Raw genomic sequence first — 461,373 nt, 5'->3', positions numbered from 1 at the left:
TCATCAAAGCGTAGAACCACTTTTTTGGAATATTCCCGCATTTCCCGGCCAAAATCGGTTAAATAGATAAGGACGCTGCGACCATCTTTTGGGTTTTTTTTACGCAGAATTAATCCTTTATCTTCCATAGTTTTAAGGATTCGGGATAAGCTGGTCGCCTCCATTCCCATTTTAGGGCCAAGCGAGGTAGAAGGAGTTCCGTTTTCGGGGTCTATGCTTAAAAGTGCAAAACCGGTAGACATTGTGCTGCCGGCCTTACCGGCTTCTTCATTATACATTTTTGATACCGCCATCCAGGTGGCACGTAAAACATAATCTATGGTCTTTTCCTTCATTTTTGAATGTTGATTCTCAAAGTTAAGAAAAATATATTATGCACGCATAATAAAATAGAATAAATAATCAGGACATTCTATTATTTGAGCAAGTTTATGAGAAATGCATAAAAAAACCCTTCGAAAAGAAGGGTTTTAACTTAAGTTATAAATAATTGGTAATTATGAAGTTCTATATATCTTCTCGTATAATTTCATATAACGGTCTTTAATATTTCTACGTTTTAATTTCATGGTAGGAGTAAGGTGGCCTTCTTCAATTCCCCAAACTTCCGGGGTAAGTTCAACAACTTTTACGCGTTCCCATTTCCCAAATTTCTCGTTATAAAAATCTACTTCTTCCTGGATACGGTTTTTAACCTGATCGTTTTCAGCAATAGCCTTTTCAGAGCCATCTCCAATATCAATATTTTTACGTTTGGCCCATTCCTCAACAAACTCGAAATTTGGCTGAATAAGTGCTGCCGGCATTTTTTCGCCATCACCAATCACCATTATTTGTTCGATAAAACGAGATTGTTTCATCGTGTTTTCAATAATTTGTGGCGCTACATATTTTCCTCCAGATGTTTTAAACATTTCTTTTTTACGATCGGTAATTTTTAGGAAACCATCTTTATCCAGCTCTCCAATATCACCGGTATGGAAAAAGTTATCGCCATTTAATACTTCTTTTGTTTTTTCTGGCTCTTTATAATAACCAAGCATCACGTTTGGTCCTTTCGCAAGAATTTCACCGTCTTCGGCAATTTTCACCGTTACATTATCTATAGGTTTTCCTACCGTTCCAATTCTGAAACCTTTATTTCTTTGATCGTTTACTGCAATTACCGGGGAAGTTTCGGTTAATCCATAACCTTCCATCACCGGAATATCGGCGGCGGCAAAAACACGGGCCAGGCGTGGTTGAAGCGCTGCAGATCCAGAAACTATCAATTCAATATTTCCGCCTAAACCTTCTTTCCATTTAGAGAAAATTAGTTTTCTGGCCAGTTTAAGGCGGGTTTCATACCACCATCCGTTTTGTCCGTATGGCTCATATTCTAAACCAAGCTCAACAGCCCAGAAAAATAATTTTTGCTTAACACCACCAACAGTAGAACCTTTGGCAATAATTTTATCGTAGACTTTTTCTAAAAGTCTCGGAACCGCCGTTATTACGTGTGGTTTTACTTCCTTGAGGTTATCGCTAATTTTTTCTATAGATTCTGCAAAATGAATTGATACTGAATAATATTGATATAAATAAAGTATCATTCTTTCAAAAACGTGGCAAACCGGTAAGAAACTAAGCGCAACATAAGTTCCTCTTTCAAAAGGAACACGCTTAGAGCTATCCATTACATTACTCACCAGGTTATTGTGGGAAAGCATAACTCCTTTTGGCCTCCCGGTAGTTCCAGATGTATATATTAAAGTTGCAAGATCATCTGGCTTAACCGCGTTCTTTAATTGTTCAACCTCGTCCTGGTTGCTTTTATCGTCTCCCAGCTCTAATACTTCAGTCCAGTTTTTAGAACCTTCTATTTCATCAAAAGTATAAACCTCTTTAAGTTTGGTATCGTGTTTAATGGAATTTAGTTTATCCAGTACTTCTTTATCTGATACAAAGCAAAAAACGGCCTCACTGTGATCTAATACATATTGATAATCATCTTCAGAAATTGTAGGATAAATAGGTACAGTTTGCGCGCCTGTTTGCAAAACCCCAATATCCATTACATTCCATTCTGTACGGTTACTCGTAGAAATTATAGCAATTTTATCGTTTGGTTTTATACCCAATCGCAATAATCCACGGCTTATTGCATTTGCCTTATCAATATATTCCTGGGTGGAAAGTGCTTTCCATTCTCCATTATATTTTGTGACTAACGACTTATCTAAAGCGTGTTTTTCCAGTTGAAAATAAGGAAAGTCAAAAAGTCTTGTTGGTTTATCCATTTGGGTGTAGCATTATTATATACTTTGCAAAATAGCAAATTTGTAGCCTATTTCAAATTGAAATATTAAAATAAACAGAGATATATTACTAAGAATATAAATTCTTTAAAGAATATAGCTATTCTATTTATAACAGATTAATACCTAAAGGGCTATTTATTAAATTGATAATCATTGAATTAAAATAGAAACGCCCAACAATAAAAATATCATTGGGCGTTTAAATAATGCTGAAGAAAATTTATTTTTTATCTAACCATTTTCTGGCATTCACAAAGGCTTCAAGCCACGGGCTTACTTTATCGTCTTTCCTGTCTTTTGGGTAATAGGCCCAATTCCAGGGAAAGGTAGAGCGTTCTAAGTGCGGCATCATAACTAAATGTCTTCCGGTATCGTCGGTAAGTATAGCTGTATTGTGGTTAGAACCATTTGGATTGGCTGGATATTTATCATAACCATAATCTCCTACAATGTTATAATGTTCCTTTTTATAGGGAAAGCTGAATTTACCTTCCCCGTGAGCAGCCCAAATACCGAGTTTACTTCCGGAAAGTGTGGATAGCATCACCGATTTGTTTTCCATAATTTCTACGGAAGTAAAATTACATTCAAATTTATGCGATGCATTATGAAGCATTTTTGGTTTCTTTTCGTGGTCTGGATTTATTAATCCTAACTCAATAAAAAGCTGGCAACCGTTACATACTCCAAGCGATAAGGTATCTTCTCTTTTAAAGAAATTATCTAAAGCATTTTTAGCTTTTTCGTTATATAAGAAAGCCCCTGCCCAGCCTTTTGCACTTCCCAAAACATCTGAATTTGAGAATCCTCCTACGGCTGCTATAAATTGAATATCTTCCAGGGTTTCCCTGCCCGAGATTAAATCGGTCATATGTACATCTTTAACCTCAAAACCGGCAAGATGCATTGCGCGGGCCATTTCACGTTCAGAATTAGAACCTTTTTCACGAATAATCGCAGCTTTAATAGCTTTGGTAGGCTTCTCCAATAAATCAGATTGAAATGGAAGCTCACCGGTAAAACCATAAGGAAATTTAAATTCTAATGGTTGATTCTTATAATTATTGAAACGCTCTGTAGCCTTATCTACACCGCTTTGTTTCTGGTCTAAAAGGAAAGAAGTTTTATACCAAACATCCCGCATCTCAGGAATATTAAAACTCAGGTTTTCTGCACCGTTTTTAATTTTTAACTCGTTTCCTTCCGTTACTTTTCCAATTTTAAAGAATTCAACATTATTATCAGTAAGTACTTGTTCAGCGGTTTCATCTTTTGCCTGGAAAACTATTCCGCAGTTTTCATTAAATAATAATTTTACGCTGTCTTTTTCATTCAAGCCGGTAAGGTCTAAATCTGCGCCAAGATTAGTATCGGCAAAACACATTTCAAGAAGCGTAGTGATTAATCCCCCAGAAGCAACATCGTGCCCGGCCAGGATTAAATCCTGCTTAATTAATGCCTGAATATTATAAAAAGCATCAGCGAATCTTATATGATCTTTTATAGTTGGAACTTCTGTCCCGACTTTATTTAGAATTTGCGCAAAAGAAGATCCGCCAAGCTTAAAATTATCCTGCGATAAATTAATGTAATAAATATCACCTCCCCCGAGGCTTCGTGGCTGCAAAACCGGCTCAACTACTTTAGTAATATCGTCACAATGCCCGGCAGCTGAAATGATAACAGTTCCCGGCGAAAGTACTTCACCGTCTTTATAGCGCTGCTTCATAGAAAGTGAATCTTTTCCAGTAGGAACATTTATTCCCAGGGAAATCGCAAAATCTGAAACGGCACGCACTGCTTCATAGAGCCTGGCATCTTCGCCTTCGTTATTACAGGGCCACATCCAGTTTGCCGAAAGCGAAACCGATTTTAAACCTTTCTCTAGCGGAGCCCAAATAATATTTGAAAGCGCTTCCCCAATAGAGTTTTTAGAACCCGCCACGGGATCTACCAAAGCCGAAACAGGCGAGTGACCAATAGAAGTGGCCACGCCTTCTTTCCCATTATAATCCAGCGCCATTACCCCGCAATTGTTTAGCGGAAGTTGCAATGGCCCGGCAGTTTGCTGTTTTGCAACGCGGCCGGTTACACAACGGTCTACCTTGTTGGTTAACCAGTCTTTACAAGCAACAGCTTCTAATTGAAGTACCTGGCTTAAATAATCTTTTATATCTGCTGAAGAATATTCTAAATCCTCGTAAATACGTTTTACCGAAGTATCGGTCATTATGGTTTTTGGAGAGCTGCCAAACATATCTGAAAGTGCCAGGTCCATAGGCTTTTTACCCGATTTTGAACCTTCAAAAGTAAATCTATGATCGCCGGTAACATCACCAACCTGGTAAATAGGAGAGCGCTCACGTTCTGAAACCCTGCGAAGAATTTCATAATTTTTACCGCCAATAACCAGTCCCATTCGCTCCTGCGATTCGTTTCCTATAATTTCTTTAGCTGAAAGAGTTGGGTCGCCAACCGGTAATTTATCTAAATCTATTTTTCCACCGGTTTCTTCTACCAGTTCGCTAAGGCAGTTTAAATGTCCTCCTGCACCGTGATCGTGAATGGAAACTATAGGGTTTTCTTCGCTTTCTACCATTCCGCGCACTGCGTTAGAAGCTCGTTTTTGCATTTCGGGATTGGCTCTTTGTATAGCGTTTAATTCTATTCCGCTACCTAATTCCCCGGTATCGGCAGATGAAACGGCGGCACCGCCCATTCCAATTCGGTAATTTTCACCACCAAGAATTACTATTTTATCTCCTTTTTTAGGAATATCTTTTTGTGCCTGGCTGGCTTTCCCGTAACCAATTCCGCCAGCAAGCATAATTACTTTATCGTAGCCTAATTTTCTATTGTGCTCAGTATGTTCAAAAGTAAGTACCGATCCTGAAATTAAAGGTTGTCCAAATTTATTTCCAAAATCTGAAGCTCCGTTAGATGCTTTTATTAAAATATCCATTGGAGTTTGGTACAACCAATCGCGTTCTTTCATTCCATTTTCCCATTTCCGGTCTTTATCCAGCCTGGAATAGGAAGTCATATAAACCGCGGTTCCGGCTAAAGGCAAAGAACCTTTTCCGCCCGCAAGCCTGTCACGAATTTCGCCACCGCTTCCGGTTGCCGCACCATTAAATGGTTCTACCGTGGTGGGGAAATTATGAGTTTCGGCTTTTATGGAAATTACCGAATCAAAATCTTTATTTTCATAATATTCTGGAACATCAGGACGTTTTGGTGCAAACTGCTGTACTCGCGGACCGTTTATAAAAGCAACATTATCTTTATAAGCCGAAACAATTTCGTTAGGATTTTCTTCAGAAGTTTTTCTAATCATTTTAAACAGCGAGCTTGGCTTTTCCTCTCCATCTATCACAAAAGTACCATTGAAAATTTTGTGGCGACAATGCTCAGAATTCACCTGGGAGAATCCAAAAACTTCAGAATCTGTGAGTTTTCGGCCTAATTTATCGGCTAAGCCCTGTAAATAAGCAACCTCTTCTACATTAAGTGCGAGACCTTCCTGCTGGTTATAAGCTGCAATATCATCAATTTCAATAATAGGTTCAGGATTAATATGAATATCAAAAATATCCTGGTCTAAACCTTCGTATTTTTGAGAGAGCATGGGATCAAAATCGTGAAAATTCTTATCTATTCGCAAGAATTCTTCAATTCTAATAATGCCATTTATTCCCATATTTTGGGTGATCTCTACCGCGTTGGTACTCCAGGGTGTGATCATTGCGGCACGGGGACCAACAAAAAAATCTGCCAGAGCAGATTTATTAATTTGTTGTGTATTCCCAAAAAGCCAGTTTAATTTAGTAATGTCTTGCGCCGTAAGATTAGTATGCGTTTCTACCGCAAAAACCTTGGTGGATTGGTCTCCAAAGAAAAGGATCATTCTATGTTGTTTTGTGTTGTTCGCGAAAAGACAAATTTAGGTTTTTTAAAGGAAATATTTTAGGAACTTAGTGCAGAAAATATTGTGGAGGTTTTGCCACGAATTCACGAACCGATTTTTAGTTTTAAGGATTACTCTTTTAAAAGTACTGGCATTGTGAAGGAGTCTTTTTAGACGACTGCGGCAATCTGTACTTTTTCAAATAAGTTCCTTTTAAAATAGGCGGGTTACTAAACTAAAAGATTGCCCGCTCGTCCTGCGTTCGCAATAGCATAACTCCTTTCGTAGTTTAATAACTACCCAAATCTTCAACATTATCCATTTCCAGAAATTCCCAGTCATTGGGATTGTATTCAAGAGAAGGTTCTCTTATGGATTTTTTTCTTCTTAAAGTTTGATCTTTGGCAAAATCTTCATCGCTATCAAGATTTCCAATAACATCTATTAACTCCCCGTTTTTGAAAAGCCCTACAGGATCGTTACCGTTAAAATCTAAAGGTGCGCCGGCTTTTAATTGATTGGATCCTGAAATAATTTTAGAAATAGGAGCCGATTCATTTCCTATTACAAAAGTTTTTTCGTGTGCTAAGTTACCTGCAAGTAAAACTTCACCCATCCAATCGCCGGTTCCATTAGACTGTTTTTTAATGGAATAAATTTTAGTTTCCAGGTTAATATTTTCTCCGGTAAGATTTACAATTTCCAGCGCTTTATTATAAGAAGTACCTTCTACATATTCTGAAAAGAAGATTTCAGTAGAAAAATTATTTTCTTCCGGTTTTTTTTCAGGAATTGAGGTATCGTCTTCTGAACAGGAATAAAAAAGTATAAGAAGAAATAAAAAGTAGTAATTTTTCATCAAAAAAATCAATTTCAGGAAAAATAGCGGGATTTTACCTGAAATTGATTCATTCTAAAAATTTGGGGAGAAACCCTTAAGCCTTTTTTTCTAAAAGTGCCATGTAGAATCCGTCAAAACCGGTTTCAGAAGAAAGCAGGGTTTGATCTCTAAGCAATCTGAATTTTTTTCCTTCTTCAGTATTTTTTAGAAAATTTTCTACTTGCTTTTCATTTTCAGAAGGTAAAACCGAACAGGTTGCGTAAACCATTTTTCCTCCCGGTTTTACTATACGGGAATAGGTTTCAATTATTTCGGCCTGGGTTTTTATAAGATTGTCTATAAATTCAGGTTGCAATTTCCATTTAGCATCCGGATTTCGGCTTAACACTCCGAGGCCGCTACATGGGGAATCTATAAGCACACGATCTGCAGTTCCGTAAAGTTTCTTGATCACTTTTGTGCTGTCTATGGCACGTGGATCTATATTATGGGCACCTGCACGCTTGGCGCGGCGTTTAAGTTCTTTGAGTTTATTTCCGTAGATATCGGTAGCAATAATTTGGCCTTTGTTCTCCATTAAAGCAGCGAGGTGAAGTGTTTTACCACCGGCACCAGCGCAAGTATCTACCACGCGCATCCCGGGTTCTACCTCCAGAAATTCGGCTACTACTTGCGAAGAAGCATCCTGAACTTCAAAAAAGCCATCTTTAAAAGCCTGGGTTCTAAAAACGTTACCGCGTTCTTCCAGTTTTAAAGCGTCTTTATATCCTTTTATAGGTTCGGAAATAATTTCTTCGTTTTTAAGAACGCTGCGTAAATTATCTTTACTTGTTTTTAAGGTATTAGCTCGAAGAATAACGGGCGCCTGTTGATTTAGCGCTGCGATTTCTTTATCCCACACCTTTTCACCAAGTTCTTTTACTCCAAGCTCATCCATCCAATCTGGAATAGATTCGCGGTATTTTCTAATTTTACTTAAGCTATCAAATTTTCCTTTAATTCTTCGGGTAGGTGTGCCGGCAAATTGAGGCCAGTCTGGGAGCGCAATTCCGCGCAAGGTAGCCCACACGGTAAATAATCTAAATAAATTTTCACGATCATACGGCTCTTTAACTTCAGCAATTTCAGCATAAAGTCTTTTCCACCGAACAATATCGTAAACGGTTTCAGCAATAAAACTACGATCGCGAGATCCCCAGCGCTTATCGCGTTTCAGGGTTTGCTCTATAACCTTATCGGCATATTTATTATTGTTGAATATTTCATTTAAGGCGTCTATGGTGGCAAAAACCAAATTCCTGTGTAACCGCATAACTAAATTTTGAATTTGCAAAGGTAATTTTTTTAGTCGACAATTGTGGTTTAATTGCTTCAAGGCCTGGCTACATATTAAATAATAAGTTTTAGGGCGCTTTATAAGCTCACAATAGGCTGTTTTGCTGCAGAAAAAAATTATATTTGATTTGATAATTGAGATGAATTAGTATAAGTACTGTCTCGAGATCACCATATATTTTTGAGGAGAGCTTTTTAGGTTTGTGCCGAAGTAATTTTTTTAACCAGAACATTTAAATTCAACTTATGAACAGAATTCTATTGTTATGTCTTTTTATAATTTTTAGTGCCTGTAAAAATGAGAAACAAGCGGAAAAAGAAAACCGGGTACAACCTGAAATAGAATATACTTCAGTAACTATAGAACCTATTCTGGAAAATAATTCCTTGAGTATTAGAGCGATTGAGATAATTGGGAATAACCTGGCTTTCGCAGCAAATAATGCCACTTTTGGGATGTATAATTTTAATAATAAAAGCTGGCGAACCAATACTCAAAAATACGATACACTGGTGCCCGAATTTAGAGCAGTAGCTTCTACAAATAACGATTTTTTTATGTTGAGCGTTGGAAGTCCCGCTTTACTTTATAAAACCGGAGATTCTGGAGCGATGGAATTAGTTTATAAAGAAGAGCACGAAAAAGCTTTTTATGATGCCATGGCTTTTTGGAATAATGAGGAAGGAATTGCAATGGGTGACCCAACTGATAATTGTATTTCAATAATTATAACCCGCGACGGTGGTAAAACCTGGGAAAAGTTAAACTGCGATGTTTTGCCTGAAGTTATAGCAGGAGAAGCTGCTTTTGCAGCGAGTAATTCTAATATAGCTATTGAAGGAGATAATACCTGGATTTTAACCGGGGGAATGAAATCCCGAATTTATTTCTCGCCAGACAAAGGGAAAACCTGGGAAGTTTATAATACTCCTTTAATAGATGGGGAAGCCACAACCGGCGGATATAGTATGGATTTTTATGATGAAAACTTCGGAATTATTATCGGTGGAGATTATACCAAACCCAATGGAAATACCGGGAATAAAGCTATTACCAAAAATGGTGGCAAAACCTGGGAATTAATTGCAGAAGGGCAGGAGCCAGGCTACAAAAGTAGTGTGAGGTTTGTACCTAATGGTGGAGGAGAAAAAATAATAGCCACTGGATTTAGCGGAATTTCATATTCTAAAGACTCTGGTAAAACCTGGGAAGAAATTTCTAAAGAAGGTTTTTATACCTTAAGATTTAGAAACGACTCAGTGGCGTATGCTGCAGGAAAAGGTAGGATTGCGAAGCTCAATTTTACTCAATAATCGAGATTTAAATATTCTGGGCTCACCTCTAGGGGAAGAATAATCAATACTATATCCTGTAAACTTACCTTTCGAGGAGTTTGAATTAAAAAGAATCCCGGGAGGCAAAACCTACCGGGATGCTAACTAACTACTAACTAACCAAAAAACTAACTTTTAAGACTCACCAGGTGAGATTTTTATTGCCCAACCAGGATTTTGCTTTATTATTCCTGATTTTCGCGATCTTTTCTAGATCGGTATTCTTTAATCAATTTTTTATGAAATTCGTCTTCCAATTTATGAAGTTTAATAATTTCCTGAGAAGACATTATTTCTTTCAAATCCTTGAAAAGTTTCTCTTTAAGAACATAATCCTGCCTTTCTATAATGACGTATTCTTTTAGCATTTCCTCGGCCTCATCTTCAGAAATACATTCTAAATTAGGCAAATCTCTATGCTCTCGTTTTCTCAATTCGTGCAATTCAGACTCATATTCATTATAAATTGGCCAAAATTTTTGAGCTTTTTGTTTATCCAGGTTTAACTCCTGGGTAAAAAAAGCAGTTTTTAATTCCTTTATTTTCTCTCTATGAGATTCACTTCTGTTTTGGGACTGCATTTCCCACAATCCAGAAAACATTAATAATATTATAAGTAGGTTTTTCATATTAATCTTCATCTAAAATATAAAGCGGATCTTCTAAATTTTCATCAAGATAATTCTTCATCGCATCAGAATTTACAGTATTTAGATCTGCATCATCAATAATATATCCTTGCTGAAAAATATAATTTGAAATCTCACTTGTAGAAAATTCTATGTTATTATTGTCTATATAATTTTCCATCACTGAAAGTTCTACATTGTCCCAGCTTGTTTGAGTTTCAGGGTTAATGTAAAAAGTACTGGCAAAAGCAATTACAATTGCGGCGATACTGGCAGCATAAAGAAATGCTTCTTTGGTAAATAAATTTCTAACCCTGGTTTCTGGTTTAGTCGCTTTTTTAAGAATTTCGTCTTCCAGGCCATCAAAATATCCAATTGGTGCAGTGAAACCAGCAGATTTTTTTTCTCCCAGAGTTTCTGAAAGTTTCACCATATCTAACAAATCCTCTTCTAGACCCTCAAAATAGTTTGCTGGGGTCTTAAAGCCTGATTTTTGATTATATGATATTTTTTCTTTCTTCATTTGCTTATTTGACTATGAAAAGTACAAAAGGTTTAATTGGTTTTTAAGTATTCCTCAATTTTTTTAGCCGCGTGGTGGTATGATGCCTTTAGCGCTCCCTCACTGGTTTCAAGTATTTCTGCCATTTCCCGGTATTTTAATTCTTCAAAATATTTCATATTAAAAACCTGTTGTTGTTTAGCTGGCAGACTGGCAATTGCTTTTTGCAACTTTAATTGAATTTCATCTCCTTCAAAATAAACATCGCTTTCTAAATTGGAAATTAGTTGTTGCTGTAAATCTTCTGAAGTGATGTGATTGCATTTAGCGCGTTTATTTAAAAAACTTATAGATTCGTTGGTGGCTATGCGATACATCCAGGAAAATAATTTACTTTCTCCTTTAAAATTATTGATATTTCTAAAAATTTTGATAAAAGTATTCTGAAGCACATCATGCGCATCCTCATGGTCTTTCACCATGTTACGAATGTGCCAGTATAAACGCTCCTTATATAAAGATACCAATTCCTTAAAAGCTTCAGAAGAAGTCTTTTTATCCTGTAAGCGTTTAATAAGTAGATCTTCGGACGTTTTCAAAGGGATACTTGTCTTAATTTTCATGTGGAATCCCGTGTAGCGGAAGCCAAAGGTAATTAAAACTTTATTCTTCTTAAAGTCAGCGAGTAAAAGAATTCGATCCTAATTTTCGCGTAAGCCAAATCTTTATATAATCGACAAAATGCATAAAAATCAGTTAAAATGCACTTTTTGTTTGGTGATTTGATTTCTCTAATCTATATTTACAGTATCAAAAATGATTTAATCTTTTTTGCCCCAATTGAAAACGAATTAAATCTATTATTCTTAGTTGCCCCACAATGAGAATAATTTTTAAAAAAGGATGAAGTTTACTTCGTCCTTTTTTTATACCTATAAATGAACATGTGAAAGTTATGCTAAAAGTGCTTAATAATTGTATTATGGCAAAAAAATATGTATATTTTTGCTAAATAAAAACAATTACTATGAGAAATTTACTTATAATTCCGATTATGCTATTATTTGCTTTTCAAGTAGAGGCACAAAACCAAACTGAACCGGTAACGGTAGGAGATGTATTAGTGATTAATCAAACTGAAAATCAGAATTTTAAATCTTTAGATTTACCTAAAGCTAATTTCATAATTAAAAAAGGTGGAATTGCAAACTATAAGAGCCTGAATGGGAATAGAGTAGAAGTAACTGCAGTAGAAACAAATGATGCAGGTGAAACTACTGTTAAATTGAAAAGAGAAGATGGAAGAAAATTCTTTAGAACCCATACTACGATTAGCGCTAATATAGATGAAGCTCTGGAAAATGGAGAGTTGATTTTATAAAAAAAATATCTAAAACTTTAAAAAGCTGTCTGAGACTTTCTTAGACAGCTTTTTTTTGTGCCTTAATCAAAAGATTGCATTTCTACTAACTTTTGATAGGTACCTTTTTGGGCGAGTAATTCCAGGTGTTTGCCCTGCTCTACAATTTCGCCCCGGTGTAGTACAATAATCTTATCTGCGTTTTGTATGGTGGAAAGTCTATGGGCGATAACTATAGAAGTTCTGTTTTTCATCATATTTTCCAGGGCTTTTTGCACCAGCTTTTCGCTTTCGGTATCCAGGGCAGAGGTAGCTTCATCAAGAATCATAATTGGTGGATTTTTTAGTACAGCCCGGGCAATTGAAAGCCTTTGTTTTTGACCGCCACTTAATTTATTGCCACTATCGCCAATATTTGTTTCCAGGCCTTTGGGAAGATCCTTTACAAACTCCCAGGCATTGGCAACTTTTAAGGCTTCAATAATTTCCTCTTCGGTAGCATTGTCTTTCCCTAATCCAATATTATTTTTAACCGTATCATTAAAGAGTATAGAATCCTGGGTAACAAGTCCCATTAAGTTTCTCAGCGATTTTTTGGTAATTCCTTTAATGTTATGCCCATCTAGTTTAATATCACCTTCGTTAACGTCGTAAAAACGGGTTATTAAGTTTGCGATGGTGGATTTCCCACTACCAGATTGACCTACCAGAGCAACCATTTTCCCTTTTTCCACCTGCATAGAAAAATTCTTAAGTACGTTTTCTTTTTCGTACCTAAAATTGATATTATCTACTTTAATGCTGTTTTCAAAACTCTCTTTCTTTATGGCATTTTTATCATCCTTTATTGTTGATTCGGTTTCCAGGATTTCTAAAATTCGTTCGGCACTGGCATTTCCTTTTTGAATAGAGTAAGTAGCTTTTGAAATTGCTTTTGCGGGCGTTAGAATATTATACGTTAATACCAGAAATCCTATAAAAGTTGAGGCGTCCATAGTATTATCAATCAACACCATTCTTCCCCCAAACCATAAAATTATCGTGATTACCACCACACCCAGAAACTCACTCATAGGTGAGGCGAGGTTCTGGCGGTGTAAAAGCGTATTTAAAATTCGGTTTAATCGGCCGGTGCTGTCATAAAATTTCTTTTTAAATTTATCTTCAGCATTAAAACCTTTAATGATTTTTAAGCTTGAAAGTGACTCCTCTACAATGGTTAGAAAGTTTGCATTTTCCTGTTGTGCCTGTGTAGATTGAGATTTTAATTTCTTTCCAATAGAAGAAATCAATAAACCTGAAAGTGGTAAAAATACCAACACAAAGAGCGTCAATTTCGGGCTAAGCGCGATCATTGCTACCAGGGTAAAAATCAAAGTAAGCGGTTCTTTAACAAAAAGCTCCAGCATACTTAAGAATGAAGTCTGAATTTCCTGAACATCACTGGTAATCCTGGAAATAAAATCTCCTTTTCGTTTTTCAGAAAAGAAGGAAACCGGTAATTCTACAATTTTATCGTATATACGGTTCCTTATATCTTTAAGCATCCCGTTTCTAAGGTTGGCAATAAAATATAAAGCCAGGTAATTAAAAAAGTTCTTTAAAAAGAAAAGCACAATTACTGTAATACAAATACTTACCAAAGCAGCAATTTGGCCGTGAGCTTCTACCTGTTGATTCAGGAAAAAATTAGAATAATCGTTAGCAAAATCTTTTAGGCCACTAAACTCGCCATTCCATACCGGCCTGCTGCTAATTGGCTCTTCTTCCTGAAAAAGCACCCGCAACATGGGAATAAAAGAAATAAACGCCAGGGTGCTAAAAAGTGCGTAAAAAATATTACTTATAATGTTAAGTATCGCAAAACGCTTGTAGGGTCTTGCAAACTGAAGAATCTTCTTTAAATAGGTCATAGAGTAGAGCGCTTAGCCCAGTTGTAATTCGTTTTTAATGCGCTTTATCTTTTCGGCCAGCCTGGCATTTTCAGCATCAAAATTTTCTACTTTATTCAAATCTGAATTCACACTGAAGTAAAACTTGATTTTTGGCTCGGTACCACTTGGCCTTGCTGCTATTTTTGTCCCGTTTTCGGTATAGTAAATTAATACATTAGATTTTGGGATTCTAATCTCTTCTTCAATTTTATCCTGTAGGTTATTGGCTTTAGAGGTGTGATAGTCTTCAATAAGAACAACTTTTTCACCATCAATTTCCTGCCAAGGGTTTTCCCTTAAATCAATTAGCATCTGCTTGATTTCTGCTTCCCCTTCAATCCCTTTTTTCACTAAAGAAATTAGTTCTTCACGGTAAAGACCGTATTCAGTATAAAGTTTTAAAAGTTGTTCATAGAAAGAGCTGCCTTCGGCTTTCATTTGTGCTGCGATCTCGCAGGCGAGTAGAGTAGAAGTAGCCGCATCTTTATCACGCACAAAATCGCCTACCATAAAACCAAAACTTTCTTCACCCCCGCCAACATAATCAAGGTCTGGATTGTCTTTAATCAATTTGGCGATCCACTTAAACCCAGTTAAAACTTCGTGATACTGAGCGCCAAAATCTTCTGTAATGTTTTTAAGCATAGGGGTAGAAACAATGGTAGAAGCCACAAAAGAATTAGCCGATAATTTACCCTGTTTCTTATGTTGTTCCAGCAAAAACCAGGTCATAACCAACATGGTTTGGTTACCGTTAAGCAGAATCATTTTTCCATTCAAATCACGAACTGCTACGCCAAGACGGTCGCCGTCTGGATCGGTGCCAATTACAATATCGGCATTTTTTTCTTCCGCCAGGTCTAACGCCATTTTTAAGGCTTCCGGTTCTTCAGGATTTGGCGATTTTACCGTTGGGAAATTTCCGTTAGGTTCTTTTTGTTCTTTAACAAGAAAAACATTTTTATAACCAGCTTTTTCTAAAATCTGCGGATTCGTCTTACAGGCCGTTCCGTGCAAGGAGGTGAAAACAATGTTTAAATTATCTTTCGCCGAGGCGGAAGTATTAAAACTTCCATTTTCAACTGAAGCTTTTTGAAATGCTTCATCTACTTCGGTATCTATTTTATGAATAAATTCCGGTTTGGCTTTAAAATTAACTTCTTCGTATTCTAAATTATTGATTATGTCTACAAGCTTGGTGTCTTGTGGCGGTACCAACTGGCCACCGTCCTGCCAATACACTTTATAACCGTTATATTCTGGCGGATTATGGCTTGCGGTAAGTACAATTCCCGCGTGGCAATCAAGATATTTCACCGCGAAAGAAAGCTCTGGGGTTGGCCTTAATTCTGAAAACAAATAAACCTCAATCTCGTTAGCCGAAAATACTTCAGCTACCATTTGCGCCAGTTCTTTAGAATTATTTCTACAATCGTACGCGATCGCTACTTTTAATTTTTCACCTTTAAATTCGGTTTTCAATAAATTAGAAAGTCCCTGGGTATTTTTTCCGAGGGTATATTTATTGATACGGTTGGTGCCTACACCCATAATTCCACGCATACCACCGGTTCCAAAAGCGGCATTCTTATAAAAAGATTCTTCCAGTTCAGCCGGATCGTTTTCAATTAGATGGTTAATTTCTTTGTGCGTGTCTACGTCAAATATATCAGTCAGCCAGGTTTTAGCCTTAGCCAGGATTTCTGGTTTATTTTTAGCCATAATTATAAGTTTAGAGAAACAAAAATAAGGATTAATGCCTTAATGGCATTATAAATTTGGCGTGGTTTTATTGATAAGGTAGCGTTCTTTTTCGCGTTTAGAGCGTAAAATAAGCTCACCCAGGAAACCTGCAAGAAACAATTGCGAACCAATTATCATTACCGCAAGAGCGATATAAAACCAGGGGTTTGAGGTTACCAAAACGTTAGGCAGGCCGTGATAAAGTTTGTAAAGTTTGGAAATACCAATCCAACCGGCCGAAAGAAAACCGAAAATAAACATTAAAACCCCTAAAGCCCCAAAAAGGTGCATAGGCCTGCGACCAAATTTCGAAAGAAACCAAATACTTATAAGATCCAGGAAGCCATTAATAAATCTTTCGGCGCCAAATTTTGTTTTTCCGTATTTACGAGCCTGGTGCTGAACTTCCTTTTCGGTAATTTTAGTAAAACCCGAATTTTTTGCAAGAACCGGGATATACCGGTGCATTTCGCCATAAACATCAATATTCTTTACAACCGCCTGTTTGTAAGCTTTAAGGCCGCAATTAAAATCATGCAGTTTTACGCCGGAAGTTTTTCTCGCTGCAGCGTTGAAAACTTTTGAAGGGATATTTTTGGTGACTACAGAATCGTAGCGCTTCTTTTTCCAGCCCGAAACCAGGTCGTAACCTTTTTCGGTAATCATTTTATAAAGTTCGGGGATTTCTTCTGGATTGTCTTGAAGATCGGCATCCATAGTGATAATAACATCTCCCTTAGCTCGTAGAAACCCCGCGTGAAGTGCCTGGGATTTCCCGTAGTTTCTATTGAATTTTATTCCCTTAACCGCCTGGTCATTTTCTGCCAGGGCTTCAATGGTTTTCCAGGAATTATCTGTACTGCCGTCGTCTATAAAAATGATCTCGTGTGAAAAGGAATTGGATCGCATTACTTTTGCGATCCAATTATATAATTCAGTTAAAGATTGTTCTTCGTTTAAAAGCGGAATAACGACGGAAATCTGCATTATTTTATTTCTATTGATGTGCAGGATTTTCTCTCTTTAGAATTAACCCTGTAATTAATGATATTATAAAGCCGAAAAATAAACTTCCTACTAGCGCCATAGTTGCAAAAAACCAGGGACTAGTAAACATTTTGGTCATTTCCAAAGCTTGATTTTGTTGAGATTCTGGCATATTTTGTTCTGCCATTTGTAAAACTGCCTGATCGTACATCATTTCTGAATACTCAGGATATACAAAGCTATAATGAATATAGGAATAAATTGCAGTAATTACTCCGCTTATTACGGCTACAGCTAATCCTACTTTTAAAGCTTCCTTTAGACTTAGAAAACCATTGTTATTTTGCTTGAATTTTTTAATAGCTAAAACAAAAATAGCAATTGAAACAAGAGTATTTATTACCCCGACCACCCAGTTATCCTGAGCTACATTAAAAACATAAATAAGAACCAGGGCTAAAATAGAGTAAATAGCAAGAACAAACCCGTAAGGATAGGCAACCGATTTAATTGAAGTAGAATTTTCCATAATTTAAGATTGTTTAGTTACAACCGGTTAGTAAGCAAATATAACAAAACGTTACATTGCAGAAGAATTAAAAATATTTTTGTCTATCCCTTGTTTTTATAATTGAATTACTTAAATTTGCACCTCGAAAATTAAAAGAACTAAAGCGATGAAGCAGGGAATCCATCCGGAAAATTATAGATTAGTAGCATTTAAAGATATGTCTAACGAAGATGTATTCATTACTAAATCTACCGCGAACACTAAAGAAACTATTGAAGTAGAAGGTACAGAGTATCCACTTATTAAGTTGGAAATCTCAAGAACTTCTCACCCATACTACACCGGGCAAACCAAATTGGTTGATAGCGCCGGGCGTATTGACAAGTTTAAAAACAAGTACAAGAAATTCAAGAAATAATTTTTTGTTATATATAATTTCAGAAAGTCGTCTTTTTTAAGGCGACTTTTTTTGTGCTTTACTTTTTATAATATATAAAGGTTTCAGGAAGAAGGAAATTATTTTTCACTTCATTTTTCAAGTTAAAAGCCCGTAGACTTGCGTCAAGTGAGTTTATTTGTATTTTTGAAACCTAAATTTGTGCGGATGAATTATATATTATTTGACGGTTCTGCCAGGAACCGCTTACTCCCTTTTACCTTTACGCGGCCTGTAGCCGATATTAGAGTTGGTATTCTTACAATTCGGGAAAAATGGGAGTTCCTTTTAAAATCTACCACTTCTACAGTTACCGAAGATTATTTAGCCGAAAAATGGCCAATGGTAGAATTGGAAGAAAACATAATGATAAATGCTTCTTTTCTTCCTAATCCTGGATTTTTGCAACAAATAAAAAGCCTAAAACCAAACCAGGCAATCTTTCATCAGGAAGATATTGTTGCTTTTCACGCTTACGAAGATCAGGAAGTAGCTTTAGAGGACTATGAGCAAATAGAGTTGGCCGATGGGGTAATTCAAATAAATAATTCCTGGGATATTTTTTCAAAAAACGGGGAAGCTATAGAAGCCGATTTTGAAATTATAACCAAAGGCAGAAAATCTCAGCCCATCCACGAATCGAATTACGTAAAAAATCCCGAAAAGATTTTTATAGAGGAAGGAGCCGAAGTGGAGAATTGTTCATTAAACGCTTCCACCGGGTCCATTTATATAGGGAAAGATGCAAAAGTACTGGAAGGCAGCCTTATAAAAGGAGCTCTCGCAGTTTGCGAAGGTGCTTTGGTGAAAATGGGTGCTAAAATTTATGGTCCAACAACGTTGGGGCCTGGATGTCGTGGTGGCGGAGAAATAAATAATGCAGTGCTTTTTGCGAATTCCAATAAAGGTCACGACGGATATTTAGGAAATTCGGTTTTAGGGGAATGGTGTAATTTGGGTGCCGATACCAATAATTCCAACCTGAAAAATAATTATGCTGAAGTGCGTATTTGGGATTATAAAACTGAAGGTTTTGCTAAAACCGGATTGCAATTTTGCGGATTAATGATGGGCGACCATAGTAAATGCGGAATAAACACAATGTTCAATACCGGTACGGTTGTGGGTGTAAGTTCAAACATCTTTGGAGCCGGGTTTCCACGAAATTTTGTACCCAGCTTCAGTTGGGGTGGCAACGCCGGGCTGACGGTTTACAAAACCGAGAAAGCCTTTGAAGTTGCTGAAATTGTTATGAACCGCCGGAACGTGGAATTTTCAGAAGAAGATAAAAAGATCCTTGAACACGTTTTTGAGGAAACCAGTAAGTGGAGGAGAGGGTAGTTGATTAAAACATCACTTTCCAAAATATTATCGTAAAGATTACCATAATAACAGCGGAGAATATAATTATTTTCCGCTGTTTTTTTTTATTTTCTATTCTGATCTTCTTTCTTATTTCAAGAAGCTGAGCCCTGTTTGTTTTTTCAGGCATAATTCCTTCAATTCCGGAACCAGTAGATTTTTGGAATTTTTCAGTCTTCGATTTCTTTTGCCGCCGATTGTTTTTGAATATTACATTGGCGCCACTTGAACTTCCTCCAAATCCCATATTTTAAATTATTAATTTCTTGAAATTACGAATTCTTCCTAAAAAACGTTGCTTCATAAGTATTACTATTACCCACATTATCGGTTACAATAATTTTTAATTGGTTTTCCGTATCGGTTACAATACCATCACTAAAATCGTGGGTTAGCGTATTGTTTTTATACTCATATTCCATAAGGATAAATTTCCCGTTTACCGTAGCTCGATAGCTTTTAATTCCAGATAAATCATCGCTAATTTTCACCTGTAAAGTATTGTTGCTGGAGATCCACTGGCCATCATTAAAATTGGCAGGCCATATTTTTGGAGGAGTAACATCTGATGCCAGGGTATATTCTCCAAAAGTTCTTGTGCCGGTGGTGAATCGGTTTGCTTTTTTGTAGGTAGAAGAATAATTAGGGCGGTTTCCATAACCTAATCTTGCGATAAAAAGCTTTTCTTTTTCTTCAGCTGAATATTCACTTACATCAAAACCTATAGTGATATTTTTATGAAGCGGAGTGTGGTCTTGATGAACTTTCACTTTGTCTTCTCCAAATTCAATATCTAAATAGGTGTCGCTATAAAGACTTCCTTTGGGGATAAAGATATCCATTCCATTAGCTTCGGCAGCGAAAGGCTGATTTGCCTGTGCAAAATAATCGGTTTTATCTTCTTTTTTAGGTGGAATATCGTTTCGTTGAACTCCCTGGATAGGAATTCTTATCACGCGCTGGTTTCCGGCAAAGTCGCTCACTTTTATGGTGTAATTATAATTAAGGCTATCCTGAATATGTAACTCTCCCTTATTTACTACATCTTCGTAAAGACTTAGCGGATTTCCGTTTTCAACAAAAAGTTTCTGAATTCGTTTTCGGTTTTTGCTATAATATTCATAATCGATTAACTGGTTAAGGTGACGGGTTTCAGCAAAAGAAAAACGCTTAAAGGGTAAGGTTAATATACGATCCCCATTTAGCTCAGCTTCAATTTGATAGACTCCGTTTCGGTTAGGAGCCCCATCTTGCTGATCTACAGATGAAATACCAAAGCCAATATTTCCACAGGCATCAATTTCGCTTGCAATATAACTCCCATCTTCAAGTGGTGTAAGGTTTATTTTTTGTCGCTCCCGGGAATTATTTATGTGTGCTTCTTCGTCTAAAGGATAAGCATACAATCCGTCAATTATGGGTGCTCTATTATCTTCAATATTTATCCCAAAAAGTTTAGGATTCATAGGTCGTTGGCTGCCATCACGAATTTCAAAATGAAGGTGAGGGCCACCGCTGCCACCGGTATTTCCACTAAAGGCAATAAGTTCATTGGCTTCTACCGGTAATTCTCCAGCTTTAGGAAAGAGCTCTATTTCGTATGTTTCGTTTGCGTATTGGCGCTTTTTTACATAGGCTTCAATTTCGGGCGAAAATTTTTTTAAGTGGGCGTAAACAGTGGTGTATCCGTTAGGATGTTGCACATAAAGCGCTTTGCCGTAGCCATAATGTTGAATATTTATTCGGCTAACATATCCTTTAGCCGAAGCAATTACATTTAAACCCTGTCTTTGCTGGGTTTTAATGTCCAGTCCGCTGTGAAAATGGTTAGATCGCAGTTCTCCAAAAGTACCTGAAAGCACTAGTGGAACATCAAGCGGTTTTTGAAAATAATCTTTCGGAAGCTGCGCCTGGGCAAAGATTGCAGTGCTAAAGAATAATAGAATTACAGCTAAAATAGATTTCATATTAATTATTTATTTGGGGTATAACAGGGCCGTAAAGTTAATTAAAGTTTAATCAAAAATTAAAGGCTTAGTGCTTAGAAACTTAGCAAATGTCATGCCTAATTTTAAAAATAGACGAAAAAACAATTGGCATATTAGAGCGCGAATGTTAACTTTGTGGGGATAAGCATTACATTTGGCTTTTATGAGTGAATTGACAGAAATCGTTGATAGCCTTGAAAATAGGATTAGTAAACTGCTTCATAAGTATGAAAATTTAAAGCAGAATCACCGTTCTTTAGAGGAAGAAATGACCGCTGTTAAAGAAGAAAACCAAAGATTAGCCCAAAAAATTGAAGGTTCTAATCAGGAAGTTCAAAATCTTAAAGCCGCCAATGCAATGCTGGGCAGTACCGAATTCAAAACAGAAACCAAGCTTAAATTAAATAGCTTAATAAGGGAGATTGATCAATGCATTGTTCAATTATCTGAATAATAAATATGGCCGATAAATTAAAAATAAAACTTTCTATTGCAGACCGTGTGTACCCTTTAACCATTAATCCCCAACAGGAAGAAGGTTTACGTAAGGCAGCGAAGAAAATTGAGGCTATGATTAAGCAATTTGAGCAAAGTTATGCCGTGAGGGATAAGCAGGATGTATTAGCGATGTGTGCTTTACAATTTGCCGCCCAAACCGAGCAAAAAGATATAGATAGATCTACCGATACGCTTAAAGCAGAAGATAAACTCAAATCACTTAACGATTTGCTGCAGAAGCACCTGGTATAATAAACGTTCTTTAAATAAATAAAGGTTACTGCCTGTATTAGTGATATTTTGATAAACTCAACAGAGATTCTTTAAAGAGGGTGAGTCTAAGTTGTAAAAGCGCGCCGCCTTAGAGCGGATTCTTGATCAGCTTGTTAGCCCTAAACTTGTTTTTAAGGAGTTTAATCCAAAAACCTATCTAATACAGGCTTTTTTTATACATAAATTTTAAATATGGAGATATTACTAAATATAGTTATTGGGGTTGTGGGTATAGCGATAGGGTTTGCTATTGCTAAACAGTTGGAGCGAAAAAGAGCTTCACAAACCATTAAGAACGCCAAGAAGACTGCAGCCAACATTCTTAAGGAAGCAAAATCTGAAGGAGAAAGTATCAAAAAAGATAAGATACTACAGGCTAAAGAGAAATTCATCGAGTTAAAATCGGAGCACGAGAAGGTAATTCTTAACCGGGATAAAAAGATGAACGATGCCGAAAAACGCATTAGGGATAAAGAATCGCAGGTTTCGGGAGAACTTTCTAAGAATAAAAAGCTCAATAAAGAGTTTGAAGAAAAATTAACCGATTATAATCAGCGCGTAGAATATCTTGAAAAGAAACAGGAAGAAATAGATAAACTTCGCAACAGCCAGATACAGCAGTTAGAAGTGATCTCCGGCCTTTCTGCCGATGAAGCCAAGGCACAACTTTCTGAAGCGCTTAAAGACAGCGCCCGGACAGATGCTATGGCGTTAATTCAGGATACTATAGAAGAAGCAAAATTAACCGCACAACAAGAAGCCAAGAAAATTATTATAAACACCATTCAGCGAATTGGAACTGAAGAGGCTATTGAGAATTGTGTTTCAGTCTTCAACCTTGAGAGCGATGATGTAAAAGGTAGAATTATAGGCCGTGAAGGAAGAAATATTAGGGCATTAGAAGCCGCAACCGGGGTAGAAATTATTGTAGACGATACTCCTGAAGCTATTATTCTTTCTTGCTTTGATTCGGTTAGAAGGGAAGTTGCTCGTTTATCACTCCATAAATTGGTAACCGATGGTAGGATTCACCCGGCCAGAATTGAAGAAGTGGTTAAGAAAACCCGCAAGCAAATTGACGAGGAAATTATTGATATTGGTAAGCGTACCGTAATTGATTTAGGAATTCACGGCTTAAACCCAGAATTGATCAAACTGGTAGGACGAATGAAATATCGTTCTTCTTACGGCCAAAACTTATTACAACACTCCAGGGAAGTTGCAAAACTTTGTGGCGTAATGGCTTCAGAACTTGGTATTAACCCAAAACTGGCTAAACGTGCGGGATTATTACACGATATTGGTAAAGTGCCGGAAACCGAAACAGAAGTGCCTCACGCGATCCTTGGAATGCAATGGGCAGAGAAACACGGCGAAAAACCTGAAGTTTGTAATGCTATTGGTGCTCACCACGACGAGATAGAGATGAATTCTTTACTTTCTCCTATTGTTCAGGTTTGTGATGCAATTAGCGGTGCAAGACCGGGAGCCAGAAGGCAGGTGCTGGATTCTTATATTCAGCGTTTAAAGGATCTTGAAGAGATTGCCTTTGGATTTGGAGGAGTGAAAAAAGCTTACGCCATCCAGGCAGGACGTGAATTACGTGTAATTGTTGAAAGTGAAAAAGTGAATGATGAAAAAGCTTCAAACCTTTCTTTTGAAATTTCACAAAAGATCCAGACTGATATGACTTATCCTGGACAGGTTAAAGTAACGGTAATTCGCGAAACAAGAGCGGTAAATATTGCTAAGTAGAGATAGATAATATTTTAAAAATTTCATATTTAGAAGGGTGTTTGACGTAGTAACTATTTCAAACACCCTTTTTAATTACGATTAACTAAGCTTTATAATCGTCATCGTCATAAATGTTCTGGTAAGAATTTCCTTTGGTGACAAAAAACTCGCCGGTTACATACCGGTAATGCTCGTCTAAAGCAGCAATTTCTTCTAAATCTTCTTCATTTAGATTAAGTCCGGCGCTGGCAAGGTTTTCTATAATTCTTTCCTCATTGGTAGACTTTGGGATCACCGCGGTTCCACGCATTTCATTCCATTTTATCAATACCTGGCCGGCACTTGCACCGTGCTTTTTAGCAATTTTCTTAATTACAGGATTTTCCAGTAAAGAAGGTTCGTCTTTGGCTTTCATTCTATCGGGACGGTCGCCACTGCCAAGAGGAGAAAATGCCGTAACATGAATGTTATGCTTACTGCAAAATTCCAGCAACTCATTTTGTTGTAAATAAGGATGTAATTCTACCTGGTTCATTTCTGGATATTCTGAAGTTTCTTCCATTAATTCTTCAAGTTTCATTGTGCTAAAATTAGAAACACCCACGTGTTTTACCAAACCTTGGTTTTTGGCTTCAAGCATCATTTTCCAGGTTTCTATTAGCGGCACTTCTTCTAATGATAAATATTCATCATCATTTTGAGGAAAATCCACCTCGGATTTGAATGCTACCGGCCAGTGAATTAGATAAAGGTCTAAATAATCTAATTGAAGGTCTTTCAGCGTTTTTTTCAATGCAGGAATCACATCTTCTTTTTTATGAGCGTTATTCCATAGTTTTGAAGTAATCCATACTTCTTCGCGTTTTATCTTCCCTTCAGAAAAAACTTCAGCGAAAGCTTCACCAACAGCGTCTTCATTGCCATAAGTAGCGGCGCAATCAATATGGCGATAACCGTTATTTAATGCAGTTTTTACCGCATTTTTCACTTCATCTTTTCCAGATTTCCAGGTGCCTAATCCTATGGCCGGCATTTCATCACCGTTCTTAAACTTTAATGTTTTCATTTTTTGAATTGGTTTAAATTTTTTCTTCGCAATTTTTAAAAATCAATTGGCCTTAAAATACTAATAAATACAGGCTTTTTGAAGTTTCGAAACCTGTTTAACCGAACTTTAATATAAGTTATCGTCTTGGATGATATTGCTCCATAATTTCCCGAAGATGTTTGCGGTCTACGTGCATATACACTTCAGTAGTGGTAATACTCTCGTGTCCTAACATCTGTTGGATAGCACGTAAATCGGCTCCGTTTTCCAGTAAATGGGTGGCAAATGAATGTCTAAATGTGTGCGGACTTATCTTTTTCTGAATTCCGGCTTTTTCGGCTAAACGTTTAATTATAGTGAAGATCATTGCGCGGGTGAGCTGGTTTCCCCTTCGATTTAGAAATAAAGTATCAGAAAATTCTTTGTTGATCTTTTGATGAATTCTAATTTCATCTTTATAGATATTAATAAACTTCTGTGTATAGGTTGAAACAGGTACAAAACGCTGTTTATTTCCTTTTCCGGTTACTTTAATAAAACCTTCTTTAAAGAACAGGTCTGAAATTTTTAGCTCGGTAAGTTCACTAACCCGCAAGCCACAACCATATAAAGTTTCCAGGATGGCACGATTGCGTTCGCCTTCAGCTTTGCTTAGATCGATTGTTGCGATAAGTAGGTCTATTTCTTCAGTTGATATGGTATCAGGAAGTTTACGGCCTATTTTAGGTGATTCTATAAGATTTAAAGGATTGTCTTTGCGGTAATCTTCAAAAACGAGGTAATTAAAAAATCCGCGTAAGCCAGAAATTATACGCGATTGGGAACGCGCATTAACATTGCGAGCAATTTCGTAATTAAATTGTTGTAAGATTTCTTCTGAAATTTGAAGCGGAGAGACTTCAATTTTTTTAACGCTCAAAAAGTTGATAAGTTTTACCACGTCCATCCTGTAATTAGTAATAGAATTGTTTGAAAGTCCGCGTTCTATACGAAGGTAGTTGCAATAATCCTGTAGTGCTGAAGCCCATTTCATACGTTAAAGATATAAACAATTTGCCTTAATCTTAGTAATACTTTAGGCTTACATAACATTTTATTAAGAAGCCTGTTCCTACATTTGCCCTTGTAACACTAACAAAAATGAAAGTAATGAAAAAGTCAATTTTAATTGCAGTAATTGCCGTATTTGGTTTTACTACCGCGGCTAGCGCACAGGAATTCGTGTATTTTGGAGCTAAAGGTGGGGTTAATTTCACCAATATGACTTCAGACGGATTTGAGGATGAAAAAAGCCGAACAGGGTTTCACTTAGGTTTGCTTTCTGAAATTCCATTAAGCGAACGTTTTTCTTTACAGCCAGAGGTGCTTTATGCAACTCAGGGAGTGGAAGCAAATAGAAATTTCGCTGGACAGAATGTAAATGGAGAATACCAACTTGATTATATTCAAGTGCCTGTTCTAGCTAAGATCTACCTAATAGATGGATTATCCATTGAAGCAGGACCTTCTTTTAACTTTTTAGTAGAAGAAGAATATGATTTTGAAAGTAGTATTGGTGAAGCAGAGTTTGATACTGAAGCCGGAAGTACTTTTGAATTTGGAGGTGCTATTGGTGCTTCTTACAAGTTCAACAACGGGTTCTTCTTATCTGCGAGGTATACTCAAGGATTTACAGATGTATTTGATAGCGACAACTGGGATGACGATGCTATTAAAAATAACGGGATCCAGGCAGGTATTGGACTAATGTTTTAATACAGCATTTTAACACCTATGAATAGAAAGCGGGAACTTAATGGTTCCCGCTTTTTTTATACCTGAAATCCTGTAATTCACTACTATAGGTTCTACTAATTGTTAATTACAATACCTTTAGGTAAGTAACCAAAAATGTATAATTATGAAACGTCTGGTACTTATTATTTGTTTTGCTTTATTGGGAACCACTGCTATGCAGGCACAAAGCGGATTAAGAATAGGAGCAAATGTTGGCTTACCTGTTGGAGATATTGAAAAAGTCAGTAATTTTCAAGCCGGGGTAGATTTAGCTTATATGTTAGACGTCGCTGATATGTTGTATCTAGGTCCTAAAATAGGATATACCCAATTTTTTATGGACGAAGATAATTTTGGCGGCTTTGAAGTAGATGATCCTGCTTTTCTACCTATTGCGGCATCAGGAAGAATTTCTCTTGCAAGAGGTTTCTTTTTTGGAGCCGATTTGGGCTACGCAGTAGGCTTAAATGAAGGCAACGACGGTGGTTTTTATTATAGGCCGCAAGTAGGCTATAATTTTGGAATTATTGGTTTGGTAGGATCTTATACCGGAATTAGTGTAGATGGCGGTAGCTTTGGGGCCATAAACCTGGGACTTGAATTTGGATTGTAACTGTAAGTAACCAACCAGAAATTACCCTTCTTAAAAATTGAATTTCCCTAAAAGGATCTTCTTTTTTTCTGAAGGGTTTTTTATAGATCAACTATATCTTATTTTTTACCTTTACGAGTATAACCAGCTAACCGGTAAAAAATGAAAATAATGATTATAAACGGTCCCAACCTTAACCTTTTGGGAACCCGTGAGCCTGATACCTACGGAAATAAAAGTTTTGAAACCTACTTTTCTGAACTCCAGTTTAAATTTCAAAAAACCGAACTTTCCTATTTTCAAAGTAATATAGAAGGGGAGCTCATCAACAAACTTCATGAAGCCGATAAGGAGTTTGACGGGATTGTTTTAAATGCAGCCGCTTACACACATACTTCGGTGGGATTGGGAGATGCAATTAAAGGCATACAAACTCCTGTTGTAGAAGTACATATTTCCAATACCCATTCGCGGGAAGAATTCAGGCATAAATCTTATATAGCTCCTAACGCTAAAGGGGTAATTCTTGGATTTGGACTTTTGGGATACGATTTGGCAATTCAAAGTTTTTTAAATGAAAAATGATGAAAAAAGCCTATCTAAATTGGAGTAGTGGTAAAGATGCCGCTTTGGCACTTTATAAGGTTAAGCAGGATGGAGAATATTCCTTGCAAAAATTAGTCACAACGGTAAATACAGAATTTAACCGAATTTCTATGCACGGCGTACGACTGGAATTACTGCAAAAACAGGCAGCATGTTTAGATTTACCACTTCAAAAAATAGAATTGAATGGTGAGGTTTCTATGGAAAATTATAATGAAATAATGACAATAGAAACCAACAAACTTTTAGATGAAGGATTTACCCATAGTATTTTTGGTGATATTTTTCTCGAAGACCTGAAGCGTTACCGCGAAAATCAATTAGAGGAAATAGGGGTACAGGCAGTATTTCCGCTTTGGAAACAGGATACAAGGGAGCTTTTAGAAGAATTTATTGCTACGGGATTTAAAGCAATTGTGGTTTGCGTAAATACCGCTAAACTCGACAAATCTTTCTGTGGAAGAATTCTAGACCAAAGCTTTTTAAAAGATCTACCAAAGGACGTAGATCCTTGTGGTGAAAACGGAGAATTTCACACTTTTGTTTTTGATGGTCCAATCTTTAAAGAACCAATTAAATTTAAAAAAGGGGAGATGGTAGAGAGATCGTATAAACCTGCTAAAGAATCAGATAATATTTGCTTTTCTAAAGATCAGAAATCCTGGGATACCAGTTTTGTATATTGTGATTTGTTGTTGGAATAGAAATCTAAACATTTTAACTTCTTCAAGCTGTCCCGAAGCTTTGGTATTTTTTCAGCTTTTAACATAATTTAATTTTAAACATATTAGATCCTGAAATAAATTCAGGATGACGTTAAAAACAAAAAATCCCCGAAACAATATTGCTTCGGGGATTTTAATTTTTAAAATTATATGCTTCTTAAATATGAATTACTTCATCGTAAGCAGCAGCAACAGCTTCCATCACCGCTTCACTCATTGTAGGGTGAGGGTGAACTGCTTTTAATACTTCGTGGCCTGTAGTTTCCAGTTTACGTCCCAGAACCGCTTCAGCGATCATATCGGTAACGCCGGCGCCAATCATATGGCAACCTAACCATTCGCCGTATTTAGCATCAAAAATTACTTTTACGAACCCTTCAGATTTTCCTGCAGCTTTTGCTTTTCCTGAAGCAGAGAAAGGGAATTTACCTACTTTAAGTTCGTAACCGGCTTCTTTGGCTTGCTTTTCAGTCATTCCAACCGATGCAATTTCAGGAGTGGCATATGTACATCCTGGAATGTTTCCGTAGTCTAATGGTTCTACATCCATTCCTTTTATCTTTTCCACACAAAGAATACCTTCTGCAGAAGCAACGTGAGCAAGAGCTGGCCCGTGAACTACATCACCAATAGCATAAATTCCGTCCACATTTGTTTTATAAAAATCGTCTACAACAATTTTATCTTTATCGGTCTTGATCTTAAGATCTTCAAGGCCTATGTTTTCAATATTGGTTTTAATTCCAACTGCAGAAAGTACGATATCAGCTTCCAGTGTTTCTTCGCCTTTTTTGGTTTTCACCTTAGCTTTTACTGTTTTGCCAGATGTATCTACACTTTCTACCGAAGAATTGGTCATAACCTTAATTCCTGCTTTTTTAAGACTACGCTCAAATTGTTTGGAGATTTCTTCATCTTCCAAAGGCACAACGTTTGGTAAAAATTCTACCACGGTAACCTCAGTTCCCATTGCATTGTAGAAATGAGCGAACTCAACTCCAATAGCGCCAGAACCAACAACAATCATAGATTTTGGTTGTTTTTCCAGGCTCATTGCTTCACGGTAACCAATTACTTTTTTACCGTCTTGTTTAAGGTTTGGCAATTCGCGAGAACGCGCACCAGTAGCCACAATAATATTATCGGCCTGGTATTCTTTGGTTTTATCGTCTTTATCTGTAACAGCGACTTTTTTACCGGATTTTAATTTTCCGAAGCCTTCAATTACGTCTATTTTATTTTTCTTCATTAGGAACTGAACTCCTTTGCTCATTCCTGCAGCCACATCGCGGCTACGTTTAATGACTTTTGAAAAATCCTTATCGGCTTTTTCAAGACTTAATCCGTAATCTTCGGCGTGTTTCAGGTAATCAAAAACCTCGGCACTCTTTAAAAGGGCTTTAGTTGGGATACACCCCCAGTTTAAACAAACACCTCCAAGGCTTTCTTTTTCTACAATTGCGGTTTTAAAACCTAGCTGTGAAGCTCTAATGGCGGTTACATAACCACCCGGGCCACTACCTAAAACAATGATATCGTATTTACTCATATTCGGAATTTTTTATTAGGCTTAATAAATCAAATCTCGCTTAGCGAGTGAAGTTGCGAATTTAAGGAATAATCGCTTAAACTGAAAAGTTTTCGTAAGGAGTATACCAGCTATATTAAAGGTAAAGATTTTGAATTCTATTTATGTTGTATTTTTTATGAATACAAAAAACCTCCCAGGTTTTGAAACCTGGGAGGTCTAATAAAAACTTAATATAAATGAAGGATTATTTAATCGCTTCAACTTTTTTTACATCACTTTCTTTTAAATCAAGTGCGTTCATAACAGCGTTATAGCTTGAAACATTAATACCTGTATCTTCTGCGAAAGTATCAGAAGGAAGAACTACAATACGAAAGGTTTGATTTTCGACAAAAAACGAGTCAAGATTGCTTAAATCAAAGTTACCGTCTATAAGAACTTCAACATCTCCAGCGGTATGGTTGTAGACGTATTGTATAGTGCCTTCATCAAGGAAGAAATTCTGAGGAATTAAACTCCAGGTATCTACATCGTTTCCATCATTATCCTCAACCACTTCAAGTCGATACACTAAAACTGCATCAGCCTGAGGGTTCACGGTTGCTACCTCATCTGGAATATTAATGAAATAGGAATAGGTATTAGTATCTGCAAAATAATCGAAATTAAAAGTCTGCTCATAAGTATATCCTAATCCGTCAATTCCGTCAAATCCATCTTCACCGGGAGGTCCCGGAGGTCCCTGCGGGCCCTGATCTCCTTCACAGGCAGCGAATAAAAATGTGGTCATAAATAAAATAGAAAATAATTTTTTCATAATAATAGGTGTTAAGTTGTTATTTATTAAAATTTATACTGGCCGAATTTACGCAATAGCGCTGGCCGGTATCGGTAGGACCATCATCAAAAACGTGGCCAAGATGCCCGCCGCAATTGGCACATAGAATTTCTGTTCTAATCATACCAAAGGTTTTATCCTGTACGTATTCTACTTTTCCTTCTATGGCTTTATCAAAACTGGGCCAACCGCAGCCGCTCTCAAACTTGGCTTCACTGTCAAAAAGTTTTTCGCCACAACCGGCGCAAAAATACTCACCATCTTCAAAATGCATATTGTATTTGCCGGTGTGCGGTGCTTCTGTTCCTTTTTCTCTCAATACCTGAAATTGCTCTTCAGAGAGTTGTTCTTTCCATTCGGTTTCGGGTTTTTCTATACTGTACTTTTTCATAATAAATTTTTTGTCCTTTCCGCGAAGGCGGAAATCTTATTTTTCTTCTGGTTCAAAATCCATTGCAATCCCGTTTATGCAATGTCTTTTACCAGTGGTTTCTTTTGGTCCATCCTCAAAAACATGGCCTAAATGCCCACCACAACGGGCGCAGTGTACTTCGTTTCTTTGATAACCTAATTTAGAATCAGTTCCATAAGCAACTCCGCCTTCAATGGGGCGATCAAAACTTGGCCAGCCCGTACCGCTCATAAATTTATGTTCGGTTTTGTAAAGTTCCTTTCCGCAGGCAGCGCAAACAAAAGTCCCGGCTTCTTTTATATCATTCAAAGGACTGGAGAATGCTGGCTCTGTAGCTGCTTTTCGTAAAACCTTATATTCTGCATCGGTTAGTTCAGCTTTCCATTCTTTATCAGTTTTGGAAACTTCAAACTCTTCCTGTGCTTTTTGATTTTTCTCCTGTTCTTTTTGGGCATTGCCCTGGCAGCTCATCACAAAGACGGCGAGTAAAATTGGTATTATCTTTTTCATTGTTTTTTAATTTAAATAGCTAATTATTTTATAAGGGAATAGCCATTCTAAAAACCCTGGATGGGTTTTTTCTTTTAAAAGTACAAAGATTATACCGCGATGAACGTTGTGATTTTGTTAATTACTTTAGAGTCGCCCAATATACGGCGGTGTCCTAAACCTTTTGTTAGAAAGAGTTCGCTGTTTTCTAAAGCCTCGTGAATATCGTAAGCCGAAGATATTTCTACATCTACATCATCTTCATCGTGAACAACAAGAGTAGGTATCTTTACCTCTTTAGCCGAAATTGCTCCGGAATAACTATCCATATCAATATCAAATTTTTTATCGAAATGAGCTTTCATTTTATCGGCAACCTTACGGTTCATTTTAAGGTTTCGCGCAAATTCACGGGTTATGTGGGTAATACTGTTGGCGGTGCCTATTATTACCAGTTTTTTTGTCTTCAATCCTTCTTTTACAGCTCTAAGCGTAGCCATACCCCCAAGCGAATGACCAATCACAGCTTCAAATGGACCATATTTTTCATTTAAAAGCTGAATGGAATCTATAAAATCCAGCATCATACTTTTCCTGCCGGGAGCTTTACCGTGGGCGGGAGCATCAAAGCTAATGGTACTAAAACCTTCAGCTTTTAAGGCTTCAGCTATTTTGGCTAATTGGGTTCCACGGCCACTCCACCCGTGCACCAATAAAATTTTCTTTTTGCTCTCCCCAAATTCATATACCACAACTTCACGGCCGGTTTTTGGAATTTCTGCCCGATATTGTTTAGAAAGTTTATCCATGTTTTTTTCACGCTCTGGCAGCTTATATTTAAACGGAGTTAAAAAAAGTTGCCCAGCAAACCTGCTGGCTACAAAGGGTGATAGTTTAGAGAGTACGTTGCCGGTATATCTAATATAATTAGGTACAAGTAATCTTTGTACCGGGATTTGGTCTTTTTGCTGTTTGTTCATTTTTAATTTTAGGTAATTAAGTCGCAATTTACATATTTCTTAAATGTCCCAACCCGGAAGAAACGGCTATCTACAGGATTATTCTCATTATGGTATTATTTTTGAAAACTGTTAAATGATGCTTAAAGCGATTAATAAGCATTCAAGGCTTTTGTAATTTTAACAAAACTAAACCAAAACATATGAAACTTAAAAAGACAATTAGTGTGATTGCTGTTTTACTACTCGTGGTAGCATGTAAAACCAATCCATTTACTGGAGAAAAGAATTTAAATTTTGTCTCTAACGATCAGTTATTTCCTGCTTCATTTCAGCAATACGATCAATTCTTGTCTGAAAATGAAGTTATAACTGGCACTGCCGAGTCACAAATGATTAAGCGAACAGGTAATAAAATTGAAACTGCAGCTGAGCGGTACCTAAATGCAAATGGATACCAGGGATTTTTAGAAGATTTTAAATGGGAATATAATCTTGTAAAAGATGATGCTGTAAATGCGTTTGCAATGCCTGGTGGAAAAATAGTTTTCTTTACCGGAATTTTACCGGTAGCTGAAACCGAAACCGGCATAGCCGTTGTTATGGCTCACGAGATTGCCCACGCCCTTGCCGATCATGGAGCCCAAAGAATGAGTGCAGCACAATTGCAACAATTAGGAGCAGTTGCAGGCTCAGTGGCTGTTAGCGGTAGAAGCCAGGAAACTCAGCAAATTTTTGCACAGGCTTACGGTTTGGGAACACAGTTAGGAGTAATGTTACCTTTTAGCCGTAGCCACGAGACCGAAGCCGATAGAATTGGTTTAACTTTAATGGCAATAGCTGGATATGATCCTTACGAGGCTGCCGATTTGTGGAGAAGAATGGCTGCACAAAGTGATGGGCAGGCTCCACCAGAGTTTTTAAGTACTCACCCTGCTAATGAAACCAGAATAAACAACCTGCAAAAATGGGCACCTGAAGCTGAAGCCGAAGCTAAGAAATACGGTGTTACAAGTTTCCAATAAAACATAATGTATAAATTATATGAAAAAGCTGTCTTTTAAGGCAGCTTTTTCTATTTTAGGGCTCCTTAAATATTCTGAATAAATGAATACACTCCCCAAAGGGCATAAAAAATTATTACATGCCTGGGCTTTTTATGACTGGGCAAACTCGGTTTACAGTCTTGTAATTTCTTCAGCGATTTTTCCTATTTTTTATGGAGCACTAACCATTGTAAAAGATGAAGATGGTAGTATCCTGGACGATACTGTAGATTTCTTCGGAATAAGTTTTAACAACGATTCTTTAATAAGTTACGTTACCGCAGCTGCTTTTCTGGTAGTCTCTATTTTAAGTCCGTTTTTATCTGGAATTGCCGATTATGTGGGTAATAAGAAGAATTTTTTAAAGTTTTTCTGCTATTTGGGAGCATTTAGCTGCATTGGTCTTTTTTGGTTTAGTCTGGAATTTCTTTGGTTTGGGTTATTGTGTTATTTTCTTGCACTTATCGGTTTTTGGGCAAGCCTGGTTTTTTATAATTCCTATTTACCAGATATTGCTTTTCCAAATCAGCAGGATAAAGTTAGCGCGAAAGGATTTTCTTTGGGTTATATTGGTAGTGTGATTTTATTAGTAGTCTGCTTACTAATGATTCTTAATTATGAAACTTTTGGTTTTGAAAGTGAAGCTTTACCTACCCGTTTATCTTTTGTATTAACCGGGGTATGGTGGATTGGTTTTAGCCAATACACTTATGCCTATTTACCTAAAGGAAATAAAAAAGCTGCATTTACTAAAAATGTGCTTTTCAATGGATTTAGAGAACTTCGCGGAATATGGCTCACCCTAAAACATAATACTCAACTAAAGCGATATTTAGCCGCATTCTTTGTTTACAGTATGGCTGTGCAAACCATAATGCTGGTAGCAACTTATTTTGGGATAGAAGAATTGGAGTGGGGGGAGCAAGATGCCACAACTGGCTTAATTATTAGTATCTTATTAATCCAATTGGTGGCTGTGATAGGCGCGACCTTAACTTCAAGGCTGGCTATAAAATATGGAAATATTAAAATCCTCATTTTTATAAATTTAATCTGGATTGCTATCTGCGGTTATGCTTTTTTTATAGTGATTCCGCAGCAATTTTATGTAGCGGCTGCTTCGGTAGGTTTGGTTATGGGAGGAATTCAGTCTTTATCCAGGTCTACTTATTCTAAGATGCTTCCAGAAAATGCTATAGATACTGCTAGTTATTTCAGTTTTTATGATGTTTCAGAAAAAATAGGAATTGTGATAGGAATGTTTCTTTACGGAATTGTGGCTCAAATTACCGGAAGCGTTAGAAATTCAATCTTGTTTTTAGTGATCTTTTTTATCGCCGGGGTAATATTGCTGCTACGGGTACCCATAAAAAATCCCGTCTCGAAAGACAGGATTTAATAATTTTTCTTTTTCAATTTATTTCTTCTGAATATTAATTTGAAGAAATTGAACCCGAACCTGAAGTTTTGAAATCCTGGTTTTCAGGGTTTCCTTTGTATTTAATATCTCCCGAGCCCATTACTTTAGCTTTCAATTTTTTATTGGCGGAAATTTGAATGTCTCCCGAACCCATTACTGTAGCTTCCACATTTTCAGCTTTAAGATCATAGGCTTTAAAATCTCCAGATCCGGTAACTTTACAATTAAAGTCCCTGGCTTTTCCAGATAAAAGTATATCCCCAGATCCGGTTACCGCACCTTCCAGGTTTTCAACCTCCAGATCTAATTTAATATCGCCAGAACCGGTAAGTTTGGTGCTAAAGTTTCTCGCAGTAATTGTTGAAGAATTCCAAAGATCTCCAGAGCTGGTTACTTCAACGGCAGCTAAGTCTTTAAAAGGAACAGTAACTTTAATGCCATTACTTCTGGAAGGTTTCAAATTATAACCTTTTTCTACTGAAATTTTTAGAGTACCGCCATTCACTTCGGTGGTGATATATTCTTGCAGGTTGCTTTCGGCCTCAACCGTTAAATTACCTTCGGTGCCAGAAACCAGTTCCACATCCATAGAGCCTACCAGAGAAATTTCGTCATAATCGCCGGTACTTCTTTTTTCTGAAGTCATTTCGCCGTTTCCTTTTACGGTTTCGCTGCTGCCCCACCATTGCGCCTGTACTGGAGATGATGCGATAAATAATACTGATAAAATTAAGATTAGTTTTTTCATGATTTAAGTGTAATGATTGATGAATTATTTTTAGTTTGTTTATTGTTTACTGAAAGTTACATTTCCATAACTAGTGTTTATAAAAATACTGTTACCTGAATTTTCTTCAAGATGATATCCTTCAAAAAGCTTGCCGGTATTCTCATCGTGGCGTTTCCTAATTTGCATCTCCTCAAGTCCTTTTGCACTTCCGTAAGATGATTTTACTGTAAAATTAAAGGGATGTTCTCTATCGTAACCTAGTTTTATACCGGCATAATCGGTGTTTATTTCTACTTTAGAAACTCCTTTTAAGATCTTTTCTATAGTTGCAGAACCATAATCGAGATTAAGGTCTAAAGATTCAAAAACACGACCAATTTTAGTACTTAAATAGTCTCCATTACCGACGATCCTTTTTGCTTTTTCAATATTTATACTTCCATAATCACAATTAAAATCGAGCTGGGCTACTTTTTTAATCCTTGAATCGGTATAATCGGCACTAATATTTAGTCTCTCGGCTTCTTCTATTTCATACCCGCTATAATCTGCATTTATCTCTGCATTTTTCACATAACCTATGTGGCTGTTTCGGGTGTAATCAAAATTAAGCAGGTTAGAATTTCCACGTAATTCGCCAATATCAATTTTTCCATAATCGCAGCTTATTTTTGCATTGCCTAAAAGTCGATCTATGTAAATTCCGCCGTAATCATTTTCTATATCTACGCTGTGTCTTTCAGGCGCTTTAATGGTGTAGTTAATTTCCATATTTACATTGCCAGAACTATTAAAAAGTGAACTCCACCAGGATCTGTCTTCTCTCGTAAAATGGGTTTTTGCACTCACTCCAGATGAAGATTGATTAAATTCTATATTGATCTCGTCCAGTTTCTTTTGTACTTTTTCCTCATCATCTCCATTGGTTTTTATATTCACTTCTATCACCACTTTGTTCTGACTCCAGGTAGAGATATCTACATTCCCGTAGCTGTTGTCTATCGTGAGTAAATCAGTAGCACTAACATTATAAGTTTTTGTGACCTTTTTCTCTTTGGTATGTCTCCCGTTAAGATCGCCGTGGCAGTAGCTTAAAGCCGGGGCCAGCATCGTTACCATTAATAATTTAAATATAGTTTTCATCGATTTGGTTTTTTAGAGTTTTAATATTTTCTATTTGCTCAAGTACTTCATTTAATAGGTTTATTCTTTGCTGAAAATTGGAGATCATCGCGTAGATAACCCGTTTATCTTTACCACTGTTTTGCAAGTCTTTTTTTAGTTTTTCGTACTCGGTTTCCAGTTTTTCAAGTTGTGTTAGCGCATCATTTACAATAGCTTCGGTTTCCGGCGTATTTTCAGCTTCCAGTGTTGCCAGTTCTGTTTTTATAAGCTGGGTGTAAAATTGCTGGGTTTCTTTCATTTCTGGAGAAACACTTGCCAATTCTCCTGAATTTCTGCGGGTGTTTTCATTAAAAAAACCTGCAAAAACCATAAAAGCTATCGCAAGTATTGCAGCCACCGATAGCATTGGAGCCCAAAGGCTTCTCTTGTGAGGCCTGCTACCCAAAGTTTTGGCTTGGTTATTCTGTTCTTCCAGCTTTTCCAGAAACCTGGTTCTATGGCCTGAAGCAGGTTCTTTATTTTCAAAGTCCAGCTCTTTAAAAAGCTCGTTTATATTATCTTTTTTCATAATTTTATAAATTGAAATAATCCAGTAAGTTTCTCGCAGACTAATTATTTTTACCTGGTTTTTTTCCAGCTTATGTGTCCGGCATCAGGCCGGTTTCATCTTTTAGCAATTTTTTTCTTAGGCTTTCTTTAGCTCTTGAGATTGTTGTTCGGGAATTGGCATAACTTAAATTTAGTATTTCACCAATCTCTTCGTAATCGTAACCTTCTATTAAGTGCAGCGTTAAAGCAACGCGGTAATTTTCTTTAAGTGAATTAAGTGTTTTTAAAATTTTATTTACTTTTTGGTTTTTTGAATCTTCTTCCAGGATAATTCCTTCACCTTCATCCATTTCGTTCTTGAGCTCATCATTATAGGCTACTTCGTTTAATTTTACCTTTTTATTGAAAGCATTAATACTTAGGTTTACCACAATGCTTTTTAACCAGGCACCAAAAGTTGAAGTCCCCTGGAAGCTATCTATTTTGGCAAAAGCTTTTAAAAATGCTTCCTGCATAATGTCTTCAGCCTCAGCTGTATCGTTCACAATACGCAGGGAAGTATTATACATGGCTTTGAAATAGCGCTCGTAAACTTCCATTTGTGCCCGCTGGTCATTTTTCCGGCAACGCGCAACAAGATCATTGATATGTGTGATGGTTGGTGTCAATTAAAACTATCTTGTTTCTATACTAAAGATAGCTTTGAATTTGATTTGTTACACTTTTCAGAAAAAAAATCTGGAAAAGATGGTGGCACAGGAATTGACTACTTCTAGTTGAAATTGCACGAAAAGTCGCTTAGTTTACTGAGCATAAGGCTTTGCAGAAAAAGAAAAGATTAAGAACCACAGGCTGTTAGTGACAGTTTGACTTAAAATAAATTATGGCTAAAACGAAATTGACGAGTTTTGACAGTTTGTCATTGCAAGATATAGATCAGGATGCAGATTTAATTCCCTTAATGACGCCAGAGGATGAGGAAGAAATAAACAGGGAAGAATTGCCCGATACTTTACCAATACTACCGTTAAGAAATACAGTGTTGTTTCCCGGGGTGGTAATTCCAATTACTGCCGGAAGAGATACTTCTATTAAATTGATTAATGAAGCAAATAACGATTCTAAAATTATTGGGGTTGTTGCTCAAAAAGACGAAGAAGTTGAAAATCCTTCTGCTAAGGATATTTACAATACCGGTGTTGTTGCACGTATTCTGCGTGTTTTAAAAATGCCCGATGGAAATACTACGGTAATTATCCAGGGTAAAAAACGTTTTGAAATTGATGAAATTGTAAAGGAGGAACCTTACCTAACTGCAAAAATTAAGGAAGTTCCCGAAGCAAGACCAGAACTGGATAACAAAGAATTTCCCGCGATTATAGATTCTATTAAAGAATTGGCACTTCAAATTATAAAAGGAAGTCCTAATATTCCAAGTGAAGCTTCTTTTGCTATTAAGAATATAGAAAGCTCTTCATTCTTAATCAATTTTGTTTCTTCCAATATGAATCTTGCGGTAGAAGACAAGCAAAAATTACTGGAAACAAACGATCTTAAAGATCGCGCCCTGGCTACTTTGCGACATATGAATATGGAGTTTCAGAAATTGGAACTTAAAAATGATATTCAGAGTAAGGTGCAGAGTGATATGAGCCAGCAGCAGCGTGAATATTTTCTTCACCAGCAAATGAAAACCATCCAGGAAGAACTGGGTGGAGTTTCCCATGAAGATGAAATTGAAGAAATGAAACTCCGCGCCAAAAAGAAAAAGTGGGGGGAAAAGGTTCAAAAACATTTTGATAAGGAAATTTCTAAAATGCAGCGGATGAATCCGCAGGTTGCAGAATATTCCATTCAGCGAAATTACCTGGATTTGTTCCTTGATCTTCCGTGGAATGAATTTAGTAAGGATAAATTCGATTTAAAAAGAGCGAAGAAAATTTTAGATCGTGACCACTATGGTTTAGATGATGTAAAACGCCGAATTATAGAATATCTGGCGGTATTGAAACTGCGTAACGATATGAAGTCTCCAATACTTTGTCTTTACGGACCTCCCGGAGTTGGTAAGACTTCGCTGGGTAAATCTATGGCCGAGGCATTGGGTAGAGAATACGTGAGAGTTTCTCTTGGTGGATTACGTGATGAAGCGGAAATACGCGGGCACAGAAAAACTTATATCGGCGCAATGCCCGGTAGAATAATCCAGTCGCTTAAAAAAGCAGGAACCAGTAACCCGGTTTTTGTTTTAGATGAAATTGACAAATTAAGTATGGGCCACGCCGGTGACCCTTCTTCCGCATTATTGGAAGTGTTGGATCCTGAGCAAAATAGCGAGTTCCACGATAACTTCCTGGAAATGGGCTTTGACCTTTCTAAAGTAATGTTTGTGGCCACCGCAAATACTTTAAGTACCATTCAACCGGCACTTAGAGACCGTATGGAAATTATAAATGTTACCGGTTATACCATTGAAGAAAAGGTAGAAATCGCCAAGCAACATTTGCTTCCGAAGCAATTAAAAGAACACGGATTAACCAAAGAGCATATAAAAATTGCTAAACCGCAATTAGAAAAAATTGTGGAAGGTTATACAAGAGAATCCGGAGTTCGTGGATTGGAAAAACAAATCGCTAAAATGGTTCGTCACGCAGCCAAGAATATTGCGATGGAGGAGGAGTACAATGTGAAAGTTACCAACGAAGATGTTATAGAAGTTCTTGGTAGTCCAAGGTTGGAACGCGATAAATATGAAAACAATGAAGTTGCCGGTGTGGTTACTGGATTAGCCTGGACTCAAGTTGGTGGCGATATCTTATTTATTGAATCTATTCTTTCTAAAGGAAAAGGAAATCTGAATATTACCGGAAACCTCGGAAAAGTGATGAAAGAATCGGCTACCATTGCGATGGAATATATGAAGTCTAATGCCGAAGAACTTGGTTTAGATCCTACTATATTTGAAAAATACAATGTTCATATTCACGTACCTGAAGGTGCTACGCCAAAAGATGGGCCGAGTGCCGGGATCACGATGCTTACTTCTTTGGTTTCCCTGTTTACTCAGCGAAAAGTGAAGAAAAGTATTGCAATGACTGGAGAGATTACCCTAAGAGGGAAAGTACTTCCGGTTGGAGGGATCAAGGAAAAAATCCTTGCTGCCAAACGTGCTCGTATTAAAGAGATTATTCTTTGTAAGGAAAACGAACGCGATATAAAAGAGATTAAAGAAGATTATTTAAAAGGACTTACTTTTCATTATGTAAATGAAATGAGTGAAGTTATAGATCTTGCGATTACCGATGAAAAGGTGAAAAACGCCAAGACACTTTAATACATATTAATACATAAGCTGTCTAAAGAGCCTTATTTTAAAACGTCATTCTGAATTTATTTCAGAATCTAACACGATGCAACTGTTTTCAAGTTAGGAGTTGCATCAAGTCTAGAATGGCGTCCAAAATACAGGGGTTTTTTAGACAGCTTTTTTAATTCTAATACTTAAAGTTTCAGAAGACTATCGCTTTGTTTAGTTTTGCTTTCCACTTTTAAATTAAATTATGAGTAAAAAAATAACGATTGCCATAGATGGTTATTCTTCCACCGGGAAAAGTACCGTTGCTAAACAGCTGGCGGCAGAACTTGGCTATGTCTATGTTGATACCGGTGCGATGTACCGCGCGGTGACTTTATATTTAATGCGCAAAATGATAGTCACCAACACCAATTTTGACGAAGAAGCCATTTTAAGGCAATTACCTTTTATTAATATCGGCTTTGTTTTTAATAAAGAAGTGGGGTATGGGGAAGTTCATTTAAATAATGAAAATGTTGAAAAGGAAATCAGGTTGATGGAAGTTTCCCAACAGGTGAGTAAAGTGGCAGCTGTGCCAGATGTTAGAAAGATGTTGGTTAAAATTCAGCAGGAAATTGGCAAAAATAAAGCGGTAGTGATGGATGGTCGTGATATTGGAACTGTTGTTTTTCCTGACGCTGATTTGAAGTTATTCATGACCGCTTCTACCGAAAAACGTGCAGAGCGCAGATATGACGAATTAAAGGGCCGTGGGGATGAGGTTAAATACGAAGATGTACTGGCTAATGTTAAAGAGCGGGATTACCTGGATACCACCCGCGAAGACTCTCCACTAGTGAAAGCTGAAGATGCTATTGAAATAGATAATTCAGATATGAATTTAGAAGAACAATTTGAAAAAGTACTCAAACTCGCTAAGGATAAAATTGAAGAATAAGCATGCTTTTTTTAGACTCATTAGGGTTTGAGAAAAGAAAAATAAGTTGTATTTTTGCAGCCCTTTTTGGCGAAGAATCGGAAAATCAAAAGGGGTTGGAAATCAAAATCATAACTACTTCTGTGTTTTATTTGCTTAATTTTTCCGAAGAATACAGGATACAAATTTTTTATCAGCAATGGCTGAAGACAACAAACAACAGGACGTTCAGGACGAAAATCTTGAAGTTCAACCGGTAGCCGGAATGGCTACTTCATCGCAACCTGCTCCTACCGAGCAGCAGGAAAACCCTGAGAAATTTCTTGAAGAATTTAACTGGCACAATTATGAAGAGGGAATTGACCCTATTGATGATGAGAAGCTAGAAGAATTTGAGAAATTAGTTGCAGAGAATTTCGTAGACACTTTAAATGACGAAGTTGTAACAGGAAAAGTAATTAATATTACAGATCGTGATGCAATTATAGACATTAACGCAAAAAGTGAAGGCGTTATTTCCCTTAACGAATTTCGTTACAATCCAGATCTTAAAGTTGGAGACGACGTTGAGGTTTTGATCGATGTTCGTGAAGATTCTACAGGACAATTAATCCTTTCTCACCGTAAAGCCCGTGTAATTCAGGCTTGGGATCGTGTGAACAAAGCTCACGACGAAAGTCTTATCGTAAACGGTTTTGTGAAATGCAGAACTAAAGGTGGTATGATCGTAGATGTATTTGGAATTGAGGCATTCTTGCCAGGTTCTCAAATAGACGTGAAGCCTATCCGTGATTACGATGCTTATGTTGGAAAAACAATGGAATTCAAAGTTGTAAAAATCAACCACGAATTCAAAAACGTTGTGGTTTCTCATAAAGCGCTTATTGAAGCCGATATCGAAGAGCAGAAGAAAGAAATTATCGGTCAGCTTGAAAAAGGTCAGGTACTTGAAGGTACTGTTAAAAACATCACTTCTTACGGAGTATTTGTTGACCTTGGAGGAGTTGACGGACTTGTTCACATTACCGACCTTAGCTGGTCTCGTATCAACCATCCAAATGAGATCGTTGAACTTGATCAAAAACTAAACGTGGTAATTCTTGACTTTGATGAAGCTAAAACAAGAATCCAACTTGGTCTTAAGCAATTAAGCAAACACCCATGGGAAGCGCTTGACGAAAACCTTAAGGTTGGAGACAAGGTAAAAGGTAAAGTAGTTGTAATCGCAGATTACGGTGCATTTATTGAAGTTGCCGATGGTGTTGAAGGTCTTATCCACGTTTCTGAAATGTCTTGGAGCACGCACTTGCGTTCAGCTCAGGATTTCGTAAATGTTGGCGATGAGGTTGAAGCTCAAATTTTAACTTTAGACCGTGAAGACCGTAAAATGTCTCTTGGAATTAAGCAATTAACTCCAGACCCATGGACTGATATTACTACTAAATATCCTGTTGGTTCTAAACACACCGGAATTGTACGTAACTTCACCAACTTTGGTGTATTCGTAGAATTGGAAGAAGGAATTGACGGACTTATCTATATCTCTGATCTATCCTGGACGAAGAAAATCAAGCACCCATCAGAATTTACTAATGTAGGTGATAAGCTTGAGGTTGTAGTTCTTGAATTAGACGTAGATGGTCGTAAGTTGAGCCTTGGTCACAAGCAGGTTGAAGACAATCCTTGGGATAAATACGAAACTGAATTCGCTGTGGGTACTAAACACACCGCAGAGATTGCAGAGATCGTAGATAAAGGTGCGACAATAGACTTTAATGAAGATATCACTGCATTTGTTCCAACCAGACATCTTGAAAAAGAAGACGGTAACAAATTGACGAAAGGTGAATCTGCAGAGTTCCAGATCATTGAATTCAATAAAGAATTCAAGAGAGTGGTAGCTTCACATATGGCTATTCACAAAGAAGAAGAACAGCAAATTGTTAAGCAAGCCGCTAAGAAAGCAGCTGCGCAAAACAACGACAAAACCACTATTGGTGATGTTAACGCCGATCTTCAGGCTTTAAAGGATAAAATGGAAGGGAAGTAATTTCCTGAATTTATCATAAATAAAAACCTCCTTAGTTTTGGCTAAGGAGGTTTTTTATTTTTAAAAGATTATGAATGCTTACTCGATTCTTTCATAAAATAAGCCAGGTCCATCACAAGCCCACCAATTGCTTAAAAGAAGCTCTTCATCATTGCTATAGTAAAGATATTCTACAGGAATATTATAACAATTTCCTATAATAGCCTGTTCCTCTTCATAAGTAAGCACTAAAGCTTTTTCTGGATTCCCCATTTCCTGCGATATAATAAATTCACCAGAAGCTTTAAGGGTTTCCCCATCTTCAGTAGTCCTACTTTTAGTAAAGGTTCCATCTTCAGAAAAACTGTAGGTTTCCTGCCAATACATTTCCTCTCCTGTAGTGTCAGAACCTTCAAAACTGCCGGTCATTTTTATTAATTTCCATTCCTGTGGAAGTTCTTTAAAAACCAAATCTAAACTTGAGATTTGGTTTTCATCATTTTCTTCTGTATCGCAGGAGAGAAGGCTTAATACAACGATAAGTGTAAAAAATTTTTTCATATTGTTTGTGTTAGTATATTTATAAGATGCAGCTTTTATAAAAAGGTTGCGTCTTTGTCTAAAATTTAACCATTCCAGTTTCCAAATACGCCATTTTGATAATCCTGAAAAGCCTGTTGGATTTCCTGTTGAGAGTTCATTACAAAAGGTCCCTGGGCTACAATAGGTTCTTTAAAAGGCGTGGCGTGGCCCAAAAGTAAAATGCTTTCTTCCAAAGCTTCAATTTCCAGTTTTTCGCCTTCATTTGTAAATTCAACTAGATTATGCATTTTGGCTTCTTCGCCGTTTATGCTTATTTTACCTTTTACCACATAGAAGAAAATATTCCGTTCTGAAGGAATTTCTAAGGAAAATTTACCGCCTTCAGCAAAATTTACGGTAGCCATCTGAATGTCGTTTAAAGGTTCAAAAGCACCATTTTTATTTTCCCAATTTCCGGAAACTGCGGCTAAATTTACTTTTCCATCGTCTAATGATAACTGTGGAATATCTTCTTTTTGAAGTCCTACATAATTAGGTTCGGTCATTTTATGTTTTGCGGGCAGGTTTACCCAAAGCTGAAGGATTTCCAATTCACCACCTTTTTTCTTGAATTCTTCTGAAGAAACTTCGGCGTGAATTAGGCCTTTACCGGCGGTCATCCATTGTACGCCGCCTGCTTTGATCACACTTTCAAATCCGCCACTGTCTTTGTGGGTTAAATCGCCTTTCAGGATAAAAGTTACTGTTTCAAACCCGCGATGTGGGTGCGGTCCGAACGGCAATCCATTATTATTTTCAGGATATTCCTGGTAACCGTGGTGGTTTAAAAACAGGAACGGGTCTATATGGTCTATAGAATTTGTGGGCAAGGCGCGATACGTAATAAGATCGGCAATGGGGGAGCTTACCGCTGTATGTATTTTTTTAATGCTTCTCATAAAAAGTAACTTAATTTAATTAAAAACAAATGTATTGGCCAGTTTCAGTTCGTCTTCTGAAATGGTATGCGACCTGTTTTTATAGATTTTCACTTCAACATTTGCATTCATTTCCCGAAGGATTTCAGCCGAACTTTCTACGCGTTCTACCGGTACGTGGGGATCGGGATCACCAGTTCCTATAAAAATTGGCGTCCCATTGAAATCTCCCGAGTAATTTTCGGTATAAATCTTATCTCCAATAAGTCCGCCGGTAAAAGCGGCCACACCCCCAAATCTCTGAGCATTTCGAGTTAAGAATTCAAGTGTTAGGCAGGCGCCTTGTGAAAATCCGGCGAAATAAATATTTTCTGCGGCAATACCCGTTTCTTTAATTTCTTCCAGCAATTCATTTAAAACCTCTAAAGCCGAGGAATATTCAGGTTCATTTTGAGAAACCGGTGCCAAAAACGAATTTGGATACCAGGTAAAATCTGTGGCCTGTGGGGCCAAAATCGCAAAATCTGGGGTGGTTAAACTATTTGCCAAAGAAAGGAATTCTTTCGCGCTGCCACCGCGGCCGTGTATTAAAACCAAAACTTTTTCGGCTTCCCGCAGTTCTTTTCCGGCGGTATATATCTCTTTTTTATGCATAGTTATAATTTTATTTTAAGATACTAAATACCAATAAAAAAGTCCCGAAAAACGGGACTTTTAAAACAATTTTAGCGTTCACTAATTATCGTCGTTATCAACTTTTACTTTCTTCTTAATTTCGCCGTCATCTTCTTTGATCTTGATTTTTTTATCATCGGTCTTCACTTTAACCTTATCGTCCTTGATTTTTACTTTGGCACCTTCTTCTTCGGCCAATTGTTCAATTTCCGACTTTTCCTCTTCTTCCCTGCACGACACTACACTTAGGCTTAGTGCTAATATTAATAAGATTGATTTTAATGCGATTTTCATAATTATAGTTTTAAGTTAGTAAGATTAAATGTAGGCTAAAAAACTTAATCTTTTTTAGCCAGTACTGCTTTTTCTGAAAACTCTATCAAATCTACTTTTGGATTTCCATAAAGTTCCATTTCGCTTCGGTTTTTAGCAGTAAGTGTAAGGTTTTCAAGAACTTCAAGTTCATTTTTAGATTTACCTTCAGCAATAACTATTGCGTTTCTTGCACTTAATCTTCTGCCGTCAAACTTAGTAGAATGTTCAGAGCGTAGTTGTAGATCGTCTACTTCACCTTCAATACGAGCGCTGGCTTTTTCATAGATATCCACTTTAAATCTGGGTGCATTTACCAAAGCTTTAATATCGCTAGACTCGTTAAGCTGAAAATAAGCATCTTCTGCAGTTAAATTTAATTCTACATCAGCTTTTCCTTCATTAAAAAGATCAAATTTGGTTGCGGTTACGGTTAGGTATACTTTAGCATCATCTGCCGTGGTTATTTTTAATCCTTCAGAATATAAATCTTCATCTGCTTCCAATTCTGTGTTGCCCGAAACTGTAATTTTTTCAAGATTTTGAGGGTAAGTCAGTGTTATTTCCTGCGATTTGCTTCGGCCTATCTTTTTTGTAGGCTTTAAGTATAAAACCTGGTCTACAACTTCGCCTCTTATTATTCGGTGTAAGTTATCATCGGCTTCAACTTCCATCATCGCGGTAGATCCTTGCTTGAGGGTAACTTCAAAATCACCGCCTATTTCTACACTATGGAAATCTGCTAAGCGTGTTTTTTCGGTGGTTACGTTTCTGCTTCCTTTTACTTTTTTTGCACCACAGCTAAATGCCATAAAAATGCTTAGTAAGAGTAGTATCTTTTTCATAAAAAATAAGGGTTTAACACAAATATACTAAAAAAGCCTCCGGATGGGAGGCTTTTAAGACTTGCTTAGCATTCATTGAAAGCTATGATGCAGTGTTCGGATAAGATTTCATTACTTTTTATGTAATCTTTAACCAGTAGATCATTTTCTTGTGCCGGTTCTCCCAGGTTGAAGAGTAGCATTAGTAATTGCAGAACTAATTGTATCATAATTCTTCATTTTCAGGATTTTCTTCTTCTTTTTTAACCGGTTTTTTATCTACCGTTACCCCTCTACTATTTATTTGAATGTTTACCTCTTCATCTCCAGAATTTATCCTGGCGTTAAAGTCGCCGTCTTCATCCCATTCATCTTCACTTTCGGTTTCCCATTCCTCTACCGGGCAATCTTCACAAATAGCGGCATCTTCTGTGATTTTTAAAACTTTTTCTTCGTCGCCGTTTATTAAAATATCTCCCCAGTAGTCTGTATTTCTATGAAATGAATTTGTATTATCGTCTGCCACCAGGCTAGCGCCTTCGGGTAAATATAAGGTAACTTGCACTTCCTGATCCCGATACTTATATTTTGCAGGCGAAGTAAAAAAGCTGTTCAGCAATAATTGGTTGTCATTAAAATTGGTGTTATACATTATATTTTGAGCGCGTTCTCTGGCTTCTTTGTAATCTTTACCTTCTGCCGACTTTACTACTTCCAGTTTGGCAAGGGAGTCTTTAGTTGGTTTTACAATTAGGCGAATATCTGAGCTGTACATTACCTTTTCATCATTCTCATCATATTTAATTTTGAAATCTGAACTTCTGTAAATACTGGATGAGTAATTTGAATTGGCCTGCATTCCCAGGTAAAGTGTATCGTTAGCCGATATTTGCAGTGTTTCTGTAATTACCTGTTCTCCATCAAAAGCACGATGGGTGGCTTGCTGTACCGCTATTACCGATGCTCCTATAAAAGCCAGTATCCATAATCCCAATAAGACTAATTTAGCAGGGGTACCAATAGACCTTAATCTGCCTACAAGAATCTTTAAGCCTAAAATGAACAGGAAGAAAAATGGAATTCCTGCCAGCAAAAAGCTAATTAGCCACAGTAACCAAAGCGGCGCTCCACTAACTGCCATTTCTACATAACTACTCCAGGGTGCGTCTATAAGACCAAAGGTACCAACGGTAAACAAGCCAATAAAAAGACTGATTAATGCCGCACCGGCTATTAATATTAGGATGATTCCAATTAGTTTTACAAATACCTTTAAAATAAAAGCGATTACATCACCTATAGCAGAGGCAGCAGAGTTAGCTCCGCTTTTAGCCTGGTTGCCATATTTTTGATAATCTACATCTTTTACCTTTCCGGTAACATTATCAAAACCCTCACGAATCTTTTTTTCTATATTGCTAATAGTGACCTCCTCTCCACGCATTGCAAGTTTATCGGCTGTAGATTTAGCTTCGGGAACAAAGATCCAAAGTGCAATATAAATTAGGATAAACGCACCACTGGAAAAAATAGTTAGCAAGATCCAAAGTAAGCGTACCCAAATAAAATCTATTCCTAAATAATGCCCCAGTCCAGAAGAAACACCGCCTACATAAGAATGTTCGGTATCTCTAAACAGTTGTTTTCCCGGAGATTTAGTGGTTTTTGTATAAACCGGTTCATCTTCAAAGATCTCTTCATCTACCATATAATCTTCGGGTTGCCCCATAATGGCGATTACTTCTTCTACTTCTTTAATTCCAATAACCTGGCGGTCGTCTTTTTTCTTCTCATTGAACAATTCAGCAATACGTGCTTCAATATCTGCTATAATCTCATCTTTTCCCTGGGTGTTGGTAAAAGAGCGTTTAATAGCGTCTAAATAATGTTGCAGCTTGGCATAGGCGTCCTCGTCTATATGAAAGAATATACCGGCAAGATTTATATTTACTGTTTTATTCATGATTCTTATTTTTTTGATTGGTTACAACGTTTACAGCGGTTTGGAGTTCGTCCCAGGTGCCGGTAAGCTCCTTTAGGAAGAGTTTCCCGGTATCGGTAAGTCCGTAATATTTTCGCGGTGGTCCGCTGCTGGATTCTTCCCAGCGATAACTGAGCAATCCTGCATTCTTTAACCGGGTTAAGAGCGGATAAATTGTGCCTTCAACCACCAGTAATTTCGCGTCTTTAAGGGTGTCCAGGATTTCGGCTACATACGCATCTTCATCTTTTAAGACTGAAAGAATACAGTACTCCAGTACACCTTTACGCATTTGAGCCTTGGTGTTTTCTATCTTCATAGCGTTTCGTTTTGAGGGTTGTTAAACTGTTCATTTTTTGATTGTTGATGGTTATTATGATGATTATTAGATTCTTTTCCTATAAAATTGATGCTTAACGGAAAAGAGTAATGTTCTCCATTACTGGCTTTAATACTTGCGCTTATCACTGCAAAGATTTCGATGAAAAACAAGAGCGAAAGCAAAATGGCAAATACACTAATCGTGCTGACTATAGAAATTGCCTGGCCCATTTCGTCTATATAAAAATGCTCGGGACCAATTGCAAAGGGTACATCACCACCCAGCCGAATAGCCTGAAAAAGAATAATTGAAATTCCTACGGCCAATATTAAAATGGTGTAGAGAAAGAGACTAATTTGAAAATTGATTGCCTTCCTGCCGTGATCGTCTATAAAGGGCTTTTCTTTTTTAGTGAGCCATAATATTAGTGGAAATATAAAATTCCCTAACGGAATAATAAATTTACTAAAGACCGATAAATGCAGGATTGTGGCCAGTGTTTTTTCTTCTTTTGCTATCTTTGAGTTCATAACCTATTAATTTACATTACAAATATATGGTCAAAAGAAGGTATTTTGCAAAACATAGTACTAAAAATTAACATATTTTTATGAAATTATTTCTGAAGTCATATTGATTAATTTGAATACATTTATTAAAAACAAACTATTTCTAATGACATTAAATAAGAATAAACTCAATAAATTTCTAATGCTGAAACTGCCAAGCGCCTGGCTTTGTGGGGTTCGGGTAAGTGAGATTGAAGAAGATACCTGTAAAGTAGGTGTGAAGTATAAATGGATAAATCAAAACCCATTTAATAGTATGTACTTCGCTGTGCAGGCAATGGCAGCAGAATTAAGCACCGGTGCGTTGGTAATGGGAAAAATTAAACAGTCTAATAGAAAAATTTCTATGCTGGTTGCGCAAAATAGGGCCACGTTTACCAAAAAAGCGACGGGCAAGATTAATTTCTACTGTTATGATGGTCATTTAATAGACGAAGCTATAGAGAAAACACTTGCCACGGGCGAAGGGCAAACCTTATGGATGAAATCTACGGGAATAAACGATACTGGTGAACAGGTGGCCGTATTTGAGTTTGAATGGACTATAAAAGCAAAGTAAAATGAATGCACACGAAATAGATTACCAAATTTTTGGGGAAGAAATGCAATATGTAGAATTAGAGCTGGATCCTCGTGAAGCTGTTATTGCCGAAGCCGGTAATTTTATGATGATGGACGATGGGATTAGAATGGATACTATTTTTGGCGATGGCTCTAAAGAAAACGAAGGTTTCCTGGGTAAAGTTTTAGGTGCGGGCAAACGTTTGCTTACCGGAGAAAGTTTATTCATGACGATTTTTAGTAATGAAATTCAGGGCAAAAAGCGTATTAGTTTTGCTTCGCCTTATCCCGGAAAAATTATTCCTATAGATCTTACCCGATATGGAAATAAATTTATTTGCCAGAAAGATGCATTTTTATGCGCTGCCAAAGGAGTTTCGGTAGGAATTGAATTCAGTAAAAAACTGGGGCGCGGTTTTTTTGGAGGTGAAGGTTTTATTATGCAAAAACTGGAAGGCGACGGGATGGCCTTTGTTCACGCCGGTGGCACGATGGCAAGAAAAGAATTATCTCCCGGTGAAAAATTAAAGATAGATACAGGCTGTATTATTGGCTTCACCCAGGATATAAATTATGATATTGAATTTGTAGGCGGAATTAAAAATACGTTTTTTGGCGGGGAAGGACTTTTCTTTGCAACCCTTACCGGCCCGGGTACAGTTTACGTGCAATCGCTTCCCTTTAGCCGCCTGGCTAACCGAATTTGGCAGGCTGCACCACAAGGAGGTGGGAAAGATAAAGGAGAAGGTAGTATTCTTGGCGGTATAGGTGATGTGATAGGTGGCGATCGGCGATTTTAAGAATTGTTAAACAGCGGTAAATTAAAAGATCTTTATAAATTTTTTATTATATTTAGGTGCTTTTAAAAAATCCGTTAGCCTATTAAAAGATTTCTACTTTTTTAAACCTAACTTCTAATTTAAATCTTTCAAATTATGGCGAGAGCGATGTTTGAATACACCAAAACTGTACTGGATAAAGTTAGTTTTGATCCCATCTTGTTTTGTAGAGAAGTGAAAAAAGCACTTCAACGACTTTTACCTCATGAAATAGAGGAACTTCGTATCTGGATTATAGCACTAACCCGCAAAAATCCTGAACTTAATCAATGTTTAACCTATTTAAATACATAAAAAAAGCGGCTTTTGGGCCGCTTTTTATTTTCAATAAAATTTCCTTTGTTTAAAATAAAACAGTAGGAATTATTTTATCCCTGGTATTCTTTTTTCTTATTCACAGGACTTATAATTTTCACATTGTGAAAAGCGATAGCACCTTTTACAACACCTGCAATGGTACTTTGTATAGCTTCAATAATCTGCATTTTTAATTCACTGCGGTTGTAGATAAGGCTTACTTCTCGTGCGGGTACCGGCTCTGCAAACATCCTTAAATTTTTCTTTTCAGAATCTTTAATATCAAGGGTATGCAAATAGGGGAGCAGTGTCATCCCTAAACCTTCGTTAGCCAGTTTTATTAAAGTTTCAAAACTTCCGCTTTCCAACTGAAAATGATCATCGTCGTAATTTCTGGAAGATTTACATAGGTTAAGAATACCATCTTTAAAACAATGCCCATCTTCAAGCAGCAACATATCGTCTATATCCAGGTCGTTGATTTCAATCTTTTCCTTTTTATGAAGCCTGTGACTGTTTGGTATATAACCTACAAATGGTTCATAATAAAGTACATTTTCTTTGATTCCCTGCAGTTCAAGTGGGGTTGCGGCAATTGCAGCATCTAAATGTCCTTCTCTTAAACGTTCAATAATTGCATCGGTATTTAGTTCCTCAATCTTAAGCTTTACTTTAGGATATTTCTTAATAAAATTATTGATGAACATAGGCAGTAGAGTAGGCATAACCGTGGGAATTACACCTAGTTTAAAAATACCACCTACAAATCCTTTTTGCTGATCTACTATATCTTTAATCCGGTCACTTTCATTCACAATATTTCGCGCCTGTTGCACAATTTTTTCCCCGGTTTCAGTAAGCTGAATAGGTTTTTTGGTTCTATCAAAAATCTGTACATCCAGTTCTTCTTCCAGCTTTTGAATTTGCATGCTTAAGGTAGGCTGGGTTACAAACACTTTTTGTGCCGCCTTGGTGAAATTCTTATGTTCGGCAACCGCCAATACATAATGCAGTTGTGTAATCGTCATAACTTGAAGCTTTATTATTACTGCAAATGTATTGGTTTTTTCTATTCCGAATTAAAATAAATATGATTTTATCTATACGCAAAGAAGAATATTAAACTTTTGAAACTAAAACCTGAGGTTTACTTCTTTCTTCTCGCCATCAAAATTGAATTTCGCATCTTCCCAGATTGGTGGCCCATATAAATTCATTTGATTGTTAGAGACTCCATAATCTTCAGTAGGCATACCATTTGATTCAAAATCCATTCTCTGGTTCCCATTTTTATCATGGTAGGCAGTTACAGCATAGGTTCCAGGTGGTATTTCACTAAAAGTGACCATTGCAACACCGTCCTTAATTTCACTTACTTCTCCCTTTACTGGTGCTTGTTTAAGAAAATTATCTTCATTAAAAAGGGCGAAATAAACTTTTCCTTCTTCCGATGCAATGTTATCTACACTCACACGAATGTTACCCGAATTTTCTGTTTGGGCTAAAGCAAGGTTGCAAAGAAAAAGACTAAATAAAATGGCAATTGTTTTCATAATTAGTTAATTTTTATTGGTTTATAGGCTCAAAACTAACTTGATTTATCCTTTAGATTTAATAAATAATACCGAGTTGTAATTTTTGAGTGCTGAATTGTAGATTCTTCAAAAGAAAAGAGCAAAAAGAGTAAAGAGGAAAGACTGAAAGAAAATTGGGATTGGTGTAAGACTGGAGTCAACTCTGCTAAATTCCAGTAAAAGATTACAATGCCGCTGCATTGCTCGTAATAGCGGGATTAAAGTATTCCCCTCGCTTTAATTTCAAGGTATTTATTGATGGCATTTATACTTAAATCTTCGGGGTTGGTGAGTAAAGTATTAATCCCGTGTTGCCTTAATTCGGCGGCCATTAGTTTTTTATCGTGGGCAAAACCTTCCGCAATTACCTGGTGAGCCATATCGGTAGTATTCTCAGGACTGCTACTTATCACTTTATCCAACTCGGTATTTTCAAAAAATATAACTACTAAAACGTGTTTCTTGTTAATGGCCTTTAAATAGGGAAGCTGTCTTTTTAAAGCCGAAATATGCTCAAAATTGGTGTATAACATCAGCAAACTGCGTTGTGTAACTCTTTGTCGCAAATTACTGTAAAGCATATTAAAATCTGAATCGGGAAATTGAGTATTGATATTATATAAACGCTCCATTATTTGTTGCAACTGGCTTAGTTTTGCATTGGCTTTTAAGATGTTTCCAATTCTTGATGAAAAAGAAATTAGCCCAACTTTATCCTTTTTCTTCAGCGCTATATTAGAAAAAGCCAGGCTACTATTAATTGCATAATCCAGCAAACTCAAACCATTAAAAGGCATTTTCATTACCCGGCCGGTATCTATAATTGAATAGATTGGTTGCGCTTTTTCATCCTGAAACTGGTTTACCATAAGGTCGCCCTGTTTGGCGGTAGCTTTCCAGTTTATGGTTCGCACATCGTCTCCGGGCACATATTCCTTAATTTGTTCAAATTCCATCGTGTGGCCAATCCTTCTAATTTTTTTTAATCCTGGTTGTGATAAACGATTATCTATAGCTAAAAAATCCAGTTTTTTCATCTGAATAAAAGATGGATAGACCTTCAGCATTTGCTTGTTTCCAAAAACCGAGCGTCTTTTCACCAAACCAATTTTGGTAAAAACGTAAATGTTTAGTTTTCCAAAGTAATATTCCCCACGAGCAACTGGCCGTAAATAATAGCTGAATTTTTCAGAATTACCGGCGCCAATCTTTAATTGTTTTAAAAAATCCCGCTTTTGAAACTGTATAGGGATTTCATCAATAATTTCAGTATAAATAGAAAAGCCATAGTTATTTTCGAGGATTATTTCCACTTCATTTTCATCTGAATTTGAGAATTTCTGCGGAAGAATTCTTTCGGCATTTATTCGGTTAGATTTATACAGGCTAACCAACTCGGCTAGAAAAAACAATAGCAGGATAAGGCTTAAAACCCAGGTGAATCCGTATAAAAAATCAAAGAAATAAGAAAATAGAAAGAGCAATGCGATAGCAAAGATCGCATAGAAAAAACGCTGATTTAAATATAAAGATTTTAAGAAGTTAAGCACTAGCGTGGAATTTCTACAGAATGCGAGATCATTTCTATTACTTCTTTGGCAGTAATTCCTTCCATTTCACGATCGGGACTAATAATTAATCTATGCGCTAAAACAGGATTTAGTGCTTTTTTAATATCCTCTGGAATTACAAAATCTCTTCCGTTTATTGCTGCAAATGCTTTAGAAGCGTTCATCACCGCGATAGATGCCCGGGGAGAAGCCCCAAGATAAATGTGAGAGTGATTACGGGTTTTACCTACAATACTGGCAATATAATGCATCAGTTTTTCTTCCATAATAATCTCCTGAATCTGGCCTTTTAACTCGTTTAGATTCTTAGCATTCAAAACAGCTTCAATCTGTGAAATAGGTAACGAGCCCTTGCGGTCGTGGTGGGTTTTTAGAATATTTATTTCGTCTTCAAGACTGGGGTAATCCACTTCAATTTTAAATAAAAAACGGTCTAATTGGGCTTCGGGCAGGGCGTAAGTTCCTTCCTGTTCTATAGGATTTTGTGTAGCCAGGACCATAAATGGCGCTTCCAAATCATGCTGCACCCCATCTATGGTAATTTGGCGCTCTTCCATCACCTCAAACAAAGCTGCCTGGGTTTTAGCAGGAGCGCGGTTAATTTCATCTATTAGAACGATATTCGAAAAAATGGGTCCGGGTTTAAATTCAAATTCACCTTTTTGCGCGTTTAAGACCGAAGTTCCTAAAACATCACTCGGCATCAAATCTGGTGTAAATTGAATTCGGCTAAAGTTTGTTTCCAGGCTTTTAGCAAATAATTTTGCGGTTAAGGTTTTGGCCACACCGGGCACACCTTCAATTAAAACGTGACCGTTAGAAAGCAGGCCTGCAATTAAGAGTTCTACAAAATCGTTTTGACCTACAATTACTTTGGCCAGTTGGTTTTTTAAACTTGAAACCGCTTGTTTAAGATCGTCCAGCGGGATGCGACTGCCAAAATCTAAAGATTCGTTTTCATTATTTATTTCGTTTTCCATTGGAATGTGATTTAAAATTATTTATTGCCTCAGAAAGTTCATAAAATTCACTTTTACCGGCACTTTTATTATTTGAGAGCTTTTCGATTTTCTCAAAAAGTTTCTTTCCTGAAGCTACGCTGTTTCCAGATTTTGCCGCCAGTAAGGTATAGAATTCTTCGTCTATGGTTTTTGTTGAAATTTTATATTGTAAACGAATATATTCAAGAAATAAATTGACTTTCTTAGAGATCAATTCTTCATATTCTTTTTCTTCTAAATAAAGATTTCCAACAGTTTTGGCATATTCGTAACTCTGATTTTTTAAAGGATCTACCACCGGAATAGACCGCTGTTTTCGTTTTCCTTCAAAAATAATGAACAAAACGCAGCCGGCCAGCAGAAAATAATAGGCCCATTTAAGGCGGGTATCACTTAGTAAAATATAAAGCGGGGAAGAATAATATGTTTTTCCGGCTTTATAATAATTATCCAAAAATACCTGGTTTCCCATTTCCATATAAGCCAGGATATTTTCGGCATATTCGTAATTCTTATTGCTTAGTAAAAAGTAATTCCCAAAAGCTTCAGGGGTATTATGCAGGTAAATTTTCCCTTTTCCAAAATCGGACCTTATAAAATTAGGTTGACTGTTTTTTTCATCTCCCTGGATATTAATTTTTCCCAGAACTTCGATTTGCGCACTGTCTTTTTGATGAAAGTAAAGTGACGAAAATTCATTTTTAAACTTAAAATCGTTTTCTTTTTTTAAAGCTGAGTTTTCAAAATTCAATTGTGGTTTTGAACTTAGATCGTTTTTAGGAATAAAAACCTTATTTTCTAAATGAAGTGTATCTAACAACTCGGGACTAATTCCCCTGGCCGATATAAAAAGATGATTTCCATTAGAAACCCAATCAAGCAATTTATTTAACTCATCCTGATCAAAATACACGGCATTATTGAGGAAAAAATAGGTGCCGTTTTCCAGGCTATCAGATAGTTTTTCGAATGGTGGAACGTCAATTTCTTCAAATTTCCAGTTTTCAGTATTTTTCCAGCTATCATAAAAAACAAAACTTCCCAGTGGGATTTTATCGTCACTCATATAACTGGGCGTCCAGTTTACCGGTTCAGGTTCTGTAGCTTCCAGGTAAGTGAGAAAAATTACCAAAAGCAGGAATGCAGCAAAGAAGAGTTTTGAAGTCTTACCCATTATTTCCGCTTTTTAGGTTATTTTCCATTTGGCTGAATTCCCGGTTTACTTTCTGAAAACGCGATTTAGAAAGGTCAAAATCCCCATACCAGATAAAATCGTAAAGTCGGGTGATTTTGGTGAACTGGCTTTTTATTTCAGTCTCCTTTATTTCGTTAATATAATCTTCATTTGTTTTTTGAAATCTATACGAAATATGCTCTTTTTGATCAAGCAAACGCAAGCTCTTTAAGTATAAATACCGAACAGCAAGGCGATAATTTTCTTCTCGAATCGCTTTTTCAATTAATGAAGAGATATCTGCCGATTTTACGATTTCTTCTTCTTTTTGAAGATTGACTCTTCCGGTAATAGGTGCAGCCATCACTGCATTCCCTGGATTTAATCTAATAAAAAGCCAGGTAATTAAACCAAGGACTAAGATTAGGAATATATAGGGTAAAGCTGAGAGAACTGCACTCCAAAAAGCGTTGGTTTGGTAATCGCCAAAAAGCCATTGCAAAAAAGCATTCCATTTAAGGTTAATCCAACGTTTTAAGCGGGTCCACCAGGAATCTTCTTCAATCTTTTCTAGATAATCAAATGCTTTATCAGATTTATAAGCTTCAATTTTTTCAGCATCAAAATTAGCTTTCTCCAGATTTTCTTCAGAGGAATTCTGAACCACTTCCGTAGAATCAGTCATCGCTTGCTCTTGCGGAATTAAGTTTCCGAAGAAAATAAAACTGAAAAGAAGAAAGACTTTAATCATTAATTGTTTTTACCAAGATTTTCAATGCTTTCGTAGGCGCCGGTAAAGTATTTTATTTCATTAAGGTTATAATAAACAAAAGTAACCCCAATTGGTGTAATGGCGTAAAGCAGGTATTGAATGGCAGACGCAATTATGGTTAAGGTGAGATAAACCCAATCAAATAACTCGGCAACATTTGTTGAAGAAGCCGAATTTTCTTCCATAATTGTGAACATTTTTACAAAAGTATAAATGAGCACCGGTAGTTGAAAAATAAGGCTGATGATATACACGACAAGCCAGATTAAGAAAAGGCTTATAAAACTCATCCACCAATTATCTTTTATCAGGTGAAAACCTTCAGAAATGCTACCGCCAATACTTTCGCTTTTAAAAACAAGTACCGCAGCCGCAATACTAAGCGGAACACTTAAATAAATTCCGGGCAGAATAAAAATTATAAGTCCGGCGAAAATCAAGATCCAGGTAACGGCGCCAAGTCCAAACATTTTTCCTAAATCTTTTTTCACGCCTTGTTTAACCTCCTGGTGACTGGCTTCTCCATTATTAGTAACGTAAGATTTTATAAAATGAAATGCCGCCACGTTCATTACTGAGAAATATAATAGTAGCCCAACCATTAATAAGCCAAAACCGATAAAAAACCCGCCATCCTGATTGAACATTAAAGAATTACCAACCGTGGTATACGAATAGTAAGATACGGCAGCGATTAAAAGCAGAAACGCCGGCCAGGAAATTTTTATAACACTTGTAAAATAGGCTTTATAATTTTCACGAATAAACTTAAACGTATAGCTTATAATATCGCCCAGCTCTCGCTGTTGCTTAAAATCAATGTAATCCTGCTTCATGAATTTGTTGTTTTTTATGTAGAAATATGGGGTAAAAAATATAGTAAAATAGAATTAGTGCCAGGGAGCTACCAATAATTAAAATCGCCAGCCAATCGGGCATTTGGGTTAATCGGGTTACGAAGCCTTCCAGAAATCCCGCCAGGATAAAAAATGGAATGGTACTAATCACGATTTTTAATCCGTTTTTAACGCCCTTTACAAAAGAGGTGAGACGAGTGTAAGTGCCGGGGAAAAGTATACTTTTTCCAACTACCAGTCCTGCGCAACCCGCAATAATAATTACTGAAATTTCAATAGTACCGTGAATCCAAATTGTTCTGGCAGATTCCCAAAGTAAGCCTTGGTCGTAAAAGAAATATTGAAAGGATCCGAGCATTACTGCGTTTTGCATTAAAATAAACACCGTGCCAATTCCTGCGAGGATTCCCATACTAAAAGCCATTAGCGAGACCCGAATATTATTGATCGTAATTCCCAGGAACATATCGGTTTCAGACATTTTTTTATAAACCGCCATAGGATCTCCTTCAGCAATATTCTGTAAAGTCATATTCACATAGGCATCGCCTAAAATACTTCTCACAAAAGTATGATCTGATGCTGCTGAAAATGCGCCCGCCGCAGAAAAAAGCGCGAAAATTAAAAAACTTAGCAATAATTGTTTTTGAAACTTATAGAAAAACAATGGGAATTCTTTTGTAAAAAAGGTGATAAACCGGTTTTGTGATTCTTTTTTATTTTTATAGATTTTTTGATGCGCTGAAGCGGCTAACTGATTTAAATAGTTAGTAGTATTGCTTTTAGGATAAAACGTTCTGGAATAGCTTAGATGGTCGCTAATTTCAATATAAATATTAGAGAGCTGCTCTGGTCTCAGTATATTTTTATTTTGAAGCTGGCTTTCAAATTTAAGCCATTTATCCTTATTTTGCTTCACAAATGCAGCTTCTCGCATGGTTTTTCTATTATGACTCAAAGAAACAGATTAAATGGATAATTTTCAAATTGAAACCGCTCAAAATATAAGTATTAATCAGAATGTTGCGAGCGTGGGCGATCGTATCCTTGCTTTTATCGTAGATGCTTTTATAATTGGGTTGTATATAGTAATAAGTTCTTTGGCTTTGGCCGGTACGGGGCTTGATGCCGCAGGGCAATGGGTTTACTACCTTGTAATGGGCTTGCCTTCGCTATTATATTATTTATTATGGGAGAGTTTATATAATGGGCAAACCCCGGGAAAGGCCGCTTTACAAATTAGGGTAGTAAAGATAGATGGCAGCCGGCCCGCTTTTGCTGAATATTTAATCAGGTGGTTGCTTCGGTTTATTGATATTTCTATTAGTAGTGGAGCTATTGCGGTGGTCACTATATTATTAAACGGAAAAGGGCAGCGGTTGGGCGATCTAGCTGCAAAAACCACGGTGATTTCTGAAAAACCAAGGACGAATTTAAATCGAAGCCTGGCAGTAGATGTTCCTGAAGGCTACCGACCAAAATATCCGCAGGTGAGTGTTTTAAAGGATGCAGATGTACAAAATATTAAAAACCTCTATCAAACTGCGAGAAGAAGTCATAACCACCGACTTATTCTATCACTTTCAGAAAAATTATCAGAATTACTGGAAACTCAACCGAAGGAGTCTCCTATGGAATTTATTCAGCAGGTAATTACAGATTATAATTATTATACCCAGCGGGCCTAATTAATTATTTCAATATCCATTTCCACGTTATTAATTGGCCATTCAGATTGGCCGGTCTCAACCTCTTCAATTTTTTCGGCAACCTCCATTCCTTTGGTTACACGCCCAAAAACAGTATGGTCGTTATTTAAATGTGGGGTTCCGTTTTCTTTCATAACAATAAAGAATTCAAAAGGCGAAGAAGCTTTACTCACATTTTGCTCACTATATTTTGCTGCTGAAAAAGCTCCGTAAGTATGTTTATGGCCGGTATCAAATTCACTGGGAATTAAATAATCTCCAATTTGTGAGCGCTGGCGGGGAGTAGTAACATTATCTGAATTCCCTCCCTGAATCACAAAGCCGGGAGCAACACGATGAAAAAAGGTACTGTTAAAATAACCTTCTTTTACCAGCATTATAAAATTGGCGCGGTGTAGGGGAGTATCTCTAAAAAGTTCTACTTCAATATTGCCAAAACTGGTAATGATTCTCACCCGGGTTTCCGGATTTTCTTTCCCGTACTGAGTTAGAAATGGAATTAATTCTTCCTGTGCAATGGGAAACTCTTTGTTGCTTTGAATAGAATCGCTTTGGTAAGAGGTTTCTTCAGCTTTACTATATTTTGCTCTCAGTGAATCTAATTTGGAAGTTTTTTGATTAACTTCTTCTTTATCTAAAGGCTTTTCCGAAGCATTTTTACTGGAAGATTCCTTATCTTCACAACTTGCAAAAAAAAGAATTAGAAAAAGATAAACGAAAGCAAGCGAGATTTTCATGGATTTTCAGGATTTTAAAGACAGGATACCAAATTTAAAAAAAATTGTCCTTCCGGGAGAAAAGGCGCATCATAAATTAGTGCCCGGCAACCGCATTGAAGAGATGAGAAATCTTGATATTAAAAGCCTTAAGCCTAATAAAGCTGGTGTTATGGCGGTTTTTTATCCCGATAATTTTGGAAAAACTCATCTGGTTCTAATTTTAAGAAAAACCTATAAAGGCGTTCATTCTAATCAAATTGGATTTCCCGGTGGCCGCGTTGAACCTGAAGATGATAACCTGCAACAAACTGCTTTACGTGAAACAGAAGAGGAAGTTGGAATTCCCAGGAATAATATTGAAGTAATAAGAGAGCTTACCCGTTTGTACATTCCGCCCAGTAATTTTTGGGTACAACCTTATTTAGGTTTGCTGGAAAAAACGCCGAATTTAATTCCGCAAGAAAGTGAAGTAGAACGCATCTTAGAGGTAGATTTAGATCATTTTTTAGATCATTCTAACTTTGTGAACCAGGAGTTGAGCACAAGTTACTCAAGTAAAATGGTTGTTCCTGCATTTAGATTAAATGAACAAATTGTTTGGGGAGCTACGGGGATGATGTTGAGTGAAATTCGGGAAATTTTTAGAAAAAGCTTTTAAAAACTAAGAATTACTATATTTGCCGGGCTTAATTTCTACTCGGTAATCGAGATTTAAAATAGTGCCCAGCTTGTTTCATAATTAAATTATATTTTTTCATTAGGTTTCCTAATTTAATCGAACTGGAATTATACAAAAAGTAAGAACTGAAAATTAAACTATGGGATTATTTAAAAGAAATCCATTTGGGCATTTTTTATTTCTGAAAAAGTGGCTTATCCGTATTTTCGGATTACTTAGCCACCGCCGTTATCGCGGTTATAATGAACTTAGCATTGAAGGCTCAGATATCATTAAAAACCTTCCCGATAACAATGTACTTTTTGTTTCTAATCATCAAACTTATTTTGCTGATGTAACCGCGATGTTCCACGTTTTTAATGCGAGTTTAAGCGGACGGGTAGATTCCATTAAAAATATAGGGTATATCTGGCAGCCAAAACTCAATATTTATTATGTAGCGGCTAAAGAAACGATGAATGCCGGTTTGATTTATAGAATTATGGCTTATGCCGGCGCTGTGAGTGTTGAAAGAACCTGGCGTGCAAAAGGCGAAGAAGTTGAGCGAAAAGTAAATCCAGACGATACAAAGAATATTGGTATGGCCCTGGAAGACGGGTGGGTAATAACTTTCCCACAGGGAACTACCAAACCATTTAAACCCATTAGAAAAGGAACTGCACACATTATAAAACAATATAAACCGGTGGTAATTCCTATTGTAATTGATGGTTTTAGGCGTTCTTTTGATAAAAAAGGAATCAGGATCAAAAAGCGCGGTATTTTGCAAACTATGCAAATTAAGGAACCGCTAGACATAGATTACGAAAATGATTCTGTTGAAGAAATTGTGAGCAAGCTTGAGTATGCCATAGAGCAGCACCCTTCTTTTCTTAAGGTTATTCCTTCTGATGCAATTAAAGAAATGGAAGAACTAAATAAGAAAAGGGCATATTAAAAAAAGTTATCCCAACCACGAAAACTCAACCATTGCAACCCAGGCGCTATTTTTACCTTATTAAAGTTCAGTATTTAGGCTATCGTTTACACGGTTGGCAAAAGCAGCCAGATGTAAAAACAGTAGAAGAGTTAATCACAAAAACTCTGCGTTATGTGATGCCTGAACAAAAGTTTAAAATTTTGGGCACCAGTAGAACCGATGCTATGGTTTCTGCCCAGGAGTCGGCATTTGAGTTGTTTTTAGATTACGAACCATTATCTAATCTGGATGAATTTTTAAAAGAATTCAATCAGAATTTACCACAGGATATTCGAGCACTTGCCATTACTGAAGTAGATGCGAAATTCAATATAATTCAGCATCCAAAACTTAAGGAATATGCTTATTTATTTAGTTTTGGAGAGAAAAACCATCCCTTTTGTGCGCCTTTAATGGCTAATTTTCAATTTGATCTGGATATTGAATTGATGAAAAAAGGTGCAAAGCTTTTTGAAGGAAAACATCAATTTAAAAATTACTGCGTGCGGGTTTCAGAAAATAGCACTTTTGAACGTGAGATCATAAAGTCTGAATTAGTAGAAAATACCGAAATTACCGCGAGTTTTTTTCCTGAAAAATCTTATATTTTTCATATTCACAGTGCCGGTTTCCTAAGGCACCAGGTTCGTTTAATGATGGGCGCTTTGCTGCAACTTGGTAGAGGTGAATTGACACTGGAAGATCTGGAAAACAGCTTAAAACCCGGAGTTGAAATGCAAATGGATTACATAGTACCGGCCTCGGGCTTGGTTTTAAATAAAATTGGGCTGCAAGATTTTTAAACCTCTGCTTCCTGTTTTTCTAAAATAGCTAAAGCTAACCTGATCGTTCCATAATCTATTGCTTCTTCAAAATGTTCAAAATATGGTTTTAAACCTTCTGGGTTCTCAAGTTCAGTTTTAGCTTTTTCAATAGCTTTAAAATCGGCTTTAGAAATATATTTCATAGGATCTACCCCTTCATTTTCCGCATACAATTTTGCCAAATGCGAATAAACAGTAGTAATTGCAAGCTCTCGTTTTTTCGCAATTTCTTCCAGGTTTAAACCTTCATTTAATAAATCTAAAGTTGCTTTGTAGGTATTTGCTTTTTTACGTTTTTTAGTGCTACGTTTTTTTTTACTGAAAGCGATGATTTCCTTTATGAATTTGTAACCGTAATCTTGCATTTTTTGTCTTCCCACACCATTAATTTGAAGAAACTCATCATCGGTCATAGGGCGGGATTTTTCCATTTCTTTTAAGGTCGCATCGTTAAAGATGAGGTAAGCAGGGATTTCTTCTTCACGAGCAATTTTTAACCTTAACTGTCTTAGTTTTTCAAAAAGGGAATTATCTGCAGTTTTTTCTGAAACTTCTGTTTCTTCCCTTCGTTTTAGTTTTTTACGGTCTGGAACTTCAGCAAGCTGTACTTTTTCACCTTCAAACAGGACATTTTTAGCCAATTCGGTAAGCTGCAAATTATTGCCACGGTGAAAAGCGATCTCTACATAACCAAGGTTAATTAGCTGAATAATATACTGCTGCCAGTGATGCCAGGAAATATCTTTTCCAATCCCAAAGGTTTTAATTTCCTGATAGTTTTTACTGAAAACCGACTCGTTTTGTGAACCGCGAAGCACATCTATAAGCACAGTAATCGGTTCGTTTTCTTTCAGTCTGAAAATACACGAAAGTGCTTTTTGAGCGATTACAGTTCCATCAAAAAACTGCGGCGGATTCTTACAAATATCACAATTGCCACAATCTTCTTGTTTTAATTCGCCAAAATAACTCAGCAATATTTTTCGGCGGCAACTTAATGCTTCTGAATATTGCTTCATTCGATCTAGCTTTGCAAGCTGCACTTCTTCATTTCCTGAATTGGAAGCAAATTTTTGCAACTGCACAACATCGGCATAACTATGAAAAAGCATAGTGTCTGAAGGCAGACCGTCACGCCCTGCACGACCAATTTCCTGGTAATAGCCTTCCAGGTTCTTGGGCATATTGTAATGAATTACCCACCGAATATTAGATTTATCGATGCCCATCCCAAAAGCGATGGTAGCACAAATAATCTTTGAATTATCATTGATAAAATTATCCTGAATTTCAATACGTTTTTCTGCTGGTAAACCGGCGTGGTAAGCTTCTGCTTCAAAACCTTTTCGCTGCAGCTTTTCAGCAATTTCCTCGGTGTTTTTCCTACTTAGGCAGTAGATAATTCCACTTTCCTTCTTTCGGTTTTTAACGAAATTGGTGATTTGCTCAAAACGTTTAATGCCGGGCCGCACATCAAGACTTAGATTTTTCCTATCGAATGAAGCGATGTGCTTTTCGGCGTTTGGAATATTTAATTGGCGGCAAATATCTTCTCGCGTAGCTTTATCGGCTGTGGCGGTTAGCGCGATCATTGGAGTAGTGGGAAAGCGATTTTTTAAATAGCCTAGTTGCGTATAAGCCGGTCTAAAATCGTGTCCCCAGCTGGAGATACAATGGGCCTCGTCTACTGCAATCAAACTTATTTTGCCGTCGCTCATAAACCGGTCTACAAACTGCAGACTTTCTGGGGCAACATAAAGCAGTTTTAATTCCTTGGAATCAATTTTTTTAAAGATCTCCTGTTGCTGGCTTTCGGTTTGGCTACTATTTAAAAATGCTGCGGGAACACCATTTGCAGTAAGTCCGTCTACCTGGTCTTTCATCAAGGCAATAAGTGGGGAAATTACCAGGGTAATTTCTGGCAGTAAAATGGCCGGAAGCTGGTAACAAATAGATTTTCCACCACCGGTGGGCATAATTACCAGGTTGTCTTTGCCTTCAAAAACCGAATCAATGATCTTTTTTTGAAGCGGTCTAAAACTATCGTAACCAAAATATTCTTTAAGCGTATGTAAAACCCGGGTATTTTCCATAGCCGCAAAGTTAGGGCAAAGTGACAATTCTCAAACCCTGTTGCGCTTAAATTATGGGAAAAAACCTATTTTTAAAATTAGGTTTCCCTAATTTCAAAATAATGTGAAGATCTATATTAAAGGTCGTAGGCTACATAAGCCTGGTTAATAACTCTAAAAGAAGCATCTGTATCGCCAACATTTTCAAAAGCCTGGTAATCTATCCAGACAAAACCATTGTCGCCCCAGGCTTCTCCCCAGGAATTCACCACCTTAAAAGCATTTACATCATCATCAAAACCAACCACCAACATCGCGTGGCAGGTTGCATCTTCATAATTTACCGCGTGTTCGCGATACGCACTCAAGCCAAAACTATCGGTTATCCCAAACTCTGGCGAAAGCACAGCGCCAATAACAATGGGTTGTTGTTGGGTAATTAAAGTTTTCATTTCAGCTAGCATATTTTCCCCGCTTAAACCTTTATAATCAGCTATTCTTGCTTCTTCGGCGGCTGCAATTACAGCTTCGTCGGGTTGGGTTTCGCATTCATTATCAGTATATGGGAAAAGTTCTAAAGCCGCGACTCCCTGTTCTTCTATTAAAGCAAGCGTTTCAGGAATTGAAGTTCCGCCGCATTCATCGGTGGTAATTTGATTATAAATATAAGACGGACTAAAAATATTTGCTTCAGAATAAGGTAATCCAGATTCAACTTTTTCCTGGAAAGATTTCAAATAATAACTCGTAGCCCAGGAAACGCAAGACCCCAGCGCGCCCTGATCGCCAACCGGGGGAAGGTTTTCAGAAAGATCAAAAGCTGCCGGTAAGCTATCGGGAATAACGAGGCTTTCCAGTAAATTTTCAGCATCTATATTGTAGTTACCATTTCCAGAGCATTCAAGGCCGGTGGAATAAACCTCGCCATCTTCAGAAATAAATTGATTTTCGGTTTCCTGTGGGATTTCGGGAACTGAAGGATTATTGGCATTGGGGTTTAAATCATCCCTGTCACTATAACAGCCTGCAAGGCTTAAGCTAATTGCGAGCAGTAAAATTTGAATTTTTTTCATAACAATTTGAGGTATTTTAAATCTTCATTATTCAGAAGAAAATCTGTTTATAGATGATTTTTAGAAAAATTCCTTCTGAGAATCTTCAACATATAACATCAATAAACATACTAATAATGTTCTTATTATGAAGAAAAAGATTTTTTATGCTGAATTGCTAATGCAAATAAAAAGAAATTAGTCGCTACACTAGAAAATATGTACATTTGCAGCCGCAAAAAATCATTACTATGAAAGCCGGAATTGTAGGATTACCAAACGTAGGAAAATCGACGTTATTTAATTGTCTCTCTAATGCAAAGGCACAGAGCGCGAATTTTCCTTTTTGTACCATAGAACCTAATGTTGGGGTAGTGAATGTTCCAGATCCCAGGATTCAACGATTGGAAAGTTTGGTTAAACCCGAAAAAGTACAGCCGGCCACAGTAGAAATTGTAGATATTGCCGGTTTGGTAAAAGGCGCTAGTAAAGGCGAAGGATTGGGGAACCAGTTTCTTGGAAATATTCGTGAAACCGATGCCATTCTACACGTTTTGCGTTGTTTTGAGAACGATAATATTGTACACGTAGATGGTTCTATAGATCCTATTAGAGACAAGGAAACCATAGATATGGAGCTTCAGCTTAAAGATCTTGAAACCGCAGAGAAGAAGTTGGAGAAAGTAAAGCGTGCTGCTCGTACCGGGAATAAAGAGGCCCAAAAAGAAGAAGCTGCACTTAGTAAAGTTAAAGGAGGTCTGGAAGCTGGGAAATCTGTTAGGGCTATAGATTTAACCGAAGAAGAAAGAAAAGATTTTATAAAACCGCTTCAGTTTATTACCGATAAGCCGGTGATGTACGTTTGTAATGTAGATGAAGATGCAGCGGTAGATGGTAACGCTCACGTAGATCGCGTAAGAGAAGCAGTAAAAGAGGAAAATGCTGAAGTTTTAGTACTTGCCGTAGGAACTGAAGCTGATATTACCGAGCTTGATGATTTTGAGGAAAGACAAATGTTTCTTCAGGATATTGGTCTCGAAGAACCTGGTTCTGCCAAATTAATTCGTGGAGCTTACGAATTATTAAACCTCCAAACCTATTTTACCGCCGGGGTAAAAGAAGTACGCGCCTGGACTATTCCTGTAGGAGCTACTGCGCCACAGGCAGCCGGAGTAATTCATACCGATTTTGAAAAAGGATTTATTCGTGCCGAGGTAATTTCTTATGCCGATTTTGACAGCCTTGGAAGCGAAGCTAAGGTAAAAGAAGCCGGTAAAATGCGAGTAGAAGGTAAAGAATATATTGTACAGGATGGCGATGTAATGCATTTTAGATTCAACGTGTAAATCGCAATTTTTTAAGATAATTTTGCCTTTTTTATACTTATTCATTCTAATTTAACTAAAATTAGAGTTTTATCTAAATTTTTAGAGATAGTTTATCATTCGTGCTAAGTTCAGCTTTTATTTATTTCCTAATTTTAAGTAAAACAACCAAAATAGGAAACTATGAAACTGAGAAAGAATTTTGAATCTAAACTTACAACACCGGCTTTTGTCAAAAAAACCGGACTTATAGTTATGGCTTCCGGGCTTCTATTTGCCTGTAACGATGGTAATAAAAAAGCCGATGATGCAGAGATAGAAATCGAACAGACCCTGGAGATTGAGGAAGATACTATGTCTAATTTTGCCTATCAAACCAACGCGGTAGCAGATTATCTTACCTATGTAGATGGAGATGATGAATATGAAGAAATGCAGGAAGAAATTGATCCTGAAACAGCTTTGCAAAAATTTGCAGCAGCAGTTTCAGAAAGAAGTAGAGATTTTGGAATGCAGGCCGATGAAAAGCTTGAAGTTATTGGCGATAGTCTAAGCCAACCGGCAGATGATTTGAACGCACAATTGCAAACTGCCATAGCTTCCCTCGAAAAACTCCAGGAAAATGCTTATGATGAACTTTCTGAAGAAGTAGATGACTTGAAAGCTGAACTTCAGAATATTGATATGCAAGCTGATAATGCGAAAGAAAAGTTGCGTAATTTCTTTCATAAGGCTGCAGATGTAATGGAAGATATGGACGCACCAACAGATGATGGTACAATGAAGGTAAATCCTGGCGCAGTAGATGAATCAGATTACAGTCAGGAACCTGATACCCTTGATGTAAATCAATAGAAAAATTTAGATTATAATATTTATAAGAACCGTCTTTTTAGACGGTTCTTTTTTTGTCTTTATTTTACTTATTTTTAATTGAAATTATATTTTTAATGAAAGACAATTTTTCTACTCAATCTTCTTCCTATGCAAGGTACAGACCTTCCTATCCGCAGGAATTATATAAATTTTTGAAAGAAAAATTAACTGCAACTGAAACCGCCTGGGACTGCGGAACGGGAAATGGCCAGGTAGCAGGAGAATTAGCAGATTTCTTTCAAAAAGTAGAAGCTACAGATATAAGTAAGCAACAGTTAGAAAATGCAGTAAGGAAGCCTAATATTCAATATTTTGTGCAACGGGCTGAGGAAACAAACTTTCAGGATAAAACTTTTGACCTTGTTACTGTGGGGCAGGCCGTTCACTGGTTTAATTTTAAAACTTTTTACAGCGAAGTAGAGCGGGTTTTAAAACCTAATGGAATTATTGCGATAATAGGTTACTCCCTATTTAAAAGTAATTTGGAAACAGATAAGCTGATTTATAAATTTTATAAAGATATTATTGGCTCGTTTTGGGATGAAGAAAGGCGCTATTTAGATGAAAAATATCAAACAATTCCATTTCCTTTTCAGGAAATTGAAACACCGGCGTTTCAGCAGGAATATCAATGGAGTTTTGATCATTTAATAGGATATTTAGAAACCTGGAGCGCTGTAAAACACTATGAAAAAGAAAAGGGTGAAAATCCTGTAAATTTGATTAAAAATGAACTTAAAATCGCCTTTGGAAATAAAAATAAAATAGTTTTTCCCATTCTTCTAAGGCTGGGAAAATTGAATGATTAAAATTAAAAATTGAACTGGCATAGAATATGATTATCTTCCAATCGTTATAAATAAATAAATTAGCTGATTAAAATAATTGATAATGAATAAATTAGGTTTTATTTTCCTGTGTTTTACGGGTATGTTTTTTCAGAATTCATTGGCACAAAGCTTTGCCGATGACCAATCGGTAACCCAGCAGGTGCTCCAGGAGCTTAATAGAGAACGCAGTTTGTTAAGTCAGAATCTGGAATTTAGAATTAAAGAAATAGATTCAAAAATTAGCAATCTTGATGAAAGCATTCAAAACACGAATTCTTCTGCAGAAAAAGTAGAAAAACTTCTGGAACGTGTTAAATTCCTTGAAGAACGCCAGGAAGAAATAGATAAAAATACCATTAGCGTTTACAAATATAATTACAGTTCTGCCGTGTTAAATTTAGCATCTATGGAACGCGAAATTAAGCCGCTAAATCTGTTTAATGCTTCCCGTGAATTTTATGCAACTTTAGACCAGGTGAGTAACCCAATGCATTATGAAGGTTACCAGGAGTGGTTTGGCCAGTTTAGAAAGTTTATTGAAGATGAAAAGAAAAATGATGCCAGGCTTTCTGCATTAAGCCATATTCTAAATGTAACTGGAGATCTTGCGCAGGGCACACCATTTACCGGAATGTTTGCCGGAACCGTTTTTGACGGAATTGGAAGCTTTATAAATTCTCTTGGTTGGGGCGATAAAAAACTGAAACAGCAAAGTACAGAAATGCTGAAACTAACCACAACTGTGGCGCAATTTACCCACGATAAGGATCTTATAGAAACCGAGTGGGAATCTATTAATAAAAACCTGGATGAATTAAAAGAGCTACAGGAAAAGGCAATGCAGGAAAATTTAGTACAAATCCTGGAAATAGACCCAACCGAGTTTGATCGTAATTTCACCAATGAAACCGATGCAAAAAAACGTACGCAGTATATCTTAGATATTTCTAAAATTGCTGAAAATAAAATCGCTGAAGAAAAAGCTAAAAATCCTGAAAACTGGAAACAGGACTATCACGACCAGATGATCGCGGTACAAAATTTAAAGATCCGTTTTGGAACTATTACTTTTAGAATTCTTGAAAATTTAAAGAAATATGATTCGCTTATCAAGAAATACGAAAACGATGAATATTTAAAAACTAAAATCGCCGATCTTAAAACGAAACTTAACGTGGTGCGAAACAGTTTTGAATCTACTTTTAATCCGCAGGAATATATTAAAGCATCTAACGAGATGTATGTAGTAGAGTAGAGGTTTTCTTCTTTATTGATAAAGACTATCTCAGAATCTTAAATCCTGAAATAAATTAAGGATGACGTTAAAGATTCTGAGATAGTCTTTTATGTTTGTCTAATGCTTTAATTCAGGCAGGAGTTTTTCAATCCTATCTCTGGAACCTTCATATTGTTCAGGTAATTTTAGGTTGCTTCCAAGTTCTTCAAGGCTTTCATCTCTTGTAAAGCCGGGGTTATCGGTAGCAATTTCAAATAAAACTCCGCCCGGTTCTCTAAAATAGAGCGAATAGAAATAATCCCTATCTATTTTTTCGGTAATTTGTAAACCTTTCTGAATAATTTTTTCCCTAAAGCGCATTTGGGTTTCTTCATCTTTTACCCGAAAAGCGATATGGTGATTAGTACCACCGGCGTTAATTCCACGGTCGGCTGTTGGATCTTCGTGAATATCAATTATAGCAGCATTTTCTACTGCACTGGTTTTGTATCTATAAAATTCCCCTGATTTTTCTTCGAGTTCGTAGTCAAAAATATCTGTTAGAATACTGGCAGTAGGACCAACATTAAATAGCGTAAGAGTTACACTATGAAAACCTTTTAAAGCCACATCGCTTTTAATTTCATCGGTTTCCCAAGCCTCGCGGTTATCCTGGTGTTTAGTGACAATTAGTTTTAAATTGAGCCCGTCGGGATCTCTAAAAGGTAAATATTGTTCTCCAAACTGCTCCCTGATTTTTCCAAACTCCACTCCGTGTTTTTCAAAGCGTTCCTGCCAGAAATCGAGGCTGCCTTCTGGAACCGAATAACCTATTTCGGTAGCCATTCCCACGCCGTTTTTCCCCTGCTTAACTCGTGGCCATGGGAAAAAAGTTAAAATGCTTCCCGGTGAGCCAACTTTATCGCCAAAGTAAAAATGATAAGTTTTAGGATCATCAAAATTCACCGTTTTCTTAACCATTCGTAATCCTAGAACTTTGGTATAAAAATCGTAATTGCGTTGCGCATCTCCGGCAATTGCAGTAATATGGTGTAAACCAAGTATTTTATCTTCCATAATTTTTTGTTTCAATTAAGTAAAAACCATTCTCATCCTGGGTTAAATTATTGGTAAAAATAACCGATAACTGAAATTCAGGAATTTCAGCTGATAAAGGAGCTAAAAATTTAAGTTCAATAGCTCTATAAAATTAAAGAATTTATTGGGATTCAGAGAAAATCCAGTTAGGAAGATCTAAAGGTGTTTATGCAGACGCTTTACAATATCGTAAGTATTAGAATCTGAATAAGTTCCAAAAGCATTTACCAAAACGCCTTTTATTTTATGATTGTGAGAAGAAATGGCGTAAACAATCATTTCATCGCCTGGATCTGTGATCCCTTCAAAACGGTAGATTTCATCAATTTCAAAATCTTCAGGAGAAAGTTCAAGGGAGCGCTGTGGAGCAACAATTTTATCCTTTTCCGGCTCTAATTTAAAGTCGGTGGTATAACCTCGAGCAGCAAGACCATTCATTGCCTGGCTTACAGTATCGTAATCGTGTCTTTCTACCAACATAATTTCATCAATTTAATACTATAAAATTACTTAATTTTAATCTATAAAACTATTGAAAATCAGAGTTTTATTTAATATATAAAAACTTCAGCCTATGTTTAAATATTAATTTTAATCTTCAATTGAAAAAAAAGAATATCCAGTTTAAGTTCTTCAGTAAAAAGATTTAAAACTGAAGTCTATTCAACTTCAGAAAAAAATAAAAAAGCTTACTTTTGTGACAGAACTTCTATTTTTTGCAACTAAACTATGGGCCAAAGAACATTACTGAATGCTGTTGAAATAAATATTATTTTACACCGTCTTGCCTGCCAGTTAGTTGAAAATCACACCGATTTTAAAAACACCGTAATTATAGGAATCCAACCGCGAGGGGTTTTTCTTGCTGAAAGGATTATAAAAATTCTGGAAGAAGAATACCAGATTGAAGATTTAAAATACGGCCACCTGGATATCACTTTTTATCGAGACGACTTTAGAAGAAGTGACAAACCGCTTGAAGCGAATAAAACTAAAATTGATTTTATTGTTGAAGATAAAAAAGTGGTTTTTATAGATGATGTTCTTTACACCGGCCGCAGCATTAGGGCGGCATTAACTGCTATACAATCTTTTGGCAGGCCTGCAGAAATTGAATTATTAAGTTTTATAGATAGACGTTTTAGCCGTCATTTACCCATTCAGCCAGATTATAATGGGCGACAGGTAGATGCTATAAATGAAGAAAAAGTAATAGTGAACTGGAAAGAAAACGATGGTGAAGACGTGGTTTATCTGGTTTCTAAATAATTAAAAATATGAGCGAATTAAGTGTAAACCACTTACTGGGAATTAAATATCTAACTAAAGAAGATATTGAGCTTATTTTTAAAACTGCCAATCATTTTAAAGAAGTGATTAACCGGCCCATTAAAAAAGTCCCTTCGCTTAGAGATATTACCATTGCCAACCTGTTTTTTGAAAATTCTACCAGAACCCGACTTTCTTTTGAACTTGCAGAGAAACGCTTAAGTGCCGATGTCGTAAATTTTTCGGCTGCATCTTCTTCAGTAAAAAAGGGAGAAACCCTTATAGATACCGTAAACAATATTTTATCTATGAAAGTAGATATGGTAGTGATGCGGCACCCCAATCCCGGGGCAGGAATTTTTCTTTCCCGCCACGTGAAAGCCAGTATAATTAATGCTGGAGACGGTGCTCACGAGCATCCTACCCAGGCACTTTTAGACAGCTACTCTATTAAAGAGCGTCTTGGTGAAGTTAAAGGTAAAAAAGTGGTGATTGTAGGTGATATTTTGCATAGTAGAGTAGCGCTTTCCAATATTTTTGCACTTAAACTTCAGGGAGCCGAAGTTAAGGTTTGTGGGCCTAAAACTTTATTGCCAAAACATATTGAATCTTTGGGTGTGGGCGTAGAGACCGATCTTAGAAAGGCTCTTGAATGGTGTGATGTGGCAAATATGCTTAGAGTTCAGAATGAGCGAATGGATATTAGTTATTTTCCCAGTACCAGGGAATACGCACAGCAATTTCAGCTAAATAAGAAAATGCTGGAAAGCCTGAATAAAGAAATAGTAATAATGCACCCGGGACCAATTAACCGCGGCGTGGAAATTACCAGCGATGTTGCCGATGCCGAAAATGCGATTATTTTAGACCAGGTACAAAATGGAGTAGCCGTTAGAATGGCAGTGATTTATTTATTAGCTTCAAAGATAAACCACTAAAAGGCTTTAATTCCTTAACTTTAAATTTAAAGAACCACACTATGAAGATTTCAGAAAAAGAGAATTATATTTTAATAGAACCTTTAGAAGCTCCGGTTGTAGATTTTGTTTCGTTACTTACACAAAGACACGCCGAGTTTGAAAATAATAATGTGGCTGTAAATTTGCTTGCTTATCACCAAATTCAAAAAGAAGAAGTGATGGGATTTTTAGAAATTGCCACTACACACCAAATGAATAATAAATCTTTTGTTTTAATAAGTAATGCAGTTACTATAGATGAACTACCTGAAGAAATTGTGGTAGTGCCCTCTTTACGGGAAGCTGAAGATCTTATTCAAATGGACGAAATTCAACGGGATTTAGGGGTTTAATTTTTACTGCATGAAGCTCAATATTCTTGGCTGTTACGCTGCTACTCCCCGTAGTTTCACTAATCCCACTTCCCAGGTGTTGGAAATTAAGAACGAATTGTTTTTAATTGATTGTGGCGAAGGGACGCAGGTACAACTAAGGCGCAATAAAATTAAATTTTCCAGGATAAAACACGTCTTTATTTCCCATCTTCACGGGGACCATTGTTACGGGCTTGTTGGGCTCATTTCTACCTTTAGATTATTAAACCGGGAAACCGAATTACACGTTTACGGGCCAAAAGGAATAAAGGAAATTATAACATTACAGCTAAAACTTTCTAATTCCTGGACTAATTACCCGCTTTATTTTCATGAATTGAGCAGTAAGGAACCCCAGCTTATTTTTGAAAATGAAAAGCTAAGTGTAGAAACTATCCCTTTAATTCATAGAATTTATACTAACGGTTTTTTATTCAAAGAAAAACCCGGGGACCGGAAATTGCTTATCAATAAAGCGGTTGAATATAATATTGATGTTTCTCTCTATAAAAGTTTAAAGAAAGGAAAAGATGTAACTTCTGAATCTGGCGAATTGGTTCCTAATTATTTAGTAACTGCGCCCCCTGAACCTACGAAAAGTTACGCCTATTGTAGTGATACCGCTTTTAATCAGAACATGATTCCACAGATAAGCGGTGCGACGGTTTTATACCACGAATCTACTTTTCTTGAAGATAAAGCAGAACTGGCTTTTCCCACCAAACATAGTACGGCAAAAGAAGCTGCCCAAATTGCTAAAGAAGCAGGGGTGCAAAAACTAATTCTTGGCCATTATTCTACCCGATATTCTAATATCAATTTATTTAGAGAAGAAGCTGCAGGTATTTTTCCTGAAGTTGAACTTGCCGATGATGGGAAGGTTTTTGTCTTTGAATAACACTTTTCCTTACATTTTCCTACATTTTAAATTTTCTGAATTCCTAACAAGTTCATTTTTAGTAGGATAAAACTTACTATTTATGTTAAAATTCAGATAAAATCGATGAACTGCATTTTAACATATGTTTTTAGTCGATAAAAAGTGTACTTTTAACTTCCCAGTCTAACTTACTGAACTATGAGAAAAAGTACCTTTAGGTTTGCAATACTTGTTTTGCTCTCTATATCAACGATTTCCTGCGCAAAGCAAAGCATCGAAGACGAAGTGAATTCCTACAATCATACCGCAGAAGAAATTGTTAATTTTAATTATTCTGAAATTGAAAGTAGTATTCTTGAATTAGTGAATGCACATCGTAAAAGCCTGGAACTTGAACCTCTTAAACCAATAGCTGAAGTTTCTTTAGAAGCCGAATCTCATAATTATTACATGCTTGAAGTTGGAAAGGTAAGTCACGATAATTTTGGTGCACGTTACGAAAATCTGGTGGAGGCTGTTGGAGCAAAATCTGTAAGTGAAAATGTTGGATTTGGCTACCGTACTGCAGAAGCAGTGGTAAATGCCTGGTTAAATAGTGATGGCCACAAGAAGAATATTGAAGGAAACCATTCTCACTTTGGAGTATCTGTGGTAGATGATGCAGAAGGCCGTAATTATTTCACCAATATCTTTATAAGAAAGTAATATTTGTTTTTCATAGATTGATTAAGGAAAAAAGGTTCAGCGTTTTGCTGAACCTTTTTTAATTTAATTTTCTTTAAAAAAATTAATCCATCTTAACCACGCTAAACATAGAACGGCGATTAAGCTGGTGTTGCTCACTGGAACAGCGATCACAGTCTATGGCTGGTTTACGTTCTCCAAAAGCCTGTTTTTGAAGTCTCTCTCCACTTACACCTTCTGCAATTAAATAATCACGAGTGGCTTTGGCCCGTCTTTCGGCTAGAGCATCGTTATAAATATCACTTCCACGTTTATCGGTATGAGAACCAATTTCTATAACCAAATCTGGATATTCTTCTTTCATTAATTTTACCAGTTTATCCAGTTCTTTTGCAGCATCTGCTCTAATATTACTTTTGTCAAAATCGAAATAAATATTATTTATTTCGGCAAGATATTCCACATCGGCAACCGGTTGGAGTGCGATATTATAGATTAATTCTTCCGAATCTTCCATATTGCGAGTATCTAGAGTGTCACTAAAATTTTGATATTCAATTTGCTTTGCTTCCAAGGGAATATCTATATTTCTATTTACCGTGGTTTGGTAATCTCCATCTTCATTAGATTCCAAAAATGCAATTTCCTCATTATTTTTATTAAAAAGTCTTATGGTAGCCCGGGGAATAGGGTTTCCATTTACAGCATCGGTAACCTTGCCTTTTAATACCAGGGGAAGCAATTGATTAAAGCTATAAATATTATCTGAACCCTCACGATTTGATGCTATAAACCCCGCATTCCTATTAGTTTCTCTGAAATAGCTAAAATCGTCTAAGTTGCTATTTATAGTTTCTCCCAGGTTTTGAACTTCAATATTTTCAGTGTCTAAATCTGTCTTAAAAATATCGGCTAAACCGTAACCGCCGTGTCCGGTAGAAGAGAAGTAGAGCACATTTTCTTCATCTATAAAGGGAAAAGTTTCATCTTCAGGCGTATTAATTTTACTTCCTAAATTTTCAGGTATTCCAAAAGTATTATTTCCCTTTATGGAAACCTTAAAAAGATCGGTGCGGCCCTGGCCACCGGGCATATTAGAAGCAAAAAATAGTGTTTTTCCATCCTGGGAAACCGTTGGGTGCCCCACAGAATAATTATCACTATTAAAAGGTAATTCCTGAATATTTATCCAGCTATTTCCCGATTTTTGAGCTGAATAGATCTTTAAATGATTAGTGGCTTCTTTATCTCTTTTTCCTTCCTTATTATTGAAATAATTATTTCGGGTAAAATATAAAGTTTCCCCATTTGGGCTAAAACTTATTGGGCCGTCGTGCAATTTGGTATTAATTTCTCCTGAAATAGGAGAGACCTCACCATTGGAATTTAATTTATAAATATCTAAGAAAGGTTCCTCGTTCCAGGAATATTCTTTTTCTGAATTCTTTGAATTTCGAGCTGAAATAAGATAGGTTTCACCCTTATATTTTACAGCGCCAAAATCACTAAATTCTGAATTAAAATCACTTTTCTGAAGTTTGTAGGTGGTTTGTATTGCGGAGTTTGTCCTGTTCTGTATTTTATTCGCTTCAGCTGAAGCTTCGCCGCGACTTTCAAGATATTTCTGCAGCCATTCCCGGGACTCTTCATATCTCTTTGCTCCGCGCAAGGCCTGGGCGTATTCGTAATAATATTCCTCAGAAATATTTGTAGAATCTTCTAAAACATCTTCATAATAAAAAACAGCGTTTTCGGGACTTCTTAATTTCATATAAGTGTCGGCGAGCTTTAACCTGTTTTTCTTGAGGTTATATTCGTTTGCTATAAGTTCTTTGTAAACATCTACGGCTTCTGTATAAGCAAAATTGTTATATAGCTTATCGGCTTTTTTTTGTTTACCATATTGTGCCTGCAGGTTTATGCTAAACACTAAGAATAATAGAATTAAATAGTATTGTTTTTTCATAATCGGCGGCATTTATATTAAAAGAATCGGGGAGATTTGTACCTGGTTTTTTGAAATCTGAATTCGTAAATAAGTAGGATTTCGTGTGAACCAGAAGTGTATGGCCTTATGTCTGAAATTGAATATTCGTAAGCATAACCTGCTCTAAAACCATCAAAAAGTTCTACATCCAGGAAAGCTCCCAAAGCATCATCTATTCGCCAGTTGGCACCCAGGTAAAATTTCTCATTAAAAATCATTGTTCCCGAAAAATCTACAGAAAGTGGTGCACCGCTAGTCATTTTTAATAAAGATGTGGGTCTAAATTTTAGATTTTCGTTTAGATCAAAAACATAACCCCCGGTTAAATAATAATGAATCTGCTCCATAGCCAGGAATTCATTATACTCGTGATTATTGTTATTGATCAATTTTGGTGCAGAAGCTCCTATATACCAGTTTTGAGCTGAGAGATAGAATCCTATCCCAAAATTTGGTGTCCATTTATTAAACTGGTCTTCAAAGAAGGGATCGTTTAAAACCTGCTGGTCATTAAATAGTTCTTCATCTAAATTATAGTAGCTCATCCCGGCTTTTAAACCCATTGCCAAAGAGATATTATTGTTAAAATCTAAACGATAAGCGAAATCACCATAAGCATAAGTATAATTCTCGTATCCGGTTTTATCATTAATTACCGAAAGTCCAAGGCCAACTTTATCGTTTGTAAGTGGAGAATGAACCGAAAGCGTTTGTGTATTTGGCGCCCCGCTTACTCCGGCCCATTGATTTCGGTTTAAAGCAGTTATAGAAAAGCCATCCCGGCTCCCGGCATATGCGGGATTTATAGAAATGGTATTGTACATATATTGGGTGAATTGCGGTAATTGCTGGGCTAAAGCCGAAACCGAAAACATAAGACAAAATATGAGTAGATATATATTTTTCATGTTCTTTCTTTTTTATTTTGTTCCTAAATAGATGTAACCTTGAATAGGGGCAAATCCGCTATTTCTAATTTCCAGGATATAGAAGTATGTTCCTGAAGGCAACTGATTTGAACTGGTTATGGAATTTGTTGAATATCCATCCCAATCGTTTTGATAGTTAACAGCTTCGTAAACTTTACTTCCCCAACGGTTAAAGATTTTTACATCGTAAGTGAAGCCGCATTCGCTGGCAAAATCTATACTGAAATAATCATTATGGTTATCGTTATTAGGTGTTACCGCTTTAGAAATACTGGATTGAATATCTTCCAGGCTACAAGGTAGAACCACACAATCATCATTGATAGATACTGTAACTTCTGTAGTAGAATTACAAGTACCATTGTTTAACTGATAATTAAAAGTATAGGTACCAACCTGAAGCAAAGCAGGATCAATAGTGCCCTGATTTAGGACCCCGGTATTTTCTGGATCTACCCAGGTTCCGGAAGTGTCGTAGTCTCCCTGCAGTAGTTCAAATAAATCGAAAGTGATATCTTCAGTACAAAGGCTTATCGTGCTGGTTTGAATTTCGCTTGCTACAGGATCTTCTAAAGTTACCACCGTAGCTTCTGAAACTTGATCAAATTCATCACTGGCCGTTACTGAATAAGTTCCCGGCTCAAGCGCTGTAAATTCATCTACTGCATAATAATTTTCTTCGTCAATGCTATAGGTAAGTCCGTCTTCAATATTAATCAGGATTACCCCAGTTGGGGTAACACAGTCTGGCTGAATTACTTCAACTTGTGGAGCATCTGGTGCTGGAGGAGTTTCTTCCAAATCTTCTTCTACAATAACTGTGAACGAGCAACTGGCAGAATTTCCCGCAGCATCGGTAACTTTATAGGTAACCGTTGTTTGACCAACCGGGAATTCTTCTCCAGACGCATAACCTTCGATTAGTTCTATACTCGTTTCTGAACAATTATCTGAACCGATAATGGCTTCATAATTTACCACCACGTTCCCCGTTCCGAATTCAACGTTTAAGGTAATATCTTCCGGACAGGAGATTGTGGGAGATTCATTATCTATCACGGTCACTGTAAAGCTGGAATTAGCTGAATTTCCATTAATATCGGTAGCGGTATAGGTGACTGTAGTTTGGCCTATAGGAAATTCAGACCCTGGAGCCAAACCTTTAGTAAGTGCTATACTTTCTATGCCACAATCATCGCTTGCCGACGGAATATCGTATTCCACAATCGCACCACATAAATCGGGATCGGTATTTACCGTGATATCATTTTTTTCTTCAATAACCGGGGCTTCATCATCAATTACCGTTACATTAAAGCTACAGCTGGTTGTATTTCCTGCTGAATCAGAAGCAGTAAAAGTTATAGTTGTAGTGCCCACCGGAAATACCTCTCCTGAAGACAGGCCAGCGGTTTGTTCTACAGTAACATCCCCGGAATTATCAAAACCTTCAGGAGTTTCAAATTCCACTACCGCAGCACATAGACCGGCATCAATATCTTTTGAAATATCTAACGGACATTCTAAAGAAGGATCTTCTGTATCTTCAATAGTTATATCAAAGCTACATTTACTGGTATTTCCTGAACTATCTGTTGCCGTAAAAGTTACTGTGGTTGTTCCAATAGGAAATTGAGAACCAAAAATAGGTCCGTCGGTTTGTTCTACAATCACTTCACAATTATCGATTGCTAAAGGATTGTCAAAATTCACTGTAGCAAAATCAACATTGGTTTCTGTACTAAATATCATGTTATCAGGACATTCAATTGAAGGTGCCTGATCATCGATTACTGTTACGATCTGAATTACCGGCTCAGCTTCATTTCCATTTTCATCGGTTGCTGTCCAGGTAATAGTTGTTGTTCCCACCGGATATTCAGCCTCAAGATCCTGATTATCATCCCGGGTTCCGATTACATTTCCTACTGAACAGTTATCAGTAGCTTCCGGAGCATTGATGGTTATCATCGCGCCACAAGTATCTGTATCGGTAGTGGTATTTATAGTTTCCACTTCAGCAATTATCGGAGCCTGGTTATCTTCAACATTTACAATTTGTATAACTGGCACAGCTTCGTTTCCATTTACGTCAGTTGCTGTCCAGGTAATCGTAGTTGTTTCCATCGGATATTCAGCATCAAGATCCTGATTATCATCCCGGGTTCCAATTACATTACCAACAGAGCAATTATCAGTAGCTTCCGGAGCATTGATGGTTATCATCGCGCCACAATTGTCTACATCGGTAGTGATATTTATAGTTTCCACTTCAGCAATTACCGGAGCTTCGTTATCTTCAACATTTACAGTTTGTATAACCAGCTCAGCTTCATTTCCATTTTCATCGGTTGCTGTCCAGGTAATAGTTGTTGTTCCCACCGGATATTCAGCCTCAAGATCCTGATTATCATCCCGGGTTCCGATTACATTTCCTACGGAACAGTTATCAGTAGCTTCCGGAGCATTGATGCTTATCATCGCGCCACAAGTGTCTGCATCGGTGGTGGTATTTATAGTTTCCACTTCAGCAATTACCGGAGCCTGGTTATCAATTACAATAATTGTTTGAGTACAGGTAGTTGTATTTCCAGACTTATCTTTTACCGTCCAGGTTACGATTGTTTCTCCAGGTTCAAATACTTCCGGAGCATCGTGGGTTATACTTAATTCTGAATCACAATTATCTTCAGCAACAAGATCTCCAAGAACAAAATTAGAAGCAGAACACATTCCCTCGTCTGTAGCTACGTTTGTTAAATCAGTAGGACATGAGATGATTACTGGTGCCTCTTCGTCTAGATCTGCTTCAACAATTATTTCTATAGTAGATTCGCAATCATTATTCTGTACTACCAGGTAATAGGTTCCCGATGCTAAATTTGAAATGATCCCATTTTCGTGAGAATATTCATTTTCCTCGCTATCCTTTAATATATAAGATAAACCTTCACTAAGCTCAAACTCTATGATACCATTACTTTCGCCACAAGTTGTATTTGTAACCGAAGTAATAACTGGAGATTCCGGACTTCCTGCGTTTTTTTCAATCACAATTGCTTCTGAAACAGTTCCGCAATCTTCATTATTAGCTTTTACAAAATAAGATCCAGCAGCTAAATCACTGAATTCCCCGTTTTCAATTGCATTGCTTAAAGCGTTTTGATTTTCATCAAGTAGAGTATAAGAAATTCCCTGAACAATTGTTACTGAAATTGCTCCGGTAGTATCTTCGCAAGTCGGCTGAGAAACAGTGGCTTCTGGTTGTGCCGGACTTCCTTGGTTTTCTTCAATTATAATTGCTTCGGAAATTGCTTCACAGTCTCCATTGCTAGCTTGTATAAAGTAGGTTCTTGGTGATAGTTTGGTGAATTCCGCATTTGCAATAGAATTACTTAATTCATTCTGATTTTCATCTAAAAGAGTATAAGCGATTCCCTCCTCAGTAGTTACTGAAATTATTCCGGTGGTGTCTTCGCAAGTTGGTTGCTGAGAAACAATCGCTTCTGGTTGCTCCGGACTTCCTTGGTTATCTTCAATCACAATTGCTTCAGAAGTTGCTTCGCAGTCTTCATTACTAGCCTGGATAAAATAAGTTCCAGCTGATAAATTAGTGAATTCCCCGTTTTCAATTGAATTGTTTAAAGCGTTTTGATTTGAATCTAGCAGGGTATAAGTAATCCTCTCAACAGTAGTTACTGAAATTATCCCGGTAGTATTTTCGCAAGTTGGTTGCTGAGAAACAATAGCTTCCGGTTGCGCCAGACTTCCTTCGTTTTCTTCGATGATAATTGCTTCAGAAGTTGCTTCGCAGTCTCCATTACTCGCTTTCACGAAATAGGTTCCAGCAGCTAGATCACTGAAAAATCCATTTTCAATAGTATTGTTTAGAGCATTTTCATTTGAATCTAAAAGTGTATAAGTAATTCCCTCAACAGTAGTTACTGAAATTGTTCCGATAGTATCTTCGCAAGTCGGTTGCTGAGAAATAATGGCTTCCGGTTGCGCTGGACTTCCTTGATTTTCTTCAATTAAAATTGCTTCAGAAATCGCTTCGCAGTCTCCATTGCTAGCCTGAACGAAATAAGTTCCTGCGACTAGATTGCTAAATTCTCCATTTTCAATAGTATTATTTAAAGCGTTTTCATTGTCATCAAGAAGTGTATAAGTAATTTCCTGAATAGTAGTTACTGCAATTGTTCCCGTCGTATCATCACAAGTCAGTTGCTGAGAAACAATCGCTTCCGGTTGTGCCGGACTTCCTTGATTTTTTTCGATAATAAATGCTTCAGAAATTGCATCACACTCTCCATTACTAGCCTGGATAAAATAAGTTCCTACGGTTAGATCACTGAATTCTCCGTTTTCAATGGTATTGTTTAAAGCGTTTTCATTTGAATCCAGCAGGCTATAAGTAATTCCGTCATCAGTAGTCACCAAAATTGTTCCGGTAGTATCTTCGCAAGTTGGTTGCTGAGAAACAATGGCTTCTGGTTGTGCCGGACTTCCTTTGTTTTCTTCAATTACAATTGCTTCAGAAGTTGCTTCGCAATCTCCATTGCTTGCTTGCACGAAATAAGTTCCTGCGGCTAGATCACTGAATTCTCCATTTTCAATTGCATTATTTAAAACGTTTTGATTTTCATCAAGTAGAGTATAAGTAATGCCTTCATTAGTAGTTACTGAAATTGTTCCGGTAGTATCTTCGCAAGTTGGTTGCTGAGAAACAATGGCTTCTGGTTGTGCCGGACTTCCTTTGTTTTCTTCAATTACAATTGCTTCAGAAGTTGCTTCACAATCTCCATTGCTTGCCTGTACAAAATAAGTTCCTGCGGTTAGATCACTGAAATCTCCATTTTCAATAGCATTGTTTAATGTATTTTCATATGCATCAAGTAGGGTATAAGTAATCCCCTCATCAGTAATTACTGAAATCGTTCCTGTGATATCTTCGCATGTTGGTTGTTGAGAAACATTAGCTTCCGGTTGCGCCGGACTTCCTTGATTTTCCTCAATTACAATTGCTTCAGAAACAGCTTCACAGTCTCCATTGCTAGCCTGGATAAAATAAGATCCGGCAGCTAGACCACTGAAATCTCCGTTTTCAATTACATTGTTTAAAGCATTTTGATTTTCATCAAGAAGTGTATATGAAATTCCCTCAATAGTAGTTACTGAAATCGCTCCTGTAATATCTTCGCAAGTTGGTTGTTGAGAAGCACTAGCTTCTGGTTGCGCGGGACTTTCCAGGTTTTCTTCAATTACCAAAGCTTCCGAAATCGCTTCGCAATCTCCATTGCTGGCTTGTACAAAATAAGTTCCAGCAGTTAAATCAAGGAATTCCGCGTTTTCAATAGTATTGTTTAGAGCGTTTTGATTTGAATTTAAAAGTGTATAAGAAATTCCGTCAACAGTAGTTACCGAAATTGTTCCGGTGGTATCCTCGCAAGTCGGCTGTTGAGAAGCACTAGCTTCTGGTTGTGCAGGACTTCCTTCATTTTCTTCAATCACAATTGCTTCAGAAATCGCTTCGCAATCTCCATTGCTGGCTTGTACAAAATAAGTTCCAGCAGTTAAATCAAGGAATTCCGCATTTTCAATAGAGCTATTTAATTCATTTTGATTTTCATCTAAAAGAGTATAAGTAATTCCGTCATCAGTAATTACTGAAACCGTTCCTGTAATATCTTTGCAAGTTGGTTGCTGAGAAACAATGGTTTCTGGTTGCGCGGGATTTCCTTTGTTTTCTTCGATAATTATATCCTTAGAGGGCTGGGAGATACACTCATCTTCATTTTGAGCATATATCACGTAAGTTCCAGGAGAAAGCTCTTCAAAAATGTTTGACTCCTGAAAAATTTCGCCATCCAGACTGTACATATATCCCTCAGTAGCATTTACCGTAATCTTTCCCGTTTCAAGATTACAGGTGGGTTGAGTTACTACTATGGTTTCAGGAGTTTCTGCTATGGCTGGTGCAGGTAGAACTTCAAAACTATTGGTTGTAAAAACACATTCATTTAAAGCAACTGATAGGGTATAAACCCCTGGAGATAATGAACTAGTAGCATTCTTTAACTCAAGATTGCCTGTAGTTGAATTCAGTTCATATATATAATCTGTATTAAAATTGGTGATTGTCAATACTCCATTTTCATTCTCACAGGTGGGATCTTTTTTAGTAAAAACAGGCTCCAGTTGTGTTTTAATATTTTCTAACGTAAGCGATTGTTGAACATCTATATTTCCACATTCATAAGTAATTCTGAAGATTCGCTGATAAACCGCAGGAGATTGTTGTTGTAAAAAATCCTTATAGCTTATACTTTCAATCTCTTCAGTAAAAGAAATGCTTCCACCTAAATCTGTAAATACTTGCTGAGAAATAGTGGTAAATTCATTTGACAAGGCCGGAATGGAGTCGTCTGTAAAATCGTTATCACAAGTTTGAATTGTTTGATTTTGTGGTGCGGTAATTTCCGGTTCTCCTATTACAGAAATCTTAATGGGAGCTCTGTTGGGACTTATACAGCTTGCCGATTCTCCTTCAGCAACGTAATAGATGAATTCACCAGACTGCGAAGTAGATGGAATAATTTGAATTTCGGGTGAAGTATCTTCTTCGCTGGTATAGTAATATAAATTGAAATCGGGATTACTGGGTACAGCTGTTAATGGATCGGCTTCATCGTTCAGACAATAAGTGATTGATTCAGTTTCAGGTACCGAAGCTATAGTTGTAATTTCTATAGTAAAGGGTATTGCGCAATTCTCGGTTCCCGGGATTACCGCATAATATTCACCCGAATTATTTGGAATGGGATTATTGGTAGTATACTCGGTACTATTATTAGTTACCGGAGATTCGTTAAAGAATCTTGTTCCGTTAGGAAACCCAGAATTAATTTCAGCAATACCTATTGGTTCTTCTCTATTACAATAAACAAATTTCCTGGCTTCATCTGAATTTTGGCAATTTTCAGCTCGAAAATTGGTAGCGTCTATGGCTACTTCAAAAGAAGTAGTAATAGGTTCACCCTGGCAGGTTCCTTCGGTTTCATATCCCTGAATAAGGTCTTTGTTTTGAAAAGTAGTACCGGTTATAGCTCCGCGACCACTAATATTTCCATTAAATCTTATAAGATCAAAACCCGGGCAGATATTGGAAAGAATAGTACAATTCTTAGTTACCCCAAATTTTATAGTGAGATCGGCTAAAACATCATTGGTACTGTTGGCTAGCGGTAATTCATCTATTTCCCAAACTATAGATCCGGTTGCACCTAAAGTGGGATCAAAATATACTTCATTATTTTGCGGACTGGGAGAGAAATAAAAATTGGTTGAAAGACCATTAGGAAGATAATCGGCGTTATATGGAACCGGAATTACCACTTTTACGTCTTCTACATTCTCGGTCCCTTTATTTTTTAATTCAACCTTATAGCTTAATTCGTCACCGGGTACTGCATTATATGGTGGATTGCCCGCTATATTTCCATTTATTGCGCTTAAAGAGGAAATCCCTTCAATTTCAGGAATGTAAGCGTCTACAGACATGGCAATTGAAAAAATGGAATAGGTGTCCTGGGTAGAACCATACCTAAAGGTGGTACTGGTTTGGTTATTATCTATAACTGAATTCCCCGCATTTGGAATATTGAACATGCTAATGTCTATTCCGGTATTATTAGTATAATTTGGTGTTCTTGAAGAACCATTATTTTGAATAGAAGAATTGAAGAAATTATTAGTAGTGTTTTGTTCGTGAGAAAGACTTAACCAGGCATTATTACTATTCTTTTTTATCTGAAAATAATCTCCTGAAATTCCTACATCACCCTCGCCGGCCATTATTCCCATTTTCATATTTACGGGGCCAGATTGCGCGGTATTAAATCCCGAAACAGGAAGTTCATAATGTGCCACAACATTCCCTTCAACATGAGCATAGCCATCAAAAACGGTAACATCCCTCCAATCCATTTGTGAATTTTCATAGATCACAATCATTCCCCATCCGCCGTAAAAACCGGTAGTACCACCGTTACCTTCAGTTAGTTCCATATCGGCAACCCAATATTCCCCCGTACCATTATTTTTCACTAAATCGGTTACTTCTACATAAGCAGCATACATATCTGATGGTCCAGGGAAAAGAATATCATTAACATTTGCGCTAATAGTTTGATAAGCGGAGTTATTTGGACCTTTTACTTTGATGTTTCTTTTAGCATTGGTCTTTCCAGAATTATTGGTACGCCCAGACCAATAAAGTCCGGCATAAATTATATTAGAGCACTCAGGATTTGCTCCATTTTCGTTTGAAAATTCAAGAACAGCTGCAGAAGAGTTTTTGGTGGAAGACTCGTTGTCTTCGTCTACAAATTGCATTAAATTGTTACTGTTATTTGTATTTTCCCCATAGGAAAAAAGGCTAAGATTGGTGTTGCCAATCATAGTGAAGTCTCCCTTAATATTATAGATCTTTTTTGATGTAGAATATTGGGAAGTTCGTTGCTTAAATTCCTTATATACCTGTGCGTTAACAGCCGTATTGAAAAATAAAACGGTAAATGTTATCAACACGAATCTTATAGCGGTAAACTGATTTCTAAAGTAGTTTTTTTTCATATTCCTGAAATTTATGAGGGCAATATTTATTGCTCTGTAGTAGTTCTGTAAAGAACTTTTACGTTAGAAGTATTTTTTAGCATATCCTGAATATTAGATACACTACATTCAAAATCACATTCAATTAAAACATATTTTAAAGCAGTACTTTTAATAGAACTTAGATCTAAACTTGTATATAAATTGTTTGAGGAATGCTTAATTAGAATTAAAACAACACTTTGCAATTCGGTTTTAATCTTGGAGATATTTGATAAATAATTAGAGGGTACAATTACCAGTTTTGGCGCTCCATCTCCCATTTTGGCGTGCTCATTTTCCTGAACAACTATTAGCGGATTTAATTCGAAAACTAGATTCTTAAGATTTTCTATTTCCCCAGAGTCAAAATTTTGTTGATTTCGGGTTGGAGTAGATTGTTCTCCTATTAATTGGTCAAAATTGGTAATCGAGTAATTTTCCTGCGCATTGCCAATAAAAGTATTAGCAAACAATACAAGGATTAGGAGTTTAAAGAGTGAATTCATTTTCATAATTCTATAGTTCTGTTTCCCGTTTTTCAAGGGAAAAATTATTTTAAATTTTGGCATAAAAAGGTCACTGATCCTTAGGGGAAGGATCAAACAAGGGTAGTTTTTTAAAATATTTAAGAATGTGAGATTTACATTTTGAAAACTTTTGGGGTAAGTTTTAATAGGAAAGTATGGGGGATGACCTATTTTAAATGTTAATCTTAGGATAAAATTACAGTGAATAATCTTTAAAAGACCAAATTGTCTTTTTTTTTAGATTAAAACCTATTTATTTTCGGTGAATGGTAATATTGAAGTAAAAAATACGGGAAATCAGGTGGTTAATATTTCAAATAAACGTTTTTAGCCATTGTTTAAAAGAATTTACAACTGCAGAAAAACCTTAGGTTTAAACATAAAAAAACCACCGAATAAGGTGGTTAATTATAAAAAAAGTTGAGGTAATTAATTAGTTTTGTTCATACATTAAAATTCTATGTTGTTCCCCTTCTATTAAAGGGTGTTCTTGCAGGTCTATTTCATAGATAAAACCTTCTTCTATAGTTGTAAAAATATCATATTCGTCCTGTACCGTATAACCTAATTCCTGCCTTGCATAATCTATCCAGGTTTGGTAAGTAGGGACATCCATTTTATTTTTATTAGAGATAACCGTTAAAAAGTCGTCTTGAATTTCTATAGTATAACGAGCACTTTTACCGTTTTTACTGGTTTTTTGATCTATCCAATTCCCTTCATCCATTTTTGAAATTTGAAGTTCACTTAAATTTTGAGGGTTAAAATCTACAGCATAAACTACGTGATTTCTGGTATAGCTATCTGGATTTGTCATTCCAGCGGTACAGCTTCCTAAACTTATAGCAAGAATAATAAGAGAAGCCTTAGTGAGTATTTGATTTTTAAATTGGAAAAAATTCTTATAAAAATTCATTTGCAATTTAATTTTAGTTCAATTTAATAATGGCGATTAGTTAAATGTTTTGAACAAAATTAAGCGATATCACTCTTCATATGTATTATTATTAATGTTTTTAGTTATATCGCATTATTATTAGATAAAATGTAATGGAATGCATTTCGTCGGTGTTTTTGGTCGAACTTATTTGCAGAACATAGAAATGAGTGCAGTTCGTCTATATTTAGTTCTTTTTTCTATTTGCATTTCAACTATAAAAAGCAGAATCTTATCTCAAAATTTTTCCGGCTTCAGCCTAAAACTTGTAAATTGCAGCAAAGCAAAACACAATGCAAAAGAGCCTTGATGATTACCGAAAAAGCTATGGAAAAAGCGAACTTTTAGAAGATAATGTCCCGTCTTTTCCACTGCCGCTTTTTACCGCCTGGTTTGAGGAGGCGGAAGAGCATCCTGAAATAGCAGAAGTAAATGCTATGAGTCTCGCCACCTGTGGAATAGAAGGATTTCCAAAAAATCGTATAGTACTTTTAAAGTCTTTTGGTGAAATGGGTTTCAGTTTTTATACTAATTATAATTCTGAAAAAGCCCGGGATATTGAAGAAAATCCAAGAGTTTGTTTATCCTTTTTCTGGCCACCATTAGAACGGCAGGTAATTATTAAAGGTGTTGCAATGAAAACTACCGAAGAAGAATCTGCAGCTTATTTTGGTTCCAGACCCCGGGGAAGTCAATTAGGCGCCTGGGCTTCTAACCAAAGTAATGTTTTAAGCTCCCGCGAAGAACTGGAAGAACAGTTAAAAGAAATTGAAGAAAGATATCAAAATAAAGATGTAGATAAACCACCTCACTGGGGCGGTTATCTGGTAACCCCCAGAAGTTTTGAATTCTGGCAGGGTAGAAATAACCGTTTGCACGATAGGATAATCTATGAATTTATAGAACAGGATACCTGGGAACGTAACCGTTTAGCACCTTAAAATTGAAATTATGAAACGATTAATTCTAGTGAGACACGGCAAATCGTCCTGGGGAAATAATTTACCAGATGAAAAAAGACCGCTTAAGAAACGTGCTTATAACGATGCTGAGGTAGTTTTGAAAACCTTTAAGGAATTTCAAAGTGGAAATTTAACTTTGTGGAGCAGTCACGCAGTTAGGGCAAACACCACGGCAAATCTTTTTAAAGACGAAATGGAAATACCCGATGATAGATTCACCGTAAAAAAAGAACTTTATACGTTTGATGAAAGTCAATTACTCTCTGTAATTAAAACCTGCCCCGATAATGTAGAAAAACTCATGGTATTTGGGCATAATCCCGCAATGACGGGTTTGGTTAATCGGTTAGGCGATAAACCTATAGACAATTTACCTACTACAGGACTTTGTGTAATAGATTTTGATTTAAATTCCTGGAAAGACATTGAAACCGGTAAAACTTTACTACAATTATTCCCCAAAAACTTACGCTAATTTATGCCGCAAAGAAAATATTTAAACAGGGAACTCAGCTGGTTACAATTTAATGCCCGGGTTTTACAGGAAGCCGAAGATGAAACTGTTCCACTTATAGAACGATTAAGATTTCTGGGAATTTTCTCTAATAATTTAGACGAATTTTTTAAAGTAAGGTATGCTACCGTAAAAAGAATTGACCTGGCAGGAAAAGCAGGAAAAAGCGTTCTGGGCGGAATTAAAGCCAGCAAACTACTTGAAGAAATTACCCAAATAGTAATTGAACAACAAGCCGAAAGCCTTAAGATTTTAGACGATATTCAGCATCAGTTAAAAGATTATAATATTCATATTATTAATGAGAAACAGGTTTCTGCTACGCAGCAAAAATTCATTAAAAACTTTTTCCTTTCCAAAGTAAGTCCGGCCCTTGTAACTATAATTCTTAATGATCTTCCTGAAATTCCAAGTTTAAAAGACAGTGCAGCCTATTTAGCCGTAAAGATGGTGATGAAAGAGGAAAAGCCTCAAAAAGGAATTTCAAAAGTGCTGGTTAAAACCGAAAAAGACCGCAAATATGTTCTAATTGAAATTCCTCGAAGCATAGAACGCTTCGTAGTGCTTCCAGAAGAAAATGGGAAGCAGTATATAATCCTGTTAGACGATTTAATTCGATATAACCTGGGTACAATTTTTAATATTTTTGAATACGAAAGTATTTCGGCACATATGATAAAGATTACTCGGGATGCCGAGTTGGACATAGACAGTGACCTGAGTAAAAGTTTTATTGAAAAGATTTCCAGTAGTGTAAAAGATAGAATTAAGGGGGAGCCGGTAAGATTTGTTTACGATATGAACATTGCCGATGATACTTTGTCTTATTTAATGAATAAAATGGGCATAGAATCTACCGATAGTATTATTCCCGGTGGGCGTTACCATAATAGGCGTGATTATATGAATTTTCCCAGTCTTGGCCGTGAAGATTTACTTTATAAACCTATAGAGCCTTTGCCAATTCCTAGGCTTATATTACAAACCAGTTTGTTTGGAAGTATTGCCAGGAAAGATTATCTATTGTATGCACCATACCAAAGTTTTGCCTATACTGTTAAGTTTTTAAGGGAAGCCGCCTTAGATCCAAAGGTGAAAACTATAAAAATCACTATTTACAGATTGGCAAAAATATCTCATATTGCCAGCTCTTTGATTAATGCTGTAAAAAATGGCAAAAAGGTAATTGTGCAAATTGAATTACGCGCTCGTTTTGATGAAGTTGCCAATATTCGCTATGCTGAACAAATGCAAGCAGAAGGGGTTCAGCTTATTTTTGGCGTGCCGGGTTTAAAAGTTCATTGTAAAGCCTGTGTAATAGAGCGGGAAGAAGAAGGTAAAACAAAGCGCTATGGCTTTATTAGTACCGGTAATTTTAACGAATCTACTTCTCGCATCTATACCGATTATACCTTATTCACCGCTCATCCCGAAATTTTGAAAGAAGTGAATAAAGTTTTCGACTTCTTTGAGATCAATTATAAAGTAAATAAATACAAACATTTAATAGTTTCTCCGCATTACAGCAGAAATACTTTTGTAGGCCTTATTCAAAAGGAGATTGAAAATGCCCGCGAAGGGAAACCTTCCGGCATTGCGCTTAAGCTTAATAGTCTTTCAGATTATCCTATGATAGATAAACTGTACCAGGCAAGCCAGGCCGGTGTGAAGATCAAGCTTATTGTACGTGGGGTTTGCTGTCTTATTCCCGGTGTAGAAGGTTTAAGCGAAAATATTGAAGCGATAAGTATTGTAGATAAATTCCTGGAGCATCCGCGGGTATTTATATTCAAAAATGGGGGAAATTCCAAGGTTTACATTTCTTCAGCAGATTGGATGACCAGAAACCTTGACCTTCGTGTGGAGATTTCCTGCCCAATTTATGATGAAGAAATTAAACAGGAAATTATTGAAACTTTTGATATTAGCTGGAACGATAATGTAAAAGCAAGGACAATTACCTCTAAGCACGATAATGCCTATAGAAACAGCAGTACAAAAAAACTGCGTTCCCAGTTTGAACTTTACGATTATTATTTAAAAAAATTACCCGGCACCAAACCGGAAAAGAATAAAAAAAATAGATAATTGGCCTCAACCTCAAATCTTTATAAACCTCACCTGGTGAGAAAATAGAAAAATTTTATCTCGTGATTACACAAAAAAACTACGCAGCTATAGATATAGGTTCCAACGCCGTAAGGCTGCTGGTTTCTACCATTACAGAACAAAAAGGTAGGGAAGAAACCGATTTTAGGAAAACCTCCCTGGTGAGGGTTCCTATTAGACTTGGAGAAGATGTATTTAAAGAAAGTATTATTTCTGAGAAGAATATAGAACGAATGGTAGATACCATGCAAGCTTTTAATCTTCTAATGAAATCTCACGGAATTGAAAAATATAAAGCCTGTGCTACCTCGGCTATGCGGGAAGCTAAAAATGGAGCAGAGGTTGTTGAAAAAATTAAAGCAAAAACAGGGGTAGAAATTGAAATTATAGACGGTAACCACGAAGCTGCAATAATTGCTGCTACAGATTTGCATGAACTTATTAAAAACGATTGTAATTATTTATATGTTGATGTTGGGGGCGGGAGCACTGAATATACTCTCTATAGTGGCGGAAAAACCGTGGCGTCAAGATCTTTTAAAATTGGTACTGTACGCCTTTTAAATAATTTAGTTGAAGATGGCACCTGGGAAGAGATGGAAAAATGGGTTAGGGAAACCACAAAGCCTTATAAGGATATAGATCTTATTGGTTCTGGTGGGAACATTAATAATATTTTTAAAACCAGCGGAAAAAAAGAAGGAAAACCCTTAAGCCTGGCATATATTAAAAAATACAATGAATTGCTAAATTCTTTAAGCTACGAGGAACGTGTTATGGACCTTAAACTAAAAAGTGACCGTGCAGATGTGATTATCCCGGCTTCTAAGATTTATTTAAGTTCTATGAAGTGGGCCAGAGCCGATAATATTTTCGTACCAAAAATAGGACTGGCCGATGGGATTATAAAATCACTTTACAACGGTAATAATAACTAAATACCAAAATTAAAACCCGGATAAATCTTTACTTATCCGGGTTTTTTATTTTTTCAATTAACCGTGAATGGTTTTATCTTTACTGAGGTCTTTCATTATTTCAGCTTCAAAATCGAGTAATTCTTCCCATTTTTTATCTACTTCTGCTCGCTCCCCATATTTTCTGGCAAACTTTAAAAACATTGTATAATGGTTGGCTTCACTAATCATTAATTTATGATAAAATTCAGCGAGTTCCTCATCTTTTAATTCTTCTGAAAGCAACCTGAAACGTTCACAGCTTCTGGCTTCAATTAATCCTGCGATTAAAAGCCTGTGAATTAACTGCGTGGTTCTGCTACCGCCATTTGGAAAAAAACTAAGTAGTTTAATTACATATTCATCTTTTCTATCTCTTCCTAAAACAAATCCGCGTTTTAGCAACTGCTCGTGTACCATTTTAAAATGGCCCATTTCTTCCCTGGATAAAGCGATCATTTCATCTACCAATTCGGTATATTCTGGGAAAGAAACAATTAAGGAAATTGCTGTTGAAGCTGCTTTTTGTTCGCAATAAGCATGGTCTACAAGAATATCTTCAATATTTTTTTCGGCTATATTTGCCCAGCGCGGGTCTGTGGGAAGTTTTAGTCCTAGCATATCTATACGTCTAAATCAAATGTACTTCTAAGTTTATCTATTAAAGGATTTTTCTCCTTTAGTTTATTGTATTTTTCAATAGGAGTGAAGGCATATTTTTTTGCCGACTGCTCATTAACGTTAATTACCAACCTTATTTCGGTATTCTGAAGTTTTTGCTTCAGGTAAGACATCAATTTGTTTTGTTCCCGCTCCAGGTTAATCTTCATCGTTTCGTTGGGTAATTCTATAACAATTTGATTGTCTTCCTTGAGCTTGGGTAAATCGGTTTCAAGAATTGATGCGAGAATTTTCGAGCCCTGTTTTTTTATTCGTTTTACATAGTCATTCCAGGTGGCCTGCAATTGCGTTTCGCTGAATTCATTATTGAGCACCACGTTTTTTGTTGGAGCAGCTTCCTGTTGCCGCGCTTCTATTTCCCTTTTTTTCTGAATACTTTTTAAAGAAAGTCCTGAAACCTTTTCCTTTTTTATTTTAGGATCGGTTACCGGTTTTGGCTCTGGGGAAGGTGTAGCCGGTTTTTCCTGCTCTTCTTTGGCCTTTGGCACCATTGTCTCATCTGAATGATAATTGTCCTCTTTATCATCGGCACAGTGGCTATCTGGAGTTTTATTTTCTCCTGAAGGTAACTGACTTTCCTTTGGGGCTTCAGTTGCAGTTTCTCCGTGTTCATTCTCGCGCACTATACTTTTTTCTTCTGAAGAAAGCGCGTTAGGTTGTTTTTCAAAAACCGAAGCGGGAATTATTGACTGATCAAACTTTTTTTTTTCTCCATCAAAAGTGATAGAGGCAAGCTGCATTAGAGAAAGTTCAACCAATAAACGTTGGTTTTGGCTTGTTTTATATTTGAGATCGCACTCATTGGCCAGATCTATCGCTTTAATTAAAAATTGATGATCGGTTTTGGAAGCCTGCTCAAAATAGCGGGCTTTAGTTTGCTCTCCAACTTCTAAAAGCTGTATTGTTTTTTGATCCTTGCAGACTAAAAGATCCCTGAAATGCGAAGCCAAACCGCTAATAAAATGGTGACCGTCAAATCCGCTGGAAAGGATCTCATTGTAACTCAGTAGCAATTGCGGAATATTATTACTTAAAATAAGATCGGTAACCTTAATATAAGTATCGTAGTCGAGAACATTCAGGTTTTCTGTAACTGCCTGCCGGGTTAGATCTTTTCCGCTAAAACTAACAACCCTGTCGTAAATAGAAAGAGCATCCCGCATAGCACCATCGGCTTTTTGCGCAATAATATTTAATGCATCTTCCTCGGCATTTATACCTTCCTGTTGCGCTATATATCCCAAATAATTTTTAGCATCGCTTACCGTGATTCTTTTAAAATCGAAGATCTGGCACCGAGAAAGTATGGTGGGGATTATTTTATGTTTTTCAGTAGTAGCCAGAATAAAAATAGCGTGCTGGGGCGGTTCTTCTAAAGTTTTCAGAAAAGCATTAAAGGCTGACTGAGAGAGCATGTGCACCTCATCAATAATATATACTTTATACTTCCCAACTTGCGGCGGAATCCTAACCTGGTCTATCAAATTTCTGATATCGTCTACCGAGTTGTTAGAAGCGGCATCGAGTTCAAAAATATTAAAAGCAAAATCTTCATCGGGGCTTTGAGTACCATCGTGGTTAATCATTTTTGCCAGGATACGGGCGCAGGTGGTTTTTCCCACACCACGAGGTCCTGTAAATAGAAGGGCCTGGGCCAGGTGATTGTGTTCAATGGCGTTTTTTAAGGTATTTGTGATGGCTTGTTGCCCTACCACATCTTTAAAAGTTTGTGGGCGGTACTTACGAGCTGATACTATAAAATGTTCCATTGAAATTTATTGAACTACAAATATAAAAATAGCCTCCATAAGTTCTAAGGCAATCGCTTATATTTTTAAACAATTAAAGCTAAGAAATCAACATTTTTTTAATCACGAAACTTTCTAAAAAACTACCTTTGCACCAAGCAGGCCGCCTTATCGCCAACGAATTTATTCGATGGAGGAAATTCCGGACACCAAAGGGCGGCATAGTGGGTAACACCCATCGGTTCCGTTTCGGTTTTCCGAGGCGGGATCAGGACTAGTGCAACAGAAAGAATGTACAGGTAATGCTGTAGTGAAATCAGGTAAACTCTATGCGGTGCAATGCCATGTAAACCGGTGTTTGCAAGCGGCTCGCTTGCTACCGGAGGGTAGGCAGCTAAAGGTTTTTGGCAACAAAAACCGGAGATAAATGATAAGGGGAACCCCGGTTAACGGGAGGAACAGAATCCGGATTACAGGCCTGCTTTTTTATAATAATGTCTTTGCCCACGCCCGGGCTTCGTCCATATGGGAAAAGATATCAAAAGGAACCGGAGAAAATTGTTTTTCAAAATTAGCCACCTGTAAGGCTTCATATCGCTGACTTACTATAGCTATTCCCAATAAATTTTTCACGTCTTTTAATTCAAAATAAATCGTTGGATTTACATTGTAATTATTCTTCCGGTCTGATACATAAACAAAATCTGCACCTTCATAAACCTCATTGCATATTTTTAGAATTTGTTCTACGTGTTCAATTTCAAAAACTACATCGTCTTTTACTTCAGAAATAACTATCCCTTCATAAAAATTTAAAATAATATCAACAAGCTCAATCCTTTTTATCCTATCCGTCATACCATCAAATTTCTAAGCCCAACAGGGCTGTAATTCTTCAGCAGAAATTATTCTGCATTCTCAAAAAAACTAAAAACTGAACCTCCATAGCGACGCCCTTCTTTAAAGTTGGGAAGATCGGAAAGATCGGTGTGTTTAGAGTGTTCAATAATTAATTGACCATTTGGATTAAGTAGGTTTTTGTCGAAAACTAGTTCTGGAATTTTCAGGAATTTTTCTTTTTCAAAATCATAAGGTGGGTCGGCAAAAATAATATCTGCCTTTACAAAAGCTTTTTCAAGAAATTTAAAGACATCACTTTTAATAGTTGTAATATTTAAATCTAATTCCTGGGCTGTTTTTTTTATGAATTTCACGCAGTCAAAATTAGCATCAACAGCGGTTACTTCCTTGCTTCCGCGTGAAGCAAATTCATAGGCAATATTACCAGTTCCCGAAAAAAGATCAAGGATGCTTAATTGTGAAAACTGAAAATTATTATTCAGGATATTGAAAAGGGCTTCCTTAGACATATCGGTAGTAGGGCGTACTGGTAGCTTTTTTGGAGCCATCAATCTTTTTCCTTTATGTGTTCCTGAAATTATTCTCATTTAAATGACTTTAGTAATACATATTCTTCCAGCTGATTTAAGCCGGTAAGTTCTTTTTCCAGATTTAAGCTGAAATCGGTTTCCAAAAGTTCCACGTGCTTAATATAATCAAACGCGATTTTAAACAAAGGAGAAGCTTTGCTAATAGCTCCCAGCAATATCAGCCTGAATTTTTCCGGGTCTAAATTAAGTTGTTCAGCAGTGAAGAGAATATAATATAAAAAATCTTCTTTTTCGGTAAAACTGAAAGAATTACACAACAGGAGTTCACCATTTTCTATCAAAACCAGCTCAAACTGCTTATTTTTTATATGTGCAAACATTTGAGGACGCTCAGCTTTTGGTAATTTTAGCAAATTTTCGACTAAAACCGTGTTGAGATGCTGGTATTCAAATTCTCCAAATTTCTCAAAAAAGAAATTAATGATATTAGTATATGGAATATAAACATTAATAATCCCTGTATCCACAATTTCCTCGTGGGCAATGAAATCGGTTTTAAGAATTTTGGTGTTGAATTTTAAATAATCTGAAGCATTTTCTTCTTTAAATAAAGTTGCAGGAACCAAAGTGGCAAGTGCATTATCAAAAATAAGTTTTACTTGTGTGGCTTCAGCAATGCTTTTTTCTTCAGCATATATTTTTTGAATTTCTTCAAGCAGTTTCACAGGATCTACCTGTTGCGAAAAACGGATTTTCTTGAATTGTACCACTTTATTTTCAGCAGAATTTAGGGTACAAAAAGAAAGTCCATCCAGGGAAACCTGAATGGACAGTTCTAAATTTAATTGTTTTTTGCTATTATTCGTCGCCATATTGGGTTGGCCAGTTTCCTTTTGTGTTAACCTCTTCCAGAGAGCCAACGTTAATGTAACGACCGTTAATATCGTCTACAGATTGTACCTGGTTTTGTTGCAAAATAAGCTCTTTATCTAAACCTTGCAATACAACACTTTTAGCTACTCTTGCTCTAAAAACCGGAATTTCTGAATTTCCTTTTGTAATTGTACCTGCATCCAGCTCAAATTTAGCATCTACATCATCAACCGGTACATTAATCATATTGGTATAACGCTCTTTATTTCCTTTAAATAATGAATCTTTAACAGAAACAAAACCAAGCGTATCAACAATTACTTTTTCAATATATTCGTCTACACCATACTGTTTTCTGTATTCCTCATCTAATACAGTAGTATCACGACGTTGGGTAATTGCAAATTCTGCAGTATCTAAAAATCCTACTAATTTATCAAAATCATCCTGGAAAGTCCCCACAATTTCTTTGTGAGCTAATTCTGCATTACGAATATCCTTTAAGTTTTCAACTACTTTGGCATAACGCTTTTCTTTAATTTTATTAAACTGAATTGGTTCGTAAACAGCATTAAAGGTAAGGTAGGCTAAACCAATAATAACCACCCAAAGAAGTAATTGAATTGCAAGTCTCATGCTTTCTAAATTTTGTTTTAAAATTACTAGTGTTTCACGACAAATCTACAATTTTTTTTTATTCGTAAAAGTTTCTTCCGTAAAAATCCATTCCTATCTTTGATTTTTGATAAATCTTCTATGGAAAATCTTGATGCTTCCAAATTTTATAAACTTCTTTTAAGCGATCTGGGTTTTACGGCTAAAGCAGGGCAGGATCTTGCTTTACAACAACTTTCCCGGTTTGTTTTAAACAATAATAAAGATGAACTTTTTGTGCTGAAAGGCTTTGCCGGAACTGGTAAAACCACGATTATCAGTACCCTGGTGAAAAATCTCTGGCAAATTAAAAAATCTGGAGTTTTATTGGCACCTACGGGAAGAGCGGCGAAAGTGATTTCTAATTATTCTAAAAAAGAAGCTTTTACCATTCACAAAAAGATCTATTTTCCGAAGAAAAGTGGCGGGAGCGGAGTACAATTTGTGCTTCAACCCAATAAACACAAAAACAGTATTTTTATTGTAGATGAAGCTTCAATGATCTCTGATACGCCTACAAATTCCAAATTAATGGAAAATGGAAGCTTGTTAGACGATCTTATTCAGTTTGTATATTCAGGGCATAATTGCCAGCTTATCTTAATTGGGGATACCGCACAGCTTCCACCGGTAAAGATGGAAATTAGCCCGGCACTGGAAGCTGAAAAACTTCAGTTTTCCTATAATAAAGAAGTGCATCATATTGAGTTAGACGAAGTGGTGAGGCAGGCTGAAGAAAGCGATATTTTGCTAAATGCCACTAAAATTAGGCAAAGCTTACAAGACGGTTTTTATGATAGTTTTCAGTTTGAAATCACTCCAAAAGCAGATGTAGTTAGATTACAGGATGGTTACGAAATTATGAATGCCATCGAGGAAAGTTATAATGAATTGGGAAACGAGGAAACCAGTCTTATTGTAAGATCTAATAAAAGGGCGAATTTGTATAACCAACAAATAAGGTCTAGAATTTTGTTCCAGGAAGAAGAAATTTCAGCCGGAGATTATCTTATGGTGGTAAAAAATAATTATTTCTGGATAAAGCCAAATTCTGAAGCCGGGTTCATAGCTAACGGAGATATTGTAAAAGTCCTGGAAATTTTCGGAATAAAAGAGCTTTACGGGTTCCGGTTTGCCGAAGTACAGGTGCAAATGGTAGATTATCCTAAAATGCGTCCTTTTGAAACCGTAGTGATGTTAGATACACTTACCAGCAATACGCCGTCACTTTCTTATGAAGAATCTAACCAACTGTACCAGGAAGTAATGAAAGATTATGAAGATGAAACTTCTAAATACAAGAAGTTTATGAAGGTGAAGAACAATAAGTTTTTTAATGCCTTACAAATAAAGTTTTCTTACGCGATGACTTGTCATAAATCTCAAGGTGGGCAATGGAACACCGTTTTTATAGAACAACCTTACCTGCCAGAGGGCGTTGGCAAAGAATATTTAAGATGGCTTTATACTGCTGTAACAAGAGCAACCAATAAACTTTACCTCATAGGATTTAAAGATGATTTTTTCGTAAATAAATAACTTTTTCACTTGCGTTAATTCAAATTTTAAAACTTAAATTTAACCTCCAAAAATTAATAATTTCCAATGAATAATCCGCTTAAAATAATCGCTATGATTCCCGCCCGTTATGAGGCCTCTCGGTTCCCGGGGAAACTTTTAAAAGACCTAAACGGAAAAACGGTAATCACCAGAACATACGAAGCTGCAAAAAAGACCGGACTTTTTGACGAAGTTTATGTGGTAACCGATAGCGATAAAATTTATGCTGAAATTAATAAAAACGGGGGCAATGCGATAAAAAGTAAGAAAGAACATGAATGCGGAAGCGACCGTATTGCTGAAGCAGTGCAGGATATGGATGTAGATATTGTTGTAAATGTACAGGGAGATGAACCATTTATAGATAAAGATAGTTTGGCTAAATTGCTAATTGTTTTTCGGGAAGATGATGCTTCTGCCATAGATCTTGCTTCATTAAAAACTGCCCTTTCAGAAAGTGATGAGATTACCAATGCCAATAATGTAAAGGTAATTACCAATAAGAATGATTTCGCGATGTATTTTTCAAGGTTTCCAATTCCTTATCCAAGAAATACCGATGCCCACGTCACTTATTTTAAGCATATAGGGATTTATGCTTTTAGAAAACAAGCAATTATAGATTTTTATAATTTACCAATGCTTTCTTTGGAATCTGCTGAAAAGATTGAGGCAATTCGATTCCTGGAATATGGGAAAAACATAAAAATGGTTGAAACTGAAATGCAAACCATTGGTATAGATACTCCTGAAGATCTTGAAAAAGCCAGGAAGATCTGGAACAATTAAATAATTAGCTTACGGCATCTTTATAAACTTTTAGAGCCCGTTCGCGGGCTTCTTTATGATCTACCATTTTTTCAGGATAATCATCAGTCTCAAATTCTTCCACCCATTTTTTGATATATTTTTTATCCTTATCAAATTTATCAATCTGTGTAGTTGGGTTAAAAATTCTAAAGTAAGGAGCTGCATCTACACCACTTCCAGCAACCCATTGCCAGTTGCCAACATTCGAAGACATCTCATAATCCAGTAGTTTTTCAGCAAAATAAGCTTCGCCCCAGCGCCAATCAATGAGTAAATGTTTGCAAAGAAAACTTCCTACCAGCATTCTTACCCGATTATGCATAAAACCAGTTTTGTTTAATTGGCGCATTCCTGCGTCTACCAGTGGATAACCTGTGTTTCCTGTTTTCCACTTTTCAAATTCCTCTTCGTTATTGCGCCATTCAATACGGTCGTATTTCTTTTTAAAAGATTCAGTGGCAGTGTCTGGGTTGTGATACAAAACCTGCATAAAAAACTCCCTCCAGATCAATTCATTTAAAAAGGTTTTATTTGTTTCGGCATTAGCTTTTTTTACCATTTTTCTAGTACTTACAGTACCAAACCTAAGATGGGCGCCTAATCTAGAGGTACCATCTTTTCCGGGAATATTTCTGGTATTTTCATATTGCTGAATTAAAGTAGGCGTAACATCATAATCCGGTACTTTAATTTCTGAAGTTTTGAATCCAATATCACTTAAGCTTAAATTAGGCAACCTGGTATTTGGAATAAGATTATCCAGATATTGACTGGTATAATGAATTTTAAGATCCAGGGATTTGAAGTGCTCTTCCCAGGCCCTCATATAAGGGGTGTACACCACATAAGGATCGCCATCTTTCTTAAGCACTTCATCTTTTTCAAAGATAACCTGGTCCTTAAAAGTGTGAAATTCAATATTATTTTCAGAAAGCAGCTCGGCTATTTCCTTGTCTCTTTGGGTTGCGTAAGGTTCATAATCATGATTAGTGAATACATCAGCAATTTGATATTCCTTAATTAACTGCTGAAAAATTTCTTCTGGTTTGCCGTGATACATCGCGATAGAGCTGCTAAAATCATTTTGCAGTTCTTTTCGCATTTCTTGAAGCTGCTCGTGTATAAAAGTTACACGCGCATCATTTTTAGGTAATTTATCAAGGATTTCTGTATCAAAAATAAAAATTGGTAAAACCGGTTTATCAGATTTTAAAGCTTCGAGAAAACCTACGTTATCATCTAATCTCAAATCACGTCTAAACCAGAAAATATTCACTTCTTTACTCATTTACGAAATATTTAAAGTTGAAAGTCCGCCGTCTACCCCAATAATTTGTCCCGTGATCCAGCTGTTTTTATCGCTTAATAAAAAGGTAGCCGCGTTGGCGATATCTTTAGCGTTTCCAACCCTTTTAAGAGGATGCCTTTCACTCATTTTCTCTTTCTTAGAATCATTAGACAATAATTTTTCAGCTAGCGGAGTATCAGTTAAAGATGGAGCGATCACATTTACGCGAAGGCTGGGAGCATACTCTGCTGCCAGGGATTTTGCAAAACCTTCAATCGCACCTTTTGCCGCGGCAACGCTGGTATGGAAGGGCATTCCAACTTTAACGGCCACGGTACTAAAAAATACCAAACTTGCATTTTCGGCTTTCTTTAATTTCGGCATTACTCCCTGAACCACTTTAACTAAACTTAAGAAATTTAAGTTCATTTCTTTCTCAAAATCTTTATGCTTTAGCATTTTAAAAGGTTTCAGGTTAATGCTTCCGGGGCAATAAACCAGGCCGTGTATTTCTTCCGGCAACTCAAGATCTTCAATATTATCTTTTAAAACATCGAATTCTAAATGTTTAATATCATCGTTTAATTTACCTTTATTTCTAGAGGCAACAATTACATTATTTTCAGTAACCAGTTGATTGGCAATTTCAAGTCCGATTCCTGTAGAACCACCAATTAGTAAAATATTCTTTTTCATAATTTATTTTTTTGGGATTACGCTAAAATGTCCTGTTTGAGAGTGGAATTTTTGGTTTTACTTTCATCAAATTCACCAAAAAGTTCTACGAGTTTTTTCTGTCTGTAACCAAAAATTTCTTTCAGTTTAGGAGCTACGAGGAAGGGATGAGCCATTTGACCCAGAATTCCAAAGGGTAATTTATAATCTACAATATCTTCCATTTCTACACCGCCGGGAATTTCTTCTAAGAAATGCTTGTGGTGCCAGAGGGCGTAAGGCCCAAAACGCTGTTCATCTACAAAGTATTCTTTGTCTTTTACGTGAGTGATTTCGGTTACCCATTTGGTTTTAATTCCCGCAATTGGAGTTACAATATATTGAATAATTTGTCCCGGGTACATTGGGCGATCGGCTCCCGAGAGAATATTAAATCCCATATAATCTGGTGTTATTGTCTTTAGATTTCCGGGATTGGAGAGAAATTCCCAGGCCTTTTCCAGACTGATAGGAAGTTTTTGAACCGATTTCTTGGTGTAGATTTTCATTCTAGTTGTATTTGAATGTAAAATTAAGAGTAGTTTTGTTTAAAATAAAATTATTATAGTTAAACAAAATATAAATGAAGTTGCTTCTTATCTAAATTCGTAATCAATTTCTCGGTATATTTGATCAAACTAAAAACAAACTAAATAATGAATAAACTACTTTTATTTTTATGTACAGCAGGGCTTATGAGTGCTGCCCAGGCACAGGTACAGGCGCCTCAACCTAGCCCATTTACTAAAGTTGAACAAAAAGTTGGACTTACCGATGTTACGCTCGAATATTCCCGCCCCGGAATGAGAGATCGCGAGATTTTTGGCGATCTGGTACCTTATGGGGAAGTATGGCGTACCGGAGCTAACGAAAATACCAAAATCACTTTTAGTGACGATGTTACTGTTCAGGGTAAAGAATTAAAAGCGGGAACTTATGCTATTTACACAATTCCGAAGGAAAAAGAATGGGAAGTAATGTTCTATAACGATGCTTCAAACTGGGGAAATCCTGCTGAATGGAGCGAGGAGAAAGTAGCCTTAAAAGCAACTGCCGAAGTGATGGAACTTCCTTTTGAAATGGAAACTTTTACCATTATGATAGATGAGCTGAAGAATGATTCTGCTGCTCTTAATATTATTTGGGAAAATACCGTAGCAAGCTTAAGATTTGAAGTGCCTACTGAAGAAAAAGCAATGGCCAGTATTGAAAAAACGATGAATGGCCCAGGGGCAGGAGATTATTTTGCGGCCGCAACTTATTATCACGATGCCAATAAAGATTTGGAACAGGCTTACGAATGGGTAAATAAATCCCTTGAAATGGGTAACCCAAATGCCTTTTGGATCTTAAGAAGAAAATCGCTTATCGCAGCCGATCTTGGTAAAACAGAAGAAGCAATTGCAGCTGCCAAAAAATCTTTAGCCGAAGCTGAAAAAGCCGGAAACCAGGATTACGTAAAAATGAACAAAGATTCTCTAAAAGAATGGGGAGTTATGTAGTCTGAATTTTAAGAATAAGAAAAAGGCTGTTTTGTAAACGTCCTGTTTTCGTCAAGCTGAACTTGTTTCAGCTTCTAACATGTTTTGAAAATCTAACAAGTTAAACCCTGAAATAAATTCAGGGTGACGTTCTTCAGACTTTCCAGACAGCCTTTTTACTTTTAAATGAATTTCAGAACCTAAGCCTCACAACTAGCACAATTCACCATATTAGCTATAAATTCTTTAGAAACACTTTGGCTTCTTTGATAGTAAAGGGTTTTAACTCCCAGTTGCCAGGCTTCTATCATTAACTTATTTACTTCCCGAACCGGAAGATCTGATGGAATATTTAAATTTAAACTTTGCGCCTGGTCTATATATTTTTGCCTAACTGAAGCCTGTTGTATAATCTCTAGCTGACTTATCTCTTTAAAGGTTTTAAAGATCATTCGCTCTTCATCACTCAATTCTTTTAAATGCTGTACGCTTCCGTGGTTTAGCATGATGCTTCGCCAGGTTTCTTCGGTATCTAATCCTTTTTCCTGGAGCAATTCCTTTAAATATTTATTCTTCCGCATAAAATTCCCTTTTGCCAATCCGGCTTTATAGTAATTACTGCTAAAAGGTTCAATTCCCGGTGATGCCTGTCCCAAAATTGCAGAAGAAGAGGTAGTAGGCGCAACGGCCATTAAAGTAGTATTTCTTAATCCGTAGCCTTTTAAAACCTCGGGTTCGCCATAAATATTAGCTAATTCCTTACTTGCTTTTGTAGCTTTCTCATTAATTTCTTTAAAAATGGAATTCGTTAAGCCTTTTGCTTTTAAGCCTTCAAAAGGAATTCTATTTTTCTGAAGATAAGAATGCCAACCCATAACGCCCAATCCCAGTGCCCTATGTCTTTTTGCAAATTTATTAGCAGGAGTGAGGTAATAATTATCCTCGGTTTTGGCGATAAATTCCTGTAAAACAGCATCAAGAAAATAGATAGCCAGTTTTACGGCTTCAGTATCTTTCCATTCGTCATACAGCTCCAAATTCATAGAAGAGAGACAGCAAATAAAGGACTCTTCCTCGGTTGAGGGCAGTGCGATTTCTGAACACAAATTACTGGAATTTATAACGTAGTTTTTATCCTTATAAACTTGTGGCTTAAATCGGTTAATATTGTCTTTAAAGAAAATATATGGCAAACCTTTTTGCTGCCTGCTTTCTAACACTTTAGCCCAGATTTCTCGTTTTTCCCGGTCTCCATCTATCATTTCCTGCATCCAGTAATCGGGCACACTTACGCCATAAAATAAATTCTGAATAGGATTTCCTATATTTTTTATCTCTAGAAACTCCTTAATATCGGGGTGGTCAATATCCAGGTAAGCAGCAAAAGCTCCGCGGCGTACTCCACCTTGTGAAATAGTATCCATAGCGGTATCAAAAAGCTTCATAAAACTCGTAGCTCCGCTGCTTTTGCCATTATCGGTAACTGCACTCCCACGACCTCTTAGCTCCCCAAAATAGCCTGAAGTTCCGCCACCAATCTTGGTTTGCATAATTACCTCGCCCAGTTTGTGGGTAATTCCTTCAATATTATCGGGTACATATACATTAAAACAGGAAATAGGTAATCCGCGTTCGGTACCCATATTGGCCCAAATTGGCGAACTTAAACTCATCCAGCCACGCTCTATCATTTCTATAAAAGCTTCTGCCAGTTCTGGTTTGTAGAGCCTTTTTGCAGCTGCATTTGCAACTCTTTCTATAGCAGATTTTGTGGTTTCTCCTTTTAATAAGTAGCCGCGGTTAAGTATTTGCTGGCTTTCTTCATTAAGCCACCATAGGCGTTCCTGTTGCGTTTCTTTATTTATTGTTTCGGGCATTTTGCTGGATTTTAAGTTGAAATATTGCTGCGGAATATTGTTTAAAAAAGATCATCGGCGGTGATGCTCTTATCGTGTTTGGTATAATCTACCGGGCGCTTGGCAAAAAAGTCGTCTAAACTATTGGCGAAAACTTCTTCTTCAAACCATAACATAGCTTTGTAATCATACTCTGAAACAAAGTAGATTTTTTCCAAACCAATTTTTTCAAGGCTATCGTCTACCCGATATTTCATAAAATTCAGAAGGTCTTCTTTTTTGCATTGTTCCAAAGCGCCATCAGCAAAAATCCAGTCCAGGATTTCAGATTCTACTTCCATAGAGTGAGCAATGATTTCCCTAATTTGAGTTTTGGTTTCCTCGTTGAAGAATTCTGGAAATTCATTTTTGATCTGGTTTACAATATAAATCCCGGCGTTAGCATGAATTTGTTCGTCTACCGATGTCCAGGCAATAATATTACTCACATTTTTCATCACGCCTTTAAAGCGACTAAACGAAAGAATAATAGCAAATTGACTAAAGAGGGATACGTTTTCAATTAAAATAGAGAATAAAATAAGGGAAAACACGTATTTCTTTTCATCTGAAGATTTTGTATTTGCTAAAGCTTCAGAAAGATAAGCTACCCTTTTTTTGATAACAGGAGTTTCTATCAATTTCTCGAACTCGTTGTTATAACCTAAAACTTCGAGCAAACGGGAGTAAGCTTCAGAATGTCTAAATTCACATTCAGCAAAAGTACTTCCCAGGCCGTTAAATTCCGGTTTTGGGAGGTGCTCATATAAATCTCCCCAAAAGGATTTAACGGCTACTTCAATTTGTGCGATGGCAAGCAAACTCTTTTTAATTACCTGTTTTTCATTTTCACTAAGATGGGAATGAAAATCCTGTACATCGGCGGTGAAGTCTACTTCAGAATGTACCCAGAAAGAACGATTTATTGCTTCGGTAAACTGAAGAATTTCGGGATAATCGAAAGGTTTGTAATTTACCCGTTTTTCAAAAATACTCATATCACTTTTGTTTTAGTTTTAAAATCAAAAGCATAAAAGCAAATAGGTGTCTTTGGAAAAGAGAAGAGCGGGAAGGCCGCAAATATATTATCCTGGACATTTACTTTATATGCGAAAGCAAAAGTCAGCCCGGTTGGGAAGGTAATCTGGCTTGTAGAAAAGTCTACTTTACAGTTGCGCAACAGCTCATGATTCTCACATGATTCCCCTTGTTTATTACAAAATGTAATACCCGCCGGTATGATTTTACAAAAGTAAAGTTATAAGGAATTTGCGGTGGTTTTATAAAAACAGCTTTGAGTTATAAACATAGTTTTTCACAAGTTAAAGTTTCGGTAAAAAGAAGAGATCAAAGAAAATAGTGAGGTTGCAGGCATAGTCTTTGCCTAGTAAAGGATGCAGTATTTGCTAATCAATCGAAAAAAATGTAAAAATGAGACTTATAAATTTACAGCGCACCGATGATGCATATGTTGCGAAAGCTGAAATTACTTTAAAAGCTTTTGGAGTCGCTTTGGGGCAGAAATCTAAGATTTATATCAAGAAACAATCTGAAAACGAATGGAGAGAGAAAAAAACAAATAAAAAAGTCTCTTCCAGGGAAGCCACTCATTTAAATAAATGGCTAAGCGACCACCAAAAATTTGTAGAGCATTAATCTTTTTGCCTTTTCAAAAGGTCTTCTATCTTAAAAAAATCAGTTTTCTTTATTTTGAAATTAAAAATCAAACAAGCGCTTTATTGAGTTTGCTTCTAATTTTTATACAAAAATTTCTATTCTATTAAACTTCCCGTAAAAACTTCAAAAAGCCCAATATTAACGGGATTTGGGTATTTGGTTTCCGAAGGTTTTTATAAATTGCAGAAAAGATATTTTATATTTTTCATTATTAACCCACATAACCATCAACATATTTATTTAAGTTATGAGTAATTATCATATTAAGAATTTAGAGGAATATTTTCAAGTTTATAGAAAATCGGTAAGAGATCCACAAAACTTCTGGGAAGAGATAGCTGAAGAACATTTTTCCTGGCAGAAAAAATGGGATAATGTGCTAAGCTGGGATTTTAATAAACCTGAAGTAAAATGGTTTGAAAATGCTAAACTTAACATTACCGAAAATTGCATAGATCGTTACCTCTTTAATAGGTCTGACAAAACGGCAATTATTTGGGAGCCTAACGATCCTGAAGAAGAAGCGCAACATATCTCTTATGGAGAACTTCACAAAAAAGTAAACAAGTTTGCAAATGTTTTAAAAGCTAAAGGAATTGAAAAAGGCGATAGGGTTTGTATTTACTTACCAATGATTCCTGAACTTGCCATAGCAATGCTGGCTTGCGCAAGAATTGGCGCGATACACTCTGTAGTCTTTGCCGGTTTTTCTTCAAAAGCTCTCGCTACCAGAACCAATGATGCAGATTGTAAAATGCTAATTACTTCTGATGGTTCTTACCGTGGCAACAAAACAATAGATCTTAAAGGAATTGTAGATAAAGCCCTGGAAGAATGCCCCGGTGTTGAAAATGTGCTAGTAGCTAAACGCCTGGATTCTGATATAGAAATGAAAGAAGGGCGTGATGAATGGCTTCAACCCTTATTAGATGAAGCTTCAGAGGAATGTGAAGCAGAAACTATGGATGCTGAAGATCCTTTATTTATTCTATACACTTCTGGCTCTACAGGGAAACCAAAGGGAATGTTACATACCACAGCCGGTTATATGGTTTATACGGCTTATACTTTCAAAAATGTTTTTCAGTATAAAGAAGACGATGTTTACTGGTGTACGGCAGATATTGGCTGGATTACCGGTCATTCCTATATTTTATATGGTCCACTCGCGAACGGCGCAACTACCGTAATGTTCGAAGGTGTTCCTTCTTATCCAGATGCCGGAAGATTTTGGGATGTGGTAGAGAAACATAAGGTGAATCAATTTTACACTGCACCAACAGCAATTAGATCTTTAGCCAAAAGAAATATTGAATTTGTAGAAAGCCACGATCTTTCATCTTTAAAAGTGCTTGGAACTGTTGGGGAACCTATTAATGAGGAAGCCTGGCACTGGTATAATGATAATGTAGGAAAAAATAAAAGCCCTATTGTAGATACCTGGTGGCAAACCGAGACCGGCGGAATTATGATTACCCCAATTCCTTATGTAACTCCGGTAAAACCAACTTATGCAACTTTGCCTTTTCCGGGAGTTCAACCGGCTTTAATGGATGAAAACGGAAATGAATTAAAAGGAAATCAGGTAGACGGAAGATTATGTATTAAGTATCCGTGGCCAGGGATGGCCAGAACAGTTTGGAGAGATCATGAACGTTATAAGACAACTTATTTCTCTACGTTTGAAAATATGTATTTTACCGGTGATGGTGCTTTAAGGGATGAAGTTGGTTATTATAGAATTACCGGTAGAGTAGACGATGTTATTATAGTTTCAGGACATAATTTAGGTACTGCTCCTATTGAAGATGCTATAGACGAGCATCCAGCGGTAGCTGAAACTGCTGTGGTTGGGTTCCCACACGAAGTAAAAGGAAACGCACTTTATGCATTTGTTACTTTAAAAGAGGTAGGAGAGTCCAGGAATCAGGATAACCTTAGAAAAGAAATTCTTCAACAAATAGTAGATAAGGTTGGCCCAATTGCCAAACCTGAAAAAATACAGTTTGTAAGCGGACTACCAAAAACTCGTAGTGGGAAAATTATGAGAAGAATTCTAAGAAAAATCGCGTCTAAACAAACCGAAGATCTAGGAGATACTTCAACATTATTAAACCCAGAAGTTGTAGAGAAAATTATGAATAATTCTTTATAAGAATTATTCTCAAATTTCATGAATATTTAAAAATTCCAGGCCTCACAGGTTTTCAAATCTGTGAGGTTTTTTTTCTTAAATCCGGAATAATTTTTTAAGATTCAGTTTTCTATCGGTATTTAATTTACCAAGTATAGTAAGAAAAGCAAGGGCTGTAATAAAAGCATCACCGGCCGCGGTGTGACGGTCTTTAGTGTCTATATTGTATGTTTCAGCAATTTCGTCTAACGAATAACTTTTTTCACGGTTAATAAGATTTGAAATTATTCGGGTTCCGCGATATAAATTTACCGTATCCAAAACCTTATTTTTCAGCCTGGGTAATCCCATTCGGGATAAAGCTTCATTAACCACCCCCACATCAAAACCTGCGTGATGAGCCACCAGAACCGAATTCCCAATATATTTTAAAAATGCTTTCACCGCTTCTTCTTCTGAAAGTGTTTTAATTCTTTCATTTTGAATAATTCCATGAATTTTCACCGTTTTAGGATTAAAAGTTTCCTGTAAAATATACTCTTCAAATCCGTCAGCAATATTTATAGATTTATTTTCAATACCCACAGCACCAATAGAGAGCATTCTGTCTTTTTTTATATCGAAGCCAGTGGTTTCAGTGTCAAAAACAACAAATCTAGTCTCGGAAATTTCTTCTGGAAGTTTTTCCTGAAATTTTGCTTCATAGTCCTTCCAAAAATCTGGAAGATTATCAGGTTTCTTTTTTAAAAAATCCAACATTAGATATAAGGAGTTACTTCAAAACGGTATTTTATTAATTCCTGCACCTGCCTAATACTTTTAAAACAACGTTTCAGTTTAATTTTTTCTTCTTTACTTAAATTTTCCAAATCAATAAATCTCCCGCTATTTCTATTTTCCAAACCGTGCTGGGTTCTAAATTTTAGTAAAACCTTAGAAGCATAAGCACAAGCCAGGAAAAGCTCTTTGTTATTAGGTTCCAGCTGTGCCAGTTTTTCAAAGCGTTCTGCCGTATTGCTAATATTTTTAACCTGGTGATATAAAATAAGGAGTCTGCCAGCATCAGTCAAGGGCGTAATACCTCGTTTTTTAATATCAAAGAAATCTTTATTTTCCCCGTCTTCTTCTAATAAAAACTGCCTGAAAAAACCAAGGGGAGAAGGATTTCTTAAAGTTGTAGCTCCCATTACCGCATAAAACTTCCTATTGTCTTTGGTAAGGCTAAAAATATGATCGGCCAGCGCATTAGATAAATATACATTTCCGTAAGAAATATCAAAATCGAAAAATATTGAGCAAAGTAAAATTTCGTCGTTTCCCGGGTCTATAATCCAATTGGTAAACTGGTCTTTCCATTCACTTAAACTAAGGCAATATTTTGGGTTTTTCGCCATCATTTCAGCAGGGCAAAATTCGTAACCTATTATGTTTAGCCGCTTGTTAACTTTTCTTGACAGTTCCAGAAAATAAGCCCTGGTTTCTTCCAGTTTTTCTTGCGGAACATCTTCAAAAATAAGCGCATTGTCCTGGTCGGTTTGTAATAGTTGTTCCTTTCGTCCCTGGCTTCCTAGAGAAATCCACGTAAAATCGCAGGGCGGGGGAGTAGGTAGTTTTTTAATACAACGTTCAATGATGCGTTTTATGGTTGCATCATTCAGTTCAAATATAATTTTTGAAATATGGTTTAGCGGAATATTAGCAGCAAGAAACCCACGCAACAATAAAGTAATTTTATGTCGAATTTTCTTTAATTCGTTTGTGCTACTGCTTCGTTGAATCGCTTTCATTAAAACCGAAGGATTATGACCTTCTGAAACCATAATATCATGTTCCGAAAGGATTCCTACTACTTTGGTATTCGGCGTTCCATCTTCGGTAATGCAAATATGATTAATATGGTGTTTCATCATGGTGAGCTGCGCCTGGGCGATGGTTAATCCCTGCGGATAACAAATTACCGGAGATGCCATAATCCTTGAAACTGGAGTATCAATTCCAAATGCGCCCGTAGCCACCATATCTCTAAAATCTTCATCGGTAACAATGCCTTTGGGAATATTTTCTTCAACCACTAATACCGATCCAACTTTCTTTTTGCTCATAAGTTGTGCGGCTTTTTTAATAGTGGTTTCAGGTGAGGTCATGACCACTTTTCGGGTAACCGGAGCAGGCTGAAGTTCAAAAAGATTATTGTTTGGTTTATACTGATTTTCTACCGGTTCTTTATCTGAAATTAATTTCCCTTTATGAGCTTCAGCATAAGGGTTACGGGTGTTGGAAGCAAAGCTCTGAATCAGGAAGTTCCCAACTTCTTTATTTTCTTCTGTAAGCGGTTTAAATTTCTTTATGGGGATTGCGTAAAGAATGGTTTCTTCTTCTGCAATAGCATTAATAAGATAGTTTTCTTTAGCAAATAGGGGCCTGAGGCCAAAAATATCACCTTCGTCACATTTATCTATGGTTTCTCTTTTTCCTTCATTATCCCGTTCTAAAGAAATTGCTCCTTTATTTACTACATAAAAACGTTTGTGCCCAATATCGCCTTCAGTAAAAAGTAATTTTCCTTTTTCAAGATATTTTACTTTTACCTGTTGTGAGATCATTAATAAATCTTCCTTTTTTAAAAGGTTGAATGGCGGATAGTTTTTAAGGAAATCTGCTATTCGGGAAGCAATGGTGTTCTTCATACCGCTAATTTAAAGAAAAATGAATAGCTGTTTTTCTTTGAATTTTAAATATTTACTTCGTAATCTTTAATCATATTGAGAATAACTTTTTCAGTTTCCGAAAGGGAAATATAATCTTGCTTTTCTTCAGCTTTAATTTTATCAAAATAAGGCGCAATTTCCCCGGTTTCATAAGAATTTATAATCTTTGGGTGTACATAATAACTTCTACAAACGGCACGGGTATTTCCCAAACCTTTTGCCGAAGCATCAAAAGCCTGGAGCAGGTTCTTTTTATTCTGTTTTTCTTCTTCGATATAGCCAAGTTCACGCAGTGTTTCAAAAAAAATCTTGGTAGCGCTCCAGGTTCTAAAATCTTTAGCTGAAAAGAGATCGCCGCTAATTTCGTGAATATATTCATTAATCATCCCGCTATCTATTGCGTGCTTATCGCCATTTTCGTCGTAGAATTTAAAAAGTTCCCAACCCGGAATTTCCTCACATTGGTTTACAAGCTTTATTAGCTTTTTATTTTTTACGGTCACCGCATGTTCTTTACCTTTTTTACCTATAAATTCAAATTTTATCCTGTTTTTATAAGTTTTTACGTGCCGGGTTCTAAAAGTTGAAAGTCCGTAGGTTTTATTTTTCCTGGCATAATAATGATTTCCGATTCTAATATGGGTTTCTTCCATAAGACGAAGAATAAGGGCCAGTACTTTTTTACGACTCATTTCAGGTAAATCCAGGTCTTTATCTACTTGTTTTCTTATTTTAGGCAGGTTTTCTCCAAAGGCCGCCATTTTAAAGAATTTGGTTTCATTTCTTAATTTGCTCCAGGTAGGGTGGTAAATATATTGTTTCCGGTTTTTTTCATCGCGGCCCACAACCTGTAAATGGCCATTTTTTAAATGTGTAATTCTAACTTCTTTCCAACCCGGCGGAATTACTAAACTTTTTATTCGTTCTAGTGTTTTTTTATCTTTTACACGTTCTCCTTTATAAAAATATGAAAATCCCCGGCCTACTTTTTTTCGGTTAATAGAAAGGTGTTCTTCAGAAACGTAAATTAGGTTGGCAAAATCTATAGCCTGGTATGGATCTGAAATAAAATTATTTATTTCTTCCGGAGAAATGGTCATTTTTCTTTTTCACTAAATATAATTGGAAAAAAGGCCGGGCTATAATAAAGAATTGTGAAAGTATCTATAATTAAATGACAAAGCCCTTTTCGGAATTTCTTCTGAAAAGGGCTTTTCTCAATATAAAGGAGACTAATTATTTAATCAAAATAACTAAAACTATCTCCATCCTTTATTTTTAGAACACTTTCGTAAATTAATTTAATAACATTTTCTACATCGGTTTTATGTACCATTTCCACTGTAGTATGCATATATCTTAATGGAAGCGAAATTAAAGCTGAAGGAACCCCGCCGTTACTGTAAGCAAAAGCATCAGTATCGGTTCCAGTAAACCTTGAATTCGCCATACGCTGAAACGGAATTTCTTTTTCCTGGGCGGTGTCAATAAGTAATTCCCTTAATTTATTTTGAACCGCAGGAGCGTGGGCAATAACAGGGCCGTGACCAATTTTAGTATCGCCGGTTTTCTTTTTATTTATCATTGGCGTATTGGTATCGTGAGTAACATCGGTAACAATAGCTACGTTTGGCTTAATACGGTGGGTGATCATTTCTGCTCCCCTAAGTCCAATTTCTTCCTGTACCGAGTTGGTGATATAAAGTCCGAAAGGCAATTTTTTACCATTCTCCTTTAGTAATTTTGCAACCTGTGCGATCATAAATCCGCCCATACGGTTATCCAGGGCCCGGCAAACAAATTTATTTTCATTAAGTATAAAAAATTCATCAGGGTAGGTAATTACACAACCAACGTGTACGCCCAATTCTTCAACTTCATCTTTACTTGTACACCCAACATCTATACAAATATTATCTATTTTTGGAGACTGCTCTTCATCTTTATCACGAGTGTGAATTGCCGGCCAGCCAAAAACACCTTTTACTATTCCTTTTTTAGTATGTATGTTGACACGTTTTGATGGCGCTATTTGGTGATCGCTACCTCCGTTTCTTACCACGTAAATAAAACCCTCATCGGTTATATAATTTACGTACCACGAAATTTCATCAGCGTGTCCTTCTATTACAACTTTATATTCGGCTTCAGGATTTATAACACCAACCGCGGTCCCGTAGCTATCTGTGAAGAAATCATCTACATAAGGTTTTAAATAATCCATCCATAATTTCTGCCCTTCAGATTCGTAACCCGTTGGTGCCGCATTGTTAAGGTATTTTTCCAGGAAATCTATAGATTCCTTATCAAGTATACTGTCTTTGCTCATAGTTTTGAATTTTCACGAATTTAATAAGAATTAAATGTATGGCAACTCATTATTGATTAATTTTGGAATGATTTTAGTAAGATAGGATAGGTAAATAATGAGCAAATGCTTAGAAAGTTTTTTTTAATAATATTCTTTATAGCCTTTAGTCTTTCCGGACTTTTTGCACAGGAAAACTTTCCTGCTGAAGATACTTTGCAAAAAAAATACATGATTATTACCGGTGATACGGTGCCAAGGGAGAGTATAGATCTTAATGAAGTAGTAATTTTAAAAAAGCTTCATTTTAATAGTCTTGCTGAAAGAAAGCAATACCTTATATTAAGGAGAAAAACCCGGAAGGTTTATCCTTATGCCAAATTGGCTTCAGAAAGATTAATAGCACTTAATTCCAGACTGGAGGAAATTGATTCCCGATCTGCGCAAAGAAAATATACAAAGATTGTTCAGGACTATATAGAGGATGAATTTTCTGCGGAATTAAAAAAGCTTACCCATACCGAGGGACAGATTTTGGTAAAGTTAGTACATAGACAAACCGGTACCACTGCTTTTAACCTTATTAAAAATTTAAAAAGTGGTTGGCGGGCTTTCTGGTACAATACCACGGCTAGTTTATTTGAAATATCTTTAAAGGAAGAATTTGATCCCAGAAATAATCATGAAGATTATTTAATTGAAGATATTTTGCAGCGTTCTTTTGTGAATGATATATTAGAACCACAGGCTACTGCTTTAGATTTTGAATACGTAGAACTCACCGATAAATGGAGTAAAAGACCTGGTAGGTTAAATTAACTTTTGTCTCCCCAATATTTCTTTAAATTTTTTATCTTACAAGTTCCTTTTATTGAGAAGTTTAGGAATTGGTTTTAAGATTTCTTTAAAAAATTATTATTTGGAGCTTGCGGGGGAATAAAACAGCAGTATATTTGCACCCGCTTTGGGACACAACGAGGGTTGGGAAGTAAAGTGGGAAGTTCATTACATATTGGGATACGGTGATTTTTTAAGGAAATAAAAGCTTAAAAAAATAAAAGTAAAAAAACTTATTTTTTTACTTGCCAGAATCAAAAGAGGGTGTATATTTGCAGCCGCAAAAACAGCGAAGGTTTTTAAAGAAAACGGGAGTTGTTTTTAAAGTTCTTTTGAGAATGGAAAGCTTTAAAAAAAAGTCAAAAATTTTTCTAAAAAAGATTTGGCGGGTAAAGAAAAAGCATTGTATATTTGCAGCCGCTTACAGCGGAAACAAGTTCCTAAAAAATACTGAAAAGAAATCCCGGGTGGGTGAGATAGAGAGAGGTTCGAGTCCTTTAATTTCGACAAGAATATCCCGAGTAAAATTGGGGAAGTTCATTGATTTATTGAATTGACAGCGCGTACATTTTTTGAGAGAGAAATGATACAAATAATTTAGAATTAAGACTAGAGAAGTCATCTTTGAGTACAGACGATTTGATTGTTGTAATTATATTTAAGAAACAACGATGAAGAGTTTGATCCTGGCTCAGGATGAACGCTAGCGGCAGGCCTAACACATGCAAGTCGAGGGGTAACAGGGAAGAGCTTGCTCTTTCGCTGACGACCGGCGCACGGGTGCGTAACGCGTATACAACCTACCTTTTGGAGGGGAATAGCCCAGGGAAACTTGGATTAATGCCCCATAGTATGGGAATATCTCCTGATATTTTCATTAAACATTTATGGCCATTAGATGGGTATGCGTCCTATTAGTTAGTTGGTAAGGTAACGGCTTACCAAGGCAGCGATAGGTAGGGGTCCTGAGAGGGAGATCCCCCACACTGGTACTGAGACACGGACCAGACTCCTACGGGAGGCAGCAGTGAGGAATATTGGACAATGGGCGAGAGCCTGATCCAGCCATGCCGCGTGCAGGAAGACTGCCCTATGGGTTGTAAACTGCTTTTACAGAGGAAGAACCACTCCCACGTGTGGGAGTTTGACGGTACTCTGCGAATAAGGATCGGCTAACTCCGTGCCAGCAGCCGCGGTAATACGGAGGATCCAAGCGTTATCCGGAATCATTGGGTTTAAAGGGTCCGTAGGCGGGCAGTTAAGTCAGTGGTGAAAGTCTTCCGCTCAACGGGAGAACTGCCATTGATACTGATTGTCTTGAGTTATTATGAAGTGGTTAGAATGAGTAGTGTAGCGGTGAAATGCATAGATATTACTCAGAATACCGATTGCGAAGGCAGATCACTAATAATATACTGACGCTGATGGACGAAAGCGTAGGTAGCGAACAGGATTAGATACCCTGGTAGTCTACGCCGTAAACGATGGTTACTAGCTGTTCGGCCCGATTAAGGGCTGAGTGGTTAAGCGAAAGTGATAAGTAACCCACCTGGGGAGTACGTTCGCAAGAATGAAACTCAAAGGAATTGACGGGGGCCCGCACAAGCGGTGGAGCATGTGGTTTAATTCGATGATACGCGAGGAACCTTACCAGGGCTTAAATGTAGTCTGACAGGAGTGGAAACACTTTTTTCTTCGGACAGATTACAAGGTGCTGCATGGTTGTCGTCAGCTCGTGCCGTGAGGTGTCAGGTTAAGTCCTATAACGAGCGCAACCCCTGTGGTTAGTTGCCAGCGAGTAATGTCGGGAACTCTAGCCAGACTGCCGGTGCAAACCGCGAGGAAGGTGGGGATGACGTCAAATCATCACGGCCCTTACGTCCTGGGCCACACACGTGCTACAATGGTAGGGACAGAGAGCAGCCACTTCGCGAGAAGGAGCGAATCTACAAACCCTATCACAGTTCGGATCGCAGTCTGCAACTCGACTGCGTGAAGCTGGAATCGCTAGTAATCGCATATCAGCCATGATGCGGTGAATACGTTCCCGGGCCTTGTACACACCGCCCGTCAAGCCATGGAAGCCGGGGGTACCTGAAGTCGGTCACCGCAAGGAGCCGCCTAGGGTAAAACTGGTAACTGGGGCTAAGTCGTAACAAGGTAGCCGTACCGGAAGGTGCGGCTGGAACACCTCCTTTCTAGAGCAATGCACTTTAAGTGCAACGCGCAATAATCAAAAGGGAAGTTCTTAAAGACCTTTTTTGGTCTTGATTCTAAGCTGTCGATTTAATATTTAAAGAATAAAGGACAGTCTCATAGCTCAGCTGGTTAGAGCGCTACACTGATAATGTAGAGGTCGGCAGTTCGAGTCTGCCTGAGACTACGACGCGCTAAGGCGCAGTTCAAAGTTAAAGGTTCATAGTTCAAAGTAATTTGAATTTGAGACAACAACGTTCATTACAAATTGAAAGGAAATTTTAGAAGTTGGGAAACCAGTTTAGAGTACGCAGTGAGCAGTACGCAGTACAGTTTTAACTGAATACTGAATACTAATTAACTGCCAACTAACAAACGGGGGATTAGCTCAGCTGGCTAGAGCGCCTGCCTTGCACGCAGGAGGTCATCGGTTCGACTCCGATATTCTCCACGATTCCTTAAGATCTAGGGGAGATAGGTAATACAAACATCAGGAAACGCGAAAGCATATTCGTTTGTTTGCCATTGATTTTAGGTTGCTTAAGAGGAAAAAAGTTCATTGACATATTGAGAAACAAAGAATACGAGAAAACTACAGTTATAGGATGTAAATTTTATAACGAGGTAAATTAATTAAATTAATAGAATATATTGTGATTTAAGGTCACGAGAAATTCGAGCATAAGCAAGAAGCATACAAGCTAGATAAGGGCGTATGGGGAATGCCTAGGCTCTCAGAGGCGAAGAAGGACGTGATAAGCTGCGAAAAGCTGCGGGGATTGGCACATACAAGTTGATCCGCAGATATCCGAATGGGGCAACCCACTATACTGAAGGTATAGTATCCGCAAGGAGGCAAACCCGGAGAACTGAAACATCTAAGTACCCGGAGGAAGAGAAAACAATAGTGATTGCGCTAGTAGCGGCGAGCGAACGCGCATTAGCCCAAACCATAAGGTTTACGGACCTTATGGGGTTGTAGGACCACAACATTTGTTGCAAACAGAATTAGAACAGGTTGGAAAGCCTGGCCATAGACGGTGACAGCCCGGTATAGGTAAAGAATGCAATGATAGTGGTATCCTGAGTAGTGCGGGGCACGAGAAACCCTGTATGAATCCGGCGGGACCATCCGCCAAGGCTAAATACTCCTGAGAGACCGATAGTGAACCAGTACCGTGAGGGAAAGGTGAAAAGAACCCTGAACAAGGGAGTGAAATAGATCCTGAAACCATACGCTTACAAGCGGTCGGAGCCCTTTAGGGGGTGACGGCGTGCCTTTTGCATAATGAGCCTACGAGTTACCGTTTCCAGCAAGGTTAAGCAGTTCAGCTGTGGAGCCGTAGCGAAAGCGAGTCTTAATAGGGCGAATTAAGTTGGTAATGGTAGACGCGAAACCGTGTGATCTACCCTTGGGCAGGTTGAAGCTGTGGTAACACATAGTGGAGGACCGAACCCGTTGACGTTGAAAAGTCTTGGGATGACCTGAGGGTAGGGGTGAAAGGCCAATCAAACTCGGAAATAGCTCGTACTCCCCGAAATGCATTTAGGTGCAGCGGTATAATAGTTTTATAGAGGTAGAGCTACTGATTGGATGCGGGGGCTTCACCGCCTACCAATTCCTGACAAACTCCGAATGCTATAAAATGTTTTATATCAGTGAGGGCATGGGTGCTAAGGTCCGTGTCCGAGAGGGAAAGAACCCAGACCATCAGCTAAGGTCCCCAAATATATGTTAAGTTGAAGAAACGCGGTTGGACTGCCCAGACAGCTAGGATGTTGGCTTGGAAGCAGCCATTCATTTAAAGAGTGCGTAACAGCTCACTAGTCGAGCGGTCCGGCATGGATAATAATCGGGCATAAACATATTACCGAAGCTATGGATTTCATATTTAGATATGGAGTGGTAGGGGAGCATTGTAACAGAGATGAAGGTGTACTGCGAGGTATGCTGGATTGGTTACAAAAGAAAATGTAGGCATAAGTAACGATAATGCAGGCGAGAAACCTGCACACCGAAAGACTAAGGTTTCCCCAGCTATGCTAATCAGCTGGGGGTTAGTCGGGACCTAAGGCGAACCCGAAAGGGGTAGTCGATGGACAACAGATTAATATTTCTGTACTTGCCCCACGTTAAAGCGGACGGAGGCGAACAGTTGGTGCGTGCTGACGGAATAGCACGTTGAAGGGAGTGGTAACACCCCGATAGTACACAAAAGCTTCGGCCGGCGTGATAATCCAGCGAATCGACTTCCAAGAAAAGCGAGTGGTGGCAACCCGTACCGTAAACCGACACAGGTAGTTGGGATGAGAATTCTAAGGTGCTCGAGAGATTCATGGCTAAGGAACTAGGCAAAATGGGCCCGTAACTTCGGGAGAAGGGTCGCCCCGCTTTAGGCGGGGCCGCAGTGAAGAGGTCCAGGCGACTGTTTATCAAAAACACAGGGCTCTGCTAAATCGAAAGATGATGTATAGGGCCTGACACCTGCCCGGTGCTGGAAGGTTAAGAGGAGATGTTAGCTTCGGCGAAGCATTGAATTGAAGCCCCAGTAAACGGCGGCCGTAACTATAACGGTCCTAAGGTAGCGAAATTCCTTGTCGGGTAAGTTCCGACCTGCACGAATGGTGCAACGATCTGGACACTGTCTCAGCCATGAGCTCGGTGAAATTGTAGTATCGGTGAAGATGCCGATTACCCGCTACGGGACGAAAAGACCCCGTGCACCTTTACTATAGCTTAGTATTGACTTTGGACAAGTGATGTGTAGGATAGGTGGGAGACTTTGAAGCGCCGTCGCCAGGCGGTGTGGAGTCATTGTTGAAATACCACCCTTTACTTGTTCGGAGCCTAACCTCATTAGATGAGGGACAGTGCTTGGTGGGTAGTTTGACTGGGGTGGTCGCCTCCAAAAGAGTAACGGAGGCTTCTAAAGGTTCCCTCAGCACGCTTGGTAACCGTGCGTAGAGTGCAATGGCAAAAGGGAGCTTGACTGAGAGACATACAGGTCGATCAGGTACGAAAGTAGAGCATAGTGATCCGGTGACACCGCATGGAAGGGTCATCGCTCAAAGGATAAAAGGTACGCCGGGGATAACAGGCTGATCTCCCCCAAGAGCTCACATCGACGGGGGGGTTTGGCACCTCGATGTCGGCTCGTCACATCCTGGGGCTGGAGAAGGTCCCAAGGGTTGGGCTGTTCGCCCATTAAAGTGGCACGCGAGCTGGGTTCAGAACGTCGTGAGACAGTTCGGTCTCTATCTGTAGTGGGCGTTAGAAATTTGAGTGGACCTGATCCTAGTACGAGAGGACCGGATTGGACCAACCTCTGGTGCACCAGTTGTTCCGCCAGGAGCATTGCTGGGTAGCTACGTTGGGAAGGGATAAGCGCTGAAAGCATATAAGCGCGAAACCCACCACAAGATGAGATTTCTTTAAAGGACCGTGGGAGACGACCACGTTGATAGGCCATAGGTGTAAAGGCAGCAATGTCATAGCCGAGTGGTACTAATAATCCGTAAAGCTTGATGCGACGCTTCCTATCCTGCAAGGGATGGGAAGCACTTGAATGCTTTTACCGCAGTATTTTCTTTATTCTTTGTTTCTTATATATGTCAACTTATTAGGTATGACATCTAGTAGGGAACAGGGCATTACTGCCCACTGGTTACTGAACACTGCATACTAAAGACTTAAGGTGGTTATGGCAACGGGGCTCACCTCTTCCCATTCCGAACAGAGAAGTTAAGCCCGTTAGCGCAGATGGTACTGCTATTTGTGGGAGAGTATGTCACCGCCTTTTTTTAGAAGACCCTTACATTAAGTTGTAAGGGTCTTTTTTTGTTTTAATAAGTTTGGGGCTGAAGTATACTCAGGCTCAGAAGTACCCCGTCAGTAATCTTTTCAGGTTGTTATATTGTGTCTTTCTGAAGCAATATCCACTTATTCTAAAATTGGGATTTTAAGCCTTCCTTATTACCAATCTTTAAAACCAACTATTACTTCAAAGTGTAAGCACTAAATTAAAGAAGCTTCCACCATTCTACCGGAGTTTTATCTTTCATTTTCTTCATTTAATTTTTTCTTAAGGATTGTTAAACCTATTATAAATCATACTTTTTGAATAATAGTCCTAATTCACTTGCGTTAATAGGGCAGAACTTAAAACCAGTTTTATAACGAATAATTACTTGCGTAAGATGCGCTAATCAAATCTATTAATTACTAACTGTTGTGAAAACAACGGAAAACTAAAAACTTATGAATTTGAAGTATTTATTCAAAACAGGAATTTTAATGTTATCAATGGGACTTCTGGTCTCGTGTTCAGATGACGATGATGATGTGGATACCGGCGAGCCACAACCAGACACTTATAATACCGAGGTATATCTTACCGATGCCCCAATTGATAATGCAGAAGTTGATGCAGTATTTATTACCGTTACCGGGGTAAGCGTAAATGGTAAAGCCATTGAAGGATTTGAAAAAACTACGGTAAATCTTAGTAGTTTACAAAACGGTGAAACCGAATTACTGGGAGATGTTGAGTTAGAAAGTGGTACCACTTCAGAGATTGTGTTAAGCCTGGACAATGAAACAGATGCTTCGGGAGAGGCACCGGCTAATTATGTACTTACTAGCAGTGGGGAGAAGAAGGCCCTGGCTACTTCTTCCGCAGAAATTAGTATCACCGATCAGGTTGAGATTAAGGAGAATGATGATAATGAAATCATTTTAGATTTTGACCTTAGAAAGTCTATAGTCACTAATTCTGCAGGAGAATTTCAATTTGTAAGTGATAGCGAATTAGCTCACAGTATAAGAGCTGTAAATAGTATTAATGCCGGTGAGATTACCGGTACAGTTAGCGATTTTGGTTCTACAGAGTCTGAAACTATTGTGGTTTTTGCTTATGAAGATGGTGCGTATAGTGAAGATGAAACTTCGGCAAATGGCGAAGGAGTGTTATTTGCCAATGCTACCGCAAGTAGTAAAATAAATGAATCTTCGGGAGAGTTTGAAATTCATTTTATAGAAAAAGGAGATTATGAACTTCATTTTGTTTCTTTTTCTGATGAGGATGCCGATGGTGAGCTGGAACTAGATGGTGAAGTTGAAGCTACTACCACGTCAGAAATAGATCTTTTAGGCTTCTCAGTAGATGCAGATTCAGAAGTGAATTTTGATATTCTCCTTGTAGGTTTGCTGGATTTATAATATACCAATAAGTTAATTATTAAAACCACCTTCGGGTGGTTTTTTTGTTTTATTCAATTTGCTAAAATTCATTGTATACCCTGTTCTAAGTTGTATGAATAATCAAAAGCTGATAGATGTCAGGTTTACTTCTTTTTACCAGTAACATAAAAACACAATTGTTTTATTAACTTTATTTTTGCCGAACCAATTTACAAATTATGAACAAAGGAATTTATATCGCTACGCTGGAGTCCCACAGCGGAAAATCTATGATCTCGTTAGGATTAATGAGAACACTTTTAGGAAAAATGGTGAAAGTAGGTTACTTCAGGCCAATTATAAACGATGTCCCAAAAGGAGAAAAAGACAATCACATAGATACAGTTTTAAGCTATTTTGATTTAAAAATCCCTTATGAAGATACTTATGCATTTACCCGAAGTGAGGTAATTCAAAAAACAAATGATGGAAAATCGGGGGAGATTATTGACACTATAATTTCCAAGTATAAAAAGCTGGAAGATGAATTTGATTTTATACTGGTAGAAGGAAGTGATTTCTCTGGTGAGGGTAGTGTTTTTGAGTTTGATGTAAACGTAGTGATTGCTAAGAATTTAGGAATACCAGTTATAATTGTAGTTAGCGGCCAGTTTAAGAGCTGGGAAGAATTGTTAGGAAACCAACAAATGGCTTATCGTGCGTTTAGAGATAAAGAAGTTCAGGTTATTGCTATGGTTAGTAATAAAATCCAGGAAGAGAACCTGGAGCCTGCAGCAAAAAATATGCGAGGATTTTTACCTCAGGAAGTTGATGTTTTTGCAATTCCGTTAATTGATACACTGAATAATCCAACTTTAAAAGAGATAGTTAAAGCACTGGACGGGACGGTTTTATTTGGTCACGATTTTCTGGATAATCAAACCGGGAATTTTGGAGTAGGAGCAATGCAGCTTAGAAATTATCTAACTACTTTAAAAAATGAAAGTTTAGTAATTACTCCTGGTGATAGAGCTGATATTATTCTTGGTGCATTACAAGCCAATATTTCGAGCAATTATCCAAGAATTTCAGGAATTATTTTAACCGGTGGTTTAAGGCCGGAAGAATCAATTTTAAAATTAATTGAAGGTTTATCTGATATTGTTCCTATAATTTCGGTACAGGAGGGGACTTTTGCAGTAACAAATAAAGTTGGTGCCATAAAGTCTAATATCTATGCCGATAGTATTCAGAAAATACAAACTACCATTAGTATTTTTGAGCGGTATGTTTCTTTTGATCCCCTGGTAGAAAAACTTACAAATTACCAACCCCAGGGTAGAACTCCAAGAATGTTTCAGTACGATTTGGTGAAGAGAGCCAGACAAAGTAAAAAGCATATTGTGTTGCCAGAAGGTACAGATGAGCGTATCCTAACCGCAGCAAAACGCCTTATAGATATGGACCTGGTAGAGCTAACTTTATTGGGAGATTTTGACACTATTCAGAAAACTGTCGCTAAAATTGCATTAGATCTTGATTTTTCAAAAGTAAATATTGTAGATCCTGTAAACTCCCCAAATTTCCAGGATTATGCTGAAACTTTCTATGAATTAAGAAAACATAAGGGTGTAAATATGGATATGGCGAAAGATCGTTTAAGCGATGTTTCGTACTACGGAACTATGATGATCTATAAAGGTCACGCAGACGGGATGGTATCTGGAGCAGCGCATACCACGCAACATACTATTTTACCCGCATTACAATTTATAAAAACCAAACCAAATGTTTCTGTAGTTTCTTCTGTATTTTTTATGTGTTTAGAAGATAGGGTTTCAGTATTTGGTGATTGCGCGATTAATCCGAATCCTACTGCGGCAGAATTAGCAGAAATTACTATTTCTTCGGCAGAGAGTGCTTCAGCCTTTGGTATAGATCCAAAAATCGCCATGCTTTCTTATTCTTCGGGAACTTCAGGAAAAGGTGAAGATGTAGATAGAGTGAGAGAAGCAACTGCCATAGTTAAAGAACGAAGACCAGATCTTAAAATTGAAGGCCCAATTCAATATGATGCTGCAGTAGATATTAGCGTTGGAAAAAGTAAACTACCAGGATCTGAAGTAGCTGGACAGGCTAACGTGCTAATTTTCCCCGATTTAAATACCGGAAATAATACTTATAAAGCTGTACAACGTGAAACTGGCGCTTTGGCCATAGGACCAATGCTTCAGGGCTTAAATAAGCCCGTAAACGATCTAAGTCGTGGTTGTACCGTTGCTGATGTTTACAATACCGTAATTTTAACTGCCATCCAGGCTCAAGGAATTTAATTCAGAATGAAATCAGCAAGATGCTGAACTCAAACACAAACAAATGAAGAATATTTTAATTATAAATTCAGGAAGTTCGTCTTTAAAATTTCAATTAATACAAATGCCTTCAGAAGAAGTTTTAGCTTCAGGAATGGTAGAACGTATAGGATTGGAAGGTTCAAAACTTCATTATAAAACTAAAAACGAATCGATTTCAGAAGAACTTTTAGCAAAAGATCACGCCATAGCATTAAAGGCAATTACAGATCTTTTAATGGATTCGGAAAAAGGAGTTATTAAAAATGCCGAAGAAATCCCGGCAATTGGCCATAGGGTAGTGCATGGTGGCGATAGTTTTTCTAAAACCATAGTGATAGACGAGAAGGTAAAGGCTAAGATTAAAGAATACTTTTCTTTGGCACCTTTGCATAATCCTCCAAACTTAAAAGGGATTGAAGTAGCAGAAAAACTTTTCCCGAATGCCACACAGGTAGCGGTTTTTGATACCGCATTTCATAGAAGTATCCCCAAGCAGGCTTCGCAATATGCTATTCCTACAGAACTTTCAGACAAACACCACATTCAACTATACGGGTTTCACGGTACCAGTCATAAATATGTAACGGAGAAAGCCATTGAATATTTACAAAAAGAGAATTCTAAAATTATAAGTATTCACTTAGGAAACGGTTGTAGTATTACGGCGGTACAGGATGGAAAAAGCATAGACCATTCTCTTGGTTTTGGGCCCGTAAACGGACTTATTATGGGAACCAGGAGTGGAGATATAGACCAGTCGGTTATTTTTTACCTGGTGGAACAATTAGGGTATTCAGCCCAGGAAGTAAGTGATATTTTGCATAATAAAAGTGGAATGTACGGCCTTACCGGTTATAGTGATCTTAGAGATATTGAAGAACAGGCGGCAAATGGAAATAAACAATGCCAATTAGCCCTGGATATGAATGCTTACCGAATTAAAAAATATATAGGTGCTTACACAGCTGCCATGAATGGCGTTGATGCCCTGGTTTTTACAGCGGGAATTGGAGAAAATAGCGATGTTATTCGCAAATTGGTTTGTGCAGATATGGAGTTCTTTGGGATTAAACTTAATGAAGATAAAAATAAACAGCGTTTAAAAGAATTAAGAACTATAAATGCTGAAGATTCAAAAGTTCAGGTTTTAGTTATTCCTACCAATGAAGAACTGGAAATTGCACAACAGACTTATAACCTGGGGATTTAACGGCTAATTATATGAGGTATTTGCTTACCAGGTGTAATCTTTCCTGTAAAGCTTTAGATTTATGTTTGTGAGACAATAAGGTGTTACGCAAACTTCCATCTGTTAATACTTGAAGTGTTTGGTGCAACTGGTTAAAAAAGCGCCTTTCCATTTCGGTACAAATTTGTCCCGATTTTGGGTTGGTGTTCATTCTTAAATTCTGTTGCATTTTAAGCACTTCTTTTTTGCATTTTAATAAAAGCTGGTCCAGGTAATCCTGGTCTCTTGCTTCTAAAATATGCCGGTCTAAATCGTCTTTCAATGCTTTTTTATGATTGTATAAAGATTTAAACAGTTTTTTTAAAAAGATCTTTTTAGTGGTTAGAATACAGTGTTTATAGTATATCGCGGCAGTATAATTAGCAATATAATATTTTTCCAGGTGGTCTACTTCAGAAGGTTTCCTCAACATCATTTCCTCTCTTTCCTTTTTAATACATTCCTTAATTGGAAGTGGTAGTATTTGTAATGAATTTACTGGAAAACGGGAAAATTAGCTGTTAAATAAGATTAAACAATTATTAAAAGATACTTAATAATTGCCGAATTTCTAATGGGAGATTCGCTGGCATGGTATTTTTTTATTAAAAGATGAAGAAACAAATAGTATGATGAACAATTAAAATGTAGACTTTACCTAAAAAGATCCTTATACTCCACAAAGAAAGCTTCCATTTGTTTCATATTATCATTTAGGAATTTCATCGCTTCAGGCCATTGATTGCGGTTGTGAATACTAACACCATCTAATTGAACGTAAACCCGGGAAATTATTTTCCCTTCCGGAAGTTCGTATTCTTCCTCAAATATGGCATCTGATAGATATTCTGTAGTTAGAATTTTTTTCAAGGAAATTAGCTTTTCAAAATAATATGCGCAAATCAGCGGATCTTCATCTATAACATCTATAGAAACTTGGGCAAATTTTCGGTTAAACGTAAATTTTAATTCAAGCTCTTTAATTCCAGTGTTATAAAGCAACCATTTTTGCCGGAAAACGATACCAAAACTCGTCCAGAACTGTTGCCTTAATTTTTTGCTTTCGGCTTTGCTAAACATATTAAATAAAATAAGCCAGTAAAATTCCGCCCACAATCACTGCCAACTTGGAAATATTAAATTTATGATTTTTAGAAGCTTCAAATAAAATAGTAGTAGAAACGTGCAGAAAAATACCAATTACCAGCGCGTTTATATAAATTGAAATATCCTGAAGTAAACTAAATTGCGATTTAAAGAAACTTCCCAGCGGCGTCATTAAAGCAAAAACCGCGAGGAACAGTCCGACTTTAATTTTACTCAAATTAGAATGGATAAGAAAAACCGACAGTATGGTTGCCACCGGAATTTTATGAATTACGACTCCGTGTAAGATATGATCGCCTTCATCCATAGGAAAACCTTCCAAAAATGCGTGAATACTCAAACTAATCAATAATAGGATTGGGAATTTTTTCATTCCTTCCTGGTGGTGCAAATGCCCGTGTTCAACTCCTTTAGAAACAAATTCGAGGATTATTTGCAGCAGTAAGCCCAACATTATAAAAATACCCACTTCTTCGGTTCCGTTTAGATAAACTTCGGGCAGTAATTCAAAAATGGTAACCGCCAGGAGATAAGCACCGCTAAAGCTAAGCAATAACTTAAAACCAATAGAGGAGGAGGGTTTTAAGAAAATGGCAATAAGGTAACCGGCAATTACAGAAATTAAAGGTAAAATGTAGATCATTAATTAAGTCAAAAATAATTAGTAAAATTGCTCAAGGCACACTCCAGGGCCTCTACCGAAGCTAATCGGGAGTAAAAAATAAAAAATTAACACCAGCCACAACGATTTTCAATCCTCATTGTAAGGAGTTAAAAAGATAAGTCGTAAAAGCATTGGTAATATTTCAGCATCCCCAGCCGGCAATACTAATATTCAGCAAAATTACCCTATTTTTGTGGACTGTAAAAAACCGATATGGAAAATAATTTTAAAATGATTGCCAAGACCATGTATGGTTTTGAGCCAGTTTTGGCTAAAGAATTAATGGCACTTGGCGCTATGGATGTAAAAGAGGGAACCAGAAATGTAAGTTTTGTAGGTGATAAAGGCTTTATGTATAAAGCGAATTTATGCCTTAGAACTGCAATTAAAATTCTTAAACCATACCAAAGTTTTAAAATATTTTCTGAAGAAGACCTTTACAAGAAAATTTACGAGCTACCCTGGGAAGATTTTATGGATGTAGACGATACCCTGGCAATTGATGCCACAGTACATTCTGAAACTTTTACGCATTCCCAATATATTTCCTTAAAAACAAAAGATGCCATTGTGGACCGTTTTCGGGATAAGTTTGATAAAAGACCAAATGTGGATCTTGATTTTCCAACTTTGAGGGTTAATATTCATATTGAAAAGAATTTTTGTAATGTTTCTTTTGATTCTTCAGGCCAGTCTTTGCACAAACGTGGATATAAGACCGCGACCAATATTGCGCCCATAAACGAGGTTTTGGCCGCCGGTATGTTATTACTTTCTGGTTGGGACGGGCAGTGCGATTTTCTGGATCCCATGTGCGGTAGTGGAACTATTTTAATTGAAGCCGCAATGATTGCGTGCAATATTCCACCAAATTTAAACCGAAAGGAATTCGCTTTTGAACGTTGGAAAGATTGGGATGAAGATCTTTTTGAAAAAATTGAAGCTTCAGTACTTAAAAAAGTACGGGAATTTCATTTTACTATTCAGGGGTATGACACTGCACCTTCGGCAGTACACAAAGCCATTGATAATATTGAAAATGCCAATCTCACCGAATTTATTAAAGTAAAAAGGCAGGATTTCTTTGCATCAGAAAAAGAAGGCGAAAGGCATTTACATATGTTGTTTAATCCGCCGTATGGAGAACGTTTGGAGATTGATATGCCGAAATTCTATAAAGAAATTGGAGATACACTGAAGCAGGCCTACCCGGGAACCGATGCCTGGTTTATCACTTCTAATCTTGAAGCAATAAAACACGTTGGCCTAAGACCTTCTCGAAAAATTAAGCTTTACAACGGTGCCCTGGAATCTAAATTATTGAAATACCAGATTTACCAGGGATCAAAGAAAGCGAAGTTTCAGGAGTAGTTTAATCTAATCTCTATTTTTTATAAAAAGGAATCAGGTAACTAATGGTATAGCCATAACCAACTCCAATGTTACTATCGTCGTAGGTTCGGTTAAACCCTGGAATTGCGAGGTTGTCAAAATTATCTGGGGTGCTTTGAAATAGCCTGCGTTTCAGTTGTACATTCACTGAAAGGAATAGATTATTTAAAACTTCAACTTTAATCCCGGCTATTAATTCTATCCAGTTTGCCGTTAAGCCAGAATATTCTATGGTTTCAGAACGAATATCGGGTTCAAAAAACGGATTGGTGGTATAGATTTGGTATTCTTCAACATCTTGCGTAAAGGTTGAAAATCCATAACGAGCGCCAACAAAAATAATGTTTTCCATACCTGTCCAGTTTTCGTAGGCATTATAATCTGCTCCTATTTTTACATAACTTCCGCGAGATGTAATGCTAATATTATCTTCAGCATAACCAATACTTTCATTTCCTAATTCCGCGGCAGCGTAATAATCTTTATAAACCCGGTAATCTCCTAAAATCTCAAACCCGGAATAATCGTCCTGGAAAGCAGTTTTTAAAAGCTTACTAATATCGGCCCCAACCCGAAGCCCAAATTTTTCACGGTTGGCCAAACTATCTTCTATTGCTTTTTCCTGTACCGTTGTTTCCTGACTTAGCAATGGAGCAGCAAGGAACAGAAATAGGATGCTAAAAAAATATGCTGATATGTGATTCTGTATCATCTTCAATATTGGGTTCTTCTATAATATAAGAATCTATCCATTCGCCTTCTTCCCCACCTTCAATGGTTAATTTAAGGCTATTATAAATTACTTTATAGGCACACGCACGGTTTACATAAACTTCTTCAGTCCCGTAGGTAAATGTTAAAGTATCTGTATCTGGTGTAAATTCGGGATCTTCGTCGTCTTCTTCTGCATCAAAAAGCGTAAAGGTATAGGTGGTAGTATTTTGATCTGTTCTTAATGGAATTTGAATAGTATCAGGATTTATTCTTTGGTATAAAGTCTTTATAGAATCGCTTACCATAGACCTTACGCTTAAATTGGTAGGGCTTTTATAGCTTTCACGATCATTAACATCATAAAAGCTCAAGATGAGCATGGGCGTAGTTTGGGTGCTTTCAGGACAAATATCGTCGCGCTGGCACCCCATAATAAGCATTAGTAAAACTACACTTGGTACAAGAATTTTTAAAAAACTTCTATTCATTTATTTTCTTTCTAAACACACAACATTCTCCACGTGATGGGTTTGCGGAAACATATCTACGGGCTGTACCCTGGTAACTTTATAATATTCGTCTAATAAAGATAGATCCCTTGCCTGCGTGGCAGAGTTGCAACTTACGTAAACAATGCGTTGTGGCAATATACCAATTATTTGGGCAATCACATCTTTGTGCATCCCGTCTCGTGGCGGATCTGTAATTATAACGTCTGGCTGACCGTGATTATTGATAAATTCTTCAGAAAAAACTTTTTTCATATCGCCAACAAAAAACTCTGTATTGTTAATTTGGTTGCGTTCGGCATTTTCTTTGGCATCAATAATCGCTTCCGGAACAACTTCAACCCCAATTACTTTTTTCGCTTTTTTTGCAACAAATTGAGCGATAGTTCCGGTTCCGGTATAAAGATCGTAAACTATTTCGTCTCTTTTTAGATCGGCAAAATCGCGCGTAATTTTATACAATTCATAAGCCTGGGCCGAATTGGTTTGATAAAAAGACTTGGCGTTTATTTTAAATTGAAGTCCTTCCATTTGCTCAAAAATATGGTCACGGCCTTTATAGCAAATAACTTCCTGGTCGTAAATAGTATCGTTCCCTTTTTCATTTATTACATATTGAAGCGAAGTAATCTCTGGAAACATTTCTATTACCGCATCTAAAAACAATTCCCGCTTTGCTTTGTCTTCATGAAAAAACTGGATTAGCACCATGATTTCACCAGTAGAGGAGGTGCGTATCATTAAAGTTCGTAATAAACCTTCCTGCTTACGCGCATTAAAAAAGCTAAGACCATTAGAAGTAGCAAATTCTTTTATAAAATTTCTAATGGCATTGCTGGGATCTTCCTGAAGGTGGCACTTTTTAATATCGAGTATTTTATCCCACATTCCTGGAATATGAAATCCAAGAGCATTTTTATCGTCAAAATCTTTACCGCTGTTTATTTCTTCAGGTGTGAGCCAGCGGCTATCACTAAATGAAAATTCCATTTTATTACGATAAAAATAAATTTCTTTGCTTCCTAAAATAGGGGTCACCTTTGGCAGTTCAACCTTACCAACCCGAATAAGGTTATTAAAAACCTCGTCCTGTTTATATTCCAGCTGATATTCATAACCCATATTTTGCCATTTGCAGCCTCCGCAAGTTCCAAAATGCTGGCAAACGGGTTCTACACGCTTCTCTGAAAATTGATGAAAATTAACCGCTGTGCCCTGGTAGTAAGATTTTCGTTTTTTAGTAGTTTTTATATCGGCTACATCGCCGGGAACCACATTATCTATAAATATAACTCTACCATCTGGCGATTTCCCGATTCCTTTTCCTTTTCCACCGGCACCGGTAACTTCTACGGCTTCAAATACCTTGTTTTTATTCCTTCTTCCCATAGCGCAAAAATAGAATAATTGTGAAGATTTATTCCCTGTGTTCCTAAAAATTCCCACAAACATTTAGTAATTTGCGAAAACTTAAATAATGGATGATTTCTCTCCCCTGTGACCTGATTTTATAGGTGCAAAAGAAGGAATTATAGAATTATTGATTTTAAAAAAATTGAACATGTCTTTACCAAAAATTACATCTTCAAAAGAAGCTATTGAATTAGAAGACCAGTATGGTGCTCATAATTACCATCCTTTACCAGTGGTGCTTAGCCGCGGCGAGGGTGTTCACGTTTGGGATGTAGAAGGAAATAAATATTACGATTTTCTTTCAGCCTATTCTGCAGTAAACCAGGGACACTGCCATCCAAAAATTGTTGATGCGCTTTGTAACCAGGCTGCTACGCTTACGCTTACTTCCAGGGCGTTCCATAACGACGTATTAGGCCCGTATGAAAAGTTTGCAACAGATTATTTTAAATTCGACAAGTTGCTGCCTATGAATACCGGGGCAGAAGCTGTTGAAACCGCGATTAAAATTGCGAGAAAGTGGGCTTACGAAAGAAAAGGAGTGAAAGAAACTGAAGCCCAAATAATTGTTTGTGAAAACAATTTCCATGGAAGAACAACTACGATTATTTCTTTTTCTAACGATGAAGGTGCCAGGAAGAATTTTGGCCCATACACACCCGGATTTATAAAAATCCCTTACGATGATATTGATGCGCTGGAAAAAGTGCTAAAAGAGAATGATAATATTGCAGGTTTTCTTGTAGAACCAATTCAGGGAGAAGCGGGAGTTTATGTACCTTCTGATGGATATCTGAAAAGGGCTCGAGAACTTTGTAAAGAAAATAACGCTTTATTTATTGCAGATGAAGTGCAAACCGGAATTGCTCGTACCGGGCAATTACTGGCAGTAGACCACGAAGAGGTGAAACCAGATATGGTAATTCTTGGAAAGGCAATTTCCGGCGGTGTTTATCCCGTATCTGCTGTGTTGGCGAATAATGAAGTGATGGATGTAATTCAGCCCGGGCAACACGGTTCTACATTTGGTGGAAACCCATTAGCCGGCGCTGTAGCAACTGCTGCCCTTGAAGTAATTCGCGATGAAAATTTAGCTGAAAATGCCGAAAAACTTGGGAATCTTTTTAGAAGATTACTCAACGATTTTATACGTGATTCCAATATTGTAGAATTAGTTAGAGGGAAAGGCTTATTAAATGCTATTGTTATAAACGATTCAGAAGATAGTTCTACTGCCTGGGATATTTGTATGGCACTAAAAGAAAACGGACTTTTAGCCAAGCCAACCCATGGCAATATTATTCGTTTTGCTCCGCCATTAGTAATGAACGAAGAGCAAATTAGAGATTGTGTAAATATCATTACCACTACACTAAAACAATTTGAGAAATAAATATTTATCAAATAATTAAAAAAGGAAGAGGCTGTCTGAAAAGGCAGCCTTGTTTGTTGTATTATTTTCTGGTTTTTAGTATTTTGATGTAATGAAAGCCAAAGCAGTATTTAAGACCTATGACCAGTCGCAGTTAAGTCTTTTGCCTCCCAGTTATGATGATCTGGTCCCTGCCCATCATCCCGTTAGGATCGTCAATACGATTATTGATCAAATCGACATCGCTGACCTGGAGCGAAGTTATAAAGGAGGAGGTACTTCCAGTTATCATCCCCGGATGTTGCTCAAGGTGACCATCTATGCCTACCTGCGCAATATGTATTCCTCTCGTAAAATTGAGCAGGCCCTTCAGGAGAACATTCATTTTATGTGGCTCAGCGGTCAAAGTAAACCCGATCATAATACCATCAATGATTTTAGGGGCAAACGCTTAAAAGGGAAGTTTAAAAATATCTTCAACCAGGTGGTTCTTTTATTGGCCGACCAGGGTGTACTGTCCTTAAAGGAACTCTTTGTGGATGGCACCAAGATAGAGGCCAATGCCAATCGCTTTACTTTTGTATGGGGCAAATCGATCAAGAACAGCAAGGCGCGTATCAAGAAACAGCTCCGGGAACTATGGTCTTATGTGGAACAGGTTTATGACCAGGAACAAATGCTTCCCAATGAACCTGATTTTGATGCTATCGATCCGGCTGAAGTAGCCAAAACCATTGATGCCATTAATGACGCATTAAAGGATAAGGAGATCGATAAAAAAGTAAAACAGAAGCTCAACTATGCCAGGAAGAACTGGCCAGGGAACCTGAAGAAATACCAGGAGCAGGAAGCCCTTCTGGGCAAGCGTAACAGCTATAGTAAGACAGATCCCGACGCTACTTTTATGCGGATGAAAGATGATTATATGCACAAAATGGGCAATTAAAACCCGGGTATAACCTTCAGGCCTCCACCAATAACCAGTTCATTACCAATTATACCTTAGCCCAAACCACCGCAGATACCACTACCTTAAAAAACCACCTGCAAGATCATATAGGCTCCTACGATCAAACACCTCAAAGCCTTACCGCAGATGCCGGCTATGGCAGTGAAGAGAATTATACCGATTTAGAGGAAAAGGAAATTACTGCTTATGTGAAATACAACTACTTCCATAAAGAACAACGCGATAAAAAGCATCGGGAAAACCCATTCCACCCGGACAACCTATTCTACAATAAAGAAACCGATACATATTACTGCCCTATGGGCCAGGCGATGAAGAAAGTAAAGCGTTATGAGAGTGAAACCACTACGGGTTTTAAGCAGCAGGTTCATCGCTACCAGGCTCAAAACTGCCAGGGGTGCCCGCTTCGCGGTGCTTGCCATAAAGCCAAAGGGAACAGGATTATCGAGCGCAATCATAACCTGATCCGTCTCAAGGAAAAAGCCAGGAACCTACTATTAAGTGAAGCGGGAATAGCACATCGTAAACGTCGGTGCTGGGATGTGGAAGCCGTCTTTGGGAATATCAAGCAAAATATGGGCTTCAAGCGATTTATGCTTCGGGGAATGGAGAAAGTAACTACTGAAATAGGGTTAATTGCTATGGCGCACAACTTAAGAAAATTCAGTATAGCATAGGAAGGGGGCTTCCTTGCCTTTTTTTATCATTAAGAATATCTACAAAAGAAGAAGCACTTCTCTCACAAAAACTTTTATCAATAAAAAAGGCCATCTAAATACTTTTTAGACGGCCTCTTTCTTATTCTCAAAAAGAAAAAGACCTATTGATTTTGTTCTATTTCTCTTAAAATTTCATTTTGCATCTCATAAATCCCATCTACTCCGCCATACATAATAAACATTACAATAGTGCTTATTAAACTAATAGCGCTTAGTATAAGGCCAATAATAGCAAGAATTTTCCCGGTTTTTACGTTCTGGTACCCGGTGTATAGTTCAGGTTGTGCATTATAGATTTCGGTAGCCCTTTTTGCCATTACAAGCGCAATAATTCCGAAGATAATTCCCAGAATACCGTAACAGCAGCATCCTATAATTGAGAGAATACCGAAAATTAAAATTAAAGTTGAATTTGGTAATTGTTGTCTTTCCATAAAGATTGGTTTATTGGGTTAGTTGTATTAATTGATTCATTTTTATTAAATAGCTAATTAGCATTACCGCTCCGCTCAAAATAATTAGCCCGATTTTTACTTGAAAATCGTATCTAAATTTTACGAAGAGATTCAGGATGAGAAAGGCAAGTAAAAATAAAATGGGATAGATAGCCGGAAACATTAAAAATGCCTGGGTAAATTCTGCATTAAAAACAAGTAATAAGGCGCGTTGACCCCCACAGCCAAAACAATCTACTCCAAAGAGGCTTTTGTTAAGACAGGGCAACATAAAATCTTCCATAATTAATTTTTAATGCTAATTTTTTTGGTGAATTCCATATTGCTAGAAGAAATTAATTTCAGGACATAAATTGCGTCCTGTAGTCCTGAAGTAGGCAATGTATAATTTGCACTTCCGCCTGGTAATGTTTTATTATAAATCATTTGTCCGTTAAGGTCGTATAACAAAATTTGTTTTACATCGGTTTCCACCATTTTAATCTCCAATTGCGCTTCTATGTTATTTTGAACAATAAGAGCTTCAGGTATTGAAAAATCTAATTCTTCTACTGGTAATTCAGATTGCAAATTATCTTCTTTTTCCTCAATAAAACTAATAAAAAATCGATTACTATAGTTTCCTTTTGGTAAATCTATTGAAAATATATCTTTATTTAATCGAAAATTAGATTCTAACTCAGCATCAAAAATATACACATTTTCATTCTCAAATTGTCTAAAATCATCAAGTTGAAAGCTTAATGAAGCATTTTCTGTTAAATTAATTAGCAACGGAATTTTATCATTTTTTCTAAACGGCCTTACCTGTATATTATAAAACGCTTCTTCAATATTCCATCCCACATCATTCTGCAAAACCCCATAGATCTTTGCATCCATTGCCCAATCATAATCTTTAGAAGAATCTTCCCTAAAAGCTAAAAGTAGGGCACGGGTGTAGAGGCTATTTACTATTACATTGAGTTTTAAAAGTGGAATCTCACTTTTTTGCTGATTTTTAAACTCTGAAGTTTGTGAATTTTCCTGTTGAAACCTTCTTTGCGAATTTTTAAAATGAATATAGCCATCGTTTCTTCCGCTTAACATAAAACCCTGTGCAATGGGGGCATATTCGCGAGCAATTTCACTACCGGTTTCTCCCGAACTTCCTGTTTCTTCACCTGCACCGTTATAAGTTTTAAAAACTGCGGGCGCATAAGCATTTGGCCCCGGAGAGTAAGAACCATAACCACCTTCATAGTCTTTTAGATTATGAGAATCACCATTATTTTTAGAGTCCCAAAAATAAGCAATGCCTGTGCTGGCGGAATTTTCCATTAAAAAACTTTGTAAATGTAGGGCCGAAGGGTAAGGATTGCCCACCAAAACTGCCTGGTCCTTATTTATTGAAACTTTTATCTCGCCATCATTAGGTAAACCTCTAAAATCGTATTGCTGGCTATTGCCTGGATTATTTTCAACTCCGTTAACGAGTCTGGGGTCAGTGCCATTTACACCTTTCATAGTAAAGCCTTCGGCCGGCGCAACATCAAAACTAACACCTACGTGCTGCCAGTCATTATAATCACTGCCAGAATATTTATAAATCCAGCGGCGAGAAATTCTTAAAGGGTGGGAAGTGCCTTCTAAACTTCCTGTAATATGGACCGGATTGCTATTGGTTTTGTTCTTGGGTTGAAAAATCACGGCACCAAATTGGTCTTGACTAATATTATCTTTAACCGGCAAGGCCCAGTAATTATAATCAAAAGCATTAGACGTGCCTTCCTGGAAAACCGAGAGTAAGCCATTCCCATAATTGAGATTTGTACTTTTTTCTCCCTGTAATAATTGCGATTCTTTTCTAAGGTAAATGCTTGCTTCAGTTTCTGGATTGTGGTTTTTTTCTAAATTGATATTGTCTTCAACATACAAAAAACGATCGCTAAGATAAATATAGGAGTCTCCGGAAGTCGAAGGCGAAATGTGTAATTGAGCATTTCCGTAGTAAAAAGAGAAAATAAAAGCTAAGAAGTATATTTGCCTCATAATTCCTGTAACTTTGCGGAAAATACAAGAACCGTTATTTTAAACATTTTACAAATAAGGGATAACAGGTAAAAAAATGAATAATTCTCAAGTAATAAATACAATTTTAATCGTAGTAGGTGGCGCACTTTTAATTTATGCTATTGCAGCTGAAGGTGCTCACGCTTACTTTAAAATCATTGGTTTAGTCACTATTATGCTAGGTCTTTATCGTGCAACAAATTTTTGGGTAGAGACAAAAGACGATCATAAAGAAGACGAAAATAACGAGTAATGGAGCTGAAAAAAGGGGATAAAGTGGCGGTTTTAGATGATGTGCTGGAAGGTTATGTAATAAAAACTGAAGCCGGCACCGTTTATATTGAAACTACCGATGGTTTTGAAATGGAATTTTCTGCAGCGGAATTAGTGAAAATTGAAACCCCAATTGAAGCTTTATCTGATGATGTTGATTTTGAAAAGGTTTTAGCTGAAAAAAAGTTACCTCCAAAACCCAAATCACAACGCATAAAGCCGAAAGAAAGAAATTTGCCTCCAATGGAAGTAGATTTGCATATTGAAAAACTTACCACTTCTTCCCGCGGGATGAATAATTACGATATGCTGAACCTTCAATTAGAAACTGCAAAACGGCAAATAGAATTCGCAATGAGAAAACGAATTCAGAAAATTGTGTTTATTCACGGGGTAGGTGAGGGAGTCTTAAAAGCCGAATTGGATTATTTACTGGGCCGATACGACAACCTTAAATTTTACGATGCCGATTATCAAAAATATGGTCTGGGTGCTACAGAGGTCTATTTTTTTCAGAATGTTTAATCTTCTGTATTAGTTTCTTCTTCACCATTTTCGTTATCACTTTGTCCCTCTTCATTTTCCTGTTGAAGGTTAGTAAATTGCTGAAAAGGAATTCTTGTAACATCCAGCCTTCCCAGGATATAAGAATCAAACCGAATATCTTCGCCGCTTCCATCCTGTCTAATTAAATTAAAATTTTTAATCTCAATGGTAGATCTGTAACTTCTTGTAATATGATGATCTAACTGAAGATCGTGTTCAAAATTAGGATCAAAAATATTTTCATTTAAATAATTTGGGAATCCATCAACTTCAGCCGTATTTATAGGACTTAAAAAGGCATCGTTATTTTCGTCAATAGCTCTTTGTACATCCTCAGGATCAATTTCGTGGCGGGTTAAAACCCCATCATCATCATCATCGGGATCAAGATAATTGGGTATTCCATCTACATCTGTATCTAAATAACCTTCTTCTGTTGTAGGATCTTCAGGACTGGCATTTTTTTCATCAGCCGTAGGGACATTATCATTATCATCATCAATATCTAAATAATCTGGGATACCATCACCATCAGTATCCAGATGGTCTCCGTTGGGATCATATCCTTCTTCGCCATTGGGTACGTCATCCCCATCGGCGTCGGCATCGAGGCTTATATCATTAAACCTGGTTCTAATTACCACAACTCCGCCGGCAGAAACATATTCTTCTAATACCCGCGGAGATCCTGGCGGTACTCCCTTACAAAAATATTCGCCTCCATTAATCTCACTGTCATAAATTCTGTAAACCAGTCGGTTATCTTCGCCCGAGAGATTAATTACTATTGAATCATTTACCTCCAGCGTTAAAATTTTCTGCGTAAGCGTATCATTTAAACGATTATCTTTTAATTCTAAAGACATAGATTCATAAACATCTTCATTATTTACAGCCCAAAGCACTTTTTTACCATCAATTTCACATAAAGTTAGATCACTGTTTTCTAAATCGAAACTGGTCACGGTAATATCCCCGTCGTCACAGGAATAAAGGGCAAAAGAGAAAAATAAAGCTGCAAGAATCTTTTTCATAGTATGGTAATATATTCAAAGTGAAACAAAAATAGCGGAATTCAAGATTTTTAGGGCAGGTTCTTTTAAATAATTTTATTTCGTTTAATTTTGCGGCAATGAAAAATGTATATCTTGATTCTGCCGCGACCACGCAAATGCGTGATGAAGTAATTGACCGAATGACCTCTGTGATGAAAGAGGTTTATGGTAATCCTTCTTCTACCCATTCTTTTGGAAGATCTGCTAAATCTTTAATAGAGCAGGCGCGTAAAACTGTTGCCGGTTATTTAAATGTAAAAGCTTCAGAAATAATTTTCACTTCTGGTGGTACTGAAGCCGATAACCTGGCTTTAAATTCCGCGGTTCGTGATCTTGGAGTTAAGCGAATAATCACTTCAAAAATTGAACACCACGCGGTTTTGTATACCGTAGAGCAGCTTCAGGATTGTTTTGATGTAGAGGTAGTTTATGTTGATTTAGATTCCCGCGGAAATATTGATGTAGCACATTTAGAAAAATTATTAAATGCTTCAGATAAAAAGACGTTGGTTAGCCTGATGCATGTAAATAACGAGATTGGGAATAAACTGGACATTAAAAAAGTCGGAGAATTGTGTAAAAAACATCACGCCTTATTTCATTCAGATTGTGTACAATCGGTGGGACATTATGATCTTGATTTTAGTGAAATACCGGTAAATTTTACCGCGGTAAGCGCCCATAAATTTCACGGCCCAAAAGGTGTGGGATTTGCTTTTATTAGAAAAAACAGCGGATTAAAACCACTTATTTTTGGAGGAGAGCAGGAGCGTGGCCATCGTGCCGGCACAGAAGGGGTTCATAATATTGTAGGCCTGGAAGAAGCTTTAAAACTATCTTTAGATAATTTAGCCGAAGAAAAGGCCTATATAAGTGATCTAAAAGCTCATTTTATTTCAAAATTAAAAGCCGAAATTCCCGGGGTGAAATTCAACGGTGATTGTGACGATGCTTCAAAAAGTACCTATACTTTGGTAAATGTATGTTTGCCGGTGCCAGCCGATAAAGCTTTAATGTTATTATTTCAATTAGATTTAAAAGGAATTGCCTGTTCTAAAGGTAGTGCCTGCCAAAGTGGAAGTGATAAGGGATCTCATGTGCTAAATGCATTTTTAGAAGAAGAAGACCTTAAAAAACCATCCGTACGGTTTTCATTTTCGAGATTTAATACCAGGGATGAGCTGGATTATGTGGTAAATACGCTTAAAGAATTTATTGAATCTTAAAGTTTTTCCTGAAGCTGACCTGAATCATATTTTTTAGTTTTTAATCGCTGTTTCTTTGTAAAAGAAAATACCCCATTTGGGTTTAAAAAATATAAAGTTATGGCTGAAAAACACGAATATCAGGTAGATCTTATCTGGTTAGAAGATCGAAAAGGAGAAGTTAGCTCTCCTGAATTGACCGATATTATTGAAACAGCAACCCCGCCAGATTTTCCAAAAGGAATGCCCAACATTTGGTCTCCTGAACATTTTCTGGTTGCCGCGGTAGAAAGTTGTTTGATGACAACCTTCCTGGCTATTGCTGAAAATTCTAAACTGGAGTTTATCTCTTTTAAATCTAAAGCAATTGGAAAACTGGATAAAGTTGAAGGTAAATTTCAAATGACTGAAATTATACTAAAACCAGTTTTGGAAATTTCCGACGAAAATAATGCTGAAAGAGCCAAACGCATCATAGAAAAAAGTGAAAAAGCCTGTTTGATCTCCAATTCTATAAAAAGTAAAATTATACTGGAAGCTGAGGTTATAGTTGGTTCGGTTGAGAAAGTTTAATCATTCCTCTTCTTATATAATGTTAAGTTAATTCGTTATTGCGAGTGCAGCAATCTTCAGTTCAATGTATTTGATCAAAACGTCAACCTGAACTTATTTCAGAGCCTGCCCCGATTTTTCATCCGGGATCTAATTTATTAAACCCGGAATGACGTTTGAATGCGATTTTTAAGGACAGATTGCCACGTCGGCTATCGCCTTCTCGCAATGACGACTTAACCACAAACAGAAAACCGACAACTGATAACTCACAACTGAGAACCGAAATCAAAACAATGTTTTCCTAAAACAATAATTGTTGGTATCTTTGCAGCCCTAAAAATCGTTTAACTTCTACAAAAACAGGAAGGTGTATGAATACTAAGAAGGTCGCATTTTATACCTTGGGTTGTAAACTCAATTTTTCAGAAACTTCTACCATTGCAAGATCTTTTAAAGATGAAGGTTTTAAGCGTGTGGAATTCACTGAAGAAGCTGATATTTATGTGATCAATACCTGTTCGGTTACCGAGAATGCCGATAAACGCTTTAAAACCATCGTAAAACAAGCGCAAAAAGTGAATGAAGATGCGTTTGTGATTGCCGTGGGTTGCTATGCCCAATTGAAACCGGAAGAACTTGCCGATGTAGATGGAGTAGATTTAGTGCTTGGGGCGACTGAAAAATTCAAAATCACCGATTACCTTAACGATCTTTCTAAAAATGATCTTGGGGAAGTTCATTCCTGTGAAATTGATGAAGCCGACTTCTACGTGGGTGCTTATTCCATTGGTGACAGAACCCGTGCATTTTTAAAGGTGCAGGATGGGTGTGATTATAAATGTACTTATTGTACCATTCCGTTAGCGCGTGGAATTTCCCGAAGCGATAAACTGGAAAATGTTTTAACCAATGCCGCTGAAATTTCAGCAAAAGGAATTAAAGAAATTGTGCTTACCGGAGTAAATATTGGGGATTACGGAAAAGGTGAATTTGGCAATAAAAAGCACGAACATACTTTTCTTGACCTTGTAAAAGCTTTAGATGAGGTAGATGGAATTGAACGTTTAAGAATCTCTTCTATTGAGCCTAATTTATTGAAAAACGAGACCATAGATTTTGTTGCCGATAGTAATACGTTTGTGCCTCATTTTCATATCCCATTACAAAGCGGAAGTGACGATTTGCTTAAATTGATGAAGCGTCGTTATATGAGTTCGCTTTATAGCGATAGGGTGGCGCAAATTAAGCGAGTAATGCCCAATGCCTGTATTGGTGTTGATGTTATTGTTGGCTTTCCCGGCGAAACCGAAAAACGCTTCCTGGAAACTTATAATTATTTGAATGAATTAGATATTTCTTACCTGCACGTTTTTACTTATTCTGAGCGTGATAATACTCCTGCAGCAGAAATGGAAGGTGTGGTTCCTACCAAAGTGAGAAAGAAACGAAGCAAAATGCTACGCGGGCTTTCGGCTAAAAAGAGACGGGCGTTTTATGAAAGTCAGTTAGGAAATACAAGTACTGTACTTTTTGAAGGGGAGAATAAAGAAGGATACATTCACGGTTTTACAGAGAACTATGTAAAGGTAAAAGCACCCTGGGATCCCGCATTGGTAAATACACTTCATCAAATAGAACTGACTTCTATTGACGAAGATGGATTGGTTAGGTTTGAATTTGCTTCAGAAAAAGTAGCGGTTTAAATATTTATTCCTACCGGTAAAAGGTCTTTATACTTTCTCCTGTTCTTACGCATAAATTTAGCAACATCTGGACTGGTGGGCATTACGCGCGTATTTCGTTCTTTAATTTCTTCTAAAACAGCTTCAATAAAAATATCCATATAGCCTTCTTCTTTAAGAGTTTCAGGCATAAATACTTTTGTTAAAAATATTTTTCGTTCCTGCTGGGCGTACTCTATGGTAGCAAGTTGTTGATTTATAGTAGTTTCAAACTGTCTTAAAAATTCATTATCGGTAATTATAATTTCTTCGGCATTCATCATTTCTCTTTTTTGTTATTAACCATTAAGCCAGCCAATTTAATCGCATAAATCGGCAATAATTAGTTGTAAAAATTTTCTTTGGATGGTTATTGTAAAGGTAGGAAAATAAAGCCTTTAAAGCTGAATTATTAGCAGCAAACAATAAAATTATAGGCTTTGTAAAATTCTCCATTAATTTTAATCTTTCAATTGTGAAAGCCAAATAAATAGCAGTAATTTTGGAGTGCAAACTACCCCGGGACAAGCTCCTGGAGTATTTTATGAAATATTAGAATTAAAAATTGAAAATATTTCAAAATTCACTTCTTAGGTAAATTTACGGCATTAGCCCAATGTTAAGTGTTATATACTTGTTAAAATGACTGAAGAAAACCAGGTGATTCACGTTTATTTTATGCCCGGTATGGCTGCTAATTCTTCCATATTTGAATTTATAAAACTTCCAGAAGACCGTTTTAAAATGCATTTTTTAGAGTGGATGATTCCTAAAAAGAATGAAAGTTTAAAAAATTATGCCACCCGTATGAATAAATACATAGAACATGAGAATGCGGTCTTAATAGGGGTTTCTTTTGGCGGGATTATTGTGCAGGAAATGGCAAAGAGTCTTAATCTTAAAAGACTTATTATAATTTCTAGTGTAAAATGTAGAGAAGAATTGCCAAGGCGTATGCGATACGCCGCCAGCACAGGTTTATTTAAACTTATACCTACAAGTTTGTTAGATTATGTAGATCATTTTGAAAAGATTGCCGTAGGAGATTTTATTAAAAAAAGGGCGAAACTTTACCGGCAATATCTTTCAGTTAGGAATCAGCGTTATTTAGACTGGGCTATAGAAAATATGGTTTTATGGAATTGTGCCAAAGCCCAAAAAGGCATTGTTCATATTCACGGTGATAAAGACGAGATTTTTCCTATAAAATATATTCCGGAATGTATTACCGTAAAAGGTGGGACTCATATAATGATTTTGAATCGTTATCGTTGGTTTAATAAGTATCTTCCTGAAATAATACTTTCAGGAAAAATTAAAGAGAAAAATAAAAAATTGAATTAATATGAAAATTTTAAAATCTGCATTAGTTATAGTGGGACTTTTCACTATTGTGTTTGTAAGTATACAAGCTGCTCAACAGTCTCCAGATTCTAACAACGAGGCTACAGCTGAATCTTCTGTAGCCAATCAAAAAGAGCGTCCGGTAAAAGATTATAATATCTATGCGCTCCCACTGCCTGAAAATATAAACTTTGCAGGAGAAGAGGTGCCAATTGATGATCCAGATATTTACGAAAGAATGGACAGGGAATTGCTGGTAAATACCTACTGGCAGTCTAATGCCTTGCTTTTAATAAAGCGAGCCAATCAATTTTTTCCAATTATTGAACCTATTCTGAAGGAAGAAGGTGTGCCAGACGATTTTAAATACCTGGCTGTAATTGAAAGCGGATTAACACAGGCAGTTTCTCCTGCAGGTGCCAAAGGATTTTGGCAAATTATGGAAGGTACCGGGAAAGATTACGGTTTAGAGATAAATGGAAATGTAGACGAACGCTACCATATTGAAAAATCTACCCGTGTTGCAGCCGATTATCTAAAGAAATCTAAAGAAAAATTTGGTAGCTGGACAATGGCGGCTGCCGCTTATAACGCCGGGAATAGAGGCGTTGAAAGACAGTTAGAACGTCAAAAAGTAGATGATTATTACGAATTATTGCTCGGGGAAGAAACCGGAAGATATATGTTTAGAATTCTTGCTATAAAAGAGATTTTAAGCAATCCTGAACAATACGGCTTCAATTTTGAAGAAAAACATCTTTACAAACATATTCCAACCAAAACGGTTAAAGTTGATACCGTGGTAAAAGATTTCGCCGATTTTGCGCATCATTTTGATATTAATTATAAGATCTTAAAAATCCATAATCCCTGGCTTAGAGAAGCACATTTAAATAATGCATCCAGAAAGGAATACGAGATTAAGATCCCTGCAGAGAAAACTTACACCGCGGTAAAGTAAATGAATGCTTTCCTGGATAATTTTTGGTGGGTACTTCTAACTATCAATTTTATAATCGTTTTTATAACGGCCGGTTATGAATTAATGCATTTTAGGGAACCGGTAAAAAGTATTTCGCTCATTTTTGCACTTTTTGTACTGCCGGTTATAGGCCTGTTGGTCTATTACTTTTTTGCCCAGGAATTTAGGAAAAGCAAGTTATTTAACCGTAAAAAACTGTACGACCAGAAGATTATTAAGCATTGGGAAGATAAGCTAATGCTAAATAAAAAAGATCTGGTTAATTTAAACCAGGAGTGTGTTAATCAAAAGATCAAGCTTGTCCACTTACTGCAAAATAATCAAAAGAAACCGGTTACTTTTTTAAATAAAGTCCGTGTCCTTATAAATGGCGAAAATAAGTTCTCAGCCTTATTTGAAGATATTAAGAAAGCCCAGGATCATATTCATATAGAATATTACATTTTTAATAGCGGTAGAATAGGAAACCGCCTTATTTTATTGCTATGTGAAAAGGCTGAGGAAGGGGTGAAAGTACGGGTTAGTTACGATTACGTAGCGAGTAGACTTTCTTCAAAAGCGGTTAAAAAAATGAAATCTTGCGGAATTGAAATTTATCCGTTTATGCCGGTTTGGTTTCCCAATTTAACCCGAAAATTAAATTATCGCAATCATCGAAAAATGGCGATTATAGACGGGAATATTGGGTTTATTGGAGGAATTAATATATGTGATGAATATGTGAATTTTGAAGAAAACCCGCAAGAAAAAATGTTCTGGCGAGATACCCACCTTAGAATTGAAGGTCATGCCGTAAAATCTTTGCAGGCTCAATTTTTACTGAATTTTAATTTTATTAGTGGAAAAGAACTTAAAATTAAAGATAGTTTTTTTCCGAAGATAGATTTAACCGAAAATACTGCGGTTCAAATTGCCGCCAGTGGCCCCGACACCGATTGGCAAAATATTATGGAAGCCATTCTAACCGCAATAAATACTGCTGATAAATATATTTATATAACCACACCTTATTTTATTCCAAACAATCAAATTCTTACCGCCTTGTGTATGGCAAGTAGAATAGGAGTGGAAGTTAAAATTATTATTCCTGAAAAAGGAGATTCGGTGATTGCACGTTATGCCACCAATTCTTATATAGAAAAATTACTGGAATCTGGGGTTCAGGTTTTTCATTATCATAAAGGGATGGTCCACGCTAAGACTATGGTAGTAGACGGTGTACTAACCAGTATTGGTTCCTGTAATCTTGATAATCGCAGTTTTGATATTAACTTTGAGATCAATGCATTTTTATACGATAAGGAAGTGGCTGGAGAAATGACTGAGGTTTATAATAATGACCTTAAAGAAACCACCGAGCTAACTATAAATGAATGGATGCAACGCCCGGCTTTAGAAAAAATAAGAGAAGCCCTGGCCAGGCTCTGGGCTCCATTGCTTTAATTATTCCGGTGTAATGGCGCTCCATTTTATTTCTTCCTTCTTTTCTGAATTTCCAATAAGGTTATTTGTAATCGCCGAATTAATTGCTTCGTAATTAAGTTCAAAAGATTCTTCTTTAGATAGGTTATAAGGATGGAAAATACTTCTTTTAATATCCCTAATTTCCCGGTCTCCGGCAATTAAATAGCAGGTTGGTAAACCTAAAGAATGTTTCAGGTTTTCTACAACAAAAGCGTGGTTGTTCCTGGTTTCATCTACATATAATACATCTATATGTGAATTAAATTGTTTGGAAAGTTCTTTGGCGGTTTCTTTTTTATCCCAAAACACAATTACAAAATCAATTTTATCCCGGTATTTATCGGCTAGTTCATTAAGTGCCGGTATTTCGCCTTTCCCCGGGATGCACCAGGAAGCATAGGTTAACAAATAAACAGGCTTTTTATAATCGTATAGCGCAACTTTTTTCCCTTTGAGATTTAAAAATTTAAAATTGTCTATATATGTTCCCTGGAGTTTAGTGGTAACAAAGTTTTCAAATAACCGGTCGGCTTTTTCGAAGCGCCTGTATCTATAAGCCGCTTTTGCTTCCTTATTATATTCAGGTAAGTGCATAACAAGTGCATCAGAGAAATAAAGCTTGTCGCTTTTCTCTGTTTGAGCCTGTATATTTAAGCCTAAAATTATAAAAAAGAGGAGTAAAAGTCTCTTCATGCACTTTGTTCTGTTTAGTTAAAAACAAAGATACTTCGGAAGAAACTATTGCTGAAATATTATCGCTGAAGGGTCAATATTTTGGCCAAAAGTTGCGGAAAAATTAATGAAAGCTGAAATTAACTAAATTTATGTGAAAATTATATTTTCTTCATTTGCTGCTTCATCATCTTGATCTGGTCTTTAAGCATTCCGTGCTTATCCAGTTTTTTAGCTTCAGCAAGTAAATTGGTAGCTTCTCTTTTTCGGCGTTTTGTCATTGCGATTCCCGCCAGGTTCAATTTTGCCATCGCCAGGTCCTGATCCATTGCCAGGCCTAATTTAATAGCGCGTTTAAAGAATTTTTCGGCTTGCGTAATATTGGTTTGGGAAACCATTAGTCCGTGTAGATACCAGTAATAACCCTGTTGTTTTTGGGTAAGCGCAGTTTCCGGATTTTTAATTTTATCTAACCACTTTTTTGCGCCGGGAAAATCTTGTTTTCTAAGTCTTAGAAAAGCAAGCAATATCATTTCATTTTTAAAATACAGGAATATAAAAATTAAGGAAAGTAGGATGTACATAATACCGTTTCCAATGTTTCCTTCTATAAACTGCCAAATGGCAAGACCTATTACAGCTCCCGCTAAAACTAATTTGATATTCTTATTAAACATAAATGCTTTTATTTTGGAAGCGGCAAAGGTAAGAAAAACAATTAAAAATAATTTAAATTACCTCTTGTAATAGTTAAAAAGCTTTGTATATTTGCACGCAGTTTTACAGAGAGCTAAAAAAACGATTATTCAGAAGATTTAAAGATATTTAAAATGAAAAGAACGTTTCAACCATCCAAGAGAAAAAGAAAGAACAAGCACGGTTTTCGAGAAAGAATGGCTAGTGCAAACGGAAGAAAAGTCCTCGCCAGAAGAAGGGCTAAAGGAAGAAAGAAAATATCTGTCTCTTCTGAAAACAGACATAAGCACTAATGAGAATTAGGATTTAAAATATTTAAAGGTGTTACTTTTTTTAGTAACGCCTTTTTTTATATCCAATCGCTTCCTTACTTTTATGTTTCATATGCTACAATCCTGATAAAAAATGCCCAAAAACAACAACCTTAAAAGTATCCTTATTATTGGCTCCGGACCTATTATTATAGGCCAGGCCTGCGAATTTGATTATGCCGGAACACAGTCTTTACGCTCGTTGCGTGAAGATGGGATAGAGACTATCCTGCTTAACTCCAATCCGGCTACAATTATGACAGATCCGTCTATGGCAGATCACGTCTATCTAAAACCTTTAACTACAAAGTCTATTGTAGAAATTCTTAAAAAGCATCCCAATATAGATGCAGTTCTACCAACAATGGGTGGCCAAACTGCTTTAAACCTCTGTATTGAAGCCGATGAAAAAGGAATTTGGGAAGATTTTGGAATAAAATTAATTGGGGTAGATATTGACGCCATTAATATTACCGAAGATCGCGAAAAGTTTAAACAGCTTATGGGGAGAATTGGAATTCCAGTAGCCCCGGCAAAAACGGTGACCTCTTATCTTCAGGGAAAAGAAGTTGCGCAAGAGTTTGGTTTTCCTTTAGTGATTCGTGCCTCTTTTACTTTAGGTGGAAGTGGAGCTTCGTTTGTACACGGTCCAGATGAGTTTGATGAAAAACTTACACACGGCCTGGAAGCTTCGCCAATTCACGAGGTGCTAATAGATAAAGCACTTTTAGGTTGGAAGGAATATGAATTAGAACTGCTAAGAGACAAGAACGATAATGTGGTAATTATTTGTTCTATAGAAAATATGGATCCAATGGGGATCCACACCGGAGATTCTATCACGGTAGCTCCCGCAATGACATTAAGCGATACCGCTTACCAGCGTATGCGTGATATGGCAATTAAAATGATGCGTAACATTGGCGATTTTGCCGGTGGATGTAACGTACAATTTGCGGTGAGTCCAGACGAAAAGGAAGATATTATTGCAATAGAAATAAACCCAAGGGTTTCCAGGTCTTCGGCTTTGGCTTCTAAAGCAACCGGGTATCCCATAGCGAAAATTGCAACAAAACTGGCAATAGGGTATAACTTAGATGAACTGGAAAACCAGATTACTAAATCTACATCAGCTTTATTTGAGCCTACTTTAGATTATGTGATCGTGAAAATCCCGCGCTGGAATTTCGATAAATTTGAGGGCGCAGACCGCACCTTAGGACTTCAAATGAAGTCTGTGGGAGAAGTTATGGGAATTGGCCGTTCTTTCCAGGAGGCCTTACATAAAGCCACACAATCACTTGAGATTAAAAGAAACGGACTTGGAGCTGACGGAAAAAGCTACACCAAGTACGACGAAATTATAGAAAAACTTATTTACGCTAGTTGGGATCGTGTTTTTGTGATCTATGATGCAATACAGGCGGGAATTCCGTTAAGCCGCATTCACGAGATCACTAAAATAGATATGTGGTTCTTGCGTCAATACGAAGAGCTTTATGCTTTAGATGTAGAGATCTCTAAGTATGATAAAGAATCTCTACCAAAAGATCTTTTGCTGGAAGCGAAACAAAAAGGTTTTGCCGATAGGCAAATAGCACATATGCTGGATTGTCTGGAAAGTGAAGTTTATAATAAACGGGTAGATCTGGGAATAAATAGGGTTTATAAACTTGTAGATACCTGTGCGGCCGAATTTAAAGCTGAAACACCTTATTACTATTCCACTTTTGAAGCCGAAATTGAAACTCCCGATGGTAAACGTTATGTAGATAACGAAAGTAAGGTGAGCGAGAAGAAAAAGATTGTAGTTCTTGGTTCCGGTCCCAACCGAATAGGACAGGGGATTGAATTTGACTACAGTTGTGTACACGGTGTTCTTGCCGCTTCAGAATGCGGTTACGAAACTATAATGATAAACTGTAACCCTGAGACGGTTTCTACCGATTTTGATATTGCCGATAAACTTTATTTTGAACCGGTTTTCTGGGAACATATTTATGATATAATTCGTCACGAAAAGCCTGAAGGAGTGATTGTTCAGCTTGGTGGGCAAACTGCCTTGAAATTGGCTGAAAAACTTGATCGCTACGGAATAAAAATTATGGGAACCAGCTTTGAAGCTTTAGATCTTGCTGAAGATCGCGGAAGTTTCTCAAAGTTGCTTCAGGCCAACGATATTCCTTATCCTGAATTTGGAACCGCTGAAACTGCTGAAGAAGCCCTGGCATTAGCCGATGAACTTGATTTCCCAATCCTGGTAAGACCTTCCTACGTATTGGGTGGCCAGGGAATGAAAATTGTGATCAACAAAGATGAGCTGGAAGAAACAGTAGTAGACCTTTTAAGGAAAATTCCGAATAATAAATTGTTACTGGATCATTATTTAGATGGCGCTATAGAAGCTGAAGCAGATGCAATTTGTGACGGGCAAGATGTTCATATTATAGGAATAATGGAGCATATTGAACCTTGCGGAATTCACTCTGGAGATTCTAATGCCTTGCTACCTCCTTTTAACCTTGGAGACCTGGTGATGGAGCAAATTAAAGACCATACGCGTAAGATCGCTTTAGCGCTTAACACGGTTGGTTTGATCAATATCCAGTTTGCGATTAAAGATGATATGGTATATATCATAGAGGCCAATCCAAGAGCTTCCAGAACGGTACCATTTATCGCGAAGGCTTATAAAGAACCTTATGTGAACTACGCGACCAAAGTGATGCTTGGTGAAAAGAAAATCAAGGATTTCAAATTTAATCCGAAGTTAGAAGGTTATGCAATAAAACAACCTGTATTTTCTTTCAATAAGTTCCATAAAGTGAATAAGCAACTAGGTCCTGAAATGAAAAGTACAGGAGAAAGTATTCTCTTTATTGATAGCTTAAGGGACGATGCCTTTTACGATTTGTATAGTAGAAGAAAAATGTATTTGAGTAAGTAGGAATTGAATATAGAAAAGTGAGGCTGGTAAAGTACGTCAAGCTGAACTTGTTTCAGCTTCTAACATGTTCTAGTCTATCAATATCTTAGATTCTGAAATAAATTCAGAATGATGCCTATATTACTTTTTTAGAAACCTAATAAACTAAAAAGCCTGCAAGGTTTTAATACTTGTAGGCTTTTTAATTTGGCATTTAATCTTACAGAATTTATATTAAAATATATGAAGGAACTTGTTCTTATAATTGGTGGAATCTACGGCACACTGGCCGTGATTTTTGGAGCCTTTGGAGCGCACGCTTTAAAGAAACGTTTTTCTGAAGATCAGTTAAAAAGTTTTGAGACCGGTGTAAAATACCAAATGTACCACGCGATCATGCTGATTATTTCAGGAATCGTATTTCCTTTTATTGGCACTTCTCAGCAACTCATTGCCTGGTTTTTTATAATTGGAATATTCTTATTTTCTTTTAGTATTTATGGGCTTACGCTAAGTGATTCTGCTGGAAAAAAGATCAGGATTCTGGGACCTATTACGCCACTTGGTGGACTTCTTTTAATTCTTGGTTGGATCTTTTTTACGATCAATATTGCCGAAATTGCGCTTTACTTATAAGGTTTCTTCTGAAGTTTCAGCTTTTAAAACCCGCTTTTTATAGTTTTCAGCATAAAAAGCGATTAGTATTAATTGCAGAGAATGATAGATCATTATAGGTAGTAATAATAGTCCGGTATTGGCTGAATTTCCAAAGATTACTTTTACCATTACAGAGCCGTGAACCAGGGATTTTTTAGTTCCGCAAAATTGGGTTGTGATCTTATCTTTTAAATTAAAACCTAAAATATTACAGATTAAGCCAAGTCCAAAGTAAACTATAAAAAACAATAAAATAACTATCCCGGTAAGCTTGAGTAAATCAATTGTTTCTACGCTGCTAAATATCTTGGATGTAAACGAGTTACTAAAGCTTGAGTAAACAATTAGTATAATAGTAGTTTTATCTAGCAAGCCTAATTTTTTACTGTGTTTTCTTGCGAAATCTCCAAGAAATTTTTGTAGAAATAATCCAAGAATTAAAGGTATAATAATCTGCCAGCATAATTTTATAAGTACATCCAGGAATTCAAAATCGGTACTTCCACTAAGGAAAAAACTTAGCCAAATGGGAGTTGCGAAGATGCCTATTAAACCCGATAGGCTGGCGTTAAAAATAGCGGTAGGCAAATTTCCTTTAGCCAAAGAAACCATCACTATAGAAGAAGAGACTGTAGAAGGAAGTGTTCCCAGAAAAAATAAAGCAATCCAAAGATCTGAACCGGTTCCTGCTTCAAAAAGCGGTAAGCATAGCAGAGCTAAAAGTGGGAAGGCTACAAAGGTGGCTAACTGGATTGCGATGTGAACTTTATAATTCAGAAAACCCAATTTAAACTCTGGGGGAGATAATTTTAATCCGTAGAAAAAGAAAATAAAACCAATCCCAATATCGGTGATGGTTTTTAGCGGAAAAAGCACAATTCCCTCAGGGAATAAATAGGCGATTATTATCGCCACAAAAATAGCTGCTATAAATCCGTTAAATTTCAAATTCTTTACTGCTCTATTTTAACCTTATATTCTTCCAGTAAGTGCACATATTCTTTTGAAGAAAAATCGGTCTCATGAAATTCCTGTTTACGATTTAGCTTCATTTTATTACGTTTAATACTTTTCGCAAACCGGCGAATATCGTGCTCGTTACTAAGGATTAACCCGGGAACCTGTAGTGATTTTCCGTCTTCAGCCTTAGCTACCATCGTAAAATAAGATGAATTACAGTGTTTTTTCTCTCCCGTTCTAATATTTTCGGCTTCCACGCGAATTCCTATTACCATAGAACTGTTGCCCACATAATTTACAGAAGCTTTCATAGTTACCAATTCCCCAATTTCTATGGGTTTTAGAAAATCTACCGTATCAACACTAGCGGTTACACAATAGGCGCCAGAATGCTTAGATGCGCAGGCAAAGGCAATGCGGTCCATAAGTGAAAGCACATAACCCCCGTGAATTTTTCCGTTGAAATTTGAATGAGAAGGCAGCATTAATTCTGAAATATCTACCTGTGAATCTTTTACGTGTTTAAATTTGGTCATAAATTATCGGTCTCTAAAGTGAGGGGATTCGCCTTTTTGTACTTCGGTTATAAAATATTTGGTATCGCCCCAAAAGAAAAAAGTGGCGTAACGCTCAACATATTTGAGTCTAACATAATTGCCTTCGTTCTCCTGCAGTGCTTTTATAGCTTCCTGATTATTGTCTAATACTGAAAATTGAAAGATTTGCGCACCACTAATTCCCTGGCTAATTTCACCTTCCCAGGTTTTAGAAATCACACCTTTTTTGCTGAATTTTATAAGTTCCCCGCTTCTTGTGCCTTCGCTGTAAGGCACAAAGTAGATAAATGCAAACCAGGCTATAAAAAGAAGCAAAATAGCTCCTAAAATACCAAAAAGTGTTTTTTTCATAATGCTAGTTATAAATTTTCTGTACGAATTCTTCTATTTTAGAAGGTTCCAGCCAGCGGGTCACAATTACCAGGTTTTCTTTACGATCTACAATAATAAAATTTCCGCCGAAACCAGCCGCATAAAAAATGTCTTTATCTATATTTTTCCATTGTCTCGGCCCATCGGCATTTAACCACCACATATATCCGTAATTTGAGTTTGTAGCTGAAGGCTGAATAGCTTCTTCAATAAGATCTTCTGAAATTAATTTTTCTCCATTCCAGTTGCCATTATTCATAAAAAGTAAACCAAAACGCGCCATATCCTCGGTATTGATAAACATTCCGCCGCCGGAATGCCCGCCACCACTAACCGATTGCATTTTGAAACCGTCTATGGTAGTCCAGGAATTCTCATACCCAAACCAACGCCAGCTCGAAGAAGCGTTAATAGGATCCATAATTTCTTCTTTTAAAACCGTGGGAAGTGGTTTTCTAAAAACATTGAGTAAAGAATAGGCGAGCACATTTACCCGAACATCGTTGTATTTAAAATGCGTTCCGGGTTCGTTGAGTTTCCGGTTTCGCCAATCGTCTATTCCTGTATCTTGAGAAGGCCTGTCTGCCCAATCATAAGAACCCCAAAGTTCCCCGCGCCAATCTGAATTTTGTTCCAATAAATGTTTCCAGGTGATTTTGGAGTTATGTTCGCCTTCAAAAGTATCGTTCCAAACATAATTGATTACCGGGTCCTCAACATCAATGATCAGGTTTTGATCTAATGCGAGCAGGGCCGTGGTAGAGAGAAAACTTTTGGTAACGCTAAAAGTCATATCTACACGTTTAGTATCTCCCCATTTTGCCACTAAGTAGCCGTCTTTTAAAATTATTCCCGCCGGGCCACCACGTCTTTTTGTAGGGCCTAAGATTTCGTGATAAGGTTCGTGTTGAAAGCCTTTTAATATTGCCTGGCGTAAATCTTTGGATTCTGAATATTCATTTGCTTCAGCAAATTGAATAGCTTCTGAAAAATCTAAATTGAACGATTTTGGATCTTTTTCTTGCCAGGTTCCGGCTTCAGGAAAATAAATATCCTGTGCTGAAATATTCAACACAAAAAGGTTTATCAATAAAAAACTGAAAATTGATTTGGTATAGATTTTCATATTAATTTAATGTTTCATTTTCTTGAATGCATAATAATTACAAACCTCCAAGGTTTTCAAAACCTTGGAGGAGAGTGGTTAATTTGCTTCATTTTCTTCAATTTCTTCCTCATCCATAGCCGATTGCATCTTAGGGTCAATTTGTTTACTGGCTTTAGCCCCCAGTTTTTTGAGTTTTTCTACACGGCGCAGCAAATTTCCTTTTCCGGTTAGTTTTTTCATCGCGCCTTCATAGGAATTTTGGACTGTTCCCAATTGCCTGCCGATTTTTGTGAGCTCTTCGGTTAGAGCAGTAAAAGAATCATATAAAGCGCCGGCCTGGGTTGCGATGACAATGGCGTTTTGCTTTTGTTTTTCGTTCTGCCACATACTATCTATGGTCTTTAGTACAGCGAGCAGGGTAGTAGGTGTAACAATAATAATATTCTTATCAAAAGCTTCAGAATACAGTCCTGGATATTCGTTGGAAGCAACAGCAAATGCGGCTTCAATGGGAATGAAAAGCAAAACGAAGTCGGGACTTTCCATCTCGTATAAGTGGTGGTAATTTTTATTACCCAGTTCACTTACCCGGTTTCGAATAGCGGTAAGATGATTTTTTAGATGTTGTTTTCTATCATGCTCATCTGTTTCATTGCTGTAGCGTTCGTACGCGTTTAGCGAGACTTTAGAATCTACGATCATTTTTTTATCGCCGGGGAGATTAATTACTACATCTGGCAAAACCCGTTTCCCGTCTGCATTGGTAAAACTTTGTTGAACCGAATATTCGCTGCCTTTTTGTAGTCCGCTGCGTTCCAAAACCCGCTCCAGGATCATTTCGCCCCAGTTTCCCTGTGTTTTAGTGTCGCCTTTAAGCGCTTTAGTGAGATTGGTAGCTTCCTTGCTCATTTGCTCGTTAAGCTCTTTTAACCCGATAATTTGCTGTCGTAGCATTGCGTGGCGATCTATACTTTCTTTATTTCCTTCTTCGATTCGTTTTTCAAAATGAAGGATTTTTTCCTGCAAAGGGTTTAGAATATTCTGAATATTTTCTTTATTCTGAAGTGTGAATTTCTCAGATTTTTGCTCTAAAATTTTATTGGCAAGGTTTTCGAATTCCTTCTCGAATTTCTCCTGAAGTTGTTCAACTTCCGCTTTTTGTTCTTTATTTCTTTGCTCTAAATTTTCAAATTCGGCATTACGGCGGGTAAGCTCTGTATTTAAAAAATCTTTCTCTCTTCGAATTTCTTCACGTTCTTTTTCGAGTTTTTCAGTTTGTGCCCGGAATGTACTTTTATAATCTAATAATTCAGTTTTGTAATTATCTAAGTTGCTATTTATCTGATTTTTAAATTCAACAACCTGAAGTGATAGTTGATTATTTTTTTCTTCAAGAATGGCTTCTTTATTTTTACTTTTTAATCCTGAAATTAGTTTTCCGAAGTAAAGTCCGATTAAGAGTGCGACAATAATTAAGGCGAAAAGTAAATAATCGTTCATTGAGAAAATCGAGTTTTCCCAAAGATACTTATTTGCCCGAACTGTTTAAGAAAATAGGACCTGGATTATGCAGAGGTTTAATTATTCCCGGTCCTCAAAATATTGGTAGCCGTCTATAATATCCAGGTAAACCCCGTCAAAACCTGCAGCGATAATTTTAGAGAGATAAGCGTTTTCGCTGCCGTAGATTAAATCTTTCCAGTCCGCGTTCCAGTACTCTACTTTAAAATTCCCTTCCCATTCCGGGTTTTCTTCAACGAGCCAGGTAGGCGATTTGGAATTCCAATTTTCTTCCCAGTAAAAACGATAATCTTCGGCTTCGCCAATAGATAGATAAGATATAACTAAACGCTCAGCACCATTTTTTTTCTTCTTTAATTTTTGAATGTCTTCGGCAGTAAAAGCTTCGTTATGAAAGAAAAGATCCATAATAATAAGATCGTAATTAGTAAAAGCAAGTTCGGTGATAAGATCGTATTTCGAAGAATATTCAGCGTAATTTAAAAGATACAGAAAGTTTTTAGCTTCAGAAAGATGGCTTATATTTTTATTATTTTCATTAAAAACAGGATAAGTCGGAATTCTATCAAGTTCTCGCCGTGGCGCTGCGAAAGAAGTATAGTTGTTTTCCTCATTAAGCTTATAGGAATTTTTCATAAGCTTAAAACCTGAACAATAATCGGTTACCAATACTTGCTTGCCCTCGTCTTTTGCCAAATCAAGGTACTTTCTTAAATATAAATTATCGGCTTTTGGGGTGATTTTGTTTAACTTTGGATAACCATAAAAAAGATCTTCCTGGGCCACCGCATCTATAGCATTTAAATAATCTAAAGCAGGAGTTTTCTTAAATTTAGATTCTTTGGAAACCAACTGAACTCCATTCTGTGGGACAACTATAAAATTAGGATTTTCCTCTTTTGCGATTTCACTTATTTCAATAACAAACTCCCGCATTTCCTGGCGGTAATCAACATTGTTATTCGATTCCTGAGCCATGTGTTCACCGCAGGAAAGGAATAAGCAGCAAAGCATATAAATGCTTATTCTAAAGAAGTTCATAGATATGGAGCAATTTTAAGCAAAGATAAGTTAAATTACCATCCCTAAATTACGCTTTATAGCAGTATTGTTATTCTATTTAAACAAATTATAATTTAGGGTTTACTTGTAAAATTTATATCGCCGGGTTTTTAAGTAACTGATTTTTAATATATTTTTGGCGCAAAACTTTTAAATGGCAAAACCATCTGTATTGCTTATAATGGAAGGCACTTATCCTTTTAATGGAGGCGGTGTTTCTACCTGGGCACATATTTTATGTAACAGGGTTAGCAATGTAGATTTTAAACTGTATTCTATAAATGCTTCTTTTGAGACAGAGTATAAGTATAAACTTAGCGATAATATAAACGAAGTAATACAGGTGCCTCTTTGGACTCCAGATGAACCTTACGATTATATAAGTTACGGTGAGGAATATTATAAAACTGTAGCTAAGAAAGAGTGGACTAATGATGAAGTAGTTGCTCAAAAGTTTATTCCTATTTTTAAAAGCTTACTGGAGTTTATTTATAGCGACGACCGTGATATAGAAGATTTGGATATAATTTTTCATCAGCTGTGGTTTATTTTGAAGATTATGATTATAAAGAAACCATTAGAAATGAGCAGGTTTGGCTAACTTATAGAGATACTCTCGCTAAATTTATTATTGGTGAACGTAACCCCGATGCATCTTTAATAGATATTACCATAGGCTTGCGCTGGATTTACAGATTTTTAATACCACTTGCCATAGTAAATATTCCAAAAGTAGATGTGTCTCATTTAACGCTAAGTGGCTTCCCGGTAATCCCGGCACTTATTGCCAATTACAAATATGGGACCCCAATAATCCTCACAGAACACGGAGTTTTTATTAGGGAAAGGTTATTGGCTATTAACAATTCAGAATATCCATATTTCTTAAAGAGTTTACTTATTAGGTTTTCAGAAGCTATTACCCGTTTGGTTTATCATAAGGCCGAAGTAATTATTTCTGTAAATAAATTCAATCAAAAATGGGAAAAATGGTACGGGGCAGATCCGTCTAAATTCAGAATAATATACAATGGTATTGATCCGGAAGTTTTTAAACCCGGCCCTAAACCTGCACATTTAAAAGATATTCCTACCGTAGTTGCTTTGGCGAGAATTTTTGAATTAAAAGATATTCTTACCATGATTAGATCTTGTGCGGTAGTTAAAAGAAGTATTCCCGAGGTGCAATACCTGGTTTATGGAGATAATGATGCCGTACCCGAATATACCAAAGAATGCCTTGAACTTATAGCCGAATTAGGATTACAAAACAATTTTAAATTAATGGGCCCAAGAAACAACCCACAGGAAGTTTTTCTGGAGGGAGATATTTCTATCCTGACTTCTATTTCTGAAGGATTTCCATATACCGTAATTGAATCTATGGGTTGTGGTATTCCCGTGGTTTCTACCGATGTTGGCGGAGTTAAAGAAGCACTTGATGATAGCTGTGGTTTTACCTGTAAGCCAAAAGATGCCGAAGAAATTGGTAACAATGTTTTAAAATTGCTTTTAGATGATGATTTACGAAAGAGTATGGGAAGAAATGCCAGAGAAAAAGTTTTGAATAATTTCACCTTATCCAAGTTTATTGGCGAATATGAAGCTATTTATGATGATATTGTGAAAATACCCAGGGCCAAAAAAAAACTTACCAAGATTGAAGATTTTTCCTGAAAATGACTAAAGATCAAATTAAAGCTATTGCAAAACTTGTTGTTGCGGTTAAAGAACGTAACGGTAAACCCGTGAATGTTTATGTGGTAGCCGCCACAATAGAATCTTTTGGAATTAGGGAAGTAGATGCGAAAGAAGATTATGGCTTTGAAAGTATAATGCATCTTTCAAATTATATTTATAAAGCTTACGATGCCATTACCCTGGCAAACCTTAAAAATAATAATCAGCGTGTTGCTGAAGCCAAAACTTATAAAAGACTCGCTCTAACCGAGTATATTACAACAAAAAACACCAAGCGTTTCCTTGTAGATTATACTTCAGGACTTTTACATTTATTTCCGGTTTTCTTGCAGGTGGTGGCCATAATTTTATTCGGATTTTCCCTTTGGACCTACTCTCATTTTAATAACCTGCAATCTACCGCAGTGGTGCTGGGGGTAATTATTGGTTTTATTAGCAGTGCGGGTTTTGTGCAGGTTTTGGGAAAACAGGTTTCCTATTACTGGTATAATAAAGATTACCATATGGCGAAACATTCTACCGTTCAAATTATAAAAAACGGGACTATTGCTATATTAGGCTTTTTTATATTCTCTTTGCTTATCAATTTAGTGATCCCGCTTTATAGTCTTCTTTTTGTAGTTATAACCTTTATTTACGCCTTGTTTATAGGTTTTCTTCTTTTGGTTTTAGCGCCTTTATATGCATTAAAACAAAGGTGGATGCTTTCTTTTAGCGTTTTTGCAGGTACGGTGTTAGCACTTTTACTTCATTTTTATACCGATTTGCACCCTTATTATATTCATTGGACAGGCATTTTGGTTGCTTCTTTAATTTCGGTTGGTTATATCTATTCTTTCTTTCATTTTAAGCTAAAAAATGAAACCGCGGTAAAAAAGAAGCCAAAAGTAATGCTTTCCCTATATCGTAATTTCAACTACTTTTTATACGGTACTTTTATTTTTCTTTTTGTTTTCCTGGATAGGATAGTGGCCTGGTCTTCTACCTTAAACAGGGATATTCCCTATATAATTTATTATGAAAAAGATTATGAGATTGGAATGGATCTCGCTATTCTTATATTTTTCCTACTTGGCGGAGTAATGGAATACGCTATTCATTCGTATATACGGCATATGGATTTTCATCAACTTCAAACAAAATATTCAGATTTTCAGCGTTTTAACGATAAGATGAAAAAGATGTATTTTAAACATTTACGTTTATTTGCTATTAGTGCAGCGGGTATTGCCGTATTATTATATTTAATTGTTACGCAACCCTGGGGCTATTCCAGAGGTTTTGATGAAATTCTGAGTCCGTTGAGTATAAAAGTTTGTATTCTTGGAAGCATAGGCTACCTATTTCTTAGCCTGGGAATGTTAAATGTACTCTATCTTTATACGCTGGGAAAACATAGAAAACCACTGGTAGCCATAATAAGTGCTTTCCTGGTTAATTTTATAATTGGAGTCTTTTTAAGCAGATGGGTTTCTTACGAATATAGTGTTATGGGAATGTTAGTGGGGTCTCTGTTATTTGCAATACTTACAACACGAGAAACATATAGTTTCTTTAAAAATCTGGACTATTATTACTATGCATCTTATTAAAATATTTATGGTTACAACAGCAATCTGTTTAAATACCGCCCAGTCAGTCGCTCAAAAGCTTACCCAGGAAAAACAAATACTTTTTACCTATGGCGATTTTTACCCAGCAGAAGTTTCAGGATACGAAATTGTAGTAATAGAAAGCGCTCATTTTGACAGTGAAGACATTGCAATGCTAAAGCAAAACAATACTACCATTCTGGGTTATATTAGCCTGGGAGAAGTTAATGAGGCTGCTGCTCATTTTCCCGAAATTAAAGATTTCACCTTTGGAAAAAATAAAATATGGAATAGCCATATTTTAGATATTGAAAATGAAGAAACCCGGGAGGCTTTATTGGCAATTTTTGATTACAATATGAAAAAAGGACTGGACGGGATGTTTTTAGACAATATAGATAACTATACCGGTTTTGGGCGTACGCCAGAAAAGAAAGAAGCTTTAATAGATTTTTTAAAGATTTTAAACGTAGTTTATCCCAATATTCATTTAATGCAAAATGCCGGTATTTCTATACTAAAAGATACCCATCCATTTATAGATTCTGTAGCAAAAGAAAGTATTGCTTCAGATTATAATTTTCAGCAGAAAAAATATCAATTAAGAGAGGAAGCTATTTTTCAGCAACTTTTAAACGAGCTAAAGCAGGTATATGATGAGTATGAAGTCCCAGTGGTTTTAATAGAGTATGCCGAAACCAGAAAGTTAAAAAAAGATATTAAACAAAGATTAGCACAAACCCCCTGGCCTTATTTTATTGGGAAAATAGATTTGCAGGAAATTCCCGAAAAAGGTTGAATTAATTTATATGTTTTTAGAACCCTACCTATTAACCGGTCCGTTAAGAATTATCCTGTTATTTGTATTAATTTTATTAATACATAGAATTGTTTCTACACGAATTTCTGCACAATCTGCCTTAAACTTTCTGGTTCCCACTATTGCGCTCGTAATGGCAGCGGTATTGCTAGGTGGTTTTATTTTAATACTAACCGGGATATTTGACATCTTTGTTATTATAAGCATTATAATTGGCCTGGCTGTTTTGGCTTTTATGAATCTTAATTTTAAGCAACCCTTAAAAGCTCAGTTACGTAAAATTTACACGCGTTCCCTTTTATATATTACAATTAAAATGGAAAAGGGACAGCGATTTCTGGATAGAGATAATATAATTAAACCAAAACATAAACATCCTGAACATGGCCTTTCTCAATATCATAGAAACTGGCAATTAGCCATTGGGCTTTTATTACCTGTGCTTACTTACATCTCGAGAAGTTCACTTTTTCAGGAAGATGTTTACACACTTTCCTCGAGTTGGTTTAGTAAGCTTAATTTTATAAATGGGATTTCTGCTAATACCTGGTTTTTTCAAACTGGGGAAATGATGGGAGATTATTTACTTATTAATTTATATGCAAAATTAACGCATATAACTAACGCCCAGGCTTTACAATCTTTTGGATTATTAGAATCTGCATTGCTTTCTTTAATAATATACTGGCTGGTTTTTAAAATTTCACGAAAACAAGCTCCGGGAATATTCGCGGGTTTAAGTTTTGCCCTTTTTTATGGATTCCTCCCCATTAATATTGATTTAATTGCTGAACATAAATCGGTTTTTACCGCTTTGATTATTGCTTTACCTACTATGTATTTTTGTATTTATCCGCAAAGTTTCAGTTACAGTAAAAAGGCGAAATTTTATTGGTTAATTACCTTGTTTAGCGCTATTCTCTTATTAGATCTTTTTGTGGGTGTATTACTTCTTCTTCCTTATTTGCTAGTACTTTTTATATTTAAACTTAAAGATAATTTAAAGCAAATCACTCAGGTTTTACTGGCCTATTTCTTTTCGTTAGCCTTTATTGGAACAATATACGGCATCGCGGCTTTGCTTATAAAAGAAGATTTTGGCGCCTTTATTTTGTCTAACTTTTATTCTTTTGATACTTATACCTACAATCCTCATTTGGTTGCACCATTTAGAGACCTAATGAATTATTACCAAATAGCCGCCGTCGTTTTTCTGCTTATTGCTATTTATAATTATTTTAAAAAATCGCATAAATGGTTGGCCAGTCTGGTTTTCCTCAGTTTTATCAATTTAATGTTCGGGATTTACCAATTAGATACTGGCCTGGTAGACCTGGATATTCTAAGTCAGGTGCTTTGCATATTTCTCCCCATATTTTTTGGGATAATTCTAAATGTAATGGTTAACCTCTTTTCTATTTTTAATTTTTCTCCTAAAGTTGGCATACGTCTGGAAGTAATAATAGGTAGCATAGTAATTACCGTGCTTACCATATTCACATTCCCTAGATTAAATTTTAAAGAAAATAAAACAGAAAATGTTGTTTTTAAAGCCTATTCAAAAATTCAATCTCAAAATTTACCATATTCCTATGCGGTTGTAAATGCTTTGCCATATTTCAGTTTTAGCAGAAACAGCCATTATTACTATAACTACGATTATTTTAATAATACCTATATAGAGCTGGATAGGAGATTCAACCGGTATAAAAATAATTTAGAATACCTACAAAATAACCCAGATATTATTTTACCCGAAACTATGTATGTTTTTGTGTATAAAGACATACAGGAGGCTAACCAGGCTAAAAAAGCAATAGTAGAAAAACAACGTAATTTAACACTGGAAAGGCTTGAATTACTAAAAATGAAAGGGAGAGATGTGGATGTATACTATGAGGATAAAACTTTAGAGGTTTACCAAATAGAAAACAGGGAACGGGCCAGTAATATTAATGAACTATTATTTTGATGGAAAAATTTTTACCAACTAAAATATTTAAGGCTGTTTTTTTAGTGTTTTCTATTATTTTAATAGGATGCGAGAAAGATATTAAGAATGAAGAGGTTAGGGAAGCCAGTCCCAGGGTGCAGTATGATAATTTTAGCGAGAATCCGTGGGTAACTTACTTGGTAGAGCCGGGAAATGATTTAAGTTTTAGAAACAGCAATCATATTAGAAAAGCCCTTAATTATGCCAAAATCCCTTATAATGAAATTAATAGGTTTGATTTTAATGAAAAGCCAGAAGTAGGCAATGCAGTTAAAGTAATTGTGGTCTATGATCTGGAACCACTAAATCAAGCTGCAATGAATTTTTTAATTGAATTTGTTGCTAAAGGAGGTCATATTTTTATTACCTCGGTCGCTACCAATAAAAATTTTGGTTTTTTAGCAGGAGTAAGGGGAGATGCAGACTTTGAAATAGATACCATAGCCCAGGGTTTTAAATTTCAGTCCAGTTTTCTGCCGGCTCTAAAAGGGAAGGTTTATAAAAACGAGAATAAACATTTTGGCCTGCAAACAGATAACTTTAGGGAAGATATAGAGATTCTGGCAACTTCAATTTCTGAAGAAGATTATCCTCTTATTATAAAAAATAAAATAGGGAATGGTTCGGTAATTACTTTTAATACCGATCAATATTCCCAGAAACAGGAGCGCGGACTTTTCTTTGCTGCAATTTTGCAGGGTTTAGAAGGGGTTCCTTATCCTGTGGCTAATGCTTCAAGCATAATGTTAGACGATTTTCCCGCGCCGCTTTATAACGTAAAGATGGAACCGGTTACTTCAGAAATGGATATTAGTCAGGCGCGTTTTTATACTGAAGTTTGGTGGAAAGATATGCTTAAACTGGCCAGGGAAGAAGGTTTGGAATATTCTGCGTACGTATGTTTTGATTATTCTAATCATACCTCGCCGCCATTTAATTTTCCCGAGTGGGAACAATCTGTATTAACAGGTTCTAATGGAGCTAACGCTGCCGACAGACTTATGGTTGATTTCAAAGATTCTAAACATGAGGTAGCTTTACACGGTTATAATCACGCTTCACTTACCGATAAGGTTTGGCCTAATCAAAATTATATGGGTTTAAGCCTTAAGGCGGTTAAAAAACGCTGGGCAGCGCGTAATTATGGTAAATTACCGGTTTCTTATGTTCCACCTTCAAATATTATAGACAGCACCGGTTTTCTTGCTTTAGAAGAACACATCCCCGAAATTATTTATAATGCCAGTATTTACCTGGGAAATTTTGAAGAAGGTGGCGATAGAGAATTTGACAGGGAGCCTTATAACGATCATTTTTTCAATTTTCCACGAATTACCAGCGGGTTTGTTTTAACCTCTACCAGGCAATTCAATCAGCAATCTTTATATTTATATACAGGCGTTTGGACGCATTTTATTCACCCCGATGATATTTACCAAATTCCCGGAGAAGAACCTCGGGAAAGTGCCGGTGATTATACTTTACGGAATATAAATTCTTATGGCTGGAGAGTTTCAGAAGATGGCTCGCCAGGTTTGTTTCCACGATTTGGAAATTACATTAAAGATGTAAAGAAAACTTTTCCTTTAATTCGATTTTTAAAAGTTTCTGAAGCAGCTAAGATTACTCAAAACTGGAGAGAAATTCCTTATAATTTTACTGAAAATGATACTGAAGTTGAAGTTACTGCCAGCATTCAAAATAGTGAGAACCAAAATTTCTGGTTTGCATATGTTTCAAAAAAAAATACTGCTGAAGCTGAAAATTTTCTAAAAAATAAACAACTAAAATTTACAAAAACGCCTTTCTTAGACGGCTATCTGTTCAATATTCAAACGCAGGATAAAAAAATAAGTTTTCCAAAATTTAATAATAATTCTTCTGAAGATTTTAGCAAAATCACTCAAAACTATGAATCTTACCTTTTAATAAAACCCTCAGAAGATTTAGGAGATATTCACAAAGAGATTAACGAATTAAAATCTAAAATTGTTAAAAGCAATAATTATGAACGCGAAGATTGGTTAAAATTATTTCAGTATTTAGGCTGGGAAAATCGCCAAATGGAGATTTGGCCGTTGCTGGAAAGAAAATACAGTGAAAATAAATTATCTGCTTACATAAACCTTTCTTCCGAATTTACCACTCAGAGTGATTATCCAGATTTGGAAACCAGGAAACGCTGGATGTTGAGACAAATAGAATTAAATCCAGAAAGCCTAAAGCTTAGAAGAGATTTTATAGGTTACTTTGGAAGCAATACAGAGGTACAATTAACAAAAGAAGAATTATTGAACCTAATGGAGAATACGGAGGTAGATGAGGAGCGCTCCAGCTATTTTTCACTGTTGAACGAAAAACATCCCGAAGCTGCATTTAATTTGGTAAAAAACATAGAACCCTGCCATGAAGATTTTCGCTTTGTCGCTTCTACTATTTCCTGGATTTTAGCTGATGCTAAAAAATATAACGAGGCCATTAAATGGTCTAAGTGTAGTGACGATATAGCCGAAAGCGCAATAGATAACTGGCGGGTACAAACCGGGGAATATGCGTTTTTAAAAGAAAAGAACTTTCCGCTTTTTATAGAATATCTTATTGCCGATAATGATAAAAAAGCGGCGCAAAAACTTTTGGGGATAAAAGCTTGCCGAGAAGATTTAAAGCATTTGGCTACGACTATTGCCTATACTTATAGCGACCAGGGAAGTTATAGAAAAGCGCTGGAATGGTCTTCTTGCGTGCCAGGTTTCCCTGTAGTAGAAAGGATGCAATGGTTTTATTCGCTGGAAAACTTCAGTGAAGTAGAGCGCTTGTATGCTAATTATACTAAAAAAGATAATCCAAAGGAAAAAGAAGCTATTCAGGTTTTTATGGCTGAATATTATTTGGGTCGTAGCGAAATGCTGAAAGCCTGGAAGCTTGCCTCTCAACTACCGGAATCAAGTAATAAAGAGCGTTTACAAAGACAGTTGAATAATACCGTGGTTTACCTTAACCCTGAACAAAAAAGATTGCTTTTAAAAGAATATCCTTCACTTTTTTATCCTGAAGTTACTTCTAAAATAGAGCAGAATCTTAGAATAACCCAGGGCGATTTTGTACAAATAGGGAGTAATATTATTAGCGATAGGTTAGATCCAACTTCTGTAGGTTTAGAAGCGGTTTATGGCACTCGAGATAAGAAGTTCAATGAGCATCAATTTGGGTTAAGCCGCTATAATGCATATGCAATTCCATTTCAGGGTGAATTTGAGAATAATGGAGATATGGAGCTATACGGACTGGTTTACAGGTTTAAAACCAGGGAAAGAATAGAAAAATTTAATTTTGGCTTTGGTAGTCGTCTTGAGTTTAACGACGCAGGAAAGGCATATCTTCATTTAGAAGCATCGGCGTCAATTGCAAAAGATAGTTTATATAGTTCTTTTCAGTTTTTTAGAAAACCTGCTATCACCGGCCCCGCGTATATCCTGGATATTTATCAAACGCAATTAAATATTTATGAAGAACTTCAGTTTAAAGAGAAATTCCAGGCGGTTTTTTATATAGAAGGAAACCATTATGACGACGAAGATGTGATGGATGTACAGGCGCTTACCAGTTTATCTATGAATCTTAGACTGAATAAAATGGCGAAATTTAGACCTTATACCGAATTATCTGGAATGCTGGGTAATTCAAACAGGTCTAATGGCTTTCCATATTGGACTTTAGATGAACGTTTTTATGGCGGTTTAGGGTTAGCTTACGAATATGTAAATGAAAATAACTTTTGGAAAATTAATCTTGATGCCGGATATTTTCTGGATACTTTTTCAGATGAATTTCAACGGTATCGTGGGAGTGTGGTATGGCCAGTTACGAAGTATCTTCATCTTAATACCCAGGCCGAATTCTATACGCTTAAAAACTTTTATTCCAACAACTTTACCTTCGGTTTAAAATACTTTTTAAAAGATAATTAAGGATTAATTTTAAATGAAGCTGAAGCTTTATCAAAAACGATCAAGCCTTCTGGAAAAACAGTAGAAAATGCTCCAGATTCTAATAATTCTTTAGGGGAACCGGTGGTCACGCTATTATTTTGCATGAGAATAATTTTATCGCAAAGCTGGATGGCCAAATTGATTTCGTGGGAAGCAAAAACTATAGCTTTATTGGTTTTTCGGGTGAGTTTTTTAAGCAGTTTTAGAACATAAGCCTTGTGATACAAATCCAGGTGTGTGGTGGGTTCATCTAAAATAACAAGGGGCGTGTTTTGTGCAATGGCACGTGCAATTAATACTTTTTGAAGTTGGCCGTCACTTAATTCGTAGCATTTTTTATTCTGCAAATCTTCAATTCCTACATTTTGTAAAGATTTTTTAATTTGCCTTAAATCGTTTTTACTTAATCTACCAATCCAATTGGTGTATGGTTGTCTTCCTAGCGCTACCAGTTCAAAAACGCTTAAATTTTTGGAAATAGGTTGTTCGGTTAGTACAAGGCTCACTAAAGAAGCAAGTTCTAAAGAATCTATCTGTTGAATTTGCTCATTTTTAACCAATACTTTTCCCTTAAGCGCATCCTGAACTCCGCTTAGCGTTCGTAAAAATGTAGATTTCCCCACTCCGTTAATGCCAATTACAGCAACCAGTTCCCCTTCGTTAACTTCAATATTAATCGCTTCAGTAATAATGGTTTTCCCGGTCTTATTACTGTAACCAATATCAAGATTAATTGTTTTAAGGATGCTATGTTTTCCAGGTTGGTTCAATTCAGAATAAAAATTTACGTTTGCGCACCAATAGCCAAATTACGACTGGGGCACCAATTAGTGAAGTTATGGCATTTATGGGTAAAGTAAATTCCTGTCCCGGCATTTGTGCTGCTATATCACAAATAAGCATTAGCGCCGCACCACCTAAAATAACTGCTGGCACTAAAATGCTATGATTATTTACAGGAATTATTTGCCTAATTAAATGCGGAACCGCCAAACCTACAAAGGCAATTGGTCCTGCAAAAGCAGTAATGCTTCCGGCAAGTAAACTGGTAGCTATAATAATGATTAAACGGTTTTTTTGAATGCTTACCCCAAGGCTTTTTGCATATTGTTCGCCAAGCAACAAAGTGTTGAGGTTTTTAATACAGGAAATAGCTAAAATTATCCCTACCAACCAGAACATGGCGAGAATTCCCACCTCGTTCCAGGATAGATCACCCAAACTTCCAAAAGACCAAAATACATATTGCTGAAGCTGTGCCGCGGGACTAAAATAGGAAAGAACGCTAACCACTGCCGCGGTTAAACTGGCAAACATTAAACCTATAATAAGAATTGCCATAGTATCTCGAAGCCGGAGGGAAGCCAGCATAACAGCAATTAATACTAATAAACTTCCCAGGCTGGAAGCAATTACCAAACTCCATTTGGAAAGTAAAATTCCGGCAAAAGCACCTCCAAAAACTGAAGCGCCCATAATTACTATTGCAACGCCCAGACTGGCACCGCTACTTAAACCCAAAACATACGGTCCCGCTAAGGGATTACGAAATAGGGTTTGCATTAACAGTCCGCTAATGGCGAGTCCAGAGCCGGTTATTATTGCTGTAATAGCTTTAGGTAAGCGGTATTCCACTACAATATAGCGCCAGGTTTCTTTTGAAACTTCTAAATTAAAGATTGAAGCAAAAACATCTTTAAAAGGAATGTTGACCGAGCCCAAACTAATATTTAAAAAACCCAGGATAATTACTCCTAAAAAAAGGAGTAGAAGTGGAAGTATATATTTTTGGGACTGCAACAAGGCCGGTGATTTATTTCGGTGTAAATATCTGAAATAAATTGAGTAGATAAAATTAATGAAGAACGATAATGGAATTTTAGCTAAGATCCATAATTATGGAAAGATTTTCTTTTAACTTTTCTGATGCTGTATTTGAAATTTTGCCAATCTTTTTAACCAGCCTTTTATTATCTATTGCTCTAAGCTGATCTACCATTATATCACAATCTTTCGATAGGTTGGCAATACCTTTCGGGAGATGGATACGTAGAATTTGAGCATTTCTATGAACGTTTGTAGTAAGCGGACAAATTAAAGTTGATGGATGGTTAACAGAATTCAATAAATTGGTTTGGACAATTATAACCGGTCTTTTCTTTCCCGTTTCAGTGCCAATTCGTGGGTTTAAATCGGCAATCCAAACTTCAAATTGATTAATTTTCATAATCAATTTCTTCAAAATCTTTAAGAACATTTAAAGAATCTTCTTTCACCAAGTACGACTCTTCTTTGAGTTTATTCTTTAGAACCTTCCTGTTTTGATGAAGGTTATAATATTGAATAGCTTCATTTATATATTTTTCAGTAGACTTCTTAAGTCCAGCAGATAATTTCTCAGATTCTTTAAAAACAGACTCTTTGATATTTACAGCGATAGTTTTCATTTTCAGTAGTTTATAATAAAGATAAAAATTTTAAATAATTTATTCTTCCAAAGCCTTAAAAAACCTATTTTCATAATTTCCCAGTAACTCTGGATGAAAAATGGATACCAGGTCTTTTAATACCAAATCTGGACGTTGCGGGCCTAATTCAAAATAAAGTACACCCCCTGTTTCTCCTTTGGTTAGGCTTACGCTGTAGACATTTTTATTCTGTACGGCTTCAAACTGTTCATAATGCTGAGATTCTTTTAAAAGTTGCGTGTAAGAAGTGTATTGTCCCGCACTAATCCAATAATCGGCATCCTGGGCTTTGTCTAACACATTTTCAAAAGATAAAGCCATACTTCCATTCCCTTGTGTATCGGCATAGACATAATTTGCATTGGCATCTTTAATAAATTGGGCTTGCCACGAATTTCCGTGGGGTAAATACCACTGGTCTTTAAACATAGCGCCGCTTAATACTTTAGGCGTTTCTGCTGCCGACTTTGCTAATTCTTTGGCTTCAGTATAATCCGTTTCTATTTTATTAAAAATCTTTTCAGCTTCGTCTAATTTATCATAAAAAACGCCAAAGAATTTAATCCATTCCGCCTTTCCCAGCGGAGTTTTTTCAGTCCAGTCGCCGTTGTACATCACTGGAATTCCGGTTTTTTGAATGGTTTCAAATGTTTTATTGTTTCCGTCAATTGCAAAACCAATCACCACTTCTGGATCCAGATCAATAAGAACTTCGGTATTTATATTTTCATTTTTCCCCAGCTCTTTAATTTTTCCTGAATTGATCAATTTCCTGGTTTTTTCTGAAGAAATATAATCAAGACCTGGAAATCCTTTTAAGCTGTTTTCTTCATTTAAAGCTTCCAATGCCGGAATATGCGTGGTAGAAGTCACTACCATTTTTTCTATCGGAATTTGCACTTTTTTATCATAATCTAAACCGGAAGGAATTTCAGTATTTTCTTTAGTTAATAAATAGGTGAAAGCTTTTTCGGCATCGGGCCAGGCGGTTTCTATTTTTAAAATATAATAATCTCCAAAATCACTGATGCTGAAATTAGTAGCGTGTTTTAACTCAACTGAATCTTGAGGTTCTTCTGAACCATTATTTTTATCTTTTTGCTCGTTTTTACAGGCGGAAAATACTAGGAAAAGGAGTAGAAGATTAAGTGCTTTTAGAGTCTTTATTTTCATTTTATGGTAGTTTAAAAGAATTGAATTTATATAATGCTATCCTCATTTAGCCCCTAAATAAATTACGGGGCAAGCTCTAAAACAAGTTCAGGATGACGAAAACTTTTATATAGAATATTATAATAGGAATTTTCAAAAGTAAGATTATTTAGAATTTAATGGTCGCAACTAAAATAAATGTTTAATTTCGCATTGAAATTTTTGGTTCGGATGTGTTTTTCACGCCGATTAAAAGGGAATCAGGAAAAGTACGATTCTGGAAGTACAAAATATGAAGCGCGAAGTTTTTCTTCGTATTTCAAACTTCTACCATCTAACTTTATTAAGCCTGAGCTGTTCCCGCAACTGTAAGCTAAGTCCCGAAAGGGATGCTTGTTGTTATCACTTCAAAAACCACTGTTCTTATTTGGAATGGGAAGGTAAATAACAAGACGCGAGCCAGGAGACCTGCCAAAATATAACCAATAAATTCTTAGACTTTCGGGATAAAAGTCAGAGGGCAGATGAAAAAAACGCGATTTTACATTCTATTCCTTGGCTTGCTATGCAGTTTGCCTGTATTTGCTCAAAACGATACAATTAACGTTTTAGACGAAGTATTTTTGACAGATACCAAGCTGAAAGACTTTTCTACTGGCCAACAGGTAACCGTTTTAAACGATTCAGTTTTAAAGAAAAACGGGGCGCTGCTTACTTCAGCATTAAATTTCAACACCAATATCTATTTTAAAGAGAATGGACTGGGAATGGTTTCCTCACCTTCCTTCCGCGGAACAACAGCTTCCCAAACAGCGGTATTGTGGAATGGGATTAATATCAATTCCCAGTTTAACGGCCAAACCGATTTTAATGCATTAAACGCAGGCGGATTTGATAATATTAGCGTTCGTGGTGGCGGCGGAAGTGTAGTTTATGGTACCGGAGCCATTGGAGGAACCGTTCATTTAAATACCAATCTTGATTTTACCGGAAAAACAAAGCAGGATATTTTCTTTCAATATGGCAGTTTTAATACCCTGGATGCCCGGTATAAAATAAAGACTTCGGGAAAAAAATGGAGTTTAAGTCTTGCTGCGGCAAGAAACTCATCAGATAATGATTATGAATGGCCCATTGAAGGTAGAGAGAATGAAAATGGTAAATTCTATAATAGCAATTTAAATCTTGGGTTCGCATATCGGTTAAATGAAAAAAACACTTTAAAACTTTATAGTGAAATTTTTGATGGGGAGCGGCATTTCTCCCTGATTCGTCCTTCAGAAACCAAAACAAAATACCAGAATTTTGATACCCGAAATTTATTGGAATGGGTAGGAGAGTTTGGTGATTTTATTTCGGTTGCAAGGTTAGCTCATCTAAATGAAAATTATAAGTTCTACGGGAATATTACTGAAAATCAATCTTCATCTGGCAAAGCGCAAACCTTAATTGGCAAATACGATTTAAATTATTCAGTTTCAAAAACTTTAAAGCTAAATGCCGTACTCACCAATACGTACACCGATGGTAGCGGCTCTGGAATTACCGAAAATACCCGAAATATATTTTCTTCGGCATTCTTAATGAAGCATAGGCCATTTCAAAAATTTCAATATGAATTGGGAATCAGAAAAGAGATAACCGAAAATTATGAAAGTCCGTTACTATTTTCTGCAGGAACACATTATGATTTTACCGATTTCTATAGTCTAAAAATGAATATTTCCAGGAATTTTAGAATTCCCACTTACAACGATCTTTACTGGGCCGGTGCCGGTAATCTTAATTTACGCCCCGAAACTTCTAACCAGGTTGAGCTTGGAAACCATTTTAAACATAGAAACCTGAAGTTTAGTCTAACCGGTTATTATATTAAAATTGATGATATGATACGCTGGTTGCCTTCCAGCAATAATATTTGGCGCCCAAAAAACGAAGAAAAAGTAGAGACCTACGGAGTAGAAGTTCTGGCAGGCTGGGAAAAAGAGATTTTTAAAGATCACCAAATTAGCGCCTCTGGTACTTATGCCTATACGGTTTCAGAAAATATGAATACGGGCTATCAGCTTATTTATGTACCGTTTCATAAAGCTACGGGTTCGCTTACCTATGCTTTTACAGATTTCAGTATAGATTATCAGCTTTTATATAATGGCGAGGTTTTTACCCGATCTGATAATAATTCGCGCTATAATATGGATGCTTATACGGTTTCAAACCTTGGAATTACATATGATTTGGGAAAAACAAATACTTACAAGATTGGAGCGAGGGTGCTCAATATTTTTGATGAAGAATACCAAAGTGTAGAAAACCGGTGGATGCCCGGCAGAAATTTTAATATATACCTAAACCTTAATTTTTAACCAGCATGATGCTGGAAGCAAATATTGTTAAAATCTGATTAATTTAAACTGTTTATTTGCTCCACTCTTTGCTAAAATTCTAACCAATGAAAAGAATCAGTAAATTATTAACTATGGCCGTGATAAGTGGCTTTTTTTTGAATTCCTGTAGCAGCGATGATGATAATATTGACCCTCAAATAGAGCAACCTGAAAGCACCTATGCAGATGGATTGTTTGTGCTTAATGAAGGAAACTCCGGTGGCGGTTCGGTTACCTTTATAGATAATGATTTACAAAATGTAGAAAATGAGATTTACCAGGAAATGAACGCCGACGATGATCTTGGCCAATATCTTCAATCTATATTTTTTAATGATGATTATGCGTATATCGTTTCTAATGGATCGAATATGATAACTATAGTTGATCGCTATACTTTTGAATATGTAGATAGGATTGATAGTGGCTTGCTATCTCCAAGATATGGAGTTATTGAGAACGGTAAAATTTATATAAGTAATCAGGGTAATTATGAAGCTCCCGGCGTTACCGAATTTGATGATTTTATAGCAATTATTGACCTGGAAACTTTGGAAGTTGAAAAAACTATAGAAACAAATACAGTGCTTGAATATATTCATGAACAAGATGGGATGATTTATGTGCAAAAGGCCGCTTTTGGGGGAGGTAATGAAATACAGGTTATTGATTCTAATTTAGATGAAATAATCAAGACAATCGTTACCGAAGAAACGCTAAATTCTTTTGAAATTGAAAACGGAGTACTTTACGCTTTAAGTTCAAATAAATTAGAGAAAATAGATTTAACTACGGGAGATCTTTTAGTTGAAATTGATATAAATTTTGAAGCTGGAAGTGCATCTAATCTTAAAATTGAAGATGATTTGATTTACTATACCATAGGAAACTCGGTTTTTATGATGGATGAAAATGCCGAAATGGCCCCGGAAGAAGCTATATTTTCTTATACTTCTAATTCAGATTATGGTGTAATGTATGGGTTTGAAGTAGAAGACGATAGAATTTATATTGCTGATGGTGGAGATTTTTCATCTAATAGTTTTATAGAAATCTACACTAACAATGGAGAATTAATCGAAAATATAGAGGTAGGAGTAGGCCCAAATGGTTTCTACTTTAACGATTAAAAACTGTTTTTTTGTTTATTTAAATTTGAATAAAAAAAGCCCCGTTTCACAACTGAATCGGGGCTTTGCATTAAATATACTTTTAAAATTACTGCTTAAATTCAGCAGCTTTTTTCCTTATTTCTTCAGGAATTTCGTCTATATACATTCTTTGGTAATCTACATCAGTCTCACCACGTTCACCAATTTTAGTAAATCTTGAATCGTAAGATGTAGCGGGAATTGCCATTCTGTTACCGGTAATATCAGCAAGAGCAGCAGCAAGTAAAGTTTCTACAGGTGTCCCCAATTCTATTAGGTTCGTAATATCTTCTTCAGTTTCAATATCCGGAATTAAACCTTCTTCAGAATAGGCATCTTCATTCGCATTAACAGATTCATAAATTAATGGCTGAATCACATATTTATGATTTGGGTTTCTATTTTGTCTGTCCCAATCAGGAGAATCATATAAAGGGGCAGCAGCCTGAAATTTTCCAACCGTATTGCTTCCCACGTGTACTACCTCTATATAAGGAGCAAGACCATTTATTACTAACTCGCTGGCAGAAGCCGTGGAAGCCGTACCAATAATATAAACCTTGCTAAGGTTTAAGCTATTGATCATTTCGCCAGTTCTAATCTTATCGTTGAATCTATCTACTAATCGATCTTCAGATAATTGAGACTGTAAGAAATTGTTCCAGCTTTGTTTAGAGAAAATTTCACCGTTAAACTGCCCGGTAATCATACTGGAAAGATCTACCGCACTTTCTACAGAACCACCACCGTTGTACCTAAGATCTAAAACCAGTTCATCTATACCTTCAGCTTTTAAATCTCCAAAAGCAGCATTTAGTTCATCATCAAAATCGGCGGTAAAACTATTATACATAATGTAGCCAACACTTATTCCATCTACTTCTACTACTTTAGATAAAAGAACCGGATTTTCGGTAATTTCTATTCTGTTTAGTGCTATGGTTTCATCGGTATTACTAATAATATTATCGTTAATTTCAGCTACTGTAATTTCATAGCCATCTCTCCCCAAAAGAGATTGATAATTATCAAGGTTCATAGTTTCCCCATCAATATCGGTAAAAAGAGTACCACGAGTAACGCCGGCTTCATCGGCAGGACTATTTGGTATTACATATCGTACATAGGCTAAAACCCCATTACTTCCAAATCTTACCAATCCATAATCCATTCCGGTTGTAGTTTGAATTCCAGCTTGATTATTTTCCAAAATAGTATAATCATCTATAATAAAGCTAAAACGATCTTTTGGCGCAGGAACTTTTAATCCGTTATTAAAAAGATCTTCGGGAGAATCAAAACTAGCCAGCCATTCATTTTTATCGGCTTCAGAATCAAAATAATTCTCACCTAATTCTGGAACATCGGCTTCATATACATAGTAGATGCTCATTGCATCATATAAATAATTTTCGATTTCTAAATTAGGAGTTTCCCCGGGCTTATCGCCTCCTGGTTCAACCGGGAAGCGTTCGTCATTGTCATCTTTGGAGCAACTGCTCATGACTCCTGTAGCCAGGAATAAAAGTAAAATTAGTTTATTAATCTTCATAAATTTAAGTTTGTTTTAGATTGCTAAAAATACCCACATTAAATTAAATTCAAAATCCTATTGTAACAAATATTACCGCTAATCGTTTTAAAGGTAAGAAGGTTATTAAACCAACCATACATGAAACAACAAGCCTTCCTAGAAAAAATTAACCCGGTGAAAGATAAAATGTACCGGCTTGCATTGAGACTGCTTATTTCTAAAGAAGCTGCCGAAGATGCTACCCAGGAAGTAATCTATAAACTATGGGCTCGCAAAGATAAACTCAAGGATTATACCAATGTTGAAGCTTTTGCAATGACAACAACAAAAAACTATTGTTTAGATGAGTTAAAAGCAAAAAAGAATAATAATTTAAGAATTGTTCATCAGAATTATGAGAATAATTCAATTTCGCTCCAAACAGAACTGGAGGTTAAAGATGAAATGCTGTGGATAAACCAAATTTTAAATGAGTTGCCAGAACAGCAAAAAATTGTTTTTCAGCTTAGGGATATTGAGCAACTGGAGTTTGAAGAAATTATAGAAATCACTAAAATGAAGTCTACCGCTATTAGGGTAGCCTTATCTAGAGCTAGAAAAAAAATAAGAGAAAGCTTAACAAACAAGCATAATTATGGAATTACAAAAGATTAGAGAATTACTGGAAAAATATGATGCCGGTGAAACATCTCTGGCTGAAGAAAATGCACTTCGAGAATATTTTCAAAAAAATGAGGTGCCAGCCGATTTAAAAAGTTATGGGTTATTATTTTCTTTTTCAGAAAAAAACAAAACACAAAAAATGCAACGGGAAGTAGAACTTCCATCGCAAGCAAAGGGGAATAAATACCTTTGGACAGCCATAGCGGCAAGTATTCTTGTAATAGTGGGACTTTTCTTTTTTCAGAATAAACCTATGGAAATGAATCATAGCGATCTTGGTACGGTTCAGGATAAAGAGGAGGCTTTGCAAAAAAGCATGGAAGCTTTAAAAATGGTTTCCGAATTAATGAATGAAGGGAAAGAAGACCTTATATACCTAAAAGAATTTAATAACACCAAAGATAAATTTATAAAAACCGAATAATATGAAAAAGATAGCAATAGTTATTATTATTGGCCTTTTACCAGTAATAACGCAAGCCCAGTCGTTTGCCAAGTACGAAAATATGAAGGATGTTGATGCGATGGTAATGACCAGCAAGATGTTTAAAATGCTTGCTAAAGTAGATTTAAGCGAAGATAACCCAGAAGCCAGGGAATACCTGAAACTCATTGAAAACCTTGATGAGATTAAAATGTTTACCAGCACCACGGCTTCAGTGAGAAATGAAATGCAAAAAGATGTTGAGCGTTATTTAAACTCAAATTCTTTAGAGCAGTTAATGCGAGTAAACGAAGACGGGAAAAATATTCGGTTTTATTCTAAAGGAGGAAAAAACGATAATTATGTAAGTGAGCTGTTTATGTTTATGGAAGGTGAAAAAGAAGGTGAACTAATTTCTGTGATTTTGAGTATCACGGGAGAAATAGACCTTTCGCAATTATCCCGCTTAACATCAGACCTTAAAATACCAGGTGCTGAAGAGCTTAAAAATGTAGAAAATAAATCTTAGATCAACTTAAAATCAATATAAAATGAAATCAATAAAAATTTTAGGCTTGGCACTGGCGGCTGCAGCTTTTGTTTCGTGTGCGAACGAGCCGAGTTTGCAGGAGTATTATGTAGAAAATCAGCAGGACAATAAGTTCATTGCTTTAGATGTACCTACCAGTATGTTTACCAACGCTGATGCCCTGGATGAAAATCAAAGAACTACGCTGGAAAGTGTGAAGAAAATTAATGTTTTGGCTTTGCCGGTTAAAGAAAGCAAAGAGGAATATGAAGCCGAAAAAGCTAAACTAAGTAGCATTTTGCAGGATAAAAAGTACCAGCTATTAATGAAATATGGCTCAAACGATCGTAAGGCAGAAATTTATTTTACCGGAGACGAAGAGGCCATAGACGAAATTATTGTTTACGGGTATGATGATACCAAAGGAGTGGGAGTAGCTCGGGTATTAGGTGAAGATATGAATCCGAAGAAATTGATGGAACTTATGAAATCGCTTGAAAAAGGAGACGTAGATGTAGACGGTTTAAAAGGAATTACCGGTATGTTTAAAACAGAAATTGAAGAATAGTTTTTTAGTTGAATTTATTGAAGAGGTTGTTTGAAAAGAATCGTCAATCTGAACTCGTTTCAGATTCTAAGTTCATTAGAATTAGACCCTGAAACGAGTTCAGGGTGACGTGGGAAAATTCTCAAACAACCTCTTTTTAATTTATATCCCCGTATAATTTTGCGGGGTTATTTTTTTAAGTTCCTCTTTTACTGCATCAGAAACCTCTAAGGTTTCAATAAAATCGGCGATACTCTTTTTATTGATCTTTTCGTTAGTTCTGGTAAGACCTTTAAGCGTTTCATATGGATTTTTAAATCCTTCGCGGCGTAATATAGTTTGAATAGCTTCAGCAACAACCGCCCAATTAGCTTCAAGATCAGCATTTAGTTTTTCTTCATTCAGCAATAATTTATCCAGTCCTTTTAATGTACTTTTAAACGCGATGCTGGTGTGGCCCATAGGTACACCAATATTTCTTAGTACCGTGCTATCGGTAAGATCTCTTTGCAGCCGGCTAAGCGGTAATTTTGCTGAAAGATGCTCAAAAATAGCGTTAGCTATTCCTAAATTTCCTTCACTGTTTTCAAAATCTATAGGATTCACCTTATGCGGCATTGCCGAAGAACCTATTTCACCTTTTTTAATTTTCTGCTTAAAATAATCCATAGAAACATAGGTCCAGATATCACGATCTAAATCTATTAAAATCGTGTTTATTCTTTTTAAGCCATCAAACAGCCCAGCCATATGATCGTAATGCTCAATTTGCGTGGTTGGGAAAGAATGGTGCAACCCTAGTTTTTGCTGGACAAAATTAGTTCCAAATTCTTTCCAGTCGGTATTTGGGTAAGCCACTTTATGAGCGTTAAAGTTACCAGTGGCTCCGCCAAATTTGGCGGCGTGTGGAACTTTATTTAAAAGATCTAATTGAGCTTCTAAACGGGTGATAAAAACTTCTATTTCTTTACCTAAACGAGTAGGGGAAGCCGGCTGCCCGTGAGTTCTTGCCAGTAACGGAACATTTGCCCAATCCTGGGAGAGCTGCGTGAGTTTAGAAATTATTTGTTCTATTTCAGGAATATACTCGGCTTCAATTGCATCTTTTAAACTTAATGGAACCGCGGTATTATTGATGTCCTGTGAGGTTAATCCAAAATGGATAAATTCTTTATGAGCTTCCAGGCCTAGTTCATCAAACTTGTTTTTTATAAGATATTCTACCGCCTTTACATCGTGATTGGTAGTTTTTTCAATCTCTTTTACCGCCTGTGCATCAATCGTAGTGAAGTTTTCATAAATGGCGCGCAAATCACTAAAAACCGAATGATCTACATCTTTAAGCTGGGGTAGTGGTAATTCGCAAAGCGCAATAAAATATTCAACTTCAACCTTTACACGATATTTTATTAGGGCTTCTTCGCTAAAATACTGCGAGAGCTGTTTGGTTTTGGAATGATATCTTCCATCTATTGGAGAAATGGCGGTTAGCGGTGTCATGTATTTGATTTAGAAATTAAAAGCCGTAAATATACTGCTTCCAAATAATCTTTAAAACCGCTGTAGCATTTCTTTTTCTATGAATAGTATGAAATTTTTATGCTGAATTCTTTAATTCCTTTACCAGCTGAGGAACGCCAATGGAAGCTTTTTCTGCAATAATATGAAGATTCCCTTTTTCCTGAATATTAGGTTTCGGGTCTATAAAATAAATGGGAATTCCTTCGGGAGCAAAATCTACCAGGCCTGCTGCCGGGTACACCTGCATTGAGGTTCCTATAATCATAAGTATTTCTGCTTCAGCAACAATTTTCATAGCTTTCTCAAACATAGGCACTGCTTCTCCAAACCAAACAACGTGGGGTCTGAGCTGATAGTTAAATTCACAGAAATCTCCGGGGTTTATATCCTGTTTCCAATCGAGTACAAGATTTTCATTAAAAGTACTTCTGGCTTTCAATAGCTCGCCGTGCAAATGGGTAACTTTTGTACTGCCGGCCCTTTCGTGAAGATCATCTATATTTTGAGTAATTATTTCTACGTCAAATTCTTTTTCAAGTTCAACCAGTGCAGTATGCGCAGCATTAGGATCTACCGTTAATAATTGCCGGCGCCTTTTATTGTAAAAATCTAAAACTAATTCCTGGTTCTTTTTCCACCCAATTGGTGAGGCTACTTCCATAACATCGTGGCCTTCCCACAAGCCATCAACGTCCCGAAAGGTTTGAATACCACTTTCTGCACTAACTCCCGCGCCTGTAAGAATTACTATTTTCTTTTGCATACTTTGGGTTTAGGTTATTAATTCTAAGGTAGTGTTAATCTCAAATAATTAAAAATGTTAAAGGTTGATTATTATATCACTGAAGCTCAGTATATTATTTAAAATACTACGTTAAAATATTCAAAACACCTTAAATATGACGCAACCTTTTACTGTTATTCGTATCTCTAAAGAGAATGATTAATAACCCAAAAATTAAAATTTGAAATGAAAAAATTAGCATTTGCTTTAATGATGGTCGCAGGATTCACAAGTTGTGATAGTGACGATGATGGCGTAGACACTCCAGATTTTGAAGGAGAAACAAAAGAGTACACACTTAATGAAATGAGTGATTCTGGCGTTAGCGGGACTGTTACTTTTATAGAAAATGAAGATGGAAGCGCTACCGTAGAATTTGATCTTGAAGGTACTCCAGACGATGGAATGCACCCAGCTCATATTCACATGGGAACTGCTGCTGAAACTGGAGATATTGCTGTTACTTTTACTCCTATTGATGGAGCTACAGGGATGAGTACTACTGAAGTATCAGCTTTGGATAATGGCACCGATATTACTTATGAAGAACTGGTTACCTATGACGGGTATATCAATGTTCACCTAAGTGAGGAGGAATTAGATACTATTGTAGCTCAAACCGATATTGGTGAAAATGAACTTACTGGAGAGTCTGTGAGTTATGATCTTGAGGAAAGAGATATTCCGGGTGTAAGTGGTGTAGCTATTTTTGAAGAACGTGAAAATGGTGAAACTCTAGTAACTTTAGATCTTGAAGGAACTGAAGAAGGTGGAGAGCACCCAGCTCACATTCACATGGGATCTATCGATGATGCTCCTGGAGCTATCGCAATTACTTTTACTCCTGTTAATGGAGCTACTGGTACGAGTATGACTAATGTTAGTATGACCGATGGTTCTGATGAAGTAGAAGCAGTAGCAATTACTTATGAAGAATTGCTAACTTATGATGGTTACATTAATGTACACAAAAGTGCTGAAGAACTAGACGTTCTAGCTGCACAGGGAAATATGGGAGCGAACGCTTCTTCTGAAGAGTAATCTCTAATAATATTTCTTAATTTAAAAGCCTGGCATTGAGTCGGGCTTTTTTAGTTTTACGCTATTCCTGTTCTGGAAACTTCTTTTTTATCTTTTAGTATATAAAATTCTAATCTAACTTAAAATAGCAATTTTAAATTTTATTCTATAACGTTTAAAACAAGTCTCCCTTCACTGCTAATAATTCCTTTAACATTATTTGTGCCTCATTTTTACAAACCTTAACATCCGTTAAATCCAGCTCCCTCGTATCTATCTATAGATTTGATAACGTAAAAAGCGTTTTGTTGCTTTTTCTTATCTCTAATTTACTAATAACTTAAAAATTTTAAACTTATGAAAAAATTCTTACTTGCTATTTTTATAGCACTACCGTTTATGTTTATGGGCTGCAGCAGCGATGATGATGCAGTAGACCCCGATGGAGGGGGCGATGATTTTGAGGGGGAAACAAAATCCTTTCAACTTTACTCCGTTGCCGATCCTTCAATTTCGGGTACAGCTACTTTTATGGAAAATGAAGATAACAGTACCACCGTTGAGCTGGAATTAGAGGGAACTCCAGATGGAGGAATGCACCCCGCACATATTCATTATAATACCGCTGCAGAAGGTGGAGATATTGCAGTTTCTTTTGAACCTGTAGATGGATCTACCGGAATGAGTACAACTACTTTCTCTACACTAGATGATGGAACGAGTATTACTTATGAAGAAGCTATAAATTTTGATGGATATATCAATGTTCACATCAGTGCCAACGATCTTGGTACTTTGGTTGCACAGGGAGATATCGGTGAAAATGAACTTACCGGAGAGTCTAAAAACTATATGCTTGAAGAAAGAGCTATAGAAGGAATTTCTGGAAATATAATGTTTGAAGAAAGAGTAAATGGTGAAGCTTTAGCAACCATTATGCTTGATGGCACTCCAGAGGATGGTGAGCACCCGGCACATATTCATATAGGATCTGTTGTAGAAGCACCGGGAGATATTGCTTTTACTTTTACATCAGTGAACGGAGCTACCGGAATGAGTAAAACCAATGTTGCGGAATTAAACGATGGTACTGCATTTTTGTATAACGATGTACTTAATTATGATGGTTATGTAAATGTTCACCTAAGCGCAGATGAACTTGGAACTCTTGTAGCTCAAAACGATATAGGTGGTAATGAACTTACTGGCGAAACTAAATCTTACGAGCTTGATGAAAGAGCTGTTGAAGGAATTAGTGGAACGGTAATGTTTGAAGAACGTATGAGTGGTGCTGCCCTGGCGACTATTATGATAGATAATACTCCTGAAGATGGAATGCACCCTGCACATATTCATATGGGTTCTTTTACGGAAGGCCCAGGCGATATAGCTTTCACTTTTAATCCGGTAAACGGAACAACCGGAATGAGTATGACCCAGGTTGAAATGTTAGACGATGATACCGAATTTGGATACGAAGAAGTACTGAATTACGACGGTTACGTTAACGTTCACCTAAGTGCAGAAGATTTGGCTACTGTTGTAGCCCAGGGAGATATAGGAGCAAATGAATTAACCGGAGAAAGCAAAACTTACCAATTAGGAGAAAGAGCTGTTGAAGGAATTAGTGGTTCTGTGATTTTTGAAGAAAGAATGAGTGGGGAAGCTTTAGCTACTATTATGCTAGACGGAACTCCAGAAGACGGAATGCACCCTGCTCACATCCATATGGGAACTGCCGCTGAAGGTGGCGATATAGCTTTCACTTTTAACCCTGTAAATGGAGCTACCGGAATGAGTATGACTCACGTTGCGATGCTTGATGATGATACCGCATTTGGTTACGAAGATGTATTAAATTATGATGGTTATGTAAATGTTCATTTAAGTGCAGATCAACTTGGAGTTATTGTAGCTCAGGGTGATATAGGCCAAAATGAACTAACCGGCGAATCTGCTTCTTATGATCTTGGAAGTGTAGATGTTGATGGAATAATGGGAACTGCAATGTTTGAAGAACGTGTAAATGGCGAAACTCTGGTAACTATAATGTTAGATGGAACTCCTGATGGTGGAGAACACCCTGCGCATATCCACGTGGGCTCTGTTGAAGATGCTCCCGGAGATATTGCCATTTCTCTAAATGCAGTGAATGGTGATACCGGAATGAGTATGACTAATGTATCAGCTTTTGATGGGGAAGATGCAGATATGATTGACTATAACGGACTTTTAGACTATGACGGTTATCTAAATGTGCACTTAAGTGCTGAAGATTTAGAGACGCTTGTAGCTCAAGGTAATGTTGGTTCTAATTCTTAGAACTTAAATGTTGATGTTAGAGTGAAAAACCCGGCCTAAATGAGGCCGGGTTTTTTTGTATTCATTTTAAACTTTTTATGAATTATAATTTCAATTTTTTTCAGTAGAAAATTTTAAAAAATATTCTCGTGAAAACGTCCCGCTTCAAGTGGGGTTTTATAATTTTAGCCCATGCAAAAAACCAGTCTTATAGAACATCTTGAAACATTTCTTACACCGCGACGAATTGCTTTATTCGATAAAGTGATTGCAGAACGAACCAATCATTTTACAGTCGCAACCCAAGATGTATATCAATTACATAATACCAGTGCAGTAATTAGAAGTTGTGAGGTTTTTGGAATTCAGAATATTCACGTAATAGAAGAACGCAAACCTAAAAGAATTGATCGCGAAATCGCAATGGGTGCCCAAAAATGGGTAGATGTAAACAGGTATTCCACTTCAAAAGAATGCATACAAGAATTACGGAAAAAAGGCTATCAAATTGTGGCAACTACACCTTATGGAGAAAGCACAGCTCTAAAAGATTTTAATATAGAAAAACCTTCAGCTATTTTCTTCGGAACCGAAAAAGAAGGTTTAAGTGATGAAACTTTAAATGAGGCCGATTGCAGGTTGAATATTCCCATGTTTGGTTTTACTGAAAGTCTAAATATTTCGGTTTCTGCAGCTATTATTTTACAAAGCATTACTTCCAGGTTAAAAAGCAGTGAAATTAACTGGCAACTTTCTGAAGAAGATAAAATTAACCTGAAATATGAATGGCTAAAAAAATGTATTAAAAATTCAGATTCAATTATAGCGCAATTCAATACAGAAAATCATTAAATTAGTTGAATAATTTTTTCTAATGACCCTCTTTTTTTACCTACTTATTGCCTTTATTACTTTTATAGCTTTTCTCCATGCCTGGGCAAAGAAAAGGTATGACATTAGCCGAACAATGGTAATAAATGCCCCACGTGACTTGGTTTTTAGTTATGTACGGCAATTAAAGAAACATCCGCTTTGGGTGCCCTGGTTTGCAAAACATCCTGAAGCAGTTTTAAAGCATAAAGGTGAGGATGGAAAATTAGGAGCGGCTATTTACTGGAAAAGTAAGAATAATGAAATAGGGGAAGGGCTTCAAAAAATTATAAAAGTAAAACATCCAAGAGTTTTTGAGACTCGCGTGCTATTTGTGAAACCGGTAAAAGTGAGTATGCTTACTTATTTTGCAGCAAAAGAACTGGAACCGGGAAAATCTAAAGTAGTTTGGGGAATTCGCGGTAATTTACCGTTTCCACTTTCAGTAATAAGTTTGTTTTATAGTGCCGATAAATTAATGGGTCAGGATCTCGAAAAAGGCCTAATTAGTTTAAAAACCACTATGGAAAAAGGAGTGAAGGTTTAATTTCTTTGTAAAACCCTGTATTCTTCGTAGCAACCGCTTAAAGCGTCTAAAATTTGCAAATCGTTTGCCGATCTTAAAAAATCTTTAGAATAGCTACAGCGCTGTAAGATTTCATCAATTTCTACTTTATTAATTGGAAGAAGTGCGATAAGAGTTTCTCTGTCAAATTTATTACGTAGAAGTGTTCTTATTTCATCATCTTCTTTCATTTGCCTTAATTTTCGCATTTGCTTTGGTTTTTTTCCAAAAATATTATGCATCAAATCGGCAGGATTAAAGATAGCGCCCAAAGTACGGGAAACCGCACTAGCAGAATTATCTCCACCTTCGTAACCGGCATTTAAGCCCGAGATGCTATAGCGGTTATTCTCATAAATAGGAATGTTTCTGGCATCAATCTCTAAATATCCGGTAAGAGTAACCGGTTTTAAAACCACTTCTTCTAAAGCAATTCCCAACTCGGTCATTTTAACCTTTACATTTCCATATTTCAGCCAGTCGTTGGTAACCCTAACTTTTATAGGTCTAAATCCAAGATAAGAAAAATAGAGAGTATCGTTAACTGTGGCCTGTAATTCAAAGGATCCGTCTTCTTCACTAACGGCACCTTTAACTTGGTTTAGGTTTACAATATGGACTTTTTCAATAGGTTTATCATCTGCAGCGTTCATAACGGTTCCCGATACAACATCCTGTGAAAATGCCTGAAAAGCTAAAAAAAGTAGTAAAAAGGTAAAAAGGAATTTCTTCATAACAATTGGCGCCTAAATTATAAAATACTTATAAAAAACAATGCCATAATTGAAAATTTAAGCGCCAGATGTGAATTTAATTTTTGCTCCGTCTTCTTTTAATAGAGCTTTCTATGTTTTTGCTTCGGTTTCCAGATTTCTTTCCTTTTCCAGAACCACCTTTAAAATCGTCTGAACGTCTACGCCCACCTCCTTTAAAGTCTGGTTTGCCGCCGCCTTTGTTGAATTTTCCGCCTTTTCGGCCGCCACCGCCACCGCCACCGCCGCCGCGTTTACCACGTCCGCCGGTATCAGTAGTTTCTTCAACATTAATATATCTACCCTGGTGTTTAAAGTCTTTAAAGGTGCTTAAAACAGTTTCGGTATTTTTTGCATCGGTATTAAAGAAAGAGAAGCTGTCTTTTACATCAACTTTATAAACATCGTCACGACCAAGATCTAAAGTAGCCTTAAGGAAATCCTTTAAGCTCATCCAGTCAAAATCATCTTTTGCACCTACATTTATAAAGTAACGTGTAGAATCTCCAGAACCACCACCATCTGCAGGAGCTGAGGGAGAACTTAAACCTTCAGAATTTTTATAATAATTGAAGAAACGAGTAAATTCTACAGAAAAGAATTTCTTAATAAGTTCTTCTTTGGTAAAATCTTCTAAAACCTCATTAATTCCCGGTAGATACGCATCTATATCGTGATTAATCTTGGTTTCTTTAATATCGTTTGCAAGGTGAAACAGCTGCACGCGGCAAATTTCCATTCCGTCAGGAATATCTTTTTGCTCAAATTTCTGCTGAATAATACGCTCAATACTTTTAATTTTACGCATTTCACTTTTGGTAACAATAACCATAGAAACTCCGCTCTTGCCAGCACGACCGGTACGACCACTACGGTGAGTGTACGTTTCAATCTCATCAGGAAGTTGGTAGTTGATTACGTGAGTAATATCATCTACATCAATTCCGCGGGCAGCAACATCTGTTGCAACCAACATCTGGATTTGCTTATTTCTAAAACTTTTCATCACCAAATCTCTTTGGTTCTGACTAAGGTCACCGTGCAAAGCTGCAGCGCTGTATCCGTCTTCAATAAGTTTTTCAGCTACTTTTTGAGTATCTCTTTTTGTTCGGCAAAAAATAACCGAAAAAATATCTGGATTGGCATCTGCCAGTCTTTTTAAAGCTTCGTAACGTTGTCTTGAATTTACCAGGTAAAACTCGTGGGAAACATTAGATGTTCCCTGGTTCTTAGAACCTACAGTAATTTCAATAGGCGTACGCATAAATTTCTTGGCAATTGTTGCAACTTCTTTAGGCATAGTTGCAGAGAATAACCAGGTATGCTTTTCTTTTGGAGTATGAGAAAGAATTGCTTTAATGTCTTCAAAGAAGCCCATATTTAGCATTTCATCTGCTTCATCTAAAACACAGTATTCTATTTTAGAAATATCTACAAGATTACGATTTATCATATCTTGCATACGTCCCGGGGTAGCCACAATAATTTGAGCTCCACGTTCAATTTGTCTGGCCTGGTCTGTAATGCTGGCCCCACCATAAATAGCAACCGGATTAAGACCTTTTTCAAACTTCGAGTAATTCTTTAATTCGTTGGTAATTTGCAGGCAAAGTTCACGTGTTGGTGAAAGAATTAATGCCTGGGTATGTTTTTTACTTACGTTTATTTTCTGGATAAGCGGGAATCCAAAAGCAGCTGTCTTTCCTGTACCGGTTTGGGCCAATGCCACCATATCGGTATCTTCGTTTAGTAAAACAGGAATCGCTTTTTCCTGTATCTCACTTGGGCTTGTAAAACCCATTTCTTCGACTGCTTTAAGAATAGAAGGGTTTAAACCTAATTGTTCAAATTTGTTCATATAAAAAATTAAATAAGCGGCAAAGGTACGGCTTACATAGCAATATACACCTATCTAGTTCTTTTATTTTGAAAGATAGGCGATTAGCTCTCTAAAGGCTTTTCCACGATGACTTATTTCTGATTTTTCACCAAGGCTCATTTCGGCAAAAGTCTTCTCAAAATCAGTTGGTTTAAACACAGGATCATAACCAAAACCCTTTTCTCCGCGTATTTCTTTTATAATTTCGCCTTTGCAAATTCCTGTAAAGAGATTTTGCCTGTCGTTTAAATTTAAAGCAATGGTAGTTTTAAATTGTGCGGCTCTATTTTCTTTGTCTTCTAACGCGCTAAGTAATTTTTTCACATTTGCGGCATCATCTTTATTTTCTCCTGCAAAACGAGCAGAATAAACCCCCGGTTTTCCATTTAGCGCTTCAACTTCCAGCCCGGTATCATCTGCAAAACAATCATAACCGTATCGGTTTTTAACATATTCTGCTTTTAAAATTGCATTACCTTCAATAGTATCGGCAGTTTCCGGAATTTCCTCATCGCAACCAATATCATCTAAAGAGAGAAGTTTGATGTAATGTGGTAAAAGTGCTTTAATTTCAATAAGTTTATTTTTATTATGCGTGGCGAATACAAGTTCCATAGTTATTTTTAGCGATGGTGATAGGGTTCGTTTTTTAAGATGGTGAAAGCGCGGTAAAGCTGTTCGGTAAAGAAAAGTCTTACCATTTGATGAGAGAAAGTCATTTGCGAGAGTGCTACTTTAGAATTGGCTCTTTGGTAAATCGCTTCAGAAAAACCATAAGGCCCACCAATTACAAAAATAAGTTGCTTGAGCCCACTATTTAATCGCTTTTGAATGTATACTGAAAATTTTTCTGAAGAAAATTCTTTTCCGTTTTCATCTAAAAGCACCAGGAAATCTGAATTCTGAACTTTAGCCAGAATTAATTCCCCTTCTTTTTCCTTTTGTTGATTTTCATCAAGGTTTTTCGTCTTTTTAAGATCGGGGATAATTTCAATTTCAAATTTATTATAAAACTGAAGGCGTTTTTTATAAACTTCAATAAGCTGTTTAAGCTCCCTGTTATCAGTCTTTCCTATGCAGAGTAATTTTATGGTCATTCGGTATATTTAACGCAGACTTTGCTACATTTACAAAAATAAGTATTGCAAATGATCTCAAAAGAACAATTTGAAAAAGAAATAGACCTAATTATTGAAAATGCGCTTAGAGAAGACGTTGGAGAAGGTGATCATAGCTCTCTGGCCTGTATTCCTAAAGAAGCTATAGGAAAAGCTAAACTCCTGGTGAAAGATAAAGGGATTTTGGCAGGAGTAGATTTTGCCCTTCAGGTTTTTGATAAAGTAGACCCCGAGTTAAAAGTTGAAGTTTTACTTAAAGACGGTAAAACTATACAAAGGGGAGATGTGGCTTTTTTTGTTGAAGGGAGTTCACAATCAATCTTAAAGGCCGAAAGATTAGTATTAAACGCTATGCAAAGAATGAGCGCCATAGCTACCAAAACAAATACTTTTGTTCAAAAACTGGAAGGTACTAATACTAAAATTTTGGATACCCGAAAAACCACTCCAGGGATTAGAGCGCTGGAAAAATGGGCAGTAAAAATTGGCGGAGGGGAGAATCATAGGTTTGCTTTGTATGATATGATCATGTTAAAGGACAATCATATAGATTTTGCCGGCGGAATTTCTAAGGCAATTAACAAAACTAAAGATTACCTTAAGAGCAATAAACTTGATCTTAAAATAATTGTTGAAGCGAGAAATTTAAAGGAAATTAAAGAAATTTTAGAAAATGAAGGTGTTCACCGTATTCTAATAGATAACTTTAATTATGAAGATACCCGTAGCGCGGTAAAACTTATTAATGGTAAATGCCAAACAGAATCCAGCGGCGGAATCACCCTGGATACGGCCCGTAAATATGCAGAATGCGGCGTAGATTATATTTCCAGTGGTGCGTTAACGCATTCGGTTTATAACTTAGATCTTAGCTTAAAAGCAATATAAGGTATGGCTCCAAAAAAAGCCTTTCTGTCTAAATTAGAACAATTTTCAAATTGGTGGGAGAGAAAGACCAGGGCTATAATTTTGCCCGGCTTTGATGGCCTATCGCTATACGATCTTTGGGAAATTTATTCGGGAGGAATTATTAAAGGAACCTTTTCTACCAGGGCAAGTGCCATTGCATTTAGTTTTTTTATGGCGCTGTTTCCGTTCTTGCTGTTTATGCTTAACTTAATTCCCTATATCCAGTTTATAGACGACTTCCAGCTGCAATTCCTGCTTTTTATGGAATCTTTATTACCTCCAGACACCCAGGAATATTTTAATGATATTTTGCTGGATATTGCCAATACGCCGCGAGGTGGACTACTTTCTATTGCTTTTATAGTTTCTATATTTTTAATGACCAATGGAATAAACGCGATCTTTACCGGGTTTGAATTTTCTTACCATACTAACGCCAACAGGTCTATAATTAGACAATACCTGGTAGCCGTGGGAATATCGCTTATTATGGCATTGTTGTTGCTTCTTACCATTATACTGGTAGTCTATTTAACTTATGCAATGGACGATTTAAAGGAGTTAGGCCTGGCAACAGATGGAGGCGCTGCCATTGTAAAATATGTTGGGTTTGTTTTACTAATTTATATTGTAGTGGCCATGTTATATTATTTTGGCACTAAAGAAGCCAGGCAGGCAAGATTCTTTTCTATAGGAGCCTTTTTTACTACTTTATTAATAATTATAACCACTTATTTCTTTGGGTTGTATATAGAAAACTTTTCAGCGTATAACGAATTATATGGTTCTATTGGGGCATTGCTAATTTTAATGGTGTATATCTGGTTAAATTCTAATATATTGCTCTTAGGATTTGAATTAAATGCTTCTTTAATAAAAATGAAGAAAAAAATTAAATAACTTAACAACCTAAAACCACATTAGAAATGAAAAAATTACTAGTTGTATTAGTAGCCGTTTTCGGCTTAAATTTAACTTCAGCACAAACCGAAATTGGAGGTGCTACTTTACCTGCTACTTTAGAATATGGCTCTGAAACAATGACGCTGAATGGCGCCGGAGTTAGAGAAAAGTTTTGGATGGATATGTATGCCGGCGGACTTTACCTTAAAAATAAATCTGGAAATGCTTCAGAAATAATGAATAAAGATGAAGCTATGGCAATAAGATTGCACATAGTTTCAAAAATGATTACCAGCGACCGAATGATTGACGCGGTTACTGAAGGTTTTGAAAGCTCAACCGGTGGAAATACAGCCCCAATTTCAGCAGAAATAAAAAAGTTCATCAGCTTTTTTAAAGATGAAATTAATAAAGAAGATGTGTTTGATATTGTTTATTTACCATCAAGAGGTTCAGTAATTTATAGAAACGGAAAAGAAAGCGGTTCAATTGAAGGAATGGAGTTTAAAAAGGCTTTATTTGGAATTTGGCTTTCTAACGATCCGGCAGATGATGACCTTAAAGAAGGAATGCTGGGTAAACAATAAAACAAGAATAGAATGACAACCAAACTCAACTTACTTAACCTACTAATTTGTGGATTTTTACTGATTTCTTCAGGAATCCATGCGCAAGGGGTTTTTGGTAAATGGAAGGTAGTAAACGATGCCGGGCGCGTAAATTCTATAATAGAGATTTATGAAAAAGACGATGCAGTTCACGGTAAAGTGATAAAAATTACTAAAGAAGAAGATCGTGACCAAAAATGCACCGAATGCCCTGGCGAGCTTAAAAACAAACCTATAGAAGGCCTAAATGTAATTCGTGACTTTGAAAAAGATGGCGACGAATATATAAATGGAACCTTAATAGATCCAAAATCTGGGAAAGAATATAAAGGTAAAATTTGGGTTGATGAAAACAATCCCGATAAACTAAATGTAAGAGGTTATATCGCCTTTTTCTACAAAACTAAGGTTTGGGAAAGAGCCGAATAAAAACTTTCTAAAATTTAAAACATTAAAACCATTCTTATTTAAGGATGGTTTTTATTTTTGAGTAAACTTTCAATTTCCATATGGCCTATTTTATAGATGTAATTTTGCCGCTGCCCTTACAAAAACGCTTCACGTATTCAATAAGTAAAGTTGAAGCCGATTTTTTGGAAGAAGGAATGCGAGTTGCTGTTCCCTTTGGAAAATCGAAAGTATATACCGCTATTGTTGGGAAAATTCATCAAAATCCGCCGCAGGTTTACGAGGCTAAACCTATTAACCAGATTTTAGATAAAAGTCCGTTGGTTACAGCACATCAACTAAAATTCTGGGCCTGGATTGCTTCCTATTATATGTGTGCTGAAGGCGATGTTCTTAAAGCTGCTTTACCCGGTGCGTTTTTACTGGAAAGTGAAAGTATTGTACAGCTAATTAAAGATGCTGAAATAGATGAAAATCAGCTTAAAGATGAAGAGTTTTTGGTGATTGAAGCTTTGCAGCGACAGTCTTCGGTAAAAATCCAGGAAGTGATGAAAATCCTGGATAAAAAAGCAGTATTACCGGTAATAAATGCCCTGGTAGAAAAAGGTTTGGTGGTTCTTAACCAGGAAATTTATGAGCAGTATAAGCCGAAAAAAATGCGCTTTGTAAAATTGAACCCGGTTTATGATAATGAAACCGAAATGCATCGCCTTCTGGATGATTTAGAAAAAGCCCCAAAGCAGAAAGAAGCTTTACTAAGTTTTTTCAGCATTAAAGCACAGCATAAAAAACCATTAAAAGTAAAAGATTTAAGCGCAAAATCAGGGGTTTCGGCAACGATTATAAAGAGCCTGATCACTAAGAAAATTCTCGAGGAATATTACGAAAAAACCGATAGAGTTACGTTTAATGGCAATGCTTCAGAAACAGGGATTCAGTTAAGTGAAATTCAACAGAAAGCTTTTTCAGAAATAAAGGCAGGTCTCAAAGAACAGGAGGTTTGTTTATTCCACGGAATTACTTCCTCAGGGAAGACTGAAATTTATATCAAACTTATAGAAGAGGTTATTGAGAATGGCCAACAGGCACTTTATGTTTTGCCTGAAATTGCCTTAACCACCCAGTTAATTGAAAGGTTGCGAGCTTATTTTGGAGATAAAGTTTTGGTCTATCACAGTAAATATTCGGTAAATGAAAGGGTAGAAGTGTACCGGCATATTTTAGAAGATTCAGAAAAAGCGAGGATAGTGATTGGCGCCCGTTCTTCAATTTTTCTTCCTTTCGCAAATCTCGGCTTAGTGGTGGTAGACGAAGAACACGAAACTTCTTTTAAACAATTTGATCCTGCCCCACGATACCACGCCAGGGATGCGGCCGTGGTTTTGGCGAATTTCTTTAAAGCGAAAACTATTTTGGGATCGGCTACTCCTTCTTTAGAATCTTATTTTAACGCACAACATCATAAATATGCTTTGGTAGAATTAAATCGAAGATATGGTGATGTCCTGGAACCCGAAATGGAAATTGTAGATATAAAAACAAAATATAAAAAGAAGGAGATGAAGGGGCATTTTTCTGATAGAATGCTCTCGGAAATTAAAGAAACCCTGAATGTAGGGGAACAGGTAATTTTATTTCAAAATCGCAGGGGCTTTTCTCCTGTGTTGGAATGCAATACTTGCGGTCATTCTCCACAATGCCCTAACTGCGATGTGAGTTTAACTTATCACAACCATAACAACCAGTTACGGTGCCATTATTGCGGCTATCATATTGCGATGCAAAAGAAATGTATGGCTTGCGATAGTTCTGAAATTACCACCAAAGGTTTTGGAACTGAACAAATTGAAACTGAATTAAAAGCCATTTTTCCCGAATATAAAACCGCGAGAATGGACCAGGATACCACCCGCGGAAAATATGCCTATGAAAAATTAATAAATGCCTTTGAACAACAGGAAATAGATATTTTAATAGGAACTCAAATGCTTACCAAAGGTCTCGATTTTAGAAAAGTAAACCTGGTGGGAATTATGAATGCTGATAATTTGCTGAATTTCCCTGATTTTAGAGCCCATGAACGCAGTTTCCAGTTGATGCTGCAAGTTGCGGGAAGGGCAGGAAGAACAAAAAAGCGTGGAAAAGTTTTAATTCAAAGTTACAATCCGCATCACCAGATTATTCAGCAGGTTTCCATGGGAGATTATGCGGGAATGTACAAAGACCAATTAGAAGAGCGGTATAATTATAAATATCCGCCTTTTCATCGTTTAATAAGAATTACATTAAAATGTCGTGATTTTTCGAAAACCAATGATGCTGCAGATTGGCTTGCCGCAGGAATGAAAAACGTTTTTAAAGAGAACGTTCTTGGTCCCGAGTTTCCACCCGTAGCCAGAATTAGAAACGAATATTATAAAAATATTTTGCTTAAAATTCCGCAGCAACAATCTTTAGGGAAAACAAAAGAAGTACTGCAAAAAATTATGGGAAGTTTTAATGCTATTGGCGCTTTTAGAAGTGTTAAAGTGGTGATTAATGTGGATCCTATATAATTAGACTGATTTTTCCTGGATGTCATCCTGAACTTGTTTCAGGATCTATTGTGGTAACAAGTTAAAACCTAAAAATAGTTCAGGTTGATGATAGTATAATAGGATGTAGGGTAATTAGAATTTACTGAATCGCACTTAAAGCTTCAACCAAATTGCTTTTCTTGTGACGGCTAAGTGGTAATTTCTGCTTATCTATTTCGATGTTCTTAGAATTGTATCGCTCAATTTTATCAAGGTTTACTATATAAGATTTATGGGTTCGCAGAAATTTATCGTTGGGAAGTTGCTCTTCAAAAGATTTCATGGTAGCGAGAACTACAAAATTTTCTTTCTCGGTAACAAATTTTACGTAATCTCCCAGGGCCTGGATATATTTTAATTTATTGAGGAAAACCTTTCGGTTTTTAAGATTGCTTTTTACAAAAATATAATCTTCATCTTCTGGTGGTGCAGAGATCTGGTGTTTTAATTTGTAAAGATTTATCGCCTTATTTACGGCATTATTAAAACGCTCTTTAGTTACCGGTTTATGAATATAATCTACGGCATCATAATCAAAAGCTTTAAAAGCATACTGTGTTTTCCCGGTTACAAAGATAATTTGTGGTTTGTTGGGAAGATCGTCAAGAAGTTCAAAACCTGTTAATACGGGCATTTCAATATCAAGAAATATCAAATCTATTTCATTATCGAGCAGGCCGTTTTTAGTTTCAATAGCGTTATTGTACTCGGCAACCAGCTTAAGATTAGCATGGTCTTTTATCAACTTTACGATAGATAATCGCTGCAAGCTGGAATCATCAACAACAATACATTTGAGTAAAATTTCTTCCACAGTAGTTAGGTTAAGTAATAACAATATTAAACATAAAATACTTAAATCACAAGATAAACTTTAAAATCATAGGTGAAATTTCAAGCTTATCTTTCATTTTGTAGTAAGAAATGAAGTGCTTTAACCCTGGTGTTAAAATATTCTAATTTTTTATTCCAAAACTGGTTTAATCAAAATCTAAATATTCTGAAACCTGACTTAAAAATCAAACCTTTTTTCTTTATTAATGCCTCTTTAAATTACTATATGGTAGTTTACTTTTAAGCTTTGATAATAGAAATAATTGAGTTACTTTTGCAGCCAAATAAATTTAAAGTAAATTTTTATGAACACTTATGAAACTGTTTTCATCTTGAATCCCGTTTTATCTGATGAGCAGATAAAGGAGACAGTTCAGAAATACGAAGAATTTCTTGTTTCTAAAGGGGCCGAGATGGTATCGAAAGAAGATTGGGGGCTTAGAAAATTAGCCTATCCAATTCAACACAAAAAAAGCGGGTTTTATCACCTGTTTGAATTCAAAGCTCCAGGAGAGGCTATAGAGCCGTTGGAACTTGCTTTTAGAAGAGACGAGCGTATGATGCGTTATTTAACTGTAAAGTTAGACAAACACGCTATCGCCTGGGCTGAGAAAAGAAGAAATAGAAGACAACAAGAAAAAGCGTAAGTATGGCTACATCTATTGAACAACAAGCAAAAGGAAAAAAAGACGGAGAGATTAGGTATCTTACTCCTCTTAATATAGAGACCAGTAAAACGAAAAAGTATTGTCGTTTTAAGCGATCTGGAATTAAGTATATAGATTACAAAGATCCAGACTGGTTAATGAGTTTCGTAAACGAGCAGGGAAAATTATTGCCTCGTCGCTTAACAGGAACTTCTTTAAAATACCAAAGAAAAGTGGCTGTTGCTGTGAAAAGAGCACGTCACCTTGCGTTAATGCCATATGTTGGTGATTTACTAAAATAAAAAGAGGCAATTATGGAATTGATACTTAAACAAGACGTAGATAATTTAGGCTTTAAAGATGATGTTGTAAACGTTAAAAACGGTTACGGTAGAAATTATCTTATACCTCAGGGATATGCACATCTTGCAACTCCTTCAGCTAAAAAAGTTTTGGCGGAGACCCTGAAACAAAGAGCTTATAAAGAGCAAAAATTTATCGACGAAGCTAAAAAGCAAGCTGAAAAACTTAATAATGTAGAAGTTAAGTTAACAGCTAAAGCCGGTGCAGGAGACAAATTATTTGGATCTATCACCAATGCAGATTTAGCCGATGCTCTTGCAAAAGAAGGCATTGAAATCGATAAGAAATATATTACTATAGCTGGTGGTAACATCAAGAGATTAGGACAGTACGAAGCAACTTTACGTTTTCATCGTGAAGTGATTTCTACTTACAATTTTGATGTTGTAGCTGAAGCTTAATTTATTTTTTTACAAAGTTAAAAGCCCGCTCCAGTAGTGGGCTTTTCTTATTCTAATGAGACCCTAATTTACAAGTAGCGAAGCTACGCCGTAAATTAGTTGGTCGAATTAATCCCGACAAAGCTAGGGATCTTTATTATCGTCAAGCTGAACTGGTTTCAGCTTCTAACATGTTGGCATTCCAAATATTTAGATTCCGAAATAAATTTAGAATGACGATTTTAAATATATGGAATTTGAAAGTTAATTTTAATTTTTACCAAAATGAAATATTCCAGATTAACCAAAGAGCAGTTTGAAGAAATGAAGCAGGAATTTATTAATTTCCTTGCTACACAATCTATTACTGCAGATGAGTGGGAAGATATTAAAAAGAACAAGCCAAAGGCTGCAGAGCAGGAACTTGATGTTTTTAGCGATCTAATTTGGGAAGGGGTTCTTAATAAAGTAGAATATCTGGAGCACTTTTCTGCAAATCAAATCTATTTATTTCATATTACCGAAGTTACTATTCATCTTATTGCCATTAAAATTGAACATGAAGGAGTAGATCTAACTACCCGAAAAGGCTACAGCTGGTTACAGACTAATTTGCTTGACGAATCTGTGAATATTTATACTTCATCTAAAGCATTAAGTGACGATAGAAATAAAGATATTTTCGCGTTAATTAAGCAGGGAGCCAATATCACAAAGGGTGAGCTCTATAAGTATTTTGATAATATGGTAGAAAGCAAATAAGCTTTGTAGAATCCTGGAATACTAACTGGAATAAATTAATATAAAGGTTAGTATAAGAAAAGGCTGAAAACAGTAAAACTTGGGCTTCCTATTTATGCCTTTTTAAGGGATTACATTTAAAGAAAAATCACTATTCACTATTCACTACTCACTACTCATACCTAAGCGACTCAATGGGATCCTGCCTGGCTGCTTTGGCGGCGGGATAACTTCCGGCTAAAATGGCTACAAGAATAGTTATAGCAGTAGCCCAAATCATAGCCACCCAGGGCGTGGTAAAGTTAAAATCGGCTGCGGCAGAAACGGCCATCCCAATTAATATTCCGAAGATAATACCTACAATTCCACCAATTTGTCCAATTATAAGTGTTTCCATAAAAAATTGGGTAGCTATAGTTTTTCGCTTTGCACCTAAGGCTTTTCTTACTCCAATTTCTCGCGTTCTTTCGGTTACACTCACTAACATAATATTCATTAAAGCGATTGATGAACCAAAAATGGTAATTATAGAAATTATCCAGGCCGCAAAATTAAGATAACTGGTAATAGAGAAAATGCGGTTAATAAGATCGTCACTGCGTTCCATCCCAAAATTATTTTCTTCCATGGGATTCAATTTCCGTATATTCCTGAAAGTTAAAATAGCTTCGTCTTGCGCGCCTTCTAACAATTCCTTATCGTCAACTTTAACGCTTACCGCATAATTTATCTGAGGTTGGGTAAACATAGACCGCGCCAATTGAATAGGCATTAAAACACGTAAATCCTGGTTGTTTCCAAAAGTAGAGCCTTTTGATTCCAAAACCCCAATAACTCTAAATTTTGCTCCTCTAATGCTAATAATTTTGTCTATAGGATCTGCTCCTTTAAAAAGACCTTCGGGCTTGGCAAAATCGGCTCCAAGCACTACTACATTATTATTATTCTGAATATCAAAAATGTTGAATTCACGTCCTGCTTCTACATTTAACCCAGAATTTTCCAGGAAATTTTCGTTCACGCCAATTACACGTACTTCAGGATCGGTTTTTTCATTAATATATTTAACTTCTGCAACAGTAGTTCCCGTAAAGGAAACTGCAGTTTGTGCTTTAGGATATTGAAAATTTTCTTCAAATTTTTTCACTTCCCTATAACTAATTATAGGATTAATTTTTTCAACTTCCCCGCCACCCTGTCGCTGTGAATTGAAATCGTACCGCTGAATATTAAAAGTATTTGCACCCATTGAGGCAAAATCGCTGCTAATTGTGTTTTCCAGCGCGGTAACCGCACTTAAAATCCCAACCAGAGCAGTTATCCCAATGGCAATAATTAAAACTGTAAGAATAGTTCTAAGTAGCTGACTTTTAATGGAATTAAAAGCGATGCTTATGTTTTCTTTTAATAACCCGAACATAGAATGTTTTTTCAGTGCTATTTAATTAGACTTCATAAGTAGCAGAATGTTACTTAAAATCTGAAATTTGTTTGGGTTCGGGTAAAATTTAAGATATTTGCAGCAATGTTTCAGCCGGTTTGCGGCGCTAACTTTAAACTAAAAAAGGAAACTATTCCTCAAGATTTTATGGCACAAAAACCTTCTATTCCAAAAGGAACTCGAGATTTTAACCCGGCCGAAGTTGCCAAAAGAAATTATATTTTTGATGTAATTAAAACCGAATTTAAAAAGTTTGGTTTTCAGCCAATAGAGACTCCAAGTTTCGAGAACTCAGATACCCTGATGGGAAAATATGGGGAAGAAGGAGACCGTTTAATTTTTAAAATTCTAAATTCCGGAGATTTTCTTAAAAAAGCAGATCAAGAAGCTTACGAAAATAGAGATAGCTTAAAGATTACTTCGTCAATTAGTGAAAAAGCCCTCCGCTACGATCTTACCGTGCCTTTTGCTCGTTATGTGGTACAACATCAAAATGAAATAGATTTTCCGTTTAAGCGCTACCAGATTCAACCGGTTTGGAGAGCCGATAGGCCGCAGAAAGGACGATTTAGAGAGTTTTTTCAGTGTGATGCCGATGTTGTTGGGAGTAAAAGTCTTTGGCAGGAGGTTGAATTCGTACAATTATACGATGCCGTTTTTTCAGCTTTAAAATTAGAAGGTGTAACTATTAAAATCAATAACCGAAAAGTATTATCTGGGTTTGCCGAAGTGATTGGTGAAAAAGACAAACTCATAGATTTTACTGTTACCCTAGATAAGCTAGATAAAATAGGGGAAGAGGGTGTGAAAAAAGAAATGTTGCAAAAAGGTATTTCTAAAACTGCTATTGAAAAAATCCAGCCAATTTTTAGATTACACGGTAATTTCACTGAAAAAATAGCCGGAATTAAAGAAATCCTGAGTTCATCGGAAACCGGTATGGAAGGAATTAAAGAACTGGAATTTGTTGAAAAAGCTATCCAGGAGATGCCCTTAAAAACGGCAAAACTCGATTTAGATGTAACTCTTGCCCGTGGACTTAATTATTATACAGGGGCAATTTTTGAAGTTTCTGCTCCCGAAAAAGTAAAAATGGGCTCAATTGGTGGCGGTGGCCGTTACGACGATCTTACCGGTATTTTTGGCTTAAAAGATATGAGTGGCGTGGGAATTTCTTTTGGCCTGGACCGAATTTACCTGGTACTGGAAGAACTCAATCTTTTTCCTGAAGCTGTTACCCAAAACACCAAAGCACTTTTTATCAATTTTGGAGACGAAGAGGCGCTGTATGCTTTAAAAGCGGTGAATCGTTTAAGAACCGAAAATATTACTGCCGAATTATTTCCTGATGCTTCGAAAATGAAAAAACAAATGAATTACGCGAATAAGCGTGAAATTCCATTTGTGATCCTAGCCGGGGAAGAAGAAATGCAAGCTGAAAAATTCACCCTGAAAAATATGAAATCTGGCGAGCAGCAGAAAGTTGATTTCGCTGAATTGGTAAAGGTTTTAGGTTGATTAAATTGGCTGATGTAAACTTTTAAATTTGGATTAGACGTCACCCCGAACTGGTTTCAGGGTCTAAGTTTAGCTTAAGTATTATCTTATTAAATACTAAAACGAGTTCAGAATGACGTTCTCTAATACTAATGAATAAAAGTAAGGTATAATGAATTATTTTGTTGTGTGAAGAGCTTTTAGCTGAGGCAATCTCTCCATAGTATTTCTACTCTTCACTGGCCTTATTTAAAATCTTCATATCTTCATTAGAAAGAGAGATCTTTACCGCTTCGGTAAAGGATTTAAGATGTGAAGACTTAGTAGCGCTGGCAATTGGTGCACTTACTCCGGGTCTGTTTATTAACCAGGCAAGAGCAACAGCAGCTTGCGAAACATTATGTTTTTCTGAAATTTCATCCAGAGATTCCAGGATTTTTTTACCACGATTATTCAGGAATTTATCGGCAAACATTTTACGCTCTTTGCCTTCAAAATCTTCTTTAGTTCGGTATTTCCCGGTTAAAAATCCGCTGGCGAGTGAGAAATAAGGAATTACGCCTAAGTTATTCCTGGTGCAAATTTCTTTAATTTCCCCTTCAAATTTATCACGCACCATTAAATTGTATTCAGGCTGAAAAACCTCATAAGCCGGTAAGTTTTTCTCAGCAGCTTCATCCAGGGATTTTTGTAATCTTTCTGCAGAAAAGTTTGAAGCACCAATATGCTTTATTTCTCCTTTTTTTATAAACTTTTGATAAGCTTCCAGGGCTTCTTCCACAGGGGTTTTTCCATCATCAAAATGAGTAAAATATAGATCTATATAATCGGTTTGCAGTCTCAAAAGTGAATCCTGAACTGCACCGGTAAGATAATCTTGCGTATTATTCTTCGGCCCTCCTGGTTGTAAACTGGATCCACCTTTAGTAATTAAAGTGATTTTATCGCGTAATTTGCGTTCCTTCATCCATTTACCAATAATTCTTTCTGAAGTGCCGTGTGGAACGCCATCTGCCCAACGGGAGTAAACATCTGCGGTGTCTATGGTAGTGAAACCGAGCTCAAAAAGTTCGTCCAACATTTTAAAGGACTCTTTTTCATTTAATGTCCATCCAAAAACATTTCCTCCAAATATAATTGGTGCCGATTTTAAACCAGATTTTCCTAATGCTACTTTTTCCATTGCTTTACTTTTTCTTTAAAATTAGCTATCAATTAGCAGAAAGGCGAATTATAGTAAAGGTTTTGGAAAGATTTAACTTTGTAAAAAGCGGTGGGTATTTTAAGAAGAGTTATTAAATATTCGAGCTGGGAAGATAAAGTTGAAGTGGTTTTAATAATCGGTAGTATTATCTTCTTCAGTAGTTAGACTTTTTCTGCGCCATATTATATAAATAGCAGCAATTGTTCCCAGCCCCAGGACCAAAGCAAATATTTTGGGCGGTGCATCTACAACATTTTCCTGGTCAAATGTAAAAGAACCAATCATCACGAAACTTCCGGCTAAAACGCCTAATGTTAATAGTACTTTTATTATTAGTTTCATAAAGTTATATTTTGAAATTCAAATAGGCACTACGGCTTTGACACTTCTTAAACCGAATTTTTCGACTTAGTTTCTATTAAAAGTAGACTTCAATATAAAGCATAAGAATTAGCGCAAGGTTAATTTAAAGTCAATTAATTGTTATGCCTCAATTTCGTTTTAGAAACAATTTTTATCTTTCTTTTTATTCAGGCAAATATTTTAATGTACCGAGGCAGATAGCATTATTGCTATTATGAGCCTTGGATATAAAGAAAGAACAATGGAAGTATTTACAATTTTAGTCTCGGGATTGGTTGCTACATCGGTTATGACCTTATTTAGCTACGTGGTGTCCAATTTTAAATCTAAGCAATTTAGGGAGCCGGAGTTGCTCAACTCCTTAATTTCACGGGCTGTAATTATTTCACTAAAACCTTCCAGAAACCATTTTTTAGGTTGGCTTATACATTATTTAATCGGTTGGTTTTTTGTGTTGATTTTTAGTTTAATATGGGAATTCACACAATTTTCAGCAACTATAATTTCTGGAGCTGTTCTTGGTTTGGCTGCGGGAATAATTGGGATATTTGGTTGGAAAATAATGTTTAAATTAAATCAAAATCCGCCAGAAATAGATTTCAGCCAATTCTATTTACAGCTTATAATTGCGCATATTTTATTCGGAATAAGTGCAGCTATGGTGTACTCGCTAATCTAAATGCGTAGTTGAAGCTGATTTTCACCCTATTTTCTCTGCAATTTCTGTAATTTCTTTTACCCAAAAATTAGGTTTTTCGGCTAAATCGTAAAACTTTTTCTCGGGTCTTTCTACAAAACAGGTTTGAAGGTTTGCCCGCTGGGCACCCATTATATCCCAGGCGTGTGCTGCCACCATCATTGATCTTTTGGGTGTTACCTCGTATTTTTTAAGAATATACCTGTAACTTTCAGGATGTGGTTTATATTTTTTTATTTCTTCTAAGCTGTGAATTCCATCAAAAAATGAAGCTATTTCAGCAAATTCAAGTTGTGCATTGAGAATATCTGGCTTACCATTGCTAAAAGCGACAAGTTTATAACCATCATCATTTAGCTGCTCTAAACCTGGTTTTACATCGGGATAAGCAGGGAGCTTAGTAATTTCAGAAAGAATATTCTTAATTTCAGAATCAGAAAAATTCTTGTCAAATTTCCCTGAAATCATTTTAAAAGTTGCGGCGGCAATTTCACTAAAATTTTGGTAGTTGCCGGTAGAAGTTTCTACCAGGGAATAGTGGAGTAATTTCGGAAACCACACATCAAAACCCATCTCGTTTTCCAACGCGGCGTTTATCTCTTCCTTTAGCGGAATAAGGTTTAAAAGAGTTTCATTTACATCAAAAAATATAATTTTTGGTTTCATTGTAAATCAATGTTTTAGAAAAGGAAAGATAAGTTTTCTTTAAATAAAAAGCATAAAAAAAATCCCTTCTGAAAAAGAAGGGATTTGCTGTAGCGAGACCGAGATTTGAACTCGGGACCTCCGGGTTATGAACATCGACAAGTAGTTATTCAAAATAGATTAAAAACCGTTAAAATATATGATTATCAGTTAAATACGTAATTTTTGCAATCAATTGAATTCTGTTAAAATCAAGTGATTCTGTACTTATTCTGTACTAGTTTATAAACTAATTATTTATCTTTATAAAGTTCAAAATTAAATAGTTATGGCTAGCATAAAGATAGTTTTAAGGAAGAATATGATTCGAAAAGATGGAAGAATTCCTTTAGCACTGAGAATTAGTGAGAATTATAAAACTAATTACAAGTGGCTCGGACAATATGTTTTTGAGAAAGATTGGGATAACAATGCTGGAATGGCTAAGAAAAGTCATCCAAACTCGCAACAGCTCAACATTTTTTTAATGAAGAAAATGGTTGAGGCTAATAACCTATTTTTCCACTCTGAAGATCGTGTTACTCCAAAACAGATCAAGCAAAAATTAAAGGGAGCCAGGGGGCAAAAATCATTTTTTGAATTAGCGGCTGAACGTATAATGGAAAAATATGAGAGGGGAATATTCTCAGTTGCAAAAGGTGATTTATCTATACTGTATAATATTGAAGAATTTTTAAACTTTAAAAGGACTAAAAGGAAGTCAGCGATCATTGAGGATATAAAGGAACGCAGATTGAAACGTATCAGTAATGCTCGTCGTAATAAATATGTATGGATGGATGGGGTAGAGCATTTCAAAAAAAGTAAAGCTCTTTCTTTTAGAGATATCGATGAAGTATTCATTAATAAATACAAAACCTTTTGCTATTCTTATTTAGGACAAAAAACCAGAACTATTACTAATCAGCTTATTTTAATTAGAACCCTGTTTAATTTAGCAATTAAGCAAGGAATTATTGATCAAAAATATTATCCTTTTGCCGGAGATAAGGAAAAAATTAGAATTGGTTCTGGTAATAAAGTAGGACTTAGCGTAGAAGAGGTTGAGAAAATTGAACAGTTGAAATTGGAGGAAAATACTTCTATCTGGCATACGCACAACATATGGTTATTTTCTTTTTATTTCGCAGGAATTCGTATTTCCGATGTGGTTAAAATGAAGTGGTCTGATTTTAAGGACGATCGTCTTTATTATGTGATGAACAAAAATGAAAAAGCACTCAGCCTTAAAATTCCTTTGAAAGCGGAAAAAATTTTAAATTATTACAAAAAGGAGAAACACCTTAATAAAGGTTTTGTATTCCCCTTTTTAAGAAATACCAATCCTAAGGATGCTGAACAAATTTATATAAAAACAAAAAGTGCTACGAAGGTTTTTAATAAATGCTTAAAGCTAATTGCCACGGAATGTGGAATCGAAAAAAACTTATCTAATCACATTGCTAGGCATAGCTTTGGTAATATTGCTGGCGATCGAATTCATCCATTAATGTTACAAAAGCTCTATCGTCATAGTGATTTAAAAACTACCTTGAATTATCAAGCTAATTTTATGCACCGGGATGCTGATGAAGCACTTGATGAAGTTATTAATTTTTAAATTTATATGGATTAAAAGTCTGTAATAACATGATTTATGATGGTTAATCAACCGTTGATAAATATCTGACATTTGGTAATACCAAGTTTATAACCAGAAGGTCTCTCGAGTCCAAGTCCCTCTACTGGCATTGACAAGGTTTCAAGAAATTGAAATCTTTTTTTTTGGACTGGGTACAACATTTTTTGAAAGTCCGAATTCCCTGAAATTTAATATTAATTAAAATTATTCAGAATAAAACCTTATGATAACCGGGATAAATATGGTCGCCATAGCCCAGACTTGGTTATTTCGTTTTATCAAATATTGTGGTGAAGTGACTACAGAATGAACTTTATATTTTAATTGATATTATTAAGATTATTCTATTGTGCCTATCGCAGCTTTGAGACCTTTAGAGGGAAATCCCTATTAGTGAATCCCGCTGATACAGACCGTAAAGGAAAGGAGCAATACACCACAAATGACAGGATGGACACTCAGCTCATTAGTCGGAAACTTATAGACGGTCGTCTGGATAGTATTACTATACGTAATATAGAGCGCGAGGAATTGTGAAGTCTTTTCCGTCGTAGTATTGAACTGATTCTTATGAAATTGGGGTGATATTACAATATAAATAAATAGCTAAAATCAGAATAGTAAAAGTTTGTACCACAAAAAACGTAGGTGACCAATTAGGATCACATTTTTTAGCAGATGGACGGACTTATTTCACCAATCAGAGTGATGCTGATGGCGCTCTGGAACTGCCTTAAAAAATTAAATGATTATGAGATAATAAAAATTTAAATATATTTTTAAGAAATAAGATTATTGCTTTTCTTAGGATACTTTGTTGTCTTGTCCTATTTTAGTTGTTTTACTATTAAAGCTTTTATAAAAATAAAGTAATCCAATGGCGGTCAATATAATGATGCCGGCAATAATAAAGGGAAAATAAAACCCACCTGTAATAAGCCAAGTCCCTATAACCGGACCTAAAATTTGTCCCACACTATTTGCCGATGTTTGGATAGAAATATTGCTGCCCGCATTTTCTTTTGAAAGTTGGGAAACAGCTGAAAGTAGGTTTGGGGTCACCATAGCACCTCCTGCGGCGAATATGATGATTAATAAATAGACGGCAAATTCATTATTAAAAAATGGGAATGCAATCATTGAAATTCCTGAAATAAACAACCCGGCTGCAATTTGCTGCTTTGCCGTTAATAGTTTTTCCCCATAGGTTGCAAATACTGGCTGTAATACGGCCATTACCACTCCACAAAGCATAAAGCCAATGCCTATTTGATTACTAGAAAATAACAACTCATTTTTTCCGTAAATTGAAAAAACCGTTTCGAAGAGGGTAATTACGAATTGCATTACAAAAGAAAGCAGTAATAGGACAGTAAAGAACCTACTAAAGCTAAAGCTCAATTTTTGTGCTTCTGAAACAAACCGACTTATAGGTGTTGTGTTCCCAAGCCATTTTATGAGTATGCTCAATATAACAAAACCCAAAAGAGCAACCAGGAGAAAGGGGATTGAAAAGCGATCCAAATGTAATATTCCCAAGGAATACTTGAAATGTAGATTGGTTTGGGATAGAAGGCTACCTAAAACAGGGCCAAAAATAACCCCTGAACTTATCGCTACCCCAGACCAGGCCATAACCTTGGTCCTGTGCTTTATAGAAGTGATATCACTAAGATATGCATTACTAACGGGAATTACAGCTGATGTAAAAATACCTCCGAAGATTCTAGCTATATAGAGCATCGTCAATGATGTAGCAAGACCGGTAAGTAATTGCATAATTACAAAGCCGATTAGCCCAACAATGATAATGGGCTTACGTCCGTATTTATCGGATAGCCTGCCCCAGAGTACAACGAAAAGAAGCTGGAAGAGCGGATAAATACTGGTCAAAAAACCAATATGAAAGTTAATCGAATCAGTATCTAGGTTATCTCCTAAAGCTAATCTTTCGGTATAGTAGGGAAGGGTTGGCAATAAAATACCATAACCCAACATCACTACAAATAAACTCAACAGGATTAAAGATATCCTGTTGAGTTTTTCTTTTCTTTCCATCTATTTTTTACCGATTTTTCGCTTTAATAATTGCGCATTAATAGCTACTATAATCGTACTTAAACTCATAAATACCGCACCAACCGCAGGACCTAAAACAAAGCCTGAAGAATATAATACACCGGCTGCTAAAGGAATAGCCACGACATTATATCCTGTAGCCCACACAAGGTTCTGGATCATTTTATTGTAGGTAGCCTTGCCGAAAAGAATCAGGTTAGCAATATCTTGCGGATTGCTGTTTACCAAAATAATATCCGCGGTTTCAGCGGCCACGTCAGTACCTGAACCAACGGCAATACCAACATCAGCTTTTGCAAGTGCAGGCGCATCGTTTACACCATCGCCAGTCATAGCCACAAATTCTCCTTTGTTTTGTAACTTTTCTACAATTTCTACCTTTTGATGTGGCAGCACTTCAGCATAGTAACCATCCAAGCCAAGCTTATCACTTACAGCTTTGGCTGTTTTTTCGTTATCTCCTGTTGCCATCAAAACTTTAATGTTATTCTTTTTAAAGACTTTTATGGCTTCGGCAGATTCTGGTCGTATTTCATCGGCAAGAGCAATGTAACCAGCTAATTTTCCATCAATCAATACAAAAACAACTGTTTCAGCGGCATCACTGTATGCGTCTTCGGGAATAGTGATTTTTTCATCCCTTAAAAAACCAGGACTAACCACTTTTACTTGCTTACCTTCTACATTGGCCTCAACGCCTTTACCTGTAATTGCATTAAAGTTTTCAGGCTTTGGGATGGTCATATTATCTTCTTTGACTTTTTTAATAATACCTACGGCGATAGGATGTTCCGAACTTTGTTCCAATGCACTCGAAAGCCTTAAAATTTCTTCAGATGAATAAGTTTCGCTAACAGACTCAATTCGAGTAACGCCAAAATCGCCTTTGGTCAATGTTCCCGTTTTATCAAACAATAAAGCTGATATTTTTCGGGATTCTTCAAAAGCTGTCCTATTTCGAATTAATAACCCGTTTTGAGCTGAAACAGCAGTAGAAATAGCAACCACAAGTGGTATGGCAAGACCTAATGCGTGTGGACAAGCAATGACCATAACGGTAACCATTCTTTCTAAAGCATAGACAAATGGAAAGCCTAAAATCAGCCATACCGCTAATGTTCCAAAACCAATAGCCAAAGCGATATAGGTTAACCATTTTGCAGCCCTGTCTGAAAGATTTTGCATCTTGGATTTGGTTTTTTGCGCTTCTTCGACCATTTTGATGACCTTGTTGAGATAGCTATCTTTTCCAGTATGCTCAACCTTTACTTTTAAGGTACTGTTACCATTTACCGAACCACCAATAACCTTATCGTTTTCATCTTTTTTTACAGGTTTGGATTCGCCTGTAAGCATAGATTCGTTCAGGTAACTTGAACCGTCTACTATAATCCCATCAGCAGGAACTTTTTCACCTGGTTTAACCAAAATCACATCATCCTTTAGTAAATCTTCAAGAGGGATGTCTTCTATGATGTCGCCTTTTACCCTGTGCGCTTCCGCAGGCATCATACTTACCAGTAACTGTAAAGCTTTTGACGCACCTAACACACTTTTCATTTCTATCCAATGACCAAGCAACATTATGGCTATAAGTGTTGATAGCTCCCAGAAAAAGTCTTCGCCTCTTAAGCCAAATACGGTCGCGGTGCTATAAAAATAAGCTACAGAAATTGCCATAGAAATCAAGGTCATCATTCCTGGCGCACCTTTTTTGATTTCAGACCAGAATCCTTTTAAAAATGGCCAACCACCATAGAAATATACGATTGTGGAAAGTGCAAAAAGGATATATGGATTTCCGGGAAGCAAAAACTCATATCCAAAAAAGTCCTGAATCATCGGCGAGAAGAACAGTATGGGAATAGTAAGCACAAGGGTTACCCAAAACCGTTTTCTAAAATCGGCAATCATCATTTTATGATGGTCGTGCCCGTGTTCTCCGTGCCCTGGATTGTGGCCAGAATGGTCTCCACCTTTGTGGTTCATTTTAGAATGGTCTTCTTTTTTGTGTTTCATCTTCGAATGGTCCATTTTAGAATGGTCCATTTCATCGTGATTGTGGTGTTCGTGATTTTCCATTATTGTCTTGTTTAAGTGTTATCGTAATTTTTTTCTCATAGCTTCCGAAATGTTTTCGGCATAGACGCCATAGGCATCTACCAAAAGTCCTTTAATCCCATTTTTTGATGAAATAGCATAAAGCACACTATTATCGTCGGTACTGCTCATACCCTCAAAACGATGCATCTCGTCAACATTAAAATCTTCTGGGTGTATTTCAATTTTTAGTGAGGCACACTCCAAACATTCTGGTTTTAGGTTAAAATCATATGTATAGCCATTTCCCTGTAAATCGTTTATGGCTTCAGAAAGTGTATCGTAATTTTTCATCTGTCTTTATTTATAGTTTATTGTAAAATAGCTGTTATCTGCTTCTGAAAATTTCTGAAAAGTCAATAATCCTTTTTCATTTAATTTTTCAATAACAGTATAATTGAATTGCTTGATGCGAATACCCCAGGCATAGGCCTTAATATTTATTTTTGATTTAATAGTGTTTTTGCCAGCTTCTAATTTTCGATCGTAAATTTTTATGATGCTTTTTGAACCGAAAAAATTCAACAAGCCCGAGTCAAAACTCATTTCCAATTCAATATTTTTCAGATTATCCAAATTGTATAGTTCTTTAAATTTCTTTGAAGTGGTGTTGATTTCTGTTTTCTTTGATTTTGGATTGGAAAACGGGAAAGCCATTACCACTACACTTGCTTCATCAGGCTTGCAACGATAGGTTGTGGTGTATTTATCGGTCAATTTTTTGTCTTTATCAAACAATTCTGTAACTACCTTTATTTCATAATATCCATTTTCCTTTATTGTTTCTCCAGCTTCAAAAGTTTGTTTATTGAGAAAATCACCTTCTTTATCAAAGTTTTCCCGAATAACAACTCTGCCTGAAATCTGCCCAATGAGCATTTCAGTTTGTCCAGTCATTGTGATGCTGAATAAAGTGATTAGTACTATAAAGCCTTGTTTTCTCATATATGGTGCATTAATTTTTTTACCTCTTTTGCCATAATATCACTTAAATCTATTCCATTTGAAGAGTGTGGGATGGTATTACAAGTCACTATTTTTTCTACTCCGGAATCCAATAAATCTTGATAGGCGTTTCCTGAAAAAACGGCGTGAATGCCTACACAAATAGGTGGTTTCATTCCTGCTTTTTTAAGATGTTGTACGGTTTCAATCATTGTTCGGGCTGTGGAAATAATATCATCTACCAAAATGGGTGTAGCATCTTTATATATATCCACATCGGGAACAGAGACTTCTACATCACGGTCACCGTGACGCACCTTTTGTAATACCGTAAATGGTGCTCCTGCATTTTTGGCGACTTCTGATACCCATTGTTCACTTTCAGAATCAGGTCCGATAAGTACCGGGTTTTCGATATTTTCTTTAATCCATTCTGAAATTGCGTCGGCAGCGTGAATCACTTTATTTGGAATTTGATACACTTCTCCCAACGAACTAATTCTGTGCAAGTGAGGGTCAACTGTGGTAATGCTATCGGCGAAACCAGAAATCAATTTTCCGAAGAAACCGGAAGTCACTCCTTCTCCTTCATTAAATACTTTGTCCTGCCGCATATACGCCAAATAGGGTGCTACCAAACAGGTACACATAGGTCCTAATGATTTGGCTGTGTGGCTTAAAAAATATAGTGACAACAGTTTTTCGTCCGGTTCGTGCAAGGTGCATACCAGTACCACACATTTATCTTTAACATCAGACAATATGCGCGTGTATGATTCCCCGTCAGGGAATTTCCTTAATGTGGCTTGACCCACTTCAGCATCCATTTTTGTAGCCATAAGTTCTGTGAGTTCTTCATTTCCGGGAAGACTGAATAATATTGTTTTCATAGTATGTTCTTTAATTTATAGTTATGATGTCGTTATGGTTGTTTTCATATTCCAAGGCATAATTAAGTTCACCTTTGGATTCAGCATATATGGTATAAAGCAGTTGGTTCTCTTCGATTTGTTCTCCCAAATGCACATTTAGAAGAATCCCTGCCGATTTAGATTGTGGTGCTCCAGAAAGCTTGGCCAGTTTTGCAATTTTACGGTTATCAATTCGTTGCAAAACGCCTGACTTTTCAGCTTTAATTTCAATTTTATAAGGTGCTAAAACTGGTTTTGAAAATTGACCTTGCGCCTTACAAATGGCTACGAATTTTTCATATGCTTTTCCAGATTTGAGAATTTTATGTGCGGTTTCCTGTCCCTTTCCTTTTTCTACTTTTCCAGAAAGTTCTAATAGTTCAGTAGCTAAAAGCAATGCTCTTTCTGTTAGGTCTTTAGGTGCATCTTCCTCATTTTTCAAAACTTTTAATATATCTATGGCTTCTAATGTAGGACCGATACCCCTTCCAACCGGCTGCGTGCCATCCGTAACTACAACTTTTACATTCAACCCAACAGCAGTTCCAACGGTTTCCATATGATTTTTTAGTTTTTCTGCCATTTCGGTACTGCGAACCTTGGCGGTTTCTCCCACGGGAATATCAATGACCACGTGAGTAGAACCAGCTGCTGCCTTTTTAGAGAGTACTGAAGCGATGAGCTGACCTTCGCTATCAATATCCAAGGCTTTTTCTATTTTAATGAGCACATCATCGGCAGGACTTAACTGCGCTGTGCCTCCCCAAACAAAACATCCGCCTTCTTTTTCTACTACGGTCTTTATTTCCTCGGAAGAGAGCGTAACATTGGTCAGTACTTCCATTGTATCTGCTGTGCCAGCTGGCGAAGTGATTGCCCGTGAGGATGTTTTTGGCATAGTAAGACCATACGCGGCAACAATGGCAACTACCAATGGTGTTGTCCTATTGCCAGGCAATCCGCCAATACAATGTTTGTCCACCACGATATCTTTGTTCCAGTTCAGTTGCTTTCCCGAAGCAATCATCGCTTTGGTGAGGTCGGATATTTCATCAATATCCATCCGGTCACCTGCACAGGCAGTTATGAATGCCGAAAGGTGGATGTTGGAATAATCGCCTTCAACGATATCGGTTATGATTTCATTAAATGCTGTATAATTCAGTTTTTGATTATAGATTTTCGCCCTAACGTGGCTCAACGATTCGATAGGCTCTAAATGGGAAACATATAATGTCTCGTTTGGGGAAACATTGAGTTTTTTCGCAGCAGCATCTGAAAGTCCGATTTCATTAGGTAACAATATATCTGAATTTATAACATTGAGGCTTGCAACGATTGAGGCATTTGCGTTGGATATCCTAATACGGGTCAAAGCTTCAAAACCTTCTGAAATACAAACGTGGCAGTCTTCCCGCATATACACTACATTTTCGTTTTGGGTATAGATTCCGAGATGTTTATATTTTAATATGTTTGAGTGTGTGTCCATATTTTATTGGTTGTTGTGATTTTTCGATTTATTCTATTTCTTCGATGGTGTATAATTGCGGAATTTCTGCATCCCACCCATAGGTTTCGTTGATGCCTTTTTGCAATGCTTCTGCACTCTCTTTTTCACCGTGTACAATGAAAATACGTTCGGGTTTGTTTTTTATCTTATCCATCCAGTCCATAAGTTCTGCGTGGTCTGCGTGTGCTGAAAGACCTTCAATTTCCGCAACTTGCATTTTAAATGGCACCCATTTTCCATAGACTTTTAGTTCTTTCTCACCTTCCAATAATTTTCTGCCTCGCGTACCTTCAGCTTGATAACCCACAAAAAGCAAGGTGTTGTTGGGGTTTTGTGCCTGTGTTTCAAGGTAGTTTAGCATTCTTCCGCCTGTGAGCATTCCGCTTCCTGCAATCACGATTTTCGGTTTATTATCTGTTCGTAATTCCATTGTTTCCCGATAACTGCTTACGACCGTAAAGTGCGAGCACATTTCGTCACATTCGTTATCTTCCAACCTGTGCCAATCTCTTGTGCGATGAAACAATTTTAATACACTTGCTCCCATTGGGCTATCCATTATCATTTGTATTTTTGGTATTTTCTTCTCTTTCAATAATTTCCAAAAAATCAGCATCATCAATTGGGCACGTTCTACTGAAAAACTTGGAACAAATAGGCTGCCACCTCTGTTGATGGTGTCATTGACCAATTTTTCTATCTGTGGAAGTGCTTCTACTTCATCAGGATGAAATCTTCCTCCGTAGGTGGATTCAATAAATAATACATCTGCCTTTTTTGGCTTTAATGGCGGAAACAGTAATAAATCGTTTGTTCTGCCTATATCGCCAGAAAACACAAAACGTTTCCTGTGTACATCCAACTCAATGTAAGTTGCTCCCAGAATGTGTCCATTATATTGAAATCGAGCCCTTATGCCATCAAACAATGGAATCCATTGTGATTGCGGAATTCCTTTAAAATGAGGGATAGTTTTTTCTACATCCTTTAGGTCGTACAATGGTTCAGCAGGATTATGTTTGGAATAGCCTTCTTTATTGGCACGTTCTGCTTCTTGTTCCTGAATTTTTGCACTATCATTCAAAATGATTTTTGCAATGTCCAAGGTGGGATTGGTACCATAGATGGGCCCTTTGAAACCTTGCTTTACCAATCTCGGCAGATAACCTGTGTGGTCCATATGGCCGTGGGTGAGCAAAACAGCATCAATATCAGCAACATTAACAGGTGGGTACTCCCAGTTTTTAAGGCGTAATTCCTTTAGCCCTTGAAAAAGTCCGCAGTCTATGAGTATCTTTTTATCTCCTGTGTCCACTAAATATTTTGAGCCGGTTACCGTACCTGCTGCACCTAAAAAGTGAATATTTATTTTATTGTTATCCATCTTTATAGTATTTATTTAGAGTCCACCACAGCAGGAAGGTGTATTTCCTTTATCTTGTTTTGATTTGCTCAATTCCACTATTTCTTTATATAGATTACGAGAATCCTCTTTAATAAAAAGAGCCAATTTCTTTACTGATTTAGGTTCAAAGTGAACCATTTCCAATAATATCTCAAGGGCTTCTTCAAGTAGTTTTGAGTCATCTTCCAATGCCTGGTAAAATGGTTCTAAATCTATGTTGCCCTGTTTTTGCAATTCTTCAGTTTTCATTTGTATTATTTTTAAAAATTAGTAATTATTCATTATTTGAATTAATGGGATCTACATAATTCTCTTGAATCTTCGAGTATCTTATTTTGCCTTAGCTTACTGATACCCATTTGTTCCAAAAAGTCTGGATTTTCGTGTAGCTCCTTGCAGAGTATGATGCCTTGATCCAATAATTTTGTTTTTTCAGCTTTGGTAAGTGTTGTTAAAGCGGTTAAGGGATGTAGCCCCGATTTATCTATTCTGTCCTTGAGACCATTTCCTCTTGGATAATCCCAACTGGTCATAAGCATTCCAACACATTTCCCGTACTGAATGGCATCGGTTGTGAAACGCGTATTGGTGTAAACCCCGCCTTTATGAAGTTTAGCCTCGTGACCTTTTTGGTGTTTCCATTGCTTTTCCACGTCCAAAAACCGTGAATGGATATATAATGGGATTTTTACATTGCAAAACCTGCCTTGGTCACTATGGTATTTACATTCAATCATATAATGTTTATTTCCTTTTTGCGCTATCACATCCACTTCGTGCTGAACGCAATTGCCTTGAACTATGACACCAACCTGTGTTGAAAATCCTTCGTGTGCCAATAGTTTGCCTACTAACTTTTCAAATGGAAAACCGGTTGGACCTAGTTCCATTAAAGCTTTTTTGAGCTTGTACTTTGAGGCACTTACCCTAGATTTTCGTTTTAGCATCTTGAAAGCCAACTGATAGATTTTTTTGGTTGTCATTCCTTCTTCAATCTGCTCTTGTACTTTCCGGGCTACATCCTGAATAATATCCTCATCTGCCCGTGAACGCCGCAGGGAGTTGATGAGTTTGTTTACATCAAAGGCTTCGTACTCACCAGAGTATTTTTTTATTAGGACTGGTTTATTCATTGTTATACCTTAATGGTCATTACCGGCAATTCGGAATGATTGGTTACGCCCTCGGCGATACTTTTGGAGAACAGGCTTAAAAAACCTGTACGGCCACTAGTACACATTGCTATTAAATCGGCATCTTTATATTTCAAAAAATTGTTTATACCTGTTTCTACATCAGGTTCATTATATACATTCATTGAAAAGTTATCCAAATCGGGGAATTTCTTCAAGAATTCCTTGATGGGGTCCAAACCCTGTTCTATACTGTTAAAATCAGTTTGGGTATTAACCCTCAATAAATGAAGATGTGCACCGCACTTTTCCGCAATAGAAATAACCTGCTTAAATGCTTCGCTCACATCTTCCAGAAAATCTGAAACAAAAACAATATTATTAAAAGGAAAAGTTACTTTTTCATCCTTAACCACAATTACAGGGACATCGGCTTTTCTTACAATTTTCTCTACATTGCTTCCCAGTAATTCGCGCACTCCACCTCGGGTGCCGCTGCTTCCTGTAACAATAAAGTCGTGGTGAAAATGACCGGAGTGTTTAAGTATATTTGCCTGTCCGCCATCAAACTCAAGGAACGTCCTGCATTCAAGCTCTTGTTGTTCTGCTTTTTTTTCCAGTGCTCTCAAGGAGGCTTTTGCACTTCCTATTTCTTTTACTGTTTCTGGATATCTTTTTTCTTTTTCCTTATCTAGCTCAACCCAGTTTACGGGGGTGTTAATTAAGTGAAAAAAATGAATTTCTGAATTGTAAAGCTTTGCCATTTCAATTCCGAGTTCCTCTGCTTTCTTGCAGTTTTCTGAAAAGTTTGTAGGTACGAGTATGTTTTTCATGATTTATTGGTTTTAAATTGTTTTCGTTATAATTAAGCTATGGTTATACTATCTTCCAGATATACCTGTTGGACGGAGTGCAGTAACTCAATCCCTCTAATAAAAGGCTTTTGAAATGCTTTTCGACCCATAATCAATCCAGAGCCGCCAGCTCTTTTATTGATTAATGCTGTTGTTACCGCTTCGGTCAAATCTGATTCACCTTTAGAGCCACCGCCGGAATTGATCAATCCTATTTTGCCCATATAGCAATTGGCGACTTGTAATCGACAAAGGTCAATGGGATGTTCTGTGGTAAGGGTTTTATACATTTCATCATCATATTTTCCAAACCCAATTTCCTTAAATCCAAAATTGTTTGTAGGTAATTTTTGTTTGATGATATCTGCCTGTATCGTTACGCCGATATGATTAGCTTGTCCGGTAACGTCGGCGGCAGCGTGATAATCTTTCTTTTCGGTTTTAAAATTTTCATTGCGGGTATAGCACCATAAAATGGTAGCCATTCCTAAACTATGGGCTTCTTCAAAAGCTTCGGCTATTTCCTTTAGCTGTCTATTACTTTCTTCAGAACCAAAATAAATGGTGGCACCCACAGCAACGGCTCCCATATTCCAAGCTGATTTTACTTTTCCGAATAGTGTTTGGTCATATTTGTTTGGGTAGGTAAGCAGTTCATTGTGGTTAATCTTCACGATAAACGGAATTTTATGGGCATATTTTCGTGCGTTTAATCCTAAAACCCCAAAGGTGGAAGCCACTCCATTACATCCTGCTTCTATTGCCAATTTTATAATATTCTCCGGGTCAAAATAATCCGGGTTTTTATAGAATGAAAAAGCAGCACTGTGCTCAATACCCTGGTCTACGGGAAGGATGCTCAAATAGCCTGTACCGCCAAGGTTTCCGTTGTTGTACAATTGTGAAAGACTTCGAAGCACCTGCGGATTTCTGTTGCTACTGCCAAATACTTTTTCTAAACTATTTTTGCTTGGCACTTGCAATTCATCCTTTGTTATTTTTTCACAAACGTGTTCTAAATAGAAGTCTGCTTTTTCTCCTAAAAGTTCTACTATATTCTTGTCTGTTTTCATTTTGATAGTATTTAATGGATTCCTAAACTTTCATTTGTTTTGGCTATGGATTTTGTACCATCTGTTTCAATTCCAGTTAAAGCCCTAATAGCATCAATTGTTTCCGGGATTACAATAGCTTGGTTATCGACCACGTAGGCATAAAAGAGTTCGTCTCCCTGTACCTTCAGCATATCTTCCCATAGTGCTACTTCGTACATATCGCCCCAAGGCCTTCCCATATCCAAGAACATTTCCTTAATGGTATTGTTAGAAACCAGACCTTGGTCATATTGAATCAATTTAATACGGCTGGACGTTTTGAAAGCATTTAGCACTTCTTGCTTTGTCGCCTGTTTTTTCAATTTCACATTCCAATAGTGCAGATGGCTTAAGGTTTGCGGTACTTTTACTGCTGCGGTGATGACATCCAGTTCTGGGTCAACACTTTTAGCATCCGGACCTTGATGGCTTGGGATATCTTTTTCGGGAACCATCGTATTCATAATACCACCCAAATGACTTTCCCAAGGGTCTGTAGCTCTTCTTAAAAGTGTACCTCTGGCATAATCCAATAAATCGGCTCTTTTTAAAGCGGTCAAGGTTCTTAAAATAGACGTAGTATTACAGGAAACTACTCTTGTCGCATTCAAGTTTAGAGCTGATTTGTAATTATTTTCTGCACTAAAGGAATGCCCTGTGGTTTCGTGTTTTTCGCCACCGTGTAGAATAAATTTGATGTTTTGCTCCTTGTAGATAACGACATTCTGAGCGGCAATTTTTTTGGGTGTACAGTCCACAACAAGATCTGATTTCTTTAAAAGTTCCTGCATATCGCCTTTTACCGAAATCCCTTCAGATTTCATTTTATCAGCAGCATCTTTAGTTGCTGCATAAATGTCGTATTCCTTTCTTACGGCATTTTGAATTCGCCAGTCGCTAATGATATCACATACTCCCGAAAGCTTCATATCGTTTTGTAAGTTGATGGCATCTGCCACCCTTTTTCCAATGACTCCGTATCCTATAACTGCTATATTTTTCATATAAATTGATTTTTATTAATTATGTTTTATTGTTCGTAGTTTCCATTCCCATTGGCATATTACCTTCATCGTCTGTGTGTGAAATCATAAAAAGGCGTTCTGCAACAAGTATTAGAACAATCCCAATCGCTGCTACGATAAGCACCAAAGGATCGTTCAGATATTTTATATAAAGAAAAGCTGCCAATACCGCAATGTCCAATACGATGGCTATTAATGGGATGATAGGCTGAAAAACCACTTTGTTTTTAAGGTGACGGAACAGCCCCCAATGGATAGCGATATCCATAATAAGGTAAAAAATAGCCCCAATGGATGCTATCCTTGTCAAATCGAAAAGCACGGTCAGTAAAATGGCGAGGGAAGACGTGAATATTAGTGCTGGATTTTTTAAGCTACCAAGTTTGGTTAAAGAAGGCACCTGTTTCATATTGCTGAGCATTGCCAACAAGCGTGAAGAGGAAAAGATACTGGCAATGACCCCAGAAACCGTGGCAATAATGGCAATGCCAATGGTAATCCAGGAACCCCATTCCCCAAAAACAGGTTTTGCGGCGGCTGCAAGGGCATAATCTTTAGCTTCGATTATTTCAGGAATGCTTAAACCTCCCGCAACAGCTAATGCCAAGGCTACATATATCAGTGTGCAGATAAGTATGGAAAACACGATAGACCTACCAAGATTTTTATGCGGGTTTTTAATATCGGCCCCTTGGTTCGTGATAGTGGTAAAGCCTTTATAAGCAAGGATAGATAACGCCAAAGCGGCCACAAATCCGAAGCCTTGTGGTAATGTCTCAGTATTTTTGGGAATATAGTTTCCCGTAATATCGGCAAAACCTGAAATTGCAAGGCCGGCAATAGCTAAAATTGCTATTCCCACTACCTTTATAATAGCGGTAAATGTCGCGGTGGCACCAATAACCTTATTGCCCAGGATGTTCACTATATAAGCAACAACAATTAGCCCAACACCCAGGGTAGAGGCATAACCTGCATAGGACTCGGGAAATAGTCTCAACGTATATGCTCCAAAAGTGCCCGCCACCAGACTTTCGGAAACTACCATTGATACGTACATCAGCAAAGAATAAAACCCTGTTGTTGTTCCAGGTCCATAGGATTTGTTAAGGAATTTAACCACACCTCCAGACGATGGAAAAGCATTTGAAAACTTGACATAGGAATATGAGCTAAAACCCACCACAACAGCACCTGCAATAAATGCAATGGGAAATAGATCACCCACCAACTCTGCTATTTGCCCCATAAGGACAAATATGCCAGCACCAATCATTACGCCTGTACCAAGAGATATGGAACCTAATAAGGAAAGCTTATTATTTTTATCTGTGGTGTTTTTCATTTCAAAATTATTTTTCCCTGTTTTTAATCGAAGATTTCGGTTTAAAGTTTCTAATAATCAGGCGGTTGCTCTTTTCATAAGTGAAATAACTTACCGCCCAATTAAAACCAACCATCAATCTATTTCTAAATCCACTTATGGACATCAAGTGAACAACGGACCACAGCAACCAGGCGAAATAGCCTGCAAATTTAAATTTGCCCAAATCGGCAACTGCCTTGCGTTTACCTACGGTTGCTAAGGAACCTTTATCTTTATATTTGAAAGGTTTTATGGATTTGTTATTTATGATATTTAATATCGAATCGCCCAGGTATTTACCTTGTTGAATAGCGGTCTGTGCTACTTGTGGATGTCCTTTTGGGGTTTCTTTGGAAATGAGTGCTGCGATATCACCTATGGCAAAAATATTTTCGTAGCCTTCTACTTTTAAATTGGCATTGGTTTTAATACGGTTGCCTCTGACTACGTGTTTTCCATCAATACCATTTGGGAATTGTCCTTTTACGCCAGCCGTCCAGATAAGGTTTTTAGCCAATATGGTCTTATCACTTTTGGTAGTGACTTCCTTTCCATCATAATTGCTTACAGCTTCATTTAATAATACCTTTACATTTAAATCCTCTAAATATTTGAGGGTTTTCGAAGATGCTTTATCAGACATTGTACTTAACAACTCATCAATGGCTTCTATTAGATAAATATTCATAATGGAAGAAGGGTACTCTGGGTAATCTTTGGGAAGGATGTATTTGCAAAACTCTGCCAAAGCTCCTGCCATTTCTACGCCTGCTGGACCACCACCTACTATTACAAAATTTGTCAGCGCGTCGCGTTCTTTATCATCACAAGTAATAGCTGCCTGTTCCAAATTTTGCAACATCATATGACGGATGTTGAGGGAATCGCGAATATCCTTCATCCCCAAACTATTTTCGGCCACAGAATCCATCCCAAAGAAATTGGTGGTCGTGCCAGTAGCCAACACTAAATAGTCATAAGAAACACTTCCCTTATTGGTCAATATAGTATTTGAATCAGGTTGAATTTCCTCAACTTCAGCCAAACGAAAGAAAACATTTTTATAGCCATTGATTTGTTTTCTGAATGGAAATACAATACTGTCAGGCTCCAGGGCACTCGTTGCCACTTGATATAATAAAGGCTGAAACTGATGGAAGTTATTTTTATCGAGTAAAACCACTTGAACTTCTTTGTGTTTCAGTTTCTCAACCAATGCCAAACCTGCAAATCCTCCACCAACGATAACCACACGAGGTAATTTAGTATCGGGAAGACATATCTCATCTGTTATCTTACAGGTGGATTCCAACGTAATGCTATGTGTTTGCTTTTCTTTCATTTTTTATTTCTATCTCTTGCAATCAGTACTGAACATTTGGCATTTGTGGTTAAATATTGGGATACTGAGCCCAATACTAAGCGAGAAAAAGCACCGTGACCCTGAGAGCCTACTACAATTAAATCTGCACCCCAATTTTCTGCTTTTTCATTAATAGTACTTTTGGGCAGTCCGCTAACAACACTTGTGGTTATGGTAAGTGCCTTGTTTTCGGCCTTGATTTTATCGGAAGCTTCTGAAACGATTTTGTTTCCCAATTTTTGAGCGTTACTTTTAATTTCTTCTATGTAATTTCCTATCTTGCCGCCCATAGTATGCAATCCCAGACCGGTTGTTTTAGGAAGTTCATAAACATTTATAATATGAATTTCACTATTTGAGGATAAAGTCATTTTCTTAAGCTCGTTAATGGCTACTTCACTAAAATCTGAACCATCTATGGCCAATACAATTTTCATTTTTTTCGTCTTTTTAATCTCTGATTTCGGGTTTAATTCCACTAATTCTGTCCGAATTAGATTTACATGTCAAGCCAAAGAATTTAGTAATCGAATCATTTTGGATATTTCATTTCCAACCTCTCTTATAAACTAGTTGTATTGCATAAGCTTAAGCTTTTTGGTTTTTAAATAATCCACTGTTTCTTTTACCGATAGTGGATACGTAGCATTTCCTGTGCGTACATAAAAAGTGGTGTTTCCTTCATCACTCACATAAACCGGTTCGTTGGAAGGTTCGATATCCACCACGCACACATCTTTCTCATCAATACTGTAGAACGAAATATGGTTGCTGAAACAAGCCTCGTGACCCAATTGTGTAGAGATAATCCTGAACACCGCACGTTCATACCCATCCATGTTTTTATGCTTTAGGGTTTTATAATCTTTTTCCAATCCCAGAACATTTCCGTCGTCATCAACACCAATTATAAGTTTTCCACCCTTGGCATTCATAAAGCCCACAATGGTTTTGGCAATGACCAACTCCAGTTCCCGATTGGTTGTTTTACGGTAATAATCATAGCGTATGGAAGATTTGAATTCCACCCGTTCATTTTCACCGGCCTGGATTAATTCTTCAATATCACGAACAAGCAGCCGCTGTTGTGTGCCAATAATTTCATTTTTCTTTTTCAGGTTTATCCAGAATAAACCTGAAACTATCCCCAAGAATCCTCCCAATAAAGTTAAGAGTCCGCCCATGCCCCGCATATTGAAACTGAAAGATTCCAAAAAACGTTCTTCTAAGACTTGCTGAAACAAGGGGAAAGAGAAGGGCGTATCACTGAACTCAAACCAGTAGATTACCATTGTAAAAGGGTGTACCAGGAAATAAAAAATACCTGCCCCAATAAATAAATGAGTCAAAATGATCTTAATATTTTTATAAGTATTACTGTTTATCATTTTTAGCGGTTTATGAATCTTTGATATAATTATGTTCTAAATTCAAGAGGGCCTTATCTAAACTTTCGATTAAACAATCCTATTTAATGCAAAATCATCTGTTTTTTATTTGGGCATTATAAAATGCCGCAATACACGCTCCAATCAACCAGCCTAAAATGAAGCTTTGCACAATACCAAAAAATGCTTCTAATAGTGGCACGTCCATTCTTATAATATTACTGGTGTCCAGACCGTGTAAAAGGCTGTTGAAAAATATAATCGTTCCTTCCTGTCCTGCTGTAGCCATCACGATCATACAGCCCAAATAAATTAAGGATACTGTTAGACCGAGGGCAAAACCGAATTTTTTTACATTTAATCGATACATAATTTATATGTTTTAAGATTGGTTATCTGATTTTAATAATTTTTTGGATTCTTCAAATTCCTCCTTTGAAATTTCGCCCTTGGCAAACCTGTTTTTTAGGATGTCCAATGGCTTTTCTTTTTTTGGTTTTTGGTATGGGATATCAGTTGGGATAAAGAAAATCCAAATGATAAACGCCATCCAAATAATCCACCATATCAGGTGCATACCTCCGAAACTTCCGTCGTGAAAAAACATAATTTTTGATTTTAAGTTACTTTTATAGTTTTTCAATTGTGTAACCCTCAAGGTTGCTGAGTTGTTTTTGTAATTCATCTACTGAAAGCGTTTCCTTCATAGTGATGATTGTAGCTCCTTTTGGTGCCAGAAAAATTTCTGCCTTTTCAATCTTTGGATGTTCTTCCAATGTCTTTTTGACCCTGCTAATGCAGCCGCCGCAACTAATACCATTAATTTGAAATTTTCGTTTCATAACATAAATTTTAGTGATGTTGTCCTTCTTTTTTTTTATCCTTCTTTTTTAAGTTCTCATTGGACAATCCGTGCGTATGGCTCCCGTGCCGCATGGGCATTAACAAGTGTACTGCGAACATTATTATAATAAATGCAAAAAGCCAGGTGCCACCACCAATTCCAATAGATGGTGCTAAAAAGATGAGTAAAAGCGGCAGTCCACAACCGAGGACCATCCATAACCAGTGATTTTTCATTGTTTTTTATTTTAATTAATGTTTATTCCTCGCCTTTTTAAGACCTGAACTGGCTTATGTTGTAATTGGGGGATTATCAACACAAGCCTTAGGGAGTTCGGGCTTTAGGGTTTTTAATATTATAATTAACACGAAAGCTATCTGTTTTTATGCTACTTCATCTGCATAACTTTCGTTGTTATTTATATAATTTCATCATAGAAATTTCGTTTCCATTTTTCTGTGTTTTTATAGTCGCTCATACTCATTCCCACAATCTCTTTAAACTGTCTTGATAAATGGTTAATGCTACTATAATCCAGCATATATGCCACATCTGAAAAAGAATATTGTTTTAATTGAATAAGTTCTTTTACTTTTTCAATTTTCAGTTTTATAAAGTATTTTTCAATGGTGGTGTTTTCATTTTTAGAAAACAGCCTGCTCAGTATTTTATAATCCCTGTTGAGCGTAGAAGACAAATGTTCTGAAGTATTTGTTTTCAAATGAAGTGGTAACTGAGTAAGCAGTTGGATTAGAATGATTTTTACTTTTTCAACCAGCATTTCCCCTTCACTTTGTACTATTTCAAAATCATTGGAATGAAGTACTTTGGTAACTTTATACGTAACCTCCGTGTTGGTGTTTTTTGAAGATTCAACCAATAGTTTACCTAATTCCAAAGAGAGTACGGTTATTCCCATCTCTTCCAGTTCTTGCGTTATTACTTTTAGACAACGGCTACATACCATATTCTTTATCCAGAATTCTCTCTGTAAATCCATAGTATTAATTATTTATTCTTAGAATGGTATTTATTCTAATAGATTATAAATTTCTGTTTTTCAAATAGTTGAAAGTGTGGTATGCTCAGGATAGAGCGCACCAGTTGTTAGCCTTTGCGTAGTACAGGCCAACATATAAGGTAGGTTGTTTGAAAAAGAACCTACTTAGGATGAAATCAAATTAAATATACCTCGTGGAGTACTTGAAAATCTTTCGGTATGAGGGGTGGGTCATAATCCCTAAAAGGGATTATATTTTGTTCCAACCCTTCGAATAGATTTACGTAAGTGTAAAAAAATGTGTGTAGGAAAATCAGTTTATGATTTTCCATCTCAAATGAAGCTTTTTGAAAGTTATCGCCACTTTCTTTAACTATAGATTTATTAGCACAGCAACCTTTTTTTTCGAACGAACATTTTTTTGAAGGATTGGTCTGAGCCTTCACCGCATTATCACAAACCTGAGCTTTATTTAAAACCGCCATATCCACGAGTTTATCACAGCAGAAATGCATATTCACAGTAAAAGACGATGAAGCAAACATTACTGCAAGTACCAATGAAACAGCTATTATTTTATTAAAGCTTTGCATAATACGAATATAAAAAAAATTAACAAATGTTAACTAATTTTTAATAATGAATTTTTTAGGACTTATTTTTGCCGAACATACTGCAAAAAAGAAAATAAAAATATGATATTTATCATATTTTTAGAAGTTTGATTCTTTTATTTTTGTCGAAAATAGTATAGGAAGTAAAAGTTTAACATAACGAAAAGAATTATTAATGTTTTTATATTTCGTTGTTTTATATATATTTGCAATCTTATGAAATCGTTTTTCCATAAAATATTATCTGTAGCCTTGGCGAGTTTGGTATTTGTTACCACTATGTCGTTTACTGTAAATATGCATTATTGTGGAGATTCATTGGTTGATTTTGCTTTATTTCATAATGCTCAAACCTGTGGTATGGAAAATCAATCATCCCAAAAAAGTTGTGAAGCAGGTTTTTCGGAAAAATCTTGCTGTTCAGATGCACAAATAGTGAATGACGGTCAAGATGATTTAAAAACATCTTACACCAATTTAAGCTTTGAGCATCAAGCCTTTGTTGCTACTTTCTTTTATACTTATATTAATCTTTTTGATGGACTGGATAAGAACATTGTTCCATTTAGAGATTATACACCTCCTTATCTTGTAAGGAACGTACAAAAACTACACGAAACTTATTTAATTTGATTTTAAACAGTTTCCGATAATTATCGGAAAGATTTGCTCTATGGTTACTTCCATCTTGGGCTTACTTTGTTGTGTTTAATTTTCTGATATTATCAGAAAGTTATTCAATGTATAACTGTTTAATTATCAATAAAGATGCTAAATAAAGGCATAAAATTTCTTATAGAAAACAAACTAGTAGCAATTATCCTCCTAGTCCTTTTTGTAGGCTGGGGCGTGGTAAATGCCCCTTTTAATTGGGAAACCGGTTTAATTCCGCGCGATCCCGTGGCGGTAGATGCCATCCCCGATATTGGCGAGAATCAACAAATTGTCTTTACCAAATGGGAGGGGAAATCCCCCCAGGATATAGAAGACCAGATTACCTATCCCCTTACTACTTCGCTCCTGGGAATTCCCGGTGTGAAAACCATCCGGAGTTCCTCTATGTTTGGGTTTTCCAGTATTTATATCATTTTTGAAGAGGATATTGAGTTCTACTGGAGCCGTAGCCGGATTTTGGAAAAACTCAATTCCCTGCCGGCAAACCTGCTTCCCGAAGGTGTAAACCCTGCCCTGGGTCCCGATGCTACCGGGCTGGGCCAGGTTTTTTGGTACACCTTAGAAGGACGTGACAAAGATGGCAATGTTACCGGGGGCTGGGATTTGCACGAACTGCGAAGCATTCAGGATTATTATGTGAAATATGGACTTTCCGGTGCCAGCGGGGTTTCCGAAGTTGCATCCATAGGTGGCTATGTGCAGGAGTATCAGGTAGATGTGGATCCCGAACTGATGCGTCAATACGATATTTCCCTGGCACAGGTGGTAAAGGCCGTAAAGGAAACCAACCGTGATATTGGTGCACAAACCTTGGAAATAAATCAGGCCGAATATTTGGTACGTGGGCTGGGCTACGTTCAGGAAATAGAAGATATTGAAAATGCCGTGGTAACTTCAGAAGAATTTACCAGTATCAAAATAAGCGACATTGCCAAAGTAAACCTGGGTCCGGAAACCCGCCGTGGTATCCTGGACAAAGAAGGTGCCGAGGTGGTTGGCGGAGTGGTTGTGGCTCGTTATGGCGCAAATCCGCTGGAAGTAATCAATAATGTAAAGGATAAAATAAATGAACTTAGCCCCGGCCTGCCCACCAAGGTGCTGGAAGATGGTCGCGAGTCGCAGGTAACTATTGTTCCATTTTACGATCGTACGCAACTGATTCAGGAAACCCTGGGCACGCTTAATGAAGCCCTTACATTGGAAATCCTGATTACGGTACTCGTAATTATCGTTATGGTTTTTAACCTACGGGCCTCCATCCTCATTTCCGGTTTATTGCCAGTAGCGGTTTTAATGGTCTTTATCTCGATGAAGTTCTTTAATGTCGATGCCAATATCGTGGCCCTTTCCGGTATTGCCATTGCTATTGGGACCATGGTGGATGTGGGCGTGATCTTATCTGAAAATATCATCCGGCATCTCGATCAGGACAAAGAACGGAAATATTTGACCACGAATGAAATCGTGTACAATGCCACTGCCGAGGTTTCCGGGGCAATTATGACGGCCGTGCTTACCACCATTATCAGTTTCCTTCCCGTCTTTACTATGGTGGGGGCAGAGGGGAAACTGTTCCGCCCACTGGCATTTACCAAGACCATGGCACTGGTGGCTTCCCTAGTGGTTGCGCTTTTCCTTATTCCGCCATTTGCCGCATCTTTCTTTAAGAAACGGACCCGGCGTACTTCCGCGGGCTGGGTAATACAGGGGATTCTGATAATTGCAGGGCTTACCGCTATTGTTTTTGGATATTTCATCGGTATTGTCCTAATTGCTTTTGGCGTAACCGGAATACTGCTTCTTAAAAAGAAAATTAGTTCCAAAAGATCAAATGTTATCAATATAGCTATTTCGGCTTTCGCCATAGTGCTACTTTTAGCCGAGTATTGGCGTCCGTTGGGTCTGGAAAAAAGTGTTTTCTGGAATTTTATTGTGGTAGGGATTATATCTTTTGGTTTGCTGGGTGTTTTTGCCCTGTTCCAAAAATTTTATACCCGCATCCTCAATTGGGCCTTGCGCAATAAGTTGTTGTTCTTGTCGGTGCCCACCGTTTTGGTTATTCTCGGTTTTATGATTATGCGCAACATTGGGCAGGAATTTATGCCCTCACTCAATGAAGGCTCCTTCTTGTTGATGCCCACTTCGCTGCCCCATGCAGGTGTAGAGGAGAACAAGCGGGTCTTGCAGCAGCTGGATATGGCCGTGGCCGCTATCCCGGAAATTGAGACGGTAGTGGGCAAGGCAGGTCGTACAGAGTCGGCCCTGGACCCTGCACCTATATCCATGTATGAAAATACAATCCAATACAAACCTGAATATATGCTGAATGAACACGGCGAACGCCAGCGCTACCAGGTAAATGAAGACGGTTTATTTATGTTAAAAAATGGCAAATTGGCAATAAACCCAAGTTTAGAGGTGGACGAAGATGCAGCTGGCAGTTATAATGACCGCGAAATCGTGGAATTCCACCGCGTAAAAAACAAACAGCTCATTCCAGATGATGACGGGGAATATTACCGTAACTGGCGCCCCGAAATAGAGTCGCCAGATGATATCTGGAACGAGATCACCGCCGCCACCAAGCTGCCGGGGGTAACCTCGGCGCCCAAGCTCCAGCCCATCGAGACACGGCTGGTAATGCTTCAAACGGGGATGCGCGCACCTATGGGAATCAAAGTGCAGGGGCAAAACCTTCGACAAATAGAAGATTTTGGACTCCAACTGGAAGACCTGTTAAAGCAAGTGGAAGGTGTAAAAGACGAAGCCGTTTTTGCCGACCGTATTGTTGGAAAACCTTACCTGCTTCTTGATATCAAGCGTGAACGTTTGGCTCGTTATGGTATTAGCATAGAAGAAGTTCAGCAACTTTTGGAGGTTGCTGTGGGAGGAAAACGCCTAAGTCAAACGGTTGAAGGACGCGAACGCTACGGTGTACGCGTGCGCTACCCAAGGGAATTGCGGGACAGCCCGGAAGATATGGGCAATATCTATGTTCCGGTTGAGGGCGGCTCGCCGGTGCCGTTAGATGAGTTGGTAGATATCCGTTACGAGCAGGGGCCGCAGATTATAAAAAGTGAAGATACCTTCCTTATTGGCTATGTGCTTTTTGATAAACAGGATGGTTTTGCTGAAGTGGATGTAGTAGAAAATGCCCAGGCCCTTATTCAGGATAAAATCGATAACGGGGAGCTCAGGGTGCCCAAAGGTCTCAGCTATAAATTCACGGGGACTTACGAAAACCAGATTCGCGCTGAAAAAACGCTGAGTGTTGTGGTGCCACTGGCACTGATGATTATCTTTTTGATCCTGTACTTTCAGTTTCAAAAAGTTTCTACCTCGCTTATGATCTTTAGTGGGATCCTCGTGGCTTTTTCTGGCGGGTTTATCCTTATTTGGCTCTATGGCCAGGGTTGGTTCCTGAATTTCGACTTTTTTGGCGAAAACCTTCGGCATATGTTTCAGATAAAAACCATAAACCTGAGTGTGGCGGTATGGGTAGGCTTTATCGCCCTCTTTGGTATCGCTACTGATGATGGCGTGGTAATGGGTACCTACCTTACCCAAACTTTTGACCGGAACGAGCCCAAGAGCCGAAAGGAAATCCGTAAATCGGTGGTGGAAGCAGGGTCCAAGCGTGTTCGCCCCGCCTTGATGACCACGGCTACAACAATCCTGGCACTCCTGCCCGTACTGACGTCTTCGGGGCGTGGCAGCGATATTATGATCCCTATGGCCATCCCCGCGGTTGGAGGTATGTCTATAGCATTAATCACATTGTTTGTAGTGCCGGTGTTATTTAGTTGGAGAAAAGAAGCCGGCATAAAAACCCTGGAGACGGCGAATAATGACAAGAGAATTGAAAATAGAAAATAGAAGAAAGCCTTTTACTATGAAATCAAAAGATATTTTAATAATAAAATTGAATAGAAGAAGCGGAATGCTAGCGGTGATTGTCTCTCTTTTCTTTTTTCTTACAGGAACAGCCCAGCAGCTCCAGCCTTACCTTACCCAGGCTTTGGAAAATAACCCGAAGATACAGGCGTTTGAACTGCGTTATGAAACGGCCCGGGAGAGGATTGAAGAAGTTGGGGTACTCCCGGAAACCCAGTTCAGCGTAGGCTATTTTGCCAGCGAACCAGAGACCCGAACGGGCCCACAGCAGTACAAACTATCGGTGCAACAAATGATTCCGTGGTTTGGGACTATCACGGCAAGGGAGAATTATGCATCAAGCCTTGCCGATGCCCAATATGTGGAAATCGCCACGGCCCAGAGGCAACTGCTGCTAAATGTGGCCGAAAATTATTACAGGCTTTATGCCATTAGGGCAAAGCAACGCGTATTGGAACAAAACATAGACCTGCTGGAAGCCTATGAGGAGCTTGCGCTTACTTCCCTGGAGGTAAACCAAGCCTCGTCCGTAGATGTGCTTCGCCTGCAAATGCGGCAAAACCAGCTACGGGAACGTTTGGAAAACTTCGATGAAGAATTTAAAGCCGAACAAGCCGCTTTCAATACCCTACTCAATGCCGAACGTGGTGCTACGGTAAAGGTGTACGATTCGCTGGCAGTGCCACAGGAAGACCCGGTGCAGTTGCCAGAAGTGCCTCAAGTGCACCCAGAGTTGTTGCGTTTTGACAAGCTATATGAATCGGTAGGAGAAGCAGAAAAAATGAATCGAAAGGAAGCGTTGCCAGACCTGGGTTTTGGTCTGGATTACGTTTCGGTAGGCGAAGCCACTGCGATGGAAGCCCCGGATAGTGGGAAAGATATCCTGATGCCGATGGTCTCGATCACGATTCCAATTTTCGGCAATAAATATAAATCGGTTACCCGACAAAATGAACTGAAGCAACGTGAGCTAAATGCACAGCGGGAGAACCGGCATAACGAATTGGTGTCGCGCCTGGAAACGGCTCTTAGCAATAGGGCAGAGGCACGCATAAGCTACCGTACCCAGCTGCTCAACATCGAGCAAGCCAATGATGCCGAAGAGATACTCATGCGGAATTACGAAACCGGCACCATAGATTTTAACGATGTGCTGGACGTTCAGGAGTTACAGCTAAATTTTCAGTTGAACCTGATAGAAGCGGTAAAAAACTATTACCAGGCCAGTGCAAACATCAATTATTTAAGTGAATAATTCAGAATAAATTAAAACAAAAACGATGAAAAAATATATCATTTACACCGGGTTACTGTTAGGAGGACTGCTTCTGGGCTATCTGTTTTTTGGTGGCAATTCGTCTGAAAATAACGTCGAAACAGCCACTACAGAAGAACATAATCACGAGGAGGAAAACCAGCTGTGGACCTGCTCTATGCACCCGCAAATTATGCAGCCCGAGCCGGGTGATTGCCCCATTTGCGGGATGGACCTTATCCCTGCCGAGAGTGGCGGCGGCGAGGTTGGGCCGCAACAAATAGAAATGTCTGAAACCGCCCTGGCTCTGGCCAATATCCACACCGTGGAGATCGGCGATAGCCTCTTAGGGGATCACGACCTGGTGCTCTCCGGGAAGATCGTGGAGAACGAAGAGGTGAAAAGTGTGCAGGCTTCTTATTTTGGCGGCAGGATAGAAAAACTTTATATAAATTACACCGGGGAGGAAGTACGCCGCGGGCAGGTGTTGGCCACTATTTATTCCCCAGAGCTGGTCTCTGCCCAGCAGGAATTGCTTACCGCTGCGGGGATGAAGGACTCTCAGTCCCGGTTATACGAATCTGTACGCCGAAAATTGAAATTATGGAAACTCAGCGATAAGCAAATTCAGGAAATTGAAGTTTCGGGGGAGGTAAAAGAATATTTTCCTATTTACGCCACGGTTTCAGGTACGGTGACTGAAAAACTGGTGGAAGAAGGCGATTACGTTAAACAAGGGCAACCCCTTTTCGAGATAGCCAATTTAAGTAGCGTATGGGCGCAATTTGATGCTTATGAAAACCAGATTGCCCAGCTTGAAGAAGGGCAACAGATTAGCGTGACTGCCAATGCCTTGCCGGGAAAAGAATATGAAGTGCCCATTACTTTTATTGAACCACTGCTTAATACTGCCACCCGTACGGTAACTGTACGTGCAGTCCTGCCCAATAAGGAAGGTCGTCTAAAACCCGGAATGTTCGTGCGTGGAAAAGTGGCACCGGCCAAGAAAAAAAATGCAGATATTGAAGAACCCCAGCTTATTACAGTGCCAAAATCGGCCGTGATGTGGACCGGGGAACGTTCGCTGGTTTACGTACAACCCAATCCAGACAGGCCTGTCTTTGAAATGAGGGAAGTGAGCCTGGGTGCCGCAGCGGGTGGTAATTATGCGGTTACAGATGGCTTGAGTACCGGAGAGCGCATTGTGGTAAACGGTGCCTTTACCGTAGATGCTGCCGCACAACTCCAGGGCAAAAAGTCTATGATGAACAAGGACGGAGGCAAGACATCTACCGGTCACGAGGGCCACGCCGGTATGGACATGGCAGGTAGCGAAGGTAATGCCAATATGGAAACGGCAGGAACCGGCAACGTTGACCATACCGAAATGCAGGAACGCATCGTGGTACCTGAAGAGTTCACCAACCAGCTAAATGGCGTTTTTGATCAATATTTGAAGTTGAAAAACGCCCTGGTGGAAGATGAGGCCAAAACCGCCCAAGCAACTGCAAATAAAGTACTGGAAGCAATGAACAAGATAGATATGAGTCTTTTAGAGGATCGTGAAGCTCACGACCACTGGATGCTGATTTCAAAAGAAGTAATTGGTGCTGCGGAAAAAATAACGGAGAGTGAAGATATTTCTACTCAGCGGGATCATTTTAAACACCTGTCTGCCCATTTGAGCAAAGCGATGCAACTTTTTGGAGTGGGACAGACCGTTTATAAGCAATTTTGCCCTATGGCAGATGACAATGCGGGAGCCTACTGGCTCAGCCGTTCAGAAGAGATCAAAAACCCTTATTACGGTAGCGCAATGTTAACCTGCGGCGAAATCGTGGAAACTATAAACTAAAGCAGGGAAGAACAAATTTTTATAACCTTTAAAACCTATTAAGATGAAAAGAACAATGATGATGCTCCTTCTAACTTTGTTAAGCATGGGAGTTTATGCACAACACGACCACGACAATATGGCTGGTCATGGTGAAGAAATGCAAATGTCGCCTAAGTTCAAAGACAAAGATCTGGGCGCTGCTTATGAACATTACCTATTGGTAAAGGACGCTTTAGTGGCTTCCAATGATGCAAAGGCCGCCAAGCATTCGATGAAACTCGAGAAAACTTTGGCAAAAGTGGAAAATGCTGAGACGGCTCGCAAAGAAGCTTCGCAAATGGCCGGTGCCACTTCTCTGGAAGACCAACGTGACAATTTTAATGCTCTTAGCGATGCAATGTTGAAACTGGTTAAAAATGGGAAGCTTGCCAAAGGTGAAATTTACCTGGAATATTGCCCTATGGCAAACTCTAATAAAGGCGGCTATTGGCTTTCCAATGAAAAGGCGATCAAGAACCCATATATGGGCCAAAAAATGCTGAAATGTGGTAGTGTAAAAGAAACTATCAATTAATAAAGTCCTGCAAGGTATGGATAGACTCTTTTTTATAGGTCTATCCATTTTGCAGGCACAAAATTAGATTGAAATGAAAAATACATTCAAAGTTCTAACAGCGGTATTTCTTCTGGCCGTGGTTTTTGGTGCTTGTAACTCCTCTGGGGAGCAGCAAAAACAAAAAAAGCAAGACAAACTGGCTACAGAAATTAGTACAAGTACCGCCAATAAACAAACCTTTTCTTTAGATTTTCAGATAGGAGACAAGTTGCCTAATGACCTGGTATGTATGGTAAACGATGCCTATATGGCCAAACCGCAAATCCCGGTTCCGGTAAACGGGAAAACCTATTATGGTTGCTGCGAGATGTGCGTGGGCACCTTGAACAACGAAGAATCTGCAAGGATGGCCACCGATCCCCAAACAGGGGAAAGAGTGGATAAAACCGAAGCCTTTATTGTACTGCTTGACGCGAATGGCCGGGTTGGCTATTTTAATTCAGAAGCGAATTACACAGCTTACACAAAAAAGAGCTAAGCATAACAAAACTTATTTCAACTTAAATTTAGAAGATATGAATGAGATCAAAGCCTTTATCAGACCCGAAAGACTTAGTGAAGTGACCATGAATCTGCGGGAAGAAAACTTTTGTTGTTTTACCGTATTTCAAGGCGAGGGGGTTGGAGATTACACTGATTCCAAAACCGCTTCCCCCAGTTTGAATTTTCCATTTATGCACAGCAAAGTCATTAAAATGGAGATAGTGTGCGAAAAATGAGGATGTAGATAAAATTGTAAATATTATAAAAGTAAGTGCCCGTACTGGCAAAAGCGGGGACGGGCTCATCTATGTAAGCGACGTGGAACAGCGTATAAAAATAAGGACTGGGGAAAAGGAAAGCCGGTAAGTGCTTTTTTTGTTTCCGGTCGAACAACCAAGTAAAATACTAAGTTCCGGGCTGTGTTTTATGGCATCCGGAAAATTTAATTAATTGCAGTAACAGAAATATCAACCTTTTAAAAACAAGAAAAATGAAAACAGTAAAAGTAAGTTTGGGAGTGATGGCTATGGCATTTGCCGTAATAAGCACTTCTTGCAAGAACAACGAGAAAAACAGCAATACAACTATTGAAGACGCGGCGACCGAGCGCGCTGTCCCGATGGAAGAAAACAGGATGGAAAGCAGCAATGCTGCCCAAACCGATGCCAGCCTGACCACATACTTGGAGCTTAAAAATGCCTTGGTAAATGACGATCAGGAGGCCGCGGCCAAAGCCGGGGAAAAAATGGTGGGACAGTTAAAGACCTTTAAAACGGAAAACTACGAACAGAACGACCAACAAGAACTGCAAGATATCATAGAAGACGCCACTGAGCATGCCGAACACATTGCGGAAAGCCCCATAGGCCACCAGCGGGAGCATTTCGACATTTTGAGCAAGGACATGATAGACCTGATTGACATTGTCGGAACCAGCCAAAAGTTGTACCAAGCTTATTGCCCGATGTACAATAATAACAAAGGTGCACAGTGGTTGAGTGTAACCAAAGAAATCAAAAATCCCTATTATGGAAGTAAAATGATGGATTGCGGAGAGGTGCAAAGAGAAATTAACTAAATGAAGACAATCAAAATCATTGCACTGGTTTTTTTAGTTGTGTTGGTGGGCATCCAGTTTGTGCCCACCAATCGCAACCAAAGTGAAGTGGTGCCAAAATCAGATTTTATGCTGGTGAACAATGTCCCGAAAGACGTACAGGATAAATTAAAGGTTTCCTGTTATGATTGCCATAGCAACAATACAGTATACCCTTGGTACAATAAAATACAACCAGCTGCCTGGTTTTTAGAGGATCATATAAAAGAAGGAAAAGATGAATTGAATTTTAATGAATGGGGTGAATATTCCGACCGAAGAAAAAACAGCAAACTCCGGTCAATCATCAGTCAGATTGAAGATGATGAAATGCCACTGGACTCCTACACTTTTATTCATGGGGATGCGAAACTTTCCAAAGAAGAAAAAACAGAAATGATACAATATATGACCCAGCTTAAAAATAGTTTATAGGGGATTTTTAAAATAAACAATATCATATCCCAAAAAAGGAAAGGAATTTTTTCATTGATTGGTTAGTTAATCTTTTTCTTTTGAGAGTATGATGTTAAAGTCCTGTGAGGGAAGGGTATTCTTAAATTTAATTAGTTTATAAAGCCTCTTCCCTTGACAGGCACAAAAACCAAAAAATGAAATATTGTTAGACTACTGGGAAAAACATGGGCGTGGTAGCTTAAATAAATGCTTAGGGTATGATAAAAAATAAATTTTTAAAAAACATTACCAAAAAATTATCATGGTAGAAGTCTTTGTTAAAAATATGGTCTGTAACCGGTGTATTAAAGTAATTAAAAACGAGTTACTTGAAGCCGGGGTGGAAGTAACAAAAGTAGAACTAGGCCGGGTAGTTTATAAAAGCAAAAATATAGCTCGTGATTCTAAAAAGTTAGAAAAGGTCCTCGATGAAAATGGTTTTGAAATATTGGAGGGATCCGATAAAATTTTAGTCGAGAAGGTAAAACAAAGTCTTATACGGCTTTTGGAAAACCTTCCCCTGCAAAAAACGGGGACTTTATCCAGCTACTTATCCAAAGAAACCGAAACTGATTATTCGCGCTTGAGTCGAATTTTTTCCTATACCGAAAATATAACGGTGGAAAAGTATTTTATAAAACTGAAAATTGAAAAGGTAAAAGAACTTATCCAGTTCAAGACCTATAATTTTACCGAGATAAGTGAGCTATTGGATTATACTAATGTAAATTATCTTTCCCGGCAATTTAAAGCAGAAACAGGGATGAATTTATCTGAATATAAGGAACTTAATAAAAATTTTAGAAATTCTTTAGACCAAATTTTATAGATGTTTAACCAAATTATGACAATATATCTTTTTTCTAACCAGTAATTTAGGAACAAATTAAAACCAGTCAAGATATGAAAAATAGATTTTTAAGTTTTAGTGTGTTTTTATTTAGTGTAATTGTATTTACTTCCTGCCTTGATAACAAAGCAAAACAATCGGTAGGAATAGACACCCCTGAAGAGGTTAAAAAAGCCGAAGGGAAAACAGCAGATATCGCCGATCAGGATTTTATAGATGGAATGACGGGAAAAATATGGCATAACTACCTGGAAATAAAAATAGCATTGACCAATGCTGATGCAGGCCAGGTACAGGATGCGTCTCAAAGTATGGTAGCCTCTTTTTCAGAAGAAAGAGCAGAACTGAAAGCTATTGCACAACAATTATCTGAAACCAGCGAGCTGGAAAAACAAAGGGAATTATTCGCATCATTCACAGAAAAAGCAGGGCCTATGTTTGAAGATGCACTTTCTGGCGGTACGATCTATAAAAAGTTCTGTCCTATGGCTTTCAATAACGAGGGCGCATACTGGTATGCCGATATCGAAGAAATAAACAATCCATATTTCGGTGATAAAATGCCCAATTGTGGTTCCGTAAAAAAGACAATTAAAAAGTAAAAACCAACCTAACCAAAACCAAAAAATAATGAATTCAGAAGCAAAAAACCACCATAAAACTGGTGGTAGCAATTACGGTAGATTTTTTCTAATGCTCGGGTTATCTTTTATAGCCATGTACATTACCATGTACCTGAATACCTACGAATTTGATCATGTTTATTTCAGCTTGACCCGTTTTTATATGACCTGTTTGGGGATAGCGGCAATGGCGGTAATTATGTTGTCGTTGATGTTGAAAATGTATAAAAATAAGAAGAAGAATATAGCAATTTACGTGGGTAGCCTGGTGCTGTTTGTCTCTGCTTTAGGTTTAGTACGAGCACAACGACCTATTATTGGCGACGTTTTATATATGAAGGCAATGATTCCCCACCATTCGATTGCGATTTTAACTAGTAAGCGGGCAGATATTAAAGATCCTGAAACCAAGAAACTGGCAGAAGAGATTATTGAGGCCCAGAAACGGGAGATTGCCCAGATGAAGAAGATCATTTATCGTTTGGAGAACGAGGAATAATATTAAGCGAGACCCCACAGGTTTTGAAAACCTGTGGGGTCTTCTTTAAATAATCAATGTAGAATATTTTCAACAGGATCGATCTTTTTAGCCTTGTTAAAGCCTTACTATTGAAACCTAAAATATTTAGACATTAAAATATCAAGAATGAAAAATAATTTTTTTTTAATATTAACTTTGTGTTCAATGATGATTTCCTATGGCCAACGGCACATGGAAAAATCTGTTGAAGGAAATATAAATAATTTACCGGTACACGAATATAACCTGACCATAGACCAGGAAAAGGTTACTAAAGCCGAAGGCAAAGAGGTCATGGGGATGACCATTAACGGGGGAATCCCCGGCCCGACCCTGGAATTTACCGAAGGCGAATATGCGGTGATCTATGTTGAAAATAAAATGGATGTGGAAACTTCCATTCACTGGCATGGGATGATTTTGCCAAATTTCTTTGATGGTGTCCCTTATTTAACCACGCCACCCATTAAACCGGGCGAAACCTTTAAATATGAATTTGAGATCAAACAACATGGTACATACTGGTACCATTCCCATACCATGTTACAGGAACAAAGTGGGGTATATGGCTCTCTGCTAATCAATCCAAGAGAAAAAACATTGGAGTATGACAAAGACCTGGTGCTGGTACTTTCAGACTGGACCAATGAAAAGCCAAAAGATGTGCTTAGGTTTTTAAAAAGGGGCACAGAATGGTACAATATTAAAAAAGGAACAGCTACTCCCCTAAATCAGGTGATCAAGCGTGGAGCTTTGGGCGCACAAATTGATTTTTGGAGACAACGGATGGAAGGTGCCGATATTGCTGATATTTACTATCCTGCATTTTTAATAAATGGTGAGGAGAAAATAGAATATCCCGAATTCAAGCCTGGGGAAAAAGTTAGAATGAGAATTATTAATGGAGCTGCCTCTACTTCTTTCTGGATGACCTTTGGAGGTAATATGCCTACGCTGGTTTCTGCTGATGGTGTAGATGTAGTGCCGGTGGAGAAAAATAAAACCTTTATTGCAGTAGCAGAAACCTATGATTTTATTGTCACCATACCCGATGATGGCAAAATGGAATTTAAAATTACTGCACAGGATGGTTCTGGGACAGCTTCAGCTTTTCTAGGCACCGGTAGGATACTTCCCGCCCCTAATGTGCCCAGGCCCGATAAAATTGGGATGATGCAAAAAATGGCAAAAATGGATATGAAAATGGGGGCACCAGCCCTTAAATTCAATCCAAAAAATGTTGATCCCTATGAAATGATGGATAAGTGGGGAATGCAAATGGATGAGATGGACATGGAAGCGATGAACCATGGCGATATGAATATGAAAAAAGAGGGAGATATGCAGGCCATGGACCACTCTAAAATGGATCATTCCAAAATGGACATGAAGAAGGACTCCACAATGGCCAATAAGGACCATAGTGTGAAGATGAAAAAGGACTCTATGAAAATGGCCGGTGGCGGGAAAAAAACCATGCAGATGGATAAGATGAAAGGAATGGAGCAAGGAAAAATGCCGGGTATGGATATGTTTTCAGAATATAACTATGATTACCTGGAATCTAAAAATCCTACAACACATCCCGAAGATGCGCCTGTAAAGGAAATCCTGCTGAATTTAACCGGAAATATGGCCCGCTATGTTTGGAGCTTAAACGGGGTGCCCCTGGCCGAAACCGATAAAATAAAAATTGAAGGTGATGGGGTTACCAGGATCACCTTTAACAACCTTACCATGATGCACCACCCTATGCATCTACATGGGCATTTTTTCAGGGTAATTAATAAAAACGGAGAACATTCCCCTTTGAAACATACCGTCAATGTCCCGCCCATGCAAAAAGTGACTATCGAGTTTTATGGGAATGAATATGGCGATTGGTTCCTGCATTGCCACATCCTTTATCATTTGGATTCCGGAATGGCGAGAGTGGTAAGTTATGACACTAAAAGGGACGAACGTATGAAGCCTTTCCCATTGAGTAACCTAGTAAGGGAAACCAATAAATTTTATACCTGGGGAATGTTGGATGCCGCCTCACACATGACAACATTAAATGTGGTAAGTTCCAATATAAGGAATCAATTTAACGTTTTGGCAGAATACGGCTGGAACGAAAATATTGAAGCAGAATTCACCTATGAATATTACCTCTATGACTGGGTACGTTTGTTTGCCGGTGTGAATATGGAGAATGAAATGAAGGATAGTATGGAAGAACTCAGTACCACCGCCATTGGAGGTATTAGGTATTTTACTCCCTATATGTTTGCTTTAGACCTTCGTGTAGATAATAAATTGAGGCCCCAAATTAGCCTTGCCCGGGAAGTTATGATCTTCCCTCGACTTGTTTTATTCGGGGAATATGAATTCCAGGCAGATTTTGGCTGGGTCAATGATCTTGAACCAGGAAAAGATTTTGAAGATGAGCAAGTATGGAGCGCCGGGCTGGAATATTTTCTTGGTAAGAACTTTTCATTAATGGGAAGTTACGACAATAGATTTGGCGCCGGAGGTGGATTATCATTACGATTCTAAACAATATGGGAAATTATAAAGAAAACAGTCTAAGCCTGGTGGGTGCAATATCAATGGGAACCAATGTTATGATTGGTGCAGGGATCTTTGCGCTTCTTGGTCAAGTGGCAGAACTTTCTGGTGAGTATTTTCCAATAGCTTTTATTGTGGGTGGAATTATATCAGGATTTAGTGCTTATTCTTATACCAAAATGTCCAATGCGTATCCATCTGCAGGAGGTATCGCCATGTATTTGGAGAAAGCTTATGGAAAAGGTATTGTAACTGCTTTTGCAGCTTTGCTGATGACGTTCTCTATGATTATTAATGAAAGTCTGGTGGCCAGAACCTTTGGTAGTTATACGTTGCAATTGTTCGATGCGCCAAAAGACAGTTATCTCATTCCTGTTTTAGGGGTGGGCCTACTCATTTTAGCCTTTGTAATTAATATTGCGGGCAATAAGGTAATAGGGAAATCCTCCCTTGCCATGGCGGTCCTCAAAACCGGTGGATTATTGATCTTTGCCGGAGGGGCTATCTATGCCTCGGGTTTTGTAGTGTCAGATTTGGTGCCTTCAGGAGGTACCGGCGGGGAAAGGGGGGTAATGGAGTACCTTGGAGCACTGGCTTTATCTATCCTTGCCTATAAGGGTTTTACTACTATAACCAATAGTGGTGGTGAAATTGTGAATCCACACAAAAACGTGAGCAGGACCATAGTTATATCTTTATTGATCTGCGGGGTGACCTATTTACTGGTTTCCTGGGGGGTTATTTCCAATCTAAATATTCCTGAAATCATTGAGGCCAAAGATTATAGTCTAGCTGAAGCTTCCAGGCCATTATTTGGTCAATTTGGTTTATGGTTTACCGTGGCTATTGCTATTATCGCCACTATTTCTGGAGTAATTGCCAGTGTTTTTGCAGTTTCAAGAATGACTGCTATGTTAACCGACATGAAGTTGATACCTCACAGTCACTTTGGTATGAAAGGGAGTATACAAAAGCATATGCTGGTGTATATTATAGTAATTGCCATTGTGCTTACTATCTTTTTCGACCTTTCCAGGATAGCCTCCCTTGGCGCAATATATTATTTGGTGATGGATATTATTATTCATTGGGGAGTGCTTACCAAAATGAGAAAGGACATAGAAGCCAAAGCTGGGATCGTAATAAGCGCAATAATTCTGGATGTGGTAGTTTTGGGTTCCTTCGTTTATATTAAAATAGAACGTGATCCCACCCTAATTTGGATAGCATTTGGTTCTATGTTGCTCATATTTTTAGGTGAAAAATGGTTTCTAAATCGAAAACCTCCAGAAAAAGGGGCGGTAGATTAGCTGTTAAGCAGCCTGCGACTTTTAAGTTGTCGAAGTATCTAAAATTTAAGCGGGGCTGTAACTTTCCTTGTGCTGAAATTGTTACGGATGCCATTCAAAATAATATAATGATGAAAAAAAACGTAAACAGAAGGAATTTTATACAAACTGCAAGCCTGGCAGCAGCAGGTTTCTATGTAATGCCTTTTTTTGCCTCCTGTAAATCGGATACCTCCACCCGGCATCCTGAGACCGTAAATAAAATGGACAAGGATTTTATTGCCGATTTAGATCTACAACTTACCGCATTACCTTCCCAGACCAGCATCTATCCAAACAGTAGTACCAAAACATATTCCTATAAAGCATCTATCATAAAAGGTAGCGAAGATAATTTACAAAATATAGAGGGTAGCTATTTAGGACCTGTTATTCGGGTAAAGAAAGGGGATAAGGTTAGGGTGAGGTATGAAAACCAGATTCCGGCCGAATCTATTGTGCACTGGCATGGCCTGCACGTGTCTCACGAGAATGATGGCCACCCAGAGCATGTAATAAGTGAAGGCGAAACCTACTATTATGAATTTGAAGTAATGAACAGGGCTGGAACGTATTGGTTTCACCCACATCCGCATAAACATACCGGGGAACAGGTATATAAGGGACTGGCAGGATTGTTTATCGTATCTGATAAAGAAGAAGGAAAATTAAATCTACCCCAGGGTGAATATGATATTCCCGTGGTGATCCAGGACAGGACTTTTAATGATAATAAACAGCTCCAATACCTGGGCGATGGAGAGATGGATCGAATGCAGGGTTTTTTAGGTGAGCAAATATTGATCAATGGTAAAATTGATAATACCCTGAACCTGGGCGCAAACGGGAAATATCGTTTAAGGCTCTTAAACGGTTCCAATTCCAGGGCTTATAAGTTGGCGTGGGACAATGGTGAACCTATCACAGTATTTGGTGTGGACGGGGGGCTATTGGAAGCGCCAAAAAAATTGCCCTATCTAATTTTAGGGCCAGCGCAGCGGGTAGATGTATGGTTGGATTTATCTCAACAGTCAGAAAATAGTCGTATTAAACTGGTCCATTTACCTATCCCACTGGACATGATGGGTGGTGGCATGATGAATGGCGGGATGATGGGAAATAGCAGTAGCAATCACTTGCCTTATGACACTCAGTTTGATATTCTGGAAATAAAGGTGGGGGCTTTCGCAGAAAACAATGCTCAATTACCTGGTGAGCTCAGTTCTTTCAATACATTGGCGGCCACAGATGCCATCAATAAAGACAATCCCAGGACTTTCACCTTCGCTATGGGCGGAATGATGGAATGGACCATTAACGGTCGCACCTATAATGGCACCGAAGTAGCCGAAGAAGAGACCGTGAAATTAGATACTACCGAAATTTGGCGTATCAATAATGGAAACCAGTTTTCTTCAGATTCTGATGATGACAGCGGAATGATGGGCGGAGGAATGCATGGCAACGGTGGAATGATGGGCGGTCAGGGAGGCATGGGAAATATGATGCAAATGCCACATCCTGTTCATATCCACCAATTACAATTCAACATCTTAAACCGAGACGCTGATAAGGTAGATGATAAGCTTTGGGAAGCAACCAAAGACGGTTTTATCAACGAAGGCTGGCAGGACAGTGTTTATCTTTTACCAGGAATGCAAATGGATTTGATCATGCGATTTGAAGACTATAAAGGATTGTTTCTATACCATTGCCATAATCTGGAGCATGAGGATATGGGCATGATGAGAAACTTTAAAATAGTGTAGAAAGAACAGGATAAGAGAATTAAAAAAAACTGAACGATGAAATTTTTATTAACTCTAAAACAAAGTAAAATGAAAACAATTGTAAAAACCTTAATGATTATAGTAGCAGTAGGAACATTGATAAGTTGTAAATCAACATTTAACGCTTCTGAAGCAATGGATGTTCCAGACAATCGAAACGCTGTTTACCAGGAAATTATTTCGAACCCAAACCAATTCAATGAATTTATTGATCTGGCACAACAAGACGAAGGGGCAAGAAAACTCATGATGCAAAGCCATATGCAAATGATGGAATCTGGCAAGATGAAAGCCATGATGCAAAAGAACCCGGGGATGAAAGAAAAGATGAAATCCCACATGGAGAAAATGATGGATGATCCTGAAATGAAAGAAAAAATGCATAAGATGATGCAGGAGAGACTGGACAGGAATCCAGAAATGAAGAAAAAGATGAAAGAGAAAATGATGAAAGATCCGGCTATGAAAGAAGCAATGATGGAAGAGATGCATTCCAAGATGAAATCTAATCCCGAAATGGCCGAGAAGATGATGGATAAAATGATCCAGTTTTTGCATGAGAATCCTGAGCTTATGGAAAAGATGAAAGCCAAAATGAAGGCACATCAGGAAAAGATGTAAATTTTAAATGCAGTCAAAAAAATTGTAAAACGCATTAAATAAAAAATCATGGACTATTATTTTAACAAAAGCCTTAAAGGAAATTTCGAAGAGGTAATCGTTAAAGTTACCGAGGAATTGGAAAAAGAAGGTTTTGGGGTATTAACAGAGATCAACATTACTGAAACTTTGAAGAAAAAGCTGGATGTGGATTTTAGAAACTATCGCATTCTTGGAGCCTGTAACGCGCCTTACGCTTATAAAGCTCTAAAAACGGAAGACAAGATTGGGGCTATGCTGCCCTGCAATGTGATTGTACAGGAAAAAGAGGCAGGAGAGATAGAAGTAGCGGTGGTAAATCCCATTGCTTCCATGCAGGCGGTGGAAGATGATGCGCTAGGCAAAGTGGCTAAAGAGATCAAGGTAAAACTTCAAAAAGTTATTTCGAACCTTTAATTAAATAATTGAACAATGAAAAAATTCAGAATTTTACTGTTAGTCTTATTTGTGGGAACTTTTAACCTTACCATGATTTCCTGTAGGGAAACCACCGAAGATGACCACGGCGATATGGAAATGGAACAGGGAGGGATGGAAGGTGACGATATGGAAATGGACCATAATGAGTCTATGGATCATGATTAGAATCTGGGATTAAAGTTTAAAGGAAATGGAGGGATCGTTGTTTATGATAATTAGTTGAAGTCTTAAATTCCCTCCTTTTTCTTTTTTCATTGTAGAATTCCAAACCATATAGCGATATGGCAGATATTTAAGATACCCGGTATGGATTTTAAATTTATTGAGTTATACATATAAGAGCCGTATATTAGCCCTTGTAAACATTGATTATGGATAAATTTAAAGGTAAAAATATCCTAGACTTTATGAAAGTCTTTCCGGATGATGGGTCATGTAGGGAATATTTGGCTAACTTGAAATGGCACGATGGATTTACTTGTCCAAAATGCGGTCATACTAAAGGATGCTTAAAAAAAGACCATAAGTATCATTGCTATGGTTGTGGAAAGGTAGAATCTTCAACGGCCGGAACACTTTTTCATAAGGTCAAGTTCGGGCTACGAAAAGCCTTTTGTATCGTTTTTGAGATGAGTACAACTAGCAAAAGCCTCTCCAGTATCCAAATGGGCGAACGTTATGGTATCCGCCAGGGCACAGCCTGGTATTTTATGCACAAAGTACGCTCGGCAATGGAAAGCAGCAAAAAACATCCTTTGAAAGGTTTGGTTCATGTCGATGAATTTATCATTGGCGGACAAGAAGAAAATGCTCCTGGCAGAAGCTACAACACCCGTAAAACCAAGGTTATAATAGCGGTGGAGCTTAATGAAGAACGCAAAGTTAAACGTGCCTACGCCAAGGTAATTGACGATTATTCCGCCAAGTCATTTACCCCATTGTTCGAACAGCATATATCTGAAGAAGCAAAGGTGGTTACCGACAAATGGCGAGGTTACAGCCCATTAAAGAAAAAGTATAATATCGAGCAGGTACCTAGTAATAAAGGAAAAAATTTCAAGGAACTTCATATTATAATCCACAAGATAAAGTCTTGGTTGAGGACAGTTCATGCGCCTATTTCAAAACAACATGTCAGAAGGTACCTGGATGAATATTCATACAGGTTGAATCGATCACAGTCAAAACAAACCATTTTTCACAATAATATAAAGAGAATGATACAAGGAAAACCACGGCTACATTCCCAAATTATTAATGGTAGCTAAATGTATAGCTCAATAAATTTATTTTTCGAGTTATCAATTTAAGTTCCATTTTAAATCACCAGAATAATGCGGGTACTTCTAAATAATTTAAGATGTTTGGGCCTAATGAATTTACCATTAAGACATATTTACATTATACTCTGCCACCAATCCACGAATATTTTCTACAATTTATTGGTGGATTCCTGGCTCCTTTGCGCATTTTTGGGCAGATTAAGAATATTCTATGCTTCCGGTAATTAACTTTATAACTCCATTTATTTTTATGAAAAATTTTGTCTTTATATTCTTTTTAATGATGTTGCCATTATTACTCCCGGCGCAAGACGATCATAATCATTCTCCATTAGGTCAGGAACAGGGATTAGACCCCGATACTATAACCACAAATATAGCTACAGAAAATACCAGGCAGGATCCGGCTTTAGGATCAGAAGATAGTTTCAGGGAAGTTAAGGCGGCGCTTGATGATTTTCCAAATCTTCATCCTTTGGTGGTTCATTTTCCCATTGTTTTGCTTTTACTGGGGGCATTTTTGCAGCTAATTCAGATTTTTACTCTGAAAAGGAATCTGGATTGGATAATCCTTTTAACCGTAGGCGGAGGGTTTATCGGTGCCTATATAGCCGGGGTGTATGCCCATCCCCATACCCAGGATTTAACTGAAATGGCCAAAAAAGTATTAGAACAGCATGATAAATTTGCCGAATGGACCATTTATTCCAGCGCAGTTGCTGCTACCTTAAAATTGATCAGCTTATTTTTATTGAAGAAGAACCGGGTTTTTGAAATTTTTGTATTCCTAATTCTTGCTTTTTCAGCATATTCTGTTGCAGAAGCAGGACATTATGGTTCCCAGCTGGTATATATAGAAGGAGTGGGCCCTCAGGGCGAATATCTTGAAACTGAAAAAACAGATGGAAATAGCAAAGGCGAAGGACACTCGCATTAAATTGGATTTATGAGAATTTTTTTTTTAATAGGTTCTTCAGTATCCGCGGTAGGACTTATATTAATTATATTGTGGCGGCCGCATCTATGGTGGATAGCGATTTTATTGCTTCCTCTTTATATATTGGGCTTTAAAGATTATTTTCAAAAAGCAGACAATATTCAGCGTAATTATCCTTTATTTGGTAGGCTTACCAATTTATTAGAAGAACAACGTCACGTTTTGCAAGAAGCTTTGTTTCTCAACCGCGCCGAAGGTATGCCCTTCAATTGGATCCAAAAGGAAATTGTATATAAGCGGGCCGCAAATGCAAACATGAATCAGCCATTTGGCACCCAGTTATCTTATGAGAGTACTGGCCGTGAATGGTTTTTGCATTCTACATTTCCCTCAAAGGAATTTCGCGATAATTTTCGTATTAATATTGGAGGTCCAAATTGTACTAAGCCCTACAGTTCAAGTATTTTGAATTTAGGGGCAATGAGTTATGGCTCTATTAGTAAAAATGCTACCCTGGCTTTTAATGGAGGGGCTAAAATAGCGGGATTTGCACAAAACACTGGTGAAGGGGGGCTTACACCTTATCATCAAAAATACGGGGCAGATCTAATCTTTCAATTTGGCACCGGATATTTTGGATGCCGAAATGCTGAAGGGAATTTTGATGCTGAAAAGTTCACTGAAATAGCCCAGAATGATCTCGTAAAAATGATCGAGATTAAAATCTCACAAGGAGCTAAGCCAGGTTTTGGTGCTATACTTCCTGCCAGTAAAAATACCAGGGAGATTTCAGAATATAGGGATATTGAAGCACATACAGAGATTCATTCCCCGGCGCACCACAGTGCTTTCAGTAACCCTAACGAGTTGCTTAAATTTATCAAAGAATTACGTGATCTTTCCTCTGCAAAACCTATAGGGATTAAACTCTGTATTGGTTTAAAACTCGAATTTGATGAGATGATTGAAATATTTTCGAAAAATAAAGAAAATAATTTTCCAGATTTTATTGCGGTAGATGGAGCAGAAGGTGGTTCTGGGGCTGCAAGCATGGATGGATTACATTGGGGCGGAACACCTTTAATTGAGGCGCTCCACTTTGTGGATATAACTTTAAAAAAATATAATCTGCGCAAACATATTAAGGTTATAGCTGCGGGAAAAATAATTTCTTCTTTTGATATTTATAAAGCATTAGCCGTTGGGGCCGATGCTTGTTACAGTGCCAGGGGTATGATGTTTGCCCTGGGGTGTGTCCAATCTTTAAAATGCAATTTAAATACCTGCCCTACCGGAATAACCACTATGGATTCAAAGCGGGTAAAGGCTTTGGTAGTTGAGGATAAGAAACACAAAGTGGCTAATTATCATAAAAACACCATTCAGGGTTTAAAGGAATTGTTACTATCAATGGGTATCTCAGATAGAAATGGAATAAACAAAACCAGTATTGTAAGAAAAATTAGTGAGTCGGATAGTAAATCCTATAGTGAACTTTATAAGTGATCTTTAATGACTAAAAGTAAATTTGTAATGGATTACGTAGGTAAACGTAAACATAATTGCAAACGTAAAAAGAATAATCTAATATATGGAAGTTAATTAGAAATGGTGAAGAGAAAAACAGCGATGAAAATTCGTAAAGCCCATCGATATCTGGGAATCTTTATAGGCATTCAGTTCTTGATGTGGACTATTAGCGGGATGTATTTTAGCTGGACCGATATCGATGAAATTCACGGAGATCACTTTAAAAAATTGCCTCCTGAAACTTCAAATTTTGAAAATCTTGCCGGTATTTCCACGCTCATTCCAGAAATGAAAATTCATAGTATTAGTTTAAAAGAAGTTTCGGGAATGCCTTACTATTTTGTAAACAACGAAAAACTGGTACACGCACAAGATGGCAAAGTTATCGATGAAATTTCAGAAGAAGATGCCAAGAATATTGCGCAACGATATGTAAAAGATGATTTTAAAATAATTTCAGTAGAAAAAATCAACAAAGTCGGGGATCATCATGAATACCGTAGTGGATCTTTTCCGGCTTATGTTATTAATTATGCCCAACCTAAAAACCTAAAAGCCTATGTGGGTGCTACCGATGCAAGTTTTAAAACGGTACGTTATCGCGACTGGCGTTGGTTCGATTTTCTTTGGATGACCCATACCATGGATTACGAAGGAAGGGACGATTTTAATAACCTTGTACTACGTATTTTTTCTCTTATGGGCCTTATAACGGTCTTGAGCGGTTTTTTACTCTGGTATATTTCATCACCATCAATAAGAAAATTTCAAAAAAAATTCAAATAAACCTAATTTTGAACATTAATAGCGATAAAATCGGAAAATGAAAAAAATAATTAGAAGCATAACAGTTTTAAGTCTCATTGCTGGAAGTTTAGCGATATTCTCCTGTAAAAATGACCAAAACACAAAGGATGCCCCAAAGCCTATGCAAAATGAAATGCACCAGCCAAACATTGATGAAAATGCTGAAGCAAAAGGCTATGAGGATGAAGGATTGCAAGCAGAATTTAAGGATGAAAAAACTGCTGATCTCTATGACCTGTATGTAGCTATTAAAGACGCATTTGTAAATACCAATTCCCAAGCCGCTAGTGCAAAAGCAGCAGAACTTGCGGAAACGGCAACCAATAAGAAGGGTATAGTGGCTATTGCAAATGAAATTGCAGAAAGCGGTAATATAAATAAGCAGCGGGAAGCTTTTTCTAAACTTACAGAAGCTATGGAACCTGTTTTAAGGAATGCATTAGCCTCTGGAGAAATCTATAAGCAATACTGCCCCATGGCTTTTGAAGGAAAAGGAGACTATTGGTATTCAAATTCAAAAGATATTTTTAATCCATATTACGGAAATAAAATGTTGAAATGTGGTAGAGTTCAAGAAACAATCAAATAAGCGTAAGAATAACTTGCTTGGTTTTCGCACCTTGTAGGTTGTTCAAAAGTTTTTGGGTCAAAGTAAATAAAGGGTGCATAAATAAACGTGGTGTGCTAGAGGTGCTTATAGTGGTAAAAGAAATTTTTAATAATTTGAATATTCCTTTTTCCGTGGTAAACCTTTGTGAGGCCATTATAGAAAGGAAGCTCTCTGCTGTTGAGAAAGAGCAACTATAAACAGAATTTGAAAAATTAGGGTTCGAGATCACTGAAAGCCGTAATGAAAAATTAATTAGATAAAATCCTTAATTATTAAAAAGGTTTATTCAAAAGACACCGCAAACGATAAATTTTCAACTATGCCTAGCTCGCACCTGCACTTCGATTATAGACATATAACCCACATCTTTACAGATAGGGAGGGACAGAGTATTCAGCAGCTTTACATCTCGGTTCGAATTGAACGCGTAAAAGAACTTTTAAATTACGATGATTGGAGTATCGCGATGATTGCAGATAACCATGGATATTCCACAGCCGCCTATCTTTCAACTTCATTTAAAAAGGCAACTGGGCTTTCCCCTTCAGGTTATAGGAAGTTACAAGTAAAAGACCGGAAAAGTATAAATATGGTCTAAGTTTCCCTTGGTATGGAAGTTTAACAGGGTTAGCTTGTTCAAGGGGCTACTTAGGTCAAATAAAATAAAGCATAAAATATGAACATTCTTTCAATCTTAGGCATAATTATTTATCTATTAATTGTGTTAGATGTTATTCAAACAACTCTTTCCTTGCAGGGTGGGGGGTGGTTAACCAGCCGGTTTTCCCATTTTTTCTGGAAAGGATTTTTAAATATTTCTGGCAAAGACGGAAGCTCAAAATTTTTAAGTCATGCAGGTTATATCCTGCTTATTGCAATTGTAATAATTTGGGTCTTTGCCCTGTGGAGTAGTATGGTGTTGATTTTATATTCCAATCCTGGATCAATAATTCAAAGTTCCACCAAGACCACCGCAGGATTATGGGAGGTAATATATTATAGCGGTTTTACCCTCTCCACTCTGGGCGTTGGTGATTTTATAGCCGCAGGAAATTATTGGAGGCTACTAACCACTATTTATTCCTTTACAGGTCTTATTCTTCTTACTATGTCGGTAACTTATTTTATTCCCGTTCTTTCAGCAGTTATAGACCAACAAAAATTGGGGATAAAACTTAGTACCTTAGGAAGCACACCGCAAGAAATTGTACTTAATTCCTGGAATAAAAAAGACTTTTCAAGACTGACGAATAAAATTGATGATATATCCGACTCTATTATTAAATACAGCCAGCATCATAGAACATATCCGGTTATTCATTATTTCCACAACCCAAATCAAAGTAACAATGTAGTTTTGCAACTGGCGCGCCTATACGAGGCATTAGTTATCCTTACCCATAAAATAAAAAAGGAAAAACAGCCCCCCTTAGAAGATATTCGGCCTTTGATTGTAGCTTTTGAAAATTATTTTAAAATTATATCTGAAGTTACCCATATCAATATTAAAGAAAAAAATACTGCAAAAATTTCGGTTGCAATTTTGCAGGAACACGGCTTGGTGTCTACCACTATAGAACAAAAAGATATAGAAGAAAAATTTATGAAAAAACGCAGATTTTTCAAGACCTTATTATTGCAGGATGGCTGGAAATGGACACAATTAGAAGAAAAAAAGCCTTAAAATTTTAAGGACTTTGTTAAATACCTTTAAAATTGAAAGATCTTAGCATAATTTTAAAACCCACTTTGGTTTTTAGTTTATAATTTCGACATAAACCATTAAAAATAAATATTATGAGAAATGAAAAATTAATTAATGCACTTGGAAATTGTATTAACCATTGCAATTATTGTGCTGATGCCTGTCTTGATGAAGACAATGTAAAGATGATGAAAGATTGCATTAGAATTGACAGGGTATGTGCTGAAGCCTGTGCTGCTTTAAATCAAATTTTAGCCACGAGTTATAGCGATGTGAATGCCCTGGTTGAATATTGTAAAAAGGTATGTCAGGATTGTGCAGATGAATGCGATAAGCATGATCATCAACACTGCAAGGATTGTGCGCAGGCTTGTAGAGAATGTGTAGAAGCTTGTGAAGCTTATCTGGCTTAATTGTAACTGGGACCCGGTTTAGGCCGGGTTTTTATTTACGATTTAGCAGGCTATGTTAGTTTTTGAACCTATTTGAAAACTACCTCAATGTTTTTGAGGTCGCAACTGGTCAATTGCCAGTTTGATGCTCTTAATCTATAATATTTTGTGCTTTCGCAGTCCTTAAAAACTACTCTTTCCTTTCACTTTCATATATGCGTTTAAAGTAATTTCAGGGCGGTTTTTTGCCTGAGGTTACTTAATAAAATTAGGACGATCATATCTTTTGATTCTTAGCTAATTATAAGAAATAACTCTTAACTGGACAATTTTACCAATCATATAAATATAATATAATGAGTGCAAATAGAAGAGATAGAAGAAAAAATAAAAACCGGAAAAAGACAAAATACAAGAAAGATACTATTTCTAAAAAAGATAAAATTTATGGTATTCTTGCTTTGGTTATTTTATTTTTCGCAGCCTTATTTGCTGCCATTTCTTTTGCTTTTATGGCTTAGAGTATATATTTAAAACCTAAATTATGATTAATACTCTTTATCGAGTTATCAATTTAAGTTCCATTTTAAATGACCAGAATAATGCGGGTACTTCTAAATAATTTAAGATGTTTGGGCCTAATGAATTTACCTTAAAGACATATTTATATTATATTATGCCACTAATCCACGAATACTTTCTACAATTTATTGGTGGATTCGTGGCTCCTTTGCGCATTTTTGGGCAGACTAAGAATATTCTATGGTCCCGGTAATTAACTTTATAACTCCAACTCTTTATATTAAAAATATGGTGTGTGCACGCTGTATAAGCTCAGTCGCGTTTATCTTAGATAAGTTGAAAATTTCTTACAGTGTCATCAAACTGGGTGAAGTATATTTAGAATAAGAATTAAATGAACAAACAAAAACCTTTTGAAAAAAGAACTTCGGAATTCTGGTTTTAGTCTAAAAACCGATCGAAAAAGTCAACTCATTGAACAAATGAAAAGCCTGGTAGTGGAAAAAATTCACCACTCCAATAAGTTACTCGATATAAAATGGCCAGAATTTATAAGTGAAAAATTACATCTTAACTATAAGTACCTTAGCTCTTTTTTTCTGCTGTAGAAGGCATAGCATTTGAGTTATACATCATCAACCAGAAAATTGAATGTGTTAAAGAATTCATTGATTATTATAAATTGACTTTAAGTGAGATAGTTTTTAAACTAGATTATAGTAGCGTTGCCTATTTAAGCAATCAGTTCAAAAAAGTAATGTACTGAGCGTCACCGGGTTTTACCTCGCACGTAATATGAACGTGGATGTATTTCCAGACCTTACCGCGCCTACCGTGACCATACTAACGGAAGCACACGGAATGGAAAGTGAAGAGGTAGAGAAACTAGTGACCTATCAGCTCGAAACCGCGATGAACGGTTCGCCGAATGTAAGAAGGATTCGTTCTTCCTCAGCCGCCGGGATCTCCATCGTTTGGGTTGAATTCGACTGGGGTACTGATATTTACAAGGCAAGACAGATCGTAAGTGAACGTATTCCAATGGTTCGTGAAAACCTACCCACAGGAAAAGGAGCTCCTACTATGGCACCCATTTCCTCGATTATGGGAGAAGTAATGCTATTGGGAGTCACTTCAGATAGTTTGAACCCAATGGAACTAAGAACATTATCTGACTGGCAGATACGTCCACGGATCAAAGCCATCGGAGGGATTGCAAACGTGGTGGTGATTGGAGGAGATTATAAACAATACCAGGTTTTTGCCGATCCCGGAAAAATGAAATATTACGATGTAAGTCTCGAAGAATTAACCGAGAAGGTTAAAGAGGCAAATACGAATGCTCCCGGTGGTTTTCTGAATCAATACGGAAATCAATACATCATCAAAGGAAGTGGTAGGGCTTATGCGATAGATGATCTGGAGGAAGCTGTGGTAAAACAGGTAAACGGTCAGAGTATTAAAATAAAGGATATTGCGGAAGTACAGATAGGCGCTGCCGATAAGATCGGGGATGGCTCCCTGAATGCGGAACCTGCGGTTATTTTGACAATTTCCAAGCAGCCCGATGTCAATACGCTGGAACTCACGGAAAGACTGGATGAGGCCATTGCCGAACTGGAAACAAGTCTCCCTGAAAGCGTGGAGATCAAAAGTCAGATCTTCCGACAGGCAGACTTTATTGATGCTTCCATCAGTAACCTGAATATGACCCTGCTGGAAGGTGCCTTTTTCGTGGTCATCGTGTTATTCATATTCCTGATGAACTGCGTACTACCCTAATTTCGCTATTGGCGATCCCAATTTCGTTACTGGTATCGATTATCGTATTAAAAATGCTGGGCTATACCATCAATACCATGAGTTTGGGTGGAATGGCAATTGCAATTGGAGCACTGGTAGATGATGCTATTATTGATGTGGAGAATGTTTATAAACGCCTGCGCGAGAATATTCGAAAACCTAAAGCTGAAAGGCAGTCGGTGATCACCGTGGTAAGGGATGCATCGGTGGAAATTAGAAGTTCCATCATCATAGCAACCCTTATCATTATCGTCTCTTTTGTGCCGCTGTTTTTCCTTGGCGGAATGGAAGGCCGATTGCTGAAACCTCTGGGAATTGCTTTTATCACTTCAGTATTGACGTCGCTGATTGTAGCGGTAACCGTTACTCCCGTGCTGTGTAGCTATCTTCTGAAAAAGGAGAAAATGCTGAAAAAGCAGTCCGAAGGAACAAAAGTGGAAAGATGGTTACAGAAGGCCTACGCCGATATTCTAAATCGTGCCTTAAAGATCCCTAAAACCGTGATCACGGTAACAGTGGTTGCTTTTTTACTGAGTATTGCGTTATTTACGCAATTAGGAAGAAGTTTTCTTCCTGAATTCAACGAGGGATCACTAGTGATAAGTGTGGTGGGGCCTCCATCCATGTCGCTAGAAGAAAGTAATAAGACTGGAAACCAGGTAGAGCAATTATTGCTTGAAATGGCTGAAGTGGATGTGGTTACCAGAAGGACTGGTAGGGCTGAACTGGACGAGCATGCCCAGGGAGTAAATGCCGCCGAGATCGATGTACCATTCACCCTGGAAGATAAATCGAAGGAGGAGTTTTTTGAAGAGGTACGGAAGAAATTAAGTATCGTTCCGGGGGTTAATATTACGCTGGGGCAGCCCATTGCTCACCGTATCGATCATATGCTTTCAGGTACGAGAGCCAATATCGCAATTAAGATCTTTGGACCCGATCTTCAACAGCTATATGAAATAGGTAAAAACGTGGAGGAGAATATTACTCCTATCGATGGGCTTGCCGATGTAGCTGTTGATCAGCAGATCGAAGTACCACAGATCAAGATAAGCCCAAAACGACAGATCCTTTCAGCTTATGGAATGACCGTAGGACAGTTAATGGAGCAGGTAGATATCGCCTTTGCCGGTCACGAAGTTGGTGAGATTTATGAAGGTCAGAAGTATTTTGACCTGGTGGTGCGTTATAAGGAGGATGTTAGAAACAGCATTGAAAAAATCAGAACTGCCTTGATAGGATTGCCAAATGGTTCACAGGTTCCATTGGAACAGCTCGCTAGTGTTTCTTCTGTAAGCAGTCCTAATACCATTAGCCGGGAAGATGTGCAAAGGAAAATCGTTGTTGCTGCCAATGTGCAGGGTCGGGATTTAAGAAGTGCGGTGGAAGAGATCCAGGTAACCGTGAATTCTTCAGTGACTATTCCCGAAGGTTACAGGGTACAATATGGCGGACAATTTGAAAGTGAATCCAGAGCTTCACAAATGCTGTTGATCACTGCCATTATTGCAATCTTCGTGATTTTCCTCCTGTTGTATTTTGAATTCAACAATGTGAAACTCGCTTTTGTTGTGCTTATCAATTTACCCCTGGCTTTGATTGGTGGAATCTTAATCGTATACTTTACTTCAGGAATTGTAAGTATAGCTTCCACGATAGGTTTTATCAGTTTATTTGGGATCGCGACACGAAACGGAATTCTGCTGGTTTCGAGATATGAAGATCTGCGGAAGGAAGGCCTTAGGGGTTATGAGCTCATTAAATCTGGTGCGCTCGACAGGTTAAATCCAATTCTGATGACCGCGTTTACCACAGGACTGGCACTTATTCCGCTAGCTTTAAAAGGAGGCGAACCGGGAAGTGAGATTCAAAGCCCAATGGCGGTGGTGATACTTGGAGGATTGCTCTCAGCAACGGTACTAAAACCTGGTTGTGATACCTTGTGTGTATGAATTAGTTACGAGGGAAGATTAATTCATTTCTAAAATTTTAAAAAAAATTGGCGGGCTCGATGTAGAGTCCGCCATTAATTAATGTTCTTTAAAACTCCCTTTTTCCGGCTAATAAACCTGGGTGATATTTAATTTCCACTTATTAGTTAAATTACCGTCTTCTTCATCCTGAACTATCCCTTTTACTTTTACAATTCCGGGTTTTAACCTGGAACGTAAGTTGGTAGAAGTTGCTTCAGCTATCTTAAAAGTTTCTTTCCCGGTTTGTATTGCATAAGTGCCATCCTGCTCAACGAAGTTGCCCTTTATAACTATTTCGGCATTCTTAGCTGAAAAACCATTCTTTTTTACTTCCTCCTGAATTTGCCTAAGGCTCAAGTTATTGTTATTTGCCAAATCAAGATAAGCTTTACCGTCATTCAGGCTAACCTGCACTTTTTCCAGGCCATCCAATTTTTCAAGACCTCGCTCCAGTCCATAAGCACAGGGGGCACAGTCCATTCCAAACACTTCCTGATCTATTTTCTGAATCTGGGCATTGGAACTAAAACTTCCAAATACAACAACTACAATTAATAATACTATTTTTTTCATCTGTTTATTTTATTAAATTTATTTATACTATAACCAATAACTTAAATTAATGGATACCCGATAGTTTTCTTTGATTGCCTTTGGGGTTAAATCCTGTACCACTGGAAACAGCGCTCCGAAAGAAATACCCCAAGCCCCGTAAAGTCCTAAGAATGAAGGTCCCACTAATACTTTTTTGCTACGTTCGTCTGTAAAATTTTGTTGACCGGTATATTTATTGTCTCCTGGAAACTCGACTAATGATTCAATAAAAACCCGCCAATCGGGTTTAGGATAATCCCCCATAAAAACATCGGGACGATAACCTATCACCATGCTTGCATAGGGTAAATCGCCTAATTGCTCGTTGTCCTTTTCAAAATAATATTGGTAACCGCCACCTAACCAGGCGTACCAGGTACGTGAGGCATATCCCGTAGAAATGGCCCCATGGATAGAGTTCCCTACATTCACCTGTCCGCGAACATCCTCAGTAGGGGCAGATACACCTAAAATTGCTGTGGATTCAAACCTCTTTCCTACCCCAAAAGCATTTGAAAAAAAACGATACCACAAAGCAGCCTCGATATCTCCATTGGAAGGCATCATACTATTTCCACGGGTTCGTGGAGCATTTTCCAGACGCTCAATCACAGTAGGAGTGGTAAGGGTAACCTGTAAATCTTCCGTAATGCCATAGAAAAATGTATACCGAAGCATATAAGAGGCCTCGTCTTCGGTCGCTATACTCATTCCGGAAGCGTTCATGTTTATACCGCCTTTTGCCAGGGTGGGGGTTTGTAATCCATAAATTGGGCCATGCCCCTGGGCTTCTACTTTATACAGTGTCGATAACCCTATGAATAGGATCAAAAAATAATTTTTCATGTTTTGTAAATTTAAACTTCTAAAAATCTTTGAATGGGCAATAGTAAATAAGCAGCAAACAATCCAAGGACATAAAGGCCAAAGGAAAACCAAAGAATGGCTTTGCTCCATCTTGTTGCTGTATCACATGCGGTCTCATTTCCGTTTTCATCGATCTCGCAGGTTTGGTTTCTTTTTCTTCCGTAGAACAACCAGAAATTAAAGCCTATCATAATCCCGGCAATCAGGAAGGTCCAGTCTTTATATTTGCTCATGGTAATGAGCCAGGGCAGGTCAGAAGCCAATCCCGCAACCACAGCTCCCATTCCCAGGGCAACCAGTAGCGAAGGCAGGGCGCAACACAGTAAGGTGGAAACCGAGGTAAAAAGGGATCCTATACTTACGAAGTCTTCTTTTATTTTAGCAAACATCTTTATTGTTTTTATACAGGTATCTCTATCCGTTTACAGAAGCCCCCTTTTCGGTTACAACTTCCACTTCAAACCCACGGTCTTTGATAAGGGAGAGTATCTTTTCTTCTGAAATCTGCTTTGGATCATATTCAATTATCGAGGAGCTTTTATCAAAGCTTGTTTCACTTTTAATAATGCCTTTTTGCTCCTTCAACATTGAATCGATACCATTAGCACAACCGGACTGGCAATGCATGCCTTTAATTTTTAAGTGTAAGATTTTTTCCGTCATCTCCTTTTGGATTTTAAATTCAATTTGATTTTCATTTTTCTGATCCATAGCGCTAGCGGTATTTCCAGAAAACGCAAGGGTCGTTCCGGTTAACAATACCGCGAATAATTCTTTATGTAAACCTATCATCTTATAATTGATTTTTAAAAATTAACTATGTCAAAATTAGGGGCAGCAGGGGGGTGGTAACCAAATTAGATTTTATTTTTTTCTTTAAAAAAATCCTACTGCTTAATCTTCTAAAAATCTGAAATATTCTTTTTTCATTTTTTCTTTCGGATAGTATAATGAATGGTCTGGGCAATTATCAGCCCCTCGCGCACTATGTAGGAATCTGCTCCGTCATCTATTTGTGAACTGTCTGAATATGCAGTCCATTCCAGAAAAGCTATTTCATCTTCAAAAAGAAAATTGATATAGTTAAACTCCGCTTCGGGGAAATCCTTTATCAGCATTTTATTTAATTCCCTTAGTCCTTCATGTCCTTTATAAATACCATGCGTAGTAAGCAGGATCAAATCTTTGGAAAAGTTTTTCTGCAGATCCTCTTCTATAGATCCCTTTTTAGAAAGTTCTAGATGATCTTTTAATACTTCTTCTGTAGTTCTCAAAGGCTAAAAATTTTAAATTTAAACTAGGCTTTAAAAAATTGTTTGCAGCACATTCTATTTTTCGGGATTAGCCCTTATGGATACCTTATTTGTTGTTGAGACCCAAATATTGATCACTGCTGCCAGTATAATTATATTTTTCATTACATATTGACCTTTCATAGTTAATACAAATGGGAAATGGGAGAACATTTTTTCGGGAAAAATGAAGAAGGTTGAAAAAGTTCCTAACATATGCAGGAAAAGTAAGCCTAAAGCCCATTTCAAAAACTTCCCCGATAACAAGCATATGCCAATAAGGCTTTCACAAATAGCCAATACAGGCATACAACTTCCTTGTGGAAAGAAATGGCCGCTCAGGGTACAAATGGTTGAGGAAGCTAAATCTTCCGCCGGGCTCAGCCCAACAAAAAATTTAACCATCCCAAACCAGATGAAAATTATGCCAATGCTCCACCTTAAAAAGGTTATGGCCTTACCAGAATCTAAATGGTTGTTGTAGCTTATCATTTAGTTGATAATTTTATTTCTGTCTTTAAAAGTTTTGCGGCTACAATCGTAAATACTACCTGTACAACCGCAAAAATAATTAACGCCTGATCTAACCCTAATTTCAATAATTCCCCAAACAATAAGCTCCCAAGGCCAAAGCCGGTAAACAATGCAAAAACATTCAGTCCCATGGCCTGGCCTCCCTTTGTTTTACCACCCAATTCGGTTACTATACCTGCAAATAGAGGTTGAGTGAGGTCGTATCCCAAAGAGATCAAGGTGACTGCAAGGGCCGCGACAAGAACGGGTATTTCCAGGGCGAGACTGGCTGTTGCTATGGCCGCTGTTGCCAAGCCTGTTAAAATAATAGGATATCGCCCCCTGCGATCGGCTGCGCGCCCTATAAGGGAACCAAAGAAAAATCCTGGCAGGCCATAACCCAGAATGGCCAAACCAATTTCTATTGGCCCCAGATCATACTTTTGTACAAAATAGACCCCTAACCAGGTATAAATACCTGAATGGAAGATCCCATTCCAGAATACAAATAAATAGGTCCTTAACCCGCGTGGGAAAGCAAGTAGCCTGTAAAACCCACCTACCATTTTTTTGAATGAAGTACGATTGGATTTATGAGGTTCCTGTTTCCAGCCCATTCGGGCTACCTGTATCCACAAAGCCAAAGCGGCCAAGAGGGCAGTTGCCAAAAATAACATACGCCAGCCTGTATAAGGTTCCAACATTACCCCGGCGGTAGAACCTAAAGCCATTCCCCCTTCCATAGCGGCAAATAAAAGTCCCAGGGGTCTCCCTCTCTCTGAAGGTTTGAACATATCTCCTACAAGTGCCAGGGACATTGGCACCACACCGCTTGCCCCTAAACCCGTTAGCAATCGTAACAGGATGAGTTGTGAAGCAGATTGCACCAGGGCGGTTATCGCTGTTAATACAATAAAAGCCAGTAGGGATATTTGAAGTATGCGTTTTCTTCCAAATTTATCGGATATGAAACCATAAAACAGGACTGAAACTCCGTAAGCCAGCATATAAGCTGGTACTATAAGACCAATCCGCTGTTCTGATACATTAAAAATAGTTGCCAGTTTAGGAATAAGTGGCGCTATCATATACGCCTGAAAAAATATTAAGCCCGCTGCCATGGCCAGGGGAGCAAAAATGGTTTTTAAGGGTTTATTTAGATTGTCCATTATTGGAAGGTTTTGAAATTTATATTCATTTGGCTTTTTGAATAAACTGCCATCTCACAATTAGCAGAACAATCCCGATGATCCCAAAAATAATATTCAGATAAAAAGTATGGGAATTGGTATCAAAACTTAGCATGTTTTGTAAAGATTCAGGGCGTGCTGTGGGAATTGCATTAAAAACGGCAAAAAGATAATGTACGGTTATCCCGGCAGCTACCATACATACGTATAGCAATAGAGACATATAGATGGTAAATTTCCAGCCGTAGTACTTTGCATTAAGATATATTACCGTAGCCGCAACCAGGTCTGCTCCCAGGAAAGCCATTACCCCGGCAAAAGAAGCATTTTTTGACCATAAGATCGCCGCCAATGGTATATTGCCCAGGGAACCAACAAAAGTAAAGACAGCCAGGATAGGAGCTACCAAAGCATGTTCCACTATTGCGAGGAAAGACTGGGTTTCGGCACCACTTTCAAGAAAAATTGAATTCCAAAAACTGTCGGGTACAAAAGCCGAAACGATTCCTGCAATGGTAAAACCTATCAATACTTCTTTGTAGGCCATTTTCCATTCTCCAAGAAATTTATAGCTGATGATTTTAATCCCTTTCTTAGAAGTAAGCTTTTCATACCATTTCATTCCCTCGGGAGAAGGGTGTTTCAATTCTTCGGCTTCCAGTTTTTCGGCATGTTCCTTTCCGGCCCGGGCAACTTTTTTTGATATAAAAAAGCGGTACAATAAATAAGCATATATAATCATTATTGTCCCGAGTGCGAAATTGGCAACAACAAATTTCCATCCTACCAACAGCCATAATACTATTCCTGTTTCTATTACAAGATTGGTAGTGGCTATTAAAAAAGAAATAGCATTTTTAGGATGGGCACCCTTTACCATTACTGATCGCGTGGCCGCCAGAGAAGCGAAAGAACACGAAGAAGATATAAAACCAAAAAATCCGCCAAGACTCATTTGCTTTATCCCGGTTTTACCTAACACATTGGACATTTGTTCCCTGGTGACCAAAGTTTGGATAGCAGCGGAAAGGATATAGCCTAAAATAAAAGCCCATAAAGTATACCATATTAATAATCCGGTAGTTTTTAAAGATTCGACAAGGAGTTGTAAAATATTTGATTCCATAATGGGTTGGTTTTGATAAATATTTATTTAAAAATGCATTAAACAAAAATTAAAGAGGTGCCAAACATAAAATCGAACATAGGGTGGTATCCTAATGTTAGCTTTCTTTATTAAAAAAAAGGAGCAACTTTTTAGCCGCTCCTTTTAAAATTTTTTTACATTTTTTTTAAGCTGCCATTTCTTTACAGCTTTCGGCACAGGTTCGACATTTTTCTGCGCATTGCTGGCAAACTTCACTGTCAAACTTTGCACATTCATCAGCACAGGCTTTACATAAGTCGGCACAAATGGCACATAGGCGTTTTGAATAATCAGACTGGCTTGCAAGTAGTTGAACACAGGCTGTGCATAAAGCAATACAATCCAGACAAAATTTGTGGCATTCTTTCATGTCTGGTTCCCCCAAATGTTGGTCAAGGCAAATTCTCGCCGCAGTAATGCAGGCGTTGCAATCATCGATACATTTTTGCATTTCTGAACTTAATGGTTTCATAATTTAAATGGTTTTAGTTACTTCCTGATTTGCTCGGAAATCAGAAATAAAAGATTAAGAGCCGAACCTCTTTTCAAATATCGACTCATAGCCCGGGGGGTAGGCAAGCCGATTAATAAAGATTTAACATTTTAATTTGATTAAAAAAAAAGGCAGCCAAAAATGGCTGCCATAAAAAGTTTCAGATTTTAATTTCAGTACGATGGTTTTGCTAACTGGCTTTTCCTATTCCTGCTTCGATAAGTTTTTCTTTGCTTATACCATTGTTTGTACAGCACTCAAGCAATTTTCCATCAACCGCCACCGCGGGAATTCTCTTTACACCGTACTCCTGCACTTTGTCTATACAGGTCTTATCCTCACATTGTTCCACCAGGTTATAGGTGGTAATCTCGCAACTATCGCAGGACAACTCTTTCACCATTTTTACAACCGGATCACAAACCGGACAATTTGCCGTAAATATTTCTATTTGTCTTTTCATTTTTTTTGAATTTAAATTAACAATCAGTTTTATCCTTCTTATTAAAGAACAATCCAAAGATAAGAGCGGAACCGGGGTGGTCTCCAAATAAAAAAACCTGCTTTTTTACGACAGATTTTTATTAGTATTAAAATTAAATGGAAAATTTTTGAATGTTTTACTCTGATCTATTTTCGGAAATGTAAGATTCCAGCCTTCGTTTAAGTTCATCAATCTCCTTCATTTTATCGGTAAGGCTGTTAAGCTCAAGGTCGGGAAATTGTTTGCGAATAAATTCAATTCGCTCTTCATTACCGCAATTACCGGGACAGGCTTCCACAGTTTCTGAAATTGTGATCGCCAGCGCTTTGCGGTACACTTCATCTAAAAGAAGAAAATGCGCCTTATCAAGTCCTTTTTGCGCCGCTTTGAACTGGATCAGAATCTTTTCTGGATCTTTATTTTCATCCAGCATTTTTATAAGTCCGTTAAGCTGGCCGCTGATGCTCTGCAAGCGAGTTTTTATATCTTTACTTAGATCTCTAGGAATCATACTTTTAATTTTCAGCAAGATACATCTGGAGTGGGGGAGGTCACCAAAAGTATTTTAAATTTTTAGCAGCAATTTGTTCCTTCCTGAATGGGTGGACAGGCAACATTACCATAAGAACAATAAACACAGCAATCACCTTCTTTTGGTTTTAATAAATGCTTGCAATTATCACATTGGTAAAAAAACTGACAGGCTGTTGTGGGCATTTCCTCTTCTTTTGTGTGTCCGCAACCAGGACATGTAATGGTAGAAACTAGTTCTATTTCCATAATCTATTTATTTTTAAAGCATATGAGGGATATCTGATGACAGAGTTGGATACGTAAATATCATCGTCCTTAACTCATTAATTTTCATTTTGGTCTTTATCGCCATGGCGAATAAATTGATGGTTTCTTCCGCGTTAGGGCCTATTAGATGTGCGCCAAGAATAGTCTGATTTTCTTTATTAATGATGGTTTTATAGGCATATTCCTTAACATTCAGTCTTTTTGCATTGAACCAGCTTTCCGCATGGTTATAATTGACCTGATATTCTATCTGTTTTGATTTGGCTTCTGCTTCGGTTAATCCTACTGATGCCAGGGTAGGCAAAGTAAAAACTACAGAAGGCATTGGGGGATAATTGACTTTTTTCTTGTTCCCGTTGATGATATTTGATGCCACAATATGCCCTTCCATTACTGCAACAGGTGTAAGGGGTAATCCTCTTGAATCTGCCGAATCTCCCGCTGCATAAATATTAGGGTTAGAGGTACTTTGAAGGTATTCGTTTACCGTAATTCCTTTTTTTGAAAAAGAGATGCCAGCTTTTTCCAAATCTAAATCAAAGATAGCGGGAGGACGACCGGCTGAGTTAAAGACAGAGTCAGTCCTATAATTGACCTCTTTTCCATTTGATTTTCCTGTTACTACGTAATGGTCTTCTTTCTTTTCAATTTTAGAAACTTCGGTTTCCAAAACCAGTTTAATTCCTAGCTTTCGGGTTGCATGCACAAGATGTTTAACAATGTCACGATCAAAGTTTTCCAATGGATGATCACCACGATGTAATATGGTTACATCGGCACCGGCCCGCGCAGCGATATGGGCAAATTCAAAGGCAATGTAGCCACCACCGATAAAGAGCAGTGAGCTGGGCAATTCCTCCAAATTAAGGAAATCTGTACTTGAAAGTGCCAAATTTCCACCTTCAAAATCCAATACCCGTGGTTTTGCTCCGGTTGCGATCAGGAATTTATCAGCTTCAATAACTTCATCTCCTACCTGCAAGGTGTTATCAGATAAAAATTTAGCTGAAGTGTGATAGGTATCTATGTCTTTATTCTTATATCCTTTTTCAATTTTAGGAGGCATGGCATCCACAAAAGATTGCTTAAAAGCCATAATATCTTCCCAATTGACTTCAGGCACGGTATCTATTCCATTTCCTTTAAGTCTTTGGGCAAAATCACGTACTTCAGTTGCTCCTATGATCACCTTTTTAGGATCACAGCCTCTTAGGGCACAGGTTCCACCGTAGGGAAGTTCATCGGTAATGCCAACCTTAAGGCCTTTGGAGGCACATTTATTAGCAACGGTCATACCTGACATCCCGGAACCTATTACAAATACATCATATTTTTTCATCTACTTCTCTTCTTTATTTTCTGTATCGATTGCTTTATAACCAGTTTTATTTATTGCTTCTCGAATTGCGACCAAATCAACTTTAGCTTTATCATATTCTACCACGGTATTAGTATTTGCGTAACTCGCCTTGACTGATAAAATACCATCCAGATTATTTACCTCACTTTCTACGTGGGCTTCACATCCTGCGCAGGTCATTCCCTCAACTTCAAAGGTGTGCTTTATTATGTTTGATTGAGAAACATACACTATATCCTTGCTGGGCTGTGCATAAAATATATTGGAATAATAAGGGAAAGCCAGCATCAATCCGGCAAATACTGTAACTATGAACAGAAAATTTTTGGACTGCCAAAAAGATGGTTTTGCTTCCTCGTCGCAGGCACAATCTATTTCTTCTTGTGTTTTCGGTTTTAATTTTAAATACCAGGCCAAACCAAGAATTCCTATGGTAAGTGCAACCAAATAGGGACGAAAAGGTTCTATCCATGAGAACATGGTTACAAATCCACTACTACCTGCTAAAATCGCCAGGAGGGGAGTAATACAACATACGGAAGCAGTTACCGCAGTAAGTAAACTAACAAAAGCTGTGCTGTTTGACTTATTGGACGATTTCATTTTAGGCAATTTTTTTAACCATTTTGATTGTAGTGAAAACAGCATCAAGTACAGCTGTTTTATCCTTCATTAATGAATAGTACAAGGTTTGTCCATCTCTTCTTGAGGAGATAAAACCTGCATCTTTAATTTTCCGGATGTGTTGAGAGATTGCTGGTACGCTCATTTCTAAAATATCAGCAATATCACAGGGACATAATTCGTCTTCCATGTTCAAGAGGAATAAAATTTTTAAGCGTACCTCGCTACCAGCAATCGATAGTAGTTTGGTCATATCCTGAAAATTATCATCCATTCTTTCCAAAGTGTTTTTACAATTGAGAAGTTGTTGATGATCAGCTTGGGCTCTTGTACAGGTAATTTCCATGGTCAATCTATTATTTAGATTTCAAAGGTATAATAAAATACGTATTTAAGCAAATACTTAAATAATAGTTAGTATAAATATTCTGCTTCATACATTTAAGAGATTATGACCACTAATTTCAAAGACCTTCTGGTTGTAAATCGGTCAGCACATTACCGCTTCATTCTGCGAAATGCTCCATTTCGGGTAAAGAGCTTCCCTAAGAATATCTTGGGCATCCTTTTTATTTTCCTAATGATGTATCCGCTATATAGTAGTTACCGCTCTTCGTGTAATCTTATACTTAATTAAGTAAAAAAGGACGCCCGCTAAATCGGAATTCCATTCTTGCATTTACTTCGCTTCCAGTTGTTTTTCAATTTCAGTATTTCCATTTCCTTCCCGGCCGTTGCTGTCCCTACCTTTTTTGTAATGCAAAATACCAATATTTAGAAGTTAGTCCAGGTTGCATAAGCCAGTCGCTTACTCCTTTTTATAAACCTTCCCTAATTCTAAATATTGAAAATGTATCAGCATCAAAAAAGGTAATAGCAAACGGCGCTATAGGAAGTAAATCAACAAATAAAAATTATGAAATCATTTCAAAACAACATACCCGGAAGCAAAGTAAAAAAATCAAAAAAGGAAAACGCTCCGGATATAATAAGTAAATCAATGTTTAATCAATCTGCTTAGAAAGCAGGTATCTAAATCTTTTAATTATGAGTAATCTAAGAAACCAAGTACAGTTAATCGGAAATGTGGGGAATGCCCCGGAAATCAAAAACTTTGAAAGTGGTAAAAAAGTAAGCAGTTTTTCACTGGCTACCAATGAGTACTACCACAAGGAAGGGGAGAAAATTCAACAAACCGACTGGCACAATGTAGTGGCCTGGGGAAAGCAGGCTGAGCTTATCGAGAAATATGTTGATAAAGGTAAAGAAGTGGCCATCCGTGGAAAACTAACTTCCCGATCCTATGAAACCGAAACAGGAGAAAAAAGATATGTAACTGAAATTTTAGTAAGTGAAATCCTGTTTTTAGGTAGTAATGAAAGTTCTGGTAATTAAAATATCGAAGATCTTTTAATTCTTAATTATCAAAAAAATAAAGAGGGCGCTCCCTTCGAAAGTTGCACCCTCTTTTAATTAGTAACCCTTTAAATAAGATAATAATGAAATCCAAAGTTAATGAAATAGCGATAAGCTACAACGGAAGTTTAAAAACAAATTTGCTACCCAAAATTTCAAGTTCCAGAAGTGCAGCAGATTTAGCGTTCGCACAATGGAATAAAAATGATATAGCACTGCAAGAGACTTTTAAAATAATGCTACTTAATAATGCTAATAAAGTAAAAGGTATTTACGAAGTTTCTAAAGGAGGTATTACCGGGACACTGGTCGATGTTCGAATTTTATTCGCAGTTGTATTAAAGTCTTTAACCACGGCACTAATCTTATTGCACAATCACCCCAGCGGAACCCTTAGACCAAGTGAAGCGGATAAAAGCCTGACCAGGAAAATTAAAAATGCGGCATCATTTTTTGATGTGAAAATCCTGGATCATATTATCCTTATGCCTGATGGTAATTACTACAGTTTTGCAGATGAAGGAATTTTGTAATTTACCTGGCACATTCTAACTAGATTGTAAGCACTTCTAATTTTAGAAGTGTTTTTTGTTTGCCCTGCATGCAAACAATTCCGGGACTTGAAAGAAAGCCCGCTCACCTGATCGGAGGGAAGAGCAATGTAAAGTCAAGTGCGTCACTGGCAACGGTGGGGTGTGAAGGAAGACCTAGCAAGTTAGTGGAACATAGAGAAATCGAACCGATTCTGGCATATATTGGGGGTAAGGTTGCAAAAAGTGCCGATGCCCAAAATCCGAATAGCAATATATGTTAAAACGGATGGCTTCACTAACAGGAATGTTTGCTTAACGGGGGAAGCCTGATTATTCGCCTTTCCAGGCTAAGCAGAAACAAGTCGAGAGACAAGGATTTGTTATGGAAAATCAGGTGGCAGATGAGTCCGTAGTAGTGAGAAAATTTAGGCCTGAGAAGCACTGGTGACAGTGTGGAGGAGAAAACCCAAATGACATTGCACAAGAATCGCATAATCGGTTGCAATGACTGTCACAGATTAACTGTGGCGGATGCGAAGGGACGAAGTTAAATTAAGTACAGGAAGTTCTTTAAAGGAATTAGCCATAAGCGAAGACAATCGGAATTGAAACATTCTGAGGAATTGCAGCAAAGAGGAGTGACGAGCTAACTCTGGCTGTTAATCCGCGCGAGTATTGAGTAGTAAGATTTTCTTTTACTGTTATAGATTGCCACAGTGCTAAAGACAACAGTATACCTTATGAACAAACAATCTGTCTAATTCTGCCTAAAGAAATAAACCGTACTGCAAAGAAGAGAAAGTTTCATTATGCGAAAATGGTACAGTCTTATAGACAAGGTATATGCATTACCGAGGCTGGAACAAGCCTACCGTGAGGTAAGGAAAAACAAAGGTTCCAGAGCCAAGGGAGTGGATAACCAAAGTATAGCTGATTTTAGTTCAGCTTTAGAGGAGAATTTGTGCCAACTCTCCAGGGAACTGAAAGAGGGGAGATATAGGCCACAGCCGGTAAGGCGGGTCTATATCGATAAACCAGACGGGAGCAAGAGAGGATTGGGTATCCCAACCATCAAAGACCGCATTGTACAACAATCGCTGCTTAATGTGTTGCAACCTATCTTCGATCCCGAATTCCATCCCTCCAGTTATGGGTATCGTCCTAAACGAAGTGCTCATCATGCCATTGCCAAAGCAGAGCGCTTTAGTCGGTACTATGGTCTGGATCATGTAGCAGACATGGATTTATCCAAATGTTTTGATACTCTAGACCATCGGCTGATAGTGCAAAGCGTGGGCAAACGGGTAAGCGATGGAAAGATACTTAAACTGATAGGGAGCTTTTTAGAATCCGGCGCACTTGATGGAGCGCGCTTCACACCTACAAAGAAGGGGAGCCCACAAGGGGGAATTATCTCACCGCTTCTGATGAATATCTATCTGGACGCATTCGACCAGCATATGAAAAATTCAGGCATACGAATGGTGAGGTTTGCTGATGACGTGCTGTTGTTTGCACCAACCAAAGCTCAAGCTGGAAAATACATGGCTAAAGCCACGAGTTATCTGGAAAAAGAGCTTCGGTTAGAAGTGAATAAAAACAAGAGCAGTCTGACAAACCTTGAAGAAGGCATCCACTATTTAGGTGTGGTGATAAAGCCCTATGGAGTAGTGGTATCCCACAAAAGCATCAAGAGGTTCAAAAAGAAAGTAAAATTACTAACCCCTCGAACTAAAGGGCAAAGTATAGCTTTCTATATTAAAGAACTGAACCCGCTATTAAGGGGTTTTGCCAATTACTTCCGAATAGGCTTGACCAAAAAGCTGTTCCAGGATCTTTTAAGCTGGATCAGGAGAAGGTTACGAATGATGGTGATGAAAAGCTGGAAAAGCTGGAAACCTCTTCACCGACAACTAAGGCGTATGGGCTATAAGGGGAATTTTCTTAAGATATCGGTAACCCGATGGAGAAACTCCTCCACCAATTTAATACACTATGCCCTGCCCAATAAGTACTTCTCAGAATTAGGGTTGTACGCAATGGACACAGTTGAAGGGAATACTTTGCATCAGTACTATCAAACAGTACTGAATAAGATTTAACATGAGCCGTGTACGAGACCCGTATGCACGGTTCTGGAAGAGGGATGAAGATAATAAATGCTCAAATATTTATTATCTTCACCCTACTTGATTAGGCTCAAATATTTCAATGAATCTTCTAAGCAAAGCAGTTCTATAAAAGGTCATATAAAAATAGCTTGGTTGGTAGTGCTTAACAGTAAGGAGCATTTCAAGCTCAATCAATTAAAAAAGGGAAAATTCGCTGTTACCTGAATTTTCCCTTTCTTTTTAGGTCATTGAAACCTACTCAATAAAGATAAAAAAAAATCTTGAATCCGGACACCCTTTTGAATAAGAATTATTTATTACTCGCTACCTGTTACTAAAAAAATCCTTATATTTATTTCGCTGAACTTCAGCATTCAAATTTACGCAGGGCTATCCATTTTTGACTTTCGCCGATAAACCTGCACAGCAAAAAATTATTAATTCGGAAATTTTTTCCGGGAATTGGCAAGTGGCTTTTGACTGTCTATTAAGACAGCCAACAGACCAAATTGTACGGAATTTTTGTCCCGCGTTGCGGGACGAAAAGGAGTAGCAAGAGGGTAACACGCTACGCGATGTTAAACACTCCTTTTCGTTTTTAAATAACTGTAAACCAGTTATTTATAATTTATTTAAATTCCTGAGTTTAAGCAATTTGCGACAAATGCCCTGCCAAAGCCTATTTTTAGGGAAGAATTTGCGACAAATCGGCGAATTATGGACTCATTTATCGGCATCAGGTTTAAAAAAGAAACAGCAAAACGTTTTCAGGAATTTTCAAGAACACATTTCAAATCACATACCGAAGCCCTGGAAACAATGCTCGACTTTTTCTTCTATAATGAGATCTCTCCCCACGAAAGATTAGGGCCAACCGGCAGGACTATCGAAGCTTCTTTTAAGAAACGTATCAATGCAGTTATTGCCATTATGCGAGATATGGAGAAAACCCAAACCAAACCCACCGCGGCGATGATCGCCTCACTTTTCCAAACCGAAGTACCCAAACAAAAACCCTTGATCCGGGAAAAGAAAATCCTCCGGCAGAAAAAAGATGGTGTTTCAAAGCAGGAACAAAATAGTCTGGAGGAGAGAGATAATTCTGATAATAACCTGTAAAATTTCCTGCTATGTATATCACCATCACACCTCAAAAATTAGGTGGGAATTACTCCCAAAGTTCCGCCGGGTTTGTAAGCTACCTGGAAAAAGAAAATGAAGGGGTAGCCGAAGGGGCCAAAGAACATTTCTTTAATCAATATGAGGATGCCATCAGCCCGGAGAAAGTTGTCAAAGAAATTGATAACAATACAGCTAAGCTCAAAAAGAAAGAACCGAAGTTCTATTCTATTACCGTTAGCCCTTCCAGATACGAATTAAAACGGCTGCAAAACAGTAGCAAGGATCTAAAAAGGTACACCCGGGAATTGATGAAGGATTATGTGGCCTGCTTTAACCGGGAAATAGACGGAAGGCCAATTAATATCAATGATATTAAATATTACGCAAAAATCGAACATAGCAGGAGTTATAAAGGTACCGACCGCCAGGTTCGCGAAAACCAACCTTATGCCACTAAAATCCTTCAACTCAAAAGTGAAATCCGAAAAATAGAAACCGAGCTGATGCAGGGAAGTATTCAAAAACGGGAAAAGGAAATTGAGAAACTGGAAGCCAGGGCACCACACCGGCAAGATGGTAAGCGAATTGTACAGGGGATGCCCAAAGCAGGAAACCAAAGCCATATTCATATTATCGTAAGTAGAAAAGATGCTTCTAACTCGGTTAGCTTATCACCGGGAAGTAAATACAAAGCTTCGGAAGTTAATTTTAATGGTAAGACCGTTAAACGCGGATTTGACCGGGACCGCTTTTTTGAAAAAGCAGAAAAGACCTTTGATAAAACCTTCAGCTATCAGCGCAATTTTGTGGAAACCTATACGGCACGAAAGGAATTTATCAAAAATCCGAACCACTATTTTACCTCGCTAATAGGATTGCCGGCTAACGAAAAAGCCCTTGCTTTTAAGCTTATCCGGGAATCGGGTATCCCGATGATGCCCAGCATTCCAACTTCCCAGGCACAACTTGCCCTCAAAATCTTCAATAGACTTAAGAAAGGGGTGGAGGTAGCCGTTAAATCAAGTTCAATCGGTATTTAATTCTAAATGTTATGGACATAGAAAACCTTCTTAGATTGCTTTTGATCATCGGGCTGGTAAGCATATTGTTCTTTATATGTTTTAGGCTGATCAACCGCTTTGCTTTTATTTTGAATTTATTGCTGATGGTGGCCCTTGGCATTTATGGGGTCCAGGATAACCAGTGGATTCCGGCTTTGTTATTCCTGGGTTGTCCGTTGCTCCTGATCAATACCCTGATGTATGTCTTTTTGCATAAAGGTCAGGATAATAAAAAAATCGATAAAAAATACCAGGTCGGTTTTGCAACCACTAAAGGAAAATTTAAACTGGAAAATATTAAACGGGGTGCTTCCGTTATTGGCTCTGCCGGAAGTGGAAAAACTGAAAGCGTAGTATATGGTTTTTTAAAGCATTTTCAACAGGAAAATTTTTGTGGGGTAATCCACGACTATAAGGACTTTGAGCTCACTGAAATGGCCTACCCGCTTTTTAAAGACCGGGAAATTCCTTTTAAGGTGATTTCCTTTGATAAAATCATCCATAGGGTGAATCCCATCGCTCCAAGATACCTGGAAAACGAGGAAAGCGTCAATGAAGTCTCCCGGGTACTAGTGGAAAACCTCCTCGAACAACGGGAATCAGGTACCTCGGGGACTACAAAATTTTTTAATGATGCCGCAGAAGGGCTAATCGGAGGATTGATCTGGAAATTAAAAACTGATTATCCGAAGTTTTGTACCCTCCCGCACCTTATCGCTATCTACCAATACCTGGATACCGATAGCCTGATCCAGTTTTTGGAAACCAATACCACCTCCCGAGCGATGGCCGATGCCTTTATTAGCGGTAAAGATTCTGAGCGGCAAACGGCCGGGGTAAAAAGTACCCTGGCCAATGCCCTTAAAAGGATCAGTACCCAACAGATTTTTATGGTCCTTTCTAAAGATGAAGTACCACTTCATATTAATAGTGAGCAAAACCCTTCGGTTATTTCCGTAGTGAACAATCCCAAATACGAAGCTTCCTACTCTCCGGTCATAGCCACCATCATCCATACCATAACTAAGCAAATGAGTGTGCGTAATTCCAAAGCTTCCTTCCTGCTGATGGAAGAGGCACCGACTCTTCGTTTGCTGAATATGCACCGCATTCCGGCCACTTTGAGGAGTTATGATATCGCTACAATTTATGTAATGCAGGATAAGATCCAAAACGATATGATGTATGGGGATAAAGCCAGCAAGGCTATATTAAGTAACCTGTCCTATCAGTTTTTTGGGAAGGTTAATGATCCCGACACCGCGAAATACTACGAGCGCTTTTTTGAAATTGTGAAGAAACCCACCACCAGTGTGAATCGCGGGTACAGTCTTGATTTTGATACTCGGGTAACCACCGGAGAGAAGGAAATCCCAAAAATCCGTGCCGATGTTTTCTTCCGTCTGAAACAGGGAGAGTTTATAACCTACGCCGATGGTAAGGATAAAAAAATACAGTTTAAACTGCAGAAGATTGGGCGAGATCTACCTTCGGCTAAAGAACAAAAACCTTATTCTAAAGCTGATTTGGAATCTAATTTTGAAAGAGTTTATAAGGAGGCCAGGTCTATATTTGAGTAAGCGGAAATAGTTATTAATTATTACTATTCATTTTTACAATATGTCAAGTAAATACTGTAAAAAACTTGACATTTTATATTTTAATTCACTATCTTTGTGGTGCTATGAATATTGCGACATCCATAAAGTCTAAAGTAGATCGTATAAATACCGGAAAGGTATTTACCTATGATAGCTTATCTATTCCCCAAACCGAATTTTCTGCTGCTGCAAAAGCTTTAAGCAGGATGGCTGCCAGGGGTGTGATTAAAAGATATAAAAATGGGATGTATTATAAGCCCAAACAAACTATTTTTGGGGAAATAAAACCAAGTGAGGAAGAATTACTTTATAGTCATCTTTTTGAAAACGGTCAGCCAATGGCATACATAACAGGCACTCGGTTATATAATGAACTTGGCCTTACTACTCAAATCCCTACTACGGTAAGAGTGGCCAGTTGGGATAAGGTGATAAAAACCAAGATAGGAAACCTTGTTGTAAAGCCTGCTAAAAGTTATGCACCTGTATCCAAAGAAAGTATTCCCTTCTTGCAATTACTGGACGTAATGAAGGATTTTAAGAAAATTCCAGATTTGGATAAAAAGAAGGGGGTTAATTTTTTAAAGAAAAAAATCAAAGGGCTTTCCGATACCGATAAAATACAACTAGTTGATCTTGCTAAATCTTATCCTCCCAAAGTAAGGGCATTGTTAGGCGCTCTTCTTGAGGCACTCTCATTTAACGAGGTGAGTGAACCTCTTAAAAACACCCTTAATTATTTAAGTAAGTATGAATTCGGAATACCCGAAAATATATTGCCCACCATTTCAAACTGGAAGATCTCCTGATGAATTTACATAATTATAAAACTGCATTTCAGGGAGCTATTGTAGCTACTGCCCAACACTTTGGGATTTCTGAAATCTATGTAGAAAAGGACTATTGGGTTACTTTAGCACTTAAAGAGATTTTTACTAATAAATCAACCAGGCAACTCGCCGTGTTTAAAGGTGGAACATCCCTATCTAAATGCTTTGGCATAATTGAGCGCTTTTCCGAAGATATCGATTTGGTCGTTATAAAAGAGGAGGGGGAATCCGATAATTCCTTAAAGCGAAAACTCAAAAAAGTCACTGGTGCACTGGAACCTGTTATGACTGTTATTCCCGACCATCCTTTAGAAAATAAACGGGGCAAAATTAGAAAAGTGGTTTATGGTTACGATAAAGTAGGCGTGGCGGGTGCCTTTGGCCAGATCCGGGATCATATTGTAGTGGAAGCTTCAAGTCTGGGCAAATCCCATCCATCGGAAATAGTCAGTGTCCATTCCATGATTGCGGCTTTTATTGCCACGACTAATAATGTAGACCTTATCAATGCGTATCACCTGGAACCTTTTAAGGTTACGGCATTAAGTATAGAACGTACATTTTGTGAAAAAATAATAAGCCTGATCAGGTTTTCCTATACTGAAAATCCTTTAGAAGATTTAAAAGATAAGGTTCGCCATACCTATGATATCCATCAACTGCTGCAACGAGATAGAATTTCATCGTTTTTGCAATCAGATGATTTTGAAAAAATGTTGCTGCAAGTGGGGAAAGATGATGATAAGGCCATCCCCAATGATAAGGAATGGTTATTGGCACATCCATCCCAGTCCCTGTTCTTTAACCAAACAGAGATGGTTTGGAAATCCTTGGGCAAAACCTATTCTGGTTCGTTTAGGGAGCTGCTAACCGGAGATCTTCCTGAAGAGGGGAAGGTATTAAAATCCATGATGAGGATTTCCGTAAGGTTAAAGGAAGTGAAATGGGAAATTTAAAACTACCTCCGTTCAAACAAGCCAACAACTAGTTAATATTTAAATTAACAACCTATGTGCTAATCCGGTAACCAAATTACCCTGCAAGAGACCCCGCAAATCACCCCGCAAGTTCAAGACCTCTTAAATGTGATTAATGGTGAAGATAGCAGAAGTGAGATGCAATATCATTTAGGACTTTCCGATAGAGAAAATTTTAGAAAAAATTATTTGCAACCTACCCTTGCCGAAGGCTTGATTGAAATGACCATTCCCGAGAAACCACAAAGTAGTAAACAGCGTTATAGGCTGACTTCCAGGGGTGTAAACGCCAGAAAAATTTAAACTTTTAAAGTCGGAATTTTTCAAAATTATCAATTAGGGTTATTAATAAACCGATGGGAGATCTTTAGTTTTAAATTACGTTCCCCATCCTTTTCATTAAGTTCCAATATCGCCCTCCTTTCTTTAGACAAGGAAAATTTTGGCAACACATAAACCAATCTTGCGGTTTGGTTTTTTCCAATCTTAGCCGGTAAATTATAGCTGAAAACCGGTTCCTGGTATAAGCGTTGTAAGGATTTCTTCTTTCCTTTTTTACGGGTTTCAATCGCCAGGTTTAAGAAATTAAGATCATAATCCAGGCTGGATCTATTCTCAATTTCGATCACAAAATAGAGCTGCTCCTTATTAAAAACGATATTCTCAACACTTAAAATAATACCGTTCTTGCTTTTTTTTATGCGGCCCAGGCGCTGCTTTTTACTAAGCAGGTAGCTGCAGAATCTGCGGTAATGATCTTCCTTCTTGTTTAAGTTCTTTTGCGGTTTTTTGTCCTTAACTGAATCCTTGACAACTGGCTTTTCTTTTCCAATACTTTCCGCTTCAGGGATAAAATAGTTCAGCCGGGAAAGCTGTTTTTTATACTTCAGGATATAGGAGAATACCGAACCATTTGTTCCGATAACAAGTAAATTACTTTCTCTGCCGGGCTTGGCCTGCAGCAGTCCGAAGTGTTGCTGCTTTTCCCGGTTGTAGGTAAAGACAAAATGCTCAGCACCGATAAGCCCCTGGCTAATCGCTTCAGGAAAAAATAGCGCAACATTTTTATGATCATTAGCGTAGATAGTGTCCAGTTTTTCCTGGGTTTGTGCACTGGTAATAATAAAAACTAGTAGAGAGGCCTTGGTTAAAATATACTTTTTCATAATGATTGTTTTATTGGTTAGCCAATCCCCAGTTTGATTCAGGTCTGCTGGCCTTGAGAATTAATCTGTAATTATTTAGAATGGTTACTTTTACATTTCGGTTATTTCTGCGAAATACTTTGCTTATTCCACTGACCTGGGGTACACTTGGGATATTAATATCACCGATTACATCATCCAGGACTTCCGTGGCTACTTCCGCCCGGAAATTATTCTCGATGTAAATACCTTCGCTACCATCTTCAAGGTCAAAGGCTTTTAAGCTAGTTTGATGCTTATTGATATTTTCGATCTCGATCAGGACCCGATTTGGCTGAAAACTCACAAAGCCGAAAACCGGGGTGTTTTTGGGGATAAATTTGTCACCAATACTGGCAGGCTGGGCAAGCCGCATTCGAAGCCTGGAATTGGCTTTGACTACCTGGGTGCCATCGATCACCACTTTAATTTCCTTATCGGTAGTACTTGTTATACGATCCTTAGCTTCTTTGGGAGCAGATGCAAAGAATAATTGATGTTCCAAACCCATTTCTTTGGCTTCGATTTCTCGCTTTTCTTCAATTTCCGCAGTATCTACTTTTGGTACTGTTTTTATTAGGCTCGGGCTGCTATTCTCCGGAGGGCTGGTTAGCCGGGTTTGTGTAAGGTTTGCAATTTGTGCTTGCCGGGCTTTTCCCAATTCATAAATACTATCGATCTTGCGCTCTTTTTCTTTTTCCAAAAGCTCGGTGTCGTAATAGCCTAAAGAGTCCAAAAACGTTTCATCATAAATACTTGGCGCATTCTTATCCCGAACTTCTTTGAGGTTATCAATAGCCTCCAGTTTAGAATCATAGGTTTGCTGGCTTTCTTCTTCAAGGGCTGGGATTTCCGTTTGCCTGAGGTTTTCCTGTTGCTCTTCATCCTCCCCGGTGATCATTATGGTATAGGTGACAAGAAAAATCACAATGACCACCAGGACGCTAATGAATACGATTTTGTTCTTTTCAATTTTCATCGGTTCTAATTTTAATTTTGTGAGGGTACTTTTCTTAAACTGTTTTCGAAATAATCCGTAATGAGGAGCCCGTGTGGGTTATGGGGGAAGTGACGATCTACGATGAGTAGTTTTCCCGTGGTAACCAGTTCGTAGGTATCCACAATGCTGCCGCGGTTGATCTCGAAAATAACGGTAGTTTTAAAATGAAACGATTCCTCCTTTTCTTCCAGCTGCGAATCGATCGTTAATACCTTTTGGACCAGCGAGTACTGCAATAAGCGGTTGTAAACCCCTTCGGCCTTTTTCTGCCTGTATAGGTTGTCTACCGAACTATTGCCCAGCCATAATGCTTTTTCCAGGTTTTTCTCATAATTGCTGGCATCAATATTATAGAAGTAGGTGTGAAACAGCTCCAAATGAGCCAGGGCTTCTACTCGGAAGTTTTCTTTTTGGGTCACCAGCTTTAAGGGAATGATGCTCCCATCGGTATTGATGGCAAAGGCGCTGTTTAATGCCATATTCCTTGTGGAGATGGCCATCCAAATAGCAAAGACACTACAAAACAGCGAACAAAGTACTACGGCCAGTACTATAAAGCGGTTGAGCCTTAATATCGAATAGATATTTTTATATGGTGTTTTCATTTTTGAACTATTTTTTATGACTAAATAGGTTATATCGAAGCTTATTAAAAGAACCATTTTAGATTCTCTTTATAGGCTTCACGTGGTGAACAGTCTTAGGGTAAAAGAAATGGCCCGTCGGTAGAGTTTGAATTTTAAAAACACGATAAAAACTATCGAACCCATTTCTATAACCGGGGCGAAAAAACCGCTCCCGTAATCTGTACCAAATAGGTTTTCCCAGAAATTGGTGTTGATTTCCGTATAAAGGGCGTTGATAAACACATTAACCAGGAAGAAAGCCGGAACCAGCATATACACTGCGGCATACAACCTGAAAAATCCATAGGCCATCGAACGGAACTTTTCAATTACCGCCAGACTAAGCACCAGCGGAAAAAAGGCTTGCATAATTCCAAGGAGGAAATAACGCTCTGCCAAAAATAGCGGGTAGATGAATAAATCAAGGATCCATAAAAACAGGCTGATTAGAAATGCAAAGGTTTTAAAGCCGTAGAGGGGAGTCACCAGGGCTTCATAAAGTAAAGCCATGGCTTTACGCATCGCCCCCATAGGGGAGACATCTTCCTCGATGGGAATTTCCTGCATTTGCAAGGGGAGAAGGGCAGGGGCGGTATCGCGGTACTGATTTTCAATAGCTACGAGAATACTGTCAAAGAACCCCAGGATTTGGGTTGAGAAAATAACCAGCAGTACCACTGCAAAATTTTTAGCCAGATCCCCGGGTGAAAGCCCCCAGGTATAGCCCTGTCTATCAGCTACGCCTTCATTATACTTTTTAAGGATGTTTACTAAAAAGAAGAGTACCGCCAAAGTTTTCATGCCCACGATGGTGTACTGTGAAAACTCGCTCTCCTGGATGGTTTGGAAAACGCTATCGAGATATTCGACGCCTACAGCCAGTATGATTACCCCGCTAATCATCAAAAGCCTGTTTCCCGGTTATTGATCTTATCCTGCATTTTCCTAAAGGAAATGATCTCGCGGTAGCGTTTAGTCTTTAACCGCACATCGATGACCATTTCTTTGGACTCGAGTTCTTTTTGTTTTAAAACTTGAGCCCGCTCGGCATCACTCATTTTTAAATGATCACTCGATAAAATCTCATCGATAAAGCTTGCGGTCTCCAGGGAGTTTTCAACCACGGCACTGAAGGATTCGGTAACACGGCTTACTTCTTCTGGCTTGATATAGGGGGAGTTCAAAATATCCCGAAGGTCGTCCTGCATCACCGCAATAAGACGCTGATTGTTACGACCGATCTCGCGCACAGCTTTTAAATTCTGTACCACGCTATTGACTTTTTCAATATTTTCCTTCTGTGCTTTTAAGAAGTTAACGGTCTTGACCAGGTTGGCGGTTTGCTTGGCCGATTCCACCAGGGATTTGACCAGGCTGACAAAGTTCGTGTTATCGTACACCGGCATCCCCTGGCAGGCAGCGCCTGCGGGCAAGCATAATGCTAATGCCAGTGTGAGTAACCAGGTTTTGTGATTGTTTTTCATATCGAATTGTTTTAAATATTAAGGAGTGTTTAGGATTGCCTGATGAATTCCTTGATAGCCTTTTCCATATTTTTTGTCTCATTATAAATGGCCATGATGGCCTCGTTTTCGGTTCCGTCGGTGAGATAGGCAGCATAAACTTCGGGTGGTACTTCCAGGCGGAAAATGTTGCTTTCCTTGCCGATCTTAATGAAGATCTCGGTGTACTTGCGCTTGCCGGTCAAATTATTCCTGATCGATTTCAACTGGTTGAGATCGTGGCTGGAGAGGCTTAAGCGCCTAGCTAGTTCTTCATAACCTTTTTCATTGTTCAGGCTGTAGACCACCTGGGTGTTTTCCAGGATGCTTGAGGAAGTAGCGTTATTAGGGAGCTGGTTTATGGATTGTAGGATGATTCCAATGGCCCCGTTTTGTTTACGAATCGCCTGGTAATAGAATTCCACGCTTTCCAGGACATTTTCAAACTTGAGTTGTTTGGCAAATTCATCAAAGAGGATAATTCCTTTTTCGGCCCGGTTTTTCCAGATGGTGCGTTGGATGGCCGATTTTATCAGTTTGAGCATCACCGAGAGGATCTCTTTATTGTCTTTGACTTCATCGAGTTCAAAGACAATCAGCCGCTTATCTTCGATCTTGTAAGTTTGATCTTCGCTAACTTCAAATAAGAAACTGTATAGACCATCGCCGACATACTCCGAGAGCACGTGCAAAAAGTTGGTTACATTGAAGTAGTCGGGATGGATTTTAAGGGGTTCCAGCAGCTCATCTTTTCGCTGCTCGATAAAACGGTAAAAACTATCTAAGGAATGGTTTTTCGTGGTGTTTTTGTAATAGTAACGGAGGATCTTTTTAATGGCTACGGATTGTGCTTTGGTAACTTTATCATTTGCAGCAATGAGTTCTAATAGAAACACCGAAAGATCTTCCAGCCACTCAGGACTTACATCGTCGGGATTGGATATGTAAAAAGGATTGATCCCTAAGTTCTTTCCGCTCTGGTAGCGCAATACAGTGTAATTATCAGGATAGAGTTTAGCGAACTTGGTATAAGAACCCCCAAGATCGATAATCACCAGCCGTACCCCGTTTTCAAAATATTGACGTAGAATGTTATTGGCCAAAAAGGATTTTCCTTCCCCGGTCGGGGCAAAAATGGCAAAATTGCGCGCCTTGATCCGTTTCTTCCCCTTGTCCCATACATCTTTTAGTACTGGAATGTTATGCTCACGGTCATTAAAAATGATGCCGGTAGGGTCCGATTTGTAATTCGTGTTATTGATAAGGAGGCACAAGGCATGTTTCAAATCGGTCACATAAAGATCTTCATCGGAAAAATTGGAAGCGTGGCAGCAGTAGCTGTTCAGTAGGTAATTCTTTCGTTCCTCGCCGCGTGGAGCATAAGGGATGATATCCAGTTCCTTGAACTCAGCCTTAATTTTAGAGGCAATGCCTTCCAAATTACGAGGATCCCGATCCCAAAAAATGACATTAAGATGGCCCCGGATAATCCGCGCGTTCTCATCGCTATTGATCTTCTCCAGGATTTCCTGGATCTTTCCAAGAACAACTTTGTTATGAGAGCCAAAGTTGGAACTTTTGCTAAGCTCTTCTACTTTTTTATCCAGTAGCTTGCGCCACTTGTGTTTATCATCCAGGTAGAGGATATGGTTGACTATATGGTTCTCTCTTAAATGAAGCCCCAGCCCATCAACAAACCCCTGGTGAAATACAAAATCATCGGATGTGAATTTCTCATTGGTTTTGCTCGACTGTACCCTTTCGCCAAAGCACAGCTCGCTATTGATAGCCAGGGCATCAAAATAATTGTCTCCTGTTTGAATATGTTGTTTTTCGAGTAAGATATCGGTATCGAAATCTTTATTAAAACCATTAAAATACTCGGAAGTTAGGCTGGTGATTTCTTCTGGTGGTATTGCTTTTATAGAAACCTTTCGGCTGTTAGCGATAAAGGAAACACAATCGTATACCGAGCCGATAAAGCTTTTAAGGTTGGCATCCAGTTCCCTAACAATTTCTTTGGAGACCTTTCGAAAAGGGTTTACATATTTGGAGTTGTTTAAAGCTTTGTTCTTAGTCAGGGTAAAAAATATTAAAGAGCGGTGCGCTATATACTCCCTATCTTTAAAATAATCACTGGTGGCCTTTTCCAAAAAGGTTTTGTTTGGAAGTGCCGTTGCAGTGAATGCTTTTTTCTCATAAATATCTTGCTTATGCACTACTGTACCCACCGGCAGGGATTTAAGCGCCTGGAACCAGGTGGCGTGCAGGTCTTCAAAATCATTTTCCGATAAAGAATAGATTTCAGGTAGGTCCAGCTGATAACACAGCACAACGTTACCATTTCCGGAGAAAATAATATTATCACGGATATTAGCAATTGGCCAGTGGGAGGAAAGATTAATCTTTTTCATAATCGATACCGGAATTTCTTTTATTACTAATCATTTTTGGAAATGCGCCTGTCATCTGCACAAATTCCAGGAGCCTGCTGATACGGTTTAACCCGAGATACAAGAATGCATTAAAGAGCAGGGTGCTGATAATCACTCCCAGGCTGAAGGAAAATATAATTACCAACAGCGAAGCGATAATTGAAAGCATCATTAGCGCGAATAGGGGAAGGGAAAGCCCAAAGATGACGGCACCCTTTCGAATGTTCCTATAGGGTTCATACTTTTTCATAACTGTTCCATTATTTGTTTTAAATATGGCTTAGCCATTTAAACTACAATGGTGATCAAATAACTGAAGATGCCTACCACGGCGCCTGCGATAAGTACAAAGACTAACACCCGGGTTATACCTTTTTTGAGATCGGAATTTTCCCCAAAGAAGTGGCCGGCATTAAATAGGAAGCCGACCAAAAAGATGACTCCAAGGATAATGGGAAATATATTCCTTATAGTATCGGAAATATCGGCAACGGAATCTTCGATCCCACCGATTTGTGCAAAAAGTGACGTGGATAGCAACGAGCAAAATGTTGCCAGATAGATAGATTTTTTCATAACGGAAAGTTTTAAGTTATTGACTCGTTTTCGTTATGAGAAAATTAGAAATTTAATGTCTTAATTAATTGTAAATCAGTAAATTGTGAATAAAATATAATTTGTGGTTAGTTGATTTTCAATGCTTTAATTTGATATTAAATTCTATGGATTTTTGAAAATAGGTTGTTGATAAGTTGAATTGTGTAAGGAATATAGGGTCACAAAAACGTCAGTTTCGAAATTATTTTATTGAAAAGGACTTAATTTTCGAGAAAAAATTTTTCATAAGGTAGTAATGAGAACAGCGCGAATTCATATAAAAAACTTTTTCAAAAAGTAGTTTATAGGGATAGACAGCAGCTATAATTCCCAAAAATCTCCTTACAATCTTTTACGGAATGAAAGCTGCTGCATCATGTTGTTTAGCCTGAAATTTTTCGCATTAATAGAGATTCCAAAAATGAATTTTTCCTAAAAGATCAACAGTAACCAATTGTGATTCATCCTTGGATATATCCATTGCACTGGGCGTACCACGATGTAATGAGTAGGTTTCTATTAACTCCCCCGATTGTTTTTCCCACTTTCGAAGGGATTTATCCAGTCCGAGAGTGTAAATATTATCTGCAGTCATAATTCCTGATATGATTTCCAAATTTAGCGGTACATTCACTGTTGTATCTTTATCGGCCACATAAATAGGCCAATCAGGATGTTTGTTTTGATAGAATACACTATCCACCCCTGTTTTGTAAAAGCCAAATTGTTTCCCACGGAATAGTAAATAATCTTTCTTTTTATCTACATCCATCAATTGTCCCTGGATCTTATTTTTTTGTATTATCGCATTGGTTTTATAGTTCCAAACCAGGATTTCTTCTTTTCCATTAAAAAAAATATCCCGTTATCTGCAATGTGTTTTGGTCGCGTTTGTTTTAACGCCAGTGGTGTATTAATTTGTTTAAAATCATTATAGGTATCCCATATATAATGATTTCCCTTTACATCAGAGGCTCCTAAAATTCCATTTTGGTTGTTATAGCAAAGTTCTTTTGCCCAAGTTTTTCCCAGTGGCAATTTTTTTATTATGTCTCCGTTTTTGGCATTGATGGCTACAATTCCCGAATTTAAAGTGGCAACATATAGTCGATTTAATTTGGCACTATAAGCCATATCATAAATTTCATCTTCTATGGCTGTAATTTGCTGTTTCTTTGCTTGGCCGTTGATTAATTTATATATTTTGCCGTCAAAGGTCGAAACAAAAACCGTATCGCGGTTTGCTATATAAACGACATCGGTATAAGAGACCGGATTGATGGCCGTAAATCTTCCTTTTTTTATAGAAATTTCCTGTTGACAACCCAACAGCACTATTGAAAGGAACAAGATTCCGGTTATTTTGTATAAATTCATTTTTCTTATTGTTCCAATAAACTTTTCTCATTGCCCTGGTCAGTTACGTTTATCCACGTACCATTATCAGAGGCTCCGAGATTGATCTCATTCCCGTTTTTTTCCCCACATTTTAAGTACGGCTGCGCCCTGAGGCTCTGCCATGAACAACACCCGTTGAGAAATTTTAGAATCAAGGCTAAGAAATATGTTTCCGTAGGAATCGCCGGTTACATATCCCCCTCGTTCTTGACCCTCATGGTCGTAAAGCATTATCCCTGAAACTCCTGAATTATCCCCCCTGTATTTTCGATGTCCGATATCTTGTGGTGGTGGAAAATGCGATCCAATTATTACTCTTTCTTTCCCGGTAGAGTCGGTAACTACCAGCCCTTTTACTTCTAAAATCTTATCGGAAAAGTCTATTTCAATGTTGTGACTATTAATTATATAGATAAGCAAACCAGAAGTCACCATGATATTTAGAATCAAAATAACTTTTAAAGATTTATTGTTCATTTGTCAGCTTGTTTAAAATGAAAAGCTCTCTTTTTATTTGCACTCCAATAAGTACTAACAAGCCTGTGAATATAAAGACAGACGACCAGGATATATAGGAATAAAAACTCTCTGAAAGGTTCTTTTCAAATACAGGCAATAAAAGAATAAACCCATAAATATAACTTCCAAAAAGAAGCGGGGTTACCAGGAAATGAATCAATTTTCTGGTTTTGTAATAACTAATAAGTTTTTGATTGTAATCCTTCATTTTCTCAAAGGGCGGTATTTTAGAAAAGCTGCGTATGCTGAAATACTCAATAATCATCCTGATTACCAGGCTGGCCATCATAATACCCAGCCCCCAAAAAGCCCGGTTGCTATTGTATGCTGATACATAAAAGAAAAATAAGAGCAGAATAATTACCGTAGCGCCCAGAACTATTTGTCCTATACGTTGTTTCTTCCGGATTTGAGCCGATTTTTTTAATATTTCCTTATAACCCGTTTCAGGATCATAGGTTTTCTGCTTTTGGGTCCATTGTGTTTTTATATTTTCAAACTCATTCATCTTTTACACATTTAGAAAGTTGTTGTTTAATTCTGTGAATCCTGGTTCTTACGGCCTGATGTCCGATTCCTATAATACCTGCAATCTCTTGCTGGGGAACTCCTTCAAGTTCTAATAATATGATAGATTTGTTTTCCGGGGAAAGTTGGTTAATACAGTGGTACATGGCGATAAAGCGGATTTCTGATTCTTTGGTTCCGGAGGTCTCCTCCGAAACCAGTTCAGGTTGTAACACTAAAGGTTTTTTCTTCCGTAACTCCTGCAAACAAGTGTTTACAGTAATACGATAAATCCAGGTTTCAATTTTTGAACTCCCTTGGAAATTATTGAGGTGCTGCCAGGCTTTTAGAAAAACCTCCTGTGTCAAATCTTTCGCCAGGTCTTCATTTCCATGCACATAACCTAGACACAACCTCATGACCTTAGTATAATTATCCTTATATATTTTCTGATATTGTTCCTCCTTATTCATTGCTTTGAAGAGCTGCTTGAATTTGATTCATTAACCATTTCGGCCTGTCATACATTATAAAATGTCCCGACCCATCAGCAAAACTAATCTTATAATCCTTAAGATTTTGATACTGTTTTTGATAATTCAAAGCGACAGTTTCTTTACCATAAGGATGGGTAGCGGCAAAAATATGAACGGGAATTTTGATTTTCTTTATGGGCTGCCTTAGATCCATTTTCAGCAAATCGGTATAGCCGTACACATAAGTTTGCCGGTCTGCCTGTAGCATCCAGTCTACTAATTGTTGGTGTTTATCGTGATTGAGGCTCATTCCAAAAGCCATTTGTTCAGCCATCCTGGTAAAAGCCACACTATCCATTGCTAGTAGCTGTCGATTGTAAGGCGATTCATAGGTGATTGATTGGCTGTTATAATCGGGCAGCATTAAAGCCCCCATTGCAGGTAGTGCATCGATAAGTATTAGCCTGGAATAATTATTATTTTCAGAAGCAAGCCATAAGCCTAGCGAGCCTCCCATACTATGACCAAGGATTATTGGATCTTTTAGATTATTTTCGCTTATATAGTTTTGAATTTCCTTCTTAATTTTTGGTAGCCAGGGAAAAGAAATGGGAGGAACTTCCCCGAAACCGGCGAAGGTAAATGCGTGGATTTCGTAATTTTCTGATAAGGGTGTTGTAATTTCACTGAATACTTCAGAAGTACAGGTAAAACCTGGAAATACAAGAATTGGCTGTCCATTTCCGGTTTTTTGTACCTGGAAACTTTCCTGGGAATGAATTTGTAAGCCAACTGCTATAAGAATTGCAGTAAAAAAAGTTTTTAAATTTTTCATCTCTAAAAGGTTTTGATTTCCCTTTAGATACATTTACATTAAAATGTTACATTGAAATTAATTATAATTTCCAATTAAGGATATATTGTTTTAGATGATGTTTGGAATTTGCAATTTACCAATATAGAAAAGTTGAGTATTTTTATAAATTAATTCTTTTTGAATTCACTTCCTCTTATCCCCAGCATTCTTATCAAAAGCTACTAAATTAAATAATTCACGCATCCGGCTACGAACACGGTTACCATAACGTTCTTCCAGTTCTTCTGCATTTAAATTCGTGGTAGCGTGTGTCTTTAGTTTTTTACGGGTTTCAAGAAAGAGTTCATACCGGGATAACAATACTTCACCCATAACGTTTAAATCCTTACCATAAAATCTTCCGGGGGGTTCCACCCCCAGGTCGTCAAAGCAGAAAAACTTCGTGCTGCCATAATCTTCAATGGTTTTATAGCCTATATGGTTGAAACTAAAGGTAACATTTCTGCAGGGAATCATTTCATAAGGGCGTTGCCTGGGAACCAAATGTCTTAATAATTTCATTAAAGAGGTTTTACCGCAGCCCACGGGTCCTGAAAGTAAGATTCCCTTATTGATGTCAATGTCAAATCTTTTACAAGTAGCTTCATCTCGTATGAAGTACGATGTGAGCTTTAACAGGACAGTTTTATCTTTTTTATGAATTTTAAATCGGTTTCCGAATAGCAGCTTTCCTTTTGCATTTAGATAAATCAAGATTTTTGGGAAGTCATAATGCACACAAGTCCCGTCAAATTTTCCTAAAGAATACTCAACGCCACCTTCGGTAATTTTAGAGGGGTTGTCCATAGTCTTTATCTTTAGTGGTTCTTAGGTTGTCCCTGAAATGGGATGCTTGCCTTTTATTTAACTTATTTTTTTCTTTCATAAGCGATTTTTTCTCGACCCAGTATTTCGCAAGAGCTCTCCAATCTCTCACAGCAGAACCATCACTTGTCTGCCACTGCCTGTGTTCATAATATTCGTAAAACTCTTTTGCATATTCCGGGTTAAAATTTTTTTCACAAAAAAAATCCAGTACGATTCTCAAACTGTTTGGATGTTTATTATGTTTTATTGGTTTAGTATTGTTTATAGTAGGTACCAACGCTTGTCCACCTAAGGGACGCTTCGAGTACATAGCTGGTCCATTATTGGGAGGGTACCGATTCATTATAGGTTCTGTTATGGGATGGTAGCGTTCCGCAAGTTGTTCTAATTTGGGATCGTAATGGTCTTGCTCAGGTTCATCACCTGTCCCAATAATGGTCATCTTAATTTTACTGCCTTTGTAAGGATTATTTGATGGGAAGTAGCTAAGGTATTCCCAGGTATCAAGATCGGTTACACACCTGTGATAGGTAGATTTAGAACCGATCTTGGCTACTTGCATTAAATCCCTGCGGTTTACAAAAAAATCCTTTGCAAACCGGCTACTATTCCATTCCTGGAATAAGGCCATATATAAGCTAATATGGGTAGGATTCAAGCGATCATCATAATAGAACTTCTCAAAAGCGGCGTTTAATTGCTTGATATAGTTCATTGCTATAGATCTAAATTAAGTACACGATTCTCTTCCATGACCTTTTGAATTTCAGCAGCATCGTAATAAATAATACCTCCTATCTTAGTATAGGGTAGCGTCCCATTTATTCGTAAATTTTGAAGCGTTCCCGGGCTTATTTGTAAATAATCCATGACCTCTGCAGATTTCAGGTATTTTTTTATTTTACCTGATTTTTGCTGGTTCAACAGTTGTTTAATGTCTTCGAGTAATTCCATTTTGAAATCCTGAAGATCGTCTGTAGTAATAATTGATGTTGGCATAATAGAACAAATTTTATGGCTCGGAACATTTCATTTGTTTGTTCCTGACCTGGTTTATAATTGTTCTATAAAATTGAAATTGTTTGCAGGAAATAATTCCCTAGGTTTTTCGTAGTACGAAAAAGTTTAACGTTTAATAGAAAATGACGAGGATTGCTATAATTTGAGGTAAAGGTAGGAGGGAAGTAGCAGAAATTCTTTGTAAAATTAATGTAGAGCTGATTTTCGTAGTTACGATTTACTTCGAAAATTCACCTTTCATCATCCTGGCGCATTTTTGCTTCCAATTTTGCAGCTATTTGGTGAAGATATTTACTTCTAGGATCTTTTCTGGCTCTCATCTCACCATATGTTTTATGATAGTTATCGAGCTTAATATTAAAAAAATCTTCAAAGGCAGAGATAAGCGTTTTAAGATCCGCAGTCCCATGGTTGATATCTCCTTTAAGATATAAACTATAGATTACCTCTACTAAAGAAGTTTTGGATCCGGACCATCGTAATAAATTTGGTTGGCGTTCCCGGAAATTCCCAATGCTTCCGGGCTGTATCAATTCTAATTTCTCTCGGATATAATGGATGTACCTGTATAAAGCCTGGACTTTAGACCAAAGCATATCGTGGCTGGTCGAAAATTCAGGATTTTGATAATAGTTAATAGTTGGGCTAAAGGAGAAATCCATTTTTCCACTGCGACTGAAAAATTGTGGATCCAGGTAATTGTGGTTTTGCTCCATATAGTTGACAAAACTGTTATTTTCAGAAAAAAATCTATTGATCTTTTTAATCTCCTTTTCCAAATAACGAACTTTATGAGAGTTACCGACTTTCGGGAGCTTTAATTCACAAGACCTGACTTCGGTAAAATAAATAAGATAGCTCATCGGGAAAGGTTTTATATTTTTAAAAAACTCAATTTCCGCTTGAGTATTTTCAAAATCATTCTTATCAACTTGCTTTTGTAATTTGGAAAGAATTTTAATACATAAACTAATGCCATCTTCAGCTTTCTTCAAATCAGATTTACCTGACTGAATTAGGCTTTCAACATTTTCGCTGAATATCGACATTGTTTTCTCGAACATGAGATTTGTATTTAATAAAAACAAATAATGCCTTTGCTGTGCTATTTTCAATACGGCTTTTTATAGGGTAAATATTAAAAAATATGCTTCAAAGGGGGGGTGTTAATCTTTACGTAACCAATCTAAAGCTTCAAGACTAAAGTTGTCATCCGCTTGAACATAGGCTATTTTAGGTATTAAAGTGGCTCCCAATTTCTTTTTTTCAAAACTGGCGCTAAGGCCAAAATTAATTTTTTCGAACTTTAAAATCCCGGCCGTTTTTATTGCCTGGAGTAAAAGCTGGCGATAGACATTTAATTTTTCATTATATTCATAATCCACGCCTACAAAAGCGGGTATGAAAGTTTTTCCAGATCGCGTTATAAACATCACACCTACGATCTTATCCAATGCGTCGGGATTATCTGCTTTAAGATATAATGTTAGAAAATCCCACTTCGGACTTTTAACCATTTCAGTAAATAGCTTTTTAGGAAATTTAAAAGTGTTAATTCCTAAATTGTTACTCCAAACCTCTTCAAATAACTGGTAATATTTGTCAATTTGTTCTGGGGTAGGGGAGCATACGATCCTGGTTTTAAAATAGTTCTCAAATGCCTTGATATCCTTTCTGAAATGTTTCCTGGAGCGTTTACTGAGTGTGGAAATATATTGTTCTTCATTTCGCCAATTGAAATTGGCAATTTCACAGGAATCGGGCATATCTATGGAAATAAAACCTTGTTTGTGAAGAAAAGTGTTCAACGTATTTGTTTTTTTAAAATCCCTTAAAATGATGAGTTTAGCCCTCACCTTGGCCTTTATTTCATCAATTTTCTTCAGAAATAACCGCATCGAGCGAATATGTAATGGATGATCATCGTCTAAAAACAAATGGGCTCCCTCTGAAAAAACCGAGCCTAAGGATAAAACGACATCGGTCATATAATAGGGATCCTGTTCACGAATTTCTTCAATGGCTTTCGAGGTATTTGCATCAGAAAGCATATCATTTTTTAAAAGCGCACTGGTAAGGGGTGCCGCCAATATCATTTTTCCTGTTTTGTCCTTTATCGTAATGTAATGGAAGCCCCAGTTATGCTCCTGTAAATTATTATTGGTAAACACTTTCTCCAAAAAATCAAGACCATCCCAGTCAAAAGTACCTTTCCCGGAAAAGCAGGTATCCCATTCCAGTTTATTTGTTTGTTGAATGGTTTCGAAGTATTCCAGGTTTAGCTCATCCATTTGAGTAGTTGGAAGATTGGTTTTTTCGGTTGTTTGAATTCCAAATGATTTGTAAATCCTGTTTAAATCAGTATGGGTTTCTTCCATTGCTATGGGAAAGTAAAAGCTCATCGCATCTACCAATGCTTTTATATTTTTCATTTCATTATGTCTGGAAATCGTCACCCTAACCCCGGTATTTTTAACCGGAACTGCCGGAAACAAACCAAGATTGACAAAAAAACCGGCCTCCATCATTTTGCTTACAAAATTATACCCTGTAGCCGGGAGCCCTGTACCAATATAAAATACCGGGGAGGTATTCTTATGTACCAGGGGTAAATTCGAAGTCTCTAACAGTTGATTAAAGTAATCAATTTTAGCAGCTAAATCTGACTGTAGTTCATAGATTTCAGGGGAGAGATGAATCTCCGCAGAAGCAGTGGCAGCAGCAACTGAAGCAGGTTCTAATTGGGCTGAAAATGTAAGGGGTCCTCCGAAATTTTTAATTTTTTTATGCAATTTTTTATCAGGACATACCAGCACCGCACCACTAGCCCCAAAAGTTTTACTCAAAGTGCCGAATAATAGTATATTCTGCGGAAGCTCTTTCAATTCAGACATAACATACCCCGAACCGTGTTTTCCTTTCCAACTCATTCCGTGAACATCATCAATGTAAAGATGTAACTGCGGGTACTTTTTGGATAACTCCATTAAGTCTTGTAAAGGGGCATAATCCCCATACATGGAATAAACCCCGTCTGCCATATACCAAATTTTATTGGCCTTATTTCTTAAGTCTTTGATATAATGTTCCAACATATCCATATTGTTATGCCTGATCATCCTTACTGTTACCCCTTTTGATTTTAAAACCTCCGTGGCACTTTGTACACTCCAGTGTACCTGGTGATCCAAGATCACCGCATCACCAGCTCTTACAGCAGTGGGAATGACTGCTAAATGTCCAAGTGTACTATTTTTTGTAATGAGTATGGGATGCTCGTACATTTGGAAAATTTTTTCTTCTAAGGGCGCATAGAGCGGGTGCGAAATATATGTTTTGGACAAAGGAAACTGGGTTCCGTATTTTTCAATAGCATTTATTGCTGCGCTTTTTAACCTTTTATCTTGTTCAAGGCCTAAATAACCCGTTGTACCGAAGTGATAAGAAGGTTTCCCGTTGATGGTTATACGCCGTCCGTTTAATTCATTGCCTTCTGCATGGAGATGGATTACCCCGGCATTTGTTGCATTGGTGATTACTTCATCAACCGTATCCAGGAAATTATTGTGTTTAACCTTAGCCATAACTTTTGATATGAAAATTTCCATTTCAAGCTATGATAAATATCTATTATAATTTTGACCGTTATAATAAAAAGTCTTTTCAGAACAGTTATTCGGCTTTTCGTTCAAATGCCATTAAAACCTATGAGAATAACTTTATAACATAGTGCATAAAATCAAGGAAAATGTTCTGGTAAGACGTATTGAAATTTTGTTTTATATTAGTGATATCCAAATTATTACGGGATGGTTGTGGATGGTACCTATGCAAAAATGTGGATTTCCAGGGGGATCCTTTACTTTGTCTATAAAGAAATTTATGAGATCAATAGGAGTATGGCCAAACAGATCGTAAGCCAGCGGTTACAGCTGCAAAATGAAAATTCATATCCTATATTTTGTGACCTAAGGGCTGTCACCATCGCACAAAAACAAGCCAGGGATTATTTGGCTATTGAAGGTGCATATATGACAACGGCACTCGCCCTACTCGTTGAAGATGAGCACGCCATGGCAATCGCCCAGATGTATATTAAAACAAATAACCCGGCTTATCCTACCCGAGTATTTACTGATAAGGAAAAGGCGCTTGCGTTCTTGCAGGACTATAAAAAGTAACCATTAATAAAATAATAATTATGGAAAAGGAAATCAGCAACGAAGAGAAAATGAGATTCAATTCTTTGTACCAGCAGATCATTGAAATTGCCTGTGGTAATTTTATGTTACGCCAGGAACCGTCCGGTCGTAGGGATCCGCTAGACACTATTGGTGTATTGCTAAATATGATGTCCGAAGAAATTTATAATTCCTGTTTCAAACCCCAGCAGCGGGAAGAACACCCGGAATTCCATTTTTCAATATTCCTGGATGAAAATTATCATATAACTTCCTATACTAGCGAAACTCCCAAGATCCTGAAATGGGATGAGAAAAAAATTGATAGACCAATTTCAGAAATTCTTTCCAATAATTCCGTAACTGTTTTAAAAAAGGAACTGGAATTAAATGATGGAAAACCTTATCAGCGATTAATTACTTTAGACTTTCTAACTGAAAATAAAAGTCTATATAGGACTCCCTGCACTATTCAGAAGATGACAGGTATTAATTCAGACTGTTCATATGTAATTACCGCTTTTCGTTTCGAAAATAGGATTGAGGAGGACGAGAAAGATAGTAACCCAGCCAGGTCTTCAAAATCAGGAAGGAAGGAGAGTGCCGCAACAAAAATACTGCTAAAGCAAGTACGTCTTTATATTCTCCGGAATCTGCATACTGAACTGCCATCCCTTAAGGAATTAGGACTTATTCACCGTACGAACAAAACTAAACTCAAGGAAGAATTTAAGAAAATGTATGGCACTACCATACCCAGGTTCCATATGAAAAAAAGACTTGAAAAAGGTGCCCTTTTAATTCGAAGTACCGAATTGCCTATTTCCATAATTATGCAGAAATGCGGTTTTAAGGATCATTCACATTTTTCTAAAAATTTCAAACTTCAATATGGTCAGACGCCTTCGCAGTATAGAATGGAAAATGCCTGGTCCATTTTATAACAGAATAGTTTTTCGGCTTTAGCGACCATTTTTTTTGAGGTTATTTGATGAAATTTACTATTGTAAATGATAGTAGCCTTAAGCTTATACTACTTTCAAATTTCAGTATTGTACTGGAATATTTACACCATAAAAGAAAAGTTACAAATCTTTTTGCGCAGAAAGTAGGAGATGCCGAAAATCCTTCAAAGAGTAGGTGTATATTAAAACTTTTTATTATGAAATATCTAAAAGTAATTTTACCGATGTTGGCAATAATATTTGCCATAGGATTGACCTTTGCAAGCGTTAATTCTGAGCCAAAGCCAGATGAACAAACTACTGATTTTATTTATCTGGGTAATGATAATTGGCAGTCGATACCTGAGCAGGAATGCCAGGGAACCGAGGAAAACTGTCGAGTTCAGATTGGTGCAGGAGGACCTGTCTATGATGTCTATGATGAAATGGATCTTGGTACAGTAAAGTTAAGTCCTGCAGATCAGGAGCCTACTGTAATTAATCTTGATTAAAAAGTAAGGCTTGAATATTAACCCATTGGAGCACAGCTGCAATGGGTTAATTATTGATAATTTTAAGAAAACATTATTCCATTTTTAACTCGTGCATGTATTCTGGTTTTAAATATGTACTAGCTGTTTGAATGATTTCTTTAAAGGTTAGGTCTTTGAGATAATTTTCTATAGCTGATGATGCTATCGGAGGCTCCTCAAATCTGTAATACTTATACAACTTCTTCGCAATATAAGAAGGCTGATTGAGTGCCCGTGGTGTGTAAATGGATCTTATTCTGGTTTTTTCATTTTCAAATACTTTCTCAGAAATATTACCCTCTTTTAAATTTTCAATTATTTTTTTGGTTTTTTCTCTTATGTTAGGTAACTGTTCAGGTAGGCAACTGAAACGGAACTGTATTTCAAATCGCTGTGCTCTTCTGTTAAAATAGCCACCAGCACTAAATTTATATAATGAAAGTTCCTCTTTGGCCCTTAAATCATAAACTAAACTATTAAGCACCATTCCTAAAACCCTTACTTTCAATTCTTCTTGCCAAACTTTTTTGCTTGAAGGCTTATGAATAAATCTTATTCCATAAAATGAATTTTCTGTTCCATAAAGGTCTGAGGCGCTTAGCTCATAATATTTAGGACCATCAGGTATCTCAATTGTTTTGTTTTTATCAGTACAAATTGTTCTTGAATTTGAGGGAATATTTCCTACATATTTCTGAAAAGCGGTGAGCACCGAATCACTATCAAAATCACCTGTAACAATAAAAGTGAAGTTCCCCATATCCCCAAATAGTTCTTTATAATTTCTATGGGCTACATCCAAATTTACCCTTTGAGATGCTTTTACCAAATCTGAGGCTATGGGAAGCCTGGTGGAGTCTCTCGTTACTTTTTTCAAAGCATCAATAATGTCGTTTGAGGGGTTTATAATATATTTTGCATCATGTAAATACCCTTTTTTCCAGTTTTCAAAAGCTCCCTGGTCCTTACGAGGTTTTGTAAAATATAAATATAAAAGCTGAAGAAATTCATCTAGTTCTTTAATAGATACTTCAGATTCAAAACCACTTTCATTACTGAAGATATAAGGATTAAACCCCATTTTTATTGATTCTGTGTTTTCATAAAAATTTTTAAAATCCTTCTTTTCATAAGATCCGACTCCTAAACTTCTTATAATTGATGTAGCAAACATTGTACTGTTGTATTCTTCTTTCGGAAAACAAGAAGCCCCATATGGCGAAAAACCCCGAATGGTCAAAGTATTTGAACCTTTGTTTGTCATAGGTTTTAAGATGAGCCTTGATCCGTTCTGTAAGGTATATACCTTAGAATCCAATTTGCCTGCTTCACCTTTCAAATTTTCTCCTGTGGGAAGACAATCTATTTGTTTCCGGGTCAGTAAATTTGATATATCAGTTTTGGGCTCATAAGGATAAACTTTTTCTAAAGATTTTTTCTCTATTAAATCTTGTGTATTTTTTTTAGAGGTTAATGGAGATTCGCTATTCGGAGGAAATATCATTCCTATTTTGTCTGGTAAAGGTTTTATTATTTCCTGTATTAGACGATTTATTTCTTCCGCGGAAAGTTTTGATAGCCAATTTGTAATGATTTCATTTTTATTTGACGGTAGGGCTTCACTGTTTACAGAATAGTTTTCTATTTCGTTTACCCAATATCGGTTTTTTGAAGTATTATAAGATTCTAGGGTTTCTAAAATATTATCCTTTGCGTTTTTAAATTCTTCTTCTGTAATTCCATATTCTACGAATTGTCTTAAAATATATAAAGTATTCTCCAGCGCTACTTTTTCATATTGCAATTCAGTATTGATAGTAATAGTTAACATATCTGAAGGAATATCCCAGACCGGGGTGTATGAACTATAGATAGTTGTTCTATCGTCTATCTTAGAACTTTCATTAAACCTCGTTTTAAGTATATCCGTAACAATTTCTCCTTGTATTTGTCTTTGTAGTCTGCCCAACCCTTCATCCTTTTTTTTGTCGACCTTATGCTTATAAAAAAGATACATGTTGACAGCTTTAAACTCATATGAAGAATTTCCATTTGAATTTCGCACAACGCTTGTGAAATTCTTTTCACTCTTTGGATTACTTTGTTCCTTTCCTTTGGGGTCTACTTTATTTTGTGAGGATTTTAATTCATGGAAAATGGATTTAATACTTTCTTCTACTTTTTCAGTATTATTAATATTTCCAACAATTACCACTACCATTTGATGGGGTCGATACCATTTTTTATAGAATTTTTGTAAATCCTGGTGCGGAAAATTTCTATTATGTGAAGAAAAAGATTTTTTGCTATTAACTCTAGAAAAGAGGGTGCTGTGCACATCATTGTACGCTGTTTTTTGAGCACGACTGGCCACACCACCTCGATATTCCTGCAGCAGTACACCTCTTTCCCTATCTATACTTTTTTTGGTAAGGTCCAGACCTGAAGCAATGTCTTTAAACCAGAGTAAGCCAGTGTTAATTGCCTCCTCATTTTCATAGGGAACATTATAGAAATATCGTGTAACCCCGGCACCTGTTCTTCCGTAAATATCATACATATTCATTCCAAACTGGCTCAATATTTTAGAATTATTTTTAAGACCATCAGGGAAATTAGCGCTCGGTCTAAAGGATAGATGTTCAATATGATGAGCGAAATTTAACTCATGTTGTTGCTCATCTTGGGATCCTACTTTTACTAGAAAATTCATGGTTATTTGTTGATTAGAATTTTCCAGAGGTTTTATAAAATAAGTAAGGCCATTATCTAATACACCTGTTCTTATGCTTTTATCCAGTGTCAAACTATCCTCAGAATTATGGGAAGAAGTTTGTGCTAACACTGGTAGAATCCATAAGAATATCAAGCTCCAGACTACTAATGTTTTTAATGATTTCATAATTTAATATCCAGGATTTTGGGTTAGATTAGGGTTCTTCATTCTTTCCTCTGCAGGAATGGGATAAAGTAGGTCTGTATCTTCCCATAATGGGTCATTTTCCCACAAAACTTCATACCTGCCTGTTCTTTTAAGATCTAACCATCTATGACCCCATTCGGTAAATAATTCTTTGCTCCGTTGCTCCATTATTTCATCAAGAAGTACTTCGGTTTCGAGATTATTGGTATTAGAAAGTGGTGCCAGGCCTGCTCTGTGTCGAATGGTATTAATATCTTCTATTGCACCGGTAAAATTATCTTGCATAAGTCTGGCCTCAGCCCTTATTAAAAACTGTTCGGCTAATCGTAGCACCATAGAATACTCTGTACTTGGCTGCTCATTACTATTCCATATTTTGTATTTATAGGGGAAGTAAGCGTTAAGGCTTTCATTATAGCTGATCCAGTTTGAAAATCGAGTATCATCCTCATTAAAATTTTCGATAAAATTTTCATCTAGTTGAACACTCGTCAGGAATGAAAAAACAGGATCTATAATAAAATAATTACCTTCATTGGTATGGGTCGTTGCCGTTCCTCTTCCTGCGGGAGATATTTGCCAAATAGCTTCCTGGCTGTTGGCCAGAAAAACGTCGTTCAATTCTTCTAATAAGACATAGGAGTTATTCGAAATCACCTGACTGCTCAATTCTTCAGCCATTTGCCACTGCTGGTTATAGAGATGAACCCTGGCCAACATTGCCATTGCAGTATACTTATTCACTTTTGTACGCATATTACCGTTTTCTCCTGGTAATAATTCTATTGTTTTCTCTAAATCCAGGGTGATTTGGGTATATATATCCTCCGCATGGGTTCGAAAAGCAAGTTCATTTTCTTTGTAGTTTGTTGTAAGTATGAGAGGAACATCTCCGTAAAGATTAACCAAATTGAAATAGGTAAATGCCCTTATGAATCTTGCTTCTCCCTCTAACTGACTTTTAACCTCCGATCCTATATTTTCAGATGATTGCAATCCTTCCAAAAAGGCATTCGTAATGTAAACCATATTATATGCACTGTTCCAAAGGAACAAATTTGAGGTGTTTTCAGAAGTTATTTGGTGTTGATGAAATTCCATACGAGTAAGGTTGGTTTCCCTTATATTTTTTAAGAGGTTTCCCGACAAGGCACCTAAAACTGTTACACTATATGGAGAACCATCACTAAATGATGTCGTAATTAACTCGTTATAAATCCCTGTCATAGCGCTTTTAGCCGTTTCTTCACTACTAAAAACATCATCTCTTATAATTTTATAATCGGGGGCATCAACCTCCACAAAATCTTCGCAGGCAATTGAAATGGAAGCGATAAAAACTACAATTATCTGTTTTATTCTTTTTTTAATGAACATAATTTTTAATTAAAAGTTAAACTGAAGACCGGCAGTTACTGTCCGTAGGTTTCCAAATGAAGTGTTGGAATATGAAAGTTCAGGATCTAAACCTTCGTAAGGAGAAATTGTAAACAAGTTCTGCCCCGTAAGAAAAAATTTTCCATCCCTTAATCTTAATCCGGATGATTGTAGAAGACTTTCCGGTAAATTATAGCCTAACGAAAATGTTTTTAACCGTAAGAAGGAAGCATCCTGGATAGGTAAATTTGAATTTATAGCATGGTTATAAGCTTGACTGAAGGCTGGTAACTGAGATATTCTTTGGAAATCTTCGCCTGAATTTAAAGCGTCTAAAACTACATTCCTTTGATTGGCAGGCCTACCGGCATTAAAAAAGGAAGCAATACCTTCATGTTTTACATATTGTAATAAGAACTGGAGGCTAAAATTTTTAAACCTGAGGTTATTATTTATTCCACCGTAATATTCTCTGGTTAAATCCTGGATTACTACCCGGTCTTCATAATCAAAACTTCCATCACCATTAATATCCGCAATTTGATATAATCCCGTTTCTGGATCAATTCTTTCATATCGATATAAAAGTGATATGTTTACAGGATGACCAATTCGATAAGTATTGGCATACGAGGACTGTTTAATTTCCGGATAACTTACTAAGCTGTTTTTCGGAATACTAAAATTCAATGAAGTCTGCCAGCGAAAATAATCTGAGTTAAAATTCAAAGAAGATATTTCCACTTCCCAGCCGCTATTTTCTACTGTGGCGGGAAGGTTTGCCTGAACTGTACTGAACCCCGTAATAGCGGGCAAGGGATATCCTACCAATTGGTTGGAAGAACGGTTGCGGTACCAGCTTATCCCAAGATTCAGTTTGTCTTTGAAAAAACCTAAATCCAGTGCGGCTTCCAACTTTTTGTTAACTTCCCATGAAAATGAGGGATTAGCCAGGGAAACGGGGTATAATCCTCCAGGGCCAGGGGTTGCCTCGTATGCATCCAAATAACCGTAATCGCCAATCTGATCATTTCCAGTACTACCATAACTACCCCTTAATTTTCCAAATGATAGAAATGGCAGCGCATTTGTAATTAGTTCTTCCTCGGTAAAAATCCAAGCTGCACCTATGGCTCCGAAATTCGAAAAACGGTTTTCCGGACCGAAGCGGGATGAGCCGTCACGTCGGCCTGTGAAATTTATAAATACTTTTTTCTTCCAGTTTGTTCCTATCCGGGCAAAGACTGCAGCATATCTGTACTGGTTTGTTTGGCTTGAAGCATTAATTACCCGTTCAGCTGCATCTAAATTGCCAATAAGTGATTCCGTTACATAACCGGATCCCTGGTATCTAACTTGGCTATTCGTATTTTCCTGAAAGGTTCCACCTATTATAGCATCTAAATTGAAATCACCGAAATTGTCATTAAAGATCAACTGAGGTTCAAGAATCCAAGATTTTCTTTGGGAATTTAAATGAAAAGAATTGTTAGGTTCTCCTGCCGAAGGATTATATGACCTGCCCGGGCGTTTCATTAACTCCTGACTTTCATAATATGTATAACCAGCATTCAATCGTACCTGAAGGTTATTTAGAATTTGGTAGGATAGACCAATGTTGGACAATAGATTGTTGGTTTCCGCTCTGCCACGATTATAGTAACCGGCTAGTGGGTTTTCTAAATCTGATACAGCCCATTCTTCCCAATTTAAACTACCATCTTCAGTAAAAAGTTCAGGTGCATTTGGAGGCAATAGAACTGTTGAAGAACTTATACTATTGCTCCAGAAAAGATCATTTATATCAACCCCGTAATTAGCAGAAAAATTAAGTTTTAGTTTTTCATCTTCAGATGAATGGTCAAGGTTAAAATTACCGGTTATTTTATTGTAAGTATTGTCAGCTGGATAGACCGTACCCTGAGAAAAATAAGAACCACCTAATCTAAAGAAAGTTTTATCGCTCCCTCCTGAAAAGGAGAGATTGGCATTGGTGGTTTCAGCAGTTCCACCATAAAGGAAGTCTTGCCAGTCGGTGTAGCGATCTTGATCCCACGTTACCAAATCATATGCATTTTGCACTGTAGGTTCAACCCCGTCGTTTTCAAAAGCTACTTTTCTTACTTCCAGATATTCTTCGGTATTTAATAGGTCCAGTCGATTGGGAACTGTGGTTACACCGGTATAAAATCGGGCCTCTAGACCTGTTCCACGTTGTTTCCCGGTTTTAGTGGTAATCAAAACAACTCCGTTGGCCCCACGCGACCCGTATATAGCAGTAGCATCGGCATCCTTTAAAACTTCAATACTTTCAATATTGGAAACATTAAGGTTGTTAAGAGGGTCTAAACCGGCATTACCGATAATGGAATTTGTTTCTACTGGGGTAGAATTAATAGGGACACCATCAATAATATATAACGGGTAATTCCCTTCTTCCCGAAGGCTATTTGTTCCCCTTATTCTTATGGTGGAAGCTGTGCCTGGGTTACTGCCTCCAGGAGTAATTTCTACCCCGGCCATTCTCCCTTGTAACGCCTGTATTGGGCTCACCACCGGCTGTAATTCTATTTCCTCAGCAGTAACTTTAGAAATATTCCCTGTACGCTCTCTCTCTGTAGTGCTATAATACCCAGCATTAATCTTCACTTCACCAAGGGCAGAAACATTTTCCTCTAATTGAATGTTAATTTCAGCGTTGTTATCTACCGAGATTTCTACTGTTTTAAAACCTATATAAGAAAAAATCAAAATGCCATCGGCAGGAGCGGTAATGCTGTATTCGCCATCTAAATTGGTGACTACACCGCGCGAGGTATTCTTTATTATTATGCTCACGCCCGGGATAGGCAAGCCGTTTTGATCTTCTACTACACCCGAAACCTCTTGCTGTTGCAAGGGCAGGGGAGTAGCTGTTGCTGCATTAGCAGTTTTGGACAGGAAAAAGAGTATCCCGCCTATAATAATTAGCGCCACCCATTTAAGGCGCGAGTAATTATTTTTCATAATTTTACGTGTGATTTAAGTGAAACATTGTTTTACTTAAGCCCAGGCCTTCCCCACTCAGACGCCAATCTTTAGTATGGGGAGGGCTTTTTTTGGCTTAATTCAAATTGCCCCTTTCCCCGAAGGGGAAGTAATTTTTTTATGAAAAAATTATGGGGAATCCCGGCTCCCTATAGCCGAAATTGTAAACCTAATACTCGTTTTCCCAAACCAGCCACCCTTTGTTCCCCCTTTGGGGGCTAGGGGGCCGGTTTCCCAACCCACGCTGTAAAAAAATTGTAGGGTATCACAGCACCCACGGGATTGTAAAATTTTAGCCTGTCCCGCAACAAGCTTAAGATTAGACATACTTTTAGATAACCAAAACAGTTATTTTGGTGCTGCGATACTTAAAAAATTGTAGAAAATCACTTTGAAAATTATGAAGAGAAACGTACCTGTTTTGCGAAAACAAAAAGGCGTGGAGACTCAACTTACTGCGCGGGCGGTACTGGTATACCTTTGGAACAATAAGAGAGCCCACGCCCGGGTCGTGAGCATCTTGCTTATTCTCTCGTTCCAATTAAAATTACCAGTTTTCCAGCACGAGATTCAAAGCGAATGCTTCTAATATTTTTCTCTAAGAAGTTTCGCAAATATATTAATATGAAGTAAATATATAAAATTATTTAAAGTAAGCCAAATGGTTTACTTTATTTTTGTGCTGTTTTTGGAAATTGCCATATGGCTGAGCTTTCCAAAGAAAATATAATCCTTGCTAATAAGATTGCTACAAGAATAAAGAACCTTCGTACAGAAGTTACGGGTTCGAAGCAAATGGATTTTGTTAGAAAATATAATATTGAGAAGCAAACAATAAGTCGGTGGGAAAGTCAGATTACAATTGATAAAAAAACTGGCAAAAAATCCGGTAGAGGTATTACTATATATACCGTTGAGGAGTTCTGTAATCTTATAGATATAACACTAATGGATTTCTTTAATGACGACTTATTTAAATAATTCGCTTTACGGTTTTCCGTAACCTTCTTTTATTTTCATGTTTTATATTTAGCGAAACCTGCGTTTATCTCGGGGTATTTATTATTAAAAAGCAAATTAATTAGGATATAACGAGTTGTAGTGCATTAAAAATATACCCATTATTAGGTATTGGATGACAATACTTTGCAGCATATATTTATGAGAAAATATACTAACCAAAAACTTAAAATTATGAAAGCTCAAAGACTAATCATTTGTTTAATGTTCCTGCTAATAGGAGGATTTTCTTTCGGACAGACTATTTCTAATGATAATATGACGAGTAACAAAGGTGAAACTAGGGCCAAAGGATCTTATCATTTATACAAATCAGGAAACAATATTAAATTAGATGTAAATTTTGATGTTCGTAAAAGCGGAATGTCAGGAACAGGTAAAGGTGCATACGGTTTTGTCATTTTTGATGATAATTTTGAACCTGTTTTCGAAATTAATAAAGGATTGACTGTTGGTGCAAGAGTACCACAAGGAGTAAATTCTAAAGATTGGAATCAAAGTTTAACTATAACTGGCGAAAAAGCCAGGAAGATGGAAAAAGAGGGTGTCATATTGGCATTTAATGTAAATGCTTTTTCTGATAAGCTTGGTATTCCGACTAGTCTTAATGAATGGAAGGATGCAGTAACGGAATCTCTTAATTTTGGAAATGAAATTATGGATTTAACAGTTGGGGAATCAATGAAAAGAGGGGATTGGAAATTTGTAAAACTGCTTGCTACTGGTAATTAAAAACGCACTACAACATTTCGTGCTCGCTTGCTGTGCCTGATTGTCCTGGTGGAAATTAAGGCTGGCAAGCAGCACTGTTTTTATACGAGACGTTACCTGCAAGGCAAAAAAATTATATATTTATCAAAATTTTTGATTAAATGCCCAATCCATATATAGATAATGCTGAAAGGTGGTTATCTCTTTCTGAAATAGATTATCTCACTCAATTTGTAAAATCCTGGATTCCGTTTAATGCTTGGTATATGAATATGTATCCAACTTTAAGAAGGGATAGAGAAATAATCGAGGAAATTAAGTCAAACTCAAATTTGTTTAGAGATAGGCTGTTAGCTTTATTAAACGGTCAGGATAATGATTCTTTAATTTTCAAGGGACATCTAGCAAAACTTCATAAAAAACTAGAGTCAAATTATCTTCCTAATGCAGATAATAGAGTCAGTTTTACATCTGTTACGATAGAAACAAATCCAGAAACAGTAAAAACTCTTAATTACCGAAGATGGACTTATAAAGTAGAGTTAATTAGAAGTCCTCAGGGAAATAATATAAATTCTTTGGTTACAAATAGCAATCAAACTACTCAATACACTTTTAGTCAAAGGAAATTTGACTTGACAGGAATCATCAATCATCTAAATAGTAATTCCAATTTAACAGATGTCCAGTGCCGTTGTCTATTAGAGACATATGAAAAAATTAATCCCAAAAAACCCACTAATTTGATCTCTTCGAATAGAAGGGGAATTGAGGCAGGAGATATAATTTTAATTGAAGACACTGAAAAGTTGGTTAAAGGTATCATTGAAATTATCTATAAACTGAGAAATATTTTATTTCATGGAGAATTGATCCCAACTAAGGAAAACAAGAAGGTTTATGAACCAGCCTTCTACATGCTCAATACATTAATACAAAGTTTAAAATAAAATATATGCCATCAGCAGCAAATAAGATAGACGCAAATGATAAAACTCTTAGAGACATACTGCATTCTAAGAAATACACTATCGACTTTTTTCAAAGAGAATATAAATGGGAAAGTAAGCATATAGAACAATTATTAATGGATATTGAGGAAGCCTTCAATGACAATTATAGATTAGGAGATAAAATTTCTGATGTTTCGAATTACAATTCATACTATATGGGTCCACTCATATTTTCCGAAAAAGGCGGAACTTCTTCTATTATTGATGGACAGCAACGGTTAACATCCTTAACATTACTTTTAATCCACATAAATAATCTACAAAAGGATAGAAATGATAAAGAGCCTGTCGACGAACTTATATTTTCACGCAAACATGGAAGAAACTCATTTAATATTGAAGTTCCAGAAAGATTTGATGTTCTAAACTCATTTTATAAAGATGAAGCTTTCAATATAAATGATATTCAAAATATTACAATACAAAATATATATGACCGATATCAAGATATCAAAGTTTCATTTCCGGAAAACCTTAAAGAAGAAAAGCTTCCGTTATTCATTGATTGGTTAAAAGAAAAATTAATTTTTGTAGAGATTGTAGCCTATTCAGATAAGAATGCTTTTACCATTTTTGAAACAATGAATGATCGTGGTTATAACTTAACACCGAGCGAAATGTTAAAAGGCTTATTACTTTCAAAAGTTGAGAAGGAAGAATTCTTAATAGAATTGAATAGCATTTGGAGAGAAAATATTTCAAAATTACATTACTTTTCTCGAGATGAAGACTTAGAGTTTTTTAGAGCTTGGTTTAGAGGTCAATATGCTGAATCCATGAAAAAGTCTACTTTGGCAGGTACTGCTAGAGAAGATTTTGAAAAAATAGGTACAAGTTTTCATAGATGGGTAAAAGAAAATACCAAAAAATTAAAATTAAAAACAGAAGAAAATTATTATTATTTCGTGAAGAGCGATTTTGTATTCTACTCTGACCTCTATTTACGTATCAAAAAAATGGAACGTTATCCGACGAAAGGCTTCGAAATAATAAATTATCTAACGAATTACACAATAGCGTCTTCTCTATCCTATCCTTTATATCTATCATGCATTAAGAAAACTGATTCTGAGGAGCTTATTAATGATAAACTAATTATAATTGCTGATTTCATTGAAAGGTATGTAATCCTAAGATCTTCACTCGCTCAACCTATTTCCCAAACTTCAATAAGATATTCTTTTTTCAATACAATTATAAAAGAAATAAGAGATTTAGATTTAGATGATTTGAAAATTAAACTCGATGGTATTTTGGATCAATACAGGGAAGGTTTTGAAGAAATGAAATTTATTGCTCAGTATAATTCAAATAGAAAGTTCTTAAAGTATTTTATTACTAGAATCACATCCTTTTTAGATTATTTGAGTGGCAATTCAAGTGATTTCTATGATCTTATATCAGCTAGAAGAAAATCAGGATCAAATCTAGTTTCCTTAATGGAGGACAAAGACAAAAAGAAATTTAAAAATGATGATATCTTTTATGCTTCATTCAGTAATATAGGTGCAATTTCTTTAATTAGAAAAGATGCTGAAGATGTTGAGTTATCCGAGATAAATGTTTTATATAGAATTCTAAATAGAATACCTTTAGAGCAAGAAGAAGAACACAGGCTATCCAATCTATTTAAAATCCCTAATACAAAAGAAATAGGTCCAGATTGGTTGAGGGAGAACCAGGAATTCATTCAAAATGTAGCTGAGGAAATTTGGAAAAACACTCCACTTGGTGTTCCGTTTATGCCCAACAGGTAACAATGGTTCCTTGCCAATAGCCGGCACCGTTAGAAAGAAAATAATTAAATTGAGCAATAAACCAATACAAAGTTGGCAAATCTATGTATTTTAATCATCTAACTAGCGAACGAACCATTAGCGGTAATCTTGAAAACGGCATTTAAACAAAATAAATGGAGCACATAATTCTCGATACTAACATATTTTTAAAAGAGAATTTTCTTGAAGGGAAAAGAATCCGCCAATTATTAAAGCTATCTGAAGAAGAAAAAATAAAAATCGTTTTAACCGAGATTACAATCGGAGAAGTTAAAAGTAATTTTAAGAAAAATTCAAGACAAGCACTTAATAATTTAGCTGTTTTTAGAAAGCCTTTTGAATCAAGAGTTTTAAGGAATAATTCGATCGGTAAACATTTATACGACCGAATTGAAAAAAAAATGGTCGAAAAAGAATTTAATGATGAATTTGATAGGATTTTAACCAAATCAAAAGTTCTAATTATCGTGTACTCTGAAATTAATATTAAGACAGTTTTCGATAGTTATTTCAAAAATAAATATCCTTTTAGTGGAGGAGATAAAAAAAATGAATTTCCTGATGCGTTTGCTTTGGCTTTGATAGAAAAGTGGTGCACTGAAAATGAAATAAATTGCACAATATTTTCTTCTGATAAGGATTTCTTGAATTTTGAAAGCGAGCATCTTAATATCACAAAAAATTATGAGACTTATCTAGATGAAAAATTAAAATATTATCTGGAGCATCGAATTTCAATACTTGAAAAATTATTCAAGCAAAATTCTGAAAAAATTGATAAAGAAATAGAAGAATGGTACAGAGATAAATTAGATGACGATAGTATTTACTACTCAGTTATTTGGTATGAAATTCAAGATTTAGAGGTAACTGAAATATTAATCAAAGACAAATCATATCAAATTGTTTCAATTGAAGATGAATCAATAGAAATTGAAATTGAAGCAAATTTGACATTTAAAGTAGAGATTGTAATTGATGATGAAGATTACTCTTACTACGATATTGATGATAAGCAAAGACACTATTTCCAAACAAAAAGAGTGGAAATAGAAAGAGATACAACGGCGACCATATCTGCTCTAGCTCACATAATTAACAAAGATGATTATGATGAGGAGTTTGAGGTTTTAGAAATAAATATGGATACGGATCTAAGGATCGAATCAGACGAAGAAGACTACTGATAACAAGTCGGTTTACCGCAAATTAAGAGTCTCATCGAAAAGTGTAATTTTAGAAACCAAGAAAGAAAGATTAAGTCAAAAATTGCATCCCTACTCTGCTCACTTTAGACACCCCTTTCTACAATTTAAACAAGTTAAACCAGAACCCGAAGATTATTGTTTTCATTCAAGTATAATTTATCAAACTCTCCTTCTGTAATATTCAATAAAGCTGATAATTCTGATTTTGAATATTCTAAATCATTTAAATGCAAGTCAATAATTTCTCGAACTAATTGAGCTTTCTCTACAGGAATAAAAACTGGTTCTTTTTTTCGATAACCCAAATAGCTCATTTGCTTCCATAAATAATGATATTGATTTTGAGTTAAAAGTGATAATTGTTTATAGGATTTGACTAAAATAGCCTGCATTGAAACTTTCCAATACCTTTTTAATTCTGCAAGTTTTTCTATATTAATCTTTACTAAATGAGGTTTTATTTCTCGACTCGGAATAAGTAACTCACTTGCAAACAAATGTGCTTCATCTTCAATATCACGACTTTCATCAATTTTTTGAGCAAAATGCATAATTAAATGTCCAAGTTCGTGAGCCAAATTAAACCTATGCCTATCTCCAGACACATATTTATTTATAAAAATCACAGGGATTCCTGATTGACTAAAAACACTCAAACCATCAAGTTTACCCAAGTCCATTGGAATAACAACTATTCCATTATCTTCAATTAATTTAGTAAGATTTTCTATCCGGCCTTTTGGAATCTTCCAAAATTCTCTAATATAATTAGCACATATTTCTGGGCTTCCATCAAAATTACAATTCCATTTAGGCAAATTTGGTTCTGGTAATTCAATGGAACTAATCATTTTTTCTAAATGCCATTCCAAAATGGTCATTTTAGATTGCTGCTTTCTTACTTCTTTTTGAGGTAAAGTGATTTTTTTTCGATAATGTCCTGAAATTAAATGGATGTCTTTTTTTTGATAAAAAAAATTTATTGGATAATTTAAAACAGTGGCAAACCGTTCCACTAAATCATCATCTATAGATAAGAATTCATTTTCAATTTTTGAAAGTGTTCCTTGTTTAATGCCCAATTTAAGAGATAAATCTTTTTGACTTAGACCTCTTGAATCTCGAGCCAACTTTAATATTTCTCTATTTATTTCCAAAGTTATATTTAGTTATTATCTGTTCCTGTTCCTTTGTCTTTGTTTTTCCCAAGTCCTTTCTTTAAACGAACTCTTTTTTCTATTATCTTATGCGCATCATTTTTACTTGACTCAAAATCAATTGAAAACTGTTCATAAGAATATTTTCCTGCTTCATCATACCATTCCAAAGTATCTCCATTCCAACAAGCTAGATAAATACCACTAAGACTAGTCCAAGCTTGATTGGGAATGTATCCAGCAAAAAGAAAAGTTGGTTCATCTGGGAATCCTAAAATTCTCTGCTGACCTAAATATTTTTTATGTTGCGGAGTTAAATAAGAAGAAACAGCAAAATTTTTATTCATCTTCTTAAATCGGACAAATAATTCATCATTCACATTTATTCCGAAAACCTTATTAAATTCACCGACTTGAAGATTTCCACGCTCCGAGAAAAGGTCAAGGGTGTTTGCCCTAATCATATCGTGAATTATACAAGCTTTAGTTCTTGGTTTGAATTCAACATATGGAGTAATTTCGCTACTAATGAACTCATTTATTTTCATAAAATCATTAAAGCCTTTTTCTATACACTGGACTAATTCTGAATGAAAAGGTTCTATAATTTCTTTAGAGTCTTGTAAGGAGCGAATTTTTCTGTCCATAATATAAAGTTTTATAAGACAAAGGTATTTTAATTTTCCAATAAACAATAAAAAATATTCCAAATTTTATTAAAAAAATATTCCTGTTACGAAAAAATTTTACTTAGGAAAAACAATGATCTCGTCTCTCAAAAATTAATATTTAATATTTAAAGCGTTGAATTTTAGATGGTACTATGAGAAGTGAGGTTCTCTTGGTGTGAATTTCGCCAGGCTTTATGGTTTCCTATATTCAAATTTAATATTAATTGTAGCTTTATAAAATTCAGTTTATTCTGGTAATCTAATTTATTAAAAGGCTATTTTAGGCGAGATAATTGTGGAAAAATTAAAAAAATATCATTTAATGAAAAGTCTTTTATTAATTGGAATTCTTTTTTGCTCCTCATTATATGCTTGCGGACAATCAAACCAAGACCGTTTCATTTTCTTTCTACATAACCGCTTTTTGGAAGAAAACGGTCTTGATGAATCGCATCCAGAATTTGGGAGAACCGAGTATAAAGAAATTTTAGAAGAATTTGAAAAGACCGGTTTTAAAGTTATTAGTGAAAAAAGAAACGGTAATGTGAATTCTCGGGATTATGCCTTCGAAATTGTAACCCAAATAGAAAGTTTGATTTCAAATGGAACAGATCCTGAAAAAATAACAGTAGTGGGAACTTCAAAGGGTGGCTATATAGCGCAATATGTTTCAACTTTTGCAGATAATCCTAATTTGAATTTTGTTTTTGTGGCAAGTTTTAGGAATACCGATTTGGAAGCCATATCGGAAATAAATTATTGTGGTAATATTTTAACCATTTATGAAAAAACTGATCCGTTTGGCGTTTCAGCAATTAAAAGAAAAGAAAATTCAAATTGTAAAATCAGACACTTTAAAGAAGTGGAATTAAATACGGGATTGGGACACGGATTTTTGTTTAAACCACTAAAAGAATGGATTAAACCAACAATGGAATGGGCGAAAGGAAATTACGAACTGAAATAACGGTTGGTTGACGATACCTAAAGTTATCTTCCTTTTATCTGGATTTACGTAATCTCCTTTTAATAAATATCTATAGCTTTAATAAATTGAATTTATCCTGGAATTTTAGTAGGGATATTACTTGTTAGCTTTCATTTGAAAAAATCGTTTAAATGACTGAAAGAGAAATAAGGAAATATATTGACCGTCTTAATAAGGGAAAGGCAGGTGAATCAATTTTCACCCGACAAATTAACAAATATGTTGATGTTGCTAAGGTATGGCCGGAACAACCAAAAATCACAGATAAAATTATTGGGAATTCTGGTTCATACAGGTTTTTTTTCCTAAAAAATGAATCAAAAGAATATGTAGGGGCTGTTCTCGACATGTACAGCGATTTACATTGGTACATAGTTCCAAAACACAGAAAGAAAGGATATTTGACCAAAGCATTAAGGGAGGCAATTCTTCCTTATATTTTCTATGATGATCGAGAAGTTCAAAGATTAACTATTGATTACTGTGCAATAGGAGATAAAAATTATTCAGACTCTAGAGGTGTAGCTATCAAACTTGGATTTAAAGCAATTAACGAAATAGAAACAGAATTTGAATTAAATAAAACTGAGTTTAATTGGAATAATGAAAATCTCAATGAAACAGACTCGGATATTAACCCGGATAGGTTTGAAGAATTAAGGCGAAGAGCATTTTTTGCTTATAAAACACTTTCTAAAATTAGTGATGAACTTTTAATGTCTGTTGATGATGATAAAGAACTAAAAGAAGTTGCAGATGAAGTGAGAAATTATACGTGGAAACTTGAAGATCTTGAATGGGAAAAAATGAAAAGCTAAGAGAGTATAAAAACAATCCTCAAACCTGTCTCGGATTGAAGCTCCGTGCTCGCCTTTCCCGGGCTTCCATAACTATCAAAAATTTGGTGATTACTAAATATACTAAATTGATTTAAATGGTGATATTTGAAAAAAGAATACAAAATTAAAATGCTCTTTTATGCTTCAAAGTAACCCAACCAAGAAAGGGACAGGAATAGAATTATGGGGTGATTACGGTGACCTAACAAGCCTCTATGAAACCATCCACAAAATAGGAGAGCGGTTAAATGAATATAAGAAGGAAGAGAAGGGACAGTCAGATATAATAATGGGCTTTGCTTATGAGATTCGAAAAGCTTTCCAGCATTCAAGGTTAAAAGAAAAGTTTGTTTTTGATTCTGAAAATAAGGTTGAATACTTCGGCTTCAGATACCTATGGACAGACTTACTTTATTTGATTTCTGTTCTTCGCTATAATGCAGGTTATGTAGTGCTGGATGCCCTGGATCAGGCAAACCTTTATATCCTCGAATATAATTGTAAAAAAGCCTTATTGGAATATGATCCCCAGGGGGCACAACAAATTCAACTTTTCATCGGTCAAAAAATTGATATACATAATAACCTGGTTTTTTTAGTGCTGCAGGGTATTAATATAGAATATTTGAGCAAGACCCCGGGAAAAAGAAGGTTTCGTGGTATACCAGATTTATTAATTGCATATTCCCAATTTTCACCGGCTTATAAAATGTGGAAGTCTGATATGGTAAGTAGGGCCAAGGAATTAGATTGTAGAGTAGACCAATTAAATTATGATGATTACCCTGAAATAGTTTGGTAATCGTTAAGTAAAAAAGCAGCCCATCAAATAGAATTGATTTTTAAATCTACAAAACTATCTAAAGCTGCTTTTAAAAACCGTTGCATAAGGAACTGCAATCCAAAGTCGTTAAGGCTCATAAAATAAGTCTTATACCATCACCAGGGAGATGCCATCCGAGGCTGAATATAAGACTCAAAGTTTTTATTGCTCAATTTAAAAAGTAAATGTATGCAAAACCTCCTTTTTCGGGAGTTTTTAATCTCGGTGTTGGAAATGGAGCGGTTTGGAGACTCTCGCCTCCGCGCCACATAAATTTAAGCCCCGCCTCACACGGAGCTTAATTGCAGATTAATATCAGATAACGCCGTCCTTATCAGCCGAAAGTTGCCCCCATCATCTGCCAGGTGTTGGCCACTCCTTAACCGCTATCTTCAACTTAGGATAAATATAATAATTGACTAAATAGTTTATATATGTTTTTTAGTGGATAAGAAATAAGAGAAGAAGATATTATTCAGCCTGCCATAATTAAAATCTTACCTTTTTAATTTTAGAAAAATGTGCTTAGAAGTAGGAGAATTTACCGTTGCATGGTGGGGGAGTGGGAAATAATGATCTTGGGTATATTCAATAACGACTATAGGTTACATCGCGAAACTGTTTGGTGGTACAAGTTTTCTCCTGGTAAACCCATAGTTATATTGAAAAAGATTGCCTTCTAAAATTGGATTTTCCAGAATAAACCTAAAATTCAGTTTCAATTGCTATCAGTTGGTGATATTTCAAATGACTCCTAATGAATTATTGAAAATAGACCAAATTCTGTACTTATTCTGTACTAGGTACAAAAATAAAAAGCCTCACATCTCTGTGAAGCTTTGTTATTACTGTAGCGAGACCGAGATTTGAACTCGGGACCTCCGGGTTATGAATCCGACGCTCTAACCAACTGAGCTACCTCGCCGTAATTTTATGTAAACTGCCTGTTGGCCTGACTTTACAAGCATTCTTGCTGGTTGTGAATGCGGGTGCAAATATATAAACATTTTGTATTGACGCAAACATTATTTTCTAAAATATTTAATTTGTTTTCTTTTTATCTTTCTAATTAATATCTATATTGCCCGAAACTAATTAAACCTAAAAATGGAAGATAAGATAAAGTACGAAATGGAATTTCCCATTCAGGCTTCTCCTTCATTGTTATACCAATATATATCAACCCCCTCAGGACTAAGTGAATGGTATGCAGATAATGTGAATTCACGGGGCGAATTGTTTACTTTTATTTGGGAAGGAAGTGAAGAGAAAGCCAAATTGGTAAGCAAAAAGAGTGATGAGCGCGTAAAATTTAAGTGGCTTGACGATGAAGACACTCCTTATTTTTTTGAAATAAGAATCCAGGTAGACGAAATTACCAAAGATGTTTCTATAATGATTACCGATTTTGCCGAAGATGAAGATGAAATTGAAGAAGGCAAAATGCTTTGGGAAAATATGATCTCTAACCTTAAACAGGTGTTGGGATCTGCTTAATAATCTTAAGATAAATATTACCTTTGCCCCGTTCTAAAACGGGGCTTTTTTATGATAAATCTAGACGGAAATTTAGTAAAAGATAAGCAGGCATCAATTTCGGTAACCAATCGGGGATTTGCCTATGGAGATGCGGTGTTTGAAACCATTCGTGTAATTAGCGGAAAAATAATGTTTTGGGAAGATCATTATTTTAGGCTTATGGCTTCTATGCGCATTATGCGTATGGAAATTCCTGCTAATTTTTCACCTGAATTTCTTGAAGAAGAGATTCTTGACCTGGTAAAAGAAAATGGTTTAGATACTACAGCAGCGCGTGTAAAATTTTCGGCTTACCGCAAAGAAGGAGGTTATTATAAACCAGCAACGCGGGAAATAGGATTCATTATCACTGCTAAAGAACTTTCTGATGCTTTTTATTTACTGAATGAAGACGATTATGAAGTAGAACTTTTTAAAGATCACTACGTAACCAGCGGATTATTTTCTACTATAAAATCAAATAACCGCGCCATAAATGTCCTGGGAAGTATTTTTGCTTCAGAAAATGGATATGAAAACTGTTTTTTGATCAATGAAAAAAAGAATGTGGTTGAAGCCTTAAATGGTAATTTATTCCTTGTAAAAGGAGATAAAATAAAAACGCCACCACTTACCGATGGAGCTTTAAATGGAATTACCCGGAAGAAATTACTAGAAATTATTAAAACCCTTCCCGATTTAACTTTAGAAGAAACTTCAATTTCTCCTTTTGAACTTCAAAAAGCTGATGAGTTGTTTATAACCAATGTAATTACAGGAATCCAACCGGTAACAAAATATCGTAAAAAGAAGTTTGGAAATAAAGTAGCTAAAGACCTGCTTTCAAAATTAAACGTAAAAGCAAGATTGGGTTAGTTATAACTGGGATTTTCTGGTGCATTAGACCATAAAATATATTCCCCGCCAAGTTGCATCATTTTATCTTTCCAAAAGGAATGGTATGGACGTTCTATAATGTCTTTAGGATTTTCGTTGGTAGTTACAATCCAGGCGTGTGAACTTAATTCTTCATCTAATTGATTGGCATCCCAACCGGAATATCCTAAAAAGAACCGTATTTCTTTTTCACTAATTAATTTTTGATTAATTAGTTCTGTAACCACATCAAAATTACCGCCCCAATAAATGCCATTGGCAATTTCTACACTTTGGGGAATAAGATCTGGTATTTTATGAATAAAGTAAAGATTGTCCTGCTCTACCGGGCCACCGTTGTAGATTTTAAAATTAGAAGAAAGATCAGGTACAAGGTCTTTTAAAGTAAAATCTAGTGCTTTATTAAGTATAAAACCCACAGAACCCGCTTCAGAATGATCGGCAAGCAAAACCACAGAGCGGTTAAATGCCACATCTCCAATTATTGATGGTTCTGCTACCAATAGATGGCCTTTGGTTGGTTTTAAAGCGATCATTTTAGCATGTTTTTATCTAAACTACTATTAATTTAAAAAAAATCAAATTAAAACTTAAATTATTTTCATTAAAAAAGCCTCTCTTATGAGAGGCTTTCAATGTTTTACTAATATAAATTATTAGTTTACAGCTTTTTGTAAATCTGCACCGGCCTTAAATTTCACTACATTTTTAGCAGCAATTTTAATGGTTTTTCCGGTTTGTGGGTTTCTTCCTTCACGGGCAGCTCTTTTAGAAACTGACCAAGATCCAAATCCTACTAAAGAAACACGATCTCCTTTTTTAAGAGATTTTTCTACGTTTTCCAGGAAAGATTCTAAGGCTTTTTTTGCTGCTGCTTTTGAGATTCCAGCGTTTTCAGCCATTGCATCAATTAAATCTGTTTTGTTCATAATTTGAATTTTAAATAAATTGTTGGTTAAACATTCTGTTAAATTGCTTTACAAATTTATATGGAATTCTCGGCCGTGCAAGTAATATCAAGGGAAATGCAGAATATTGTTAATAAGTCGGCCATTTTGTTAATAAACAAGTATAAATTTAGTTGATTTTTATCCGTTTCAGTAACCATAAGGCCTTAGCGGAATTTTGACCCTTCCGTAAAATCATATCCGTTTAAAAGTGATTTTACATCCATTTTTCGCTTTCCGGGAAGTTGTAATTCTTCAATTATTAGATAACCGCCCTCTGTTGCTACCTTCAGCTTTTTATCTTCAACCAAAATACAGCCATTTTCTAAAGAATGACTGGCAATTTCTTTTTTACAATGGTAGATCTTTACTTTTTCTTCTTTATTATCGTTCAACAAAATACTCCAGGCGGCCGGGTAAGGGTTTAAGCCTCGAATTAAATTATAAATTTGATCTAAAGAATCGTCCCAATTAATTTTTGTGTTCTCCCTATTTAATTTTGGGGCGTCTTTTAATATTTCATTAAAGGGTTGTGGAGTGGGAGTGAGGTTGCCATTTTCTATAAGTTCAAGTGTTTCTACCACCAAACCCGAGCCAAGTTCCAGTAATTTATCGTGCAATTCACCAACACTTTCTTCGGGAGCAATATCAATTTCCTTCTGAAGTATCATCGCACCGGTATCAATCTTTTCATCAAGAAAAAATGTTGAAACCCCGGTTTTTGTTTCATTATTAATTATAGCCCAGTTTATAGGAGCGGCACCACGATATTGAGGCAGGAGGGAAGCATGAAGATTGAAGGTTCCAAATTTAGGCAAATCCCAAACAACTTTTGGTAACATTCTAAAAGCCACAACTACCTGTACATTTGGTTCAAGAGCTTTTAATTCTTCAATAAAAGTTTGATCTTTTAAATTAGTAGGTTGCAAAACCTTTAAACCTTTGCTCACCGCAAATTTTTTCACCGGACTTTCCTGTAATTTTCTTCCTCTTCCAGCGGGTTTATCGGGGGCTGTTATTACGCCAACTACATTATAATTGGCGTTTAATATACTTTCCAGGCTGGCCACAGCAAAATCTGGCGTGCCCATAAATACTATTTTTAATGATCTCATCATCTATTTATTTGGTAAACATTCCCGTTTTTTCGAGAAATTAATTCTTTGTCTATTAATAATCGTAAAACTTCTAAAACCTGATCTTCGGGATAATTAATGGCCTCGGTGAGCTGCCGCGAAGAAGCGTTAGAGGTTTTTAAAATGTTTATTATTTCTTTATAAATCGCATTTTTAAGCTCTCTGGTTAAAGGCGCAGCTTGTTTTTGGCAAACCGAACAAATTCCGCAGTTTTCTACTTTTTTCTCTCCAAAATATGCGAGTAATTGCTTGCTTCGGCAAATCTTCTCATTCTCCAGATAAGCCAAAACCGAATCTATTTTTTCTTTTTTAGACTGGTTATGTTGCTTTATATATGTCGCCAACGGAAAAATAACCAAATCGTCTTCCCGTGGAACCAAAAATAAAACGGTTGCATCGTGTTCTGCAAAAACGTATTCCAGCACCTGGTCTTTTTCCAGCTCCTGAAGAAATTTTAGCGCTTTGTCTTGCTCTATATTAGATTTTTTACAAATCGAAGCCAGGTCTATCGCTGTTTTATTTTCCAGAATTCCACCGTAGGTTCTTAATAGCGCTTTTACAAAATTTTCGTATTTCTGATTTTGCTCTAGATAATACTGAAGTTGCTTTCCAGAAATGATAAAATGAATACTGGTTCTTTTATGAAATTCCTTTGATAGTTTTAGAACGCTGCATCTATCTAAAAGCTGAAGCACCTCGTAAGTTTTAGAAAATGGAAGTTCGTATTGGGCACAAAATTTAGAAAAACTAAAATTATGTTCGGTTTCCTCCCCTTCACCGTAGGCTATCCTGAAATAGGTATTAAGCTTTTTATAAACCAGTTTTACATCTTCCAGTTGGGGTAAATTAGCGAGAAACTGATTTTTTAAAACCGGGATGTCGCTCTTATTAGTTAAAATTGTTGCATCTGCTTTTGCTCCATCTCTCCCTGCGCGTCCGGCTTCCTGGAAATAGCTTTCTAAAGATTCTGGTAAATTTAAATGAATTACCTGCCTAACATCTGGCTTATCTATTCCCATCCCAAAAGCAGTGGTAGCCACCATAATATGATGCTTATTCTCTAGCCAGCTGGTAAGCTTTTTTGTTTTTTCTTTAGGTTGTAATCCCCCGTGGAAGGCATCAGCTTTGTAGCCTTTTTTGATCAATAAATCAGCTATTTCCAGACTGGCTTTTCGGCTTCGAACATATATTATCGCAGCCTCATTTTTATTATTCAGAAGTTGAAATAATCTATAATATTTATCTTCAGCCATTAAGACATTATAGGCAATATTTGAACGATAAAAAGAATCTTTTAGAACTTCAATATCTACCAGTTCCAATTCTTTTACAATGTCTTTCACCACCGCCGGGGTTGCTGTTGCTGTAAGTGCAATGAAAGGTGTTTCTGGTTTTAAATCTTTTAAGAGTGAAATATTTCTATATGCTGGTCTAAAGTCGTGGCCCCATTGCGAAATACAATGTGCTTCATCTACCGCGATTAGATTTACATTCATCAACTTAATGCGTTCCTGTACCAGGTCTTGTTGGAGTCTCTCAGGAGAAAGATAGAGGAATTTATAATTTCCGTAAATACAATTATCAAGCGCTGCATCCAGGTCGCGGTAAGCCATTCCGCCGGTTAATGCCATTGCTTTTATTCCTTTTTGCTGAAGCGCATTTACCTGATCTTCCATTAATGCAACTAACGGGGATATTACAATACATATTCCGTCTTTAATTAATGCAGGTACCTGGAAGCAAAGTGACTTCCCACCTCCGGTTGGCATTAGCGCCAGTACATTTTTTTTCTCCAGGAGTTTTTCTATAACAGGTTCCTGCAGCGGCCTGAAAGACGAGTGTCCCCAGTATTTTTTTAATATGTAATGTGCATCCTGCAAATAGCTTATTCAATTTTATTTAAAATGAACTGAGTTCTTTCAATAATAGAGGTTTTAGGAACTTCAATAGGGGTATAACCGTAAGTTTTGTAGGTTTCAAAGAGATACTTAGAGATTAAGCTAGCTTCTTTAAAAGACTCGTAACGCTCGTTATCGCTTTGGTAAATTTCTTCCCAGGGCGGTAAAAAGAATATTTTATCATAAGAATATTCTTTACAGGTATTGGTAAAATAAGTAGAATATTCGGTTTTAAAATAATCCATATAAGCCAATACATCTGGAAGGCCACGGTCTATAAAAATGGTTGAAGCCGGTAGCATATCGGCCTCACGATGCTGAATTTTTCGACCTTCCAGTAATTTTTCACTAAAAAGTACGGGTTTATCAAGAAATAATTGGTCTATACCCTGTTTTTGGGCTTCTAAAGTTACCTGCCTGGAAATTTCATGAAGACATTCATGTCCATGTTTTTCCAACTGGCGTATTATAGAAGATTTTCCGGTACCGGGGCCACCGGTAATTACTATTTTCTGTTTTTTCACGCTGCAAATTTCGACATTTGAAATTGATTATAAAAATGTATGCAATCCATGTATCTTTGCAGCCTAAAATTAAGTTAGAAAATTATGAGTGGAGCGAAAGATCAGGAAGAGTTTTATAACAAATTAAGAGCGCAATTACAGGATACATCTCTTTGGCCATCTGAATATTTATATAAATTTATAGTTCCTGCAAAATCGAACCAGGTGAAAATTATTGAGGAGATCTTCAATAATATGGGAGCTGTTATTACTACCAGGAAGTCTAAAAAAGGAACTTATATAAGTACATCGGTAAATGTGCGAATGAAGAATCCCGATGCTGTAATTGAAAAATATAAAGAAGTGGCAGAAAAAGTAGAGGGTGTAATCTCTCTTTAATCCTTTCAGAAGGGAGGAATTAGAAAAAAGGCTGACCGCAAATTGTAAAAAATTATCTTCTGAATTATCTTCCCCGAAACTGTAGATTTTTTAATTTTTCAAAAATTTTATCTATCCCGATAATATTTAGTATTTTGCAGCGAATAACTTCTACAGTAAATTACCTCTGGGGGAAGCCTATGAGGCATTAAAGGGAAGATTTTTTTGATTTTGAGCCTGGCCTCAAAGTATTTAAGTCTCGATTATCGAGTAAAGTATCATCTTATAAATTTCAATTTTGACACACGCATTAGAATATAACTCCGAAAGGAGACACTTAATTATTCCCGAATACGGGAGACATCTTCAAAAAATGGTAGAAGAAGCCATTGAAATTGAAGATGATAAAGAACGAAACCAGGTAGCAAAGTCTATTATTGCCGTAATGGGTAATATGCAACCGCATCTTCGCGATGTACCCGATTTTCAACATAAATTATGGGATCAATTATTTATAATTAGTGATTTTAAGCTTGATGTAGAATCACCTTTTCCAAAACCAACCCGGGAAATGCTGGAAGAGCGTCCTGAAATGTTAGGTTATCCTCAAAACTTTCCGAAATATCGTTTCTACGGAAATAATATTAACCGAATGATTAATGAGGTTAAAGATTGGGAAGAAGGTCCTTTAAAAGAAGGTTTGGTTTTGACGATAGCCAACCATATGAAAAAATCTTACCTTAATTGGAATCGTGATACTGTAGAAGATGAGATAATTTTTGAACATCTTCGGGAACTTAGCGGCGGGAAAATTAATTTAAAAAATGCCGATGAAGATCTTAGTGATGCTTCAAGCCTTATTAGAAATAAGAAGAAGCACACCGGTAAAAACAATAATCCTAAAAAATCCAACCGCAAAGGTGGAGGTGGCCGCAAGCGCTACTAAATAATATTTTACTTTCATGGGAACTTTCCAAATTGAAGGCGGGCAGCAACTTAGTGGCGAAATTCAGCCACAGGGAGCCAAAAACGAAGCCCTGCAAATTCTATGTGCCGTATTATTAACTTCAGATGAAGTTGTGATTAATAATATTCCAGATATCCTGGATGTGAATAAATTAATTCAGCTTCTTGAAAATCTTGGAGTAAAGATTAAAAAACTTGGAAAAGGAAGTTATTCTTTTAAAAGTGATGATCTGGATCTAGATTATCTAAGTAGTGACCAGTTTAAAAAAGACGGTAGTGGTTTACGAGGATCAATTATGATTGTGGGACCATTACTGGCAAGATTCGGTAAGGGATTTGTTCCGAAACCGGGTGGCGATAAAATTGGTAGAAGAAGGCTGGATACGCATTTTGAAGGTTTTATTAAACTAGGTGCTAAATTTAGATACAATAAAGAAGAACGTTTTTACGGCGTAGAAGCTCCAAACGGATTGAAAGGCAGTTATATGCTTTTGGAAGAAGCTTCGGTAACCGGTACGGCAAATATTGTAATGGCAGCTGTTCTTGCTGAAGGAACTACTACTATTTATAACGCCGCTTGTGAACCTTATTTACAGCAACTTTGCAATATGCTGAATTCAATGGGCGCAAAAATTAGTGGCGTAGGTTCTAACCTTTTAACTATTGAAGGTGTAGATTCCTTAAAAGGTTGCGAACATAGAATTCTTCCAGATATGGTTGAAATCGGTTCCTGGATTGGGATGGCGGCGATGACCAAGAGTGAACTTACCATTAAAAATGTAAACTGGGACATGTTGGGGATTATTCCAACAACTTTTAGAAAATTAGGAATCACCATAGAACGCAAAGGAGACGATATTTTTATTCCTGCGCACACCAATGGCTACGAGGTTCAGAGTTTTATAGATGGTTCTATAATGAATATTAGCGATGCTCCCTGGCCAGGTTTTACGCCAGATTTATTGAGTATTATTCTGGTGGTTGCTACTCAGGCTCGTGGAAGTGTACTTATTCACCAAAAAATGTTTGAAAGTAGATTATTCTTTGTGGATAAACTGATAGATATGGGAGCGAAGATTATTCTTTGTGATCCGCACCGGGCTACGGTAATTGGGCACGACTTTCAATCGCAGTTAAAAGCTACCACAATGACTTCTCCAGATATTAGGGCCGGAATTTCCTTATTAATTGCCGCACTTTCAGCAAAAGGAACTTCTACCATACACAATATTGAACAAATAGACAGAGGTTACGAAAATATAGATGAACGTCTTAAAGCACTTGGCGCTAAAATAGAGCGTGTAGCTTAAAGCTTTTGCAAAGAAAAACCCTGGATCCTAAAATAAATTCAGGATGACTAATAAATAAAAAATCCAGATGATTAATTCATCTGGATTTTTTTGTTAGAATTTTATGAAACTAAACTTCAGTTTCAGCTTTTTTCTTGTTTTCTTTATAATGGAAAAGGTTATTTTCCTTAATCATTTTCGTGGTTTTTTCAGGCAACATATCTTCCCAGCCTTCTTTTCCTTCACTAATCATTTGTAAAACTTCTCTTGAATAAACATCCAGAATTTCAGGATTGTAATTCTCAATATCTTCAACTCTACCATTATACTTAAAGAATTTATACAATTCTTTCATTCTAGGATGAACTTTTAAGTTATCGCTGGTAGTAATTTCTCCGGTTTCTGGATCTTTAAGCGGGTAGAGGTAAACCTTAAGGTCTTTAAAGAATAATTTACCAAAAGCTTCCAGAATACCACCGCTTAGATGCCTATAATATTTCTCATCAAACACATCTACCAGGTTATTTACACCCATAGTTAAGCCCATTCTTTGCTTAGAATATCTTGAGAAGTATTCAACTACACGATAATATTCCTGGAAATTGGAAATCATTACGGTTTGTCCCAGGGAGCATAAAAGTTTTGCCCGGTCCATAAAATCGCGTTCATCAATTTCACCTTCGGCCCTTAGGTTAGAAAGGGTGATTTCAAAAATAACTTCTGTATTTTCTTTTTCTACCTTGCTTTCTTTCAGGAATAATTCCAGCGAACGCTCATACATATCCATGTTAACCTTAGTTACCGGTCTAAAACTTCCGCGCAGCGCAAGGATATTCTTTTTGTAAAGTATTTTAGCAGGAAGTACGTTGTTACCATCTGGAGCAAACATAACGGCATCTGTCATTCCGTTTTTAACCAGCTGTAAGCTCATTAAACGGTTGTCTACACCTTCAAATCGTGGTCCGCTAAAATTTATGGTATCAATTTCTATTTGATCTTTGTCTATATGATCGTAGAGGTAACGTAAAAGTTTCTTAGGATTATCATATTTATAATAAGCTCCATATATAAGATTTACGCCCAGTATTCCAAGGGTGTTTTGCTGGTGGCGGGCATCGTTTTCGTGAAATCTTACGTGCAGGCTAATCTCGTTATAATCTTCTTCCGGACTTACCTGATATCTAATTCCTACCCAACCGTGGCCTTTATATTTTTTTGCAAAATCTATAGTAGCAACGGTATTAGCGTAACTAAAAAAAAGTTTATTTGGGTGTTTTTCACGGGAAATGCGTTGCTCAATCAAGCCAATTTCATGGGAAAGCATCTTTTTTAACCGTGCCTCGGTTACATATCTCCTGTCATTTTCCACTCCGTAGATTGCATCACTAAAATCTTTATCGTAGGCACTCATGGCTTTTGCGATAGTACCGGAGGCGCCACCGGCTCTAAAAAAATTTCTTACCGTTTCCTGGCCGGCACCAATTTCAGAAAAAGTTCCGTAGATATTTTCATTTAAATTAATGCGAAGTGCTTTGCTTTTAATTGAAGGAACATTTTCAAATTCCTTATCGCCCATTATTGTAATTGGCATAATTTTTCTTTTATGTGTGGTTTCTTTTTTGCTTAATCCAAAGGTACTAAAATCGGTAAGGTATTGAAAAAAAATATCTTTACTTTTGCCTAAAACATAGAATTCTTGGAAGTAATATTTTTAGGTACAGGCACCTCACAGGGAATCCCTATTATAGGTAGTAAACACCCGGTTTGCCTTAGTGATAATCCCAAAGATAAACGCTTGCGGGTATCGGTTTTGGTAAAATGGGAAGAATATAATATTCTAGTAGATTGCGGTCCTGATTTTAGGATGCAAATGCTGGCAAACCCTGTAGAAAGCCTTGATGCCATTTTATATACCCACGAACATAACGATCATACTGCAGGTTTAGATGATATTAGGCCTTTTTTCTTCCGCCAGGGCGATATACCGGTTTTTGCTCATAAAAGAGTGCTGGAATCTCTTAGAAAACGATTTGAATATATATTTACTTCAACAAATAAATATCCCGGGGCGCCAGGGGTACAGGAGAACGAAATTGTAAATGAAGCTTTTCACTTCAAAGATTTAAAAATTACTCCTATAAATTATATGCATAACCGCTTACAGGTTTTTGGATTTAGGCTTAAAGATTTCGCTTATCTAACAGATCTTAAGTCTATTGAAGAAGAAGAAGTTCAAAAACTGGATGGCGTAAAGGTGTTGGTAGTAACCGCTTTAAGAATAGAGCCGCACCATTCTCACTTAAACCTCGAGGAAGCCTTAGAATTTATAGCAAGAGTTAAGCCCGAAAGAGCCTATTTAACCCATATTAGTCATTTACTGGGCTTTCATGATAAAGTGCAGCAGCAACTTCCCGAAAATGTATTCGTGGCCTACGATAACCTAAAAATCACCATTTAAGATGCGTAAAAATTTATTACTTTACCTTTTTATCTTTTCACTTTTGTTTACCATTTTTATTTATGTGAACGATAAAAAGATTCTTGATGCCCGCGATGCTGAAATTCAAAAATTGAAAGCCGAAGTAGAACGCCTGGAATTAGAGAATGAATCTGCAGCTGCTTTAAACCAAAATGAAAGTTATTTTTCTTTGATGGATAACGAAGATGCTATGACTTATTTTGAAAATAAGGGAATTGAAGCTGAAGATGTTCGTGAAGCTATAGAAAATGAATTAATGAACCAGAATAAGGTAGATGTTGATAATTCTTATGTTCCATTTGACGGGATGGAAGGTAATATGCATATCAACAAAATCAAGGTTTTAAACCATAAGTGGGTTATTGCCGATTTTACCGATGGCACTTACTGGGGAGAAGTATTTTTCACCTATTTTATTGATGAAAACGGAAAGCCCGAGCTAATTGCCGAAAAGTCTTTTATCTACCCGGCAGCCAATTAAATTCGCTTTTTAAGCCATTCTCTTAATTCAAAGAAATTTTGTGGCGCTACCCCGTGACCTACAGGAAATTCTGAATAACTGTTTTCAATATTAAGTTTATCCAGAACAGGTTTGGTTTTTCTAGCCCATTCTACAGGAATCACCTGGTCTTGAGAACCGTGCGAACAATAAAATGATAGTTTAGAAAAATCATTTTTCTCAAATCCAGGTTTTATAATTTCTTTATTTATATAACCGCTAAGAGCGACAATATTTTTAACCTTTTCAGGATAGGAGAGGGCTACCGCATAACTTAAAATACTACCCTGGCTAAAGCCTAAAAGAGTAACATTTTCCGCATCTAAATTATAGGCTTCAATCGCTTCATCTATAAAACCTGTAATTTTCTCCCGGGATTCTTTGGCCTGCTCATCGTCGCTAAATTTTCCATTCTGGTTATCCCAGTGAATCGCGTACCAGGCGTTACCGTAAGGTTGCATCGCGTGAGGTGCTTTTACCGAAATCACGAATAATTCATCGGGTAATTCTTCAGCAAAAGAGAAAAGATCGTTTTCATCACTTCCATAGCCGTGAAGCATAATGAGCAATGGGGTCTTTTCAGTTTGGGTTTTCGGTTTTCTTATAAGGTGGTGGAGAGAAAGTTCTTTGGTATTCATTTAATTTATTGTACTAAACCATTTTTGAAAATATGCGCCTAAAATTGGCACTTCTTTTTGTTCGCCCTGAATTGCGGTCACCAGGCCATAAATACCCAAAACCGCAATAAAAATATAAAAGGCAGATGAAATTAACCAGCTGTCAAATAATCCAACCAACACTCCTAAAACATAGAAAGTGACATGGATGCCAAAAGCCTGCCTAATATGAAATGAAGCAAACGGATTTTTATTTTCGTTGTTCATAAAATAGGCTATAATGGTGCCAATAATCGTGAGATAGGCAACTATAGCTGGGGTTTTTCCTTCTTCGGCAACTGTTTTCATAGCTGGTTTTCTAGGTTGTAAAGGTATTAAATTTATAGTGAAATCTATAAACCAAAATCTCCCGCTTTGGTAATTATTCCCAAAGCTTTTCCTTTTATTTGATGCCCTTTAAAAATACTGTTTGTTGAAGTCGAAAAAATATGGGCTTCGTTAAATTCATATTTTTCATTTGGGATAAAAAGACTAAGATCTGCAGGATTTCCTTCTTTAATTTCTATGTCTTCCAACCCAAATATTTGTTTTCCTTTAGAAAGTATTTCTATAACTTCTTCGGTAGAAAAAATTGTGCTTAATGCTCCAAAAGCAGATTCCAAACCAATACTTCCATATAAAGCATTATCAAATTCTACTTTTTTATGCTCGGTATCAATAGGAGTATGATCGCTGGTAATCATATCTATAGTTCCGTCCTTTAAGCCTTTTATGAGCGCTTTTATATCTTCTTTAGTTCTAAGCGGAGGCAAAACCTTAGCATTGGTATCAAAGTCCTGCAGTAGTTCATCGGTAAATATTAGATTATGAATAGCTACACTACAGCTAACATCCAGGCCTTTCTTTTTAGCTTCATTTATTAAGGAAACCGATTTTTTAGTAGAAATTGTAGGAATATGCAACTTCCCACCGGTGTATTCCAGAAGATATAGGTCTCGCGTAATTTGCAATTCTTCGGCTAGGTTGGGAATTCCTTTTAATCCTAACGAGGTACTGCTTTGTTCTTCGTTTACCATTCCTTTACCGGCAATACGATCTTCCTGCGGAAAAGATTGCACTAATCCGTTAAAATTTTGAGCATATTGAAGCGCGATTTTCAGCAAATTTGGATTTTTTACAGCACGTTTATAATCTCCAAAAGCTATGGCGCCTCCCTGTTTCATATCATAAAGTTCGGCTAGATCTACACCTTCACTTTTAATGGTTAAAGCTCCTGTAGGAAACATTTTAACCGGGTGATGTGCTGCTTTTGATTTTACCGAAGTAATTGCGCCATTATTGTCAAGAACCGGAAACGTATTAGGGTTTAAAGCAATACTGGTAAATCCGCTTTTTGCTGCTGTATCAAGGCCGTTAGCAATTGTTTCCCGCTCTTCAAAACCGGGTTCTCCAAAACTCACACTACTATCAAACCAGCCCCGGGAAACGTGAAGGTTTTCTTCTGAAATCACTTTATCGGCTTTGGTAGAAATATCGTTTCCAATTTTTATTATAATCCCATTCTCTATTAGAATATCCAGCTTTTTTTTGTGGTAAGCTGAGTGTTTATCTATTATTGTTGCCGATTTTAAAAGTAGTTTCATTTAGTTATGTTTTTGTCTCAATCTGTTGCTAATCCCGATTCAGTAGTAATGCGATTATTTCAAATATTTTAAAAGAAACATCTCCGCGCTTAAAAATATAAGTGCAAAAATAACAAAGCATTTCCAAAGCTCGTTGCTTTGCCCCGCGGCATTTATTTCATTAAAATAAGAGCCTATATTAGCGTGTATTTTTACGTTTTCTGTTTCCGGGGGAATATTATATTCCAATTCACTTTCGGTCCTTGGTGAGTTAAAACTTATGTAGCCCTGGTTTTCGTTTCTGTATTCCAAAGAATAATTTCCTGAAGCTATATCCAGGCCGGAAGTTAAAATCTCCAGATTATCGCCCAACGCTCGTTGCTGCGGAATAAAATCTTCGGTATCTGAAACAATATGAACAACCTCGTCTTGCTGGGTTTGAAGCGGAATATTGATCTCATTCTCTTGCCCCGTTTCGTAGTATAAATTTGGCGTTTTTAAAGCACTAAGACCTATATTATAAAAAACAGGAACAATTAATGGTGAATTTCTGAAATTTGAATTTTCAGAATTTAAGGCTGCAGAAAATAAAAACACATCATTATTTTCTATTAAAAATGCGGAATTGTCCTGAAATGAAATCACCTTATTCCCATTTTGCATATTAAAGTAGGTCTGCACCTTCGGATAATCAAAATTATCAATCCTTTCTTCAAAAACTCCGGCGAGTAAAGGATGATCAAAAGATAATTCGGTTATTAAAGTTTCCCGGGCTTTTAATTCAGAAAATCCTGGTGCATTTATTCGGTTAAGAAAGTTATTGTAAGAATTTATATCTAAGTTTTCTGCAGCAATAATTACCAGTGGAACCGCATTCTTTTGAAGGTTTAAAAGGTTAGATTCTAAAGCGCCCGAGATGGTTTCCAACTCATTTAGCACCACCAAATCTGCGGAGTTTAAACTATTAAAATCAAGTTGATCTATTTCAAAGATTTCAGTATTAAATTCAGGCGGAGTAAGGATGCGGCTAAGAAAACTGGCATCTGTATTCTGACTTATAACCGCTACATTGGCTGGTTTAAGCTTATTTAAGCTAAAAAACATTGAATTATCGTATGCCAAAGAGGCGTCTTCAATACTTATTATTCCTTTAGAAATTTCTTCTTCATTTATTTTAAAAATGGTTTCTGTTGTTTGATTTTCCTCAAAATTTACGGCGGTTTTTGCTAAAAGTTCTTCCCCATTATAGACCGAAACACTTACGGGTTCTAAAATTTCTACTGAACTGCTTAATAAGACTTTTAAACTAATTTCAGAAGCTTTGCGATTGCTTATAAAAACGGAATCTATACTGATATTCTGAGTATTTTCGGGAACTGCGGGAATTAAATGATAATTTATATTAGAAGTTTCTAATAAATCTCCAGTATTCAAATTTTGCTGAAAATCAGAAATAAAAATAAGCTCTTTATTTCCTGTAGTATTATTCAGAACTTGTTCTGCTCTTAAATTTAGCGTCTTAAATTCTGTAGAATTTTCTGCAAAATCGAGGTTTTGGAGTTCGGTGATTAATTCTTCCGCAGTAAGGTTTTTAAACTCGTTAGTATGGGTAAACAGGCTTATTTCTTTATCTTCAAGAAGATTTGTAATCAAATCCTGAATGGAGGCGGCCAGTAGTTCGCCATTTTTACCGGTGGCTTGCATACTGTAAGAATTATCTAGAAAAATAAGCTGAGCACTTTGGGCTGCATTAGGGTTTTTAGCAGGAAAATAGGGTTGAGCAAACGCCAAAATTAAAGCGGTGAGTATAAGCATTCTTGTAGCCAGTACCAACCATTTTTTTAAGCGAGAGCTCTTTCGGGTTTGGCGAATTACTTTTTTTAAGAATTTTACATTGGTAAAATCTTCCTTTTGGAAACGGCGTAGTTGAAATAAGTGAACAGCCAGCGGTATGAGTAGTAAAAACAGGGCATAAAGTAATTCCGGCTGTTTAAATTCCATAAAGCTTTAAAAAGTTTTTCAAATATATGAAATGGAATTTAAGCTAAGGCCGTTTAATTTTGAATTTAAAAGTACTGCCTTTGCCTTTTTCAGCAATTACTTCAATACTGCCGTTCATTTGTTCTATATGTTTTTTAACCGTGGCAAGGCCTATGCCACTACCGGGATTGCCGTACCTGTCTTTGGCATCTAAAGTAGCAAAAAGCTGAAAGATCTTTTCCTTATCGGTAGCAGAAATTCCAATGCCATTATCGCTAACTTCAAAACAATAATAAGTTGAAGTGGTTTTGAAATTAATATCCACTTTTCTAACTTCTGCAGTATTATATTTTAAAGCATTGCTTATTAAATTCATAAAAACCTGACTAAGCGCAGCTTTATTTATATTTTTAAGATGCCCTTTATCGGGGTAGGTGATTTCTACATCTTCTTCCAGTTTATAAAGATCTGTAATTCGCTTTAAAAGGGTAGGGAGGTGCACATCTTCATAATCTTTTTCTAAAACGTGATCGCTGCGATAAAAACTTAAAATTCCATCTACATAATTGCGAAGGGAATAAGACGATTCTACTAAAAAATCGAGATACTGCCTGCTTTGTTCATCAAGTTTTTCGTTGTTTTCGTCTTTTAGCAATTCGGTTAAGGAAATAATATTGGCGAGCGGCGATTTAATATCGTGCGAAACCAGGCTGGCAAATTTTTCCAGTTCCTTATATTTTTGCTTCAATTTTCGCTGTACGTGTTGAAGTTTGTTTTTATGTTTTCGCGATTCAAAGAGATTCATACTTTGGTTCGCTAAAGCCAGTAAAGATTTTTTCTGATCTTCATCTAACTCCCTAATTCTTGTATCAAAAATGCAGAAAACGGCTATTGCGTGGCCATTTGCATTTAATAGGGGCACACCTGCATAAAAATGATACTCACGATCGTAAATATTTCTGGCATTTTCAAATAACCCTGGATGCTCGCCGCTATTTATTATAAAGATTTCTTCGCTTGTGTGAATAGAATGCTCGCATAAAGCATTTTCCCGGGGAAGTTCAGCCAGTTGAGTACCGTAAGCCGATTTATACCAGATATTATTTTTACCAATAATACTAATTTTTGCTACTGGAACCTGGCAAATCTTTGCCGCTAGAAAAGTAAGCTGATCATAGTCTTTGTCTTCTCCCGATTTAAAAATTGCATATTCAGCAAGAGCTGCCCGACGTAATCTCTCATTTGAAGAAATTTTTTTTTGTTGCATACTTTTTTGCAATTAATACAATAATATAAAAAAAATCTTCGATTTTTGATGAAAAAGCTTACTATTTAAGCTTTTCGGCTAATAGAAAAATCAAATCTGGTACCTTTTCCCATTTCCGAATTCACTTTTAAATTTCCGCCTAAATTACCCACCAATCTTTTAACTGTAGAAAGCCCAATACCATTGCCTTTATTTCCAGAGCGATCACTTTTGGCAACGGTGGTAAAAAGTTTAAAAATATCATCTTCTTTCTCCTTTGGAATACCTATCCCATTATCCTGTATGCTGAAGTAATAAAAATCGGGGTTTTGAGAGAATCCAATATCAATAACAATCTTGGGTTTATCGTTGTATTTAAGGCTGTTTCCTAATAAGTTTAAAAAGATTTGTTCCAGGGCTGCACGGTTAGAACTAATAATGCTATTATCTTCTGGAAGGTTAATTACGCAATCTTCTGTAATATTTAAAAGGTCTATGATTTCTTCCAGCAGTTGGTGCACATCAAATTCTTCGCTGTTTGAAGCGGCAATATTATCGCTCTCATAATGATCTAAAATGCCATTTATGTAACTGCTAAGCTTTAATCCCGCTTGTTTAAGGTTTTTTAAATAATCTAAACCTTCTTCTCCAAGTTTACTACCAAATTTGGCTTTTAAAATATCTGCAGAAATAATCATATTGGCCAGTGGCATTTTCATATCGTGTGAAACCACCCCGGCAAAATCCTTGAGCATTGCATTATGTTCGTTTAATTGCTTTTTAATATTCTCCAGGTAATCGTTTTTACGTTTTAATTCCAATAGAATTTCTACCTGTTTCGCCAATGATTTTAGTGCCTTTTTTTGCTCCTGGCTTAGTTTATTCGGTTTTGTATCAATTACACAAAGAGTGCCCAAAACCATATCATCATAGTTTTTTAAAGGCATACCGGCATAATAAATTATAGGATCATTATCGGCAAGCACAAAAGGATTATCTAAAAACCGCCCATCTAATCGGGTATCTTCAATCTCCATTAGTTTCTCCGGTTCCAGAATGGCGTGACTACAGAACGAAATATCTCGTTCTGAGGTGCACATATCTGTACCGTATTTAGATTTAAACCACTGCTCGTGTTCCCCAACAAGGGAAATTAAAGAAATTGGTGTTTGGCAAATAAAAGACGCGAGTTGAGTGATATTATCAAATTCCTCTTCGGTGGGACTGTATAAAATGTTGGCGTCCTCAAGCGCTTTTAATCGTTGGCTTTCGTTATCTGGAATAGCAGGACTTAACATATATTTGAAGATTGCATTAAAACAAATTTAACAAAATTAAGTGTAACCTGTTAAACTTTTGCTAATACTTTTCGAAGACTCCTAATCCAAATAATGCAAAATCGTATTTAACGGGATCTACTGCATCTAATTTTCGTAACGCCTTATCTAATTCATTTAAAGCTTTGGCATCATTCGCTTTGCGTTTTAAGAGTTTTAATTTCCTGGCTACATTTCCAGAATGTACATCTAAAGGACAACTTAATTGCGAAGCAAGAAGGTTGTCCCAAAGACCAAAATCTACACCGGCCTGGTCTTTTCTCACCATCCACCGCAGGTACATATTTATTCGTTTTGCAGCCGAATTCTTCAGCGGATCACTTACATGTTTTTGGGTTCGTGGAGGATGCGGGATTTCAAAAAATATTTTCTTGAATTCGTGAATAGCGGGTTGAAGGGAATCTTTTTCAGCATATTGTGTAAAAACAGTTTCAATACCACCGTGGTTTAAGTAGATATTTTTTAATGCTGAAATAAAATAAATAAGATCAATATCATTAAAAGTGCGATGAACAAATCCTCTTAAACTTTCCAAATCACCCTCAGAATGATTAATAATGAAATCGTGCGGACTGTGGTCCAGCATTTCCATTAAGCGATTTGCGTTCTTGAGAATACTTTTTCGGTTTCCCCAGGCAATTGTAGCGGTAAGAAATCCGGCAATTTCAATATCCTCCTTTTTACTGAATTGATGCGGAATTTGAATAGGATCTGATTCTATAAATTCTGGCGTATTGTATTGTTCGACTTTAAAATCGAGAAAAGATTTGAGTTCACTTTTTTTCAAACTGCTTAAATTTCCTTTTTATCAATAATTTTCCCGTCCTGCATGGTTATTTTCCGGTCGGCCATATCGGCGAGTTCCTCGTTATGGGTTACAATTACAAAAGTTTGCTGAAACTCGTCCCTAAGTTTAAAGAATAATTTATGAAGGTTTTCGGCAGATTCGGTATCTAAATTTCCCGAGGGTTCATCGGCAAAAATCACCGCTGGATTATTAATTAGAGACCTTGCAACCGCAATGCGTTGTTGCTCGCCACCACTAAGTTCAGCGGGTTTATGATGTGCCCGGTTTTTAAGGCCTAAAAATCCTAAGAGTTCTTTTGCGCGTTCTTCAGCCTTTTCTTTGGACGAATTATTAATAAATGCCGGAATGCAAATATTTTCTAAGGCAGTAAATTCAGGTAATAATTGGTGAAACTGAAAGATAAACCCAATATTCTTATTCCTGAATTTAGATAAATCCCGGGACGAAAGTTTATAAATATCGGTATTGTTTATCTCAAGTGTAGAATCCTTGTTTTTTTCAGGTTTATCCAGTGTTCCCAGAATTTGAAGTAAAGTGGTTTTACCCGCTCCCGATGCGCCCACAATAGAAACAATTTCGCTTTTTTTAATATGTAGATCGAGACCTTTTAGTACGTGCAGGTCTCCGTAGTATTTATGAATATTTTTGGCTATTATCATTGTTCGCTAGATAATCGAGATTTAAAAGCTCCAGGGCTTTCCCCAGAAATTAATTTATTACTGAAAATGCCTTTTAACCTGGTTATAGAGATTTATTAGGCTCGTGAAAATTAGCCAAATTCAGCAAAACCCCCAAGCTAAGAATTGAATATGTTTTTTACCCGGTTGTAGTCTATATAATACACTATTCGTAGGCTAAAATTATGTCGCGCCGCCCTGTTGAATAAATTATCCAAACTTTGCTGAAAATCGAGATAACTTAATTCATCCTGGTTAAAAATAGAATTTCTATAGAGTAAAATAGCTTCACTGCCAGGAGCAAATTGCCAACGGTAGCTTAGATCCAGGTTCCAAATATTAAAATTAGCATCGGGATTGTAATTTTCTTCCCTGTCGTAATTTATTGAAGTTAAACTTCCATCTTCGTTTAATTTTGAAAAGCTTCCATCTTGAAACTGCGCCACAGACCAAAAATTTCTAAAACTTAAATTTAAACCCTGTTTCGTGGTGAAATTATAATTTGCCTGAAGCGAATTTTCAAAACTTTTCATATCCCTGATTCCAAAAATCACCTCTCGCGGTTGAAGGCCTACAAAGCTGGGCCGATTTATTTCGTTATCGTATTCAAAACCATAAATCACTAAAAACTTATTGTTTATACGAATTCTGGGCTCAAAAATAAAATTAAAACTTTCCCGGGAACTTTTACTAAAAGTTTGGTAAGTGCTGCGAACATCTACAGCTAACTTTTTTCTATAATCTGAAGATATCCAGCCGTTTGCCGCAATATTTGGTTGGTAGCTAATAAAAGTATTTTCCCTTCGGGGTTCAAAAAAGTCTTTAAAAGCCGAATTTATTTCAGCAAAACCTCCAAAAGCAAATCGGTCGCGGGTCATGGCAAAAATACTTACACCACCTCCTGTCGCAACGTTCACATCGGGGCGGTAACGCCGTTGGTGATTTGCATATAACTCTATGTTATATTGATTAAAAATGCCGGTGGGTTCAAAAGTTTGGTAAGAAGTATTCAGGTAAAAATTGTTGTAATTGTTTGTAAAACTTATTCCAAGATCATTAATATCATAAGTTTCGTTAGCAAATTCGTGAGAAACTCCATACCTAAGATTTCCTTTGGTTCTGTTTATTGAAAATAAAGAGGCGAAGCCGGTTTCATTTTGGCCTGGTAAATTCACATTACTCATTTTCGCTTCTCCTACAAAATTAAATGAGTTAGCTTTATTAAATACGTCAAATAGAAATCCGGTGACACTGGCATCCCTAAAATTCCCCTCCCTGGTAACATTGGTATTAATTAAACTAATAGAAGAATTTTTATTAAAACGTTGGTCAAGCACCAGGATATTATAATTGGCCAGTGGTTCTGTAATTTTTTCCCTGCTATTGCCGGTTAGGGTGTCTCTGAAAATCGCTTTAGTTTCAGCGGTAACTGCATTAAAGAAACCTACGCCCAGGCCTCTTTCGGTTCTTCCAGAAATCTTTAAAGCATTAATAAGATCGGTTCTTTCAGGATTTTCAAGAATTTCTTCATTATCGAGTTTTTCCCGCTGCGCGCTATTAAAACCAATGGGAGTATTTCCCACGCGCCGGGAATAAAAAAGATCTCCTTTTGTAAAAAGTTCTGTTCCTTCGGTAAAGAATGCGCGGTTTTCCCCAAAGATTTGTTCAAACGGGCCTAAATTTAATTCTACATCATCATACGCAACCTGGCCAAAATCTGGCACCAAAGTCATATCTAAAGTAAAGGCTTTGCTAATTCCATATTTTACATCCAGGCCGGCATTAAAATTAGTTTCAGTTTGACCATCAAATATGTCTATTTCAGCCGAAGTATATGGATAAAAGCTAAGTCGGGTAGGAGGTTCAATATTTTTAATACCTGTAAGCAAACCGGTTTGTTGACTCATTAAACCCACGGCTTTATCTACATAATTCCAGGTGTAACTTTCATTTCTATGCGAAATTTGCCTTAAAAACTGAATTCCCCATTCCTGTTCCTGTTTTTCAGGAAAACGTAATGCAGCATAAGGAATACGAACTTCGGCATACCACCCATTTTCATCTTGAGAAACTTCTGCTTCCCAAACTATATTAAACCCGAAATCCTCGTTATTTCCGGTTATTTTAGCATCGGCTCTGGTACCCGCGGCGGTAACGGCAAACCTTATTTGATTTTCACCATCGTCATAGGTATTAATATCTATTTGAAAATAATCGCTCTGCTCCAAATTATCACGTTGGGTAAACTGTTTTACAATTTTTTCCGGTCTATTTTCATATAAATATGCTGCGATATACAGCGCCTCATTAGTATAAACTACTTTCACTTCTGTATTATGACTTTGGGGAATAGGATTGCCATCACCGGAATAATACATTACAAAATTATTTGCATTGGTAAGGTTATTCCAGGCTTTATCGTCTAAGATTCCGTCAATTACCGGAGATTCCTGAATTTTTGTTGCCGTATAATTTTTACGCGGAAGACTCTCAATTTGAGCCGAAATTTGTTGAGTAAAAATGAAGAATATTAAAATTAACCGGATTTTTGCAGGCATTAATTGATAATTTGATTGAAAATAAGTTCAAATAAATCATAGTTCTCAATGCAGTCAAAACTTTGATTTAAATTCAAGTTAAACTACATCTAATTTGTTTATTATTACCTTAAATTTGCTAAACAAAATTTATCTATGAATACAGAAAATTTAGAACAGGCAACTTTGGCAGGAGGTTGTTTCTGGTGTACCGAAGCTGTTTTTCAACGTTTAAAAGGAGTAGAACAGGTACTTTCGGGATTTACCGGCGGAAATATAAAAAACCCTGCTTATCGTGAAATTATAACGGGCAGAACAGGTCACGCTGAAGCCATACAAATAAGGTTTAATCCAGAAATAACTAGTTTTCAGGATTTGCTGTATGTGTTTTTTGCCACACATGATCCTACCACATTAAATAGACAACAAAACGATGTGGGAACCCAGTACCGCAGTGCCGTTTTTTATCATTCTGAAAAACAGAAAGAAACCGCAGAAAAGGTGATTGAAGAACTGGAAGAAAAAAAGATATTTGAGAATAAAATTGTTACCGAAATAACTGCAGCAAAAGATTTTTATATTGCAGAAAAAGAGCACCAGGATTTCTATAACCAGCATAGACAGCAGCCATATTGCCAGTTTATTATAGATCCTAAAATAAAAAAACTAACTGAAGTTTTTTCAGATAAACTGAAATAATAAAAAGATGGCTTATAAATTTAAAGAAGAATATAATATTGAGGTTACTGACGGACTTCAGGAAAATTATAAAAATATCCTTGAAGGGATAGGGGAAGATATTAGCCGTGAGGGCATAGAAAACACTCCAGAACGCGCGGCAAAAGCTATGCAATTCTTAACACAGGGTTATAAAATGGATGCTAAAACCATTTTAGAAAAAGCGATGTTCAAGGAGAGCTATGATGAGATGGTGGTGGTAAAAGATATAGAATTATATTCTTTATGCGAACACCATATGTTGCCTTTTTTTGGAAAAGCTCATATTGCCTACATTCCTAACGGGCATATTGTTGGCTTAAGCAAATTACCCAGAGTGGTAGATGTTTTTGCACGCAGGCTACAGGTACAGGAGCGTTTAACGCATGATATTTTAGAATGTATAAACAACACCCTTAAACCAAAAGGAGTAGCAGTGGTTATAGAAGCCGTACATATGTGTATGATGATGCGAGGAGTGCAAAAGCAAAATAGTGCGACTACAACTTCAGGATTTAGGGGGCTATTTGAGAAGATAGAAACCAGAAATGAGTTTTTAAAACTCATTAGCTCAGATCTTAAATAACAAACTGGCACTTTATTTGCTTTATTTGGCTAAAAGCAATCAAAATGAAACTTTTAAAAGATAAACTATTTATAAAAGGCCTAATGTACGATGCTATTGGTATGGGTACTATGGCAATTCCTTTAGTTGGGCCGTTTCTTGATCTATTATGGGCACCTTATGCAGCCAGAAAAATGGGTGAAATGTACCCTGGCAAAAAAGGAAAAGTAGCTTCTGTACTTGTATTTATTGAAGAGATTTTACCGGGAACCGATATTATTCCAACATTTACGCTAATGTATTTCTATACTTTTGTGTGGAGTAAAAAGAAGCAACCTAAAGAACGGGTAATTGAAGTTGAAATAATAGAGTAAAGCCTAAAGCTAATTTTTCGATTACCGAGTAAAACTCTTTCAAAACTTTATAAAAGCGGAATTCCTTATTGGGATTCCGCTTTTTTTTGCATTTGTTGTAAATTATTTAAAAACTATTTAACAGCGGGTACTCTTTGTTTTTAAATGTTTTATGTAATTTATGCTGAATGCAAAATTTGTAATATGGCAGAGTTTGAAAGGGACCGAAACACTATTTCCAATCCGTCAAAAATTTCTTTTTCTGGCTGGAAGAAAATAGCAATTATAATAAAAGATAAAATAGATGAGAATAACTTAAGTATAGTATCTGCCGGTGTAGCTTTTTATGCATTTTTAGCAATTTTCCCAGCTGTAATGGCCCTGGTTTCAATTTACGGGTTAGCGGTAAATCCTGAGCAAATTGAATATCAATTAAACCAGCTTGCTTCCATGGTGCCAGAAGAAGCCTTTGGGATTGTTGAAAAAAGGCTGGAAGCATTTATTTCAACTTCGGGTAAAACATTAGGTTGGGGAATGGCAATAGGTATTTTATTTAGTATTTGGAGTGCGAATAAAGGAATGAAATCTTTATTTACCGGTATTGATATTGCTTATGCAACCCGCAGCACCCGGGGATTTATAAAACAGAATGCACTTACTTTATTATTTACTTTTGCCGCTATAATCCTAGTGATTTTAAGTATGGGCTTAATAGTTGTTTTTCCTGCCGTAGTAGGGGAATTAGGCTTGCCTCAAAATATTGAAAACCTTATTAGCTGGTTACGCTGGCCAATTCTAGCATTAATTGTTGGATTTTTTCTTTGCATTATTTATAAATATGCTCCTGCTCGGAATAACCCTAAATTAAAATGGGTGGTTCCCGGGGCGTTGGTCGCCACTATTCTATGGTTAATCGCTTCATGGGGTTTCTCTTTTTATGTTAGTAATTTTGGAAGTTATGGGGAAGTTTACGGTTCTATTGCCGCAGTGGTTATTATGATGCTTTGGCTATTTATAAGCTGCTTTACCGTGCTTTTAGGAGCGCAACTAAATTCAGCTTCAGAAAGATATGCTAAAAAAGTTACCGCTTTTGAATAAAATTTCAACTGAATATTCTCTTGATCTAAGAGCGTTAAAACTGTGTTATTTGAAATCTCTTTAACGTTAGGTATATAGAATTACCACGATATTTATATAAACCGAGAATTTTCGGAACTAAAACCAAAAAATAATATTATGAATAGTCAGGCAGTAATACAAAAAGGAATGAAATGGCTTAAACGAGCTGTTATCTTAAAAGCAGGAAAGGTGATTATGAAAAAACCGGCAAGTGCTCTTGGAGTGGGTGCGGTAGCAGCTGGAGCAGGAATTGCAGCCTATAGCTTTCTTAAAAAAAGAAAGAAAAATGACCTAACCCATATAGATAATATTGAAGACAATAATCCCGAAGTTAAAGGGAAAAAGAAAATTATAGTTTAAATACCCCAAATACTTAAAATTAGACCTCACAATTTCGCAGATGCGGGAATGTGAGGTCTTTTTATTTGCATAAAATAGATTGGGTCTTACTGTGTATTATTTAATTAAAGCAACCACCTTACTGAAACAGAAATATTTCTACCAATATTAGAGATACCGTCAGGTTTTAAACGGGAAAGATGTGAGATATAATCTTTATTCAAAATATTGTTAGCACTTACACCAATTCTCATTTCACTGGAATTAATAGTGAATTGTCCTCCAAATCCCGCACCTAATAGACCATAACCACCGGTGCGGGTTTCAAAAGTATCTACATTATTTTGATTAAATACATTTTTCAATCTTAAGAAAGCATATTTACTATATATTTTATCTTCTGGATTGTCAAATTCTAATCTTAAGGTATTGGTTAGGGAATTTGCTGGGATTAGCGGTAAATATTCTCCATTACTTCTTTTTCCCGTTACGGTCTCAAAACTACTTTCAAGGTGTAACCAGTCTAAAGGGTGCGGGTGAATATGAACTCCAACTTCACCACCGTATAATTCAGCATTATTCTGAGTGTATTCAAAAACAGGATTATCATCTATTAATTCTCCCGTAGGCTGTAAATAAATATAATCGCTTATTGAATTATGAAATCCGTTCACGAAAGCTTCAAAATGCTTATTCCGCCATTCTAAAGAAAGATCTACCTGGAAATTCTGTTCATTTTCAAGATTTTGATCTCCAAACTCATACCTATTGGTGCCGTGGTGAGAACCGTTAGAGGTTAATTCAGATAAATTTGGCGCTCTAAAACCGGTAGCCAGGTTTAATCTTGCGCTTAAATTTTCGGTAACATTATATTTTGCCCCCAGCGCACCGTTTATACTTTTATACGAATTATTTATTGCAGCAATTTCACCTGTTTCGTGCTCGTGATCGTGTTCCTCTTCATGTTCTTCCCCTTCATGCTCGTCTTCTGTATGTTCTTCTTCGTGAGCTTCTACTGCTTTGCTATCTACACTCCTGGTATCAAAACGTAAACCTCCCTGGAAATCCCATCGGTCAAAATGAACGTGGGTAGTGGCGAAAAAACCAAAATCTGTAGTAGTGGCATCTGGGATTAAAATTTCTTCGCCATAGTTTGTATTGGTTTGGTGCATTCCCTGAACTCCCAAAATGGTTTCAAATCTACCTGTTCTTGGTAAATTATATTTTAGATTATAATTTAAAGTTTCCAGGTGCATTTCTAAGGCAGGATGGTCAGCACCTTCTTCCTCATGGAGCTCTTCTTCCTCTTCATGTTCTTCTTCGCCGTGTTCCTCTTCGTGGTGGTGTTCTTCAAACTCTTTACGAGTGTTATACTGATAGCCTACTTTAAAATCCAGGCTTGAATTGTTGAAATAAAGTTTATTCTCTAAACTTAAAATATGGTTGTCTATTTCCTGGTAGGGAAGAAGGGGATCTTTATCTGTAGATTGTACCCCTATTTCTTCGGGAATTCCAATATTCGATTTATTGAAATTATACCTTAAATCGGTTTTGAATTTAGCATCCTGGTAGCCGATGCCCGCTTTAAAATCTGTTTCATTAAATCGGGTATTAGTAACCCTTTCTCCATCTCCGGTTTTATAATCACTATGTGCGGCATAACTACCGCGAGCCAAAAATTTTAATTTTTCTCCAGATGTTTTGGCCATCACGCTTCCCTGGTATCCCAGGGTATTGCTGAAATAATTTACATCTGCTTCAGCATTGGTTTCATTTGCGGCTGCGTAACGTTCTGGGTTAAGGTAAAGTACACCACCAATGGCATCACTTCCGTAAAGTAGGGAAGCAGGGCCTTTTATAACCTCAACGCTTTCAATTCCTTTAGAGCTTATACCAAGCCCGTGCTCATCTCCGTACTGCTGATTTTCTAATCTAACTCCCTGTGTATAAACCAAAACACGATTAGAACTTAAACCTCTAATTACCGGTTTCCCAATTCCAACTCCTGTGGTTAAACTTTCCACGCCGGCAATTTGGGTTATCCCGTCGCTTAGAGTAACGGCACCTTTACGATTTAATTCTGCTACATTCTCCCGTTCTACACGCATTACATTTTCACTTTGTAACTGGTGAAAAGGTGTAGAGACTATCACTTCTTCCATCTCTATAGCCGATTTTTCTAAAGTGATATTTAAAGTAGAAGTTTCAGGAAAATCTAATTCGTTGGAGTAGGTGCCGAAACCTACCGAAGAAACTACAATTTTAAATTTTCCGTTAGGGATATTTTCAACTGTAAAATTTCCATCAAGATCGGTCATAGCACCTTTACTTAATTCAGGAAAATAAACATTGGCACTAAATACCGGTTCTCCGGTTTCAGCATTGGTAACCTTGCCCGAGAAGTTATTCTGAGCATATATAATTGGACTCACTGCTATAAAAAGCAATGAGAAAAGTAAACTTTTCATATATTATTTTTAAATAATTAAAATTCTAACAAATAAAAACGGATGTTAGGCAGCCAATGGAGGACCGCGAAGCTCGAAAGGGAGCTTTTGATAATCACTTAAAAATTGATAAAAATCGAAGAATTGTTTTTTGATCTGCTTTTCTACAAGGGGCTCAAAATTTATAAAATCGGCAGCAAGTACCGGACTTTGATGAAAAGAATAGAGTTCACAGTCCAGGCTACTTTCGTGAAAATGCTCATCGGCATAATTTACACATAATTCGTGGCCGTGACCGCTAAAAATATGCGCGAAACTTATTACAACCGGAAGCAAAAGTAATGCTCCCAATAATATAGCGAATATGTGTTTAAAGAGTTTCAAGAATAATTACTGGAATAATTTAGCAAAGCCCATTCTACTTAGCATTTTCTTTTCGAAGGCCCAAAAGAACTGAAACTGGCCAAAAATCCAGCCAAAACTAACCAATAAAACCTGGTAAATAGGAAAAATTAAAAATATTCTAGCGCTCCAGTAAACCGCCCAATGAGAGGATGCCTGGTAGATACCCAGGAAATTACATAGAGGCTCAGCTAATTTAGCTGAAGTAGATCCCGTAATAGCAAATACTATAAATATTATAAATATTTGCCAATTAGAATCTATACCCCAACGTGCTTTTAACTTATTCATGCCGCAAAAATACTAAAAGCTTCGGAGAATTAAAATAATGAGTGTTAAATACGCGTAGGTACAGAGAATCGCTGATTATAATGCCTGCTGAAAAACACAAAGTAATTGTATAGCAAATAGTTTACCTCGTACCCGTAATCTATATTAGGATCGTAATTAATTTCCTGCAAATAAAGATCGGAATTATAGACCTGTGGTTGCCTAACGCGTTGATTATAATCTGAAACCAAAATTCGGTTTTTGTTTTCCAGGTATTGTTGAGAATAATAACCTTCAGGTTTTGCTATAGAATTTATAAAAAGATTAAACCCCGGTTCAATAATTATAATTTCATATTCCAGGCTATCGTTTGCAATGCGCACTGTATCCTCATTTATTTGAGAATCTCCAAGGTTTCTATTTCTTGAGCTTCCGCAGCTATAAATAAATAAACCCAGTAGTAAAATATAAATGAAGTTTTTCATGCCTGTTCTTTATTCTAAAATCGAGACTAAATTTTTCAATGTATTCCTTCATTAAACAAGAAGGAATACATTAAAATTTTATCTACTGAAAAATATAAAATTCTTTAAATTAATTTATTTTCCGCCTAACATACCACCAAGCAGACTGCCACCTTTTTTGCCTTTTTTACCCCCAAAAGCCATTCCGGCAACATCATCTATTACGCTACCATCACCATCGGCGTCTAATAAAGTTTCCAGTAAAGATTGGTCGTGAGAATCATCAGATCCCATAACCGAACCTAATAAACCAGATAAACCAGAAGAACCAACATTATCTTTTCTTTTTTGCTGTCCTAATAAACCCATAACTACCGGGGCAGCCATTTCCAGGATATTATTCACTGTAGATTCATCTATATTTAATGTTCCGGCAATGGTTTTACTAATTCCGCTTTGTTTTGCTCCCAGAACGTGGTTTAAAATCTTGCTACCCTCGTTAGTAAGGTCTTCAGGATCTTTTTCTCCCAAATTATCTAAAACTTCTCCATTATGTTTTTCATCCTGTAAAGCTTTATCTAAACTTTCGGCACCTTTAGGATCTTTAGCGTTTCTTTTCATCGCGCCAAGAATTAACGGCATAGCCATTCCCAATACCGAGGTAATTTTACTTTTATCTTCTGAAGTTTTTGCGCTGGCTTTGTTAACCAGTTGTTCTCCCGTTTGCGTATTAAGTAAATCTAATATTGAAGCCATAATTTTATTTTTTATTTCAATGAATTTACGGCTTTTAAATAGTAAGTCACGTTAAAGCTTTATTATAATCTGCTCGATAAAGGAGATTAGATGCTTAAAAGACTTCCTCTATAATTAAACAACTGTTCGCTATCAATGGCTACTAAGCTTGCTCTCAGGTTGTTTATTTTTTAAAATAGGAGATAATTTGTTTTGAAAGTTCTAAACCTATGCGTTCCTGGGCTTCAAGCGTGGATGCACCAATATGCGGACTTAAAGATAATTTCTCGTTCATTAACAATTTAATAGCCGGTCTTGGTTCGGCTTCAAAAGTATCTAAACCTGCAAAAGCAACTTTACCATCTTCTATAGCTTCCAAAAGTGCTACTTCATCTATAACCCCGCCACGAGCTGTGTTGATAATTCCAACTCCCGGTTTCATCGCCTCTAATTCCTTCTTACCGATTAATGGTTTGGTTTGAGCGGGCACATGAAGCGTTATAAAATCTGAATGTTTTATAAGTTCTTCTACCGGTTCGGTTTTTATAGGAATTTCTATACTTTGATGATTATAAAATTCTAAAGTGATTTTTACTTCCCCGTCTTCTTTATCGCTGGCAATAACCTTCATTCCCAGGCCTAATGCAATTTTAGCAACTTCACGGCCAATCTTACCAAAACCTATAATACCTAAAGTTTTTCCACGGAGTTCAATTCCTGCGGAATAGGATTTTTTTAATTCCTTAAATCTCGATTCACCTTCCAAAGGCATATTCCTGTTGGCATCGAATAATTTTCTTACTCCGCTAAAAAGATGGGCAAAAACAAGTTCTGCCACAGAAGCTGAAGCTGCCTGGGGTGTATTAATAACTTTTATGCCTTTGCTTTCAGCATAGTCTACGGCAATGTTATCTAAACCAACGCCGCCACGACCTATTAATTTTAAATTCTTACACGCATCTATAACAGCCTTATCTACCGTGGTGGCACTACGTACCAATAAAACTTTTATGCCTTTAGAATTAATATAATCGGCAAGTTGTTCCTGGGCAACTTTGGTGCTAACAACTTCAAATCCTGCGTTTTCAAGCTGTTCTATTCCAGCTTTTGCAAGACCATCGTTGGCCAAAATTTTAATCTTTTCAGGTTGAGTTGGAGTAGTAGGTTTATTAAAAAAATCTTCAGGTTTCATTTATTTTATAATTTAATCCCTGTATGGGAATTTTCAGGAATATATTTTCCTGTACGTTTTCAGTTTATTAATACTATTTCAGCTGGTTTTAGGCTTTTTTAGGACTGTTTTTCGAGCTTTTGCATGGTTTCAACCAGTACTTTTACGCTTTCAATATCTAAGGCGTTATACATAGAAGCCCGATACCCTCCAACACTTCTGTGACCGTTAAGTCCGTTAATGCCGGCATCTTTCCAAAGTTTGTCAAAATCTTCTTTCTTGCTTTCGTCTACAAGATTAAAAGTGGCATTCATTGGAGACCTGTCTTCAACTTCAGCAAAACCTTTAAAAAGCGGATTTCTATCTATTTCTTTATAAAGTAAATCGGCTTTTTCGGTATTTCGTTTTTCCATGGCTGCAATTCCGCCGTGATTTTTAATCCATCTTAGGGTTAATAGCGAAACATACACCGCGTAAACAGCCGGAGTGTTAAACATACTGTCTTTTTCCAGGTGTACCTTGTAATTGAGCATAGATGGAATTTCACGCTCTACTTTTCCAAAAATATCTTCTTTAATTACCACGAGTGTAGTTCCCGCAGGGCCCATATTTTTTTGAGCTCCCGCATAAATAAGATCGAATTTTGAAAAATCGAGTTCCCTGGAAAATATATCGCTGCTCATGTCACACACCAACGGGGCATCAACATCAGGGAAATCTTTTATTTGCGTTCCGAAAATGGTGTTATTGCTGGTGCAGTGAAAATAATCTACATCAGAAGGAATTTGATAATTCTTTGGGATATAATTGAAGTTTTTATCTTTAGAAGAGGCCACTTCAACTACTTCGCCAAAAAGTTTCGCTTCTTTTATTGCTTTAGAAGACCAGGTACCGGTATTGAGATAAGCTGCTTTTTTATTCAGTAAATTATAAGCCGTCATTAAAAATTGCATACTGGCACCTCCTTGCAGAAACAAGGCTTTATAGCCTTTATTTTGAAGTCCTAAAAGTTCCAGCGAAAGGTTTCGGGCTTCTTCCATCACATCTACAAAAGCAGCGCTGCGATGCGAAATTTCCATAATAGACAAGCCTGAATCCTGGTAATTTAAAATGCCCTGAGCCGCTTCTTTAAAAACTTCCTGCGGTAAAATACAGGGTCCGGCGCTATAATTATGTTTTTTCATAGTTGGTTTATAAAAGTGGTTAGTCTTATGTTTTAAAGTTCTTCTAAAAATTTTAAAGTATCTACGCCATCGGCATAATCCCATAATTTTGGTTGTTGGGTTTGGCCAAAATCAACTTCAGCATTTGTTCCTACAACGCATTGCAGGTTTTCTTTATTTTGCTCAAGTTTTTCCTGTAATTCTTTTTCATCCTCATATTTTTCATAAAACAAGGTGGCGATAGGGGAGCCAAAACTTTGGTCTTCTTTTAGAATAAGAAATCCGTTTTCCAGCAATTTAAATTCACTCATTAAATACACTGCTTTATTATAATCGTAGTTATTGGAGTATTTAGCTGAATTCAATAAAGTATTCCACGGGTACATCGCCTTAAAGAAAGCATCAAAATTATAGTTTTCGGGAAGATAAAGTTTAGAAACATTGCGGCAACCTAAACCAAAATATCTAAAAACATCTTCGCCCAGAGCTTCCAGTTCTTCTTTACTTTCATTACCGGTAAGAATGGCAACCGAATTTCGGTTTTTTCTTATAATATTAGGTTTCCCCGAGAAATAATACTCAAAATAGCGTGCAGTATTGTTACTTCCGGTAGCGATTACCGCATCAAAATTGGTAAGTTTCTCTTCAGTAAATTTTATTCGTTCTTCAAATTCTGGCGCTATATTCATTAAAAACCCGGCAATTACCGGTAACAATTGTTTATCGTTAGAAGATTGTTTTACCAATACTTTATGCCCAGAAATTAAAACCGAAACAAAATCGTGAAATCCAACTAATGGAATATTGCCTGCCATAATAATGGCTACTGTTTTTTGTTCTGGTTTATCGAATTTATAAGGTTCAAGCCATTCATCCAAATTGCTTTGGGTTAGCGCTTTGCTCCATTGCTGAAGTGAAAAAATCACGTTTTCTCGAGTAAACCAGCCGTTATAATGAACAGCCTGATCAATTTTATCATTTAATTCATTAAAAAATCTTTCGTTTTCAGGCGTTATTTTTATTGAATTATTAGTGGCATCCCCAAAAAGACTCAGGAATTTTCCCACTTGAACAAAATATGATTTTCTTTCTTCGATTGTCATTTCCTTATTTGGTTATGATAGCCAATGGCTTTAAATTTGTAGCGCGAAATTAAAACTTAAGGCGGCAAACTCCTAAAAAACGACGGGAAATACCAACTAAGTTTTATGATAATTAAATTACAAAGAAAAAAGCTATGGCAATTGTTATAACAGATGAGTGCATAAACTGCGGTGCTTGCGAGCCCGAGTGCCCAAATACAGCAATTTACGAAGGTGCAGATGACTGGCGTTATGCCGATGGTACAGACCTGGAAGGTAACGTGGTACTACCCAACGGGAAAGAAGCCGATGCTAACGAAGCTCAGGAACCTATTAGTGATGAGATCTATTATATTGTACCAGATAAGTGTACAGAATGTAAAGGGTTTCACGAAGAACCACAATGTGCTGCGGTTTGCCCGGTAGATTGTTGTGTACCAGATGATGAACACGTAGAAAGCGAAGAAGAATTACTCGCCAAGCAGAAATTTATGCACGAGAACGAATAAATTCTGCTGAATTTAGAATATAAAAGATCCCGTTTTAGTTGAAATGGGATCTTTTTTTATATAGTAGAATTGCTTATGAAACCGCGAACTTAATCTCATTACGATAAACCGAAGGTGACTTGCCGGTAAACTTTTTAAACTGCTTGTTAAAGTGACTAAAATTATTAAAGCCACTTTCAAAGCACACATCTGTGATACTTATTTGCTTTTCGTGTAGTAATTTTGCAGCGTGTACCAGGCGATATTCGTTCACGAATTGTACGAAAGTTTTTCCAGTCGTTTTTTTGAAATATCTACAAAAAGCCGGCACCGTCATACTCACCACATCGGCAATTTCTTCCAGGGCAATATTTCTTTTAAACTCGTTCTTTACAAAATTAAAGATCACGTTAATTCTATTGTGGTCTTCCAGTTCGGTATCCAGTACAAAGCCTTCGGCATTTAAAAGCGTAAAATCTTTTGCATTTTCAAGCATATTAAGAACATCTAGCAAACCCAGTAGCCTTTTATAGTTAGTTAATGAGCTTAAGGCTTCTATCTTTTCCCCGATAAGGTTTTTATCTTCTCCGTGAAAAACAATTCCATTTTTGGCCCGCTCAAGTAAAACCCGCACATTTCTCATTTCAGGAATTTCCCAGAAGTTTTTTCCGAGGAAATCTGGGCTAAACTGAATAACGGTTTCCCGGTCATTATTGGTTAAACTATCGGTAAACCCACAGTGCGGAAGATTGGCGCCAATTAAAATAAGATCACCGTTTTGATAATAAGAGACGTGGCTTCCAATTTGTCTTTTACCAGATCCTCCGTTTACATAAACAAGTTCAATTTCGGGATGGTAATGCCAAAATGTGTGGTTTTTGTTTTGATGATCCTGGTTAAAATTTTTAAAAGAAAATGAACTTCCAAAGCTTGGGTCTACTTTTTCAAAAGAAGGTTTACTGGTTTTTAGCATATTCTCAATAAATTAACACTTAGTTGATATGGGCTTAATATAGGCCTGTAGTATAAAATTAACTCAAAAATATGCTATATGCACAATAATTCAATATTAAATTATTGTAAAGATCAATATAGCACATTTTCTTGTTTATTCACTACTATTCAGCAGGGTAAAAGTGCGCTATCTTTGTAATTGTAAACAAGGGGTATTAACAATTAAAAATCAAAATTATGAAAAAACTATTGAAAAATTCGTTATTACTAGTAGTATTGGTAACCGGAATAAACATGTATGCAGCTGACCGTGTGGAAGTTAGTGTTGATAAAGGTCAAACGTTAATTGTAGAATTAGATAATGTAAGTACAGTAAGCTTAGAAGATGCTTCGGGATTTATTCTATTTAAGGATAGCCCGGCTCTTGATGGGAATTATAAGAAACAAATAGATTTTAGTCGTATTCCTGCTGGAACTTACTTTTTAAATACAGAAGATCTTAATGGGATTTACACTACAGAAATTAAGAAATCTTCTACCGGAATAAGTATAGAAGATAAAACTGCTGCGGTTGTTTTTAAACCAATTTACAGAGTGGAATCTAAAAAAGTGAAATTTTTTCTAACCAATCCCGCAGAAACTAGTGCCACTTTAAAGGTATATGATGCTACAGGAAAACTGGTAGGAGAAGTTAAAGGAAAAGGTTACACAATGAACAAAACCCTGGATTTCTCTAAAATGCCAAAAGGAGAATACACTTTTACACTAAACGTTGCTGACAAAACAGTTACAGAAAAACTTTCAATTTAAGTAAGTTTATTAATTCAACCTAAAGCAGGAATTTGCACCTAAAATTCCTGCTTTTATTATTTAAAGGCCGAAACTGGTTTCTCTAGTTTCGGTTTTTTTTATTCCTATTAAAATAGTCTCACAAATTTTAAGTATTTTCCAAAACAATTAGCGCTTTATTTTAAATAATTAAATTCAAGTCCAGTAATCCCAATCTGTAATGATTAACCTCACGCAACAAAAAGAAGTATTCCTGTCTTTTCCTGACAATTGTTTCTTATTACTACCAGATGATCCAAAATTTACAATTATTGAAGTTAATCGTGCCTTTACAAAAACTTCTGGAATGAAGCGCGAACAATTGGTGGGAAATGGTATGCTGGAAGTTTTTGGTAAAGAAAATAGAGATCACGATTTTATTAAAATAATTACTAAATTCCTTAGGGAAGCTATAGAATTTGGCGAGCCAAATCATATTCCCCAGGTAAGGTATGACCTGCCCGATGAAAAGGGTAGACTACAGCGAAAAATTTGGGAAGCCGATAATATTCCTATTAAAAATGAAAATGGTGAAATTGAATTTATTTTACACCGGGTACGTGATATAACTCAAGTAATTAGAACCCGAGAAGAGGGGCAGGCTTCGCTGAAAAGCTTAAAGGAGAATGAAAAATTTCTAAAAGAAACTCAGGAAGTTGCAAAAATTGGGAGCTGGGAATTGGATATTGAACAAAATACACTTTCCTGGTCTAATATGCTTAAAGAAATTCACGAGGTTCCGCAAGATTTTACACCGGGTCTTGATGCTGCGATAGGTTTTTATAAAACAGAAAAAGATAGGACCACCATAAAAAATGCAGTTTCCAATGCCCTTGAAACCGGTAAAACTTTTGATCTTGAACTGGAAATTATCACTGCAAAAAATAACGATAAATGGATAAGAGCCACGGGGAAACCACATTTTAAAAACGGAAAATGTGTTAGAGTATTTGGAGCCACCCAGGATATTACTTCCCGTAAACTTGCTCAAATTAGACTTGAAAACATTAACGATAATATTCCCGGCGTTGTTTTTAGATATAAACTTAAACCAAATGGTGATGATCAATTAATGTACATAAGCGAAGGGGTTCGGAATGTTTGGGGGATTACCCCACAGGAAGCTACGCGAGACAATAGCGTTGTATGGGATTTGTATTATGAAGATGACGTGCCGGGACTTAAAAAAACAATCAATGAATCTGCCGGTAATTTAAATATGTGGACCTATGAGTGGCGGGTAAAACATCCCGAAAAAGGTTTGCGTTGGAATAGAGGATTTGGAACTCCGCAGAAAATGGCAGACGAAAGTGTTGTTTGGGATTGCATTGTTTTAGATGTAACCGAAGAAAAATTGGCGTATGAATTATTAGAAATTAATGAATCCAGGCAGCGTAGTTTACTCGAGTCTCAAACCAATTATGTTATTAGAACCGATACCGAAGGAAATTACACCTATTACAATTCAAAATTTAAAGAAGATTTTGGGTGGATCGATACAGAGGAGGGTTTAATTGGAAATAGTTGTATGATAGCGGTTGTGGAAGAAGACAGGCCAAAAGTGCAGGAAACCGCTATTAAATGCCTGGAGAATCCTAATGAAACATTTCAAATAGAGATAGGAAAACCCCGAAGGGACGGTAAAACCCGAACTACGGTATGGGATTTTATTGCCTTATGTGATGCCGAAGGAAATCCAAATGAAATTCAGTGTATAGGGATTGATATTTCAGAAAAAAAGGAAGCAGAGTTATCGCTCAATGAAGCCAAAAAGCAATATGAAGGGTTAATCAACAGCATAGAAGGTGTTTTTTGGGAAATGGATGCAAAAACCTTTGAGTTTACCTTTGTAAGTGAACAAGCAAAAGATTTAATAGGAATTAAGCCCAAAGATTGGTATCACGATGCAGGCTTTTGGCAAAACCATATACATCCTGAAGACCGTGAATACGCGGTAAATTTTTGTTCTAACCAGGTAAAAAAAGGAAATAACCACAGCTTTGAATACCGAATGCAAAAAGCAGATGGAAGTTATGTGTGGTTAAGTGATGTGGTTTCGGTAATAAGAGAAAACGGGGAAATCAAATGGCTAAGAGGTATTATGACAGATATCTCGAAAAGAAAAAGAGCTGAAGAACAAATTCAGTTAAGCGAGCAGCGCTTTAAAGGTTTGGTGCAGGAAGGTGGCGATTTAATTGCCATATTAGATGAAAATGGAGATTATATCTATGCAAGCCCTACTTCAGTTTCTGTTTTAGGCTTTACCCAGGAAGATTTTAAAAATAGAAATGCGTTTGATTTTATTCATCCTGACGATCTCCCAAAGGTTCAAAAGGAATTTGCAAAAATAGAACAGCAAAAAAGAATAGAAATTAGTGGCTTTAGGTTTAAGCACAAAAATGGAGATTGGCGATGGTTGGAAACTACCTTAACCAATCTTTCTGATGATCCCGCAGTAAATGGATATGTTTCTAATGCCAGGGATATTACCGATAAGAAGCGTTTTCAGGAATTAGAGAATTTAGAGCGAAAAGTCCTGGAAATGAATTTTAAAAAAACCTCCCGATTAAAGGAAATCCTTAATTTTTATGTGGAGAGCCTGGAAAAGATAAATCCTAATGCATTTTTTGTTATTCAAAAGTTTGAAAACGAGAAATTATCTTATTGGGCTTCCGGTGAAATTGAGCCCTCACTTGTAGAAGCTTTAAATGAGCTGGGAATTGAAAAAAGAGAAAAAATATTTTCTGTATTTGACGAGGGGAAACCTGTTAATTTAAAAATAAATAAAGTTCCAGATTCCAACTTAAAAGCACTGGCATTAGAAAATAAAATTGAATCCTGCTCTACTTACCCAATTATAGATTCAAAAGGCGAAAGACTGGGTATTTTTACGGTTTTTTATAAAAAAGAGCATTTTTCTGAAGAAAAAAAGGAGCAAAGAAGTATTAAAAGAGCGGTTGGATTGCTACAGTTAATTATTGAATTTCAGATAAATGAACTCGCCTTAAAACGTAGCAATCAACGCTACGAATTTGTAAATAAAGCTACCGAAGATGCTATTTATGATTGGGATGTGGTAAATGATGAGCTTAAATGGGGAGATGGGTTTTACAAAATGGTTGGCGCCGATAGGGAGGATGCAAAGTTTTCGCTCGAAAAATGGAGCGAAGGCGTTCACCCCAATCATATAGCTGAAGTATATGAAAGTCTGGAAAATAGTTTAAAAGATAAGAGTAAAAACAAATGGAGTTCTGAATATCTATTTAGAAAAGCCAACGGAGATTTTTTAAATATTATTGATAACGGCTATATTATTAGGAATGAGGAAGGCTTAGCAGTAAGAATGATTGGAGTACTTCGTGATGTTTCAGACATTAGAGCTTATGAAAAGGAACTTGAAAACGCAAACGAAAGATACCGTTATGTAACCAAAGCCACCTCTGATGCTATTTGGGATTATGATGTAGTGGAAGGGGAATTATTCTGGGGGGCAGGATTCGAAAATTTATTCGGCTATAATTTAAACGAATTAAAACCGAAACTTTCTACGTGGTACAATAAAATTCACCCAGAAGATCAGGGGAGAATTGTTAATAGTTTTCAGGAATTTCTTAATAGTGAAGATACGATTTGGGAAGAAGAATATAGGTATATAAATGCGCAGGATGAATATATGGATGTTTTTGACAGGGGTTTTGTAGTGCGTGATAAAAATAATAAAGCCCTTAGGGTAGTTGGTGCAATGCAGGATATTTCGCGTAAAAAACAATACGAAATATCACTTAAAAAGCTTAATGCAGAATTAAAAGAAAGAGCCAAAGAATTGGCTACTTCAAATGCAGAATTAGAGCAGTTTGCCTACGTAGCCTCTCATGACCTCCAGGAGCCATTGCGCATGGTGACAAGCTTTTTAACCCAATTAGAAAAGAAATATGCAGATGTTCTGGACGAAAAAGGTTTGTTGTATATAGATTTTGCCGTAGATGGTGCAAAAAGAATGCGACAAATTATTTTAGATCTTTTAGAATTCTCCAGGGTAGGTAGAACCGAAGATAAACTTGAAACTGTTGCATTAGATGATATTTTAGAAGAAATTAAATACCTGTACAGGAAAAGGATAGAGGAAAGAAATGTAAAGATTATATATGTAAATTTACCCGTAATAAAAGTGCCAAAAAGTCCTATAAGACAGGTATTTCAAAATATTATTAGCAACGCTATTAAATACAGCAAAGCAGAGATTAATCCTACGATTACCATTGATTTTCAGGAGACTGCAAATTTCTGGGAATTTAGCATAAAAGATAACGGGATTGGGATAGATAAGGAATATTTTGATCGTATTTTTGTGATTTTTCAGCGCCTGCACCATAGGGATGAATATTCGGGTACCGGAATGGGACTCGCGGTAACCAAAAAAATTATTGAGAACCTGGGCGGTAACATTTGGGTAGAATCCCAGGAAGGAAATGGGAGTATTTTTCACTTTACCATTTGCAAGTATATTTCATAATAATAAATAGATTCTAATAATTAGATTTACATTAAAAATGATTTATATTTTTTAGTTAATTATTGCGTAAATCAGTATATTCTACTCGGCAATGGAGATATAAATGCACCAATATTGCTTAGAACATTAAATAACTGTCAATTATGAATACCCATAAGTTACTATGTGGTAGATTATTATTAAAACTTTCAAATAAATTCTTATAGCTATGGAATCTATCCACATACTTTTGGTTGAAGATAATGAAGGCGATATACTTTTAACTTCTGAAGCGCTTGAAGACGGTAAAATTCTAAATAAATTAAGTGTGGTTAGAGATGGAAAAGAGGCGATGGATTTTCTGGATAAAAAAGGAACGCATGTAAAAGCACTTACCCCAGATCTTATTTTACTGGATGTAAATCTTCCAAAAATGAATGGGCACGAGGTTCTTAAATTTGTTAAACAGCATAAAGACCTAAAACAAATTCCCGTAATTATGCTCACTACTTCGTCTTCCAAAGAAGATATAGATATTTCTTACCAGAATTATGCTAACTGTTATATCACAAAACCTATAGAAGTAGAAGATTTTATGAAAGCCGTGAATCAAATTGAGGAGTTTTGGGTGAATTTGGTAAAACATCCCTCTAAATAGTCGTTTTTCTTCAAAATATAATTAACATTATATTTTAAATTTTTGTTAATTAAAATCCGCTTGCATTGTTTTAACTTTTTGCGCTATACCTTATATTAGCGCCACAACTCCATGAACCACTTATGAGCCAGGAAACAAAGTATACCGAAGATAATATACGGTCTTTAGACTGGAAAGAACATATTAGAATGCGTCCCGGGATGTACATTGGTAAGCTGGGAGACGGCTCCAGTGCAGACGATGGGATTTATATTCTCCTAAAAGAAGTGCTGGATAACAGTATTGATGAATTTGTAATGGGATCTGGAAAAACCATTGAGATCTCGGTGCAAAATCAGCGTGTTATTGTTCGTGACTATGGTCGTGGAATTCCGTTAGGAAAAGTAGTTGATGTAGTTTCAAAAATGAATACGGGCGGGAAATACGATACCCGCGCTTTTAAGAAGTCGGTAGGACTTAATGGTGTTGGTACTAAAGCAGTAAATGCACTTTCATCATATTTTAGAGTAGAATCTTCCAGAGATGGCAAATCTCACGCTGCCGAATTTGAGCAGGGAGAATTAAAAGAAGAAGAACATCTTGACGAAACTTCCCGCCGTCGCGGAACCAAGGTTACCTTTGTTCCCGATGAGGTTATTTTTAAGAATTTTAAATTCCGAAATGAGTATATAGAAAAAATGCTGAAAAATTATGTGTACCTGAATCCCGGGTTAACCATAATTTTTAACGGCGAAAAATTCTATTCAGAAAACGGACTTAAAGATCTTTTAAAAGATAGTATTCACGAAGATGAGCGTTTGTATGAAATTATCCATATGCGCGGTGAGGATATTGAAGTTGCTCTAACACATAGTAAAGCCCAATACAGTGAAGAATATCATTCTTTTGTAAATGGGCAAAATACTTCCCAGGGTGGTACACACCTTGCGGCTTTTAGAGAGGCAATCGTTAAAACGGTACGCGAGTTCTACGGAAAAAATTACGATGCCAGCGATATTAGAAAATCTATAGTATCGGCTATTAGTATTAAAGTAATGGAGCCTGTTTTTGAAAGTCAGACTAAAACAAAACTGGGTTCTACAGATATGGGTGGGAAAATGCCCACCGTACGGACTTACATTAACGATTTTCTAAAAACACAGCTGGATAATTACTTGCATAAAAACCAGGAAACTGCCGATAGGCTTCAGCGTAAGATTTTACAGGCAGAAAGAGAACGTAAAGATCTGTCGGGAATTAGAAAACTTGCAAAGGAAAGAGCTAAAAAAGCCAGTCTTCACAATAAAAAATTACGTGATTGCCGTATTCATCTGGGTGACAGTAAAAAAGAACGCTATTTAGAAACAACTTTGTTTATTACCGAGGGAGATTCTGCGAGTGGTTCTATTACCAAATCTCGTGATGTAAATACGCAGGCGGTTTTCAGTTTAAAAGGAAAACCATTGAACAGTTACGGTTTAAGTAAAAAGATCGTCTACGAAAATGAAGAATTCAATTTACTGCAAGCCGCATTAAATATTGAAGAATCTTTAGAAGATCTTAGATACAACAATATAGTAATTGCAACTGATGCCGATGTAGATGGAATGCACATTAGGTTGTTGTTAATCACCTTTTTCCTCCAGTTTTTTCCTGAATTAATCAAGGAAAATCATTTATATATTCTGCAAACTCCGTTATTCAGGGTTCGGAATAAAAAGGAAACTATTTACTGTTACAGCGAAACCGAAAGAAGAAATGCGGTAGAAAAATTAACCGGAAAAGCTGAAATCACTCGATTTAAAGGTTTAGGTGAAATCTCTCCAGATGAATTTCAGCATTTTATTGGAGAAGATATTAGATTAGATCCCGTGATGCTGGACAAAGAAAAGTCTATAGACGAAATGCTTAATTTCTATATGGGTAAAAATACGCCTGATAGGCAGGAATTTATTATTGACAATCTTAAAGTTGAACTTGACCTTATTGAAGAGTTAGGCTTATGAGATTCACCAATAGAAATGAAGTAAAAATAGTTCCTTCAATGTACATTGTTTTGGTGGCGATATTTGTCACCAATATTTTTGTGAATATTGAGCTAATGAGCAGCGAAGAACCGGTAAGGTTCAGCCACTATGTACCAAATATTGTGGTGCTTATACTTGGTTTCTATGTGCATAAAATTGGTCAGAGTTTTGACTTTGATAGTGATGGTGAAACCCTGAATCTAAAGAACAACGGGGTTTTCTTTTCAAAATTTATGGAATACCGGGTAAAGAAGGCTGAATTCCCAAAAAGAAAACTTGGGAAATTTAAATTCAGCGATTACTTTTTTTATTCCGCAGTAACAATTTACATAAGTTCGCGCAGAAGGCGCGGTTACAAAAAATATACTTTTAATACTACTTTTCTCAGCCGTAAAAAGAAGCGTGGCATGATAGCTTCTATGCAGAAAATTGTAGAAAATCAAAAAACTACAGCTTAATGGAAGAAAACCAGGAAGAAGCTAAAGATGAACATTTAGAACAACCAAAAGAAGAGCTTATAAAAGTGACCGGGATGTACAAAGACTGGTTTCTTGATTATGCATCTTATGTGATTCTGGAACGTGCGGTACCTGCCATGGAAGATGGTTTTAAACCGGTACAACGCCGTATCATGCATTCTATGAAAGATCTTGACGATGGCCGCTATAATAAAGTGGCGAATATCGTTGGGCATACCATGCAGTATCACCCGCACGGTGATGCCAGTATTGGTGATGCCATGGTGCAAATGGGCCAAAAGGATATTTTAATAGATACCCAGGGAAACTGGGGAAATATTTTAACCGGAGACCGTTCTGCCGCTCCAAGATATATTGAAGCTCGTTTATCTAAATTCGCACTGGAAGTTTTATTTAATCCGAAATTAACTGAATGGCAACTTTCTTACGATGGTAGAAAGAAGGAGCCCGTAAACCTACCGGTTAAATTCCCAATGTTGCTTGCACAGGGAGCCGAAGGTATTGCCGTAGGTTTGAGTACTCGTGTGCTTCCGCATAATTTTAATGAACTGATAGATGCTTCTATAAAGCATTTAAAAGGGAAAAAATTCACCTTATTCCCCGATTTTCCAACCGGCGGAATTGCAGATATTTCAAACTACAACGATGGGAAGCGGGGAGGCCGTGTTAGAGTTCGGGCTAAAATTAGCCAGTATGATAAAAACACCTTGGCGATTACCGAAATTCCCTATGGAACTACCACTACAAGTCTTATAGATTCCATTTTAAAAGCGAACGATAAAGGTAAAATTAAGATCAAGAAGATTGAGGATAATACAGCTGCTGAAGTTGAGATCCTTATTCATTTGCCAAATAATATTTCGCCAGATAGAACTATTGATGCGCTTTACGCATTTACTTATTGCGAGAACTCTATCGCACCGCTTGGCTGTGTAATTATTGATAATAAGCCTATTTTCCTTGGTGTTTCAGAAATATTGAGAAGCTCTACAGATCATACGCTTCATTTGCTGAAGAGGGAATTAGAGATCACACTTGACGAACTGGAAGAGCAATGGCATTTTTCATCTTTAGAGCGAATTTTTATTGAAAAACGGATCTATCGTGAGATAGAAGAGGAAGAAACCTGGGATGGTGTGATCAATGCCATAGATGAAGGTTTAAAACCACATATAAAACACTTAAAACGCGCCGTCACCCGCGAAGATATTACCAGGCTTACCGAAATTAGGATCAAAAGAATTTCGAAATTCGATTTAGATAAAGCACAGCAAAAAATTGAGTCTTTAGAAGATGAAATCGCCAATGTGAAACATCATTTAGATCATTTGGTAGATTACGCTGTCGCCTATTTCACTAAACTGAAGAAAGATTACGGAAAAGAAAAAGATAGAAAAACCGAGCTTCGTATTTTTGATGATATTGAAGCTACCAAGGTGGTGATTAGAAATTCAAAACTTTATGTAAACCGTAAAGAAGGTTTTATTGGTACCGCGCTAAAGAAAGATGAATATGTAACCGATTGTAGTGATATAGACGATATTATTTGTTTTACTGCAGATGGTAAGATGATGGTCACTAAGGTGGATACCAAAACCTTTATTGGGAAAGATATTATTCACGTTGCCATTTTTAAGAAAAAAGATAAGCGCACCATTTATAATATGATCTACCGAGACGGGAAATCCGGTGCCTCATATATAAAACGTTTCTCGGTAACTTCTGTGACTCGGGATAGGGAATACGATTTATCTCAGGGGAAAAAAGATTCAAAAGTGCATTACTTTACAGCAAACCCTAATGGTGAAGCTGAAGTAGTGACTATTTTTCTAAGACAGGTTGGTAGCATTAAAAAATTAAAATTTGATGTAGACTTTGCCGATATGCTTATTAAGGGCAGAAATGTAAAAGGAAATATTGTTACTAAATATGCTGTAAAACGTGTTGAGCTTAAAGAAGAAGGCGTTTCTACCTTAAAGCCAAGAAGAATCTGGTTTGATGAAACGGTAAAAAGATTGAATGTTGATGAACGTGGAGAACTCCTTGGTGAATTTAGGGGAGAAGATCGAATTTTGATCGTTACCCAGGACGGAACTGCAAAAACCATAATTCCTGAACTTACAACTCGTTTTGATGAAGAAATGGTAGTGTTGGAAAAATGGGTGCCGAAAAAGCCAATTTCAGCAATTTACTGGGAACCGGAAAAAGAACGTTTTTATGTGAAGCGTTTTTTAATTGAAAATCCAGATAAAGAAGAGAAGTTTATCAGTGAACATGAAAATTCCTATTTAGAACTGGTTTCTACCAATTATTACCCGCAAGCGGAAATAGTTTTCTCCAAACAACGTGGCAAAGAACAGCGTCCTAACGAAGAAGTTAATATTGAAGAATTCATTTCGGTAAAGGGTATTAAGGCTCTTGGAAACCAATTAACTACAGATAAGGTGAAACAGATCAATCCGTTAGAGCCTTTACCATACGAAGAGGAGGAAGAAACACCTGCAGAAGATATTGAAGTGGTAGACGATGAAGCAGTTTCAGATGACAAAACCAAGCTAAATATTGTTGGCAAAAAGGAAGATAAAGGTGATTCTTCTGAAAGCCAGGGAACATTATTTGATGAGTAAATGGGTATTTTAAAAGAGTTTAAAGAGTTTGCCATAAAAGGAAATATGGTCGATATGGCTGTGGGTATCATAATAGGTACAGCCTTTAATTCGGTGGTAAACACTCTGGTAAAGGAAGTAGTGATGCCGCCACTAAGCCTCATGACCGATGGTATTGAGTTCGCTAACAGGAAATGGGTACTTAGGGAAGGTGTTGCAGAAGCCGAAGGCACGCAATTAGTGGAAGAAGTTGCTATTGGCTATGGAGCGCTAATAGAAGCTTTCCTGGATTTTTTAATTATAGGTTTTACAATATTCCTGGTGATAAAATTTATGAACCGATTTAGAAAAAAGGCCCAGGATCCCGAAGATAAAAGAGAAGTTACGCCAAAAGATATAGAGCTTTTATCAAAAATGAATCAGCTTATGGAAGAACAAAACCAGTTGCTTAAAAATAACTACCCAAACAAAAAATAAGTTTATTTAACGCGGTTTACAGAGCCACGTTGCTTCTTATCCTGGCCTACAATCCCATATTCAAAGGTATAACCATCTTTATTGGTGGTTAAGATCTTCATATGAATGGGTTTTTCCTCGGCCATACTCTTAGGGTTTAGATTTTTTAGAATATACTCGCAGTCGTTTATCCATCTAACCGATGAGGTGTCTGATTTCCCCTGGAATTTATCAATTTCTATAGAATCGTTCCTTATAAAGGTAGAAGTGGCTAATTCGCCATTTAAATAGGTTTTATACTCAAATGTGCCGGTTTTAAAATCGGTGCAGTTTCTTTCCGGTTCAAAACAGCCCGTTAAAATAAAAACCAGGCTTAATAGTAGTAAAAGCTTTTTCATTATTGCAATTCCTTTTGAACTGCAAAATAAACCTATTTTCCCCGGACTGTCAATTTTCAAAGGCCTCAAAAGTGCCATCTTCATAAAAAATAACAATTTTTCTAATGGGTTTACTTTTTCCTTGCTGCGGAAAAGGAAAAGGCATTTCACTTTTCTCCTGGATAGTATGTTCCAGTGGTGGTTGAGTTTTGCTAATTTCCTGTTTGGTCACAGGTGGAGGTGTGGGTTTTTCTGAAGGAGGAAAACTTCCTTTTCCGTTTAATAGCCAATACAATTCAACTTCAGGAAAAGACTTTACAACTTTCATCACAAAGTCTAAACTGGGTTTATTCCTACCCGATAAAATATGGGAAATAGAGGACCGTCCAACTTCAATTTTATCGGCAAAACCGGCGGCAGATAATTCATAAAACTCAAGGATTCTATGCAGGCGTTTAGAAAAATCTTCAGTGTTTACCATTGTGAATTATATTGGGTGTAATTAGTATTTACAAATGTAATCAAAGCTTAAATAGCCTGCAAATTACAATTGTAATTTATTTAATGCATTTAAACTCTAAGTTGATATAATATATATTAAATAACTAAAAATAAACATTTTATGTTTTAAAAATAAGTGCATAGGATTTATTCCATGTCGCGTGTATATTCAGTTGGACGAATGTTTACATGTGTAACAAACAAAAGTAATTTTAACTGTTTACAATTGTGAAATTTGTATTGTTTACTTTTGTAAACATGGAAAAATCAGCATTATTTACCCAGCTTTATAAAGACTACAATTCATTTAAAAACCAGGAAATTTCCGGTAGGTATATTAGGCAAAAAGACATTCAGTTTTTACTTGATAAATTGGGAGAAGAATTTTCGCTAAAAGAAATTGGAGCATCGGTTTTAGGAAAACCAATTCATAGTATTCAATTTGGTAAAGGGACAATTAAAATTCTTGCCTGGTCACAAATGCACGGCAATGAATCTACCACCACTAAAGCGGTTTTTGATCTTCTTAATTATATGAATAAGTATAAGGAGAGTGAATTGGTGAAATCTATTTTAAACAATTGCAGTTTTTGTATAATTCCAATGTTGAATCCAGACGGAGCAGAAGCCTACACCCGGGTTAACGCAAATAAAATAGACTTAAACAGGGATGCACAAGATTTAAGTCAGCCGGAAAGCCGGATTTTACGAGAACAATTCGATAATTTTCAACCTGATTTCTGTCTAAACCTACACGATCAACGCACTATTTTTAGCGCCGGGGATAAAGCAGAAGCAGCTGTTTTGTCGTTCCTAACGCCTTCTATGGATAAAGACAGGCAAATATTCTCATCCCGAATTAAAAGTATGCAGTTAATCGCTAAAATAGCTTCAGATCTTTCTGAATTACTTCCTGGAAGAATAGGAAGGTATGACGATGCTTTTAATATTAACTGTACGGGAGATACTTTTCAAAGTACTAAAACACCAACCATTCTTTTTGAAGCCGGGCATTTTCCCAAAGATTACCAGCGCGAAGAAAGCAGGAAATATGTGTTTTTGGCTTTAATTTCGGTTTTAAAAGGAATAAGTGAAGAAAGTTTTAAAGACATAGATTATCGCGATTACGAGAATATTCCCGAAAACAAAAAATTGTTCAACGATATTATTTTAAGGGAGGCAAAAACCGAAAGTGGAGTAGTAGATATCGCTATACAATATAAAGAGGGGGTGAAAGAGGAAAAAGTGATGTTTTTACCGGAAATAGAAAAAATAGAACCAAAAATTGACAAGTTCGCACATAAAGAATTCTATTGTGAGAATAAAAAAATTAAAATTAATGGGGAATCTAAGCTTATCGAAAACGTTGTAGTTAATAAAATCACTCTAAATGATGTAGAATTACCTCTTAAATGTGAATAATTCTCAAAAACCTTAGCAATTATTCAAGGATTTTGTATTAATTTTGAATTTCATATAAATAAAGAAATTTAAAAAATGGCCAAGTTTAAATTAGACGAAACAGATCACCAGATTCTCGATATGTTAATTGAGAATACCAGGACTCCATTTACCGATATAGCGAAGAAACTGCTAATATCGGCGGGAACGGTTCATGTAAGGGTTAAAAAAATGGAAGAAGCAGGTATTATAAAAGGCTCTTCTTTAACTCTAGATTATAAGAAACTGGGTTATGCGTTTATTGCCTACGTAGGCGTATTCCTTAAGAATACTTCTCAAACCAAGTTTGTATTAGAACGCAGTAACGAAATTCCTTTCGTTACTGTTGCTCACGTGACTACAGGTAAATTTAATGTGTTTTGTAAAATTAGAGCACGTAATACCCAACATGCTAAAGAAGTAATCTTTCAATTAGACGATATTGAAGGAGTGTACAGAACAGAAACTATGATTTCTCTAGAAGAGAGCTTAAATGATAAAAAACGTTTAATGCACTCTATTTTTCAGGATATGTAAATAAGCCTAAACTTATTATAAAAACCCTTTAGGCTTCCGTGTTTAAAGGGTTTTTTTATAACTTTAAATTTAATCTTAATCAACTAAAATTAATTATGCACAGAGAACCAAAACTAGAACGTTTTAATGAAAGCGTACTTTCAAAATATCAGGTTTATAACAGTATATTTTTAACGCTGCCTTTTGACGATATTAGTAAAACAGGATCGCTGCTGCCTCTTTTTCAGGAAATTTGTGAAGCAGGCTTTAAGGAAAACAAAAACCCTTCAGAAATTATTGAAAGCTTCTTCAGTAAATATCAGGATGATCCTTCAGAAGAACATCAAATCAGTTTACTTTTCAGGTTTATTCAATATATAGAAAGACAGGTAGTGCTTTTTGATGCTATTGAAGATGCATCTTTTCCTATAGTAAACAATATGGATGGCCGCGGAACCCTTAGAAATGTAAAAGAGGAAGCCGAAGCTAAAGACAAAACACCGGAGCTGCGGGAATATTTGAAGCGTTTTAATGTAAGGCCAACTTTAACTGCCCACCCAACACAATTTTATCCGGGAGCCGTTTTAGGAATAATCACCGATTTGGATAAAGCTATTCAGAAAAATGATATTACACTTATTAAAAAATTACTGGCTCAACTTGGCAAAACCCCGTTTTTCAAAAAAGAGAAGCCAACTCCTTACGATGAAGCTGTAAGTTTGATCTGGTATTTTGAGAATGTTTTCTACCAAAGTGTAAGTAAGATTTATAATTATATTCAGCAGAATATTTTTGATGGTGAAGATATTGGTAACCAGGTAATCAATTTGGGATTTTGGCCCGGTGGAGACCGTGATGGTAACCCATTTGTAACTACTGAAATTACTTTAAAAGTAGCACAAAGGTTAAGAAGTACTATTTTGATGAACTATTACCGCGACATTAGAAAACTGAAGAGAAGGGTAACCTTTAGCGAAGTAGACGCGATTATTTCTGAAATAGAAACTCCGCTATATCAAAGTGCAATATCCAAGACCGGAAAGATTAAAATGTCACTTGAAGACTTCAAGTCTAAATTGCATAAAATCAAAGATATAGTTGAAAATAAACACCAGGGATTATTTGTTGAAGAGATTGATGATCTTATTAACAAAGCAAATATCTTTGGGTATCATTTTGCTACTTTAGATATACGCCAGGATTCTGGGAAACACGCTGAAGTTTTAGAGGAAATTATTAAAACCCAGCCAAATTTATTGCCTAAAAACTATGCTTCGCTTTCTAACGAAGAACAAATAGAAGCGCTTACAAAGGTTGAAGGTAATATAGATCTTGAAAGTTATGAAGACGGTATCACCAAATCTACACTTTCCTCAATATATGCAATGCAGGAAATTCAGAGTAAAAATGGAGAAAATGGGGCTAATAGATATATAATTAGCCACAGTGAAGTACCGCAAAGTATTTTAGAGCCTTTTGCATTTTTGAGAATGTGCGGCTGGAATAAACCAACTGTAGATATTATTCCTCTTTTTGAAACTGTACCAGATTTAAAAGCTTCTCCAGATGTAATGGAGACTTTATATAACAATCCAGTTTACCGTGAGCATTTAAAAAGTAGAGGAAACAAGCAAACCATAATGCTTGGTTTTAGTGACGGTACTAAAGATGGTGGTTATTTAATGGCCAACTGGAGTATTTATAAAGCCAAGGAAATGCTAACCGAGGTTTCCAGGAGATATGACATAAAAGTTGTATTCTTTGATGGTAGAGGAGGACCACCGGCACGTGGTGGTGGAAAAACCCACCAATTCTATGCATCTCTTGGTTCTGGAATTGAAAATGAAGAAATCCAGTTAACTGTACAGGGGCAAACCATTAGTTCTAATTTTGGAACTCGTGATTCTTGTAGATATAATCTGGAACAACTGCTTAGTTCTGGGGTTTCTAACGAAATATTTAGCAAAGGAAAAAATCAGTTAACCGATGAAGATCGGGAAACAATGACGCATCTTGCTGAGATAAGTTACGAAACCTACACCAATTTTAAACAACACGAAAAGTTTATCCCGTATTTGGAAAAAATGAGTACTTTAAAATATTACTCAAAAACCAATATTGGTAGTAGACCATCTAAAAGAAATAAGGATGCTAAACTTAACCTGAACGATCTAAGAGCCATCCCATTTGTAGGAAGCTGGAGTCAATTAAAACAAAATGTTCCGGGATTCTTTGGGGTAGGTACAGCTTTAGAGAAGTTTGAGCAAGCTGGCGAGTTTGACAAAGTTCAGCAGCTTTATAAAAATTCGGTATTCTTTAAAACCTTATTGGAGAATTCTATGATGAGTCTTACCAAGTCTTTCTTTACGCTAACCGCTTATATGGAGCAGGATAAGGAATTCGGAGATTTTTGGAAGATTATTTATGCTGAATATAAGCGTACCCACGCCATGCTTTTAAAAGTAACTGGATATGATGAGCTTATGGAAAATCAGCCGGCCGGTAGAGCGTCAATTCAGGCACGTGAAAGAATTGTTTTGCCATTGCTAACCATTCAGCAACACGCGCTTAGAAAAGTTCAGGAACTTCAGGAACAAGGCGAAAGTGCCGGTAAAATGCTTGAAGTTTATGAGAAAATGGTAACGCGTTCCCTTTACGGAAATATTAACGCAAGTAGAAATTCTGCTTAAAATGATAGCAAAAAACCTAAATTATAACGAGTACAATGCGTACTACGACAGATATTTACAAAAAATCCCCGGCAATTTAGAGCTGGGGATTTTACTTCTTGAAAACAGAGAAGAGTTCCTGGGATTATTAGATACGATAAAACTAGAAGACCTTAGTTATAGCTATGCTGAAGGTAAATGGACCGTTGCTGAAGTAATTCAGCATATTATAGATGTAGAACGAATTTTTCAATACAGATCGCTTACACTCGCGAGAGAACCGGAAATTAAATTACCGGGTTTTGATCACGAAGCTTATGTTCCTGCCAGCGCTGCAAAACTGCGAAGTTTAAAAAGTCTCAAAAAGGAATTTAAAGCAGTTAGAAATGCTGGGATTTCGCTTTACCAAAGTTTTTCAAAAGAAATGTTGTTAAGCCAGGGATTTGTTAGCGGAAGTTCTACCAGTTGCAGAGCATTGGGCTTTATTACTGCGGGCCATACCAAACATCATATTGAAATTTTTAAAGAGAAATATCAGATTTAATGAAATTCCTCAAAACTACCTGGTCACTTTTTAAACAGGCCTACATAAGCTGGAATAGGAACGAACCCTATGCGCGTAGCGCCACCATAGCTTATTATGCCTTGTTTTCTTTACCTTCTTTATTAATTATTGTGGTAACCATCGCCGGGTATTTTTTTGAACAGGAAGCCGTACAGGGAAGGTTAACTTCTGAGATTAGTGGTTTTGTAGGGCAGGAGCCGGCAGATGCTATAGAAAACATGATTGCGAGTGCCGCTCTGGCCACCGAATCTACCTGGGCAATTATATTTGGAATAGGAATGTTGCTTTTTGGTGCTACCGGGGTGTTTTTTCAGCTTAAAATGGCCATGAATAATATTTGGAATGTAGCGGCCAAACAAACCGATTTCCTTAGAATTTTATTAGATAGACTTATCTCCTTTGGAATGGTAATGGTAATAGGTCTTTTACTTTTGCTCTCCCTCGTTATTTCAGCATTAATTCGAATTTTAAAAGATGAAATTGAACAATATGCACCTCAGGTAACCGCGTTTATGGTAGAGGCTGTAAATTTTGGTATATCATTTCTCGTGATAACCACTTTATTTGCTGCCATTTTCAAGTTACTACCTGATATTAAATTACGCTGGAGAATCACTTATTTAGGAGCCGCGGTAACTACTATTTTATTCCTTGTTGGTGAAGCCTTAATAAGTTTCTACTTCGGTAAAAGTGAACCGGCATCGGTATACGGCGGGGCTTCTTCGGTAGTGTTAATTCTACTCTGGGTTTATTATACCTGTCTTATTTTATTTTTTGGTGCCGAATTTACCGTACAATACGCCCTGCTTAAAAATGAAAGAGTAGTCCCCAATAAGTATGGAGAACCCGCAATTTACCAGGAACTGGAAAAATTACAACAAAAGCGCACCCAATTAGAGGAAGAAAAGGAAATTATAGATACGCTTAAAAATAATATGAACTGGGAGAAAAACCGAGAAAATGAGCAAATGACTAAAAATAAAAAATAGCCTCATTTTAAACAGTTTTAAGAGAATTAATAAAGTTTAACTTTAACCGGGTTTTCTTTTATAAAGACCTTAGCACACTCTCCCTTAAACAAATTTTATCTTTGATTGAACCAAAAAAGAAGACGAAATTATGGAAAAGAGAATAGCAATTTTAGCTACAAACGGATTTGAAAAGAGTGAATTATTTTCACCAAAAGAGGCTTTAGAAAACGAAGGTTTTAAAGTAGATATAGTAAGCCTTGAAAAAGGAAAAATTAAAGGCTGGGAAGGAACTGACTGGTCTGGAGAAATAGATGTTGATCGCAGCATAAATGAGGTAAGCGCTAAAGAATATAATGCTTTAGTACTTCCCGGTGGAGTGATTAACCCAGATCAATTAAGAAGACATGACGAAGTTTTAGTTTTTGTGCGTGACTTCTTTAAACAAAGCAAGCCTGTAGGCGCAATTTGCCACGCAGCCTGGACTTTAATTAATGCAGAAGTTGTAGAAGGTCGAACAATGACTTCTTTTAACTCTATTAAAAAAGACCTGGAAAATGCAGGAGCACTTTGGGTAGATAAAGAAGTAGTTGTAGACGAAGCTTTTGTAACTTCCAGAAATCCTGACGATCTACCGGCGTTTAACGCTAAAATGATTGAAGAGATTAAAGAAGGTAAACACGATTTACAGCACGCATAATTCTAAATTTAAGAGTTTAGAATTAAAAAGCCTGTAAGGAATATTCCTTACAGGCTTTTTTCATGCTAGTATTTTAGGATTTATGCTTTTTTAAGTTCTGCAGCTACGGCATCAACTTCATCCATCACTCTTAGTAAATTTTCTCCCCAAAGCTTAGCGATTTCCGCTTCGGTATAACCGCGTTTTACCAATTCTTTGGTAATGTTTAAAGTTTCTGAAGCATCCTGCCAGCCGTCAATTCCGCCGCCACCATCAAAATCTGAGCTAATTCCTACGTGCTCAATTCCAATTAAATCTACCATATAGTCTATATGATCTACAAAATCTGAAACTCCTACAGGTTCAATTTTTTGTTTTAATAGTTCAACTTCAGGTGCTGCTGCAGCTCGTACTTTTTGAAAATCGGCGTAGTAAGTATTTCTATCTTCATTGCTTAAAGCCCTTACAGCATCGCGTGGCAAAACTTCAAAACTCATTTCTTCAGCCTTTTTCTCATAAACTTTATCGCTTGCTTTATTAAATGCCTGGGTTTTTTCGGTATCTACATAAGCACTGAAAGCAACGGTTTGAACAACCCCGCCGTGTTCTTTAAATAACATTAGAAGTTCATCATCTAAATTTCGACTATGGTTGCAAAGTTGACGAGCAGAGGAGTGGGAAGCGATAAGCGGTGCTTTAGAAAGCTCAAACATTTGTTTTATAGCTTCTTTTGAAGGATGCGAAACATCTATCATCATTCCCAGTCGATTCATTTCTGCAATCACTTCTTTCCCTAAATTACTAAGACCGTTGTGCAACCATTCATCATTTTCCTCACCGGTATTAGAATCACTTAACTGGCTATGTCCCTGGTGAGAAAGTGACATATACCTGGCACCAAGATCGTAGAACTTCTCAACATTTTCAATATCTTTTCCTATAGGATATCCATTTTCTACCCCAATCATCGCTACTTTTTTTCCTTCAGAAGTTAATTTTCGCACTTCTTCAGAGTTGGTGGCCAAACCTATTTGATTTGGAGCAAAATCTTTAACGAGTTTATGAATAGCATCAAACTTGCTCATTGCATTTTTATACGCATTTTTAAAACCTTCACCATCAAGCTCATCCTGGCCGGTATAAACAATAAACCAGGCCACATCGAGTCCGCCCGCTTCCATTTTGGGCAGCGTTACCTGGTTTTCAAGATCCATAGTATAATTTCTTTCCTCAGTGAAATTATTGATATTAATATCGGCGTGGGTATCTATGGTGATTACCTTTTCGTGAATTTCTTTAGCTTTTTCCAGTAAAGCATCATCGCTATTTTGTTGGGCTACTACCAGATTTCCCGTGAAAATTAGCGCAAGACTAAGAAGATTTAATTTCATATATATGGGTTTCCATTTTTATTGAAGCCCTGAAATTACTAATAAAAATTAAAGAAATAAATTGAATGACTTATTTTGATAAAATTCATTCAAAACGTATTTAATTTTCTCCTACATTTGATAGAATTTTCAATTTCTAAATGAATAAATATATAATTGTAAACCACCCTGAAAAGTGGAAGTTAAAACTGGATAATGTTGAGATAATTTCAGCGCAATCTTATCTAACCAATCCGGAGTTTGCTAAGCTAAAAAATGCAAGGATTTTCAACCTCTGCAAAGATTATTCTTATCAGTCAAAAGGTTATTACGTCTCACTTTTAGCCGAAGCTCGCGGGCATTTGGCAATTCCTACGGTAAAAAATATCGTTGATTTACGAGAGCCGAAACTGGTAAAAATAGTTTCAGAAGAGTTTGACAATTTAATGCAAACCAGCTTAAAAAGTATAAAATCACAGGAATTTACCCTTAGTATATATTTTGGGCAAAACGTAGCGCAAAAATATAAAGAGTTGAGTGCGATGTTTCACCGCCATTTTCAAATTCCGTTTTTACGGGTAAAATTCAATTATACCACAAAATGGAATATAAAAAGTATTAAAGCTATTTCTGAAGCCGAAATACCTGAGGATCACTTAGAAAGTATGTACGATTTTGCGGCGCAATATTTTGCTAAAAAACGTTACGACACTCCTCGTGCAAATACTACGGAATATGATTTGGCAATTTTAGTACAGCCAGACGATCCCGCCCCGCCCAGTAATGCCAAAGCATTAAAGAAATTCGTAGAAATTGCTGAAAAAATGGATTTCTATGTAGAAATAATTGCTCCTAAAGATCTTTCGCGTTTATCTGCTTTTGATGCTTTGTTTATAAGGCAAAGTACCGAAGTAAATAATGAAGCTTATGCCTTTGCAAGAAAAGCCCAGCAGGAAGGTATCGCCATCATAGATTACCCAGATGCTATTCTGAAATGTTGCAACAAAGTTTATATGGCCGAGGCTTTAGAAAATGCCAATATTCCAACTCCAAAAACGGTGATAATTCATAAAGAAAATAAAGATAAAGTTCTTGAAATTACCGGATTGCCGGTAGTTTTAAAATCTCCCGATTCTACTTTTTCTTTCGGAGTGAAAAAAGCAACAACCCCGGCAGAATATCATGAACTGGTTACTATGATGCTTAAAAAATCGGAATTAGTGATTGCGCAGGAATTTTCACCATCAGAATACGATTGGCGAATAGGAATTCTGGATAATAAACCTTTTTATGCCTGTAGATATTATATGGCAAAAGGCCATTGGCAAATCTACAACTGGGACGCTAAAGAAAAAGATGACCAGGACGGAAATGCAGATTGCTTACCTATAGAAAAGGTTCCAAAGAAAATATTAGAAGCTGCATTAAAATCGGCTAAATTAATGGGGAAAGGACTTTACGGCATAGATATCAAAGAAGTAGGAGGAAAGCCGCTTGTTATTGAAATTAATGATAATCCGAATATCGACTTTGGTGTAGAAGACGGGTACTATGGGGAACAGGTTTATATGGAGATCATTTCGGCATTAAAAGAAAGATTAGAAAAGAAGTAATTATGAAATATCATCTTTTTGAAGTTTTTGGAATTGAACTGGAATATATGCTTGTAGATACGTCCAGTTTTAAGGTAAATCCAATTGTAGACCAACTTTTTATTAGTAAAAATGGGGAAATTACCTCAGATATTGAAAATGGAGAAATTGAATGGAGCAACGAATTAGTGGCTCACGTTGTAGAATTAAAAACCAATGGTCCAACCGGAGATATAGAAAATCTAGATCTTCTTTTTGCTGAAAATATTAAAGAAGTAAATCTTTTGCTAAAGGAGAAGAACACCAGGCTTTTACCTTCGGCAGCCCATCCTTTAATGAATCCCGTTACTGAAACCGAATTGTGGAAACACAGTTCCAGTAAAATATACGCACTTTATAATAGAATTTTTGATTGCAGCGGCCACGGCTGGAGCAATGTGCAAAGTATGCATATAAACCTTCCGTTTTTTGATGATACTGAATTTGAAAAACTGCACGCTGCAGTGCGTTTACTTTTACCTATAATCCCTGCTTTAAGTGCCAGTTCTCCTATTTTTGAAGGAAAAGATACCGGTTTTAAAGATGCCAGGATGCAGGTATATAAAACCAATCAAAAGGAAATTCCGGAGATGACGGGAAAAGTTATTCCGGAACAGGTTTTTTCTAAAGACGATTATTACAAAACCATTTTTGAACCGATTAATAAAAAGATCAAACCGCACGATACAGAAAATATCCTGGATCATCACTTTTTGAATTCCCGTGGAGCTATTGCTCGTTTTGATAGAAATGCAATAGAAATTCGCGTAATAGACGTTCAGGAATGTCCAAAAGCCGATATGGCAATTGCTATTTTTATTATTGAATGTTTGAAATTGCTGGTTAGCGAAGATTTGATTGCTATTAGTAAACAGAAAAAATGGCACGAGAATGATCTTTTTGAAATATTTGATGCCGTAATAAAGGACGCCGAAAATACTAAAATCAGTAACAAAGAATATCTTAAGATCTTCGGACTTTCACAAACCATTGAAATTAAAGAGATCTGGCGGATTTTGTTTTCAAAAGTGAAAAGAAATATTGCAGAAAAACAACAGGAAAGCATAAAGTTTCTACTGAATAATGGAAGTCTTTCAACCCGTATTTTAAAGGCCTTAGGTGATGATTTTTCAGATGAAAATATTCAAAAAACCTATTTTAAGCTAGCCGATTGTCTTGAAGAAAATAAATTCTTTAAGCCGTGAAACTGGTCTTAACCTGCGAACACGCTTTTAATACAATTCCGCAGGAATATCAAAATTTATTTACTAATGCCATGGAAACTCTGGAATCACACCGTGGCTATGATCCCGGTGCCTTAGATCTGTTTAAGGAGCTAAAGGACTTATCCGATTTTTCATTTTATCACGAAACGGGGCGTTTGTTAGTGGAAGTAAATAGATCTAAAGGGCATTCTAATTTGTTTTCTGCATTCACTAAAAATTTATCAGGAAAGCAGAAAAATGAAATTTTAACTCAATACTATTTTCCATATCGAGATTCGGTAGAAAAGCAAATTTCAAGTATAATAGAAAAAGGGGAGAAGGTACTACATTTTTCGGTGCACACGTTTACTCCAAAATTAGACGAAGAGATTAGAAATACAGATATTGGGCTACTTTACGATCCGTCAAGGAGTGAAGAAAAAGAATTCAGTAAAAAATTTAAGCAGAATATAAAGAATCAAAATCCTGAATTAAAGATCAGATTTAATTATCCTTATTTGGGGAAAGCAGATGGGTTTACTACTTATTTACGTAAAAAATTCCATGAAAATTATTTGGGAATTGAATTGGAAGTAAACCAGAAATTTGTGCCGCAAAACAAAATGGAATATAGGATTAAAAATGCAGTGTTTATAGCATTAAAAGAGGTTGGCTAAAAGTTTTTTTACTCGTCATCCTGAAATTGTTTCAGGATCTAAGATGTTAGAAAAACATATATTAGAAACTGAACAAGTTAAGCTTGACGAAAGTAGACTTTTAGCCAACCCCATATATTCATTTATTCCATCTTTTAGGAATATTTCAGAATCTATTGAATCAATTCAGATTCTAAAGTGATCTCGGTATTGAGTAATTTAGAAATTGGGCAATTATCTTTAGCATCTTTGGCTATTTTTTCAAATTGTGTTTTCTCAATTCCTTTTACTTTCGCTTTTAAAATTAAGTGCGACTTTTTCACAGCACCATCTGCAAAAGTAATCTCAGATTTAGTTTCTAATTTATCTGGCTCAAAACCTTCTTCAGTAAGATTAGCCGAAAGCTGCATGGTAAAACACCCGGCATGGGCCGCACCAATAAGTTCTTCTGGATTGGTACCAATTCCATCTTCAAACCTGGTTTTAAAAGAATATTGCGATTCTTTTAAAACACCACTTTCGGTGCTTACTGTGCCTTTACCTTCTTTAAGATTCCCTTTCCAAACTGCGGTTCCATTTCTTTTCATAATAATACTTTTTGTTGATTTCTTCCTAAGATAAAGATGATTGTACCCAACCTCAAATTATTATCAAAACCTTAACCTAAAGCTTAAAATTTAATAAATAAAAAAGCCCGAAACCATTAGGCTTCGGGCTTTCTATATAAGTTAAAAAAACTTATTTGATCTCTACTACTTCAAGATCAAATACCAGGTCTTTTCCTGCTAGTGGGTGGTTTCCATCTACCACTATAGTTTCATCTTTCACATCTTTAACCACAAGGTTCATTTCCTGGCCATCAGGGCTTTTAGAAACAAGTCCCATTCCTACTTCAGGCTTAATTTCTTCTGGAAGTTGGCTCTTTTGAACTTCTTGCACAAGCTCTTCTCTTGGCTCTCCGTAAGCTTCTTCTTTAGGAATATTTATGGTTTTCTTTTCGTTCACTTTCATATCGATAAGGCCTTTTTCAAAACCAGGGATAAGCTGTCCTTGTCCCATAGTAAATTCTATAGGCTCACCTCTCTCTACCGAGCTGTCAAAAACCTGCCCGTCAGCCAGTTTACCTGTGTAATGTACCTTTACCGTGTCATTTGCTTTTACTTGACTCATAATGTTGTTTTTCGAAATTATAATGGGCTTTATTAACAATCTGCCCGTTAAAGAGTGCAAAGGTACAGTTATAAAATCCGCTTCCAAATTATGACCCCTTTAATCCGGAAATCTTTTAAAAATCTTAACATTTGCCAGAGAGATTTATTTTGAAATCATACACTCTGAAAGACAGGGGCTTAATATTTAAATTGGAATTCCCAGAATAAGTAAATACATTTATTAACTCAAAATTTAGAAATATTTTAATAAGCTTAACCCTCTTAACTTAAATCCTGAAACACATGAAAAAAGATGAAACCCCTAAATCTAATTCCAGAAGAAGTTTTTTAAAAACAACTGCCTTGGCCACGGCGGGAATTAGTATTATTCCGCGGCACGTAATGGGAGGGCCCGGTTTTTTAGCCCCAAGTGATAAGCTGGTAATTGCCGGAATTGGAGTAGGAGGAAAAGGGGAAAGTGATATTAATAGCTTTCACCAATCTGGGAAAGCCGATATTGGTTTTTTGTGTGATGTTGATAAAAAAAGGGCGGCACGCTCTATAGCCCGTTTCCCAAAAGCTAAGTTTTATACCGATTACAGGGAAATGCTAGAGAAAGAAGCCAAAAATATAGATGCAGTTTCCATTTCTACGCCAGATCACGGCCACGCAATACAGGCAATGGCAGCTATGGAATTAGGTAAACCGGTGTATGTTCAAAAACCACTTACTCACGATATTTATGAAGCCAGGCAATTAACTGAAGCTGCTAAAAAATATGAAGTGGTGACCCAAATGGGAAATCAGGGAGCTTCTGGCGACGGAGTTAGAAAAATGCGAGAATGGTATGATGCCGACCTTATAGGAAAAGTACATACGGTTTATGTGTGGACAGATAGACCTGTATGGCCACAGGGAATTCCGTGGCCCAAAGGAAAAACCACTTCGGTTCCTGAAGGTTTAGACTGGGATCTATGGTTAAATACCGCACCGTATAAAAATTATATTGAAGGATTAGTTCCGTTTAACTGGCGTGGCTGGTGGGATTATGGTACCGGGGCACTTGGCGATATGGGTTGCCATCTAATTGAAGCGCCTTACCGTGTTTTAGGCCTTGGCCATCCAAAAGATGTACAATGTAGTGTAGGAAGCGTTTATGTAGATGAATTTCAAAGAGGTTATTTCCCCGAAAGTTGCCCACCTTCCAGCCACGCAGTAATGACCTTCCCAAAAACCGAAAAAACCAGTGAAGATGTTACTTTACATTGGATGGACGGTGGAATTAAACCAAAGAGACCGGAAGAACTTGGACCAAACGAAACTTTTGGCGATGGTGGAAACGGCGTATTATTTATTGGAGATAAAGGAAAAATGATGTGTGGTACCTATGGTAGAAATCCACGTTTATTGCCAACTTCAAAAACCGACGAAGTAAATGTTGCTGAGAAATATGACCGCGTTCCCGGTGGGGAAGAAGGCCATTATGCACAATGGGTAGAAGGCGCAATTGCCGGCTACGGAAAAAAAGAACTGAGTTCTCCTTTTGAAATTGCAGGACCGCTAACTGAAACTTTACTAATTGCCAATTTAGCTATTAGAGGCTACGATGTTAGAAATGAAAAGATGCGTGATAATGGAGATAAATATTTTGAATATCCCGGGCGTGATATAAAAATGCTCTGGAATTCAGAAGAAATGAGAGTTACTAATTTTGACGAAGCCAATCAATTTGTACGTAGAGATTATCGTGATGGCTGGAAGTTAAGCTAGAATAAGAATTTAAAATTATAAGTTATGAAAGCCGGAATAATAGTTTTTTTAATAATTATTTATTTCGGCTTTATAGCTTGTAATTTTAATGATAAAAATTCCGAAGAACCATCTACAGTCTGGGACACCCTGGAAGTTACAGCTTCGGCCTATAATTCCCTTAGCTGGCAAACTGGCGCCGGTGGTGCTAATATTACTGCGTGGGGAGATACTTTAAAACCAGGTTTAAGAGCAATCGCTGTTTCCCGGGATTTAATTAAAAAAGGCTTAGACCATAATACGCCGATTAAAATTGAAGGTTTTGACAGCATTTTCCTGGTGAAAGATAAAATGCATTACCGCTGGAAGAATAAAATTGACATCTATATGGATAAAGATGTACAAAAAGCCAGGGAATTTGGAAGGAAAAAATTAAAGATTTACTATGAGGTCCCGGTAGATTCAATTTCAAAGAATAGAAACATAAAAGAATAACTCTTAATGATTAAAAAATACTTTTTTCTATTTATCTTATTAATTTCAAGTTTCAGTTTTAATGCCCAGCAAGCCTCAGATAGTCTTGATCTCAACAAAACCTTTGTAATTGGGGTTACACCAACTCCTCCTTTTGTTATGAACGAAAACGGTGAATACGCCGGACTGAGCATTGATGCGTGGGATTTGGTAAATGATGAGCTGGATTTTAATTACGAGTTTAAAGAATTTGCTTCTCTTGGCGAATTATTAATTGCTATTGAAAATAACGAAGTAGATTTCAGTATTAATCCCGTTACGGTGACCGATAATAGGATGCAGCGAATGGATTTTTCCCAACCATATTTCATATCTCATACCGGTGTGGCCAAAAGGAGCGAATCTCAGGTTTTTAGTTATTTAGCCAATTTATTTAGCTGGAATTTTATTTCAGCAATACTTATTCTGTTAGCCGTAATTTTCGTTTTCGGCTTTTTGGTTTGGATTTTTGAACGTAAAAAGAATGCCGAAGAATTTGGCGGTGGTTCTCGTGGAATCCTGGAAGGTTTCTGGTGGAGTGCTGTTACAATGACAACAGTGGGTTACGGTGATAAATCGCCCAGAACTACCGGCGGACGTATAATTGGCTTAATCTGGATGTTTATGGCCATAATTATTATTTCCAGTTTAACGGCTGGAATAGCATCATCACTTACCGTTCAAACAATGAACGATGAAATCACCGGCGTTCAGGATTTATCTAAATTTGAAGTTACCAGTGTAAAAAGTAGTAGCGCCCAGGAACTACTAAACCTTTATAATATTCAGCATACCGAGGTAATTAGTGAAAAAGAAGGAATAGAACTTTTAGAAAATAAAGAAACAAAGCTTTTTGTTTACGATGAACCTATTCTGCGTTACGAATTAAAAAGAAGAGGCTTAGAAAATGATATTGAAGTTCTCCCCAAAACCCTGAAAAAGGATTATTACGGGTATAGTTTTCCTAAAAATTCAGCTCTATTGAATAAAATTGATCCTGTTCTCATTGGAGTAATGAAAACAATGGAATGGAATACTATTATGGCAGAGTACGAATAACTATCCGAGCCCAAGGTAACCAAGAATAATCCAAAGGATTATAAATACCACGATAATTCCTATACACCCGCAGCCGCCGCCAAGTTTTTTGGCGCCCCAACCGGCAAGTATAGCCCTAATGATATTTTTCATAATTGATAATTTATAGGTTAAGTAGCTCTAATTTAGCTGAAATCGAATTTCAAAATTTAGAATTAGGAAATATTTAGCAGCATATTAGTACAAACCTTAAAAATTCTAAAGATTTCTATTTTGTATCTTTATAAAAACTAACAAAAAATATTATGAAATTAAATTCTATTAAAATACTTCTTTTAAGCGTGTTTATTAGTAGTGGCCTTTATGCCCAAAGTACATCTGCCACTTTAATAAAAAAGGTAGAAGGTTTTAGCCATCCCGAATCTGTGGTTTTTAACGAAGCAAAAAATGAGTATTATATTTCAAATATGGCCGATAACGAAGCCGGAGACGGATTTATTTCCAGGGTTTCTGCTGATGGAGAAATAATCGACTTAAAATGGATAGATGGTTTAAAAGACCCAAAAGGTTTACTGATAAAAGAGGATAAGGTATATGTTACCAATAATACCGAACTTATAGAAATTAGTATTGAAAAATCAGAAATCACAAAGCGAATTGAAGTTGAGGACGCAAAGTCTCTAAATGATATTACTATAGATGCGGTTGGTAATATTTTTATTTCAGATTCTGGGAAAAGTGCTATTTATTTAATGCCCGGCGATTCAGCTAATATGATGATTCCCGACAATAAGAAAGGAGAAATTATTGAATATTTAAATACTACAAGGTTAGAATATGTAAACGGACTTTACGCACATAAAGATCATCTGTATGCTGCTGCCTGGGGGGAAAACTCCGACGGTAATTTCCTGAAAATTGATATGGATACACGCGAGATCGAAAAAGTATCTAAAGAAGGAATTGGCAATTTAGACGGCGTTCAACCGGTTGGTGATGATGCATTCTATATTTCAGATTGGGCTACCGGTACAATTTATCTTATTAAGAAAGACGGGGAACTTAAAGAAGTATTAACTTCAGAAAAAAGCTCTGGAGATATTTTATTTGATGCTGAAAAAAATCAGTTGGTTTTACCTATGAATTTTCAGAATTCCGTTTGGTGGTACCAGCTTCAATAATTTAAGAATACCTTATCATTCTTAAATTCTGGATATATTAATTTTGAAGAAAAACTAACCAAATGGAATTTAAAAAAGACGACGAAGAAAAAGATTATATTTTAAAAGACAATAAGAAAACTAATTTCGGTATCGGTTTTATTATTACCATTTTACTTATTCTTATAGTAGCGGTAGTGATCTCTGGTTTTTACTTTGAATTTTGGTAATGGGGATAACAAACCGTCTAACTGAAGGTTTCTCCTTATAAAATTTTGAATGGGGTAACCACCCCTTTTTTCCGCAAAGCTGAATTCATTCCCTCCCCTCCTTTGAAAGGAGGGGAGCTTTTATCTACTTCTTAATCTCATTAATCAATAAAAACGCCTGGTTTACATATTCCTTTTCTAAGAAAAGCGCGAAATAATTTGAGGTTGAGATCATTTCAAAAATTGGTATTCCTTCGTAGGCAAGAAGCTTAAAGAGATAAAAATAGAGGCCTACAAATTGCGAACTGTTTTTTGGCAGCGCAATGGTAATAGAAGAAAGTTCTTCTTTAATAGAAACCCGTCTCTCGTTTCTAAAGCAATCTTCAACAAGATTTGTAAGGCTGGAGGACACCAAAATATTACTTTCCTGGTAATTGCTGGAATAATTAAGGTAAACCCCGGTTTGATCTTTTACCGCATCCAGTAATTTAGCTTTATTAGCAATAATTGTATTAGAGTTTAAGAAAGTATATTCGGTAATGCCGGAGCGGACTACTATATCTCCCAGTTCCCGTAAATGCTGCATATTAATCTTGGTTCGGCGGGGAGCATAGCGTCTTAACGCCATTATAATTGAACCCTGTTTTACAGGTTTCCGCATTTCTTTTTCTACCTGCGGCTGGATGTCTTCCGCGAGTCCGCTAAAATTTACTATATCCCGGGCAATGGCATCATCCAAAAAGGGTTGGTGTCTAATTATATCGTGAACACAGGTAGTAATCGTCTTCATTGTTAAATATTGTACATTTTGTGCAAATGTATATAAATTGATAGATATTTTTTGTTGCAGGAAGCTTTAATTCTAATTATGCATCAAATTATTTCAGTTAGTAAAACCGGAATAACAAAAAGAATATTTAAAATTAAAAATCTCACTAAGTGAGTAAATATTTAGCAATGAAAGTATTAAAGTTTGGTGGTACTTCAGTAGGATCTGTAGAAAGCATTAGGAATGTTAAGAACATTTTAGCTTCAAGAGAAGGAAAGAAAGTTCTTGTACTTTCGGCAATGGCCGGGGTGACTAATAAACTGGTAGAAATTACCGAAAACATTAAGCTTGAAGATCATTCAGCTATTAATTCTATTATTGCTGAATTAAAACAAAAGCATGAAACTACTATAGATGAACTTATAGATAAGCCTGGGTTGAATTCTTATGCCAAAGCTTTTGTGAACAATGTGCTTGAAGGTTTACAGGAAATTAGCCGCAATACATATTCTGAAAAGGTTTATGCTGAAGTTGTGACTACCGGTGAGACAATGCTTACCTATATTTTCTCTACTTTTCTTACCAATTTAGGAATTCAAAATAACTTTCTGGATGCCAAAGATTTTATGCAGGTTTCAAACCTGGAAAATCCTGATACAGATTTAGTTGGCAAATTATTTCAGCAGAATATAGAAAACCTGGAACCCTCAGATATTTATATCACCCAGGGTTTTGTAAGAATTGATGCGCAAAATAATATTAGCACCTTAAAACGAGGCGGAAGCGATTACAGCGCAACTATACTTGCTGCAGCAGTTCAGGCCGAAGAAGTTCAAATTTGGACTGATATTGATGGATTTCATAATAACGATCCTCGTTATGTTGAAAATACCCATGCAATTGCCGAATTGAGTTTTGAGGAAGCTGCCGAGCTCGCTTATTTTGGCGCAAAAATTTTGCACCCGCAAACGATCTCTCCGGTTATAAAAAGGAAAATTCCTTTGTTTCTGAAAAATACCTTTACTCCGGAACTTCCCGGAACTAAAATTTCAGCTGAAATTCATTCTCGTGGATTGAAAGCTATTTCAGCTAAAGATGGGATTACTGCCATTAAGATTAAATCTAACCGAATGCTGATGGCACACGGTTTTCTGAAAAAAATCTTTGAGGTTTTTGATAAATACGAAACAGCAATTGATATGATTACCACTTCAGAAATTGCAATTTCCCTCACCATAGATGATGACCGGAATTTAGACCTGATCCTGGAAGAATTAAACGCTTACGGTGAGATTACAGTGGAAAAAGAACACAGTATCATTTGCATTGTAGGCGAGGGCCTAATTGAAGATAAAAGTACAAGCCGACTTTTTGAACTATTAAATGATATTCCCGTTAGAATGATTTCTTACGGCGGCAGCGATAACAATATTTCTTTATTGGTAGATACTAAAAACAAGATACAAACCCTGCAGGGTTTAAACCATAAATTGTTTGAGGAACGAGAAGTACCTCAATTTGTTTGATTTCTGTTTGTGAACAGGCAACTGTTCCTTTTGTGTAGTGGAACCGCCGGTAGGCTAACCGGCGGTTTTTTGTTTGCCCTGCATGCAAACAATTCCGAGGCTTGAAAGAAAGCCCGCTCACCTGATCGGAGGGAAGAGCAATGTAAAGTCAAGTGCGTCACTGGCAACGGTGGGGTGTGAAGGAAGACCTAGCAAGTTAGTGGAACATAGAGAAATCGAACCGATTCTGGCATATATTGGGGGTAAGGTTGCAAAAAGTGCCGATGCCCAAAATCCGAATAGCAATATATGTTAAAACGGATGGCTTCACTAACAGGAATGTTTGCTTAACGGGGGAAGCCTGATTATTCGCCTTTTGAGGCTAAGCAGAAACAAGTCGAGAGACAAGGATTTGTTATGGAAAATCAGGTGGCAGATGAGTCCGTAGTAGTGAGAAAATTTAGGCCTGAGAAGCACTGGTGACAGTGTGGAGGAGAAAACCCAAATGACATTGCACAAGAATCGCATAATCGGTTGCAATGACTGTCACAGATTAACTGTGGCGGATGCGAAGGGACGAAGTTAAATTAAGTACAGGAAGTTCTTTAAAGGAATTAGCCATAAGCGAAGACAATCGGAATTGAAACATTCTGAGGAATTGCAGCAAAGAGGAGTGACGAGCTAACTCTGGCTGTTAATCCGCGCGAGTATTGAGTAGTAAGATTTTCTTTTACTGTTATAGATTGCCACAGTGCTAAAGACAACAGTATACCTTATGAACAAACAATCTGTCTAATTCTGCCTAAAGAAATAAACCGTACTGCAAAGAAGAGAAAGTTTCATTATGCGAAAATGGTACAGTCTTATAGACAAGGTATATGCATTACCTAGGCTGGAACAAGCCTACCGTGAGGTAAGGAAAAACAAAGGTTCCAGAGCCAAGGGAGTGGATAACCAAAGTATAGCTGATTTTAGTTCAGCTTTAGAGGAGAATTTGTGCCAACTCTCCAGGGAACTGAAAGAGGGGAGATATAGGCCACAGCCGGTAAGGCGAGCCTATATCGATAAACCAGACGGGAGCAAGAGAGGATTGGGTATCCCAACCATCAAAGACCGCATTGTACAACAATCGCTGCTTAATGTGTTGCAACCTATCTTCGATCCCGAATTCCATCCCTCCAGTTATGGGTATCGTCCTAAACGAAGTGCTCATCATGCCATTGCCAAAGCAGAGCGCTTTAGTCGGTACTATGGTCTGGATCATGTAGCAGACATGGATTTATCCAAATGTTTTGATACTCTAGACCATCGGCTGATAGTGCAAAGCGTGGGCAAACGGGTAAGCGATGGAAAGATACTTAAACTGATAGGGAGCTTTTTAGAATCCGGCGCACTTGATGGAGCGCGCTTCACACCTACAAAGAAGGGGAGTCCACAAGGGGGAATTATCTCACCGCTCCTGATGAATATCTATCTGGACGCATTCGACCAGCATATGAAAAATTCAGGCATACGAATGGTGAGGTTTGCTGATGACGTGCTGTTGTTTGCACCAACCAAAGCTCAAGCTGGAAAATACATGGCTAAAGCCACGAGTTATCTGGAAAAAGAGCTTCGGTTAGAAGTGAATAAAAACAAGAGCAGTCTGACAAACCTTGAAGAAGGCATCCACTATTTAGGTGTGGTGATAAAGCCCTATGGAGTAGTGGTATCCCACAAAAGCATCAAGAGGTTCAAAAAGAAAGTAAAATTACTAACCCCTAGAACTAAAGGGCAAAGTATAGCTTTCTATATTAAAGAACTGAACCCGCTATTAAGGGGTTTTGCCAATTACTTCCGAATAGGCTTGACCAAAAAGCTGTTCCAGGATCTTTTAAGCTGGATCAGGAGAAGGTTACGAATGATGGTGATGAAAAGCTGGAAAAGCTGGAAACCTCTTCACCGACAACTAAGGCGTATGGGTTATAAGGGGAATTTTCTTAAGATATCGGTAACCCGATGGAGAAACTCCTCCACCAATTTAATACACTATGCCCTGCCCAATAAGTACTTCACAGAATTAGGGTTGTACGCAATGGACACAGTTGAAGGGAACACTTTGCATCAGTACTATCAAACAGTACTGAATAAGATTTAACATGAGCCGTGTACGAGACCCGTATGCCCGGTTCCTGTAAGAGGGATGAAGATAATAAATGCTCAAATATTTATTATCTTCACCCTACTTGATTATTTTTCTCTTTTTCTTCAATAAATTTGGCCATAAAATACGTACTTCTATGCTGATGATGCTGCAGCAATTTCCCAATAAAATTCTTTTGCCTATAGAAATCTATATTCTGAAATAAATCAGTGATTCTTTCTAAGAATTTCTGCTGAAATGCGTTTTTATTAAACCTGGAATTAATTATTCTAAAACCATTTTCTACCGAGGCTAGCCATACATTTTCTTCGGAATATAATTGCATCGCTTTTTCTACAAATTCTTTAGGATCGTTGGTTATAAAACCATTCCAGTTGAGTTCTCCCGCAATTCCCTCGGCACCAATGGGAGTTGTTACAGAAGGCGTTCCACATTGCATAGCCTGTATGAGTTTTCCTTTTAATCCTGCTCCAAACTGAATTGGCGCCAGGCAAACCTTAGCATTTTGCATTACCTCGGGTGCATTTTCAGCGCGGCCCTTTACAAGAAAACCTTCTTTTTCGTTGTGCAGATTCCATACCTTTTGGGAAGGATAAGCACCATAAATTTCCAGCTTGGAAGCTGGAAGTTGTTGTTTAATTAACGGCCAGATTTCTTCTTTTAAATATAATACCGCATTCCAGTTAGGTTCATGAAGAAAATTGCCAATACTTATAAAATTTTGTCTTTTACTGAATCTGGGCAATTCCGCTTTATTTCCTTCGGAAATTGATTCCAGGAGAAAAGGAAGGTAATGCAGAATAGTTTTAGGGATATTGAATTCATTTTGAAGCAAATCCATTTCAACTTCTGAAATTATCAGGCTCAGGTCGCAGCGATAAATACTCGCGACTTCCCTTTTGGTAATATCGACATCAAAATAAAGACTTTCTGCAGAAATATTTTTTTTATAAGCTTCAGTCCGTGTTTTTCTAAGAAAATGAAGATCTTCAGTATCTAAGATTTTTATTGCTTTCGGGCAGGTTTCATCAACTCTCCAGCCAAATTGCTCTTCAGCCATAAACCTATCAAATAGCACTAAATCCGGTTGAATTTTTTTCAGCATTTCATCAAAAGAACTATGATTCATTTTTATCACTTCAGAAGCGATATTCATCTTTTCTAAATCTACAGCAAATTTGCTGCGCGCTGCAGTGGTAACAAAGGTGATTTTGTAATTTTCAGCAAGAAAAAATTCTAATAATTGTAGCATTCGGCTACCGGCAGCAGAAGAATTAGGTTCGGGCCAAACACAACCAATTACAAGTAAATTGGGCATAATTTTTCTTCAAAAATACCGGAATTTAAACCAGTTTCCTAATTATAAACTAGCAGATAGCAGGAGAGAAGCAGTAACCCAGAGTACCAGGGAAACGATACCGCCAATGATAAAAAAGTGTCTAAAACGGTAAATTCCCATCCCATAAATTATGGTATTGGTTTGGTAACCTACAGGTGTAAAAAAACTAAAATTAGAAGCAAACAGAACCGATAAAATAAAGGGTTTTGGATCCATTTGCATACTCGCGGCAATACTTATGGCGATAGGAGTTATAATTATTGCCGTAGCATTATTAGAGATAAATCCGCTTAAAACCATCGTCACCAGGAATAAAATCCCAATTACAATAATATCTGTTTGGTTTTCAAAAATTAGCAATAATTGGTCTGAAATCCATTGATCGGCGCCGGTATTGTTCATTGCTACGCCTAAAGGAATCATCCCCGCTAAAAGAAAAATAATCTGCCAGTTTACCTGGGAATAAATTTTACCCAGGTCTATACATTTCGTAAAAATCATTAAAAAGCAGCCAATAAGTGCACTTTTTAAAATGGGAAAAATAGAAAATGCAGAGAGCGCAATAACCACTAATAGAATTGCAAGCGAAATATATTTTTTAGTTTTAGTGGTAACTTCAATATTCTTGTGTTGCTGCAAGATCGTTACATTTTCAATCTTTTGAAGTTCATCCAGTGCGCTTTCGCTAACTTCAACCAGTAAGCGGTCTCCAACCCTTAATTCTATTTCGTCTTTCCCCCGATTAAAAATTCTACGCCTGGGATTTCTAAAATTTCTTCGTTTTCTAATCGCCAAGGGTACCGCCCCGTGAAGATCATACCAACCCACGGTTTTTATACTTTTTCCTATTAATGGTGAATTTGGCAGCATTAAAATTTCCACTACCTGTACATTTTCCTCCAGTTCTTCAGAATCAGTAATAGGATCGGCTAATTTCCTATTATCTTCCTCTTTAATTACGGTAAATCCCTTAGCATCTTTTAATTTTATAAGATTTGCAAGATTACAGCGCAGTAAAAGCTGGTCGCCTTCTTTGAGCGTAGTGAATTTTCCTGGGCGATCGTTTATAATCCCATTTCGCTTTAGCCTTAGAACTTCAATATCTTCATTATTATATAAGAAACTTTCACTAATACTTTTTCCAATTACACTGGAGTTTTCGGTGACAATTACTTTAGTAATATATTCATCAAGATTATAATCTTCACTTATTTTAGTCTTTTTGGTGTTGGGGAGTATTTTAATTAAAGCACTTACTATAACAATGGTGATTACCATAAAAATAACTCCATACCACGTAAATTCAAAGAAACTAAACCTTTCAACACCCCTGTCTATAGCAACTGCGTTTACAATAAGGTTGGTAGATGTACCCATTAGCGTGCAACTCCCGCCTATAATACCCGCGAAAGAAATTGGTAGAAGCAATTTTGAATTGGGTATATCGTATTTAGCAGATAATTCTGTAATAATCTTTATAAAAACAATTACCACAGCTGTAGTATTTATAAATGCTGAAATACTCCCTGCAATAAACATAAAGACAGGTACCATTATAAATATTGGCAGAACCCTTAGATTTTTGAGTCCGCTGGCCAGCCAGTCTATAACCCCGTTTGTTTCCAGCCCTATGGCTATAATCATTAAAGCCAGTACCGTAATAGTTGCCGGACTGGAAAAGCCAGAAATAGCTTCTTCGGGACTTACCAGGTTAGTTAACAATAAGGCTGCAAGAATAAAAAACGCAATTTTATCTACCGGAAAAACTTCCAGGGCAAAGAAAACAATTACCACTATGATAATAAGAAACAATATGGCTATTTCGAGGCTCATTATTTAAATTTATAAAATAAAAATAAGGGAATACCGCCTGGTAGAATTCTTCTTCTGAAAGATTTATGAATTAATAAATCAGTATAATTTTTTACCGAAGCATATTAATTCCTATTTTGAAGTTTAAAACTAAATTATGAGCAGAGGATTTGTAAAAGAAGACGACCAGGAAGAAGCTCCTATTATCCCGCCAAGAGCGGCTTTACCGGCGGGTGAAACAAATTATGTTACGCCAAATGGATTAAAAGAATTAAAAGAAAAAGAGGAAAAGCTCACAGAAGAACGTGCTAATCTCGATAAAGAAAATGAAACAGAACGTAGAAGGGCACAGGCGGTTATAGATGGCAATCTCAAATTATTAAGAGAGCGAATTAGCACCGCGAGGGTTTTAGACCCTAAAGAACAACCTGAAGATGAAGTGCGTTTTGGAGCTTTGGTTGAATTGAAGCAAAATGGAAATATTCAAAAGTTTCAAATTGTTGGGGTAGATGAGGCTGATGTTAAAAAACAAAAGATCGCTTTTGTGGCGCCTATCGCAAAAGCGGTTACCGGTAAAAAGGTTGGAGATAAAATTGATTTCAAATTAGGCGAAGAAATCCGAAAACTGGAAATCTTAAAAATTACTTACTAATGGCCGTATATATTGTAATGGGTGTTTCGGGTTCTGGTAAAACTACTATTGGAAAACTTCTCGCTAAAGAATTGAATTTACCTTTTTATGATGCCGATGATTTTCATCCTTCAGAAAATGTGGAAAAAATGAAAAACGGTATCCCGCTGCAGGACGAAGATCGAAAAGGCTGGTTGGCCATTTTAGCTGAAAATATTCAAAAATGGGAGCAAGGCGATGGCGCTGTTTTGGCCTGTTCGGCTCTAAAAGAAAAATATAGACAACAATTAACTTCCATTCCTGAAGAATATTTAAAATGGATTTTCCTATCGGCTGATTTTGAAGTGATTTTAGAAAGGTTAAAAGCCAGGAAAGGCCATTATTTTAAACCAGAATTGCTCACTTCGCAATTTGAAACCCTGGAAGAACCACAATATGGATTACGAGTAAATGTAAATACTTCTGAAGAAAATATTTTAAAAGAAATTATGACAAAATTAAAAGCTCCTAAAGCTGAAATTGGGCTTATTGGACTTGGAGTAATGGGAAAGAGTTTGGCTTTAAACCTACTTTCAAAAAATATTAATGTTTCTGTTTTTAATAGGCAAGTACCCGGTCTTGAAGAAAATATTGCCAAAAATTTTGTTCAGGAAAATGCTGAAAAATATACATTTCAGGGTTTTGATGATTTAAAGGAATTTGTTTCGTCTTTAAATCGGCCCAGGAAAGTTTTATTGATGGTAAATGCCGGCGCTGCGGTTGATGCAGTGATAGAAAGTTTGCTTCCTTTTTTGGAAAAAGGTGATATCATTACCGATGGCGGTAATTCCCATTACAAAGACACCTGGAGAAGAGAAAAGATGTTAAGAGAACAGGGAATTCATTTTATAGGTTGTGGAATATCGGGTGGGGAAGAAGGCGCCTTAAAAGGTCCCTCAATTATGCCCGGTGGCTCTGCAGAAGCGTATAAACAAATGGGACCGCTTTTGGAAAAAATAGCAGCAAAAGATAAGACCGGAAACCCTTGCTGTACTCATATTGGACCCGATGGTTCAGGACACTTTGTAAAGATGGTTCACAATGGTATTGAATACGCCGAAATGCAACTAATTGCTGAAACTTACCATTTTTTGAGATTTTATACGAATTCAAAACCGAAAGCAATTGCCAGTCTTTTTGAAGCCTGGAATAAGAAAATGAAAAGCTATTTACTGGAAATATCCGTAGATATTCTTCGAAAAAAGGAGAATGAAGACTTCCTGATCGATAAAATTCTGGATGCAGCTAAACAAAAAGGCACTGGCGGTTGGTCAACGAACGCCGCCTTAGAACTTGGTGTTCCGCTTGATACCATTACCGCTGCGGTTTTGGCCAGGAATATTTCCGGGATGAAGGAAATTCGGGTGAATGCCTCATATTTGTATAAAAATGATAACCAAAATGGAAATTTAGAAGAAATAAAAGATGAATTATTCCAGGCCTACAAAACTGCCAGTATAATTAATCATGCCGTAGGTTATGATTTACTTCGGGTTGCCTCATCAGAATATAGCTGGAATCTTAATTTATCTGAGATTTCCCGTGTTTGGACCAACGGATGTATTATTCGTTCCGGTTTGATGGAAGATTTAGTTGATATTTTTAAAGATTCAAATAATCATTTACTGCTTAATAAAAATATTATTTCAGAAGTAGAGAAAAATCAGGCTTCCTTGACGAAAACAATTAGTATTGCACTTCAGTCTGGTTTTGCCGTTCCGGTTTTATCTGCTGCCACCAATTATTTACTGAACTTTACTTCAGCTCAAAATTCTGCAAATATGATTCAGGCACAACGAGATTATTTTGGCGCACATACTTACGAGCGAACTGATAAGCCCCGGGGCGAATTTTTTCATACCCAATGGAAAAACAATAGTTAATGGAACTACAATTACTCTTTGCCGTTTTCGCCGGGATTGCACTTTTGCTTTTCCTTATTTTAAGATTAAAGATACAGGCTTTTCTGGCTTTGCTAATTGTTTGCATTGCGGTAGGAATTATCGCCGGAATGCCCGCTACTGAAATCCTGGAGACTATGAAGGACGGGATGGGCAGCACACTGGGTTTTGTAGCCACGGTAGTTGGTTTAGGAGCTTTATTTGGCGGAGTTTTGGAACAATCTGGTGGAGCACAACGCCTGGCTTCTTTCTTATTAAAGAAAACAGGTGATAAAAAAGCACCCTGGGCATTGATGGTTACCGGTTTTGCCGTAGCCATTCCGGTATTTTTCGATGTGGCTTTTATTATTCTGGTGCCGGTTACTTATGCATTGAGCAAACGTACCGGAAAATCACTTTTGCTGTATGCGCTACCTCTTTTGGCCGGTTTGGCAATTACGCACGCTTTTATCCCACCCACGCCAGGACCAATTGCGGTTGCAGATATATTAGGTGCCGATTTAGGTTGGGTAATTGTTTTTGGATTTTTGGCAGGAATTCCCGCAGCAATCATCAGCGGACCAATTTTCGCCAGGTATATTTCCAAAAGAATACAAATTGAACCGAAAACTTTTACCGAGGAAATAGAATACGATGAAGCAAAAGCGCCATCACCGGGACTAATTATTTCTATAATTCTAATTCCTATTTTTCTTATTGTAGCAAACACTTTAGTACAGAGTCCTTTATTTGAAGGGATTTCAATTCCGGAAGGAGTTTTATATGCGATAGAATTAGTGGGACATCCATTTTCGGCATTGATTATTGCAAATCTTGTGGCCTGGTATTTTCTTGGAGTAAGGCGGGGAATGCAAAAAGAATTTTTACTGAAAGTAGCAACAAAATCTTTTCAGGCAGCCGGAATAATTATTTTACTTACCGGTGCCGGTGGTGCTTTTAAACAAATCCTGATCGAAACAGGAGCAGGAGAAATGATTGCCGATGCTTTAAATAACGCCTGGTTCAATCCGCTGGTTTTTGGGTTTATTGTAGCAGCTTTGGTAAGAATTTTACAGGGATCTTCAACCGTTGCAATGATTACCGCTGCGGGAATTACTGCGCCGGTTTTAACGGGTGGCGATTATTCTATGGCGCAAACCTCGCTTATTGTAATTGCAATTGCCTCAGGGGCTTCAATTTTATCCCACGTTAACGATAGCGGATTTTGGCTCGTTGGTCAGTATTTAGGTTTAACCGAAAAACAAACTTTTAAATCCTGGACGGTGATGACAACCTTAATAGCCATAGTTGGTTTGGCCGTTTCCCTAATTATATGGTTTATAATTTAATTAATCGGCTTCAACGGTGAATTCCAGGGTATCTACAATATCACCATATTCATCTATTTTGATTTCAAATTCAATGGGTTCGCTTGCAGTGTAATCTAATTTCTGCATTTGCACAGGATCAATTTCAGCAGTATAATTTCCGGGTTTTAATCCCAGGTATGTGAAATATCCGTCTCCTTCAGTTAAAATTTCTTTTACCAGGTTTCCGTTTTCATCCAGAATATTTACGGTAATTCTTCCCTGGCCGCGAAGACTGCTTCCTTCTTTAAAATAAACCATTCCGGCAACTTCACCTAAAACCTCTACCGGGACTTCAATCTCCTGAAACTGGTTAGGAACGGTATGTACCTTTATCTTTTCATTTTTCACTTTCCAGGCAATATTATCTAGGCTATTTGGATCTACTTCAAGAATAATATCTATATAAGGTTGAAGTTCGGTAATTCGTAATACGCTTTCATCTTCATTATACGAAATTCGGCCAGAAGTATTTTTAATTTCCATTCCCCGCACAGCAGGTTCCATAGGATCTCTTTTTCCGTTAGTGTTATAATCCAAAAAGGGGATAATGCTTAGTGCAGCTCTGGACATTGCCGTACGATTATTTGCCATTATATACCCAGTATTGTCGTCTAACATTAAACTACCGCGAGCCGATTGCACAAAAGAATTATTTTGGTTCCCCAACCTGGAAGTCACCGAAGTTTGCGCAAAATTGAATGCATATCTTAAGCCAATTTCAAAAATATGGGCATTTCTAAGCATATTATTTTCGTAGGCCACATTTAGAAATCCATTTTCAAAAACCGGGCGTTCAATTTCCATAATAATATTATTGAATTGATTTCGGCTAAAATCGTATTGCACCTGGGGTGAAAACAAGAATTTATTCGGAAGCCTGTAATTCTGCGAAAGCGAGGTATAGATAGTTGGTTCTTTTACACGGTCATTGTAGATGCCATAGGTGGTAAGGTTGGTGCTAATTCCCATAATTGCACCCGAAAGTAATAATTGCGCCGTAGTGAACTCGGTTGTAGGCATAATGATCTGGTTTACACTAAACCTGCTAAACATCGAGAAATTTTTACTTCTAATAGGTGCCGAAAAGCTTAATTTTCTTTCTTCCAGGTAATTAAAATTGATTGCTGTTTGGTCTTCATCATATTTTATATAATTAAGATCTACCTGGATATTTCCGGGGGTGCGGTAACTCAAAATCCCTTCTCCTTTTACGCCCTGCATATATTCTCCTGTAAAAAGAAAATTTGAAGCAAAACGAATAGATGAATTCACGAAAGGCATTACTTCCCCACTGGTCACGCCGGTAAGATATTCGGCACCACCCCCAATAGTTACAGAATTACTAAGCCCGTAATTAAAGTTAGCCCTGGAAAATCGGTCAAGGTCTTCATTCTCTACAATCCCGGCGCTAACGGTATATTCCAACTCATTTTTTGGAACAAAATTATACGGAATATTGATCACCCTTTCCTGAATACGTTCTTCTCCATAGGGACCATAAAAACGAAGACTTACGGCCGTATTTCCATACATTAACGGCACATCAAACGTGTAAAAACCTGAAGCGTCTGCCTGGGTAAATTCAACTAGGATATTATTTACGTAAAGTTCAACCGTCCAGCGTGGTTCGGTATAATCATTCAATACGTAAGTTCCAAAGGATCTTCGATTTTGAAACGGGCTGTTGCTAATTTGAACCCCACTTACCGGTGCAAATAGGGAGGAGGTGGCCCGGGTAAAAATCCGCCCTGCAGTTACCTGTTTAAAAACCCGGTTATCATTATTCACATATCGCCACTGGTAAAACTGGTTCCTGGAATCAAATGGAACCCGGGTAGAGTAGTTCAACATTAAATTGGTTTCCCCACCAAGAAACATTGTTCCCAAACCTAAGGATAATCGGTTATCGTTTTCAAATTCACTTTGCTGTGTGGTAACCACGCCCCAATCTAATGCCCCACCTTTAAAAACCGGATAACGTCTTTCCATAGTTGTATCAACTTCAACTACTCCGCGTACACGATTCAGATTTTCCCTTACCCTTTTAAGCCGCATTTCTTTAATTACCGGTAGATCTTTTTCGGTTTTCATAGTTACTGAAAGACTTCTAAAAGAGAAATTGGTATTTAAACCGAAGATTTCGCCGAAGAGATTCGATTTTAAATAAAGATTTAGCGGAGTTTGAATATAATCATCTTCTGAAAGATAAAATTCTTCATTTTTATAGATAATCCTATTTTCTGAAGGATTTATTTGATAAGTAGAATCGGGATTTATAACGAAGCCTTCTACGCCCTTAGTGGTTTCTTCATTTTTAATCTTCAAATAATCAAAAAGCTCCTTTATTGGAATATAAGCGTCCTGACCTTTAATCGCGATAGGGATTTCAATAGTACCGAGATCGGGTACGTTCATTTCTACGCTTAACTCATCGTATTCAGGAAAATCTTCCTGGGCTATTCCTGTAAAGGATAATAGCAGGAGAAAAATTATCGGAAAAAGTTTTTTGTAAAACTCAATAGAAAAAGCGCAGGTAGGGGTTTGCATTTAGCTTAGCGTTCTTATCTATTGATGAATAAAGGTTAAAGTGAAATTACCAAAATAAGTACCGGGAAGAGTCCCAGAATTATCTGGAGGTATGGTTAAGGTCCCTCCAATAAAGACTTCATTTGGTACTTGGGCATTAGCAGCCTGGGTGACAAAAGTTCGGTGGCCAGTGCTAAAACTGTTAATTGTAAGTTTTATTTCCGCTCCTGTATCCTGGTTTAGCAAAATATAATCTCCTAAAGTTTCAATTTGAATAATTGTCCCGGGGTTGGCATATACATCAAATAAAGCGGCAGAGACCGGTTCCCCAAAATTTAGTTCAACAATATCGCCATTTACAGTGCGTTGGTCGTCATAACTTACACTAACATTCCCACCAGCACTACCGGCAGTAAACGAACCAAAATTAAGGTTTCTAGAAGTTCTAACTTCAACCTCTATGGGGACTGGCGGATTTTCCTGGGCTTTGATTTCAAATACTGAAAACATAAGCAATAACAATAAAAATGTGTTATTATATAAGCTTCTATTTTGCATAGTTTCCATTATTTTTTTATTAATACTTTTTTGCCATAATAAGCTTTACCTACCTGTAGGTTAATAATATAAACCCCTTCACTGGTAATCCCTTCAAAAATAACTTCGTCTTTGCCACCTGCTTCTTTTATTTGTAGAATTTGCCCCGTCATTGAACTGGCTCTTAAAATTCCTTCCTGATTTTCTTCTAAATTCATTTTCACCACCACATCTCCATTTTCAACTTCAACATCAAAAGGTTCGTTAAAAGCAATGGCAGGACTGGTTACCCTTTCTTCAGAAAACATTAATTCAAACCTGGAGTTATGAGTTCCCGCTTGAAGGTTGAAACTATATTCCGGATTATTTCTCAGGTTTTGACCTTTACCTTTTTCGTGGTCTATTAAATAAATATTGAAATTTGAATTAAAATTTTCTACCGATACCAGGTTGATCTTCATTTCACCATTTTCATCGGCTTTAATGCCCAATGGAATCTTTTTATAGCTTCTCGATTCCGGAAAAGGAATTGCGTTAATAGCCAGTTCCTTTTTATTTTCGGTTATATTATAAAAACTTGGTACAGCAGGATCGGTATTCATTAATTTATGGGCGTCCATTTCCTTTTCAAAATTAGGAGTGGCATACGAGGAAAAGTAGATCACCATAGGATCTTGCTGGATTGAAGTTTTAAAGCCAGCCTCCAAACGAATTAACGGTTTAAGATCTTCCTGGGTTCTTAAAAACTCCTGCTCAAAATCGTTTATTCGTACCCTGTTGTCCATTCCAAAACTTCCCGTCATTACATCCTGGGTATCAGAATCCATTACTTTAATAAAAAAGCCCTGCATAGAAGGAATAATATTTGAAGATTTTCCATCAGTTGTAGATACCTGATTTACATAAGCGGAATAGGTACCGGTATACTGACTTGTATCACTGGCGGTGAAAAAATAAATTCCGTCATCAATATTAGTTTTTGTCCAACCCTGGGAAGCATCCCAATCTATAGGGGAAGGGTATGGGTTTCCTACCAAATGAAAACCTCTTGTATATTCGCGATGATTATTTTCTAACTGCCGGGTGGGAATAGTACCATTGTTAACTTCACCACTTAACTCTATAGTTTGTGAAGCGGTTGAAGTTCCAAAATTAAGCGCATAACCTTCAGCATTATTTAAACTATTGGTAGTCGTGGTATAAACTTCCCAACCGGTAGCATCCCGAACAATATCATTTATATTGATATTTCGGTTTTCATTATAGCTGTAAAAGTGTGGAAATCCAGTAACTGGATCTTCAAAATCCATATAAGGAGCGAAATCTCCTACGGTGGAATTTTGAAATGGAGAACTAAAATATTTATACCCGAAAGCTTTATCCAGATAGCGTTGCATTTTTACGATGCCGATAACTTCACCATTTCCTGCACCACTTATTAACGCTGTTTGATTTTCATCGGAAATTAAGGTTAATCCATTTCCGGTATCGAAATTCCCTTCTACTACATTTAAAGTTCCGGTAATTTCTATTGTTGCTTGTGAATTTACCCCTGAAGTATTATCGATTCTTAAATTCTGAATGCGATTATATTGAAAAGCCGTACTAGGAATTGTTTGAGCTGAAGCACCTTGAAAAGAAATATTTCCGGTTACGGTATTTAGAATTCCGTTATTGGTAAGATCTCCTGCAATTCGTAACCAGTTTTCTTCAACCATAACTGAAGCATTGTTTTCAATACTTAAATTTTTTGTGTATGCATTAACACCAGAATTAATTTTCGGGTAATTATTTGAAGGTAAATTCTCAGGAATCAAAACATCGGTTTCGAGTGTAGGTAAGGCGTTACAGCTCCAATTGGCGGAATTGTTCCAGTTGGTGTTTTCAGCGCCGGTCCACGTGTTTTCTTCCTGCACAGGAATATATAAGACCGGGGATTCATTAGTACAACTACCTGAGTTTACAATTCGTTTTAACCAGATATCTGTGTTTAAAATTCCGGGATTATAATTTTGCTGGTTATTATTGCCCGGGGCATCAGCAAAACCAGAAGCAGGCCCTTCGGTACTTAATTGCCAGGTATATGAAATATTATTTCCTTCTATTTCTGTACCGCTTACGATGCCGGGATCTATTCCTTTACAAAATGCTTCAGAATAGGTTGCGCTAATATAAAGTCGTTTAAAGGTACCTACACAGGGATCGGTAAAAACACCGTTAGTCGCAGAAATTGTAGCCGAATTTTCTCCTAATAAATAAGCTTCTGTAACAGCCTGGCTGGTGTTGGCGTGGCAATTTTCATTAATATCAAAGTTCCCGGCATTATTAACAGGAGTTCCATAGCTGGCAAAATCTACATAAGTAAAAATCGTTTCCTCGGGCGACTCTATATTTACCTCTCCATTCTCATTTGCTGTTGTTTGAAGTGTATTTGTATTTCCGTTGAAAAATGAAATTTTATTATTAGCTATGTTAGTATTGATTGTAATTTCTATGGAATTTGAAATATCTTCATTACAATTTTGAACATTTACTTTTCTACGGTACCAGGTAGTTTCCGACACCGTTCCGGGATTGTAATCGGATTCGGTATTATTTCCGGGAGCCTGGGTAAAACTAGTAGTCCCACCAGTAGTGCTTATTTCCCATTCGTAATTGTATCCTTCTCCCAAATCTTCTCCAATTAGTCTTTCTGCATCAAATACTCCGCAAGACTCTTGTGCACCGGAAATTGTATTATTTTTAATAGAATTAATCACATTTATGGTAACCGATTCATTTGGATTATTATTTGTACAGCCATTGGCATCAGTAATACCCAGGATTTCAATGGTGGTATTTTGCTGAATATTGATTGGGTAATCAAAATTTCTTTCGTTAATACTTAAATTAAAAGTTTGCCCATTTATTGAAGCTTCAATATTCCAGGGTGCTGTACCGGTAAAAGTACCGTTAATATTAGCCTGGCCACTACAAATAATTAAGGGAGCGTTTAACGAAACTGTTGGCATTTCTGGGCATTGGTTTTCCCCAACGTTGAGAAAAGCTGTATCTGAAATAGAAACACAACCATTAGCATTCGTAACTAAAAGTCTGTAGCGCGAACCATCTACCGGAAAATACCCTACAGTAAGTAGTTCCAATCTTTTGGTTTTGGTACCGCTGTAATTAGCATTATCATTAATATCATACCAATTTGAACTATAGGTTTGCCATTGGAATGTTAAGTTGTTACCAGAAACTCCAGCTTCAATGATAGCATTTTCACCAAATCCTGCCGTAACATCTTGCGGCTGTTGGGTTATTGGATTTAAATTTACTTGCAGATTTGCCGGTTGAGAATATACCTTACAATTTTGATTGGAAACAGCTATTCTATATAAATTGTTATTGAAATGAGCAGGAGCGTTTATAATATCAAGTTTCTGAGAATTTACATTCTGATAAAATTCGTTGTTCGAAATATTGCTCCAGGAAATACCACTATCTTCACTTACCTGCCATTGACGTTGATCGTTTGAAGTATAGGTTTGAAAGGAAATATCATTGCCTTCGCATACAATTTGATTAGTAGGTTGGGTGTAAATCCCTTGGGGGCTTTGGTATAGATTTAAAAGTGCAGGGTTAGAGGTGACTGAGTTACCATGCCTGTCGGAAATTTTAACTCTAAACTTTATATTGTTTAAAGAAGTTTCAACCACATTGATACTTAAACCTGATGTTTGTGTTCCTGAAAAAATTTCTCCATTATCAATATTGTAAAATCCAGTATTACCGCCGTTATTTCTCTGCCATTGATAGGATAGATTTTGTCCCCGAGCAATTACGTTGAAATTAATTGGATTACCTGTACAAGCTGTGAAATTCTCGGGTTGCTCAACAATATCAATCGGCTTTTCTACAGTAATAATAGCAACATTTGATCTTTTACTTGCCCGGTAAGCATTTGCCAAGCGGTTGTTGCTACTGGTTAGAGTAGCTATTCTATAAATATAATAAGTGCCTTCGGTATTAAATGGTTCTAAATTTCTATTTGGAGTAAAACTTGCATTTGTTGCTCCGGGAATTGCAGTAGTTTCCCCATTTTCTGTTGTACTATAAACCCATTGATATCCATTTCCAAACCTACTTATTCCACTCGGCAGACCATTAAATTCATCTCCGGTAATTGTTTGGCCAGATGTCTGGAAATTAAGTGTTTGATTGAGATTATTAGATAAAATATTTTTTATTATAAGTTGGGGCTCCCCAATACTAATACGGTTTCCTCCGCTGTTTTCATAATAATCTAGCACTAAATTGCTATTACCAGATAGGCTTAATAGAATATTCTGATTGCGATATGCGTGATCATTCCAATCGTTATAAATTAATTTACCATCTACACTTAGCCTGCTACCATCATCAGAACCTGTATTCAAAGAATATAGCCCGCTTAAAGAACTGTTCATTCTATAGCGTACAGAAAAAGTTTCGGTATAGATAAAAGGTGCACAAATACCAGTTCCTATTTGAAAATTGTTGGTGTCGCCACCAAAGCTTTGGTCAAAACTTAGATTTTCTGTATATCCCCTAATATAATTATTGAAATTTTGATCAAAAGTTATATTTTGGTTTGTTCCATCATAAACGTGGCCTATCCAGGAGTCGTTGCCGGCTTCACTTTCCTGGTAAAACGTAGAGGGGTTTATTGTAAAAGTATTGGATGGAACAGAGCGGGCATTGGGATTTGTAGATTGAACCTCTAAAGTATAATTTGAGCCACTAAATCCTTCAGGAATAGTTAAGCTTGTGGTAATTTCAAAAAAGTTTGTACTTCTAGCTCCCGGTGCGGTTTGAGAACTAAATGATTTTATTTCTTGAGGTCCATCTTGAGAGTTAAGGAAAATTTTATAGTTTGTACTGGTGGTAAAAGGTATAAAATCGGTATAATAAAAAATTAAAAACCAGTTTCTTGTATAGCCATTTCTTACCTGGAAAGAGATATCTATTTCCTCTCCGGCACAAATTAGATTGGTATTAGTATTAATAGTAAGATTGTTGATTTCGGGTGAATATACCTGCCCCTGCACAAAACAACTCCCAAGCAGACATATGCATAAGGTAAGAATACGTGCAATAGGGGGCATCTTCATTTTATTTGGAAAAATTAGTTTTTGCTTATAGCGAAGTGTTTTGAATATTTTTATAATTCATAAATTTTACTCGCAAGCGTTTCTCCCTTTTCTTCCGCATATGAAACTTCCAATTTTCCACTATTCAAATCAACTTCAGTAGCATTTCTAAGCTCAAAGCTAAAAATCCTTTTTTCATTAGGCGTATACACCGAAACTCCTTTTACCATCCCAACCTCGGTTTGAGTACCATTAGGGGCGATATGAGTTGCTGTTAAATTCCCGTAGACTGACATATTTCCGGAACGATTAATTACCAGAGACAATCTTGGGTTCTCAGTATCCGTCTCTAATGCAAGATCGGTAAGTGTAATATTTGTTGTAGATGTTCCTTCTCTAATAATAATGGGGATACTAATTCCAAATACAGTTTTTATGTTAATGGAAATTCCATCGCTTTCTTCGGTTTCTTCTGCACCAAGCGCGGTTTGATCTTCTACTGCACGAAAATACATATGGGAACGGTATTCACCCTGTTCCAGGTCTCCGGTTCGGGTCTTTTGTACCCGAATAGTTTGTGCTTCATTAGGAGCCAGAATCACACGCCTTGGAAAATAGCGAAGAAAATCTTCAGCAAATCGCTGACCTTCTTCAGGCGCTTCCACCTGTTCAAAATTTCCTTTTTCGGTCATGATGTAATTCACAAAAGAAATAGCATAAACTGCGGTATCGCTGCCGGTATTAGCCAGGTTGATTTCCTGGGAACGCTCAGAACCTTCAAATACCAAACGTTTAGGCATAATCATAAGATCTCCCTGCGCGTATGTAGCAAGTCCTGAAAAAACAAAAATAAAGAAAAGGAGTAGGGGGCTAAGTAGTTTTTTTATCATATCCTGGGGCTGGATTTTGGGTTATATCATTGTGTACAAAAATACTAAATAAGAATTTACCTGTTAAGGAAATCTAAAAATTTAATTATAGGATACCGTTACATTAAATCCGGAAGAATTAGTATAAAAGCCGGAAGTCTGGTTGGCTTCAAGGTTTAAAGTACCGCCAATTTTAATGATATCGATAACATTGCCTTCCTGGGGTTGAATAATAAACTGATCTATAACAAGGACCTGGGTAGGATTTTCCTGGTTATATAACGTAAATTGTTCGGGTAGGCTAATAGAATAATTATTATTGCCGTGAGTAACTACTGCTTCGGCGGGGTTTACCGTTCCCGGAATAGAATTAGAAATCTGTACGCCATAAGCAACCCGCGAACCATCTGGCGACAAAATCACCTGTCCTGGGTTATAAGCACTTATTACGTTACCAAAATCAAGGTCTACCGTTTTATCAATTTTAATAGGATCTATAACCGTTGCCCTGCTATTTACCGTAACTGAAGCCGAATTTTGCGCAAATAGGCTAAATCCGATTAAGCTAAAAAATAAAATGAAAAGATAATTTTTCATTGTGATTTATGTTAAAGCGATTAGACAAGAAATAGGTTTAAACTAAAAAACGCCGCCACAGCGGGCGGCGTTTTAAATATTCTTAGATAATATTATTCGTAAGAAACCGTTACTTGAACTTCACCTTCATAAATTCCTTCTGCTGCATCAGATGGTACATTTAATGTGCCACCAACGGTAAAAGAAGTTGCACTATTATTAGCACTGCCCGCTGTTGAAGTTAGATTAGTTAAGGAAAGCGTGTTTTCGCCTAAAGTAGGAGAATCAACTACATCTAGTTCTAAACTATAAGCAACGTTGTCCGACTTAGTAACAGTAAAAGTAGGAACCGAGAAAACATCGCCAGGAAGAACCATATCAGTTTCTGAGAAATTTTTCTCACTGCCGTCAGGTAAAATTACGATAGTAGCGTCATTGACAGAGGTAGTAAAAGTCCCGAAATTTAAGACTCCAGAACTAGCTATTCCTAATGGACTAACTATTTCAGCATTAACTTGGGCTTCTCCAGTTACGGAGTTTTGTGCAAAAGCAGTTCCAGAAATAAGGCTTACAAGTAGGATTAAAGTAATTTTTTTCATTTTGAGTATTTTTTAGTTTTTGATTTGGGTTCAAAAGTTTAACACTGCAAATATGGGGGTAAACCCTTATACGAATGAAACTTATTCGATAATCAAGATAAAATACTCGTTGAAATGCACGTTTAGATAAATTTATGATAAAACTACAACGATATAGTAGTTTTTGTTGAGGAATATTCAATTGTAGTTTACGGTAACCTGTAAATCATTATTTGTTTTATAGTCTCCTGGTTTCTGATTAGGATTAACAATTAGACTGGCGCCAACTCTTATTGTTTTACCATCACCATTTATACTGCTCCCATCATAATTAGTAGTAAAATCCTGAAGTATCATACTTTCACTTCCGCTGCTTAATCGGTGTGTTCCCCTGGGCAGGCTTATCCCAAAAGCAAAACCACTTTGCCCGGTAACTTCAAAAGTAGCGGCAGAAAAATTTCCTCCATCAGCTAAGACTAACTCCCCAGTGGTAATTCTGGTATTTTCGGGAGTAAGAATAACCGCACCACCATTTTGAGCATCAATATTTGCGAATTGCATATTAGAAGTGGTAGTGATTCCTATAGGTTGAATAATTGTGGCAGAAGCTGTAAAATTTGCTGTAGCCGAGGCTTGAGCAAAAACAGGAGACATTCCTGTAAATAGAAGAATTAGTGTTATTAAATAAAATCGTGTCATTAAGATAATGCATTAAATAAATTCTCGGATTATAAAGATATAAAACCCCCTTGATTAATCATCGATAAAAGACATAAAATATCGATGAAATACGTTTTTTTTGCCAATTATTAAATCTAAAAGCTTAATTCGCTCTTAATTTTTGTCTATGTAGTGGTTGATGAGGATCTCATTAAGGATTTTCTAATAATCTGAAACAAATTCTTTATTTCGAAATCCTAAATTCAGTAGCTTATGAAAAGAATATGTTTAAATTAGAGGTTTAATCTACTATCTGAAAACAATTTATCTATGAGAAACGCTTACACCACCAGTTTGAACCTTCAGAATACCGATTTTGGTTTACTCTTATTTAGAATATTTATCTCTGGCTTAATGCTTACCCACGGGGTTCCAAAACTTATTACATTTTTTGGGAGCGAGGAGATTGCTTTTGCAGATCCTATTGGGTTAGGGGAAACCGTCACCTTTACTTTTGCTGTTTTTGCAGAATTTGTATGTGCCATACTTATATTATTTGGATGGGCTACCCGGTTTGCAGCAATTCCTTTAATTATTACCATGGCTGTGGCTGCAATTATTGTTCACTGGACCGATGGTTTTGGTCGCCAGGAATTGCCTTTACTATATATGGGAGGATTTCTCTTGCTTTTCTTTACCGGTGCAGGTAAATTCTCCCTGGATTATTATCTTTTAAAGAAAAAGTAATGAAAAATGAGCGTAGGGATTTTTTAAAGAAAACCGGGTTGCTGGGAATCGGCGGATTTATCAGTCCGTTTTCTGTTTTTTCTGAAAATCAACAAAAACGCTTTCAATTCCAGCAAAATTCCTATTTAATTAAAGAGGCCTGCGTTCTCAGTATGGATGAAGAAATTGGCGATTTTAATTCTGCTGATGTCCTTATTGAAAATGGAAAAATAACAAGGTTGGGAAAGAATATTGAAGGTCCCTCATACACTGAAATAATAAATGCCGAAGGCGGTATTTTAATTCCCGGCCTTATAGATTGTCATTGGCATTTATGGACTTCCTTATTAAGAAGTATGGCCGGGGATTCTGCCGAAGAAGGTTACTTTAAAATGACGGCGCGTTATTCCAGGCTGTACTCGCCTGAAGATATGAAACTGGCCGCAACTTATGCTATCGCTGAAGCAGTTCATTCGGGAATTACCTGCATAAGCGATTATAATCATAATGCCAGGAGCCCGCAATTTGTACAAGCCAGTTTTGATGCTATGGCCGCAATGGGCATTCGAGGTCACATTAGTTATGGAACCTATCGTGACTTACCCGATAGCCAGCCTACAGATTTTAAAGGAATTAATGAATTAAAACAGTTTATCGATTCAAATTCAAAGTATAAAGGTATTAGTTTGGGTCTTGGTTCGCGCTCTGTGAATTATAATAATCTTGAAAAAGACTGGAAGCACGCCCGGGATTTGGGCTTAAGAATTACCATCCACGCAAGTTCAAACGAGAGTCAGAAAGGTCAGATAACCTCACTTTTTAAAAAAGGTCTTTTAGCTGAAGATGTCAATATTATTCACGGCAATGCAATAACTCCAGATGAAATTAAAATGCTAGAAGATACCGGGACGAGTCTTACTATGACACCATATTCTGAAATGCGCATTGGCTACGGACTTCCTAAAATAAATGAGCTGTACGAAGCTAATATTAATTGCTGCGTAGGTATAGATACTACCGCTTTAACAGGTAACGCTCATTTACTTGATACTTTGAAAATGCTCCAAAATCTCGCAAATGCGAATGCCAAAGATGAATTTTACCTGCATCCAAAGGAAGTTTTAAAAATGGCCACAATAAATGGAGCTATAAATTTGGGTATAGATAAGAAGACAGGTTCTATCACTCCTGGAAAAAGCGCCGATTTGGTTTTACTTAAAAAATCTGATATTAATTTTTCTACGGGGAATAAACCTTATCACCTGGCAATTGAAGCGGCGTTGCAGGAAAATATTGATATGGTCATGGCAAAAGGAAAGATTTTAAAGTACGATGGGAAGCTTACTGGTATAAATGCCAAAGACTTAATAATTCAGGCTAAAAATCGTTTTGCCGAAATGGAAAAAGAAATTAATTAAAAACCTTCCCGAAATTACAGCTTTACAGGAAGGTTTTCAAACTTTTCGTTAATCTATTTAAGCTTTTATCTTGCTTTAAATTCAACTAGTTATCCTTTGTAGTATCAGGATCGGGAATATCATCCAGGTCTCGCTTTTCTTTCTCGGTTCCTCTTTTATTAAATCGGTAATTTTCTTCGTCTACCAATTCATCCCTATCATTTTTGGCAGTTTGATTACTACCGGGGATATCTAAATTATCGGCAGTAAAATCTACCGGTTTTTCCCTGTCTAATTCTTTATCCTGACCTTTATTCATACTTCGACCTTTTTTATTTAAGGCTTGTTTATCTTCAGAAGTAACATCAGAATCATACTTTTTCTTTTCTTCTTGCTTACTCATATCTCTATATTTTTCTTTTAAATTAAGAAATAGAAGAGAACCTTCAGGTTAAAAACTGGTTAAAATAAAAAGGCCTAAAAAGAATTAAATCTTTTTAGGCCAGTAATATTGGAAATACGGTTGATTATTCAGATTCCAACATTGCAAAGAATTTATCCAGGTTAGGTATAATTACAATTCTGGTTCTCCTATTTTTAGCTCTACTTTCGTTATCTACATTATCTACTAATGGTTGGTAGCTACTTCTACCAGCGGCGATAAGTTTCTCTGGTGCAACATCGTACTTATCCTGAAGTAAACGAACAATTGAAGTTGCTCTTCTTACACTAAGATCCCAGTTATCCTGGATGTAAGAACCTTCTACCATTGTACGATCGTCTGTATGTCCTTCAATCATCACTTCCATGGCTGGCTCAGAGTTAATAACTTCAGCAAGCTTTTTTAGTAAAGGTTGTGCTTTGTTAGATACTCTGTAGCTTCCGCTTCCAAATAATAGTTTATCTGAAACATTGATCATTACTACAGTTTCATCTACAGTAATATCAATATCTTCATCATCAGAGCCTTCAGAAATATTGCTTTTTAAATTATGAGAAACCGCAAGGTTAATAGAATCTTCTAAAGTTTCGGCACCCGCTACTTTTTCAGGATCCATCTTTGCGATTGTTGCCCGCATCTGGGCCTTGTTATTATTAGACATTACAGTAAGATCGTTCATTTCCATCTTACTATCGTTCTCCTCGCGTAAAGAATTGATTTTTGAGTTGTAATCTGCAACGCGTTCTTCTATACGTGCAAATTTTTCTTCGATTTCCTCTTTTTCTACCTGAGTTTTTTGCAACGTACTACGGGTATCGTTTAATTCCTCTTCTAAAGTTACATACTTTTTCTTAGAAACACACGAGCTTAGCATTGTTGCGGCTAAAACGGTTACGGCGATTGTTCTTTTCATATTTCGGATTTTTTAAGTTAGGCCTTGTATAATTTAGATTTGGTTTTTTGTAAGGCTTGTAGATATTGGGCGAGAATCATACCATGTTGGTAAAGTAGTTGATAGTAGAAAGTAGGTAAACCCCGGTTGTTTTTTTACCTTCTCATTTTATGAGACTTAGAAAGACCCTTTAAGGAGAAATTAACTTTGTAGAACGGTTTTTGAATATATTTTCTATTTGATGAAACCTGTGGAATTCTTTTAAAATCTGTGGTAAAATTACACACATTCCTCAAACTTAAAAGTCAAATTTGCTCCATTCTCGTCAGTTTTAAACGACTTAACTACAATAAGTTGAGATTGAATTATATAAATATTAGTACTAATTTAAAAATGGGGAATTATGAAGAATTTAGAATCTTTTTACCGGTTGGTTTTCGCATTACTGCTTGTCTTTAGTTTATCGACGGCTTGTAGTAATGATGACGATGTAGATGAAGTAGATGATGTAACCGATGATCTTACAGATGATATAAATGGATCTGACGACGGCAATGGAAATGGAGATGGAAATGGTGAGCCCGATCCTGATGCCGCAGCTGTTTTTGTTTTAATAGATGAAGAGAGCATAGATAACGGAAATGAACCAAATGATTTCTCTGAAACCGATGTAAATGATGATATTTCCGAAATAGGCCAGAGAGAGGTGCTCGCATATTTTAATGAAAATACCGGGGAAGAAATCACACTTTATACCGGCCAAACCGGCGACGAAGCCTGGTTTGTATTAAAAGAGATTCCATCTTCCTGGGATGAAGCGGGGCCAAATGAAAGTGGCGCGAGAAATTTCATGGAAGCCGGCCCCGGTTTGGGACAGGACGAAAGTGAAGATCTATTAGATGAAGTTCCCGATGTCACGCCACTTAGAGCAACCGGCTTGTCCATGTTAACTGGTCAAACCATTATTGCCGTAGTTTATGATAGCGATATAAGTATTAATTACGATCCTTTAGTAGGAAATTTGCAGGGAGAAAATCTTGGGGTAGTGGCTTTTGAAGTATTAAATGTTACTGAAAGAACAGATGGTTCAGATTCAGATCTTCCTTCTGTAAATATCAGGATTTTAGAATATGCAGCAGTTGAAGCATTGGGATTGAACTTATTTAGCAACGCGCCAACGCCTGAATCTTCTTCAGAACCTGAAGATACCACCCCGCCAGAAACGATTCCAGATATTGAATTAAGTCCCGCTGAATAATGCTTAATTAACTAAACCTTAAGCCTAAAAACTTCATTTTATTGTGAGAATACAATAAATTTGAAATTCTAGCGATCACGGGATTTGGAAAAAGAAAAAAAGAAGAAGAAAAAAAGATACCGCATATTAAAGATCCTCGCAAAATTCTTTGCGGGGCTCTTTATTTTTATAATACTTTTGCTGCTTTTTATTAGAAGTCCCTGGGGCCAGGACATCATTAAAGAGCAGATAGTGAAGAATATTTCAGGTAAAACGAATACCGAAATTAGCCTCGATAAACTCTTTATAACCTTTGCCGGAAATATCCAATTGGATGGTCTTTACCTGGAAGATAAAAAAGGCGATACCCTGGCCTATTCGAAATCCCTGGAGGCCGATATTCCTATTTGGCCCATTATTCAGGGCAATGCTATAAATATAGATAATATAGATTGGGAAGGCTTAAAAGCCAATATTACCCGAAAAGATTCTATTGAAGGTTTTAACTACGAATTTTTAATTGAAGCCTTCGCGGCAGATTCTACCCAACAAACTCAAACCACGACCGCACAAGATACTACTGCTTCACAGGAAATAAATATTGGCGATTTAAATTTTAAAGATTTTGACATAACATTTAAAGATGATGTTATGGGAATTGATACCCAGATTGAGCTTGAGGAACTCATCGTGGAACTGGAAAAAACCGATCTTGAAAAAATGGATTTTCGTGCCGGCAATGCCAGTATAACCAATGCACAAATAAATTATACACAAACCAAACCATTTCCTGAACCACAAAATGAAGAACCGGTCCCTATGCCTTATTTGGTGGTAGATAATTTTAACCTGGAAAATGTGCAGGCTAATTATAATTCTATTCCAGATGGTATTAATGCGAATCTTGATATCAATGAATTTTTAGCTGAAGTCCCATTAATGGATCTTAAAGCTCAGGAGATTAAAGTGAATAGTATTGCACTGAATAATTCTGATATTAAAGTTGAAATGAAAACTTTAGAAAAACCTCAGGATACCACTACAACCGAAGCTTCCCCTTTTACCTGGCCCGAATGGAAAGTTGCTGTAAATGAAATTAATTTTTCTGAAAATAAATTGAGTTATTTAATAGATAGCGCTGAGCCTAGACCGGGGAAATTTAATCCTGAAGCCCTGGTACTTGATTCTCTTAATTTTAATGGCAATAATTTATTTTTAAAAGATCAAAATGCAGGAGCAGAGGTTACTGCCTTAAATTTTAATGAAGCTTCAGGGATAAATTTGAAAAAGCTGAATTTCAACTTAAAACTTGAAGAAACGCAATTAAACCTTTCAGACCTGGCATTAGCTTTAAATAAAAATCAATTAGAAGGTGAGGCTACTGTAAAATATAATTCCATCCAGGAGTTGATTAATAATGCTGAAAATGCAGAGCTTGCGTTAGATTTACCCACTATTTCAGTAGATCTAAAAGATGTTTTTAGATTTCAACCAGATTTGAGATCTAATCCTTATATGAAGGAATTAAGCACAAATAACGTATCAGGAAATCTTCTGGCTTCAGGAAAACTTTCGGCTATAGATATTTCACGTGCCAATTTTAGATGGAAAAACACTTCATTTTCAGCTAATGGAAATATTTACAACGCCACAGATCCCAATAATATTCAGTTAAATATTCCTCGTTTTAATGCAAAATCCCGAAAATCAGATCTCACGGGTTTTGTAAGTGAAAAAGATTTGGGTATCAATATTCCTAAAAATATTCAGCTTAGTGGGAATTTTAAAGGAGGCCTGGAAGATCTTTCTACCAAAGCCCTTTTACAAACTTCAGAAGGGGATATTCGTATAAATGGGAACTTCTCAAACCAGGAAGAAATTGTTTTTGAAGGAACCATGACTTCAGAAGAACTTCAGCTTGGAAATATTTTGCAAAATGAAAGCCTGGGTGCATTAAATATTGAAATTGAAACTTCCGGGAAAGGAAGTACAATAAACACGCTAGATGCTACACTAGATGCGAAAATAACTTCATTTGCATATAACAACTACGAGATAAAAGATCTTAATATTCAAGGTGATATTGAAAATGGAAGCGGGAATATCACTTCAAGTTATAAAGACGATAATTTAGAATTGGCGTTAAACTCCCAGGTAGAGCTAGATTCGGTTAAACCTAGAGCGAATCTTAATTTAGATCTAAAAGGGGCCAGGTTACAGGAACTGGGATTGGCATCCCGGGATATTCGGTTGGCCTTTAAACTGGCAGCCCAATATGAAGGTAACGCAGAAGAATATGAAACCTATGCCGATATTAAAGATGCGGTGGTAGTTTATGATAATAACACCTATCTCCCCGGAGATTTAAGCGCTCACGCTTTTGTGCGCACCGATTCTACTTCGTTGCAAATAAATAATAAAATCTTAGAGCTGGATTTAAACTCCAATGCCGATCCTGTAGATTTATCTAATGCGCTAAACCGCCATTACGAATCTTATTTTACCGAGGTAGATCCGTTAGATACCGTGCAAAAACCGGTCAATCTAAAACTGCGGGGCACTATAATGGACGATCCTGTTTTGAGTGAAGTTTTCTTATCTAATTTAGAAGAATTAGACACTATTCATATTGAAGCCGATTTTAATGAAAAAGAGCGAAAACTTGACGCCCTGGTAAGTTTGCCATATATAAATTATTATAGCAGTGAGATTGACAGCCTGGAATTCAGCTTAAATTCCGATCCCGATAATTTTAATTTTAACCTTGGATTTAACGCGATTAACTCTGGGCCTATCGCAATCCAAAAAACCGATTTTCACGGAAGTCTTACTGAAGATAAACTATTTCTTGATTTTACCTCAATGCAGGGTGAAGAGCGTTTAATTCATATGGCTTCAGAAATTATAAAACCAGGAGACAGTATTGAATTTCATATTAATCCGGAAGATTTAATTCTTAATAAAAAAGAGTGGAATATTGCCGCTAACAACAAGATGGTGATTTACGACCAGGAAATTACTGCGAATAATTTCCGGTTAACCCGAAATAACCAGGAAATGCTATTAAGCAGTGAACTTTCTTATTCAGATAAAAATCATATAGGCTTAGAGTTTAAAAACTTCAATTTAGGTGCCATACTTAATTATTTTAATCCCGAAGAAGAATTAGCCACCGGGCAATTAAACGGCCATTTAATTTTTGAAGATCCGTTGCAAAAAATTGGAATTCTGGCAGGAATGGAGATCAACCAACTTAATGTAATGCAGGTTGAACTTGGTAAACTAAGTTTAAATTCTACCCCGAAAGCCGATTTTTTATACGATGTTGGCCTGGCGATAAAAGGCGAAAACGTAGATCTTGATATGAGTGGCGATTTCCAGGCGCTAGATTCTACAACCGTGGTAGATATGGAAATGCAGATTAATAAAATTAATATGAAAACGGTTGAAGGTTTTTCAATGGGAGCCATTAATAACGGTGAAGGAAGTTTTTCTGGAAATTTGAGCTTGAGCGGGACTACAACCGAGCCGGAATATAACGGCGAGCTTCAATTTGATGAAGCTCAATTTCGGGTAGCACTTCTTAATGCCCCTTTCAAATTCCCATCAGAAACTTTAGAATTTGATAATGCGGGAATCTATTTTAATGAATTTAGAGTGGAAGATAAAGATGCCAATTCGTTTGTAATAAATGGAGAGGTTTTAACCGAAAATTTACTAAATCCTGAATTCAATTTAAATTTTAAAGCCAGGAATTTCCAGGTGCTTAATTCTACCAAAGAAGATAACGAAATGTTCTATGGCACCGCCACCTTTGATGCCGATGCCACTCTAACCGGCGATCTTAATATTCCTATTTTAGATATGAATATCACTATAGGTTCTAATACCGATTTCACCTATGTAATGGTAGAAGAAGAATTGGCTATGCAGGAGCGAGACGGAATTGTGATTTTTACAAACCGGGAAGATCCAGATGATATTCTTACCGGAAACGAGGAAGAAGAATCGGCTACGCTCACGGGTTATGATATTAATGCCAGGATTAATATAAATGAAGAAGCCGCATTTAGTATAATTATAGATGAACAAACCGGCGATAATTTTAGGGTAAAGGGAGAAGGAGAATTAGATTTTAATATTTCACCTAACGGAAGAATGACCCTGGCTGGCCGATATACAATGAACGACGGGCACTATGAAATGAGTTTATATAATTTGGTAAAGCGTAGATTTGATATCGCTGAAGGCAGCCGAATTTCCTGGGCGGGAGATCCTTTTGACGCTTCTTTAGATGTGAGTGCTATTTATAGGGTAGAAGCATCACCTTCTTCGCTTATGGCTACCACACAGGGTGCAGGGAATAACCAGTTTAGAAGAGAGTTACCATTTTTGGTTTATCTTAATGTAGATGGAGAATTAATGCAGCCTAAATTATCTTTTGGGCTACAAATGCCAGAAGAAGAACGGGGTGCCGGTGGTGGCCAGGTTTACGGTCGCTTACAACAATTAAACAGTCAGGAAGCAGAATTAAATAAACAGGTTTTTTCCTTGTTGGTACTTAACCGTTTTTACCCAACATCAGGAAGTGCTGGAGACGGTGGCGGAAATCTTTCTATTGCCCGCGATAATTTAAATCAGGCCTTATCAGATCAATTAAATATGTTCTCGGATAAATTACTGGGAGATACCGGTGTGGAACTTAATTTTGGCGTAGATAGTTATACCGATTACCAGGGAAATACCGCTACCGAACGTACCCAGGTAGATATAGAAGCCCAAAAGCGCTTACTGGACGATCGTTTAATTGTGAGTGTGGGGAGTGAAGTAGATGTGCAGGGAAGTAATAGGCCCGGGGAAGAAGCCAGCCCGGTAATTGGAAATGTAAGCATAGAGTATTTGCTTACCGAAACCGGGAGATTTAGATTGAAAGGTTTTAGAAGAAATGAGTTTGAAAATGTAATAGACGGCCAGCTAATTGTTAGTGGTATAGCCTTTATCTTTACTCGTGAATTCAATGAATTTCAGGAATTATGGGATAATTTCTTCCTGAAAGAAGACGAAGAAGAACAGGCTCAAGATAATGAAGAAGAGAAATAATAGAAATCGGCGTTTTTTAGAATTATTTACTGGCAAATTATAGGAAAGATTATAAGATCCTGACTTAATTACCACTTTGAGATTGAAAATGTAATAGATGAAATTATACTTAAAATATATCGCTTATCTCTGTGCTGCATTTTTTTTGCTGCAGGCCTGTAATGTGAAAAAATTTGTGCCCGAAGACGAATTACTCTACACGGGAGCCAAAATTACCATGGAGAGTGATACCAGTATTAAAAGACGCGCCCGTTTAAAAGCAGAATTAGAATCGGTTTTAAGACCTGAACCCAATAGTTCATTTCTGGGAATGCAACCGGGGCTTTATTTTCATTATAAAGCTCAACGTGAAAAGCCGGGTTTTATCAATAAATTTTTAAACAAACAAATAGGGGAAGAGCCGGTTTACGCCAGTGATGTAGATCCTCTTAGAACAGAAGATTTGTTGAAAAACAGGCTGGAGAACAGAGGCTTTTTCTACAGTACAGTAGTTTCTACCGAGAACAGGAAAGAGAAGAAAAAAGAAATGGATGTAGCTTATAATATTGAGGTACCTACGCCATACTTACTGGAGAATTATAAGTTAGACTCAGATTCACTCAAGATTTTTAAGGAAATTGGGAACAATTTAGAAAATTCTCCAATAGAAAAAGGAATGCGATTTGACCTTGCAGCTTTAAAATTGGAAAGAGAGAGAATTGATGCCAATTTAAAATCTAAAGGCTATTATAATTTCAATCCAGGGTTTTTAATTTTTGAAGCAGATACCAATCAATATGAACATAAGAATTTTGATCTCTTTTTAAGATTGAAAAAGGATGTTCCTACCGAAAGTATTATTCCTTATAAATTAAAAAGTGTTAATATTTATCCCAAGTATGAAGTAGGAACCGATAGTACTACCGCAAAAACCCGCTATGCTGAAAAGAACTTTTTTCAAAAAGAAATATTTTTTAAACCTAAACATTTAGATCCTTACATTTTACTGGAAGAAGGGCAGTATTATAACCCTGAAAATTCCCGAAATACCGCCAGGAGGCTAGGAGATATCGGCGCTTACAAATTCGTAAATATAAATTATACCGAAATTGATAGCCTCTCTACCGATAGTTTGGGAGTGCTGGAAACCAATATTTATCTTTCTCCATTAAATAAACGCTCCTTGCGTGCAGAAATCCAGGCGGTAACAAAATCTAACGGCTTTACCGGCCCTAGTTTAGCTTTGGGATATACTAACAGGAATCTTTTTAAGGGCGGAGAAATTCTAAATGTTACCGGAGATTTTGGTTATGAAGTACAAACCGGCGGAGGCACGCAGGCAGGATTAAACAGTATACAATTAGGTTTACAGGGAGATCTTATTTTCCCCAGGTTATTATCTCCCATAAATTTTGATAAAAACTGGTTTTCATATTCCATCCCCAAAACAAAGACCAGTTTAGGTTTTGATTACCTTACCCGAAGTAAACTGTTTAGCCTTGGTTCAGTTTCTGCGCGGTTTGGTTATCTCTGGAATGCAAATAGGTTTGTGACCCACGAGTTTTATCCTATTTCCTTAAATTATGTCAACCTGGGGAATACTACCCAGGAATTTCAGAATATTTTGGACGACAACCCATTCTTAGAACGAAGTTTTAACCAGGAATTTATTGCCGGTTTAACCTACTCTTTTCTTTATAACGGACTTATAGACGGGAATAGCAGGCACCAATTCTTTATAAATTCTACTTTAGATGTGGCTGGAAATTTAATTGATGCCATAAGCGGGCACGGGGAAGAAAATCCGCAAACCTTTTTAAATCTGGAATATGCCCAATACGCCAAGGCCGATATTGATTTGCGATATCATTTAAAAACAGGATCAGATTCTAAAATAGCTACCAGGCTGTTTGCCGGCTATGGGTTGCCTTATGGAAATTCTGATGTTTTACCATTCACAAAACAGTATTTTGCCGGTGGACCGTATAGCGTAAGAGCTTTTAATACCCGATCTTTAGGTCCCGGAACGTATACACCGCCAGATGAAGAAGGTGCATTTTTTGACCAGGCTGGTAATATTAGGCTGGAAGCTAACCTGGAATATCGTTTTCCGCTTTTTCCATACTTGTACGGTGCCGTTTTTGCCGATGCCGGTAATGTTTGGAATACTGGAGAAAACAGCACGCTGGTAGGAGGTGAATTCAGTAAAGATTTTATGAATGAGCTGGGCATTGGTACCGGCTTTGGTTTAAGGGTAGATATTCAAAGTTTTGTGATTCGGGTAGATCTGGCAGCTCCTTTACATGATCCTTCCTTACGGGAAGGCGAGCGCTGGGAATTTGATTATGCAAATCCGGTCTTGAATTTCGCTATAGGTTATCCTTTCTAAGAATGTTGATAATGCATAAAGAAATTTTAAAACACGTAACTTCAAAAATTAATCTTTCAAAAGATGAACAACGAGAATTTACTGGTGTTCTATCAGAAAAACGTATTTCAAAAAAAGAATTTCTATTTAAACCGGGGCAGGCTGTAGACTATGAATATTATGTGGTTCAGGGGTGTTTAAAGGCCTTTTATTTAGATGAAAATGGAAATAAGCATATTATTCAGTTTGCAGTAGAAGACTGGTGGATAAGCGATTTTGAAGCTTTCTTCGGAAATTATCCCGCCCAGTTATATGTTGAAGCTATAGAAGATTCGGTTCTCCTGGGAATTCATCGCGATACTCTTGAAACTTTATATAAGCGAATTCCTAAATTTGAACGTTTTTTCAGAATTAAAACTACTAATGCTTTTGTGGCACTTAGAAGTAGAATTCTTTCCTCCCTTCAAAAAAATAACAAAGAGCGCTACCTGGAATTCTGCCAAACCTATCCCCAAATTGAAAAGCGCGTTCCCAATTACCATATTGCGAACTATCTTGGTATAAAACCAGAAAGCCTAAGCAGGCTGCGAAAAGAGCTGTCTTAGCTTAACATTTTTTAACAGGCCCTGCTAACATACATCAAGTAGTTTCTTTCCTTTTTCATATAATTTAGCTTTTAAAAATTGCTAAGAAAAAGATTGATTAATACAACCAAAAAAAGCTATGAGTAAAGAACAACATTTATTAAAATCATATAATTTAAACGGATTAGAACTTCCTAATAGAGTAGTAATGGCTCCAATGACGCGAAGTAGGGCTGATAATCCTGAAAATACGCCTATTGAAGGTCTACACGATGTTTATTACACCCAAAGAGCTTCTGCCGGACTTATTATTACCGAAGGTTCCCAGGTTTCTAAAGAAGCTGTGGGGTATGTAAATACACCTGGAATTTACAGCAAAGAGCAAATTGCAGGCTGGAAAATGGTAAATAAAAAAGTGCACGAAGCTAAAGGCAGAATGTTTATTCAGCTTTGGCACGTGGGTAGAATGTCTCATCCCGATTTTCATAACGAGGATTTACCTTTATCGGCTTCAGCAATAAATCCTGAAGCGCAATCTTATACACCGGAAGGTTTTAAAGATACCGTGACGCCAAAAGAAATGACCATTGAAGATATTAAAAGAACGATCCAGGATTTTAAAAATGCGGCTAAAAATGCAATGGAGGCCGATTTTGATGGAGTTGAAATTCATTCTTCAAATGGATATTTATTTCACCAGTTTTTTAATGGAACTTCTAATAAAAGAAATGATGAATATGGCGGAAGCATAGAAAATCGTGCAAAGATCTTGTTTGAAACCATAGATGCGATTAAGGAGGTAATGCCAGAGCAAAAAATTGGTTTAAGATTAAACCCGTCCCTGAACGGTATTTTTGGAATGACGATGGATGAGGAAACCATCCCAACTTTCGATTATATTATCAAGAAATTGAACGATTACGATCTTGCTTACCTGCATTTGTCAGAGCCTTTTAACGATGTTTCAGATGTTCCTTATGCGGTAACTGAAATCGCTAAGAGCTACCGGCCAATGTATAATGGTACTTTAATGATTAACGCAGGCTTTGATAAAGAATCTGGAAATAAAGTAATTGAAGAAGGAAATGCCGATTTGGTAGCCTTTGGAAAACCTTATATTTCCAATCCCGATTTAGTAGAGCGTTTTGCTGAAAATATTCCGCTTTCAGACTGGGACACCGATACTTTCTATGTGCCCGGTGAAAAAGGTTATATAGATTACGAAGCTAAAGCCAGAAAACAGGAAGCTTAAAAGATCCTGTTTAATTGTAATTAGAAGAGGTTGTTTGTTAAGTTTTAAGCCGTCACCCTGAACTGGTTTCAGGGTCTAACATGTTTAAAATCATGAACATATTAGATGCTGAAACGAGTTCAGCATGACGCTAAAAGATTAATTCCAAACAACCTCTTTTTTATTTTAAAACGAAATCACATTTTTACCAATAGATTTCCCAGATTCCTGTAAACTATGAACTTCTTTAAAAGTTTCGGAATTTAATCCTGAAAAAGTTTTATTTAATGTGGTTTCAATAGTTTTTTCTTCTAAAAGTTTAGAAACTCTCTCCAGTATTTCGTGCTGTTTGTGCATATCTGGAGTTTGAAATTTAGCCCGGGTAAACATCAATTCCCAGTGAAAAGCCACACTTTTACCCTTAAGTTTATTTAAATCTACTTTATCTTTTGTTTCAACAATAGAGCAAATTTCTCCCTGTGGTTTTATGAGTTCGGCCATTGCGTCCCAGTGCAATTCGGTATCAGAAAAGTTGAGGATATAATCTACGTTTTCATAACCTTTAGCTTTCATTTCTTCTACTAAATTCTTGTGATTTACAATCACATCGGCGCCCATATTTCTACACCATGCTTCGGTTTCATTCCTGGATGCAGTGGCAATTACATTAAATTTGGTAAGTTTCTTTAAAAGCTGAATTCCAATGGAACCAACTCCGCCGGCACCGCCAATAACAAGAATATCCCGGTTTTCCCCTGAATTTTCTTCAATTTTTAAACGCTCAAAAATACATTCCCAGGCTGTGAGAGCGGTTAGGGGTAAAGCGGCTGCTTCTTCAAAAGAAAGGTTTTTAGGTTTATGGCCTGCAATATTTTCGTTTACTAACTGTAATTCGGCATTGCAACCCGGCTGGTCAATTTCCCCGGCATAAAAAACTTCATCGCCCTGTTTGAATTTAGTAACTTTATTTCCAACCCGTTCTACAATTCCGGCAGCATCCCAACCTAAAATTTTGGGTGTATCTAACTCTTTGTTTTTTGCGGCATTTTGCCTCACTTTAAAATCTACAGGATTTACAGAAACGGCTTTAATACGCACCAATAGATCTGAATCTCCCGGCTTGGGTTCTTCAGTATTAAATTCAATAAAACTATCTGAATGATCTATAGGAAGCGATTTTTTTATTCCAACGGCTTTCATAATTTATTTTTTAAGAATTAGCATATTAATATTTGAATTTAAGAAATAAACAAGTCAGCGCCCAGCACTTAAAAAAATAATAAGAACGGAATATTATTAATGCTGAAGTTTGCCGCCATAGCAAAGATCTCCGGCATCTCCAAGGCCTGGGACAATATACCCGCGATCGTTTAATTCTTTATCTATGGTTGCTATCCAGAGTTTGGTATCTGCAGGAAATTCTTCAGCTACGTGGGCAATGCCTTCTTCGGCACCAATTACTGCTACTAAATGAATTTCTTTGGGTTTACCCATATGTTCCAGGGCTTTCATCACATTAACAAAAGAACGGCCGGTAGCCAGCATTGGGTCGGCAAGAATTAGGGTTTTTCCTTCCAGGGAAGGCGAGGCAAGGTATTCTACTACAATTTCAAAATTCTCATCGTTGGTTGGATGATGGCGATATGCTGAAATAAAAGAATTTTCAGCATCATCAAAATAATTTAATAAACCATTGTGTAAAGGAAGTCCGGCGCGTAAAATAGAACAAAGCGCAACCTGGGTTTCAGGTAATTGCACTTCAGCATTTCCCAGTGGCGTATTTATATTTTTTGAAGTAAATTTTAGTGTTTTACTTAGTTCGTAGCCTAAAATCTCACCTAAACGCTCAATATTTCTGCGAAAACGCATTCTATCTTTCTGAATTTCAGTATCTCTGAGTTGTGCTACAAATTTTCCGGCTATAGAATTTTCTTCTAAGAGATGATTTATTTGCATGGTAGTTTTTAAATTTTTGAACTTTCCTGGTGAGTAAAGATAAGTAATTGTTTTTCGAATGGCCTGAGCGAGACAGCTACATTTCAGGTTTATCTTAAAAGATTTTTCTGTATGCTAATTTGGCTGTATTTTTGATATAATTAGCTTAAAGAATTCATTTTATGAAGTTTATCTATACATCCTTGTTTTTTTGCTTCACCTTTATAAGCTACGGGCAAATAGATCTTCCTGCTACCAATAATACCGGAGGAATTCTAAAAGCTGAGCCTGAAACAAAATCTTCTGGTTTTCCTATTCTTAGGGCCGAAGAATCTAACGAAGAAAGCAAATACCTGCGAGAAAAACCTAAAACAATAGACTTTAGAGAAAAACCTAATAATTTAAAAACCGCTGGAGATGCAGTAAAGGAGAAGTGGACAGCAGATAAAGAAGCTTTAAATAAATATAAGGAAGACCAGTATTTAGGCGACTTTAAAACTACCGGTAAATTTGTGGAGCTGTATTGCCGCGACCATCAATTTGTAGATGGTGACCAGGTAAATATTTATGTAAATGGTAATTTTGTAAAACGTGTAGTGCTGGGAAGTGGGTATCACCCGGTTTTGGTTACATTAGAAAGCGGATTTAATAATATTGAATTTGAAGCGATAAACCAGGGATCTTCCGGTCCTAATACCGCGCAGTTAAAAGTTTTGGAAGAAAACGGAAACCTGGTTGCTTCTAAAGAATGGAACCTTTTAACCGGCGCCAAAGCGAGCTTAATTGTGGTTAAAGAATAAAATTTAACCAGATTTCTTTTTTCAACCGATTCATTACCAATTATTCTAATTTTTAAAATTCATTTAATAACTTTATAAGAAATCCCAATCTTATGAAGCGTATATTAATTGCAATAGATTATCATCCTGTTTCAGAAAAAGTGGCTGAAGCCGGTTACAAACTCGCCAAACAATTAGATGCCCGGGTTTGTTTACTTCACGTAATGGCCAATGTAAGTTACTACGGAATTGATTATCCTACGTTTATGGGATATTCAGGCTATGATGAAATGGCTGTAAATTTAGATATAGCCCTGGAAATGCGGGAGGTTGTAGAAGATTTTCTGGAAACTGCAGCAAAACACCTTAACGATGAAAATGTAGAAACGCATTTAGCCGAAGGCGATGCCGCCACCGCTATTCTAGAATATTCTAAAACCTGGAATGCCGATTTGGTGGTAATGGGCACGCATAGCCATTCGGTTTTTGAAAAACTTTTAATGGGAACAGTTGCTTCAAGCGTATTAGAAAAAACTGAAGTTCCGGTTTTTATGGTGCCAATTAAGAAGGATTGATAAGAAATCAAAATTCCAATAATAAAAAAGTCTTCTACTACAGAAGACTTTTTTATTACCCAAAATTAAATTTATAATTACGGGTAGCAGATAATACGTCTTCCAATTCTTTTTGAAGCTCCTTTCCTTTATCTAAATTATACCAATTTTGTATCTCAGTTTTTATGATCTCAAAAGAAGCTCTCTCCTGGAGTAGTTCAGCATACATTTTTTGACAATTTTCAGGACGTGGTCCCCAGGTTGCTAAATCTTTACCTTGTTGATTTTGAATTACTAATTTAGGAATTGATTGTGTACCATTGGTGAGATACTGCTCAATCCTGTAAGGTGCTGCATCTCTTAATTCATAAGAAACCGTTATTAGCGGATTCTCACTTGCTATCATTTCTATAAAAGGAATATTGTGAGCTGCGTCGCCACACCAGGGCTCGGTAATAATAATCCAGTGTTGCGGTTGATCTATCTTTTTGACAATCTCGACAATATCATGTGATAATTTTCCTGTTTTGAACCACCGGTTCATACGTGACCAGTTTAGCTTTGTATAATTCAGGTAATCGGGATTATCATAAGGCGGTTGGTGTTCCGTCGCAGGTTTAAGCAGGATATTTTTGAAGTATGAGCTATATTCTTGATAATTCATTGAAATTAATTTTATCGCGATTTTTATTAATTCAAATCTACAGAATAGGAAATAAAAAAACCGTAAAGACTTAAAATTAAGTTTTACGGTTTTACAAAGTGATCGCGCCAGGATTCGAACCTGGGACCGCCTGCTTAGAAGGCAGGTGCTCTATCCAGCTGAGCTACGCGACCGTTTTTGCGGTTGCAAATATAAGCCTCTTTCCAAATAAAACAAGCTTTTTTTATTTAAAAATTTATTTTTTTCATCAACTTGATTTTAAGGGAATTTTAATCTGTTTTTAACTTAATTTTTAAATTGAAAGTTTTTCTCAATTATATCCTTAATTTTGCCTCGGTAAATTTTTTAAAAAATTCCTTTGATAACATTGAAATATTTTTTGCTCCAAAATTCAACGCCTGTTAACCAGATATTTAGGTTTAGTAAATTTACCTCAATTCTTAATAAAGCCTGTTAATTGTTTATGGAGTTTCAATTCACCATTATTGTTCCGGTTTATAACGAGATTGAAAGTTTACCCAGGCTTTTTGATTTTTTGCAGAATTACGTTAAATCGGCTTCACTCAAATCCTGTGTTTTACTGGTAGACGATGGCTCTGGTGACGGCAGTGCTTCGGCTATAGAAAAATTCTGTTTAGATCACGAGGATTTTAATTGTTTGTTATTCGACAAAAATTATGGGAAAGGCGCAGCATTAAAAGCCGCTTTCGATCATACTAAAACGCCATTGCTTGGTTACCTGGATGCCGATCTACAAACGCATCCCGAAGATTTTGAATTACTTCTGCCATATATTAAAGATTTTGGTTTGGTTACCGGCTGGCGTAAAAATAGAAAAGATACCCTTGTAAAACGTATTTCTTCCAAAACCGGAAATGCCGTACGCATATTTTTTACGCACGATAATATTCACGATACCGGCTGCCCGCTTAAGATAATGCATACCGAATACGCCAAGAAAATCCCTATGTTTAAAGGTTTACAGCGTTTTTTACCGGCTATGATATTATTGCAGCAAAAGGAGATAAAAGAGGTGGTTATTAATCATTATCCAAGAATTGAAGGCGAATCTAAATACAATTTCAAAAATAGGTTTTTGGGGCCTTTGGTAGATTGTTTTGCTTATGTTTGGATTAAAAAATCGTATATAGATTATAGCATAAAAGCGAAACATGGATAATTCGCTGCTTATTTATGTAATTGGCTTTACCGCGCAAATCCTTTTTTCGTCAAGGATGATTATGCAATGGATACTTTCTGAAAAACAAAAGAAAGTGCTTACCCCAATTCTTTTTTGGGAATTAAGTTTACTGGCTTCTTTTTTACTTTTTATTTACGGCTATTTTAGAGATGACTTTGCGATTATGTTGGGCCAAACGCTAACGTATTTTATTTATATAAGAAACTTACATTTCCAGGGGCAATGGAAAAAGCTTCCCTATTTAATACGATTTATAATCCTGGTTTTCCCTGCTATTGTGGTTATTTACAGCTTTTTTAATAACGAATATAACCTTCAGAAATTATTTCTGAATGAAGCAATCCCATTTTGGTTGCTTTTGTTAGGAATTTTTGCCCAGGTAGTTTTTACCTTAAGATTTTTATACCAGTGGATATATTCTGAAAAACAGAAGAAATCCTGTTTACCGCTTGGATTTTGGTGGTTAAGCCTGGTAGGTTCTTCGTTAATTTTAATTTATGCAGTCTTTAGAAAAGATCCCGTTTTGCTTATTGGGCATTTGTTTGGCGCCATAATGTATATTAGAAATATTATAATTCACCATAATGAAATTAGAGAATAAATATCTTCTGCTACTCATTTTTGCAGCAATAGCCGTGTTTTTTATAAACCTGGATGCAATTTATATCAACATTATGGAGGCGCGTAATTTTATTACCGCTCGCGAAATGCTGAATGATAATAACTGGATATTCACCACGATGAATGCTGAGCCGCGTTATGAAAAACCACCTTTACCAACCTGGCTAACCGCAATTTCAATGTCGGTTTTTGGGATGGAAGGACTTTTTGGCTTGCGACTTCCTTCAGCAATTATGGGATTAATTTTAGTAGTTTTTATCTACAAATTACTACTCAAAATTACCAAAAATATAGAATTGTCTTTTGTGGCCGGTTTAATTGCTACTACCTCATTTTATATTGTTTTCTCCAGTAGGGACGGGCAGTGGGATATTTATACCCATAGTTTTATGATGCTGGCTATCTTTTGGCTGTATAAACTCTATAATTCCACTAAAAACTGGTATTTGTATGCTTTAGTTAGCGGATTGTTTATTGGTTGTTCTATTCTTAGTAAGGGCCCGGTTTCACTTTATGCATTATTTCTTCCGTTTTTAATTGCTTACGGAATTATTTACAAATTTGATGGCACAAAGGCACGGTGGAAGGCCCTGGCTCTTTTAATTTTGGTGGCATTAATTTCTGGCGGTTGGTGGAACCTCTATGTTTATTTATTTGATACTCGTGCAGTTGCCGAAATTACCAGCCAGGAGACGGGGAGATGGTTAAATTACAACGTAAGGCCGTTTTATTATTACTGGAGCTTTTTTATTCAAAGTGGTTTATGGACCATTCCATCTTTTGTGGCCTTGTTTTATCCTTATTTAAAAGATAGGGTTAGCAATAAAAAAGCTTATAAATTCACGCTTCTCTGGACGCTGGCTTCAGTTTTTTTGCTTTCAGTAATTCCAGAGAAAAAATCCCGCTATCTGTTGCCGGTTCTTATTCCTATGGCAATGAATACCTCATTTTATATTGAATTTCTTTTTAATCATTTTAAAAGCTTAAAGACAAAAGAAGCGGCGGTGATTTATTTTCATTTTGGAATTTTCGCCATTGTAGGCTGTGTTTTTCCCATTGCTGCATATTTCTATTTTGAATCTTTTCTGCAGGATATTTTGATTTGGTATATCTTGAGTTCAATTTTCTTATTTATCATCGGGGTTTTAATGTTTAGGTTTTTAATACTGAAAAAAATAAAACCACTTTTTTATTTAAGCATATTCTTCCTGGTAAGTATTGTATGGTTTGGTTTGCCAATAGCCAATAAAATTAATGTAAACAAAGATTATAATAGCATTGTAAATATTAAGAGGCATCTCAAAGAATATAATGCACCTGTTTATGAAATTAATGATTTTGCGCCAGAAATGATTTGGGAATATGGAAAACCAATTCCGGTTTTAAATAAGAATGGTGAGATTAAAATCCCTTCAGAAGATAAATTTTTGATTTTATCTGATGGGAAATATAATCTTGATAGTTTACAGACCATTTTTAGAAACTATAGCACGATTAAAATTGATAGCGTAGATATGAATCCTGTGAGCAGCAAACACAAACAACGGTTGTACAGGGATTTATTCCTCGTTGAAAAAGAAAATTAAAAATAAAAATCAGCCGTATTTTTAGAGAAGCCTAAAACTTTTCAATTCTTGTTAAAATGAGACGCTACCAATTTTTTAACATGCTAATATTTGATTATATTGGAGCGCTTTTAAAACTAACCAAATAATGCTTGACTATCCAATAAAATTTTTCCCCATTTTGAAAGAAAAAATATGGGGTGGAGAAAAACTAAAAACAATTCTAAATAAAGAAACCAACCGGGACGACCTGGGCGAAAGCTGGGAAATATCTGGTGTAGAAGGAGCTATATCTGTAGTTTCTAATGGTGAACTTAAAGGGTTTTCCCTAAAGGACCTTTTAAAGGAATACAAAGAAGAAATTGTAGGTAAGAAAATCTATAAAGAATTCGATGCCGATTTTCCTTTGCTTATAAAATTTATAGACGCCAATACAGAACTTTCTGTACAATTACATCCTAACGATGAGCTTGCGCAGCAACGCCATAATTCTTTCGGAAAAACCGAAATGTGGTATATTATGCAGGCCGATGAAGGTGCAAAAATCAACATTGGTTTTAAAGAAAGTGTTTCTAAAGAAGACTATATTACCCGTTTAGAAGAAGGAAAAATTGTTGAATTACTCAATTTTGAAGAAGTAAAAAAAGGCGATAGTTTCTTTATAAATACCGGAAAAGTACACGCGATAGGAGCAGGGGTGCTTTTAGCTGAAATTCAGCAAACCTCAGATGTTACTTATAGAATTTACGATTGGGACCGAACCGATGATGAAGGAAATTCCCGGGAACTGCATACCGCATTAGCCATTGATGCGATAGATTTTGAAAAGAAAGACGATTTTAAGCTGAACTACGAAAAAACAAAAAACAAATCTTCTGAAGTTGCCAGTTGCCAGTATTTCACTACAAATTACTTAGCTGTAGATGGAGAAATTACCAAAGATTATAGCAATTTAGATTCGTTTGTAATCTATATGTGTGTTAACGGAAATGGAGAAGTTTCAGTAAATGGAAATTCTGAAAAAATCGCCCAGGGAGAAACTTTATTAATCCCGGCCTCGAATAAAGAAGTTAAGCTTTCAGCTGAAAATTGTGAACTTTTAGAGGTTTATATTAAATAAAAAATAGGCTGTCTAAATCGCGTTTTACAATCGTCATCCTGAACTGGTTTCAGGACCTATGTTGTTAGAAGTTGAAATAAGTTTTGCCTGACGGAAATATGCGTTTTAAACAGCCTATTTTAACCTTATTTATTTTTTAAAATTTCTTCTATTTTTTCCAATTCAATTTTATTGAATTCAAGGTTTTCAATGGCTTTAATATTATCTTCTAATTGAGAAACCTTACTCGCACCCACCAAAACGGAAGTGACGCGTTTATCTTTTAATAACCAGGCCACGGCCATTTGTGCTAAACTTTGATTCCTGGATTGGGCAATTTCGTTTAGTGCCTGCACTTTTTTTACCACTTCAGGTGTAATTTGCGACTCATCTAAATAACTGCCCTGGGTTGCCGCTCTACTGTCTTTTGGAATTCCGTTTAAATATTTATCGGTTAAAATTCCCTGTTCCAATGGAGAAAAAACGATGCTGCCAATCCCTTCGTGTTCAAGTGTATTTAATAAACCATTTTCAACCCAGCGATCCATCATATTATATCGAGGTTGATGGATTAGGAAAGGTGTTTTCTGCGCTCTAAGAATTTCAGCTGCCCTGGCAGTATCTTTAGATGAATATTGGGAAATACCCACGTAAAGTGCTTTTCCCTGTCTTACAACCTGATCTAAAGCACCCATAGTTTCTTCTAAAGGTGTATCAGGATCTGGGCGGTGGTGATAGAAGATATCTACATAATCCAGTCCCATTCTTTGTAACGACTGATCTAAACTGGCAATAAGGTATTTCCTGGACCCAAAATTACCATAAGGTCCCGGCCACATATCCCAACCGGCTTTGGTAGAAATAAGCAATTCATCACGGTATTGCTTAAAATCTTCGGCAAAAATCTTCCCGAAATTTTTCTCAGCCGAACCATAAGGTGGCCCATAATTATTGGCAAGATCAAAATGGGTAATACCATTATTAAATGCTGCTCTTAAAATGTTTCTTGCATTTTCAAAATCATCATTATCTCCGAAATTATGCCATAAACCCAGCGAGAGTAGGGGAAGTTTAATTCCGCTTTTTCCGCAGCGGCGGTATTGCATCTTTTCGTATCGATTCTCGTTAGCTATATATTTACTCATTGAAATTAATTTTAGTTCTAAATCTTAGGTAATTCCCAACCATTATGGTAATTCGCTTTTAACAGATTATTCGCCTCATCATCATCGAAACTTTCATTTTCTGAATCCCAGTACAATTTTTTTCCTGTTTTGTATGCAATATTTCCCATATGGGCATTAATAGCCGCGATGCTTCCTGGTTCAATACCACAATTAAGTTTTGAACAATCATTGGTAGTTATGGCTTCAACAAAATTAGCCGCATGTTTTTCCAGCGCATTTCCTTCAGGTTTTTGCAATGCTATTTCTTCCACTTTCGGAACAAATTTTCCATCAATATTATCTCCTTCAGGAATTATCTCCCAGCCGTCTCTATTTACTACCAGCGTACCGTTATTTCCTATAAAAGCAATGCCTTCATTTCTACCATAATTTCCACCGTCAATTCCAACGGCGTGTTCCCATAGTAAATTGAAATTCTCAAACTCATATACTGTTTGAAGCGTATCGGGAGTTTCAGCGGCATCATTGGGGTAAGCAAGTTTTCCGCCAGAAGCTAAAACAGATTTTGGTGCTTTAGCATTCATTGCATAGAGTGCAATATCAATTTCATGCACACCCCAATCGGTCATAAGTCCGCCGGCATAATCCCAAAACCAACGAAAAGTAAAATGGAACCGATTTTCGTTAAAAGGTCTTTCAGGCGCAGGACCCAACCACATTTTATAATCTACACCCGGTGGAGGAGTGCTGTCAGGTTTATGTGGAAGCCTGTCTTTCCAGCCTATATAAGCCCAACATTTCACCAAGCGAATATTCCCAAGTTTTCCCGATTTTACATAATTTATAGCATCGTCATAATGTGTCCCGCTGCGTTGCCATTGGCCTACCTGTACAATTTTATTATACTTTTTGGCGGCCTTAAGCATGGTGTTACATTCTTCAATACTATTGGCAAGCGGTTTTTCCACATAAACGTGCTTCCCGGCTTGCAGAGCGTGAACCAAATTCAAACAATGCCAATGGTCTGGTGTACCAATTATTACCGCATCAATATCTTTGTTTTCCAGCATTTGACGGTAATCTTTGTACTGTTTTGGTGCTTTACCGGTTATATCCTTTACATTTTTAGTCCTTTCATCTAAAACACGCTGGTCTATATCTGCCAGGGCCACGCAGGTTAGATTGGGTAATTTAAGGTGAGCCTGCATATTAGACCATCCCATTCCTTTACAACCAATTAATCCAAAATTAATTTTGTCTTTTGTACCAAAACTCTGATAACCTGAAAATGGATTGGCCAATAAGGACCCTGATAAACCTAAACCGGCAGTAGCCAGAGTAGTTTGCTGCAAAAATTTTCTTCTTGAATTCTTCATTTTGTAACAGATTAATTCAATTCCCTAACCCAGATATTTCTGAAACTCACTGGATTTCCATGATCTTGCAAATGAATAGGAAGTTTTTCGTCGTGTTTAGTATAATTAGGTATGCCAATATATTCGGTTGGGCCACTTAATTCGTAATTGTTTTGAACCAACACCCCGTTATGAAACACGGTAAGTTTTGCCGGACTTAATAACAGGCCATTTTCATTAAATCTGGGCGCAGTAAAAATAATATCGTAAGTATTCCATTCTCCGGGTGCTTTTGTTGCATTTACAAGTGGAGGGGATTGCTTATAAATACTGGCGGCCTGGCCGTTGGTATAGGTTTCATTTTCATAAGAATCCAGAATCTGTACTTCATATTTTTCCATAATAATTACTCCGCTATTTCCACGGCCCTGTCCGTCACCTTTAACTTCTGAAGGCGAACGCCATTCTACATGTAATTGCATATCTCCAAAATTCTCTTTTGTTTTTATGCCGCCGGTTCCCGGTTTTACGGTTAACACATCTCCTTCTATATTCCAGGTGGGTTCGGAGCCATCTTTTTCGTTTACAAAAGCTGAGAGATCTGAACCGTCAAACAATATTATTGCATCAGAAGGTGCGGTGGTAGTAGATTCTCCGGCTTGAATTTTAGGCGGCACCGGTTCGTAAAACTCGGTGGCTTCAGGTGGTAAATCGATGTTTTTTTCCTGGGCAAAAGCAGGGAATGAAGCAATTATAAAAGTACCTGCCAATAAACTTAATTTTAAAGATATTCTCATTTTGAAATTTTTAGTTGGAAATTATTTAACATGTTCGTAAATCATTTTTGAAACCTGGTTAAGCATTTTGGTACCGGTATCCATATCTTCCATATTTTTTGAAAGTAGAACCAATACATATTTTCTTCCGTCGGGTAATTCTATAAGGGCTGAATCGTGGTGCACTCCGGTAATCCAACCGGTTTTATTGGCAATTTTTAAATTTTCAGGAAGCAAATGGGGAATAAGATCCGTGTGTTTTTGTTGGCGCAAAATATTCAGCATTTTTTCGTCGGCTTCAGGATTTACTGCATTTCCGGTAGCGAGATCTTCAAAAATTAGCATTAAATCGTATGCGGTGGTAGAATTGCTTAACCCGGCTTCGTAGGCTTTCATATCCTCTACACCACGAAGCACATTAATATTTTTTGCATCCAGATTTCGCATTGTTTTGTTTACATTCTTAGCATCAACCAACTCAATTATAATATTAGTAGCCAAATTGCTGCTATAAATAATCATATCGGTTACCAGGTCTTCAATACTTCTTTTCTGGTCAATTTGTTCATAGAGATGTTCCCCACTATCGCGACCAAGCTCGAGAGAATAAGAGCTGCCATCTAAGATACTTTTAAATTGATTTTTGACAATCAGGGAATCCTGGAGAGCGAATTTTCCCGCTGAAGCTTGTTTAAAAACCTCTATCATCACCGGGGTTTTCATCGTGCTGGCGGCGTGAAAATCTTCGTGATGATTTATAAAAATACTGTTTTTTTCTTCGGAAAGATCTTTAAAAGCAATAGCAAAATCACCTTGCGTGATTTTAAAAATAGAATCAATAGTATGCTGAAGTTCTTCAGTAGAAGTTTGTGCATTGCTTATAAAACAAGCAAAAATGAAAAGAATGGCGGGGAAAAATTTCATTAGTTTCGAAATTACTTTCCGAATTTAATGAAATTTCCCTAAACACACTTAAATACTGCCCAAAGCGATTTCTACCATTCGGCTAAAACTCTGTTCCCGGTCTTTTGCGGGTAAATGTTCCCCCGTAACCAGCGAGTCAGAAATCGTCAATACCGAAAGGGCCTTTACTTTATGTTTGGCAGCAACGCTGTAGAGTCCGGCGGTTTCCATTTCTACACACAAAACGCCATAATCTGCCCATTTTTTATAATTCTGGTCGCTTTCTTCGTAAAAAACATCAGAAGAAAGTACATTCCCGGCTCTGAATTTTATATTATGGTTTTCAGCAAAATTTACGGCTTTCATAAATAATTCAAAATCTACGGTAGGAGCATAGTCGGCGTGCTGAAATTTCGCCTTATTAAAACCTGAATTTGAAGAAGCAGCCATAGCTAAAACCACTTCATTTACCTTTAAATCTTCCTGATAAGAACCGGCAGAACCTACACGAATAAGCTTTTTAGCGCCATATTCAGTAATTAATTCAGTGCAATAAATCAGTGCGGAAGGAATCCCCATTCCGGTAGCCTGTACCGAAACTTTTTTACCCTGATAAGTGCCGGTATAACCCAGCATTCCTCGTACTTCGTTATAACAAACTGCATTTTCCAGGAAGTTTTCTGCAATCCATTTTGCTCTTAAAGGATCTCCCGGTAATAAAACGTTTTCTGCTATTTCTCCTTTCTTTGCCTGTATATGTACGCTCATTCTATTTTTTATCTGACGTTAAAAGCTTAATTCCCGAAGAAGTTCCCAACCTGGAAACACCTAATTCAATATATTTAATAGCGGTTTCTCTATCTTTAATTCCGCCAGAAGCTTTTATTTGCATTTTATCCCCTGCGATTTCTTGCATCAATTTCACATCTTCAAAAGTAGCCCCACCGCTTCCAAAACCAGTAGAAGTTTTTACAAAATCGGCATTTGCCTTTAAAGCAGCGTGACAGACAACTTTCTTTTCGGCATCGGTTAAAAAGCAGGTTTCAATAATCACCTTAAGTACTTTAGAACCTATGGCTTTTTTAATTTCGGTGATTTCGTTTTCTATATATTCAATTTTTTCGGCCTTAAGCATTCCAATATTTATTACCATATCAATTTCATCGGCACCAAGTTCAATAGCATCTTTAGCTTCAAAAACTTTGGCTTTGGTGGTCATTGCTCCTAAAGGAAAACCTATTACTGCCGCTATTTTTACAGCAGAGCCTTCTAAAGCCGATTTGGCTAATTGGATATAAGAAGGAGAAACGCAAATTGCATAAAACTGGTGCTCTACTGCCTCTTTACATAACTTTTTTATATCTGCCGGTGTGGCCGTTGGCTTCAATAAAGTATGATCTATATATTGGTTGAGTTGCATAAAATGGATTTAATCTTTACAAAGCTAAAACTTTCTAACAGATCTAATTTATGATAATTCTCAGGTTTTTGATATTGTGCTGGTTTTAGGGATTTAACATTCAATAATTTATTTTTAATATTAATAAAAAAATATTAATGAAAATCTATTATATTTTGTAGTTTTCCGGAATTATCAGGTATTATTCATCAATCTTTTCTTAATGTTTAAAAATTACTTTCTTCTTTTTTTTATCTTAATTTCTTCAGCGACATTTTCTCAGAATTACTCCGAAGAAAAGATATACTCCTTGTATGATAAGCAAGTTGGAATTGAAAATTCTGTTTTATTCCGGGGTATTGAGTATGTGGAACTTCACCGTGTAATTAATGAATTCCATAAATTTTTTGAAGTCAATGAATTTGTGGATGCTTCAATTATTTATAACGATCAAAAATTTCCCAATGTACCTATTAAGTATAATGTTTATGATGATTTAATCCTGGTAAATCTTCAGTACAATCAAAACAAATCAATTTTTAAGCTAATTAACAATAGAGTGCAGGAATTCTATATTAACGGTCATCAATTTATTTATTTAGAAACTTCAAATGATATAGATCTCAACGGATTTTTTGAAGTAATTGATAGGGAAGGAGCATTTAAAATCTACAAAAGGCATAAAAAAGATATGCAGGAACGTCGTGATAAACAGATGGTTTATCATGAATTTAAAAATGATAAGCCAGATTATTATTTCGAGTTTCAAAATGATGTTTTTGAATTGAGGAATAAAAGAAACCTTTTTGACGTTTTTCCGAAGCTAAAATCTGAAATAAGAAATTTTTATAGAGCAAACAGAAAGGAATTTAGAAATAACCCTGAAGATTTTATGAAAACACTTGCCACAGAGATGAATTCATTGCTTTCAAATTTCCAAAACGAAATTTAAGAATGAGAAAAATTTTACTCCTGTTTATTTTTATTTCTATTCATTTTACTCAAGCCCAAACGGATAATAAGGAAATATCTCTTAAGGTTGAAAATAAAACGAAACCCGAAATATTAGAAGCATTAGAAAGTAGCTCAGGTTACCCAATATATTTTGATGAAAGATGGTTTGACCTATCTAAACATACCGGGGTGTATAAAGGCTCTCCGATTACCATACTCAGGCAAATATTAGAAGAAACCAATGTTAACTTCTATATGAAAGGGGATCGTATAATTTTAACCCAGGGTAGTGTTATTTACGATAAGCTTCCCGATGGTTTCCTGGAAACAAAACCAGAGCAAGATGTACTTGCTAATAAAAGTTCTACAGAGATTTCAGACCCCGTTTTCTATAACAATAATACTGTTAAAAGTGATGTTATAGAAACTGTTATTATTGGAAAAGAGGATCGCACTGAAGGAAAAAACACTTACCAACTTTCAGGGAGGGCTATGTCTAAGAAAGGTGAACCAATTTCAGGACTTAATATTTTAATACCTGAAAAAAATATTGGTACTGTTACAGATATAAATGGGTACTATGAGCTAAACGTACCTAAAGGAGTAAATCTTCTTGAAACTCAGGCTTTAGGAGTAGGAAAAGTAAAAAAACGTCTTATTGTTTATAATAATGGCTACCTGGATCTAGAACTAACACAAAGTTTTGAAGAACTCAGCGAGGTTTTAGTAGAAGCGAATGCCAGGGATAATATTAGAACCGCTTTAACCGGTGTAGAAAAAATTAATGTTGCAGAGATAAAAACCATTCCCCTTGTATTAGGTGAACGGGATATTTTAAAAGTAGCAACTACGTTACCTGGAATTAGCACTGCTGGGGAAGGTGCAAGTGGCTTTAATGTTAGAGGAGGAAAAACCGATCAAAATTTAATCTTGCTTGATGGTGGTGTTATTTACAACCCATCTCATTTCTTTGGCATATTTTCCGGCTTAAATCCTTTCACTACCGGAAGTGTAAGTATTTACAAAGGAAGTATTCCTGCCGAATTTGGTGGAAGATTATCTTCCGTTTTTGATCTAACTACCAAAAAAGGCAATAATGAAGAATTTACCGGTGAAGCTTCAATTGGGCCAGTAACGGGTAATTTAACTCTCGAAATTCCAATTATAGAAGGTAAATCAAGTTTAATAATTGGTGGTAGAGGTACATATTCAGACTGGATTTTAAATCTTACTGATGAAGAATCCCTTCAAAACAGTCAGGCTTCATTTTATGATGCCGTAGCTAAATACAATCATAATTTTGATAATAATGATGAATTAAACATTACCGGTTATTATAGCGATGATGTTTTCAGCATTACATCAGATTCTTTATTTAATTATAATAATAGCCTGGTGTCGCTTTCATATAAAAAGGTTTTTAGTGAAAAACACCAGGGCGAATTGATTCTTGCCAATAGTAATTATAACTTCAATATAGATTATGCCAGTGATTTTAGCGATAATTTTGAGTCTGGGTACTCCATAAACGAGTCGGAATTAAAATTAAAAATGAAATATTTCCATAATATTAAACATACTTTTAATTATGGGATAAACAGTAAACTATATATGGTATCGCCCGGAGAAATTAACCCCGGTAACGCCGAATCATTAATAGAAGAACTAAATATTCCAAAAGAGCGAGGTTTGGAAACTGCTGTTTATTTTGAAGATAGTTTTGAAATAAATGAAAAACTTTTGCTTAACGCCGGATTAAGGTATTCGTTTTATACTGCTTTTGGTCCCAGAACTGTAAATACCTATGAAGATAATTTACCAAGAAATGAAGAAACAAATATTGGTAACGAGACTTACGGTAGTGGTGAAGCCATAGAGACTTATGCAGGCCCTGAAGCAAGATTTTCAGCAAGGTATTTTTTAGCACCTACTTTCTCAACGAAGATAAGTTATAACAATACCTATCAGTACATTCATACATTGTCTAATAACACTACAGCAGCCCCCACCGATACTTATAAATTATCAGATTCTTATATCAAACCCCAAAGAGCAAGTCAATATGCTTTAGGTTTTTATAAGAATTTCGCCGATAATATTTATGAGGTAAGCCTGGAGGGTTATTATAAAACTTCTAATAATCTTTTAGACTATAAAGTTGGAGCCGATTTATTTTTAAATGAAAATATTGAAACTGAAGTTCTTCAGGGGGAAGGAAAAGCTTATGGAGCCGAATTACTTTTAAAGAAAAGGACCGGGAAATTAAACGGCTATTTGGGCTATACTTATTCCCGGTCTTTTATAAAACTAGCAGGTGACTTTCAGGAAGAAACAGTAAATAATGGTGAATTTTTCCCTACAAATTTCGATAAACCACACGATTTTAGCGCAGTGTTGAATTATAAACTTACTCAACGTTTTAGCTTTTCAGCAAACTTTGTATACCAAACAGGTCGACCGGTTACTTATCCTATTGGAAAATTCAATTTTAATAATTCTGAATATGTTATGTATAGTGACAGGAACCAATTTAGAATCCCAGATTATTATCGTCTGGACCTGAGTTTTAACGTAGAAGGAAATCACAAAATTGAAAAATTAGCACATAGTTTCTGGAATATTTCTGTTTACAATGTATTGGGTAGAAACAATCCCTATTCAGTATTTTTTGTAACCGATAGTGGTGAGGTAAAAGCTTACCAAAGCTCTATTTTTTCAATTCCAATTCCTACAATTACATATAATTTTAGATTCTAATTAATGAAGCTTATTACTATCAATAAGAAATTACTTTTATTATTTTTATTATCTATTGCAGTATTATCTTGTGTGGAAGAAATCCCCATTGAGCCTGAAACTTTTGAAGAAGCTATTGTGATTGAAGGTAGTATTACCAATGAAGAAAAACAGCATCAAATTAAAATATCTAAAGCTTTTAAAATAGATACCACCGGGCCAAATCCTTTATCTGGTGCTAGTGTAACGGTAACAGGCGACAGGGAGTACATTTTTGAAGAAAGTGAACCAGGAATTTATACATCAACAAAAATTTTTTCAGCACAACCTGGAGTTGAATACCAATTAAGTATTCAGACAAATGGTGAAGAGTATAAGTCTGAGCCAATGCAATTATTAAATAACAGGGAAATCGCATCTATAAACGCTAATAGAATAACGTATAAAGGTGACGATGGTGTGGCAATTACCTTAAACCAGGAAAGCACACAAAGTGACGCAAATTATTACAGATATGAATATTCTGAAACTTTCAAATTTAATTCCCGTTTTTTTAAAACCAGTGATCTTGTAATTAGAGATGGTATACCGGTGGAAGTTCCTAAAACCAAAGAAGAATATACCTGTTACCGTACTGAAGAATCTCAAGATATTATCCTGGCCAATACCAACTCTTTATCAGAAGATAATGTAAATAACCTTTTACTTACCTTTATCAACGCCGACGATCCAAAATTGGCACGTAGGTATAGTGTTCTGGTTAAACAATACGTAATTAGTCGGGGTGCGTATAATTATTATGCAACTTTAGAAGAGCTTTCAGGCTCCGATAATATTTTCTCCCAAAGTCAACCCGGTTATTTTTCTGGAAATATAGAAAACATTAATAATCCGGATGAAAAGATTATAGGTTTTTTTGATGTTTCTTCGGTTTCGACAAAAAGAACATTTTTTAGTTATGAAGATTTCTTTGATACAGTACACCCGGACCCTTTTTTGGTAACATATTGCCCTGTAGAAACTCCCGCTTTAGCTAATTTAATATTACAAATAGAGAATGGTAATTCTAAATGGTTTGGTTCCCCCCCGGTACCCGGTGGTACAATTTTCCAAATAGTACCAGCAGCCTGTGTGGATTGTACAGTACTTGGAAGTAATCAGGTTCCTGAATTTTGGGAGGAATAATAATTCTTAAATTTTTATATAATTTTAGACTCTAATTAATGAAGGTTATCAAGCGTATTACTATCAATAAGAAATTACTTTTATTATTTTTATTATCTATAGCAGTATTTTCTTGCGTGGAAGAAATCCCCATTGAGCCTGAAACTTTTGAAGAAGCTATTGTGATTGAAGGTAGTATTACCAATGAAGAAAAACAGCATCAAATTAAATTATCTAAAGCATTCAAAATAGATACCACCGGGCCAAATCCTTTATCTGGTGCTAGTGTAACGGTAGCAGGCGACAGGGAGTACATTTTTGAAGAAAGTGAACCAGGAATTTATACATCAACAAAAATTTTTTCAGCACAACCTGGAGTTGAATACCAATTAAGTATTCAGACAAATGGTGAAGAGTATAAGTCTGAGCCAATGCAATTATTAAATAACAGGGAAATCGCATCTATAAACGCTAATAGAATAACGTATGAAGGTGACGATGGTGTGGCAATTACCTTAAACCAGGAAAGCACACAAAGTGACGCAAATTATTACAGATATGAATATTCTGAAACTTTCAAATTTAATTCCCGTTTTTTTAAAACCAGTGATCTTGTAATTAGAGATGGTATACCGGTGGAAGTTCCTAAAACCAAAGAAGAATATACCTGTTACCGTACTGAAGAATCTCAAGATATTATCCTGGCCAATACCAACTCTTTATCAGAAGATAATGTAAATAACCTTTTACTTACCTTTATCAACGCCGACGATCCAAAATTGGCACGTAGGTATAGTGTTCTGGTTAAACAATACGTAATTAGTCGGGGTGCGTATAATTATTATGCAACTTTAGAAGAGCTTTCAGGCTCCGATAATGTTTTCTCCCAAAGTCAACCCGGTTATTTTTCTGGAAATATAGAAAACATTAATAATCCGGATGAAAAGATTATAGGTTTTTTTGATGTTTCTTCGGTTTCGACAAAAAGAACATTTTTTAGCTATGAAGATTTCTTTGACTCCGAGCATAGCAATCCTTATTTAGCCTCTTACTGTCCTATAGAAAGTCCAGATTTACCACATTTAATAGAACTGGTTGAAAATAGAAATGTTAGATGGTTTAGTACGGTGCCAGTTCCTTTTGGAACTCCAGTATTTGAAATTGTACCGGCAAGTTGTGTAGACTGTACGGTATTTGGAAGTAACGAAGTTCCAGATTTTTGGGAAGAATAAATCAATACTAATTAAATGATTAAAAATAAGTTTATACTAATTCTATTTTGCCTTGGTTTTTTATCTTCCACCTATGCTCAGGTAGAGGAGGGTTTAATACAAACCCAAATGCCCAAAGAAAAGGTGTTTATTCACACTAATAATACTCTATTGCTCACAGGGGAAAAATTACTTTATAAATTTTATTCTCTGGAAAGCGAAACGAACAAACTAAGCGATTTTAGTAAAGTTGGTTGGGTACAATTGATCAATAATAAGAAAGAAGTTGTTTTTCAGCATAAGGTCAAATTAAAGAAGGGGCAGGGGTTTGCAGATTTTTTTATACCTGCAAATTTAAATTCGGGAGCTTATAAATTAGTAGCATATACCAATTGGATGTTAAATGCGCAAGCCAATTATTTTCAACAAGAAATATATATTTTGAATCCGTACCAGGAAAGTAATGAAGACCTGGAAATAGAAGAAAAGAATCAATTTACAAGGCACAAAACCAATTTTGATAATCAGGAAATAAGTTTAATTCTAAATAAAAATACCTTTCAACAAAGAGAAGAAGTTGTTTTAGAGATAGAAAATCCTAACCAATTATCAGGAAATTTCTCTATTTCAGTAAGAAGAATTGACAGTATTAATAAACCTCCCCGAGTTACAAGCCTTGACTTCAATAAACTCTTTGAAAATATTAAGTGGAGTTTTAATGATACCTTATTTTATCCTGAAATAAGAGGCACTTTTTTTCAGGGCAAAATAGAAGCAGATCCTAACCCAACTTCTTTAGAAAAAAATATTTCAATTTCATCACCGGGAGAAAAAAACCAACTTCAAATTGTTTCAACTGATGCTGGGGGAAAATTTTCATTCATTTTAAATGAAGTACCAAATGAAGACGAGTTTATCATGCAAGTTTTGAACGATGAAGTCACCTATAAAATTAACCTACAAGAACAACCGAAATTAGATTATAGTAAATTATCTTTTTCCACTCCAGGTCTAGCTACTTCCAATAAGGAATATATTCTTGAAAAAAGTATTAATATTCAAATTGAAAATGCTTATAACGCCACTAAATCCGATAGATTTGTCAATTTAGATAATAATTATTATTTCTTTGATGAAGAATTGATTACTTATAATCTAGATGATTATAACAGGTTTCCAGACCTATCTCAAACATTTACTGAAGTTATTAAATTCGGCAGAATAAGACGAAATGATGAAGGTGAAAACATCTTTTTAGTTAGAAATAAAAACCCGCTTGTAGAATTTGACAGTGCAGCACTACTTCTTATAGACGGAGTAATTCTAAATGATCACGAGAAATTAATTTCTTACGATCCACAGCAAATTAAAAGTATAGGAATATTAAGAAATAAGTTGTTTTTAGGGCCATCTGCATTTGAAGGCGCCATTATCGTTAATACAAAAAGTGGCGATTTTCCTAACGAATTTCAAGATGAAAGTATGATTTCAACAAAACTTAAAATACCTCGAAAATCTAAAGAATATTATTCACCTAATTATCCAAATGAAAGCTTAAGACGAATACCCGATTATAGATATCAACTCTTGTGGAATCCTGAAGTCAAGTTTAACGATGAACCGCTACGACTTTTCACTTCAGATTTAAATGGAGAATTTGAGATAAACCTGGAAGGTTTTACAGAAGATGGAAAACCCATTTCAATAACTAAAACTTTTTACGTAGAGTAGTAATTTCAGTTTAATTTACTTCATCAGGATAATCTTCATACCAGTCATCAAAGGTCTTTTTAGTTTTATAACTATCGGTAAGAACTTTATAAACGGTGTAAATAAGTAGAATTTGGCCTATACAGGTTAAATAGAAAATCACCGGAAAATTGATATTAAAATAAACCATGCTAGTTATTACTACTAATAGAAGCGAGGTGATTATTAAATATGTAATTCCATTATTTTTCATAACCTTTAAATTACAGAATATTGCTTATAACATCTCTTAAAGAGGCATTAAAGTATTGTTATGGATTTTTAAAATGTTTGATAATAAGTAATTTATAAATCTATTGGGAGATTTATAAAACAGGTAGTATTTACAGCGCGATTGATTTTAAATTCAATTCTATAGCTTCAGCTTTATTTTCTATAATTTTATAGAAGGTATTTAAACTGAGGTTTTCAAAAACATGTGAGGTACCGCTGCCGGCCCATTTAATTGTGATTTTTTTTATTTCTGAAGCCTTTCCTAATCCTATTTGAGCCCTTAAAGTAGAGGCTCCAAAACTACCACCAGAACTAATGGTATGAAATATAGAACGTGTTTTTCCGTCTTCCGTAACCAAAACTTCAATTTTACTTCCTATGGCGGCCCTGTTTGCTTCAATTCCTTCTAGTTTTAAGCTTATCCAATTATTTTCAACATCATATGGATTCAGATATAGAGAATTAAAAAATTTATCACCTTCATAAGCACCGCCCATAACTACGTGAATATCCTGGTCTCCATCATTATCAATATCAGAAAAAGAGACGGCGTGGCCTTTTTGTATATGGCCAAAGCCACCTGCTGTGGTCACATCCTGAAAATTTTCCCCTAAATTATTTCTAAAAACCCTGTTTGGAATAATTGACTCGTAACTTACTTCTCCTGTACTCAAATAAATATCTGGATAACCATCATTATCCAAATCGCCGTAATTGGCACCCATTGCGTAGCCTATTTTATCTAATCCAACCGCTGCAGAAACATCGGTAAATGTTCCTTTGTTGTTTTGATAAAGGCGCATCGTTTCAGCATTATTTCGTTCGCCTAAATACTCTTTAGTAATGTCTGGGACAATGGTGTAAAAATCGCTTTTTCGATATCCGGCTACAAAAATATCCATCCAACCGTCATTATTATAATCAAATGACCAGGTGGGAAAACTGGAAATTTGCTCACCCAATCCTACTTCAGCTCCTGCTTCTTTAAAACTTATATTTCCTTTGTCATCACTTCCATTATTTAGATATAATAAATTTTTGCTTGAAGCCTGGAGCGTAGAAATATAAATATCCATCCAGCCATCGTTATTATAATCTCCACTGGTTACACCTTTTATATAAAATGGTTGATCTTTTGTACTCACCGAAAGTCCTACACAGGAAGTAATGTTAGAAAAAGTCCCGTCTCCATTATTTTTGAAAAATTCAGAAGGATGAATATTTTTTTTTTCAGATTCATTTCCTATAAATAAATCTACCCAACCATCGTTATTAAAATCTGCCCAGGTGGCAGTTTGGGTAGGGTGGAAGGAAAGTAAACCAGATTCAATAGTAACATCGGTAAAAGTGCCATCTCCATTATTTTTAAGTAGAGAATTTGGATGTTTACCTAAAATTCCCATCCAGGCACCCCGCATTACAAAAACATCAAGAAAACCGTCGTTATTATAATCTGCCTGTACCATATTCAGACCACCTGTAACTAATTCTAAACCGGCAGTTTCTGTTTTTTCTGTAAATGTTCCATCTCCATTATTTATAAAATACCTAAGATTATCTGAAGGCGACCAACTGGAAACCAATACATCTAAAAGATAATCGTTATTAAAATCATCTACAATTCCGCCACCTGATAACTCATTGACATTTAAACCTAATTTGGGGGCAATATCTTCAAATTTCTGCAGTGGATAATCTGATTCAAAAGTACTTTCAGGAATTAACCATTTTTCGGAAACACCTTCAGGATATTCTCCTAAAGTCATATAAGCAATATTCAATAACCATCTACTATTATAATCGTGTGAATTTTGCCTTAAGAATTCTTCATAAAGTTTAATGGCATTCCTGGAGCCATTAGGAACCTGGTGAAAGCCTTTTGGATTAATAGGAATAATGCAGGATGCTGAAGCATCGTGGTGATGTATGCAGTTTTGCTGTTCACCCAGGCGCATATAAGCTAGAGCGAGTAAAGGGCCTATACTTTCTTCTTCATGAGCATCCAGTTTGTATAATAGCAGCCCGCCGCTACTTGCATCTCTTAAATTTTCCAGAATAATAATAGCTTCTTCGGTTTTACCGGCGTATAACAGGGCACGTGCTCTTTTAAGATTATATCTTTCTTTTTGGTTTTTTGGTGCCACTTGTGCTATACTATCAAAATATGCAGCTCTTACTGAAGACGCATAGATATTTTCGGGTACAAAAAATTGATTTTCGGCTGTTTCCTCTAGAAGTTCAGGCATTGTCTTTTTATTGTCACAGGAAACAAAGACTAAAACTGAAAATAGGGTAGTAAATAGATACTTCATGATTTTATAAGGTAATATTACCTTTATTTCTATCTAAATGAATTGGATTTGCTGACTGATACAGATAGGTGAAATTGAATTATTTAATTTATTAAACCTAAGGAAATAAAATATTTTTATGAAGTGCCTTCGAATCTTTTTTTAAGAATAGAAGGAAAATATTTTGGGTATCATCCCAGAAAATCTGCACATGATGCCTTAGGCCAATGTCGTATAAATTGTTTACGATATAGCTGGGTCATTGATTTGGACATAAAAGGATTTTATGACAACATTGATCATGAACTGCTACTGAAAGCTGTTCAGCACCATACACAGGAGAAGCATATTTTGCTTTACGTGAAAAGGTGGCTGGAGGCACCAGTGCAATTATCTGATGGAACGCTGCATAATCCAAATGGTAAAGGCACACCACAGGGCGGAGTAATCAGTCCTGTATTAGCTAATATCTTTATGGATATTGTATTCGACAAGTGGATCCAAAAGCGTTATCCTGATATCCAGTTTGAACGTTACGCTGATGACATTGTGGTTCATTGTTACCACTTGCCTCAAGCTAATCGACTTCTTGAAGAAATCGAAAGACGATTCAAAGAGTGTAAACTGGAAGTGAATCAGGAGAAGACAAGAATAGTTTACTGTCGCAGAAATCAGAAGAAAAGACCAAGGTTTAAAGTCAAGTTCCAGAAGTTCGATTTTCTGGGCCACACCTTTAAACCCAGAGTAGTCAAAATAAGGGGCATAATGAAATTAGGTTTTACCCCTGCCATCAGTCAGAAAAGCATCAACAGAATAAATGAAGAGCTCTTCAGGATAAACATTCATAGAATGGTACAGTTCCCGTTGAGTAAAATTGCATCTCTGTTGCAGCCTAAAATCAGAGGATGGATAAACTACTACGGTAAATTTCGACTGGGAGGCCTCAAGAAACTATTCAGAACATTGCATTCGCTTAACGAAATGGGTACGCAATAAGTACCGTAGGTTTAAGCGGAAGCAGTGGGTCCTCGCGCTAAGACATCTACAGAAAATATGCAGGCTCGAACCTTACCTGTTCGAACATTGGCAATACTCAGGGCTCAAACCTTAAAGTCTTGGCTGAGAGGAGCCGTATGAATTGAGAAGTTCACGTACGGTGAGAGGTTTAGGGGTGAAATTCCCCTTTACCTACTCGACACTCATTTTTCGTACGTCTTATTCCTTAATAACCATATTTAAAATTATGAATTAATATTCAACTTTGGATTCTTGTTTGAAATCAAAATATATTGCCAAATCGGTCTCTCTACTATTTTATTTTACAGAATAAATAGAATTTTTAGTGTCTAAAAACCTAAATATTTAAGCACTATAGTAGTTTTCTCCTTGTATATTTGAATAAAGAAATTTCACGAATTGGAATCTTTTAAAAATATAAATGAAAACCGGGCCCTTCAATATCTTATTGGAATTGGTTCTATACTTTTTATTTCATTTATCTGCTATCTATTTATAGATGTTATTGGTTACCACGTGGTAGCACTGGTTTTACTCCTAGTAGTTTCAATATTAGCTATGTTTTTTAAGATACTTCCGGTGGTAATTGCTGCTGTGTTAAGTGCCTTAATCTGGAACTTTTTATTTATTCAACCGCAATTAACTTTTAAAATCAGTACTCCGGAAGATGCTCTTTTATTTTTGATGTATTTCGTTATTGCCGTTATGAATGCTGTTTTTACCACTAAAATTAGAAAGGCTGAAGCTGTTTCCAGGAAAAGAAAGGAAAGGGAAAAGACTATACAATTATATAACACGCTGTTTAATTCACTTTCTCACGAATTAAAAACGCCTATTGCAGCTATTATCGGTTCGGTAGATACATTAAAAGAAAGTACAGAGAAACTTTCAACTGAGAATAAAAATGAACTCTATAATGAAATAGAGATTGCAGGAAATAGGCTGAATAGGCAGGTTAAAAATCTTTTAAATATGAGTCGCTTAGAAAGTGATTCCATCCATTTACAGCTTAATTGGTATGATGTTAACGAGATTGTCTACAATGTTATTGATAATAATAAAATAGATTGTAATCAACATCAAATTATTTATCAGCCTCAAGATAATTTACCTGTTTTCTTGTTTGATGCTACATTAGTAGAGCAAATTTTACATAATATTGTTCATAATGCTATTCAGTATACACCAAAAGGTTCAAAAATTGAAATTAGGGTGTCACACACAAGTGAGAACTGCGTTTTTGAAATTTTAGATAATGGAAAAGGTTTTCCGGACGATAATATAGAACGGGTTTTTGAAAAGTTTTATCGATTACCAAATTCATCAACAGGCGGCACCGGGCTTGGTCTTTCTATTGCCCAGGGATTTGCCGAAGCTCATAATGGAAAGATCAAAGTTCAGAACAGAAGCAATGGTGGTGCCCAATTTACGGTAACAATTCCGGCGAAAATGACTGACCCTAAAAATTACCAAAATGAATAATGCAGAAATACTTGTTATTGATGATGAGCCACAGATTAGAAAACTGCTTAAAATCACGCTGGAAAGCAACGATTACAAAGTAGTATTGGCTGAAACAGGCACAGAAGGTGTTCATTTGGTGGCCAACCATACGCCAAATCTTGTAATTCTGGATTTGGGTTTACCGGATAAAAGCGGGCATTTGATATTAAAAGATTTAAGAGAGTGGTATGATAAATCAATAATAATTCTTTCTGTACAGGATAGCGAAGCCGATATTATTAAAGCTTTGGATAATGGTGCTACAGATTATCTCACCAAACCTTTTAGAACGGGAGAATTATTGGCCAGGATAAGAGCTTCATTAAGAATAAACCAGAACACCGATTTACAACCCATTATCTCAACCGGGGAATTAGAGATCGATTTAAGTTCGAGAACGGTAAGCAGAAATAATATTCCCGTAAAATTAACTGCTACCGAATACAATTTAGTAGCCTTGCTGGCAAAAAATCAGGGTAGAGTTTTAACCCATCAATTCTTATTAAAAGAGATTTGGGGTTTCGGCTCGCAAAATGAAACTCAATACCTACGGGTTTTTATCGCTCAGCTTAGAAAGAAGTTGGAAGAAAACCCGAATAGCCCGGTTCATATAATTACAGAAAGTGGAGTGGGTTACCGTTTCGTGTAATCTTTATAAAATCTTTATAGTCCCGGTTTAAATTTTATATTCTGCTTATAGCCTTACACCTAACTTTGCATTATAATTTAATCAAAGTACAGTGGCTAAACCTCCAAAAAGATCGCCTAACGAAAAAAATCAGTCTTACTCCCATTTAAAATGGCCGGCAATTATAATAGCCATTTTAATAGTAGTTATTGTGGCAGTTCTCGATTACTGTAGTCGCCAGGGTAATTTATAATTAGGGAGAAATGTTGTCATTTTTCAAGAATATTTTATCTGGAATATACCGTGAGCGAAGATTAAGTAAAATTGCTGCAATTCTAAGTGTCTGCGGTATATTTCTTCTTATTTTCGATTTAGGTTTTACTCATATTGAGAGCGAAAGAAATTTTTTAAAAAACCTCTATTATGGTATCATAAGCCTCGGTTTTTTAATTGTACTCGTTCGAAGTTTTTTACCGCGACAAGAAACCCCAAAAAAGGTCAGGTTATTTGATTGGCTACTTAGCATTTCCTTTGGAACGCTGCTTCTTTTAAGAATAGATTTCATTATTGTAAATCTTGGATTTTTAAAATTCTTTAATCAAATGGGATGGGTCTACCTTGGGCTTTTTCTCTTTTTTATACGCGAAATATCTTCTTTTAAAGTAAACTTTAAAAAAGATTATTTAAACCCCGCACAATTATTTGTCGCGAGTTTTCTCCTCATTATTTTCTTAGGAACTTTCTTCCTTCTTCTTCCTAAAGCCACCCATTCTGGGATTGGCCTTATTGATGCACTTTTTACCGCTACCAGTGCAGTGTGTGTTACAGGTTTAATCGTGGTAGATACGGGCAGTTATTTTACCACATTTGGACAAAGTGTTATTATGGTTTTAATTCAATTGGGAGGGCTGGGGATCATGACCTTTGCCAGTTATTTTAGTTATTTCTTTAGAGGTAATACTTCTTACGCTAACCAGCTTATGCTAAAGGATATAAGTAATTCTGAAAAAATAGGAGAGGTATTTATGGTGCTGAAGAAAATATTGCTTTTAACCTTTTCAATAGAAGCTGCAGGAGCCCTTTTTATTTATTTCAATATAGATAGCGCAATAATTAGTTCTCTCTCAGATCGTATATTTTTCTCTGTTTTTCATAGTATTTCGGGATTTTGCAATGCCGGATTTTCTACTCTGGAAAATAGCCTCTACGAGCCAGGTTTTCGGTTTAATTATCCTTTACATCTAATTATTGCTGCCCTATTTATTCTGGGAGGTATAGGCTTTCCTATTTTATTGAATCTTTATAAATATGTGAGATATTATACCCTAAGGAAACTACAAAAAATAAAAGATCCACATAAAGCGATTTACATGCCCTGGGTTTTAAATCTAAATTCCCGAATAGTATTAATCACCACCCTTATTTTACTGTTAACCGGGACAGGCTTATTTTATATTTTTGAATATAATAACACCCTAAGTGAGCATAGCGAATTTGGTAAAATTGTTACTGCATTTTTTGGCGCCGCAACTCCAAGAACTGCCGGTTTCAATTCGATTGATACCTCTGCTTTACATTTCTCTACCTTAATGCTCGTATTTCTTTTAATGTGGATAGGTGCTTCTCCTGCTTCAACCGGTGGTGGAATTAAAACCAGTACGTTCGCGCTTGCAACACTTAATTTTTTGAGCCTGGCAAAAGGAAAAGACAGGATTGAAGTTTATAAAAGAGAGGTTTCTAATATCTCTATTAGAAGAGCCTTCGGCATAATTAGTTTATCTCTTATCGTTATTGGATTAGCAATTTTTCTAATGGCATTTCTTGAGCAGGATAAGAATATCATCGCCATTACTTTTGAAGCTTTTTCGGCATATAGTACAGTGGGGCTAAGTATGGGAATTACGGCCGGTTTAAGTTCCAGCTCAAAATTAATAATTATCGCTACCATGTTTGTTGGCCGGGTAAGTATGTTAACTCTACTAATAGCCATTCTAAGAAATATTAAACATCTTAATTATCGCTATCCTTCAGAAGAAATTTTAATCAACTAAAACATTCAAAATGAAATATATTATCATAGGATTAGGCAACTTTGGAGCTTCCCTGGCAGAGAAATTAACCTCTATGGGCAACGAAGTTATTGGAGTGGATAACAATTTGGATAAAGTTGAAGCTATTAAAGAAAAAATCACCCACGCTATAAGCCTTGATGCTACAGATTTTAACGCGGTGAGCAATTTACCTCTTGAAGATACTGATATTGTAATTATTGGAATTGGAGAAGATAAAGGCGCAAATATTATGGCTACGGCTTTAATGAAACAGTTGCATGTGAAGCGGTTAATTAGCAGGGCGGTTTCCCCTTTACAGCAAATGGTTTTAGAAGCTATGGGTGTAGAGGAAATAATTCATCCGGAAGAAGAAACGGCAGAGCGCTGGTCAAAAAAGCTAAACCTGGAAGGTGTGGTAGATTCCTTTGAGGTCACCGGCGAATACAGTATAGTTGAAAGTGAAATTCCAAAAGAATTTGACGGAAAAACCCTAGATGAAATTGGTTTAAAGAAGAAGTATAATATTATAGTGCTCACCACAATTAAATATACTGAAGGTAAAAATGAAATTGGTTCTGCAAAAACGTTGTCCAATGTTCAGGGGGTTGCCACCGCAAAAACAGAATTACATTATGGCGATATTATGGTGTTATACGGAAACAATCAGGATATTAAAAAGCTCTTAAAAGAAATTAGAAAATCATAATTTATTATAGAACGAGAATAGAGAACAAACTAATTAGGCTTAAGATTGAATAAACTTAAGCCTAATTAGTATTACGTTTAAAATAGCGTTTATAATCTCTCCTGTAACCGTTTAATATCGTCAGATATTTTTGAATCAATTGCCCTTGCATAAATCTGGGTAGTTGATAATTTGGTATGCCCCAAAAGTTTAGATACTGTTTCTATGGGAACGCCATTAGCTAAGGTTACCGTTGTTGCGAAAGTATGCCTGGCCGCGTGGAAACTAAGTTCCTTATCGATCTTTACCGCTTTGGTGATCTCCCGTAAATATTGATTGGTTTTCTGGTTGGAATAGACCGGAAGTAAAATATCACTCGAATGTACTTTTGGATGGTCCTGGTACTTTTCAAGAATTCGTTCGGCTTCGTCAAGCAAAGGGATTCTCAGCATCGTATTGGTTTTGATCCTTCTGGTGTAGATCCACTTATTCCCATCAACACCTATCTGAATATGCTTTTTCTTTAGCATTTTGACATCGCCATAGGCAACCCTGTATAACAACAGAACACAAAAATATCTCGGTTGATATTGTGAGTAGATTTTTTGAAATCCTTTTCCTTGATCTTCTGTAATTCGGCTTTGGATAGGTAGACCATATCCACCTGGTCAAAGCGGAGTTTAAATCTTTTGGTAGGGTTCTTTTCAATCCATTCTAAATCCTCAGCCAGGCGCATCAGTTTTTTAAAACGTTCCATATGTTTCATTACCCCGTTATTTTGAAGGCTGGGCAAGCCCCTTAAAAAACTTTCAAATCCCAGGGTAAATTGATAGTCAACCTGTTTTAAATAAATATCTGAGGTATGATACTGGGCTTTTAAAAAATCTTTGAGGTAGTTTTCTGTAGTAGTATAGTTTTTCATAGTCCCATACTTTAAAACCTTACCCATTTTCTCCTTGTGATATTTGATCAAATAGATAAGGGTATAATGTTGCTGGTCACTTCCCAGAAATCTACCTTTGACCGTCTGCGTGGTTACCAGCATCCCGTCTTTTAAAAGACTGTCATGCGTTTTATAGAGTTGTGCCTTGGTTTCATCTATTTTTTTATTGATTAGCCGGCTTTCAGCACTGCTACCAGTAAGTTTATTGGCAGATTGGTTCCACTTATCCACCGGAATAGTTCGTTTTAAACTAATTTCTAATGATTTGCCGTTAACGGTCATTCGGGCATAGAGGAGGGCTAATTCAGGTTGCTTTTTTCTTTTTTCGAATAATTGGATATCTCGGATCGATTTGTGCCAGTGATTTCGGTCGGTTAGTGCCAGGCATTTCGGTTCAAATTGTGCCACTTTTAGGTTATAGGTGAACCTATATCGGTTCGATTTGTGCCAGTTGTTTCGGTTCGTTTTGTGCCACTTTGAAAGATCAAGTAAATAATACCTTGTCGCTTAAAAACAAGCGATATGGCCAATACACTTGATCCAATGGACTTAAAACAAATTATTTCCTTACATCTCGATGGATTTAGCAACCGTAAAATAGGTGCCACCCTTGGGATCTCCCGCAATACGGTAAATACTTATATGCGGCTGTTCAAGGCCAGCGGCTCTTCCCTTAAGGAATTATTGGCCCTTGATAATGCTGGCTTAGAAAAGCTTTTTCCTTCACACACTACTATTGACAACCCTCGTTATGAGGAACTGATGTTATATTTTGAGGGGGTCAACAAGGCCCGGAATCATCCAGGGTTTACTTTTTTATACCATTATCAGGAATATGTAGCGCAGGCTAAAGATCCTTATGGTTATACCCAGTTTATGGAACACTACCGGCGCAAATATGCCAAGGTTAAAGGTTCGATGAAACTTGAACACGATCCTGGGAATGAAGTCTTTATTGATTATGCCGGCAAAAAGCTCCAAATTATTGATAAGGAAACCGGTGAACTAATCCCGGTAGAAGTATTTGTAGCCATCCTTCCCAACAGCCAGTACACTTACGTGGAAGCCTGCAGGAGCCAGAAACGAGAGGACCTGATTACCTGTTGCTGTAATGCCCTGCACTTTTATGGAGGCGTTCCCAAAGCCATTGTCTCCGACAACCTAAAATCAGCGGTAACCCGGGCCAGCAGGTATGAGGCTGACATCAACAGGAGTTTTAAAGACTTCGCACGGCATTACGACTGTGTGATAAATCCTGCCCGGGGCTATGCCCCGCAAGATAAAGCCTTGGTGGAGAATGCCGTAAACCTTGCCTACCAGCGAATCTATTATCCCCTTCGGGAAATGAGCTTCTTCTCTTTGGAAGATCTGAACCGGGAGATAAAACGCTTGTTGGAGCGGTACAATGACCTGTTGTTCTCCCGCAAGGAAGCCAGTCGCAGGGAACTCTTCCAATCTGTGGAACGGGAATACCTAAAGCCCCTGCCAGAGACAGTCTATGAACTGAAAGGCTACCGAAGGGCAAAGGTTCAGAAAATAGGCTATGTATACTTCTCCCCGGATAAAAGTTATTACAGCGCACCCTATCGTTACATAGGAAAGAAAACCACCATCCATTATACCAGTTCCGTTGTAGAAGTATATTATTATCATCAGCGGATCGCCCTGCACCAGCGCAACCCATCAAAAGGCAGTTATAATACCAACAAAGATCATTTAAGCAGTACCCATAAATACTATAGCGATTGGAGTCCTGAATTTTTTAAAAAGAAAGCGGCCATACATGGCAAGCACGTGCTGGGCTGTATTGAGAAAATAATCACCGCGGTAGACTATCCTGAAATAGGATATAAACGAGCTATGGGGGTCATCCAGCTCCATAAATCCTATGGCTCCCAGCGATTGGATGATGCCTGTAAAAGAGCTTTGCAGGCAGACGCGGTTACTTACCTGCGCATTAAAAATATCCTGAAAAACAACCTGGACAAAAGCTCCCTGTTTTACCAGGATCTCGAAGAAGATAAACCACACATCCCGGAACACGATAACTTACGGGGTGCTTCTGCATATAAATAATAAACCATTTAAATCCAATGAATATGAATAACAATCAGACTATTGAAAAACTTAAACAAATGCGCCTGGGGGCTATGGCCCAGTTGCACCAGCAGCACATAAAGGACAATCGTATAGAGAATATCACTGCTGATGAATACCTCGCTCTGCTGATCGATCACCAATGGGAAGACCGGCAGAACCGGAAGATAGAGCGGCTCTTAAAACAGGCCGGCTTTAAACAAGAGGCGAACCTGGCCGATGTAAATTACACCCAGCAACGAAACCTGGACAAGAACATGTTTACCCGCCTGGGGACACTGGATTTTATCACCAGAAAGGAAAATATTATCCTTACCGGGGCGTCCGGGGTTGGCAAAAGTTACCTGGCCCAGGCTTTAGGTCATCAGGGGTGTATGATGGAATACAAAACCATTTACACCAATACTGCCCGCCTTTTTAAGAAATTAAAACTGAGTAAAGTGGATGGCACTTATCTTAAGGAACTTGGGAAACTCATTAAAGCGGATGTACTGATCCTCGATGACTTTGGCCTGCAGAGTTTTGATAACCACGCCAGGGAAACACTGATGGATATCATCGATGACCGGTACAACAAAGCTTCCACAATTATATCTTCACAAATACCTGTATCCGCCTGGTATGATATTATTGGGGAAGGAACTATTGCAGACGCTATCCTAGACAGGATCGTGAACTCCTCGCATCGGATCGACCTCAAAGGAGAATCACTAAGAAAAGGAGCTTTAAAGAACGAGTAACATTAATTTTTTATATAATTGCAGTATCTTTCAAAGTGGCACTGTTTGACCGAAACAGGTGGCACCATCACTCCGAAATAGCCAATAATAAAAGAAATGGAAAAGGTTTGACTGGTGCGCATAGCTTTGTTGTTTAAATGAAACAATTATTAAGGCGAAAGTCAAACTAACAATACGTAATTATAGAGTATCGATAAGCTAAAAATACAAAAAAATAACTCACGTACACTCACAAATTCACCGTGAACTCACGATAAACTCACATAAAATTTAACACTATTTGTTAAATTTTGAGCAAAAAATAAAGGGTAACTATATGAAAACCATACAATTACCCTTTTTTTATGTTAAAATATAACTTGTAAAAGTCGGGGTGGCAGGATTCGAACCTGCGGCCTCCTGCTCCCAAAGCAGGCGCGATAACCGGGCTACGCTACACCCCGAGTAATTTTTTAATCGCGCTCGGCGCGATAACTGGCCAGAGAATATCCCAACAATGTCGAGACTATACCCATAGCTTAAGCTTACTAGCTTAAAAATTTTAGCCTTTCCGATCCAAAATACTCTTTCAAAAAGCAGTCCGGGAGACGGAGGAAGATTATCCCTATCTTTTCCAGAAGAAAAAGGAGAATAATAATCCGCAGACTAAAAAATCTTGCGGAGAGACCGGGATTCGAACCCGGGCATCCCGAAGGATGACAGCTTAGCAGGCTGCTGCATTACCACTCTGCCACCTCTCCAAATATTTAAGAACGTGCAAACATTTTTGCGGTTGCAAATGTAACTTTTACTTACTTACCTTCCAAACTTTTTTGGGCTAAAGAATGCAATAAAATAAGTACTAATTTTTAAACGCTTTGACATCAGAATTTTAAGTTTAAAAATTTTTAAACATTTATTTCTTCCTGGTCTATTAAGCGCGCTACATTTTTAATAATTCGTTGGTGATTCTTTACAAACGGATTGCTTTTATCCCAAACATAGCCTGCGAGAACTGCGCAAATCTGTTCTTTTATTTCAGTTTTTGGCATTTCATGGAAAAACAATTTTTGCAAATTCCCAGTATACCATTCTTTTACATAATTGCTAAATACCGAAATTCCATTTTGCATATATTCAGCATAATCTTTTTCCCAATTTACATCCTTACCTTCAACTTCAAGTTTGGCAAGCGTGGCAGCCTGCAAACCAGATTCGGTTGCAAAGGCAACTCCAGATGAGAAAATGGGGTCAAGAAACTCGGCGCTGTTTCCGCATAAAGCGAATCCGTTGCCATACATTTTCTTTACATTTCTTGAAATACTTGGAATTTTTATCGGGTTAAAAAGAAATAATTCTTCGTCAAATCTGCCCCGGTAATATTTCAGCTCTTTGAGCATTTCCCTAAAGGCTACTGAATTATCACTACTAAAACCTTTAAACCACTCATCTTCGCTAACAAAACCGAGACTGGAATTTCCATTTGAAAAAGGAAAATACCAAAACCAGGTTTTTGTATCCAAAACTTCAAAAGTGATCAATTCACCTTCTTTTCCTTTTGGTCTATTTGTTTCTTTAATATGAGTAAAGATTGAAGAATTACCTGTGATTTTTGGAGAAGTATTCAAGTCTAATTGGTTAGCTAAAACCCGACCGTTACCGCTGGCGTCAATTATAAAATCAGCGTTTATCTCTATATTTTCTTCAAAATTAATAAGAATTTCAGTAGTCGATTTTTTCCCGTAGAAATTTACCTTTGAAACTTCGGCACCAAAGAATATTTCTACGCCCTGTCGCTGAATTTCATTTGCCAAAACCAGGTCAAAATCGGCTCGTGGTACCTGCCAGGTCCAATCCCAACCATTGCCATATTTTTCACTAAAATCAAATTCACCAACTTTACCGTTTTTTATAAACCTTGCCCCATATTTTTTCTGAAATCCGGCAGCCATAATAGCGTCCAGTAACCCAGCTTCCTCAAAATTTTCCATACTCTTAGGAAGTAAACTCTCACCTATACTAAAACGCGGAAAACTACTTTTTTCTACCACCAAACAATTAACCCCGTGCTTTTTTAAATAACCGGCAGCGACCATTCCAGATGGTCCCGCGCCAATAATTAAGATTTGGGTTTCAAGTTTTTTCATTTTAAAGGTTTCAACTATTTAGATCTCTAATGAATATTCATTCTAAATCGAAAAACGGCAATTTTAAATACGGTCTAAATATAGTACATTTGTTAAGATTCTTAACAATAATGCGGCCTATGCTCCAAATTAATGATGCCCTTAGCCTGGAAGATTTTTACAAGGTTTTGTTTGAAAATGCTGAAATTCAGTCGTCTTCACAAAACCTATCCAAAATTGAAGCCAGTTTTGAGTTTCTAAAAAATTTTTCTCAAAATAAGGTAATTTATGGCGTAAACACGGGTTTTGGCCCAATGGCGCAGTATAAGATAAAAGATAAGGACCGTATACAACTTCAGTATAACTTAATTAGAAGTCACGCTTCAGGTGCCGGTAAACCTATGGAACCGCTGTATGTAAAAGCGCTGATGCTTGCACGTTTAAATACGCTTTCCCTTGGGAAATCTGGCATACACAAATCTGTTGTTGAAGTTATGCAGCAGCTTATCAATAAAAATATTACCCCATTAATTTTTGAACACGGTGGAGTAGGAGCTTCGGGAGATTTGGTGCAATTAGCGCATTTAGCGCTGGTTTTAATTGGAGAAGGAGAAGTTTTTTATAAAAATGAACGTCGTGAAACTAAAGAGGTTTTTGCTGAAGAAAATATTCAACCTATAAAAATTGAAATCAGGGAAGGCCTGGCTTTAATGAATGGTACTTCGGCAATGACGGGCATTGGGATTGTAAATATAATTTACGCCAAATGCCTGCTCAACTGGTCGGTTTTTTGTTCTTCGGCTATTAATGAAATCGTTCAGGCTTACGACGATCATTTATCTGAAGAGTTAAACACCGCTAAAAAACATATAGGCCAGCAAAAGATCGCTGAAAAAATGCGAAATCATTTAAAAGACAGTAAACTTACACGAGACCGTAATGAGCATTTATATAATGATACGGCCGATAAAAACACGTATTTTAAAGAAAAAGTACAGGAATATTATAGTTTGCGCTGCGTGCCACAAATTTTAGGTCCGGTTTACGACACCATAGAACAAACCACCAAAATCCTTATTGAAGAAGTAAATTCTGCCAACGATAATCCTATTATAGATGTGGAAAACGAGCACGTGTATCACGGCGGAAATTTCCACGGAGATTATGTGGCCCTGGAAATGGATAAATTAAAATTGGTGGTTACAAAACTATCAATGCTGGCCGAGCGTCAACTTAATTATTTACTGAATAATAAACTTAACGATATTTTACCGCCATTCGTAAATCTTGGGAAACTTGGATTGAATTTTGGATTGCAGGGCGTGCAATTTACCGCGGTTTCTACAACTGCCGAGAATCAAACTTTAGCTAACCCAATGTATATTCACAGTATTCCAAACAATAATGATAACCAGGATATCGTGAGTATGGGCACTAATGCAGCGAATATTACAAAAACGGTTATAGATAATACTTTTGAAGTACTTTCGGTAGAAATTATTACTATTGTGCAGGCTTTGCGGTACCTGGATTTTGATGAAAAACTATCAAAAAAAACCCGGGAGATTTTTAAGGAAATGAATAAAATTATCCCTGAAATAAAAGAGGATTTCCCATTTTATAAAACCAACGCCGAATTAAAAGATTATCTAAAAAATAGCGCGGTTTATTAACCCTGCGAGTTTTTTTAATCTCGGCAAGGTTTAAACTTTGCAGGATAAAATTTTGAATATCGTTAAATGTTGATAATGAAATATTCTAAATTGGATTATGATTTTGGAGTTTTTAAATCCTTTTTCGCAGAATATGTAGACCAAACCGCGAGATTCAGGATAGCCGATTTTTTCAATCGGTTATCCGCGGGGTTTTGTTCACGGTTTTTGGCTTTTTTGCCAAAAAATTCCTTGAAAAAGGTGTCTTTTTCTTTGCTTCGTTTCTTTTGGACGAGCAAAAGAAATGAAGGGCAGGTTAAACCAAAATTTCATTGATAAGATTTACCCAGAATTAAGAGTTATTAATTGTTTTAAATTTGAGATTAAATGAAATACGCCCTCATCACCGGTGCTTCTCGCGGAATTGGAAAAGCTATTGCTTTAAAAATAGCCCAGGAATTGCAGTATAATATTTTGCTGAATTTCCAATCCAATGCCGAAGCTGCGGAATCTACCAAAAAACTAATTGAAGCTGAAGGTGTAAAATGCGAATTACTAAAGTTTGACGTTGCAGATGCTGAAAAAACTTCTAAAGCGCTTGAAAATTTCACTAAAAATAATCCGGAAGCAGAAATTGAAATCATTGTAAATAATGCGGGGATTAACCGCGACGGACTTTTTATGTGGATGAAACCTGAAGACTGGCATTCGGTGATCAATACCAGTTTAAATGGTTTTTACAATGTCACTCAGCCACTAATCAAAGATATGCTGAAAAGGCGCTATGGTAGAATTATCAATATTGTTTCACTTTCAGGATTAAAAGGCAATGCGGGCCAGGTAAATTATTCGGCGGCAAAAGGAGCGGTGGTCGCTGCCACGAAGGCCCTGGCACAGGAAATAGGTAAAAGAAAAGTTACTGTAAATGCTGTAGCGCCCGGTTTTATCACTTCAGACATGACTGCCGATTTTGATGACAATGAACTTAAAAAATTGATTCCCTTAAATCGTTTTGGCGAAGCCGAGGAAGTAGCCGATTTGGTAAGTTTCCTGGCCTCTAAAAAGGCTTCCTATATTACCGGCGAAGTCATTAATATTAACGGCGGACTCTATTCATAAATTATGTCTAATTGGAAAGGACAATCGCGTGGTACCGTTCTGGGATTAAGGATCTACGTTTTTATAATTAAAACTTTCGGGCTTTATGCTTCTTATTTTGTCCTTCTTTTTGTAGCTCTTTACTTTATTTTCTTCGCTTTTAATTCTACTAAAAGTGTTTATTATTTATTTCGAAAAAGATTAGGTTTTTCAAAAATTAAAGCGGCTTTAAATGTTTATAAAAGCTATTTTACCTTTGGAAGAATTCAATTAGATCGCGTGGCTATAGCTTCTGGATTAAAACATAAATATAGCTTTGAGTTTGATGGGATTCAGAATATCCAAAACTTACTTCAACAGAAAAAAGGAGGAATTTTACTTACCGCTCACATTGGAAATTTTAATCTTGCAAAACATTTTTTTGATGAAACCAACAATCATCATATTGTAAACCTGGTGGTAACCGATTTAGAGCACGAGGAAATTAAAGACTACCTGGATTCGGTTACAGGGAAATCGGCTATAAAACTCATTGTTTTAAAAGAAGATCTTTCCCATATTTTTGAGATGAACCGTGCACTTCAAAACAACGAGCTCCTGGTTTTTGCCGCAGACCGGTATACCGAAAATGCTAAGACTTTTACTCAAGATTTTATGGGAAAACCAGTGAAATTTCCGCAGGGACCATTTAAATTAGCGGCCCGTAATGAAATTCCTGTATTATTTGTACATATTATGCGAGAGAAGAATTTTCATTATCATTTTTATGCCAGGCCTTATAATCCTGAGAATAATGATGCGAAAAATCTATTAAAAGCTTATCTTGAAAACCTGGAAATTATGCTAAAAAAGTATCCGCATCAATGGTATAATTATTACGATTACTGGAACGATTTCAGCTAAAAAAAACAGCTTATGGCAGAAAATTTACTCAAAGAACCAATTAGAGAATTAGACCGAATTCTGCAGTTAATTCCACAAAAACCTCCATTTGTTATGGTAGACAGTTTATTGGAATACACCGATAAGACCGGCACTACCGGGTTCACCATACCTATGGATAATATTTTGGTGGAAGATGCCATTTTTTCTGAACCGGGTCTTATTGAGCATATGGCCCAAAGTATGTCGCTTTGGCGTGGTTACGAAGGATTTTTAAGCGGACTGGATAAACCAAAAACCGGTTTTATTGGCGCTATTAAAGCTGTTGAAATCCTTGAACTTCCAAAAGCTGGAACTAAATTAGTCACGTACGTAGAAATCCTTCAGGAGTTTATGAATGTAACTTCGGTTGGTGCACGTACTTTTGATGAAGAAGGAAAGCTTTTAGCCACTTCAGAAATGAAAACTGTTACTGTAGATTAATATGCTGGAGAAATCCTTAACCACCATTACAAAATTAAGAGTCCGTTTTCACGAGTGTGATTCGTTGCAAATTGTATGGCACGGCAACTATCTAAAATATTTCGAAGAAGGTCGTGAAGATTTTGGCCGCGAACACGGTATTTCTTACTTAGATGCTCAAACTAAAGGTTTTTCCACACCAATTGTAAAATCTATTTGCGAACACAAATTGCCTTTAAAATATAGCGATTCGTTTCAGGTGGAAACCACTTTTATAAATTCTGAAGCTGCAAAAATAAATTTCAGTTATAAAATTTTTAAAGGGGAAGACCTGATTTGCACCGGAGAAACGCTACAGGTTTTTCTGGATGAAAACCGGAAATTGATATTAAATAATCCGCCGTTTTTCTTAGATTGGAAAAAGAAAATGAAGCTGCTTTAATGAAGAAACTCTACCTGTTAGAAGATGCGATTATTTCTCCATTGGGATTTTCTACCAAAGAAAATATCCAGGCCATTCGTGAGGGAAAGTCGGGTTTAAAATTTCAGAAACCAGAATTTACCGAAAACCAATTTTTTGCCGGAATTATTGATGAAACACTATTAAACCAGGTTTTTTCAAAAATTGGAGCTATTGAAAAGTTTACCAAACTGGAAAAAATGATCCTGCTGGCAGTAAAGCAGCTCCTGGACAAAAATAAAAACCTGGATTTAACAGAAACTGCGCTAATTCTTACAACCACCAAAGGAAACATAAACCTTTTAAAAGAACCTGGCGATTTTCCTGAAAGTCGTTTAAAATTAAGTAAATTGGGTAAAATTGTTGCTAATTTTTTCGGTTTTAAGCAAACACCCATAATTCTTTCCAACGCCTGTATTTCCGGAGGATTAGGCCTTGCAGTGGCAAGAAGGTTGGGGAATTCTGGAAAATTTACAAATGCCATAGTTGTTGGAGCGGATTTGGTGAGTGATTTTGTGATCTCGGGTTTTAATTCATTCCAGGCTTTAAGCACTGAAGCCTGCAAACCTTTTTCAAAAGAACGGGACGGGATTAGCCTTGGAGAAGCCGCAGCAGCTATCATGGTAAGTACTGAAAAGCCCGAGATTTCAAATGTTATCAGTTTGATTGGTGATGCTTCTGCGAATGATGCCAACCATATTTCGGGGCCTTCGCGGACCGGGGAGGGTTTATATATAAGCATTCAAAAAGCGCTAAAAGATGCATCAATTTCCGCAGAAAAAGTCGGGCTTTTATCGGCACACGGCACGGCTACGGTATATAATGATGAGATGGAAAGTATTGCATTTCATAGATCTGGTTTGCAGGAAGTGCCAATTCATAGCTTAAAAGGTTTTTATGGGCATACTTTGGGCGCTTCAGCTTTATTAGAAAGTATTATAACCAAACATTCGATGCTGAATAATGAATTAATTGCTTCTAAAAATTTCGGCGAATTGGGAGTTTCGAAGTCTTTAAATATTATTCAAAGTAATAAACACAAAGAAATCTATTATGCCCTAAAAACCGCGTCGGGATTTGGCGGATGTAACCTGGCTTTGGTTTTTAAAGCAGAAAAAGAATAAAATGTCAAATCAATTTTACATACAGGATTGGGTAAAGATTAAAAACGGTGAAATTTTTAATTCAGGAAAATTGATTTTTGAATCTACAGAAAAGGAACTTAATCTTTTTCTAAAGGAATGCTATGAATTTTTAGAAATAAAGTATCCTAAATTTCACAAAATGGACGGACTGTCAAAATTGGGAATTTTGGGTTCAGAAATTATTTTCAGAAAAAATAAACCCACAAAAGATACCGCCCTGGTAATCTCAAACAATGCTTCCAGCCTGGAAACCGATAAGCAATTTCAGGAAAGCACAAAAACTTTTGCGTCGCCTGCGTTGTTTGTTTATACACTTCCAAATATAGTTTTAGGCGAAATAAGCATTAAATATAAATTGCAAAGTGAAAATGCCTTTTTTATTTCAGAAGATTTTAATGCCGGCCTGCTAAAAGATTATTCAGAATCCCTGTTATCTTCAGAAAAAACTTCCAGGGTGCTTTGTGGTTGGTTAGACTTGCAAAATGGCGAATATGATGTATTTTTGTGCCTGGTTTCAAAGGAAAAAAACATTCCATTTTCTGAAGAAAGCCTCAAAAAATTATATTGCGCTGAAAATGACAAACCTACACACCGAACTTAAAGAAAGCATCATCGAGCAACTTAACCTGGAAGATATGGAACCTGCCGATATAAGCAACGACGAACCGCTTTTTGGCGATGGTCTTGGCCTGGATTCTATAGATGCATTGGAGCTTATTGTGCTTTTGGAAAAAGATTATGGGATAAAACTCACCGATCCAGCTCAGGGAAAAGAAATTTTTGTCTCCATAAACCAAATGGCTCAATTTATTGAAGAAAACCGAACTAAATAATTTATGAATAAAAGTGTTGCCGTTACCGGAATGGGGATTATCTCTGCGATTGGCAACAACACTGCGGCAAATTATAATTCTTTAATTTCAGGAAAGCACGGTATTTCTACTCCTGAAGTTCTAAAAACAATTTATAAGCATTTGCCTGTGGGGGAAATAAAAATTTCTAACGAAAGCATTGCTAAAAAATTAAACCTTCCGGAAAATCATAGTTATACACGGGCTGCTTTATTAGGAGCGTTGGCCGTGAAAGAAGCCATATTCCAGGCTAATCTTAAATTAGATGGAGATACTGGTTTTATTTCGGGCACCAGCGTTGGGGGAATGGATGCTACTGAAACCTATTTCAAAGATTTTTCAGAAGGGAAAACTGATAATAACCGATTTATTCGTGCGCAGCATCCCGGTTTTACTACGGAAAAGATCGCGGAGTATTTTGAAGTTAACGGGTTTGTAAGTACAATAAGTACCGCCTGTTCTTCTGGAGCTAATGCGATAATGCTGGGCGCTAGAATGATTAAAACCGGAAAGCTGAAACGGGTAATTGTTGGCGGAACAGACTGTCTCACAAAATTTACACTTAACGGATTTAACTCTTTAATGATTCTATCTAATGAACAATGCAAACCTTTTGATGAAAACCGTAAAGGATTAAATTTAGGCGAAGGCGCTGCCTATTTAGTTTTAGAAGCTGAAGAGGAAATTAATGGTAAACCGGTTTTAGGGCGAATTTCAGGATATGGTAATGCTAACGATGCATTTCACCAAACTGCGTCTTCAGAAAATGGGGAAGGAGCTTTTTTAGCTATGCAAAAAGCTTTAAAAACTGCGGGAATTCCTGTCGAAAAAATTAATTATATAAATGCCCACGGTACCGCAACCAAAAATAATGATAAGGCTGAAAGTGCAGCTCTGGAGAGAATTTTTAGCAATAAACTTCCAGATTTTAGTTCAACAAAAGCTTTTACCGGGCATACTTTAGCAGCAGCGGGAGCTTTGGAAGCGGTTTATAGCTTGTTAGCAATTCAAAATGAACAGGTATTTCCAAACCTTAATTTTTCTAATCCAATGCTAAATCCTGGGTTTATACCGGTGACTAATTTGAAGGAAAAACCTATAGATTACGTGTTATCAAACTCTTTTGGCTTCGGGGGAAATTGTACTTCTTTAATTTTTAGTGAAAATGGGATATAAGATCTATATAAATGGGATTGGGAGTATTTCTGCTCAGGAGGAAGATTTATTTTCCAGAGGATCTGCAACTATTTATCGGGAGAACATTTTTCCTGCAATTTCCCCAAATTATAAAGAATTTATAAAACCTATGGCTTTAAGGCGAATGTCTAAAGCCATAAAAATGGGAGTTACTTCAGCCAAAATTGCTTTAAAAGAAGCCAAAGTTGAAGTTCCCGGTGCAATTATTACCGGAACAGGCGAAGGCTGCAAACAGGATACCGAGAAATTCCTGGAAAATCTGCTCGATTTGGACGAGAAATTATTGACTCCAACTTCTTTTATCCAATCTACCCACAACACGATTGGGGGGCAAATAGCCTTAAATTTAGGATGTAAAAATTATAATGTGACTTACACCCAAAATTCGGTTTCCCTGGAAACTGCTTTGCTGGATGCCCAAATGCAGTTCAATGAAAATCCTGAAATTGGTTCAATATTAGCTGGAGGAGTAGATGAGATTTCAGAAAAAATCACTTCATTTCAAAAACTTGATGGTCAGTTAAAACTGAATCCCATTAAAAATCTTGATCTACTGAGGGAAGATTCTACTGGTACGATTACTTCAGAAGGTGCACATTTTTTTGTCCTTTCTAAAGAAAAGAAGGAAAATACTTATGCTGAATTTCAAAGTGTTTCTATAAAAAATGTGATTAAACCTGAAACTATTATTAATGAAATTGAAAATTTTCTGGCAAAAAACAACCTGAATAGTACAGCTATAGATGCAGTTATTTTAGGAAAAAATGGAGATAATAGGTACGATTATTTTTATAAAAATCTTCAAAGAAAATTGTTGAAAAATAAACCTCAGTTAGCTTATAAGCATCTTGTGGGCGACTTTGATACGGCGTCGGGATATGCAGTTTTTGTGGCTGCTAAAATTCTAAAAACTAGTAAGATTCCTGCAATTTTAAAGCTAAACAATGTTGATTGTAAAATCCCGAAACATATTCTTATTTACAATCAGTATCTTGGCAGGGATCACAGTTTAATGCTACTTAGTGCGGTTTAAAATTATAAATACGGTTATTATCTTTCTGCTTTGCGGAGCTTTGGTACTGACTTTCTTCGGTCTCACCTCATTTTGGTATGTCTTAACTTTTATTATTCTCTACCTGCTTTTTTTACTTACCGTCTCAACGAATGTTAGGTTCAATTTCTTTGTAAACTCTATTAGTGAAAATCGAAATATTATAAATAAACAAGTAGCGATAACTTTTGATGATGGCCCGGTGGAAAATACACTGGAAATTCTAAAGGTTTTAAAGAAATATGAGGTAAAAGCCGGGTTTTTCTGTATTGGAAAGCATATAGAAGCACAACCTGAAATTTTCAGAAAAATTATTGAAGAAAATCATTTGGTTGGCAATCATACATATAGTCATACCCGTAAAATGGGAGCTTTACCCGTTTCTACCCTGGTGCGTGAAATAGAAGAATGTAATAGAATTGCCGAAGAAACCGCCGGGATAAAAATGAATCTTTTTAGATCGCCTTTCGGAATTGTAAGTCCCAAAACGCAAAAAGCTCTTCAAAAAACAGGAATGCAATCTATAGGCTGGAGCATTAGGTCTTTTGATGCGGTACTTTCTTCAGAAGAAATTATTCTGAATAGAATTAAAAAAAGGCTTAAACCGGGAGCGGTAATCCTTTTGCACGATAATAATGCTAAAACCGTCAATATACTGGAACAGTTGTTGCTATTTTTGAAAAATAATCAATATGAGGTTGTAAGACCTGATAAATTATTGGAAATCAATGCGTATTCTTAATATTCTAATTTTATTTCTAAGTCTGAATTTAGCGGCACAGGAGGAGCTTTCTAAAGATGAAATATCTCAATTTCAGGAGGAAATGATGACTAAAGCTAACGAGCTCACCACTCTGGAAGCCGACTTTATACAAACCAAAAAGATTGAAATGATCACAGAAGAATCTGTGAGCCGCGGCAAACTTTATTATCAAAACCCTGAAAAATTAAAATGGGAATACGCAGAGCCACAAGATTATGTAATTCTTTTTGTAGAAGGTGAACTTCATATAAATGACGCAGGTGATAAAAGCGTGAGAAACACCGGCTCTAACAAGCTTTTTGATAAAATTGCCAAACTTATTACAGGAAGTGTTAACGGGAAATTGCTTCAGGATAATGAGAATTTTGATATTTCCTATAGTCGCGAAAACAATTTGATTGCTGCTTTAATAATTCCGAAGGATAAAAACTTAAAAGCAATGTTTGCTGAAATCCACTTATCCTTTAATGAAAAAAATATCGTTGAAAAAGTTGATTTGCGGGAAGAAGCAGGAGATATGACGACTATAGAGTTTAGTAATATTAAAATTAACCGCGAAATACCTGCTAGCCTTTTTGAACCATAAAATGTTTATGAAAGGTAAAATACCTGAATTTTTCTGTGTAATTTAGTAAGACAACAATACCAGCCAATACATGTTATTAAAGAATTTTTATTCAGTTTTAAATTCTTCCGAAGAAAACGGGAAGCAGCTTACCCAGATAAAAATTAATAAAGATCACGAGATTTACGAGGGCCATTTTCCAGGTAGGCCGGTAACTCCGGGTGTTATTTTAATGAATTTATTCAAAGAAGAAGCAGAGCGAAGGTGTGGATGTAAACTTCAGTTTAAAAAAGGTAATAACGTAAAATTTATGGCCGTGGTAGATCCAAATACCGATGCGGTTTTAAACCTTGAAACAGAAATTACAGAAGAGAATCAGGAAATAAAACTTAAAGGTATAGCTAAGAATTCTGAAGGTATTTCTTTGAAAATCAACTCTCTTTATAAAAAAGTTGAATCTTAAGCTTTTAGAAGTTTGTGCTTTACTTTTTAATTTTACTTTTGCAATTAAAGCCATTTTAATTTGAACCAAGAACCCATACACCAGTCCAGATTTGAAGCTTTAAATTGTTGTATCCTAATTCCTACATACAACAATGAAAAAAGCCTGGCCAGCGTTTTACAGGATCTATTGTTGTATACCTCTAATCTTTTGGTAGTAAATGATGGTTCTACCGATGCTACGGAAGAAATTCTGAAAGAATTTTCTCAAATAAATGTGCATCATTTTGAAGAAAACAGGGGGAAGGGAGAAGCTTTAAAACACGGATTTAAAATTGCGGAAAAAGTTGGTTACGAATATGCAATAACCATAGATTCAGACGGGCAGCATTATCCTGACGATCTGGATGTTTTTTTAAGTCATTTAGAGGAAAAAAGTCCCGATTCTGAAATTTTACTGGTTGGAGATCGCAATATGGGACAGGATGGAATTCCCGGAAAAAGTACCACCGGAAATAAATTTTCTAACTTCTGGTTTTTAGTGGTAACCGGTACTCAATTAACCGATACACAAAGTGGCTACCGACTTTATCCTTTAAGGGTAATAAACCAAATTAAGCTGTATACCAGTAAGTTTGAACTGGAGATTGAGATTATAGTAAAGGCCGCCTGGCGTAAAGTGAAGGTAAGAAACGTGCCTATTAAGGTTTTTTATGAAGAAAACCGCGTAACACACTTCCGGCCTTTTTGGGATATTACTAGGATAACATTACTGTATATATGGTTTGTTTTGGTGAGTTTTTTCTATATCCACCCCCGCGATACTTACCAGGATTTTAGAAAGAAAGGCTTTAAGCGTTTTTGGAAAGAAAATATAATTAAAAGTCAGGAACCTGCGCATAAAAAAGCTGCAGCGATTTCCCTGGGTGTATTTGTGGGAATTTTACCGTTCTGGGGCTTACATACTTTGCTTGTTTTTAGTTTAGCTGCAATGTTTAAGCTCAATAAAGTTGTAGCATTTCTATTCAGCAATATTAGTATTCCTCCGCTTATTCCTTTTATAATTTATGCGAGTTACCAG

The 461,373-nt window shown here is 36.7% G+C and carries 434 protein-coding genes, 6 tRNA genes, 3 rRNA genes, 2 other RNA genes, 2 pseudogenes and 2 riboswitches (2 of these 449 running past the window's edge); of the genes and pseudogenes, 222 read left to right on the top strand and 225 right to left on the bottom strand.

Translation table 11 applies throughout. From position 1 onward, the window contains the following. The 5 genes from AO058_RS14840 to AO058_RS14820 all read right to left on the bottom strand — a co-directional run. A protein-coding gene (locus AO058_RS14840; RefSeq protein ID WP_075327253.1) for a MarR family winged helix-turn-helix transcriptional regulator crosses the window boundary here: on the bottom strand, positions 1-335 show its 5' portion. Its footprint begins 118 nt before the window's first position; only the first 335 of its 453 coding nucleotides appear in the window; its start codon is at positions 333-335; its stop codon lies off the left edge, out of view. A 162-nt stretch (positions 336-497) separates the two neighbouring features. Beyond that, positions 498-2,279 (bottom strand): AMP-dependent synthetase/ligase, encoded by a 1,782-nt coding sequence (locus AO058_RS14835; protein WP_075327252.1) that lies wholly within the window; start codon positions 2,277-2,279, stop codon positions 498-500. 241 nt (positions 2,280-2,520) lie between these two features. Then, positions 2,521-6,207 carry a phosphoribosylformylglycinamidine synthase gene (gene purL, locus AO058_RS14830; protein WP_075327251.1) on the bottom strand — a complete coding sequence of 1,229 codons (3,687 nt, stop codon included), beginning with the start codon at positions 6,205-6,207 and terminating at the stop codon, positions 2,521-2,523. A gap of 289 nt (positions 6,208-6,496) precedes the next feature. Further along, a complete protein-coding gene (locus tag AO058_RS14825) occupies positions 6,497-7,066 on the bottom strand; it encodes a lamin tail domain-containing protein (protein WP_075327250.1) in 570 nt (189 codons plus the stop codon). A 76-nt stretch (positions 7,067-7,142) separates the two neighbouring features. Then, positions 7,143-8,360, bottom strand: a complete 1,218-nt coding sequence (locus tag AO058_RS14820) for an RsmB/NOP family class I SAM-dependent RNA methyltransferase (RefSeq protein ID WP_075327249.1) — start codon at positions 8,358-8,360, stop codon at positions 7,143-7,145. Between the two features lie 269 nt (positions 8,361-8,629). On the opposite strand from AO058_RS14820, the gene AO058_RS14815 reads away from it, so the two are divergent. Further along, the gene (locus AO058_RS14815; protein WP_075327248.1) at positions 8,630-9,697 is read left to right on the top strand and encodes a WD40/YVTN/BNR-like repeat-containing protein; all 1,068 of its coding nucleotides are present in this window, start codon (positions 8,630-8,632) and stop codon (positions 9,695-9,697) included. A gap of 206 nt (positions 9,698-9,903) precedes the next feature. On the opposite strand, the gene AO058_RS14810 is transcribed toward AO058_RS14815, so the two are convergent. Genes AO058_RS14810 through AO058_RS14800 form a run of 3 tightly spaced genes read right to left on the bottom strand, consistent with a single transcriptional unit; the run spans position 9,904 to position 11,448 of the window. Further along, a complete protein-coding gene (locus tag AO058_RS14810) occupies positions 9,904-10,347 on the bottom strand; it encodes a hypothetical protein (protein WP_075327992.1) in 444 nt (147 codons plus the stop codon). Between the two features lies 1 nt (position 10,348). Next, the gene (locus AO058_RS14805) at positions 10,349-10,870 is read right to left on the bottom strand and encodes a hypothetical protein (protein WP_075327247.1); all 522 of its coding nucleotides are present in this window, start codon (positions 10,868-10,870) and stop codon (positions 10,349-10,351) included. Between the two features lie 32 nt (positions 10,871-10,902). Further along, complete coding sequence (locus tag AO058_RS14800) at positions 10,903-11,448, bottom strand: RNA polymerase sigma factor (RefSeq protein WP_075327991.1); 546 nt, start codon at positions 11,446-11,448, stop codon at positions 10,903-10,905. Positions 11,449-11,876: 428 nt separating this feature from the next. Between AO058_RS14800 and AO058_RS14795 the strand changes: the two genes are divergently transcribed. After that, positions 11,877-12,230, top strand: coding sequence for a hypothetical protein (locus AO058_RS14795; protein WP_075327246.1), 354 nt, complete (start codon positions 11,877-11,879; stop codon positions 12,228-12,230). Positions 12,231-12,292: 62 nt separating this feature from the next. On the opposite strand, the gene AO058_RS14790 is transcribed toward AO058_RS14795, so the two are convergent. Genes AO058_RS14790 through AO058_RS14775 form a run of 4 tightly spaced genes read right to left on the bottom strand, consistent with a single transcriptional unit; the run spans position 12,293 to position 17,402 of the window. After that, the gene (locus AO058_RS14790) at positions 12,293-14,122 is read right to left on the bottom strand and encodes an ABC transporter ATP-binding protein (protein ID WP_075327245.1); all 1,830 of its coding nucleotides are present in this window, start codon (positions 14,120-14,122) and stop codon (positions 12,293-12,295) included. A gap of 12 nt (positions 14,123-14,134) precedes the next feature. After that, a complete protein-coding gene (locus AO058_RS14785) occupies positions 14,135-15,865 on the bottom strand; it encodes a phospho-sugar mutase (protein WP_075327244.1) in 1,731 nt (576 codons plus the stop codon). 48 nt (positions 15,866-15,913) lie between these two features. Further along, a complete protein-coding gene (locus AO058_RS14780) occupies positions 15,914-16,873 on the bottom strand; it encodes a glycosyltransferase family 2 protein (protein WP_075327243.1) in 960 nt (319 codons plus the stop codon). A 10-nt stretch (positions 16,874-16,883) separates the two neighbouring features. Next, on the bottom strand, positions 16,884-17,402 hold the full coding sequence (locus AO058_RS14775) for a DUF4199 domain-containing protein (RefSeq protein ID WP_075327242.1): 519 nt from the start codon (positions 17,400-17,402) through the stop codon (positions 16,884-16,886). 148 nt (positions 17,403-17,550) lie between these two features. Here AO058_RS14775 and AO058_RS14770 point away from each other — a divergent pair, with 148 nt between their 5' ends. After that, positions 17,551-17,802 carry a type B 50S ribosomal protein L31 gene (locus AO058_RS14770; RefSeq protein WP_037314972.1) on the top strand — a complete coding sequence of 84 codons (252 nt, stop codon included), beginning with the start codon at positions 17,551-17,553 and terminating at the stop codon, positions 17,800-17,802. A 186-nt stretch (positions 17,803-17,988) separates the two neighbouring features. Continuing rightward, complete coding sequence (locus AO058_RS14765; RefSeq protein ID WP_075327241.1) at positions 17,989-19,161, top strand: GlmU family protein; 1,173 nt, start codon at positions 17,989-17,991, stop codon at positions 19,159-19,161. 4 nt (positions 19,162-19,165) lie between these two features. On the opposite strand, the gene AO058_RS14760 is transcribed toward AO058_RS14765, so the two are convergent. After that, positions 19,166-19,429: a hypothetical protein gene (locus AO058_RS14760; RefSeq protein WP_075327240.1), complete on the bottom strand. Its 264-nt coding sequence runs from the start codon at positions 19,427-19,429 to the stop codon at positions 19,166-19,168. A gap of 25 nt (positions 19,430-19,454) precedes the next feature. Beyond that, positions 19,455-21,149, bottom strand: coding sequence for a M23 family metallopeptidase (locus tag AO058_RS14755; protein ID WP_075327239.1), 1,695 nt, complete (start codon positions 21,147-21,149; stop codon positions 19,455-19,457). 184 nt (positions 21,150-21,333) lie between these two features. On the opposite strand from AO058_RS14755, the gene AO058_RS14750 reads away from it, so the two are divergent. From AO058_RS14750 to rny, 4 genes are all read left to right on the top strand, one after another. Continuing rightward, positions 21,334-21,624, top strand: coding sequence for a hypothetical protein (locus AO058_RS14750; protein WP_075327238.1), 291 nt, complete (start codon positions 21,334-21,336; stop codon positions 21,622-21,624). A 5-nt stretch (positions 21,625-21,629) separates the two neighbouring features. Continuing rightward, positions 21,630-21,920 (top strand): cell division protein ZapA, encoded by a 291-nt coding sequence (locus tag AO058_RS14745; RefSeq protein ID WP_075327237.1) that lies wholly within the window; start codon positions 21,630-21,632, stop codon positions 21,918-21,920. Positions 21,921-21,975: 55 nt separating this feature from the next. Next, a non-coding RNA gene (gene ssrS / locus AO058_RS14740) (6S RNA) lies at positions 21,976-22,083 on the top strand. A gap of 50 nt (positions 22,084-22,133) precedes the next feature. After that, a complete protein-coding gene (gene rny, locus AO058_RS14735; RefSeq protein ID WP_075327236.1) occupies positions 22,134-23,696 on the top strand; it encodes a ribonuclease Y in 1,563 nt (520 codons plus the stop codon). Positions 23,697-23,781: 85 nt separating this feature from the next. Here rny and AO058_RS14730 read toward each other — a convergent pair whose 3' ends face one another. After that, positions 23,782-24,744: an aldo/keto reductase gene (locus AO058_RS14730; RefSeq protein ID WP_075327235.1), complete on the bottom strand. Its 963-nt coding sequence runs from the start codon at positions 24,742-24,744 to the stop codon at positions 23,782-23,784. Positions 24,745-24,862: 118 nt separating this feature from the next. Further along, the gene (xerD, locus tag AO058_RS14725) at positions 24,863-25,759 is read right to left on the bottom strand and encodes a site-specific tyrosine recombinase XerD (RefSeq protein ID WP_075327234.1); all 897 of its coding nucleotides are present in this window, start codon (positions 25,757-25,759) and stop codon (positions 24,863-24,865) included. A 116-nt stretch (positions 25,760-25,875) separates the two neighbouring features. On the opposite strand from xerD, the gene AO058_RS14720 reads away from it, so the two are divergent. The 4 genes from AO058_RS14720 to AO058_RS14705 all read left to right on the top strand — a co-directional run bounded on the left by AO058_RS14720 (position 25,876) and on the right by AO058_RS14705 (position 28,404). Then, the gene (locus tag AO058_RS14720) at positions 25,876-26,481 is read left to right on the top strand and encodes a porin family protein (protein ID WP_075327990.1); all 606 of its coding nucleotides are present in this window, start codon (positions 25,876-25,878) and stop codon (positions 26,479-26,481) included. Positions 26,482-26,626: 145 nt separating this feature from the next. Next, positions 26,627-27,115 (top strand): hypothetical protein, encoded by a 489-nt coding sequence (locus AO058_RS14715; protein WP_075327233.1) that lies wholly within the window; start codon positions 26,627-26,629, stop codon positions 27,113-27,115. 141 nt (positions 27,116-27,256) lie between these two features. Further along, the gene (gene aroQ, locus AO058_RS14710; protein WP_075327232.1) at positions 27,257-27,679 is read left to right on the top strand and encodes a type II 3-dehydroquinate dehydratase; all 423 of its coding nucleotides are present in this window, start codon (positions 27,257-27,259) and stop codon (positions 27,677-27,679) included. Continuing rightward, positions 27,679-28,404 (top strand): diphthine--ammonia ligase, encoded by a 726-nt coding sequence (locus tag AO058_RS14705; RefSeq protein ID WP_075327231.1) that lies wholly within the window; start codon positions 27,679-27,681, stop codon positions 28,402-28,404. The genes aroQ and AO058_RS14705 overlap by 1 nt, the downstream gene beginning before the upstream one ends. A gap of 178 nt (positions 28,405-28,582) precedes the next feature. On the opposite strand, the gene lpdA is transcribed toward AO058_RS14705, so the two are convergent. From lpdA to AO058_RS14680, 5 genes are all read right to left on the bottom strand, one after another. After that, positions 28,583-29,974, bottom strand: a complete 1,392-nt coding sequence (gene lpdA, locus AO058_RS14700; protein WP_075327230.1) for a dihydrolipoyl dehydrogenase — start codon at positions 29,972-29,974, stop codon at positions 28,583-28,585. 226 nt (positions 29,975-30,200) lie between these two features. Continuing rightward, positions 30,201-30,773: a hypothetical protein gene (locus tag AO058_RS14695; RefSeq protein ID WP_075327229.1), complete on the bottom strand. Its 573-nt coding sequence runs from the start codon at positions 30,771-30,773 to the stop codon at positions 30,201-30,203. Between the two features lie 19 nt (positions 30,774-30,792). Beyond that, entirely contained in the window at positions 30,793-31,185 is a 393-nt protein-coding gene (msrB, locus tag AO058_RS14690; RefSeq protein ID WP_075327228.1) for a peptide-methionine (R)-S-oxide reductase MsrB, read from the bottom strand. 36 nt (positions 31,186-31,221) lie between these two features. Continuing rightward, positions 31,222-31,716 carry a peptide-methionine (R)-S-oxide reductase MsrB gene (gene msrB / locus AO058_RS14685; RefSeq protein ID WP_075327227.1) on the bottom strand — a complete coding sequence of 165 codons (495 nt, stop codon included), beginning with the start codon at positions 31,714-31,716 and terminating at the stop codon, positions 31,222-31,224. An 89-nt stretch (positions 31,717-31,805) separates the two neighbouring features. Then, positions 31,806-32,675, bottom strand: a complete 870-nt coding sequence (locus tag AO058_RS14680) for an alpha/beta fold hydrolase (RefSeq protein ID WP_075327226.1) — start codon at positions 32,673-32,675, stop codon at positions 31,806-31,808. 182 nt (positions 32,676-32,857) lie between these two features. On the opposite strand from AO058_RS14680, the gene AO058_RS14675 reads away from it, so the two are divergent. Further along, a complete protein-coding gene (locus AO058_RS14675) occupies positions 32,858-33,679 on the top strand; it encodes a M48 family metallopeptidase (RefSeq protein WP_075327225.1) in 822 nt (273 codons plus the stop codon). Between the two features lie 82 nt (positions 33,680-33,761). Continuing rightward, positions 33,762-35,099: an MFS transporter gene (locus tag AO058_RS14670; RefSeq protein WP_075327224.1), complete on the top strand. Its 1,338-nt coding sequence runs from the start codon at positions 33,762-33,764 to the stop codon at positions 35,097-35,099. Positions 35,100-35,133: 34 nt separating this feature from the next. On the opposite strand, the gene AO058_RS14665 is transcribed toward AO058_RS14670, so the two are convergent. The 4 genes from AO058_RS14665 to AO058_RS14650 form a co-directional block, all read right to left on the bottom strand. Further along, entirely contained in the window at positions 35,134-35,868 is a 735-nt protein-coding gene (locus tag AO058_RS14665) for a head GIN domain-containing protein (protein ID WP_075327223.1), read from the bottom strand. Positions 35,869-35,907: 39 nt separating this feature from the next. After that, on the bottom strand, positions 35,908-36,993 hold the full coding sequence (locus tag AO058_RS14660) for a hypothetical protein (protein WP_075327222.1): 1,086 nt from the start codon (positions 36,991-36,993) through the stop codon (positions 35,908-35,910). Next, entirely contained in the window at positions 36,977-37,543 is a 567-nt protein-coding gene (locus AO058_RS14655) for a hypothetical protein (RefSeq protein WP_075327221.1), read from the bottom strand. The genes AO058_RS14660 and AO058_RS14655 overlap by 17 nt, the downstream gene beginning before the upstream one ends. Before the next feature lie 70 nt (positions 37,544-37,613). Continuing rightward, positions 37,614-38,192: an RNA polymerase sigma factor gene (locus AO058_RS14650; RefSeq protein WP_075327220.1), complete on the bottom strand. Its 579-nt coding sequence runs from the start codon at positions 38,190-38,192 to the stop codon at positions 37,614-37,616. A 215-nt stretch (positions 38,193-38,407) separates the two neighbouring features. On the opposite strand from AO058_RS14650, the gene lon reads away from it, so the two are divergent. The 3 genes from lon (at position 38,408) to rpsA (ending at position 43,806) form a co-directional block, all read left to right on the top strand. Next, positions 38,408-40,858 (top strand): endopeptidase La, encoded by a 2,451-nt coding sequence (gene lon, locus AO058_RS14645; protein ID WP_075327219.1) that lies wholly within the window; start codon positions 38,408-38,410, stop codon positions 40,856-40,858. Positions 40,859-41,084: 226 nt separating this feature from the next. Next, positions 41,085-41,777, top strand: coding sequence for a (d)CMP kinase (cmk, locus tag AO058_RS14640; protein WP_075327218.1), 693 nt, complete (start codon positions 41,085-41,087; stop codon positions 41,775-41,777). Between the two features lie 178 nt (positions 41,778-41,955). After that, the gene (gene rpsA, locus AO058_RS14635; RefSeq protein ID WP_075327217.1) at positions 41,956-43,806 is read left to right on the top strand and encodes a 30S ribosomal protein S1; all 1,851 of its coding nucleotides are present in this window, start codon (positions 41,956-41,958) and stop codon (positions 43,804-43,806) included. A 78-nt stretch (positions 43,807-43,884) separates the two neighbouring features. Here the strand turns inward: rpsA and AO058_RS14630 are convergent, their stop codons facing one another. The 9 genes from AO058_RS14630 to AO058_RS14595 form a co-directional block, all read right to left on the bottom strand. Beyond that, the gene (locus tag AO058_RS14630) at positions 43,885-44,346 is read right to left on the bottom strand and encodes a hypothetical protein (RefSeq protein ID WP_075327216.1); all 462 of its coding nucleotides are present in this window, start codon (positions 44,344-44,346) and stop codon (positions 43,885-43,887) included. A 65-nt stretch (positions 44,347-44,411) separates the two neighbouring features. Next, entirely contained in the window at positions 44,412-45,266 is an 855-nt protein-coding gene (locus AO058_RS14625; RefSeq protein ID WP_075327215.1) for a pirin family protein, read from the bottom strand. A gap of 15 nt (positions 45,267-45,281) precedes the next feature. Beyond that, the gene (locus tag AO058_RS14620; RefSeq protein ID WP_075327214.1) at positions 45,282-45,899 is read right to left on the bottom strand and encodes an alpha/beta hydrolase; all 618 of its coding nucleotides are present in this window, start codon (positions 45,897-45,899) and stop codon (positions 45,282-45,284) included. Between the two features lie 81 nt (positions 45,900-45,980). Beyond that, positions 45,981-46,214: a hypothetical protein gene (locus AO058_RS14615; protein WP_075327213.1), complete on the bottom strand. Its 234-nt coding sequence runs from the start codon at positions 46,212-46,214 to the stop codon at positions 45,981-45,983. A gap of 44 nt (positions 46,215-46,258) precedes the next feature. Next, positions 46,259-47,077, bottom strand: a complete 819-nt coding sequence (locus AO058_RS14610; RefSeq protein WP_083634192.1) for a GIN domain-containing protein — start codon at positions 47,075-47,077, stop codon at positions 46,259-46,261. A 65-nt stretch (positions 47,078-47,142) separates the two neighbouring features. Beyond that, positions 47,143-47,286 carry a hypothetical protein gene (locus tag AO058_RS18420; RefSeq protein WP_156858148.1) on the bottom strand — a complete coding sequence of 48 codons (144 nt, stop codon included), beginning with the start codon at positions 47,284-47,286 and terminating at the stop codon, positions 47,143-47,145. After that, positions 47,283-49,019, bottom strand: coding sequence for a PspC domain-containing protein (locus AO058_RS14605; protein WP_075327211.1), 1,737 nt, complete (start codon positions 49,017-49,019; stop codon positions 47,283-47,285). The genes AO058_RS18420 and AO058_RS14605 overlap by 4 nt, the downstream gene beginning before the upstream one ends. After that, positions 49,012-49,356, bottom strand: coding sequence for a PadR family transcriptional regulator (locus AO058_RS14600; protein WP_075327210.1), 345 nt, complete (start codon positions 49,354-49,356; stop codon positions 49,012-49,014). The genes AO058_RS14605 and AO058_RS14600 overlap by 8 nt, the downstream gene beginning before the upstream one ends. Then, positions 49,353-49,889, bottom strand: coding sequence for a DUF4870 domain-containing protein (locus AO058_RS14595; RefSeq protein WP_075327209.1), 537 nt, complete (start codon positions 49,887-49,889; stop codon positions 49,353-49,355). Before AO058_RS14595 ends, AO058_RS14600 begins: the two co-directional genes overlap by 4 nt. A 145-nt stretch (positions 49,890-50,034) precedes the next feature. On the opposite strand from AO058_RS14595, the gene AO058_RS14590 reads away from it, so the two are divergent. From AO058_RS14590 to AO058_RS14580, 3 genes are all read left to right on the top strand, one after another. After that, positions 50,035-50,487, top strand: coding sequence for a DUF4442 domain-containing protein (locus AO058_RS14590; protein ID WP_075327208.1), 453 nt, complete (start codon positions 50,035-50,037; stop codon positions 50,485-50,487). A gap of 1 nt (position 50,488) precedes the next feature. After that, a complete protein-coding gene (locus AO058_RS14585; RefSeq protein ID WP_075327207.1) occupies positions 50,489-51,289 on the top strand; it encodes a TIGR00266 family protein in 801 nt (266 codons plus the stop codon). Positions 51,290-51,424: 135 nt separating this feature from the next. Continuing rightward, entirely contained in the window at positions 51,425-51,622 is a 198-nt protein-coding gene (locus tag AO058_RS14580; RefSeq protein WP_075327206.1) for a hypothetical protein, read from the top strand. A 74-nt stretch (positions 51,623-51,696) separates the two neighbouring features. On the opposite strand, the gene AO058_RS14575 is transcribed toward AO058_RS14580, so the two are convergent. The 8 genes from AO058_RS14575 to AO058_RS14540 all read right to left on the bottom strand — a co-directional run bounded on the left by AO058_RS14575 (position 51,697) and on the right by AO058_RS14540 (position 59,511). Continuing rightward, complete coding sequence (locus AO058_RS14575; RefSeq protein WP_075327205.1) at positions 51,697-52,653, bottom strand: LysR family transcriptional regulator; 957 nt, start codon at positions 52,651-52,653, stop codon at positions 51,697-51,699. Between the two features lie 105 nt (positions 52,654-52,758). Then, positions 52,759-53,178: a DUF2141 domain-containing protein gene (locus tag AO058_RS14570; RefSeq protein WP_075327204.1), complete on the bottom strand. Its 420-nt coding sequence runs from the start codon at positions 53,176-53,178 to the stop codon at positions 52,759-52,761. 239 nt (positions 53,179-53,417) lie between these two features. After that, entirely contained in the window at positions 53,418-54,749 is a 1,332-nt protein-coding gene (locus AO058_RS14565) for a DUF58 domain-containing protein (RefSeq protein ID WP_075327203.1), read from the bottom strand. Then, positions 54,749-55,750 carry an AAA family ATPase gene (locus tag AO058_RS14560; RefSeq protein ID WP_075327202.1) on the bottom strand — a complete coding sequence of 334 codons (1,002 nt, stop codon included), beginning with the start codon at positions 55,748-55,750 and terminating at the stop codon, positions 54,749-54,751. The genes AO058_RS14565 and AO058_RS14560 overlap by 1 nt, the downstream gene beginning before the upstream one ends. Next, positions 55,731-56,945: a DUF4350 domain-containing protein gene (locus AO058_RS14555; protein ID WP_075327201.1), complete on the bottom strand. Its 1,215-nt coding sequence runs from the start codon at positions 56,943-56,945 to the stop codon at positions 55,731-55,733. Before AO058_RS14555 ends, AO058_RS14560 begins: the two co-directional genes overlap by 20 nt. Then, entirely contained in the window at positions 56,938-57,696 is a 759-nt protein-coding gene (locus AO058_RS14550) for a hypothetical protein (protein ID WP_075327200.1), read from the bottom strand. The genes AO058_RS14555 and AO058_RS14550 overlap by 8 nt, the downstream gene beginning before the upstream one ends. Next, positions 57,696-58,553 (bottom strand): hypothetical protein, encoded by an 858-nt coding sequence (locus AO058_RS14545; RefSeq protein WP_075327199.1) that lies wholly within the window; start codon positions 58,551-58,553, stop codon positions 57,696-57,698. Before AO058_RS14545 ends, AO058_RS14550 begins: the two co-directional genes overlap by 1 nt. Then, on the bottom strand, positions 58,534-59,511 hold the full coding sequence (locus tag AO058_RS14540; protein WP_075327198.1) for a stage II sporulation protein M: 978 nt from the start codon (positions 59,509-59,511) through the stop codon (positions 58,534-58,536). The genes AO058_RS14545 and AO058_RS14540 overlap by 20 nt, the downstream gene beginning before the upstream one ends. A gap of 34 nt (positions 59,512-59,545) precedes the next feature. Here AO058_RS14540 and AO058_RS14535 point away from each other — a divergent pair, with 34 nt between their 5' ends. Beyond that, a complete protein-coding gene (locus tag AO058_RS14535) occupies positions 59,546-60,262 on the top strand; it encodes an RDD family protein (protein WP_075327197.1) in 717 nt (238 codons plus the stop codon). Here the strand turns inward: AO058_RS14535 and AO058_RS14530 are convergent. After that, the gene (locus AO058_RS14530) at positions 60,259-61,020 is read right to left on the bottom strand and encodes a peptidylprolyl isomerase (protein WP_075327196.1); all 762 of its coding nucleotides are present in this window, start codon (positions 61,018-61,020) and stop codon (positions 60,259-60,261) included. The two genes, AO058_RS14535 and AO058_RS14530, sit on opposite strands and share 4 nt — an antisense overlap. Here AO058_RS14530 and AO058_RS14525 point away from each other — a divergent pair. The 3 genes from AO058_RS14525 to AO058_RS14515 all read left to right on the top strand — a co-directional run bounded on the left by AO058_RS14525 (position 61,019) and on the right by AO058_RS14515 (position 63,442). Beyond that, a complete protein-coding gene (locus AO058_RS14525; protein WP_075327195.1) occupies positions 61,019-61,660 on the top strand; it encodes an NUDIX hydrolase in 642 nt (213 codons plus the stop codon). The two genes, AO058_RS14530 and AO058_RS14525, sit on opposite strands and share 2 nt — an antisense overlap. A 160-nt stretch (positions 61,661-61,820) precedes the next feature. After that, positions 61,821-62,618: a lysophospholipid acyltransferase family protein gene (locus AO058_RS14520; protein WP_075327194.1), complete on the top strand. Its 798-nt coding sequence runs from the start codon at positions 61,821-61,823 to the stop codon at positions 62,616-62,618. Positions 62,619-62,650: 32 nt separating this feature from the next. Next, positions 62,651-63,442 carry a tRNA pseudouridine synthase A gene (locus tag AO058_RS14515; protein ID WP_075327193.1) on the top strand — a complete coding sequence of 264 codons (792 nt, stop codon included), beginning with the start codon at positions 62,651-62,653 and terminating at the stop codon, positions 63,440-63,442. Here AO058_RS14515 and recQ read toward each other — a convergent pair. Together recQ and AO058_RS14505 are read right to left on the bottom strand one after the other, a co-directional pair. After that, positions 63,439-65,556 (bottom strand): DNA helicase RecQ, encoded by a 2,118-nt coding sequence (gene recQ, locus AO058_RS14510; RefSeq protein WP_075327192.1) that lies wholly within the window; start codon positions 65,554-65,556, stop codon positions 63,439-63,441. The genes AO058_RS14515 and recQ overlap by 4 nt on opposite strands. A gap of 116 nt (positions 65,557-65,672) precedes the next feature. Then, positions 65,673-66,608: a C1 family peptidase gene (locus tag AO058_RS14505; protein ID WP_075327191.1), complete on the bottom strand. Its 936-nt coding sequence runs from the start codon at positions 66,606-66,608 to the stop codon at positions 65,673-65,675. Between the two features lie 230 nt (positions 66,609-66,838). Between AO058_RS14505 and ychF the strand changes: the two genes are divergently transcribed. The 4 genes from ychF (at position 66,839) to AO058_RS14485 (ending at position 70,873) form a co-directional block, all read left to right on the top strand. Next, complete coding sequence (ychF, locus tag AO058_RS14500; protein ID WP_075327190.1) at positions 66,839-67,933, top strand: redox-regulated ATPase YchF; 1,095 nt, start codon at positions 66,839-66,841, stop codon at positions 67,931-67,933. 162 nt (positions 67,934-68,095) lie between these two features. Then, positions 68,096-68,767: a hypothetical protein gene (locus AO058_RS14495; RefSeq protein WP_075327189.1), complete on the top strand. Its 672-nt coding sequence runs from the start codon at positions 68,096-68,098 to the stop codon at positions 68,765-68,767. A gap of 95 nt (positions 68,768-68,862) precedes the next feature. Further along, positions 68,863-69,597: a class I SAM-dependent methyltransferase gene (locus tag AO058_RS14490; RefSeq protein WP_075327188.1), complete on the top strand. Its 735-nt coding sequence runs from the start codon at positions 68,863-68,865 to the stop codon at positions 69,595-69,597. A gap of 82 nt (positions 69,598-69,679) precedes the next feature. Next, complete coding sequence (locus tag AO058_RS14485; protein ID WP_075327187.1) at positions 69,680-70,873, top strand: hypothetical protein; 1,194 nt, start codon at positions 69,680-69,682, stop codon at positions 70,871-70,873. 99 nt (positions 70,874-70,972) lie between these two features. Here the strand turns inward: AO058_RS14485 and AO058_RS14480 are convergent, their stop codons facing one another. Together AO058_RS14480 and AO058_RS14475 are read right to left on the bottom strand one after the other, a co-directional pair. Further along, positions 70,973-71,911 carry a ring-cleaving dioxygenase gene (locus AO058_RS14480; protein WP_075327186.1) on the bottom strand — a complete coding sequence of 313 codons (939 nt, stop codon included), beginning with the start codon at positions 71,909-71,911 and terminating at the stop codon, positions 70,973-70,975. Positions 71,912-72,088: 177 nt separating this feature from the next. Next, the gene (locus tag AO058_RS14475) at positions 72,089-72,412 is read right to left on the bottom strand and encodes a phosphoribosylpyrophosphate synthetase (RefSeq protein ID WP_075327185.1); all 324 of its coding nucleotides are present in this window, start codon (positions 72,410-72,412) and stop codon (positions 72,089-72,091) included. A 249-nt stretch (positions 72,413-72,661) separates the two neighbouring features. Between AO058_RS14475 and pyrR the strand changes: the two genes are divergently transcribed. From pyrR to AO058_RS14450, 5 genes are all read left to right on the top strand, one after another. Continuing rightward, positions 72,662-73,201 carry a bifunctional pyr operon transcriptional regulator/uracil phosphoribosyltransferase PyrR gene (gene pyrR, locus AO058_RS14470; RefSeq protein ID WP_075327184.1) on the top strand — a complete coding sequence of 180 codons (540 nt, stop codon included), beginning with the start codon at positions 72,662-72,664 and terminating at the stop codon, positions 73,199-73,201. Between the two features lie 8 nt (positions 73,202-73,209). Beyond that, positions 73,210-74,139, top strand: coding sequence for an aspartate carbamoyltransferase catalytic subunit (locus tag AO058_RS14465; RefSeq protein WP_075327183.1), 930 nt, complete (start codon positions 73,210-73,212; stop codon positions 74,137-74,139). A 41-nt stretch (positions 74,140-74,180) separates the two neighbouring features. Beyond that, positions 74,181-74,513, top strand: coding sequence for a ribonuclease Z (locus tag AO058_RS14460; protein ID WP_075327182.1), 333 nt, complete (start codon positions 74,181-74,183; stop codon positions 74,511-74,513). 10 nt (positions 74,514-74,523) lie between these two features. Next, the gene (locus AO058_RS14455; RefSeq protein ID WP_075327181.1) at positions 74,524-75,432 is read left to right on the top strand and encodes a ribonuclease Z; all 909 of its coding nucleotides are present in this window, start codon (positions 74,524-74,526) and stop codon (positions 75,430-75,432) included. Between the two features lie 180 nt (positions 75,433-75,612). Continuing rightward, positions 75,613-76,119, top strand: a complete 507-nt coding sequence (locus AO058_RS14450) for a CAP domain-containing protein (RefSeq protein WP_075327180.1) — start codon at positions 75,613-75,615, stop codon at positions 76,117-76,119. Between the two features lie 82 nt (positions 76,120-76,201). On the opposite strand, the gene AO058_RS14445 is transcribed toward AO058_RS14450, so the two are convergent. The 5 genes from AO058_RS14445 to AO058_RS14425 all read right to left on the bottom strand — a co-directional run bounded on the left by AO058_RS14445 (position 76,202) and on the right by AO058_RS14425 (position 89,112). Next, positions 76,202-78,064, bottom strand: a complete 1,863-nt coding sequence (locus AO058_RS14445) for an OmpA family protein (protein WP_075327179.1) — start codon at positions 78,062-78,064, stop codon at positions 76,202-76,204. 17 nt (positions 78,065-78,081) lie between these two features. Beyond that, positions 78,082-78,993, bottom strand: coding sequence for a PorP/SprF family type IX secretion system membrane protein (locus tag AO058_RS14440; RefSeq protein ID WP_075327178.1), 912 nt, complete (start codon positions 78,991-78,993; stop codon positions 78,082-78,084). Positions 78,994-79,005: 12 nt separating this feature from the next. Beyond that, positions 79,006-87,648, bottom strand: coding sequence for an HYR domain-containing protein (locus AO058_RS14435; protein WP_075327177.1), 8,643 nt, complete (start codon positions 87,646-87,648; stop codon positions 79,006-79,008). Between the two features lie 26 nt (positions 87,649-87,674). Continuing rightward, the gene (locus AO058_RS14430; protein ID WP_143083682.1) at positions 87,675-88,175 is read right to left on the bottom strand and encodes a hypothetical protein; all 501 of its coding nucleotides are present in this window, start codon (positions 88,173-88,175) and stop codon (positions 87,675-87,677) included. A gap of 454 nt (positions 88,176-88,629) precedes the next feature. Continuing rightward, complete coding sequence (locus tag AO058_RS14425; RefSeq protein WP_232228842.1) at positions 88,630-89,112, bottom strand: hypothetical protein; 483 nt, start codon at positions 89,110-89,112, stop codon at positions 88,630-88,632. A gap of 314 nt (positions 89,113-89,426) precedes the next feature. Here AO058_RS14425 and pdxH point away from each other — a divergent pair, with 314 nt between their 5' ends. The 4 genes from pdxH (at position 89,427) to AO058_RS14405 (ending at position 93,656) form a co-directional block, all read left to right on the top strand. After that, entirely contained in the window at positions 89,427-90,074 is a 648-nt protein-coding gene (gene pdxH / locus AO058_RS14420) for a pyridoxamine 5'-phosphate oxidase (protein WP_075327175.1), read from the top strand. A gap of 10 nt (positions 90,075-90,084) precedes the next feature. Then, the gene (locus AO058_RS14415; protein WP_075327174.1) at positions 90,085-90,570 is read left to right on the top strand and encodes a SixA phosphatase family protein; all 486 of its coding nucleotides are present in this window, start codon (positions 90,085-90,087) and stop codon (positions 90,568-90,570) included. Positions 90,571-90,573: 3 nt separating this feature from the next. Further along, entirely contained in the window at positions 90,574-92,697 is a 2,124-nt protein-coding gene (gene ppk1, locus AO058_RS14410; RefSeq protein WP_075327173.1) for a polyphosphate kinase 1, read from the top strand. A gap of 62 nt (positions 92,698-92,759) precedes the next feature. Next, positions 92,760-93,656, top strand: a complete 897-nt coding sequence (locus AO058_RS14405; protein ID WP_075327172.1) for a Ppx/GppA phosphatase family protein — start codon at positions 92,760-92,762, stop codon at positions 93,654-93,656. 57 nt (positions 93,657-93,713) lie between these two features. On the opposite strand, the gene AO058_RS14400 is transcribed toward AO058_RS14405, so the two are convergent. Together AO058_RS14400 and AO058_RS14395 are read right to left on the bottom strand one after the other, a co-directional pair. Then, positions 93,714-94,295, bottom strand: a complete 582-nt coding sequence (locus AO058_RS14400) for a tRNA-(ms[2]io[6]A)-hydroxylase (RefSeq protein WP_075327171.1) — start codon at positions 94,293-94,295, stop codon at positions 93,714-93,716. Between the two features lie 2 nt (positions 94,296-94,297). Further along, positions 94,298-96,124, bottom strand: coding sequence for a DNA polymerase III subunit gamma/tau (locus tag AO058_RS14395; RefSeq protein WP_075327170.1), 1,827 nt, complete (start codon positions 96,122-96,124; stop codon positions 94,298-94,300). 134 nt (positions 96,125-96,258) lie between these two features. Between AO058_RS14395 and rnpB the strand changes: the two genes are divergently transcribed. Next, positions 96,259-96,592: RNase P RNA component class A (gene rnpB / locus AO058_RS14390), an RNA gene on the top strand. Here the strand turns inward: rnpB and AO058_RS14385 are convergent. The 4 genes from AO058_RS14385 to AO058_RS14370 are packed head-to-tail and all read right to left on the bottom strand — an operon-like array spanning position 96,590 to position 99,003. After that, positions 96,590-96,961, bottom strand: coding sequence for a hypothetical protein (locus AO058_RS14385; protein WP_075327169.1), 372 nt, complete (start codon positions 96,959-96,961; stop codon positions 96,590-96,592). The two genes, rnpB and AO058_RS14385, sit on opposite strands and share 3 nt — an antisense overlap. 47 nt (positions 96,962-97,008) lie before the next feature. After that, positions 97,009-97,551: an RsmD family RNA methyltransferase gene (locus AO058_RS14380; protein ID WP_075327168.1), complete on the bottom strand. Its 543-nt coding sequence runs from the start codon at positions 97,549-97,551 to the stop codon at positions 97,009-97,011. Further along, the gene (locus tag AO058_RS14375) at positions 97,548-98,366 is read right to left on the bottom strand and encodes a DUF3822 family protein (protein ID WP_075327167.1); all 819 of its coding nucleotides are present in this window, start codon (positions 98,364-98,366) and stop codon (positions 97,548-97,550) included. The genes AO058_RS14380 and AO058_RS14375 overlap by 4 nt, the downstream gene beginning before the upstream one ends. Further along, the gene (locus AO058_RS14370; RefSeq protein ID WP_075327166.1) at positions 98,353-99,003 is read right to left on the bottom strand and encodes a hypothetical protein; all 651 of its coding nucleotides are present in this window, start codon (positions 99,001-99,003) and stop codon (positions 98,353-98,355) included. The genes AO058_RS14375 and AO058_RS14370 overlap by 14 nt, the downstream gene beginning before the upstream one ends. Before the next feature lie 120 nt (positions 99,004-99,123). Between AO058_RS14370 and AO058_RS14365 the strand changes: the two genes are divergently transcribed. Continuing rightward, the gene (locus tag AO058_RS14365; RefSeq protein ID WP_075327165.1) at positions 99,124-100,560 is read left to right on the top strand and encodes an ATP-dependent DNA helicase; all 1,437 of its coding nucleotides are present in this window, start codon (positions 99,124-99,126) and stop codon (positions 100,558-100,560) included. Positions 100,561-100,626: 66 nt separating this feature from the next. Continuing rightward, positions 100,627-101,370 (top strand): 3-deoxy-manno-octulosonate cytidylyltransferase, encoded by a 744-nt coding sequence (gene kdsB / locus AO058_RS14360; RefSeq protein WP_075327164.1) that lies wholly within the window; start codon positions 100,627-100,629, stop codon positions 101,368-101,370. A 4-nt stretch (positions 101,371-101,374) separates the two neighbouring features. Here kdsB and AO058_RS14355 read toward each other — a convergent pair whose 3' ends face one another. From AO058_RS14355 to AO058_RS14345, 3 genes are read right to left on the bottom strand one after another with little or no spacing between them, the layout of a single operon-like run. Next, entirely contained in the window at positions 101,375-102,679 is a 1,305-nt protein-coding gene (locus AO058_RS14355) for a cryptochrome/photolyase family protein (RefSeq protein WP_075327163.1), read from the bottom strand. Further along, the gene (locus AO058_RS14350) at positions 102,680-103,375 is read right to left on the bottom strand and encodes an SDR family NAD(P)-dependent oxidoreductase (RefSeq protein WP_075327162.1); all 696 of its coding nucleotides are present in this window, start codon (positions 103,373-103,375) and stop codon (positions 102,680-102,682) included. It lies immediately after the preceding gene. A gap of 17 nt (positions 103,376-103,392) precedes the next feature. Beyond that, positions 103,393-103,902 (bottom strand): SRPBCC family protein, encoded by a 510-nt coding sequence (locus AO058_RS14345; RefSeq protein WP_075327161.1) that lies wholly within the window; start codon positions 103,900-103,902, stop codon positions 103,393-103,395. 147 nt (positions 103,903-104,049) lie between these two features. Here AO058_RS14345 and AO058_RS14340 point away from each other — a divergent pair, with 147 nt between their 5' ends. Further along, entirely contained in the window at positions 104,050-104,895 is an 846-nt protein-coding gene (locus tag AO058_RS14340; protein ID WP_075327160.1) for a DUF2911 domain-containing protein, read from the top strand. A gap of 179 nt (positions 104,896-105,074) precedes the next feature. Here AO058_RS14340 and AO058_RS14335 read toward each other — a convergent pair whose 3' ends face one another. Together AO058_RS14335 and AO058_RS14330 are read right to left on the bottom strand one after the other, a co-directional pair. After that, complete coding sequence (locus AO058_RS14335) at positions 105,075-106,751, bottom strand: ribonucleoside-diphosphate reductase subunit alpha (protein WP_075327159.1); 1,677 nt, start codon at positions 106,749-106,751, stop codon at positions 105,075-105,077. Between the two features lie 41 nt (positions 106,752-106,792). Next, entirely contained in the window at positions 106,793-107,767 is a 975-nt protein-coding gene (locus AO058_RS14330) for a ribonucleotide-diphosphate reductase subunit beta (protein ID WP_075327158.1), read from the bottom strand. A 117-nt stretch (positions 107,768-107,884) separates the two neighbouring features. Next, a riboswitch (cobalamin riboswitch) is annotated at positions 107,885-108,019 on the bottom strand. A 181-nt stretch (positions 108,020-108,200) separates the two neighbouring features. Between AO058_RS14330 and AO058_RS14325 the strand changes: the two genes are divergently transcribed. Together AO058_RS14325 and acs are read left to right on the top strand one after the other, a co-directional pair. Further along, on the top strand, positions 108,201-108,425 hold the full coding sequence (locus tag AO058_RS14325) for a hypothetical protein (protein ID WP_075327157.1): 225 nt from the start codon (positions 108,201-108,203) through the stop codon (positions 108,423-108,425). Positions 108,426-108,693: 268 nt separating this feature from the next. After that, on the top strand, positions 108,694-110,601 hold the full coding sequence (acs, locus tag AO058_RS14320; RefSeq protein WP_075327156.1) for an acetate--CoA ligase: 1,908 nt from the start codon (positions 108,694-108,696) through the stop codon (positions 110,599-110,601). A 75-nt stretch (positions 110,602-110,676) separates the two neighbouring features. Here the strand turns inward: acs and AO058_RS14315 are convergent, their stop codons facing one another. The 4 genes from AO058_RS14315 to AO058_RS14300 form a co-directional block, all read right to left on the bottom strand. Next, the gene (locus AO058_RS14315; protein WP_075327155.1) at positions 110,677-111,339 is read right to left on the bottom strand and encodes a 3'-5' exonuclease; all 663 of its coding nucleotides are present in this window, start codon (positions 111,337-111,339) and stop codon (positions 110,677-110,679) included. Further along, positions 111,339-113,267, bottom strand: a complete 1,929-nt coding sequence (locus AO058_RS14310; protein WP_075327154.1) for a DUF294 nucleotidyltransferase-like domain-containing protein — start codon at positions 113,265-113,267, stop codon at positions 111,339-111,341. The genes AO058_RS14315 and AO058_RS14310 overlap by 1 nt, the downstream gene beginning before the upstream one ends. A gap of 44 nt (positions 113,268-113,311) precedes the next feature. Next, on the bottom strand, positions 113,312-114,388 hold the full coding sequence (locus tag AO058_RS14305) for a DNA topoisomerase IB (protein WP_075327153.1): 1,077 nt from the start codon (positions 114,386-114,388) through the stop codon (positions 113,312-113,314). Between the two features lie 140 nt (positions 114,389-114,528). Continuing rightward, positions 114,529-115,617 (bottom strand): M42 family metallopeptidase, encoded by a 1,089-nt coding sequence (locus tag AO058_RS14300; RefSeq protein WP_075327152.1) that lies wholly within the window; start codon positions 115,615-115,617, stop codon positions 114,529-114,531. A 105-nt stretch (positions 115,618-115,722) separates the two neighbouring features. Here AO058_RS14300 and AO058_RS14295 point away from each other — a divergent pair, with 105 nt between their 5' ends. The 9 genes from AO058_RS14295 to AO058_RS14250 all read left to right on the top strand — a co-directional run bounded on the left by AO058_RS14295 (position 115,723) and on the right by AO058_RS14250 (position 127,372). After that, positions 115,723-116,415: a DUF4294 domain-containing protein gene (locus AO058_RS14295; RefSeq protein WP_075327151.1), complete on the top strand. Its 693-nt coding sequence runs from the start codon at positions 115,723-115,725 to the stop codon at positions 116,413-116,415. Positions 116,416-117,101: 686 nt separating this feature from the next. Then, positions 117,102-118,631 (top strand): 16S ribosomal RNA (locus AO058_RS14285). Between the two features lie 111 nt (positions 118,632-118,742). Next, a tRNA-Ile gene (locus AO058_RS14280) sits at positions 118,743-118,816 on the top strand. Positions 118,817-119,006: 190 nt separating this feature from the next. Next, positions 119,007-119,080: transfer RNA gene (locus AO058_RS14275), tRNA-Ala, on the top strand. Positions 119,081-119,322: 242 nt separating this feature from the next. Beyond that, positions 119,323-122,159 (top strand): 23S ribosomal RNA (locus tag AO058_RS14270). A 161-nt stretch (positions 122,160-122,320) separates the two neighbouring features. Continuing rightward, positions 122,321-122,429, top strand: a 5S ribosomal RNA gene (rrf, locus tag AO058_RS14265). The 16S, 23S and 5S rRNA genes sit together here with 2 tRNA genes alongside, the layout of an rRNA operon. 458 nt (positions 122,430-122,887) lie before the next feature. Then, complete coding sequence (locus tag AO058_RS14260) at positions 122,888-123,847, top strand: DUF4382 domain-containing protein (RefSeq protein WP_083634191.1); 960 nt, start codon at positions 122,888-122,890, stop codon at positions 123,845-123,847. 200 nt (positions 123,848-124,047) lie between these two features. Beyond that, a complete protein-coding gene (pta, locus tag AO058_RS14255) occupies positions 124,048-126,141 on the top strand; it encodes a phosphate acetyltransferase (RefSeq protein ID WP_075327149.1) in 2,094 nt (697 codons plus the stop codon). Between the two features lie 43 nt (positions 126,142-126,184). Next, a complete protein-coding gene (locus tag AO058_RS14250; protein WP_075327148.1) occupies positions 126,185-127,372 on the top strand; it encodes an acetate/propionate family kinase in 1,188 nt (395 codons plus the stop codon). Between the two features lie 7 nt (positions 127,373-127,379). Here AO058_RS14250 and AO058_RS14245 read toward each other — a convergent pair whose 3' ends face one another. The 3 genes from AO058_RS14245 to AO058_RS14235 all read right to left on the bottom strand — a co-directional run bounded on the left by AO058_RS14245 (position 127,380) and on the right by AO058_RS14235 (position 129,140). Next, positions 127,380-127,826: a hypothetical protein gene (locus AO058_RS14245; RefSeq protein ID WP_143083695.1), complete on the bottom strand. Its 447-nt coding sequence runs from the start codon at positions 127,824-127,826 to the stop codon at positions 127,380-127,382. 218 nt (positions 127,827-128,044) lie between these two features. Next, positions 128,045-128,470: a DUF4268 domain-containing protein gene (locus AO058_RS14240; protein WP_075327146.1), complete on the bottom strand. Its 426-nt coding sequence runs from the start codon at positions 128,468-128,470 to the stop codon at positions 128,045-128,047. Between the two features lies 1 nt (position 128,471). Continuing rightward, positions 128,472-129,140, bottom strand: coding sequence for a ZIP family metal transporter (locus AO058_RS14235; RefSeq protein WP_075327145.1), 669 nt, complete (start codon positions 129,138-129,140; stop codon positions 128,472-128,474). 234 nt (positions 129,141-129,374) lie between these two features. Here AO058_RS14235 and AO058_RS14230 point away from each other — a divergent pair, with 234 nt between their 5' ends. After that, on the top strand, positions 129,375-130,532 hold the full coding sequence (locus AO058_RS14230; protein ID WP_075327144.1) for a THUMP domain-containing class I SAM-dependent RNA methyltransferase: 1,158 nt from the start codon (positions 129,375-129,377) through the stop codon (positions 130,530-130,532). A 13-nt stretch (positions 130,533-130,545) separates the two neighbouring features. Here AO058_RS14230 and AO058_RS14225 read toward each other — a convergent pair whose 3' ends face one another. The 3 genes from AO058_RS14225 to rlmD are packed head-to-tail and all read right to left on the bottom strand — an operon-like array spanning position 130,546 to position 133,165. After that, positions 130,546-131,265, bottom strand: a complete 720-nt coding sequence (locus AO058_RS14225) for a DUF6048 family protein (protein WP_075327143.1) — start codon at positions 131,263-131,265, stop codon at positions 130,546-130,548. Further along, positions 131,231-131,755 carry a DUF6452 family protein gene (locus AO058_RS14220; protein ID WP_075327142.1) on the bottom strand — a complete coding sequence of 175 codons (525 nt, stop codon included), beginning with the start codon at positions 131,753-131,755 and terminating at the stop codon, positions 131,231-131,233. Before AO058_RS14220 ends, AO058_RS14225 begins: the two co-directional genes overlap by 35 nt. After that, positions 131,756-133,165: a 23S rRNA (uracil(1939)-C(5))-methyltransferase RlmD gene (rlmD, locus tag AO058_RS14215; RefSeq protein ID WP_075327987.1), complete on the bottom strand. Its 1,410-nt coding sequence runs from the start codon at positions 133,163-133,165 to the stop codon at positions 131,756-131,758. It abuts the gene before it with no gap. A 172-nt stretch (positions 133,166-133,337) separates the two neighbouring features. Between rlmD and rocD the strand changes: the two genes are divergently transcribed. Further along, positions 133,338-134,582, top strand: a complete 1,245-nt coding sequence (rocD, locus tag AO058_RS14210) for an ornithine--oxo-acid transaminase (protein WP_075327141.1) — start codon at positions 133,338-133,340, stop codon at positions 134,580-134,582. A 91-nt stretch (positions 134,583-134,673) separates the two neighbouring features. Further along, positions 134,674-136,208, top strand: a pseudogene (locus AO058_RS14205) (IS1182 family transposase). A gap of 143 nt (positions 136,209-136,351) precedes the next feature. Here the strand turns inward: AO058_RS14205 and AO058_RS14200 are convergent. Genes AO058_RS14200 through AO058_RS14190 form a run of 3 tightly spaced genes read right to left on the bottom strand, consistent with a single transcriptional unit; the run spans position 136,352 to position 138,736 of the window. After that, positions 136,352-136,684 (bottom strand): CCC motif membrane protein, encoded by a 333-nt coding sequence (locus AO058_RS14200; protein ID WP_075327140.1) that lies wholly within the window; start codon positions 136,682-136,684, stop codon positions 136,352-136,354. Positions 136,685-136,694: 10 nt separating this feature from the next. Beyond that, positions 136,695-136,976 (bottom strand): DUF2752 domain-containing protein, encoded by a 282-nt coding sequence (locus tag AO058_RS14195; protein WP_232228918.1) that lies wholly within the window; start codon positions 136,974-136,976, stop codon positions 136,695-136,697. A 14-nt stretch (positions 136,977-136,990) separates the two neighbouring features. Continuing rightward, positions 136,991-138,736, bottom strand: coding sequence for a T9SS type A sorting domain-containing protein (locus AO058_RS14190; protein ID WP_075327138.1), 1,746 nt, complete (start codon positions 138,734-138,736; stop codon positions 136,991-136,993). Between the two features lie 76 nt (positions 138,737-138,812). Here AO058_RS14190 and AO058_RS14185 point away from each other — a divergent pair, with 76 nt between their 5' ends. Together AO058_RS14185 and AO058_RS14180 are read left to right on the top strand one after the other, a co-directional pair. Continuing rightward, the gene (locus AO058_RS14185) at positions 138,813-139,010 is read left to right on the top strand and encodes a hypothetical protein (RefSeq protein WP_075327137.1); all 198 of its coding nucleotides are present in this window, start codon (positions 138,813-138,815) and stop codon (positions 139,008-139,010) included. Next, a complete protein-coding gene (locus AO058_RS14180) occupies positions 139,010-139,555 on the top strand; it encodes a Smr/MutS family protein (protein WP_075327136.1) in 546 nt (181 codons plus the stop codon). The genes AO058_RS14185 and AO058_RS14180 overlap by 1 nt, the downstream gene beginning before the upstream one ends. On the opposite strand, the gene AO058_RS14175 is transcribed toward AO058_RS14180, so the two are convergent. Beyond that, complete coding sequence (locus AO058_RS14175) at positions 139,552-140,610, bottom strand: hypothetical protein (RefSeq protein WP_075327135.1); 1,059 nt, start codon at positions 140,608-140,610, stop codon at positions 139,552-139,554. The genes AO058_RS14180 and AO058_RS14175 overlap by 4 nt on opposite strands. Before the next feature lie 98 nt (positions 140,611-140,708). Here AO058_RS14175 and AO058_RS14170 point away from each other — a divergent pair, with 98 nt between their 5' ends. The 3 genes from AO058_RS14170 (at position 140,709) to mtaB (ending at position 144,094) form a co-directional block, all read left to right on the top strand. After that, positions 140,709-141,857, top strand: coding sequence for a cysteine desulfurase family protein (locus tag AO058_RS14170; protein ID WP_075327134.1), 1,149 nt, complete (start codon positions 140,709-140,711; stop codon positions 141,855-141,857). A gap of 99 nt (positions 141,858-141,956) precedes the next feature. After that, entirely contained in the window at positions 141,957-142,409 is a 453-nt protein-coding gene (locus AO058_RS14165; RefSeq protein WP_075327133.1) for an OsmC family protein, read from the top strand. 353 nt (positions 142,410-142,762) lie between these two features. Further along, positions 142,763-144,094, top strand: coding sequence for a tRNA (N(6)-L-threonylcarbamoyladenosine(37)-C(2))-methylthiotransferase MtaB (mtaB, locus tag AO058_RS14160; RefSeq protein ID WP_075327132.1), 1,332 nt, complete (start codon positions 142,763-142,765; stop codon positions 144,092-144,094). Here the strand turns inward: mtaB and AO058_RS14155 are convergent. Continuing rightward, positions 144,091-144,393, bottom strand: a complete 303-nt coding sequence (locus AO058_RS14155) for an N-acetyltransferase (RefSeq protein ID WP_075327131.1) — start codon at positions 144,391-144,393, stop codon at positions 144,091-144,093. The two genes, mtaB and AO058_RS14155, sit on opposite strands and share 4 nt — an antisense overlap. 361 nt (positions 144,394-144,754) lie before the next feature. On the opposite strand from AO058_RS14155, the gene AO058_RS14145 reads away from it, so the two are divergent. The 3 genes from AO058_RS14145 to cls are packed head-to-tail and all read left to right on the top strand — an operon-like array spanning position 144,755 to position 147,881. Continuing rightward, entirely contained in the window at positions 144,755-145,456 is a 702-nt protein-coding gene (locus tag AO058_RS14145) for an alpha/beta fold hydrolase (RefSeq protein ID WP_075327129.1), read from the top strand. A 1-nt stretch (position 145,457) separates the two neighbouring features. Next, the gene (locus AO058_RS14140; RefSeq protein ID WP_075327128.1) at positions 145,458-146,417 is read left to right on the top strand and encodes a lytic transglycosylase domain-containing protein; all 960 of its coding nucleotides are present in this window, start codon (positions 145,458-145,460) and stop codon (positions 146,415-146,417) included. Beyond that, positions 146,418-147,881, top strand: a complete 1,464-nt coding sequence (cls, locus tag AO058_RS14135) for a cardiolipin synthase (RefSeq protein WP_075327127.1) — start codon at positions 146,418-146,420, stop codon at positions 147,879-147,881. Here cls and AO058_RS14130 read toward each other — a convergent pair whose 3' ends face one another. Both AO058_RS14130 and AO058_RS14125 read right to left on the bottom strand, forming a co-directional pair. Further along, positions 147,882-148,595: a TlpA family protein disulfide reductase gene (locus AO058_RS14130; protein WP_075327126.1), complete on the bottom strand. Its 714-nt coding sequence runs from the start codon at positions 148,593-148,595 to the stop codon at positions 147,882-147,884. Positions 148,596-148,735: 140 nt separating this feature from the next. After that, on the bottom strand, positions 148,736-149,251 hold the full coding sequence (locus tag AO058_RS14125) for a hypothetical protein (RefSeq protein WP_075327125.1): 516 nt from the start codon (positions 149,249-149,251) through the stop codon (positions 148,736-148,738). Positions 149,252-149,404: 153 nt separating this feature from the next. Here AO058_RS14125 and rpmH point away from each other — a divergent pair, with 153 nt between their 5' ends. From rpmH to AO058_RS14110, 3 genes are all read left to right on the top strand, one after another. Beyond that, positions 149,405-149,563: a 50S ribosomal protein L34 gene (gene rpmH, locus AO058_RS14120; protein WP_075327124.1), complete on the top strand. Its 159-nt coding sequence runs from the start codon at positions 149,405-149,407 to the stop codon at positions 149,561-149,563. Positions 149,564-149,675: 112 nt separating this feature from the next. Then, positions 149,676-152,528 (top strand): carbamoyl-phosphate synthase large subunit, encoded by a 2,853-nt coding sequence (gene carB / locus AO058_RS14115; protein ID WP_075327123.1) that lies wholly within the window; start codon positions 149,676-149,678, stop codon positions 152,526-152,528. A gap of 222 nt (positions 152,529-152,750) precedes the next feature. Beyond that, positions 152,751-153,143 carry a DUF423 domain-containing protein gene (locus AO058_RS14110; RefSeq protein WP_075327122.1) on the top strand — a complete coding sequence of 131 codons (393 nt, stop codon included), beginning with the start codon at positions 152,751-152,753 and terminating at the stop codon, positions 153,141-153,143. On the opposite strand, the gene AO058_RS14105 is transcribed toward AO058_RS14110, so the two are convergent. From AO058_RS14105 to AO058_RS14080, 6 genes are all read right to left on the bottom strand, one after another. Next, positions 153,138-154,112, bottom strand: coding sequence for a bile acid:sodium symporter family protein (locus AO058_RS14105; RefSeq protein WP_075327121.1), 975 nt, complete (start codon positions 154,110-154,112; stop codon positions 153,138-153,140). The two genes, AO058_RS14110 and AO058_RS14105, sit on opposite strands and share 6 nt — an antisense overlap. A 5-nt stretch (positions 154,113-154,117) precedes the next feature. After that, positions 154,118-154,660 (bottom strand): acyl-CoA thioesterase, encoded by a 543-nt coding sequence (locus tag AO058_RS14100; RefSeq protein ID WP_075327120.1) that lies wholly within the window; start codon positions 154,658-154,660, stop codon positions 154,118-154,120. Between the two features lie 3 nt (positions 154,661-154,663). Next, positions 154,664-155,032 (bottom strand): 6-phosphogluconate dehydrogenase, encoded by a 369-nt coding sequence (locus AO058_RS14095; RefSeq protein ID WP_075327119.1) that lies wholly within the window; start codon positions 155,030-155,032, stop codon positions 154,664-154,666. 4 nt (positions 155,033-155,036) lie between these two features. Then, complete coding sequence (locus AO058_RS14090) at positions 155,037-156,179, bottom strand: serine hydrolase domain-containing protein (RefSeq protein ID WP_075327118.1); 1,143 nt, start codon at positions 156,177-156,179, stop codon at positions 155,037-155,039. Between the two features lie 78 nt (positions 156,180-156,257). Further along, entirely contained in the window at positions 156,258-157,661 is a 1,404-nt protein-coding gene (gene rmuC / locus AO058_RS14085) for a DNA recombination protein RmuC (RefSeq protein WP_075327117.1), read from the bottom strand. 81 nt (positions 157,662-157,742) lie between these two features. Next, positions 157,743-158,723, bottom strand: coding sequence for an endo alpha-1,4 polygalactosaminidase (locus tag AO058_RS14080; protein ID WP_075327116.1), 981 nt, complete (start codon positions 158,721-158,723; stop codon positions 157,743-157,745). Positions 158,724-158,898: 175 nt separating this feature from the next. Here AO058_RS14080 and AO058_RS18745 point away from each other — a divergent pair, with 175 nt between their 5' ends. From AO058_RS18745 to AO058_RS14055, 6 genes are read left to right on the top strand one after another with little or no spacing between them, the layout of a single operon-like run. Then, positions 158,899-159,345: a DUF3492 domain-containing protein gene (locus AO058_RS18745; RefSeq protein WP_232228841.1), complete on the top strand. Its 447-nt coding sequence runs from the start codon at positions 158,899-158,901 to the stop codon at positions 159,343-159,345. Continuing rightward, complete coding sequence (gene pelF / locus AO058_RS14075; protein WP_232228840.1) at positions 159,285-160,421, top strand: GT4 family glycosyltransferase PelF; 1,137 nt, start codon at positions 159,285-159,287, stop codon at positions 160,419-160,421. The genes AO058_RS18745 and pelF overlap by 61 nt, the downstream gene beginning before the upstream one ends. A gap of 2 nt (positions 160,422-160,423) precedes the next feature. After that, the gene (gene pelG, locus AO058_RS14070; protein WP_075327115.1) at positions 160,424-162,037 is read left to right on the top strand and encodes an exopolysaccharide Pel transporter PelG; all 1,614 of its coding nucleotides are present in this window, start codon (positions 160,424-160,426) and stop codon (positions 162,035-162,037) included. Positions 162,038-162,044: 7 nt separating this feature from the next. After that, on the top strand, positions 162,045-162,836 hold the full coding sequence (locus tag AO058_RS14065) for an endo alpha-1,4 polygalactosaminidase (protein WP_198036112.1): 792 nt from the start codon (positions 162,045-162,047) through the stop codon (positions 162,834-162,836). Between the two features lie 10 nt (positions 162,837-162,846). Further along, positions 162,847-164,829, top strand: a complete 1,983-nt coding sequence (locus tag AO058_RS14060) for a hypothetical protein (RefSeq protein ID WP_075327113.1) — start codon at positions 162,847-162,849, stop codon at positions 164,827-164,829. Then, the gene (locus AO058_RS14055; RefSeq protein ID WP_075327112.1) at positions 164,829-168,818 is read left to right on the top strand and encodes a DUF2194 domain-containing protein; all 3,990 of its coding nucleotides are present in this window, start codon (positions 164,829-164,831) and stop codon (positions 168,816-168,818) included. The genes AO058_RS14060 and AO058_RS14055 overlap by 1 nt, the downstream gene beginning before the upstream one ends. Here the strand turns inward: AO058_RS14055 and AO058_RS14050 are convergent. The 5 genes from AO058_RS14050 to AO058_RS14030 all read right to left on the bottom strand — a co-directional run bounded on the left by AO058_RS14050 (position 168,815) and on the right by AO058_RS14030 (position 172,480). Next, positions 168,815-169,609 carry an ABC transporter ATP-binding protein gene (locus tag AO058_RS14050; protein WP_075327111.1) on the bottom strand — a complete coding sequence of 265 codons (795 nt, stop codon included), beginning with the start codon at positions 169,607-169,609 and terminating at the stop codon, positions 168,815-168,817. The genes AO058_RS14055 and AO058_RS14050 overlap by 4 nt on opposite strands. 1 nt (position 169,610) lies before the next feature. Next, the gene (locus tag AO058_RS14045; protein ID WP_075327110.1) at positions 169,611-170,642 is read right to left on the bottom strand and encodes a FecCD family ABC transporter permease; all 1,032 of its coding nucleotides are present in this window, start codon (positions 170,640-170,642) and stop codon (positions 169,611-169,613) included. Positions 170,643-170,718: 76 nt separating this feature from the next. Then, positions 170,719-171,066: a type II toxin-antitoxin system PemK/MazF family toxin gene (locus tag AO058_RS14040; RefSeq protein WP_075327109.1), complete on the bottom strand. Its 348-nt coding sequence runs from the start codon at positions 171,064-171,066 to the stop codon at positions 170,719-170,721. Further along, positions 171,056-171,286, bottom strand: a complete 231-nt coding sequence (locus tag AO058_RS14035) for a hypothetical protein (protein WP_075327108.1) — start codon at positions 171,284-171,286, stop codon at positions 171,056-171,058. Before AO058_RS14035 ends, AO058_RS14040 begins: the two co-directional genes overlap by 11 nt. A gap of 39 nt (positions 171,287-171,325) precedes the next feature. Continuing rightward, positions 171,326-172,480 carry an ABC transporter substrate-binding protein gene (locus AO058_RS14030; protein WP_075327107.1) on the bottom strand — a complete coding sequence of 385 codons (1,155 nt, stop codon included), beginning with the start codon at positions 172,478-172,480 and terminating at the stop codon, positions 171,326-171,328. A 185-nt stretch (positions 172,481-172,665) separates the two neighbouring features. After that, a riboswitch (cobalamin riboswitch) is annotated at positions 172,666-172,949 on the top strand. Positions 172,950-172,983: 34 nt separating this feature from the next. Here AO058_RS14030 and AO058_RS14025 point away from each other — a divergent pair. Beyond that, positions 172,984-174,825 carry a TonB-dependent receptor plug domain-containing protein gene (locus tag AO058_RS14025; RefSeq protein ID WP_075327106.1) on the top strand — a complete coding sequence of 614 codons (1,842 nt, stop codon included), beginning with the start codon at positions 172,984-172,986 and terminating at the stop codon, positions 174,823-174,825. A gap of 86 nt (positions 174,826-174,911) precedes the next feature. Next, positions 174,912-175,976 (top strand): YncE family protein, encoded by a 1,065-nt coding sequence (locus AO058_RS14020; RefSeq protein WP_075327105.1) that lies wholly within the window; start codon positions 174,912-174,914, stop codon positions 175,974-175,976. An 88-nt stretch (positions 175,977-176,064) separates the two neighbouring features. Here AO058_RS14020 and AO058_RS14015 read toward each other — a convergent pair whose 3' ends face one another. Then, on the bottom strand, positions 176,065-177,549 hold the full coding sequence (locus AO058_RS14015; protein WP_075327104.1) for a S41 family peptidase: 1,485 nt from the start codon (positions 177,547-177,549) through the stop codon (positions 176,065-176,067). A gap of 120 nt (positions 177,550-177,669) precedes the next feature. Here AO058_RS14015 and AO058_RS14010 point away from each other — a divergent pair, with 120 nt between their 5' ends. The 4 genes from AO058_RS14010 to AO058_RS13995 are packed head-to-tail and all read left to right on the top strand — an operon-like array spanning position 177,670 to position 179,715. Further along, complete coding sequence (locus tag AO058_RS14010; protein ID WP_075327103.1) at positions 177,670-178,185, top strand: RNA polymerase sigma factor; 516 nt, start codon at positions 177,670-177,672, stop codon at positions 178,183-178,185. Continuing rightward, the gene (locus AO058_RS14005; protein ID WP_075327102.1) at positions 178,166-178,618 is read left to right on the top strand and encodes a hypothetical protein; all 453 of its coding nucleotides are present in this window, start codon (positions 178,166-178,168) and stop codon (positions 178,616-178,618) included. The genes AO058_RS14010 and AO058_RS14005 overlap by 20 nt, the downstream gene beginning before the upstream one ends. 1 nt (position 178,619) lies before the next feature. Beyond that, positions 178,620-179,147, top strand: a complete 528-nt coding sequence (locus tag AO058_RS14000) for a DUF4252 domain-containing protein (protein WP_075327101.1) — start codon at positions 178,620-178,622, stop codon at positions 179,145-179,147. A 22-nt stretch (positions 179,148-179,169) separates the two neighbouring features. Continuing rightward, positions 179,170-179,715: a DUF4252 domain-containing protein gene (locus AO058_RS13995; protein ID WP_075327100.1), complete on the top strand. Its 546-nt coding sequence runs from the start codon at positions 179,170-179,172 to the stop codon at positions 179,713-179,715. 141 nt (positions 179,716-179,856) lie between these two features. On the opposite strand, the gene purB is transcribed toward AO058_RS13995, so the two are convergent. Both purB and AO058_RS13985 read right to left on the bottom strand, forming a co-directional pair. Further along, positions 179,857-181,194 carry an adenylosuccinate lyase gene (gene purB, locus AO058_RS13990; RefSeq protein ID WP_075327099.1) on the bottom strand — a complete coding sequence of 446 codons (1,338 nt, stop codon included), beginning with the start codon at positions 181,192-181,194 and terminating at the stop codon, positions 179,857-179,859. A 97-nt stretch (positions 181,195-181,291) separates the two neighbouring features. Next, positions 181,292-181,978: an SIR2 family NAD-dependent protein deacylase gene (locus AO058_RS13985; protein WP_075327098.1), complete on the bottom strand. Its 687-nt coding sequence runs from the start codon at positions 181,976-181,978 to the stop codon at positions 181,292-181,294. 207 nt (positions 181,979-182,185) lie between these two features. Between AO058_RS13985 and AO058_RS13980 the strand changes: the two genes are divergently transcribed. The 4 genes from AO058_RS13980 (at position 182,186) to AO058_RS13965 (ending at position 186,737) form a co-directional block, all read left to right on the top strand. Beyond that, on the top strand, positions 182,186-183,040 hold the full coding sequence (locus AO058_RS13980) for a CHRD domain-containing protein (protein ID WP_075327097.1): 855 nt from the start codon (positions 182,186-182,188) through the stop codon (positions 183,038-183,040). A gap of 336 nt (positions 183,041-183,376) precedes the next feature. Then, positions 183,377-185,341: a CHRD domain-containing protein gene (locus AO058_RS18585; RefSeq protein ID WP_075327096.1), complete on the top strand. Its 1,965-nt coding sequence runs from the start codon at positions 183,377-183,379 to the stop codon at positions 185,339-185,341. Between the two features lie 171 nt (positions 185,342-185,512). Next, positions 185,513-186,172, top strand: coding sequence for a TrmH family RNA methyltransferase (locus tag AO058_RS13970; RefSeq protein WP_075327095.1), 660 nt, complete (start codon positions 185,513-185,515; stop codon positions 186,170-186,172). A gap of 22 nt (positions 186,173-186,194) precedes the next feature. Continuing rightward, on the top strand, positions 186,195-186,737 hold the full coding sequence (locus AO058_RS13965; protein ID WP_075327094.1) for an SRPBCC family protein: 543 nt from the start codon (positions 186,195-186,197) through the stop codon (positions 186,735-186,737). Here AO058_RS13965 and AO058_RS13960 read toward each other — a convergent pair. From AO058_RS13960 to rlmH, 4 genes are all read right to left on the bottom strand, one after another. After that, entirely contained in the window at positions 186,734-187,489 is a 756-nt protein-coding gene (locus tag AO058_RS13960; protein WP_075327093.1) for a carboxypeptidase-like regulatory domain-containing protein, read from the bottom strand. The two genes, AO058_RS13965 and AO058_RS13960, sit on opposite strands and share 4 nt — an antisense overlap. Positions 187,490-187,565: 76 nt before the next feature. Next, positions 187,566-189,365, bottom strand: a complete 1,800-nt coding sequence (locus AO058_RS13955) for a DEAD/DEAH box helicase (RefSeq protein WP_075327092.1) — start codon at positions 189,363-189,365, stop codon at positions 187,566-187,568. A gap of 63 nt (positions 189,366-189,428) precedes the next feature. Continuing rightward, the gene (locus tag AO058_RS13950) at positions 189,429-190,001 is read right to left on the bottom strand and encodes a non-canonical purine NTP diphosphatase (protein ID WP_075327091.1); all 573 of its coding nucleotides are present in this window, start codon (positions 189,999-190,001) and stop codon (positions 189,429-189,431) included. A gap of 8 nt (positions 190,002-190,009) precedes the next feature. Continuing rightward, positions 190,010-190,483 carry a 23S rRNA (pseudouridine(1915)-N(3))-methyltransferase RlmH gene (gene rlmH / locus AO058_RS13945; protein ID WP_075327090.1) on the bottom strand — a complete coding sequence of 158 codons (474 nt, stop codon included), beginning with the start codon at positions 190,481-190,483 and terminating at the stop codon, positions 190,010-190,012. Positions 190,484-190,534: 51 nt separating this feature from the next. Here rlmH and nadC point away from each other — a divergent pair, with 51 nt between their 5' ends. The 5 genes from nadC to priA all read left to right on the top strand — a co-directional run bounded on the left by nadC (position 190,535) and on the right by priA (position 195,887). Next, complete coding sequence (gene nadC / locus AO058_RS13940) at positions 190,535-191,392, top strand: carboxylating nicotinate-nucleotide diphosphorylase (RefSeq protein WP_075327089.1); 858 nt, start codon at positions 190,535-190,537, stop codon at positions 191,390-191,392. Between the two features lie 3 nt (positions 191,393-191,395). After that, positions 191,396-192,313 carry a YihY/virulence factor BrkB family protein gene (locus tag AO058_RS13935; RefSeq protein WP_075327088.1) on the top strand — a complete coding sequence of 306 codons (918 nt, stop codon included), beginning with the start codon at positions 191,396-191,398 and terminating at the stop codon, positions 192,311-192,313. A gap of 26 nt (positions 192,314-192,339) precedes the next feature. Continuing rightward, on the top strand, positions 192,340-192,903 hold the full coding sequence (locus AO058_RS13930) for a chalcone isomerase family protein (RefSeq protein ID WP_075327087.1): 564 nt from the start codon (positions 192,340-192,342) through the stop codon (positions 192,901-192,903). A 12-nt stretch (positions 192,904-192,915) separates the two neighbouring features. Beyond that, the gene (locus tag AO058_RS13925) at positions 192,916-193,353 is read left to right on the top strand and encodes a DUF2147 domain-containing protein (RefSeq protein ID WP_075327086.1); all 438 of its coding nucleotides are present in this window, start codon (positions 192,916-192,918) and stop codon (positions 193,351-193,353) included. An 80-nt stretch (positions 193,354-193,433) separates the two neighbouring features. Further along, positions 193,434-195,887, top strand: coding sequence for a replication restart helicase PriA (priA, locus tag AO058_RS13920; protein WP_075327085.1), 2,454 nt, complete (start codon positions 193,434-193,436; stop codon positions 195,885-195,887). A 121-nt stretch (positions 195,888-196,008) separates the two neighbouring features. Here the strand turns inward: priA and AO058_RS13915 are convergent, their stop codons facing one another. Beyond that, positions 196,009-196,722 (bottom strand): LytR/AlgR family response regulator transcription factor, encoded by a 714-nt coding sequence (locus tag AO058_RS13915; RefSeq protein WP_075327084.1) that lies wholly within the window; start codon positions 196,720-196,722, stop codon positions 196,009-196,011. Positions 196,723-197,047: 325 nt separating this feature from the next. Between AO058_RS13915 and rpsF the strand changes: the two genes are divergently transcribed. From rpsF to AO058_RS13895, 4 genes are all read left to right on the top strand, one after another. Further along, positions 197,048-197,389 (top strand): 30S ribosomal protein S6, encoded by a 342-nt coding sequence (gene rpsF, locus AO058_RS13910; protein WP_075327083.1) that lies wholly within the window; start codon positions 197,048-197,050, stop codon positions 197,387-197,389. Positions 197,390-197,391: 2 nt separating this feature from the next. Further along, the gene (rpsR, locus tag AO058_RS13905) at positions 197,392-197,691 is read left to right on the top strand and encodes a 30S ribosomal protein S18 (RefSeq protein WP_075327082.1); all 300 of its coding nucleotides are present in this window, start codon (positions 197,392-197,394) and stop codon (positions 197,689-197,691) included. 12 nt (positions 197,692-197,703) lie between these two features. Then, the gene (gene rplI, locus AO058_RS13900; protein ID WP_075327081.1) at positions 197,704-198,153 is read left to right on the top strand and encodes a 50S ribosomal protein L9; all 450 of its coding nucleotides are present in this window, start codon (positions 197,704-197,706) and stop codon (positions 198,151-198,153) included. A gap of 264 nt (positions 198,154-198,417) precedes the next feature. Next, positions 198,418-198,894, top strand: coding sequence for a DUF6495 family protein (locus AO058_RS13895; RefSeq protein WP_075327080.1), 477 nt, complete (start codon positions 198,418-198,420; stop codon positions 198,892-198,894). A 151-nt stretch (positions 198,895-199,045) separates the two neighbouring features. Here AO058_RS13895 and AO058_RS13890 read toward each other — a convergent pair whose 3' ends face one another. Then, entirely contained in the window at positions 199,046-200,293 is a 1,248-nt protein-coding gene (locus AO058_RS13890) for an ABC transporter permease (protein ID WP_075327079.1), read from the bottom strand. A 168-nt stretch (positions 200,294-200,461) separates the two neighbouring features. Between AO058_RS13890 and hisS the strand changes: the two genes are divergently transcribed. Then, entirely contained in the window at positions 200,462-201,832 is a 1,371-nt protein-coding gene (gene hisS, locus AO058_RS13885) for a histidine--tRNA ligase (RefSeq protein ID WP_075327986.1), read from the top strand. Positions 201,833-202,040: 208 nt separating this feature from the next. Here the strand turns inward: hisS and AO058_RS13880 are convergent, their stop codons facing one another. Next, positions 202,041-202,994, bottom strand: a complete 954-nt coding sequence (locus AO058_RS13880) for an aldo/keto reductase (RefSeq protein ID WP_075327078.1) — start codon at positions 202,992-202,994, stop codon at positions 202,041-202,043. 150 nt (positions 202,995-203,144) lie between these two features. Continuing rightward, complete coding sequence (locus AO058_RS13875) at positions 203,145-203,357, bottom strand: hypothetical protein (RefSeq protein WP_075327077.1); 213 nt, start codon at positions 203,355-203,357, stop codon at positions 203,145-203,147. 262 nt (positions 203,358-203,619) lie between these two features. Here AO058_RS13875 and AO058_RS13870 point away from each other — a divergent pair, with 262 nt between their 5' ends. Beyond that, positions 203,620-204,057, top strand: a complete 438-nt coding sequence (locus AO058_RS13870; protein WP_075327985.1) for a hypothetical protein — start codon at positions 203,620-203,622, stop codon at positions 204,055-204,057. Between the two features lie 21 nt (positions 204,058-204,078). Here the strand turns inward: AO058_RS13870 and AO058_RS13865 are convergent, their stop codons facing one another. Beyond that, positions 204,079-204,741 (bottom strand): haloacid dehalogenase type II, encoded by a 663-nt coding sequence (locus tag AO058_RS13865; protein WP_075327076.1) that lies wholly within the window; start codon positions 204,739-204,741, stop codon positions 204,079-204,081. 307 nt (positions 204,742-205,048) lie between these two features. On the opposite strand from AO058_RS13865, the gene AO058_RS13860 reads away from it, so the two are divergent. After that, a complete protein-coding gene (locus AO058_RS13860; RefSeq protein WP_075327075.1) occupies positions 205,049-206,380 on the top strand; it encodes a site-specific integrase in 1,332 nt (443 codons plus the stop codon). A 414-nt stretch (positions 206,381-206,794) separates the two neighbouring features. After that, a complete protein-coding gene (locus AO058_RS18410; protein WP_156100706.1) occupies positions 206,795-206,938 on the top strand; it encodes a hypothetical protein in 144 nt (47 codons plus the stop codon). Positions 206,939-207,205: 267 nt separating this feature from the next. Here the strand turns inward: AO058_RS18410 and AO058_RS13855 are convergent, their stop codons facing one another. The 22 genes from AO058_RS13855 to AO058_RS18955 form a co-directional block, all read right to left on the bottom strand. Further along, positions 207,206-208,459 (bottom strand): MFS transporter, encoded by a 1,254-nt coding sequence (locus AO058_RS13855; RefSeq protein ID WP_051931244.1) that lies wholly within the window; start codon positions 208,457-208,459, stop codon positions 207,206-207,208. Next, the gene (locus AO058_RS13850) at positions 208,460-210,562 is read right to left on the bottom strand and encodes a copper-translocating P-type ATPase (protein WP_075327074.1); all 2,103 of its coding nucleotides are present in this window, start codon (positions 210,560-210,562) and stop codon (positions 208,460-208,462) included. It abuts the gene before it with no gap. Positions 210,563-210,580: 18 nt separating this feature from the next. Beyond that, positions 210,581-210,874 (bottom strand): hypothetical protein, encoded by a 294-nt coding sequence (locus tag AO058_RS13845; protein WP_008616393.1) that lies wholly within the window; start codon positions 210,872-210,874, stop codon positions 210,581-210,583. A gap of 6 nt (positions 210,875-210,880) precedes the next feature. Beyond that, positions 210,881-211,525, bottom strand: a complete 645-nt coding sequence (locus tag AO058_RS13840) for a hypothetical protein (RefSeq protein ID WP_075327073.1) — start codon at positions 211,523-211,525, stop codon at positions 210,881-210,883. Continuing rightward, on the bottom strand, positions 211,522-212,415 hold the full coding sequence (locus AO058_RS13835) for a ribose-phosphate pyrophosphokinase (protein ID WP_075327072.1): 894 nt from the start codon (positions 212,413-212,415) through the stop codon (positions 211,522-211,524). The genes AO058_RS13840 and AO058_RS13835 overlap by 4 nt, the downstream gene beginning before the upstream one ends. Before the next feature lie 10 nt (positions 212,416-212,425). Further along, positions 212,426-213,928: a thymidine phosphorylase family protein gene (locus AO058_RS13830; protein ID WP_075327071.1), complete on the bottom strand. Its 1,503-nt coding sequence runs from the start codon at positions 213,926-213,928 to the stop codon at positions 212,426-212,428. A gap of 28 nt (positions 213,929-213,956) precedes the next feature. Then, the gene (locus AO058_RS13825; protein ID WP_075327070.1) at positions 213,957-215,333 is read right to left on the bottom strand and encodes an MBL fold metallo-hydrolase RNA specificity domain-containing protein; all 1,377 of its coding nucleotides are present in this window, start codon (positions 215,331-215,333) and stop codon (positions 213,957-213,959) included. A 15-nt stretch (positions 215,334-215,348) separates the two neighbouring features. After that, entirely contained in the window at positions 215,349-215,603 is a 255-nt protein-coding gene (locus AO058_RS13820) for a hypothetical protein (RefSeq protein WP_013072813.1), read from the bottom strand. A gap of 41 nt (positions 215,604-215,644) precedes the next feature. Continuing rightward, on the bottom strand, positions 215,645-216,487 hold the full coding sequence (locus AO058_RS13815; protein WP_075327069.1) for an ATP cone domain-containing protein: 843 nt from the start codon (positions 216,485-216,487) through the stop codon (positions 215,645-215,647). Between the two features lie 2 nt (positions 216,488-216,489). Beyond that, positions 216,490-217,320, bottom strand: coding sequence for a universal stress protein (locus AO058_RS13810; RefSeq protein ID WP_075327068.1), 831 nt, complete (start codon positions 217,318-217,320; stop codon positions 216,490-216,492). A gap of 32 nt (positions 217,321-217,352) precedes the next feature. Next, positions 217,353-218,414 carry a class I fructose-bisphosphate aldolase gene (locus tag AO058_RS13805; protein ID WP_075327067.1) on the bottom strand — a complete coding sequence of 354 codons (1,062 nt, stop codon included), beginning with the start codon at positions 218,412-218,414 and terminating at the stop codon, positions 217,353-217,355. 11 nt (positions 218,415-218,425) lie between these two features. After that, complete coding sequence (locus AO058_RS13800; protein WP_008616413.1) at positions 218,426-219,439, bottom strand: type II glyceraldehyde-3-phosphate dehydrogenase; 1,014 nt, start codon at positions 219,437-219,439, stop codon at positions 218,426-218,428. Positions 219,440-219,458: 19 nt separating this feature from the next. Next, positions 219,459-220,805, bottom strand: a complete 1,347-nt coding sequence (locus AO058_RS13795; RefSeq protein ID WP_008616415.1) for an APC family permease — start codon at positions 220,803-220,805, stop codon at positions 219,459-219,461. 7 nt (positions 220,806-220,812) lie between these two features. Further along, positions 220,813-222,168: an NAD(P)/FAD-dependent oxidoreductase gene (locus AO058_RS13790; RefSeq protein WP_075327066.1), complete on the bottom strand. Its 1,356-nt coding sequence runs from the start codon at positions 222,166-222,168 to the stop codon at positions 220,813-220,815. Continuing rightward, positions 222,165-222,626, bottom strand: coding sequence for a universal stress protein (locus AO058_RS13785; protein WP_075327984.1), 462 nt, complete (start codon positions 222,624-222,626; stop codon positions 222,165-222,167). Before AO058_RS13785 ends, AO058_RS13790 begins: the two co-directional genes overlap by 4 nt. A 132-nt stretch (positions 222,627-222,758) precedes the next feature. Continuing rightward, entirely contained in the window at positions 222,759-223,577 is an 819-nt protein-coding gene (locus AO058_RS13780; RefSeq protein WP_037314446.1) for an AlbA family DNA-binding domain-containing protein, read from the bottom strand. Positions 223,578-223,671: 94 nt separating this feature from the next. Beyond that, entirely contained in the window at positions 223,672-223,947 is a 276-nt protein-coding gene (locus AO058_RS13775) for a DUF5676 family membrane protein (protein WP_027884440.1), read from the bottom strand. Positions 223,948-223,959: 12 nt separating this feature from the next. Further along, on the bottom strand, positions 223,960-224,184 hold the full coding sequence (locus tag AO058_RS13770) for an SHOCT domain-containing protein (protein ID WP_027884439.1): 225 nt from the start codon (positions 224,182-224,184) through the stop codon (positions 223,960-223,962). A gap of 22 nt (positions 224,185-224,206) precedes the next feature. Next, positions 224,207-224,419: a heavy-metal-associated domain-containing protein gene (locus AO058_RS13765; protein WP_027884438.1), complete on the bottom strand. Its 213-nt coding sequence runs from the start codon at positions 224,417-224,419 to the stop codon at positions 224,207-224,209. 10 nt (positions 224,420-224,429) lie between these two features. Next, on the bottom strand, positions 224,430-224,657 hold the full coding sequence (locus AO058_RS13760; RefSeq protein WP_034892122.1) for a hypothetical protein: 228 nt from the start codon (positions 224,655-224,657) through the stop codon (positions 224,430-224,432). Positions 224,658-224,839: 182 nt separating this feature from the next. Then, positions 224,840-225,421: a helix-turn-helix domain-containing protein gene (locus AO058_RS13755; RefSeq protein WP_027884436.1), complete on the bottom strand. Its 582-nt coding sequence runs from the start codon at positions 225,419-225,421 to the stop codon at positions 224,840-224,842. A 176-nt stretch (positions 225,422-225,597) separates the two neighbouring features. Next, the gene (locus AO058_RS18955; RefSeq protein WP_442974489.1) at positions 225,598-225,966 is read right to left on the bottom strand and encodes an HYC_CC_PP family protein; all 369 of its coding nucleotides are present in this window, start codon (positions 225,964-225,966) and stop codon (positions 225,598-225,600) included. 285 nt (positions 225,967-226,251) lie between these two features. Between AO058_RS18955 and AO058_RS13745 the strand changes: the two genes are divergently transcribed. The 29 genes and pseudogenes from AO058_RS13745 (at position 226,252) to AO058_RS13615 (ending at position 256,632) form a co-directional block, all read left to right on the top strand. Beyond that, positions 226,252-226,668 (top strand): HYC_CC_PP family protein, encoded by a 417-nt coding sequence (locus tag AO058_RS13745; RefSeq protein ID WP_057481156.1) that lies wholly within the window; start codon positions 226,252-226,254, stop codon positions 226,666-226,668. A 135-nt stretch (positions 226,669-226,803) separates the two neighbouring features. After that, positions 226,804-230,586 carry an efflux RND transporter permease subunit gene (locus tag AO058_RS13740; protein WP_075327065.1) on the top strand — a complete coding sequence of 1,261 codons (3,783 nt, stop codon included), beginning with the start codon at positions 226,804-226,806 and terminating at the stop codon, positions 230,584-230,586. Between the two features lie 64 nt (positions 230,587-230,650). Next, the gene (locus AO058_RS13735; protein ID WP_075327983.1) at positions 230,651-231,859 is read left to right on the top strand and encodes a TolC family protein; all 1,209 of its coding nucleotides are present in this window, start codon (positions 230,651-230,653) and stop codon (positions 231,857-231,859) included. Positions 231,860-231,884: 25 nt separating this feature from the next. After that, entirely contained in the window at positions 231,885-233,714 is a 1,830-nt protein-coding gene (locus AO058_RS13730; RefSeq protein WP_075327064.1) for an efflux RND transporter periplasmic adaptor subunit, read from the top strand. Between the two features lie 43 nt (positions 233,715-233,757). Further along, positions 233,758-234,270, top strand: coding sequence for a DUF3347 domain-containing protein (locus AO058_RS13725; RefSeq protein WP_034892138.1), 513 nt, complete (start codon positions 233,758-233,760; stop codon positions 234,268-234,270). 73 nt (positions 234,271-234,343) lie between these two features. Continuing rightward, complete coding sequence (locus tag AO058_RS18580; RefSeq protein WP_037314436.1) at positions 234,344-234,790, top strand: hypothetical protein; 447 nt, start codon at positions 234,344-234,346, stop codon at positions 234,788-234,790. Positions 234,791-234,827: 37 nt separating this feature from the next. Continuing rightward, positions 234,828-235,031, top strand: a complete 204-nt coding sequence (locus AO058_RS18575) for a P-II family nitrogen regulator (protein WP_083482174.1) — start codon at positions 234,828-234,830, stop codon at positions 235,029-235,031. 13 nt (positions 235,032-235,044) lie between these two features. Beyond that, complete coding sequence (locus AO058_RS18950) at positions 235,045-235,161, top strand: P-II family nitrogen regulator (RefSeq protein ID WP_083482176.1); 117 nt, start codon at positions 235,045-235,047, stop codon at positions 235,159-235,161. Between the two features lie 124 nt (positions 235,162-235,285). Continuing rightward, positions 235,286-235,873: a DUF3347 domain-containing protein gene (locus AO058_RS13710; RefSeq protein ID WP_034894378.1), complete on the top strand. Its 588-nt coding sequence runs from the start codon at positions 235,286-235,288 to the stop codon at positions 235,871-235,873. Continuing rightward, positions 235,874-236,326, top strand: coding sequence for a heme-binding domain-containing protein (locus tag AO058_RS13705; RefSeq protein WP_075327063.1), 453 nt, complete (start codon positions 235,874-235,876; stop codon positions 236,324-236,326). 307 nt (positions 236,327-236,633) lie between these two features. Then, positions 236,634-237,176 carry a helix-turn-helix domain-containing protein gene (locus tag AO058_RS13700; RefSeq protein ID WP_083572025.1) on the top strand — a complete coding sequence of 181 codons (543 nt, stop codon included), beginning with the start codon at positions 236,634-236,636 and terminating at the stop codon, positions 237,174-237,176. Positions 237,177-237,250: 74 nt separating this feature from the next. Further along, positions 237,251-237,799, top strand: coding sequence for a DUF3347 domain-containing protein (locus AO058_RS13695; protein WP_075327062.1), 549 nt, complete (start codon positions 237,251-237,253; stop codon positions 237,797-237,799). Between the two features lie 28 nt (positions 237,800-237,827). Continuing rightward, positions 237,828-238,319, top strand: coding sequence for a DUF305 domain-containing protein (locus AO058_RS13690; RefSeq protein WP_075327061.1), 492 nt, complete (start codon positions 237,828-237,830; stop codon positions 238,317-238,319). Positions 238,320-238,466: 147 nt separating this feature from the next. Beyond that, positions 238,467-240,881, top strand: a complete 2,415-nt coding sequence (locus AO058_RS13685; protein WP_075327060.1) for a multicopper oxidase domain-containing protein — start codon at positions 238,467-238,469, stop codon at positions 240,879-240,881. A gap of 5 nt (positions 240,882-240,886) precedes the next feature. Next, entirely contained in the window at positions 240,887-242,203 is a 1,317-nt protein-coding gene (locus AO058_RS13680; protein ID WP_075327059.1) for an APC family permease, read from the top strand. 107 nt (positions 242,204-242,310) lie between these two features. Next, entirely contained in the window at positions 242,311-243,990 is a 1,680-nt protein-coding gene (locus AO058_RS13675; protein ID WP_075327982.1) for a multicopper oxidase family protein, read from the top strand. Positions 243,991-244,059: 69 nt separating this feature from the next. After that, positions 244,060-244,632, top strand: a complete 573-nt coding sequence (locus AO058_RS13670) for a serine O-acetyltransferase (RefSeq protein WP_075327058.1) — start codon at positions 244,060-244,062, stop codon at positions 244,630-244,632. Between the two features lie 48 nt (positions 244,633-244,680). Then, positions 244,681-245,067, top strand: a complete 387-nt coding sequence (locus AO058_RS13665) for a DUF302 domain-containing protein (protein WP_075327057.1) — start codon at positions 244,681-244,683, stop codon at positions 245,065-245,067. Between the two features lie 15 nt (positions 245,068-245,082). Next, the gene (locus AO058_RS18405; protein WP_156101175.1) at positions 245,083-245,256 is read left to right on the top strand and encodes a hypothetical protein; all 174 of its coding nucleotides are present in this window, start codon (positions 245,083-245,085) and stop codon (positions 245,254-245,256) included. 206 nt (positions 245,257-245,462) lie between these two features. Next, positions 245,463-246,359 carry an IS1595 family transposase gene (locus tag AO058_RS13660; RefSeq protein ID WP_057481168.1) on the top strand — a complete coding sequence of 299 codons (897 nt, stop codon included), beginning with the start codon at positions 245,463-245,465 and terminating at the stop codon, positions 246,357-246,359. 265 nt (positions 246,360-246,624) lie between these two features. Next, positions 246,625-247,311: a DUF2231 domain-containing protein gene (locus tag AO058_RS13655; protein WP_075327981.1), complete on the top strand. Its 687-nt coding sequence runs from the start codon at positions 246,625-246,627 to the stop codon at positions 247,309-247,311. A gap of 9 nt (positions 247,312-247,320) precedes the next feature. Further along, positions 247,321-248,817 carry an FMN-binding glutamate synthase family protein gene (locus AO058_RS13650; protein WP_075327056.1) on the top strand — a complete coding sequence of 499 codons (1,497 nt, stop codon included), beginning with the start codon at positions 247,321-247,323 and terminating at the stop codon, positions 248,815-248,817. Positions 248,818-248,919: 102 nt separating this feature from the next. Continuing rightward, positions 248,920-249,627: a PepSY domain-containing protein gene (locus tag AO058_RS13645; protein WP_034892168.1), complete on the top strand. Its 708-nt coding sequence runs from the start codon at positions 248,920-248,922 to the stop codon at positions 249,625-249,627. Positions 249,628-249,664: 37 nt separating this feature from the next. Beyond that, positions 249,665-250,237, top strand: coding sequence for a DUF3347 domain-containing protein (locus tag AO058_RS13640; RefSeq protein ID WP_051931246.1), 573 nt, complete (start codon positions 249,665-249,667; stop codon positions 250,235-250,237). Positions 250,238-250,577: 340 nt separating this feature from the next. Next, positions 250,578-250,856 carry a helix-turn-helix domain-containing protein gene (locus AO058_RS18250; protein WP_083634187.1) on the top strand — a complete coding sequence of 93 codons (279 nt, stop codon included), beginning with the start codon at positions 250,578-250,580 and terminating at the stop codon, positions 250,854-250,856. 78 nt (positions 250,857-250,934) lie between these two features. Next, on the top strand, positions 250,935-251,942 hold the full coding sequence (locus tag AO058_RS13630) for a potassium channel family protein (protein ID WP_051931249.1): 1,008 nt from the start codon (positions 250,935-250,937) through the stop codon (positions 251,940-251,942). 113 nt (positions 251,943-252,055) lie between these two features. Further along, positions 252,056-252,376 (top strand): four-helix bundle copper-binding protein, encoded by a 321-nt coding sequence (locus AO058_RS13625; protein WP_034892172.1) that lies wholly within the window; start codon positions 252,056-252,058, stop codon positions 252,374-252,376. Positions 252,377-252,711: 335 nt separating this feature from the next. Further along, the gene (locus tag AO058_RS18570; protein ID WP_166636578.1) at positions 252,712-252,876 is read left to right on the top strand and encodes a hypothetical protein; all 165 of its coding nucleotides are present in this window, start codon (positions 252,712-252,714) and stop codon (positions 252,874-252,876) included. A 796-nt stretch (positions 252,877-253,672) separates the two neighbouring features. Further along, positions 253,673-256,632 (top strand): annotated as a pseudogene (locus tag AO058_RS13615) (efflux RND transporter permease subunit). A 108-nt stretch (positions 256,633-256,740) separates the two neighbouring features. Here AO058_RS13615 and AO058_RS13610 read toward each other — a convergent pair. The 15 genes from AO058_RS13610 to AO058_RS13540 all read right to left on the bottom strand — a co-directional run bounded on the left by AO058_RS13610 (position 256,741) and on the right by AO058_RS13540 (position 266,370). Then, entirely contained in the window at positions 256,741-257,226 is a 486-nt protein-coding gene (locus tag AO058_RS13610; protein WP_034892175.1) for a heavy-metal-associated domain-containing protein, read from the bottom strand. A 27-nt stretch (positions 257,227-257,253) separates the two neighbouring features. After that, positions 257,254-258,093 carry a hypothetical protein gene (locus tag AO058_RS13605; RefSeq protein ID WP_034892178.1) on the bottom strand — a complete coding sequence of 280 codons (840 nt, stop codon included), beginning with the start codon at positions 258,091-258,093 and terminating at the stop codon, positions 257,254-257,256. A gap of 11 nt (positions 258,094-258,104) precedes the next feature. Beyond that, positions 258,105-258,503, bottom strand: a complete 399-nt coding sequence (locus AO058_RS13600) for a hypothetical protein (RefSeq protein WP_013073423.1) — start codon at positions 258,501-258,503, stop codon at positions 258,105-258,107. 25 nt (positions 258,504-258,528) lie between these two features. Then, positions 258,529-258,906, bottom strand: a complete 378-nt coding sequence (locus AO058_RS13595; RefSeq protein ID WP_197055441.1) for a heavy-metal-associated domain-containing protein — start codon at positions 258,904-258,906, stop codon at positions 258,529-258,531. A gap of 134 nt (positions 258,907-259,040) precedes the next feature. Beyond that, on the bottom strand, positions 259,041-259,388 hold the full coding sequence (locus AO058_RS13590; RefSeq protein ID WP_034892182.1) for a nuclear transport factor 2 family protein: 348 nt from the start codon (positions 259,386-259,388) through the stop codon (positions 259,041-259,043). A gap of 54 nt (positions 259,389-259,442) precedes the next feature. Beyond that, a complete protein-coding gene (locus tag AO058_RS18400; protein WP_075327054.1) occupies positions 259,443-259,898 on the bottom strand; it encodes a hypothetical protein in 456 nt (151 codons plus the stop codon). Beyond that, complete coding sequence (locus tag AO058_RS13580) at positions 259,895-261,088, bottom strand: MFS transporter (protein WP_034892187.1); 1,194 nt, start codon at positions 261,086-261,088, stop codon at positions 259,895-259,897. The genes AO058_RS18400 and AO058_RS13580 overlap by 4 nt, the downstream gene beginning before the upstream one ends. Before the next feature lie 25 nt (positions 261,089-261,113). Next, complete coding sequence (locus AO058_RS13575) at positions 261,114-262,235, bottom strand: permease (protein ID WP_034892190.1); 1,122 nt, start codon at positions 262,233-262,235, stop codon at positions 261,114-261,116. A 144-nt stretch (positions 262,236-262,379) separates the two neighbouring features. Next, positions 262,380-262,592, bottom strand: coding sequence for a hypothetical protein (locus AO058_RS18395; RefSeq protein ID WP_156858131.1), 213 nt, complete (start codon positions 262,590-262,592; stop codon positions 262,380-262,382). 347 nt (positions 262,593-262,939) lie between these two features. Further along, positions 262,940-263,212: a thioredoxin family protein gene (locus tag AO058_RS13565; RefSeq protein ID WP_013073416.1), complete on the bottom strand. Its 273-nt coding sequence runs from the start codon at positions 263,210-263,212 to the stop codon at positions 262,940-262,942. A gap of 157 nt (positions 263,213-263,369) precedes the next feature. Beyond that, a complete protein-coding gene (locus AO058_RS13560) occupies positions 263,370-263,744 on the bottom strand; it encodes a metal-sensitive transcriptional regulator (protein ID WP_011709211.1) in 375 nt (124 codons plus the stop codon). A gap of 62 nt (positions 263,745-263,806) precedes the next feature. Beyond that, complete coding sequence (locus tag AO058_RS18735; protein WP_075325753.1) at positions 263,807-264,013, bottom strand: GDCCVxC domain-containing (seleno)protein; 207 nt, start codon at positions 264,011-264,013, stop codon at positions 263,807-263,809. Positions 264,014-264,026: 13 nt separating this feature from the next. Further along, entirely contained in the window at positions 264,027-265,373 is a 1,347-nt protein-coding gene (locus AO058_RS13550) for a dihydrolipoyl dehydrogenase family protein (RefSeq protein ID WP_034892196.1), read from the bottom strand. Continuing rightward, positions 265,374-265,997, bottom strand: coding sequence for a mercuric transport protein MerTP (gene merTP, locus AO058_RS13545; protein ID WP_034892199.1), 624 nt, complete (start codon positions 265,995-265,997; stop codon positions 265,374-265,376). A gap of 1 nt (position 265,998) precedes the next feature. Further along, complete coding sequence (locus AO058_RS13540; protein WP_075327053.1) at positions 265,999-266,370, bottom strand: ArsR/SmtB family transcription factor; 372 nt, start codon at positions 266,368-266,370, stop codon at positions 265,999-266,001. 695 nt (positions 266,371-267,065) lie between these two features. Between AO058_RS13540 and AO058_RS13535 the strand changes: the two genes are divergently transcribed. The 9 genes from AO058_RS13535 (at position 267,066) to AO058_RS13490 (ending at position 275,972) form a co-directional block, all read left to right on the top strand. Further along, the gene (locus AO058_RS13535) at positions 267,066-267,413 is read left to right on the top strand and encodes a single-stranded DNA-binding protein (RefSeq protein WP_075327052.1); all 348 of its coding nucleotides are present in this window, start codon (positions 267,066-267,068) and stop codon (positions 267,411-267,413) included. Positions 267,414-267,517: 104 nt separating this feature from the next. Then, positions 267,518-267,967, top strand: a complete 450-nt coding sequence (locus AO058_RS13530; RefSeq protein WP_034892209.1) for a JAB domain-containing protein — start codon at positions 267,518-267,520, stop codon at positions 267,965-267,967. An 809-nt stretch (positions 267,968-268,776) separates the two neighbouring features. Further along, positions 268,777-270,069 carry a group II intron reverse transcriptase/maturase gene (gene ltrA, locus AO058_RS13520; RefSeq protein ID WP_075325137.1) on the top strand — a complete coding sequence of 431 codons (1,293 nt, stop codon included), beginning with the start codon at positions 268,777-268,779 and terminating at the stop codon, positions 270,067-270,069. 726 nt (positions 270,070-270,795) lie between these two features. After that, positions 270,796-271,197, top strand: coding sequence for a BfmA/BtgA family mobilization protein (locus AO058_RS13515; RefSeq protein ID WP_075327051.1), 402 nt, complete (start codon positions 270,796-270,798; stop codon positions 271,195-271,197). An 11-nt stretch (positions 271,198-271,208) separates the two neighbouring features. Further along, complete coding sequence (gene mobB / locus AO058_RS13510) at positions 271,209-272,240, top strand: MobB family relaxase (protein WP_075327050.1); 1,032 nt, start codon at positions 271,209-271,211, stop codon at positions 272,238-272,240. A gap of 11 nt (positions 272,241-272,251) precedes the next feature. Continuing rightward, positions 272,252-273,841, top strand: a complete 1,590-nt coding sequence (locus tag AO058_RS13505; RefSeq protein ID WP_075327049.1) for a type IV secretory system conjugative DNA transfer family protein — start codon at positions 272,252-272,254, stop codon at positions 273,839-273,841. Positions 273,842-273,906: 65 nt separating this feature from the next. Beyond that, positions 273,907-274,671: a DUF6088 family protein gene (locus AO058_RS13500; RefSeq protein ID WP_231556202.1), complete on the top strand. Its 765-nt coding sequence runs from the start codon at positions 273,907-273,909 to the stop codon at positions 274,669-274,671. After that, positions 274,671-275,648: a nucleotidyl transferase AbiEii/AbiGii toxin family protein gene (locus tag AO058_RS13495; RefSeq protein ID WP_034892227.1), complete on the top strand. Its 978-nt coding sequence runs from the start codon at positions 274,671-274,673 to the stop codon at positions 275,646-275,648. The genes AO058_RS13500 and AO058_RS13495 overlap by 1 nt, the downstream gene beginning before the upstream one ends. A 129-nt stretch (positions 275,649-275,777) precedes the next feature. Beyond that, entirely contained in the window at positions 275,778-275,972 is a 195-nt protein-coding gene (locus AO058_RS13490; protein ID WP_075327048.1) for a Fic family protein, read from the top strand. A 29-nt stretch (positions 275,973-276,001) separates the two neighbouring features. On the opposite strand, the gene AO058_RS13485 is transcribed toward AO058_RS13490, so the two are convergent. From AO058_RS13485 to AO058_RS13395, 19 genes are all read right to left on the bottom strand, one after another. Further along, on the bottom strand, positions 276,002-276,835 hold the full coding sequence (locus tag AO058_RS13485; RefSeq protein WP_034892232.1) for a DUF4138 domain-containing protein: 834 nt from the start codon (positions 276,833-276,835) through the stop codon (positions 276,002-276,004). A 10-nt stretch (positions 276,836-276,845) separates the two neighbouring features. Further along, positions 276,846-277,832 (bottom strand): conjugative transposon protein TraM, encoded by a 987-nt coding sequence (traM, locus tag AO058_RS13480; protein WP_034892235.1) that lies wholly within the window; start codon positions 277,830-277,832, stop codon positions 276,846-276,848. 11 nt (positions 277,833-277,843) lie between these two features. Beyond that, positions 277,844-278,458 carry a conjugal transfer protein TraK gene (locus AO058_RS13475; protein WP_034892238.1) on the bottom strand — a complete coding sequence of 205 codons (615 nt, stop codon included), beginning with the start codon at positions 278,456-278,458 and terminating at the stop codon, positions 277,844-277,846. Between the two features lie 78 nt (positions 278,459-278,536). After that, positions 278,537-279,382 carry a hypothetical protein gene (locus AO058_RS13470; RefSeq protein WP_369794081.1) on the bottom strand — a complete coding sequence of 282 codons (846 nt, stop codon included), beginning with the start codon at positions 279,380-279,382 and terminating at the stop codon, positions 278,537-278,539. Beyond that, positions 279,382-279,963 carry a hypothetical protein gene (locus AO058_RS13465; RefSeq protein WP_034892241.1) on the bottom strand — a complete coding sequence of 194 codons (582 nt, stop codon included), beginning with the start codon at positions 279,961-279,963 and terminating at the stop codon, positions 279,382-279,384. The genes AO058_RS13470 and AO058_RS13465 overlap by 1 nt, the downstream gene beginning before the upstream one ends. Positions 279,964-279,992: 29 nt before the next feature. After that, the gene (locus AO058_RS13460; protein ID WP_075327047.1) at positions 279,993-282,395 is read right to left on the bottom strand and encodes a TraG family conjugative transposon ATPase; all 2,403 of its coding nucleotides are present in this window, start codon (positions 282,393-282,395) and stop codon (positions 279,993-279,995) included. Beyond that, the gene (locus AO058_RS13455) at positions 282,382-282,666 is read right to left on the bottom strand and encodes a hypothetical protein (RefSeq protein WP_075327046.1); all 285 of its coding nucleotides are present in this window, start codon (positions 282,664-282,666) and stop codon (positions 282,382-282,384) included. Before AO058_RS13455 ends, AO058_RS13460 begins: the two co-directional genes overlap by 14 nt. Positions 282,667-282,704: 38 nt before the next feature. Next, complete coding sequence (locus AO058_RS13450) at positions 282,705-282,992, bottom strand: hypothetical protein (protein WP_075327045.1); 288 nt, start codon at positions 282,990-282,992, stop codon at positions 282,705-282,707. A 424-nt stretch (positions 282,993-283,416) separates the two neighbouring features. Continuing rightward, positions 283,417-283,785 carry a hypothetical protein gene (locus AO058_RS13445; protein ID WP_075327044.1) on the bottom strand — a complete coding sequence of 123 codons (369 nt, stop codon included), beginning with the start codon at positions 283,783-283,785 and terminating at the stop codon, positions 283,417-283,419. Positions 283,786-283,814: 29 nt separating this feature from the next. Continuing rightward, positions 283,815-284,390 (bottom strand): YncE family protein, encoded by a 576-nt coding sequence (locus AO058_RS13440; RefSeq protein ID WP_075327043.1) that lies wholly within the window; start codon positions 284,388-284,390, stop codon positions 283,815-283,817. A gap of 87 nt (positions 284,391-284,477) precedes the next feature. Continuing rightward, entirely contained in the window at positions 284,478-284,888 is a 411-nt protein-coding gene (locus AO058_RS13435; RefSeq protein WP_075327042.1) for a hypothetical protein, read from the bottom strand. Beyond that, on the bottom strand, positions 284,878-285,438 hold the full coding sequence (locus tag AO058_RS13430) for a hypothetical protein (protein WP_075327041.1): 561 nt from the start codon (positions 285,436-285,438) through the stop codon (positions 284,878-284,880). Before AO058_RS13430 ends, AO058_RS13435 begins: the two co-directional genes overlap by 11 nt. Continuing rightward, positions 285,431-285,910, bottom strand: coding sequence for an RNA polymerase sigma factor (locus tag AO058_RS13425; protein WP_075327040.1), 480 nt, complete (start codon positions 285,908-285,910; stop codon positions 285,431-285,433). The genes AO058_RS13430 and AO058_RS13425 overlap by 8 nt, the downstream gene beginning before the upstream one ends. Beyond that, complete coding sequence (locus tag AO058_RS13420) at positions 285,903-286,748, bottom strand: alpha/beta fold hydrolase (RefSeq protein WP_075327980.1); 846 nt, start codon at positions 286,746-286,748, stop codon at positions 285,903-285,905. The genes AO058_RS13425 and AO058_RS13420 overlap by 8 nt, the downstream gene beginning before the upstream one ends. 165 nt (positions 286,749-286,913) lie before the next feature. Continuing rightward, positions 286,914-287,576 (bottom strand): ATPase, encoded by a 663-nt coding sequence (locus AO058_RS13415; protein WP_075327039.1) that lies wholly within the window; start codon positions 287,574-287,576, stop codon positions 286,914-286,916. Further along, complete coding sequence (locus AO058_RS13410; RefSeq protein ID WP_075327038.1) at positions 287,560-288,312, bottom strand: hypothetical protein; 753 nt, start codon at positions 288,310-288,312, stop codon at positions 287,560-287,562. Before AO058_RS13410 ends, AO058_RS13415 begins: the two co-directional genes overlap by 17 nt. A gap of 2 nt (positions 288,313-288,314) precedes the next feature. Continuing rightward, positions 288,315-288,596 (bottom strand): helix-turn-helix domain-containing protein, encoded by a 282-nt coding sequence (locus AO058_RS13405; RefSeq protein WP_034892262.1) that lies wholly within the window; start codon positions 288,594-288,596, stop codon positions 288,315-288,317. Positions 288,597-288,847: 251 nt separating this feature from the next. After that, the gene (locus tag AO058_RS13400; protein WP_034892266.1) at positions 288,848-289,681 is read right to left on the bottom strand and encodes an RteC domain-containing protein; all 834 of its coding nucleotides are present in this window, start codon (positions 289,679-289,681) and stop codon (positions 288,848-288,850) included. Between the two features lie 102 nt (positions 289,682-289,783). Continuing rightward, a complete protein-coding gene (locus AO058_RS13395; RefSeq protein WP_034892269.1) occupies positions 289,784-292,201 on the bottom strand; it encodes a bifunctional aminotransferase class I/II-fold pyridoxal phosphate-dependent enzyme/GNAT family N-acetyltransferase in 2,418 nt (805 codons plus the stop codon). A gap of 225 nt (positions 292,202-292,426) precedes the next feature. Here AO058_RS13395 and AO058_RS13390 point away from each other — a divergent pair, with 225 nt between their 5' ends. Genes AO058_RS13390 through AO058_RS18730 form a run of 3 tightly spaced genes read left to right on the top strand, consistent with a single transcriptional unit; the run spans position 292,427 to position 294,254 of the window. After that, positions 292,427-292,798 carry a DUF7793 family protein gene (locus AO058_RS13390; protein ID WP_034892272.1) on the top strand — a complete coding sequence of 124 codons (372 nt, stop codon included), beginning with the start codon at positions 292,427-292,429 and terminating at the stop codon, positions 292,796-292,798. A 20-nt stretch (positions 292,799-292,818) separates the two neighbouring features. After that, positions 292,819-293,742 (top strand): helix-turn-helix domain-containing protein, encoded by a 924-nt coding sequence (locus tag AO058_RS13385; protein WP_075327037.1) that lies wholly within the window; start codon positions 292,819-292,821, stop codon positions 293,740-293,742. A gap of 47 nt (positions 293,743-293,789) precedes the next feature. Beyond that, positions 293,790-294,254 carry a DUF6520 family protein gene (locus AO058_RS18730; RefSeq protein ID WP_232228837.1) on the top strand — a complete coding sequence of 155 codons (465 nt, stop codon included), beginning with the start codon at positions 293,790-293,792 and terminating at the stop codon, positions 294,252-294,254. A gap of 73 nt (positions 294,255-294,327) precedes the next feature. Here AO058_RS18730 and AO058_RS13375 read toward each other — a convergent pair whose 3' ends face one another. The 4 genes from AO058_RS13375 to AO058_RS13360 all read right to left on the bottom strand — a co-directional run bounded on the left by AO058_RS13375 (position 294,328) and on the right by AO058_RS13360 (position 301,929). Continuing rightward, on the bottom strand, positions 294,328-297,177 hold the full coding sequence (locus AO058_RS13375) for a M16 family metallopeptidase (protein WP_083634186.1): 2,850 nt from the start codon (positions 297,175-297,177) through the stop codon (positions 294,328-294,330). A 3-nt stretch (positions 297,178-297,180) separates the two neighbouring features. After that, positions 297,181-298,575, bottom strand: a complete 1,395-nt coding sequence (locus AO058_RS13370) for a RagB/SusD family nutrient uptake outer membrane protein (RefSeq protein WP_075327035.1) — start codon at positions 298,573-298,575, stop codon at positions 297,181-297,183. A 9-nt stretch (positions 298,576-298,584) separates the two neighbouring features. After that, positions 298,585-301,581 (bottom strand): SusC/RagA family TonB-linked outer membrane protein, encoded by a 2,997-nt coding sequence (locus AO058_RS13365; RefSeq protein WP_075327034.1) that lies wholly within the window; start codon positions 301,579-301,581, stop codon positions 298,585-298,587. A 150-nt stretch (positions 301,582-301,731) separates the two neighbouring features. After that, positions 301,732-301,929 (bottom strand): hypothetical protein, encoded by a 198-nt coding sequence (locus tag AO058_RS13360; protein WP_075327033.1) that lies wholly within the window; start codon positions 301,927-301,929, stop codon positions 301,732-301,734. A gap of 375 nt (positions 301,930-302,304) precedes the next feature. Between AO058_RS13360 and AO058_RS13355 the strand changes: the two genes are divergently transcribed. The 5 genes from AO058_RS13355 (at position 302,305) to AO058_RS13335 (ending at position 307,311) form a co-directional block, all read left to right on the top strand. Further along, entirely contained in the window at positions 302,305-302,583 is a 279-nt protein-coding gene (locus AO058_RS13355) for a hypothetical protein (RefSeq protein WP_075327032.1), read from the top strand. A gap of 213 nt (positions 302,584-302,796) precedes the next feature. After that, positions 302,797-303,354, top strand: coding sequence for a hypothetical protein (locus AO058_RS13350; RefSeq protein WP_156858147.1), 558 nt, complete (start codon positions 302,797-302,799; stop codon positions 303,352-303,354). A 140-nt stretch (positions 303,355-303,494) separates the two neighbouring features. Then, on the top strand, positions 303,495-304,283 hold the full coding sequence (locus AO058_RS13345) for a hypothetical protein (RefSeq protein ID WP_075327030.1): 789 nt from the start codon (positions 303,495-303,497) through the stop codon (positions 304,281-304,283). Positions 304,284-304,288: 5 nt separating this feature from the next. Further along, on the top strand, positions 304,289-306,103 hold the full coding sequence (locus AO058_RS13340; RefSeq protein ID WP_075327029.1) for a DUF262 domain-containing protein: 1,815 nt from the start codon (positions 304,289-304,291) through the stop codon (positions 306,101-306,103). Between the two features lie 155 nt (positions 306,104-306,258). Further along, positions 306,259-307,311 carry a PIN domain-containing protein gene (locus AO058_RS13335; protein WP_075327028.1) on the top strand — a complete coding sequence of 351 codons (1,053 nt, stop codon included), beginning with the start codon at positions 306,259-306,261 and terminating at the stop codon, positions 307,309-307,311. Between the two features lie 134 nt (positions 307,312-307,445). Here the strand turns inward: AO058_RS13335 and AO058_RS13330 are convergent, their stop codons facing one another. Together AO058_RS13330 and AO058_RS13325 are read right to left on the bottom strand one after the other, a co-directional pair. Next, positions 307,446-308,489, bottom strand: a complete 1,044-nt coding sequence (locus AO058_RS13330) for an XRE family transcriptional regulator (protein WP_083634185.1) — start codon at positions 308,487-308,489, stop codon at positions 307,446-307,448. 8 nt (positions 308,490-308,497) lie between these two features. Beyond that, positions 308,498-309,136 (bottom strand): hypothetical protein, encoded by a 639-nt coding sequence (locus AO058_RS13325; RefSeq protein WP_156858146.1) that lies wholly within the window; start codon positions 309,134-309,136, stop codon positions 308,498-308,500. A gap of 346 nt (positions 309,137-309,482) precedes the next feature. Here AO058_RS13325 and AO058_RS13320 point away from each other — a divergent pair, with 346 nt between their 5' ends. From AO058_RS13320 to AO058_RS13310, 3 genes are all read left to right on the top strand, one after another. Further along, the gene (locus AO058_RS13320) at positions 309,483-310,127 is read left to right on the top strand and encodes an alpha/beta hydrolase (protein ID WP_075327978.1); all 645 of its coding nucleotides are present in this window, start codon (positions 309,483-309,485) and stop codon (positions 310,125-310,127) included. A 152-nt stretch (positions 310,128-310,279) separates the two neighbouring features. Then, positions 310,280-310,966, top strand: coding sequence for a GNAT family N-acetyltransferase (locus AO058_RS13315; RefSeq protein ID WP_075327025.1), 687 nt, complete (start codon positions 310,280-310,282; stop codon positions 310,964-310,966). Between the two features lie 160 nt (positions 310,967-311,126). Continuing rightward, on the top strand, positions 311,127-311,789 hold the full coding sequence (locus AO058_RS13310) for a DUF6904 family protein (RefSeq protein ID WP_075327024.1): 663 nt from the start codon (positions 311,127-311,129) through the stop codon (positions 311,787-311,789). Positions 311,790-312,661: 872 nt separating this feature from the next. Here the strand turns inward: AO058_RS13310 and AO058_RS13305 are convergent. Beyond that, positions 312,662-312,735, bottom strand: a tRNA-Met gene (locus AO058_RS13305). A 182-nt stretch (positions 312,736-312,917) separates the two neighbouring features. Between AO058_RS13305 and AO058_RS13300 the strand changes: the two genes are divergently transcribed. Both AO058_RS13300 and AO058_RS13295 read left to right on the top strand, forming a co-directional pair. Beyond that, the gene (locus AO058_RS13300) at positions 312,918-313,307 is read left to right on the top strand and encodes an START-like domain-containing protein (protein WP_075327023.1); all 390 of its coding nucleotides are present in this window, start codon (positions 312,918-312,920) and stop codon (positions 313,305-313,307) included. Between the two features lie 51 nt (positions 313,308-313,358). Continuing rightward, positions 313,359-314,204, top strand: coding sequence for an aminotransferase class IV (locus AO058_RS13295; protein ID WP_075327022.1), 846 nt, complete (start codon positions 313,359-313,361; stop codon positions 314,202-314,204). Here AO058_RS13295 and AO058_RS13290 read toward each other — a convergent pair. The 5 genes from AO058_RS13290 to AO058_RS13270 form a co-directional block, all read right to left on the bottom strand. Beyond that, positions 314,201-314,761, bottom strand: coding sequence for a YqgE/AlgH family protein (locus AO058_RS13290; protein ID WP_075327021.1), 561 nt, complete (start codon positions 314,759-314,761; stop codon positions 314,201-314,203). The two genes, AO058_RS13295 and AO058_RS13290, sit on opposite strands and share 4 nt — an antisense overlap. 120 nt (positions 314,762-314,881) lie before the next feature. After that, a complete protein-coding gene (locus AO058_RS13285) occupies positions 314,882-315,154 on the bottom strand; it encodes an HU family DNA-binding protein (protein ID WP_006990442.1) in 273 nt (90 codons plus the stop codon). A 185-nt stretch (positions 315,155-315,339) separates the two neighbouring features. Continuing rightward, on the bottom strand, positions 315,340-316,287 hold the full coding sequence (fmt, locus tag AO058_RS13280) for a methionyl-tRNA formyltransferase (protein ID WP_075327020.1): 948 nt from the start codon (positions 316,285-316,287) through the stop codon (positions 315,340-315,342). Next, entirely contained in the window at positions 316,287-318,188 is a 1,902-nt protein-coding gene (locus tag AO058_RS13275; RefSeq protein WP_075327019.1) for a RecQ family ATP-dependent DNA helicase, read from the bottom strand. The genes fmt and AO058_RS13275 overlap by 1 nt, the downstream gene beginning before the upstream one ends. Before the next feature lie 5 nt (positions 318,189-318,193). Next, positions 318,194-318,730 carry an AAA family ATPase gene (locus AO058_RS13270; protein WP_075327018.1) on the bottom strand — a complete coding sequence of 179 codons (537 nt, stop codon included), beginning with the start codon at positions 318,728-318,730 and terminating at the stop codon, positions 318,194-318,196. 84 nt (positions 318,731-318,814) lie between these two features. Between AO058_RS13270 and AO058_RS13265 the strand changes: the two genes are divergently transcribed. From AO058_RS13265 to murA, 3 genes are all read left to right on the top strand, one after another. Beyond that, positions 318,815-319,108: a DUF493 family protein gene (locus tag AO058_RS13265; RefSeq protein ID WP_075327017.1), complete on the top strand. Its 294-nt coding sequence runs from the start codon at positions 318,815-318,817 to the stop codon at positions 319,106-319,108. A 277-nt stretch (positions 319,109-319,385) separates the two neighbouring features. Continuing rightward, entirely contained in the window at positions 319,386-320,033 is a 648-nt protein-coding gene (locus tag AO058_RS13260) for a DUF4290 domain-containing protein (RefSeq protein WP_075327016.1), read from the top strand. Between the two features lie 16 nt (positions 320,034-320,049). Further along, the gene (gene murA / locus AO058_RS13255) at positions 320,050-321,363 is read left to right on the top strand and encodes a UDP-N-acetylglucosamine 1-carboxyvinyltransferase (protein WP_075327015.1); all 1,314 of its coding nucleotides are present in this window, start codon (positions 320,050-320,052) and stop codon (positions 321,361-321,363) included. A 109-nt stretch (positions 321,364-321,472) separates the two neighbouring features. Here the strand turns inward: murA and AO058_RS13250 are convergent, their stop codons facing one another. Next, entirely contained in the window at positions 321,473-322,933 is a 1,461-nt protein-coding gene (locus AO058_RS13250) for a nicotinate-nucleotide adenylyltransferase (protein ID WP_075327014.1), read from the bottom strand. A gap of 105 nt (positions 322,934-323,038) precedes the next feature. Here AO058_RS13250 and AO058_RS13245 point away from each other — a divergent pair, with 105 nt between their 5' ends. Then, positions 323,039-323,800: an MBL fold metallo-hydrolase gene (locus AO058_RS13245; RefSeq protein WP_075327013.1), complete on the top strand. Its 762-nt coding sequence runs from the start codon at positions 323,039-323,041 to the stop codon at positions 323,798-323,800. Between the two features lies 1 nt (position 323,801). Then, the gene (locus tag AO058_RS13240; RefSeq protein WP_075327012.1) at positions 323,802-324,302 is read left to right on the top strand and encodes a hypothetical protein; all 501 of its coding nucleotides are present in this window, start codon (positions 323,802-323,804) and stop codon (positions 324,300-324,302) included. Here AO058_RS13240 and AO058_RS13235 read toward each other — a convergent pair. The 9 genes from AO058_RS13235 to AO058_RS13195 all read right to left on the bottom strand — a co-directional run bounded on the left by AO058_RS13235 (position 324,299) and on the right by AO058_RS13195 (position 335,165). Further along, positions 324,299-324,958, bottom strand: coding sequence for an alpha/beta hydrolase (locus AO058_RS13235; protein WP_075327011.1), 660 nt, complete (start codon positions 324,956-324,958; stop codon positions 324,299-324,301). The genes AO058_RS13240 and AO058_RS13235 overlap by 4 nt on opposite strands. Next, positions 324,959-325,285: a DUF4870 domain-containing protein gene (locus AO058_RS13230; RefSeq protein ID WP_075327010.1), complete on the bottom strand. Its 327-nt coding sequence runs from the start codon at positions 325,283-325,285 to the stop codon at positions 324,959-324,961. A 44-nt stretch (positions 325,286-325,329) separates the two neighbouring features. Continuing rightward, positions 325,330-326,580, bottom strand: a complete 1,251-nt coding sequence (locus AO058_RS13225) for a dihydroorotase (protein WP_075327009.1) — start codon at positions 326,578-326,580, stop codon at positions 325,330-325,332. A gap of 54 nt (positions 326,581-326,634) precedes the next feature. Next, a complete protein-coding gene (locus AO058_RS13220) occupies positions 326,635-328,560 on the bottom strand; it encodes a BatA domain-containing protein (RefSeq protein ID WP_075327008.1) in 1,926 nt (641 codons plus the stop codon). Positions 328,561-328,603: 43 nt separating this feature from the next. Then, complete coding sequence (locus tag AO058_RS13215) at positions 328,604-329,806, bottom strand: sensor histidine kinase (RefSeq protein ID WP_075327007.1); 1,203 nt, start codon at positions 329,804-329,806, stop codon at positions 328,604-328,606. A gap of 65 nt (positions 329,807-329,871) precedes the next feature. Beyond that, entirely contained in the window at positions 329,872-331,083 is a 1,212-nt protein-coding gene (locus AO058_RS13210; protein WP_075327006.1) for a sensor histidine kinase, read from the bottom strand. A 61-nt stretch (positions 331,084-331,144) separates the two neighbouring features. Continuing rightward, positions 331,145-331,909, bottom strand: coding sequence for a TIGR02757 family protein (locus tag AO058_RS13205; RefSeq protein ID WP_075327005.1), 765 nt, complete (start codon positions 331,907-331,909; stop codon positions 331,145-331,147). 5 nt (positions 331,910-331,914) lie between these two features. Beyond that, the gene (locus AO058_RS13200) at positions 331,915-332,589 is read right to left on the bottom strand and encodes an ABC transporter ATP-binding protein (protein WP_075327004.1); all 675 of its coding nucleotides are present in this window, start codon (positions 332,587-332,589) and stop codon (positions 331,915-331,917) included. 137 nt (positions 332,590-332,726) lie between these two features. Then, on the bottom strand, positions 332,727-335,165 hold the full coding sequence (locus AO058_RS13195) for a DUF5916 domain-containing protein (RefSeq protein WP_075327003.1): 2,439 nt from the start codon (positions 335,163-335,165) through the stop codon (positions 332,727-332,729). 135 nt (positions 335,166-335,300) lie between these two features. Between AO058_RS13195 and msrA the strand changes: the two genes are divergently transcribed. From msrA to AO058_RS13170, 5 genes are all read left to right on the top strand, one after another. Then, the gene (gene msrA, locus AO058_RS13190; RefSeq protein ID WP_075327002.1) at positions 335,301-335,843 is read left to right on the top strand and encodes a peptide-methionine (S)-S-oxide reductase MsrA; all 543 of its coding nucleotides are present in this window, start codon (positions 335,301-335,303) and stop codon (positions 335,841-335,843) included. Positions 335,844-335,850: 7 nt separating this feature from the next. After that, positions 335,851-336,447 (top strand): GTP cyclohydrolase I FolE, encoded by a 597-nt coding sequence (folE, locus tag AO058_RS13185; protein WP_075327001.1) that lies wholly within the window; start codon positions 335,851-335,853, stop codon positions 336,445-336,447. Between the two features lie 44 nt (positions 336,448-336,491). After that, on the top strand, positions 336,492-336,800 hold the full coding sequence (locus AO058_RS13180) for a hypothetical protein (protein WP_075327000.1): 309 nt from the start codon (positions 336,492-336,494) through the stop codon (positions 336,798-336,800). A 183-nt stretch (positions 336,801-336,983) separates the two neighbouring features. Next, on the top strand, positions 336,984-337,877 hold the full coding sequence (locus AO058_RS13175) for a YihY/virulence factor BrkB family protein (RefSeq protein WP_075327977.1): 894 nt from the start codon (positions 336,984-336,986) through the stop codon (positions 337,875-337,877). Between the two features lie 138 nt (positions 337,878-338,015). Beyond that, positions 338,016-338,258: a hypothetical protein gene (locus AO058_RS13170; protein ID WP_075326999.1), complete on the top strand. Its 243-nt coding sequence runs from the start codon at positions 338,016-338,018 to the stop codon at positions 338,256-338,258. A 104-nt stretch (positions 338,259-338,362) separates the two neighbouring features. Here the strand turns inward: AO058_RS13170 and AO058_RS13165 are convergent, their stop codons facing one another. The 8 genes from AO058_RS13165 to AO058_RS13130 all read right to left on the bottom strand — a co-directional run bounded on the left by AO058_RS13165 (position 338,363) and on the right by AO058_RS13130 (position 345,992). Further along, positions 338,363-340,705 carry a TonB-dependent receptor gene (locus tag AO058_RS13165; protein WP_075326998.1) on the bottom strand — a complete coding sequence of 781 codons (2,343 nt, stop codon included), beginning with the start codon at positions 340,703-340,705 and terminating at the stop codon, positions 338,363-338,365. Between the two features lie 45 nt (positions 340,706-340,750). After that, positions 340,751-341,035, bottom strand: coding sequence for a hypothetical protein (locus AO058_RS13160; protein ID WP_083634184.1), 285 nt, complete (start codon positions 341,033-341,035; stop codon positions 340,751-340,753). A gap of 39 nt (positions 341,036-341,074) precedes the next feature. Continuing rightward, entirely contained in the window at positions 341,075-341,377 is a 303-nt protein-coding gene (locus tag AO058_RS13155) for a DUF6787 family protein (RefSeq protein ID WP_075326996.1), read from the bottom strand. Positions 341,378-341,421: 44 nt separating this feature from the next. Next, entirely contained in the window at positions 341,422-341,841 is a 420-nt protein-coding gene (locus tag AO058_RS13150) for a DUF6146 family protein (protein WP_075326995.1), read from the bottom strand. Between the two features lie 114 nt (positions 341,842-341,955). Beyond that, a complete protein-coding gene (locus AO058_RS13145) occupies positions 341,956-342,576 on the bottom strand; it encodes a DUF937 domain-containing protein (RefSeq protein WP_075326994.1) in 621 nt (206 codons plus the stop codon). A 163-nt stretch (positions 342,577-342,739) separates the two neighbouring features. Continuing rightward, positions 342,740-343,693 carry a D-2-hydroxyacid dehydrogenase gene (locus AO058_RS13140; RefSeq protein ID WP_075327976.1) on the bottom strand — a complete coding sequence of 318 codons (954 nt, stop codon included), beginning with the start codon at positions 343,691-343,693 and terminating at the stop codon, positions 342,740-342,742. A gap of 152 nt (positions 343,694-343,845) precedes the next feature. Then, positions 343,846-344,910, bottom strand: coding sequence for a 3-phosphoserine/phosphohydroxythreonine transaminase (gene serC / locus AO058_RS13135; RefSeq protein ID WP_075326993.1), 1,065 nt, complete (start codon positions 344,908-344,910; stop codon positions 343,846-343,848). A gap of 32 nt (positions 344,911-344,942) precedes the next feature. Continuing rightward, positions 344,943-345,992 carry an acyl-CoA reductase gene (locus AO058_RS13130; RefSeq protein ID WP_075326992.1) on the bottom strand — a complete coding sequence of 350 codons (1,050 nt, stop codon included), beginning with the start codon at positions 345,990-345,992 and terminating at the stop codon, positions 344,943-344,945. Between the two features lie 134 nt (positions 345,993-346,126). Between AO058_RS13130 and AO058_RS13125 the strand changes: the two genes are divergently transcribed. Next, the gene (locus tag AO058_RS13125) at positions 346,127-346,480 is read left to right on the top strand and encodes a 4Fe-4S dicluster domain-containing protein (protein ID WP_057483042.1); all 354 of its coding nucleotides are present in this window, start codon (positions 346,127-346,129) and stop codon (positions 346,478-346,480) included. A gap of 73 nt (positions 346,481-346,553) precedes the next feature. Here the strand turns inward: AO058_RS13125 and AO058_RS13120 are convergent, their stop codons facing one another. Further along, complete coding sequence (locus tag AO058_RS13120) at positions 346,554-347,432, bottom strand: AraC family transcriptional regulator (protein ID WP_075326991.1); 879 nt, start codon at positions 347,430-347,432, stop codon at positions 346,554-346,556. 218 nt (positions 347,433-347,650) lie between these two features. Here AO058_RS13120 and AO058_RS13115 point away from each other — a divergent pair, with 218 nt between their 5' ends. The 7 genes from AO058_RS13115 to mscL all read left to right on the top strand — a co-directional run bounded on the left by AO058_RS13115 (position 347,651) and on the right by mscL (position 358,959). After that, positions 347,651-348,223: a T9SS type A sorting domain-containing protein gene (locus AO058_RS13115; protein ID WP_075326990.1), complete on the top strand. Its 573-nt coding sequence runs from the start codon at positions 347,651-347,653 to the stop codon at positions 348,221-348,223. 199 nt (positions 348,224-348,422) lie between these two features. After that, positions 348,423-352,754, top strand: a complete 4,332-nt coding sequence (locus AO058_RS13110) for a PAS domain-containing protein (protein ID WP_075326989.1) — start codon at positions 348,423-348,425, stop codon at positions 352,752-352,754. Between the two features lie 208 nt (positions 352,755-352,962). After that, positions 352,963-353,391 (top strand): response regulator, encoded by a 429-nt coding sequence (locus tag AO058_RS13105; RefSeq protein WP_075326988.1) that lies wholly within the window; start codon positions 352,963-352,965, stop codon positions 353,389-353,391. Positions 353,392-353,513: 122 nt separating this feature from the next. Then, the gene (locus AO058_RS13100; RefSeq protein WP_075326987.1) at positions 353,514-355,376 is read left to right on the top strand and encodes a DNA topoisomerase IV subunit B; all 1,863 of its coding nucleotides are present in this window, start codon (positions 353,514-353,516) and stop codon (positions 355,374-355,376) included. Continuing rightward, positions 355,373-355,855, top strand: coding sequence for a hypothetical protein (locus AO058_RS13095; RefSeq protein ID WP_075326986.1), 483 nt, complete (start codon positions 355,373-355,375; stop codon positions 355,853-355,855). Before AO058_RS13100 ends, AO058_RS13095 begins: the two co-directional genes overlap by 4 nt. Continuing rightward, positions 355,855-358,503 carry a DNA gyrase/topoisomerase IV subunit A gene (locus AO058_RS13090; protein WP_075326985.1) on the top strand — a complete coding sequence of 883 codons (2,649 nt, stop codon included), beginning with the start codon at positions 355,855-355,857 and terminating at the stop codon, positions 358,501-358,503. Before AO058_RS13095 ends, AO058_RS13090 begins: the two co-directional genes overlap by 1 nt. After that, on the top strand, positions 358,504-358,959 hold the full coding sequence (gene mscL / locus AO058_RS13085) for a large-conductance mechanosensitive channel protein MscL (protein ID WP_075326984.1): 456 nt from the start codon (positions 358,504-358,506) through the stop codon (positions 358,957-358,959). It abuts the gene before it with no gap. 2 nt (positions 358,960-358,961) lie between these two features. Here the strand turns inward: mscL and AO058_RS13080 are convergent, their stop codons facing one another. After that, entirely contained in the window at positions 358,962-359,336 is a 375-nt protein-coding gene (locus tag AO058_RS13080; protein ID WP_075327975.1) for a lipoprotein, read from the bottom strand. A 49-nt stretch (positions 359,337-359,385) separates the two neighbouring features. After that, a complete protein-coding gene (locus AO058_RS13075) occupies positions 359,386-359,796 on the bottom strand; it encodes a helix-turn-helix domain-containing protein (protein WP_075326983.1) in 411 nt (136 codons plus the stop codon). Between the two features lie 278 nt (positions 359,797-360,074). On the opposite strand from AO058_RS13075, the gene AO058_RS13070 reads away from it, so the two are divergent. From AO058_RS13070 to AO058_RS13045, 6 genes are all read left to right on the top strand, one after another. Then, the gene (locus tag AO058_RS13070; RefSeq protein ID WP_075326982.1) at positions 360,075-361,238 is read left to right on the top strand and encodes a M14 family zinc carboxypeptidase; all 1,164 of its coding nucleotides are present in this window, start codon (positions 360,075-360,077) and stop codon (positions 361,236-361,238) included. Between the two features lie 75 nt (positions 361,239-361,313). Next, entirely contained in the window at positions 361,314-361,793 is a 480-nt protein-coding gene (locus AO058_RS13065) for an Lrp/AsnC family transcriptional regulator (protein ID WP_075326981.1), read from the top strand. Between the two features lie 95 nt (positions 361,794-361,888). Further along, entirely contained in the window at positions 361,889-364,462 is a 2,574-nt protein-coding gene (locus AO058_RS13060) for a phosphoenolpyruvate carboxylase (RefSeq protein ID WP_075326980.1), read from the top strand. 1 nt (position 364,463) lies between these two features. Further along, complete coding sequence (locus AO058_RS13055) at positions 364,464-364,985, top strand: DinB family protein (protein WP_075326979.1); 522 nt, start codon at positions 364,464-364,466, stop codon at positions 364,983-364,985. Then, positions 364,985-365,995, top strand: a complete 1,011-nt coding sequence (locus AO058_RS13050; protein WP_075326978.1) for a YihY/virulence factor BrkB family protein — start codon at positions 364,985-364,987, stop codon at positions 365,993-365,995. The genes AO058_RS13055 and AO058_RS13050 overlap by 1 nt, the downstream gene beginning before the upstream one ends. Positions 365,996-366,125: 130 nt before the next feature. Further along, a complete protein-coding gene (locus AO058_RS13045; RefSeq protein ID WP_075326977.1) occupies positions 366,126-366,674 on the top strand; it encodes a type 1 glutamine amidotransferase domain-containing protein in 549 nt (182 codons plus the stop codon). 80 nt (positions 366,675-366,754) lie between these two features. On the opposite strand, the gene AO058_RS13040 is transcribed toward AO058_RS13045, so the two are convergent. Continuing rightward, the gene (locus AO058_RS13040; protein WP_075326976.1) at positions 366,755-368,044 is read right to left on the bottom strand and encodes a dipeptidase; all 1,290 of its coding nucleotides are present in this window, start codon (positions 368,042-368,044) and stop codon (positions 366,755-366,757) included. Between the two features lie 140 nt (positions 368,045-368,184). Here AO058_RS13040 and AO058_RS13035 point away from each other — a divergent pair, with 140 nt between their 5' ends. Genes AO058_RS13035 through AO058_RS13025 form a run of 3 tightly spaced genes read left to right on the top strand, consistent with a single transcriptional unit; the run spans position 368,185 to position 371,536 of the window. Next, entirely contained in the window at positions 368,185-369,636 is a 1,452-nt protein-coding gene (locus AO058_RS13035; protein ID WP_075326975.1) for a RimK family protein, read from the top strand. 2 nt (positions 369,637-369,638) lie between these two features. Then, the gene (locus AO058_RS13030; protein WP_075326974.1) at positions 369,639-370,859 is read left to right on the top strand and encodes a carboxylate-amine ligase; all 1,221 of its coding nucleotides are present in this window, start codon (positions 369,639-369,641) and stop codon (positions 370,857-370,859) included. Next, positions 370,856-371,536: an N-formylglutamate amidohydrolase gene (locus AO058_RS13025; RefSeq protein WP_075326973.1), complete on the top strand. Its 681-nt coding sequence runs from the start codon at positions 370,856-370,858 to the stop codon at positions 371,534-371,536. Before AO058_RS13030 ends, AO058_RS13025 begins: the two co-directional genes overlap by 4 nt. Positions 371,537-371,688: 152 nt before the next feature. Here AO058_RS13025 and AO058_RS13020 read toward each other — a convergent pair whose 3' ends face one another. Continuing rightward, a complete protein-coding gene (locus tag AO058_RS13020; RefSeq protein ID WP_075326972.1) occupies positions 371,689-372,102 on the bottom strand; it encodes an OsmC family protein in 414 nt (137 codons plus the stop codon). A gap of 151 nt (positions 372,103-372,253) precedes the next feature. After that, on the bottom strand, positions 372,254-372,685 hold the full coding sequence (locus AO058_RS13015; protein WP_075327974.1) for an FKBP-type peptidyl-prolyl cis-trans isomerase: 432 nt from the start codon (positions 372,683-372,685) through the stop codon (positions 372,254-372,256). A 284-nt stretch (positions 372,686-372,969) separates the two neighbouring features. Between AO058_RS13015 and AO058_RS13010 the strand changes: the two genes are divergently transcribed. The 3 genes from AO058_RS13010 to AO058_RS13000 are packed head-to-tail and all read left to right on the top strand — an operon-like array spanning position 372,970 to position 375,987. Continuing rightward, a complete protein-coding gene (locus tag AO058_RS13010; RefSeq protein WP_075326971.1) occupies positions 372,970-374,436 on the top strand; it encodes a Gfo/Idh/MocA family protein in 1,467 nt (488 codons plus the stop codon). A gap of 24 nt (positions 374,437-374,460) precedes the next feature. Next, positions 374,461-374,910, top strand: coding sequence for a 3D domain-containing protein (locus AO058_RS13005; RefSeq protein WP_075326970.1), 450 nt, complete (start codon positions 374,461-374,463; stop codon positions 374,908-374,910). Positions 374,911-374,916: 6 nt separating this feature from the next. Beyond that, the gene (locus AO058_RS13000; RefSeq protein ID WP_075326969.1) at positions 374,917-375,987 is read left to right on the top strand and encodes a transporter substrate-binding domain-containing protein; all 1,071 of its coding nucleotides are present in this window, start codon (positions 374,917-374,919) and stop codon (positions 375,985-375,987) included. Here AO058_RS13000 and AO058_RS18845 read toward each other — a convergent pair whose 3' ends face one another. After that, entirely contained in the window at positions 375,988-376,119 is a 132-nt protein-coding gene (locus AO058_RS18845; protein ID WP_257787182.1) for a hypothetical protein, read from the bottom strand. It lies immediately after the preceding gene. A gap of 152 nt (positions 376,120-376,271) precedes the next feature. Between AO058_RS18845 and AO058_RS12995 the strand changes: the two genes are divergently transcribed. Both AO058_RS12995 and AO058_RS18565 read left to right on the top strand, forming a co-directional pair. Further along, positions 376,272-377,147 (top strand): hypothetical protein, encoded by an 876-nt coding sequence (locus tag AO058_RS12995; protein ID WP_075326968.1) that lies wholly within the window; start codon positions 376,272-376,274, stop codon positions 377,145-377,147. A 62-nt stretch (positions 377,148-377,209) separates the two neighbouring features. Continuing rightward, complete coding sequence (locus AO058_RS18565) at positions 377,210-377,356, top strand: hypothetical protein (RefSeq protein WP_177195705.1); 147 nt, start codon at positions 377,210-377,212, stop codon at positions 377,354-377,356. Positions 377,357-377,480: 124 nt separating this feature from the next. On the opposite strand, the gene AO058_RS12990 is transcribed toward AO058_RS18565, so the two are convergent. Beyond that, entirely contained in the window at positions 377,481-378,125 is a 645-nt protein-coding gene (locus tag AO058_RS12990; RefSeq protein WP_075326967.1) for a hypothetical protein, read from the bottom strand. Between the two features lie 167 nt (positions 378,126-378,292). Between AO058_RS12990 and AO058_RS12985 the strand changes: the two genes are divergently transcribed. Both AO058_RS12985 and ltrA (AO058_RS12975) read left to right on the top strand, forming a co-directional pair. Beyond that, entirely contained in the window at positions 378,293-379,630 is a 1,338-nt protein-coding gene (locus AO058_RS12985; RefSeq protein WP_075326966.1) for an aspartate kinase, read from the top strand. An 823-nt stretch (positions 379,631-380,453) separates the two neighbouring features. Beyond that, positions 380,454-381,746 (top strand): group II intron reverse transcriptase/maturase, encoded by a 1,293-nt coding sequence (gene ltrA / locus AO058_RS12975; protein ID WP_075326965.1) that lies wholly within the window; start codon positions 380,454-380,456, stop codon positions 381,744-381,746. Between the two features lie 79 nt (positions 381,747-381,825). Here ltrA (AO058_RS12975) and AO058_RS12970 read toward each other — a convergent pair whose 3' ends face one another. Then, entirely contained in the window at positions 381,826-383,070 is a 1,245-nt protein-coding gene (locus tag AO058_RS12970) for a glycosyltransferase (protein WP_075326964.1), read from the bottom strand. Positions 383,071-383,112: 42 nt separating this feature from the next. Further along, positions 383,113-384,924, bottom strand: coding sequence for an SLC13 family permease (locus AO058_RS12965; protein WP_075326963.1), 1,812 nt, complete (start codon positions 384,922-384,924; stop codon positions 383,113-383,115). A 136-nt stretch (positions 384,925-385,060) separates the two neighbouring features. Between AO058_RS12965 and AO058_RS12960 the strand changes: the two genes are divergently transcribed. From AO058_RS12960 to AO058_RS12950, 3 genes are read left to right on the top strand one after another with little or no spacing between them, the layout of a single operon-like run. Continuing rightward, complete coding sequence (locus AO058_RS12960) at positions 385,061-385,555, top strand: GreA/GreB family elongation factor (protein ID WP_075326962.1); 495 nt, start codon at positions 385,061-385,063, stop codon at positions 385,553-385,555. Further along, the gene (gene gndA / locus AO058_RS12955) at positions 385,555-387,456 is read left to right on the top strand and encodes an NADP-dependent phosphogluconate dehydrogenase (RefSeq protein ID WP_075326961.1); all 1,902 of its coding nucleotides are present in this window, start codon (positions 385,555-385,557) and stop codon (positions 387,454-387,456) included. The genes AO058_RS12960 and gndA overlap by 1 nt, the downstream gene beginning before the upstream one ends. Beyond that, positions 387,456-388,802, top strand: coding sequence for a GntP family permease (locus tag AO058_RS12950; protein WP_075326960.1), 1,347 nt, complete (start codon positions 387,456-387,458; stop codon positions 388,800-388,802). The genes gndA and AO058_RS12950 overlap by 1 nt, the downstream gene beginning before the upstream one ends. On the opposite strand, the gene AO058_RS12945 is transcribed toward AO058_RS12950, so the two are convergent. From AO058_RS12945 to AO058_RS12915, 7 genes are all read right to left on the bottom strand, one after another. After that, a complete protein-coding gene (locus AO058_RS12945; RefSeq protein WP_075326959.1) occupies positions 388,803-391,370 on the bottom strand; it encodes a hypothetical protein in 2,568 nt (855 codons plus the stop codon). Between the two features lie 18 nt (positions 391,371-391,388). Continuing rightward, positions 391,389-391,907: a DUF4402 domain-containing protein gene (locus AO058_RS12940; RefSeq protein WP_198036111.1), complete on the bottom strand. Its 519-nt coding sequence runs from the start codon at positions 391,905-391,907 to the stop codon at positions 391,389-391,391. A gap of 8 nt (positions 391,908-391,915) precedes the next feature. Further along, the gene (locus AO058_RS12935) at positions 391,916-397,015 is read right to left on the bottom strand and encodes an SUEL-type lectin domain-containing protein (protein ID WP_198036110.1); all 5,100 of its coding nucleotides are present in this window, start codon (positions 397,013-397,015) and stop codon (positions 391,916-391,918) included. Positions 397,016-397,071: 56 nt separating this feature from the next. Further along, positions 397,072-397,890, bottom strand: a complete 819-nt coding sequence (locus AO058_RS12930; RefSeq protein ID WP_083634181.1) for a fimbrial biogenesis chaperone — start codon at positions 397,888-397,890, stop codon at positions 397,072-397,074. A gap of 81 nt (positions 397,891-397,971) precedes the next feature. Next, positions 397,972-398,466 (bottom strand): DUF4402 domain-containing protein, encoded by a 495-nt coding sequence (locus tag AO058_RS12925; RefSeq protein ID WP_075326956.1) that lies wholly within the window; start codon positions 398,464-398,466, stop codon positions 397,972-397,974. 92 nt (positions 398,467-398,558) lie between these two features. Beyond that, positions 398,559-399,044 carry a DUF4402 domain-containing protein gene (locus AO058_RS12920; protein ID WP_075326955.1) on the bottom strand — a complete coding sequence of 162 codons (486 nt, stop codon included), beginning with the start codon at positions 399,042-399,044 and terminating at the stop codon, positions 398,559-398,561. 177 nt (positions 399,045-399,221) lie between these two features. Next, entirely contained in the window at positions 399,222-399,722 is a 501-nt protein-coding gene (locus AO058_RS12915; RefSeq protein WP_075326954.1) for a DUF4402 domain-containing protein, read from the bottom strand. A gap of 291 nt (positions 399,723-400,013) precedes the next feature. On the opposite strand from AO058_RS12915, the gene AO058_RS12910 reads away from it, so the two are divergent. Beyond that, entirely contained in the window at positions 400,014-400,430 is a 417-nt protein-coding gene (locus tag AO058_RS12910; RefSeq protein WP_075326953.1) for a DoxX family protein, read from the top strand. Further along, positions 400,430-401,827: an amidohydrolase family protein gene (locus tag AO058_RS12905; protein ID WP_075326952.1), complete on the top strand. Its 1,398-nt coding sequence runs from the start codon at positions 400,430-400,432 to the stop codon at positions 401,825-401,827. Before AO058_RS12910 ends, AO058_RS12905 begins: the two co-directional genes overlap by 1 nt. A gap of 85 nt (positions 401,828-401,912) precedes the next feature. On the opposite strand, the gene AO058_RS12900 is transcribed toward AO058_RS12905, so the two are convergent. Both AO058_RS12900 and AO058_RS12895 read right to left on the bottom strand, forming a co-directional pair. Continuing rightward, positions 401,913-402,209: a hypothetical protein gene (locus tag AO058_RS12900; RefSeq protein WP_075326951.1), complete on the bottom strand. Its 297-nt coding sequence runs from the start codon at positions 402,207-402,209 to the stop codon at positions 401,913-401,915. 124 nt (positions 402,210-402,333) lie between these two features. After that, positions 402,334-403,161 (bottom strand): OmpA/MotB family protein, encoded by an 828-nt coding sequence (locus AO058_RS12895; protein ID WP_075326950.1) that lies wholly within the window; start codon positions 403,159-403,161, stop codon positions 402,334-402,336. Between the two features lie 382 nt (positions 403,162-403,543). Between AO058_RS12895 and AO058_RS12890 the strand changes: the two genes are divergently transcribed. The 5 genes from AO058_RS12890 (at position 403,544) to AO058_RS12870 (ending at position 413,660) form a co-directional block, all read left to right on the top strand. Next, positions 403,544-404,398, top strand: a complete 855-nt coding sequence (locus AO058_RS12890) for a hypothetical protein (RefSeq protein WP_177195709.1) — start codon at positions 403,544-403,546, stop codon at positions 404,396-404,398. Between the two features lie 84 nt (positions 404,399-404,482). Further along, positions 404,483-409,477 (top strand): translocation/assembly module TamB domain-containing protein, encoded by a 4,995-nt coding sequence (locus AO058_RS12885; protein ID WP_075326949.1) that lies wholly within the window; start codon positions 404,483-404,485, stop codon positions 409,475-409,477. 97 nt (positions 409,478-409,574) lie between these two features. Then, on the top strand, positions 409,575-411,845 hold the full coding sequence (tamL, locus tag AO058_RS12880) for a translocation and assembly module lipoprotein TamL (protein ID WP_075326948.1): 2,271 nt from the start codon (positions 409,575-409,577) through the stop codon (positions 411,843-411,845). 11 nt (positions 411,846-411,856) lie between these two features. Then, the gene (locus AO058_RS12875; RefSeq protein ID WP_075327972.1) at positions 411,857-412,429 is read left to right on the top strand and encodes a Crp/Fnr family transcriptional regulator; all 573 of its coding nucleotides are present in this window, start codon (positions 411,857-411,859) and stop codon (positions 412,427-412,429) included. A 118-nt stretch (positions 412,430-412,547) separates the two neighbouring features. Then, the gene (locus tag AO058_RS12870; RefSeq protein ID WP_075326947.1) at positions 412,548-413,660 is read left to right on the top strand and encodes an alkene reductase; all 1,113 of its coding nucleotides are present in this window, start codon (positions 412,548-412,550) and stop codon (positions 413,658-413,660) included. Between the two features lie 165 nt (positions 413,661-413,825). Here the strand turns inward: AO058_RS12870 and AO058_RS12865 are convergent, their stop codons facing one another. Together AO058_RS12865 and upp are read right to left on the bottom strand one after the other, a co-directional pair. Continuing rightward, positions 413,826-414,839: a zinc-binding alcohol dehydrogenase family protein gene (locus AO058_RS12865; protein ID WP_075326946.1), complete on the bottom strand. Its 1,014-nt coding sequence runs from the start codon at positions 414,837-414,839 to the stop codon at positions 413,826-413,828. 96 nt (positions 414,840-414,935) lie between these two features. Continuing rightward, a complete protein-coding gene (upp, locus tag AO058_RS12860) occupies positions 414,936-415,595 on the bottom strand; it encodes a uracil phosphoribosyltransferase (protein ID WP_075326945.1) in 660 nt (219 codons plus the stop codon). Positions 415,596-415,756: 161 nt separating this feature from the next. On the opposite strand from upp, the gene AO058_RS12855 reads away from it, so the two are divergent. Next, positions 415,757-416,374, top strand: coding sequence for a hypothetical protein (locus AO058_RS12855; protein ID WP_075326944.1), 618 nt, complete (start codon positions 415,757-415,759; stop codon positions 416,372-416,374). Between the two features lie 92 nt (positions 416,375-416,466). Then, on the top strand, positions 416,467-416,928 hold the full coding sequence (locus AO058_RS12850; RefSeq protein WP_075326943.1) for a universal stress protein: 462 nt from the start codon (positions 416,467-416,469) through the stop codon (positions 416,926-416,928). A 55-nt stretch (positions 416,929-416,983) separates the two neighbouring features. Here the strand turns inward: AO058_RS12850 and AO058_RS12845 are convergent, their stop codons facing one another. Beyond that, positions 416,984-417,571: a thioredoxin family protein gene (locus AO058_RS12845; RefSeq protein WP_075326942.1), complete on the bottom strand. Its 588-nt coding sequence runs from the start codon at positions 417,569-417,571 to the stop codon at positions 416,984-416,986. A 99-nt stretch (positions 417,572-417,670) separates the two neighbouring features. After that, positions 417,671-417,744, bottom strand: a tRNA-Arg gene (locus tag AO058_RS12840). A gap of 290 nt (positions 417,745-418,034) precedes the next feature. On the opposite strand from AO058_RS12840, the gene AO058_RS12835 reads away from it, so the two are divergent. From AO058_RS12835 to AO058_RS12820, 4 genes are all read left to right on the top strand, one after another. Beyond that, on the top strand, positions 418,035-418,751 hold the full coding sequence (locus tag AO058_RS12835; RefSeq protein WP_075326941.1) for a glycosyltransferase family 2 protein: 717 nt from the start codon (positions 418,035-418,037) through the stop codon (positions 418,749-418,751). Then, on the top strand, positions 418,744-419,373 hold the full coding sequence (locus AO058_RS12830; protein WP_075326940.1) for a lipid-A-disaccharide synthase N-terminal domain-containing protein: 630 nt from the start codon (positions 418,744-418,746) through the stop codon (positions 419,371-419,373). The genes AO058_RS12835 and AO058_RS12830 overlap by 8 nt, the downstream gene beginning before the upstream one ends. Then, a complete protein-coding gene (locus AO058_RS12825; protein ID WP_075326939.1) occupies positions 419,357-420,979 on the top strand; it encodes an ArnT family glycosyltransferase in 1,623 nt (540 codons plus the stop codon). The genes AO058_RS12830 and AO058_RS12825 overlap by 17 nt, the downstream gene beginning before the upstream one ends. A 127-nt stretch (positions 420,980-421,106) precedes the next feature. Further along, a complete protein-coding gene (locus AO058_RS12820) occupies positions 421,107-422,078 on the top strand; it encodes a type I phosphomannose isomerase catalytic subunit (RefSeq protein ID WP_075326938.1) in 972 nt (323 codons plus the stop codon). A 125-nt stretch (positions 422,079-422,203) separates the two neighbouring features. Here AO058_RS12820 and mgrA read toward each other — a convergent pair whose 3' ends face one another. The 6 genes from mgrA to deoC are packed head-to-tail and all read right to left on the bottom strand — an operon-like array spanning position 422,204 to position 427,638. Further along, the gene (gene mgrA / locus AO058_RS12815; RefSeq protein WP_075326937.1) at positions 422,204-423,202 is read right to left on the bottom strand and encodes an L-glyceraldehyde 3-phosphate reductase; all 999 of its coding nucleotides are present in this window, start codon (positions 423,200-423,202) and stop codon (positions 422,204-422,206) included. Positions 423,203-423,219: 17 nt separating this feature from the next. Next, entirely contained in the window at positions 423,220-424,560 is a 1,341-nt protein-coding gene (locus AO058_RS12810; RefSeq protein WP_075326936.1) for a Gfo/Idh/MocA family protein, read from the bottom strand. 11 nt (positions 424,561-424,571) lie between these two features. Next, positions 424,572-425,336 carry a 3-keto-disaccharide hydrolase gene (locus tag AO058_RS12805; RefSeq protein ID WP_075326935.1) on the bottom strand — a complete coding sequence of 255 codons (765 nt, stop codon included), beginning with the start codon at positions 425,334-425,336 and terminating at the stop codon, positions 424,572-424,574. A gap of 21 nt (positions 425,337-425,357) precedes the next feature. Beyond that, a complete protein-coding gene (locus tag AO058_RS12800) occupies positions 425,358-426,239 on the bottom strand; it encodes a serine hydrolase (protein WP_075326934.1) in 882 nt (293 codons plus the stop codon). Positions 426,240-426,287: 48 nt separating this feature from the next. Continuing rightward, positions 426,288-426,986, bottom strand: a complete 699-nt coding sequence (gene deoD / locus AO058_RS12795) for a purine-nucleoside phosphorylase (RefSeq protein WP_075326933.1) — start codon at positions 426,984-426,986, stop codon at positions 426,288-426,290. A gap of 1 nt (position 426,987) precedes the next feature. Further along, positions 426,988-427,638: a deoxyribose-phosphate aldolase gene (gene deoC, locus AO058_RS12790; RefSeq protein ID WP_075326932.1), complete on the bottom strand. Its 651-nt coding sequence runs from the start codon at positions 427,636-427,638 to the stop codon at positions 426,988-426,990. Positions 427,639-427,840: 202 nt separating this feature from the next. Here deoC and AO058_RS12785 point away from each other — a divergent pair, with 202 nt between their 5' ends. The 5 genes from AO058_RS12785 (at position 427,841) to AO058_RS12765 (ending at position 435,413) form a co-directional block, all read left to right on the top strand. Then, positions 427,841-428,569: a hypothetical protein gene (locus AO058_RS12785; protein WP_075326931.1), complete on the top strand. Its 729-nt coding sequence runs from the start codon at positions 427,841-427,843 to the stop codon at positions 428,567-428,569. Between the two features lie 2 nt (positions 428,570-428,571). Next, positions 428,572-431,328 carry a TonB-dependent receptor gene (locus tag AO058_RS12780; protein WP_075326930.1) on the top strand — a complete coding sequence of 919 codons (2,757 nt, stop codon included), beginning with the start codon at positions 428,572-428,574 and terminating at the stop codon, positions 431,326-431,328. 3 nt (positions 431,329-431,331) lie between these two features. Further along, positions 431,332-432,492, top strand: a complete 1,161-nt coding sequence (locus tag AO058_RS12775) for a DUF4249 domain-containing protein (RefSeq protein ID WP_075326929.1) — start codon at positions 431,332-431,334, stop codon at positions 432,490-432,492. Between the two features lie 38 nt (positions 432,493-432,530). After that, positions 432,531-433,703 (top strand): DUF4249 domain-containing protein, encoded by a 1,173-nt coding sequence (locus AO058_RS12770; protein ID WP_075326928.1) that lies wholly within the window; start codon positions 432,531-432,533, stop codon positions 433,701-433,703. Positions 433,704-433,811: 108 nt separating this feature from the next. Continuing rightward, positions 433,812-435,413, top strand: coding sequence for a hypothetical protein (locus AO058_RS12765; protein ID WP_143083663.1), 1,602 nt, complete (start codon positions 433,812-433,814; stop codon positions 435,411-435,413). A 10-nt stretch (positions 435,414-435,423) separates the two neighbouring features. Here AO058_RS12765 and AO058_RS12760 read toward each other — a convergent pair whose 3' ends face one another. Further along, positions 435,424-435,645 (bottom strand): hypothetical protein, encoded by a 222-nt coding sequence (locus AO058_RS12760; protein WP_075326926.1) that lies wholly within the window; start codon positions 435,643-435,645, stop codon positions 435,424-435,426. 130 nt (positions 435,646-435,775) lie between these two features. Next, positions 435,776-437,977 (bottom strand): CRTAC1 family protein, encoded by a 2,202-nt coding sequence (locus AO058_RS12755; RefSeq protein ID WP_083634180.1) that lies wholly within the window; start codon positions 437,975-437,977, stop codon positions 435,776-435,778. Between the two features lie 123 nt (positions 437,978-438,100). Here AO058_RS12755 and AO058_RS12750 point away from each other — a divergent pair, with 123 nt between their 5' ends. The 5 genes from AO058_RS12750 to AO058_RS12730 all read left to right on the top strand — a co-directional run bounded on the left by AO058_RS12750 (position 438,101) and on the right by AO058_RS12730 (position 443,861). Further along, positions 438,101-438,952, top strand: coding sequence for a reverse transcriptase domain-containing protein (locus tag AO058_RS12750; protein WP_075326924.1), 852 nt, complete (start codon positions 438,101-438,103; stop codon positions 438,950-438,952). A gap of 420 nt (positions 438,953-439,372) precedes the next feature. Next, positions 439,373-440,455, top strand: coding sequence for a sensor histidine kinase (locus AO058_RS12745; protein ID WP_232228836.1), 1,083 nt, complete (start codon positions 439,373-439,375; stop codon positions 440,453-440,455). After that, positions 440,448-441,125, top strand: a complete 678-nt coding sequence (locus AO058_RS12740) for a response regulator (RefSeq protein WP_075326923.1) — start codon at positions 440,448-440,450, stop codon at positions 441,123-441,125. Before AO058_RS12745 ends, AO058_RS12740 begins: the two co-directional genes overlap by 8 nt. Before the next feature lie 242 nt (positions 441,126-441,367). Next, positions 441,368-443,155 (top strand): TrkH family potassium uptake protein, encoded by a 1,788-nt coding sequence (locus AO058_RS12735; protein ID WP_075326922.1) that lies wholly within the window; start codon positions 441,368-441,370, stop codon positions 443,153-443,155. Positions 443,156-443,165: 10 nt separating this feature from the next. After that, a complete protein-coding gene (locus AO058_RS12730) occupies positions 443,166-443,861 on the top strand; it encodes a potassium channel family protein (protein WP_075326921.1) in 696 nt (231 codons plus the stop codon). 89 nt (positions 443,862-443,950) lie between these two features. Here AO058_RS12730 and AO058_RS18725 read toward each other — a convergent pair whose 3' ends face one another. Both AO058_RS18725 and AO058_RS18720 read right to left on the bottom strand, forming a co-directional pair. Next, the gene (locus AO058_RS18725; RefSeq protein WP_232228834.1) at positions 443,951-444,292 is read right to left on the bottom strand and encodes a site-specific integrase; all 342 of its coding nucleotides are present in this window, start codon (positions 444,290-444,292) and stop codon (positions 443,951-443,953) included. A 71-nt stretch (positions 444,293-444,363) separates the two neighbouring features. Further along, entirely contained in the window at positions 444,364-445,191 is an 828-nt protein-coding gene (locus tag AO058_RS18720; RefSeq protein ID WP_232228833.1) for a phage integrase SAM-like domain and Arm DNA-binding domain-containing protein, read from the bottom strand. 114 nt (positions 445,192-445,305) lie between these two features. Between AO058_RS18720 and istA the strand changes: the two genes are divergently transcribed. After that, positions 445,306-446,859 (top strand): IS21 family transposase, encoded by a 1,554-nt coding sequence (gene istA / locus AO058_RS12720; RefSeq protein WP_075326920.1) that lies wholly within the window; start codon positions 445,306-445,308, stop codon positions 446,857-446,859. A 23-nt stretch (positions 446,860-446,882) separates the two neighbouring features. Further along, a complete protein-coding gene (istB, locus tag AO058_RS12715; protein ID WP_075327970.1) occupies positions 446,883-447,620 on the top strand; it encodes an IS21-like element helper ATPase IstB in 738 nt (245 codons plus the stop codon). Between the two features lie 368 nt (positions 447,621-447,988). On the opposite strand, the gene AO058_RS12710 is transcribed toward istB, so the two are convergent. The 3 genes from AO058_RS12710 to AO058_RS12700 all read right to left on the bottom strand — a co-directional run bounded on the left by AO058_RS12710 (position 447,989) and on the right by AO058_RS12700 (position 449,746). After that, a tRNA-Pro gene (locus AO058_RS12710) sits at positions 447,989-448,063 on the bottom strand. 215 nt (positions 448,064-448,278) lie between these two features. After that, positions 448,279-448,360, bottom strand: a tRNA-Ser gene (locus tag AO058_RS12705). Between the two features lie 147 nt (positions 448,361-448,507). Then, entirely contained in the window at positions 448,508-449,746 is a 1,239-nt protein-coding gene (locus AO058_RS12700) for an NAD(P)/FAD-dependent oxidoreductase (RefSeq protein ID WP_075326919.1), read from the bottom strand. Between the two features lie 119 nt (positions 449,747-449,865). Here AO058_RS12700 and AO058_RS12695 point away from each other — a divergent pair, with 119 nt between their 5' ends. The 14 genes from AO058_RS12695 to AO058_RS12625 all read left to right on the top strand — a co-directional run. Then, positions 449,866-451,398 carry an HAL/PAL/TAL family ammonia-lyase gene (locus AO058_RS12695; protein WP_075327969.1) on the top strand — a complete coding sequence of 511 codons (1,533 nt, stop codon included), beginning with the start codon at positions 449,866-449,868 and terminating at the stop codon, positions 451,396-451,398. A gap of 366 nt (positions 451,399-451,764) precedes the next feature. After that, positions 451,765-452,496 carry a 3-oxoacyl-ACP reductase FabG gene (gene fabG, locus AO058_RS12685; RefSeq protein ID WP_075326917.1) on the top strand — a complete coding sequence of 244 codons (732 nt, stop codon included), beginning with the start codon at positions 451,765-451,767 and terminating at the stop codon, positions 452,494-452,496. A gap of 3 nt (positions 452,497-452,499) precedes the next feature. Continuing rightward, a complete protein-coding gene (locus AO058_RS12680) occupies positions 452,500-453,378 on the top strand; it encodes an LpxL/LpxP family acyltransferase (RefSeq protein WP_075326916.1) in 879 nt (292 codons plus the stop codon). 12 nt (positions 453,379-453,390) lie between these two features. Next, positions 453,391-453,840, top strand: a complete 450-nt coding sequence (locus tag AO058_RS12675) for a hypothetical protein (RefSeq protein WP_075326915.1) — start codon at positions 453,391-453,393, stop codon at positions 453,838-453,840. 1 nt (position 453,841) lies between these two features. Next, on the top strand, positions 453,842-454,261 hold the full coding sequence (locus tag AO058_RS12670; protein WP_075326914.1) for an acyl-CoA thioesterase: 420 nt from the start codon (positions 453,842-453,844) through the stop codon (positions 454,259-454,261). Then, positions 454,261-455,403: a beta-ketoacyl synthase N-terminal-like domain-containing protein gene (locus tag AO058_RS12665; RefSeq protein ID WP_075327968.1), complete on the top strand. Its 1,143-nt coding sequence runs from the start codon at positions 454,261-454,263 to the stop codon at positions 455,401-455,403. Before AO058_RS12670 ends, AO058_RS12665 begins: the two co-directional genes overlap by 1 nt. A 1-nt stretch (position 455,404) precedes the next feature. Then, positions 455,405-456,025 carry a hypothetical protein gene (locus tag AO058_RS12660; RefSeq protein WP_075326913.1) on the top strand — a complete coding sequence of 207 codons (621 nt, stop codon included), beginning with the start codon at positions 455,405-455,407 and terminating at the stop codon, positions 456,023-456,025. Continuing rightward, positions 456,000-456,257 carry a phosphopantetheine-binding protein gene (locus tag AO058_RS12655; protein ID WP_075326912.1) on the top strand — a complete coding sequence of 86 codons (258 nt, stop codon included), beginning with the start codon at positions 456,000-456,002 and terminating at the stop codon, positions 456,255-456,257. Before AO058_RS12660 ends, AO058_RS12655 begins: the two co-directional genes overlap by 26 nt. Before the next feature lie 3 nt (positions 456,258-456,260). After that, entirely contained in the window at positions 456,261-457,451 is a 1,191-nt protein-coding gene (locus AO058_RS12650) for a beta-ketoacyl-[acyl-carrier-protein] synthase family protein (RefSeq protein WP_075326911.1), read from the top strand. Then, complete coding sequence (locus AO058_RS12645; protein WP_075326910.1) at positions 457,441-458,505, top strand: beta-ketoacyl synthase chain length factor; 1,065 nt, start codon at positions 457,441-457,443, stop codon at positions 458,503-458,505. The genes AO058_RS12650 and AO058_RS12645 overlap by 11 nt, the downstream gene beginning before the upstream one ends. Beyond that, the gene (locus tag AO058_RS12640) at positions 458,495-459,265 is read left to right on the top strand and encodes a polysaccharide deacetylase family protein (RefSeq protein WP_075326909.1); all 771 of its coding nucleotides are present in this window, start codon (positions 458,495-458,497) and stop codon (positions 459,263-459,265) included. Before AO058_RS12645 ends, AO058_RS12640 begins: the two co-directional genes overlap by 11 nt. Continuing rightward, positions 459,252-459,872 carry a LolA family protein gene (locus AO058_RS12635; RefSeq protein WP_075326908.1) on the top strand — a complete coding sequence of 207 codons (621 nt, stop codon included), beginning with the start codon at positions 459,252-459,254 and terminating at the stop codon, positions 459,870-459,872. Before AO058_RS12640 ends, AO058_RS12635 begins: the two co-directional genes overlap by 14 nt. Positions 459,873-459,942: 70 nt before the next feature. Continuing rightward, positions 459,943-460,314: a hydroxymyristoyl-ACP dehydratase gene (locus AO058_RS12630; RefSeq protein WP_075326907.1), complete on the top strand. Its 372-nt coding sequence runs from the start codon at positions 459,943-459,945 to the stop codon at positions 460,312-460,314. Positions 460,315-460,374: 60 nt separating this feature from the next. Next, a protein-coding gene (locus AO058_RS12625; RefSeq protein ID WP_075326906.1) for a DUF2062 domain-containing protein crosses the window boundary here: on the top strand, positions 460,375-461,373 show its 5' portion. 201 nt of this gene lie beyond the right edge of the window; only the first 999 of its 1,200 coding nucleotides appear in the window; the start codon lies at positions 460,375-460,377; its stop codon lies beyond the right edge, outside the window.

Origin of the sequence: Salegentibacter sp. T436, assembly GCF_001932675.1 — a bacterium.
GTDB classification, from domain to species: Bacteria; Bacteroidota; Bacteroidia; order Flavobacteriales; family Flavobacteriaceae; genus Salegentibacter; species Salegentibacter agarivorans.
Note: the sequence above shows the minus strand (reverse complement) of the source record. Positions and strands in the feature narration are given on the sequence as shown.

What these genes read in the sequence shown, in the direction of transcription:
- AO058_RS14835 (WP_075327252.1), bottom strand. Translation starts at nt 2,279, where the DNA reads ATGGATAAACCAACAAGACTTTTTGACTTTCCTTATTTTCAACTGGAA.
- purL (WP_075327251.1), bottom strand. Translation starts at nt 6,207, where the DNA reads ATGATCCTTTTCTTTGGAGACCAATCCACCAAGGTTTTTGCGGTAGAA.
- AO058_RS14825 (WP_075327250.1), bottom strand. Translation starts at nt 7,066, where the DNA reads ATGAAAAATTACTACTTTTTATTTCTTCTTATACTTTTTTATTCCTGT.
- AO058_RS14820 (WP_075327249.1), bottom strand. Translation starts at nt 8,360, where the DNA reads ATGCGGTTACACAGGAATTTGGTTTTTGCCACCATAGACGCCTTAAAT.
- AO058_RS14815 (WP_075327248.1), top strand. Translation starts at nt 8,630, where the DNA reads ATGAACAGAATTCTATTGTTATGTCTTTTTATAATTTTTAGTGCCTGT.
- AO058_RS14810 (WP_075327992.1), bottom strand. Translation starts at nt 10,347, where the DNA reads ATGAAAAACCTACTTATAATATTATTAATGTTTTCTGGATTGTGGGAA.
- AO058_RS14805 (WP_075327247.1), bottom strand. Translation starts at nt 10,870, where the DNA reads ATGAAGAAAGAAAAAATATCATATAATCAAAAATCAGGCTTTAAGACC.
- AO058_RS14795 (WP_075327246.1), top strand. Translation starts at nt 11,877, where the DNA reads ATGAGAAATTTACTTATAATTCCGATTATGCTATTATTTGCTTTTCAA.
- AO058_RS14790 (WP_075327245.1), bottom strand. Translation starts at nt 14,122, where the DNA reads ATGACCTATTTAAAGAAGATTCTTCAGTTTGCAAGACCCTACAAGCGT.
- AO058_RS14785 (WP_075327244.1), bottom strand. Translation starts at nt 15,865, where the DNA reads ATGGCTAAAAATAAACCAGAAATCCTGGCTAAGGCTAAAACCTGGCTG.
- AO058_RS14780 (WP_075327243.1), bottom strand. Translation starts at nt 16,873, where the DNA reads ATGCAGATTTCCGTCGTTATTCCGCTTTTAAACGAAGAACAATCTTTA.
- AO058_RS14775 (WP_075327242.1), bottom strand. Translation starts at nt 17,402, where the DNA reads ATGGAAAATTCTACTTCAATTAAATCGGTTGCCTATCCTTACGGGTTT.
- AO058_RS14770 (WP_037314972.1), top strand. Translation starts at nt 17,551, where the DNA reads ATGAAGCAGGGAATCCATCCGGAAAATTATAGATTAGTAGCATTTAAA.
- AO058_RS14765 (WP_075327241.1), top strand. Translation starts at nt 17,989, where the DNA reads ATGAATTATATATTATTTGACGGTTCTGCCAGGAACCGCTTACTCCCT.
- AO058_RS14760 (WP_075327240.1), bottom strand. Translation starts at nt 19,429, where the DNA reads ATGGGATTTGGAGGAAGTTCAAGTGGCGCCAATGTAATATTCAAAAAC.
- AO058_RS14755 (WP_075327239.1), bottom strand. Translation starts at nt 21,149, where the DNA reads ATGAAATCTATTTTAGCTGTAATTCTATTATTCTTTAGCACTGCAATC.
- AO058_RS14750 (WP_075327238.1), top strand. Translation starts at nt 21,334, where the DNA reads ATGAGTGAATTGACAGAAATCGTTGATAGCCTTGAAAATAGGATTAGT.
- AO058_RS14745 (WP_075327237.1), top strand. Translation starts at nt 21,630, where the DNA reads ATGGCCGATAAATTAAAAATAAAACTTTCTATTGCAGACCGTGTGTAC.
- rny (WP_075327236.1), top strand. Translation starts at nt 22,134, where the DNA reads ATGGAGATATTACTAAATATAGTTATTGGGGTTGTGGGTATAGCGATA.
- AO058_RS14730 (WP_075327235.1), bottom strand. Translation starts at nt 24,744, where the DNA reads ATGAAAACATTAAAGTTTAAGAACGGTGATGAAATGCCGGCCATAGGA.
- xerD (WP_075327234.1), bottom strand. Translation starts at nt 25,759, where the DNA reads ATGAAATGGGCTTCAGCACTACAGGATTATTGCAACTACCTTCGTATA.
- AO058_RS14720 (WP_075327990.1), top strand. Translation starts at nt 25,876, where the DNA reads ATGAAAAAGTCAATTTTAATTGCAGTAATTGCCGTATTTGGTTTTACT.
- AO058_RS14715 (WP_075327233.1), top strand. Translation starts at nt 26,627, where the DNA reads ATGAAACGTCTGGTACTTATTATTTGTTTTGCTTTATTGGGAACCACT.
- aroQ (WP_075327232.1), top strand. Translation starts at nt 27,257, where the DNA reads ATGAAAATAATGATTATAAACGGTCCCAACCTTAACCTTTTGGGAACC.
- AO058_RS14705 (WP_075327231.1), top strand. Translation starts at nt 27,679, where the DNA reads ATGAAAAAAGCCTATCTAAATTGGAGTAGTGGTAAAGATGCCGCTTTG.
- lpdA (WP_075327230.1), bottom strand. Translation starts at nt 29,974, where the DNA reads ATGAGTAAATACGATATCATTGTTTTAGGTAGTGGCCCGGGTGGTTAT.
- AO058_RS14695 (WP_075327229.1), bottom strand. Translation starts at nt 30,773, where the DNA reads ATGAAAAAATTATTTTCTATTTTATTTATGACCACATTTTTATTCGCT.
- msrB (WP_075327228.1), bottom strand. Translation starts at nt 31,185, where the DNA reads ATGAAAAAGTACAGTATAGAAAAACCCGAAACCGAATGGAAAGAACAA.
- msrB (WP_075327227.1), bottom strand. Translation starts at nt 31,716, where the DNA reads ATGAAAAAGATAATACCAATTTTACTCGCCGTCTTTGTGATGAGCTGC.
- AO058_RS14680 (WP_075327226.1), bottom strand. Translation starts at nt 32,675, where the DNA reads ATGAACAAACAGCAAAAAGACCAAATCCCGGTACAAAGATTACTTGTA.
- AO058_RS14675 (WP_075327225.1), top strand. Translation starts at nt 32,858, where the DNA reads ATGAAACTTAAAAAGACAATTAGTGTGATTGCTGTTTTACTACTCGTG.
- AO058_RS14670 (WP_075327224.1), top strand. Translation starts at nt 33,762, where the DNA reads ATGAATACACTCCCCAAAGGGCATAAAAAATTATTACATGCCTGGGCT.
- AO058_RS14665 (WP_075327223.1), bottom strand. Translation starts at nt 35,868, where the DNA reads ATGAAAAAACTAATCTTAATTTTATCAGTATTATTTATCGCATCATCT.
- AO058_RS14660 (WP_075327222.1), bottom strand. Translation starts at nt 36,993, where the DNA reads ATGAAAACTATATTTAAATTATTAATGGTAACGATGCTGGCCCCGGCT.
- AO058_RS14655 (WP_075327221.1), bottom strand. Translation starts at nt 37,543, where the DNA reads ATGAAAAAAGATAATATAAACGAGCTTTTTAAAGAGCTGGACTTTGAA.
- lon (WP_075327219.1), top strand. Translation starts at nt 38,408, where the DNA reads ATGGCTAAAACGAAATTGACGAGTTTTGACAGTTTGTCATTGCAAGAT.
- cmk (WP_075327218.1), top strand. Translation starts at nt 41,085, where the DNA reads ATGAGTAAAAAAATAACGATTGCCATAGATGGTTATTCTTCCACCGGG.
- rpsA (WP_075327217.1), top strand. Translation starts at nt 41,956, where the DNA reads ATGGCTGAAGACAACAAACAACAGGACGTTCAGGACGAAAATCTTGAA.
- AO058_RS14630 (WP_075327216.1), bottom strand. Translation starts at nt 44,346, where the DNA reads ATGAAAAAATTTTTTACACTTATCGTTGTATTAAGCCTTCTCTCCTGC.
- AO058_RS14625 (WP_075327215.1), bottom strand. Translation starts at nt 45,266, where the DNA reads ATGAGAAGCATTAAAAAAATACATACAGCGGTAAGCTCCCCCATTGCC.
- AO058_RS14620 (WP_075327214.1), bottom strand. Translation starts at nt 45,899, where the DNA reads ATGCATAAAAAAGAGATATATACCGCCGGAAAAGAACTGCGGGAAGCC.
- AO058_RS14615 (WP_075327213.1), bottom strand. Translation starts at nt 46,214, where the DNA reads ATGAAAATCGCATTAAAATCAATCTTATTAATATTAGCACTAAGCCTA.
- AO058_RS14610 (WP_083634192.1), bottom strand. Translation starts at nt 47,077, where the DNA reads ATGAAAAAGATACTACTCTTACTAAGCATTTTTATGGCATTTAGCTGT.
- AO058_RS18420 (WP_156858148.1), bottom strand. Translation starts at nt 47,286, where the DNA reads ATGATACAATTAGTTCTGCAATTACTAATGCTACTCTTCAACCTGGGA.
- AO058_RS14605 (WP_075327211.1), bottom strand. Translation starts at nt 49,019, where the DNA reads ATGAATAAAACAGTAAATATAAATCTTGCCGGTATATTCTTTCATATA.
- AO058_RS14600 (WP_075327210.1), bottom strand. Translation starts at nt 49,356, where the DNA reads ATGAAGATAGAAAACACCAAGGCTCAAATGCGTAAAGGTGTACTGGAG.
- AO058_RS14595 (WP_075327209.1), bottom strand. Translation starts at nt 49,889, where the DNA reads ATGAACTCAAAGATAGCAAAAGAAGAAAAAACACTGGCCACAATCCTG.
- AO058_RS14590 (WP_075327208.1), top strand. Translation starts at nt 50,035, where the DNA reads ATGACATTAAATAAGAATAAACTCAATAAATTTCTAATGCTGAAACTG.
- AO058_RS14585 (WP_075327207.1), top strand. Translation starts at nt 50,489, where the DNA reads ATGAATGCACACGAAATAGATTACCAAATTTTTGGGGAAGAAATGCAA.
- AO058_RS14580 (WP_075327206.1), top strand. Translation starts at nt 51,425, where the DNA reads ATGGCGAGAGCGATGTTTGAATACACCAAAACTGTACTGGATAAAGTT.
- AO058_RS14575 (WP_075327205.1), bottom strand. Translation starts at nt 52,653, where the DNA reads ATGACGATTACACAACTGCATTATGTATTGGCGGTTGCCGAACATAAG.
- AO058_RS14570 (WP_075327204.1), bottom strand. Translation starts at nt 53,178, where the DNA reads ATGAAAACAATTGCCATTTTATTTAGTCTTTTTCTTTGCAACCTTGCT.
- AO058_RS14560 (WP_075327202.1), bottom strand. Translation starts at nt 55,750, where the DNA reads ATGGAAAACGAAATAAATAATGAAAACGAATCTTTAGATTTTGGCAGT.
- AO058_RS14555 (WP_075327201.1), bottom strand. Translation starts at nt 56,945, where the DNA reads ATGGGTAAGACTTCAAAACTCTTCTTTGCTGCATTCCTGCTTTTGGTA.
- AO058_RS14550 (WP_075327200.1), bottom strand. Translation starts at nt 57,696, where the DNA reads ATGATTAAAGTCTTTCTTCTTTTCAGTTTTATTTTCTTCGGAAACTTA.
- AO058_RS14545 (WP_075327199.1), bottom strand. Translation starts at nt 58,553, where the DNA reads ATGAAGCAGGATTACATTGATTTTAAGCAACAGCGAGAGCTGGGCGAT.
- AO058_RS14540 (WP_075327198.1), bottom strand. Translation starts at nt 59,511, where the DNA reads ATGCGAGAAGCTGCATTTGTGAAGCAAAATAAGGATAAATGGCTTAAA.
- AO058_RS14535 (WP_075327197.1), top strand. Translation starts at nt 59,546, where the DNA reads ATGGATAATTTTCAAATTGAAACCGCTCAAAATATAAGTATTAATCAG.
- AO058_RS14525 (WP_075327195.1), top strand. Translation starts at nt 61,019, where the DNA reads ATGGATTTTCAGGATTTTAAAGACAGGATACCAAATTTAAAAAAAATT.
- AO058_RS14530 (WP_075327196.1), bottom strand. Translation starts at nt 61,020, where the DNA reads ATGAAAATCTCGCTTGCTTTCGTTTATCTTTTTCTAATTCTTTTTTTT.
- AO058_RS14520 (WP_075327194.1), top strand. Translation starts at nt 61,821, where the DNA reads ATGGGATTATTTAAAAGAAATCCATTTGGGCATTTTTTATTTCTGAAA.
- recQ (WP_075327192.1), bottom strand. Translation starts at nt 65,556, where the DNA reads ATGGAAAATACCCGGGTTTTACATACGCTTAAAGAATATTTTGGTTAC.
- AO058_RS14505 (WP_075327191.1), bottom strand. Translation starts at nt 66,608, where the DNA reads ATGAAAAAAATTCAAATTTTACTGCTCGCAATTAGCTTAAGCCTTGCA.
- ychF (WP_075327190.1), top strand. Translation starts at nt 66,839, where the DNA reads ATGAAAGCCGGAATTGTAGGATTACCAAACGTAGGAAAATCGACGTTA.
- AO058_RS14495 (WP_075327189.1), top strand. Translation starts at nt 68,096, where the DNA reads ATGAAACTGAGAAAGAATTTTGAATCTAAACTTACAACACCGGCTTTT.
- AO058_RS14490 (WP_075327188.1), top strand. Translation starts at nt 68,863, where the DNA reads ATGAAAGACAATTTTTCTACTCAATCTTCTTCCTATGCAAGGTACAGA.
- AO058_RS14485 (WP_075327187.1), top strand. Translation starts at nt 69,680, where the DNA reads ATGAATAAATTAGGTTTTATTTTCCTGTGTTTTACGGGTATGTTTTTT.
- AO058_RS14480 (WP_075327186.1), bottom strand. Translation starts at nt 71,911, where the DNA reads ATGGAAGATAAAATACTTGGTTTACACCATATTACTGCAATTGCCGGA.
- AO058_RS14475 (WP_075327185.1), bottom strand. Translation starts at nt 72,412, where the DNA reads ATGTTGGTAGAAAGACACGATTACGATACTGTAAGCCAGGCAATGAAT.
- pyrR (WP_075327184.1), top strand. Translation starts at nt 72,662, where the DNA reads ATGGGCCAAAGAACATTACTGAATGCTGTTGAAATAAATATTATTTTA.
- AO058_RS14465 (WP_075327183.1), top strand. Translation starts at nt 73,210, where the DNA reads ATGAGCGAATTAAGTGTAAACCACTTACTGGGAATTAAATATCTAACT.
- AO058_RS14460 (WP_075327182.1), top strand. Translation starts at nt 74,181, where the DNA reads ATGAAGATTTCAGAAAAAGAGAATTATATTTTAATAGAACCTTTAGAA.
- AO058_RS14455 (WP_075327181.1), top strand. Translation starts at nt 74,524, where the DNA reads ATGAAGCTCAATATTCTTGGCTGTTACGCTGCTACTCCCCGTAGTTTC.
- AO058_RS14450 (WP_075327180.1), top strand. Translation starts at nt 75,613, where the DNA reads ATGAGAAAAAGTACCTTTAGGTTTGCAATACTTGTTTTGCTCTCTATA.
- AO058_RS14445 (WP_075327179.1), bottom strand. Translation starts at nt 78,064, where the DNA reads ATGAAAAAACAATACTATTTAATTCTATTATTCTTAGTGTTTAGCATA.
- AO058_RS14440 (WP_075327178.1), bottom strand. Translation starts at nt 78,993, where the DNA reads ATGAAAAATATATATCTACTCATATTTTGTCTTATGTTTTCGGTTTCG.
- AO058_RS14435 (WP_075327177.1), bottom strand. Translation starts at nt 87,648, where the DNA reads ATGAAAAAAAACTACTTTAGAAATCAGTTTACCGCTATAAGATTCGTG.
- AO058_RS14430 (WP_143083682.1), bottom strand. Translation starts at nt 88,175, where the DNA reads ATGAATTCACTCTTTAAACTCCTAATCCTTGTATTGTTTGCTAATACT.
- AO058_RS14425 (WP_232228842.1), bottom strand. Translation starts at nt 89,112, where the DNA reads ATGAATTTTTATAAGAATTTTTTCCAATTTAAAAATCAAATACTCACT.
- pdxH (WP_075327175.1), top strand. Translation starts at nt 89,427, where the DNA reads ATGCAAAAGAGCCTTGATGATTACCGAAAAAGCTATGGAAAAAGCGAA.
- AO058_RS14415 (WP_075327174.1), top strand. Translation starts at nt 90,085, where the DNA reads ATGAAACGATTAATTCTAGTGAGACACGGCAAATCGTCCTGGGGAAAT.
- ppk1 (WP_075327173.1), top strand. Translation starts at nt 90,574, where the DNA reads ATGCCGCAAAGAAAATATTTAAACAGGGAACTCAGCTGGTTACAATTT.
- AO058_RS14400 (WP_075327171.1), bottom strand. Translation starts at nt 94,295, where the DNA reads ATGCTAGGACTAAAACTTCCCACAGACCCGCGCTGGGCAAATATAGCC.
- AO058_RS14395 (WP_075327170.1), bottom strand. Translation starts at nt 96,124, where the DNA reads ATGGAACATTTTATAGTATCAGCTCGTAAGTACCGCCCACAAACTTTT.
- AO058_RS14385 (WP_075327169.1), bottom strand. Translation starts at nt 96,961, where the DNA reads ATGACGGATAGGATAAAAAGGATTGAGCTTGTTGATATTATTTTAAAT.
- AO058_RS14380 (WP_075327168.1), bottom strand. Translation starts at nt 97,551, where the DNA reads ATGAGAATAATTTCAGGAACACATAAAGGAAAAAGATTGATGGCTCCA.
- AO058_RS14375 (WP_075327167.1), bottom strand. Translation starts at nt 98,366, where the DNA reads ATGGCGACGAATAATAGCAAAAAACAATTAAATTTAGAACTGTCCATT.
- AO058_RS14370 (WP_075327166.1), bottom strand. Translation starts at nt 99,003, where the DNA reads ATGAGACTTGCAATTCAATTACTTCTTTGGGTGGTTATTATTGGTTTA.
- AO058_RS14365 (WP_075327165.1), top strand. Translation starts at nt 99,124, where the DNA reads ATGGAAAATCTTGATGCTTCCAAATTTTATAAACTTCTTTTAAGCGAT.
- kdsB (WP_075327164.1), top strand. Translation starts at nt 100,627, where the DNA reads ATGAATAATCCGCTTAAAATAATCGCTATGATTCCCGCCCGTTATGAG.
- AO058_RS14355 (WP_075327163.1), bottom strand. Translation starts at nt 102,679, where the DNA reads ATGAGTAAAGAAGTGAATATTTTCTGGTTTAGACGTGATTTGAGATTA.
- AO058_RS14350 (WP_075327162.1), bottom strand. Translation starts at nt 103,375, where the DNA reads ATGAAAAAGAATATTTTACTAATTGGTGGTTCTACAGGAATCGGACTT.
- AO058_RS14345 (WP_075327161.1), bottom strand. Translation starts at nt 103,902, where the DNA reads ATGAAAATCTACACCAAGAAATCGGTTCAAAAACTTCCTATCAGTCTG.
- AO058_RS14340 (WP_075327160.1), top strand. Translation starts at nt 104,050, where the DNA reads ATGAATAAACTACTTTTATTTTTATGTACAGCAGGGCTTATGAGTGCT.
- AO058_RS14335 (WP_075327159.1), bottom strand. Translation starts at nt 106,751, where the DNA reads ATGCCCGAAACAATAAATAAAGAAACGCAACAGGAACGCCTATGGTGG.
- AO058_RS14330 (WP_075327158.1), bottom strand. Translation starts at nt 107,767, where the DNA reads ATGAGTATTTTTGAAAAACGGGTAAATTACAAACCTTTCGATTATCCC.
- AO058_RS14325 (WP_075327157.1), top strand. Translation starts at nt 108,201, where the DNA reads ATGAGACTTATAAATTTACAGCGCACCGATGATGCATATGTTGCGAAA.
- acs (WP_075327156.1), top strand. Translation starts at nt 108,694, where the DNA reads ATGAGTAATTATCATATTAAGAATTTAGAGGAATATTTTCAAGTTTAT.
- AO058_RS14315 (WP_075327155.1), bottom strand. Translation starts at nt 111,339, where the DNA reads ATGTTGGATTTTTTAAAAAAGAAACCTGATAATCTTCCAGATTTTTGG.
- AO058_RS14310 (WP_075327154.1), bottom strand. Translation starts at nt 113,267, where the DNA reads ATGAAGAACACCATTGCTTCCCGAATAGCAGATTTCCTTAAAAACTAT.
- AO058_RS14305 (WP_075327153.1), bottom strand. Translation starts at nt 114,388, where the DNA reads ATGACCATTTCTCCGGAAGAAATAAATAATTTTATTTCAGATCCATAC.
- AO058_RS14300 (WP_075327152.1), bottom strand. Translation starts at nt 115,617, where the DNA reads ATGAGCAAAGACAGTATACTTGATAAGGAATCTATAGATTTCCTGGAA.
- AO058_RS14295 (WP_075327151.1), top strand. Translation starts at nt 115,723, where the DNA reads ATGCTTAGAAAGTTTTTTTTAATAATATTCTTTATAGCCTTTAGTCTT.
- AO058_RS14260 (WP_083634191.1), top strand. Translation starts at nt 122,888, where the DNA reads ATGAATTTGAAGTATTTATTCAAAACAGGAATTTTAATGTTATCAATG.
- pta (WP_075327149.1), top strand. Translation starts at nt 124,048, where the DNA reads ATGAACAAAGGAATTTATATCGCTACGCTGGAGTCCCACAGCGGAAAA.
- AO058_RS14250 (WP_075327148.1), top strand. Translation starts at nt 126,185, where the DNA reads ATGAAGAATATTTTAATTATAAATTCAGGAAGTTCGTCTTTAAAATTT.
- AO058_RS14245 (WP_143083695.1), bottom strand. Translation starts at nt 127,826, where the DNA reads ATGATGTTGAGGAAACCTTCTGAAGTAGACCACCTGGAAAAATATTAT.
- AO058_RS14240 (WP_075327146.1), bottom strand. Translation starts at nt 128,470, where the DNA reads ATGTTTAGCAAAGCCGAAAGCAAAAAATTAAGGCAACAGTTCTGGACG.
- AO058_RS14235 (WP_075327145.1), bottom strand. Translation starts at nt 129,140, where the DNA reads ATGATCTACATTTTACCTTTAATTTCTGTAATTGCCGGTTACCTTATT.
- AO058_RS14230 (WP_075327144.1), top strand. Translation starts at nt 129,375, where the DNA reads ATGGAAAATAATTTTAAAATGATTGCCAAGACCATGTATGGTTTTGAG.
- AO058_RS14225 (WP_075327143.1), bottom strand. Translation starts at nt 131,265, where the DNA reads ATGATACAGAATCACATATCAGCATATTTTTTTAGCATCCTATTTCTG.
- AO058_RS14220 (WP_075327142.1), bottom strand. Translation starts at nt 131,755, where the DNA reads ATGAATAGAAGTTTTTTAAAAATTCTTGTACCAAGTGTAGTTTTACTA.
- rlmD (WP_075327987.1), bottom strand. Translation starts at nt 133,165, where the DNA reads ATGGGAAGAAGGAATAAAAACAAGGTATTTGAAGCCGTAGAAGTTACC.
- rocD (WP_075327141.1), top strand. Translation starts at nt 133,338, where the DNA reads ATGTCTTTACCAAAAATTACATCTTCAAAAGAAGCTATTGAATTAGAA.
- AO058_RS14200 (WP_075327140.1), bottom strand. Translation starts at nt 136,684, where the DNA reads ATGGAAAGACAACAATTACCAAATTCAACTTTAATTTTAATTTTCGGT.
- AO058_RS14195 (WP_232228918.1), bottom strand. Translation starts at nt 136,976, where the DNA reads ATGTTGCCCTGTCTTAACAAAAGCCTCTTTGGAGTAGATTGTTTTGGC.
- AO058_RS14190 (WP_075327138.1), bottom strand. Translation starts at nt 138,736, where the DNA reads ATGAGGCAAATATACTTCTTAGCTTTTATTTTCTCTTTTTACTACGGA.
- AO058_RS14185 (WP_075327137.1), top strand. Translation starts at nt 138,813, where the DNA reads ATGAATAATTCTCAAGTAATAAATACAATTTTAATCGTAGTAGGTGGC.
- AO058_RS14180 (WP_075327136.1), top strand. Translation starts at nt 139,010, where the DNA reads ATGGAGCTGAAAAAAGGGGATAAAGTGGCGGTTTTAGATGATGTGCTG.
- AO058_RS14175 (WP_075327135.1), bottom strand. Translation starts at nt 140,610, where the DNA reads ATGAAAAAGATTCTTGCAGCTTTATTTTTCTCTTTTGCCCTTTATTCC.
- AO058_RS14170 (WP_075327134.1), top strand. Translation starts at nt 140,709, where the DNA reads ATGAAAAATGTATATCTTGATTCTGCCGCGACCACGCAAATGCGTGAT.
- AO058_RS14165 (WP_075327133.1), top strand. Translation starts at nt 141,957, where the DNA reads ATGGCTGAAAAACACGAATATCAGGTAGATCTTATCTGGTTAGAAGAT.
- mtaB (WP_075327132.1), top strand. Translation starts at nt 142,763, where the DNA reads ATGAATACTAAGAAGGTCGCATTTTATACCTTGGGTTGTAAACTCAAT.
- AO058_RS14155 (WP_075327131.1), bottom strand. Translation starts at nt 144,393, where the DNA reads ATGAATGCCGAAGAAATTATAATTACCGATAATGAATTTTTAAGACAG.
- AO058_RS14145 (WP_075327129.1), top strand. Translation starts at nt 144,755, where the DNA reads ATGACTGAAGAAAACCAGGTGATTCACGTTTATTTTATGCCCGGTATG.
- AO058_RS14140 (WP_075327128.1), top strand. Translation starts at nt 145,458, where the DNA reads ATGAAAATTTTAAAATCTGCATTAGTTATAGTGGGACTTTTCACTATT.
- cls (WP_075327127.1), top strand. Translation starts at nt 146,418, where the DNA reads ATGAATGCTTTCCTGGATAATTTTTGGTGGGTACTTCTAACTATCAAT.
- AO058_RS14130 (WP_075327126.1), bottom strand. Translation starts at nt 148,595, where the DNA reads ATGAAGAGACTTTTACTCCTCTTTTTTATAATTTTAGGCTTAAATATA.
- AO058_RS14125 (WP_075327125.1), bottom strand. Translation starts at nt 149,251, where the DNA reads ATGTTTAATAAGAATATCAAATTAGTTTTAGCGGGAGCTGTAATAGGT.
- rpmH (WP_075327124.1), top strand. Translation starts at nt 149,405, where the DNA reads ATGAAAAGAACGTTTCAACCATCCAAGAGAAAAAGAAAGAACAAGCAC.
- carB (WP_075327123.1), top strand. Translation starts at nt 149,676, where the DNA reads ATGCCCAAAAACAACAACCTTAAAAGTATCCTTATTATTGGCTCCGGA.
- AO058_RS14110 (WP_075327122.1), top strand. Translation starts at nt 152,751, where the DNA reads ATGAAGGAACTTGTTCTTATAATTGGTGGAATCTACGGCACACTGGCC.
- AO058_RS14100 (WP_075327120.1), bottom strand. Translation starts at nt 154,660, where the DNA reads ATGACCAAATTTAAACACGTAAAAGATTCACAGGTAGATATTTCAGAA.
- AO058_RS14095 (WP_075327119.1), bottom strand. Translation starts at nt 155,032, where the DNA reads ATGAAAAAAACACTTTTTGGTATTTTAGGAGCTATTTTGCTTCTTTTT.
- AO058_RS14090 (WP_075327118.1), bottom strand. Translation starts at nt 156,179, where the DNA reads ATGAAAATCTATACCAAATCAATTTTCAGTTTTTTATTGATAAACCTT.
- rmuC (WP_075327117.1), bottom strand. Translation starts at nt 157,661, where the DNA reads ATGAACGATTATTTACTTTTCGCCTTAATTATTGTCGCACTCTTAATC.
- AO058_RS14080 (WP_075327116.1), bottom strand. Translation starts at nt 158,723, where the DNA reads ATGAACTTCTTTAGAATAAGCATTTATATGCTTTGCTGCTTATTCCTT.
- AO058_RS18745 (WP_232228841.1), top strand. Translation starts at nt 158,899, where the DNA reads ATGGCAAAACCATCTGTATTGCTTATAATGGAAGGCACTTATCCTTTT.
- pelG (WP_075327115.1), top strand. Translation starts at nt 160,424, where the DNA reads ATGACTAAAGATCAAATTAAAGCTATTGCAAAACTTGTTGTTGCGGTT.
- AO058_RS14065 (WP_198036112.1), top strand. Translation starts at nt 162,045, where the DNA reads ATGGTTACAACAGCAATCTGTTTAAATACCGCCCAGTCAGTCGCTCAA.
- AO058_RS14060 (WP_075327113.1), top strand. Translation starts at nt 162,847, where the DNA reads ATGTTTTTAGAACCCTACCTATTAACCGGTCCGTTAAGAATTATCCTG.
- AO058_RS14055 (WP_075327112.1), top strand. Translation starts at nt 164,829, where the DNA reads ATGGAAAAATTTTTACCAACTAAAATATTTAAGGCTGTTTTTTTAGTG.
- AO058_RS14040 (WP_075327109.1), bottom strand. Translation starts at nt 171,066, where the DNA reads ATGAAAATTAATCAATTTGAAGTTTGGATTGCCGATTTAAACCCACGA.
- AO058_RS14035 (WP_075327108.1), bottom strand. Translation starts at nt 171,286, where the DNA reads ATGAAAACTATCGCTGTAAATATCAAAGAGTCTGTTTTTAAAGAATCT.
- AO058_RS14030 (WP_075327107.1), bottom strand. Translation starts at nt 172,480, where the DNA reads ATGAAAATAAAGACTCTAAAAGCACTTAATCTTCTACTCCTTTTCCTA.
- AO058_RS14025 (WP_075327106.1), top strand. Translation starts at nt 172,984, where the DNA reads ATGAAAAAAACGCGATTTTACATTCTATTCCTTGGCTTGCTATGCAGT.
- AO058_RS14020 (WP_075327105.1), top strand. Translation starts at nt 174,912, where the DNA reads ATGAAAAGAATCAGTAAATTATTAACTATGGCCGTGATAAGTGGCTTT.
- AO058_RS14015 (WP_075327104.1), bottom strand. Translation starts at nt 177,549, where the DNA reads ATGAAGATTAATAAACTAATTTTACTTTTATTCCTGGCTACAGGAGTC.
- AO058_RS14010 (WP_075327103.1), top strand. Translation starts at nt 177,670, where the DNA reads ATGAAACAACAAGCCTTCCTAGAAAAAATTAACCCGGTGAAAGATAAA.
- AO058_RS14005 (WP_075327102.1), top strand. Translation starts at nt 178,166, where the DNA reads ATGGAATTACAAAAGATTAGAGAATTACTGGAAAAATATGATGCCGGT.
- AO058_RS14000 (WP_075327101.1), top strand. Translation starts at nt 178,620, where the DNA reads ATGAAAAAGATAGCAATAGTTATTATTATTGGCCTTTTACCAGTAATA.
- AO058_RS13995 (WP_075327100.1), top strand. Translation starts at nt 179,170, where the DNA reads ATGAAATCAATAAAAATTTTAGGCTTGGCACTGGCGGCTGCAGCTTTT.
- purB (WP_075327099.1), bottom strand. Translation starts at nt 181,194, where the DNA reads ATGACACCGCTAACCGCCATTTCTCCAATAGATGGAAGATATCATTCC.
- AO058_RS13985 (WP_075327098.1), bottom strand. Translation starts at nt 181,978, where the DNA reads ATGCAAAAGAAAATAGTAATTCTTACAGGCGCGGGAGTTAGTGCAGAA.
- AO058_RS13980 (WP_075327097.1), top strand. Translation starts at nt 182,186, where the DNA reads ATGAAAAAATTAGCATTTGCTTTAATGATGGTCGCAGGATTCACAAGT.
- AO058_RS18585 (WP_075327096.1), top strand. Translation starts at nt 183,377, where the DNA reads ATGAAAAAATTCTTACTTGCTATTTTTATAGCACTACCGTTTATGTTT.
- AO058_RS13970 (WP_075327095.1), top strand. Translation starts at nt 185,513, where the DNA reads ATGCAAAAAACCAGTCTTATAGAACATCTTGAAACATTTCTTACACCG.
- AO058_RS13965 (WP_075327094.1), top strand. Translation starts at nt 186,195, where the DNA reads ATGACCCTCTTTTTTTACCTACTTATTGCCTTTATTACTTTTATAGCT.
- AO058_RS13960 (WP_075327093.1), bottom strand. Translation starts at nt 187,489, where the DNA reads ATGAAGAAATTCCTTTTTACCTTTTTACTACTTTTTTTAGCTTTTCAG.
- AO058_RS13955 (WP_075327092.1), bottom strand. Translation starts at nt 189,365, where the DNA reads ATGAACAAATTTGAACAATTAGGTTTAAACCCTTCTATTCTTAAAGCA.
- AO058_RS13950 (WP_075327091.1), bottom strand. Translation starts at nt 190,001, where the DNA reads ATGGAACTTGTATTCGCCACGCATAATAAAAATAAACTTATTGAAATT.
- rlmH (WP_075327090.1), bottom strand. Translation starts at nt 190,483, where the DNA reads ATGACCATAAAATTACTCTGCATAGGAAAGACTGATAACAGGGAGCTT.
- nadC (WP_075327089.1), top strand. Translation starts at nt 190,535, where the DNA reads ATGATCTCAAAAGAACAATTTGAAAAAGAAATAGACCTAATTATTGAA.
- AO058_RS13935 (WP_075327088.1), top strand. Translation starts at nt 191,396, where the DNA reads ATGGCTCCAAAAAAAGCCTTTCTGTCTAAATTAGAACAATTTTCAAAT.
- AO058_RS13930 (WP_075327087.1), top strand. Translation starts at nt 192,340, where the DNA reads ATGAAAAAATTACTAGTTGTATTAGTAGCCGTTTTCGGCTTAAATTTA.
- AO058_RS13925 (WP_075327086.1), top strand. Translation starts at nt 192,916, where the DNA reads ATGACAACCAAACTCAACTTACTTAACCTACTAATTTGTGGATTTTTA.
- priA (WP_075327085.1), top strand. Translation starts at nt 193,434, where the DNA reads ATGGCCTATTTTATAGATGTAATTTTGCCGCTGCCCTTACAAAAACGC.
- rpsF (WP_075327083.1), top strand. Translation starts at nt 197,048, where the DNA reads ATGAACACTTATGAAACTGTTTTCATCTTGAATCCCGTTTTATCTGAT.
- rpsR (WP_075327082.1), top strand. Translation starts at nt 197,392, where the DNA reads ATGGCTACATCTATTGAACAACAAGCAAAAGGAAAAAAAGACGGAGAG.
- rplI (WP_075327081.1), top strand. Translation starts at nt 197,704, where the DNA reads ATGGAATTGATACTTAAACAAGACGTAGATAATTTAGGCTTTAAAGAT.
- AO058_RS13895 (WP_075327080.1), top strand. Translation starts at nt 198,418, where the DNA reads ATGAAATATTCCAGATTAACCAAAGAGCAGTTTGAAGAAATGAAGCAG.
- AO058_RS13890 (WP_075327079.1), bottom strand. Translation starts at nt 200,293, where the DNA reads ATGTTCGGGTTATTAAAAGAAAACATAAGCATCGCTTTTAATTCCATT.
- hisS (WP_075327986.1), top strand. Translation starts at nt 200,462, where the DNA reads ATGGCACAAAAACCTTCTATTCCAAAAGGAACTCGAGATTTTAACCCG.
- AO058_RS13880 (WP_075327078.1), bottom strand. Translation starts at nt 202,994, where the DNA reads ATGGAAAAAGTAGCATTAGGAAAATCTGGTTTAAAATCGGCACCAATT.
- AO058_RS13875 (WP_075327077.1), bottom strand. Translation starts at nt 203,357, where the DNA reads ATGAAACTAATAATAAAAGTACTATTAACATTAGGCGTTTTAGCCGGA.
- AO058_RS13870 (WP_075327985.1), top strand. Translation starts at nt 203,620, where the DNA reads ATGGAAGTATTTACAATTTTAGTCTCGGGATTGGTTGCTACATCGGTT.
- AO058_RS13865 (WP_075327076.1), bottom strand. Translation starts at nt 204,741, where the DNA reads ATGAAACCAAAAATTATATTTTTTGATGTAAATGAAACTCTTTTAAAC.
- AO058_RS13860 (WP_075327075.1), top strand. Translation starts at nt 205,049, where the DNA reads ATGGCTAGCATAAAGATAGTTTTAAGGAAGAATATGATTCGAAAAGAT.
- AO058_RS13855 (WP_051931244.1), bottom strand. Translation starts at nt 208,459, where the DNA reads ATGGAAAGAAAAGAAAAACTCAACAGGATATCTTTAATCCTGTTGAGT.
- AO058_RS13850 (WP_075327074.1), bottom strand. Translation starts at nt 210,562, where the DNA reads ATGGAAAATCACGAACACCACAATCACGATGAAATGGACCATTCTAAA.
- AO058_RS13845 (WP_008616393.1), bottom strand. Translation starts at nt 210,874, where the DNA reads ATGAAAAATTACGATACACTTTCTGAAGCCATAAACGATTTACAGGGA.
- AO058_RS13840 (WP_075327073.1), bottom strand. Translation starts at nt 211,525, where the DNA reads ATGAGAAAACAAGGCTTTATAGTACTAATCACTTTATTCAGCATCACA.
- AO058_RS13835 (WP_075327072.1), bottom strand. Translation starts at nt 212,415, where the DNA reads ATGAAAACAATATTATTCAGTCTTCCCGGAAATGAAGAACTCACAGAA.
- AO058_RS13830 (WP_075327071.1), bottom strand. Translation starts at nt 213,928, where the DNA reads ATGGACACACACTCAAACATATTAAAATATAAACATCTCGGAATCTAT.
- AO058_RS13825 (WP_075327070.1), bottom strand. Translation starts at nt 215,333, where the DNA reads ATGGATAACAATAAAATAAATATTCACTTTTTAGGTGCAGCAGGTACG.
- AO058_RS13820 (WP_013072813.1), bottom strand. Translation starts at nt 215,603, where the DNA reads ATGAAAACTGAAGAATTGCAAAAACAGGGCAACATAGATTTAGAACCA.
- AO058_RS13815 (WP_075327069.1), bottom strand. Translation starts at nt 216,487, where the DNA reads ATGAATAAACCAGTCCTAATAAAAAAATACTCTGGTGAGTACGAAGCC.
- AO058_RS13810 (WP_075327068.1), bottom strand. Translation starts at nt 217,320, where the DNA reads ATGAAAAACATACTCGTACCTACAAACTTTTCAGAAAACTGCAAGAAA.
- AO058_RS13805 (WP_075327067.1), bottom strand. Translation starts at nt 218,414, where the DNA reads ATGAAAACAGACAAGAATATAGTAGAACTTTTAGGAGAAAAAGCAGAC.
- AO058_RS13800 (WP_008616413.1), bottom strand. Translation starts at nt 219,439, where the DNA reads ATGAAAAATATAGCAGTTATAGGATACGGAGTCATTGGAAAAAGGGTG.
- AO058_RS13795 (WP_008616415.1), bottom strand. Translation starts at nt 220,805, where the DNA reads ATGAAAAACACCACAGATAAAAATAATAAGCTTTCCTTATTAGGTTCC.
- AO058_RS13790 (WP_075327066.1), bottom strand. Translation starts at nt 222,168, where the DNA reads ATGAAAGAAAAGCAAACACATAGCATTACGTTGGAATCCACCTGTAAG.
- AO058_RS13785 (WP_075327984.1), bottom strand. Translation starts at nt 222,626, where the DNA reads ATGAAAATTGTATTGGCCATAGATGGTTCAGATTTTAGTGAAGTAGCC.
- AO058_RS13780 (WP_037314446.1), bottom strand. Translation starts at nt 223,577, where the DNA reads ATGATAAACAGTAATACTTATAAAAATATTAAGATCATTTTGACTCAT.
- AO058_RS13775 (WP_027884440.1), bottom strand. Translation starts at nt 223,947, where the DNA reads ATGTATCGATTAAATGTAAAAAAATTCGGTTTTGCCCTCGGTCTAACA.
- AO058_RS13770 (WP_027884439.1), bottom strand. Translation starts at nt 224,184, where the DNA reads ATGTTTTTTCACGACGGAAGTTTCGGAGGTATGCACCTGATATGGTGG.
- AO058_RS13765 (WP_027884438.1), bottom strand. Translation starts at nt 224,419, where the DNA reads ATGAAACGAAAATTTCAAATTAATGGTATTAGTTGCGGCGGCTGCATT.
- AO058_RS13760 (WP_034892122.1), bottom strand. Translation starts at nt 224,657, where the DNA reads ATGAAAAATCACTGGTTATGGATGGTCCTCGGTTGTGGACTGCCGCTT.
- AO058_RS13755 (WP_027884436.1), bottom strand. Translation starts at nt 225,421, where the DNA reads ATGGATTTACAGAGAGAATTCTGGATAAAGAATATGGTATGTAGCCGT.
- AO058_RS18955 (WP_442974489.1), bottom strand. Translation starts at nt 225,966, where the DNA reads ATGTTTGCTTCATCGTCTTTTACTGTGAATATGCATTTCTGCTGTGAT.
- AO058_RS13745 (WP_057481156.1), top strand. Translation starts at nt 226,252, where the DNA reads ATGAAATCGTTTTTCCATAAAATATTATCTGTAGCCTTGGCGAGTTTG.
- AO058_RS13740 (WP_075327065.1), top strand. Translation starts at nt 226,804, where the DNA reads ATGCTAAATAAAGGCATAAAATTTCTTATAGAAAACAAACTAGTAGCA.
- AO058_RS13735 (WP_075327983.1), top strand. Translation starts at nt 230,651, where the DNA reads ATGCTAGCGGTGATTGTCTCTCTTTTCTTTTTTCTTACAGGAACAGCC.
- AO058_RS13730 (WP_075327064.1), top strand. Translation starts at nt 231,885, where the DNA reads ATGAAAAAATATATCATTTACACCGGGTTACTGTTAGGAGGACTGCTT.
- AO058_RS13725 (WP_034892138.1), top strand. Translation starts at nt 233,758, where the DNA reads ATGAAAAGAACAATGATGATGCTCCTTCTAACTTTGTTAAGCATGGGA.
- AO058_RS18580 (WP_037314436.1), top strand. Translation starts at nt 234,344, where the DNA reads ATGAAAAATACATTCAAAGTTCTAACAGCGGTATTTCTTCTGGCCGTG.
- AO058_RS18575 (WP_083482174.1), top strand. Translation starts at nt 234,828, where the DNA reads ATGAATGAGATCAAAGCCTTTATCAGACCCGAAAGACTTAGTGAAGTG.
- AO058_RS13710 (WP_034894378.1), top strand. Translation starts at nt 235,286, where the DNA reads ATGAAAACAGTAAAAGTAAGTTTGGGAGTGATGGCTATGGCATTTGCC.
- AO058_RS13705 (WP_075327063.1), top strand. Translation starts at nt 235,874, where the DNA reads ATGAAGACAATCAAAATCATTGCACTGGTTTTTTTAGTTGTGTTGGTG.
- AO058_RS13700 (WP_083572025.1), top strand. Translation starts at nt 236,634, where the DNA reads ATGGTCTGTAACCGGTGTATTAAAGTAATTAAAAACGAGTTACTTGAA.
- AO058_RS13695 (WP_075327062.1), top strand. Translation starts at nt 237,251, where the DNA reads ATGAAAAATAGATTTTTAAGTTTTAGTGTGTTTTTATTTAGTGTAATT.
- AO058_RS13690 (WP_075327061.1), top strand. Translation starts at nt 237,828, where the DNA reads ATGAATTCAGAAGCAAAAAACCACCATAAAACTGGTGGTAGCAATTAC.
- AO058_RS13685 (WP_075327060.1), top strand. Translation starts at nt 238,467, where the DNA reads ATGAAAAATAATTTTTTTTTAATATTAACTTTGTGTTCAATGATGATT.
- AO058_RS13680 (WP_075327059.1), top strand. Translation starts at nt 240,887, where the DNA reads ATGGGAAATTATAAAGAAAACAGTCTAAGCCTGGTGGGTGCAATATCA.
- AO058_RS13675 (WP_075327982.1), top strand. Translation starts at nt 242,311, where the DNA reads ATGATGAAAAAAAACGTAAACAGAAGGAATTTTATACAAACTGCAAGC.
- AO058_RS13670 (WP_075327058.1), top strand. Translation starts at nt 244,060, where the DNA reads ATGAAAACAATTGTAAAAACCTTAATGATTATAGTAGCAGTAGGAACA.
- AO058_RS13665 (WP_075327057.1), top strand. Translation starts at nt 244,681, where the DNA reads ATGGACTATTATTTTAACAAAAGCCTTAAAGGAAATTTCGAAGAGGTA.
- AO058_RS18405 (WP_156101175.1), top strand. Translation starts at nt 245,083, where the DNA reads ATGAAAAAATTCAGAATTTTACTGTTAGTCTTATTTGTGGGAACTTTT.
- AO058_RS13660 (WP_057481168.1), top strand. Translation starts at nt 245,463, where the DNA reads ATGGATAAATTTAAAGGTAAAAATATCCTAGACTTTATGAAAGTCTTT.
- AO058_RS13655 (WP_075327981.1), top strand. Translation starts at nt 246,625, where the DNA reads ATGAAAAATTTTGTCTTTATATTCTTTTTAATGATGTTGCCATTATTA.
- AO058_RS13650 (WP_075327056.1), top strand. Translation starts at nt 247,321, where the DNA reads ATGAGAATTTTTTTTTTAATAGGTTCTTCAGTATCCGCGGTAGGACTT.
- AO058_RS13645 (WP_034892168.1), top strand. Translation starts at nt 248,920, where the DNA reads ATGGTGAAGAGAAAAACAGCGATGAAAATTCGTAAAGCCCATCGATAT.
- AO058_RS13640 (WP_051931246.1), top strand. Translation starts at nt 249,665, where the DNA reads ATGAAAAAAATAATTAGAAGCATAACAGTTTTAAGTCTCATTGCTGGA.
- AO058_RS18250 (WP_083634187.1), top strand. Translation starts at nt 250,578, where the DNA reads ATGCCTAGCTCGCACCTGCACTTCGATTATAGACATATAACCCACATC.
- AO058_RS13630 (WP_051931249.1), top strand. Translation starts at nt 250,935, where the DNA reads ATGAACATTCTTTCAATCTTAGGCATAATTATTTATCTATTAATTGTG.
- AO058_RS13625 (WP_034892172.1), top strand. Translation starts at nt 252,056, where the DNA reads ATGAGAAATGAAAAATTAATTAATGCACTTGGAAATTGTATTAACCAT.
- AO058_RS18570 (WP_166636578.1), top strand. Translation starts at nt 252,712, where the DNA reads ATGAGTGCAAATAGAAGAGATAGAAGAAAAAATAAAAACCGGAAAAAG.
- AO058_RS13610 (WP_034892175.1), bottom strand. Translation starts at nt 257,226, where the DNA reads ATGAAAAAAATAGTATTATTAATTGTAGTTGTTGTATTTGGAAGTTTT.
- AO058_RS13605 (WP_034892178.1), bottom strand. Translation starts at nt 258,093, where the DNA reads ATGAAAAATTATTTTTTGATCCTATTCATAGGGTTATCGACACTGTAT.
- AO058_RS13600 (WP_013073423.1), bottom strand. Translation starts at nt 258,503, where the DNA reads ATGTTTGCTAAAATAAAAGAAGACTTCGTAAGTATAGGATCCCTTTTT.
- AO058_RS13595 (WP_197055441.1), bottom strand. Translation starts at nt 258,906, where the DNA reads ATGATAGGTTTACATAAAGAATTATTCGCGGTATTGTTAACCGGAACG.
- AO058_RS18400 (WP_075327054.1), bottom strand. Translation starts at nt 259,898, where the DNA reads ATGATAAGCTACAACAACCATTTAGATTCTGGTAAGGCCATAACCTTT.
- AO058_RS13580 (WP_034892187.1), bottom strand. Translation starts at nt 261,088, where the DNA reads ATGGACAATCTAAATAAACCCTTAAAAACCATTTTTGCTCCCCTGGCC.
- AO058_RS13575 (WP_034892190.1), bottom strand. Translation starts at nt 262,235, where the DNA reads ATGGAATCAAATATTTTACAACTCCTTGTCGAATCTTTAAAAACTACC.
- AO058_RS13565 (WP_013073416.1), bottom strand. Translation starts at nt 263,212, where the DNA reads ATGAAAAGACAAATAGAAATATTTACGGCAAATTGTCCGGTTTGTGAT.
- AO058_RS13560 (WP_011709211.1), bottom strand. Translation starts at nt 263,744, where the DNA reads ATGATTCCTAGAGATCTAAGTAAAGATATAAAAACTCGCTTGCAGAGC.
- AO058_RS18735 (WP_075325753.1), bottom strand. Translation starts at nt 264,013, where the DNA reads ATGGAAATAGAACTAGTTTCTACCATTACATGTCCTGGTTGCGGACAC.
- AO058_RS13550 (WP_034892196.1), bottom strand. Translation starts at nt 265,373, where the DNA reads ATGAAAAAATATGATGTATTTGTAATAGGTTCCGGGATGTCAGGTATG.
- merTP (WP_034892199.1), bottom strand. Translation starts at nt 265,997, where the DNA reads ATGAAATCGTCCAATAAGTCAAACAGCACAGCTTTTGTTAGTTTACTT.
- AO058_RS13535 (WP_075327052.1), top strand. Translation starts at nt 267,066, where the DNA reads ATGAGTAATCTAAGAAACCAAGTACAGTTAATCGGAAATGTGGGGAAT.
- AO058_RS13530 (WP_034892209.1), top strand. Translation starts at nt 267,518, where the DNA reads ATGAAATCCAAAGTTAATGAAATAGCGATAAGCTACAACGGAAGTTTA.
- ltrA (WP_075325137.1), top strand. Translation starts at nt 268,777, where the DNA reads ATGCGAAAATGGTACAGTCTTATAGACAAGGTATATGCATTACCGAGG.
- AO058_RS13515 (WP_075327051.1), top strand. Translation starts at nt 270,796, where the DNA reads ATGGACTCATTTATCGGCATCAGGTTTAAAAAAGAAACAGCAAAACGT.
- mobB (WP_075327050.1), top strand. Translation starts at nt 271,209, where the DNA reads ATGTATATCACCATCACACCTCAAAAATTAGGTGGGAATTACTCCCAA.
- AO058_RS13505 (WP_075327049.1), top strand. Translation starts at nt 272,252, where the DNA reads ATGGACATAGAAAACCTTCTTAGATTGCTTTTGATCATCGGGCTGGTA.
- AO058_RS13495 (WP_034892227.1), top strand. Translation starts at nt 274,671, where the DNA reads ATGAATTTACATAATTATAAAACTGCATTTCAGGGAGCTATTGTAGCT.
- AO058_RS13485 (WP_034892232.1), bottom strand. Translation starts at nt 276,835, where the DNA reads ATGAAAAAGTATATTTTAACCAAGGCCTCTCTACTAGTTTTTATTATT.
- traM (WP_034892235.1), bottom strand. Translation starts at nt 277,832, where the DNA reads ATGAAAATTGAAAAGAACAAAATCGTATTCATTAGCGTCCTGGTGGTC.
- AO058_RS13475 (WP_034892238.1), bottom strand. Translation starts at nt 278,458, where the DNA reads ATGAAAACACCATATAAAAATATCTATTCGATATTAAGGCTCAACCGC.
- AO058_RS13470 (WP_369794081.1), bottom strand. Translation starts at nt 279,382, where the DNA reads ATGATTAGCGGGGTAATCATACTGGCTGTAGGCGTCGAATATCTCGAT.
- AO058_RS13465 (WP_034892241.1), bottom strand. Translation starts at nt 279,963, where the DNA reads ATGAAAAACAATCACAAAACCTGGTTACTCACACTGGCATTAGCATTA.
- AO058_RS13460 (WP_075327047.1), bottom strand. Translation starts at nt 282,395, where the DNA reads ATGAAAAAGATTAATCTTTCCTCCCACTGGCCAATTGCTAATATCCGT.
- AO058_RS13455 (WP_075327046.1), bottom strand. Translation starts at nt 282,666, where the DNA reads ATGAAAAAGTATGAACCCTATAGGAACATTCGAAAGGGTGCCGTCATC.
- AO058_RS13450 (WP_075327045.1), bottom strand. Translation starts at nt 282,992, where the DNA reads ATGAAAAAATCTATCTATCTGGCAACATTTTGCTCGTTGCTATCCACG.
- AO058_RS13445 (WP_075327044.1), bottom strand. Translation starts at nt 283,785, where the DNA reads ATGGATGTAGATAAAAAGAAAGATTATTTACTATTCCGTGGGAAACAA.
- AO058_RS13440 (WP_075327043.1), bottom strand. Translation starts at nt 284,390, where the DNA reads ATGAATTTATACAAAATAACCGGAATCTTGTTCCTTTCAATAGTGCTG.
- AO058_RS13435 (WP_075327042.1), bottom strand. Translation starts at nt 284,888, where the DNA reads ATGAACAATAAATCTTTAAAAGTTATTTTGATTCTAAATATCATGGTG.
- AO058_RS13430 (WP_075327041.1), bottom strand. Translation starts at nt 285,438, where the DNA reads ATGAATGAGTTTGAAAATATAAAAACACAATGGACCCAAAAGCAGAAA.
- AO058_RS13425 (WP_075327040.1), bottom strand. Translation starts at nt 285,910, where the DNA reads ATGAATAAGGAGGAACAATATCAGAAAATATATAAGGATAATTATACT.
- AO058_RS13420 (WP_075327980.1), bottom strand. Translation starts at nt 286,748, where the DNA reads ATGAAAAATTTAAAAACTTTTTTTACTGCAATTCTTATAGCAGTTGGC.
- AO058_RS13415 (WP_075327039.1), bottom strand. Translation starts at nt 287,576, where the DNA reads ATGGACAACCCCTCTAAAATTACCGAAGGTGGCGTTGAGTATTCTTTA.
- AO058_RS13410 (WP_075327038.1), bottom strand. Translation starts at nt 288,312, where the DNA reads ATGAACTATATCAAGCAATTAAACGCCGCTTTTGAGAAGTTCTATTAT.
- AO058_RS13405 (WP_034892262.1), bottom strand. Translation starts at nt 288,596, where the DNA reads ATGCCAACATCAATTATTACTACAGACGATCTTCAGGATTTCAAAATG.
- AO058_RS13400 (WP_034892266.1), bottom strand. Translation starts at nt 289,681, where the DNA reads ATGTTCGAGAAAACAATGTCGATATTCAGCGAAAATGTTGAAAGCCTA.
- AO058_RS13395 (WP_034892269.1), bottom strand. Translation starts at nt 292,201, where the DNA reads ATGGCTAAGGTTAAACACAATAATTTCCTGGATACGGTTGATGAAGTA.
- AO058_RS13390 (WP_034892272.1), top strand. Translation starts at nt 292,427, where the DNA reads ATGGTTGTGGATGGTACCTATGCAAAAATGTGGATTTCCAGGGGGATC.
- AO058_RS13385 (WP_075327037.1), top strand. Translation starts at nt 292,819, where the DNA reads ATGGAAAAGGAAATCAGCAACGAAGAGAAAATGAGATTCAATTCTTTG.
- AO058_RS18730 (WP_232228837.1), top strand. Translation starts at nt 293,790, where the DNA reads ATGAAATTTACTATTGTAAATGATAGTAGCCTTAAGCTTATACTACTT.
- AO058_RS13375 (WP_083634186.1), bottom strand. Translation starts at nt 297,177, where the DNA reads ATGAAATCATTAAAAACATTAGTAGTCTGGAGCTTGATATTCTTATGG.
- AO058_RS13370 (WP_075327035.1), bottom strand. Translation starts at nt 298,575, where the DNA reads ATGTTCATTAAAAAAAGAATAAAACAGATAATTGTAGTTTTTATCGCT.
- AO058_RS13365 (WP_075327034.1), bottom strand. Translation starts at nt 301,581, where the DNA reads ATGAAAAATAATTACTCGCGCCTTAAATGGGTGGCGCTAATTATTATA.
- AO058_RS13360 (WP_075327033.1), bottom strand. Translation starts at nt 301,929, where the DNA reads ATGTCTAATCTTAAGCTTGTTGCGGGACAGGCTAAAATTTTACAATCC.
- AO058_RS13355 (WP_075327032.1), top strand. Translation starts at nt 302,305, where the DNA reads ATGGCTGAGCTTTCCAAAGAAAATATAATCCTTGCTAATAAGATTGCT.
- AO058_RS13350 (WP_156858147.1), top strand. Translation starts at nt 302,797, where the DNA reads ATGAAAGCTCAAAGACTAATCATTTGTTTAATGTTCCTGCTAATAGGA.
- AO058_RS13345 (WP_075327030.1), top strand. Translation starts at nt 303,495, where the DNA reads ATGCCCAATCCATATATAGATAATGCTGAAAGGTGGTTATCTCTTTCT.
- AO058_RS13340 (WP_075327029.1), top strand. Translation starts at nt 304,289, where the DNA reads ATGCCATCAGCAGCAAATAAGATAGACGCAAATGATAAAACTCTTAGA.
- AO058_RS13335 (WP_075327028.1), top strand. Translation starts at nt 306,259, where the DNA reads ATGGAGCACATAATTCTCGATACTAACATATTTTTAAAAGAGAATTTT.
- AO058_RS13325 (WP_156858146.1), bottom strand. Translation starts at nt 309,136, where the DNA reads ATGGACAGAAAAATTCGCTCCTTACAAGACTCTAAAGAAATTATAGAA.
- AO058_RS13320 (WP_075327978.1), top strand. Translation starts at nt 309,483, where the DNA reads ATGAAAAGTCTTTTATTAATTGGAATTCTTTTTTGCTCCTCATTATAT.
- AO058_RS13315 (WP_075327025.1), top strand. Translation starts at nt 310,280, where the DNA reads ATGACTGAAAGAGAAATAAGGAAATATATTGACCGTCTTAATAAGGGA.
- AO058_RS13310 (WP_075327024.1), top strand. Translation starts at nt 311,127, where the DNA reads ATGCTTCAAAGTAACCCAACCAAGAAAGGGACAGGAATAGAATTATGG.
- AO058_RS13300 (WP_075327023.1), top strand. Translation starts at nt 312,918, where the DNA reads ATGGAAGATAAGATAAAGTACGAAATGGAATTTCCCATTCAGGCTTCT.
- AO058_RS13295 (WP_075327022.1), top strand. Translation starts at nt 313,359, where the DNA reads ATGATAAATCTAGACGGAAATTTAGTAAAAGATAAGCAGGCATCAATT.
- AO058_RS13290 (WP_075327021.1), bottom strand. Translation starts at nt 314,761, where the DNA reads ATGATCGCTTTAAAACCAACCAAAGGCCATCTATTGGTAGCAGAACCA.
- AO058_RS13285 (WP_006990442.1), bottom strand. Translation starts at nt 315,154, where the DNA reads ATGAACAAAACAGATTTAATTGATGCAATGGCTGAAAACGCTGGAATC.
- fmt (WP_075327020.1), bottom strand. Translation starts at nt 316,287, where the DNA reads ATGAGATCATTAAAAATAGTATTTATGGGCACGCCAGATTTTGCTGTG.
- AO058_RS13265 (WP_075327017.1), top strand. Translation starts at nt 318,815, where the DNA reads ATGAGTGGAGCGAAAGATCAGGAAGAGTTTTATAACAAATTAAGAGCG.
- murA (WP_075327015.1), top strand. Translation starts at nt 320,050, where the DNA reads ATGGGAACTTTCCAAATTGAAGGCGGGCAGCAACTTAGTGGCGAAATT.
- AO058_RS13250 (WP_075327014.1), bottom strand. Translation starts at nt 322,933, where the DNA reads ATGCCAATTACAATAATGGGCGATAAGGAATTTGAAAATGTTCCTTCA.
- AO058_RS13240 (WP_075327012.1), top strand. Translation starts at nt 323,802, where the DNA reads ATGCGTAAAAATTTATTACTTTACCTTTTTATCTTTTCACTTTTGTTT.
- AO058_RS13235 (WP_075327011.1), bottom strand. Translation starts at nt 324,958, where the DNA reads ATGAATACCAAAGAACTTTCTCTCCACCACCTTATAAGAAAACCGAAA.
- AO058_RS13230 (WP_075327010.1), bottom strand. Translation starts at nt 325,285, where the DNA reads ATGAAAACAGTTGCCGAAGAAGGAAAAACCCCAGCTATAGTTGCCTAT.
- AO058_RS13225 (WP_075327009.1), bottom strand. Translation starts at nt 326,580, where the DNA reads ATGAAACTACTTTTAAAATCGGCAACAATAATAGATAAACACTCAGCT.
- AO058_RS13220 (WP_075327008.1), bottom strand. Translation starts at nt 328,560, where the DNA reads ATGGAATTTAAACAGCCGGAATTACTTTATGCCCTGTTTTTACTACTC.
- AO058_RS13215 (WP_075327007.1), bottom strand. Translation starts at nt 329,806, where the DNA reads ATGCAACAAAAAAAAATTTCTTCAAATGAGAGATTACGTCGGGCAGCT.
- AO058_RS13210 (WP_075327006.1), bottom strand. Translation starts at nt 331,083, where the DNA reads ATGTTAAGTCCTGCTATTCCAGATAACGAAAGCCAACGATTAAAAGCG.
- AO058_RS13200 (WP_075327004.1), bottom strand. Translation starts at nt 332,589, where the DNA reads ATGATAATAGCCAAAAATATTCATAAATACTACGGAGACCTGCACGTA.
- AO058_RS13195 (WP_075327003.1), bottom strand. Translation starts at nt 335,165, where the DNA reads ATGCCTGCAAAAATCCGGTTAATTTTAATATTCTTCATTTTTACTCAA.
- msrA (WP_075327002.1), top strand. Translation starts at nt 335,301, where the DNA reads ATGAATACAGAAAATTTAGAACAGGCAACTTTGGCAGGAGGTTGTTTC.
- folE (WP_075327001.1), top strand. Translation starts at nt 335,851, where the DNA reads ATGGCTTATAAATTTAAAGAAGAATATAATATTGAGGTTACTGACGGA.
- AO058_RS13180 (WP_075327000.1), top strand. Translation starts at nt 336,492, where the DNA reads ATGAAACTTTTAAAAGATAAACTATTTATAAAAGGCCTAATGTACGAT.
- AO058_RS13175 (WP_075327977.1), top strand. Translation starts at nt 336,984, where the DNA reads ATGGCAGAGTTTGAAAGGGACCGAAACACTATTTCCAATCCGTCAAAA.
- AO058_RS13170 (WP_075326999.1), top strand. Translation starts at nt 338,016, where the DNA reads ATGAATAGTCAGGCAGTAATACAAAAAGGAATGAAATGGCTTAAACGA.
- AO058_RS13165 (WP_075326998.1), bottom strand. Translation starts at nt 340,705, where the DNA reads ATGAAAAGTTTACTTTTCTCATTGCTTTTTATAGCAGTGAGTCCAATT.
- AO058_RS13155 (WP_075326996.1), bottom strand. Translation starts at nt 341,377, where the DNA reads ATGAATAAGTTAAAAGCACGTTGGGGTATAGATTCTAATTGGCAAATA.
- AO058_RS13150 (WP_075326995.1), bottom strand. Translation starts at nt 341,841, where the DNA reads ATGAAAAACTTCATTTATATTTTACTACTGGGTTTATTTATTTATAGC.
- AO058_RS13145 (WP_075326994.1), bottom strand. Translation starts at nt 342,576, where the DNA reads ATGGCTTCAATATTAGATTTACTTAATACGCAAACGGGAGAACAACTG.
- serC (WP_075326993.1), bottom strand. Translation starts at nt 344,910, where the DNA reads ATGAAAAAACATAATTATAGCGCCGGACCCTGTATTTTACCGCAGGAA.
- AO058_RS13130 (WP_075326992.1), bottom strand. Translation starts at nt 345,992, where the DNA reads ATGACAATCGAAGAAAGAAAATCATATTTTGTTCAAGTGGGAAAATTC.
- AO058_RS13125 (WP_057483042.1), top strand. Translation starts at nt 346,127, where the DNA reads ATGGCAATTGTTATAACAGATGAGTGCATAAACTGCGGTGCTTGCGAG.
- AO058_RS13120 (WP_075326991.1), bottom strand. Translation starts at nt 347,432, where the DNA reads ATGCTAAAAACCAGTAAACCTTCTTTTGAAAAAGTAGACCCAAGCTTT.
- AO058_RS13115 (WP_075326990.1), top strand. Translation starts at nt 347,651, where the DNA reads ATGAAAAAACTATTGAAAAATTCGTTATTACTAGTAGTATTGGTAACC.
- AO058_RS13110 (WP_075326989.1), top strand. Translation starts at nt 348,423, where the DNA reads ATGATTAACCTCACGCAACAAAAAGAAGTATTCCTGTCTTTTCCTGAC.
- AO058_RS13105 (WP_075326988.1), top strand. Translation starts at nt 352,963, where the DNA reads ATGGAATCTATCCACATACTTTTGGTTGAAGATAATGAAGGCGATATA.
- AO058_RS13100 (WP_075326987.1), top strand. Translation starts at nt 353,514, where the DNA reads ATGAGCCAGGAAACAAAGTATACCGAAGATAATATACGGTCTTTAGAC.
- AO058_RS13095 (WP_075326986.1), top strand. Translation starts at nt 355,373, where the DNA reads ATGAGATTCACCAATAGAAATGAAGTAAAAATAGTTCCTTCAATGTAC.
- AO058_RS13090 (WP_075326985.1), top strand. Translation starts at nt 355,855, where the DNA reads ATGGAAGAAAACCAGGAAGAAGCTAAAGATGAACATTTAGAACAACCA.
- mscL (WP_075326984.1), top strand. Translation starts at nt 358,504, where the DNA reads ATGGGTATTTTAAAAGAGTTTAAAGAGTTTGCCATAAAAGGAAATATG.
- AO058_RS13080 (WP_075327975.1), bottom strand. Translation starts at nt 359,336, where the DNA reads ATGAAAAAGCTTTTACTACTATTAAGCCTGGTTTTTATTTTAACGGGC.
- AO058_RS13075 (WP_075326983.1), bottom strand. Translation starts at nt 359,796, where the DNA reads ATGGTAAACACTGAAGATTTTTCTAAACGCCTGCATAGAATCCTTGAG.
- AO058_RS13070 (WP_075326982.1), top strand. Translation starts at nt 360,075, where the DNA reads ATGGAAAAATCAGCATTATTTACCCAGCTTTATAAAGACTACAATTCA.
- AO058_RS13065 (WP_075326981.1), top strand. Translation starts at nt 361,314, where the DNA reads ATGGCCAAGTTTAAATTAGACGAAACAGATCACCAGATTCTCGATATG.
- AO058_RS13060 (WP_075326980.1), top strand. Translation starts at nt 361,889, where the DNA reads ATGCACAGAGAACCAAAACTAGAACGTTTTAATGAAAGCGTACTTTCA.
- AO058_RS13055 (WP_075326979.1), top strand. Translation starts at nt 364,464, where the DNA reads ATGATAGCAAAAAACCTAAATTATAACGAGTACAATGCGTACTACGAC.
- AO058_RS13050 (WP_075326978.1), top strand. Translation starts at nt 364,985, where the DNA reads ATGAAATTCCTCAAAACTACCTGGTCACTTTTTAAACAGGCCTACATA.
- AO058_RS13045 (WP_075326977.1), top strand. Translation starts at nt 366,126, where the DNA reads ATGGAAAAGAGAATAGCAATTTTAGCTACAAACGGATTTGAAAAGAGT.
- AO058_RS13040 (WP_075326976.1), bottom strand. Translation starts at nt 368,044, where the DNA reads ATGAAATTAAATCTTCTTAGTCTTGCGCTAATTTTCACGGGAAATCTG.
- AO058_RS13035 (WP_075326975.1), top strand. Translation starts at nt 368,185, where the DNA reads ATGAATAAATATATAATTGTAAACCACCCTGAAAAGTGGAAGTTAAAA.
- AO058_RS13030 (WP_075326974.1), top strand. Translation starts at nt 369,639, where the DNA reads ATGAAATATCATCTTTTTGAAGTTTTTGGAATTGAACTGGAATATATG.
- AO058_RS13020 (WP_075326972.1), bottom strand. Translation starts at nt 372,102, where the DNA reads ATGAAAAGAAATGGAACCGCAGTTTGGAAAGGGAATCTTAAAGAAGGT.
- AO058_RS13015 (WP_075327974.1), bottom strand. Translation starts at nt 372,685, where the DNA reads ATGAGTCAAGTAAAAGCAAATGACACGGTAAAGGTACATTACACAGGT.
- AO058_RS13010 (WP_075326971.1), top strand. Translation starts at nt 372,970, where the DNA reads ATGAAAAAAGATGAAACCCCTAAATCTAATTCCAGAAGAAGTTTTTTA.
- AO058_RS13005 (WP_075326970.1), top strand. Translation starts at nt 374,461, where the DNA reads ATGAAAGCCGGAATAATAGTTTTTTTAATAATTATTTATTTCGGCTTT.
- AO058_RS13000 (WP_075326969.1), top strand. Translation starts at nt 374,917, where the DNA reads ATGATTAAAAAATACTTTTTTCTATTTATCTTATTAATTTCAAGTTTC.
- AO058_RS18845 (WP_257787182.1), bottom strand. Translation starts at nt 376,119, where the DNA reads ATGAAAAATATCATTAGGGCTATACTTGCCGGTTGGGGCGCCAAAAAA.
- AO058_RS12995 (WP_075326968.1), top strand. Translation starts at nt 376,272, where the DNA reads ATGAAATTAAATTCTATTAAAATACTTCTTTTAAGCGTGTTTATTAGT.
- AO058_RS18565 (WP_177195705.1), top strand. Translation starts at nt 377,210, where the DNA reads ATGGAATTTAAAAAAGACGACGAAGAAAAAGATTATATTTTAAAAGAC.
- AO058_RS12990 (WP_075326967.1), bottom strand. Translation starts at nt 378,125, where the DNA reads ATGAAGACGATTACTACCTGTGTTCACGATATAATTAGACACCAACCC.
- AO058_RS12985 (WP_075326966.1), top strand. Translation starts at nt 378,293, where the DNA reads ATGAAAGTATTAAAGTTTGGTGGTACTTCAGTAGGATCTGTAGAAAGC.
- ltrA (WP_075326965.1), top strand. Translation starts at nt 380,454, where the DNA reads ATGCGAAAATGGTACAGTCTTATAGACAAGGTATATGCATTACCTAGG.
- AO058_RS12970 (WP_075326964.1), bottom strand. Translation starts at nt 383,070, where the DNA reads ATGCCCAATTTACTTGTAATTGGTTGTGTTTGGCCCGAACCTAATTCT.
- AO058_RS12965 (WP_075326963.1), bottom strand. Translation starts at nt 384,924, where the DNA reads ATGAGCCTCGAAATAGCCATATTGTTTCTTATTATCATAGTGGTAATT.
- AO058_RS12960 (WP_075326962.1), top strand. Translation starts at nt 385,061, where the DNA reads ATGAGCAGAGGATTTGTAAAAGAAGACGACCAGGAAGAAGCTCCTATT.
- gndA (WP_075326961.1), top strand. Translation starts at nt 385,555, where the DNA reads ATGGCCGTATATATTGTAATGGGTGTTTCGGGTTCTGGTAAAACTACT.
- AO058_RS12950 (WP_075326960.1), top strand. Translation starts at nt 387,456, where the DNA reads ATGGAACTACAATTACTCTTTGCCGTTTTCGCCGGGATTGCACTTTTG.
- AO058_RS12945 (WP_075326959.1), bottom strand. Translation starts at nt 391,370, where the DNA reads ATGCAAACCCCTACCTGCGCTTTTTCTATTGAGTTTTACAAAAAACTT.
- AO058_RS12940 (WP_198036111.1), bottom strand. Translation starts at nt 391,907, where the DNA reads ATGCAAAATAGAAGCTTATATAATAACACATTTTTATTGTTATTGCTT.
- AO058_RS12935 (WP_198036110.1), bottom strand. Translation starts at nt 397,015, where the DNA reads ATGCCCCCTATTGCACGTATTCTTACCTTATGCATATGTCTGCTTGGG.
- AO058_RS12930 (WP_083634181.1), bottom strand. Translation starts at nt 397,890, where the DNA reads ATGATAAAAAAACTACTTAGCCCCCTACTCCTTTTCTTTATTTTTGTT.
- AO058_RS12925 (WP_075326956.1), bottom strand. Translation starts at nt 398,466, where the DNA reads ATGAAAAATTATCTTTTCATTTTATTTTTTAGCTTAATCGGATTTAGC.
- AO058_RS12920 (WP_075326955.1), bottom strand. Translation starts at nt 399,044, where the DNA reads ATGAAAAAAATTACTTTAATCCTACTTGTAAGCCTTATTTCTGGAACT.
- AO058_RS12915 (WP_075326954.1), bottom strand. Translation starts at nt 399,722, where the DNA reads ATGACACGATTTTATTTAATAACACTAATTCTTCTATTTACAGGAATG.
- AO058_RS12910 (WP_075326953.1), top strand. Translation starts at nt 400,014, where the DNA reads ATGAGAAACGCTTACACCACCAGTTTGAACCTTCAGAATACCGATTTT.
- AO058_RS12905 (WP_075326952.1), top strand. Translation starts at nt 400,430, where the DNA reads ATGAAAAATGAGCGTAGGGATTTTTTAAAGAAAACCGGGTTGCTGGGA.
- AO058_RS12900 (WP_075326951.1), bottom strand. Translation starts at nt 402,209, where the DNA reads ATGAGTAAGCAAGAAGAAAAGAAAAAGTATGATTCTGATGTTACTTCT.
- AO058_RS12895 (WP_075326950.1), bottom strand. Translation starts at nt 403,161, where the DNA reads ATGAAAAGAACAATCGCCGTAACCGTTTTAGCCGCAACAATGCTAAGC.
- AO058_RS12890 (WP_177195709.1), top strand. Translation starts at nt 403,544, where the DNA reads ATGAAGAATTTAGAATCTTTTTACCGGTTGGTTTTCGCATTACTGCTT.
- tamL (WP_075326948.1), top strand. Translation starts at nt 409,575, where the DNA reads ATGAAATTATACTTAAAATATATCGCTTATCTCTGTGCTGCATTTTTT.
- AO058_RS12875 (WP_075327972.1), top strand. Translation starts at nt 411,857, where the DNA reads ATGCATAAAGAAATTTTAAAACACGTAACTTCAAAAATTAATCTTTCA.
- AO058_RS12870 (WP_075326947.1), top strand. Translation starts at nt 412,548, where the DNA reads ATGAGTAAAGAACAACATTTATTAAAATCATATAATTTAAACGGATTA.
- AO058_RS12865 (WP_075326946.1), bottom strand. Translation starts at nt 414,839, where the DNA reads ATGAAAGCCGTTGGAATAAAAAAATCGCTTCCTATAGATCATTCAGAT.
- upp (WP_075326945.1), bottom strand. Translation starts at nt 415,595, where the DNA reads ATGCAAATAAATCATCTCTTAGAAGAAAATTCTATAGCCGGAAAATTT.
- AO058_RS12855 (WP_075326944.1), top strand. Translation starts at nt 415,757, where the DNA reads ATGAAGTTTATCTATACATCCTTGTTTTTTTGCTTCACCTTTATAAGC.
- AO058_RS12850 (WP_075326943.1), top strand. Translation starts at nt 416,467, where the DNA reads ATGAAGCGTATATTAATTGCAATAGATTATCATCCTGTTTCAGAAAAA.
- AO058_RS12845 (WP_075326942.1), bottom strand. Translation starts at nt 417,571, where the DNA reads ATGAATTATCAAGAATATAGCTCATACTTCAAAAATATCCTGCTTAAA.
- AO058_RS12835 (WP_075326941.1), top strand. Translation starts at nt 418,035, where the DNA reads ATGGAGTTTCAATTCACCATTATTGTTCCGGTTTATAACGAGATTGAA.
- AO058_RS12830 (WP_075326940.1), top strand. Translation starts at nt 418,744, where the DNA reads ATGGATAATTCGCTGCTTATTTATGTAATTGGCTTTACCGCGCAAATC.
- AO058_RS12825 (WP_075326939.1), top strand. Translation starts at nt 419,357, where the DNA reads ATGAAATTAGAGAATAAATATCTTCTGCTACTCATTTTTGCAGCAATA.
- AO058_RS12820 (WP_075326938.1), top strand. Translation starts at nt 421,107, where the DNA reads ATGCTTGACTATCCAATAAAATTTTTCCCCATTTTGAAAGAAAAAATA.
- mgrA (WP_075326937.1), bottom strand. Translation starts at nt 423,202, where the DNA reads ATGAGTAAATATATAGCTAACGAGAATCGATACGAAAAGATGCAATAC.
- AO058_RS12810 (WP_075326936.1), bottom strand. Translation starts at nt 424,560, where the DNA reads ATGAAGAATTCAAGAAGAAAATTTTTGCAGCAAACTACTCTGGCTACT.
- AO058_RS12805 (WP_075326935.1), bottom strand. Translation starts at nt 425,336, where the DNA reads ATGAGAATATCTTTAAAATTAAGTTTATTGGCAGGTACTTTTATAATT.
- AO058_RS12800 (WP_075326934.1), bottom strand. Translation starts at nt 426,239, where the DNA reads ATGAAATTTTTCCCCGCCATTCTTTTCATTTTTGCTTGTTTTATAAGC.
- deoD (WP_075326933.1), bottom strand. Translation starts at nt 426,986, where the DNA reads ATGAGCGTACATATACAGGCAAAGAAAGGAGAAATAGCAGAAAACGTT.
- deoC (WP_075326932.1), bottom strand. Translation starts at nt 427,638, where the DNA reads ATGCAACTCAACCAATATATAGATCATACTTTATTGAAGCCAACGGCC.
- AO058_RS12785 (WP_075326931.1), top strand. Translation starts at nt 427,841, where the DNA reads ATGTTTAAAAATTACTTTCTTCTTTTTTTTATCTTAATTTCTTCAGCG.
- AO058_RS12780 (WP_075326930.1), top strand. Translation starts at nt 428,572, where the DNA reads ATGAGAAAAATTTTACTCCTGTTTATTTTTATTTCTATTCATTTTACT.
- AO058_RS12775 (WP_075326929.1), top strand. Translation starts at nt 431,332, where the DNA reads ATGAAGCTTATTACTATCAATAAGAAATTACTTTTATTATTTTTATTA.
- AO058_RS12770 (WP_075326928.1), top strand. Translation starts at nt 432,531, where the DNA reads ATGAAGGTTATCAAGCGTATTACTATCAATAAGAAATTACTTTTATTA.
- AO058_RS12765 (WP_143083663.1), top strand. Translation starts at nt 433,812, where the DNA reads ATGCCCAAAGAAAAGGTGTTTATTCACACTAATAATACTCTATTGCTC.
- AO058_RS12760 (WP_075326926.1), bottom strand. Translation starts at nt 435,645, where the DNA reads ATGAAAAATAATGGAATTACATATTTAATAATCACCTCGCTTCTATTA.
- AO058_RS12755 (WP_083634180.1), bottom strand. Translation starts at nt 437,977, where the DNA reads ATGAAGTATCTATTTACTACCCTATTTTCAGTTTTAGTCTTTGTTTCC.
- AO058_RS12740 (WP_075326923.1), top strand. Translation starts at nt 440,448, where the DNA reads ATGAATAATGCAGAAATACTTGTTATTGATGATGAGCCACAGATTAGA.
- AO058_RS12735 (WP_075326922.1), top strand. Translation starts at nt 441,368, where the DNA reads ATGTTGTCATTTTTCAAGAATATTTTATCTGGAATATACCGTGAGCGA.
- AO058_RS12730 (WP_075326921.1), top strand. Translation starts at nt 443,166, where the DNA reads ATGAAATATATTATCATAGGATTAGGCAACTTTGGAGCTTCCCTGGCA.
- AO058_RS18725 (WP_232228834.1), bottom strand. Translation starts at nt 444,292, where the DNA reads ATGCTGAGAATCCCTTTGCTTGACGAAGCCGAACGAATTCTTGAAAAG.
- istA (WP_075326920.1), top strand. Translation starts at nt 445,306, where the DNA reads ATGGCCAATACACTTGATCCAATGGACTTAAAACAAATTATTTCCTTA.
- istB (WP_075327970.1), top strand. Translation starts at nt 446,883, where the DNA reads ATGAATAACAATCAGACTATTGAAAAACTTAAACAAATGCGCCTGGGG.
- AO058_RS12700 (WP_075326919.1), bottom strand. Translation starts at nt 449,746, where the DNA reads ATGAAAAAACTTGAAACCCAAATCTTAATTATTGGCGCGGGACCATCT.
- AO058_RS12695 (WP_075327969.1), top strand. Translation starts at nt 449,866, where the DNA reads ATGCTCCAAATTAATGATGCCCTTAGCCTGGAAGATTTTTACAAGGTT.
- fabG (WP_075326917.1), top strand. Translation starts at nt 451,765, where the DNA reads ATGAAATACGCCCTCATCACCGGTGCTTCTCGCGGAATTGGAAAAGCT.
- AO058_RS12680 (WP_075326916.1), top strand. Translation starts at nt 452,500, where the DNA reads ATGTCTAATTGGAAAGGACAATCGCGTGGTACCGTTCTGGGATTAAGG.
- AO058_RS12675 (WP_075326915.1), top strand. Translation starts at nt 453,391, where the DNA reads ATGGCAGAAAATTTACTCAAAGAACCAATTAGAGAATTAGACCGAATT.
- AO058_RS12670 (WP_075326914.1), top strand. Translation starts at nt 453,842, where the DNA reads ATGCTGGAGAAATCCTTAACCACCATTACAAAATTAAGAGTCCGTTTT.
- AO058_RS12665 (WP_075327968.1), top strand. Translation starts at nt 454,261, where the DNA reads ATGAAGAAACTCTACCTGTTAGAAGATGCGATTATTTCTCCATTGGGA.
- AO058_RS12660 (WP_075326913.1), top strand. Translation starts at nt 455,405, where the DNA reads ATGTCAAATCAATTTTACATACAGGATTGGGTAAAGATTAAAAACGGT.
- AO058_RS12655 (WP_075326912.1), top strand. Translation starts at nt 456,000, where the DNA reads ATGACAAACCTACACACCGAACTTAAAGAAAGCATCATCGAGCAACTT.
- AO058_RS12650 (WP_075326911.1), top strand. Translation starts at nt 456,261, where the DNA reads ATGAATAAAAGTGTTGCCGTTACCGGAATGGGGATTATCTCTGCGATT.
- AO058_RS12645 (WP_075326910.1), top strand. Translation starts at nt 457,441, where the DNA reads ATGGGATATAAGATCTATATAAATGGGATTGGGAGTATTTCTGCTCAG.
- AO058_RS12635 (WP_075326908.1), top strand. Translation starts at nt 459,252, where the DNA reads ATGCGTATTCTTAATATTCTAATTTTATTTCTAAGTCTGAATTTAGCG.
- AO058_RS12630 (WP_075326907.1), top strand. Translation starts at nt 459,943, where the DNA reads ATGTTATTAAAGAATTTTTATTCAGTTTTAAATTCTTCCGAAGAAAAC.